This window comes from Streptomyces sp. NPDC001315, assembly GCF_042896175.1.
Taxonomy (GTDB): domain Bacteria; phylum Actinomycetota; class Actinomycetes; order Streptomycetales; family Streptomycetaceae; genus Streptomyces.
Genome location: NZ_JBIAWZ010000002.1, coordinates 230,687 through 685,014 on the forward strand (window position 1 = coordinate 230,687; position 454,328 = coordinate 685,014).

At 69.9% G+C, this 454,328-nt stretch carries 420 protein-coding genes, 4 tRNA genes, 10 pseudogenes and 1 riboswitch (2 of these 435 running past the window's edge); of the genes and pseudogenes, 192 read left to right on the plus strand and 242 right to left on the minus strand.

Going from position 1 to position 454,328, the window contains the following annotated elements:
* The 9 genes from rpmE to ACFY16_RS08175 all read right to left on the minus strand — a co-directional run.
* Positions 1–133: the 5' portion of a 50S ribosomal protein L31 gene (gene rpmE / locus ACFY16_RS08135; protein ID WP_019326867.1), read on the minus strand. Its footprint begins 92 nt before the window's first position; 133 of the gene's 225 nt are visible here — the first part of the coding sequence; its start codon is at positions 131–133; the stop codon falls past the left edge of the window.
* Positions 134–292: 159 nt separating this feature from the next.
* Positions 293–1,432 (minus strand): LCP family protein, encoded by a 1,140-nt coding sequence (locus ACFY16_RS08140; protein WP_390646283.1) that lies wholly within the window; start codon positions 1,430–1,432, stop codon positions 293–295.
* A 343-nt stretch (positions 1,433–1,775) separates the two neighbouring features.
* Entirely contained in the window at positions 1,776–3,764 is a 1,989-nt protein-coding gene (gene rho, locus ACFY16_RS08145) for a transcription termination factor Rho (RefSeq protein ID WP_390646284.1), read from the minus strand.
* A gap of 409 nt (positions 3,765–4,173) precedes the next feature.
* Positions 4,174–5,091, minus strand: coding sequence for a homoserine kinase (gene thrB / locus ACFY16_RS08150; protein WP_351144733.1), 918 nt, complete (start codon positions 5,089–5,091; stop codon positions 4,174–4,176).
* Between the two features lie 320 nt (positions 5,092–5,411).
* The gene (gene thrC / locus ACFY16_RS08155) at positions 5,412–6,470 is read right to left on the minus strand and encodes a threonine synthase (protein ID WP_390646285.1); all 1,059 of its coding nucleotides are present in this window, start codon (positions 6,468–6,470) and stop codon (positions 5,412–5,414) included.
* A 6-nt stretch (positions 6,471–6,476) separates the two neighbouring features.
* Positions 6,477–7,766 carry a homoserine dehydrogenase gene (locus ACFY16_RS08160; RefSeq protein WP_390646685.1) on the minus strand — a complete coding sequence of 430 codons (1,290 nt, stop codon included), beginning with the start codon at positions 7,764–7,766 and terminating at the stop codon, positions 6,477–6,479.
* 165 nt (positions 7,767–7,931) lie between these two features.
* Entirely contained in the window at positions 7,932–9,323 is a 1,392-nt protein-coding gene (gene lysA, locus ACFY16_RS08165) for a diaminopimelate decarboxylase (protein ID WP_390646286.1), read from the minus strand.
* A gap of 55 nt (positions 9,324–9,378) precedes the next feature.
* Entirely contained in the window at positions 9,379–10,545 is a 1,167-nt protein-coding gene (nrtL, locus tag ACFY16_RS08170; protein ID WP_390646287.1) for an ArgS-related anticodon-binding protein NrtL, read from the minus strand.
* A gap of 120 nt (positions 10,546–10,665) precedes the next feature.
* Positions 10,666–11,250, minus strand: a complete 585-nt coding sequence (locus tag ACFY16_RS08175; RefSeq protein WP_390646288.1) for a response regulator — start codon at positions 11,248–11,250, stop codon at positions 10,666–10,668.
* A gap of 66 nt (positions 11,251–11,316) precedes the next feature.
* Here ACFY16_RS08175 and ACFY16_RS08180 point away from each other — a divergent pair.
* A tRNA-Arg gene (locus tag ACFY16_RS08180) sits at positions 11,317–11,388 on the plus strand.
* 236 nt (positions 11,389–11,624) lie between these two features.
* On the opposite strand, the gene ACFY16_RS08185 is transcribed toward ACFY16_RS08180, so the two are convergent.
* Positions 11,625–12,041 (minus strand): hypothetical protein, encoded by a 417-nt coding sequence (locus ACFY16_RS08185; RefSeq protein ID WP_390646289.1) that lies wholly within the window; start codon positions 12,039–12,041, stop codon positions 11,625–11,627.
* A 50-nt stretch (positions 12,042–12,091) separates the two neighbouring features.
* Positions 12,092–12,514: a hypothetical protein gene (locus ACFY16_RS08190; protein ID WP_390646290.1), complete on the minus strand. Its 423-nt coding sequence runs from the start codon at positions 12,512–12,514 to the stop codon at positions 12,092–12,094.
* A gap of 208 nt (positions 12,515–12,722) precedes the next feature.
* On the opposite strand from ACFY16_RS08190, the gene ACFY16_RS08195 reads away from it, so the two are divergent.
* Positions 12,723–12,806, plus strand: a tRNA-OTHER gene (locus ACFY16_RS08195).
* A gap of 68 nt (positions 12,807–12,874) precedes the next feature.
* On the opposite strand, the gene ACFY16_RS08200 is transcribed toward ACFY16_RS08195, so the two are convergent.
* The gene (locus ACFY16_RS08200) at positions 12,875–13,765 is read right to left on the minus strand and encodes a hypothetical protein (protein ID WP_390646291.1); all 891 of its coding nucleotides are present in this window, start codon (positions 13,763–13,765) and stop codon (positions 12,875–12,877) included.
* Between the two features lie 360 nt (positions 13,766–14,125).
* Between ACFY16_RS08200 and ACFY16_RS08205 the strand changes: the two genes are divergently transcribed.
* On the plus strand, positions 14,126–14,770 hold the full coding sequence (locus ACFY16_RS08205) for a hypothetical protein (protein ID WP_390646292.1): 645 nt from the start codon (positions 14,126–14,128) through the stop codon (positions 14,768–14,770).
* A 65-nt stretch (positions 14,771–14,835) separates the two neighbouring features.
* Here the strand turns inward: ACFY16_RS08205 and ACFY16_RS08210 are convergent, their stop codons facing one another.
* The 13 genes from ACFY16_RS08210 to ACFY16_RS08270 form a co-directional block, all read right to left on the minus strand.
* Positions 14,836–16,209 (minus strand): tyrosine-type recombinase/integrase, encoded by a 1,374-nt coding sequence (locus ACFY16_RS08210; protein WP_390646293.1) that lies wholly within the window; start codon positions 16,207–16,209, stop codon positions 14,836–14,838.
* On the minus strand, positions 16,206–16,400 hold the full coding sequence (locus ACFY16_RS08215; protein WP_390646294.1) for a helix-turn-helix transcriptional regulator: 195 nt from the start codon (positions 16,398–16,400) through the stop codon (positions 16,206–16,208). Before ACFY16_RS08215 ends, ACFY16_RS08210 begins: the two co-directional genes overlap by 4 nt.
* Entirely contained in the window at positions 16,376–17,713 is a 1,338-nt protein-coding gene (locus ACFY16_RS08220; RefSeq protein ID WP_390646686.1) for a replication initiator, read from the minus strand. The genes ACFY16_RS08215 and ACFY16_RS08220 overlap by 25 nt, the downstream gene beginning before the upstream one ends.
* Positions 17,714–17,828: 115 nt before the next feature.
* Entirely contained in the window at positions 17,829–18,080 is a 252-nt protein-coding gene (locus tag ACFY16_RS08225; RefSeq protein ID WP_390646295.1) for a SpdD protein, read from the minus strand.
* Between the two features lie 14 nt (positions 18,081–18,094).
* A complete protein-coding gene (locus tag ACFY16_RS08230) occupies positions 18,095–18,289 on the minus strand; it encodes a hypothetical protein (protein ID WP_390646296.1) in 195 nt (64 codons plus the stop codon).
* 10 nt (positions 18,290–18,299) lie between these two features.
* Positions 18,300–18,491, minus strand: coding sequence for a mobile element transfer protein (locus tag ACFY16_RS08235; RefSeq protein ID WP_390646297.1), 192 nt, complete (start codon positions 18,489–18,491; stop codon positions 18,300–18,302).
* A complete protein-coding gene (locus tag ACFY16_RS08240; RefSeq protein ID WP_390646298.1) occupies positions 18,491–18,697 on the minus strand; it encodes a hypothetical protein in 207 nt (68 codons plus the stop codon). Before ACFY16_RS08240 ends, ACFY16_RS08235 begins: the two co-directional genes overlap by 1 nt.
* Before the next feature lie 18 nt (positions 18,698–18,715).
* Positions 18,716–19,333 carry a DUF2637 domain-containing protein gene (locus ACFY16_RS08245; protein ID WP_390646299.1) on the minus strand — a complete coding sequence of 206 codons (618 nt, stop codon included), beginning with the start codon at positions 19,331–19,333 and terminating at the stop codon, positions 18,716–18,718.
* A 284-nt stretch (positions 19,334–19,617) separates the two neighbouring features.
* Entirely contained in the window at positions 19,618–21,000 is a 1,383-nt protein-coding gene (locus ACFY16_RS08250) for an FtsK/SpoIIIE domain-containing protein (protein ID WP_390646300.1), read from the minus strand.
* 4 nt (positions 21,001–21,004) lie between these two features.
* The gene (locus tag ACFY16_RS08255) at positions 21,005–21,355 is read right to left on the minus strand and encodes a hypothetical protein (protein WP_390646301.1); all 351 of its coding nucleotides are present in this window, start codon (positions 21,353–21,355) and stop codon (positions 21,005–21,007) included.
* 124 nt (positions 21,356–21,479) lie between these two features.
* Positions 21,480–22,208 (minus strand): GntR family transcriptional regulator, encoded by a 729-nt coding sequence (locus ACFY16_RS08260; protein ID WP_351602769.1) that lies wholly within the window; start codon positions 22,206–22,208, stop codon positions 21,480–21,482.
* Positions 22,209–22,297: 89 nt separating this feature from the next.
* Positions 22,298–22,735: an ATP-binding protein gene (locus tag ACFY16_RS08265; protein ID WP_152889193.1), complete on the minus strand. Its 438-nt coding sequence runs from the start codon at positions 22,733–22,735 to the stop codon at positions 22,298–22,300.
* Positions 22,736–23,016: 281 nt separating this feature from the next.
* Entirely contained in the window at positions 23,017–23,757 is a 741-nt protein-coding gene (locus ACFY16_RS08270) for a GntR family transcriptional regulator (protein WP_390646302.1), read from the minus strand.
* Between the two features lie 81 nt (positions 23,758–23,838).
* On the opposite strand from ACFY16_RS08270, the gene ACFY16_RS08275 reads away from it, so the two are divergent.
* The 4 genes from ACFY16_RS08275 (at position 23,839) to ACFY16_RS08290 (ending at position 31,097) form a co-directional block, all read left to right on the plus strand.
* The gene (locus ACFY16_RS08275) at positions 23,839–24,927 is read left to right on the plus strand and encodes a DUF1152 domain-containing protein (protein ID WP_390646303.1); all 1,089 of its coding nucleotides are present in this window, start codon (positions 23,839–23,841) and stop codon (positions 24,925–24,927) included.
* A gap of 86 nt (positions 24,928–25,013) precedes the next feature.
* Complete coding sequence (locus ACFY16_RS08280; RefSeq protein ID WP_390646304.1) at positions 25,014–25,445, plus strand: hypothetical protein; 432 nt, start codon at positions 25,014–25,016, stop codon at positions 25,443–25,445.
* A 521-nt stretch (positions 25,446–25,966) separates the two neighbouring features.
* Positions 25,967–26,329 (plus strand): hypothetical protein, encoded by a 363-nt coding sequence (locus tag ACFY16_RS08285; RefSeq protein WP_390646305.1) that lies wholly within the window; start codon positions 25,967–25,969, stop codon positions 26,327–26,329.
* Positions 26,330–26,345: 16 nt separating this feature from the next.
* Entirely contained in the window at positions 26,346–31,097 is a 4,752-nt protein-coding gene (locus ACFY16_RS08290) for a caspase family protein (protein ID WP_390646306.1), read from the plus strand.
* A 60-nt stretch (positions 31,098–31,157) separates the two neighbouring features.
* On the opposite strand, the gene ACFY16_RS08295 is transcribed toward ACFY16_RS08290, so the two are convergent.
* Complete coding sequence (locus ACFY16_RS08295; protein ID WP_390646307.1) at positions 31,158–31,307, minus strand: hypothetical protein; 150 nt, start codon at positions 31,305–31,307, stop codon at positions 31,158–31,160.
* Positions 31,308–32,012: 705 nt separating this feature from the next.
* Between ACFY16_RS08295 and ACFY16_RS08300 the strand changes: the two genes are divergently transcribed.
* The gene (locus ACFY16_RS08300) at positions 32,013–32,930 is read left to right on the plus strand and encodes a hypothetical protein (RefSeq protein WP_390646308.1); all 918 of its coding nucleotides are present in this window, start codon (positions 32,013–32,015) and stop codon (positions 32,928–32,930) included.
* Between the two features lie 980 nt (positions 32,931–33,910).
* Positions 33,911–35,437, plus strand: a complete 1,527-nt coding sequence (locus ACFY16_RS08305; RefSeq protein WP_390646309.1) for a hypothetical protein — start codon at positions 33,911–33,913, stop codon at positions 35,435–35,437.
* Between the two features lie 396 nt (positions 35,438–35,833).
* On the opposite strand, the gene ACFY16_RS08310 is transcribed toward ACFY16_RS08305, so the two are convergent.
* From ACFY16_RS08310 to ACFY16_RS08325, 4 genes and pseudogenes are all read right to left on the minus strand, one after another.
* Entirely contained in the window at positions 35,834–36,361 is a 528-nt protein-coding gene (locus tag ACFY16_RS08310) for a DUF2199 domain-containing protein (RefSeq protein WP_390646310.1), read from the minus strand.
* 100 nt (positions 36,362–36,461) lie between these two features.
* A complete protein-coding gene (locus ACFY16_RS08315) occupies positions 36,462–37,850 on the minus strand; it encodes a tyrosine-type recombinase/integrase (protein ID WP_390646311.1) in 1,389 nt (462 codons plus the stop codon).
* The gene (locus ACFY16_RS08320; RefSeq protein ID WP_390646312.1) at positions 37,847–38,059 is read right to left on the minus strand and encodes a helix-turn-helix transcriptional regulator; all 213 of its coding nucleotides are present in this window, start codon (positions 38,057–38,059) and stop codon (positions 37,847–37,849) included. The genes ACFY16_RS08315 and ACFY16_RS08320 overlap by 4 nt, the downstream gene beginning before the upstream one ends.
* Positions 38,049–39,348 (minus strand): annotated as a pseudogene (locus ACFY16_RS08325) (replication initiator). Before ACFY16_RS08325 ends, ACFY16_RS08320 begins: the two are co-directional and overlap by 11 nt.
* 14 nt (positions 39,349–39,362) lie before the next feature.
* Between ACFY16_RS08325 and ACFY16_RS08330 the strand changes: the two are divergent.
* Positions 39,363–40,307: an AAA family ATPase gene (locus ACFY16_RS08330; protein ID WP_390646687.1), complete on the plus strand. Its 945-nt coding sequence runs from the start codon at positions 39,363–39,365 to the stop codon at positions 40,305–40,307.
* Positions 40,308–40,871: 564 nt separating this feature from the next.
* Positions 40,872–41,330, plus strand: coding sequence for a hypothetical protein (locus ACFY16_RS08335; protein WP_390646313.1), 459 nt, complete (start codon positions 40,872–40,874; stop codon positions 41,328–41,330).
* A 225-nt stretch (positions 41,331–41,555) separates the two neighbouring features.
* Here ACFY16_RS08335 and ACFY16_RS08340 read toward each other — a convergent pair whose 3' ends face one another.
* Positions 41,556–41,789: a hypothetical protein gene (locus tag ACFY16_RS08340; RefSeq protein WP_390646314.1), complete on the minus strand. Its 234-nt coding sequence runs from the start codon at positions 41,787–41,789 to the stop codon at positions 41,556–41,558.
* Positions 41,790–42,130: 341 nt separating this feature from the next.
* Between ACFY16_RS08340 and ACFY16_RS08345 the strand changes: the two genes are divergently transcribed.
* The 3 genes and pseudogenes from ACFY16_RS08345 to ACFY16_RS08355 all read left to right on the plus strand — a co-directional run bounded on the left by ACFY16_RS08345 (position 42,131) and on the right by ACFY16_RS08355 (position 43,344).
* Entirely contained in the window at positions 42,131–42,436 is a 306-nt protein-coding gene (locus tag ACFY16_RS08345; RefSeq protein ID WP_390646315.1) for a transposase, read from the plus strand.
* 14 nt (positions 42,437–42,450) lie between these two features.
* Positions 42,451–43,104 (plus strand): annotated as a pseudogene (locus ACFY16_RS08350) (IS3 family transposase); the annotation flags it as partial.
* 3 nt (positions 43,105–43,107) lie between these two features.
* Complete coding sequence (locus ACFY16_RS08355) at positions 43,108–43,344, plus strand: integrase core domain-containing protein (protein WP_390646316.1); 237 nt, start codon at positions 43,108–43,110, stop codon at positions 43,342–43,344.
* A 420-nt stretch (positions 43,345–43,764) separates the two neighbouring features.
* Here the strand turns inward: ACFY16_RS08355 and ACFY16_RS08360 are convergent, their stop codons facing one another.
* Both ACFY16_RS08360 and ACFY16_RS08365 read right to left on the minus strand, forming a co-directional pair.
* Positions 43,765–44,085, minus strand: coding sequence for a hypothetical protein (locus ACFY16_RS08360; RefSeq protein ID WP_390646317.1), 321 nt, complete (start codon positions 44,083–44,085; stop codon positions 43,765–43,767).
* A 4-nt stretch (positions 44,086–44,089) separates the two neighbouring features.
* Complete coding sequence (locus tag ACFY16_RS08365) at positions 44,090–44,410, minus strand: hypothetical protein (protein WP_390646318.1); 321 nt, start codon at positions 44,408–44,410, stop codon at positions 44,090–44,092.
* A 413-nt stretch (positions 44,411–44,823) separates the two neighbouring features.
* Between ACFY16_RS08365 and ACFY16_RS08370 the strand changes: the two genes are divergently transcribed.
* From ACFY16_RS08370 to ACFY16_RS08385, 4 genes are all read left to right on the plus strand, one after another.
* Positions 44,824–45,789, plus strand: a complete 966-nt coding sequence (locus ACFY16_RS08370) for a transposase (RefSeq protein ID WP_390646319.1) — start codon at positions 44,824–44,826, stop codon at positions 45,787–45,789.
* Positions 45,755–46,270 carry a hypothetical protein gene (locus tag ACFY16_RS08375; RefSeq protein WP_390646320.1) on the plus strand — a complete coding sequence of 172 codons (516 nt, stop codon included), beginning with the start codon at positions 45,755–45,757 and terminating at the stop codon, positions 46,268–46,270. Before ACFY16_RS08370 ends, ACFY16_RS08375 begins: the two co-directional genes overlap by 35 nt.
* Positions 46,271–46,466: 196 nt before the next feature.
* A complete protein-coding gene (locus ACFY16_RS08380) occupies positions 46,467–46,730 on the plus strand; it encodes a CopG family transcriptional regulator (RefSeq protein ID WP_390646321.1) in 264 nt (87 codons plus the stop codon).
* Positions 46,727–47,140, plus strand: coding sequence for a PIN domain-containing protein (locus tag ACFY16_RS08385; protein WP_390646322.1), 414 nt, complete (start codon positions 46,727–46,729; stop codon positions 47,138–47,140). Before ACFY16_RS08380 ends, ACFY16_RS08385 begins: the two co-directional genes overlap by 4 nt.
* A 239-nt stretch (positions 47,141–47,379) precedes the next feature.
* On the opposite strand, the gene ACFY16_RS08390 is transcribed toward ACFY16_RS08385, so the two are convergent.
* A complete protein-coding gene (locus ACFY16_RS08390; protein WP_390646323.1) occupies positions 47,380–48,078 on the minus strand; it encodes a class I SAM-dependent methyltransferase in 699 nt (232 codons plus the stop codon).
* A gap of 69 nt (positions 48,079–48,147) precedes the next feature.
* Here ACFY16_RS08390 and ACFY16_RS08395 point away from each other — a divergent pair, with 69 nt between their 5' ends.
* A complete protein-coding gene (locus tag ACFY16_RS08395; protein ID WP_390646324.1) occupies positions 48,148–49,080 on the plus strand; it encodes a helix-turn-helix domain-containing protein in 933 nt (310 codons plus the stop codon).
* Between the two features lie 273 nt (positions 49,081–49,353).
* Here the strand turns inward: ACFY16_RS08395 and ACFY16_RS08400 are convergent.
* Positions 49,354–49,506 (minus strand): annotated as a pseudogene (locus ACFY16_RS08400) (ATP-binding protein); the annotation flags it as partial.
* Positions 49,507–49,688: 182 nt separating this feature from the next.
* Here ACFY16_RS08400 and ACFY16_RS08405 point away from each other — a divergent pair.
* Positions 49,689–50,471: a FadR/GntR family transcriptional regulator gene (locus ACFY16_RS08405; protein ID WP_390646325.1), complete on the plus strand. Its 783-nt coding sequence runs from the start codon at positions 49,689–49,691 to the stop codon at positions 50,469–50,471.
* Between the two features lie 407 nt (positions 50,472–50,878).
* Here the strand turns inward: ACFY16_RS08405 and ACFY16_RS08410 are convergent, their stop codons facing one another.
* On the minus strand, positions 50,879–52,060 hold the full coding sequence (locus tag ACFY16_RS08410; RefSeq protein ID WP_390646326.1) for a mandelate racemase/muconate lactonizing enzyme family protein: 1,182 nt from the start codon (positions 52,058–52,060) through the stop codon (positions 50,879–50,881).
* Positions 52,061–52,779: 719 nt separating this feature from the next.
* On the opposite strand from ACFY16_RS08410, the gene ACFY16_RS08415 reads away from it, so the two are divergent.
* On the plus strand, positions 52,780–55,191 hold the full coding sequence (locus ACFY16_RS08415) for a right-handed parallel beta-helix repeat-containing protein (protein WP_390646327.1): 2,412 nt from the start codon (positions 52,780–52,782) through the stop codon (positions 55,189–55,191).
* A 473-nt stretch (positions 55,192–55,664) separates the two neighbouring features.
* On the opposite strand, the gene ACFY16_RS08420 is transcribed toward ACFY16_RS08415, so the two are convergent.
* The 7 genes from ACFY16_RS08420 to ACFY16_RS08450 all read right to left on the minus strand — a co-directional run bounded on the left by ACFY16_RS08420 (position 55,665) and on the right by ACFY16_RS08450 (position 61,120).
* A complete protein-coding gene (locus ACFY16_RS08420) occupies positions 55,665–56,741 on the minus strand; it encodes a zinc-dependent alcohol dehydrogenase family protein (protein ID WP_390646328.1) in 1,077 nt (358 codons plus the stop codon).
* A 79-nt stretch (positions 56,742–56,820) separates the two neighbouring features.
* A complete protein-coding gene (locus tag ACFY16_RS08425; RefSeq protein WP_390646329.1) occupies positions 56,821–57,675 on the minus strand; it encodes an oxidoreductase in 855 nt (284 codons plus the stop codon).
* A gap of 15 nt (positions 57,676–57,690) precedes the next feature.
* A complete protein-coding gene (locus tag ACFY16_RS08430; protein ID WP_390646330.1) occupies positions 57,691–58,566 on the minus strand; it encodes an NmrA family NAD(P)-binding protein in 876 nt (291 codons plus the stop codon).
* Positions 58,567–58,720: 154 nt separating this feature from the next.
* Positions 58,721–59,161 carry a hypothetical protein gene (locus ACFY16_RS08435; RefSeq protein WP_390646331.1) on the minus strand — a complete coding sequence of 147 codons (441 nt, stop codon included), beginning with the start codon at positions 59,159–59,161 and terminating at the stop codon, positions 58,721–58,723.
* Positions 59,158–59,559 carry a hypothetical protein gene (locus tag ACFY16_RS08440; protein ID WP_390646332.1) on the minus strand — a complete coding sequence of 134 codons (402 nt, stop codon included), beginning with the start codon at positions 59,557–59,559 and terminating at the stop codon, positions 59,158–59,160. The genes ACFY16_RS08435 and ACFY16_RS08440 overlap by 4 nt, the downstream gene beginning before the upstream one ends.
* A gap of 134 nt (positions 59,560–59,693) precedes the next feature.
* Positions 59,694–60,287, minus strand: a complete 594-nt coding sequence (locus ACFY16_RS08445) for a carbonic anhydrase (protein WP_390646333.1) — start codon at positions 60,285–60,287, stop codon at positions 59,694–59,696.
* A gap of 164 nt (positions 60,288–60,451) precedes the next feature.
* Positions 60,452–61,120 (minus strand): HD domain-containing protein, encoded by a 669-nt coding sequence (locus ACFY16_RS08450; RefSeq protein ID WP_390646334.1) that lies wholly within the window; start codon positions 61,118–61,120, stop codon positions 60,452–60,454.
* Between the two features lie 73 nt (positions 61,121–61,193).
* Between ACFY16_RS08450 and ACFY16_RS08455 the strand changes: the two genes are divergently transcribed.
* Positions 61,194–62,150 (plus strand): GlxA family transcriptional regulator, encoded by a 957-nt coding sequence (locus tag ACFY16_RS08455; RefSeq protein ID WP_390646335.1) that lies wholly within the window; start codon positions 61,194–61,196, stop codon positions 62,148–62,150.
* 204 nt (positions 62,151–62,354) lie between these two features.
* Here ACFY16_RS08455 and ACFY16_RS08460 read toward each other — a convergent pair whose 3' ends face one another.
* On the minus strand, positions 62,355–62,996 hold the full coding sequence (locus ACFY16_RS08460) for a TetR/AcrR family transcriptional regulator (protein ID WP_390646336.1): 642 nt from the start codon (positions 62,994–62,996) through the stop codon (positions 62,355–62,357).
* 243 nt (positions 62,997–63,239) lie between these two features.
* Between ACFY16_RS08460 and ACFY16_RS08465 the strand changes: the two genes are divergently transcribed.
* The 5 genes from ACFY16_RS08465 to ACFY16_RS08485 all read left to right on the plus strand — a co-directional run bounded on the left by ACFY16_RS08465 (position 63,240) and on the right by ACFY16_RS08485 (position 68,771).
* Positions 63,240–64,577, plus strand: coding sequence for an MFS transporter (locus ACFY16_RS08465; RefSeq protein WP_390646688.1), 1,338 nt, complete (start codon positions 63,240–63,242; stop codon positions 64,575–64,577).
* Positions 64,574–66,142, plus strand: a complete 1,569-nt coding sequence (locus tag ACFY16_RS08470) for an MFS transporter (protein ID WP_390646337.1) — start codon at positions 64,574–64,576, stop codon at positions 66,140–66,142. The genes ACFY16_RS08465 and ACFY16_RS08470 overlap by 4 nt, the downstream gene beginning before the upstream one ends.
* Positions 66,143–66,389: 247 nt before the next feature.
* The gene (locus tag ACFY16_RS08475; protein ID WP_390646338.1) at positions 66,390–66,875 is read left to right on the plus strand and encodes a DUF2269 family protein; all 486 of its coding nucleotides are present in this window, start codon (positions 66,390–66,392) and stop codon (positions 66,873–66,875) included.
* Between the two features lie 198 nt (positions 66,876–67,073).
* Positions 67,074–68,408: an acyltransferase gene (locus ACFY16_RS08480; RefSeq protein ID WP_390646339.1), complete on the plus strand. Its 1,335-nt coding sequence runs from the start codon at positions 67,074–67,076 to the stop codon at positions 68,406–68,408.
* 45 nt (positions 68,409–68,453) lie between these two features.
* Positions 68,454–68,771 carry a hypothetical protein gene (locus ACFY16_RS08485; protein WP_390646340.1) on the plus strand — a complete coding sequence of 106 codons (318 nt, stop codon included), beginning with the start codon at positions 68,454–68,456 and terminating at the stop codon, positions 68,769–68,771.
* Positions 68,772–68,856: 85 nt separating this feature from the next.
* On the opposite strand, the gene ACFY16_RS08490 is transcribed toward ACFY16_RS08485, so the two are convergent.
* Positions 68,857–69,924, minus strand: a complete 1,068-nt coding sequence (locus tag ACFY16_RS08490) for a Ku protein (RefSeq protein ID WP_390646689.1) — start codon at positions 69,922–69,924, stop codon at positions 68,857–68,859.
* A 62-nt stretch (positions 69,925–69,986) separates the two neighbouring features.
* Here ACFY16_RS08490 and ligD point away from each other — a divergent pair, with 62 nt between their 5' ends.
* Positions 69,987–70,868, plus strand: coding sequence for a non-homologous end-joining DNA ligase (gene ligD / locus ACFY16_RS08495; protein ID WP_390646341.1), 882 nt, complete (start codon positions 69,987–69,989; stop codon positions 70,866–70,868).
* Between the two features lie 284 nt (positions 70,869–71,152).
* On the opposite strand, the gene ACFY16_RS08500 is transcribed toward ligD, so the two are convergent.
* On the minus strand, positions 71,153–71,956 hold the full coding sequence (locus ACFY16_RS08500) for a nuclease-related domain-containing protein (protein ID WP_390646342.1): 804 nt from the start codon (positions 71,954–71,956) through the stop codon (positions 71,153–71,155).
* 100 nt (positions 71,957–72,056) lie between these two features.
* Between ACFY16_RS08500 and ACFY16_RS08505 the strand changes: the two genes are divergently transcribed.
* The 7 genes from ACFY16_RS08505 (at position 72,057) to ACFY16_RS08535 (ending at position 78,762) form a co-directional block, all read left to right on the plus strand.
* The gene (locus tag ACFY16_RS08505; protein WP_390646343.1) at positions 72,057–72,563 is read left to right on the plus strand and encodes a dual specificity protein phosphatase family protein; all 507 of its coding nucleotides are present in this window, start codon (positions 72,057–72,059) and stop codon (positions 72,561–72,563) included.
* A 73-nt stretch (positions 72,564–72,636) separates the two neighbouring features.
* The gene (locus ACFY16_RS08510; protein WP_390646344.1) at positions 72,637–73,386 is read left to right on the plus strand and encodes a hypothetical protein; all 750 of its coding nucleotides are present in this window, start codon (positions 72,637–72,639) and stop codon (positions 73,384–73,386) included.
* Positions 73,387–73,436: 50 nt separating this feature from the next.
* A complete protein-coding gene (locus ACFY16_RS08515) occupies positions 73,437–74,717 on the plus strand; it encodes an ATP-binding protein (protein WP_390646690.1) in 1,281 nt (426 codons plus the stop codon).
* 118 nt (positions 74,718–74,835) lie between these two features.
* Positions 74,836–75,279, plus strand: a complete 444-nt coding sequence (locus ACFY16_RS08520; protein WP_390646345.1) for an SH3 domain-containing protein — start codon at positions 74,836–74,838, stop codon at positions 75,277–75,279.
* A gap of 65 nt (positions 75,280–75,344) precedes the next feature.
* Positions 75,345–76,748: an FtsW/RodA/SpoVE family cell cycle protein gene (locus ACFY16_RS08525; protein WP_390646346.1), complete on the plus strand. Its 1,404-nt coding sequence runs from the start codon at positions 75,345–75,347 to the stop codon at positions 76,746–76,748.
* Positions 76,745–78,202: a penicillin-binding transpeptidase domain-containing protein gene (locus ACFY16_RS08530; RefSeq protein WP_390646347.1), complete on the plus strand. Its 1,458-nt coding sequence runs from the start codon at positions 76,745–76,747 to the stop codon at positions 78,200–78,202. Before ACFY16_RS08525 ends, ACFY16_RS08530 begins: the two co-directional genes overlap by 4 nt.
* Positions 78,203–78,246: 44 nt before the next feature.
* Positions 78,247–78,762 (plus strand): DUF3291 domain-containing protein, encoded by a 516-nt coding sequence (locus tag ACFY16_RS08535; protein WP_390646348.1) that lies wholly within the window; start codon positions 78,247–78,249, stop codon positions 78,760–78,762.
* Here ACFY16_RS08535 and ACFY16_RS08540 read toward each other — a convergent pair.
* Positions 78,759–79,358, minus strand: coding sequence for a Uma2 family endonuclease (locus ACFY16_RS08540; RefSeq protein WP_390646349.1), 600 nt, complete (start codon positions 79,356–79,358; stop codon positions 78,759–78,761). The two genes, ACFY16_RS08535 and ACFY16_RS08540, sit on opposite strands and share 4 nt — an antisense overlap.
* 81 nt (positions 79,359–79,439) lie before the next feature.
* Positions 79,440–80,552 (minus strand): ferritin-like domain-containing protein, encoded by a 1,113-nt coding sequence (locus ACFY16_RS08545; RefSeq protein ID WP_390646350.1) that lies wholly within the window; start codon positions 80,550–80,552, stop codon positions 79,440–79,442.
* A gap of 122 nt (positions 80,553–80,674) precedes the next feature.
* On the opposite strand from ACFY16_RS08545, the gene ACFY16_RS08550 reads away from it, so the two are divergent.
* The 4 genes from ACFY16_RS08550 to ACFY16_RS08565 all read left to right on the plus strand — a co-directional run bounded on the left by ACFY16_RS08550 (position 80,675) and on the right by ACFY16_RS08565 (position 84,199).
* Positions 80,675–81,613, plus strand: a complete 939-nt coding sequence (locus ACFY16_RS08550; protein ID WP_390646351.1) for a diiron oxygenase — start codon at positions 80,675–80,677, stop codon at positions 81,611–81,613.
* An 89-nt stretch (positions 81,614–81,702) separates the two neighbouring features.
* Positions 81,703–82,359, plus strand: coding sequence for a TetR/AcrR family transcriptional regulator (locus tag ACFY16_RS08555; RefSeq protein WP_390646352.1), 657 nt, complete (start codon positions 81,703–81,705; stop codon positions 82,357–82,359).
* Positions 82,352–82,663, plus strand: a complete 312-nt coding sequence (locus ACFY16_RS08560) for a hypothetical protein (RefSeq protein ID WP_390646353.1) — start codon at positions 82,352–82,354, stop codon at positions 82,661–82,663. The genes ACFY16_RS08555 and ACFY16_RS08560 overlap by 8 nt, the downstream gene beginning before the upstream one ends.
* A 396-nt stretch (positions 82,664–83,059) precedes the next feature.
* Positions 83,060–84,199, plus strand: coding sequence for an NlpC/P60 family protein (locus ACFY16_RS08565; RefSeq protein WP_390646354.1), 1,140 nt, complete (start codon positions 83,060–83,062; stop codon positions 84,197–84,199).
* Between the two features lie 162 nt (positions 84,200–84,361).
* Here the strand turns inward: ACFY16_RS08565 and ACFY16_RS08570 are convergent, their stop codons facing one another.
* From ACFY16_RS08570 to ACFY16_RS08590, 5 genes are all read right to left on the minus strand, one after another.
* Positions 84,362–85,627 carry a styrene monooxygenase/indole monooxygenase family protein gene (locus tag ACFY16_RS08570; protein WP_390646355.1) on the minus strand — a complete coding sequence of 422 codons (1,266 nt, stop codon included), beginning with the start codon at positions 85,625–85,627 and terminating at the stop codon, positions 84,362–84,364.
* A gap of 67 nt (positions 85,628–85,694) precedes the next feature.
* Entirely contained in the window at positions 85,695–86,336 is a 642-nt protein-coding gene (locus ACFY16_RS08575; RefSeq protein ID WP_390646356.1) for an ATP/GTP-binding protein, read from the minus strand.
* Positions 86,317–86,748, minus strand: a complete 432-nt coding sequence (locus tag ACFY16_RS08580; RefSeq protein WP_390646357.1) for a DUF742 domain-containing protein — start codon at positions 86,746–86,748, stop codon at positions 86,317–86,319. Before ACFY16_RS08580 ends, ACFY16_RS08575 begins: the two co-directional genes overlap by 20 nt.
* Positions 86,745–87,248 carry a roadblock/LC7 domain-containing protein gene (locus tag ACFY16_RS08585; protein WP_390646358.1) on the minus strand — a complete coding sequence of 168 codons (504 nt, stop codon included), beginning with the start codon at positions 87,246–87,248 and terminating at the stop codon, positions 86,745–86,747. The genes ACFY16_RS08580 and ACFY16_RS08585 overlap by 4 nt, the downstream gene beginning before the upstream one ends.
* Entirely contained in the window at positions 87,245–90,094 is a 2,850-nt protein-coding gene (locus ACFY16_RS08590) for a nitrate- and nitrite sensing domain-containing protein (protein ID WP_390646359.1), read from the minus strand. Before ACFY16_RS08590 ends, ACFY16_RS08585 begins: the two co-directional genes overlap by 4 nt.
* A gap of 368 nt (positions 90,095–90,462) precedes the next feature.
* On the opposite strand from ACFY16_RS08590, the gene ACFY16_RS08595 reads away from it, so the two are divergent.
* On the plus strand, positions 90,463–91,248 hold the full coding sequence (locus tag ACFY16_RS08595) for a protein phosphatase 2C domain-containing protein (RefSeq protein ID WP_390646360.1): 786 nt from the start codon (positions 90,463–90,465) through the stop codon (positions 91,246–91,248).
* Between the two features lie 20 nt (positions 91,249–91,268).
* Here the strand turns inward: ACFY16_RS08595 and ACFY16_RS08600 are convergent, their stop codons facing one another.
* Positions 91,269–91,760, minus strand: a complete 492-nt coding sequence (locus tag ACFY16_RS08600) for a MarR family winged helix-turn-helix transcriptional regulator (protein WP_390646361.1) — start codon at positions 91,758–91,760, stop codon at positions 91,269–91,271.
* 228 nt (positions 91,761–91,988) lie between these two features.
* Here ACFY16_RS08600 and ACFY16_RS08605 point away from each other — a divergent pair, with 228 nt between their 5' ends.
* Positions 91,989–92,810 carry a lysozyme gene (locus ACFY16_RS08605; protein WP_390646362.1) on the plus strand — a complete coding sequence of 274 codons (822 nt, stop codon included), beginning with the start codon at positions 91,989–91,991 and terminating at the stop codon, positions 92,808–92,810.
* 192 nt (positions 92,811–93,002) lie between these two features.
* Here the strand turns inward: ACFY16_RS08605 and lon are convergent, their stop codons facing one another.
* Positions 93,003–95,411 carry an endopeptidase La gene (gene lon, locus ACFY16_RS08610; RefSeq protein WP_390646363.1) on the minus strand — a complete coding sequence of 803 codons (2,409 nt, stop codon included), beginning with the start codon at positions 95,409–95,411 and terminating at the stop codon, positions 93,003–93,005.
* 196 nt (positions 95,412–95,607) lie between these two features.
* Here lon and ACFY16_RS08615 point away from each other — a divergent pair, with 196 nt between their 5' ends.
* Positions 95,608–96,438 carry a GNAT family N-acetyltransferase gene (locus ACFY16_RS08615; RefSeq protein WP_390646364.1) on the plus strand — a complete coding sequence of 277 codons (831 nt, stop codon included), beginning with the start codon at positions 95,608–95,610 and terminating at the stop codon, positions 96,436–96,438.
* A 199-nt stretch (positions 96,439–96,637) separates the two neighbouring features.
* Here the strand turns inward: ACFY16_RS08615 and ACFY16_RS08620 are convergent, their stop codons facing one another.
* Both ACFY16_RS08620 and ACFY16_RS08625 read right to left on the minus strand, forming a co-directional pair.
* Positions 96,638–97,423, minus strand: a complete 786-nt coding sequence (locus ACFY16_RS08620; RefSeq protein ID WP_390646365.1) for a rhomboid-like protein — start codon at positions 97,421–97,423, stop codon at positions 96,638–96,640.
* Positions 97,424–97,545: 122 nt separating this feature from the next.
* Positions 97,546–97,698 (minus strand): hypothetical protein, encoded by a 153-nt coding sequence (locus ACFY16_RS08625; RefSeq protein WP_390646366.1) that lies wholly within the window; start codon positions 97,696–97,698, stop codon positions 97,546–97,548.
* A 261-nt stretch (positions 97,699–97,959) separates the two neighbouring features.
* Here ACFY16_RS08625 and ACFY16_RS08630 point away from each other — a divergent pair, with 261 nt between their 5' ends.
* The 6 genes from ACFY16_RS08630 (at position 97,960) to ACFY16_RS08655 (ending at position 105,358) form a co-directional block, all read left to right on the plus strand.
* Positions 97,960–98,232 carry a hypothetical protein gene (locus tag ACFY16_RS08630; protein ID WP_390646367.1) on the plus strand — a complete coding sequence of 91 codons (273 nt, stop codon included), beginning with the start codon at positions 97,960–97,962 and terminating at the stop codon, positions 98,230–98,232.
* Between the two features lie 50 nt (positions 98,233–98,282).
* Positions 98,283–98,960: a spermidine synthase gene (locus ACFY16_RS08635; protein WP_390646368.1), complete on the plus strand. Its 678-nt coding sequence runs from the start codon at positions 98,283–98,285 to the stop codon at positions 98,958–98,960.
* Positions 98,961–99,083: 123 nt separating this feature from the next.
* Positions 99,084–99,824, plus strand: coding sequence for a response regulator transcription factor (locus ACFY16_RS08640; RefSeq protein WP_351144648.1), 741 nt, complete (start codon positions 99,084–99,086; stop codon positions 99,822–99,824).
* Positions 99,821–100,930 carry an ATP-binding protein gene (locus ACFY16_RS08645; protein WP_390646369.1) on the plus strand — a complete coding sequence of 370 codons (1,110 nt, stop codon included), beginning with the start codon at positions 99,821–99,823 and terminating at the stop codon, positions 100,928–100,930. The genes ACFY16_RS08640 and ACFY16_RS08645 overlap by 4 nt, the downstream gene beginning before the upstream one ends.
* A 281-nt stretch (positions 100,931–101,211) precedes the next feature.
* On the plus strand, positions 101,212–105,045 hold the full coding sequence (locus ACFY16_RS08650) for a multifunctional oxoglutarate decarboxylase/oxoglutarate dehydrogenase thiamine pyrophosphate-binding subunit/dihydrolipoyllysine-residue succinyltransferase subunit (RefSeq protein ID WP_390646370.1): 3,834 nt from the start codon (positions 101,212–101,214) through the stop codon (positions 105,043–105,045).
* A gap of 133 nt (positions 105,046–105,178) precedes the next feature.
* Complete coding sequence (locus ACFY16_RS08655) at positions 105,179–105,358, plus strand: DUF6104 family protein (RefSeq protein ID WP_003992906.1); 180 nt, start codon at positions 105,179–105,181, stop codon at positions 105,356–105,358.
* A 104-nt stretch (positions 105,359–105,462) separates the two neighbouring features.
* Here the strand turns inward: ACFY16_RS08655 and ACFY16_RS08660 are convergent, their stop codons facing one another.
* Positions 105,463–106,323: a hypothetical protein gene (locus ACFY16_RS08660; RefSeq protein ID WP_390646371.1), complete on the minus strand. Its 861-nt coding sequence runs from the start codon at positions 106,321–106,323 to the stop codon at positions 105,463–105,465.
* A gap of 183 nt (positions 106,324–106,506) precedes the next feature.
* Here ACFY16_RS08660 and ACFY16_RS08665 point away from each other — a divergent pair, with 183 nt between their 5' ends.
* Complete coding sequence (locus ACFY16_RS08665) at positions 106,507–107,457, plus strand: DUF4097 domain-containing protein (protein WP_390646372.1); 951 nt, start codon at positions 106,507–106,509, stop codon at positions 107,455–107,457.
* A 1-nt stretch (position 107,458) separates the two neighbouring features.
* Positions 107,459–108,514, plus strand: coding sequence for a helix-turn-helix transcriptional regulator (locus tag ACFY16_RS08670; RefSeq protein ID WP_390646373.1), 1,056 nt, complete (start codon positions 107,459–107,461; stop codon positions 108,512–108,514).
* A 126-nt stretch (positions 108,515–108,640) separates the two neighbouring features.
* Here the strand turns inward: ACFY16_RS08670 and ACFY16_RS08675 are convergent, their stop codons facing one another.
* From ACFY16_RS08675 to ACFY16_RS08690, 4 genes are all read right to left on the minus strand, one after another.
* On the minus strand, positions 108,641–109,255 hold the full coding sequence (locus tag ACFY16_RS08675; RefSeq protein ID WP_390646374.1) for a Clp protease N-terminal domain-containing protein: 615 nt from the start codon (positions 109,253–109,255) through the stop codon (positions 108,641–108,643).
* Complete coding sequence (locus ACFY16_RS08680; RefSeq protein ID WP_351144637.1) at positions 109,255–109,464, minus strand: helix-turn-helix domain-containing protein; 210 nt, start codon at positions 109,462–109,464, stop codon at positions 109,255–109,257. The genes ACFY16_RS08675 and ACFY16_RS08680 overlap by 1 nt, the downstream gene beginning before the upstream one ends.
* A gap of 130 nt (positions 109,465–109,594) precedes the next feature.
* On the minus strand, positions 109,595–110,560 hold the full coding sequence (locus ACFY16_RS08685; RefSeq protein WP_390646375.1) for a zinc-binding dehydrogenase: 966 nt from the start codon (positions 110,558–110,560) through the stop codon (positions 109,595–109,597).
* Positions 110,561–110,781: 221 nt separating this feature from the next.
* Positions 110,782–112,005 (minus strand): NADP-dependent malic enzyme, encoded by a 1,224-nt coding sequence (locus ACFY16_RS08690; protein WP_390646376.1) that lies wholly within the window; start codon positions 112,003–112,005, stop codon positions 110,782–110,784.
* A gap of 562 nt (positions 112,006–112,567) precedes the next feature.
* On the opposite strand from ACFY16_RS08690, the gene ACFY16_RS08695 reads away from it, so the two are divergent.
* From ACFY16_RS08695 to ACFY16_RS08705, 3 genes are read left to right on the plus strand one after another with little or no spacing between them, the layout of a single operon-like run.
* Positions 112,568–113,527 (plus strand): ABC transporter substrate-binding protein, encoded by a 960-nt coding sequence (locus tag ACFY16_RS08695; protein ID WP_390646377.1) that lies wholly within the window; start codon positions 112,568–112,570, stop codon positions 113,525–113,527.
* Positions 113,528–113,562: 35 nt separating this feature from the next.
* The gene (locus ACFY16_RS08700) at positions 113,563–114,498 is read left to right on the plus strand and encodes an amino acid ABC transporter permease (protein ID WP_355505773.1); all 936 of its coding nucleotides are present in this window, start codon (positions 113,563–113,565) and stop codon (positions 114,496–114,498) included.
* Between the two features lie 47 nt (positions 114,499–114,545).
* Positions 114,546–115,298 carry an amino acid ABC transporter ATP-binding protein gene (locus ACFY16_RS08705; RefSeq protein ID WP_390646691.1) on the plus strand — a complete coding sequence of 251 codons (753 nt, stop codon included), beginning with the start codon at positions 114,546–114,548 and terminating at the stop codon, positions 115,296–115,298.
* A gap of 157 nt (positions 115,299–115,455) precedes the next feature.
* Here ACFY16_RS08705 and ACFY16_RS08710 read toward each other — a convergent pair whose 3' ends face one another.
* Entirely contained in the window at positions 115,456–116,226 is a 771-nt protein-coding gene (locus ACFY16_RS08710) for a class I SAM-dependent methyltransferase (protein ID WP_390646378.1), read from the minus strand.
* Between the two features lie 100 nt (positions 116,227–116,326).
* Between ACFY16_RS08710 and ACFY16_RS08715 the strand changes: the two genes are divergently transcribed.
* The gene (locus tag ACFY16_RS08715) at positions 116,327–116,956 is read left to right on the plus strand and encodes a CGNR zinc finger domain-containing protein (protein ID WP_390646379.1); all 630 of its coding nucleotides are present in this window, start codon (positions 116,327–116,329) and stop codon (positions 116,954–116,956) included.
* Here ACFY16_RS08715 and sodX read toward each other — a convergent pair.
* Entirely contained in the window at positions 116,860–117,294 is a 435-nt protein-coding gene (gene sodX, locus ACFY16_RS08720; RefSeq protein WP_390646380.1) for a nickel-type superoxide dismutase maturation protease, read from the minus strand. The genes ACFY16_RS08715 and sodX overlap by 97 nt on opposite strands.
* A 145-nt stretch (positions 117,295–117,439) precedes the next feature.
* Between sodX and sodN the strand changes: the two genes are divergently transcribed.
* A complete protein-coding gene (gene sodN, locus ACFY16_RS08725) occupies positions 117,440–117,835 on the plus strand; it encodes a superoxide dismutase, Ni (protein ID WP_020130742.1) in 396 nt (131 codons plus the stop codon).
* A 201-nt stretch (positions 117,836–118,036) separates the two neighbouring features.
* Here sodN and ACFY16_RS08730 read toward each other — a convergent pair whose 3' ends face one another.
* Positions 118,037–118,789: an SCO4225 family membrane protein gene (locus ACFY16_RS08730; protein WP_390646381.1), complete on the minus strand. Its 753-nt coding sequence runs from the start codon at positions 118,787–118,789 to the stop codon at positions 118,037–118,039.
* Positions 118,790–118,990: 201 nt separating this feature from the next.
* Between ACFY16_RS08730 and ACFY16_RS08735 the strand changes: the two genes are divergently transcribed.
* Together ACFY16_RS08735 and ACFY16_RS08740 are read left to right on the plus strand one after the other, a co-directional pair.
* Positions 118,991–119,383 carry a helix-turn-helix transcriptional regulator gene (locus tag ACFY16_RS08735; RefSeq protein WP_390646382.1) on the plus strand — a complete coding sequence of 131 codons (393 nt, stop codon included), beginning with the start codon at positions 118,991–118,993 and terminating at the stop codon, positions 119,381–119,383.
* 10 nt (positions 119,384–119,393) lie between these two features.
* A pseudogene (locus ACFY16_RS08740) lies at positions 119,394–119,798 on the plus strand (VOC family protein); the annotation flags it as partial.
* A gap of 116 nt (positions 119,799–119,914) precedes the next feature.
* Here the strand turns inward: ACFY16_RS08740 and ACFY16_RS08745 are convergent.
* From ACFY16_RS08745 to ACFY16_RS08765, 5 genes are all read right to left on the minus strand, one after another.
* Complete coding sequence (locus tag ACFY16_RS08745) at positions 119,915–120,247, minus strand: DUF952 domain-containing protein (protein WP_390646383.1); 333 nt, start codon at positions 120,245–120,247, stop codon at positions 119,915–119,917.
* Between the two features lie 9 nt (positions 120,248–120,256).
* Positions 120,257–121,471: an RNA polymerase sigma factor gene (locus ACFY16_RS08750; RefSeq protein ID WP_390646384.1), complete on the minus strand. Its 1,215-nt coding sequence runs from the start codon at positions 121,469–121,471 to the stop codon at positions 120,257–120,259.
* A 185-nt stretch (positions 121,472–121,656) separates the two neighbouring features.
* Positions 121,657–121,908 carry a hypothetical protein gene (locus tag ACFY16_RS08755; RefSeq protein ID WP_390646385.1) on the minus strand — a complete coding sequence of 84 codons (252 nt, stop codon included), beginning with the start codon at positions 121,906–121,908 and terminating at the stop codon, positions 121,657–121,659.
* Between the two features lie 260 nt (positions 121,909–122,168).
* Complete coding sequence (locus tag ACFY16_RS08760; RefSeq protein ID WP_390646386.1) at positions 122,169–123,269, minus strand: family 2 encapsulin nanocompartment cargo protein polyprenyl transferase; 1,101 nt, start codon at positions 123,267–123,269, stop codon at positions 122,169–122,171.
* Entirely contained in the window at positions 123,266–124,672 is a 1,407-nt protein-coding gene (locus ACFY16_RS08765) for a family 2B encapsulin nanocompartment shell protein (RefSeq protein WP_390646387.1), read from the minus strand. The genes ACFY16_RS08760 and ACFY16_RS08765 overlap by 4 nt, the downstream gene beginning before the upstream one ends.
* A 340-nt stretch (positions 124,673–125,012) precedes the next feature.
* Between ACFY16_RS08765 and ACFY16_RS08770 the strand changes: the two genes are divergently transcribed.
* A complete protein-coding gene (locus ACFY16_RS08770; protein ID WP_390646388.1) occupies positions 125,013–125,603 on the plus strand; it encodes an N-acetylmuramoyl-L-alanine amidase in 591 nt (196 codons plus the stop codon).
* Between the two features lie 32 nt (positions 125,604–125,635).
* Positions 125,636–126,532 (plus strand): 1-aminocyclopropane-1-carboxylate deaminase/D-cysteine desulfhydrase, encoded by an 897-nt coding sequence (locus tag ACFY16_RS08775; protein WP_390646389.1) that lies wholly within the window; start codon positions 125,636–125,638, stop codon positions 126,530–126,532.
* A gap of 9 nt (positions 126,533–126,541) precedes the next feature.
* On the opposite strand, the gene ACFY16_RS08780 is transcribed toward ACFY16_RS08775, so the two are convergent.
* Positions 126,542–128,140, minus strand: a complete 1,599-nt coding sequence (locus tag ACFY16_RS08780) for a Na+/H+ antiporter (protein ID WP_390646390.1) — start codon at positions 128,138–128,140, stop codon at positions 126,542–126,544.
* Between the two features lie 61 nt (positions 128,141–128,201).
* Between ACFY16_RS08780 and ACFY16_RS08785 the strand changes: the two genes are divergently transcribed.
* From ACFY16_RS08785 to ACFY16_RS08795, 3 genes are all read left to right on the plus strand, one after another.
* Positions 128,202–128,462, plus strand: a complete 261-nt coding sequence (locus tag ACFY16_RS08785; protein ID WP_390646391.1) for a UBP-type zinc finger domain-containing protein — start codon at positions 128,202–128,204, stop codon at positions 128,460–128,462.
* A 271-nt stretch (positions 128,463–128,733) separates the two neighbouring features.
* Complete coding sequence (locus tag ACFY16_RS08790) at positions 128,734–129,147, plus strand: anti-sigma factor (protein WP_015657891.1); 414 nt, start codon at positions 128,734–128,736, stop codon at positions 129,145–129,147.
* On the plus strand, positions 129,144–130,253 hold the full coding sequence (locus ACFY16_RS08795; protein WP_390646392.1) for an RNA polymerase sigma factor SigF: 1,110 nt from the start codon (positions 129,144–129,146) through the stop codon (positions 130,251–130,253). Before ACFY16_RS08790 ends, ACFY16_RS08795 begins: the two co-directional genes overlap by 4 nt.
* A gap of 9 nt (positions 130,254–130,262) precedes the next feature.
* Here ACFY16_RS08795 and ACFY16_RS08800 read toward each other — a convergent pair whose 3' ends face one another.
* Entirely contained in the window at positions 130,263–130,733 is a 471-nt protein-coding gene (locus tag ACFY16_RS08800; RefSeq protein WP_390646393.1) for a hypothetical protein, read from the minus strand.
* Positions 130,734–130,849: 116 nt separating this feature from the next.
* Here ACFY16_RS08800 and ACFY16_RS08805 point away from each other — a divergent pair, with 116 nt between their 5' ends.
* Positions 130,850–131,818, plus strand: coding sequence for a diacylglycerol/lipid kinase family protein (locus tag ACFY16_RS08805; RefSeq protein WP_390646394.1), 969 nt, complete (start codon positions 130,850–130,852; stop codon positions 131,816–131,818).
* 319 nt (positions 131,819–132,137) lie between these two features.
* Positions 132,138–132,395 (plus strand): WhiB family transcriptional regulator, encoded by a 258-nt coding sequence (locus ACFY16_RS08810; protein WP_016639615.1) that lies wholly within the window; start codon positions 132,138–132,140, stop codon positions 132,393–132,395.
* Positions 132,396–132,576: 181 nt separating this feature from the next.
* Here the strand turns inward: ACFY16_RS08810 and ACFY16_RS08815 are convergent, their stop codons facing one another.
* Positions 132,577–134,043, minus strand: a complete 1,467-nt coding sequence (locus ACFY16_RS08815; protein WP_390646692.1) for a sensor histidine kinase — start codon at positions 134,041–134,043, stop codon at positions 132,577–132,579.
* Positions 134,044–134,574: 531 nt separating this feature from the next.
* Between ACFY16_RS08815 and nagB the strand changes: the two genes are divergently transcribed.
* Positions 134,575–135,360, plus strand: coding sequence for a glucosamine-6-phosphate deaminase (gene nagB / locus ACFY16_RS08820; RefSeq protein WP_390646395.1), 786 nt, complete (start codon positions 134,575–134,577; stop codon positions 135,358–135,360).
* 358 nt (positions 135,361–135,718) lie between these two features.
* Here nagB and ACFY16_RS08825 read toward each other — a convergent pair whose 3' ends face one another.
* From ACFY16_RS08825 to ACFY16_RS08840, 4 genes are all read right to left on the minus strand, one after another.
* A complete protein-coding gene (locus ACFY16_RS08825) occupies positions 135,719–137,203 on the minus strand; it encodes a glycoside hydrolase family 3 protein (RefSeq protein ID WP_390646396.1) in 1,485 nt (494 codons plus the stop codon).
* A gap of 9 nt (positions 137,204–137,212) precedes the next feature.
* Complete coding sequence (locus ACFY16_RS08830; protein WP_390646397.1) at positions 137,213–138,043, minus strand: carbohydrate ABC transporter permease; 831 nt, start codon at positions 138,041–138,043, stop codon at positions 137,213–137,215.
* Positions 138,040–139,026 (minus strand): carbohydrate ABC transporter permease, encoded by a 987-nt coding sequence (locus ACFY16_RS08835; RefSeq protein WP_390646398.1) that lies wholly within the window; start codon positions 139,024–139,026, stop codon positions 138,040–138,042. The genes ACFY16_RS08830 and ACFY16_RS08835 overlap by 4 nt, the downstream gene beginning before the upstream one ends.
* An 80-nt stretch (positions 139,027–139,106) precedes the next feature.
* Positions 139,107–140,384: an extracellular solute-binding protein gene (locus tag ACFY16_RS08840; protein WP_390646399.1), complete on the minus strand. Its 1,278-nt coding sequence runs from the start codon at positions 140,382–140,384 to the stop codon at positions 139,107–139,109.
* 421 nt (positions 140,385–140,805) lie between these two features.
* Between ACFY16_RS08840 and ACFY16_RS08845 the strand changes: the two genes are divergently transcribed.
* The 5 genes from ACFY16_RS08845 to ACFY16_RS08865 all read left to right on the plus strand — a co-directional run bounded on the left by ACFY16_RS08845 (position 140,806) and on the right by ACFY16_RS08865 (position 147,637).
* Entirely contained in the window at positions 140,806–141,570 is a 765-nt protein-coding gene (locus ACFY16_RS08845; RefSeq protein ID WP_390646400.1) for a GntR family transcriptional regulator, read from the plus strand.
* 192 nt (positions 141,571–141,762) lie between these two features.
* Complete coding sequence (locus tag ACFY16_RS08850) at positions 141,763–142,029, plus strand: DUF3311 domain-containing protein (protein WP_390646401.1); 267 nt, start codon at positions 141,763–141,765, stop codon at positions 142,027–142,029.
* A complete protein-coding gene (mctP, locus tag ACFY16_RS08855; RefSeq protein ID WP_390646402.1) occupies positions 142,026–143,654 on the plus strand; it encodes a monocarboxylate uptake permease MctP in 1,629 nt (542 codons plus the stop codon). The genes ACFY16_RS08850 and mctP overlap by 4 nt, the downstream gene beginning before the upstream one ends.
* A gap of 326 nt (positions 143,655–143,980) precedes the next feature.
* Positions 143,981–144,119: riboswitch (cobalamin riboswitch) on the plus strand.
* A 123-nt stretch (positions 144,120–144,242) separates the two neighbouring features.
* Positions 144,243–146,621: a ribonucleoside-diphosphate reductase subunit alpha gene (locus ACFY16_RS08860; RefSeq protein WP_390646403.1), complete on the plus strand. Its 2,379-nt coding sequence runs from the start codon at positions 144,243–144,245 to the stop codon at positions 146,619–146,621.
* Positions 146,621–147,637 (plus strand): ribonucleotide-diphosphate reductase subunit beta, encoded by a 1,017-nt coding sequence (locus ACFY16_RS08865; RefSeq protein WP_390646404.1) that lies wholly within the window; start codon positions 146,621–146,623, stop codon positions 147,635–147,637. Before ACFY16_RS08860 ends, ACFY16_RS08865 begins: the two co-directional genes overlap by 1 nt.
* Before the next feature lie 211 nt (positions 147,638–147,848).
* Here ACFY16_RS08865 and ACFY16_RS08870 read toward each other — a convergent pair whose 3' ends face one another.
* The 10 genes from ACFY16_RS08870 to ACFY16_RS08915 all read right to left on the minus strand — a co-directional run bounded on the left by ACFY16_RS08870 (position 147,849) and on the right by ACFY16_RS08915 (position 157,912).
* Entirely contained in the window at positions 147,849–149,219 is a 1,371-nt protein-coding gene (locus ACFY16_RS08870) for a cytochrome P450 (RefSeq protein ID WP_390646405.1), read from the minus strand.
* Entirely contained in the window at positions 149,216–150,307 is a 1,092-nt protein-coding gene (gene cyc1, locus ACFY16_RS08875; protein WP_390646406.1) for an epi-isozizaene synthase, read from the minus strand. The genes ACFY16_RS08870 and cyc1 overlap by 4 nt, the downstream gene beginning before the upstream one ends.
* 308 nt (positions 150,308–150,615) lie before the next feature.
* Complete coding sequence (gene def, locus ACFY16_RS08880; RefSeq protein ID WP_390646407.1) at positions 150,616–151,266, minus strand: peptide deformylase; 651 nt, start codon at positions 151,264–151,266, stop codon at positions 150,616–150,618.
* Positions 151,267–151,341: 75 nt separating this feature from the next.
* Positions 151,342–152,322 (minus strand): tetratricopeptide repeat protein, encoded by a 981-nt coding sequence (locus ACFY16_RS08885; protein ID WP_390646408.1) that lies wholly within the window; start codon positions 152,320–152,322, stop codon positions 151,342–151,344.
* Between the two features lie 111 nt (positions 152,323–152,433).
* Complete coding sequence (locus tag ACFY16_RS08890; protein ID WP_390646409.1) at positions 152,434–153,720, minus strand: HD-GYP domain-containing protein; 1,287 nt, start codon at positions 153,718–153,720, stop codon at positions 152,434–152,436.
* Positions 153,717–155,039 carry an HD-GYP domain-containing protein gene (locus ACFY16_RS08895; protein ID WP_390646410.1) on the minus strand — a complete coding sequence of 441 codons (1,323 nt, stop codon included), beginning with the start codon at positions 155,037–155,039 and terminating at the stop codon, positions 153,717–153,719. Before ACFY16_RS08895 ends, ACFY16_RS08890 begins: the two co-directional genes overlap by 4 nt.
* Before the next feature lie 151 nt (positions 155,040–155,190).
* The gene (gene rsrA, locus ACFY16_RS08900) at positions 155,191–155,514 is read right to left on the minus strand and encodes a mycothiol system anti-sigma-R factor (RefSeq protein WP_390646411.1); all 324 of its coding nucleotides are present in this window, start codon (positions 155,512–155,514) and stop codon (positions 155,191–155,193) included.
* On the minus strand, positions 155,511–156,194 hold the full coding sequence (gene sigR, locus ACFY16_RS08905; RefSeq protein ID WP_390646412.1) for an RNA polymerase sigma factor SigR: 684 nt from the start codon (positions 156,192–156,194) through the stop codon (positions 155,511–155,513). Before sigR ends, rsrA begins: the two co-directional genes overlap by 4 nt.
* A gap of 256 nt (positions 156,195–156,450) precedes the next feature.
* Complete coding sequence (locus ACFY16_RS08910; protein ID WP_390646693.1) at positions 156,451–157,077, minus strand: alpha/beta family hydrolase; 627 nt, start codon at positions 157,075–157,077, stop codon at positions 156,451–156,453.
* A 19-nt stretch (positions 157,078–157,096) separates the two neighbouring features.
* A complete protein-coding gene (locus ACFY16_RS08915; RefSeq protein WP_390646413.1) occupies positions 157,097–157,912 on the minus strand; it encodes an SOS response-associated peptidase in 816 nt (271 codons plus the stop codon).
* A 105-nt stretch (positions 157,913–158,017) separates the two neighbouring features.
* Here ACFY16_RS08915 and ACFY16_RS08920 point away from each other — a divergent pair, with 105 nt between their 5' ends.
* From ACFY16_RS08920 to ACFY16_RS08935, 4 genes are all read left to right on the plus strand, one after another.
* On the plus strand, positions 158,018–158,740 hold the full coding sequence (locus ACFY16_RS08920) for a M50 family metallopeptidase (RefSeq protein WP_390646414.1): 723 nt from the start codon (positions 158,018–158,020) through the stop codon (positions 158,738–158,740).
* Between the two features lie 124 nt (positions 158,741–158,864).
* Positions 158,865–160,196 carry a 3-phosphoshikimate 1-carboxyvinyltransferase gene (gene aroA, locus ACFY16_RS08925; protein ID WP_390646415.1) on the plus strand — a complete coding sequence of 444 codons (1,332 nt, stop codon included), beginning with the start codon at positions 158,865–158,867 and terminating at the stop codon, positions 160,194–160,196.
* An 18-nt stretch (positions 160,197–160,214) separates the two neighbouring features.
* Positions 160,215–161,228 (plus strand): ribosome small subunit-dependent GTPase A, encoded by a 1,014-nt coding sequence (gene rsgA, locus ACFY16_RS08930; protein ID WP_390646416.1) that lies wholly within the window; start codon positions 160,215–160,217, stop codon positions 161,226–161,228.
* Between the two features lie 178 nt (positions 161,229–161,406).
* Positions 161,407–161,730: a DMT family transporter gene (locus ACFY16_RS08935; protein WP_390646417.1), complete on the plus strand. Its 324-nt coding sequence runs from the start codon at positions 161,407–161,409 to the stop codon at positions 161,728–161,730.
* Between the two features lie 9 nt (positions 161,731–161,739).
* Here the strand turns inward: ACFY16_RS08935 and ACFY16_RS08940 are convergent, their stop codons facing one another.
* The gene (locus tag ACFY16_RS08940; protein WP_390646418.1) at positions 161,740–162,351 is read right to left on the minus strand and encodes a TetR/AcrR family transcriptional regulator; all 612 of its coding nucleotides are present in this window, start codon (positions 162,349–162,351) and stop codon (positions 161,740–161,742) included.
* Positions 162,352–162,527: 176 nt separating this feature from the next.
* Here ACFY16_RS08940 and hisN point away from each other — a divergent pair, with 176 nt between their 5' ends.
* Positions 162,528–163,328 (plus strand): histidinol-phosphatase, encoded by an 801-nt coding sequence (gene hisN, locus ACFY16_RS08945; protein WP_390646419.1) that lies wholly within the window; start codon positions 162,528–162,530, stop codon positions 163,326–163,328.
* A 170-nt stretch (positions 163,329–163,498) separates the two neighbouring features.
* The gene (locus tag ACFY16_RS08950; protein ID WP_390646420.1) at positions 163,499–163,891 is read left to right on the plus strand and encodes a cyclic nucleotide-binding/CBS domain-containing protein; all 393 of its coding nucleotides are present in this window, start codon (positions 163,499–163,501) and stop codon (positions 163,889–163,891) included.
* A 76-nt stretch (positions 163,892–163,967) separates the two neighbouring features.
* On the opposite strand, the gene ACFY16_RS08955 is transcribed toward ACFY16_RS08950, so the two are convergent.
* Positions 163,968–165,437 (minus strand): catalase, encoded by a 1,470-nt coding sequence (locus tag ACFY16_RS08955; RefSeq protein WP_390646421.1) that lies wholly within the window; start codon positions 165,435–165,437, stop codon positions 163,968–163,970.
* 127 nt (positions 165,438–165,564) lie between these two features.
* Between ACFY16_RS08955 and ACFY16_RS08960 the strand changes: the two genes are divergently transcribed.
* A complete protein-coding gene (locus ACFY16_RS08960; RefSeq protein ID WP_390646422.1) occupies positions 165,565–165,981 on the plus strand; it encodes a Fur family transcriptional regulator in 417 nt (138 codons plus the stop codon).
* Between the two features lie 128 nt (positions 165,982–166,109).
* Here ACFY16_RS08960 and ACFY16_RS08965 read toward each other — a convergent pair.
* The 4 genes from ACFY16_RS08965 to ACFY16_RS08980 form a co-directional block, all read right to left on the minus strand.
* A tRNA-Met gene (locus ACFY16_RS08965) sits at positions 166,110–166,183 on the minus strand.
* Between the two features lie 280 nt (positions 166,184–166,463).
* A complete protein-coding gene (locus ACFY16_RS08970; protein ID WP_390646423.1) occupies positions 166,464–168,332 on the minus strand; it encodes a sel1 repeat family protein in 1,869 nt (622 codons plus the stop codon).
* A 206-nt stretch (positions 168,333–168,538) separates the two neighbouring features.
* Positions 168,539–168,612, minus strand: a tRNA-Met gene (locus ACFY16_RS08975).
* A gap of 66 nt (positions 168,613–168,678) precedes the next feature.
* On the minus strand, positions 168,679–171,669 hold the full coding sequence (locus tag ACFY16_RS08980) for a UPF0182 family protein (RefSeq protein ID WP_390646694.1): 2,991 nt from the start codon (positions 171,667–171,669) through the stop codon (positions 168,679–168,681).
* 164 nt (positions 171,670–171,833) lie between these two features.
* Here ACFY16_RS08980 and ACFY16_RS08985 point away from each other — a divergent pair, with 164 nt between their 5' ends.
* Positions 171,834–172,376 carry a PPA1309 family protein gene (locus ACFY16_RS08985; RefSeq protein WP_351144582.1) on the plus strand — a complete coding sequence of 181 codons (543 nt, stop codon included), beginning with the start codon at positions 171,834–171,836 and terminating at the stop codon, positions 172,374–172,376.
* 105 nt (positions 172,377–172,481) lie between these two features.
* Here the strand turns inward: ACFY16_RS08985 and ACFY16_RS08990 are convergent, their stop codons facing one another.
* The 4 genes from ACFY16_RS08990 to ACFY16_RS09005 all read right to left on the minus strand — a co-directional run bounded on the left by ACFY16_RS08990 (position 172,482) and on the right by ACFY16_RS09005 (position 175,795).
* Positions 172,482–173,579 carry a PDZ domain-containing protein gene (locus ACFY16_RS08990; RefSeq protein ID WP_390646424.1) on the minus strand — a complete coding sequence of 366 codons (1,098 nt, stop codon included), beginning with the start codon at positions 173,577–173,579 and terminating at the stop codon, positions 172,482–172,484.
* A 50-nt stretch (positions 173,580–173,629) separates the two neighbouring features.
* On the minus strand, positions 173,630–173,794 hold the full coding sequence (locus ACFY16_RS08995; protein ID WP_390646425.1) for a hypothetical protein: 165 nt from the start codon (positions 173,792–173,794) through the stop codon (positions 173,630–173,632).
* Positions 173,795–174,062: 268 nt separating this feature from the next.
* Positions 174,063–174,521: a molybdenum cofactor biosynthesis protein MoaE gene (locus ACFY16_RS09000; protein WP_390646426.1), complete on the minus strand. Its 459-nt coding sequence runs from the start codon at positions 174,519–174,521 to the stop codon at positions 174,063–174,065.
* A 161-nt stretch (positions 174,522–174,682) separates the two neighbouring features.
* The gene (locus tag ACFY16_RS09005; RefSeq protein ID WP_390646427.1) at positions 174,683–175,795 is read right to left on the minus strand and encodes an SDR family oxidoreductase; all 1,113 of its coding nucleotides are present in this window, start codon (positions 175,793–175,795) and stop codon (positions 174,683–174,685) included.
* Between the two features lie 191 nt (positions 175,796–175,986).
* Between ACFY16_RS09005 and ACFY16_RS09010 the strand changes: the two genes are divergently transcribed.
* Both ACFY16_RS09010 and ACFY16_RS09015 read left to right on the plus strand, forming a co-directional pair.
* Positions 175,987–177,417, plus strand: a complete 1,431-nt coding sequence (locus ACFY16_RS09010) for a zinc-dependent metalloprotease (RefSeq protein ID WP_390646428.1) — start codon at positions 175,987–175,989, stop codon at positions 177,415–177,417.
* Entirely contained in the window at positions 177,414–177,935 is a 522-nt protein-coding gene (locus ACFY16_RS09015) for an NUDIX hydrolase (RefSeq protein WP_390646429.1), read from the plus strand. The genes ACFY16_RS09010 and ACFY16_RS09015 overlap by 4 nt, the downstream gene beginning before the upstream one ends.
* Positions 177,936–177,994: 59 nt before the next feature.
* Here the strand turns inward: ACFY16_RS09015 and ACFY16_RS09020 are convergent, their stop codons facing one another.
* From ACFY16_RS09020 to ACFY16_RS09035, 4 genes are all read right to left on the minus strand, one after another.
* Positions 177,995–178,750 carry an AIM24 family protein gene (locus ACFY16_RS09020; RefSeq protein WP_390646430.1) on the minus strand — a complete coding sequence of 252 codons (756 nt, stop codon included), beginning with the start codon at positions 178,748–178,750 and terminating at the stop codon, positions 177,995–177,997.
* A gap of 18 nt (positions 178,751–178,768) precedes the next feature.
* On the minus strand, positions 178,769–179,449 hold the full coding sequence (locus ACFY16_RS09025; RefSeq protein ID WP_390646431.1) for an AIM24 family protein: 681 nt from the start codon (positions 179,447–179,449) through the stop codon (positions 178,769–178,771).
* A gap of 11 nt (positions 179,450–179,460) precedes the next feature.
* Positions 179,461–181,164, minus strand: coding sequence for a TerD family protein (locus ACFY16_RS09030; RefSeq protein ID WP_390646432.1), 1,704 nt, complete (start codon positions 181,162–181,164; stop codon positions 179,461–179,463).
* A gap of 138 nt (positions 181,165–181,302) precedes the next feature.
* Positions 181,303–181,899, minus strand: a complete 597-nt coding sequence (locus ACFY16_RS09035; protein WP_390646433.1) for a M48 family metallopeptidase — start codon at positions 181,897–181,899, stop codon at positions 181,303–181,305.
* A 307-nt stretch (positions 181,900–182,206) separates the two neighbouring features.
* On the opposite strand from ACFY16_RS09035, the gene ACFY16_RS09040 reads away from it, so the two are divergent.
* The gene (locus ACFY16_RS09040) at positions 182,207–183,418 is read left to right on the plus strand and encodes a TOMM precursor leader peptide-binding protein (RefSeq protein ID WP_390646434.1); all 1,212 of its coding nucleotides are present in this window, start codon (positions 182,207–182,209) and stop codon (positions 183,416–183,418) included.
* Positions 183,411–184,778 (plus strand): ABC1 kinase family protein, encoded by a 1,368-nt coding sequence (locus ACFY16_RS09045; protein ID WP_390646435.1) that lies wholly within the window; start codon positions 183,411–183,413, stop codon positions 184,776–184,778. The genes ACFY16_RS09040 and ACFY16_RS09045 overlap by 8 nt, the downstream gene beginning before the upstream one ends.
* A 462-nt stretch (positions 184,779–185,240) precedes the next feature.
* Here the strand turns inward: ACFY16_RS09045 and ACFY16_RS09050 are convergent, their stop codons facing one another.
* From ACFY16_RS09050 to ACFY16_RS09065, 4 genes are all read right to left on the minus strand, one after another.
* Positions 185,241–185,564 carry a hypothetical protein gene (locus tag ACFY16_RS09050; protein WP_390646436.1) on the minus strand — a complete coding sequence of 108 codons (324 nt, stop codon included), beginning with the start codon at positions 185,562–185,564 and terminating at the stop codon, positions 185,241–185,243.
* On the minus strand, positions 185,561–185,929 hold the full coding sequence (locus ACFY16_RS09055) for a WhiB family transcriptional regulator (protein ID WP_390646437.1): 369 nt from the start codon (positions 185,927–185,929) through the stop codon (positions 185,561–185,563). The genes ACFY16_RS09050 and ACFY16_RS09055 overlap by 4 nt, the downstream gene beginning before the upstream one ends.
* 177 nt (positions 185,930–186,106) lie before the next feature.
* Entirely contained in the window at positions 186,107–186,430 is a 324-nt protein-coding gene (locus ACFY16_RS09060; protein WP_390646438.1) for a hypothetical protein, read from the minus strand.
* A gap of 167 nt (positions 186,431–186,597) precedes the next feature.
* Positions 186,598–188,796 (minus strand): ATP-dependent DNA helicase UvrD2, encoded by a 2,199-nt coding sequence (locus tag ACFY16_RS09065; protein ID WP_390646439.1) that lies wholly within the window; start codon positions 188,794–188,796, stop codon positions 186,598–186,600.
* 184 nt (positions 188,797–188,980) lie between these two features.
* Between ACFY16_RS09065 and ACFY16_RS09070 the strand changes: the two genes are divergently transcribed.
* Positions 188,981–189,238, plus strand: a complete 258-nt coding sequence (locus ACFY16_RS09070) for a mycoredoxin (RefSeq protein WP_390646440.1) — start codon at positions 188,981–188,983, stop codon at positions 189,236–189,238.
* A gap of 110 nt (positions 189,239–189,348) precedes the next feature.
* Here the strand turns inward: ACFY16_RS09070 and ACFY16_RS09075 are convergent, their stop codons facing one another.
* Both ACFY16_RS09075 and ACFY16_RS09080 read right to left on the minus strand, forming a co-directional pair.
* Positions 189,349–189,633 (minus strand): hypothetical protein, encoded by a 285-nt coding sequence (locus tag ACFY16_RS09075; RefSeq protein WP_390646441.1) that lies wholly within the window; start codon positions 189,631–189,633, stop codon positions 189,349–189,351.
* 18 nt (positions 189,634–189,651) lie between these two features.
* Positions 189,652–190,179, minus strand: coding sequence for a transglutaminase-like domain-containing protein (locus tag ACFY16_RS09080; protein WP_390646442.1), 528 nt, complete (start codon positions 190,177–190,179; stop codon positions 189,652–189,654).
* Positions 190,180–190,593: 414 nt separating this feature from the next.
* Between ACFY16_RS09080 and ACFY16_RS09085 the strand changes: the two genes are divergently transcribed.
* Entirely contained in the window at positions 190,594–191,103 is a 510-nt protein-coding gene (locus ACFY16_RS09085; protein ID WP_390646443.1) for a DUF6879 family protein, read from the plus strand.
* Positions 191,104–191,126: 23 nt separating this feature from the next.
* Positions 191,127–191,933, plus strand: coding sequence for a helix-turn-helix domain-containing protein (locus tag ACFY16_RS09090; RefSeq protein ID WP_390646695.1), 807 nt, complete (start codon positions 191,127–191,129; stop codon positions 191,931–191,933).
* A 718-nt stretch (positions 191,934–192,651) separates the two neighbouring features.
* Here the strand turns inward: ACFY16_RS09090 and ACFY16_RS09095 are convergent.
* Positions 192,652–193,236, minus strand: a complete 585-nt coding sequence (locus ACFY16_RS09095; protein WP_390646444.1) for a recombinase family protein — start codon at positions 193,234–193,236, stop codon at positions 192,652–192,654.
* A gap of 245 nt (positions 193,237–193,481) precedes the next feature.
* On the opposite strand from ACFY16_RS09095, the gene ACFY16_RS09100 reads away from it, so the two are divergent.
* Positions 193,482–194,222, plus strand: a complete 741-nt coding sequence (locus ACFY16_RS09100; RefSeq protein WP_390646696.1) for a class I SAM-dependent DNA methyltransferase — start codon at positions 193,482–193,484, stop codon at positions 194,220–194,222.
* 1,208 nt (positions 194,223–195,430) lie between these two features.
* Here the strand turns inward: ACFY16_RS09100 and ACFY16_RS09105 are convergent.
* Positions 195,431–197,116: a recombinase family protein gene (locus tag ACFY16_RS09105; RefSeq protein WP_390646445.1), complete on the minus strand. Its 1,686-nt coding sequence runs from the start codon at positions 197,114–197,116 to the stop codon at positions 195,431–195,433.
* Between the two features lie 47 nt (positions 197,117–197,163).
* Here ACFY16_RS09105 and ACFY16_RS09110 point away from each other — a divergent pair.
* Positions 197,164–197,259, plus strand: a pseudogene (locus ACFY16_RS09110) (NrdH-redoxin); the annotation flags it as partial.
* Positions 197,260–197,326: 67 nt separating this feature from the next.
* Here the strand turns inward: ACFY16_RS09110 and nudC are convergent.
* The 5 genes from nudC to ACFY16_RS09135 all read right to left on the minus strand — a co-directional run bounded on the left by nudC (position 197,327) and on the right by ACFY16_RS09135 (position 207,590).
* Positions 197,327–198,283, minus strand: coding sequence for an NAD(+) diphosphatase (nudC, locus tag ACFY16_RS09115; protein ID WP_390646446.1), 957 nt, complete (start codon positions 198,281–198,283; stop codon positions 197,327–197,329).
* A gap of 144 nt (positions 198,284–198,427) precedes the next feature.
* Positions 198,428–199,831 carry a dipeptidase gene (locus tag ACFY16_RS09120; protein ID WP_390646447.1) on the minus strand — a complete coding sequence of 468 codons (1,404 nt, stop codon included), beginning with the start codon at positions 199,829–199,831 and terminating at the stop codon, positions 198,428–198,430.
* Between the two features lie 10 nt (positions 199,832–199,841).
* Positions 199,842–203,348, minus strand: a complete 3,507-nt coding sequence (locus ACFY16_RS09125) for a UvrD-helicase domain-containing protein (protein WP_390646448.1) — start codon at positions 203,346–203,348, stop codon at positions 199,842–199,844.
* Positions 203,349–203,468: 120 nt separating this feature from the next.
* Positions 203,469–206,858, minus strand: a complete 3,390-nt coding sequence (locus ACFY16_RS09130; RefSeq protein WP_390646449.1) for an ATP-dependent helicase — start codon at positions 206,856–206,858, stop codon at positions 203,469–203,471.
* Positions 206,859–207,203: 345 nt separating this feature from the next.
* On the minus strand, positions 207,204–207,590 hold the full coding sequence (locus tag ACFY16_RS09135; RefSeq protein ID WP_390646450.1) for an MGMT family protein: 387 nt from the start codon (positions 207,588–207,590) through the stop codon (positions 207,204–207,206).
* 186 nt (positions 207,591–207,776) lie between these two features.
* Between ACFY16_RS09135 and ACFY16_RS09140 the strand changes: the two genes are divergently transcribed.
* The 3 genes from ACFY16_RS09140 (at position 207,777) to ACFY16_RS09150 (ending at position 213,849) form a co-directional block, all read left to right on the plus strand.
* Complete coding sequence (locus ACFY16_RS09140) at positions 207,777–210,530, plus strand: YbhN family protein (RefSeq protein WP_390646451.1); 2,754 nt, start codon at positions 207,777–207,779, stop codon at positions 210,528–210,530.
* 73 nt (positions 210,531–210,603) lie between these two features.
* Positions 210,604–212,148 carry an alpha/beta hydrolase gene (locus ACFY16_RS09145; RefSeq protein ID WP_390646452.1) on the plus strand — a complete coding sequence of 515 codons (1,545 nt, stop codon included), beginning with the start codon at positions 210,604–210,606 and terminating at the stop codon, positions 212,146–212,148.
* 135 nt (positions 212,149–212,283) lie between these two features.
* A complete protein-coding gene (locus ACFY16_RS09150; RefSeq protein ID WP_390646453.1) occupies positions 212,284–213,849 on the plus strand; it encodes an alpha/beta hydrolase in 1,566 nt (521 codons plus the stop codon).
* Between the two features lie 188 nt (positions 213,850–214,037).
* Here ACFY16_RS09150 and moeZ read toward each other — a convergent pair whose 3' ends face one another.
* From moeZ to ACFY16_RS09185, 7 genes are all read right to left on the minus strand, one after another.
* Entirely contained in the window at positions 214,038–215,216 is a 1,179-nt protein-coding gene (gene moeZ, locus ACFY16_RS09155; protein ID WP_390646454.1) for an adenylyltransferase/sulfurtransferase MoeZ, read from the minus strand.
* A gap of 63 nt (positions 215,217–215,279) precedes the next feature.
* Positions 215,280–216,029, minus strand: coding sequence for a spherulation-specific family 4 protein (locus ACFY16_RS09160; protein ID WP_390646455.1), 750 nt, complete (start codon positions 216,027–216,029; stop codon positions 215,280–215,282).
* A complete protein-coding gene (locus ACFY16_RS09165; protein ID WP_390646456.1) occupies positions 216,017–216,982 on the minus strand; it encodes an NAD-dependent epimerase/dehydratase family protein in 966 nt (321 codons plus the stop codon). Before ACFY16_RS09165 ends, ACFY16_RS09160 begins: the two co-directional genes overlap by 13 nt.
* A 235-nt stretch (positions 216,983–217,217) precedes the next feature.
* Positions 217,218–218,678, minus strand: coding sequence for a hypothetical protein (locus ACFY16_RS09170; RefSeq protein WP_390646457.1), 1,461 nt, complete (start codon positions 218,676–218,678; stop codon positions 217,218–217,220).
* Complete coding sequence (locus ACFY16_RS09175; protein WP_390646458.1) at positions 218,675–220,450, minus strand: DUF3492 domain-containing protein; 1,776 nt, start codon at positions 220,448–220,450, stop codon at positions 218,675–218,677. The genes ACFY16_RS09170 and ACFY16_RS09175 overlap by 4 nt, the downstream gene beginning before the upstream one ends.
* A gap of 304 nt (positions 220,451–220,754) precedes the next feature.
* Positions 220,755–222,146: a DUF3152 domain-containing protein gene (locus tag ACFY16_RS09180; RefSeq protein ID WP_390646459.1), complete on the minus strand. Its 1,392-nt coding sequence runs from the start codon at positions 222,144–222,146 to the stop codon at positions 220,755–220,757.
* 8 nt (positions 222,147–222,154) lie between these two features.
* Positions 222,155–223,180 carry an alpha/beta fold hydrolase gene (locus ACFY16_RS09185; RefSeq protein ID WP_390646460.1) on the minus strand — a complete coding sequence of 342 codons (1,026 nt, stop codon included), beginning with the start codon at positions 223,178–223,180 and terminating at the stop codon, positions 222,155–222,157.
* 163 nt (positions 223,181–223,343) lie between these two features.
* On the opposite strand from ACFY16_RS09185, the gene ACFY16_RS09190 reads away from it, so the two are divergent.
* The 4 genes from ACFY16_RS09190 (at position 223,344) to ACFY16_RS09205 (ending at position 225,334) form a co-directional block, all read left to right on the plus strand.
* On the plus strand, positions 223,344–223,592 hold the full coding sequence (locus ACFY16_RS09190) for a hypothetical protein (RefSeq protein ID WP_390646461.1): 249 nt from the start codon (positions 223,344–223,346) through the stop codon (positions 223,590–223,592).
* A gap of 237 nt (positions 223,593–223,829) precedes the next feature.
* Positions 223,830–224,471: a TetR/AcrR family transcriptional regulator gene (locus ACFY16_RS09195; RefSeq protein WP_390646462.1), complete on the plus strand. Its 642-nt coding sequence runs from the start codon at positions 223,830–223,832 to the stop codon at positions 224,469–224,471.
* Between the two features lie 169 nt (positions 224,472–224,640).
* Positions 224,641–224,868 carry a DUF3107 domain-containing protein gene (locus tag ACFY16_RS09200; protein WP_020119766.1) on the plus strand — a complete coding sequence of 76 codons (228 nt, stop codon included), beginning with the start codon at positions 224,641–224,643 and terminating at the stop codon, positions 224,866–224,868.
* 196 nt (positions 224,869–225,064) lie between these two features.
* Positions 225,065–225,334, plus strand: coding sequence for a hypothetical protein (locus ACFY16_RS09205; RefSeq protein ID WP_390646463.1), 270 nt, complete (start codon positions 225,065–225,067; stop codon positions 225,332–225,334).
* A gap of 64 nt (positions 225,335–225,398) precedes the next feature.
* Here ACFY16_RS09205 and ACFY16_RS09210 read toward each other — a convergent pair whose 3' ends face one another.
* Positions 225,399–226,190 carry a ferritin-like domain-containing protein gene (locus ACFY16_RS09210; RefSeq protein WP_390646464.1) on the minus strand — a complete coding sequence of 264 codons (792 nt, stop codon included), beginning with the start codon at positions 226,188–226,190 and terminating at the stop codon, positions 225,399–225,401.
* Between the two features lie 496 nt (positions 226,191–226,686).
* Here ACFY16_RS09210 and ACFY16_RS09215 point away from each other — a divergent pair, with 496 nt between their 5' ends.
* Together ACFY16_RS09215 and ACFY16_RS09220 are read left to right on the plus strand one after the other, a co-directional pair.
* Positions 226,687–229,254, plus strand: coding sequence for a DEAD/DEAH box helicase (locus ACFY16_RS09215; protein WP_390646465.1), 2,568 nt, complete (start codon positions 226,687–226,689; stop codon positions 229,252–229,254).
* A gap of 109 nt (positions 229,255–229,363) precedes the next feature.
* Positions 229,364–230,233 (plus strand): alpha/beta fold hydrolase, encoded by an 870-nt coding sequence (locus tag ACFY16_RS09220; RefSeq protein ID WP_390646466.1) that lies wholly within the window; start codon positions 229,364–229,366, stop codon positions 230,231–230,233.
* 80 nt (positions 230,234–230,313) lie between these two features.
* Here ACFY16_RS09220 and ACFY16_RS09225 read toward each other — a convergent pair whose 3' ends face one another.
* Positions 230,314–231,213: an NYN domain-containing protein gene (locus ACFY16_RS09225; protein WP_390646467.1), complete on the minus strand. Its 900-nt coding sequence runs from the start codon at positions 231,211–231,213 to the stop codon at positions 230,314–230,316.
* Positions 231,214–231,440: 227 nt separating this feature from the next.
* Here ACFY16_RS09225 and ACFY16_RS09230 point away from each other — a divergent pair, with 227 nt between their 5' ends.
* Entirely contained in the window at positions 231,441–231,593 is a 153-nt protein-coding gene (locus ACFY16_RS09230; RefSeq protein ID WP_390646468.1) for a hypothetical protein, read from the plus strand.
* Positions 231,594–231,698: 105 nt separating this feature from the next.
* Here the strand turns inward: ACFY16_RS09230 and ACFY16_RS09235 are convergent, their stop codons facing one another.
* The 3 genes from ACFY16_RS09235 to ACFY16_RS09245 all read right to left on the minus strand — a co-directional run bounded on the left by ACFY16_RS09235 (position 231,699) and on the right by ACFY16_RS09245 (position 234,157).
* Positions 231,699–232,304, minus strand: coding sequence for a MarC family protein (locus ACFY16_RS09235; RefSeq protein ID WP_390646469.1), 606 nt, complete (start codon positions 232,302–232,304; stop codon positions 231,699–231,701).
* A 55-nt stretch (positions 232,305–232,359) separates the two neighbouring features.
* The gene (locus tag ACFY16_RS09240; RefSeq protein WP_390646470.1) at positions 232,360–233,217 is read right to left on the minus strand and encodes a PHP domain-containing protein; all 858 of its coding nucleotides are present in this window, start codon (positions 233,215–233,217) and stop codon (positions 232,360–232,362) included.
* Positions 233,218–233,515: 298 nt separating this feature from the next.
* A complete protein-coding gene (locus tag ACFY16_RS09245; protein ID WP_390646471.1) occupies positions 233,516–234,157 on the minus strand; it encodes a DUF6758 family protein in 642 nt (213 codons plus the stop codon).
* A gap of 185 nt (positions 234,158–234,342) precedes the next feature.
* On the opposite strand from ACFY16_RS09245, the gene ACFY16_RS09250 reads away from it, so the two are divergent.
* Positions 234,343–235,566: an MFS transporter gene (locus tag ACFY16_RS09250; protein WP_390646472.1), complete on the plus strand. Its 1,224-nt coding sequence runs from the start codon at positions 234,343–234,345 to the stop codon at positions 235,564–235,566.
* Positions 235,567–235,596: 30 nt separating this feature from the next.
* On the opposite strand, the gene ACFY16_RS09255 is transcribed toward ACFY16_RS09250, so the two are convergent.
* On the minus strand, positions 235,597–236,193 hold the full coding sequence (locus tag ACFY16_RS09255) for a suppressor of fused domain protein (protein WP_390646473.1): 597 nt from the start codon (positions 236,191–236,193) through the stop codon (positions 235,597–235,599).
* Between the two features lie 480 nt (positions 236,194–236,673).
* Here ACFY16_RS09255 and ACFY16_RS09260 point away from each other — a divergent pair, with 480 nt between their 5' ends.
* Positions 236,674–237,804: a magnesium and cobalt transport protein CorA gene (locus ACFY16_RS09260; RefSeq protein WP_390646474.1), complete on the plus strand. Its 1,131-nt coding sequence runs from the start codon at positions 236,674–236,676 to the stop codon at positions 237,802–237,804.
* A gap of 23 nt (positions 237,805–237,827) precedes the next feature.
* Positions 237,828–238,343: a hypothetical protein gene (locus tag ACFY16_RS09265; protein WP_390646475.1), complete on the plus strand. Its 516-nt coding sequence runs from the start codon at positions 237,828–237,830 to the stop codon at positions 238,341–238,343.
* A gap of 33 nt (positions 238,344–238,376) precedes the next feature.
* Here ACFY16_RS09265 and ACFY16_RS09270 read toward each other — a convergent pair whose 3' ends face one another.
* Positions 238,377–239,132, minus strand: coding sequence for a hypothetical protein (locus ACFY16_RS09270; RefSeq protein WP_390646476.1), 756 nt, complete (start codon positions 239,130–239,132; stop codon positions 238,377–238,379).
* 229 nt (positions 239,133–239,361) lie between these two features.
* Between ACFY16_RS09270 and ACFY16_RS09275 the strand changes: the two genes are divergently transcribed.
* The 3 genes from ACFY16_RS09275 to ACFY16_RS09285 are packed head-to-tail and all read left to right on the plus strand — an operon-like array spanning position 239,362 to position 242,408.
* A complete protein-coding gene (locus ACFY16_RS09275) occupies positions 239,362–240,645 on the plus strand; it encodes a magnesium transporter MgtE N-terminal domain-containing protein (protein ID WP_390646477.1) in 1,284 nt (427 codons plus the stop codon).
* On the plus strand, positions 240,635–241,231 hold the full coding sequence (locus ACFY16_RS09280; protein ID WP_390646478.1) for a DUF1003 domain-containing protein: 597 nt from the start codon (positions 240,635–240,637) through the stop codon (positions 241,229–241,231). The genes ACFY16_RS09275 and ACFY16_RS09280 overlap by 11 nt, the downstream gene beginning before the upstream one ends.
* Before the next feature lie 43 nt (positions 241,232–241,274).
* Positions 241,275–242,408 carry an Mrp/NBP35 family ATP-binding protein gene (locus ACFY16_RS09285; RefSeq protein ID WP_390646479.1) on the plus strand — a complete coding sequence of 378 codons (1,134 nt, stop codon included), beginning with the start codon at positions 241,275–241,277 and terminating at the stop codon, positions 242,406–242,408.
* A gap of 137 nt (positions 242,409–242,545) precedes the next feature.
* On the opposite strand, the gene ACFY16_RS09290 is transcribed toward ACFY16_RS09285, so the two are convergent.
* Complete coding sequence (locus ACFY16_RS09290; protein WP_390646480.1) at positions 242,546–242,932, minus strand: hypothetical protein; 387 nt, start codon at positions 242,930–242,932, stop codon at positions 242,546–242,548.
* A gap of 174 nt (positions 242,933–243,106) precedes the next feature.
* On the opposite strand from ACFY16_RS09290, the gene ACFY16_RS09295 reads away from it, so the two are divergent.
* Positions 243,107–245,704, plus strand: coding sequence for a DUF6185 family protein (locus ACFY16_RS09295; RefSeq protein ID WP_390646481.1), 2,598 nt, complete (start codon positions 243,107–243,109; stop codon positions 245,702–245,704).
* Between the two features lie 47 nt (positions 245,705–245,751).
* Here ACFY16_RS09295 and ACFY16_RS09300 read toward each other — a convergent pair whose 3' ends face one another.
* The 5 genes from ACFY16_RS09300 to sigE all read right to left on the minus strand — a co-directional run bounded on the left by ACFY16_RS09300 (position 245,752) and on the right by sigE (position 251,135).
* On the minus strand, positions 245,752–246,408 hold the full coding sequence (locus tag ACFY16_RS09300; protein ID WP_390646482.1) for a hypothetical protein: 657 nt from the start codon (positions 246,406–246,408) through the stop codon (positions 245,752–245,754).
* Between the two features lie 247 nt (positions 246,409–246,655).
* Complete coding sequence (locus ACFY16_RS09305; RefSeq protein ID WP_390646483.1) at positions 246,656–247,084, minus strand: sec-independent translocase; 429 nt, start codon at positions 247,082–247,084, stop codon at positions 246,656–246,658.
* A gap of 261 nt (positions 247,085–247,345) precedes the next feature.
* Positions 247,346–249,280 (minus strand): trypsin-like peptidase domain-containing protein, encoded by a 1,935-nt coding sequence (locus ACFY16_RS09310; RefSeq protein WP_390646484.1) that lies wholly within the window; start codon positions 249,278–249,280, stop codon positions 247,346–247,348.
* A gap of 158 nt (positions 249,281–249,438) precedes the next feature.
* Positions 249,439–250,437, minus strand: coding sequence for an anti-sigma factor family protein (locus ACFY16_RS09315; RefSeq protein WP_390646485.1), 999 nt, complete (start codon positions 250,435–250,437; stop codon positions 249,439–249,441).
* Positions 250,434–251,135: an RNA polymerase sigma factor SigE gene (gene sigE, locus ACFY16_RS09320; RefSeq protein ID WP_390646697.1), complete on the minus strand. Its 702-nt coding sequence runs from the start codon at positions 251,133–251,135 to the stop codon at positions 250,434–250,436. The genes ACFY16_RS09315 and sigE overlap by 4 nt, the downstream gene beginning before the upstream one ends.
* Before the next feature lie 180 nt (positions 251,136–251,315).
* Between sigE and ACFY16_RS09325 the strand changes: the two genes are divergently transcribed.
* A complete protein-coding gene (locus ACFY16_RS09325; protein WP_390646698.1) occupies positions 251,316–252,068 on the plus strand; it encodes an O-methyltransferase in 753 nt (250 codons plus the stop codon).
* A 110-nt stretch (positions 252,069–252,178) separates the two neighbouring features.
* Here ACFY16_RS09325 and ACFY16_RS09330 read toward each other — a convergent pair whose 3' ends face one another.
* Entirely contained in the window at positions 252,179–252,346 is a 168-nt protein-coding gene (locus tag ACFY16_RS09330; protein ID WP_003966491.1) for a DUF3117 domain-containing protein, read from the minus strand.
* A 381-nt stretch (positions 252,347–252,727) separates the two neighbouring features.
* Here ACFY16_RS09330 and ACFY16_RS09335 point away from each other — a divergent pair, with 381 nt between their 5' ends.
* On the plus strand, positions 252,728–253,531 hold the full coding sequence (locus ACFY16_RS09335; RefSeq protein WP_390646486.1) for an enoyl-CoA hydratase/isomerase family protein: 804 nt from the start codon (positions 252,728–252,730) through the stop codon (positions 253,529–253,531).
* Between the two features lie 73 nt (positions 253,532–253,604).
* Here the strand turns inward: ACFY16_RS09335 and ACFY16_RS09340 are convergent, their stop codons facing one another.
* Together ACFY16_RS09340 and ACFY16_RS09345 are read right to left on the minus strand one after the other, a co-directional pair.
* Positions 253,605–254,189 (minus strand): DNA-3-methyladenine glycosylase I, encoded by a 585-nt coding sequence (locus tag ACFY16_RS09340; RefSeq protein ID WP_390646487.1) that lies wholly within the window; start codon positions 254,187–254,189, stop codon positions 253,605–253,607.
* Positions 254,186–254,533 (minus strand): DivIVA domain-containing protein, encoded by a 348-nt coding sequence (locus tag ACFY16_RS09345; RefSeq protein ID WP_390646699.1) that lies wholly within the window; start codon positions 254,531–254,533, stop codon positions 254,186–254,188. Before ACFY16_RS09345 ends, ACFY16_RS09340 begins: the two co-directional genes overlap by 4 nt.
* A gap of 142 nt (positions 254,534–254,675) precedes the next feature.
* Here ACFY16_RS09345 and folP point away from each other — a divergent pair, with 142 nt between their 5' ends.
* The gene (folP, locus tag ACFY16_RS09350) at positions 254,676–255,536 is read left to right on the plus strand and encodes a dihydropteroate synthase (RefSeq protein WP_390646488.1); all 861 of its coding nucleotides are present in this window, start codon (positions 254,676–254,678) and stop codon (positions 255,534–255,536) included.
* A 61-nt stretch (positions 255,537–255,597) separates the two neighbouring features.
* Here the strand turns inward: folP and ACFY16_RS09355 are convergent, their stop codons facing one another.
* On the minus strand, positions 255,598–256,356 hold the full coding sequence (locus tag ACFY16_RS09355) for a TIGR00730 family Rossman fold protein (RefSeq protein ID WP_390646489.1): 759 nt from the start codon (positions 256,354–256,356) through the stop codon (positions 255,598–255,600).
* Positions 256,357–256,465: 109 nt separating this feature from the next.
* Positions 256,466–257,548 carry a succinyl-diaminopimelate desuccinylase gene (gene dapE / locus ACFY16_RS09360; RefSeq protein ID WP_390646490.1) on the minus strand — a complete coding sequence of 361 codons (1,083 nt, stop codon included), beginning with the start codon at positions 257,546–257,548 and terminating at the stop codon, positions 256,466–256,468.
* Between the two features lie 94 nt (positions 257,549–257,642).
* Here dapE and ACFY16_RS09365 point away from each other — a divergent pair, with 94 nt between their 5' ends.
* Both ACFY16_RS09365 and ACFY16_RS09370 read left to right on the plus strand, forming a co-directional pair.
* On the plus strand, positions 257,643–258,644 hold the full coding sequence (locus tag ACFY16_RS09365) for a heavy metal transporter (RefSeq protein ID WP_390646491.1): 1,002 nt from the start codon (positions 257,643–257,645) through the stop codon (positions 258,642–258,644).
* Between the two features lie 316 nt (positions 258,645–258,960).
* Positions 258,961–259,410, plus strand: a complete 450-nt coding sequence (locus ACFY16_RS09370; RefSeq protein WP_390646492.1) for an ATP-binding protein — start codon at positions 258,961–258,963, stop codon at positions 259,408–259,410.
* Between the two features lie 75 nt (positions 259,411–259,485).
* Here ACFY16_RS09370 and ACFY16_RS09375 read toward each other — a convergent pair whose 3' ends face one another.
* Positions 259,486–260,583 (minus strand): bifunctional succinyldiaminopimelate transaminase/glutamate-prephenate aminotransferase, encoded by a 1,098-nt coding sequence (locus ACFY16_RS09375; protein WP_390646493.1) that lies wholly within the window; start codon positions 260,581–260,583, stop codon positions 259,486–259,488.
* Between the two features lie 115 nt (positions 260,584–260,698).
* On the minus strand, positions 260,699–261,019 hold the full coding sequence (gene fdxA, locus ACFY16_RS09380; protein ID WP_130443832.1) for a ferredoxin: 321 nt from the start codon (positions 261,017–261,019) through the stop codon (positions 260,699–260,701).
* 142 nt (positions 261,020–261,161) lie between these two features.
* Here fdxA and ACFY16_RS09385 point away from each other — a divergent pair, with 142 nt between their 5' ends.
* Positions 261,162–262,190 carry a GNAT family N-acetyltransferase gene (locus ACFY16_RS09385; RefSeq protein ID WP_390646700.1) on the plus strand — a complete coding sequence of 343 codons (1,029 nt, stop codon included), beginning with the start codon at positions 261,162–261,164 and terminating at the stop codon, positions 262,188–262,190.
* Positions 262,191–262,207: 17 nt separating this feature from the next.
* A complete protein-coding gene (locus ACFY16_RS09390; protein ID WP_390646494.1) occupies positions 262,208–263,059 on the plus strand; it encodes a tetratricopeptide repeat protein in 852 nt (283 codons plus the stop codon).
* 100 nt (positions 263,060–263,159) lie between these two features.
* Here the strand turns inward: ACFY16_RS09390 and ACFY16_RS09395 are convergent, their stop codons facing one another.
* From ACFY16_RS09395 to ACFY16_RS09430, 8 genes are all read right to left on the minus strand, one after another.
* Complete coding sequence (locus tag ACFY16_RS09395) at positions 263,160–263,774, minus strand: response regulator transcription factor (protein ID WP_390646495.1); 615 nt, start codon at positions 263,772–263,774, stop codon at positions 263,160–263,162.
* The gene (locus ACFY16_RS09400; RefSeq protein WP_390646496.1) at positions 263,771–264,931 is read right to left on the minus strand and encodes a sensor histidine kinase; all 1,161 of its coding nucleotides are present in this window, start codon (positions 264,929–264,931) and stop codon (positions 263,771–263,773) included. Before ACFY16_RS09400 ends, ACFY16_RS09395 begins: the two co-directional genes overlap by 4 nt.
* Positions 264,928–265,686, minus strand: a complete 759-nt coding sequence (locus ACFY16_RS09405) for an ABC transporter permease (protein WP_390646497.1) — start codon at positions 265,684–265,686, stop codon at positions 264,928–264,930. Before ACFY16_RS09405 ends, ACFY16_RS09400 begins: the two co-directional genes overlap by 4 nt.
* On the minus strand, positions 265,680–266,636 hold the full coding sequence (locus ACFY16_RS09410) for an ABC transporter ATP-binding protein (RefSeq protein WP_390646498.1): 957 nt from the start codon (positions 266,634–266,636) through the stop codon (positions 265,680–265,682). The genes ACFY16_RS09405 and ACFY16_RS09410 overlap by 7 nt, the downstream gene beginning before the upstream one ends.
* 184 nt (positions 266,637–266,820) lie before the next feature.
* Positions 266,821–269,244 (minus strand): hypothetical protein, encoded by a 2,424-nt coding sequence (locus tag ACFY16_RS09415; protein WP_390646499.1) that lies wholly within the window; start codon positions 269,242–269,244, stop codon positions 266,821–266,823.
* A 153-nt stretch (positions 269,245–269,397) separates the two neighbouring features.
* A complete protein-coding gene (locus ACFY16_RS09420) occupies positions 269,398–269,808 on the minus strand; it encodes a DUF6113 family protein (RefSeq protein WP_390646500.1) in 411 nt (136 codons plus the stop codon).
* The gene (gene mshB / locus ACFY16_RS09425; RefSeq protein ID WP_390646501.1) at positions 269,805–270,680 is read right to left on the minus strand and encodes an N-acetyl-1-D-myo-inositol-2-amino-2-deoxy-alpha-D-glucopyranoside deacetylase; all 876 of its coding nucleotides are present in this window, start codon (positions 270,678–270,680) and stop codon (positions 269,805–269,807) included. The genes ACFY16_RS09420 and mshB overlap by 4 nt, the downstream gene beginning before the upstream one ends.
* A gap of 288 nt (positions 270,681–270,968) precedes the next feature.
* Positions 270,969–271,163, minus strand: coding sequence for a hypothetical protein (locus tag ACFY16_RS09430; RefSeq protein WP_390646502.1), 195 nt, complete (start codon positions 271,161–271,163; stop codon positions 270,969–270,971).
* Between the two features lie 175 nt (positions 271,164–271,338).
* Between ACFY16_RS09430 and ACFY16_RS09435 the strand changes: the two genes are divergently transcribed.
* Positions 271,339–273,456, plus strand: a complete 2,118-nt coding sequence (locus ACFY16_RS09435; RefSeq protein ID WP_390646503.1) for a prolyl oligopeptidase family serine peptidase — start codon at positions 271,339–271,341, stop codon at positions 273,454–273,456.
* A 246-nt stretch (positions 273,457–273,702) separates the two neighbouring features.
* Here the strand turns inward: ACFY16_RS09435 and ACFY16_RS09440 are convergent, their stop codons facing one another.
* The 12 genes from ACFY16_RS09440 to ACFY16_RS09495 all read right to left on the minus strand — a co-directional run bounded on the left by ACFY16_RS09440 (position 273,703) and on the right by ACFY16_RS09495 (position 290,483).
* Positions 273,703–274,764, minus strand: coding sequence for an ABC transporter ATP-binding protein (locus tag ACFY16_RS09440; protein WP_390646504.1), 1,062 nt, complete (start codon positions 274,762–274,764; stop codon positions 273,703–273,705).
* A complete protein-coding gene (locus ACFY16_RS09445) occupies positions 274,757–275,731 on the minus strand; it encodes an ABC transporter ATP-binding protein (RefSeq protein WP_390646505.1) in 975 nt (324 codons plus the stop codon). The genes ACFY16_RS09440 and ACFY16_RS09445 overlap by 8 nt, the downstream gene beginning before the upstream one ends.
* Before the next feature lie 7 nt (positions 275,732–275,738).
* Positions 275,739–276,746, minus strand: coding sequence for an ABC transporter permease (locus tag ACFY16_RS09450; protein WP_390646506.1), 1,008 nt, complete (start codon positions 276,744–276,746; stop codon positions 275,739–275,741).
* On the minus strand, positions 276,739–277,662 hold the full coding sequence (locus ACFY16_RS09455) for an ABC transporter permease (RefSeq protein ID WP_390646507.1): 924 nt from the start codon (positions 277,660–277,662) through the stop codon (positions 276,739–276,741). Before ACFY16_RS09455 ends, ACFY16_RS09450 begins: the two co-directional genes overlap by 8 nt.
* Positions 277,663–277,668: 6 nt before the next feature.
* Positions 277,669–279,288, minus strand: a complete 1,620-nt coding sequence (locus tag ACFY16_RS09460) for an ABC transporter substrate-binding protein (RefSeq protein WP_390646508.1) — start codon at positions 279,286–279,288, stop codon at positions 277,669–277,671.
* A gap of 203 nt (positions 279,289–279,491) precedes the next feature.
* Positions 279,492–280,613, minus strand: coding sequence for an ABC transporter ATP-binding protein (locus tag ACFY16_RS09465; RefSeq protein ID WP_390646509.1), 1,122 nt, complete (start codon positions 280,611–280,613; stop codon positions 279,492–279,494).
* 13 nt (positions 280,614–280,626) lie between these two features.
* Positions 280,627–281,688 carry an ABC transporter ATP-binding protein gene (locus ACFY16_RS09470; protein ID WP_390646510.1) on the minus strand — a complete coding sequence of 354 codons (1,062 nt, stop codon included), beginning with the start codon at positions 281,686–281,688 and terminating at the stop codon, positions 280,627–280,629.
* A gap of 15 nt (positions 281,689–281,703) precedes the next feature.
* On the minus strand, positions 281,704–282,681 hold the full coding sequence (locus ACFY16_RS09475; protein WP_390646511.1) for an ABC transporter permease: 978 nt from the start codon (positions 282,679–282,681) through the stop codon (positions 281,704–281,706).
* 98 nt (positions 282,682–282,779) lie between these two features.
* A complete protein-coding gene (locus ACFY16_RS09480) occupies positions 282,780–284,585 on the minus strand; it encodes an ABC transporter substrate-binding protein (RefSeq protein WP_390646512.1) in 1,806 nt (601 codons plus the stop codon).
* 102 nt (positions 284,586–284,687) lie between these two features.
* A complete protein-coding gene (locus ACFY16_RS09485) occupies positions 284,688–285,734 on the minus strand; it encodes an ABC transporter permease (protein ID WP_390646513.1) in 1,047 nt (348 codons plus the stop codon).
* Between the two features lie 408 nt (positions 285,735–286,142).
* Positions 286,143–288,050, minus strand: coding sequence for a translational GTPase TypA (gene typA, locus ACFY16_RS09490; protein ID WP_390646514.1), 1,908 nt, complete (start codon positions 288,048–288,050; stop codon positions 286,143–286,145).
* Positions 288,051–288,257: 207 nt separating this feature from the next.
* A complete protein-coding gene (locus tag ACFY16_RS09495; protein WP_390646515.1) occupies positions 288,258–290,483 on the minus strand; it encodes an ABC transporter family substrate-binding protein in 2,226 nt (741 codons plus the stop codon).
* Between the two features lie 335 nt (positions 290,484–290,818).
* Here ACFY16_RS09495 and ACFY16_RS09500 point away from each other — a divergent pair, with 335 nt between their 5' ends.
* From ACFY16_RS09500 to ACFY16_RS09515, 4 genes are read left to right on the plus strand one after another with little or no spacing between them, the layout of a single operon-like run.
* Positions 290,819–291,109 carry a hypothetical protein gene (locus ACFY16_RS09500; protein WP_351148742.1) on the plus strand — a complete coding sequence of 97 codons (291 nt, stop codon included), beginning with the start codon at positions 290,819–290,821 and terminating at the stop codon, positions 291,107–291,109.
* Positions 291,110–291,129: 20 nt separating this feature from the next.
* Positions 291,130–291,951: a hypothetical protein gene (locus ACFY16_RS09505; protein WP_390646516.1), complete on the plus strand. Its 822-nt coding sequence runs from the start codon at positions 291,130–291,132 to the stop codon at positions 291,949–291,951.
* 16 nt (positions 291,952–291,967) lie between these two features.
* On the plus strand, positions 291,968–293,914 hold the full coding sequence (locus tag ACFY16_RS09510; RefSeq protein ID WP_390646517.1) for a fumarate reductase/succinate dehydrogenase flavoprotein subunit: 1,947 nt from the start codon (positions 291,968–291,970) through the stop codon (positions 293,912–293,914).
* Positions 293,911–294,684 (plus strand): succinate dehydrogenase/fumarate reductase iron-sulfur subunit, encoded by a 774-nt coding sequence (locus ACFY16_RS09515; protein WP_390646518.1) that lies wholly within the window; start codon positions 293,911–293,913, stop codon positions 294,682–294,684. Before ACFY16_RS09510 ends, ACFY16_RS09515 begins: the two co-directional genes overlap by 4 nt.
* Here the strand turns inward: ACFY16_RS09515 and ACFY16_RS09520 are convergent.
* From ACFY16_RS09520 to ACFY16_RS09530, 3 genes are read right to left on the minus strand one after another with little or no spacing between them, the layout of a single operon-like run.
* Positions 294,662–294,985 carry a hypothetical protein gene (locus tag ACFY16_RS09520; protein WP_390646519.1) on the minus strand — a complete coding sequence of 108 codons (324 nt, stop codon included), beginning with the start codon at positions 294,983–294,985 and terminating at the stop codon, positions 294,662–294,664. The genes ACFY16_RS09515 and ACFY16_RS09520 overlap by 23 nt on opposite strands.
* Positions 294,986–294,989: 4 nt before the next feature.
* Entirely contained in the window at positions 294,990–295,988 is a 999-nt protein-coding gene (locus tag ACFY16_RS09525) for a phosphotransferase family protein (RefSeq protein WP_390646520.1), read from the minus strand.
* Positions 295,985–297,079: a hypothetical protein gene (locus ACFY16_RS09530; RefSeq protein WP_390646521.1), complete on the minus strand. Its 1,095-nt coding sequence runs from the start codon at positions 297,077–297,079 to the stop codon at positions 295,985–295,987. The genes ACFY16_RS09525 and ACFY16_RS09530 overlap by 4 nt, the downstream gene beginning before the upstream one ends.
* Positions 297,080–297,290: 211 nt before the next feature.
* On the opposite strand from ACFY16_RS09530, the gene ACFY16_RS09535 reads away from it, so the two are divergent.
* Positions 297,291–298,820, plus strand: a complete 1,530-nt coding sequence (locus ACFY16_RS09535) for a hypothetical protein (RefSeq protein ID WP_390646701.1) — start codon at positions 297,291–297,293, stop codon at positions 298,818–298,820.
* 35 nt (positions 298,821–298,855) lie between these two features.
* Here ACFY16_RS09535 and ACFY16_RS09540 read toward each other — a convergent pair whose 3' ends face one another.
* The 6 genes from ACFY16_RS09540 to ACFY16_RS09565 form a co-directional block, all read right to left on the minus strand.
* A complete protein-coding gene (locus tag ACFY16_RS09540; RefSeq protein WP_390646522.1) occupies positions 298,856–301,468 on the minus strand; it encodes a SpoIIE family protein phosphatase in 2,613 nt (870 codons plus the stop codon).
* Positions 301,469–301,867: 399 nt separating this feature from the next.
* Entirely contained in the window at positions 301,868–302,296 is a 429-nt protein-coding gene (locus ACFY16_RS09545) for an ATP-binding protein (RefSeq protein ID WP_390646702.1), read from the minus strand.
* A gap of 98 nt (positions 302,297–302,394) precedes the next feature.
* Positions 302,395–302,805 (minus strand): (deoxy)nucleoside triphosphate pyrophosphohydrolase, encoded by a 411-nt coding sequence (locus ACFY16_RS09550; RefSeq protein WP_390646523.1) that lies wholly within the window; start codon positions 302,803–302,805, stop codon positions 302,395–302,397.
* Between the two features lie 29 nt (positions 302,806–302,834).
* Complete coding sequence (locus ACFY16_RS09555; RefSeq protein ID WP_390646524.1) at positions 302,835–303,029, minus strand: SPOR domain-containing protein; 195 nt, start codon at positions 303,027–303,029, stop codon at positions 302,835–302,837.
* Positions 303,030–303,335: 306 nt separating this feature from the next.
* Complete coding sequence (locus ACFY16_RS09560) at positions 303,336–304,088, minus strand: GntR family transcriptional regulator (protein ID WP_390646525.1); 753 nt, start codon at positions 304,086–304,088, stop codon at positions 303,336–303,338.
* A gap of 147 nt (positions 304,089–304,235) precedes the next feature.
* Entirely contained in the window at positions 304,236–305,441 is a 1,206-nt protein-coding gene (locus tag ACFY16_RS09565) for a DUF4190 domain-containing protein (RefSeq protein ID WP_390646703.1), read from the minus strand.
* Positions 305,442–305,877: 436 nt separating this feature from the next.
* Between ACFY16_RS09565 and ACFY16_RS09570 the strand changes: the two genes are divergently transcribed.
* Positions 305,878–306,078, plus strand: coding sequence for a hypothetical protein (locus tag ACFY16_RS09570; RefSeq protein ID WP_390646711.1), 201 nt, complete (start codon positions 305,878–305,880; stop codon positions 306,076–306,078).
* On the opposite strand, the pseudogene ACFY16_RS09575 reads toward ACFY16_RS09570, so the two are convergent.
* Positions 306,015–306,359, minus strand: a pseudogene (locus ACFY16_RS09575) (Gfo/Idh/MocA family protein); the annotation flags it as partial. The gene ACFY16_RS09570 and the pseudogene ACFY16_RS09575 overlap by 64 nt on opposite strands.
* Positions 306,360–306,610: 251 nt before the next feature.
* On the opposite strand from ACFY16_RS09575, the gene ACFY16_RS09580 reads away from it, so the two are divergent.
* Positions 306,611–307,837, plus strand: coding sequence for an MFS transporter (locus tag ACFY16_RS09580; RefSeq protein ID WP_390646526.1), 1,227 nt, complete (start codon positions 306,611–306,613; stop codon positions 307,835–307,837).
* Between the two features lie 141 nt (positions 307,838–307,978).
* On the opposite strand, the gene ACFY16_RS09585 is transcribed toward ACFY16_RS09580, so the two are convergent.
* Positions 307,979–308,707 (minus strand): SDR family oxidoreductase, encoded by a 729-nt coding sequence (locus ACFY16_RS09585; RefSeq protein WP_390646527.1) that lies wholly within the window; start codon positions 308,705–308,707, stop codon positions 307,979–307,981.
* Entirely contained in the window at positions 308,700–309,335 is a 636-nt protein-coding gene (locus ACFY16_RS09590; protein ID WP_390646528.1) for a helix-turn-helix domain-containing protein, read from the minus strand. Before ACFY16_RS09590 ends, ACFY16_RS09585 begins: the two co-directional genes overlap by 8 nt.
* A gap of 244 nt (positions 309,336–309,579) precedes the next feature.
* Here ACFY16_RS09590 and ACFY16_RS09595 point away from each other — a divergent pair, with 244 nt between their 5' ends.
* The 10 genes from ACFY16_RS09595 to ACFY16_RS09640 are packed head-to-tail and all read left to right on the plus strand — an operon-like array spanning position 309,580 to position 320,933.
* Positions 309,580–310,908: an MFS transporter gene (locus tag ACFY16_RS09595; RefSeq protein ID WP_390646529.1), complete on the plus strand. Its 1,329-nt coding sequence runs from the start codon at positions 309,580–309,582 to the stop codon at positions 310,906–310,908.
* A 46-nt stretch (positions 310,909–310,954) separates the two neighbouring features.
* Complete coding sequence (locus ACFY16_RS09600; RefSeq protein WP_390646530.1) at positions 310,955–311,890, plus strand: 3-carboxyethylcatechol 2,3-dioxygenase; 936 nt, start codon at positions 310,955–310,957, stop codon at positions 311,888–311,890.
* Positions 311,887–312,789, plus strand: a complete 903-nt coding sequence (locus ACFY16_RS09605) for an alpha/beta fold hydrolase (protein ID WP_390646531.1) — start codon at positions 311,887–311,889, stop codon at positions 312,787–312,789. The genes ACFY16_RS09600 and ACFY16_RS09605 overlap by 4 nt, the downstream gene beginning before the upstream one ends.
* Positions 312,786–313,580, plus strand: a complete 795-nt coding sequence (locus tag ACFY16_RS09610; RefSeq protein ID WP_390646532.1) for a 2-keto-4-pentenoate hydratase — start codon at positions 312,786–312,788, stop codon at positions 313,578–313,580. The genes ACFY16_RS09605 and ACFY16_RS09610 overlap by 4 nt, the downstream gene beginning before the upstream one ends.
* Before the next feature lie 2 nt (positions 313,581–313,582).
* Entirely contained in the window at positions 313,583–314,047 is a 465-nt protein-coding gene (locus tag ACFY16_RS09615; RefSeq protein WP_390646533.1) for a nuclear transport factor 2 family protein, read from the plus strand.
* The gene (locus ACFY16_RS09620; protein ID WP_390646534.1) at positions 314,044–314,814 is read left to right on the plus strand and encodes an HpcH/HpaI aldolase/citrate lyase family protein; all 771 of its coding nucleotides are present in this window, start codon (positions 314,044–314,046) and stop codon (positions 314,812–314,814) included. The genes ACFY16_RS09615 and ACFY16_RS09620 overlap by 4 nt, the downstream gene beginning before the upstream one ends.
* Positions 314,811–316,424: a bifunctional 3-(3-hydroxy-phenyl)propionate/3-hydroxycinnamic acid hydroxylase gene (locus tag ACFY16_RS09625; RefSeq protein WP_390646535.1), complete on the plus strand. Its 1,614-nt coding sequence runs from the start codon at positions 314,811–314,813 to the stop codon at positions 316,422–316,424. Before ACFY16_RS09620 ends, ACFY16_RS09625 begins: the two co-directional genes overlap by 4 nt.
* Before the next feature lie 44 nt (positions 316,425–316,468).
* Positions 316,469–318,457, plus strand: coding sequence for a flavin-containing monooxygenase (locus ACFY16_RS09630; RefSeq protein ID WP_390646536.1), 1,989 nt, complete (start codon positions 316,469–316,471; stop codon positions 318,455–318,457).
* Positions 318,454–320,100, plus strand: a complete 1,647-nt coding sequence (locus tag ACFY16_RS09635) for an FAD-dependent monooxygenase (protein ID WP_390646537.1) — start codon at positions 318,454–318,456, stop codon at positions 320,098–320,100. The genes ACFY16_RS09630 and ACFY16_RS09635 overlap by 4 nt, the downstream gene beginning before the upstream one ends.
* Complete coding sequence (locus ACFY16_RS09640; protein ID WP_390646538.1) at positions 320,097–320,933, plus strand: fumarylacetoacetate hydrolase family protein; 837 nt, start codon at positions 320,097–320,099, stop codon at positions 320,931–320,933. The genes ACFY16_RS09635 and ACFY16_RS09640 overlap by 4 nt, the downstream gene beginning before the upstream one ends.
* 1,061 nt (positions 320,934–321,994) lie before the next feature.
* Here ACFY16_RS09640 and ACFY16_RS09645 read toward each other — a convergent pair.
* A complete protein-coding gene (locus ACFY16_RS09645) occupies positions 321,995–323,242 on the minus strand; it encodes a hypothetical protein (protein WP_390646539.1) in 1,248 nt (415 codons plus the stop codon).
* A gap of 92 nt (positions 323,243–323,334) precedes the next feature.
* Positions 323,335–323,469 (minus strand): annotated as a pseudogene (locus ACFY16_RS09650) (DUF6879 family protein); the annotation flags it as partial.
* A 228-nt stretch (positions 323,470–323,697) separates the two neighbouring features.
* Between ACFY16_RS09650 and ACFY16_RS09655 the strand changes: the two are divergent.
* Together ACFY16_RS09655 and ACFY16_RS09660 are read left to right on the plus strand one after the other, a co-directional pair.
* Entirely contained in the window at positions 323,698–323,967 is a 270-nt protein-coding gene (locus ACFY16_RS09655) for a type II toxin-antitoxin system Phd/YefM family antitoxin (protein ID WP_235455136.1), read from the plus strand.
* Positions 323,960–324,223 (plus strand): type II toxin-antitoxin system RelE/ParE family toxin, encoded by a 264-nt coding sequence (locus ACFY16_RS09660; RefSeq protein WP_390646540.1) that lies wholly within the window; start codon positions 323,960–323,962, stop codon positions 324,221–324,223. Before ACFY16_RS09655 ends, ACFY16_RS09660 begins: the two co-directional genes overlap by 8 nt.
* A 204-nt stretch (positions 324,224–324,427) precedes the next feature.
* Here the strand turns inward: ACFY16_RS09660 and ACFY16_RS09665 are convergent, their stop codons facing one another.
* Entirely contained in the window at positions 324,428–324,574 is a 147-nt protein-coding gene (locus tag ACFY16_RS09665; RefSeq protein WP_390646541.1) for a hypothetical protein, read from the minus strand.
* A gap of 81 nt (positions 324,575–324,655) precedes the next feature.
* Between ACFY16_RS09665 and ACFY16_RS09670 the strand changes: the two genes are divergently transcribed.
* From ACFY16_RS09670 to ACFY16_RS09690, 5 genes are all read left to right on the plus strand, one after another.
* A complete protein-coding gene (locus ACFY16_RS09670) occupies positions 324,656–324,946 on the plus strand; it encodes a hypothetical protein (RefSeq protein ID WP_390646542.1) in 291 nt (96 codons plus the stop codon).
* 270 nt (positions 324,947–325,216) lie between these two features.
* Positions 325,217–325,525 (plus strand): transposase, encoded by a 309-nt coding sequence (locus ACFY16_RS09675; RefSeq protein WP_390646543.1) that lies wholly within the window; start codon positions 325,217–325,219, stop codon positions 325,523–325,525.
* A complete protein-coding gene (locus tag ACFY16_RS09680) occupies positions 325,522–325,710 on the plus strand; it encodes an IS3 family transposase (RefSeq protein ID WP_390646544.1) in 189 nt (62 codons plus the stop codon). The genes ACFY16_RS09675 and ACFY16_RS09680 overlap by 4 nt, the downstream gene beginning before the upstream one ends.
* A gap of 82 nt (positions 325,711–325,792) precedes the next feature.
* Positions 325,793–326,371, plus strand: a complete 579-nt coding sequence (locus tag ACFY16_RS09685) for a hypothetical protein (protein WP_390646545.1) — start codon at positions 325,793–325,795, stop codon at positions 326,369–326,371.
* A gap of 268 nt (positions 326,372–326,639) precedes the next feature.
* The gene (locus ACFY16_RS09690) at positions 326,640–326,927 is read left to right on the plus strand and encodes a hypothetical protein (protein WP_390646546.1); all 288 of its coding nucleotides are present in this window, start codon (positions 326,640–326,642) and stop codon (positions 326,925–326,927) included.
* 25 nt (positions 326,928–326,952) lie between these two features.
* Here the strand turns inward: ACFY16_RS09690 and ACFY16_RS09695 are convergent, their stop codons facing one another.
* From ACFY16_RS09695 to ACFY16_RS09705, 3 genes and pseudogenes are all read right to left on the minus strand, one after another.
* Complete coding sequence (locus ACFY16_RS09695; RefSeq protein ID WP_390646547.1) at positions 326,953–327,765, minus strand: DUF4253 domain-containing protein; 813 nt, start codon at positions 327,763–327,765, stop codon at positions 326,953–326,955.
* Positions 327,766–327,859: 94 nt separating this feature from the next.
* On the minus strand, positions 327,860–328,885 hold the full coding sequence (locus tag ACFY16_RS09700) for an IS3 family transposase (RefSeq protein WP_390646548.1): 1,026 nt from the start codon (positions 328,883–328,885) through the stop codon (positions 327,860–327,862).
* A gap of 433 nt (positions 328,886–329,318) precedes the next feature.
* Positions 329,319–331,500: pseudogene (locus ACFY16_RS09705) on the minus strand (DEAD/DEAH box helicase).
* Positions 331,501–331,695: 195 nt separating this feature from the next.
* On the opposite strand from ACFY16_RS09705, the gene ACFY16_RS09710 reads away from it, so the two are divergent.
* Positions 331,696–331,962, plus strand: a complete 267-nt coding sequence (locus ACFY16_RS09710) for a hypothetical protein (RefSeq protein WP_390646549.1) — start codon at positions 331,696–331,698, stop codon at positions 331,960–331,962.
* Positions 331,959–332,351: a PIN domain-containing protein gene (locus tag ACFY16_RS09715; protein WP_390646550.1), complete on the plus strand. Its 393-nt coding sequence runs from the start codon at positions 331,959–331,961 to the stop codon at positions 332,349–332,351. Before ACFY16_RS09710 ends, ACFY16_RS09715 begins: the two co-directional genes overlap by 4 nt.
* A gap of 83 nt (positions 332,352–332,434) precedes the next feature.
* Here the strand turns inward: ACFY16_RS09715 and ychF are convergent, their stop codons facing one another.
* A complete protein-coding gene (gene ychF / locus ACFY16_RS09720) occupies positions 332,435–333,523 on the minus strand; it encodes a redox-regulated ATPase YchF (RefSeq protein ID WP_390646551.1) in 1,089 nt (362 codons plus the stop codon).
* Between the two features lie 164 nt (positions 333,524–333,687).
* On the opposite strand from ychF, the gene ACFY16_RS09725 reads away from it, so the two are divergent.
* Positions 333,688–334,314: a DUF6542 domain-containing protein gene (locus tag ACFY16_RS09725; RefSeq protein WP_390646552.1), complete on the plus strand. Its 627-nt coding sequence runs from the start codon at positions 333,688–333,690 to the stop codon at positions 334,312–334,314.
* Positions 334,315–334,544: 230 nt separating this feature from the next.
* Here the strand turns inward: ACFY16_RS09725 and ppgK are convergent, their stop codons facing one another.
* Positions 334,545–335,291, minus strand: coding sequence for a polyphosphate--glucose phosphotransferase (gene ppgK, locus ACFY16_RS09730; protein ID WP_390646553.1), 747 nt, complete (start codon positions 335,289–335,291; stop codon positions 334,545–334,547).
* A 29-nt stretch (positions 335,292–335,320) separates the two neighbouring features.
* Positions 335,321–336,346, minus strand: a complete 1,026-nt coding sequence (locus ACFY16_RS09735) for a 4-hydroxy-3-methylbut-2-enyl diphosphate reductase (protein ID WP_390646554.1) — start codon at positions 336,344–336,346, stop codon at positions 335,321–335,323.
* 97 nt (positions 336,347–336,443) lie between these two features.
* Between ACFY16_RS09735 and ACFY16_RS09740 the strand changes: the two genes are divergently transcribed.
* From ACFY16_RS09740 to ACFY16_RS09755, 4 genes are all read left to right on the plus strand, one after another.
* The gene (locus tag ACFY16_RS09740) at positions 336,444–337,880 is read left to right on the plus strand and encodes an APC family permease (protein WP_390646555.1); all 1,437 of its coding nucleotides are present in this window, start codon (positions 336,444–336,446) and stop codon (positions 337,878–337,880) included.
* 122 nt (positions 337,881–338,002) lie between these two features.
* The gene (gene xseA / locus ACFY16_RS09745; protein WP_390646556.1) at positions 338,003–339,211 is read left to right on the plus strand and encodes an exodeoxyribonuclease VII large subunit; all 1,209 of its coding nucleotides are present in this window, start codon (positions 338,003–338,005) and stop codon (positions 339,209–339,211) included.
* 9 nt (positions 339,212–339,220) lie between these two features.
* Positions 339,221–339,445: an exodeoxyribonuclease VII small subunit gene (locus ACFY16_RS09750; protein ID WP_390646557.1), complete on the plus strand. Its 225-nt coding sequence runs from the start codon at positions 339,221–339,223 to the stop codon at positions 339,443–339,445.
* A 135-nt stretch (positions 339,446–339,580) separates the two neighbouring features.
* Entirely contained in the window at positions 339,581–340,171 is a 591-nt protein-coding gene (locus tag ACFY16_RS09755) for a malonic semialdehyde reductase (protein ID WP_390646558.1), read from the plus strand.
* A gap of 75 nt (positions 340,172–340,246) precedes the next feature.
* Here ACFY16_RS09755 and ACFY16_RS09760 read toward each other — a convergent pair whose 3' ends face one another.
* Positions 340,247–340,771 carry a DUF4245 domain-containing protein gene (locus tag ACFY16_RS09760; protein WP_390646559.1) on the minus strand — a complete coding sequence of 175 codons (525 nt, stop codon included), beginning with the start codon at positions 340,769–340,771 and terminating at the stop codon, positions 340,247–340,249.
* Positions 340,772–340,897: 126 nt separating this feature from the next.
* On the opposite strand from ACFY16_RS09760, the gene glpX reads away from it, so the two are divergent.
* The gene (glpX, locus tag ACFY16_RS09765; protein WP_390646560.1) at positions 340,898–341,932 is read left to right on the plus strand and encodes a class II fructose-bisphosphatase; all 1,035 of its coding nucleotides are present in this window, start codon (positions 340,898–340,900) and stop codon (positions 341,930–341,932) included.
* Between the two features lie 93 nt (positions 341,933–342,025).
* Here glpX and ACFY16_RS09770 read toward each other — a convergent pair whose 3' ends face one another.
* Both ACFY16_RS09770 and ACFY16_RS09775 read right to left on the minus strand, forming a co-directional pair.
* Positions 342,026–342,400 carry a WhiB family transcriptional regulator gene (locus ACFY16_RS09770; protein ID WP_390646561.1) on the minus strand — a complete coding sequence of 125 codons (375 nt, stop codon included), beginning with the start codon at positions 342,398–342,400 and terminating at the stop codon, positions 342,026–342,028.
* Between the two features lie 161 nt (positions 342,401–342,561).
* Positions 342,562–343,275, minus strand: a complete 714-nt coding sequence (locus ACFY16_RS09775; protein ID WP_390646562.1) for a DUF1707 domain-containing protein — start codon at positions 343,273–343,275, stop codon at positions 342,562–342,564.
* A gap of 144 nt (positions 343,276–343,419) precedes the next feature.
* Between ACFY16_RS09775 and ACFY16_RS09780 the strand changes: the two genes are divergently transcribed.
* The 5 genes from ACFY16_RS09780 to ACFY16_RS09800 all read left to right on the plus strand — a co-directional run bounded on the left by ACFY16_RS09780 (position 343,420) and on the right by ACFY16_RS09800 (position 351,632).
* The gene (locus tag ACFY16_RS09780) at positions 343,420–345,087 is read left to right on the plus strand and encodes a fumarate hydratase (RefSeq protein ID WP_390646563.1); all 1,668 of its coding nucleotides are present in this window, start codon (positions 343,420–343,422) and stop codon (positions 345,085–345,087) included.
* A 248-nt stretch (positions 345,088–345,335) separates the two neighbouring features.
* Complete coding sequence (locus ACFY16_RS09785; RefSeq protein WP_390646564.1) at positions 345,336–346,721, plus strand: class II fumarate hydratase; 1,386 nt, start codon at positions 345,336–345,338, stop codon at positions 346,719–346,721.
* A gap of 83 nt (positions 346,722–346,804) precedes the next feature.
* On the plus strand, positions 346,805–347,497 hold the full coding sequence (locus ACFY16_RS09790; RefSeq protein ID WP_390646565.1) for a DUF402 domain-containing protein: 693 nt from the start codon (positions 346,805–346,807) through the stop codon (positions 347,495–347,497).
* Positions 347,498–347,846: 349 nt separating this feature from the next.
* Entirely contained in the window at positions 347,847–350,018 is a 2,172-nt protein-coding gene (locus ACFY16_RS09795) for a SpoIIE family protein phosphatase (protein ID WP_390646566.1), read from the plus strand.
* Between the two features lie 150 nt (positions 350,019–350,168).
* Positions 350,169–351,632 (plus strand): catalase, encoded by a 1,464-nt coding sequence (locus tag ACFY16_RS09800; protein WP_390646567.1) that lies wholly within the window; start codon positions 350,169–350,171, stop codon positions 351,630–351,632.
* Between the two features lie 71 nt (positions 351,633–351,703).
* Here the strand turns inward: ACFY16_RS09800 and ACFY16_RS09805 are convergent, their stop codons facing one another.
* Positions 351,704–354,064: a transglycosylase domain-containing protein gene (locus ACFY16_RS09805; protein ID WP_390646568.1), complete on the minus strand. Its 2,361-nt coding sequence runs from the start codon at positions 354,062–354,064 to the stop codon at positions 351,704–351,706.
* A gap of 229 nt (positions 354,065–354,293) precedes the next feature.
* Here ACFY16_RS09805 and ACFY16_RS09810 point away from each other — a divergent pair, with 229 nt between their 5' ends.
* The 4 genes from ACFY16_RS09810 (at position 354,294) to ACFY16_RS09825 (ending at position 358,110) form a co-directional block, all read left to right on the plus strand.
* Positions 354,294–354,431 carry a hypothetical protein gene (locus tag ACFY16_RS09810; protein WP_390646569.1) on the plus strand — a complete coding sequence of 46 codons (138 nt, stop codon included), beginning with the start codon at positions 354,294–354,296 and terminating at the stop codon, positions 354,429–354,431.
* 93 nt (positions 354,432–354,524) lie between these two features.
* Positions 354,525–355,049 (plus strand): PadR family transcriptional regulator, encoded by a 525-nt coding sequence (locus ACFY16_RS09815; RefSeq protein WP_390646570.1) that lies wholly within the window; start codon positions 354,525–354,527, stop codon positions 355,047–355,049.
* Positions 355,046–355,738: an ABC transporter ATP-binding protein gene (locus ACFY16_RS09820; RefSeq protein WP_390646571.1), complete on the plus strand. Its 693-nt coding sequence runs from the start codon at positions 355,046–355,048 to the stop codon at positions 355,736–355,738. Before ACFY16_RS09815 ends, ACFY16_RS09820 begins: the two co-directional genes overlap by 4 nt.
* On the plus strand, positions 355,735–358,110 hold the full coding sequence (locus tag ACFY16_RS09825; protein ID WP_390646572.1) for an ABC transporter permease: 2,376 nt from the start codon (positions 355,735–355,737) through the stop codon (positions 358,108–358,110). Before ACFY16_RS09820 ends, ACFY16_RS09825 begins: the two co-directional genes overlap by 4 nt.
* 52 nt (positions 358,111–358,162) lie before the next feature.
* Here the strand turns inward: ACFY16_RS09825 and ACFY16_RS09830 are convergent, their stop codons facing one another.
* From ACFY16_RS09830 to ACFY16_RS09845, 4 genes are all read right to left on the minus strand, one after another.
* Positions 358,163–358,591 carry a hypothetical protein gene (locus ACFY16_RS09830; protein WP_390646573.1) on the minus strand — a complete coding sequence of 143 codons (429 nt, stop codon included), beginning with the start codon at positions 358,589–358,591 and terminating at the stop codon, positions 358,163–358,165.
* A 4-nt stretch (positions 358,592–358,595) separates the two neighbouring features.
* Positions 358,596–359,006, minus strand: coding sequence for a roadblock/LC7 domain-containing protein (locus ACFY16_RS09835; protein WP_390646574.1), 411 nt, complete (start codon positions 359,004–359,006; stop codon positions 358,596–358,598).
* A gap of 13 nt (positions 359,007–359,019) precedes the next feature.
* Positions 359,020–359,910: a MarR family transcriptional regulator gene (locus ACFY16_RS09840; protein WP_390646575.1), complete on the minus strand. Its 891-nt coding sequence runs from the start codon at positions 359,908–359,910 to the stop codon at positions 359,020–359,022.
* 190 nt (positions 359,911–360,100) lie between these two features.
* Positions 360,101–361,057: a LysR substrate-binding domain-containing protein gene (locus ACFY16_RS09845; protein WP_390646576.1), complete on the minus strand. Its 957-nt coding sequence runs from the start codon at positions 361,055–361,057 to the stop codon at positions 360,101–360,103.
* Positions 361,058–361,190: 133 nt separating this feature from the next.
* Here ACFY16_RS09845 and ACFY16_RS09850 point away from each other — a divergent pair, with 133 nt between their 5' ends.
* Positions 361,191–361,745, plus strand: coding sequence for a peroxiredoxin (locus tag ACFY16_RS09850; RefSeq protein ID WP_390646577.1), 555 nt, complete (start codon positions 361,191–361,193; stop codon positions 361,743–361,745).
* 4 nt (positions 361,746–361,749) lie between these two features.
* Positions 361,750–362,283, plus strand: a complete 534-nt coding sequence (locus tag ACFY16_RS09855; protein WP_390646704.1) for an alkyl hydroperoxide reductase — start codon at positions 361,750–361,752, stop codon at positions 362,281–362,283.
* A 145-nt stretch (positions 362,284–362,428) separates the two neighbouring features.
* Here the strand turns inward: ACFY16_RS09855 and ACFY16_RS09860 are convergent, their stop codons facing one another.
* The 4 genes from ACFY16_RS09860 to ACFY16_RS09875 form a co-directional block, all read right to left on the minus strand.
* Positions 362,429–363,787 carry an AI-2E family transporter gene (locus tag ACFY16_RS09860; RefSeq protein WP_390646578.1) on the minus strand — a complete coding sequence of 453 codons (1,359 nt, stop codon included), beginning with the start codon at positions 363,785–363,787 and terminating at the stop codon, positions 362,429–362,431.
* Positions 363,788–363,921: 134 nt separating this feature from the next.
* Complete coding sequence (locus ACFY16_RS09865; protein ID WP_390646579.1) at positions 363,922–364,605, minus strand: lytic transglycosylase domain-containing protein; 684 nt, start codon at positions 364,603–364,605, stop codon at positions 363,922–363,924.
* A gap of 458 nt (positions 364,606–365,063) precedes the next feature.
* A complete protein-coding gene (locus ACFY16_RS09870; RefSeq protein ID WP_390646580.1) occupies positions 365,064–366,389 on the minus strand; it encodes a PhoH family protein in 1,326 nt (441 codons plus the stop codon).
* Positions 366,390–366,730: 341 nt separating this feature from the next.
* Complete coding sequence (locus ACFY16_RS09875) at positions 366,731–367,504, minus strand: isoprenyl transferase (RefSeq protein ID WP_390646581.1); 774 nt, start codon at positions 367,502–367,504, stop codon at positions 366,731–366,733.
* Positions 367,505–368,242: 738 nt separating this feature from the next.
* Here ACFY16_RS09875 and ACFY16_RS09880 point away from each other — a divergent pair.
* Positions 368,243–369,406 (plus strand): winged helix DNA-binding domain-containing protein, encoded by a 1,164-nt coding sequence (locus ACFY16_RS09880; protein ID WP_390646582.1) that lies wholly within the window; start codon positions 368,243–368,245, stop codon positions 369,404–369,406.
* A gap of 48 nt (positions 369,407–369,454) precedes the next feature.
* Here the strand turns inward: ACFY16_RS09880 and ACFY16_RS09885 are convergent, their stop codons facing one another.
* Entirely contained in the window at positions 369,455–370,327 is an 873-nt protein-coding gene (locus ACFY16_RS09885; protein ID WP_390646583.1) for an LLM class flavin-dependent oxidoreductase, read from the minus strand.
* A gap of 40 nt (positions 370,328–370,367) precedes the next feature.
* Positions 370,368–370,934 (minus strand): dihydrofolate reductase family protein, encoded by a 567-nt coding sequence (locus ACFY16_RS09890; RefSeq protein WP_390646584.1) that lies wholly within the window; start codon positions 370,932–370,934, stop codon positions 370,368–370,370.
* A 109-nt stretch (positions 370,935–371,043) separates the two neighbouring features.
* On the opposite strand from ACFY16_RS09890, the gene ACFY16_RS09895 reads away from it, so the two are divergent.
* The gene (locus ACFY16_RS09895; RefSeq protein WP_390646585.1) at positions 371,044–371,427 is read left to right on the plus strand and encodes a DUF192 domain-containing protein; all 384 of its coding nucleotides are present in this window, start codon (positions 371,044–371,046) and stop codon (positions 371,425–371,427) included.
* A 160-nt stretch (positions 371,428–371,587) separates the two neighbouring features.
* Here the strand turns inward: ACFY16_RS09895 and ACFY16_RS09900 are convergent, their stop codons facing one another.
* The 14 genes from ACFY16_RS09900 to ACFY16_RS09965 form a co-directional block, all read right to left on the minus strand.
* Positions 371,588–372,199, minus strand: coding sequence for an OmpA family protein (locus ACFY16_RS09900; protein WP_390646586.1), 612 nt, complete (start codon positions 372,197–372,199; stop codon positions 371,588–371,590).
* A gap of 8 nt (positions 372,200–372,207) precedes the next feature.
* The gene (locus tag ACFY16_RS09905) at positions 372,208–372,789 is read right to left on the minus strand and encodes a hypothetical protein (RefSeq protein ID WP_390646587.1); all 582 of its coding nucleotides are present in this window, start codon (positions 372,787–372,789) and stop codon (positions 372,208–372,210) included.
* Between the two features lie 32 nt (positions 372,790–372,821).
* Positions 372,822–373,415 carry a pilus assembly protein TadG-related protein gene (locus tag ACFY16_RS09910; RefSeq protein WP_390646588.1) on the minus strand — a complete coding sequence of 198 codons (594 nt, stop codon included), beginning with the start codon at positions 373,413–373,415 and terminating at the stop codon, positions 372,822–372,824.
* The gene (locus ACFY16_RS09915) at positions 373,415–373,645 is read right to left on the minus strand and encodes a hypothetical protein (RefSeq protein WP_390646589.1); all 231 of its coding nucleotides are present in this window, start codon (positions 373,643–373,645) and stop codon (positions 373,415–373,417) included. The genes ACFY16_RS09910 and ACFY16_RS09915 overlap by 1 nt, the downstream gene beginning before the upstream one ends.
* Positions 373,646–373,754: 109 nt before the next feature.
* The gene (locus tag ACFY16_RS09920) at positions 373,755–374,516 is read right to left on the minus strand and encodes a response regulator (protein WP_390646590.1); all 762 of its coding nucleotides are present in this window, start codon (positions 374,514–374,516) and stop codon (positions 373,755–373,757) included.
* On the minus strand, positions 374,513–375,832 hold the full coding sequence (locus tag ACFY16_RS09925; RefSeq protein ID WP_390646591.1) for a sensor histidine kinase: 1,320 nt from the start codon (positions 375,830–375,832) through the stop codon (positions 374,513–374,515). Before ACFY16_RS09925 ends, ACFY16_RS09920 begins: the two co-directional genes overlap by 4 nt.
* A gap of 31 nt (positions 375,833–375,863) precedes the next feature.
* Positions 375,864–376,766 carry a DUF5936 domain-containing protein gene (locus ACFY16_RS09930; RefSeq protein WP_390646592.1) on the minus strand — a complete coding sequence of 301 codons (903 nt, stop codon included), beginning with the start codon at positions 376,764–376,766 and terminating at the stop codon, positions 375,864–375,866.
* A gap of 21 nt (positions 376,767–376,787) precedes the next feature.
* Positions 376,788–377,732, minus strand: a complete 945-nt coding sequence (locus ACFY16_RS09935; RefSeq protein ID WP_390646593.1) for a type II secretion system F family protein — start codon at positions 377,730–377,732, stop codon at positions 376,788–376,790.
* Between the two features lie 30 nt (positions 377,733–377,762).
* Positions 377,763–379,100, minus strand: coding sequence for a CpaF family protein (locus ACFY16_RS09940; RefSeq protein ID WP_390646594.1), 1,338 nt, complete (start codon positions 379,098–379,100; stop codon positions 377,763–377,765).
* 86 nt (positions 379,101–379,186) lie between these two features.
* Positions 379,187–379,543 (minus strand): TadE/TadG family type IV pilus assembly protein, encoded by a 357-nt coding sequence (locus ACFY16_RS09945; protein ID WP_390646595.1) that lies wholly within the window; start codon positions 379,541–379,543, stop codon positions 379,187–379,189.
* Between the two features lies 1 nt (position 379,544).
* The gene (locus ACFY16_RS09950) at positions 379,545–379,874 is read right to left on the minus strand and encodes a pilus assembly protein (RefSeq protein WP_390646705.1); all 330 of its coding nucleotides are present in this window, start codon (positions 379,872–379,874) and stop codon (positions 379,545–379,547) included.
* A 98-nt stretch (positions 379,875–379,972) separates the two neighbouring features.
* The gene (locus ACFY16_RS09955; protein WP_390646596.1) at positions 379,973–381,229 is read right to left on the minus strand and encodes a CpaE family protein; all 1,257 of its coding nucleotides are present in this window, start codon (positions 381,227–381,229) and stop codon (positions 379,973–379,975) included.
* Positions 381,230–381,238: 9 nt separating this feature from the next.
* Positions 381,239–381,946, minus strand: coding sequence for a Flp pilus assembly protein CpaB (gene cpaB / locus ACFY16_RS09960; protein ID WP_390646597.1), 708 nt, complete (start codon positions 381,944–381,946; stop codon positions 381,239–381,241).
* 78 nt (positions 381,947–382,024) lie between these two features.
* Positions 382,025–382,834, minus strand: coding sequence for a hypothetical protein (locus ACFY16_RS09965; RefSeq protein WP_390646706.1), 810 nt, complete (start codon positions 382,832–382,834; stop codon positions 382,025–382,027).
* A gap of 351 nt (positions 382,835–383,185) precedes the next feature.
* Between ACFY16_RS09965 and ACFY16_RS09970 the strand changes: the two genes are divergently transcribed.
* Positions 383,186–384,886 carry a chitinase gene (locus tag ACFY16_RS09970; protein ID WP_390646599.1) on the plus strand — a complete coding sequence of 567 codons (1,701 nt, stop codon included), beginning with the start codon at positions 383,186–383,188 and terminating at the stop codon, positions 384,884–384,886.
* Positions 384,887–384,923: 37 nt separating this feature from the next.
* Here ACFY16_RS09970 and ACFY16_RS09975 read toward each other — a convergent pair whose 3' ends face one another.
* Positions 384,924–385,337, minus strand: a complete 414-nt coding sequence (locus tag ACFY16_RS09975) for a hypothetical protein (RefSeq protein ID WP_390646707.1) — start codon at positions 385,335–385,337, stop codon at positions 384,924–384,926.
* 213 nt (positions 385,338–385,550) lie between these two features.
* Between ACFY16_RS09975 and ACFY16_RS09980 the strand changes: the two genes are divergently transcribed.
* On the plus strand, positions 385,551–386,057 hold the full coding sequence (locus tag ACFY16_RS09980; RefSeq protein ID WP_390646600.1) for a SigE family RNA polymerase sigma factor: 507 nt from the start codon (positions 385,551–385,553) through the stop codon (positions 386,055–386,057).
* Positions 386,058–386,114: 57 nt separating this feature from the next.
* Positions 386,115–387,386 (plus strand): hypothetical protein, encoded by a 1,272-nt coding sequence (locus tag ACFY16_RS09985; RefSeq protein WP_390646601.1) that lies wholly within the window; start codon positions 386,115–386,117, stop codon positions 387,384–387,386.
* Positions 387,387–387,506: 120 nt separating this feature from the next.
* Here ACFY16_RS09985 and ACFY16_RS09990 read toward each other — a convergent pair whose 3' ends face one another.
* The 7 genes from ACFY16_RS09990 to ACFY16_RS10020 form a co-directional block, all read right to left on the minus strand.
* On the minus strand, positions 387,507–387,989 hold the full coding sequence (locus ACFY16_RS09990; RefSeq protein ID WP_390646602.1) for an ATP-binding protein: 483 nt from the start codon (positions 387,987–387,989) through the stop codon (positions 387,507–387,509).
* Positions 387,990–388,078: 89 nt separating this feature from the next.
* The gene (locus ACFY16_RS09995; RefSeq protein ID WP_390646603.1) at positions 388,079–388,990 is read right to left on the minus strand and encodes an anti-sigma factor RsbA family regulatory protein; all 912 of its coding nucleotides are present in this window, start codon (positions 388,988–388,990) and stop codon (positions 388,079–388,081) included.
* A 33-nt stretch (positions 388,991–389,023) separates the two neighbouring features.
* Positions 389,024–391,369 carry an ATP-binding protein gene (locus tag ACFY16_RS10000; protein ID WP_390646604.1) on the minus strand — a complete coding sequence of 782 codons (2,346 nt, stop codon included), beginning with the start codon at positions 391,367–391,369 and terminating at the stop codon, positions 389,024–389,026.
* Positions 391,370–391,627: 258 nt separating this feature from the next.
* The gene (locus ACFY16_RS10005) at positions 391,628–392,221 is read right to left on the minus strand and encodes a hypothetical protein (protein WP_390646605.1); all 594 of its coding nucleotides are present in this window, start codon (positions 392,219–392,221) and stop codon (positions 391,628–391,630) included.
* 206 nt (positions 392,222–392,427) lie between these two features.
* Positions 392,428–392,838 (minus strand): RidA family protein, encoded by a 411-nt coding sequence (locus ACFY16_RS10010; protein ID WP_390646606.1) that lies wholly within the window; start codon positions 392,836–392,838, stop codon positions 392,428–392,430.
* Positions 392,835–393,608, minus strand: a complete 774-nt coding sequence (locus ACFY16_RS10015; RefSeq protein ID WP_390646607.1) for an IclR family transcriptional regulator — start codon at positions 393,606–393,608, stop codon at positions 392,835–392,837. Before ACFY16_RS10015 ends, ACFY16_RS10010 begins: the two co-directional genes overlap by 4 nt.
* Positions 393,605–394,654, minus strand: coding sequence for a sugar kinase (locus tag ACFY16_RS10020; RefSeq protein WP_390646608.1), 1,050 nt, complete (start codon positions 394,652–394,654; stop codon positions 393,605–393,607). The genes ACFY16_RS10015 and ACFY16_RS10020 overlap by 4 nt, the downstream gene beginning before the upstream one ends.
* Positions 394,655–394,788: 134 nt before the next feature.
* Between ACFY16_RS10020 and ACFY16_RS10025 the strand changes: the two genes are divergently transcribed.
* Positions 394,789–396,054, plus strand: a complete 1,266-nt coding sequence (locus ACFY16_RS10025; protein ID WP_390646609.1) for an amino acid deaminase — start codon at positions 394,789–394,791, stop codon at positions 396,052–396,054.
* 13 nt (positions 396,055–396,067) lie between these two features.
* Entirely contained in the window at positions 396,068–397,678 is a 1,611-nt protein-coding gene (locus ACFY16_RS10030) for an amidohydrolase family protein (RefSeq protein WP_390646610.1), read from the plus strand.
* Between the two features lie 25 nt (positions 397,679–397,703).
* On the opposite strand, the gene ACFY16_RS10035 is transcribed toward ACFY16_RS10030, so the two are convergent.
* Together ACFY16_RS10035 and ACFY16_RS10040 are read right to left on the minus strand one after the other, a co-directional pair.
* Entirely contained in the window at positions 397,704–398,636 is a 933-nt protein-coding gene (locus ACFY16_RS10035; protein ID WP_390646611.1) for a serine protease, read from the minus strand.
* A gap of 146 nt (positions 398,637–398,782) precedes the next feature.
* On the minus strand, positions 398,783–399,541 hold the full coding sequence (locus tag ACFY16_RS10040) for a hypothetical protein (RefSeq protein WP_390646612.1): 759 nt from the start codon (positions 399,539–399,541) through the stop codon (positions 398,783–398,785).
* A 126-nt stretch (positions 399,542–399,667) separates the two neighbouring features.
* Between ACFY16_RS10040 and ACFY16_RS10045 the strand changes: the two genes are divergently transcribed.
* From ACFY16_RS10045 to ACFY16_RS10055, 3 genes and pseudogenes are all read left to right on the plus strand, one after another.
* On the plus strand, positions 399,668–400,879 hold the full coding sequence (locus ACFY16_RS10045; protein WP_390646613.1) for a pyridoxal phosphate-dependent aminotransferase: 1,212 nt from the start codon (positions 399,668–399,670) through the stop codon (positions 400,877–400,879).
* 103 nt (positions 400,880–400,982) lie between these two features.
* A complete protein-coding gene (locus ACFY16_RS10050) occupies positions 400,983–401,411 on the plus strand; it encodes a hypothetical protein (protein ID WP_390646614.1) in 429 nt (142 codons plus the stop codon).
* 111 nt (positions 401,412–401,522) lie between these two features.
* Positions 401,523–401,934 (plus strand): annotated as a pseudogene (locus tag ACFY16_RS10055) (hypothetical protein); the annotation flags it as partial.
* Position 401,935: 1 nt separating this feature from the next.
* On the opposite strand, the gene ACFY16_RS10060 reads toward ACFY16_RS10055, so the two are convergent.
* Positions 401,936–403,570, minus strand: coding sequence for an IS200/IS605 family accessory protein TnpB-related protein (locus ACFY16_RS10060; protein WP_390646615.1), 1,635 nt, complete (start codon positions 403,568–403,570; stop codon positions 401,936–401,938).
* 323 nt (positions 403,571–403,893) lie between these two features.
* Here ACFY16_RS10060 and ACFY16_RS10065 point away from each other — a divergent pair, with 323 nt between their 5' ends.
* Positions 403,894–404,496, plus strand: a complete 603-nt coding sequence (locus ACFY16_RS10065; protein ID WP_390646616.1) for a hypothetical protein — start codon at positions 403,894–403,896, stop codon at positions 404,494–404,496.
* A gap of 213 nt (positions 404,497–404,709) precedes the next feature.
* Here the strand turns inward: ACFY16_RS10065 and ACFY16_RS10070 are convergent, their stop codons facing one another.
* The gene (locus ACFY16_RS10070; protein ID WP_390646617.1) at positions 404,710–406,530 is read right to left on the minus strand and encodes a phosphoenolpyruvate carboxykinase (GTP); all 1,821 of its coding nucleotides are present in this window, start codon (positions 406,528–406,530) and stop codon (positions 404,710–404,712) included.
* Between the two features lie 312 nt (positions 406,531–406,842).
* On the opposite strand from ACFY16_RS10070, the gene ACFY16_RS10075 reads away from it, so the two are divergent.
* From ACFY16_RS10075 to ACFY16_RS10090, 4 genes are all read left to right on the plus strand, one after another.
* On the plus strand, positions 406,843–407,556 hold the full coding sequence (locus ACFY16_RS10075; protein ID WP_390646618.1) for a hemolysin III family protein: 714 nt from the start codon (positions 406,843–406,845) through the stop codon (positions 407,554–407,556).
* A gap of 109 nt (positions 407,557–407,665) precedes the next feature.
* Complete coding sequence (locus ACFY16_RS10080) at positions 407,666–409,231, plus strand: DHA2 family efflux MFS transporter permease subunit (RefSeq protein ID WP_390646619.1); 1,566 nt, start codon at positions 407,666–407,668, stop codon at positions 409,229–409,231.
* Positions 409,228–409,866: a TetR/AcrR family transcriptional regulator gene (locus tag ACFY16_RS10085; RefSeq protein ID WP_390646620.1), complete on the plus strand. Its 639-nt coding sequence runs from the start codon at positions 409,228–409,230 to the stop codon at positions 409,864–409,866. The genes ACFY16_RS10080 and ACFY16_RS10085 overlap by 4 nt, the downstream gene beginning before the upstream one ends.
* Positions 409,867–409,899: 33 nt before the next feature.
* Positions 409,900–410,631, plus strand: coding sequence for a Mut7-C RNAse domain-containing protein (locus ACFY16_RS10090; protein WP_390646621.1), 732 nt, complete (start codon positions 409,900–409,902; stop codon positions 410,629–410,631).
* A gap of 259 nt (positions 410,632–410,890) precedes the next feature.
* On the opposite strand, the gene ACFY16_RS10095 is transcribed toward ACFY16_RS10090, so the two are convergent.
* Complete coding sequence (locus ACFY16_RS10095; RefSeq protein ID WP_390646622.1) at positions 410,891–412,924, minus strand: thioredoxin domain-containing protein; 2,034 nt, start codon at positions 412,922–412,924, stop codon at positions 410,891–410,893.
* Positions 412,925–413,081: 157 nt separating this feature from the next.
* Here ACFY16_RS10095 and ACFY16_RS10100 point away from each other — a divergent pair, with 157 nt between their 5' ends.
* Entirely contained in the window at positions 413,082–416,282 is a 3,201-nt protein-coding gene (locus tag ACFY16_RS10100) for a tetratricopeptide repeat protein (RefSeq protein ID WP_390646623.1), read from the plus strand.
* Positions 416,283–416,340: 58 nt separating this feature from the next.
* Here the strand turns inward: ACFY16_RS10100 and ACFY16_RS10105 are convergent, their stop codons facing one another.
* Together ACFY16_RS10105 and mca are read right to left on the minus strand one after the other, a co-directional pair.
* The gene (locus ACFY16_RS10105; protein ID WP_390646624.1) at positions 416,341–416,607 is read right to left on the minus strand and encodes a hypothetical protein; all 267 of its coding nucleotides are present in this window, start codon (positions 416,605–416,607) and stop codon (positions 416,341–416,343) included.
* Positions 416,600–417,481 (minus strand): mycothiol conjugate amidase Mca, encoded by an 882-nt coding sequence (gene mca / locus ACFY16_RS10110; protein ID WP_390646625.1) that lies wholly within the window; start codon positions 417,479–417,481, stop codon positions 416,600–416,602. The genes ACFY16_RS10105 and mca overlap by 8 nt, the downstream gene beginning before the upstream one ends.
* Before the next feature lie 212 nt (positions 417,482–417,693).
* Here mca and ACFY16_RS10115 point away from each other — a divergent pair, with 212 nt between their 5' ends.
* Together ACFY16_RS10115 and greA are read left to right on the plus strand one after the other, a co-directional pair.
* Complete coding sequence (locus ACFY16_RS10115; protein WP_390646626.1) at positions 417,694–418,092, plus strand: DUF4307 domain-containing protein; 399 nt, start codon at positions 417,694–417,696, stop codon at positions 418,090–418,092.
* A gap of 198 nt (positions 418,093–418,290) precedes the next feature.
* On the plus strand, positions 418,291–418,791 hold the full coding sequence (greA, locus tag ACFY16_RS10120; RefSeq protein WP_351147020.1) for a transcription elongation factor GreA: 501 nt from the start codon (positions 418,291–418,293) through the stop codon (positions 418,789–418,791).
* Positions 418,792–418,946: 155 nt separating this feature from the next.
* Here greA and ilvA read toward each other — a convergent pair whose 3' ends face one another.
* The gene (gene ilvA / locus ACFY16_RS10125) at positions 418,947–420,176 is read right to left on the minus strand and encodes a threonine ammonia-lyase (RefSeq protein ID WP_390646627.1); all 1,230 of its coding nucleotides are present in this window, start codon (positions 420,174–420,176) and stop codon (positions 418,947–418,949) included.
* A 162-nt stretch (positions 420,177–420,338) separates the two neighbouring features.
* Between ilvA and ACFY16_RS10130 the strand changes: the two genes are divergently transcribed.
* From ACFY16_RS10130 to ACFY16_RS10140, 3 genes are all read left to right on the plus strand, one after another.
* Complete coding sequence (locus ACFY16_RS10130; RefSeq protein ID WP_390646708.1) at positions 420,339–420,845, plus strand: MarR family winged helix-turn-helix transcriptional regulator; 507 nt, start codon at positions 420,339–420,341, stop codon at positions 420,843–420,845.
* Between the two features lie 138 nt (positions 420,846–420,983).
* Positions 420,984–421,496 carry a sigma factor-like helix-turn-helix DNA-binding protein gene (locus ACFY16_RS10135; protein ID WP_390646628.1) on the plus strand — a complete coding sequence of 171 codons (513 nt, stop codon included), beginning with the start codon at positions 420,984–420,986 and terminating at the stop codon, positions 421,494–421,496.
* A gap of 40 nt (positions 421,497–421,536) precedes the next feature.
* Complete coding sequence (locus ACFY16_RS10140) at positions 421,537–421,785, plus strand: hypothetical protein (RefSeq protein WP_390646629.1); 249 nt, start codon at positions 421,537–421,539, stop codon at positions 421,783–421,785.
* 35 nt (positions 421,786–421,820) lie between these two features.
* Here ACFY16_RS10140 and ACFY16_RS10145 read toward each other — a convergent pair whose 3' ends face one another.
* Entirely contained in the window at positions 421,821–422,975 is a 1,155-nt protein-coding gene (locus ACFY16_RS10145) for a cystathionine gamma-synthase (protein WP_390646630.1), read from the minus strand.
* Positions 422,976–423,140: 165 nt separating this feature from the next.
* Between ACFY16_RS10145 and ACFY16_RS10150 the strand changes: the two genes are divergently transcribed.
* Both ACFY16_RS10150 and ACFY16_RS10155 read left to right on the plus strand, forming a co-directional pair.
* Positions 423,141–424,259, plus strand: a complete 1,119-nt coding sequence (locus ACFY16_RS10150; protein ID WP_390646631.1) for a hypothetical protein — start codon at positions 423,141–423,143, stop codon at positions 424,257–424,259.
* A 62-nt stretch (positions 424,260–424,321) separates the two neighbouring features.
* Positions 424,322–424,621 (plus strand): hypothetical protein, encoded by a 300-nt coding sequence (locus tag ACFY16_RS10155; protein ID WP_390646632.1) that lies wholly within the window; start codon positions 424,322–424,324, stop codon positions 424,619–424,621.
* Between the two features lie 30 nt (positions 424,622–424,651).
* On the opposite strand, the gene msrA is transcribed toward ACFY16_RS10155, so the two are convergent.
* Entirely contained in the window at positions 424,652–425,164 is a 513-nt protein-coding gene (gene msrA / locus ACFY16_RS10160; RefSeq protein WP_390646633.1) for a peptide-methionine (S)-S-oxide reductase MsrA, read from the minus strand.
* A gap of 412 nt (positions 425,165–425,576) precedes the next feature.
* Between msrA and ACFY16_RS10165 the strand changes: the two genes are divergently transcribed.
* From ACFY16_RS10165 to ACFY16_RS10185, 5 genes are all read left to right on the plus strand, one after another.
* Positions 425,577–425,927 carry a DUF6247 family protein gene (locus ACFY16_RS10165; RefSeq protein WP_390646634.1) on the plus strand — a complete coding sequence of 117 codons (351 nt, stop codon included), beginning with the start codon at positions 425,577–425,579 and terminating at the stop codon, positions 425,925–425,927.
* The gene (locus ACFY16_RS10170) at positions 425,924–426,196 is read left to right on the plus strand and encodes a hypothetical protein (protein WP_390646635.1); all 273 of its coding nucleotides are present in this window, start codon (positions 425,924–425,926) and stop codon (positions 426,194–426,196) included. Before ACFY16_RS10165 ends, ACFY16_RS10170 begins: the two co-directional genes overlap by 4 nt.
* Positions 426,197–426,337: 141 nt before the next feature.
* Complete coding sequence (locus ACFY16_RS10175; protein ID WP_390646636.1) at positions 426,338–426,931, plus strand: DUF4291 domain-containing protein; 594 nt, start codon at positions 426,338–426,340, stop codon at positions 426,929–426,931.
* A gap of 959 nt (positions 426,932–427,890) precedes the next feature.
* Entirely contained in the window at positions 427,891–429,222 is a 1,332-nt protein-coding gene (locus tag ACFY16_RS10180; protein WP_390646637.1) for an alpha/beta hydrolase, read from the plus strand.
* A 378-nt stretch (positions 429,223–429,600) separates the two neighbouring features.
* Positions 429,601–430,323, plus strand: coding sequence for a hypothetical protein (locus tag ACFY16_RS10185; protein WP_390646638.1), 723 nt, complete (start codon positions 429,601–429,603; stop codon positions 430,321–430,323).
* 214 nt (positions 430,324–430,537) lie between these two features.
* Here the strand turns inward: ACFY16_RS10185 and ACFY16_RS10190 are convergent, their stop codons facing one another.
* Both ACFY16_RS10190 and ACFY16_RS10195 read right to left on the minus strand, forming a co-directional pair.
* Entirely contained in the window at positions 430,538–430,921 is a 384-nt protein-coding gene (locus ACFY16_RS10190) for a VOC family protein (protein ID WP_390646639.1), read from the minus strand.
* Between the two features lie 109 nt (positions 430,922–431,030).
* Positions 431,031–432,071 carry an NAD(P)-dependent alcohol dehydrogenase gene (locus tag ACFY16_RS10195; RefSeq protein WP_390646640.1) on the minus strand — a complete coding sequence of 347 codons (1,041 nt, stop codon included), beginning with the start codon at positions 432,069–432,071 and terminating at the stop codon, positions 431,031–431,033.
* A 178-nt stretch (positions 432,072–432,249) separates the two neighbouring features.
* On the opposite strand from ACFY16_RS10195, the gene ACFY16_RS10200 reads away from it, so the two are divergent.
* The gene (locus ACFY16_RS10200; RefSeq protein ID WP_390646641.1) at positions 432,250–433,158 is read left to right on the plus strand and encodes a helix-turn-helix domain-containing protein; all 909 of its coding nucleotides are present in this window, start codon (positions 432,250–432,252) and stop codon (positions 433,156–433,158) included.
* A gap of 45 nt (positions 433,159–433,203) precedes the next feature.
* On the opposite strand, the pseudogene ACFY16_RS10205 reads toward ACFY16_RS10200, so the two are convergent.
* The 6 genes and pseudogenes from ACFY16_RS10205 to ACFY16_RS10230 all read right to left on the minus strand — a co-directional run.
* Positions 433,204–433,284, minus strand: a pseudogene (locus tag ACFY16_RS10205) (antibiotic biosynthesis monooxygenase); the annotation flags it as partial.
* A 77-nt stretch (positions 433,285–433,361) separates the two neighbouring features.
* The gene (locus ACFY16_RS10210) at positions 433,362–436,598 is read right to left on the minus strand and encodes a S8 family serine peptidase (protein ID WP_390646642.1); all 3,237 of its coding nucleotides are present in this window, start codon (positions 436,596–436,598) and stop codon (positions 433,362–433,364) included.
* Positions 436,599–436,862: 264 nt separating this feature from the next.
* A complete protein-coding gene (locus ACFY16_RS10215; protein WP_390646643.1) occupies positions 436,863–437,546 on the minus strand; it encodes an ABC transporter ATP-binding protein in 684 nt (227 codons plus the stop codon).
* A gap of 88 nt (positions 437,547–437,634) precedes the next feature.
* The gene (locus ACFY16_RS10220; protein ID WP_390646644.1) at positions 437,635–439,098 is read right to left on the minus strand and encodes an ABC transporter permease; all 1,464 of its coding nucleotides are present in this window, start codon (positions 439,096–439,098) and stop codon (positions 437,635–437,637) included.
* 175 nt (positions 439,099–439,273) lie between these two features.
* Positions 439,274–440,515, minus strand: coding sequence for an Ig-like domain-containing protein (locus ACFY16_RS10225; RefSeq protein WP_390646645.1), 1,242 nt, complete (start codon positions 440,513–440,515; stop codon positions 439,274–439,276).
* A 233-nt stretch (positions 440,516–440,748) separates the two neighbouring features.
* Positions 440,749–441,102 carry a hypothetical protein gene (locus ACFY16_RS10230; protein ID WP_390646646.1) on the minus strand — a complete coding sequence of 118 codons (354 nt, stop codon included), beginning with the start codon at positions 441,100–441,102 and terminating at the stop codon, positions 440,749–440,751.
* 109 nt (positions 441,103–441,211) lie between these two features.
* Here ACFY16_RS10230 and ACFY16_RS10235 point away from each other — a divergent pair, with 109 nt between their 5' ends.
* Both ACFY16_RS10235 and ACFY16_RS10240 read left to right on the plus strand, forming a co-directional pair.
* Positions 441,212–441,526, plus strand: a complete 315-nt coding sequence (locus ACFY16_RS10235; protein ID WP_390646647.1) for an LAETG motif-containing sortase-dependent surface protein — start codon at positions 441,212–441,214, stop codon at positions 441,524–441,526.
* A 41-nt stretch (positions 441,527–441,567) separates the two neighbouring features.
* Positions 441,568–442,353, plus strand: a complete 786-nt coding sequence (locus ACFY16_RS10240) for a hypothetical protein (RefSeq protein ID WP_390646648.1) — start codon at positions 441,568–441,570, stop codon at positions 442,351–442,353.
* 42 nt (positions 442,354–442,395) lie between these two features.
* On the opposite strand, the gene hutH is transcribed toward ACFY16_RS10240, so the two are convergent.
* The 3 genes from hutH to ACFY16_RS10255 all read right to left on the minus strand — a co-directional run bounded on the left by hutH (position 442,396) and on the right by ACFY16_RS10255 (position 446,188).
* Complete coding sequence (gene hutH, locus ACFY16_RS10245) at positions 442,396–443,934, minus strand: histidine ammonia-lyase (RefSeq protein WP_390646709.1); 1,539 nt, start codon at positions 443,932–443,934, stop codon at positions 442,396–442,398.
* Positions 443,935–444,026: 92 nt separating this feature from the next.
* The gene (locus ACFY16_RS10250; RefSeq protein ID WP_390646649.1) at positions 444,027–445,169 is read right to left on the minus strand and encodes a diguanylate cyclase domain-containing protein; all 1,143 of its coding nucleotides are present in this window, start codon (positions 445,167–445,169) and stop codon (positions 444,027–444,029) included.
* 218 nt (positions 445,170–445,387) lie between these two features.
* A complete protein-coding gene (locus ACFY16_RS10255) occupies positions 445,388–446,188 on the minus strand; it encodes an enoyl-CoA hydratase/isomerase family protein (protein WP_390646650.1) in 801 nt (266 codons plus the stop codon).
* Between the two features lie 227 nt (positions 446,189–446,415).
* On the opposite strand from ACFY16_RS10255, the gene ACFY16_RS10260 reads away from it, so the two are divergent.
* Positions 446,416–447,030 (plus strand): hypothetical protein, encoded by a 615-nt coding sequence (locus tag ACFY16_RS10260; RefSeq protein WP_390646651.1) that lies wholly within the window; start codon positions 446,416–446,418, stop codon positions 447,028–447,030.
* A gap of 20 nt (positions 447,031–447,050) precedes the next feature.
* Here ACFY16_RS10260 and ACFY16_RS10265 read toward each other — a convergent pair whose 3' ends face one another.
* Positions 447,051–448,226, minus strand: a complete 1,176-nt coding sequence (locus ACFY16_RS10265) for an adenylate/guanylate cyclase domain-containing protein (protein WP_390646652.1) — start codon at positions 448,224–448,226, stop codon at positions 447,051–447,053.
* A 175-nt stretch (positions 448,227–448,401) separates the two neighbouring features.
* Positions 448,402–449,268 (minus strand): biotin--[acetyl-CoA-carboxylase] ligase, encoded by an 867-nt coding sequence (locus tag ACFY16_RS10270; protein WP_390646653.1) that lies wholly within the window; start codon positions 449,266–449,268, stop codon positions 448,402–448,404.
* Between the two features lie 110 nt (positions 449,269–449,378).
* Here ACFY16_RS10270 and ACFY16_RS10275 point away from each other — a divergent pair, with 110 nt between their 5' ends.
* From ACFY16_RS10275 to ACFY16_RS10290, 4 genes are all read left to right on the plus strand, one after another.
* Positions 449,379–450,971 carry an acyl-CoA carboxylase subunit beta gene (locus ACFY16_RS10275; protein ID WP_390646654.1) on the plus strand — a complete coding sequence of 531 codons (1,593 nt, stop codon included), beginning with the start codon at positions 449,379–449,381 and terminating at the stop codon, positions 450,969–450,971.
* 15 nt (positions 450,972–450,986) lie between these two features.
* Positions 450,987–451,196 carry an acyl-CoA carboxylase epsilon subunit gene (locus ACFY16_RS10280; RefSeq protein ID WP_390646655.1) on the plus strand — a complete coding sequence of 70 codons (210 nt, stop codon included), beginning with the start codon at positions 450,987–450,989 and terminating at the stop codon, positions 451,194–451,196.
* 145 nt (positions 451,197–451,341) lie between these two features.
* The gene (gene mmpB / locus ACFY16_RS10285; RefSeq protein WP_390646656.1) at positions 451,342–451,470 is read left to right on the plus strand and encodes a morphogenic membrane protein MmpB; all 129 of its coding nucleotides are present in this window, start codon (positions 451,342–451,344) and stop codon (positions 451,468–451,470) included.
* Between the two features lie 34 nt (positions 451,471–451,504).
* Entirely contained in the window at positions 451,505–452,125 is a 621-nt protein-coding gene (locus ACFY16_RS10290) for a Maf family protein (RefSeq protein ID WP_390646657.1), read from the plus strand.
* Here ACFY16_RS10290 and ACFY16_RS10295 read toward each other — a convergent pair whose 3' ends face one another.
* Positions 452,126–452,605 carry a hypothetical protein gene (locus tag ACFY16_RS10295; protein WP_390646658.1) on the minus strand — a complete coding sequence of 160 codons (480 nt, stop codon included), beginning with the start codon at positions 452,603–452,605 and terminating at the stop codon, positions 452,126–452,128.
* A gap of 372 nt (positions 452,606–452,977) precedes the next feature.
* Here ACFY16_RS10295 and ACFY16_RS10300 point away from each other — a divergent pair, with 372 nt between their 5' ends.
* On the plus strand, positions 452,978–454,328 hold the 5' portion of the coding sequence (locus ACFY16_RS10300) for an acetyl/propionyl/methylcrotonyl-CoA carboxylase subunit alpha (RefSeq protein ID WP_390646659.1). Its footprint extends 422 nt past the window's final position; only the first 1,351 of its 1,773 coding nucleotides appear in the window; its start codon is at positions 452,978–452,980; the stop codon falls past the right edge of the window.

The window sequence follows — 454,328 nt, forward strand, 5'->3', positions numbered from 1 at the left end:
AGAACGGGTGGCACTCGGAGCAGACCTCGGCCCGGATGGTGCCGGACTCGATGGTGCTACGGGTGGTGAACGACGCGCCACAGGTGCAGCTGACCTGCGTCTCGACGTACTCGGGGTGGATGTCGCGCTTCAAGGTGTCTCCTAGTTTCGGGAGGGCTCCGGGTCGCAGCCGCGGGATGCGGGAGCGTGAACCGGGGCCGACGTACCAGTCTGCCAGGACTGGCCGCATCCCCCAAAACCGGGGGGCGAGCCGATGTATTCCCGAGCTTCTCCGAGGGCCTCACCGAGCGGCTCAGGAAGAGGTCACGACGCCCTTGGCCATGCCGCTCGCGGTGCCCTGAGTGGCGGCCTCCGGTATCGCCCGGTCGTTCTTCAGGGCGTTCCAGACCAGTTTCGACTCGGCCTCGGCGACGATGACGCGGTTGGGGTTCGCGGGGTCGTACCGCACCGGCATGGTGACCATGCTCATGTGGGACGAGCTGATGCCCTTCAGGCCGTTCGCGAAGTCGAGCAGGGAGTTCACCGAGCCCAGGTCGGAGTCGGCGGTGACGGCCTTGGTGGCGGTGTCGGCGAGGGCGATCAGCTTCTTGGGGCTGCTGAAGAGGCCGATGTCCTTGACCTGGTTGACCAGGGCCTTGATGAACGCCTGCTGGAGCTGGATACGGCCGAGGTCGGAGCCGTCGCCGACGCCGTGCCGGGTGCGGACCAGGCCGAGCGCCTGCTCGCCGGTGAGCTTGTGCGTGCCCGCCTTGAGGTTCAGATGGCTGTCGGGGTCGTTGATGTCCTTGGTCGTGGTGACCGTGACACCGCCGAGCTCGTCGATGAGTTTCTGGAAGCCGCTGAAGTCGACCTCGAGGTAGTGGTCCATGCGGACGCCGCTGATGGACTCGACCGTCTTCACCGCGCAGGCCGCTCCGCCGGTGGAGTAGGCGGAGTTGAACATCACGTCGGTCGCGGCCGCGTGCGTGGTGCCGCTGGTGTCGGTGCACGCGGGGCGGTCGATGAGGGTGTCACGCGGTATGGAGACCACGCTGGCCTTCTTGTGGCCCTTGTAGACGTGCACGATCATCGCCGTGTCGGAGCGGGCGCTGCCGTCGTCGGTGCCGCCGCCGAGCTTCTCGTTGGAGCCGGAGCGGCTGTCCGAGCCGAGGACCAGGATGTTCTCCGAGCCGTTGTCGGTCTTGATCGGCCGGTCGGTGCCGAGGGCCTGGTTGATGTCGACGGACTTGAGGTTGTCGTTGAGCTTGAAGTACAGGTAGCCGGCGCCGGTGCCGCCCAGGACGACGATGCCCGCCGCGGTCCAGGCCATGATCATCAGGCCTCTGCCGCGCTTGCCGCGGCTCTTGCGGCGGCGGCCCTTGGCCCGGTGGCGGGGGCCGCTGGTACCGGGGCCGCCCGGTATGACGGGCTCCGGCGTGCTCTCGGCAGACATGTGCTCCTCAGCTCTGGCGTCGCTCGACCAGGGGAAACCCCCATTGCTCCATCGTCACTCCGTCGGGTCAGACGGGGAAACTCGGGAAAGGGTTGCACAACGCTCTGTGCCCACCGCGTACGGTTCCGCGTACCGTGCGTAGTCGCCAAACCGGGGCGTACGCCGCTCACCTGCGATTTCCGCCGCGATACCGACTCGGCCGGAAGTCGGCCCCGGCCGCGTTCCCTGTGGCGAAGATCTCTCCGTGGTGGCACAGGTCGCGCCGTACGGCCCGCTTCCGCGGGCAGCACGAAGGGCCGCCCCCGAGACGGGAGCGGCCCTTCTGTGGCTGTCGGTGCCGACCTCAGTCGCCGTTACCGGGCATCGGGGTCGTCTTCTGGATCTGCAGCAGGAACTCGGCGTTCGACTTCGTCTGCCGCATCTTGTCGAGGAGCAGCTCGATCGCCTGCTGCTGGTCGAGCGCGTGCAGCACCCGGCGCAGCTTCCACACGATGGCCAACTCGTCGCTGCCGAGCAGGATCTCTTCCTTACGGGTGCCGGACGCGTCGACGTCCACCGCCGGGAAGATGCGCTTGTCGGCGAGCTTCCGGTCGAGCTTGAGCTCGGCGTTGCCGGTGCCCTTGAACTCCTCGAAGATGACCTCGTCCATGCGCGAGCCGGTGTCGACGAGCGCGGTGGCCAGGATGGTCAGCGAGCCGCCGTCCTCGATGTTGCGTGCGGCACCGAAGAAGCGCTTCGGCGGGTACAGCGCGGTCGAGTCGACACCACCGGACAGGATGCGGCCGGAGGCCGGGGCGGCGAGGTTGTACGCACGGCCCAGACGCGTGATCGAGTCGAGCAGGACGACGACGTCGTGGCCCAGTTCCACCAGGCGCTTGGCGCGCTCGATGGCGAGCTCGGCGACCGTGGTGTGGTCCTCGGCCGGGCGGTCGAAGGTCGAGGAGATGACCTCGCCCTTGACCGACCGCTGCATGTCGGTGACCTCTTCCGGACGCTCGTCGACCAGGACGACCATCAGGTGGCACTCGGGGTTGTTGTGCGTGATCGCGTTGGCGATCGCCTGCATGATCATGGTCTTGCCGGTCTTCGGCGGGGCCACGATCAGACCGCGCTGGCCCTTACCGATCGGCGCGACGAGGTCGATGATGCGGGTGGTGAGGATGCCCGGGTCGGTCTCCAGACGGAGCCGGTCCTGCGGGTACAACGGCGTCAGCTTGTTGAACTCCGGCCGTCCGCGCCCGGATTCGGGCGCCATGCCGTTGACGGAGTCGAGGCGGACCAGCGCGTTGAACTTCTCGCGGCGCTCACCCTCCTTCGGCTGACGGACCGCACCGGTGACGTGGTCGCCCTTGCGCAGGCCGTTCTTGCGGACCTGGGCGAGGGAGACGTACACGTCGTTCGGACCGGGCAGGTAGCCCGACGTACGGATGAAGGCGTAGTTGTCGAGGATGTCCAGGATGCCCGCGACGGGGATCAGGACGTCGTCGTCGGCGAGCTGCGGCTCGGCGGCGCCGATCTCGTCGCGTCCACGGCGGCCACGGCGGTCGCGGTAACGGCCGCGACGGCCACGGCGACCGCCCTCGAAGTCGTCGTCGTCCTGCGGGCCGTTGTCACGCTGACGGTCCTGGCGGTCCTGCCGGCCGCCGCCGCCCTGCTGCTGGCCCTGCTGGCGCTGCGGCTGGCCGCCGCCCTGCTGGTCGTCGCCCTTGCCGCGGCGGTCGCGGTCGCGGTCCCGGCCGCGCTCACGGCGGTCGCGGCGGCGGCCCTCGGCGCCGTCACCGGCGTCGCCCTGCGGCTGTGCGGGAGTCTCGGCCTTCGGCTCGCTCTTGGCCTCGGCGGCGACCGTCTCGGTGCTGCCCGCCGCCGGGCTGCCCGCGTCAGCGGTGGCACGCCGACGGCGGCGGTCCGCGGGGGCGTCGTCGGCCGCGGGCTGGCCGGGGATCTCGATCTGCTGCTGGGCAACGGCCTTCTCGGCCTTGGCGGGCGCCTCGGCCTTCTTCTCGGCGGGGGCGTCGTCGCCCGTGCGCGCCTTCGAAGTGGCCCGGCGCTTCGGCTTGGTCTCGGTGGCCGTCTCGGCGCTCTTCGCCGGGGCACCCCCTCCCGCCTGCGCCTCCTTGATGACCTCGATCAGCTGGCTCTTGCGCATGCGCGCGGTGCCCCTGATGCCGAGGCCGGATGCGACCTGCTGCAGCTCGGCCAGCACCATGCCGTCGAGGCCGGTACCGCGGCGCCGCCGGGAGCCGGCACCGGTGGCAGGCGCGGAGGCGTCCGTGGCGGGCGCGGCAGCGGTCTCCTCGACACGTGCGCCCATCAGATCGGTGGTGTCGCTCACGAAGGGTCCTTCCCTGGAGCGGACGTCGGCCTGTCTGGCTCGGCGACCGGTTGTGCTGTCCGGCAGTGGTCCCGTCTGTGTGGACCGTGCCGGGGCGGTGGTCCGCCAAAGCGGCGGAAGAGAATTTCTGGTGATGGCACTTCCATGAGCCGTGGCACCGACTGTCTGTGTCACGCGGCGTGGTCGCACCGATTCCGGAGCGTGCCCTGCGGACCGCTCAGCACCCGCGTACGGCGTACTGCCCAGGTACGACGTACGGAACACAGTGCGGCTTGGGGAGCTCCCGGAAGAATGTTGGTCCCGGACGGGGACACGAAGCACCTCGCCATGGTGGGGTCGGGTGCAGACTTGAGGTTAACACTACCGGATCCAACAAACATTCCCCCTCTCGAAATCCGGCAACCGTGTCTCAGGTCGCGAGCGGCAGCACGCTCGCTCCCTGCAGATCGAGGCTCAGCCGGTTCGCTGCCCAGTCGGTGCCGGCCAGCTGCTCGACCTTGTCGGCGGTGCCCGCGTCGGCCAGCGCCATGACGGTGGGCCCGGCGCCCGAGATGACGGCCGGAATGCCGTCGGCACGCAGTCGCTCCACCAGCGCCGCGCTCTCCGGCATGGCGGGCGCGCGGTACTCCTGGTGGAGGCGGTCCTCGGTGGCGGGCAGCAGCAGCTCGGGGCGCCGGGTGAGCGCCTCGACGAGCAGTGCGGCGCGGCCCGCGTTGGTGGCGGCGTCGACGTGCGGCACGGTGCGCGGGAGCAGACCGCGCGCGGTCGCCGTCAGCACCGGCTTTCCGGGCACGAAAACCACCGGAACGATGGAATCGGCGGGCTCCATCCTGATCGCCCGTGCGGATCCCGTCTCCATCCAGGAGAGCGTGAACCCGCCCAGCAGACAGGCCGCGACGTTGTCGGGGTGGCCCTCGATCTCGGTGGCGAGCGCGAGCAGCGCGGCGTCGTCGAGCTTCGCCTCGCCGCCTATGGTCACCGCCCGGGCGGCCACGATGCCGGCGCAGATGGCCGCCGAGGAGGAGCCGAGGCCGCGACCATGGGGAATGCGGTTGGCGCAGACGATCTCGAGGCCGCGGGGCTGTCCGCCCAGCAGGTCGAACGCGGTACGCAGGGAACGTACGAGAAGGTGGCTCTCGTCGCGCGGGAGGGTCTCGCTGCCCTCACCCGCGATGTCGACGTGCAGCCCGGAGTCGGCCACCCGGACGACCACGTCGTCGTACAGCCCCAGCGCGAGGCCGAGGGCGTCGAAGCCCGGGCCGAGGTTGGCGCTGGTGGCGGGGACGCGCACCCGGACGGCGGCGGCGCGGAACGCTGGACCGGCCATCGCTCGATGAACTCCTTGAGCTGCGAGATTGTCGAATCCATTCGATGGAACGCACTCGACACGAACATTCGATACCTACGTGGGGACCCTCGGGCCGTGGGAACGGCGCGACACCGGCCATATGCGGAGGCATATGCGGCGGGCGGGTTCAGTACAGCCTATCGAAGGAAGGTTCTGTGGCGACATAGGGCGCACAGGAGGCGCACGATGCGTGCCTCAAGCCCCCTGTGCACCCCCGATGGGGGTTGCCCTAGTCGGCCGGCCTTGTCGGCCGGCCATTGCCGGTCACCCCTGCCGGTCACCCCTGTCGGTGGAGCCTGTCAGGCGAGTCCGAGGCGCTCGGCCGCCGTCGCCGCGTCGACCGGGACGGTGACCGGCTGCGGGGCACCCGCGACGGCCCAGTCGGGGTCCTTGAGGCCGTTGCCGGTGACCGTGCACACGATGGTCTGCCCCGGGTCGACCTTGCCCTGCTCGGCCGCCTTCAGCAGACCGGCCACGGACGCGGCGGACGCGGGCTCCACGAAGACACCCTCCTGGGCGGCCAACAGCCGGTAGGCGCGCAGGATTTCACGGTCCGTCACCTCGTCGATGAGGCCGCCGGACTCGTCCCGCGCCGCCAGGGCGTACTGCCAGGACGCGGGGTTGCCGATCCGGATCGCGGTCGCGATGGTCGACGGGTCCTTGACCACCTCGCCGCGCACGATCGGGGCGGAGCCGGACGCCTGGAAGCCCCACATACGGGGAGTCCGCGCGGCGATCCCGTCGGCGGCGTACTCCGTGTACCCCTTCCAGTACGCGGTGATGTTGCCCGCGTTGCCCACCGGCAGGACGTGGATGTCGGGGGCGTCCCCGAGCATGTCCACGATCTCGAAGGCGGCGGTCTTCTGCCCCTCGATACGCACCGGGTTGACCGAATTGACCAGCGCCACGGGGTAGTTGTCGCTCAGGGCCCGGGCAAGGGTCAGGCAGTCGTCGAAGTTGCCGTCGACCTGGAGGATCTTCGCGCCGTGGATGAGGGCCTGGCCCATCTTGCCGAGCGCGATCTTGCCCTGCGGAACGAGAACGGCCGAAACCATTCCGGCCCGCACGGCGTACGCGGCGGCGGAGGCGGACGTGTTGCCGGTGGAGGCGCAGATCACCGCCTTCGCCCCCTCCTCCTTGGCCTTGCTGATGGCCATGGTCATGCCGCGGTCCTTGAAGGACCCGGTGGGGTTCGCGCCCTCCACCTTGAGGTGGACCTCGCAGCCCGTGCGCTCGGAGAGCACCTGCGCGGGCACGAGGGGCGTGCCGCCCTCGCGGAGCGTCACGACCGGCGTGGTGTCGGATACCGGCAGACGGTCCCGGTACTCCTCGATGATTCCGCGCCACTGGTGGGTCATTGCTGGTTACTCTCCTTCAACCCGCATGATGCTGGCGACACCCCGCACGGTGTCGAGCTTGCGCAGCGCCTCGACGGTCCCGCTGAGGGACGCGTCGGACGCGCGGTGGGTGACGACGACGAGAGAGGCCTCGCCGTCCTTTCCCTGCTGCCGAACGGTATCGATCGACACGCCGTGCTCGGCGAACACGGTCGCCACCTGGGCGAGAACACCCGGTTTGTCGGCCACATCGAGGCTGATGTGGTAGCGCGTGACGACGTCGCCCATGGGCGAGACGGGCAGCGCGGCATACGCCGACTCGCCGGGCCCGGTGGCGCCGTTGAGCCGGTTGCGGCAGACGGCGACGAGGTCGCCGAGCACGGCGGAGGCGGTGGGGGCACCGCCCGCGCCGGGGCCGTAGAACATGAGCTGCCCGGCGGCGTCGGACTCGACGAACACGGCGTTGTAGGCGCCGCGCACGGAGGCCAGCGGGTGGCTCAGCGGGATCATCGCCGGATGCACGCGCGCGGTGACGGACCCGCCGTCCGCCGCCCGCTCGCAGATGGCGAGCAGCTTGATGGTGCAGCCGATCTGCTTCGCGGCGGCGAAGTCGGCGGCGGTGACCTCGGTCATGCCCTCGCGGTAGACGTCGTCGAGACGCACGCGCGTGTGGAAGGCGATTCCGGCGAGGATGGCGGCCTTGGCGGCGGCGTCGAAGGCCTCCACGTCGGCGGTGGGGTCGGCCTCCGCATACCCGAGGGCGGTGGCCTCGTCGAGGGCCTCCTGATAGCCGGCCCCGGTCGAGTCCATCTTGTCGAGGATGAAGTTGGTCGTCCCGTTGACGATCCCGAGCACCCGGTTGACCTTGTCGCCGGCGAGGGACTCGCGCAGCGGCCGGATCAGCGGGATGGCGCCGGCGACGGCGGCCTCGTAGTAGAGGTCCCTGCCGTTCTTCTCCGCCTCCGCGTGCAGGGCGGCGCCGTCCTGGGCGAGGAGGGCCTTGTTGGCGGAGACGACGGACGCACCGTGCTCGAAGGCGGTGGTGATGAGGCTCCGGGCGGGCTCGATGCCCCCGATGACCTCGACCACGACGTCGATGTCGCCCCGTTTGACCAGGGCGGTGGCGTCGGTGGTGACGAGGGCGGGGTCGATCCCCTCACGGACCTTGGACGGCCGCCGTACGGCCACCCCCGCCAGCTCCACGGGCGCCCCGATCCGGGCGGCGAGGTCGTCGGCGTGCGTCGTCATGATGCGCGCCACCTCTGAGCCGACCACTCCACAGCCCAGCAGCGCCACCTTCAGCGGACGCGTACGCATCATCCGACCTCGTTTCCTCATACCGTCTACGGTTGGACCAGTCTCACTCACCGGACGGGAGTTTCTGCCCTTGGTCCGGATCGTGAGACATCTATTTCATTTTGACGGGGGTGGAAGACAGGAGATCTTCCGCCCCCGCCTTTTCGGGAGCCTCGGGGACGGGCCTCACCCGACGTCGAGACGCAGGAGGTCCTCCTCCGTCTCGCGGCGGACGATGAGCCGGGCCTCGCCGTCCTTGACGGCGACGACGGGCGGGCGGGTCACGTGGTTGTAGTTGCTGGCCATGGAGCGGCAGTAGGCACCGGTGGCCGGTACGGCGATGAGGTCACCGGGCGCCAGGTCGGCCGGCAGGAACGCGTCCTTGACCACGATGTCCCCACTCTCGCAGTGCTTGCCGACGACACGGGCGAGCATCGGCTCGGCGTCGCTCGCCCGGGAGACGAGGGCGACGCTGTACTCGGCGTCGTACAACGCGGTACGGATGTTGTCGGACATGCCGCCGTCGACGGAGACGTACGTACGCAGCCCGTCGAGGGGCTTGATGGTGCCGACCTCGTAGAGCGTGAAGGCGGTGGGCCCGACGATGGCGCGTCCCGGCTCGACGGAGATACGGGGCGTACGGAGCCTGGCGCCGTCGCACTCACGGGTGACGATCTCCGTCAGCGCCTTGGCGATCTCGTGGGGCTCGCGCGGGTCGTCGTCGCTGGTGTAGGCGATGCCGAGACCACCGCCGAGGTCGATCTCGGGCAACTCGACACCGTGCTCGTCGCGAATGTCCTTGAGGAGCGACACGACCCGGTGGGCGGCGACCTCGAAGCCCGACATGTCGAAGATCTGGGAGCCGATGTGGGAGTGGATCCCGATCAGCTCGAGCCCGTCGAGCTGGAGGGCACGCCGAACGGCCTCGGCGGCCTGCCCACCGGCGAGCGGGATGCCGAACTTCTGGTCCTCGTGCGCGGTGGCGATGAACTCGTGCGTGTGCGCCTCGACGCCGACGGTGATACGGATCTGCACCCGCTGCCGCTTCCCGAGGGACTGGGCGATGTGGGCGACGCGGACGATCTCCTGGAAGGAGTCGAGGACGATGCGTCCGACGCCGGCCGTGATGGCCCGGTGGATCTCCTCGGTGGACTTGTTGTTGCCGTGGAAGGCGATGCGCTCGGCGGGCATGCCGGCGGAGAGCGCGGTGGCGAGCTCGCCGCCGGAGCAGACGTCGAGGTTGAGCCCTTCCTCGTGCAGCCACCGCACGACGGCGCGGGAGAGGAAGGCCTTGCCGGCGTAGAAGACGTCGGCGTCATGGCCGAACGCGCTCCGCCAGGCGCGCGCCCGGGCGCGGAAGTCGGCCTCGTCGAGGATGTAGGCGGGGGTGCCGAACTCCTCGGCGAGCTGCTTCACGTCGATACCGCCGACGGTCGCGACACCGTGGGAGTCCCGGGTCACGGTCTGAGCCCACACCTTCGGGTCGAGGGCGTTGAGGTCGGCGGGCGGGGCGGCGTAGTGCCCGTCGGGGAGGACGTCGGCGTGGCGGGGCCCGGCGGGGTGTGCGGAACGGCTCATGGCTGGAGGACTCTCTCTGTCTCTCTCTGACTGTCTCAGGCGCTCTCTGGCGCTCTCAGAGGTGGTCGGGTGCGTCGATGCCGAGCAGGGACAGGCCACCGGCCAGCACCGTCCCGGCGGCTTCGGCGAGGGCGAGCCGGGCGCGGTGGGCGGCCGAGGGTTTCTCGTCACCGCGCGGGAGGACGGTGAGGAGGAACGGGAGAGTGGCGTCGGCGACGGTGAGGAGGTGACGGGTCAGGCGGGAGGGGGCGTCGGGGCGTGTGGCGTGCGTGGTGTGTGTGGGGGATGTGGCGTGGGGGGTGTTGGCCCGGGGGGCGGGGGCCACATCAGCGGTGTTGGCCCGAGGGGCGGGGGCCACGTCGATCAGGGTGCTTCCTTGTGGGGCCGGGACCAGGGCCAGGGCAGGGGCCGGGGCCGTTGCCGCCTCGCTGAGGGCGCTGCCTCGTGGGGGAATGGCGGCCGCCCCGAGGACGCGGGGGTGATCGGCGAGGGCGGCGAGGAGCGCGTCCGCGTCACCGACCGGACCAGGCTCGGAGGTGAAGCCGAGGTCGGCGGCGTTGCGCACGGCGGCCCGGGTGCGGGCGTGCGCGTAGCGGACGCGGAAGAGGGGGTTGCTCTCACGCTGGACCAGGTGGTCGGCGGTGATGCGGGGCCGGCCGTGCGGGGCGGGGTGGAGCAGCGCCCACCGGGCGGCGTCGAGGCCGAGCGGGGCGGGGTCCTCGGGGGCGGGGACAGGCCGCAGATTGACGGGTTCACCGTGCTCGACCTCGACCCGCCCGCTCTGGGAGCCGATGATCCGCACGAGAGCGTCGGCGACGACCTCGGCACGGATGTCGTAGGGAATGCGAAGGGTGACGACCTGCCCGGCGAGGGCCTCGGAATGCCCGTAACGCAGCCCTTCGCGGAGGATCCGCCGCACGAGCGCGACGGAAACCGCGCCCTGGTCGAGGCTGATGTTGAGGAAACCGGGCCCGGTGATGTCGACGCCGGTGACACCGGTGGAACGGGCGAGGTGGGGCCGGAGCACCTCGGCGACGCGGCGGGGTGACTGCCCCGCGGGTCGGGCCAGCTGGAGGGCGATATTGGTGGCGTAGTCCCCGCACCCACCGGGACCAGGGGTGGTCACCACGGCGCGTTCCGGCACGGTCACACTCAGCTCGCCCTGGTCGACAGCGCTACGCACCGCGCGCAGCACGGTGCGGGAGAGCTCGACGGGGGTCACGGGACAAGCGTAGGGGAGGAGGGGGGTGGGTAGGCGAGCCGGTTTCGGCAAGGGTCCGGGATGTGGACGGGTGGGACGGACAGCAGCGGGAAGAGCGTCTACGGCCTCGCCGTCAAGCCCCTAGCCGCCGGCACGACCGGCCCGCTCGGCCGCCTCGCCGGCACTGAGAACGCTCCGGAGGGGCCCCCGGCCACTGCGCTCGGCCGCACCACTGCCTTCCCGCTCGATCAACTCCCGTACGAGCCGTACGAGTTCGGAGGGCTCGAACGGCTTGGCGAGGAAGGCGTCGACCCCGACATCGAGCCCGGCTTCCACCTCGTACTGCGTACAGGCGCTGACGATGGCGAGGGGCAGATCGCAAGTCCGCGGGTCGGCCCGCAGCCGGGCGGCGGTCCTGAGCCCGTCCAGCCGAGGCATGACGACATCGAGGGTGACCACGTCCGGCCGCACCTGATGAACGACATCCAGACACTCGGCACCATCGGCCGCGGTCACGACCTCGAGACCCTCCAGCTCGAGATTGACCCTGATCAGCTGCCGGATGACCTTGTTGTCGTCCACAACAAGCACCCGGCCCGAAGCGCCTGACACAACTCGAGAGTAGGTCGGGACCGGCCACCGCGTCCGGCGTTTCCCCACTTCCACCCCGCGCGGGCGACTCGCCACCTCCCGACGCACCGGCGGCACCCGGCAAAACCCGTTCATGACCACTCAGGAGGAGCTGGTAGTGTTCTACTCGTCGCCGCGAGCAACACGCCTCGCAACGAACACGCCCCCGTAGCTCAGGGGATAGAGCAACGGCCTCCGGAGCCGTGTGCGCAGGTTCGAATCCTGCCGGGGGCACTTCGCATGAAGTGCCTAAAGACCCCGTCACCAGCGGAAACGCTGAGGCCGGGGTCTTCGTGTTTGTGCAGGCGTATGCGGCTCAGAGCGGGCGCATGTCGAGGCCTGTGGACGAGGCGTGGACGGGATCTTGAGGCATCACGCCAGGTGAGCCCCGCAAAGTCGCGGCAACAGAGATGACCGGCCGACTGGCCTCGACAGCGGGATCTACCACCGCCGCAACGAAGTGAACGGACTCAGAGGTCCGTCGCATCCGGGTAGTGGCAACGAAGCTCGCTGAGCACGCGCTCGTCGACAGCCCTGACGTCCCACCACGAGCTGTCTGCTTCGGTCAGGACGACCACCAGCTCGTCCCCGGCGAACCCACGCGCTTCGGCGTCGATCAGCTGAAGGAACGGGGTCGTCAGCGACAACAGCGTCAACGTGTCCATGCCGACGCCGGCGGACCGGCGCTCAATCTCCAAACAGCGCGGATCCACGATCTCGTCGCACTCGACGCGCCACGTCAGGTCCAGGCCGAAGCTGCCGAGGCGGACCAGCATCTCAGCCAGAGTCACGTAGTGCTTTCCGTACCAGGCAGGGAAGGTGATCCCCTTCATCCCTGCCTCTGCTTCGGCCGTATCGCGCGACAAGCGACCCCCTTCGTTGAGCACAGACCCTAGGGCACAGTCCTGACCAGCTCACGCGCCCCATCGGACAGGCCCTAGTCGCAGGTGACCCCCCAGTAGCCGATCTGCGCGGGCCTGTCGTCGCGGTAGAGCACGACGCAGTTCCCCTGGCCGCGCCCCGGGAAGTCCAACCGCTCGGAGTCGAGAGCGGCATCCCACTCCTCGTAGGTGGGCCGCCCCTGGGGAGCCCACGCACGCACTTCCCGATCAGTCAGCGGTCGCATGAACGGACCATCGTCAGTGTCCGCGGCCTCGATCATGAGCGGAAAGTCGAGCACGCTGCCCGTGCCGCCGGTGAATATGTACTCCTGCCACTCCGGGTCCTGCCACAGCTCGTCGACGGACCGGCCCTCGAAACCGTGGTCGTCCCGCGCCAGCTCGTCCTCCTGGGCCTGCCGGAACGCGGCCTCCAGATCACGCTGATACGGGCCCGTGTCGCTCCAGCCGTTTCCGCCCATCCTTGTCCCCTCTCCATCCGACCTGCTTGATCAAGAGCGGAGCATAAGAGGCGGCACTGACAGGACACCCCGCCCCGGCGTCGGCCACGCCGTGGAAGCCACCAGCATGGGGCTGGTCTGCTTTGACTCCCAGTACGGCAAGCTCAGGTCCTGAGGTGACCCGCGAAATGAATGGACGTACCGCCATGCAGGTGGCTAGGTTCCGTCTGGCCATTCGTCGTCTAGCGGCCTAGGACACGGCACGCGGGTTCGCCCGATGCGGAAACCCCGGTTCGAATCCGGGCGATGGCCACCTCAGCTACACCGCATGTACCGGGGCGGTCTCGAATGCCGCTCAGCCCGACCCCGTCGACTCACGGCTCAGCAGTCGTAGCGGTGGGTTGTGGGCCAGGTGGGGCAGCTGCGGCAGACGAAGACATAGATGCCTCCACAGTCCCCCATGATCATTTCGTGGCTGCCGTGCTGCAGTTCCGGGTCGTCGGAAGTTTCCCAGCCGCAGCCGGGACGGGTGCGCTCCTCGACCGGGAGCCAGCGGCCACACGATTCACTCGCCGAGATGGTCAGCAAGTGTTCCATCCGGGAACCGCACGAACAGTGCGGCCAGTTCGGCGGCTGTGTCCAGCCGGGGTATCCGCCGACCTTGCTCTGCGGGATGGTGAAGGCGTCGTAGTAGGAAATGCCACAGGACTCCTCCATCTCCTCGCTCAACTCGCCCACGCGCTCGACCAATTCCGCGGGCATGTCCCAGTTGGGGTACTCCACGGTCTCGGTGGGGTGTACCACGCAGGGGCGTGGGACGTACTCGTCATAGAACTCGTAAGGCCGCGGCGCCTCGTCCAGCAGTGGCCGATCCGCCAGGTCAGCAACGGATCGCCAACGCAGCACCGGAACCGGCGAGTGCTGGTCGTGGTCGGAATGGATCAGCGGGCACCAGAGCACTTGGAGCACGTCGGCGCCGACCGGAAACACCAATGCCGGAACGTCGTGGGCGATGAGCTGCAGCACGGGCACCAGGGAGACAGGGGCCGGCCCGACCACCGCGCAACCGCGGTCAGGGTTGTAGTGGTCGGGAGCCGTACACGTCGGCCAGGGCTCATCGGCGGGCCAGAGGAGCGGCCCACCCAGCGAGCTCTCATCCCGTTCGGGGCTACCGGCGCGCGGATACAGCAGCGTGGTTGCCCTCGCATACGGCACGAGTTCTGGAAATACTTCCGCGATGTCGTACGGAGCTGGCGGAACGGTAAAACTCATGATCACCTCCGGGGCGCGCATCGTAACGCGACTGGAGTCAGCCGGCACCTCTCGTGCCACCTCGATGCGAACTATGGGCGCCACGGTCGCTGGGGTCTGCTTGGCTGGTCAGGTGGTCATGCGGGACTGTCGGCGGACGGGCCGGTTCTTCAGACCGCGATCGTCGTGGGTCTCCCCCGAGTCAGTCCACTGCTTGCCGACCGACGGACGAGTCCGGTGGAGCAGAGCTGCTTCCCGTCCTCGTCGCCACGGTCTTGGAGGTTGTGCCGCGAGTGGGGAGCATAGGCACAGCTACGGGGCCGTAGTGCCGTTGCCAGTCGCCGGCCCGCGGATGGATCGAATGAACGGGTGGGGGTCCTCGTGGATGTGACCACGCTTGCCGTCGCACTCATCAGCGTCGGAGGAACGCTAGGCGGAACTCTGGGTGGCGGAGTGCTCAGCCAGCGCGCCGGCCGAGCTCAAGCGGCAGAACAGAACCAGCGCGCCGACCGTGAGCGGGAGGAGCAGCGCGCTGCGGAAGCACTGCAGGCCAAGCGCAATCTCTATGCCGCTGTGAACACCGCAGCTCGCGCTTACCGGGTTGCCGCCCGAGACACCGTCGAAGCTGCCGAACGCGGTGAAATCATCGACCCGGCGCTCCTCGATGCGGCGAAGGAAGCCTGGGCCGATCAATACTCCCAAGCACAGATGGCACTGGCCTATGAGGTCCTGGAAGTGGCCTCAGCTCTCAACAGGTCACTCGGAGTCGGGTACTCAGTCGTCAAGCAACTGCCGAACAGCCCTCGGCTCGATGAGTCATACCAACGCGCCAAGAAATGGTTCAGCGACCCGCTGTCCGATGGCGTGTACCTCCTGCGGGTCACACTGCGACATGACCTCGGCGTTGAGATCGATCCTCATTTCGAGCAGATCCGATGGCAGATCCTTAAGAAACTCGAGACCGCGAGGAAAGACCTTGTGCGCCAACTCGCCGCAGAGCGGGTGCAGGCCACTGGATCAATTTGACGGCCAACGTAAAAGCAGGGGCCCTGGAATCCACCGGATCCCAGGGCCCCAATCTGTAGGGGGTATCACTCGTACTCGCGAAGCAGATCCTCGATACGCCGGTTGGCGACGTCCTGCCGTCCGTCGAGGCACTTCGCGTACCGGGTCAGCAGGACCTCAACGCTGTTGCCGGCGCGCTCGGCAACCTCGGTGGGATCGACTCCGGCATTGAGCCACGTCGACAGCGCCGAGTGCCGGAGGTCGTAGGGCCGACTCGCGAGGGGCGAAGCCGCGGCGGCCGGCGGGAGCGCCAGAAGCCTGGCCTCCTGCCATACGCGGTAGTAGGTCGAGGACGGGACAACCGAACCCTTCTCACTGAAGAAGAGCCGCCCGTCGTCCGCCGTGCCGAACGTGGCCAGGTGCTCGCGGAGTGCGGCAACGAGGTGGGGCGGGATCGGCACCCGTCTGACGTCCTCGACGGGCCGGTTCTTCAGACCGCGATCGTCGTGGGTCTCCCCCGAGTCGGTCCACTGCTTGCCGACCGACGGACGCGTCCGATGGAGCAGGGCCGACCCCCAGCCCTGTTCGGGGAGGTTCAGGTCCGTCTCGACGAGGCCGACTGCTTCAGCCGGCCGGAGACCGCCGAAGTACATGGCGGCGAAGAGGCCCACCAGGCGCCGACCACGGGCCCGCCGGTAGCCGCCCACGTAGGAGACGGCAGCCAGGAGATTGCGAGCCTGTTCGGGGTTCGCGACAACGCGAGGGTCGACCTGGTTGGAGACCTTCGGTTTCTGCCAGCGGACGGCCGTGATCGGGTTTTCGCGCAGCTCCCCCAGGTCGACCGCATAGTTGGCAGCGTTGACGAGAGTCCGCCGCTTACGCCGCACGGTCTCGGCGGCCGCCGCCGTACCGTCGAGCTTGAGTTTCAGTGAGTCCAGCACCGCACGGGCCGTAGCCGGTTCAGCGAGATCGGCCAGCGGTCGCGAGGCCTTCGACACCCAGTGAAGGACGTTCCGCACGTCGTCCGGGACGTGTCGGTCATCAGGCCCCGGCAGGACGAAGGCCCAGTTGCGGAGCGCCTGGCGGACGGCTTGATCGGACGGCCGTCCAGCCCGCTCGTCGAGGAGCTCCACGGTCACGCTGGTGAGCGATTCGTTGATGCCGTCACGCGTATTGGGGGCGGCATGTGGCCACTTCATGGCGAGGTACCTGAGGGCGAAGTCGTACCAGGACACAGCCGACTTCTTCTCTTCCATCGACTCCGGCAGCCCGGACGCCTGGTCGAACTCCTCGCCGTCGCGCATCGCCCGCATGAGCTTCGCGCGGTAGTGATCGGCCAGTGCCTTCGTGCGGAAGGAGTCGGAAAAGACGTTGCCCGCCACGGACCATCGGACTCCGTACGAGGGCGTCTTCGTATCGCGCTTCCGAACGGCCCAGACCTTCACGTCGAGAGACTTCACGCCGCGGCCTCCAGCTCTCGCAGCCACGTGGTGAAGTCACTCCGCCACACCCGGAGCTCCCCGTTGGGCAGCTTGAATGCAGCCGGCCCGTACCCCAGCTCGCGCCAGCGATAGAACGTCCGGCGAGAGACCCCACCCAGCTCATCCAAGACTTGGCGAACGGTCATCAGCTCGTCGCGACGGGAGTCCATGTCGGTTCTCCTTCCGTACCGGGGGCGGGTTCGAGGGACGCGGACAGCCAGGCTTCGGCGACAGAGAGGCCGGTTCCGGCGAACGCCCAGTGGGCGAGGACGTACGTCGTCTCGGGCTCACGCTCGGGCAGCACGGCAGCCGCTTGCGCTCGGCGCCAGTCGGCGCGGGCGGTGCGGAGGGCGCCGAGGGTGGTGGAGTAGCGGCGGGACTTGGTGGAGAAGTGGCCGCGGAAGCCGAGCATGTGGGCCCAGGCGCGTAAGCGGAGGTGTTCCAGGTCTTTGCGGGCACCGAGGGTCCAGGCGGTGCGGATCAGTCGGCGGGCGTGTTCGCTGAGCTTGGCTTGGGCCAGCTCGGCGAGGAACCTGAGCGGGCGGTCGAGGGTGCCGGTCGTGGTCTCGGCGCCCTTGGTGGCGTACTTCGCGATGTACGACGCGACGGCGCGCTCGGTGAGCTCCTGACCGCCGTCGAAGTCGGCGGAGCGGATCGGGCGGACGTCGAGCTGTCGGCCGAAGACGAAGGAGTGCTGGCGTCCATCGACGTCCGGCCCGTCGACGCGGGCGGCGGTCGATGCGGCGCGGATTGCGTCGGTCAGCAGCTCGGCGGACGCCCACGGCGGGGGCGGGGTGTCGCCGCCTTCCGGTCCGTCGAGGCGGATCACCGCGTGGAAGTGAACCGCGCCGCGCTTCTGGTACTCGGCGACCTTGGCGAACGAGACACGGGCGTGTTCGCGGAAAGCCCGCTGGGTAAGGCCGGCGCGCTTGGCGACTTCCCGGCGGAGGTAGATCGAGAAGCGGCGCCAGAGATCGCCCGCGTGTGCGTTCCAGAGGACAGCAGCTTCGTAGTCGTACGAGTCGGGCGTGCGCGGTGTTCCCAGGGCCGGGTCCTGGTCGTCGTGGTGGATGCCGCAGCGGCAGGCGCGACCGGCCGCGGGGCGGTTGTGGACGGGGCCGAAGCCGGGGGCAGTGAAGGTGGCGAAGACGCGCGGGTGTGTGGCGACCTGGTCCGAGGTGCCTTTACCGCCGCGGAGTCCGGCGGTGATCAGGTGGAAGGTGTCTCGGCGGTAGGTCTCGGCGCAGGCCGGGCAGCGGGTCGCGCGTCGGTTGTTGCAGCGCACCAGGAGGTTGCCGGCCGGGAGGGCGGTGGAGTCGAGGTGGTGCAGGGCGGGGCCGATCTCGCCGGTCGCGGTGTCGACCGCGTATTCCGTGCGGTGGCCGTCGAGGCGGACGGGGCGGGTGCAGCCGCCCAGGGTGGAGAGTTGGCGGGCCAGCTCGGGCAGGGTGCCTATGGAGGCCAGCGTGGAGAGTTCCGCCAGTGGGGGCGGAGTCTGCCGGGTGATGATGGTGATTCCTTTCGGCTGTTTCGGCGGTGGGAGGGACGGCCCCGGGGCGGCGGGATGCTTGGCGGCTTGTTGCCGCCCCGGCGGCCGGTCAGCGCTTGTTGGCGCCGGTGACGAGGGAGCGCAGGACTACGGCGGCGATGGCCACGGAGATGGCCGTGACGGCGACGGCCGCCAGGAGCGCGGTCAGGACGACTCCGACGACGACCACCGCGGCGACCGAGCCCACGTAGGGGCTGAGGGAGTGGTGGCCGGCGGAGGGTGCCGGGGTGTGGGTGTGGTGGGTGCTGAGGGCGTTCGAGCTGGGCAGGGTCGGGACGTCGGGCAGCTTGGGTCGGAACACGGCGTGCCTCCTTTTCAGTCGTGGGTGCCGTTGACGACGTCGACACCGGAGCGTGTGCCGGAGTCGATGGCCGGGGCGAGGAAGGTCCGGGAGAGCAGGAAGCCGAAGAGCGCGATCACGACGACGAGCCAGACGCGGACGCCGAGGAACTTGATCGCGGCCCAGGCGATGAGGCCCAGGACGAGGACGAGCGGCAGCGAGACGGTCACGGGAGCTCCCTCAGCGGGCGACGCAGCGGTGGGTGCGGGCGGCGAGTTCGGCGGCGGCGCGGCTGTCGTAGTCGGCTGAGAAGCCGCAGCGCGGGGCCAGGCAGGCTGCGGTGTGCCTCTCGCGGCCGCGGCCGTCGTAGTACGTGGCGACCTGGACGGGGCCGATGCGGACGACTCGGCGGAAGCGCGGGTTGGCGGGCATCAGTCGGTTCCCTTCTCGGTCTCTGCGGTCTCGTTCTCTCCGGTGAAGTCGGCGACGTGGTCGGCGAGCCAGCGCACGATCTCGTCACCCTCGTAGCTGTCGGCGGTGAGGATGACCGGCTCGGCGATCAACATGGCTTCGGTGAGGCGGTTCTGTCGGGTCAGCTCGGCGGCGCGGTTCAGCGCGCGGAGCGTGGACGGGCGCAAGGTGGGATGTCCTCCGGGTCAAGCGAGTTGGGCGGCGATGGCTTCGGCGAGCGGCAGTGGGACGCCGAGGCGGGCGCGCAGGGTCGTGGTGTCGATGGCCGTCCCGGTCCGGGTGTGGTGTTCGTGGGCGACCTTGCGGGCCAGGGCGACGAGGGCGGGCGGCACGGTGGAAGGGAGGGGTGCGGCAGCGGGTAGCTCAGGGATCGGGGCGGTCGGCTCTTCCAGGTCGGGCGGGGTTGGCGTCGCATCCAGTTCCGGGTTCGGTGTCGCCGTAGGGCCGCGGTGGGCGAGCAGGGTTCCGCCGAGGAAGGCGACCGCGGGCCATCCGGCGACGAGGATCCGCAGCCAGGCGGGTACGTCTCCCAGGTCGAGGAGGCCGGCGGTCGCGACGTTGGCCCCGAGCGAGGCCGTCAGGGCGACGAGGAACCAGCACCACGCGGCGGCTTTCGATCCGCCGGTGCGGAGCCGGTGCCAGGCGGCGACGAGAAGCAGGTCGACCGAGACCGGATAGGCCCAGGCCTTCCATCCGCTCTGCCCGGCAGCGGCCGCAAGGTCGTGCAGGTGGGCGAAGGACAGAGCCCCGGCAATGACGGCCTGGACCAGGACCGCGTCCGCGCGGAAGGCGGGGCGGGACATCAGTCCGGCTCGCCGGGGTAGTCCGGGCCGTCCTCGGGGTCGTAGCCGGGCGGGAAAATGTCGGGCGGCGGCTCCGGGAGGGACGCGGCCAGAGACACGCCCACGGCGCGACGAAGGTCCCGTCTGCGTCCGACGTGCCTGCGTACAGGGCGAGTTGTCCCAGCAAGATGACGGTTCGGGCGAAGTCCTCGCAGTCGGGGCACATGGTGGGTGCTCTCCTCCTTTCGGGCATGGCGGGGTAGGGACTTGGCGCGATTGCGCGTGGAGTCAGGAGGTGGGTGGGGTTACTCGGCGACCGGCCGAGGGTGGTTCACCAGCCCGGCGGGCTTCACGGTCGGCGCGGGCGGGACGTAGGGCCGGAAAGGAGAGAGCGCCGGTACGTCGGGGGCGAGGTGAGCCGTGTCGCGGCAGGTGGCCGCGGCGGCGGCGAGCGAGATGTACGGGGTGCGGATGCGGGACCAGCCACCGGAGGTGTCGCCAGCGACGGCGAGACCCGGGCGATCCGCGGGGATGGAACAGGCGGCGTACACGGCTTCCGGCGCGATGTCGCCGAGAGCCATCTTCGCGGAGGCTTCGTCGTTGACGCGGTGGGAGACGCGGCCGGTGAGCTGCGCGCGGAGCATGGTGGCGCCCTTGCCTAGCTCGGCGCCGAAGCGCTGCCCGCAGACCTCTAGGTAGATGCCGGCCGCGCGGCCGAGCTGAGCGAGCCGGATGAGCTGGGTGACCATCTCGTCCCGTCGTTCCTCCTCCTTGCGCGTCGCGACGAGGAAGAGTTCCGCCACCTCATCGACGAACAGCACGATGGGCGAAGGCCGTTCGTTCTTCGGCAGACCCCAGATGTCGGAGGTGATCAGTTCGTCGGGGGTGCCAGGGGCGATGCCTTGTCGGGCCTTGATCAGGTCGTATCGGTCCTCCATTTCCTTCACGAGCACCGGCAGCAGTTCGGCCGCCTGCCCGGGGTCGGTCGCCAGGGCAGAGAGCCGGGCGGCGAACGGCGAAAGTTCGACGCCACGCTTGCAGTCGATGCCGACCAGGACGACGGGTTGTGCGGCCAGGCCGGTGATCAGGTTGCGCAGGTACATGGACTTGCCGGACAGCGTGGCGCCGAGGACGAGTTCGTGCGGTACGGCCTGGTAGTCACGGACGAACGCGGTCGCGTCCTCCCGCAGCGCCACCGGCACCCGTAAGAGATCGCCCTCGGTCCCGGTCCGGCGCGGCATCCGCACTTTCCGCAGGACGTCGAAGCCGACGAGCCGCAGTTCGACGACTCCGGGCTTGATGTCCCGTACGTACACGGCGTGGACGCCCCAGGCGTGCCGGAGGCGTTCGGCCGAGGCCGCCACGTCCGCCGGTTCCTGGCCCGGGGCGAGCCTGAGCCGCATACGCAGACCGGTCGAGGTGGGCCGGATGATGCCCCGGCGGGGCGGTACCGGCCGGACCTCCCGTCGAGTGGTCGCCCGGATGGCCAGGGCCCGCCAGCGAGGAGGCGCGACGGTCAGCCCGCAGGCGTCCATGGTCGAGGAGTACGAGCCCAGCAGCCGGGCCACCGAGACGGGCAGCCCGACCGTGGACCAGTACGCAGCGGGGTGAGTGTGCCGGAGGTAGGTCGCGCCGCCTATCGCAGCGAGCGACCCGCCCAGCTCGGCCACCGTCACCAGGTCCGTCACGCGATCAGCCCGCCTGAGCCATCGAGAAGGCCCCCGGCATGACAGCGGTGGCCCGGTAGGCGATGCCGTGGCGCTGCTGGCCGTTGAACACGCTCTGCCAGGGGCGGGCCATCAGTCCCGGCAGCGCGACCGGAGCGCCGACGGTCAGCCCGTCCGCTACCCCGCTTTCGGGAATGGTGACCTGGATCAGGGCCGATTCGCCCTCGTCGATGTAGACGACGCCCAGGGTCATCAGGGCCTCGCCGCTCACGGTGTCCTTGGCGATCTCACCGGTCTGCCGGTCACGCACCTTCGGTGCCGGCGCCTCGGTGAGCAGGATCGTGGCGGACGAGGTGTCGATACGGATCACACGCACAGAGAGTTCTCCTTCTGAGATCGATCAACCCAGCGCCTGACAGGTTGACTTAGCAAGTTCGAAGTTAGAGTTGCCAGGTTGACTTGTCAAGTGCGATCAAACGTCAACAGCCCCTGTTCTGGGCTCAGTTCAAGCGGTACGTGTCTTCAAGCTCCTGCCCATCGGCAGGAAGCAGCACGTCGGAAACCTGTAGCGCCTGGCCCGATGCATCGAAGGCGATGACCAGGACGCTGAGCACAGGAACCCCGTCGGCCAGGCCCAGAAGCTCAGCTTCGCCGACATCGGGCAACCGGGCAGAGACCCGCTCCGTCACATGGTCGAAGCGAACCTTCTTCCGCCCCTCCAAGTGCTCCCGAACCCCGGCACTCAACAGCTCGGAGCTCCCGAGCTCGGTGCCGTCGACCAGGCCGGCAGGGAAGTACGACGAAACGAGCTCGACCGCCTCCCCCTCCTCCTCGACCAGGAACCGGCGCATCAGGACTTCGGCTCGCTTCGGCAGCCCGAGCACCGAGGCGACACGCGCCGGAACGGGCACGCGATCCACCGCGGCCAGCCGTCCCGGAGTCCGCGACTCATCGCGCTCCAGCGCTTCCCGCCCACGCCGGTTCTTCTGCTCGACGACGGCCGGCCGACCACGCACGATCGTGCCGAAACCCTGCCGGGACTCCAGCCAGCCGTCCCGCTTCAACAGCTCCAGAGCGCGGACCACGGTAGGCCGGGACATCCCAAACGCCTGGACCAACTGATTCTCGCTGGGCACCCGAGTGCCTGGCGCGTACGTGCCATCCTCGATGCGGCGTTGGATCGTCTGGGCGAGGCGGACGTACTTAGGTGCCTCCACTTCATACGCCATGAATGCCGCCCGTCGAGATTGGCCAAGTCAACTGGTCAACCAGACTAGCGATAAATCCAATTACGCAATACCACGGCACCAAGCCCGCCTCAGTCGGGCCAGGCATCGGCCATCACGAAGGAGACGACCGTGCCGCCGAAACGGCTGGGCCCGCACCGCCAGGACTCCGCGACGGAGTCGACGAGCAGCAACCCACGCCCGTGTGCGTCATTGGCCTCGGGACGCCGCAGTCGCACGTTCGCCGGATACCCCGGATTGTGCACGTCGACGCGGAGCGAGGCCCCTTCACGGAACCACTCGACCCGGACGATCCACGGGTCGTCCGACCGGCCGTAGACGACGGCGTTGGTCACCAGCTCGGAGAGCATCAGCACGCAGTCGTCGACCGAGCAGGCCGGGTTGTACGGGGCGATGAACTTCCGGAACCAGCGCCGGGCCCGGGGTACGGACTCCGCGACGGGGTGCAAGGTCATCGCACCGAGCCGCGGTGAGTCCGCAGAGGGATAGCGGTCGATCGTGTAGCCCATCCGCGTTCACTCCCTGCCGCTGCCGTCACAGTCGAGGCAGCGCCGTTTCGATGTGGGACGGACACGGTCATTGACGGTGGAGAGTGCCAGGTCCGTACGGGAGCCGACTCGCTTCCAGCCGCGCCCACGACATCCCCGGCAAGGTAAGTGCGCGCCCTGATCCGGCCGCCGACTCGTCACGCCGTGCCCCCTTCGCGAAGTGGCCTTAGCCACTTACTGGATAGTGGCATTAGCCACCTGTGGGATGCAAGCGGTTCGCCGAAATGGCGAACCGGCAGCCGTCAGGTGAGGGGGTAGCCCTGCTCGAACGCCCAGCGGTGCGGCGGGTAGGTGGCCTCGGCGAACTCCAACGGCCGGTCCTGGAGGTCGAACACCACGTGGTGCACGATCAAGACGGCCGACCCTGACTCCAGTTGGAGGTCTTGCGCCTCCTCGTCCGTCGCCTGCCGAGCACACATGCGGTCCTCGGCGTAACTCCCCTGCCGTCCCGTCATGTTCTCGACATACATCAAGGTGCCTTCTTGGATCCGCTCAGGTTCCAGGAGCTTGGGTGCCCGCTGCCCGACGTCCGGCGCGAACCACGAAGTGGACAGAGTGATGGGCCCGTCCTGGTTGTTGGTCACGCGCCGGCGGTGCACGGCCCGACGATCCTTCACCAGGCCCAGCGCCTCAGCGACGTGATCCGGAGCCTCCAGCCAGCCCGCCGAGGTGATCACCGCATACTCGCCAGAGGTGTAGATCTTCCCGGTCTGCCGCGCCCGCCCGTACAACTCTCGTGCCCGCCGGTTGACTTCGAGGCTGCGCACGTACGTTCCGGACCCCTGCCGCTTCTCGACGAGCCCCTGATGGCTCAGTGCCTCCAGAGACCGCGCGGCCGTCGGCCGGGACACCTTCCAGGTGGCCGCGAGTTGCCGTTCCGAGGGGACCTCGTCCCCCGGCCGCAGGTCACCCCGAAGGATCTGATCGCGGATGAAGTGAGCGATCTGGAGATACTTCGGCTGCGCCTCCTCGATCTGAGGCATGTCCCCTCCTCGTCCAAGTGGCTATGGCCTCTAGCCACTATAGGGTGAGTGGCCAGGGGTCGAACCCGTAATGTGGGGCGCATGACGCGGTTGATCGTCGCAGCAGGAGGAGGGGGCGACGCAGTCGCCGCCGCAATGCTTGACGCCGCTCTGTACGGCGACGAGCCCGACCATGCAGTGATCCTCACGTACGCGTGGGACCGCTTGCTGATCGACCCAGTGCCGGGCCCACGAGGCCCCGACAACTTCACGGGCCTCGCCCTCGTGACCCCCGCAGTCTGGTCGGTACCGGCCAACGCGCGTCCGATCGCGCCGGCGGGATCCACCCTCCCCCGACTCGCGGCAGAGCTCCCGCACACCTTCGCTCTGATCGACCCCCGCCACGGAGCCGAGGGCATCACCCGCCAACTGGAAGAACTGTTCGGCTACTTCAAGCCGACCACGATCGACCTGCTGGACGTGGGCGGCGACATCCTCGCGCGAGGCGACGAGCCGACACTCAAGAGCCCGCTTGCGGACGCTCTGACACTGGCAGCGTGCTGCCAGGTGGAAGCTCCCATCCGACTACTGGTCGCCGGCCCCGGCCTGGACGGCGAAGTCTCCGTCGACGACATACGCAGCCTGTTCGGTCCACTCGTCCACAGGTTCACCGCGGAAAACACGGAGCCGGTCAGCTCGGTCCTGGAATGGCATCCCTCCGAGGCAACCGGGATGCTCGCCGCAACAGCGCGAGGAGTCCGAGGCATCTGCGAAGTCAGGGACGCCGGCCTCCCCATCCCGCTCACAGACGAGGGCCCGACAGTCCACGAAGTGGACCTGGACGAGGCCCTGAGCCGCAACGAGCTGGCTCGCGCGGTCCTGTCGACGACCACCCTGGACGAAGTCGAGACACTCAGCCGGGAAGTCTGCGGCTACTCAGAGATCGACTACGAGCGCAACAAGGCAGCGTGGCTCAAGGATCAGCAGGCAGCGAAGCTCGATCCCGACACGGCGCTGTCCCAGCTCGACGCGTTCGAGAGCGAAGCCCGAAGCCGCGGAGTCAGCCACACGACGTTCCGCCGCCTCACTGAGGTACTGAACCTCAGTGGGTCACAACGTGGCGATCTGCGCCAACTGCTGATCAGCAACCGCCCGGAGCGATACGCAGCACCTCTGTGGCGAATTGCATGAGGGACGACCAAGTGCCTCCTTCCGCCGCTGATCTACCCGACCCACAACGAACACTCGCCCAAACCACGCGGGCAGGACAGACCGGCATGGCAGAGACAGGAAGATCCAGGAGACCGCCCAGGCCGCTGAGCGAGCTGGCCAATGTCTATGACGTCCTGGAGGAGGTGCGGCTGCGCCCCGGCATGTGGGTCCGTCGCAGCTCGCTGCAACATCTGGACTCCATCCTGACCGGGTACCGCGTCGCCCTGGAGGTCCACGGGGTGGACGAAGAGTTCGACTTCGTGCACACCGGTGCCTTCGCCCAATGGCTGTGGAAGCGGTTGGGCATGGCGTATCCCAGCGCCCTGGGCTGGGCAGTCGAGATCGAGCGGGCCGCGGAAGCAGCCGACGTGCCCGCGATGGACCTGTTCTTCGACCTGCTGGACGAGTTCCGAGCCGCCCACCACGGCACCCTGCCTTCAGCAGCGCAAGCGCATCAAGCGTCTCCCGAGGTCGAGCAAGCTCACGCCACCGAGTGAGTTACAACCTTCTCTACTGGTTCAAGGCGGCTCGCTCCGCTCCCCGCGCGCGGCCCGGCCCCCGGCCGGGCCTGCGCTCCTGTCTCCGCCCCGCTCCAGCCCGGCCGGCGCCCGGGCCGCGCTGAGAGCAGCCACCCACTTGATGCCAGAGAAGGGGTACTTCGTGGCTGGGGCGGTCGGCTCCACGGCTTTAGGCAGCCACTTTGGGGCGAGCCTCGAAGATCATGGCCCCAACGTCGTGCTTTAGCGGGCAGGTCCACAGACTGCCCGACTCGCCGGAAGCTTAAGGGGCCATGATCACTCGCCCCAAAGCAGCTCCCGCCCAAAGCCGCTCCACCGACCTGGGTTGACACACGACAGCTCTCGATGACTAACAGACTGTCGGACGCCAGCGTTTTCGCCGGCTGCTGAGCAACCTCCCAACCTCAACTTTCAGTTGATTACCTGCCAGTAGTCCATCGGAGAGGGCACTGGGGCCCCTATGATGTGGCGGTTTCTACACATGAAAATGAGGGGGGACCATGTTCGAGACGACCAAGGCTGCAGGCGATGAGCAGGATGCTGTCGTGGACGGGCTCGACGTACTGGTGTCCATCGACGACACTGAAGGGCGCTCCGAATCAGGAGACATGGGCATATTCAGGCGCCGGAGCGAGGACGCCTCGGTCCGGCGAATCCCCACCGCCGTTCTGCGTGAGAACCTCCAACACACAGTGCAGGCCTTGCAGCAGGTACTCACGGACCTCAGGGTGCCCGACGGCGGGATGCGGTTGCAGCAGGCGCAGGTCTCATTCGAAATCACCGCGACCGGAGGCATCACCATTGTGGGGGCTACGGCCCAAGTGGGCACCAAAGGGGCGATCACGCTGACTTTCGGCTCCTGATCAGCCGGAGACCGCGATGAACCCCTTGTGCCGCGCCCTGCTGATCGGGGTACCGACGTACCGCGACTCCAACATCGACGACCTAACCTTCGTCACGGATGATATGGCCGAGCTGGCGGAGGCGCTCTCTGCCGTCGGGTACGAGGTACATATCCACGACGTCGAAGAGACCGACCGGGAGAGCATCGACTACGCCGTTGAGACGTTCTTCCAAGACGCCGCTCCGGACGAGACGCTGCTCCTCTACCTCAGTGGCCACGGGATCCATCACGGCGGCAAGGACTACCTCGTTCCCAAGGGCGCGCGCACGGCCTCCCACGATTTCCGCGGCAAATGCCTCTCGCTCGACTTCAGCGGCTACGTCGAGCGCAGCAAAGCTGGTGACGTGGTCGTGTTCGTGGATGCATGCCGTGAGGGCATCGATCTCAGGGAGATGTCGGTAGGCAACGTCGTCGGCTGGTCCGATATGCGAGTCGCACGCGTCGGCGAGCGCCACTACTGCCACGTATATGCCTGTTCGCCCGGTGAGCGCGCCCGCTACACCCGTGCGGGAAACAGCACGTTCAGCATCTTCTCTCGCGCCCTCAGCACCGTCGTAGCGGACGAGGCGGGCCCCAGCACGCTGCGCGAACTCAAGGAACAGTTGCAGGGCGCGGTGGACGCACTGACTGCTGAATACAAGCTGTTTCGTCAGCAGATCAGGGTACGCGCCGAGACGGAGACTGACGACTTCATCGTCTTTAGGCGGCCTGACCAGACCGCAAACGGGACCGCAGGTGATCACTCCTGGGCAACAGCGGCCCGCAACCACCCGGTATGGAAGCAGATCGGCGACGTCCCCGGCGCCGAGGCCATGCGCGCTGCCGCCGTGGCCCTCGTCGCCGAGATCGCTCCGCAAGCCGTCCGGGACGAGGCCCTTCTAAGCGAAGACCCCTGGCGGCCCGTTGACTTCGCCGAGCGGATGACCGCCGGGGTGGGCTGGCTATTGTCGAAGGTTCTCAACCCGGAGAAACTGGCTCTGTCTCCGGCCGAGGCCGCCCTACTGGTCGCCGTGCCCTACCTCTACGTAACGTGTGCGAACCGCGCCGCGGTACAGGGGCTGGACGTTCAACCCACGAACCTCGACCACATGCCCTGTCCAAGCCCCGCACGGGCGAACTACGAGCAGTTCTTCAACAACCAACAGCGACTGGTGCGCCGGGCTGTACTCGCAGCTCAATCGCCCGTCGAGGACGATCGTGCGGCCGACATCGCCTGGTGGCTGTTCCGCCGCTGGCTGGCCAGAAAGCCCGGGGGAGCCCAGGAGAGAATCCTGGGCAGCCTGCTCGGCCCCGTGAAGAGGCTGCTGGAGGATATTCCGGACGAGGCCGACCGCAAGTTGGTCGCTGAACTGTTCGAACTGAACACCTTGCCGATGTTGCTGCGTTCGCTGCGTACGTCGTTCGATTCGACCGCCATCCGGCCAAAACGCCAGCTGGCAGGCGGTGCCGAGGCGGAGCAGCACATCCGGGAGCAACTACTGGTTGTTCTGCTTACGGTAGCGCACCACTTGGCCATCGATCCGGTCCTGCTGTCGGACGTCGTCGTGGAGCACCTTGGCATCAGCTACTCCGTAGACATAAAGCAACTCCACCGGACCATTCAAACGGCCCGCTGGGACCAACACGGCCGTACCCGCGTCCTCAACGCTGCCTGTCACCATCCGGCGATAGGCCTGGCTCTGCGGCAGCAGGCGGCCGCCCTGGACGCCCTGTTCGGCACGGTCGATGTCCAAGCCAGCAGTGAACCCCAACTGGAGCCATTGCAGGATCTACCAGCGCACGCCACTGCCGACCAGGTGCGGCCGGCTGTCGATGCCGGAGGGGAGCCCGCGTACGAGTCGACGGACCTGCGTTTCCGTCTTGCCGACGACCGCATCCAACAACTCCTCATGGGCGAGCAGTTGTACGGAGATCCGTCCCTGGCTATCCGGGAGCTTTATCAGAACGCCCTGGACGCCTGCCGATACCGGGGAGCACGCACGCAATTCCTGCGGCTGCGGCACCCCGAACTCGCGGCTTGGTCGGGGCGCATCACATTCAAGCAGGACGTAGACGAGCGCGGCCGGCCCTACATCGAGTGCACCGACAACGGTATTGGCATGGGGGAACGTGAACTTCGCGAAGTCTTCTCCCACGCCGGTATGAGCTTCGCCGACCTCCCCGAGTACCTCGATGAGCGAGCTGAGTGGCGTGAGGCGAATATCGAACTGTACCCCAACAGCCGCTTTGGCATCGGCGTACTCAGTTACTTCATGATCGCCGATGACGTCTCGGTGACCACATGCCGCTTGGACCGCGAAGGTCACCCGGGACAGCGCTTGCGGGTAGACATCGCCGGACCGGGATCCCTCTTCTACATTCGGGACCTTGGACGGGGGTTCGAGGCGGGCACCACTGTACGTTTGTATCTCCGCCCATCCGCCAAAATTCCCTCTTGCACTGATCTGTTGCGACGACTGCTGTGGATCTCCGAGTATTCGGTAGTCGCACAGGAGGCGGAGACCCGCTTCGAGTGGGAGCCGGACATATTGTCGCCCGTGGCGCCGCTAGGCCCCGGTGATCCGCATAAACCGGGTACGGTGCGCGCAACCGACGTCGTGGTCCATGCCACGACCCGTCAGGATGTGTGGTGGACGACTACACGTGGCGGAGTTCTTGCGGATGGAGTGTGGATCGGCCTTCCGCTGTTCGGAGCCGTGGTCAACCTCACCGGTACGTATGTGCCGCAGCTGACCGTCGACCGCAGGAGCACGCTCTCCTACGACAAGGTTCATGTCATGCAGCGGCTGCACGAGGAGATCCCGGCGTTGCTGCGAGAGGGAGCCGAGGTCTTCGGCCACGATTGGCTGTCGGAACTGGTGGCCTACCACCCGGTGCTGGCGGACGAGATAGCGGAGGCCGCGGTGGCCTGTCGGTACACCCCCTGGGTGGTGGGCGAACAGGAGTTGGATATCGCCTCGGCAGGTTGCTTCTCGATGGACGCACAGATTTTGGGTGGGAATGCCGGGTTGGGCATCCCCCCCACGATGGTCCCGGGATCACTCGTCACATGGCGAATCAAGGTCTGGGTAGCGGCCGGAGCGTTTCCTGGTGTGACGCTCACAGATCCCGAGTCGGTGCTACGCGCACGACCCACGGATATCGGTCTGTTCGTCGATTCGGGAATCAACGAGGGCCCGGGGGGCAAGTTCAGCTCGGAGGGGCGCTACCCGGATGACTGGCATGATGACGAACTTCCAGTGAACCTGGGGAACATGCTGCAGTTCGCATACATGGTGCAGCGCAGTCCGCAAGAGGTGGCAGACAGGCTCGTGCAGCTCGGCCTGCGGCTTCAGGAGGGTGTGGTCCTTCCCGAGACCGTCGTGGCTGACGACCTGCTCATGCTCAGTCGTGACCTCGATCAGGAACAGCCGTGGCTAGATGTAGCCGATCCAGTCCCGTTGGGACATGTGCTTGCGGTAGCTGAGCGAACAAAGAGTCGTCCCGCGGAGGTGATCGCCAGGCTCGCAGAGCTCGGGCTGCGGCTCGTCGAAGGAGCGGTGTTGCCCGAGGCCATCGAACCGGGGGATGTGGACCTCCTTTCCAGAAGAGATCGCCCAGGGCAGCGCGTGTGGCTAGATGTAGCCGATCCGGTCCCGTTGGGACATGTGCTTGCGGTAGCTGAGCGAACAAAGAGTCGTCCCGCGGAGGTGATCGCCAGGCTCGCAGAGCTCGGGCTGCACCTGCATGGCGAAGCCGTGCCGCCAGCGGTCGTGGAGCCAGACGACCTGATCATCCTGAGGCAAAGCCTCAACCCGAACAGGCCGTGGTGGGATATCAGAACGCCAGTGCCGTCGGCGCACGTTCTCCTGGCCGCCCACGTGGTGGGGCGGTCTCCTGAGGATGTGGCGGCCAGGCTAGTGCAGCTTGGCCTGCGCCTAGATGAGGGGGCTGCGCCGCCCGTTGCCTTGGAACCTAGAGACCTCGTCTTGCTCAACGCAAGCACCCAACATCAGAGAGAATGGTTGAACTTCGCGAGGCTAGTTCCGTTGGGGCATGTACTGGCGGTGGCCGAGCAAACAAAGCTTCGTCCCGCCGAGGTAGCGGTCAGGCTTGAGGAACTCGGGCTGCGCCTTCCAGAAGCCGCTGTGCTGCCTGAGACCGTTGAGTTCGACGATCTCCTCATGCTCAGCAGAGGGTACAACAGGAATGGCCCCTGGTTGGATGTGGCCTACCCGGTTCCGTTGGGGCATGCAGTTGCGGTGGCCACGCGAATCAAGTGGCATCCCGCGGAGGTAGTGGCCAGGCTTGCGGAGTTCGGGCTGCGCCTTGCGGAAGGGATGGTGCTGCCCGAGACAGTCGGACCGGATGATCTGGCCATTCTCAGCGTCGATCTCGATCGGGAACAGCCATGGCTGGACGAGACGACACCAGTGCTGCTGAGCCATGTGTTGCGCGCGGCTGACCGATTGGGGCGCCGCCCTACGGAAGTGGCAGATCGACTCAGGGCATTTGGTTTTCGGGTTGCAGACGGACCGCCTCGGCTTGAGAAAATCGAGCTTGAGGATCTCCGGATGTTCAGTGACCGCAAAGGAATGAACGAATGGCTGGACAAGAAGGCGCCGGTCGCGCTGTGCCATGTCTTCCAGAGCTCCGTTTCCAGCGGAAGACCTTTGCCGGAAGTCGCGCTTCGTTTCCGCGAACTCGGATTCACTTTGACCGACGACGTGATCTACACCGACGACTAGCAGCGTGCCGTTAGGTGCATTATTTCACCTAATGGTGAGTGTTTCTGGAATCGGTAGCACTCATGCCAACTGCTCGGCGAACTGGACGATCAAGGACACCGGCCCGGCCGGTAGCCGAGCGGTAAGGGCCGCAGCGAGGCCGTCAGCACCAGGGGCAGGCTCAGTCGGTCGGCATTCCTCGATCAGCGTCCAGAACGCGTCCTCGCCCATGCCAGCCATCATGGCACTCGGATCCGACAGTGGGAGGCTGTCGGCTGTCGCGAAAGGTGCACCACAAGCGCACCAGATTGGGCGGGGAGCAGCGGGACATCACGGTGAAGGCAGCCGAGCCCGACGTGGCAGCGCCCCGCCCGTTCGTGCAGGTCAGCGCCCGAACCGGCAGCAAATGATCGCAGCTTCCCAAGCTGAGGGCTTCGGGGAGCGTCGTCACGGGCCGACCGCCACGGGTTGCTCTGGTCGACACACACCCCGACAGCGCGGCTGAGGCCAGTGGGGGCAGCGAGGCATACGCGCGTAATCGGCCGGCGCACCCACTGTCGTGGCTGACTGTCGTCGGTCGAGGTTCGTGCCACTGCCGCGCCAGATGCACCGGTCAGCCACCCGTAATGAGCATGTCTGGCGGTCGAGTCGCTGGCATCACCAGCCGAAGCCTCAGCGCTTCAAAATTGGTGGCCAGTGCAGGCCCGAATGACTGCCCACGTTGCCAACCGGCGTACGACCCTCTGGTCGTGCTCGACCCCAGGCTGGGCAGTCCACTGGCCAAACCCGCTCCGCCAACCTTGTCTTTCAGACAGCGGGGATTGACTACCGCGCCACGTGGGAAAGATTCCTCCCTATGATCTGCGGGGCGGGGGCGACACCGGGGCGGACCAGCACGTCAGCACTGGTCAAAAGCCCATGAGGGTGGGGGGCTACTTGACGGCGACACATCACTACTCCGGCGATGAGTGGGAGCAGTACTGCCTCCTGCTCGCCCGCCGGCACTATGGCGCGGACCAGGTACAAGAGGTGCCAGCCCGCCATGGAGGAGACCTCGGAATTGAGGCCTTCACCTTCTGCGGTCGAGCATTTCAGTGCTACGCGCCGGTAGAACCGCTATCCACCTCCGAGCGATACGAAAAACATCGTGACAAGCTTTCGACCGACCTGCGTAAGCTCAGCACGAAGCAAAAGGACCTCCAACGCCTCCTTGGCGATGTAAAAATAAACACATACATCTTCCTTGTGCCGATTTTCGACTCGGCCCAACTTGTTCAACACGCCAGCACTAAGTCGGAAGAGGTGCGGTCGAAAAGACTTCCCTTCATTACAGATGATTTCAAGGTGACCATCGCCACCGATGCCAGCTACGCTAAAGAGCGAAGCGAAATCTTGGAACGAATGACTTCGCTGATCGATGTCGTTCCCACTCCTCCAGGAGAGGTAGACAGCTGGATGGCGGGGAATTCTCAACTAGCCGAGATGGCCCTAGGTAAGCTCGCCAAACTGAAGCTATCCCCCAGTTCCAGTCGCACCTACCTTGAGCAACTAGTTAACCAATTTCTGGATTCCGAGAACGCGCTGGCTCGCCTCCGGGAAAAATACCCAGACCAATGGGAAGCAGCAACGGGGAGCAAAGTTCGAAAGGAGCGCAAGCTAGTTCTTGAATACCCTCCTGGTAGCACCAACAGCGCGGCCGACGTGACAACCATCGTGAGATCACTCAAAGAGGAGCTGACCCGCCAGGTTCCCGCGCTTGATGATTCTTTTATTGACGCCATGTCATGGGGATCAATAGCCGATTGGCTCATGCGTTGCCCATTGGACTTCGAGACTAGCGAGAGTGCTTCATGAGCAGTGCTGCGGTCCTAGAGTGGGCATTTTTGGGCATCTCAAGCAACGTCGTATTTACTCGCCGGCCTGACCCAATCCCTGGCGACCTACGCACGAGCTGGAGGCTGGCATCAGCCGTGCTGATTCTGCGACGCTGTCGTGCAAATACCGCAAATCTAGAACAGATCCACGTCCTGGCTTGGGCGTTGCGATCCGCTCAAGGCCGCAAAGTCATCACAGAATGGTTTTTAGAGCATCGCAAGCCGAATGGCCTGATTATCAGGCACGATCCCTCAACATCTCGCACAATTAATCTCGCAATCGCCACAGATCTAGCAAGGAGGAACGAAAACTCGTCTGTCTCCTTGACAGATAAGGGGGAACGTCTAGCAGCCCTACTATGGGCCAACAATGAGATTCTAATGCCGGAAAAAGAGTTCCTCTCCGCACTGCCTGCCCGTATCACTCAGAAGTCTGTGAGCGATCTGTTGGAGTGGAGGTCTTAGATGTTGAAGATCCGAAAACTCTCTCTTAATGTGCACACCTCTGGCCCCACCTGCGGCACTTTACTGGAGTTCGGGTCCGGCCTTAATATTCTCCGAGCCGATAACTCGAGCGGTAAGTCAACATGCCTCCAGTCCATAATTTATGGACTCGGTCTCGAAGGGATGATGAGCCCTAGTCGAGACATCCCACTTCCACACGCGATGACCGATAGGGTCGAAGTTGATGGGCGAGAATATCGCGTCCAAGAGTCGAGCGTCTCAATCGAAATTGAGAACGGGCAGGGTGAGATTCTAACAATTGGCCGCCCGGTCAAAAGTACGCGGTTCGACACGACCCTGATAAGGACACGAAGCGGCCCTACGCTCTCGGAGCCTGGGGCTCCCTACACTCAGCGCGACTACTTTGTCCGCAGGGCTGGGTCAGCTCAAAGAGAAGCCGGATTTCACTATGAACTGGCAAAATTCCTTGGGTGGGAACTCCCTAGGGTAACTCGTATGGACGGCAGCGAGGGAACCCTATACCTTGAGTGTCTCTTCCCTTACTTCTTCGTGGAGCAGAAACACGGTTGGTCAGGAGTCCAAGCACGTATCCCGACCTACCTTGGGATTCAAGACGTCTCAAAACGCTCCGCTGAATTCATCCTGTCACTAGACGCCATGGACATGGTGTTGGAGACACAACGGATCGAATCGGCAATCACGCTCATCGAAGCAGACTGGAAGAACGTAGAGCGTAATATCTCAGATACCTCGACTCGTGCTGGCATCCTCGTACGAGGAATCCCTAAGAAGCCGAATTCTTCCTGGCGGCGCGAAGAGCTAGTCTCTCTAGAAGTAGACTCCGGGTCCGGTTGGGTCTCGCTCGACGACGAGATAAGTCGCCTTGCCGCTGAGCTAGAGGAGCAGACTGCTCGGCGTCTAACATCCGTTGGCGAAGCCGCTCCTGAAATAGAGGAGTCCTTGTCACTCAATCAAGAAAGGGCAGCGCAACTCAGTATCGCATTGTCATCAGCAATCGAGGATTGGGAGCAGGCTAAAAAGCAGGTTCAGTCTCTAGAACTCCGCATCGAAGCGCTAGAAGAGGACTTGCAAAAACATAAGGATGCGGCCCTTCTGCAACGGCTCGGGGCAGCAGGGGGTTACGGTCTGCATGACGAAACGTGCCCAACGTGCGGTCAAAGCCTTCCCGACGGATTCGATATTACCGACTACCCGTTGACTATCGAGGACAACATCTCACACCTCGATAAGGAGCTGGCGACCTTTCGTTCCATGCAACTAGATGCCGGCCGAGTGGCTGAGATTAGCCAGGTGAGGGTTTTCAGGTTGCGCGAAGAGATGGGGAATCTGCGCGCAACGATCCGCTCGCAAAAGGATTCCTTGATTAGCCCTAGCTCCCTTCCGGACACTGCGAAGCTGGCTCAACGGCTCAAAGCAGAGGAAGGACTGAACACGCTACGCAGCCTCCGCGACTCCATAGAGTCTTCGATCGATGAGCTTGATTCACTTTCGGCAACTTGGCAGCAGAACAAGGAGACCCTAGCTGCCTTAAGGCGGAGGGAGCTAACCACTGCTGACGAAGTAAAGATTCGCTCGCTTAAGAACTCTCTTACGTCACAGCTCGAAGCGTACGGCTTCCGATCCCTCGAACCTCGATCCATCGACGTCTCACCGAAAACCTATCGCCCTAATCACGAGGGTTTCGATCTCGGGTTCGATCTATCGGCGAGCGACATGATTCGAGTCATCTGGTCCTACCTGTTTTCCCTTATGGAAGTATCGCGAGAGTTTCAGGCAAATCATCCCCAGCTACTCATCTTTGATGAGCCGCGCCAGCAAGAGGCTGCTCGGTTCAGCTTTCAGCAACTCTTGAAGCGAGCTGCCTCTAACGGTGCTGCTGGAAGCCAGGTCATCTTCGCTACGAGTGAGGAAGAGGACGATCTAATGTCAATGCTCATTGGCCTACCTCATCAGATGACTTCTATACCGAGGGGTGAGAAGCTGATCAAACCTCGCACGTAGGTACCACGACATCGTCGTTGCTCTCCTGACACTCCTTGTGTAAGCATCTCCCGCTGTTCGAAGGAGGCTCCGCAATGGCTCAGCTCTTGTGGACGATATGTGGACCGCACGTTCACCAGTCGCTTCCTCTAGGCCTCTGAGCAGTGCATAGGATATAAGCCGAAAGGGCCTCCGGAGCCGTGTGCGCAGGTTCGAATCCTGCCGGGGGCACCCTTCATGAGGTGCCCAAAGACCCCGTCACCAGCGGAAACGCTGCGGTCGGGGTCTTCGCGTATGTGCAGGCAGATGCCGCCGAAAGCAGCCGCTTGCCAGTGATCACGTTGTAATAGCGTGTTGATCTTGAGGGGCTTCGCGGCAGGTCAGAAGACGTTCCGCAGACCTTTCGACGGCTCCGGATCAAGCGTTGGCGTTGCCGCTTTCGGGATGGAGGACAGCCTCTGCGATCTCGCGTACGCGGTCCTGGGTGATACCGACGCGCTGATCGACGGCAAGGGGATGGTCAGTGGGTTCCAGCTCGATGAAAGGGCGCTGACCGATCGGACGGGTGTGGGCGTTCGTCTTCAGGTTGAGGGTGCTGGGCGAGTACAGGCTCAGCTCGGTGGTCAGCCAGCCGAAGTACGGTTTCTCGGCTTCACGACCGGGGGTGTTCCACACCTCAAGAGCTCGGGCAAAGCTGTCTCGGCTCAGAGAGACCCAGACTCCCCAGGAGAAGGAGTCTTCGCCACCGATCACCGGTATTTCAATCAGGCCCTTGATGAAGTAGTGCTGCCCCTTGATGACGCACTGGTCGGAGGAGAGCATGCTGTCCGGATCGTCCGCGTAGCCCTGGTCCCAGACGTCAGGCGCCATGGTGGAGTAGTTCATTGGAAGCTCTGCATGGTGCTCTCCACAGCATGAGCACTTGAAGCCGAGATCGTTAGCCATGGCCGGGAGCTTAACCAGCCGGTCAGCGCACGCACATGGACAGGCCGAAGCCCCGGACCAGAGACGGCCCAGGGCTCCCGTTCCTCGTCATGCGGTTGTGTCAGTCCGTGCGGTCGTCCCCCTCCCCCAGCCCTTGCATGATCCTTTCGTTCATCTCCTGCTCCTGGCCGTCGATGCACTTGGCGTAGATCTTCAGCAGGACGTCCACCGAATGGCCCGCGCGAGCGGCGACCTCCGGGGCCGGCACTCCCGAGTTGAGCCACTGGGAGACACCCGCGTGACGGAGGTCGTACGGCCGGAAGGCGAGGACCGACGACACCTGATCCGGGACGAAGGCCAGTTCCCGCGCCTGCTTCCACGCCCGTGAATACGAGGAGGCCGCGATCACGTTGCCCCGCTCACTGGAGAACAGCCGGCCGTCCTCCGCCGTGCCGAACTCGTCCAGGTGGTCACGCAGCAACCGCACGAGCGGGGGCGGAATCGGCACGATGCGCACCTCGCCCTGGGCCCGCTGCTTGAGCCCACGCCGGTCGTGCGCCTCACCGGAGTCAGTCCACGCCTTACCGGCCGTGGGACGGGTCTCCGCCAGCTCGATACGACCCCAACCCGACGCCGGAAGCGTGCAGTCGGAGCGCCGCAGGCCGAGTGCCTCCCCCGGTCGCATGGCCGCGTAGTACAGGCACCCGAAGAACGCCCGCAGGCGTCGGCCACTCGCCCGGTCGTAGCCACCCACGTACGTGAGCGCGGTCAGCAGCTCCCGAGCCTGCCGCGGGTTGACCACTACCCGGCGGTCGACTTCCTGCACCGCGCGCTTGCCACGTTTGCGCCGTACCCGGCTCAGCGGGTTGGACGTAAGGTGCTCCAGCTCCACCGCGTATTCGAGCGCGTTGAAGACGACCGCTCGCCGACGCCGGTAGGTCTGGGTCGCCGCAGGCTTGCCATCCAGCCTCCGCCCCAACCCGTCGATCAACTCATGCACACGGGCGATCTCTTGCAGCTCTCCCACCGGAAGCGATGCCTTTGCGATCCACCGCACCGCAGAGGCGATCTCCTCCGGCCGCTCCCGCTCCCTGCGCGGCACGGGCAGGACGTACGAGCGCAGCGCCCGACGCAGCACCTCCGGAGAGGGCCGCCCCCGTCCCGGCTTGACCAGGACAGGAACGACCGTCGCCAAGGCATCAGTCATGCTGTCCCGATGCTTGGCTGACGCCTCTCCCCAGCGGGCATCGACGTATTTGACCGTCAGGTCGAGGAAGGACAGCGCCGCTTTCCCACCACGCAAGGAGTCGGGCAGCCCCGTCACCGTGTCGAACGGTTCGCCCTTGTCGAGAGCCCGCACCAACTTGGCCCGGAAGCGGTCAGCCAGTGCTTTGGTCTTGTGCGACTCGCTGAACGGTTGTCCGTCGACCACCCAGCGCACGAGGTAGGTCGGCTTCTTGGTGGTCTTGTTGACCGACAGCTTCCAGACGGAAGCCTTGTACGACTTCACGACGCCACCCCCTCCGCCCGCTCCTCCAACCAGTCGTTCAGCACGTCACGCCGGACCCGGAGCTCACCGTTCGGAAGACGGATGCAAGCCGGGGCCAGGCGAAGTTCGCGCCAGCGGTAGAAGGTGCGCCGGGAGATGCCGCCCAGTTCGTCGAGCACCTGCCGCACGGTGAGCAGCTCAGCCCCTTTCGCACGGCCGTCACGCCCCATGGCGACCGCCTCCGTCCCGCACAGAGGCGGCCAGCAGTGCAGCCGCCGGGGAGTAACCGCGCCCGGCATAGCGCCATTCGCCGACTGTGACCGTCGACCGGCCCGCCAGGCCGGGGGAGGCCTGCTATTCCTCCGCCCGATGGTCGGCGCGGGCCTGCCGGAGCGCTGTCAGCGTGGTGAAGTAGCGCCGCGACTTGCTGGAGAAGTGGCCGCCATAGCCGAGCATGTGCGCCCAGCGCCGCAGCCCGAGTTCAGGGAAGGCAGGCAGCCCACCGAGCCACCAGCACGTAGCGATCATGCGCAGCACGTGAGCCCGAACGGGGAGGAGCACCAGGTGTATTGCCCCGAACGAACCCGTCCGTCAACTGCGCCGGCCGACTCCGCGCCTTGGTCGCGTACTTGGCCACGTAACCGGCGACCGCTCCCGATGTCAGCCGCTCCCCGGTCCCAGAGGACACGATGGGGCGCACATCGACCTGCGCGCCGAAGCGCAGCACGCGAGTGCCGACCACATCGGAACCCGGAGCGGAGATCCAGACGCGCTCAGCGGCAGCAGGCACCGCATCCGAGAGAAGGCCGGTAGTGGCCCAGCCCGGCGGAGATGAAGCCGGGCCGTCCGGACCGTCGAGGCGGATCACGGCGTGGAAGTGGACCAGGCCCCGACGCTGGTACTCCGCCACTTTCGCGTAGGAGAGGCGCGCCAGGTCCCGGAGTTCGGTGCGCGTCACGCCCGCTTGCCGGGCGACCTCCCGCCGGAGCTCCAGCCCGAACCGGTGCCACAACTGACCGGCGCATGCTTGCCACAGGACGGCCCCGGCGTAGTCGTAGCGCGGGCACAGCGGCTCGCCGAGACGCGCGTCCTCAGCCGCATGCCGCTCAGGGCAACCGAGCAGCGTTCCGTGAGGGCACCTCTCCTCCGTACGGCGAGGCCGGCAGGAGCGTAGGCCTCCGGCGTGCTTGCGCCTGGTGTGGACCGGCCCGAAGCCGGGGGCGGTGAGGGTGGCGAACACCCGAGGGTGCCCGCTCACCTCTCCCCCGACGTTCTTGCCGCCGACGAGCCCGGCGCGGATGAGCTGATACGTGTCCGCCCTGTAGATACGGGAGCACGTCGGGCAGACGGCCGCCCGACGATTGCCGCAGGCGATCAGGAGCCTGCCCCCGTAGCCGTCCGAACCGTAGGAGAACAGCGCCTCCCCCGTACCGGCGTCGACCACGGCGGACGTCCCGACCAGGTGAACCGGATTGGTGCATAGAAAAAGCGATGCCACAGTATGTCGTACATCCGACATACGAAGATGCCCGAATGCTTCTAAAACAACATAGCGTGTGCCTGATATCGGGCCCTCCCGGAATCGGCAAGACGACGCTCGCTCACATGCTCCTGGCAGAGCATATTACGTCGGGATTCGAGCCAATTGAAGTCTCTCGCGACATCAACGAGGCGTGGACCGCGCTCGACAGAGAAGCGAAACAGATATTCTTCTACGATGACTTTTTGGGGCAAATCTCCTTTTCTGAGCGCCTTTCAAAGAACGAGGACAGGAGGCTTTCGGGCCTCATCGAGAAGTTCTCTGGAAGTGCAACCAAGAAGCTCATCCTCACTACACGTGAATACATTCTGCGCGACGCTAAGAGAAGTTACGAGCGACTCGGCGAACTGGGCTCGCAATATCAGTTCCTTCTTGAATTGACATCTTACCGAAAGAGCGACCGGGCTAACATTTTATACAACCATCTTTGGCATTCGGAAGTGGCAAGCCCCTGCTTGACAATCGCCAGTCATGAGTCAGGCGAATTCTTGGAGGGCATTCACGATGCCTATCACGGCTGGCTAGAGTCCACTCTAAGGAATGATCAGGATTGGAGTTACTATACCCGTCACTTGTGGGAGGACGACGGTGTTGTTTTGTCATCGGATACGCAACTAGCTGCCCGCTATGAAAATTTTGCGGGCGAGTTGCTCCAAATGTATTCCGCAGAAGAATTGGACCTTGACGGACTGCAATCAATGGCCATAGATTTTGGACTTCCCCATCTTTCTGAACGAATCGACTCGGCCATGCAAGAGGTCCGTGAGCCAGACGATGAATACGACCGCACGGATTCTCTTCTAGACGACAGTCGCGAATCGGACGAATATATTGCCGATCTTTTCGGCAGACTCAATGAATGTAGCTGCCGAAGTCGAGCGTGCTCGGCGTTCGCGGCATGGGTCGGCTGTCACGTATCGCCCTGGTGGACGGCATAATCCCAATTGGCGTGGCTGAGACCGGTGAGGGTACAGCGAGGCACACGCGTGCGTGGTCGGTCGGCACGCCCGCCGTCGTGGCTGACTGTCGTCGGCTGAGGCTCAGACGGCTCACACGATGGCTACGCCCCCTGGACACCCCGCCTCAGAAGTTCGTCATCGACAGCGCGAAGCCGCTGCCGCCCCTCCCGCGCAGCCTTGGGGTTGCGACCCATGCCACGTACCGCGGCACCCTCGGCCCGGTGAGCGGCGAGGGCCCGGCGCTCGCGTAGCTGCTCGACAGACAGGCCAGCCAGCACGCCCCCGCCGCACCGCAGTTTCGGGCACGCGCGAGGGCCTGTTGCCCGACCGCACCACAAGCGCACCAGATCGATCGGGGAACAGCGGGGAATCCAGGGGAAAGCCGCCCAGTCCGACGCTGCCACGATTCGACCGTTCGCCCAGGTCAGGCCCCGAGCCGGCCTCAAATGCCCGCAGCTTCCCAAGCTGATGCCACCAAGGAGCCAGCACGGGCAAGCAGCCTCAGCCCTGCCTTCGCAGTGTTCACATGCCTACGATCGCGGAGTGAGCTACGACATCTACTTCTTGAACCGACGCGATGGGCAGTCTTGGGGTGAGGTCCTGGAGGCGATGGAGGACGCAGCCGAGGACAGCGAGCCGATCCCCACCCACCTCCTTGAAGCGTGGGACCGCATAGTGCCGCAGGCTCGGACCCTGCTGGGCGAAGTAGAGATCACGGAGTACGAGCAGGAGTCGCGGGACCTGAGCCACTCGCGCACCGGCATTGACCTGTCCGTCTTCAGCGACGAGGTGAGCATCACTGTTCCCTACTGGCATGCCGGGGACGACGCTGCAGTCGTGCTCGGCCAGGTCTCCGCCCTCGCGGCCACCGTCGAGAAGGAAACCGGGCTGACTGCCTACGATCCCCAGACAGAACGTCCGCTGATGGAGACGCCCCCGGAGGGCTCGATTGGGCTGATGTCGCGAATCACCGAGGATCTGCGCAGCCGCTACGGCAGTTGATCACTGAGCACCGGCGGAGCCGGCCGGGTTCCGAGCCAATTGCTCGCCGCGTGCCACAGTCGTGCCAGATACAAGGGTCAGCCACGGTCAACGGGGGTGTCTCGCGGTCGAGTTCGCGGTCACCTGAGCAGGTATCGAAGCTCCAGGTCAGCGCCCCCACTCTCCTGAAGCGGGCGTCGCAGTTCGCAGTTTCCTCCGGTCGAGATCATCGCCGGACGGCGTCGCTCATCCTTTCCACGGCGACAGCACAGACGCCAGTCGCGCCACAGAGGAGACCAGCCCTGGTATGAGGAACCATGCCGGCAGATTCTCCGTCGGCATTCCGACGGAGAGAGCCGCTACAGACAGCATCAGTTGCACCGCTGCCACGAAGCAACCGAACGCCCGGTTCGGAGGCAGCCAGGGCAGCGCCGCCCAGGCGACGGGCAGCAGTAGCCAGAGAACGAGCGCGATCACCATCAGTACCTTCTGTCTACTGATTCACCAGCTCGGCGGCCCCAGAGGATTTGAGGCCCACCCGCGGACCATCGCAGTCGCTGCCGACGACCGAACGCGTTAGACCATATGCGCCTCGGTGCTGCCGGATGCCGGCCAGACCCACCCTCCCCCGCAGCCGCCGCCCCCGACCACAGCGTCTCCGACTTGTTGCACGACCCTTCAGAGGATCGGCTGGACCTATGGATCAGAAGGCCCTTTGACATCTACGACTGACATCAACGACGCCGGACGGTGAAGTTCCACCCTCGGCCTGGACAGCCTGATACTGGGACGACAGGTCCCGGAGGAAGCAGTTCCAGGTAGTGAGCAAGAAGAGCAATACGAGCAAGCGGTACACGGCCGAGTTCAAGCGGGACGCGGTCGCGCTGGCGCTGTCCTCGGACAAGACGGTGACCGAGGTCGCCCGGGATCTCGGCGTGAGTCCGGAGGGCCTGCGGGGCTGGGTGAAGCAGGCGAAGATCGACCGGGGTGAGGGACCGGCCGGTGCGCTCACGACGGCGGAACGTGAGGAGCTCGCGAGGCTGCGGCGCAAGGTCCGCGAGCAGGAGCAGACGATCGAGGTGCTGGGAAAAGCCACGGCCTTCTTCGCGCAGCAGAGGACGAAGTAGCCGCGCGCTACCGGTTCATCGACGTGGAGAGGGCGAGTGAGGCCAATCCCGGCGGGTACAGCGTGTCGCTGCTGTGCCGGGTGCTGAAGGTGGGCCGCTCGGCCTACTACGCCTACCGTGCGGGCCGGGAGGCTGCCCAGGTTCGGCAGGAGGCCGAAGACGAGCTCGCCGGGGAGATCCGGCACATCCACGCCGGATCCCGTGGCGCTTACGGTGCCCCGCGGGTGACCGCGGTCCTGCGGCGCGGGGGCAGGCCGGTCAACCGGAAGAAGGTCGAACGGATCATGCGGGAGCGCGGCATCCGCGGGATCACGCGACGTCGGGGTCGCAGTCTGACGAAGGCCGACACCAAAGCGGCGCCGTCGCCGGACATGGTCGGCCGCGACTTCACCGCCGCCGAGCCTGGCACGAAGCTGGTGTCCGACATCACCTACCTGCCCACCTTGGCCGGCTGGTGGTATCTCGCGACGGTCATCGACCTGGCCACACGCGAGGTGATCGGGTACGCGATGGCCGACCACCACCGGGCCGAGCTCGTCGTCGACGCTCTGCGGATGGCCGCCGCACGCGGCGGACTGAAGGAGGGCTGCATCACGCACTCGGACCGCGGTTCGGAGTACGCCTCACGTGAATACCGCTCTCTGATACAGGAGTTGGGCCTGAGGTAGAGCATGGGACGAACCGGGTCATGTTACGATAACGCCGCTGCCGAAAGCTTTTTCGGTCTACTGAAAGCGGAGATCGGCACCACGGTCTGGGAGTCCCACGAAGCCGCCCGAGCCGACGTCTTCCGTTTCATCGAGGTCGAGTACAACCGCACCCGCCTGCGCAAGCACCCCGAGTACGGCTACGTCACCCCACTCGAGACCAGAGCGCTGGCGACGCAAGACCTCACTCCCGCAGCATAAACACCCGCTGTCCAAGCCCAGGGTGGAACTTCAACCGGACCTCAATGACCCCCCAGCCGAGAGTTCGGGACGAAGAGGTCGTGCCAGACGCGTGCCAGATCGTGCGGGGAACCACGGGGAACAAGAGGGAACCAAGACGACGGCCACCAAGAGCCGACACCGTTTCGCTGCAGGTCAGACCCGCAGCGAGCCCCAGATCACCTCAGCTTCCCAAGCTGATGTCACCCGTTGGCCTGCCGCTTCGTCCGGGCTGCGGCGCTGGGGCGCCGGTCCCGGCCGAGCGGCAGGCTAGCCGCACCACATGCGCCGCGACAGCAATGTGCCCCGTGCCACAGCGCGGGGGACGGTGTCACACGGGGCCAGGCTGGCTGTTCGAGGGAGCTGGCTCGAACCTCGACCAGCCAGCGTATGAGGAGCGGTTCAGGCAGCCGACGCTTCCCGCCTCATGGGCGATGACGCTTCAGTCGCTGCGTCATGCTGCTCCGCCTCAAGTCCTGCCGCGATCAGGTTCGCCATCAACTCGGCTGCTTCAGAGCCAATGGTCCCGAGGTGCACGAACCCGTCCCCGAACACGTTCACGTCCGCCAACAGACCGGGGAAGTCGGAGTCCAGGCCAAGCAACACCAGCTGGTCGGCCAGGGCGCCGGCGCTTCGTCGTGCGCGGTTCCAGCCGCGGACGTAGGGCACGCCGGATACCAAGTCCTCCGCTCGTTTGGCCACCACTCCTCGCCGGTCGGTCATGGCGTCAGATCCTTCCCTTGTTTTCTTCGGCGGTCGTTGGCGCGTGTTCGACGCCCTCACGGTCTCGGTCGAATCCACTCGCCAGAGCCAGGCGCAGAAGTTCCGCGAGGCGCTCGGCCGTGTTGGGGGACACCCGGCCCAGCTCGACGAGGCCGTGCCCGAAGGCGTTCAAGTCCGCGCGCAGGTACGGAAAGTCCTTCTCCAGACCCGCTCGCACGAGGGCGTCCCGCAATGCGGTGGTTGCGTTTCGAGCCGCATACCAGCCTTCACTGTCGAGAGGCGACCACGAGGCAGCGTCGCGCTCGTCGGTCGGCTCATTCGGCATCAGTGGTCCGTTTCCTCGGGAAGGGCAGCGACCGCCGCGTACGGGGTCGGGTACCTCCCATCGAAGCGGTCGATCCTGGCTAGGAGCTCCGCGGAAGCGACCAGCACGGTCGCGAGGGCGACCGGGCGCAGTGGGTTCGCCTCCGGCCGGCGCACCGGGGCGCGCAGCCACTTCCGCGAAGACGTACTCGATGACGACCCGACCTTGGGGGTTCTCTGCGCCTCACCCTGCACACCCTGCACCGTGGTACCGGCCGTCGCGTGAGCTGGAAGAGTTACGGCACTTCAGCTTGGCGTTTAACCTCGCGGGTCACTCGTCCTGCTGACCTGCGGTTCTTCACGGGACAGCGGAGACGGCGGTTCTCCACGCTTCGAGATGACGAGTCACAAAGCACGAGAGAACGGCCGCTGCCCATGAGTCTGCCTGTCGGTGTGCCCGGAATCGAGGCGTTGGGTCTGTTGTCCCGCTTTCGGGTCGAGTTCTACGAGTGTCTCTACAAGCGGGCGGACGCGCTCTTCGAGCTCACCGATGCGGTGCTGTGCACGGACGGGCCGGTGAAAACCCTGGTCGAGCTCTCCTTGGCAGTCGAGCACCGGCGCGGACACGGCGCGCTGTACGCGGCCCTGGACCGTGGATGGCTGGAGCCGACACGGTTGCGCCGCACGCTGGCGGGCCTGCCGCTGCCGAAGGCGGCCGACGGGCGGATCGTGCTCGCCGTGGACGTGTCGCACTGGCTGCGACCCGACGCTCCCACCAGCGGCGACCGGCTCTTCTGCCATGTCTATGGACGCGGCGACCGCAACTCGGACCAGTTGGTGCCCGGCTGGCCCTACTCCTTCGTCGCGGCCCTGGAGTCCGGCCGCACCTCCTGGGTCGCTCTCCTGGACGCGGTCCGCCTGGGCCCGGCCGACGACGCGACGACCGTCACGGCCGTCCAACTCCACGATGTTGTCAGGAGGTTGACGAGTGCAGGCCACTGGAGACCGGGCGATCCGGACATGCTGATTGTGATGGACCCCGGCTACGACGTCGCCTACCTGACCCACGCTCTCGCCAACCTGCCCGTCGTACTGGTCGGGCGCCTGCGCTCGGAACCGGGTCATGCTCCGCGACCCCGGCCCCGCGCGGTCGGGTCCCCGGGGCGGGCGCCCCCGCCGGCATGGCGGCGTCCTCACGTTCAAGAAGCCCGACAGCTGGCACGAACCCGACGTCACGACCGCCACGGACACCACCCGCTACGGCACAGCCACCGCGACGGCCTGGGACCGGATGCACCCCCGGCTCACTCACCGCGGCCCCTGGCTGGAGCACGCCAAGGAAGAACTCCCCATCCTGCATGGCACGTTGATCCGCCTGAAGGTCGAGCGCCTGCCCGGTGACCATGACCCGAAACCGGTCTGGCTGTGGTGCTCGGCCACCGCCGCTGCACCGGCGGACGTGGACCGCTGGTGGCAGTCCTTCCTCCGCCGCTTCGACCTGGAGCACACCTTCCGGCTGATGAAACAGACCCTGGGCTGGACCGCCCCGAAGGTCAGGAACCCCGACACGGCCGACCTGTGGACCTGGCTGATCATCGCCGCCCACACCCAGCTCCGCCTCGCCCGGCCCCTCGCCGAGGACCTCCGCCGCCCCTGGGAACGGCCCGCAGAACCCCGCCGCCTCACCCCCGCCCGGGTCCGCCGGGGGTTTCGCAACGTCCGCGCGACAGCAGCCCGCCCGGCAAGCGCGCCGAAACCGTCCCGACCAGGCCCCGGACGGCCTCCCGGCTCGAAAAACAAACAACGAGCCAGGCGCCACGACGTCGGCAAGACCGTCAAACGCGCCGAATCGATCAAGGAACACCAAGCCCAGCGAGGTTAAATGCCAAGTTCAGAACGTGTCGACGCCGACAGGACGGTGTACGACCGTCGGGGTTTCGATATGGATCACGGTCGTACACCGAGCAGCGGCTGTCCCACAGCATCGCCAGGTGATCGATCGACGTGAGCGCGTCGGCAGCCTCGTCCCGGTCTTCGCCGCCAGCCGGTAACGGGGGATTGGAGGTAGGATAGGTAGCATGAGTGAGCCTACCGGCAAGTACTCGATCACTATGCCGCGCGACATCGCCGAGGCCGCCAAAGCACGCAGTGGCCCCTCCGGACTGTCTGCCTACGTCGCCGCCGCCGTCGCCCGCCAGATCGAACGCGACAACCTCAACGAACTCATCACCGTCGCCGAAGCCGAACACGGGCCCATCACCGACGAGGAGATCGGAGCCCTGCGCGACCAACTCCACCAGGCCCGCCGACAGCAGACCCAGGGTGGGGCGAACGCCGCGTGACCCGGTCCCCCGCCACCCCCGGCGGCACCCTGGTCCTCGACAGCGACGGACTGGCCAAGGCCGTACTGCGCGACCGCGCGGTCACCGGCTGGCTCGCCCTCGCCCGCACCGACGACCTGCGAGTGATCACCTCCGCTGCCACCCTTGTCGAGGTGGTCCACCCTCGGATCAACCGCCCGGCCCTGGAGTGGACCCTGTCCCGCCTCGTCGTCGAGCCGATCAGCGAGCCCATCGCCCGCCAGGCCGCTGCCCTCCTCGCCGACGCCGGCCTGCACGGCCACAAGTACGCCATCGACGCCATGCTCAGCGCCACCGCCCTCGCCTCACCCGGACCGGTCACGGTTCTTACCTCCGATCCGGAGGACCTCACGTCGCTGTGCGGCGGACGCGTCACCATCATCAAGATCTGACGACACACTGCCGCCTTGTCGCGTGGCTTCAACCGTCGACGAGCAACAGCGGGACAAGGGCCAGGAAGTAGCACGCAGGAAGTCCCTCGTAATCCAGCGGATCACCACCCATTTCCAACTCGCCCACGCCGACAGCGGCCCGCGCCGCCCCGGGTGGCTGGTCCTGTTGACGGGCGTCTGCGGACGCCTTCGCCTTGCCTGGTGCCGGCCGTGCTCGGCACCAGGCCGTCTGACAGGGGCTATTTCCGGCCTGACCCGCTCGGGTGGGCCAGTTCGATGCCGACTCGTCCGCCGATCCGCAGTGCCATGGTGCGAGTCGGCTCCACGGTGAAGCCGGCTGCGGCGATCCGCCGCGACACGGCGTCGCCGACATTGCCGCGCATCTGTTCGCCCATCCGGCCGCGCATCCCGGCCTGCCGGCGTCCTCGGCCGTGCCCGTGGTCATGCCCGTGCTCGTCGAACACCGGGTCGGCCAGGACCAGCAGCCCGTCGGGCCGCAGCACCCGGCGCACTTCGGCAAGCAGGGCTTCCCTCGACGCGCTGTCCAGGTGGTGCAGCATCAGACTGGAGAAGACCCTGTCGAACGAGCCTTCGCGATAGGGCAGTTCCTGGGCGAACCCGCGGTCCAGCCGTACGGTGAGGCCGACCCGCCGGGCCTTGCGTTCGGCGCGGGCCAGCGCCTTCGGGTCGGGGTCCAGTCCGACGAGGTCCACGTTCCTGTGCTGCTGACCGGTCGTCCGCAGCAGGTTCCCGGTGCCGCAGCCGACGTCCAGCACCCGGTGCCCGTCGCGCAACTCGGCCAGCCTGATCATCGTTTGGTGGATCGGCCGCAGCCCGAACACGTGGTGTGCCACGTCGTACAGCGGCGTCAGGAAGTTCTTGCCCAAGCCCGGGATGTACTCCCGTTCGGCATGCGACTGAGACAGTTTTTCGGTCATGCCATCATGCTGACCGCTCCTGAAGCTGCATACCTGTACGATCCGCGGCTTCGATGGGACGATCCGACGGTGAGGACAGTGCGGAAGGCGCCCGGCCGGGACCGGCCGGCGACCTACTCGATGCTGCCGGCACCCGGCGAGCTGCCCGTGGCGATCTGGCGGCTGGAGCAAGGCTGGGAGAGCCCCGGAACCTTCGAGGAGCATGCGCACGACTTCCCTGGCCTGGCGTACTTCCAGTCCGCCGGCGGGCTGCTGCGCACCGGTCGGCGGGCCTGGCCGATCGAGGCCGGCGACTTGTACGTCATCGCGCCGGGCGACGTGATGGGCCATATCCACCCCCGCGATCTGGCCCACGCCCATGGCTGGGGCGTGTTCTTCACCGCCGACGCGCTCGGCCCGGACGTCCCCGGCGCCCACCTGGCCTGGCGCACGCACCCGCTGCTGTTCCCGTTCGTCCGCGGCGGAGCGACCGGCGCCTTGCGGCTGCGGGTGCCCGAACCGGACCGGCCCGAGTGGACCGTCCGGATCCAGGCCCTGCACGACGAACTGGCGCAGCGCCAGGACAGCTACCGGGAGGCCGCTCTGGCCCACCTGACACTGCTGCTGGTCGGAGTGTCCCGGCTCGCCGCCGATGTCGTGGGCGACTTGCGCGCGAACCGGGAACCACTGCTCGCCGAGGTGTTCGAGGTCATCGAGCAGCGCTACCCACAACCGCTGTCACTGCGCGACGTGGCCGCCGCAGTCAGCATCTCCCCTGGCCACCTCACCTCGACGGTACGCCGACGGACCGGGCGTACCGTGCAGGAGTGGATCACCGAGCGCCGGATGGTACAGGCCCGGCGCCTGCTGGCCGCGACCGATCTGCCGATCAGCGAGATAGGCAGGCAAGTGGGCTTCCCAGACCCTGGCTACTTCGCCCGCACCTTCGGCAAGGTGCACGGATCGAGCCCCCTGCAGTGGCGGCGAGCCGGCGCCGATCCCGGAAGCAGGCCGAGAGGCTGAGCAGCCCATGACCCGTGCCAGTTGGGCGTCCGCACAGGGCGACGATGCCGCTGCCGGACCGGAGCTGGACGGCGCTGACGGTCACGGTGACGCCGAGCACGGCTGTGTCGAACGGGAGGGCGAGGCGGTCCTCGATGACTGGTCGGCACCGTCAGGCGATCGGCCTCCTCGACCTACCGCTGCCCGAACCCGCGCCTGAGGGGTGGGCCTGGGTGGAGGCCTACCGGCGCTGAGCATCCTGAGCCGCGTACCCCATTCCTCACCGTCTCTCCGCTACTGCCAGGCGCGGACCAGATCTTCAGGTCCCCAGTGGGCCGCAAGCGGCAGACTGCCGACGACACCGCTGCGGGACACCGCGACCATCGGGGTGTCCGGCCCGGCACCGGGCACCGCGAGTACGTCCCGAGCCAATGCGTCGTATTCACGGGTGCGTGAACCCGTCGGAAGCGTGGATCCCGCCGGTTACAGCCGGGCACCGGGCGGTCGCTCTGCGCGCCTTCAGCCCTCGCCGGTCGTGACGCTCGCCGGAATCGGTCCGCTTCTTCCCGGAGACGGGACGTGCAGGAACCTCTTCGACCGCGGATTGATTGAGCGATAAGGTCATACGTATGGCAACCGAGCCGCAACCCGCAACCCGTCTGTTCCCGCGACGTCTGCCTGCCGGCCGCTTGGGTGTTGCAGTCGTTTCCGAGCTCGTCGACCTCATCGTGACGGGCCAGTTGAAGGAAGGCGAGTTGCTGCCCCCGGAGGGTCCGCTGAGCGAACACTTCGGCGTGAGTCGCACGGTGCTGCGTGAATCGGTGAAGCGGCTCGAGGAGAAGGGCCTGGTGATCGTTTCCCAGGGTCGCGGCACTCAGGTGCGGGCGCCGGGCTACTGGAACATGCTCGATCCGGTGGTGCTGTCCGCGTTGATCGACAACGATGAGACGCTCGGTGTCCTTGACGAGCTGACGATCGTGCGGGCGAGCCTCGAGTCGGCGATGGCGGGCGCGGTTGCCGGTTCCCGCAGCGCAGATGAGTTGAGGAGGCTGGAGAACGCGTTGACCGCGATGCGTGAGAGCGAGTCCGAGACGGACTCCTTCCGGCAGGCGGATGTGGTGTTCCACTACGCGCTCATGGAGATCTCCGGCAACCGGCTGGCGGAGAACATCGCCAAGCACCTGTACAAGCGAGCCGTGGACTCCAGCCGCTACCAGGGCATCGACCCGCCTGATGCGCTCGCACTGACGCTGAAGGAACACGCGGCGATCGTCGATGCCATCTCAAGGAAGGACGTCGCCGCGGCCCAGAAGGCGATGCATGATCACATCCACGTCTCGTGGGAGCGTCGCCGGCTGCCCGACCACGCGCCACTGGCGCGCGGCCGAGCGCTCGACAAGGAGAGCGAGTAGACGTCGGCAGCGTTGCCGCCGAATCACGCGCGCGTTCCGAGGCGGAAAGCCCGTCGAGCAGGGCTTCCAGAACGGACTTCCAGGCCGCCGCTCCCCCGCCGAGCTCAGCCGACGGCCAGCCGGAACCGTAGAACGGACGCTCAGGGCAGAAGGATCCCAGGGCGATCGTTACCGGGGCGGCGAGATCGGCTGCACGCCATGATCCGGGGGGCGAGGCCCGACGTGGGTCCCGAGACCTTCGCGACGACGTTCGGTTGACGCGCGAGCTCCCGCAGCCGCGACGCCCACGTGCTCCTGTCCTGCCCCGGCTCTGTGTGCGGCCCGAGAAGCGCGAGGAGTACCTGGCGCTGCACCGTGCCGTGTGGCCGAGCGTCCCACGACGAAGGCCCTGCGCTCAGGTCGACGGGTCACGAGGGCCGGCCTCCGCGGTGCAACGGGTCATCGATCACGTCCGGCTCGGCCACCAGCCGCAGGGCAGCGCGTTGGGGCCGAATGTGCGGTCCGGTCGCCGCGGGCCGGGGCGTCGCAGCGCCGGCCGGTGACATCTGGGACTCGTCGACCACGATCCCGATGCCTGGGCGATCGCCCAGGACGATGCCTCCGTCGTCGAACTGCTGGTCGACGTCGAGACCGACGGGAAAGAGAAGATCCTGGACTTCGCAGGTCAGAAGGTTCGGCACGGCGGCGGCGGCATGCGCCACCGGGTTCGCGTTGTACGCGACGGGACTCACCGGCAGATCGTGGGCGTGCGCGAGCGTCGCAACGCGGAGGAAGTGGGTGATCCCCCACACGTTGCCGACTTGCACGATGTCGACCGCGTTGGCGTCCAGCAGGGGGCGGTACTGCTCCAGCCCGGTCAGGTTCTCGCCGCTTGCGATCGCCGCGCGCACCTTCCCGCGCAGCGCGGCCATTCCGGCCGCATCCCACCGGCGCAGCGGTTCCTCCACCCAGGTGAGGTCCATGCGCTCCTCGATGGCCGCGACGTACCGGGCCGCCTGGGCGTGGTTCCACGACTCGTTGGCGTCGAACATGAGCGCCGGTCGGCGGGAGTTGCGGCTGAGAATGTCGCGCATGATCTCCAGCCGGGGCAGGTCGCGGTCGAGGTCGCGTCCGCCTTTGAGCTTGCCGGCCTTGAACCCGCGGTCCGCGAACCGACCATAGAGGTCGGCGAGTTCGTCCTCGGTCAGGCCGTACTCGAGACCGGACGCATACCCAGGGACGAAGCGCTCGCGGGCCCCGAGGGTCCGCCAGAGCGGCTCGTCAGCGGCCTTGGCCTTGATGTCCCAGAGGGCCATGTCGATGGCCCCGATGGTGCCGAAGGTGGATCCTGAGTGACCGGCCTTGAACACCCAGTCGAGCATTCGGTCGTAGAGCGCCACGACTGACCGCGGATCATCGTCTTCGATCGCGGGGAAGACACGGGCGATGTCGGCGTGGGCCCCGAGGCCGACTCCCTCGATTCCGGTGTCGGTCTCGATGATGAGGACGGGGACCGGCGTGGCGCGGCCGGGCTGGACACCGTTGACGTCCCCGGTGATTCTGCCCCAGTCGTGAACGGTGCTCAGGCTGCGGTATCCGGTGATCTTCATCGGCAGTGGTTCTCCCTGTATGCGCGAGCGGTCATTCCTTGGTTCCTCCCGCTGTCATGCCCGCGACCAGGAATCATTGCGCCAGGACTATAGGACATACGTATGATGTCTGTCACGCATGTCACTTTGATACTGGATCGTCGCCCTCGGTCGGCGACGAAGGCGCCGCCCGCGCCCACCTGGCCCACGGCCGGGCCCGCGAGGGCGGCACGCTCGAGTACAGCTGGGTGACAGGGATGCGCACCCAGGAGCACGTGCGAAGCAATGTCGCGCGGTATCGGGCGGTGATCCCGCAGTCGCCGGGAGGAGCTGCACTCCACAGGGCTCGTCCCGCACCCGACCGGACAAGCCGGCCCTCCCAGGCCTCCCAGGGCCCGAGCCAGACATCACATGACTCTTGTTACAAACATCATACGTATGCTAACTCTGTGGCGGGGCATCGGTGCCCCCCACACAGGAAGCGATCGAACATGACATTGACGTCAGACTCGACACGCTCGGTGAGCAGACGATGGAGACGCAGGGCGGGCACCCTTGCGGCCCTCGGTGCCTGCGCCGTCATCGCATCAGCGCTCATTCCCCTCCAGGCGCAGGCCGCGCCTCGGACGGTGTACTTCGCAGCGCCGGACGGCAAGGACTCCGGACACTGCAGCCAGTCGCAGCCGTGCTCGCTCGAGCGGGCTCAGCACGTTGTCGACCCGGCCGCAAAGCAAGGTGACGTGACCGTTCAACTCGCCGACGGCACCTACCGCCTTTCCGAGCCACTCCGGTTCGGACCCGGCAATGACGGCGGCGACCACACCATCCACTGGACCGCCGCCCCGGACGCTCACCCCGTCATCACAGGCGCCTCGAAGGTCACCGGCTGGTCCAAGTCCGAGGCGGGGTCAGGCATCTGGGAGGCGGATACCCCCAGCGGCCTCGACACCCGCCAGCTCTACGTGAACGGCGTGATCGCCCCTCGCGCCGCCATCCGCCTGGCCAACGCGGACGTCACTCCCACCGCAACTGGTCTCACCATCAAGAACCCGGCCCTGAGCTACCTCGCCACGCTCCCCGACCAGGGACGCATCGAGTTCGAGTCCCTCGGCGACTTCACGAACCGCTACTCGCCGGTTCAGAGCATCAGTGCCACCGAGATCACGATGGCGCAGCCGGCGTGGGACAACAACACGTGGGGCTGGGACACCGTCCAGAACTCGTTCCTGGCCGGTCCGAGCTGGTACCTCGACAACTCACTGAGCTTCCTCACCCAGGTCGGCCAGTGGTACATAGATCCGGGCGCCGGAAAGCTCTATTACAAGCCGGCGAACGGGGTCGACCCCAACCAGCTCGACATCGAGCTGCCCCGCCTGGAGACGCTGATCAGCATCGGCGGGACGTACGACAAGCCGGTGACCGGTCTTGCCTTCGAGGGCATCCAGTTCTCCGGAACCTCCTGGCTCGGTCCCTCGACCGACGGGTATGCGGACCAGCAGAACGGCCTCTTCATCAAGGGCACCTACGACTACCGCCCCGCCGATGCCTTCACCAGCTGCTCGCGCGGCTGCGAGATGTTCGAACGAGCGCGCACCAGCTGGTACCAGGAGCCCGCCGCCGTGCAGGTCTCCGCCGCCGGCCGCATCTCGTTCACCGGCAACACGTTCACCAACCTCGGCCAGTCGGCGCTGGGCGTCGGAAACGACGCCAACGCCACGACGACCGGCGTCGGGCTGGGCGCCAGCGACATCGACGTGGTCGGCAACCGGTTCATGGAGAACAGTGGGCACGGCGTCGCGGTCGGCGGCGTACTGCCTGACGCGCACCACCCGAGCGACCCGAGGATGACCAACCAGAACATCCTGATCGCCAACAACACGATCGATCGCGTGGGGGTGGACTACAAGGACAACAGCGGCATCCTCAGCACCTACGTCACCAATGCCCGCATCCTGCACAACGAGGTCTCCAACGTCCCCTACGACGGCATCGACACCGGCTACGGTTGGGGCATCAACGACGCCGGGGGGTCGAACGACTACGTCGACCGCGGCTACTACAAGTGGAACACGCTCTACACGACGCCGACCACGCTCAAGGACAACCGCGTCGAGGGCAACCTCGTGCACAACACGAAGGCACGCTTCGCCGACGGCGGATCGGTCTACAACCTCTCCGCCAGCCCGGGAACCGTGGTCGCCAAGAACTACCTGTTCAACATCTCAGGAGTCGGCCTCTACCTCGACGAGGGCTCGCGCTCGATGACGTATGAGAACAACGTGGTCCAGGGCGGTTCCTTCCTCTTCACCAACGCGTACAGCCTCCGCAACAACACCAGCGACAACGTCATCCAGAACAACTGGTACACCTCGGGCGGAGAGCAGGCGCCGAACGCCGCCGCGCACAACAACAAGCTGATCAACAACGTGAAGGTCGCCGGTGCCGACTGGCCCGCGGGCGCCCGAGACGTGATCTGCCAGGCGGGTGTCGCGCCGCAGTACCGGACGTCGCTCAACGCGAACCAGTTCGGCTTCAGCGGATGCGCGGTTGACGCACCGGTCGCAGCCGGCCTCGCCACCGCCAAAGGTTCGGCCGTCAGCTCGTACTTCGGCCAGAGCGGCGATGGATTCGGGATCGCGGCGGCCGGCGCCGACGTGTGGGGCGCCGGCGGCCAACACGACGACCAGTTCGGCTCGATCTACCGGGCCGGCTCGTTCAACGCCGACTCGAGCGTGTCCACCCGGGTCGTGTCGGTCAACGACGCCAACGCCTGGGCCAAGTCCGGGGTCATGGTCCGCAACGACATGACCAAGGCGGGAGGGTCGGCCGGGTATGCCGTCGTCGCGGTCACCGCCCGCAACGGCGTCGTGTTCGAGTGGGACGCCAACGGCGACGGGTACCTGGACACCGACGCCCGCGCCAACGTCGACATCTACCGTCCCATCTGGGTGAAGCTCACCCGATCGGGCACCTCGTTCAACGCCTCGTACTCCTACGACGGTGCCAACTATGTCCCGATCGGTCAGCCCGTGACGTTGGCCTCGGCCGCAGCGAAGCAGGACGCGGGCATCTTCTCCACCTCCCACGACGCCGCCCAGTCAGCGATCAACCAGTTCGACTCCGGCGCCGTCACGGCCGTGACGGCGCCGTAGGTGCCGCTCACGGTGGGTCGACGACAGGCGCGGCGAGGTGTTCCGGAGCGCGCCGACAGACTGACGGTTCAGGTTCACGGACTCTGGCGGCGGGCGCATGAGAGGACCGGAGCACCAAGCGTGACCTGTCGTCGACCGTCCGGCCGGGGTCTGGCGCGCTGACCAGGGCGGATGCCGACAGAAGAGGGCGGGAGTCAGTCTCACTGGCTCCCGCCCTCTCTCGTTGTCTCTCAGCGTTCGCGACACACCTCCGACACACATTCCGGTCGGGCGTTCACTGGCTGCGGGTCAGCTCAGGGACGCCGTGACGGCCGGCACGAAATCGGAACCTGGCCGTTCACTCGGAGCGTCGGCCTCGTGAGCGGAATAGCGGCCGAGGCGGCACCCGCTCTTGGGCCAGGCGACATCGCCCGTGCGCGACCACCACCGGCAGCCCGCCCGCCGAGAGCGTTCCGCTATCCAAAGACTGCGCCCTACCCGTCGGCTTTGTCCCGGCCGTCTTCGAAGACGAAGAGTGGTTTGCCGCCATGTGCGGGTGCTTCGGCGAGCGAGATGGCTTCGGTGAAGCGTTCGAGCGGGAACGGCTGGCCTTGGGGGATGCTCAGCACCTCATCGGCGACGAGACTGCGAACCTCGGACAGCGCGCGCAGCGCATCCGCGGGTGAAGCAGTGCCGAACCAGCGGTTCAGCCAGAAGCCACGGACTGCTTTGGTCTCGTAGATGACCGAGCGTGCCTGCAGCGGGATCGTCAGCGCTGCCGGGTCAGTCTGCCGATGGGTGGAGAGCGCGCCGTAGACCACGACCTCTCCTCCAGGAGCCAACGCCTGTGACACCTGGGCACCCACATGGCCCGCGACACAGTCGATGGCCTTGCGCACGCCGGCCGGTCCTGCAATCTCCGCCACACGCTGCACCAGGTCCTCGTCCTCGGTGCAAATGACCTCGTCGCCACCGAGCGCCTTGATCTCCTCAACGGCATCGCGCCGCCGCACCACATTGATCGTGCGAATACCCAGATGTCCGGCCAGCTGAAGGACGAGCCGGCCGACGGTGGAGCCCGCGGCCGTCTGCAACAACCATTCACCCGGCTGTACGTCGAGTTCGCGAGTCACCAGGAGCAGCGCGGTCAACGGATTCACAGCGAGTTGACAGGCACTGGAGTCGCTCAGACGATCGGAGACCGGCAGAAGCCTATGCGTATCGGCGACGAGGTATTCCTGCCAAGTCCCCGCCACACGCGGCCCTGGTACCGCAGGGACAGCAGCGACCACCACGCGCTCGCCGATCGTCAGTCCCTCAGTATCCGGGCCCAGGGCCTCAATACGACCCACGCATTCCATATAGCCCCCGACAGTGGGAAATTCGGGGGAGAAACCGTAGCGGCCACGCAGCGCATGCAGATCGCTGGCGTGAATCGGAGTCGCCTTCACACGGATCAACGCCTGACCGGATCCTGGCGTGGGAACAGGCCGGGTTTCCAGCCGAAGGACATCACTCGGCTCGCCAACCTCATGGGCTACGAGCGCGCTCATGGATTGCGGCGTGGGCATGAGATCTCTCCTTTGGTCGCGCTCGGCGTCGGCCGACGGGGCAGCGAAGTACCCGGCGTACCGCGTCCCAGCACAGTGCTCAGTCTGTAGGAACGGTGCGGTCCTGGTCGTGATCGGTGGCGAGGGCGACGTGCCGCCAGGCGTCCATCTCCTTGCGGAAGGTGTCCAGTTTGGCGTCGAAGGCTTGCAGGGTGTCGGCTCCGAGCGGGAGGCGCAGGGGTGGCTCGGGGGCGGCGGCCATCTCGACTATGGCGTGCGCGGCCTTGACCGGATCGCCGGGCTGGGCGTGGTTCAGGCTCGCGGCGGCTGCCCGCATCGCGCCGACGGTGGGCGCGTAGTCGTCGATGGTGTCGGGGCCGGTGTGCAGGCCGGCGGGGTCGAGGAAGTCGGTGCGGAAGAAGCCCGGCTCCACGAGCGTCACGTGGATGCCGAGGGGGGCCAGTTCGGTGTGGAGGGTCTCGGTGAAGCCTTCGACGGCGAACTTCGTGGAGGCGTAGATGCCCCAGCCCGGCGCGGTGGCGAAGCCCACGATGGAGCTGATGTTGATCACGTGGCCGGAGCGCCGGCGGCGCAGTACCGGCAGTACGGCGCGTTGGACGGCGAGCGGGCCGAACACGTTGGTCTCGTACACCGCGCGGACCGCGGCGTCGTCGGACTCTTCGACGGCGGCGAGCAGTCCGGTGCCGGCGTTGTTGACCAGGACGTCGATCCGGCCGAACCGCTCGACCGCCGTGTCGACGGCCGCCTGGATGCTCTGCGGGTCGGTCACGTCCAGCGGCACGGTGAGCAGCGCGTCGCCGGCGTCGGGAAACTGCTCGCGGACGGTTTCGGCCTTCCGCGCGGTCGCGACCACCTGGTGGCCGGCGGCGAGGGCGGCACGGGTGATCTCCAGGCCGAAGCCCCGAGACGATCCGGTGATGAACCAAACGCTCATTGTCTTCTCCGATGTTCAGGCGGTGGGCAGGTCGAAGGCCGCGCGGTTCTGGGCGATGAAGCCCTCGACGTCGAGGGGGTCGCTGCCGCCGATCGTCTTCACGAGGTCGTTGGTGCCGGCGAAGACGCCGTTGCGGTAGTCGACGGCCACGGCGAGCAGGTGCTGGATCAGGTGGTCCGGCGCGCCGCGCCCGTGCAGGATGGCGGCGAATTCGTCGAGTTCGATGGGGACGTAGGTGACTTCACGGTCCAGCGCCCGTGACATCTTCTCGGCGATCTCGTAGTGGTTGAGTTCCTCGGCTCCGTACAGCGGGTAGATCTGGCCGGCGTGCGGGGCGGGGTCTTCCAGGATGGCCGCGATCACCTTCGCCTGGTCGCTTTCCGCGATGGGGGCGTGGCGTCCGTCGGCGAACGGCAGGCGTAGTTCGCCGGTTCCGTCGGCCCAGGTGTCGATCAGCCACTGGGCGAAGAAGGTCGGGCGGATGTGGGTGACGGGGACCGGGGCGTGGTCCAGGACGCGTTCGGCGACCCAGTGCTGGCGGGCCGCGTTGCTGGCGGTGTGGCGGCGGGCGGAGACCTGCGACATGTTCACGATCGCCTGGACCCCGTTCTCCTCCGCCGCCTGGGCCACGTTCGCGGTGGCGTCCATCAGGCCGGGACGGATCGGATAGGTGAAGTACAGGGCGTCGATCCCCTTGGTCGCCCGGGCCAGGGAGTCCAGGTCGAGGACGTCGCCTTCCACTACGTCCGCTCCGAGGGCGGCGAGCCGCTCGGCGCGCCCGTCGAGGCCGCGGACGAGTGCGCGGACGCGGTGTCCGCGCTGCAGCAGGAGTTCGGTGGTGTGGCCGCCGGTTTTGCCGGTGGCCCCGATCACGAGGAGGTTGCGTTCCATGATGGTGATCTCCGTTTCTTGAGAGGGAGCTGGTGGGAAGTCCAGCGTCAGTCCTGCGAGCGGGTGCCGCAGAAGATGAGTGAGGGGCGGTGCCAGGCCCGTCCAGCAGAAGGCTGTGGCTGCGGGTCCGCCCCGAGTGGCCGCGGCCCTGTGGTCAAGGGGTGTGGCGGGGCCGGAGGGCGAGCAGCGCGGCGGCCGCGGCGAGTCCGGCGCCGGCCTGGACGGACCAGGCATGGTCGAACCCGGTGGTCGTGGCCTGCGGGGTGAGGGCGACGAGCAGGGCCACGCCCACGGCGCTGCCGATCTGACGGCTCATGTTGAGTACGGCGCTGCCGATCTGGCGGCTCATGTTGAGTACGGCGCTGCCGGTGGTGGCGCGTTCGGGGGCGAGGGTGCCTGCGGCGGCGAACAGCGGCGCCTGGGCCAGACCGCCGGCCAGGCCGACCAGGATCAGGCCCGGGAACATGCCGCCCCAGTAGTCGGGGGTGGTGTGCCCGGTCGCGATCCAGTAGGCGGCGGCGAGTGCCATGGCCGGCGTGCCGGTCACGGCGGGGGCGGTGCGTCCGAAGCGGCTCTGGACGGGTCCGGCGTTCATGGCGAAGGCGATCGAGGCCAGGGGGCCGGGGCGATGGAGACGCCTGCGCGCAGCGGGCCGAAGTGCCAGACCTCCTGCATGAACAGCGCGGTGCTGAGCAGGACGATGGCGAAGCCGGCGGAGAACAGGAACAGAGCCACGGTGGCGGCGGTGAACGGCCGGCCGGCGAACAGCTGCTTCTCGCCCGGCGCGCTGCTGCTGCCCGAGGTGCGCCGGCCCAAGGGTGCCGCTGTGCCGGACGCGGCTTCCGCCCTCGCACTGTTGCTGGCCGTGAGCCTGCTGGTGCTCGCCACCGTCGAGGGGCCGGGGTGGGGCTGGACGGACATCCGCACCGTGGCCCTGTTCGCGGCAGCAGCCCTGGCCGCTGCCGCGACCGTCGAGGGCACACTGCGCGCCAAGGCGCCGGTGATCGACCACGTCGAACCCGGCCCTGGCCAGCACTTCCATGCCCCGGTCGACCGCCATGAGCAGGTGACTGATTCCCCGGGCGTCCGCCACCCGCTGGGCCTGGGCCGGATGACCTCGGCGAGTGTTACGCAACCTCGGCGGGAACGTCGCGGACGATCTCGGTCAGCTCGCCGGAATCGATGTCGTAGAAAAGGCCGTAAATCTCAACGTGCTTCGGGGTGCCCGGGCTGTTGCGGATCAGGCTTACGTCGTAGTTGAGCGACTTTTCGAAGTCGGTGATGGCGATGCCGTCCCAGTCGTACAACGACGAGATGTCGGTGTGCTGCTCCTGTTTCCACGCAGCGGTGATTCCCTCCGCCGTGAAGGAGGTGGCACCGCAGAAGGAGTGGTGTACGACAACAACTCGCTCGATTCCGAAGAGGTGCTGGGAGACCGCGATCGAGCGAAGAGCCTCTGCCGCGCGCCCGCCCCCGACGATGAGGGGGAACACCGTCGCTGTGGAGCCGATCTTCCTGCCTGCCTCGTCGAGGAGAAGTTCACCGGGGTAGATCTCATCGCCGAAGTAATCAGCCACCGCTTGTGCGGCCCCGGCGGCCCGGGGGTCGAAGCAGTACATGACGATCGTCCTGACGGGAATCACGCTGGTGATGATCTTCCGAACCGCGGCTTCGTTGTAACCCGGCTGTCCTCGGAATGTGAACTCTGCAAAATTCGACACTGCCTGACTCCGCTTCTCATGGTGGTGACGATCTCCCGATGGACGGTGCCGTCGGGCACGGCAAGGGCGGCTCTCGCCGAGGGTGGTGCGGATCGCGAGCGTGGCTCGGACCCGGCCCGGACACCCTTCGGCGGAGGCTCACCCATGGTGGTGAGGGCTCTTCGCTACTCCCCCCACGGTCCGGCGGCCACGCCGCGCTCCATGGAGGAGACGCCGTCGGCTGCCCGCTCCTGCGCAAGGTGGTAGGCGATCGTGTAGGGAGGCGCGGCCGTCTCGGAGCGGGCACCGTGGGCGAGGACTTCGTCGGCCAGATGGCGGACCATCTCCAGCCGCGGATACGCGGCATGGATGCGCTCCTGTTCCCCGGCCACGAGGTCGGCGTTCTTGCCGAAGTCGATCCAGATGCCTTCGTAGGTGAGGTAGGTCAGCAGCCCCATTCGTTCGGGGATCTGCGGCGTGGTGTGAAGAGCGATGGCTTCCCAGACCTTGTCGACGTCTCCGGCGGGGGCTCCGAGACCGCTCAGCACGGCGGCGGCGAGATCGGCGCCCTCCATCTCGAAGCGGAGCCGGCCGGGTGCGTCCGGGCCCGTTCCCAGGTCGTGCATCACGTTGGCGGCGAAGAGGAGTTCCTCGTCGTAGTCCGCGTCGTTCAGAACTCCCCTGTGGGCGGCGAACAGGCGGGCCCAGTAGAAGCCGCGAATGCTGTGGTTCAGCACGGACGGGTGCACCGCAGCGCGGGCGGCGGCGAGGCTCGCCTCGACCAGCGGCCCGGTGGGGAGGGCGAGTACGTCGTCGTGCGACCTGTTCAAGAGGGCAGGAGGAGTTTTGGTCATGACTTGACGCTATGAAAGGGGATCTCGTGCGAAAAGTGGCACGGATGCCAACCAGCGCTACAGTCGTGCCACTATGAAGAACAGGCATCAGGTTGCGGTGCTCGTGCTGCCCGGTGTGCTCGCGCTCGAATTCGGCGCCGCGACGCAGATCTTCTGGACGGACCCGCACTACGAGCTGACCGTGTGCGCCGAATCCGGGTCCGGACCCGTAGCCGGGCCCGGATTCGCGATCACTGTCGGAGCCGGTCTCGAAGCGCTGGCGGACGCCGACACCGTGATCATCCCGGGTTACGACGACATCGACGCGACCCCGTCACCGGGATTCCTGACGGCGCTGCGGGCGGCTCACGCCCGGGGCGCCCGGCTCGTCTCCATCTGCACCGGGGCCTTCGCCCTCGCCGCGGCCGGACTGCTCGACGGGCGCCCCGCCACCACGCACTGGCGGCACGCAGAGGAACTGCGACGGCGCTACCCGCGCGTCAATGTCCTGCCGAACCAGCTCTACGTGGACGACGGCGACATCCTCACGTCCGCCGGCGTGACGGCAGGGATCGATCTGTGCCTGCACCTGATCCGCACCGACCTGGGTGCGGCGGCGGCGAACACCCGCGCACGGGACCTCGTCGCGCCGCCACGGCGACGGGGAGGTCAGGCACAGTTCATCGAACAGTTCCGCCCCGAAGCCAGCGGAGACGAGCTCGCTCCCCTGCGGGAGTGGATGCTCGACAACCTCGCGGCCACCCTCACTGTCGACGACCTCGCGGAGCAGGCCCATATGTCCCGGCGGACCTTGATCCGCCGCTTCCGCGAGGAGACCGGCACTACGCCGATGGCCTGGCTGACCGACGCGCGCATCGACCGAGCACGCGAACTGCTGGAGGCGAGCGCTGTGCCCGTCGAGCAGGTCGGCCGCCTCACCGGCTTCGGTGCTCCCGCTTCCCTGCGGGCCGCCTTCCACCGGCACCTCGGCACCTCCCCCCAGGAATACCGGTCTCTGTTCCGCCACAAGGCGGAGTCGGCGCAGACCTGACCGCGCGCAACCGCCGCCATCAGACCTCCGTGCCCCTCCGAGGAGATCACCTGACGTTGAATACGCACGCACCGGGATCCAGGTGCGCCGCGGCCCTCGCCGGCAGTGCAGGAAAACCTCGGTCAAGGCGCCGGCCTGGACCCCTCGCGGCCATGAGCGGGAGCGAGCAGCGGACGTGATGGCGCTGCTGTCGCGCCTGAGCGCTCAGGACGCGTGCGCGGTGGCCGGCTGGGACGCCTGTCGGGACCGGGATCGTGCCGTGAGCGGGAGTCCTCCGAAGGCGTGATCGGCAACGCCCTCCAGCGCGGCTGCGTCGAACCCGGCCTTGGCCATCACTTCCATGCCGCGGTTGACGGCCATGAGCAGTCGGCTGATCCCCCGGGCGTCCGCCTCGGGATCGAGGTCGCCATGGCGCTGCGCAGCTTGAACGCACTCGGTCAGTGAGTCCTCGATTCTCCTGAGGGCCTGCCGGACTCGTTCGCCGGCCTGCGGATCGTGGTCGACGCCCTCGACGACGAAGCCGGTCACCATGCAGCCGAGCCGGTCGGGGGCGTCGTGGACGAACCGCGCCGACTTCACGAGATATGCCCGCAGCCGTTCCAGCGCGGTCTCGTCGGGGCCTTCGAGCACGGCCGCCCACGCGGCCTCAGTGCGGTCGCAGTACGCCGCCAGCGTCTGCAGGTACAGCGAGCTCTTGTCGCCGAAGGCGGCATAGAGGCTGCCGCGGCCCAGCCCGCCCGCCCTGGCGATGTCGTCAACGCTCGTGCCGGCGTATCCGCTACGGCGGAACTGCCGCTCGACGGCCTGCATGACCTTGGTCCTGTCAAAACCCGGTGGGCGTCCCATGGGGCCAGCTTACAGGCCCCACAGGCATTCTTGACATCTCGTTCCAGAACTCCATAGGGTTCTTGACAATGCGGTCCAGAACTCTGCCGCCAGTCACTCACGGCATCCCCCGAAGCCCATGGAACGGATAGAACACGCATGTCTTCGCAAGATCAGATGACCCCTGTGAAAGCGCTGAAAGCGCAGAGGGGAGGCGGGGGCACGTCGAACGCACGGCCGGCTCTCATCCTCGCTGTGCTGGCCATGGCGAGTTTCCTTGGCCAACTCGACGTATGGATCACCAACGTCGGTCTGCCGAACATCGGGCAGGGCTTGGGTTCGACCTCTTTGTCGGACCTGAGCTGGGTGCTCAATGGCTACGCGATCGTCTTCGCCGCCCTTCTCGTCCCTGCGGGGCGGCTCGCCGACCGCTTCGGACGCAAGAGCGGCTTCCTTCTCGGCATGTCCGTCTTCGTGGCGGCGAGCCTCGGGGCGGCTCTGTCCGGCAACGTATGGGTGCTGGTCGTCTTCCGTGCCATTCAGGCGCTGGGCGCCGCCCTGCTGACCCCCGCCAGCCTCGGCCTGGTCCTGACGAGCGCCCCCGCCGACAAGGTGGAACGGTATGTCAAGATCTGGTTCACCGCGGGCTCGCTGTCCGGGGTGTGCGGACCGATTTTCGGCGGGCTACTGGTCCAGATCTCCTGGCGGTGGCTGTTCCTGGTGAACATTCCCGTCGGACTGCTCGCCATCGCGCTGGCCGCCCGGCTCGTGGCCAACGTCAAGCACGAGCAAGACGCCCGCATCCCCGACCTGCTCGGCGGCGTCCTGCTGATCGTCATGGTCGGCGCCCTGGCGCTCGGCGTGGTGAAGGCGCCCGACTGGGGCTGGTCGGACACCCGGGTCATCACGTCTCTGGTGGTGGCAGTGGTCGGGTTGATGGCGTTCCTGTTCCGCTCGTCACGGCACCAGGTGCCCGTGGTCGACCTTTCTCTGTTCCGTGACCGGATCTTCGCCTCGGCGAACCTCGCCGGCATGCTGCAACTGGCCTCGTTCGCCAGCCTCCTGCTGTCGACGATCCTCTGGCTGCAGAACCACTGGCACTACTCCGCCATCAAAACCGGATGCGCCAGTCTTCCCGGCCCGATCGGCTTCGCGCTGGCTGCTACTGCCAGTGAAACCCTCCAGCGCCGATTCCGGATCCCAGCCGGTGTCATCGCGGCGGTCGGCAGTGCGATCGCCTCTGCCGGCATCCTGCTCTTCGTCGTTCTCCTGCACAACGAGCCGAACTACGCTTCCGGAATCCTCCCGTGCTGGCTGCTCTTCGGGTTCGGCGCCGGCTTGGCGCTGCCGACCGTCGTCTCCTCCGCGACGGTCGGTCTGCGCCCCGAGCAGGCCGCTACCGGCAGTGCCATCGTGACCATGGCAACTCAGATCGGCTCGGTCGTCGGCATCAGCATCCTGGTCGCCATGCTCGGTACCGCCTCCGGTGGAGCCTCTCTGGAGACCTATCGGCACGCATGGTGGGCCGCGATGGCCCTCATGGTGGCCGCAGCTGTGGTGTCGCTGGGCGTGTCGCAGAAAAGGGCGGTGACAGTCCGATGACCGCGTCCGTTCCGGCTCAGGCTTCCCGCGCCGCGGCCCCCGGCAGCGGGCGGGCCCGCTGGCTCGGCCTGCTGGTGGTCTGCCTCGGCGTCATGATGGCCTTCGTCGACGTCACCTCCACCATCTCGGCCCTGGGCGACATACAAAGCGACCTGCACGTCACTGCGAGCACGCTGGTATGGATCACCAGCGCGTACAGCCTTGCCGTCGTGAGCTTCGTGATGTCCGCCGGGACCTTCGGCGACCTCGTGGGACGTCGGCGCGTGTTCAGCCTGGGTGCCGCCGTCTTCCTGGCCGGCAGCGTACTCGCTGTTTTCGCCGACAGCGCCGGCATGCTCATCACCGCACAGGCGATCGCGGGCCTCGGCGGCTCAGCCGTCCTGCCGACGAGCCTGGCGATTGTCAGTGCCACTTTCACCGACCCGCACGAGCGCACCGCCGCGATCGGCATCTGGGCCGCGTGCTCCGGGGTGGGCCTGGCCATCGGCCCGATCCTCGCCGGAGTCCTCCTCGAACACTTCTCCTGGCACGCTGTCTACATCGCCAACATCGTCATCGCCGGCGCGGCCCTCCTCCTGGCCCCGGTCTTCGTGGCCGAGTCCAGACACCCCACGCGCAAGCTCGATCTTGCGGGCCTCGTCCTGGGCACAGTGGTGACGGCCTCGGCCACCTACGCGATCATTCAGGGTGGCGCCACCGGATACACCAAGGCGCCGATCATCACCATGTATGTGGTCTTCGCTGTATCCCTGTTCATGTTCGTACGCGTAGAACTCCGCCACCCCGACCCCATGCTGGACCTGAGGCTCTTTCGGAGCGCTTCCTTCTCGGCCGTCATGGGCGTGGCTGCTGTCAGCGTTTTCGGACTGGTCGGTGTCGCCCTGCTCAGCGTGCTCTACATGGAACGCGTGGGACAGACCAGTCCCCTCGACGTAGGCGTGCGCCTGCTGCCGCTGTTCGGAACGTTCCTCCTGGTCACCGTGGTGTCCGCCCGGGTACTGGTACGCCGGGTCGGCCTCACACCCTTGATCACCGCGGGTCTGGTCCTCATCGGAGCCGGGTCTCTCGCGATGCTCGCGACCGATGCCTCGGGAGGTTACGGGGCGATGTGGCCCGGGCTGCTCGTGGCGGGCATCGGCGCGGGCCTGCTGACGGCGCCTTCGACGGCTGCCGCGGTCAACAGCGTCTCCCCACAGCAGGAGGGCATGGCGGCAGCAGCGGTGAACATGGCTCGTCAGCTGGGAACGGTGCTCGGCCCCAGTGTGCTCGGAACTGTCGTCACCAGTCGCTTCCCCCGGAACCTGCACGACCGCCTCGTCGAGGCAGGCATCCCCTCGCCGCAGGCGGACAGGATCGTGGAGGGGGCGTCACACGGCGGCGGCGGCGCGACAGACCTCCCCGCATCCCTCGCTCACGTGGTGGGAACCGCCGTACCGAGGGCGTTCACCGACGCCGTGCACCTGGGCAACGTCATAGGCGGAGTTGTACTGATCGTCATGGCCGTGCCTGCGGCGCTGTTCGTCCGCCACAAGGTTCACAGTCCCCGGACATCCGCCGAAGCGTAAGTGGTACGTCAAGGGGACGGTGTGAGGCGCCCACAGGACTTCTGGTCGAACAACGTCCCTCCGAACAACCGGTGTTGATCGCCGATCACAGCCATCAGCACCGGCACCGCCCGGGAACTGAGCACCGGTCACACGGGGGCCGGACCTCCGGGCGACGCCGTGATCGATCGTCGGCCCAGTTCAAGCCAGACAGAAACCGTGCGCTTGACGCCCCGCGTCGGCGTGCGCGCGAAAGGAAGACACCGGCATGGCCAAATTCCTGCTCAGCATCCACGTGCTGGCGGCGATCCTGCTCATAGGACCGGTCACCATTGCGGCCAGCTTGTTCCCGCGTTTCGCGCGCCAGGCACTGGCCGACGGACCCGAGCAGCAGTCGGCCGAGGGCTCGGTCCGGCTGCTGCACCGGATCTGCCGGGTCTACTCCGTGGTCGGCGTCTCCGTCCCGGCCTTCGGTGTCGGCACCGCCCAGGTGATGGGCGTGATGGGCAGCGCCTGGCTCATCGCCTCCATGGCGCTGACAGCGGTGGCCGCCGTCCTGCTGGGCATCGCGGTGCTCGGCACCCAGGACGACGTGGTCACCCAGCTCGACCAGCCCGAACAGACGTCGACCGCCGGGGAGGCCCTGATCGCCCGGCTGCCCCGACTGTCGATGATCACCGGCCTGTTCGCCCTCGCCTGGCTGATCGTGGTGGTCCTGATGATCGTCCGCCCCGGCTCGACGACAGGCGCATGACGGCTCGGCCACCGTATGGCCCCGAGCTCTTCCGGACTTGCCCACCGCCTCCACCCCATGAGCCGAGGCAGGCGCGAGCCGTGCAGGCCGGACCAAGGTTGGGTGACGCGCGCTCGTGGTGTCGTACCGGCCACGGATTGGTTGCGAGCCGGACTTTCCGCCGTAACCGCTTGCCGGCCTGGGGCAGCATGGCGACGCATGAGCCGTGGCAGAGATCGGTACGTCGACTTCCTGCGTGCCTGGGCGATTCTCCTTGTCGTGGGCGGCCATTGGTTGATCACCGCCCTCGTGCGCGGGCCGGACGGAGAGATCCGTGCGCCTGAGTTGCTGGCCACCGTTCCCTGGACGCAGTGGCTGACGCTGGTTTTTCAGATCATGCCGCTGTTCTTTCTGGCCGGGGGCTACGCCGCCGGCGGCTCCTGGGAACGGGCGCGGGCGGCCGGTGGGACAGCCGGGGGGTGGGTGCGGCAGCGGGTGTTGCGGCTGTTGCTGCCTGCCGCCGTTTACAGCGGGCTGGTGCTGTTCGCCCTCGGGGTCTGCGAGGCCGTCGGCGTGGACCGGGGGACCCTGGCGCTCGTGGGGTGGGCCATGGCCATGCAGTTCTGGTTTCTTCCGGTGTATCTGTTGCTCAGCGCACTGACGCCGGTCCTCCACGCGGCGCACCGGCGGCGCGGGGTACTCGTCCCGCTGGGTATGGGGGCGGTCGCTCTCCTGGCCGATGGGCTGGCGGTCGGGTTTCATGTGCCGGTTGTCGGGCTGCTCGACTACCTGCTCGTGTGGGGTGTGACGTATCAGCTCGGATTCTGTTGGCGGGACGGGATGTTCGGCGGGCGACGGGTGGCGCCGGCCGCCATGGCCGTCAGCGGCATCACGGCCTTCGTCGCGCTGGTCTCGCTCGGGCCCTTCCCCGTCAGCCTGATCCTCGTGACCGGGCAGACGCCCAGCAACACCAATCCCCCGTCGGCGGCCATGCTCGCGTGGGCGGTGGCGCAGGTCGGGTTGTGTCTGCTGGCCGCGCCCCTGGTGCGGCGCCTGCTGGAGCGCGGGCGGGTGTGGGGGGTGGTGCGGACCGTGGGGGGCGCCAGTATGACGCTGTATCTGTGGCACATGCTGCCGGTGCTGGTCGCTGCCGCCGCCTTCTATCTGACCGGGATCGCACCTCAGCCCGCGTTCGGGTCGGTGGCGTGGTGGGGGTTGCGGGTGCCCTGGCTGCTGGTGCTCGGGGTGGTGCTGATCGGGGTCGTGTGGGCGTTGCGACCCTTGGAGCGGGGGCTGGTGGTGCTTTACGAGCGGACCCGGCGCCCGGAAGCCGGTCCCCTTCGGCGGTCCTCCTTGCTGTGGCTCGGTCTCGCCGCGAGCGTCTGGGCCCTCGGCTACTTCGCCGGGCACGGCTTCGCCTACGACGGACGGTTCCCGGTACTGCCCGCGCTGGGGCTCGCGTTGGGCACGGGGCTGGTGATGCTCCCCGGCGTGAGGGCCACACCCCGGTCCGAGGAACAGGAACACGGGAGCGCCGTGGAAGAGGCCGCTTGACGCCTCGGCGGTCGGGCCCGTGTCGATCGGCCCTACGCTGCCCCCATGACAAGTGCCCTCATTTCAGCGGCGGTTGCCCTGATGGTGTCCGTCATCAGCTCGTTCGCCGCGCTGAGGCTGCAGACGGCACGGCTGCGCGCGGAGCTGAAGACCGAGTTCATGGCCGAGGAGGCGATCCGCCAGTTGCTGCTGCACCCGGACTGGGTCCAGCGCAGCTTCGAGCTGATCGAACGGCGGATAGGCGGGTTCCCCGCGGACGAACTCCGGCAGCTGCTCGTTCGTGCGGGTGCCGTGCGCTTCGAGGGCGCCGGGGGCAAGGAGATGTGGGGGCTGCGGGAGCGCAACCTGCGGCAGCTTCGGTAGCGGTTCGGCAGCGCCGATGCGGACCTGCCCTGATGCCGGGCGTGGCACGGCATGATGTGGCGTCGCGTGGCGTCGCGTGGTGAAGTCACGCCGAGCGCTTGCGTGCCGCCGTCTTCTTGGCAGCCGTTTTCCCGGCCGTCGCCGTCTTGGCAGCCGTCTTCTTCGTCGTGCTCTTGGCCGTGCTCTTCGTCTCCGCCGTCTTCTTCGCCCCGTGCGCCGACTTCGCCGTCGACTTCCTCGCCGAGCCGGAGGCAGCCGTCTTCTTCGCGGTGGAAGTCGACTTCTTCCCCCCGGTCTCCTTCGGCTGAGCCCGCGCCGACTTACGCGCGGCCGGAAGATGCCTGACCTCCGCCTCCTCCGCCTCCCCGCCCCGCGACTCCTGTGCCGCCCGTACGCTCTTCTCCAGGGCCGCCATCAGGTCGAGGACCTTGCCGCCGGTGGCCGGTTCCGGGCTCTCCGGAGGTGCCTCCCCTGCCGCCTTCGCGGCGATGACCTGTTCGAGGGCCTCGCGGTACTCGTCGTGGAGGTCCTCCATGTCGACCTCGCCCAGGGTGTCCATGAGGGCGTCGGCGAGGTCGAGTTCCTTGTCGTTGACGGTGACCTTGGTGTCGGGGGCGACGCCCTCGGGAGCGCGCACCTCGTCCGGCCAGAGCAGGCCGTGCATGGCGATCGCGTCCTCCACGACGCGCAGCATGCCCAGGCGCTCGCGGCCACGGAGGGCGAACTTGGCGATGGCGACCTTGTTGCTGCGCTTCAGCGCCTCGCGCAGCAGGGTGTACGGCTTGGCGGCCGGGGCGCCACTCGCGGCGAGGTAGTACGCGCTGTCCATGTGGAGCGGGTCGATCCGGTCCGCCGGGACGAAGGCCACGATCTCGATCGTCCGCGCCGTCGGGATCGGCAGCCGGGTCAGGTCGTCGTCGGTGATCGGGATGATCGTGCCGTCCGCGTCCTCGTACCCCTTGCCGATCTCCGCCGAGCTGACCTCGCGCTCCTCCAGTTCGCAGAACTTGCGGTAGCGGATGCGGCCGCCGTCCTCGGTGTGGAACTGGCGGAAGGAGATCGAATGGCTCTCGGTGGCGTTCACCAGCTTGATGGGGATGCTGACCAGGCCGAACGAGATGGCGCCGTTCCAGATGGATCGCACGTGCAGCACCCTTTCGATCGCTCCGACACCGTTTGTCATGAGACGCGCGCTATGTGTGGGATTCTCATCGTATGACGCCTATCACAGAGGTGGAGGGACGACGGCTCGCGCTCAGCAATCTGGAGAAGGTGCTGTATCCGGCGTCCGGGTTCACCAAGGGGGAGGTGCTGCACTACTACGCGACGACCGCCGACGTCCTGCTGCCCCATCTGCGTGATCGGCCGGTCTCCTTCCTGCGGTACCCGGACGGGCCCGACGGGCAGGTCTTCTTCACCAAGAACGTCCCGCCGGGTACGCCCGACTGGGTCACCACCGCCGAGGTGCCCCGGTCGGAGGGGCCGGCCCGGATGGTGCTCGTGCAGGATCTGGCCAGTCTGATGTGGGCCGCCAACCTCGTCACCGAGTTCCACACCCCTCAGTGGGTCGTCCAGAAGCCTGAGCTTGCCGACCGGATCGTCCTCGATCTCGATCCGGGGGCGCCCGCCACCGTCGTCGAGTGCTGCGAGGTCGCGCTGTGGCTGCGGGAGCGGCTGGCCGGCGACGGCATCGAGGCGTGTGCCAAGACCTCCGGGTCGAAGGGGCTGCATCTGGTGGCGGCGGTGCGGGGGGCGTCGTCCGAGCAGGTGTCGGAGTACGCGAAGGAGCTCGCCGTCGAGGCGGAGCGGGCGATGCCGCGGATGGTCGTCCACCGGATGACGCGGAGCCTGCGGCCCGGGAAGGTGTTCGTCGACTGGAGCCAGAACGCCGCACGGAAGACGACAGCGGCTCCCTACACGCTACGGGCGCGGGCGGAGCCGCTGGTGTCGGCGCCCGTGACCTGGGGGGAGGTGGAGGAGTGCGGGGCGCCCGCGCAGCTGGCGTTCCGGGCGCAGGACATCGCGCCTCGCGTGCAGGACTACGGCGATCTGCTCGCCCCGGTCCTCGACCCGGACCGTGCGGGCCCGCTGCCCTGACCGGACCGTGTCGGCCCGCTGCCCTGACCGGAGAGTGCGGGCCCGCTGCCCTGAACGGACCGTGCCGGCCCGCTGCCCTGACCGGAGAGTGCGGGTCCGCCGCCCCGGCCGCACCCCGCAAGCCCACCACCCTCACCAGACCGTGCCGACCCCCACCCGGCCGCACCCCGCCGGCCCGACCGAACCATGCCGGGCCGCCACCCTCACCGGACCGTGCCGGCCCGCTGTCCCGCGGCCGCGGGCCATGCCGGCCCGCTGGCCCTGAAGCCGCGGAGCGACAGCCCTCACACCCGCGACCACGTGTGCCGGTCCCGCGCCATCGCGTGCAGTGCCTCCACGTCCGCCGGTTTGAGCACCCCGCCCAGGCGGGCCAGGTCCGCGAGGTCGGTGTCCGTGAGGACGCGGACCCCGCGGGTCGGGGCGGTGAGGCGCAGCCCGGCCGGGCCGACCAGGGCCAGCACCGGGCGGACCTCGGCGGTCAGGGCGTAGGACGCGCGGTCGGCGTCGGCGCGGACGCGGCGCAGCAGTGGCTGCGGCTCCCGCCGGCCCAGCGTGACCATGGGATCGGCGACGACGACCCGCTGCTTACGGGCGTGCAGCGCGTGGATCACGAACAGGCCGGCGGGGCCGATCGCCAGGTGGTGGACGCGGTCGCCGCCGGGCAGCGGGACGGAGTGCAGGGTGTGCCAGCCCGCGCCGTCCAGGCGGTCCAGTGCCTCGCCGACCGTCTGTTCCGCCTCCAGCGCCCGGCGGCGCGGGTCGGGGCGCAGCCGGTGGGACGCGGCCGGTTCCCGGTCGAGGGCCACCAGCAGTGCCTCGCCGGGGCGGTTGGGGGCCAGGTCGTCGTCGGGGTGGAGGGCGAGCCGGGCCAGCTCGGCGGGGGTGGGAACCGGGGGCGGGCCCACCGCGACCGGGCCGGTCAGGAAGGGGCCCAGGGCTTCCAGTACGTCCTCCCGGCTGTCCTCGCTGAGCAGGTTGACCCGGGCCGCCTCACGGTCGTACCAGGCGATGTTCCGGCCGTCCGGGAAGCAGACGTACAGCCGTTCCCGGCCGTGCCGCCAGGTCGGTACGACGCGCAGTCCGCTCATGCACCATCACCCCCTGACCATGGGAACAGGCGGGGTGCTCCAGGGGCAAGAACCCGGCTACCTTTGGAAGGAGTTGGCTGGGCGGTTGGGGAGGACGCCGTTGCGGACCCGCAGAAAGCAACCCGACGTACCCGCACCGCAGAGCCCGTGGAGCGAGATCGTGCCCGGGCTGTGGATGGGCGGGCACGAGTTCCGGAGCCGTTCCGGGCAGCTGGAGTTCGCGGTCGTACGGAACGAATTCGATCTCGTGCAGACGCTGCTGCGGCTGCCGGGGCATGGGCCCGATTCCGAGGTCGAGCACCATGTGTGGCCCATTCCCGACGGGCCGCTGGACGGGACGCAGCTCGCGGGCGTGATTCGGCTGGCGCAGGCCGCGAGCGACGCGCTGGACCAGCGGCGCAGGGTCCTCGTCCGCTGTTACCACGGCTACAACCGCTCGGGGCTCGTCGTCGCGCACGCGCTGGTCCGGCGGGGGCACTCGGCCGACGAGGCGATCCGGCTGATACGGTCCCGGCGCTCCCCCTGGGCGCTGCACAACGAACTGTTCGTCGAGTACCTGCGGGCCGGCCTGTCGACGGCCCGGCTGCTGGAGGAGCTCGCCGAGTAGAGCCGAGTACACAAAGAGAACTTTCCCATCAATAGGTGTCCGGGGCCCAGTCGTCCCTACCCGCAGGAGTCCCGTGCCCCTCAGTCGACCCACGCGTACCGCACTCGCCGTCATTGCCGTCGTGCTGTCGGCGGCGGTGACGGCCTGCGGTGACGCGGGCGGGCTGCGCGGCGCCGGGGCGGCCCCGACCGCGAACAGCCCGGCCCGGCTCTGGCCGGAACTGCCACCGGCGTCCTCGCCGGCCTTCGACTTCGACGAGGCGGAGAGGAAGACCGTGAAGGGCGTGACCGTACCGGGCGACGACATCCGCAAGGTGGATCCGCCGGCGGTCGTGCGGGCCGAGATCGCGGCCGACCCGGGTGACTACCGCGGCGACAAGGCGCGGTACCGGGGGACGGCGAGCCGGATGGTCGACTGCCAGGAAGGTGCGGAGGGGTGTCCCGTCCTCCGGCCGTACTACCGGGATCTGACCGGCGACGGGCACGACGACCTGACACTGGGCTTCCGGCTGCTGCCCGGCGAGCTGACGGCCGTGCGGGTCTACACCGTCGAGGAGCACCGGCTGGTGCAGGTCATGTCCTACGAGGACGCCCTGAGCGCGGTCGAGCTGGCCGGGCGGTCCGTGATCGTCCGGTCGCCGTCGGAGGTCGCGGGCTACGAGTACCGCCTCCAGTGGACCTGGGACGCGGAACAGAAGGCGATGCTGCTGACGCACGACGAGATGCTGCGAACCGGCGGAGGAACCCAGCCGCCCCAGGAGTCCCGCCACCAGTCCCAGTCGTCCCCCCGGCCCTCACGCTCCCCCTCGGCGAGCGCGCGATGAGGCCGATGAGAGCCATGCGAGCCATGAGCTCGGTGAGAGCCGCGAGCTCGATGAGGCTCCCCCGGTGGGCCGGGACCCTGGCGGTGAAGGCGGCGGTGTTCATCATCGTGATGTGCTGCGCGCTCGCCGCGCTGCTCGGCGTACTCGTGCACGTCCAGGTGACGAACCAGACCGTCGGCCAAGCCCGCGACCTCGCGCTGTCCCGGCTGGCGGACGCGACGGCGGCGTACGAGGCCGGGGACAGGCTGCTGCCGGGCGCCGGTGTCGACCCGGAGGGGCTGCCCGCGCCGCTGCGGGCGCTGGCGGTGGCCGGGAAGCGCGGCACGATGGTCGCCGATCACGGCGGCCGGCCGTCGATGTGGGCGGCGGGGCCCGCCGACGGCGGCCGGGCGCTGGCCGTCGAGGTCGACTACGCGCAGCAGGCGCGGACCATAGCGGGCCTGGACCAGGCGATCGTGTGGTCGTCGGGGCTGGCGATCGGGGCGACGGTGCTGGTGGGAGCGTTCGCGGTGACGCGGGTCGCCCGGCGGCTGCACGCCACGGCGCGGGTGGCCCGGCGGATCAGCGCGGGCGACCTGGACGCGCGCGTGGACGATCCCCGGACGAAGGACCCGACGCGACCGCAGGACGAGGTGGCCGCGGTCGCCGCCGCGCTGGACACCATGGCGTCGTCGCTGCAGGGCAAGCTGCTGAGCGAGCAGCGGTTCACCGCGGACGTGGCGCACGAGCTGCGCACCCCGCTGACAGGGCTGCACGCGGCGGCCGAGCTGCTGCCGCCCGGGCGGCCGACGGAGCTGGTGCGCGACCGGGTGGCGGCGCTGCGCACGCTCACCGAGGACCTGCTGGAGATCTCCCGGCTGGACACCGGGCGGGAGCGGCTGGAGGTGGACACCGAGGAGCTGGGCGCGCTGGCCCGGCGGGTCGTACGGGGCTCCGGCACGGACACGGAGGTCAGGGTCGTACGGGACGCGCGCGTGGAGACCGACCGGCGGCGCCTGGAACGGGTGCTGGGCAACCTCGTCGCGAACGCGCACCGGCATGGGCGGGCGCCGGTGGTGCTGACCGTGGACGGGCCGGTCGTCACCGTGCGGGACCACGGCGACGGTTATCCGAAGTACCTCGTGGCACACGGACCCCAGCGCTTCCGTACGGAGGGCGGCACCAAGGGTCACGGCCTCGGTCTGACCATCGCCCTGGGCCAGTCGGAGGTACTGGGCGCCCGCCTGGAGTTCACCAACGCCCCGGACGGCGGGGCGATGGCCCGGCTGACGCTCCCTCAGGCAGCCACGGCGGCGGGGGACGCGGCTCTCGATCGACCGGGCCGCGAGTGAACGGGTTGCGGCGGCTCCCCGATGGCGCAGCGTGGCGGGCGCCGGTGATGCACTGCTCCTAATGTGGCGGTATATGGCGATCAGTCAGTTTCGCCCCTGTTCACGGAGGTACCCAGCGATGTCCGCGCGCTCCGCCCTCGCCCGTCTCGCCATCGCGACCGCCGCCGGCGCCCTCGTCGCCACCGCCGCCGTCACGCCTGCCGCCGCCCACGACGTCAGGGAAGGCGGCGACCCGCGCTCCGGTCAGCCGCGAAACGCATTCGGCCAGCGGGGTGACGATCCCGGCCCCGCCGGTCAGGACCAGCAGAGCGACCAGGGCGACCCCCGCTGGTACACAGGCGTCGTCACCGCCCGCGGCGGTCTGCTGCTGCGCAGCCGGCCGGACCGCGGCAGCCAGGTGATCCGGCGCGCCCGCCAGGGCGAGATCGTCTCGATCTTCTGCAAGACCGCGGGCGACAACGTGCGGGGCAACCCTCTCTGGTACCTCCTGACGGACGGCACCTGGGCGTGGGGCCCGGCACGCTACATCGACAACATCGGCCCCGCACCGCGCTGGTGCTGATTCCGGGCACGGCAGATCAAGGCATTCAAGCCAGATAAAGAATTGTATTTGGGTATGTTCCGGACATGACCCCAGCCGGAACAGGAACCGGGAGCGGAACAGGGACCGGGAGCGGAACCGCCGTAGCGGCGCGGGCACCCGCTCCCGCGGTACGCCTCCCCCGGCGCCGTGGCATCGAACTGGCCCTCATCGTCATCGCCGTACTGCTGTCCGTGTACGGATACTGCGCCGTCGGCCTGGCCCGACACGGCACCGTCCCGCCCGGCGCCGCCGGTTACGGCGCCGGGCTCGGTGTGCTCGCGCTGTTCGCGCACCTGGCGGTGCGGCTGCGCGCCCCGTACGCCGATCCCTTGCTCCTGCCCATCGGTGTGCTGCTCAACGGACTCGGGCTGGTGCTGATCTACCGTCTCGACCTGGAGACCCCCGGCGAACGGGCCGCGCCCACCCAGCTGGTGTGGTCCACCCTCGGCGTGGCGCTGTTCATCGCCGTCGCGCTGTTCCTGCGCGACCACCGCGTGCTCCAGCGGTACGCCTACGTCTGTGTGGTCGCCGCCCTCGCCCTGCTCACGCTCCCGATCTTCTTCCCGGCCGTCAACGGCGCCCGTATCTGGATCCGGATCGCCGGATTCTCCATCCAGCCGGGCGAGTTCGCGAAGGTGCTGCTGGCGGTGTTCTTCGCCGCGTACCTGGCCGCCAACCGCAACGCCCTGGCCTACGCCGGCCGCCAGGTATGGAGGTTCAAGCGGATCCAGCTCCCCACCGGGCGCGTACTCGGCCCGATCGTGGGCATCTGGCTGCTGAGCGTCGGTGTCCTCGTCCTGGAGCGCGACCTCGGCACCTCGCTCCTGTTCTTCGGCCTGTTCGTCGTCCTCCTCTACGTCGCCACCGGCCGCACCGGATGGATCGCGGTCGGCCTGCTGCTCGCGGCGCTCGGCGCGGTCGCCGTCGGCTGGCTGGAGCCGCATGTGCACAGCAGGGTCGAGGACTGGCTGGACCCGTTCGCGACGATCAGGGCGGGGCGGGGCCCGAACCAGCTGGCGCAGTCCCTGTTCGCCTTCGCGGCGGGCGGGATGCTGGGCACGGGCCTCGGCCTCGGCCATTCCATCCTCATCGGCTTCGCGGCCAAGTCGGACTTCATCCTGGCCACGGCGGGCGAGGAGCTGGGCCTGCTGGGCCTCTCCGCGATCTTCCTCCTCTACGGCCTCCTCGTGGAGCGCGGCTACCGGGCGGGCCTCGCCCTGCGCGAGCCGTTCGGCCGGCTGCTCGCGGTCGGTCTCGCCTCGATCGTGGCGCTCCAGGTGTTCGTCATCGCGGGCGGCGTGACGGGCCTGATCCCGCTGACCGGCATGGCGATGCCGTTCCTGGCGCAGGGCGGCTCGTCGGTGGTCACCAACTGGGCGATCGTGGCGCTGCTGATCCGGGTGAGCGACTCGGCCCGCAGTCAGTACGACGGTCAGGTGGCGCCGTGACGAAGTACATCCGGCACGCCGCCGCCTTCTGCGCCCTGCTGCTGGTCGCGCTGCTCGTCAACGCCACCCGCGTCCAGGTCTTCCAGGCCGGACCCTACGACGACAACGCGGCCAACCGCCGTGCCGTGATCGCCCGTTACGGCCAGCCCCGCGGCGACATCCTGGTCGGCGGCAAGCCGGTCACCGGCTCCCGGGACACGCGCGAGCAACTCCGCTACGAACGCACGTACACGGACGGCCCGTTGTACGCGCCCGTGACCGGCTTCTCCTCCCAGGAGTACGGCACGACACTGCTGGAGCACGCCGAGGACGGGGTGCTGTCGGGCACCGACCCGATGCTCGCGCCGTTCCCCCTGTGGAACGACCTCACGCGCGGCCGGCCCCCCGGCGGCAAGGTCGTCACCACCCTCCGTCCGGCGGCGCAGCGGGCGGCGTACAAAGGGCTGGCCGGGCGCAAGGGGGCGGTGGCGGCGATCGAGCCGTCGACCGGGCGGATCCTGGCGTTGGTGTCGGCGCCGTCGTACGACCCGGCGGAGCTGTCGGGGAACGGCCCGGCGGCGAAGGCGGCCTGGGCACGACTGAACGGCGACCCGGACAAGCCGATGCTGAACCGGGCGGTGCGGCAGACGTATCCGCCGGGTTCGACCTTCAAGGTGGTCACCGCGGCGGCGGCGCTGGACGCGGGGGTGATCACGGACGTGGACGCGCCGACGGACTCCCCTGCCCCGTACACCCTGCCCGGGACGACGACGCGCCTGACGAACGAGGGCGACGGCTGCAAGGACGCTCCGCTGCGGGAGGCGTTCGAGTGGTCGTGCAACACCGTGTTCGCGAAGCTGGGCGTGGACGTGGGGGCGCACGACATGGTCGCCACCGCGCAGGCCTTCGGCTTCAACGACACGGACCTGAGGATCCCGTTCTCGGTGGCGACGAGCACCTTCGACACCTCGGTGGACCGGGCGCAGCTCGCGCTGTCGTCGATCGGCCAGTACAACACGCGGGCCACGCCGTTGCAGATGGCGATGGTCGCGGCGGCGGTGGCGAACGGGGGGCAGATGCGGCCGCCGTACCTGGTGGAGCGCACCACCCGCCGGAGCGGCAGCACGGTGGGGACGGCGGGCTCACGGCTCGCCCAGCAGGTGATGCGACCCGCGACGGCGGTGCGGCTGCGCGAGCTGATGACCGACGTGGTGGAGAGGGGCACCGGCACGAACGCCGCGATCCCCGGCGTGATCGTCGGCGGCAAGACGGGTACCGCGCAGCACGGCGTCGGCAACTCCGGGATTCCGTACGCCTGGTTCGTGTCCTGGGCGCAGGACGAACAGGACATGGAGCCGAAGGTCGCGGTCGCGGTGGTGGTGGAGGACGCGTCGGCGAACCGCGGGGAGATCAGCGGGGGCGGCGACGCGGCGCCGATCGCGCGGGCCGTGATGGAGGCGGTGCTCGCCGGATGAGACGGGGGTTCCGCAGCCGTACAGGCCCGTCCTACCTTTCACCCATGACTGAAGCCACAGCCGCAGCTGTGTACGAACTCGCCCAGGTCAACATCGCCCGTCTCAAGTTCCCGCTGGATTCCCCCGAGTTGAAGGACTTCGTCGACGCCCTCGACCCCGTGAACGCCGTCGCCGACGCGGCGGACGGGTTCGTCTGGCGGCTGCAGAGCGACTCGGGGGACGCGACGGACATCGCCGTCTTCGGGGACGACTGGCTGATCATCAACATGTCGGTATGGCGGGACACCAACGCGTTGACCGCCTTCATGTACCAGGGACAGCACCGGGAGTTGCTGGCCCGCCGCCGCGAGTGGTTCGAACGGGCCGAGGAAGCGATGGCGACCCTGTGGTGGGTACCGGCGGGCCACCGGCCGACGGTCGCGGAGGCGGAGGACCGGCTGCGGCATCTGCGGGCGCACGGGGCGACGGCGTACGCGTTCACTCTGCGGACGTCGTTCCCGGCGGGGGCATCGACACCGGTGCTCGGCGAGCTGCCGGAAGGGCTGGGCTGCGGGGTCTAGCGGCGGCGGTTGATCGCGGTGAGGTCGATCTCGACAGGGAACGGGACGGTCAACTGGAGCTTGTCGTGGAAGATTCCGATCAGGCCGTACGTCTGGGTGGCGGGGTCGAGTTCGTAGACGTAGACCACCGGAAGACCCTCGTTCTCTTCGACGCGCCAGTAGTGCGGAATGCCCGCCTGCGCGTACTTCCGTGGTTTCACCTCCCGGTCTCGCTCCTCCGAATCCTCCGAGACGATCTCGACAGCGATCACGACGTCTTCGGGCCGATACCAGGTCTGCTGAGGGCCGGTGTCGGCGTCCCCACGGAACACCAGGACATCCGGTTCCGGCCGATTGCGCTTGCCGAGCTTGATGGTCATCTCGTGGATGACGTTCAGCTCCTCTGGCACCTGGTCCAGAAGGGCGTTCACCAGCAAGAGCATGGCACGTGCGTGGAAACGAGTCTGCGGACTCACGAAGACAAGACTCCCGTCGATCAGCTCCGTGTGCGGAGGAAGATTCGGGAGTCGGTCCAGGTCGTCCGCCGTCCAGCCACCCTCAGGCGGACGAGCCCACTCGTAGTCGTCGTCCAGCCCGTAGTCACGTGCGGCGCTCATGATTGCTCCCATACGCCGGAGTCTGCCTGGCATGGTCAGCGTACCCAGGGGAATATGCCGATTCGCCCGTCGATCGAGTGATCAATCGCCGAGTCGTTGACCCTCCTCGATCGCCTCCTCCACCTCCGCCACCCGCTCCCGCTCCTCCGCCACGAATCGCTCCGCGTCGAGCTGCTCGGCGATCTCCTCGTCCTGAGCCATCAGCAGGTCCAGGTTCGAGTCACCCATCTCGAAGACGCCCATGTCGACATAGGCCTGCTGGAGGCGTTTGCCCCACAGGCCGATGTCCTTGACGCACGGGACTATGCGACTGAAGAGCAACTGGCGGAAGAGCTGCAGGAATTCGGACCGCTCGCTCAGTTCCTCCGCCTCGGCCTTCGGGATGCCGAAGTTCTCCAGGACCTCGACGCCGCGCAGCCGGTCGCGCATCAGGTAGCAGCCCTCGATGACGAACTCCTCGCGTTCGCGCAGTTCGGCGTCGCTCAGTTGCTTGTAGTAGTCCCTGAGCGCCATGCGGCCGAAGGCCACGTGCCGGGCCTCGTCCTGCATGACGTAGGCGAGGATCTGCTTGGGCAGGGGCTTGTTCGTGGTGTCGCGGATCATGCCGAAGGCGGCGAGGGCGAGGCCCTCGATGAGGACCTGCATGCCGAGGTAGGGCATGTCCCAGCGGCTGTCGCGGAGGGTGTCGCCGAGGAGGGAGCGGAGGTTGTCGTTGATCGGGTAGAGCATCCCGATCTTCTCGTGGAGGAAACGGCCGTAGATCTCGGCATGCCTGGCCTCGTCCATGGTCTGGGTCGCCGAGTAGAACTTCGCGTCCAGGTCGGGGACGGACTCGACGATGCGGGCGGCGCAGACCATCGCGCCCTGCTCGCCGTGCAGGAACTGGCTGAACTGCCAGGACGCGAAGTGCCGGCGCAGCTCACCCTTGTCGCGGTCGGTCATCTTCGCCCAGTACGGGGTCCCGTACAGGGTCATCGCCTCCTCCGGCGTGCCGAGCGGGTCGTACGGATCGACCTCCAGGTCCCAGTCGATCCGCTGCTGCCCGTCCCACTGCTTGTCCTTGCCCTTCTGGTAGAGGGCGAGCAGGCGGTCCCGGCCGTCGTCGTATTCCCAGCTGAAACGGGCCGCGCCGGCGGCCGGCACCTGCCAGTGGGGGTCTCCCGGGTCCTTGGCATAGAGCTCATAGGTCGGCATACCTCGCAGGCTCACACGTAGACGCCGAGTCAACAAGTCATGCGCGAGGGATTGACTGGCTTACTGACAAGCAGTCTCATAAGTGCCGTAGACGTGACCCCGGGTAACAAGGTGGAGCAGCCATGACGACCCTGACGGAAGCCGACGCACTCGACGGGCTGCGCGACGCGCTCGGGCTCCTCAAGGACCGCGAACAGGTGGCCGAGCGGCTGCTCGCCTCTTCCGCCAAGCACTCCTTCGACCCGGACCGGGAACTGGACTGGGACGCCCCCTTCGAGGAGGGCAAGTGGTTCTGGCCGCCGGAGCTGGTGTCGCTGTACGGCACGCCGATGTGGCAGCGGATGAGCGAGGAGCAGCGGATCCTGCTCTCCCGGCACGAGGCGGCCGCGCTCGCCTCGCTCGGGATCTGGTTCGAGATCATCCTCATGCAGCTGCTGGTGCGGCACATCTACGACAAGGCGGCGACGAGCGCGCACGTGCGGTACGCGCTGACCGAGATCGAGGACGAGTGCCGGCACTCGAAGATGTTCGCCCGGCTGATCACACGGGGCGAGACGCCCTGGTACCCGGTGAGCCGGGCGCACCAGCACCTGGGACGGCTGTTCAAGACGATCTCCACCACGCCCGGGTCCTTCACGGCGACCCTGCTCGGCGAGGAGGTCCTCGACTGGATGCAGCGGCTGACCTTCCCGGACGAGCGGGTGCAGCCGCTGATCCGGGGCGTGACGCGGATCCACGTGGTGGAGGAGGCACGGCATGTGCGGTACGCCCGCGAGGAGCTGCGCCGGCAGATGATGACCGCGCCGAAGTGGTCCCAGGAGTTCACGCGGGTCACCTCGGGTGAGTTCGCGCGGGTGTTCTCGGTCGCGTTCGTCAATCCCGACGTCTACGCGAATGTGGGGCTGGACAAGCGGGAGGCGATGGCGCAGGTGAAGGCCAGCGGGCATCGGCGGGAGGTCATGCAGACGGGGGCGAAGCGGCTGACGGACTTCCTGGACGACATCGGGGTGCTGCGGGGGGTCGGGCGGCGGTTGTGGAGGTCGTCGGGGCTGCTGGCGTAGGGATCGCCGGCGCAGGGGGCCGCCCCGGCAGCACGCTGTCCGTGGCCGCGGCGACACCGCCCGCGGCCACGGCGATTACGCTGCCGGTCATGACCCCCTCCGCCCCCACCCCCGCCTACCGTCGCCTGAGCGTCGAGGAGCGTCGCAGTCAGCTGCTCGACGCCGCGCTGTCCCTCTTCGCCCACCGGGCGCCCGAGGAGGTGTCGCTGGACGACGTGGCGGAGGCGGCCGGGGTCTCACGCCCGCTGGTGTACCGGTACTTCCCGGGCGGCAAACAGCAGCTCTACGAGGCCGCCCTCAGGTCCGCCGCCGACGAGCTCCGGCTCTGCTTCGACGAGCCCCGGCAGGGCCCGCTCCTGCCCCGGCTTGCCCGTGCCCTGGACCGCTACCTCGCCTTCGTCGACGAGCACGACGCCGGTTTCAGCGCGCTGCTCCAGGGCGGGAGCGTGGTGGAGACGTCCCGGACCACCGCCATCGTGGACGGGGTGCGCCGGGCGGCGGCCGAGCACATTTTCAGCCACCTCGGCGTCCCGGACCCCGGACCCCGGCTGCGGATGACCGTCCGGATGTGGATCACCGCGGTGGAGGCGGCCTCGCTCATCTGGCTCGACGAGGACAAGGAGCCGCCCGCCGACGAGCTGCGGGACTGGCTCGTGGAGCAGTTCGTCGCCGTCCTGACGGTCACGGCCCGACGGGATCCGCAGACCGAGGCGCTGGTGCACGGTGTCCTCGCGGCGGATGGCTGACACTGGTGCCGTGAAGAGCCAAGACACCCCCTTCGAGGGCGGCCCCATGGACGGGCGTGTGCTGCCTGTTCTGCTCGGGCCGACCGGGCATCCGCCCAAGACGTATCGCATCCCCGTGCCGGACGCGGCCGGCGGCCCACCCACCGTGCTGGTCTACCGGCGGGTGCCCCGGGGGCAGAGCAAACGACTCGGGCTCCCGCAGGGGTGGAAGTACGAGTTCGACCCTGAGGGGAAGAAGAGCGGCCGGCTGAAATGGCCCTGGTCCAAACCGGAGGCCCAGCCGAACTCAGAGCCGGACGCCTAGCCGAACTCCGAGCCGGGCGCCTGGCCGAACCCCGAGCCGGACTCAGAGCCGGACGCCTGGCCGAACGACGAGCCCGGGGACGCCCGGCCGAACACCCAACCCCGCGACGCCTGGCCGAACACCAGACCACCACGCCCCGGACGCCCGGCCGAGCACTCAGCCCGACCCCGAGCAGACGCCCAGCCGACCCCGCCCGACCCAGATGCCACGCCGAATCCCGATCCGCGCCACCCCGGACCCCGATCCAGACGCCACGCCAGTCGGCAAGCCGGACGACACGCACGAGTGACCCTGTTGCGCCGGTCCGCGCACAACCTGCGCGCGGACCGCCCATGCGCGTCCGATGCTCGCGATAAGAAGATGAGCAGACGGGACGCCCGCATCGGAGGTGATGACGTGTCAGGAAGGGTCCTGCGTCTGGTGTGTACGACGGCGGTGGCGGCGCAGCTCGCCCTCACGTCCGGAACCGCGACGGCCGCCCCGGAGCCCAGGGAGCGGTCCGTCGCGGATCTGCTGACGGACCTTCAGCGGGTGTACCGGGAGGCCGAGAAGGCCACCGAGACCTACAACGCCACCGAGGAGCAGCTGAAGAAGCAGCGCGCGGAGGTCGGCCGGCTGGACGCCGAGCTGGGCCGGGCGCGGCTGTCGCTGCACGAGAGCCAGGGCGCGGCGGGGCGGCTGGCCCGCCAGCAGTACCAGGGCAGCACCGACATCTCCCCCTACGTACGCCTCCTCCTCGCCCGTGATCCGCAGCACGCGCTCGACGAGGGTCATGTGATCGGGCAGTTGGCGCGGGAGCGGGCGGAGACGGTGGGGCGGCTGACCGGGAGCGAGCACAGGAGCCGTGAGGTGGCCCGCAAGGCGCGCGCTGCCCTCGACCGACAGCTCACTCTCGCCGAACGACAGAAGAAGGAACGCGACGACGTCCACCGAAGGCTCGCGGACATCGAGAAGCTGCTCGTCTCGATCAGCGCCGACCAGCTGACCGCGCTGGCCGAGTTCGAGAAGAACGGGATCGCGAAGGCGCAGAACACGCTCATGACCTCGGGTGCGCTCAGCAGCGAGGAGAAGCCGACGCGGGAGGGCGAGGAAGCCGTGCGCTATGCCGTGCGGCAGCTGGGGAAGCCCTACCAGTGGGGTGCGGAGGGTCCGCAGTCGTACGACTGCTCGGGGCTGACCTCACAGGCCTGGCGGGACGCCGGGACGGCCATCCCCCGGACCAGCCAGGAGCAGTGGGCGCGGCTCCCCCGTATCCCTCTCACCGAGCTGCGCCCCGGTGATCTCGTCGTGTACTTCCCCGAGGCCACCCACGTGGCGATGTACCTGGGGGGCGGCATGGTGGTCCAGGCACCCCGCCCCGGCGCGAAGGTGAAGGTCTCCCCGATCGCGGCCAACCCGGTACTGGGCGCCGTACGCCCCGACCCCGGCGGGCAGCCCCTGCAGCGCTACATCCCACCGAAGCTCCCCGCCCACGCCATGGACGGGGCGGACGAGGGTTACGCGCCGGCGGTGGCGCCGGGGGCCTCTGTCCTGTAGGCCCGGTCGTCTCCGACTCGACGCGATACAGGGGAGCCGGGCGAGCGCCCCGTCGGGCACCCGAAACCGGGAACCGCACGCCCCGCCCCCACCGGAGAGCCCCCGCGGTGCCGCACACCACCGGAGCCCCCCGAGGCACGTCCCGGGCGAGGCGGACGAGGGCTACGCGTCGGCGGTCGCCCCGGCGAGTTCCGCCAGGTACGCGTTCGTCTTCTCCGGCTCGTAGAAGAAGTTCTCGAAGTCGGACGGGTCGTTGAAGCCGTTGGCGAAGCGGTCCGCTGCCGGCTGGAACTGGCCGGCGGCGCCGATGAGGTTGAGGATGTGCTCCGGCGGCGGGGAGAGCATGGCGTTGGTCCACTTGGTGACGTGCTGGGCGGTGTCCCAGTAGCGGTCGAAGGTGGACTGCATCCAGGTCTCGTCGAACGGCTTGTCCTCGTGCTCGATGATCGAGGCGAGGTACGCGGCCGCGCACTTGGACGCCGAGTTGGAGCCCTGGCCGGTGATCGGGTCGTTGGCGACGACCACGTCGGCGACGCCCAGCACCAGGCCGCCGCCGGGGAGGCGGCCGATGGGGTTGCGGACGGTGGGGGCGTAGCGGCCGGAGAGGGTGCCGCCCGCGTCCGTGAGCTCGACCTTGGTGGCCCGCGCGTACTCCCAGGGCGTGAACTTCTCCATGAGCTCCAGGGTCAGGGAGAGGTGCTCCGCCGGGTCCTTGACGCCGTTGAAGACGTCGAGCGGGCCGCCGGGTATGCCCTCCCAGAACAGGATGTCCGCACGGCCGGAGACCGTCAGCGTCGGCATGACGAACAGCTCTCCGACACCGGGGACCAGGTTGCAACGGACCGCGTCGAACTCCGGGTGCTCCGGGCGCGGGCCCAGACCATGGACGTACGACACGGCGAGGGCGCGCTGCGGCTCGCTGTACGGGGAGCGGGAGGCGTCCCGGCCGAACATCGAGACCAGTTCACCCTTGCCCGCCGAGACGAGGACCAGGTCGTACGCGCGGGAGAAGTAGTCGAGGTCGCCGACCGCCGCGCCGTGGATGACCAGCTGGCCGCCACGCTGCGCGAACGTCTCCATCCAGCCGGCCATCTTCACCCGCTGGTCGACCGACTGCGCGTACCCGTCGAGCTTGCCCACCCAGTCGATCGCGCGCTGTGTCGGGCCCGGGTCGTGCGAGCCGGGGGCCGCGACCGAGACGCCGAGTCCTTCGATCTTCGGGGCCTGGGGCTCCCAGAAGTTCAGCTGGAGATCGCGCTCGTGCTGCAGTGCCGTGTCGAACATGCACTGCGTCGACATGACCCGGCCGGAGCGGATCTCGTCCGCCGTCCGGTTGGACATCAGGGTGACCTCGTACCCGTGCGACTGGAGTCCGAGGGCGAGCTGGAGACCGGACTGGCCGGCTCCGACGACGAGTATCTTCCGCATGCGGGTGGTGGCTCCTAAATCGCGACTGCTCGGGGACTACGCGGGGGTCTCGGTGGCTACTCGGTGGCTACTCGGGGGTTTCGTCGAGGGCGTGGCCGACGAGCGTCAGGAGGGTCTCGATCACCGAGATCCGGCGGCGCGCATCCATGATCATTACAGGTATGTGCGCGGGTATCGTGAGCGCCTCCCGCACGTCCTCCGGCTCGAACCGCTCGCTGCCGTCGAAGTGGTTGACCGCGACGACGTACGGCAGCCCGCAGCTCTCGAAATAGTCCAGCGCCGGGAAGCAGTCCTTCAGACGGCGGGTGTCGGCCAGCACGACCGCGCCGATCGCACCGCGTACCAGGTCGTCCCACATGAACCAGAACCGCTGCTGGCCCGGCGTACCGAACAGGTAGAGCACCAGGTCTTCGTCGAGCGTGAGGCGGCCGAAGTCCATCGCCACGGTGGTGGTCAGCTTGCCGGGCGTGGCGGTGAGGTCGTCGGTCTCCTCGCTCGCCTCGGTCATCAGCGCCTCCGTCTGGAGGGGCGTGATCTCCGAGACCGCTGTGACCAGCGTGGTCTTGCCGACGCCGAAGCCGCCCGCGACCACGATCTTCGTGGCGACGGGGGCGCGGGTGCGGTCCGTCTGCCAGGGCTGCAACGGCCCGTCCGGCTCGACGAACGGGGAGACGCCAGAACCGGCGGCGTCAGAGACGACGGAGTCCACTCAGCACCCTTTCCAGCAGAGCGCGGTCCGGGCGGCCGACGCCGTGACCCGTTCCGGTTCCGTACACGCGTATCTTTCCCTGGTCCGCGAGGTCGCTCAGCAGCACGCGGACCACACCCAGCGGCATCTTCAGCAGCGCGGCGATCTCGGCCACCGTGCGCATACGGCGGCACAGTTCGACGATGGCCCGCATCTCCGGCATGACCCGGGTATTGAGGGAACCATTCGTCAGTTCCTTGCGCTCCTCCGGCGCTTCGATCGCGGCGGTGCTCGCCACGAACGTCTCGACGAGGAGGACATGGCCGAAGCGGGTACGGCCACCGGTGAGCGAGTAGGGGCGGACGCGGGCGGCCTTGCGGTCGCCGCCACGGACCGGAAGGTGTGGTCTGGAGTTCCCGGGATCGGTACTCATCGGGCGCTCCTCGTCGACTCGGTCTCCAGGGATTTTCGTAGCTCGTTGCGGAGCTCGGGGGTCAGGACATGGCCGGCGCGGCCCACGAACAGCGCCATGTGGTACGCCACGACGCTCATGTCGCAGTCCGCGGAGCCATGGACGCCGAGCAGCGAGCCGTCGCTGATCGACATCACGAACAGACTGCCCTCGTCCATCGCGACCATCGTGTGCCTGACCCCGCCGAACTCCATCAGCCTGGCGGCGCCGACGGTGAGGCTGCCGATGCCGGAGACGATGGTGGCGAGGTCGGCGGAGGAGCCGCGCGGGCCGGTGGGCCTCTCCCCGCGGGCCTCACGGGCCGCGGCGATGCGGCCCGGGTCGGAGGAGAGCAGCAGCAGGCCGTCGGACGAGACCACCGCGACCGACTGGATGCCTGGCACCTCCTCCACGAGGTTCGTCAGCAGCCAGTGCAGGTTACGGGCTTCGCTGCTCAGGCCGAAGGTACTGGGCGCGGTCAACTGCTTGCCTCCTCGACTGTGCCCCCCGTGGCTTCTTCGGCGTCTGCTGTCGGTGCGGTCGGCACGGGGTTCCGGGCCGTCTGTTCGGCGATCTCCACCGCCACATCACGGTGTCCGGCCTCCGCCCCCCGGCGGAACCCGCCGAGGCGACGACGCAGCGCCTCGGCGTCGACGGAACCGCCGGGCTGGCGCGGCACCTGAGCGGGCACGGAGACCTTCGGGGTGCGCTTGGGCAGCCCCTTGCTGGTGACGGGCTCCGCCGTCTCGTCGGCGGTACGCTCGTGGGCTTCGGGGCCGATGGCGTAGGGGTCGGCGGTGGAGTCGCTGAGCTCTGCGGGCGCTACGGGCTCGCGGGGCTCGGGGCGCTCGACGGGCGTCGGCTGCTCGGGGGCCGGGTCCGCTTCGGCGGCGGGCACCGGGATCAGCAGCTCCATCGTGGTCTCGGCGAGGGACTCGGGCGCCGCGGCAGCCCCTTCCGGCTCCGGATCCGGCATCGGCTCCGGGGTCTCCGGTACGTCCGCCGACCGTACGCCCGGCTCCGGTACCTCCGTCGCCCGTACGTCCGTCTCCGGCACGTCCGTCTCCGGCACGACCGTCTTCGCGTCCGCGGACTCCCGTACCGCCTTCTCCGCCAGCGTCACCAGCGGGTCCCCGCCGCCCGAGCGGCCGCGCAGCACGTTGGAGTTGGCCTCCGCGTCGGCGCCCGGCAGGGAGTACGCCTGCGTGCCGTCGGACGGCGTGGCCGTCGGGACGGCGGCCGGTGTGGCCGCCGCGAGCAGGGACTGCGGGAGCACGACGACGGCCGCGATACCGCCCTGCTTCTGCTCCCGCAGCTGCACGCGCACGCCGTGCCGGTGAGCCAGCCGGGCCACCACGTACAGGCCGAGCCCGAGACCCTCCTCGCCCTCCTGGTCGTAGGGGGATTCCGGGTCGAAGCCGGCGAGGCGGGAGTTGAGGCGGGTCATCCGCTCGTCGGTCATGCCGATGCCCTCGTCCTGGACGGAGAGCATGACCTCGCCGTTCTCCAGGAGCCAGGCGGAGACCTCGACGGGCAGGTCGGGTGGGGAGAACGAGGTGGCGTTCTCCATGAGTTCGGCCAGCAGGTGCGACAGGTCGTCGGCGGCGAAGCCGACGATGTGCGCGTGCGGCGGCAGCGCGGCGATGCGGACGCGTTCGTAGCGTTCGATCTCGCTGACCGCCGCCCGTACGACGTCGACGAGCGGGACGGGGCCGGCGTGCTGCTGGAGGTGCTCGGTGCCGGCCAGCACGAGGAGGTTCTCGCTGTGCCGGCGCATGACCGTGGCGAAGTGGTCGAGCTTGAAGAGGGTGGCGAGCCGGTCGGGGTCCTGCTCGCGCTCCTCCAGTCCCTCGATGACGGCGAGTTGCCGCTCGACCAGGCCGAGGGTGCGCAGGGCGAGGTTGACGAAGGTGCCGCCGATGCTGGTGCGCAGCCGCCCCAGCTGGGCGGCGGCGTCGGCGAGTTCGGCGCGCAGCTCCTCGCGGGCGTCGGCCATCTTCTGGCGCTGGCCGACGAGGTGCTTGCGGTCGGTCTCCAGGGTGGCGATGCGCTCGTGGAGGGCGACGGCGTGCGCGTGCAGGGCGTTGACGGAGCGGACGGCCTGGGCGAACTCGTCGTTGCGGCCGGTGAACTTCACCGGTTCCTCGCCCGGCAGGTTCTCGGCCTGCGCCAGCCGGGCCGAACCTCGGCGCAGCGCGGACAGCGGCCGGGTGAGGGAGCGGGCCATGGCCGTGGCGACGCCGACGGCGAGCAGCAGCAGGGCACCGAGGACGGCGACGTGGATCTCCAGCGCGGTGACGTCGTCGTCGCGCAGCTGGGCGAGGTCCTTGGTGCGGTGGTCGTAGAGCGAGGACTCCGCGCCGCGCATCAGGTCGACGCGGGCGGTGAGGGCCGCGTCGAGCTTCTTGAGGCTGGTGGCGAGTTCGCCGTCGGACAGCTCCGGCCGGTCGGTGAGCTTGGCGAGGTACTTGTCGGCGGTCTCGACCTCGGGGCCGGTGACCGTGGAGTCGTAAGAGGTGACGGACGACTTCGGAGCGGTGTCGAGGAAGTCGGCGAGGGCCGCGTCGGAGCGCAGCCGGGCCTGCTGGGCGGCGGCGGTGAGGGCGTCGCGCTGCTTGGTGTCGGCGTCGGAAGAGACGCGGACCCTGGTCAGCAGGCCGGTGGTGGGGCTGACAACCGTCTCGGTGGTCGTCGGCACGTTGAGCGCGGCGAGGAGCAGCCCGTGGGTGGCCGCGGCCTGCTGGACGGCGGAGTCGAGCTCGGCGAGGGCGTGCGCGCCGGAGCCCGCGCGGGCGGGCATCTGCTCGGCCAGCCGCTCGGCGAGCCGGTGGAGTTCGGTGATGGCGGCGGAGTAGGCCTCGTGCGTTTCGAGAGCACTGCTCTTTCCGGTGAGCGCCGCTCTCCGCACGGACGCGACGTCGTCGAGGTCCGCACGCAGCGAGGCGGGCGCGTCGGCGTCGGCGCGCAGCTCCTCCACCAGCCGGTCCACCCGGGCGCTGCGCTGCTCCGAGGGCGCCTTGGACTTGGGCCGGCCGGCCGCGACGTAGGAGGTGACCTCGTCCCGCTCGTCGGCGAGCGAGTGGGCCAGCACCAGCGCGTCCTGGGTCTGCCCGGCCAGCGTCACCAGATCCTGGGAGTCCTTGAGCTGCCCGGAGGCGGCCAGCACCGACGGGGCTCCGGCCCCGGCGATGGCGGCGGCCACGACGGCTACGGCGACGACGAGCCGGTTACGTACGTGGGTGGGGCGGCCTTTGCCGACGGGGGTGCTCTGCGCGCCCTCCTCGGAGGCCGACTTCTTGCCTGTGCGCCGAGGCCGCGTCTTCTGCACCGGTGCTCGCATTCCTGACTCGTGTACTCGTGGGCCCGGATGACGTTCCGTCATATGACTCGTACAACCGGTACGGCTCCCGACCCTCCCAGTGCCGGTGGGCAGTGGTCTTGCATCGTCTGACCCGCCACTCGAAGGAGTGAACCCCGGAGGGGAGTTGGCGGGCAAGTTTCCATGGCGTGTGCGACGGCCCTGCCCGGCGGGCCGGTTGGACGTGGGCGGCGGGCTTTGGCAGTATTCGCCGCCACGCCTTCCCGGAGTGCGCCATTCCACCCCAAACCAGGCGCCTGACCTGCGACGGTGCGTCAATCCGGCGACTGCTGCCAGCCTTTCGCAAACCTTGTGAAGGGGTGGTGCAGACTGGCCGCATGCGTACGGAACTTGTGTCGGAGCCCGGCCACCGGGCGCGCCTCAACGAGGACTTCGCGAGCGTCGGACTACCCGCCTCCGGACAGGGCGGTTCGCTCGTCGTCCTGGACGGCGTGACGCCGCCGCCGAGCGCGACGGGCTGTCTGCATTCGGTTCCCTGGTACACCGCGCGCCTCGGCGGGGCCCTGACCGAACTGACCGTTTCCCTCCTGGATGTCCCTCTGTCCGAGGCTCTCGCCCGCGCCATCGCCCGTACCGCCGAGGCCCACGCGGACACCTGTGACCTTTCTCACCCGCGTACCCCACAGGCCACGGTCGTCCTCGCCCGCTGGTCCCGGGACGCGGTCGAGTACCTGGTCCTCTCCGACTCGGCCCTCCTGCTCCAGTCCCCCGACGGCACGATCACCCCCGTCCTGGACGACCGCATCGCCCGCCTGCCCCGCTCCGCCCTCGCCACCGACGCGATCGTGGACGCGACCGTCCGCAACAAGGAGGACGGCTTCTTCACCGCGGCGGCCGATCCCACGGTGGCCGCCCGCGCGGTGACCGGCACCGTGCCCCGTACGGAGGTCCGCGCCCTGGCCGCACTGACGGACGGGGCGACACGCTGGGTGGAGAAGTTCCGCGAGGGCGACTGGGCGGACTGCTTCGCCCTCGTACGCAAGGAGGGGCCGCAGGCCCTGGTGGACCAGGTCCGGGCGCTGGAACTGGCGGACACCGACCGTCGGTTCCTGGGCCGGAGCAAGACGCACGACGACGCGACGGCCGTGTACGTGGAGCTGTAGGGCCTGCGGGGGAAGGGCCGCTACTTCTCCATCCCCCGGTTCAGTTGGTGCAGCAGTCGCGCCAGCTCGGCGACCTCGCCACGGTCCCAGTCGGCGAGCTGGTTCACGTACCGCGCCCGGCGGGCCTCGCGCACCTTGCCCACCCGGCTGCGGCCCTCCGGGGTGAGGGCCACCAGCCAGGCGCGGCCGTCCGCCGGATCCGGTTCGCGGGTGACCAGGCCGAGCTCCTCCAGGGCGCGCAACTGGCGGGACATGGTCGCCTTGCCGACGCCGATGTAGCCGGCGAGCTCCGTGGCGCGCTGCCGGCCGCACTCCTCCAGCCGCACGAGGAGACCGTACGCGGCGGGCTCCAGGTCGGGATGGACCTCGCGGGCCATCTCGCCCTGGTTGGCCCGGGCGCGCCGCAGCAGCATGGTCAACTCGCGCTCAAGGGAGAGGAACTCCCGTTCCGCACCACTGCCCCATGACGTCCGCGCCTCGTCTCGATGCGCCCCGTTTCCGTCCTCGTGCACGTCAGCACCCCTGATCCGGTTTCCCGTTCATGAAAGTTCTTGCCGAAATCCGTCATCCCCCCAGCTCCGTCAGTATTTCGCAGGCGTAGACCAACGGCAGCCTCCGGACCCCCTTCCCAGCGCCGGTCTACGTGCGTAGCGTCTTCACCAGGCCATGCATGGCATGCCCACGCCACAACTGTGGGTGATCCGGCTCCTCCCCGCACCACCAAGCCTCGGAGGCACGTCATGCCCGTACACAGATCCGGCTCCATCCGCCCGCGCGCCGCCACCGCCGCCGTCGCGCTCCTCCTCGCCGCGTTGTCCCTCACGATCCCCGGCTCCGCCCAAGCCGTCGACACCCCCGCCCGCGGCTCCGCCCACATGGGCATGGGCGTCCTCGCCCACGACGGCCAGGACGGCACGCCCGTCACCGGTGACGCCACCCAGACGGAAGGCGTGGACGTCGCCAGCTACCAGGGCAACGTCGCCTGGTCGACCCTGTGGAGCAGCGGGGTCAAATGGGCCTACACCAAGGCCACGGAAGGCACCTACTACACGAACCCGTACTTCGCCCAGCAGTACAACGGCTCGTACAACGTCGGCATGATCCGTGGCGCGTACCACTTCGCCACCCCCGACACCACCAGCGGCGCCACCCAGGCCAACTACTTCGTCGACCACGGCGGCGGCTGGTCCAAGGACGGCAAGACCCTCCCGGGCGCCCTCGACATCGAGTGGAACCCCTACGGCGCCGCCTGCTACGGCAAGACGACAAGCGCGATGGTCACCTGGATCGCGGACTTCCTGAACACCTACAAGGCCCGCACCGGCCGCGACGCCGTGATCTACACGGCCACCAGCTGGTGGACCCAGTGCACCGGCAACTACAGCGGCTTCGCGTCCACCCACCCGCTGTGGATCGCCCGGTACGCCTCGGAAGTGGGGACGCTGCCGGCCGGCTGGTCGTACTACACGATGTGGCAGTACACCTCGTCCGGACCGACGGTCGGGGACCACGACAAGTTCAACGGGGCCCTGGACCGGGTGGTCGCACTGGCCAACGGCTGAGCCCGCACGGGACAACGGTCGGGCCTCCCCCCAACGGGAGCCCGGCCGTTGCGTTCACGAGGCCGGATCGGACTGGCGGGTGTACGGGCGGCGCCGCGCGGCCGGCTGACGGCCCAGCGGTCCGGTCGGCCGGCCATGCGGAAGGCCCGGGCCCCCAAGGGGACCCGGGCCTTCGTCATCCGGACGCGTCCGTCACGCCGCGACCGGAACCTCCACGTCCGCGGAGGCGGAGGTCAAGGCCAGTTCGAGCACCTGGCGCACATCCGTCACCGGGTGCACGTCCAGCTTCTCCAGCACCTCCGCCGGGACGTCGTCCAGGTCGGGCTCGTTGCGCTTGGGGATGATCACGGTGGTGACACCCGCCCGGTGCGCGGCGAGCAGCTTCTGCTTCACGCCACCGATCGGCAGCACCCGGCCGGTCAGCGAGACCTCGCCGGTCATCGCCACGTCCGTACGGACCAGCCGGCCGGACAGGAGCGACGCGAGTGCCGTCGTCATCGTGATGCCGGCGCTCGGGCCGTCCTTCGGAACCGCGCCCGCCGGGAAGTGAATGTGCACGCCCCGGTCCTTCAGGTCACCGACCGGAAGTTCGAGCTCCGCGCCGTGCGACCGCAGGAAGCTCAGCGCGATCTGCGCCGACTCCTTCATCACGTCACCCAGCTGACCGGTGAGGGTCAGACCCGCCGCGCCCGTCTCGGGGTCGGCGAGCGACGCCTCGACGAACAGGACGTCACCGCCCGCGCCGGTGACCGCGAGCCCGGTGGCGACACCGGGGACCGCCGTACGGCGCTCGGCCGGGTCCTGGGCGGACTCGGGCACGTGGTGCGGCCGGCCGATCAGAGCGCGCAGGTCGCCGTCCGTGATGGTGAACGGCAGCTTCCGCTCGCCCAGTTCGTGCTGGGCCGCGACCTTGCGCAGCAGCCGCGCGATGGACCGCTCGAGGGTACGGACACCCGCCTCACGCGTGTACTCGCCGGCGAGCTTGCGCAGCGCGCTCTCGTCCAGGGTCACCTCGTCCTTGCCGAGCCCCGCCCGCTCCAGCTGGCGCGGGAGGAGGTGGTCACGGGCGATGACGACCTTCTCGTCCTCGGTGTAGCCGTCCAGGCGGACCAGCTCCATGCGGTCGAGCAGGGCCTCCGGGATGGCTTCGAGCACGTTGGCGGTGGCGAGGAACACGACGTCGGACAGGTCGAGTTCGACCTCCAGGTAGTGGTCGCGGAAGGTGTGGTTCTGCGCCGGGTCGAGGACCTCCAGCAGGGCCGCGGCCGGGTCGCCGCGGAAGTCGGAGCCCACCTTGTCGATCTCGTCGAGCAGGACCACCGGGTTCATGGACCCGGCCTCCTTGATCGCCCGGACGATACGACCGGGCAGCGCGCCGACGTACGTACGCCGGTGCCCGCGGATCTCGGCCTCGTCACGGACGCCACCGAGCGCGACCCGGACGAACTTCCGCCCCATGGCGTGCGCGACGGACTCGCCGAGCGAGGTCTTGCCGACGCCGGGCGGGCCGACGAGCGCGAGCACGGCACCGCCGCGCCGGCCGCCGATGACACCCAGCCCCCGGTCGGTACGGCGCTTGCGCACCGCCAGGTACTCGGTGATCCGCTCCTTCACGTCCTCCAGACCGGCGTGCTCGGCGTCCAGGACCGCCTTGGCGCCCTGGATGTCGTACTGGTCCTCGGTCCGCTCGTTCCACGGCAGTTCGAGCACGGTGTCGAGCCAGGTGCGGATCCATGATCCCTCGGGCGACTGGTCGCTCGACCGCTCCAGCTTGTCGACCTCCTTGAGGGCGGCCTCGCGGACCTTCTCGGGGAGGTCGGCGGCCTCGACACGGGCGCGGTAGTCGTCGGACTCCTCACCGTCCTTCTCGCCGTTCAGCTCGCGCAGTTCCTTGCGCACGGCCTCCAGCTGGCGCCGGAGCAGGAACTCCCGCTGCTGCTTGTCGACGCCCTCCTGGACGTCCTTGGCGATCGTCTCGGCGACGTCCTGCTCGGCGAGGTGGTCACGCAGCTGCTGGGTGGCGAGCTTGAGGCGGGCCACCGGGTCGGTGGTCTCCAGGAGCTCCACCTTCTGCTCGGTGGTCAGGAAGGGTGAGTAGCCGGAGTTGTCGGCGAGCGCGGAGACGTCGTCGATGGCCTGCACGCGGTCCACGACCTGCCAGGCGCCGCGCTTGCGCAGCCACGCGGTGGCGAGGGCCTTGTACTCCTTGACCAGTTCGGTGACGTGACCGGGCAGCGGCTCCGGCACGCTCTCGTCGATACGCGTTCCCTCGACCCACAGGGCGGCGCCCGGCCCGGTCGTCCCGGCACCGATCCTCACCCGCCCGCGGCCGCGGACCAACGCGCCCGGGTCGCCGTCGGCCAGCCGGCCGACCTGCTCCACGGTGCCGAGCACGCCCGTGCCCGGGTACGCACCGTCGATGCGCGGCACCAGCAGAACCCTGGGCTTCCCGGGCTCCGACCGCGCGGCAGCCTGGGCGGCCTCCACCGCGGCCCGCACGTCGGCGTCGCTCAGGTCCAGCGGAACCACCATTCCGGGCAGCACGACCTCGTCGTCGAGCGGCAGCACAGGCAGGGTGAGCGGTGTGGACGTCGAAGCCATGATCTCTCCCTAGGCAGTCAAGTTGAGCTATGCCGACTCAATGCACGGGGGCCTTTGATTGTTCCCCGGCCGCCGTTCGCTCTGAGCGATCACCGCTGCGGGGTCGGGTGATGCCCGGTCGCCCTGCCGCAATCCGATCCCCTGCGGTCATACGGAAGGGCACATCCCCGCCTCGTACGGCCCGTACCGTTTCCCCATGATTGACACGCAGACCCTCCTCGACGCCTACGACGCCCAGATGCGCCGCACCCCGCCCCCCGGAGTCGCGCACGAGTACGACGGCCCGCTGCTCCGTATGGACCTCGGTTTCCGAGGCTTCGTCACCGGCCCGCGTGACGTCGGCCTGCGCGGTCGGGAGCTCGACGAACTGATCGTCCGGCAGCGGGACTTCTTCGCGGCGCGCGGGAAGGCCGTGGAGTGGAAGGTCCGCGGGCACGACGCCCCGGCCGACCTCACGGACCGGCTGCGCGCGGCGGGCTTCGAGCCCGAGGCGCAGGAGACGGTGCTCGTCGCTCCCGTGGCGGAACTGGCCGTCGAAACGCCCGCGTTGCCGGACGGTGTCACGTTGCGCCAGGTCACCGCCGATGCCGACATGCACCGTATAGCGGCCCTGGAGACGGCCATCTGGGGCCTGGACCTGAGCGGGATCGCCGACGACCTCATCGGGCGCGTCGCGCGCACCCCTGACGAGATCGCGGTCCTCGTCGCGGAGGCGGAGAGCGAGGTGGTCTCCGCGGCCTGGCTGGGCTTCCGCCCGGGCACCGAGTTCGCCGCGCTGACGGGCGGCTCGACGCTCGCCGAGTGGCGCGGCAAGGGCATCTACCGCGCCCTGGTGGCCGCCCGCGCCGAACTGGCCGCCGCCCGCGGTGTCCCCTACCTGCACGTGGACGCCTCCGACGACAGCGCGCCCATCCTTCGACGGCTGGGCTTCCGGGCGGTGACCACGACGACTCCGTACGTGTGGTCACCGGCCGACGACCGCCAGGACACCGGCCAGCAGAGCCAGGACAGCGACCGGCCGAGGTAGGCGAGCAGCAGGCCGTGCGCTGCCGTGCCCGGGGGCGGCACCGCCGGGCCGAACACGCCGTGGACGCGGAACGCGCCGATGCCGGCCATGCCCGGCATCGGCGACAGCGGCGACTCCTCGTCCACCAGATCCCTGGCGCGCCCGTCTCCACATCCCCCCGTTCCCGTGGCCGTCCGCGCGACGCACGCCGACGGAGGGCTCAGGCCGGTGTGAGGCCGGCGGCGCGGCTCCGGTACCAGCGACGCGTCACCGGCCACGTGGCGATGCCGATCGCCAGGGACATCAGATGCCCCCAGTTCGTCATCGGGTCCGTGAACTCGATCAGGTCCTCCACCAGCATCCCGCCGAACACCGCGAGCAGCGGCCAGCGCAGCCATGGGGTGAGCAGGCCGGCCAGGGCGCCGACGCTGGTGGCGACGCCGAAGCTGATGCCGTAGTCGAGGCGGTGCAGGGAACTGTCGGGGAGGTGGCCGGCCAGTACGGCCAGCCCCACCGGGACCTCGGTGGCGAGGGTGGCCAGTACGTGCCCGAGCAGGAAGACACCGGCCGTGCGCAGGCCGCCCATCCGCCGTTCCAGGGCGGTGAGGACGAACAGGAAGCAGATCGCGTACGGCGAGGTGATCCCGCCCGCGATCCACAGGGCGCTCGCCGACAGGACCAGCGCAGGGGTGCGCAGGAGGTGTGCCACGTCGGTGCTGGAGCCCTGGTGCAGGGCGTGCACCAGGGTGGGGTCGGCGTAGGTCGTGATGAGTGCGGTGACGGCCAGAACGGCCGTGAAGACGAAGGTGAACGGCGTTCCCGCGGGGGTGGGGAACAGGCGCCAGGGGCGGATCCGAGGACAGGGGTGGGCGCGCGCCGCCCCAGGGAACCCTGCGGCCGCCCGGACCGGTGTGCGCTGTCGGGGCATCCCGTCCAGCAGGCCGGTGGCATCCGGAAGGGGGGCGTCCGGGGCTGCCGTCGAGCCGGCGGTCGCAGTCCGTTCCACGGCGAGGCGCTCCTTCCGTTTTGCCCCACCCTTCGTGTGACACGGGGTCACTGTCCATGACCGGCGCCGCGCGAGAGCCGATTCACAGCAACCTCTGAGGCTGTTTTCGCATCCGGCACTTCTCACGCGTCCGCGAGCAGTCCGGTCCCTTGCGTGGTGATCGAGCGCAGCAGACGGTCGGCGCACACGCGGAAGCGGTCGGCGATGTCGAAGCCGCCGGGATCGAGGACCCACTGGATCCGGAGGCCGTCCCTCTCCTCGGCCACCCCGGCCACGCCCGTGCCGGCCTTCGACTCCCCGCTGTCACGGCGTGTCGCGGCGACCCGGACATGTGTTCCACGAGCGCGCGGTAGCGCCGGGCGCAGTACGCGGGGGCCGGGCGTCCCCGGTCTCCGGCCTCGGCGGCGAGGACGCTGAACACCCCGTACGAGCAGCGGCCCGGCACCTTCGAGTCGTTCTTCCACGCCGGTTCGCTCGCCTTCCTCGGGGACGAGCTCAAGGAGATCCTTCGGCTGCTCCGGACCGTTCCCGCACTGGTGTGCGTCAACCTCGAACGGCCCGCCGTACTCCCCGAGATCACCGAGCGAACGGCGGTCCTGGTGGCCGACCACGGCGCCTCGGACGCGGCCCTGCTCGACGTCGCCTTCGGCCGGGCCCGGGCCGAGGGACGGCTGCCGTTCGAACTGCCGCGGTCGACGGCCTCGGTGGCGGCGTCCCGCCCCGACGTGCCCAACGACACGGAGGATCCGCTCTTCCCGTACGGCCGCGGCGTCGACCTGCACCGAGCCGGGTCGGCGGAGCAGGAGTAATCAGGGGTAATTCCGTCAACGATCCGTCAGCGAAGTGCCAGGATGGATGGATGCCCACGTCATACGACATCCCCGAAGTCCTGGACCGTCGTGAGGGCCCGCACGGCGAGGTCGTGCTGCGCCGCCACGGCGAGTTGTTGCAGATCATCGCCAACGGCTGCTTCCTGATGGACACCTCGGACGGCCGCTCGGAGCGGCTGCTCGTCGACGCGGCGCTCGGCGCCCTCGACGACCGCTCCGAGCCGGCCGTGCTGATCGGCGGCCTGGGCGTCGGCTTCTCGCTCGCACACACCGCGGCGAACGACCGCTGGGGACCGATCACGGTCGTGGAGCGCGAGCGCGCCGTCATCGACTGGCACCGGGAAGGCCCCCTGTCCGCGTTGTCCCGCGAGGCACTCGCCGACCCGCGCACCAAGATCGTCGAAGCGGACCTGGTCGAGTACGTCAATGAGACATCCGCCACTTTCGACGCGCTGTGCCTCGACATCGACAACGGGCCGGACTGGACGGTCACCGAGGGCAACGATGGGCTGTACTCGCCGGCCGGACTGGCAAGCTGCGCAAGGGTGTTGAGGCCGGGCGGGGTGCTCGCGGTGTGGTCGGCGCAGCCGTCTCCGGAATTCGAGGGAACCTTGTGGAATGCCGGGTTCAAGCGGGTGCGTACCGAAGAGATCCCCGTTGCCCGGGGCGTTCCGGACGTCGTCCACCTCGCCGTCCGACCTGGATAGCAAAGCCGTGGTGACTCCCCGTACGCTGCTTCCCTGACGCAGATCATTCAAGCGTCAATCGCAAGCATGCGCAGACCAAGGAATCACCCCACTGGTTCCGGAAAGCACACTCAGGGGCGGGCGATGGAGCAGACACACACCTCCCACAACGGCACGGCGACAGCGACTCCGGGCGCTCAGCGGCGGGTCCTGGTGGTCGAGGACGACCCGACGATCGTCGACGCCATCGCGGCCCGACTGCGCGCCGAGGGATTCCTCGTGCAAACCGCGGGCGACGGTCCGGCGGCCGTCGACACCGCCGAGGCATGGCAGCCCGATCTGCTGATCCTCGACATCATGCTGCCCGGCTTCGACGGTCTGGAGGTCTGCCGGCGCGTGCAGGCCCAGCGGCCGGTGCCGGTGCTGATGCTGACCGCGCGTGACGACGAGACCGACATGCTGGTCGGGCTCGGCGTCGGCGCCGACGACTACATGACCAAGCCGTTCTCGATGCGCGAACTGGCAGCGCGCGTGCACGTGCTGCTGCGCCGGGTCGAGCGTGCCGTCGTGGCCGCCTCGACGCCGCGCAGCGGCATCCTGCGCCTCGGCGAGCTGGAGATCGACCACGCGCAGCGCCGGGTGCGGGTCCGCAGCGAGGACGTCCACCTGACGCCCACCGAGTTCGACCTGCTGGTGTGCCTGGCGAACACCCCGCGCGCGGTGCTCTCCCGGGAGCAGCTGCTGGCGGAGGTGTGGGACTGGGCGGACGCCTCCGGCACCCGTACCGTCGACAGCCACATCAAGGCGCTGCGGCGGAAGATCGGCGCCGAGCGGATCCGCACCGTGCACGGTGTGGGCTACGCGCTGGAGACCCCGACGCCATGAGCGACGGGCGGTCGGCCGCACGGAGGAGCCCCGGGGAGCCCTGGGGCGGCGTACGCCCGTTCTCGATCAAGACGAAGCTGGGTGCGCTGGTCGTCATCTCGGTGCTGATCACCACCGGGCTGTCGATGATCGCGGTGCACACCAAGACGGAGCTCCGCTTCATCACGGTCTTCTCGATGATCGCCACACTGCTCATCACGCAGTTCGTGGCGCACTCGCTCACCGCGCCGCTGGACGAGATGAACACGGTCGCCCGGTCCATCTCGCAGGGCGACTACACCCGACGGGTGCGCGAGAACCGCTGGGACGAGCTCGGCGACCTGGCGCAGACGATCAATGTGATGGCCGACGAGCTGGAGGCGCAGGATCGCCAGCGCAAGGAGCTGGTGGCCAACGTCTCGCACGAGCTGCGCACGCCCATCGCGGGCCTGCGCGCGGTGCTGGAGAACGTCGTGGACGGGATCGCGGTGGCGGACACCGAGACGATGCGGACCGCTCTGAAGCAGACGGAGCGGCTCGGGCGGCTGGTGGAGACGCTGCTGGACCTGTCCCGGCTCGACAACGGTGTCGTACCGCTGCGCCTGAGACGTTTCGAGGTGTGGCCGTACCTGTCCGGGGTGCTGAAGGAGGCCAACATGGTCGCCTCCGCGCGCGCGGGCATCGCCTCGGGCTCCGGCAGCCACACCCGTACGGACGTCCATCTGCACCTGGACGTGTCCCCGCCGGAACTGACCGCGAACGCGGACCCCGAGCGCATCCACCAGGTCGTCGCCAACCTCATCGACAACGCGGTCAAGCACAGCCCGCCGCACGGCCGCGTGACGGTCAGGGCGCGGCGCGGGACGCTGCCGGAGTCGCTGGAGCTGGAGGTCCTGGACGAGGGGCCCGGCATTCCCAGGTCGGAGTGGCACCGCGTCTTCGAGCGGTTCAACCGGGGAGCCGTCAACCGGCCGCACGGGCCGGGCAGCGACGGCGGTACGGGGCTGGGCCTGGCGATCGCCCGGTGGGCGGTGGATCTGCACGGCGGCCGGATCGGTGTGGCCGAATCCGACCGTGGATGCAGGATCATCGTCACTCTTCCGGGGCCGTCGTCCATGCCAAGTTGACGTAAAGTTCGAACCGGAGCCACAAGATCCACGAGCGTCCGCGCTGACGGACACGTGTGATCAGGCACAGGCCCACGTCATCGACGTGCAGGGCCTCCATCTGCGCACCCGTTTCGTAGCGGAACCACGCTTGTTTCCCGCCATTTCCGCCCCCGAAACACGCTTTCCAGTGTGACTTGCGCGACGATCAACCGGCCCGACCTGACCTTCACGGTCATGGGGGCGTAGCCTTTATTTCCGCTGTCCATCACCTTGTGAAGCGGAAGAGGGCGGTTGCCGCCGTGTCGCCACAGTCCCCCAGTAACGCATCGAGCATCTCGACCGACGCAGACCAAGCGGGCAAGAACCCCGCTGCGGCGTTCGGCCCCAATGAGTGGCTCGTCGACGAGATCTATCAGCAGTACCTCCAGGACCCGAATTCGGTAGACCGCGCCTGGTGGGACTTCTTCGCCGACTACAAGCCGGGGGCGGCTACCTCCCCGGCTCCGGCGGCCACTGCGGCCGCGGGGGCCGCAGGGGCCACCGCCCCGGCCCCGGCCGCTGTCGCGAAGCCCGCTGCCGCTCCCGCTCCGGCCGCTCCCGCGCCGGCCCCGGCTGCTCCCGCGAAGCCCGCGGCCGCCGCTCCGGCGCCTGCCGCCGCTCCGGCCGCGGTTCCGGCTCCGGCTGCCGCGAAGCCCGCCGCCGCGGCTCCGGCCGCCCAGGCGAAGGCCGAGCCGGCCGCCCAGGCTCCGGAGGGTCCCGAGTTCGTGACGCTGCGCGGCCCCGCCGCCGCGGTCGCCAAGAACATGAACGCCTCCCTGGAGCTGCCCACGGCCACGTCCGTGCGCGCGGTCCCGGTGAAGCTGCTGTTCGACAACCGCATCGTCATCAACAACCACCTGAAGCGCGCCCGGGGCGGGAAGATCTCCTTCACGCACCTGATCGGCTTCGCGATGGTGCAGGCCATCAAGGCCATGCCGTCGATGAACTGGCACTTCGCGGAGAAGGACGGGAAGCCCACCCTCGTCAAGCCGCCGCACGTCAACTTCGGCCTGGCCATCGACCTGGTGAAGCCCAACGGCGACCGCCAGCTCGTCGTCGCCGGCATCAAGAAGGCCGAGACGCTGAACTTCTTCGAGTTCTGGCAGGCCTACGAGGACATCGTCCGCCGCGCCCGCGACGGCAAGCTGACGATGGACGACTTCACCGGCGTGACGGTCTCCCTGACCAACCCCGGCGGCCTCGGCACCGTCCACTCGGTCCCGCGTCTGATGCCCGGCCAGTCGGTCATCATGGGCGTCGGCTCCATGGACTACCCGGCGGAGTTCCAGGGCACCTCCCAGGACACCCTGAACAAGCTCGGCATCTCGAAGGTCATGACGCTCACGTCGACCTACGACCACCGGGTGATCCAGGGCGCGGCCTCGGGCGAGTTCCTCCGCGTCGTCGCGAACTTCCTCCTCGGCGAGAACGGCTTCTACGACGACATCTTCGAGGCGCTGCGCATCCCCTACGAGCCGGTCCGCTGGTTCAAGGACATCGACGCCAGCCACGACGACGACGTCACCAAGGCCGCCCGCGTCTTCGAGCTGATCCACTCCTACCGGGTCCGCGGCCACGTCATGGCCGACACCGACCCGCTGGAGTACCGCCAGCGCAAGCACCCCGACCTGGACATCACCGAGCACGGGCTCACCCTGTGGGACCTGGAGCGCGAGTTCGCGGTCGGCGGCTTCTCGGGCAAGTCCCTGATGAAGCTGCGCGACATCCTCGGCGTGCTGCGCGACTCGTACTGCCGCACCACCGGCATCGAGTTCATGCACATCCAGGACCCGAAGCAGCGCAAGTGGATCCAGGACCGCGTGGAGCGCCCGCACTCCAAGCCGGAGCGCGAGGAGCAGCTGCGCATCCTGCGCCGCCTGAACGCGGCGGAGGCCTTCGAGACCTTCCTGCAGACGAAGTACGTCGGCCAGAAGCGCTTCTCCCTGGAGGGCGGCGAGTCCGTCATCCCGCTGCTGGACGCGGTCCTCGACAGCGCGGCGGAGTCCCGCCTCGACGAGGTCGTCATCGGCATGGCCCACCGCGGTCGGCTGAACGTCCTGGCGAACATCGTCGGCAAGTCGTACGCGCAGATCTTCCGCGAGTTCGAGGGCAACCTCGACCCGAAGTCGATGCACGGCTCCGGCGACGTGAAGTACCACCTGGGCGCCGAAGGCACCTTCACCGGCCTGGACGGCGAGCAGATCAAGGTCTCGCTGGCCGCCAACCCGTCCCACCTGGAGACGGTCGACCCGGTCATCGAGGGCATCGCCCGCGCCAAGCAGGACATCATCAACAAGGGCGGCACGGACTTCACCGTCCTGCCGGTGGCGATCCACGGCGACGCGGCCTTCGCGGGCCAGGGCGTGGTGGCCGAGACCCTGAACATGTCGCAGCTGCGCGGCTACCGCACCGGCGGCACGGTCCACATCGTCATCAACAACCAGGTCGGCTTCACCGCGGCCCCCGAGTCCTCGCGTTCCTCCATGTACGCGACGGACGTGGCCCGCATGATCGAGGCCCCGATCTTCCACGTGAACGGCGACGACCCGGAGGCCGTGGTCCGCGTCGCGCGGCTGGCCTTCGAGTTCCGCCAGGCGTTCAACAAGGACGTCGTGATCGACCTCCTGTGCTACCGCCGCCGCGGTCACAACGAGTCGGACAACCCGGCCTTCACCCAGCCGCTGATGTACGACCTGATCGACAAGAAGCGCTCGGTGCGCAAGCTCTACACCGAGTCCCTCATCGGTCGCGGCGACATCACCCTGGAAGAGGCCGAGCAGGCGCTCCAGGACTACCAGGGCCAGCTGGAGAAGGTCTTCACGGAGGTCCGCGAGGCCACCTCCCAGCCGACCGCCGCCGCGCCGTCCGACCCGCAGGCCGAGTTCCCGGTCGCCGTGAACACCGCGGTGTCCACGGAGGTCGTCAAGCGGATCGCCGAGTCCCAGGTCAACATCCCCGATCACGTCACCGTCCACCCGCGCCTGCTGCCGCAGCTGCAGCGCCGGGCGGCCATGGTCGAGGACGGCACGATCGACTGGGGCATGGGCGAGACCCTCGCCGTCGGCTCCCTCCTCCTCGAGGGCGTCCCGGTCCGCCTGGCCGGCCAGGACTCGCAGCGCGGTACGTTCGGCCAGCGCCACGCAGTGATCATCGACCGCGCGACGGGCGAGGACTTCACGCCGCTGCTGTACCTCTCCGAGGACCAGGCCCGCCTGAACGTCTACAACTCCCTCCTCTCCGAGTACGCGGCGATGGGCTTCGAGTACGGCTACTCGCTGGCCCGCCCCGACGCGCTCGTGATGTGGGAGGCCCAGTTCGGCGACTTCGTCAACGGTGCCCAGACGATCGTCGACGAGTACATCTCGTCGTCGGAGCAGAAGTGGGGCCAGACCAGCGGGGTCACGCTGCTCCTCCCCCACGGCTACGAGGGCCAGGGCCCGGACCACTCCTCGGCCCGCGTCGAGCGCTTCCTCCAGCTGTGCGCCCAGAACAACATGACGGTCGCGATGCCCACGCTCCCGTCGAACTACTTCCACCTCCTGCGGTGGCAGGTGCACAACCCGCACCACAAGCCGCTGGTCGTCTTCACCCCGAAGTCGATGCTGCGTCTGAAGGCCGCGGCGTCGAAGGCGGAGGAGTTCACGAGCGGCCAGTTCCGCCCGGTCATCGGCGACGCGAAGGCCGACCCGGCCGCCGTGAAGAAGGTCGTCTTCTGCGCCGGCAAGGTCTACTACGACCTGGAGGCCGAGCGTCAGAAGCGCGGCGCGTCGGACGCCGCGGCCGCCGAGACGGCGATCATCCGCCTCGAGCGTCTGTACCCGCTGCCGGGTGCCGAGCTCCAGGCCGAGATCGCCAAGTACCCGAACGCGGAGAAGTACCTCTGGGCCCAGGAGGAGCCGGCCAACCAGGGTGCATGGCCGTTCATCGCCCTGAACCTGATCGACCACCTGGACCTGGCCGTCGGCGCGGACGTCCCGCACGGCGAGCGTCTGCGCCGCATCTCGCGCCCGCACAGCTCGTCCCCGGCGGTGGGTTCCGCCAAGCGTCACCAGGCCGAGCAGGAGCAGCTGGTGCGCGAGGTGTTCGAGGCGTAAGCCTCTGAGCTCCGCTCGCTTCTTCGGGGCCCTGTCCCGAGCCCCACGGCTCGGGACAGGGCCCCGTTCGTTCCCTCACCAGGCGGGATAGCCTGGAAGGGTTCGTTGACACCCACTTCTTTGCGGAGCATTCGTGTACTTCACCGACCGCGGCATCGAGGAGCTTGAAAAGCGGCGCGGCGAGGAGGAAGTCACCTTCGAGTGGCTCGCCGAGCAGCTGCGTACGTTCGTCGACCTCAACCCGGACTTCGAGGTTCCGGTGGAGCGGCTGGCGACGTGGCTGGCTCGGCTGGACGACGAGGACGACGAGTAGGTCGTTCCAGTAGGTCGTTCGTGGCTGTTTCCATGAGGGCGCCTTTTCAGCGCCCTCTTTTTCATGGCTGTCGGTTGGTGATGGCTGTCGGTTCGTGATGGCCGTCAGTCGCGTGGTCTGCCCACGTCGTACAGCAGCCCCAGCGCCCCGTGGCCCAGGAGCAGCAACCCCGCCACCACCCAGCCGCCGCTGCGGCGCCGCAGGCCCCAGGCCGTGAGCGGGAGGCCTGCCGTTATCTGGGCGACGGCGAGGACGCGCGCCTTGGGGCTGGCGGACCCGGGGAGCCAGGGACCCAGGGGGCTGCTCATGACCCTGTTTCCCACCGTGCCGAGTTCCGCGCGGAGCGTCTCGCGCCAGTCCGGCCACGCGATCTGCCGGGCGTCGGGGAGGCCCCGGGCGACCTCGCGGAGACGGTCGGCGGGTTCGCCGGGTGTGAGACCGGCCGGCAGAGCGACTCCCACGCGCGCGAGGACCGCCAGCAGCGCGCGCAGCCGGGCCCGGGCGTCGGCCGCGGAGTCGGGTCGCGTCAGGGCGTCCACGTACTGCATGTCGAGGACCGGGTCGAGGCCCAGGCGGGCGGCGAGGGCGCGCATGGCCTCCTCCTCGCCGACCGGGGTGCCGCCCACGAGCCAGATGTAACCGACGGGGCGGCGGAAGCCGGACGCGAGGGTGCAGCCGGCCCGGTCGGCGTCCCACCACAGCGCCAGTACAGGCCAGGGGGCGCCGAGGGCGAGGGCGGTGGCCCAGCCGGTGACGACGCCGTCGACCGGTTCACCGCCGTGCTGCCACGGCTTGCCCTGCGGGACGAGGACGCTCCACTCCCCGCCGGCCCCGGCGAGCAGCATGCGGTCGCGCAGCAGGTGGGCGGCGGGGGCGACGGAAGCGGGGTCCGCCCGGCAGAGCAGCAGGGCGCCAGGGGCGGCGCGGCCAGGCCGGGGGCCCGCCCGGAACTCTTCCATCGACATGATCACACGCTAGGACAATCCGTCGACTTTGAGTCATTGGTGATCGCCGGAACGGGTGCCTTGACTTTCGACCTCCGCGATATATCGTGTTTCATGGAAGACGCGATATGGCGTGTCTTCTCACGATTGCTGTGCCACCCGACTGTGTCGTGTCGTTCGTGTCCCGTCCTGGAGGTCCGCATCATGTCCGAGTGGTCCGTCGCAGAGCCGAGGAAGCTCACCTTCGACGAGCCTGTCAGCGAGCTGCACGTGCGCATCGTCAACGGAACGGTGAACGTCGTGGGGACGGACGAAGGTTCCGCCCGTCTGGAGGTGTCCGAGGTCGAGGGGCCGCCTCTGGTGGTGACCCAACAGGGCGGCACGCTGACGGTGGCGTACGACGACCTGCCCTGGAAGGGCTTCCTGAAGTGGCTCGACCGCAAGGGCTGGCGGCGCAGCGCCGTCGTCTCCCTGGCGGTGCCGGCTCAGACGCGCGTCGAGGTGGGTGTCGTCGGTGCCGCGGCCGTGGTGTCCGGAATCGACGGGCATGCCGAGGTGAAGGGGGTCACCGGTGACACGACGCTCGTGGGCCTCGCGGGCCCGGTCCGCGCGGACACCGTGTCGGGGAACGTGGAGGCCCAGGCTCTCACCGGGGACCTGCGCTTCAACTCCGTCTCGGGCGATCTGACCGTGGTCGAGGCCGCGGGGTCCTCCGTCAAGGCCGACTCGGTGAGCGGTTCGATGATCGTCGATGTCGATCCGACCAGCAGCCCCACCGAGATCAGCCTGACCAGCGTCTCGGGTGAGATCGCCATCCGGCTGCCCCATCCGGCGGACGCTGAGGTGGAGGCGAACACCGCGAGCGGCAGGGTCTCCAACGCCTTCGAGGACCTCCGGGTCAGCGGCCAGTGGGGCGCCAAGCGAATCACCGGCCGACTCGGCGCGGGCAACGGCAGGCTGAAGGCGACGACGGTCTCCGGTTCCATCGCCCTGCTGCGGCGGCCACCGGCGGAGGACGAGCCGTGGGAGGCGGGGACGGAGACGGGGCCGACGGCGCCTTCGGCCGACGGCCCGGCGACCGCCTCGGGAGACAATTCCGTTTCCGGCCCCACCAGCGACCCGGCCGACGACACGACCGACAAGAAGGTGCTCTGACATGCCTCCCGTCTTCGCCCATGGCCGCCTGCGTCTCTACCTGCTGAAGCTGCTGGACGAGGCCCCGCGCCACGGCTACGAGGTGATCCGCCTCCTCGAGGAACGCTTCCAGGGGCTGTACGCCCCGTCGGCAGGCACGGTCTACCCCCGGCTGGCCAAGCTGGAGGCCGAGGGCCTGGTCACGCACACCACCGAGGGCGGCCGCAAGGTGTACGCCATCACGGACGCGGGCCGCGCCGAACTGGCCGACCGCAGCGGTGAACTGGCGGACCTGGAGCTGGAGATCCGGGAGTCGGTCGCGGAGCTCGCCGCCGAGATCCGGGCCGATGTCCGCGGCGCGGCGGGCGACCTGCGGCGCGAGATGCGGGCGGCAGCCTCCGAGGCCCGGCAGGGCACCCCGACGAAGCCCGGTGAATACGAAGAGCACGGAGACTACGGGGACTTCGGGGACAAGGAGGCGTGGCGCGCCGCCAAGGAGGAGATGCGGCGCGTCAAGCAGGAGTGGAAGGAACAGGCCCGGCGCGCCAAGGACGAGAGCCGCCGGGCCCGCGAGGAGGCCCAGCGAGCCCGGCGCCAGGCCAAGGAGGCGCAGGACCGGGCCCGGACCCAGGCGCAGGAGGAGTTGCAGCGCATCTCCCGACGGGTCCAGGAGCAGGTGCAGGACCACTTCGCACGGGGCGACTGGCCTACGGGTGTACGGGAGGGCCTGACCGAACTCGCCAAGGAGTTCGGCGAGTTCGGGAAGGACTTCGGGAAGGAGTTCGGCAAGGACTTCGGCTTCGGTCGCGCAGGTTCCGAGAAGGCGGCGGCTCCCCAGCCGGAGTACACGCGAACCCCGGAGGACTTCCCTGCCGACTTCGAGCCCGCCTGGGCCCACGAGGACCTCACCGGCGACCCGGCCCGCGATCTGGACCGCCTGCTCGACCGCTTCCGGGACGACATCCGCGACGCGGCCCGCGACCACGGTGTCAGCCCCGACCAACTCCGCGACACCCGCAGCCACCTGTCGACAGCGGCGGCGCACATCGGAGCGATACTGCGCACACCGAAGGCGTGAGAGGAGGCCAGCGCCGACCCGGCGCTCGGCCTCAACCGGCGTCCGCCTCAGCCGACCTCCACCTCAACCGACCTCCGCCACAGCCCGCCTCCAGCTCAACCGACCTCCGCCACAGCCCGCCTCACCTCAGCCGGCTTTCGGCTCGCCGGAGCCGGTTCCCGGGTCGACGCCCCTGTCGGTGCCCGTGTCGGTGCCGTACAGCACCCGCTTGAGGGACTCGTACGTCACTCCGTGGCCGGCGAGGACCTCCGCGGGCACGCCGGGGCGGGCCGTGAGGGCGAGCAGCAGATGCTCGTCGCCGATGCGGCGGTCGCGGTGGCCCAGGGTGACGCGCAGCGACTCGGCGAGCAGTTCCCGTGCCCCACGAGCGAACGGCCGCCGCCCGGACCGCCGCCCCGGAGACCCACCCTGCCCCCCGTCCGCCAGCACCCCCTCCCCGTGCGCCTCTTCGATCCGCGAGACGATCTCCGTAAGGTCGATCCCCAGCCCGGACAGAGCGTCCGCGTCGGCGCGGGACAGCCCGCCACGGCGGCGGGCCTCGGCCAACTCCCGTACGACGCCCTCCCGGCCCCCCGGCGGCAACCCGAGCGACGCCAGCGCGAACGACCCGCGACTGCCCTCGCGATCGAGAAGGGCGAGCAGTACGTGGGTCTCCTCGACCCGCTCCGCACCCGCCCGATCCGCATGCGCCACCGCCCCCAGCACCACCTCGCGGGCGTCCTTGGTGAAGCGTTCGAACATCACTGCCTCCCGTACTTCTTGTGCACGGCCTGCCTGCTGACTCCGAGTTCCGCGGCGATCTCCTGCCACGACCAGCCCTGATTGCGCGCACTGCGCACCTGCACCGCCTCCAGCTGCTCCAGCAGCCTGCGCAGCGCTGCGACGGCGCGCAGTCCGATCCGCGGATCGCGATCGCCGGCACGCTGGGCGAGATCCGTTGCTTCGGTCATGATGTCAACTTACGTTGACATCAAGGGGTTGTCAACCAGGGTTGACACGGTGGGCTTGGTTGGCGTGGTTGGCACACAAACGGCCGGCCCGGAAGCCGGGCCGGCCGTGGAACAGCGAGCTGTCAGGAGATCAGGAGTTGGTCAGCACGATCTTGCCGAACTGGTCACCCGACTCCAGCCGTTCGAAGCCCTCCCGGGCCCGGTCGAGCGGGAGCACCTCGTCGATGACAGGGCGCACACCCGTGGCGGCGCAGAAGGAGAGCAGATCCTCGAGTTCGTCCTTGGTGCCCATCGTGGAGCCGACGACCTTCAGCTCGAGGAAGAAGATCCGGGTCAGCTCCGCATGAGAGGGCCGGTCGCCGCTCGTCGCACCGGAGATGACGAGCGTCCCGCCGGGCCGCAGGGACTTCACCGAGTGCGACCAGGTGGCGGCACCCACGGTCTCGATCACGGCGTCCACCCGCTGCGGCAGCCGCGCCCCCGACTCCAGCGCCTCCACGGCGCCGAGCTCCAGGGCCCGCTTCCGCTTGGCCTCGTCCCGGCTGGTCGCGAAGACGCGCAGCCCGGCCGCCTTCCCCAGCACGATGGCCGCGGTGGCGACACCGCCGCCCGCGCCCTGGACGAGCACCGAGTCACCGGGGCGCACGCCCGCGTTCGTGAAGAGCATGCGGTACGCCGTCAGCCAGGCCGTGGGCAGACAGGCGGCCTCCTCGAAGGAGAGCTCCTTGGGCTTGGGCAGGACGTTCCAGGTGGGTACGGCGACCTGCTCGGCGAAGGTGCCCTGGTAGCGCTCGGTGAGGATGGACCGAGGCTCCTTGGGGCCGACACCGTGGCCGGTCTGTCCGATCACGGAGTGCAGGACGACCTCGTTGCCGTCCTCGTCGACGCCGGCGGCGTCGCAGCCGAGGATCATGGGCAGCTTGTCCTCGGACAGACCGACGCCTCGCAGGGACCAGAGGTCGTGGTGGTTGAGGGAGGCGGCCCTGACGTTGACGACGCTCCAGCCGGAGCGGGCCTCGGGCGCCGGGCGCTCCCCCAACTCCAGGCCGGAGAGCGGCTGGTCACGGTCGATTCGGGCGGCGTAGGCAGCGAACATGAAGCCGACGATAGGTTCCGGGAGCGGCGGGGGGAACCGCGGGGCCTTGTGACACACGCCCTCTTGCGCACGGCGCATCCGCGCATGCTGCGTGGAGCTGTCCGAAAACCACCCGAACGGGTAACGACATGGCCCCGCCCGAACGGGCGGGGCCATATCAGCCGACCTGGGCGAGAAGCCAGGACCTGGAGACGAGCCAGGACCTGGCGACGAGCCACGCCCTAGCGGCGCGCCACGCCCTCCGCCCGCGCCGCCGCAGCGACAGCGGCAGTCACCGCGGGGGCGACCCGCTCGTCGAACGGCGACGGGATGACGTAGTCGGGAGCGAGGTCGTCCCCGACGACCGCCGCCAGCGCCTCGGCCGCCGCGATCTTCATGCCCTCGGTGATCCGGGAGGCGCGCACCTGGAGCGCACCCGCGAAGATGCCCGGGAACGCCAGCACGTTGTTGATCTGGTTCGGGAAGTCCGAGCGCCCGGTGGCGACGACCGCCGCGTACTTGTGCGCCACGTCGGGGTGCACCTCGGGGTTCGGGTTGGCCATGGCGAAGACGAAGGCGCCCTCCGCCATCGAGGCCACGGCCTCCTCCGGGACCGTACCGCCGGAGACGCCGATGAAGACGTCGGCACCCTCCAGAGCCGCCTCCAGCGACCCGGAGATCCCGGCCTTGTTGGTGAACTCGGCCAGCTCGCGCTTGACCGACGTCAGGTCCTCGCGGTCCCGGGAGACGACGCCCTTGCGGTCCGTGACCGCGACGTCTCCGATGCCCGCCTCGACCAGCATCTTCGCGATGGCGACACCTGCCGCCCCCGCGCCCGAGATGACCGCCCGCAGGTCCCCGACCGCCCGACCGCTCAGCCGCGCCGCGTTCCGCAGCGCCGCCAGCGTCACGACGGCCGTGCCGTGCTGGTCGTCGTGGAAGACCGGGATGTCGAGGCGCTCCTGGAGCCTGCGCTCGATCTCGAAGCACCGGGGCGCCGAGATGTCCTCGAGGTTCACTCCGCCGAACGACGGCGCGAGGCGCACCACGGTCTCGATGATCTCGTCCACGTCCGTGCAGGCCAGGGCGATCGGAACCGCGTCGACGCCGCCGAACTGCTTGAAGAGGATCGCCTTGCCCTCCATCACCGGGAGGGAGGCCTCGGGACCGATGTCCCCGAGTCCGAGCACGGCCGTACCGTCCGTCACGACGGCGACCACGGACGACTTCCACGTGTAGTCGTGGACCAGTTCCGGCTGTTCCGCGATCGCGGTGCACACGCGCGCGACGCCGGGGGTGTACGCGAGGGACAGGTCGTCCTTGTCCCGGACCGGCACGGTGGCCTGCACGGCCATCTTGCCGCCGCGGTGCAGGGCGAACGCGGGGTCGAAGGAATCGAGGGGCTCCGCACCACCCTCCTGGTCCGTACTGTTCTCGCTGCGAGGATTGACGATCTCCGCTGCCACTTTGTCTTACCCCTTAAGTGTTCATGGTTTGAGGGTGGCCACTCCTGGTGAGGGGTGGGCGGGCATCGCGCACGGCCCAGACAGGTGATGCGTACGGGCACATACGCGGCGGGCGCGCCGCACACGCGCCCTGAGCCCCGGATGAGGGGTGTAAAGAACCTTCTTACCGGACGGACGTCGTCGAGGACGAGTCCATAACGCGAAGGTCACATGCGGCCACGATCCAGTGAGATGACTCATGGCCGAATATGGGGACAAGTCCTGGACAAGAGCCCGCCGGAGCATCAAGTACCCATAACACCCGAGCCCGGCACCGCTCGCATCATGAGACGCACCGAAGAACTTCCGGCCGGAAGGTGAGATTCCCGCAGAAGGTCCGGTCGTGATGTACCGGACTGGTGCGGTTCGGGGGTAGCCCGTTATCCGATTTTGACATAGTGAGTCACCTGAATGACTGAGTCCAAATGGCAGGATGCCCTAATCACACGAGGTCGCGACACCCGAAGGTGTGTGTTCTCGTCGACCCATCGGCAACTCCATCCATCCGCCGGAGGAACCCACCATGACCGCAAGCTCCACCCGTCGTACGACCGCCGCGCACTCCCGGCTAGCAGCGGTCGGTGCGATCGCGGTCGCTGGCGCCCTGATCCTCACCGGTTGCGGTGACCAGACCAAGGACAAGAACTCGAGCGGCTCGTCCGCGAGCACCAGCTCGGCCCCGCTGGCCGACAAGCTCCCCCAGTCGATCCGTGACGCGGGCGTCATCAAGGTCGGCTCGGACATCGCGTACGCGCCCGTCGAGTTCAAGGACAGCTCCGGCAACACGGTCGGTATCGACCCCGACCTCGCGGACGCCCTGGGCAAGCAGCTCGGTGTGAAGTTCGAGTTCCAGAACGGCACCTTCGACACCCTGATCACGGGTCTGCGCTCCAAGCGGTACGACATCGCCATGTCCGCGATGACCGACACCAAGGACCGCCAGGAGGGCGTCGACTCCGACACCGGCAAGAAGGTCGGCGAGGGCGTCGACTTCGTGGACTACTTCACCGCCGGTGTCTCGATCTACACCCCCAAGGGCAAGACCCAGAACATCAAGAGCTGGGCCGACCTCTGCGGCAAGAAGATCGCGGTGCAGCGCGGCACGGTCTCGGAGGACCTGGCCAAGTCAGAGTCCGCGAAGTGCACGGGTGGCAAGAAGATCGCCATCGAGTCGTACGACAACGACCAGCAGGCTCAGACCCGGCTGCGCGCCGGCGGCGCCGACGCCGGTTCCTCGGACTTCCCGGTGGCCGCGTACGCGGTGAAGACCTCGGGCGGCGGCAAGGACTTCGAGATCGTCGGCGAGCAGGTCGAGGCGGCGCCGTACGGCATCGCGATCGCCAAGTCGAACACCCAGCTCCGCGACGCCATCCAGGCCGCGCTGGACGCCATCATCAAGAACGGTGAGTACGACAAGGTCATCTCGAAGTGGGGCGTCGAGGCCGGCTCCGTCAAGCAGGCCACGATCAACGGCGGCAAGTGACCGCGGACCCGAGCGGGCACTGAAAGGCAACACCCGTGACTGTTGACATCGACAAGACGGCCGGGCCGGAGGACACCCCTCCGGCCGGGCCGGAGGCCATCAAGGCCATCCCCGTACGGCACTACGGTCGCTATCTCTCGGCCGTCATCGCCATCGGGATCCTGGTCTCGATCATCTACGCGTTCGGCCAGGGCAAGATCAACTGGAACGCCGTACCGGAGTACTTCTTCGACCACCGCATCATCAAGGGCGTCGGCCAGACGCTGCTGCTGACGGTGCTCTCGATGGTGATCGGTATCGCCGGCGGCATCCTGCTCGCGGTGATGCGCCTGTCGAAGAACCCCGTGACGTCGTCCATCGCCTGGTTCTACATCTGGTTCTTCCGCGGCACGCCGGTCCTCGTCCAGCTGTACGTCTGGTTCAACCTGGGCCTGGTCTTCGAGTACATCAACCTCGGACCGATCTACAAGGACTACTGGTCCAGCTTCATGACGCCGTTCCTGACGGCGCTGCTGGGCCTGGGCCTGAACGAGGCCGCCTACATGGCGGAGATCTGCCGCGCCGGTCTGCTCTCCGTCGACGAGGGCCAGACCGAGGCCTCGCACGCCCTGGGCATGAGCCACGGCAAGACGCTGCGCAGGATCGTCATCCCGCAGGCGATGCGCGTGATCGTGCCGCCCACGGGCAACGAGGTCATCAACATGCTGAAGACGACCTCCCTCGTGTCGGCCGTGCAGTACTACGAACTCCTGCGCTATGCCCAGGACATCGGCCAGACCTCCGGTGCCCCGGTGGAGATGCTGTTCCTGGCTGCCGCCTGGTACCTGGTCATGACCTCGGTCCTGAGCGTGGGCCAGTACTACGTCGAGCGGTACTACGCCCGCGGCTCCAGCCGTCAGCTGCCGCCCACGCCGTGGCAGAAGGTCAAAGCCAACCTGACGTCCTTCTCGAGCAGGAAGGTCACGGCATGACCGAGAAGGTGAACTCCCCGCTCGCGAAGACCGACTCCGGCACGACGATGGTCAAGGCCGAGGGCGTCCACAAGTCCTTCGGCCTCGTCGAGGTCCTCAAGGGCATCGACCTGGAGGTGAAGTCCGGCGAGGTCTTCTGCCTCATCGGCCCCTCCGGCTCCGGCAAGTCCACGTTCCTCAGGTGCATCAACCACCTGGAGAAGATCAACGCCGGTCGCCTGTACGTCGACGGTGAGCTGGTCGGCTACCGGCAGCACGGCGACAAGCTGTACGAGCTGCGCGACCGCGAGGTCGCGATGAAGCGCCGCGACATCGGCATGGTCTTCCAGCGCTTCAACCTGTTCCCGCACATGACGGCGCTCGAGAACGTCATGGAGGCGCCGGTCCAGGTCAAGGGCGTCAGCAAGGCCCAGGCGCGGGAACGCGCGGGCCAGCTCCTGGAGCGCGTGGGCCTGGCCGACAAGGCGAAGAACTACCCCTCGCAGCTCTCCGGCGGCCAGCAGCAGCGCGTCGCCATCGCCCGGGCCCTCGCCATGGACCCGAAGCTGATGCTCTTCGACGAGCCGACCTCGGCCCTCGACCCGGAGCTGGTCGGCGACGTCCTCGACGTCATGCGCGACCTCGCCGAGTCCGGCATGACGATGGTCGTCGTCACGCACGAGATGGGCTTCGCCCGCGAGGTGGGCGACTCGCTGGTCTTCATGGACGGCGGTGTGGTGGTCGAGTCCGGCAACCCGCGCGAGGTGCTGTCGAACCCGCAGCACGAGCGGACGCAGGCGTTCCTGTCCAAGGTGCTGTAGCACGACGGAAGCGCACAAAGGGGCGGTACGGGATCCTCGTACCGCCCCTTGCTCATGCGCCGCAACGGCGGCGAGCTCTCCGGTGCTCGGGAGTGAGCCACGTGGGGTGGCTCCGGCGTCCCCCGGCGGAAAGCGGCCGTGGCCGGCCGCCGGTGTCCTACTTGAGGGCGAGCAGCAGGGTGTCCGAGGGCGAGCACCACACCGGGCGGGCCTCGCCGAAGCCCTGCTCGCGCAGCACGCGTGCGTGCCAGGCGGCGGACGGCATGTCGCCGTCGGCGTGCTCGCCGTAGATCTCGAAGCGGCGGGCGGTGGGCGCGGCGAGGACGGGGTCCTGGGCGGCCAGCTGCCACCATTGCGTCCAGTCGAGGGCGCCGTTCGTCTTGGCCTGATCCATGTGGGCATGCCGCTGGGCCCGCTCGGCCGCGTTGATCCTGGGCGTCGTCTCGTCGATCATGTGGTCCGCGTTCATGAAGACACCGCCGTCGCGGACGAGCTCCGCGACCTGACCGTAGAGGGCCGCGAGGGGTTCGCTGTGCAGCCAGTGGAGGGCGGTGGCGGTCAGTACGGCGTCGTACGAGTCGTACGGCAGCCGCGCCGGCCAGTCCGGGTCCTTGAGGTCGGCCGTGAGGAAGGAGACCCGCTCGTCGCCCGCGAAGGTGCCCTCGGCGATGGTGAGAAGCGCGGGATCGAGGTCGACGCCGGTGCTGGTGGCCCCGGGGAGGCGGGCGAGCAGCCGCCCGCTGATACTGCCCGTGCCGCAGGCGAGGTCGAGCACGCGCGGGGTGGTGCCGACGAGCGCCTCGACCATGTCGAGCATGATCCGGAAGCGTTCCTCGCGGTCGGGCATGTACCACTCCTGCTGCCGGTCCCAGCTCTCCTGCCAGGCGTGCCAGTCAGCACCCGTCGTGGTCGTGGTCGTGTCCGTCATCGCACCCTCCACCGCGCACGTCAAAGTAATACCCTGAAAGCACGTCCGTCTGTTACCCGACCGCACTCACGACCATAGAGTGCCCCCGTAAGGACTACAAGTGGAACTGGCCTATTACTCGGACTACGCCGTCCGTCTCGTCAACAGCGAGGAACCGGCCCGGGGCACGGACTCGCTGACCTCGGTCGAGGCCGTTCGCGGCCTCTTCGGTGTCAACCAGTCGGCGGGCCGCCGCGCCACCGACGCCGACGTCACGCGTTTCCGTTCGGTGCGGGGCCGGCTGCGCGCGGTCTTCGAGGCGGCGGACACGGGTGACGAGACCCTCGCCGTGGACCTGCTGAACTCCCTGCTCCTGGAGTTCCCGGTGAGCCCGCAGATCTCCGGGCACGACTTCCGGGACGAGGACGGCCGCCCGCTGTGGCACATGCACCTGGCGGACCACCCGTCCAACGCGACGGCGGGCTACGCCGCGATCGCGGCCATGGGCCTGGCGTTCCACCTCACGGAGTACGGCGTCGACCGCCTCGGCCTGTGCGAGGCGGCCCCCTGCCGCAACGCCTACCTGGACACCTCGACCAACCGTTCCCGGCGCTACTGCTCCGACCGCTGCGCGACCCGCGCCAACGTGGCCGCCTATCGCGCCCGCAAGCGCCTGGAGGCCGACCGGTCGGAGAAGACGGGCCTGGCGGCCGACAGCGCCCAGCGCAGCAGCGCGAGCGGCGAACGCTGATCCGGCGTGCGCGGCCGGAACCGCAGCCGGACCTTGCCCAGGATCAGCTCGTCGGGCACCACGCCGTAGTCGTTGCTGTCGTTGCCGGCGAACGAGTTGTCCGCGAGCACCCACCAGCCGCCCTCGCGCCGCTCCGTGGCACGCTTGACGATCAACAGGTCCTGCTGGAGCGGATGGCGCAGGACGACGATGTCACCGGGCCCGATCCGCCCCCGGTGCTGCACCACCAGCACGTCCCCGTGATACAGCGTCGGCACCATCGACGGCCCGGTCACCTCGGCCACCCCGAAGGGCTGGCCCGCCCGCCCGCGCTCGGTCTCCTGCGACAGCTCCGGCATCACCCGGCACCTCCCCGGTTCATCCTCCACCAGTCTCAGTGTGACCCCCGACTTTTGTCCTAAGCCCAAGGGGGCACTCGCGAAAACCCGTCCCTCAGGGAGTAATGTCCCACCTGAGAAGACGATCACGAGGAAGGAATGCTCCATGCTTTCCCGCCTGTTTGCCCCCAAGGTCAAGGTCAGCGCGCACTGCGACCTGCCCTGCGGCGTGTACGACCCGGCCCAGGCCCGCATTGAGGCGGAGTCGGTGAAGGCTGTCCAGGAGAAGATGGCCGCCAACGACGACCCGCACTTCCAGGCTCGCGCCACGGTCATCAAGGAGCAGCGCGCCGAGCTCGCGAAGCACCACGTGTCCGTGCTGTGGAGCGACTACTTCAAGCCCCCGCACTTCGAGAAGTACCCGCAGCTGCACCAGCTGGTCAACGACACCCTGAAGGCCCTGTCGGCCGCCAAGGCCTCGACGGACCCGAAGACCGGCGAGAAGGCTCTCGAGCTCATCGCCGAGATCGACAAGATCTTCTGGGAGACCAAGAAGGCCTGATCGCGCATCAGACCCTTTGACCTGCAACCTCCTTGATTGCAGCGTCTCCCTGACCGCACCCGGTCCGCCCAGGACGCCATGCTCGGCGTCCGAGGCGGACCGGGTGCGGTTTTGTTCGCCGGTTCAACCGTTGAGTTCGGCCTTGTCCCGCGCGCTGTTCGTGGAGGCGATCGGGACCCGGTGGCCCGGTCCGGCGCCCCTTCAAGCGGCCGGGCGCGCTTCCCGCACCCGCAGCCTGCGGGCGAGCCGGCCGAGCAGCGCGGCGTTGAACAGCCCGGACAGGGCCACACCGGCAGAGAAGATCAACGGGTTCAGCCAGGCGAGCGGGGATTCCGTGGGTGCCGCGACCAGGAACGCGAGGATGCTGAACGGCGCCGTGGCCATGAGCGGCCAGATCCCGGCGAACCCCGGATCCGGCGACACGTACACGGCGTACAGGAAGAACCCCACCGCCGCCGCGACCACGGTGAGATACCCACGCGCGAGCCAGTTGTCCACCGCGGGCGCCAACAGGGCCCGAGTCCTTCGCAGGCGGGGGCGCGCGGAACGTGCCGTCTCCGTTCCGTTCCGTTCGGAGGCGTCCGAGACATGCCGGAGGGGCTCACGCGCGCCGGGCGATGCGGCGGTCGGTGACCCCTCGGCGAGGGCGCCGAGCACGGCGGCGTTCACGAGCGCGCACAGCAGGAGCCAGACGGCCCAGAAGCCGATGGCCGACACCTCGGCGGCCCCGCCCCCCTCGGTGCCGGGACCGAAGGGGAGGACCACACTCAGGAAGGAGAGCGGTGCCGTGAGCATCAGAGGACTCGCGGCGAGGCCGCTGTCCGGGAGGAGGAGCATGACCAGGACGGAGGCGGCGAAGACAGCCAGATAGCCCCGGGCGAGCCAGTTGTCCGTGGCAAGCGCAAGGAGCCGGCGCAGGCGCGGGAGGCGGCGCGGGCGGGAGGCGTTCGGCATCTGGGGTTCCTTCGGGTCGGTCCGGGCTCGTGGTCTCCACGGTGAACCGAGGGGCGCGCTCAGGGATGAGTACAAGTACTCATCCCTGCATGGGAGCTTCAGGAAGTGTTCGCACAGCTCACCGTCGGCGCGGCGACCACACCCACCGTCGCCGGCGGGGTCCGCCGGTGCGGCACGGGCCCGCCGTGCCATGCTGATGCGATGGCCCTTGAGGATCTGGTACGGCTGCGGCAGGCGCGTGACCGCATGGACCGCGAGTACGCCGAGCCGCTCGACATCTCCGCGCTCGCCCGCACCGCGCTGATGTCCGCGGGCCACTTCCAGCGCAGCTTCCGGGAGGCGTACGGCGAGACGCCGTACGGCTACCTCATGACCCGCCGCGTCGAACGCGCGAAGGCCCTGCTGCGCCGCGGCGACCTCACCGTCACCGAGGTGTGCCTCGCGGTCGGCTGTACGTCGCTGGGATCCTTCAGCTCCCGGTTCACGGAGTTGGTCGGCGAGACACCGAGCGCGTACCGGGCCCGCTCGCACGAGGCCGGCGCGGCGATCCCGCCGTGCGTGGCGCGCACCTTCACCCGACCCAGGCGAAAGTAGGTTCGAGACCATGGACCTGAAACTCGCGCAGTGCTTCATCGCCGTCGACGACCACGACAAGGCGCTCGCCTTCTACCGGGACGTCCTGGGCCTGGAAGTCCACAACGACGTCGGCTTCGAGGGCATGCGGTGGGTGACCGTCGGCTCGCCGCTCCAGCCGGGCGTGGAGATCGTGCTGGAGCCGCCGGACGCGAACCCGGACGCCTCCCCCGCCGACAAGGAGGCGCTGGCCCGGCTGCTGGCCAAAGGCCTGCTGCGTGGGGTCATCTTCGCCACCGCCGACTGCGACGCCCTCTGCGAGCGCGTGCGGGAGGCCGGCGTCGAGTTGCTCCAGGAGCCGATGGACCAGCCGTACGGGGTGCGCGACTGCGCGTTCCGGGATCCGGCGGGGAATCTGCTGCGGTTCTTCGAGCGGCCGCAGGGCGGCGGCGTCCTGGAGCCACAGGGTGACTCCGCCCCCGACGGCCACGGTCACCGCCCACGTCACGACGACCCAGCGCCGTAACCGACGGCGCCGGCCACCCGCTCCCGTTACTCCCACACCTCCACGTCCACCACGGCGTCCACCGGGATGGGCCCGTACACGTGCGGGAACTCCTCGCCGCCGGGCTCCGGTGCCTCGTACTTCACCGGGACGCCGAGCCGGGCGGGGTCCACGACCAGGACCACCAGATCGTCGGGGGCGTCCTCGGAGCCGTACAGGAAGTTCGCCACGGGCCGGAGCTGAGCGCGGGTCGAGCAGTGGATGAAGCCCTCCTCGGCGAGGGTGCGGCCGCGGGTCGACATCTCGTACGTGCCCGTTTCGCGGGCCGCGTCCCACAAAGGGCGTTCGGTGATGTGCAGGATGTACGGGTGTTCGGGCATGGGGTCACGCTAGCGCCTGATCCGGGCCGCACGCGTCCGCAAATAGCGTCGTTCCGGGAGACTCAGGGTGCGGGCCGCGGCGGCCTCATAGGCGACGCGGGCGGCTTCGGGCCGGCCCGCGCGTTCCAGAAGGTGGCCGCGGACCGCGTCCAGGCGGTGGCCGGCACTCAACTCGGCCTCCAGACCGTCCAGTTCCGCGAGTCCCGCCTCCGGGCCGTGGACCATGGCGACGGCCACGGCCCGGTTGAGGCGTTCGACGGGGCCGGGAACGAGGCGGACGAGGACGTCGTAGAGGCCGAGGATCTCCCGCCAGTCGGTCCTCTCCGGCGAGGGCGCCTCGTCGTGCACGGCGGCGATGGCGGCGCGCAGTCGGTAGGGGCCCGCGCGACTCTGTGCGAGCGCGTGGGTGACCAGGGCGACGCCCTCCTCGATCGCGGCCCTGTCCCAGCGGTCCCGGTCCTGTTCGTCGAGGGGGATCAGCTCGCCGTGCGGGCCGGTGCGCGCGTCGCGGCGGGCGTCGGTGAGCAGCATCAGAGCGAGCAGGCCGGCCACCTCGCCGTCGTCGGGGAGCAGCCGGTGGACGGCGCGGGTCAGCCGGATGGCCTCGGCGGCCAGGTCGCGCCGCTGCAGGCTCGCGCCCGACGTCGCCGTATAGCCCTCGTTGAAGATCAGGTAGAGGGTGTGCAGGACGGCGGGCAGGCGGTCCACCCAGTTGTCCGGGCGCCCGAAGCGCACGCTCTGCACCGTCTGCTTGGCCCGGGTGATGCGCTGCGCCATCGTCGCCTCGGGGACCAGATACGCGCGGGCGATCTCCGCGGTCGTCAGACCGCCGACCGCGCGCAGGGTGAGCGCGATCCGGGCCGGCGAGGTCAGGTCGGAATGGCAGCACAGGAAGAGGAGGGTGAGGGTGTCGTCCTCGTGCGGGGCCGGGTCCGTGGAGATGTACGCGTCCGGCGGGGTGAGTGCGGCCGGCCTCTCCTCGCGCGCCCGCCGGGCCTCCTCGCTGCGCAACGCGTCGGTCAGTCGCCGCGAAGCAACCTTGATCAGCCAGTCGCGCGGATTGTCGGGCACTCCCCTCGTCGGCCACTGCCTCACCGCCGCGAGCAGCGCCTCCTGTACGGCGTCCTCGGCGGCGTCGAAGTGACCGTACCGCCTGACCAGCGCGCCGAGGACCTGCGGCGCGTGCAGGCGCAGCAGGTCCTCGATCTCGGTCGGCCGGCGCATCGGGGGTGTCAATCGTCGGGGCAGATGTCCCCGGCGCCGTCGAGGATGGGCCTGATCACCACCAGGTACTTCATGACTCCGCTCCTTCGGCTCGCGCCGCCCGGGTGGGCGGCTCACCGGGGCGTCGGAGCCGGGCCGGGATTCTCTACACGGGTTCGGGATTCCTCGGCCGACAGATTCCAGGTTCAGGATTCCTTGGCAGAGGCCGTGCCGGATTCTTCTTCGGCGGGGCTGGTGCCGGGTTCTTCCTCGGCGGGGGTGGTGCCGGGTCCCTTGACCGGCACGGCGCCACCGTCCCCGGCGTGCGCCTCGCACTCGGGATTCCGGCACGGGCCGGGCCCCCACACCGGAACCCACGCGCCCAGCGTCTTGTGCCGCCGGACGACTGTCTCGACGGGCTGTCCACAGACGGGACAGACGGGTTCGTCGCTGTCCATGCCCTCAGGGTAGGGCGGACGCGGGCTCAGCGCTTCCTGCCGACGCGGGCTCAGCGCTTCCTCCCGTACGTCCGCACCAGCGCACCATGGCCGAACGTGCGCACCTGGTGAGGGGGCGGTGTCGGGCCCGGCCGTCGACGGTGGGGCAGCGGGCCCCGCACACCGTGGGGATGTGCGGGACCCGCTGGACCGGAGCCCCCGGTGGCGGTGCGGGGTCAGGAGCCGCACGGCCCGGTGGCCCCGGGGTTCTGGACCGGTGCTCAGTTGCTGCGCCGAGTCACGTACTCGGCCAAGGCGAGCAGGCCGCCCGCCGACTCCGGTTCCGGGATGGCGCGGGCCAGTTCGTCCATCGCCCGGGACATCCGGTCGGCCGCCTGGTCCTGCGCCCAGTCCCGTCCGCCGGCCCGCTCCACGGCGAGCGCGGTGCGCGCTGTCTCCGCGGGATCCTCCTTCTCGTACGGCACCTCGTACAGCTCGGCCAGTTCGGCGGCGGCCGGAGTGCCGGAGGCCAGCGCCGCGACCACCGGCAGGGACTTCTTGCGGGCCGCCAGGTCCGCGCCGGCCGGTTTGCCGGTGCGCTGCGGATCGCCCCAGATGCCGATCACGTCGTCGATGAGCTGGAAGGCGAGCCCGGCCTCACGGCCGAACCTGTCCAGCGCCTCGACGTCCTCGTCCGCCGCCCCCGCGTACAGCGCGCCGAGGGCGCAGGCGCACCCCAGGAGCGCTCCCGTCTTGGCCTCGGCCATGGCGAGCACCTCGTCGAGGGTGACCTCGGCGGGGCCGCGCCGCTCCAGGGCCGTGTCGGCGTGCTGGCCGGCGCAGAGCTCGACCACACAGGCCGCGAGCCTGGCGGCAGCCGTCCCGGACGCCGGGTGCGGGTCCTCGGCGAGCAGCCCGAGGGCCAGCGCCTGGAGGGCGTCCCCGGCGAGGATGGCGTCGGCGTCGCCGAACACCGTCCAGGCGGTGGGCCGGTGCCGTCGGGTGGTGTCGCGGTCCATCACGTCGTCGTGCAGCAGCGTGAAGTTGTGAATCAGCTCCACCGCGGCGGCCGCCCGTACGGCCGTCGTCCGCGCGCCCGGTCCGCCGAGCGCGGCAGCCGCGGTGAGGACGAGCGCGGGGCGTATCGCCTTGCCCGCGTGGGCCGCCGCCGGTCTGCCGTCCGCGTGCTCCCAGCCGAAGTGGTAGAGCGCGATCCGGCGCATGGAGCCCGGCAGCGAGTCGAGGGCCGTACGCAGCTCGGGGTCGACCGAGGCCCGCGCACCCTCCAGGATCGCCGCCGCCTCGTGCCCGTCGGACGAGGCCGGCCGGCTGTCCCTCGGAGCCGCGGTGGGCGTCCGCCTTTCGAGCGTCTCGAAGGTCACCGCCAGCGGCCGATCTCGACGTTCTCCAGGACACCGAGCGCGTCCGGCACCAGGACCGCGGCCGAATAGTAGGCCGTCACCAGGTAGTTGATGATCGACTGCTCGTTGATACCCATGAAACGCACCGAGAGGCTCGGCTCGATCTCGTCCGGGATGCCGGCCTGTCGCAGGCCGACGACGCCCTGCTCCTCCTGACCGAGACGCATCGCGATGATGGAGCTGGTCCGGGCTTCGGTGACCGGGATCTTGTTGCACGGGTAGATCGGCACACCGCGCCAGGTGGGAATGCGGTTACCGCCGACGTCGATCGTCTCGGGGACCAGTCCGCGCTTGTTGAGCTCGCGTCCGAACGCGGAGATCGCGCGCGGGTGGGCGAGGAACAGCTTCGTACCGCGCCGCCTGCTGAGCAGCTCGTCCATGTCGTCCGGGCCGGGGACGCCGTCGTGCGGCTGGATCCGCTGGTCGTACTCGCAGTTGTGGAGCAGCCCGAACTGCCGGTTGTTGACGAGCTCGTGCTCCTGGCGTTCCTTCAACGCCTCGACCGTGAGCCTCAACTGCTGCTCGGTCTGGTTCATCGGCTGGTTGTAGAGGTCGGCCACGCGCGTGTGGATGCGCAGCACGGTCTGGGCGATGCTCAGTTCGTACTCGCGCGGCCTGGCGTCGTAGTCGACGAAGGTGTGCGGGATCTCGGGCTCGCCGGAGTGGCCGGCCGCGAGGTCGACGGCCTTCTCGCCGTACTTGTTGGTCCGCTGCTCGGGGATCGCGCGCAGCCGCCCGATGTGCTCGCGCAGGGAGTCGGCGCGCTCCGCGACCTGGTCGACGTCCTGGCGCGACAGGATCAGCACCGTGCAGCCGGTGTCCGCGCGAGCGGTGTACTCCCAGATGGCGTCCGGGTCGAGCAGCGCCGCGTCGCCGAAGTACGCCCCGTCGGCGAGCACACCGAGCACGGCGTCGTCGCCGTAGGGGCCCGTGCCGACCTTCTCCACCCTGCCGTGCGCCAGCAGGTACACCTCGTCGGTCCGGCTGCCGAACGAGGCGATCAGCTCGCCCGGGGCGTACTCCCGCTGCCGGCACCGCTGGGCGAGCTCGGCGAGCACCTCCTCGTCGTCGTAGTCCCGCAGGGCGGGCAGTTCGCCCAGCTCGGCGGGGATGACCTCGACCCGGTCGCCCGTCTTCACGAACGTGATCCGGCCGTCACCGACCGCGTAGGTCAGTCGCCGGTTCACCCGGTACGTACCGCCCTGCACGTCCACCCAGGGCAGCGTGCGCAGCAGCCAGCGGGAGCTGATCTCCTGCATCTGGGGAGCGGACTTGGTGGTGGTGGCCAGGTTCCGCGCTGCCGCCGTGCCGAGGCTCTGCTGCGGCTTGCCCTGATCCGTGCGGACCTCTTCGCCTACCGACATTCTGAATTGCCCTCCCGGTCATGCACCGGCGCCGATCGCACCGAGCACCGAATTCGCGGACCAGCCTTCCATCACGGAGCGTGTCGGTGCTATTACACGAATGAGCGGGAATGGATCACCGTCCACTGGGAAGAGAGGGGGCCCCCGTCCAGCCGCCCGCCCCTCTTCCCGCCCACGTCGCATCCCGCCGCCCCGGACGCCCGCGAAGTCCGGAAGGTGTCCGAAACGGCTCGCTCGCTGTGCGAACGGTGTGGCCCCCACCCTCCGCTTTCGATACAAGCACCATGACGGGACGACTGCACACCGTAGCAACAGGCACACAGTACGTAAGGAGGCGGTCATGTCCTCTCCCATGTCCGCGGACCGGTTCCTCGGCAGCCTGAGAGCGGAAGGCCTCACGGTCGTCGAGGTCGGCGACTGGAGACACCACAACCGCAACCACAAGGGCCCGTGGGGGCCGGTCCACGGCGTGATGATCCACCACACGGTCACCCGGGGCAGCGAGCGGACGGTCGACATCTGCCGTGACGGCTACACGGCGCTGCCCGGCCCCCTCTGCCACGGCGTCATCACCAAGGACGGCACCGTCCACCTGGTCGGCTACGGCCGCGCCAACCACGCGGGTCTCGGTGACGACGACGTGCTCCGCGCGGTGATCGCGGAGAAGGCCCTCCCCCACGACAACGAGGCCGACACCGACGGCAACCGCCACTTCTACGGCTTCGAGTGCGAGAACCTCGGCGACGGCGAGGACCCCTGGCCCGACGTCCAGCTGGAGGCCGTCGAGAAGGCCGCGGCGGCGGTCTGCCGGCACCACGGATGGTCCGAGCGGTCGGTGATCGGCCATCTGGAGTGGCAGCCGGGAAAGGTGGACCCGCGCGGGTTCACGATGACGTCGATGCGGGCGCGGGTGCGGGAGCGGCTGAAGTGACCTGACCAGATCAGGTGTCCGACAATGGCCGGGTGACCGGCTCCGACGTCCTCGCCTCCCTGCAGCCCAGGCTGCCCTCGCCACTGCAGGAGGTCAGGGACGCCCGGTTCGCCCGGCACGGCGTCCGGCTCCTCCTCAAACGCGACGACCTCATCCACCCGGAGCTGATCGGCAACAAGTGGCGCAAGCTGGCGCCGAACCTCGACGCGGCGGCGGGGCGCGGAATCGTCACCTTCGGGGGCGCGTACTCCAACCACCTGCGCGCCACCGCCGCCGCGGGCCGCCTCCTCGGCTTCCCCACGACCGGCGTGGTCCGCGGCCAGGAGCTGGCCGACCGCCCCCTCAACCCCTCCCTGGCCCGCTGTGCGGCCGACGGCATGCGGCTGCACTTCGTCGACAGATCGACATACCGCCACAAAACCGACCCGGAGACCCTGGCAGCGATCCTGCGCGCGGCCGGCGCCGAGGACGCGTACGCAGTCCCCGAGGGCGGCAGCAACGCCGAAGCCGTCCGCGGCTGCATATCCCTCGGCACCGAGTTGCGCGGCCACGCCGACGTGGTCGCCCTCGCCTGCGGCACCGGCGGCACCCTCGCCGGCCTGACCGCCGGCCTCGCCCCGACCCAGCGCACCCTGGGCATACCGGTCCTCAAGGGACGCTTCCTGACCGCCGGCATACAGACCCTCCAGGAGCAGGCCTTCGGCGGCCACCGCGGCACCTGGTCCCTCGACGACCGCTTCCACTTCGGCGGCTTCGCTCGCACCACCCCCGAACTCGACACCTTCGCCGAGGACTTCGAACAGCGTCACGGCCTGCCCGTCGAGCGTCTCTATGTCGCCAAGTTGCTGTACGGACTTGTCGCCCTCGCCGAGGAGGGCAGCTTCGCGCCGGGAAGCACCCTCGCAGCCGTGATCACCGGACGGCCGTGACGGGCGTGTTCACGCCGCCTCCCGATAGGCCGCCGCCTCCTCCAGGTCCAGCCTGCGCAGCAGGGTCCGCAGCATCTCGTCGTCGATGTAGCGGCCGTCGCGCAGCTTCACGAAGACCTCGCGTTCGGCGCTGATCATTTCCCGGGAGAGGCGGCGGTAGGTGTCGTCGACGGTCTCGCCGGTGACCGGGTTGACCTGGCCCAGCCGCTCCCAGACGGCGTTGCGGCGGCGCTCCAGAACCGTGCGGAGGCGGTCGGCGAGCGGGGGCGGGAGGGCGTTGCGCTCGTCGGAGAGGAGTTCCTCCAGGAGCCGCTCGGCGGCCCGGGACGCCTGCGCCTGGGCGTTGGCCTCGGCGAGTGTGGCGGCCTGCGGGTCGGGCTCGGGGAGCTTCAGCAGGCGGATCAGCGGGGGCAGGGTCAGGCCCTGCACCACCAGCGTGCCGATGACCGTGGTGAAGGTCAGGAAGAGGATCAGGTTGCGCTGCGGGAAGGGAACGTCGCCGTGGTGCATGGTCAACGGGATCGAGAAGGCGATGGCCAAGGAGACGACGCCCCGCATGCCGGCCCAGGCGGTGACCATCGCCCCCTTCCAGGTGGGGTCCTCCTCCCGCTCGCGGATCCGCGCCGACAGCAGCGGCGGCAGGAAGGTCGCGGGATACACCCACACGAACCGGGTCGCGACGACCACCAGGAAGAGGGCGACCGCGTACCAGGCGGCGTCGGCGCCCTCGTACTCCCCGAGCCCGCGCAGGACGACGGGCAACTGCAGTCCGATCAGCGCGAACACCGCCGACTCCAGGACGAAGGCGACCATCTTCCACACCGCCTCCTCCTGGAGACGGGTGGCGAAGTCGACCTCCCACGCGCGGTGCCCCAGGTAGAGCGCGACGACTACCACGGCGAGGACGCCGGAGGCATGGAACTGCTCGGCGACCGCGTACGCGACGAACGGGATCAGCAGGGACAGCGTGTTCTGCAGGAGCGGCTCCTTCAGGTGGGTGCGCAGCCAGTGGATCGGCGCCATCAGGACCAGGCCGACCCCGACACCTCCGACCGCCGCGAGCAGGAACTCGCCGACGCCGCCCGCCCAGGTGGCGCCCTCTCCCACCGCGGCCGCGAGGGCCACCTTGTAGGCGGTGATGGCGGTGGCGTCGTTCAGGAGGGACTCTCCTTGGAGGACCGTGGTGATCCGGGAGGGGAGTCCGACACGGCGGGCCACCGCCGTGGCCGCGACCGCGTCCGGCGGCGCCACCACCGCGCCCAGCACGAGCGCCGCGGTCAGCGGCATCCCCGGCACGATCCGGTACACGGCCCAGCCGACGACGAAGGTCGCGAAGAGCACGTAGCCGACCGACAGCAGCGCCACCGGGCGCAGCTGTGCCCGCAGGTCGAGGTAGGAGCTGTCGGTGGCCGACGTGTACAGCAGCGGGGGCAGGAGCAGGGGGAGTACGACATCGGGGTCGAGGGTGTAGTCCGGGACTCCGGGGAGGTACGACACCGCCAGGCCGACCGCGACCAGCAGCAGCGGTGCCGGCACCGGGGTGCGCCTGGCGGCAGCCGCGATCGCCGCGCTTCCCGCCACCAGCAACAGCAGTGGCATCACGTCCATGGTCCTCGCCCGCCCTCGTTTTCCGCGCGGTCATCCGCACGGCCGTCGTAATCTGGCAATCATGAAACAGTGCACGCACTCCGACGCGCTGCCGCACCCGGAACCCGAGCCGCTCAGCGTCACGTGTCCCGAGTGCCTGGCGGCCGGTACGCACCCGGTGCAGCTGCGCCTGTGCCTGACTTGCGGCCACGTCGGCTGCTGCGACTCATCACCGGGACGGCACGCGACGGAGCACCACAAGGACTCCGGCCACCCCGTGATGCGGACCTTCGAGCCGGGTGAGGAATGGCGTTGGTGCTTCGTGGATCACGTCCTCGTGTGACCCTGGAGGGAGACGCGCCCAACCGTCCGACGGGTACGGTTCGACCCTCTGACGTCTGGGTACGTCAACCCGGCGCGCGCTCTTCCCATTTGGGCCCGCAGACCCCTAGCCACGGAGCGTATCCGTAGGTTTACTATGAGTGACAGTAAGGGGTCGGGGTCCTGGGGACAGCGAAGTCGAGAGCGCGATAGCGTCACCGCTGAAGCACACTTCGCGTCACCCGAGGGGCGACCCTCGGCCCCGAAAAGCTTGTACCACCTTGGAGGTGAGGGTGTCCCAGATCGCAGGCGAGCCCGCGACCCAGGACTTCGTGGAAGTCCGGCTGCCGGCTGCGGGTGCCTACCTGTCGGTGCTGCGGACGGCCACGGCCGGCCTCGCGGCCCGTTTGGACTTCACCCTGGACGAGATCGAGGACCTGCGCATCGCGGTGGACGAAGCGTGCGCGATCCTGCTCCAGCAGGCCGTGCCGGGCTCCGTGCTCAGCTGTGTCTTCCGCCTCGTCGACGACTCGCTCGAGGTCACCGTCTCCGCGCCGACCACGGACGGTCACGCTCCGTCACGGGACACCTTCGCCTGGACCGTGCTGTCCGCCCTCGCGGGCAAGGTCTCCTCCGCCGTGGACGACGACAAGACCGTGTCGATCAGCCTCTACAAACAGCGCGGCGCGGGACCCGGGCCGGCGTGAGGAACGGGGACGGGCCGGTGCGGGACGAAGAGCGCGGCACATGGGAGCTGCCGGCCGAGAGCACTGCTTCGGACGGTTCCCGACGCATGGCGGACGGCATCGACGGCATCCCCGAACAGGCCCGGCCGCATCCGGAGGACGACTCCTCGGAGGCCGGATTCCTGGACGACGACGGGCAGCGTGATCGGGAAGGTGCCGTGCAGAGCGCGCCTCGGGAGCGGCGGACCGGGGTCCCCCCCGTCCGGGCCGAGGCGAGGGCTCGGGGAAGGGCAACGGGCGGGACGATGAGCGAGCACGAGCGGGACGAGAAGCCGGACGCGCAGAGCGCGCCACAGGCCACGCGGCACGATCCACAGGACCGCAGCGGCGCGCGGGCCCTGTTCGTCGAGCTGCGCAAGCTCAAGGAGGGCAGCGCCGAGTACGCGCAGCTGCGCAATCAGCTGGTTCGGATGCACCTGCCGCTCGTCGAGCACCTCGCGCGGCGTTTCCGCAACCGCGGGGAGCCGTTGGACGACCTCACCCAGGTCGCCACCATCGGCCTGATCAAGTCGGTCGACCGCTTCGACCCGGAGCGCGGCGTCGAGTTCTCGACGTACGCGACCCCGACGGTCGTCGGTGAGATCAAGCGGCACTTCCGCGACAAGGGCTGGGCGGTGCGCGTGCCGCGCCGGCTCCAGGAGCTGCGTCTCGCGCTCACCACGGCGACCGCGGAGCTCTCGCAGCAGCACGGCCGCTCCCCCACGGTCCACGAGCTCGCCGAGAAGCTGGCCATCTCGGAGGAGGAGGTCCTCGAAGGCCTGGAGTCCGCCAACGCGTACTCCACGCTGTCCCTGGACGTCCCCGACACCGACGACGAGTCCCCGGCCGTCGCCGACACCCTCGGCGCGGAGGACGAGGCGCTGGAGGGCGTGGAGTACCGGGAGTCGCTGAAGCCGCTCCTTGAGGACCTCCCGCCGCGCGAGAAGCGGATCCTGCTGCTGCGCTTCTTCGGCAACATGACCCAGTCGCAGATCGCGCAGGAGGTCGGCATCTCCCAGATGCACGTGTCCCGGCTGCTGGCGCGCACGCTGGCGCAGCTGCGGGAGAAGCTGCTCGTGGAGGAGTAGGCCCGGAAGCTACTTCTGGTTCTGCTGGTTCTGCGCGTTTCCGGGCCCCCGGATCCCGAGGGCCCGGGTCGTCTCGGCGTTGACGAGCAGGACAAGCGCGGCGACGGCCACCACCGCCAGCGCGATACCGGCCGGAATCGCCGCGCTGTCGGCCTGCAGCAGGTTGTACGCCACCGGCAGCGCCATGATCTGCGTGACGACGGCCGGGCCCCGGCTCCAGCCGCGCCGGCCGAGCAGCCCGCGCGCGGCGAGCAGCGGCAGCAGCGCGAGCACGATCAGCGTCACCCCGCCGGTCACGGCCTGCTGACGGTCGTCCGGATCACCCGCGAGACCGAGAGCGAGCATCCACCCGCCCCCGACGAGCAGCGCGAGCCCTTCCAGGGCGGCGAGCGCGGCGGCGTACGTCAGGCGCCGCGGGCGGGGGCCGGCGGTCTCCGGAGTGGCGGGGATCTCGGAACTGGCGGGGGTCTGACTGCTCACCCGAGAAGGGTAGCCCTCGCGCTCCACGCGCCCGTGTCGAGCCTCACGCCCGGCTCTCTTACCCGATCCCTACCTCGGGCTGGGCCGAGTACCACCCAGTAGGTACGCTGCAACCCATGCGTGCACTTCTCGTGGTCAATCCGGCGGCAACCACCACAAGCGCACGTACGCGCGATGTGCTGATCCACGCGCTCGCGAGCGAGATGAAGCTCGAAGCGGTCACCACCGAGTACCGCGGCCACGCGCGCGACCTGGGCCGACAGGCGGCGGAGAGCAAGGACATAGACCTGGTCGTGGCCCTCGGCGGCGACGGCACGGTCAACGAGGTCGTCAACGGCCTGCTGCACGCCGGCCCCGACCCGGACCGCCTGCCCGGCCTCGCCGTGGTCCCCGGCGGCTCCACGAACGTCTTCGCCCGCGCCCTGGGCCTGCCCAACGACGCCGTCGAGGCCACCGGCGCCCTGCTGGACGCCCTGCGCGAGGGCAGCGAGCGCACGGTCGGCCTGGGCCTGACCTCCGGCACGCCCGGCACCGAGGACGAGTCCGTCCCGTCCCGCTGGTTCACCTTCAACGCGGGGCTCGGCTTCGACGCGGGCGTGGTCGGCCGGGTCGAGCAGCAGCGCGAGCGCGGCCGGAAGTCGACGCACGCGTTGTATGTGCGTCAGGTGGTCCGGCAGTTCCTCGGTGAGCAGAACCGGCGGCACGGCACGATCACGCTGGAGCGGTCCGGCGAGGACCCGGTCACCGATCTGGTGGTCGCCATAGTCTCGAACACGTCCCCCTGGACGTTTCTCGGCAATCGCCCGATGTACACGTCGCCTAAGGCCTCGTTCGACAAAGGTCTCGACGTACTCGGTCTCAGCCGTCTGTCCACGGCCGCGGTTGCCCGGTATGGCACCCAGTTGCTCACTTCGTCCCCGGAGCGAGGCCCTCACGGCAGGCACGCGACCTCGCTGCACGACGCGGACCGGTTCACCTTGTATTCGAAGGTGCCGCTGCCCCTTCAGATGGACGGCGACCACCTGGGACTGCGTACGAGCGTGACGTTCACAGGCGTACGCCGTGCACTGCGTGTGATTGTGTGAGCGGAACGGTCTAAAGTCCTTTCACTCGAACGTTTAGGCCAGGATCCACCCCATGGAAGTACGGCTGTGACCTAGTCGACACCGAGGAATCAAAAAAAACTTTCCAGAAGGGGTTGTATCCGCCGTCGAGGTTTGCGAGTCTCTACGTGGCGATCGGGACGGCCCGCAACACCAGCCTCCACAGATCACCGGAACCCCTCTTCGAACCACAGGACCACGCCAGCGAAGCTGGCGGGTGGCCCTTCACTTGTTGAGGGATTCGTGAAAGCGTTCACATTCACAAGCAACCTGCACGTAATACCAAGGAGAGGTAGCAGCCATGGACTGGCGTCACAACGCCGTTTGCCGCGAGGAAGACCCCGAGCTCTTCTTCCCCATCGGCAACACCGGTCCTGCGCTGCTGCAGATCGAGGAAGCCAAGGCCGTCTGCCGTCGCTGCCCGGTTATGGAGCAGTGTCTGCAGTGGGCGCTCGAGTCCGGCCAGGACTCCGGCGTCTGGGGTGGTCTCAGCGAGGACGAGCGTCGCGCGATGAAGCGCCGCGCCGCCCGCAACCGGGCTCGTCAGGCCTCCGCCTGACAACACCCACCCCGCTAACAGCCTGAGCTTGGCGGCGCGTACAGCGAGTACGCATCTCCCGCCCCCGAGCCGCAGCGCGCAGTACCCCCGATGCGCTTAGCAACGAGCTTCAGCCCCGGATCACCCAGTGATCCGGGGCTCAATGCTGTTCGGGGCCACTCCGGCGCCGCGCCCACCTCGGCTACTTCTGCGCCCGCACCGGAATGTCCAGGATCACCTGCGTGCCGCGCTCCGGAGCCGGAACCATGTCGAAGGTTCCCCCCAACTCGCCCTCCACCAGCGTCCGTACGATCTGCAGGCCGAGGTTGCCGGAGCGGTGCGGGTCGAAGCCCTCGGGCAGGCCGACGCCGTCGTCCTGGACGGTGACGAGCAGCCGGGCCTCCTTCGTCGTGCCGCCGCGGACCGCGGAGACCTCGACCGTGCCGGTTTCGCCCTCACGGAAGCCGTGTTCGAGAGCGTTCTGCAGGATCTCGGTGAGGACCATCGACAGCGGGGTGGCGACCTCCGCGTCCAGGATGCCGAAGCGGCCGGTGCGCCGGCCGGTGACCTTGCCCGGGGAGATCTCCGCGACCATCGCGAGCACGCGGTCGGCGATCTCGTCGAACTCCACGCGCTCGTCCAGGTTCTGGGAGAGCGTCTCGTGCACGATCGCGATCGAGCCGACCCGGCGCACGGCCTCCTCCAGCGCCTCCCGGCCGCGCTCGGACTCGATGCGCCGGGCCTGGAGGCGGAGCAGAGCGGCCACTGTCTGGAGGTTGTTCTTCACCCGGTGGTGGATCTCCCGGATGGTCGCGTCCTTGGTGATCAACTCGCGCTCGCGACGACGCAGTTCGGTGACGTCACGCAGCAGGACCAATGAACCGATGCGTGTGCCCTTGGGCTTGAGGGGGATCGCGCGGAACTGGATCACACCGTCGTGGGCCTCGATCTCGAACTCGCGCGGCGCCCAGCCGCTCGCGACCTTGGCCAGCGCCTCGTCCACCGGGCCCCGGGTCGGGGCGAGTTCGGCGGTGGTCTGGCCGAGGTGCTGGCCGACGAGGTCCGCGGCCAGGCCCATGCGGTGGAAGGCCGACAGCGCGTTCGGGGACGCGTACTGCACGATGCCGTCCGCGTCGAGGCGGATCAGGCCGTCGCCGACGCGCGGTGAGGCGTCCATGTCGACCTGCTGGTTCGGGAACGGGAAGGAGCCCGCCGCGATCATCTGCGCCAGATCCGAGGCGCTCTGCAGGTACGTGAGCTCCAGACGGCTCGGGGTGCGCACGGTGAGCAGGTTGGTGTTGCGGGCGATCACGCCGAGGACGCGCCCGTCCCGCCGTACGGGGATCGACTCGACCCGGACCGGGACCTCCTCGCGCCACTCCGGGTCGCCCTCGCGCACGATCCGGCCCTCGTCGAGGGCGACGTCCAGCATGGGGCGGCGGCCGCGCGGGACGAGGTGGCCGACCATGTCGTCCTGGTACGAGGTGGGTCCGGTGTTGGGCCGCATCTGGGCGACGGAGACGTACCGGGTGCCGTCGCGGGTGGGGACCCACAGGACCAGGTCGGCGAAGGAGAGGTCGGAGAGCAGCTGCCACTCCGAGACCAGCAGGTGGAGCCACTCGAGGTCGGAGTCGTCGAGGGCTGTGTGCTGGCGTACGAGTTCGTTCATGGAGGGCACGTGTGCGAGCGTACCCGGCGGTTTGTGCGACCCCTAAAAACACCCGCGGGCCGCGGCGCCTGAGAGGGACCCTCAACCCTCCCGGCACCGCAGCCCGGAGCAATATCGGCCGTGGGGTGTGCGGTCCCGGTCGGCCGAAGGATGAGGAGCCGGGGCAGTCAGGGCAGAGAGCACCGGATCCTCGGTCCGCTCTCCTGTGCGGGGAGAGCGGAGGCTCGTTGTGTTGTCAACCTTCTCTACGCATTGTGGACTAGACCACTTGGTGTGTCCATGCGTCGGAGGCTGTTTTGTTGTTGGGTTTTACGGTTGACGCATGGCAGCCTAGCCCGCCCGGGTCACCCGCGGGGCCAGATGGTCATGGCAATTTCCGCGAGCGCCGCCGGTTCCTCCCGGCTCGCCCCGCCCCGCGCCTGTCCGAGCGAGACCGGCCGAGGCGATTCTGTTAGATTGGTCTAAACCACATAGCGCAATCGCGCAGACCTTCCAGCCCTCTTCGGCTCTCTCCAGAACGGCAGGCCCAGCGTGGAAGTTGTCATCGTTCCGGACGCCCAGTCGGGCGGCGAGCTCATCGCCGAGGCCATGGCGCAGCTCCTGCGGCGCAAGCCCGACGCGCTGCTCGGTGTGGCCACCGGCTCGACGCCGCTGCCCGTCTACCAGGCGCTGACGGCCAAGGTGCGCTCCGGCGCCGTGGACACCTCGCGGACGCGGATCGCCCAGCTCGACGAGTACGTGGGACTGCCCTCCGACCATCCGGAGTCCTACCGTTCGGTGCTGCGCCGCGAGGTGCTGGAGCCGCTCGGCATCGGGATGGACGCGTTCCTGGGGCCCGACGGCGCGGCCGAGGACGTGCAGGGGGCCTGCGAGGCGTACGACCGGGCGCTGGCCGAGGCGGGCGGTGTGGACCTTCAACTGCTGGGTATCGGGACCGACGGGCACATCGGGTTCAACGAGCCCTGCTCCTCGCTCGCCTCGCGCACCCGGATCAAGACGCTGACGGAGCAGACCCGCGTGGACAACGCGCGCTTCTTCGACGGCGACATCGAGCAGGTGCCGCACCACGTCATCACCCAGGGCATCGGCACGATCCTGGAGGCGCGGCACCTGGTGCTGCTCGCGACCGGTGAGGGCAAGGCGGACGCGGTCGCCGCGACCGTGGAGGGGCCGGTCGCGGCGGTGTGCCCGGCCTCGGCACTCCAGCTCCACCCGCACGCGACGGTCGTGGCCGACGAGGCCGCCGCGTCCAAGCTGAAGCTCGCGGACTACTTCCGGCACACGTACGCCCACAAGCCGCAGTGGCAGGGGATCTGACCGGCGCCTCGGACGTGCCGAAATGCGTGAAGGCGCCGGGCTCCCGGAAGGGGCCGGCGCCTTCGTCGTACGTACCCGTGCCGTGCGGGCTACCGAACACTTACCCAGTGCTCCACCCTTCAGGGTGGAGGTGTAGGGCATCCTCGCCCTGGTGCCCCGTAGGGGCGCAGCGCCACTGCTAATGTCGCCTTGTCCGACAACGTAGTTGGCGGACCTACCGCCGGACGGGCGGGATGTCAGGCCTGTGGAGGCCTTGTAAGACCACCCTCGGGTGGCAGGGGCCAGTGAAGCAGGAACCCAAGGGGGCACCGCGTAGCGGTGCTGACCGGAATCGCCTGCGTTCACGCAGGCGAGGGCGTCAATGCCCCGCGATGACCTCCGCCGCCGCCCGGCCGCACACGCGGGCCGCGCCGTGGGTGGCGATGTGGAGGGCGCCGCGGGGCGGGGCCTGGGGGACGCCCATCTCGACCACGATCGTGTCGGGGCGGGCCGCCAGCACGGCGTCGAGGGCCGTCGCCATCCACGGGTGGCGGTGCTCGTCGCGGACGACGGCGACGATCCGCCGCTCCCCCGCCGCCGCCAGCGCCACCCGCCCCGCGTCCTCGCCCGCGAAGCTGCCCGTCTCGGTGCCCGGCAGCAGGCGGGCCAGTTCGGAGGCCACGCCCCAGGGGGTCTCGTCGCCGACGGCGATGTTCGCGACCGGAGAGAAGGCGGCGACGTACGGGGGTTCGGCGGGCGGCTCGTACGGCTGTGCGTTCGTGACCGTGAGCGCGCGCCGGGCGGCGACGAGCCCCACGTCGGCGCGGACCTCACGTTCCTCCGCAGGAGCCGCCGTCGTCGTCCAGCGGGCCAGCGCGCGCACCCGTTCCGCCGCGTCCGCCAGCCGTTCCTCGGCGAGTTCGCCCGAGCGTACGGCCGTGACGAGGGCGTCGCGCAGGCGTCGTACGGTCTCGTCGTCGGCCAGGCCGCCGCCCACGCAGATCGCGTCGGCGCCGGCCGCGACGGCGAGCACGCTGCCGCGCTCGATGCCGTAGGTGGCGGCGATCGCCCGCATCTCCATGCCGTCGGTGACGATCAGGCCGTCGTAGCCGAGTTCGCCGCGCAGCAGGTCGGTGAGGATGCGGCGGGACAACGTTGCCGGATGGTCGGGGTCCAGGGCGGGGACCAGGATGTGCGCGCTCATGACCGCCCGGGTGCCGGCGGCGATGGCCGCGCGGAACGGGGCCAGTTCGCGCTCCGCCAGCACCGCGGCGTCCGCGTCGATGCGGGGCAGCGCGTGGTGGGAGTCGACGGCCGTGTCGCCGTGGCCCGGGAAGTGCTTGGTGCAGGCGGCGACGCCCGCGGACTGGAGGCCGGTGACGTAGGCGGCGGTGTGCCGGGCGGCCAGGGCGGTGTCCGCGCCGAAGGAGCGGACACCGATGACCGGGTTGGCGGGGTTGGAGTTGATGTCCGCGGAGGGCGCCCAGTTCAGGTTGACGCCGCACGCCGCGAGCCGTCGTCCCAGCTCGAAGGCCACCTCCCTGGTCAGCTCGGTGTCGTCCACCGCGCCGAGCGCGTGGTTGCCGGGGAAGCTGGAGCCGGTCCGCACCTCCAGCCGCGTGACGTCGCCGCCCTCCTCGTCGATCGCGACCAGCACGTCGTCCCGCTCGGCGCGCAACTGGGCGGTCAGGGCGGCCAGTTGTTCCGTCGAGGCGATGTTGCGGCCGAACAGGCCGACGGAGGCCAGGCCTTCCCCGAGGCGCCGCAGCAGCCAGTCGGGGGCGGTGGTGCCGGGGAAACCGGGCTGGAGGACCGTCAGGGCGTCTCGGGTGAGCGTGTCGGTGCCGCTGGCGAATGTCGTCATCGGGGGGCGTTATCCCTTCACGGCGCCGGCGGTCAGGCCACTGACGGCCCTGCGCTGCAGGAAGACGAAGAGGATCAGGATCGGGACGGCGAAGAGCGAGGACGCCGCCATGGTCGCGCCCCAGTCGTCGCCGAAGGCGGTCTGGAAGCTGGACAGCCACAGCGGGAGCGTCTGGGCCCCGGCCTCCTTGTTGAGGACCAGGACGAGCGGGAACTCGTTCCAGGCGGTGATGAAGCCGAACAGCGAGGTGGACATGAGGCCCGGGGCGAGCAGCGGCAGGATGACCCGGCGGAACGCCTGTCCGCGCGTGCAGCCGTCGACCATCGCCGCCTCCTCCAGCTCCCTGGGCACGGCGGCGACGAAGCCGCGCAGCGTCAGGATGGTGAAGGGCAGGATCATCATCATGTAGAAGACGGTCAACGGGACCAGGCTGTTCAGCATCGACGAGTCGCGCACGATCATGTAGATCGCGATGACCATGACTTCCCAGGGAGCCATCTGGGCCAGCATGAAGCCGACGATGAAGCCGCGCCGCCCCCGGAACCGCATCCGCGCCAGGGCGAAGGAACCGGCGAGCGCGATGACCAGCGCGAAGACGACCGCGAGGACCGTGACGATCAGCGAGTTGCCGACGTACGTCCAGAAGTGGTCGACGCCGGTCGCCGTCTTGAAGTGCTCGAAGGTGATGTCGGTCGGGAACCAGACCGGGTCGTCCGCGATGATGTCGCCGGCCGGCTTGAAGGCCGTGGCGAACATCCAGTACACGGGGAACACGAAGGCGACGAACAGGACGGCGGCCGTGACGTTGGGCCACAGGCGGCCGAAGAGCGAGCGCTTCACAGCTCGTCCTCCTCTTGCTTGAGCACGATCCGCAGGTAGTAGGCGGTGACGCCGAGCAGGATCAGGATGGTCAGCACGGCGATCGCCGCGCCCATGCCGTAGTGCTGGTTGCCGACGCCCTCGATGTAGGCGTAGACGGGCAGGGTCTCGGTGAGCCGGTCGGGGCCGCCGCCGTTGATGGTGAAGACCTGCACGAACGCCTTGAAGATCCAGATGATCTCCAGGAACGTGGTCGCGTAGAGGAAGGGCCGCAGGAACGGCAGGGTGACCGTGGTGAAGCTCTTCCACACGCCGGCGCCGTCCAGGGCCGCGGCCTCGTACAGCTCGCCGGGGATGGTCGTGGTGGCCGCGTACAGGTTGATCGCGACGAACGGGATCGACTGCCAGACGATCAGCAGGGTCACGACGAAGAAGGTCGACATCTGGCTGCTGGTCCAGCTGTAGTCGGCCATGGAGTGCCAGCCGAGCTTGTCCAGCACCCAGTTGACGACACCGAAGCGCTGGGCGAACAGCCACTGGTAGACGGTGGTCGCGGCGACCACGGGCATCGCCCAGGCCAGCACCAGGCCGATCAACAGGGTCACCCGCATCCGCCTGCCGAGGCGGGCGAGCAGCAGGCCGACCAGGGTGCCCAGGACCATGGTCAGAACGACGTTGACCGCCGTGAACAGCAGCGAACGCAGGGTGACGCGCCAGAAGTCCTCCCCGGTGAGGACCTCTTTGTAGTTGCCGATGCCGTTCCACTCGGTGACATGCTGGATCAGCTGTCCCATGTTGAGGTTCTGGAACGACAGCAGCAGGTCCTTCAGCAGCGGCCAGCCGAGCAGCAGCACGGTGGCCGCGCAGGCCGGCAGCAGCAGGAGGTACGGGGCGAGCGCGCCGATGCGCGACGCGGCTCGCGGTTGTGGCCTGCCGGGGACTGCGTCGTCCGACTTGCGGACGTCCGCCGGACCGGAGGGCGGCCGTTCGGTCTGCACGGTCATGCTCGCCATCTCTTCTCTCGACCTGGTCGACGCCGGGAGCGGGGGCCACCGGGAGGGCGGCCCCCACCTCCTTCAGAGCGCTACTGCTGCTGCGACAGGCGCTTGTTGAACTCGCCCTCGACCTGCTTGGCGGCTTCGGCCGGGGACTTACCGTTCAGGACGGCCGTCATGTAGGTCTTGATCGGGTTGGGCGCGTTCTCGACGGCGGCCCACTCCGGGATCAGCGGCGTGGTGCCACCGCCCGCGGCGGCCGGCGCGGCGGCCTCGGCGGCTGCGTTGCCCGCCAGGTTGGTCTGCAGCGACTCCTTGTTCGGGATGACGCCGTTGAGCTTGGCCAGCTCACCCTCGTACTGGTCGGACAGGGCGATCTTCAGGAACTCCTTGGCGAGCGCCTGCTTCTTGCTGCCCGCGGCGACGGCGAGGTTGGAGCCGCCGAGGAAGACACCCTCGGGCTTGGCGGCCGTGGCGCCGGGGATGGTGAAGTAGCCGATCTCCTTCTCGATCGCCGGGTTGGCCTTGATCGCGGTGCCGGCTTCCCAGCCCATGCCGATGAACGCGCCGACGTTGCCCTTGGCGAAGACCTCGCCCTGCTGCGGAGTGGCCTCGTCCTTGTCCTTGGGCGCCTCGGACAGCGCCTGGAACTTCTTGTACGTCTCCATGGCCGCGGTGACCTTCGGGTCGGCGAGGTTGGAGACGTACTTGTCGCCGTCCTTCTTGACCAGCTCGGCGCCCTCGCCGACCGTCAGGCCGACGAAGTGGTACCAGTTCTGGCCGGGCAGGTAGATCGGCTCGGCCTTGGTCTTGTCGCCGATCTGCTTCAGGTCGGCGTAGAACTCGTCACGCGTCTTCGGGAGGTCCTTGATGCCGGCGTCGGCCCAGACCTTCTTGTTGTAGATGACGACGCGGTTGGCGAAGTACCAGGGCGCCGCGTACTGCTTGCCGTCGAAGACGGAGGAGTTGTTGAGGGACTGCGTCCAGTCGGCGCCGATGGCGCTCTTCAGGTCCGCGAGGTCGGCCAGGCCGCCGGTCTTGGCGTAGGCCGGGGTCTGGGTGTTGCCGATCTCGAAGACGTCCGGCGGGTTCTCCTCCGACAGTGCGGTCGTCAGCTTCTGCTGGATGCCGTTCCACTGCTGGATCTCGAACTTGACCTTCGCCTGGGTCTTCTTCTCGAAGGCGGCGGTGACGTCCTTCTGCCACTGGTCCGGCGAGGAGCCGTCCATGACCCACACGGTGAGCGTCTGGCCCTTGTAACCGTCCGCCCCGGCCTTGCTGTCACCGCCGTCGTCGCTGCCCCCGCACGCCGCGATGGAGACCATCATGCCCGCGATACCGATCGCGGCTGTCAGCTTGCGCTTCACGCCACCCTCCTCAGGGATGCCCTCAAACCCCCCACGCTCCCTGCGGTGACCGTTGTGGTGGGTACCGCCCAGCGGGGCCGGGACTGGACCAATGGTGTAGACCAGTAGGGGGGAGCTTGGCCCAGACCAATAGGGCTGTCAAGGGTGTTCGAGGGCGCCCGAGTCGTCCGTTACGGGACCGCGATATGCAGGGACTTTTCATTTCGCAAGCGACCAGAACGGACTGCCCTGTTCGCGCGTACCGCGAACGCCGGCCCGGCGTGCTGGACTAGACCAACATGGGCCCCGACGGTATACAGAGGGGATCACGGAGTGCGAGTCATCCACAGGGGACACCCCGCACACGAAGCCGTGCCACGATGTGAGCCGCGGTCGACGGGTATGTCGGTCGCTTCGGCACCCGGAGCCGGGAAGGCAGAGCATGAGCACCGACGTCAGCAGTGCGGAGAACGAGGGTGGGGCCACCGTCCGTACCGCGCGCGTGCCCAAGTACTACCGCCTGAAGAAGCACCTGCTGGACATGACGGAGACGCAGGCGCCCGGCACGCCGGTCCCGCCCGAGCGGACCCTGGCGGCCGAGTTCGACACCTCGCGCACCACCGTCCGCCAGGCGCTCCAGGAGCTCGTCGTCGAGGGCCGTCTCGAACGCATCCAGGGCAAGGGCACCTTCGTCGCCAAGCCGAAGGTCTCGCAGACGCTCCAACTCACCTCGTACACCGAGGACATGCGCGCCCAGGGCCTCGAGCCCACTTCGCAGCTCCTGGACATCGGCTACATCACCGCCGACGACACCCTCGCCGGCCTCCTCGACATCACCGCCGGTGGCCGCGTCCTGCGCATCGAGCGCCTGCGCATGGCCAACAACGAGCCGATGGCGATCGAGATCACCCACCTGTCGGCGAAGCGCTTCCCGGCGCTGCGCAGGTCCCTGGTGAAGTACACGTCCCTGTACACCGCCCTCGCCGAGGTCTACGACGTCCACCTCGCGGAGGCCGAGGAGACCATCGAGACCTCACTGGCCACCCCGCGCGAGGCGGGCCTGCTCGGCACCGACGTGGGCCTGCCCATGCTGATGCTGTCCCGGCACTCGCTGGACAAGGACGGCCAGCCGGTGGAGTGGGTGCGGTCGGTGTACCGGGGGGACCGCTACAAGTTCGTGGCCCGGCTGAAGCGCCCGCAGGACTGAGCGACTTGGGGCACGCGGGGGCAGCGACAGACCGACAGGACCGGGACCCCCGACAGGGGTTCCGCTGCTGCCGACGACCGCCTCCGACGCCCGCCGTGTGCCCGATATACGGACGGGGGTTCCGCTTCTGCGACACCGTGACCTAGATTGCCTGCGCGTTAACGGTGATCAGTGAGGGGACGGAACCGCCAGATGTCGAATACACCAGAAGTGGACAGAGGGCCATTGGTGACGCCTGTGCGCGTCGTCATCGCCCTCTGCCTCGTCGCGCCCTTCGTGGCGATGCTGTGGGTCGGATCGTTCTCGAAGACGGATCCGACACTCATCGGCATCCCGTTCTTCTACTGGTACCAGATGCTGTGGGTGCTCATCTCCACGGCGCTGACGATGACCGCGTACCAGCTGTGGCAGCGTGACCAGCGCGCCCGCGCCTCCCAGCAGGGGGGTGCGTCGAAGTGAAGGACGGGGTCAACGGCGTCGCGCTCGGCGTCTTCATCTTCTTCTTCCTGGCGGTCACGGTCCTGGGCTTCCTGGCCGCGCGCTGGCGCAGGGCCGAGAACGAGCACAGTCTCGACGAATGGGGCCTGGGCGGCCGCTCGTTCGGCACCTGGATCACCTGGTTCCTGCTCGGCGGCGACCTGTACACGGCGTACACCTTCGTCGCGGTCCCGGCGGCGATCTACGCGGCGGGCGCGTCGGGCTTCTTCGCCGTGCCCTACACGATCCTGGTCTACCCGCTGATCTTCACGTTCCTGCCGCGCCTGTGGTCGGTCTCGCACAAGCACGGGTACGTGACGACCTCGGACTTCGTGCGCGGCCGCTTCGGCTCGAAGGGTCTGTCGCTGGCCGTCGCCGTGACCGGCATCCTCGCGACGATGCCGTACATCGCGCTCCAGCTCGTCGGTATCCAGGCGGTGCTGGACGTGATGGGCGTGGGCGGTGGCGAGGACACGAACTGGTTCGTCAAGGACCTCCCCCTTCTGATCGCCTTCGGCGTGCTGGCGGCGTACACGTACTCGTCGGGTCTGCGCGCCCCCGCCCTGATCGCGTTCGTGAAGGACGCGCTGATCTACATCGTCATCGCGGTGGCGATCATCTACATCCCGATCAAGCTGGGTGGCTTCGACGACATCTTCGCCAAGGCGGGCGACGCGTTCAGCCAGACCAACCCCGCGACGGGCAAACCGCGCGGCGCGGTGGTTCCCGGCGAGGCGAACCAGTGGACCTACGCCACGCTGGCGCTGGGCTCCGCGCTGGCCCTGTTCATGTACCCGCACTCGATCACCGCGACGCTGTCCTCGAAGAGCCGTGACGTGATCCGCCGCAACACCACGATCCTGCCGCTGTACTCGTTGATGCTGGGCCTGCTGGCCCTGCTCGGCTTCATGGCGATCGCGGCGGGTGTGAAGGTGCAGAACGGCCAGCTGGCCATCCCGCAGCTGTTCGAGGACATGTTCCCGGACTGGTTCGCGGGCGTGGCCTTCGCGGCGATCGGCATCGGAGCGCTCGTCCCGGCGGCCATCATGTCGATCGCGGCGGCGAACCTCTTCACCCGCAACATCTACAAGGACTTCATCAAGCCCGACGCGACGCCGCAGCAGGAGACGAAGGTCTCCAAGCTGGTCTCGCTCCTGGTGAAGGTGGGTGCTCTGGTCTTCGTCCTGACCATGGACAAGACCGTCGCGATCAACTTCCAGCTGCTGGGCGGCATCTGGATCCTGCAGACCTTCCCGGCGCTGGTCGGCGGCCTGTTCACCCGCTGGTTCCACCGCTGGGCGCTGCTCGCGGGCTGGGCGGTCGGCATGGTCTACGGCACCCTCGCCGCGTACGGTGTCGCCTCGCCCACGCAGAAGCACTTCGGCGGCTCGTCGAAGGAGATCCCGGGCATCGGCGAGATCGGCTACATCGGCCTCACCGCCTTCGTGCTCAACGTGGTCGTCACGGTGGTCCTCACCTTCGTCCTGAAGGCCCTGAAGGCCCCGGAGGGCGTCGACGAGACGTCCCCGGCGGACTACACGGCCGACGCGGGCGACCCCGGGGTACAGGTGGAACTGCCGCCGGCCACGGCGGGGTCGGCGCACTAGCCGCCCCTCGGGTGTCGTCGCGGGTCTCTCCGGGGGCTGCCGCCCCCCAGACCCCCGCTTCGGCCTGAACGGCCTCGTCCTCAAACGCCGGACGGGCTGGATGACGCGGACCGGCACTGAAAAGCCCGGTCGGCGAAAGTCCAGCCCGTCCGGCGTTTGATGCACGGGCACGGAGGGTCAACCTACGGGTAGCGGCGGCGGGGGCGGGACAAGCGACCGGACCCCCGTCCCGCACCTCTCCGACATCACTCTCCTCACCCACGATTTGACGCTCTGCCACGCTCCGAAGCCGACCAGACACAACATCTGGGGGTGACACCGCAGCCCGGCACAAGATGTATGCTCATGCTCGCTGTCGTCGCAGGGGAATCCGGTGCGAATCCGGAACTGTCCCGCAACGGTGTACTTGTGCACATCTGTGCACAGGAGTCAGTCCGAGGACCTGTGGACAGCGCGCCCGGCCATCCGGTCCGGGTGCCCTGACGTCCGGGCCTCGTGGAATGGGCCGGTGGACGCGACGCCCCCGTGCGTTCGTGTGCTGCCCGCTGCCCTCCGCAAGGCCCCGTGCCGAGCGAGGGAGAGCCCCACGTGACCATCGCGCCAGCCGATCCGGCTTCAGCCACCCCGGCGATGGAGCCCGACGGTCCCGGTACCGCGCTGCTGCGGACCCTGACCGAGCTGACCGCCGACCTCCCCGACGCCGACCCCGGCCGGGTCGCCGCCGCCGCACTGCGCGGCCGGTCCGCGCGGGCGGACGAGACGGAGCTGCGCGAGCTGGCCACGGAGGCGGCCGCGGGGCTCATCTCCGAGGACCCGGCCTACTCGAGGCTGGCCGCCCGGCTGCTGACCATCAGCATCGCCGCCGAGGCCGCCTCGCAGGGCGTGACGACGTTCACCGAGTCCGTCGCCGTCGGGCATCGGGAAGGGCTCATCGCCGACCGTACGGCGGAGTTCGTGCGCATCCACGCCGACCGTCTCGACGCACTCGTCGACGTCGCCGCCGACGACCGCTTCGGCTATTTCGGCCTGCGCACCCTGCACAGCCGCTATCTGCTCCGGCACCCGATCACCCGTCGCGTGATCGAGACGCCCCAGTACTTCATGCTGCGTGTCGCGAGCGGCCTGGCCGAGAACACTGCGCTCAGTTCGGAAACAGGCGCACGCGCGCTGGACGAAGTCGCCGCGCTCTACGGGCTCATGAGCCGCCTCGACTACCTCCCCTCCTCCCCCACGCTCTTCAACTCCGGTACGCGGCACCCCCAGATGTCGTCCTGCTACCTCCTCGACTCCCCGCTGGACGAGCTGGACTCCATCTACGACCGCTACCACCAGGTCGCCCGCCTCTCGAAGCACGCCGGCGGCATCGGCCTTTCGTACTCCCGGATCCGTTCCCGCGGTTCGCTGATCCGCGGCACGAACGGGCACTCCAACGGCATCGTCCCGTTCCTGAAGACCCTCGACGCCTCGGTCGCCGCGGTGAACCAGGGCGGCCGGCGCAAGGGCGCGGCCGCGGTCTACCTGGAGACCTGGCACTCCGACATCGAGGAGTTCCTGGAGCTGCGCGACAACACGGGTGAGGACGCGCGTCGTACGCACAACCTCAACCTCGCGCACTGGATCCCGGACGAGTTCATGCGCCGCGTGAACGCCGACGCGCAGTGGTCTCTCTTCTCCCCCGCCGATGTGCCCGAGCTGGTCGACCTGTGGGGCGACGAGTTCGACGCGGCCTACCGCAGGGCGGAGGCGGCGGGGCTGGCGAAGAAGACGATCGCCGCCCGGGACCTGTACGGCCGCATGATGCGCACCCTCGCCCAGACCGGCAACGGCTGGATGACCTTCAAGGACGCCGCCAACCGCACCGCCAACCAGACGGCCGAACCGGGCCACGTCGTCCACTCCTCCAACCTCTGCACGGAGATCCTGGAGGTCACCGACGACGGGGAGACGGCGGTCTGCAACCTGGGGTCGGTCAACCTCGGCGCCTTCGTCGTCGACGGCGACATCGACTGGGAGCGGCTGGACGAGACCGTCCGCACCGCCGTCACCTTCCTCGACCGCGTGGTCGACATCAACTTCTACCCGACCGAGCAGGCGGGCCGGTCCAACGCCAAGTGGCGTCCGGTCGGGCTCGGTGCGATGGGTCTGCAGGACGTCTTCTTCAAGCTGCGCCTGCCCTTCGACTCCCCGGAGGCCAAGCGGCTCTCCACCCGTGTCGCCGAGCGCATCATGCTCGCCGCGTACGAGGCCTCCGCCGACCTGGCCGAGCGCAACGGCCCGCTGCCGGCCTGGGAGAAGACCCGTACGGCCAGGGGCGTCCTGCACCCCGACCACTACGACGTCGAGCTCACCTGGCCGGAGCGCTGGGCAGCCCTGCGGGAACGTATCGCCACCACGGGGATGCGCAACTCGCTGCTCCTCGCGATCGCACCCACCGCCACCATCGCGTCCATCGCGGGCGTGTACGAGTGCATCGAGCCGCAGGTGTCCAACCTGTTCAAGCGCGAGACGCTGTCCGGTGAGTTCCTCCAGGTCAACTCGTACCTGGTGAAGGACCTGAAGGAGCTCGGCGTCTGGGACGCGCGCACCCGTGAGGCGCTGCGCGACTCCAGCGGCTCGGTGCAGGACTTCGCGTGGATCCCGGCCGACGTACGGGCGCTGTACCGCACGGCGTGGGAGATCCCGCAGCGCGGTCTGATCGACATGGCAGCCGCCCGGACCCCGTTCCTGGACCAGGCCCAGTCCCTGAACCTGTTCCTGGAGACGCCGACCATCGGCAAGCTCTCCTCGATGTACGCGTACGCCTGGAAGTCGGGCCTGAAGACGACGTACTACCTGCGCTCCCGCCCGGCGACCCGCATCGCCCGCGCGGCACAGGCGCAAGCCACCATCCCCGTCCAGCAGGCGGCCGACCCCGACGCCGTCGCCTGCTCGCTCGAGAACCCCGAGTCCTGCGAGGCCTGCCAGTAATGAGTTCCACCCGTAACCAGAATCTCCTCGACCCGGGCTTCGAGCTGACCCTGCGCCCCATGCGCTACCCCGACTTCTACGAGCGCTACCGGGACGCCATCAAGAACACCTGGACCGTGGAGGAGGTGGACCTCCACTCGGACGTGGCAGATCTCGCGAAACTGTCACAGGGCGAGCAGCACATGATCGGCCGGCTGGTCGCGTTCTTCGCGACGGGCGACTCGATCGTCGCGAACAACCTCGTGCTGACGCTGTACAAGCACATCAACTCCCCCGAGGCGCGGCTGTACCTGAGCCGCCAGCTGTTCGAGGAGGCCGTCCACGTCCAGTTCTACCTGACGCTCCTGGACACCTACCTCCCCGACCCGGACGACCGCGCCGCCGCCTTCGACGCCGTGGAGAACATTCCCTCCATCCGCGAGAAGGCCGAGTTCTGCTTCAAGTGGATCGACGAGGTCGAGAAGCTGGACCGTCTGGAGACCCAGGCCGACCGCCGCCGCTTCCTCCTCAACCTGATCTGCTTCGCGGCCTGCATCGAGGGCCTGTTCTTCTACGGTGCCTTCGCGTACGTCTACTGGTTCCGCAGCCGGGGTCTGCTGCACGGCCTGGCCACCGGCACCAACTGGGTGTTCCGCGACGAGACGATGCACATGAGCTTCGCCTTCGAGGTCGTCGACACCGTCCGCAAGGAGGAGCCGGAGCTCTTCGACGACCAGTTGGAGCAGCAGGTCACCGACATGCTCCGGGAGGCCGTCGAGGCCGAGCTGCAGTTCGCGCGCGACCTGTGCGGTGACGGCCTGCCGGGCATGAACACCGACTCGATGCGCCAGTACCTCGAGTGCGTCGCCGACCAGCGCCTGAGCCGTCTCGGCTTCGCTCCGGTGTACGGCTCGGAGAACCCGTTCTCCTTCATGGAGCTCCAGGGGGTTCAGGAACTGACCAACTTCTTCGAGCGGCGTCCGTCGGCGTACCAGGTGGCGGTGGAGGGCACCGTCGACCTGGACGAGGACTTCTGATCCCGTCCGGTCTCCCCGGGCTCCTGGGCCTCCCCCCTGATCTGTCGGTCGATGCGCCGGTCGCGCACGATGCCGATCAGTGAGGGGAGGACCAGGAGGACCAGGATCCCGAGAACAGCGCCCCTTCCGCACAGCCGGTCGCTGGGGACCACGCCCAACGCCTGCCGGCGGACGTTCAGGGGCCAGGAGGCCGCCTGAACGTCACCACCCGTCACCTCTCCAGCGGCCTCAACAGCAGTTTGTGCGGGCGCAGTGTGATGCCCACCCGGGTCGTGTCGTCAGAACCGGTCACCTGCTCGAAGCGGTACTTCGTCGCCACCGCCGCCGTGATCAGGCTCAGTTGGGCCATCGAGAAGTGGTCGCTCGGGCACTTGCGGTTGCCCACGCTGAACGGGCTCATGGCATGTTTCGGCACGTCCTTGACCCGTTCGGGCAGCCAGCGGTCGGGGTCGAACTCCAGGTTGTGTGCGTAGGAACGCGCGTCGCGCTGGATCGCGTAGGGGCTGTACACGATGTCCGCACCGGCCGGAATGCGATAGCCACCGAGTTCGGTGTCGGTCACCGCCCGCCGCGTCAATATCCATACGGCGGGGCGCAAACGCATAGCCTCGACGACGACATTGTTGGTGTGCGTGAGCTTGCGGACGTCCTCGAATCCGACGGGCCGGCCCCCGGTCACGGATTCGACCTCCGCCCGTACCTTGTCGGCGTGTTCGGGGTGTTCGGTGAGTGCCTGAAGCAACCACATGATCGTGGAGGCGACGGTTTCACTGCCGGGGGTGAGTATCGCGACGACCTGATCGTGGATCTCCTGCTCCCCGATGGGGTCGCCATTCTCGTCCTTCGCTTCCAGCAATGCCGACAGCAAATCGTCAGGCCTTTGACAGGATGCCCGGCGCTCGGCGACGATCTCGTCGACCAGGAGATGCAAATCGGCCAGTGCGCGGTTGAATTCGCGGTTGGCCGGAAACGGCAGCCGGTACAGCGGCCCGAGCGGGACCACCATCCTGCGGTACATACCACGGAAGACGGTGGCGAGCGCGACGCACAAGCGCTCGGCCCGCTCGTCCATGAAGTCGCCGCGCAGCAGACAGCGGGCGGCGATCCGCACGGCGACCCGGAAGGACTCGGAGGTGCAGTCGACGGTCTCGCCGGGCTGCCAGCGCTCGGTCAGCGCATGCGCCTCCTCCTCCATGATCGGCCCGTACGCGGGGATCGCGTCGAGCCGGAAGGCGGGCTGGATCGTACGCCGCTGACGCCGGTGCGTCGGGCCGTTGGCGGTGGCGACGCCCTCCTTGCCGAGCAGGCCTTCCAGCGACTCCCACAGCGGGCCGTCGATCTTGTAGTCGGGGCTGAGGGCCAGCGCGCCGGTGAGGGCGGGGGCGGTGACGGCGTAGACCGTCTTCGGGCCCAGTTTCAGGCGTACGACGTCGCCGTGGTCGCGCAGTCGCGACATGAACGCCAGCGGGTCGCGGACCAGCTTCCAGCCGTGGCCCAGGAGCGGGACACCGCCTCCCGCAAGTGGCGGCTCACGCAGCTCCGGCACCTGGAGTCCCGCGGGCTTCACAGAATCGACGGTCATTTCTCACCTGCCGCTTCGTTGTTGACGTACGGGGGCGTGGACCGGTCGTCCCAGCTGTCGACCATGTAACGGCCGGACTCGTGGTGGAACCAGTAGACGGAACTGAACCAGTTCCGCATGTTTCCGAGGCAGGCCCGTACCGCGACACTCAGTTCTTTTCCCCGCACCGTGTCGTCGGCGAGTTCGTCGGCGAACCGTAAGGCGTCCCGTTCGGCGGTCAGGAATTCTGATATGCATTCTTCGACGCGCCGCCGGATTTCCTCCACTGCCTCTTCGAGAGTCAGTCCCTCATGAGTGACGAGACTGATTCCGAGATTGTGTACCTCGTCGCCCGCGATTTCCTTCGGAAGCGAGCAGAGGTCGTTGTACCAGGCGGCGAATTCCTGACTCAGCAGCGCCGCCCGTCGATATGCCGGGTGTTTGCGCACGGCGTCCGGGAGTTCGCATCCCGCACTCGGCTCCAGCAGGTCCGTCCATATCCAGTGCGCGAAGGTGAGGCGACGCAGCGCGAGATACTCCTCGACCGTGGGGACGATCCCCTGGGTGCGGTTGCGGAATTCCCGGTCGTACGCCTCGATCACCTCGTGGAAGTGCCGGGCGAACCGCGCGTTCCAGGTGCCGGGCAGGAACGAGTACAGCCGTCGCACACTGTCCGCGAGCCCCGCAACCAGGGGATCCCCGTGGTGCAGATGGTCCTCGGGGGAGTCCAGGGCCGCATGCAACCGGAACCTCAGCCGCCGCCAGTCGGCCGACCGGCCGTGGACGATGTCACGGTCGTGCCGGTCGTCCCAGACGAAGAACCACGCGCTGTAGTCGGCTATGGCCTGCAGGACCTCGTCGGGGGCGCCGATGTAGTACCCCGCCATGAGGTCGGTGTAGCACAGGCCATCGGCATATTCCGCCACCTTGTCCGCCGGCATGAGCCGTTTTTCCAGCAGCCAGGTGCGTGTCTTCTCCTGAAGCTTTGGCCAATACTGGTGGAGTTTCCGGGGAAACGCGGCCTCGATCGCCCGGAGAGAGAGCGAGGGTGGAACTGCGATCACTGTCGATGTGGTGCCGTACGTGGTGCTGTATGGGAAAGCAGGCACGAACTACCCCTCTCAGCCGCCGGTCAGCGCAACACCCCTCCCGTCGTGCCGGGCGTGCGCCGTTGCGTATCCCCGCACTTCCCATTCAGCACCACGACTGACCGTTCTGGGAATGGATTTGCTTAATTCGCTACCCCAACGTGCCGAGAATCCCCCTCGCGTGACTGGTTATGGATCACCGCACGCATGTATGAGATCGAACGTGCGACGGACAGACGACCGACACGGAGAGACGACCGACGCGTAGAGACGAACGACGCCTGGTCAGGAAAGAACCTGACCAGGCGTCCGCGGAGTCGTTGTCCGGCTCAGTCGTTGGCGACCACCGGGTAGCGCGGCTCGTTCTCGGCCATCTGCCGCAGCGCGTCCTTGCGGTCACGCTTGGAGAGGCGGTCGATGTAGAGGTAGCCGTACAGGTGGTCGGTCTCGTGCTGCAAACACCGGGCGAAGTAGCCGGTGCCGCGCACCTTGACGGGGTTGCCCTTCTCGTCCTGCCCGGTCACCTCGGCGTAGTCGGGGCGGGCGAGCGGCATGTACGCGGTCGGCACCGACAGGCAGCCCTCGTTGCTGTCGTCCAGGCGGCGCTTGTCCGCGGGCAGCTCGACGACCTTCGGGTTGCAGACGACCCCGACGTGCCGGACGCCCTCGTCGTCGGGGCAGTCGTAGACGAAGACCTTCAGGTCGACGCCGATCTGGTTCGCGGCCAGGCCCACGCCCTCGGCGGTGCGCTGGCTGGCGAACATGTCCGCGACCAGCTGCTGGAGCTCCTCGCCGAAGTCGGTGACGTCCTTGCACTCCTTGTGCAGCACCGGGTTGCCGACGACCGTGATCGGCCGGGAGGTGCCGCGCTCGCGCCAGGCCGCCTCGCGCTCCTCCGCCTCCCCGGTGTCGATGACGAAGCCCTCGTCGTCCACGGGGAGCACGCCCGCGTGCTGCTGATCGGTGTCCTGCTGCGCCATGACCGACGTACGCCTTCCTGCAAGCCTGAGAATTCTGCGAGTACAGCCTAAAGGGGACGCCCGGCGAAGGACGGCTCAGCAGACCTCTTCGAGGTCCCGCCAGTCCCGTGAGTCCGGGCTGTCCGCCACCCAGCCGTCCAGCAGCCCCCTCACCAGTGAGGCCGGCGCGGCCACCCCGCACTCCCGCTCGGGCACCCACAGCTGCCCGTCGGTGCGGTGGCCGAGCGGCCCGGGGTGCCCGGGTTCACTGTGGTCGTGCGGGTCGAGGTGCACGCCTTCGCCCTCGTCGGACGGCATCCGCGACTCCGAGCACATCCGGCACAGCAGCCGTACGGAGGACGACCAGTCCTCGGCGGCGAAGCCCGCGTCGGCGGCGAGCCGCTCCAGCGCGTCCCGGTCGGCCTCGGTGGCGGCCTCCAGCAGGACCACCCAGGTGGGCACGGGCGACGGCGCCCACAGCTCGATCTCGTCGAACACCGGATAGGAGTGCCCGGCCGACGTGGTGCGCTCCCCGTGGGGCACCCCGTCGTGCAGCACGACCTCGCCCCAGCGCCGCCCGGACGACGGCAGCGGAATGGACAGCACCTCGATCCGGGCGGGGTCGAGCCTGCGCCCCCACACGACCTCGGCCTCGCCCTCGGGCGACAGCCGGACGGCCGCGCTGCCGAGGTCCATGCCTACGGGCTCCCCGGACGCCGTGGCGCCCCCGGGCACATGCAGCCCGTAGGCCTGCCAGGCCCGGCGGGCCAGCGGCCAGTCCTGCAGGGCCGTGGCGGCGATGCCGACGTTCCACCAGTCGGGGGCTCCGGTCTCCCGGTCGAGCAGGGCGACGGCCCTGAGCCCGGCCGTGCGGGCCTGCTCCCAGTCGTGCCGGAACTTGTGCAGCAGGGCGAGGTTGAACCAGGACTCGGACAGCCAGGGCTCCAGGTCGGCGGCCCGCGTCAGCAGCGCGCCCGCGTCCTCGTACCGGCCGTCGCCGATCAGTGTGAACGCCCGATCGGTGGCCTGCCGCCAGGAGGCGGAGGGCCGGTGCCGTCCCTTTCCGAAGATCCTCACGATTCCCGCCTGCCAGTTCCAGTTCCGTGGAGTGGGCTGGCTTGTGCCCCCGGACACCCTCTCCCTCGCATCCAACCACGTAGGGCTGGAGAGGCGCTCATTACCCATGGGTTACCCCACCGGGGGCAAGGTCAGACAGCCCCGTGACAGGACCCGGGCCAGCGCCTCCACGACCTCGGGCGCGTACTCTCCGGCCGTCCCCAGCCGCAGTTCCTCCAGGGCCGTCAGGGGCCCGCCCGGCCCGGCGTCGCGCGCCTTCTCCTCGTACGCGTTCACGGCCCGCACGATCCGCGCCGCCACCGGCTGCTCCCGGTAGGGGTCGGCCTGCCGCTCCACCACCACGGCGACGGCCCCGTCGACCCCCGTCTGCCGTACGACGGCCCCACCGAGCAGTGCGATCCGCCGCTGCTGGGCGGCGGGCAGCACGGCGGTGGCCCCCGCCGGCACGGGGTCCACGAGGCTCAGCTGCCCGATGTCGTGCATGAGCGCCGCGTACTCCAGTACGTTCAGTTCGGGCTCCGACAGTCCCATGTCCCGCCCGACGGCCCGACTGAGCGCGGCGACGCGGCGCGCGTGTCCGGCGGGGGTGCAGCCGGCTGTCTCGGTGGCCCGGGCGAGCGAGGCGATGGTCTGCCGGTAGGTGGCACGCACGGCCGCGTACCGGCGCAGGGACACCTGGGTGAGCAGCAGGGGCAGACAGAAAACGGGCAGCGCCCACAACCCCACCACGGCGACCGCGAGCGCCATCACCACCCCCGTCGCGCACACGGCCGACCCGATCCCGAGCAGGGACCGCAACTCGTCCCGCAGCAACGGCCCGAACGGCCACCCCGTCCGGGAGCGGGCCAGGGCGGCCGCGAGCACGGCGTCGCACAGCGCGGTGAGCGCGAGCAGCGCGACCAGCAGCAGCGCGTAGGCATGCCCGGGCCAGCCGTCGAACACCCCCTTGCCGTAGAGGGGTTGGAAGCACACGGCGGCGAACCCGGTGGTGAGCACCCGCCGCGCCAGCTGGTCGAGCGCCGGCCCCTGCCCGCGCGCGATGTGCGGAACGCTGCCGAGCAGGGAGGCGGCGACCACCACGGCGACGATCTGCGCGACGCCCATGAGGGTCCCCCCTGCTCGGGCGGAGTCGAGAACCCGGGGGAGCGTCGGGTGGCCCCCGTTCTCTCCGAGCAGGGCGTACGAGAGCGCTCCGGCGGCGGCGAGGGGCGCGGCCTCCCTGCCTTCCGGGCCGCTCCACCGGGTCAGCTCTCCGACGGCGACCAGGACCCCGAAGGCAAGGGCGGCTCCCCGGTCGTCGATGCCGGTCCAGAGGGTGCCGGCGAGACAGAGGGCGCCGAGGGTGAGGGCGGAGGTGCGGATGAGGGGGAGCGCCACCGAGCGGTGGCGCAAGGTCATCGGTGCGCTCCTGGCCGACTGGACACCGGTGGAGGCGGAGCGGGTGGGTGGACGCGAGGGGACCGGTCCTCGTCTGCCGTGACCGCCGGATGCCACCCGTACCGCCCGAGCGCCCGCACCAACGCCGTGACCATCAACGGGTCGAACTGAGCCCCCGCACACCGCTCGAGCTCCTCCAACGCCACCCGAACCGGGCGTGCCCTCCGGTAGGACCGCGTGGACGTCATCGCATCGAACGCGTCGGCGACCGCGACGACCCGAGCGAACTCCGGGATCTGGCTGCCGACCAGTCCGTACGGATACCCGCTGCCGTCCAACCGCTCATGGTGATGCAGGATCGCCGACCGGGCCTCCCCGAGAAAGCCGATGCCCCGCACGATTTCGTGCCCGTACTCGGGATGCAGCTCGATCACCCGCCGCTCCTCGGGAGTCAGCGGCCCGTCCTTGCGCAGGAGCCGCGTGGGGACGCCCAGCTTGCCCACGTCGTGCAGGATCCCGGCGAACCGGAGCACCTCGACCCGCTCGTCGTCCATGCCGAGCTCACGCGCGATCATCACGGACGCCTGCCCGACCCGCTCACTGTGCCCGCGGGTGTACCCGTCCTTGATGTCGACGGCCTGCACCAGCGCGCGAATGGTCGCCTGGTGGGCGGCCCGTTCCCGGTGGTACTGCGCGAACACCCACCAGGACACGCACATCGGCAGCAGCACGAGCAGCGCGGCGACAGGCCCGTACGGACTGCGCCACAGCACGGCCATCATCAGCCCGGCGAGCCCGTGCACGGCGGCGGGCACCAGTGACCGGAGGAACAGTCCGCGCCAGGCCCGCCGCACCGGCACGCGTTCGGCCAGCGCGAGGATCCCGCCGTCCAGCACGGCCGGCACGAGCCAGAACGTCAGCACGGCCGCCCCGGCCGGCAGCAGTACGCAGGGAAAGCGGGACGCCGCCACCGCCTCCGGCCCGCCGAGCGCTCCGTGCACCCGGGCCGCGGCCCACACCCCGAGCATCAGCTCGGCGGCACGCCACACCCGGCGCAGCAGGACAGGCCGATCGGCCCGGGAGAACAGCGCCCCCGGCAGCGCGACGAGCGCCGCGACCGGCGGGGGCAGCAAGAAGGCCCCGGCCAGCAGCACGGGGCGGAACGTTCCGGCGAAGCGGCGCGCCGCGACCCGCTCACCACCGGCGTACAGGGCCGCCAGCAGGACGACGGCCCACCAGGGGGTGCGGGCGGACGGCAGCGGGCGCAGACAGAGCACCGCACCGAGGACGGCACAGGCGACGACGTACGCACGTGCCCGCGCCGCTACCGCCGCCTCCATGACGTCCGCCCCTCCCCCGGCCACGACCGTGCCTGTACAGGCTCCGGAGCGTAGAGCGGCCGGGGGTGGGTCCACGGGCGTATGAGCCGCCGGTTAGCACGTTCGGGTGACGTCAGCCCGTCCAGTGGACGGTGGGACGGTGGGCGGGAGTTCAGGACTCCTGAGGCGTAGCCGTAGCCGTAGCCGTAGCCGTCACGTCGTCGTGGTCGGGGACGGCCTGTCCGGAGCGGATCAGGTCGATGCGGCCCATGACCTTCGCCCGCAGATCCGTCGGCACGTCGTCATGCCCACAGCACCGCTTGACCAGCTTCTTCACGGCCTGCTCCAGACCGTACTTCTCGAGGCACGGCGAGCATTCCTCGAAGTGGTGCTGGAACTTGTCGCGGTCGAGGGGCGGCATCTCACTGTCGAGGAACTCGTACAGGTGGTCGAGGACCTCACTGCAGTCCGTCTCGTGCGGCTCTCCGCAGCTCATGAGCCCGAGCCTTTCGCTTCGTTCGACTCTCCGGCGCCGGCCGGGACCAGCCCACGCTCACGGGCGTAGTCCTCGAGCATGCCGCGCAGTTGACGGCGGCCCCGGTGCAGCCGGGACATCACCGTACCGATGGGTGTCCCCATGATGTCCGCGATCTCCTTGTACGCAAAGCCCTCTACGTCCGCGAGATAGACGGCGATGCGGAACTCCTCGGGGATCGCCTGAAGCGCCTGCTTCACGTCCGAGTCGGGCAGGTGGTCGAGCGCCTGCGACTCGGCGGAGCGCAGACCCGTCGACATGTGCGACTCGGCACGCGCGAGCTGCCAGTCCTCGATCTCCTCGGCCGCACTGCGCTGGGGTTCGCGCTGCTTCTTGCGGTACGAGTTGATGAAGGTGTTGGTGAGGATGCGGTACAGCCATGCCTTGAGGTTGGTGCCCTCGCGGAACTGGTGGAAGGACGCGTACGCCTTCGCGTACGTCTCCTGCACCAGGTCCTCGGCGTCGGCCGGGTTGCGCGTCATGCGCAGGGCTGCCGAATACATCTGGTCGAGGAATTCGAGCGCGTCCCGCTCGAAGCGCGAGCTACGCTCCGCGGACGACTCCGCGCTCATACCCGGGCCCTCGGGCTGCTCCGCCTGGCCGTTGTCGGTCCCTGCGTCGGTCCCAGTGACCGGACCCACCTCCTCAAGTTCCTGGGCAGGACCGAAACCGGTCCCACTCGAATCGGAGGATAGACGACGACCCGTGCCTGCCGCCGCTCGAATAGGAGCGATCTTGGCCGCATGCAGCACCGTCCAGTCCAGGTCAGTACTGCTGCTGCGGCTCGGGCAGATGGTCGAACCCATGCGGCGGACTTCCTCTCCTAAGACGTCGGCGCTGGTGCCCCAGCACTTATGTCCGCCTCAACAGTGGCCGCCCACACAACATTCCCGTTCGTCACCCGAGTGAGCCGGCCCACGCCCCGACCGCGTCGGTGATGATCTCCAGGGCGCGTTCCTGGGTGATCTCCGCGCGCTTGGGGACGGCGAAGCCGTGATCGCCGTAGGGCACCTCGACCAGTTCGTACGCCCCTTCGGGAAACTCCTCCGGCTTCCCGAACGGGTCGTTGCCACCCTGTACGACGAGGGTGGGCACCCCGGCCCCGAGCAGTTCGTCGGCGCGGGACTTCTCGGGCTTACCCGGCGGATGCAGGGGGAAGCCGAGTGCGAGGACGGCGGCAGCGCCCAGTTCCACGGCCGTACGGCAGGCCACACGGGCGCCCGCGCTCCGGCCGCCCGAGATCACCGGCAGGCCGGGTTCGGCCAGCGCGGGCCAGATGCCCCGCCAGCCGACGTCGAGGGTCTTAGGCGCGGGCGCCAGCTTCTTGCCGGCCACCCGCCAGGGCTGCTCGACGAGGGCGACCGTCACCCCGTGTCCCGGCAGGACCCGGGCAAGCGCCTGCAGGTCCCGCGCCTGGATGCCGCCGCCGGCGCCGTGGCTGACGGCGAGGACGAACCGCGGCTTCTCGGTGTGGTGCCAGACGATGCGCGCCCGACCGGCATCGGTCTCGATTTCCTGTGTCACTTCTGCCAGATCTGTCACATCAGAAAAGTGTGCCCTCTTCGGGGCCTTCCAGTTCCTTCAGCAGCTCCGGTCCGTTGTTGCGGACGTTGCTGACCGCGGTGGACACGGGGTAGGCGCGCATCAGTCCGGCGGGCGGCGGGGCGAGCAGTTCACGCAGGCCGTCGAGGTCCGTGCGGGACGGGTCGAGCCAGGCGTCCCAGCGGTCCGGGGTGAGCATCAGCGGCATCCGGGGGTGGATCTCGGCGAGTGTGTACGGCCCCTCGGCCGGTGCCACCGCGAGCGGGGTCGTCTCCGCCTCCGTGGTGATGACGGAGCAGGTCACCCACCAGGCCTGCGGATGGTCGTCGGGCAGGGTCCGGTCCCGCCAGAACTCGTACAGCCCGGCCATCGCGAAGACCGACCCGTCGGCCGGGAGCACGAAGTACGGCTGCTTGCGCGGCCGCTTCTTCTTCCCCTCGACCTCCAGGTCCCGCTCCTGCGTGCCGGTGACCCACTCGTAGTAGCCGTCGGCGGGCAGGATGCAGCGCCGGGCGGCGAAGGCACGGCGGTACGACGGCTTCTCGTGCACGGTCTCCGCGCGCGCGTTGATCATCCGTGCACCGCCCTCGGGCGTCTTCGCCCAGGACGGTACGAGGCCCCACTTGAGCTTGCGCAGCTGGCGAACCGGCCGCTTCTCTTCGGCGTCCTTCAGGGGACGGTCGAGGACCGCGTAGACCTCTTTCGTCGGAGCCACGTTGTAGTCGGGCGCCAAGGTCTCCTCGGGCTCCCACTTCTCGACCTCAAAGACTCCTGCGAGATCCTCGGGCCTACGACTCGATGCATACCGTCCGCACATGCGTGCCACACTGCCAGGCCCACCCGTCACCCGACCACCACCCCTCGACGATTGCGCCACGCGCAAGCCCCTGTCGACTGCGCCCAGAGGGAGCCACCGAAGAACATGGACAGCACCGCCGCCACCGCGCTGCCCGACCTCTGGGACCGCGTCTTCGGCACCCAGCCCGACCCCCATCTGTGGGTGGTGCTCGCCACCATGGTCGCGGCGCTCGCCATAGTCGTCCCGCACACGGTGTGGCGCATCTCGCGCAACGCGATCACCATCGCGCACGAGGGCGGCCACGGCCTGGTGGCGCTGGTCACCGGCCGCACCCTCACCGGCATACGACTGCACTCCGACACCAGCGGCCTCACCGTCAGCCGGGGCAAGCCCTACGGCCTGGGCATGATCCTCACCGCGGCCTCCGGCTACACCGCTCCCCCACTCCTCGGCCTGGGCGGCGCCGCACTGCTCGCCGCCGGTCACATCACGCTGCTGCTGTGGCTGGCCACCGCCCTGCTGGTGGCGATGCTGGTGATGATCCGCAACGCCTACGGGGCCCTGACCGTGGTGCTGACCGGCGGTGCGTTCCTGCTGGTGTCGTGGCTGGCCGGCCCTCAGGTGCAGGCGGCGTTCGCGTACGCGGTGGTGTGGTTCCTGCTGGTCGGCGGGGTGCGTCCGGCCTTCGAGCTCCAGGCCAAACGGTCACGCGGGGGTGCCGGGGACTCGGACGCGGACCAGCTGTCGCGGCTGACGCACGTACCGGCGGGGCTGTGGTTGTTCCTGTTCCACGCGGTGTCCCTGTGCTCGCTGATCGGCGGGGGCAGGTGGCTGCTGGAGGTGTGACGGACGGCCGAATGCGGCCGGCGCCCACGCATATATGCACGGCATTTCCCATACTGTGGGTTCGCTCCGCTTTCTCCGCATTTGATCAAGATCTCCGGTCATCGCCAGCCACTAAAGTGGGCGCATGACCGTGAACCCCGCACACACCGCCCTCTGGCCCGCCCCGCACGCGAGCGGAGCCGTCGACGCGACGGTCCACGTGCCCGGGTCCAAGTCGGTCACCAACCGAGCCCTGGTGCTCGCCGCCCTCGCCTCCGAGCCGGGCTGGCTGCGCCGCCCGCTGCGCTCCCGCGACACCCTGCTGATGGCCGGGGCCCTGCGCGCGATGGGCGTCGGCATCGAGGAGACGGTGTCCTCCAGTTCCACCGTCACCGGCGGGACCGGCGAGGCCTGGCGGGTGATCCCCGCGGGTCTGCACGGCCCGGCCACGATCGACGTCGGCAACGCGGGCACGGTGATGCGCTTCCTGCCGCCGGTCGCCGCGCTCGCCGACGGCCCCATCCGCTTCGACGGCGACCCGAGGTCGTACGAGCGTCCCCTGAACGGCGTGATCGACGCCCTGCGCGCCCTCGGCGCCCGCATCGACGACGACGGCCGGGGCGCGCTGCCGCTGACGGTGCACGGCGGCGGTGCGCTGGACGGCGGGCCGGTCGCGATCGACGCCTCGTCCTCGTCGCAGTTCGTCAGCGCCCTGCTGCTGTCGGGACCGCGCTTCAACCAGGGCGTGGAGGTCCGCCACACCGGAACCACGCTGCCGTCGATGCCCCACATCCGGATGACGGTGGACATGCTGCGCGCGGTCGGCGCCCAGGTGGACACCCCGGAGTCGGGCGGCGAGCCGAACGTCTGGCGGGTCACCCCGGGCGCCCTGCTCGGCCGCGACCTGACCGTCGAGCCGGACCTGTCCAACGCGCAGCCGTTCCTGGCGGCGGCGCTGGTGACCGGCGGCCGGGTCGTCGTCCCGGACTGGCCTGCCCGCACCACCCAGCCCGGTGACCGGCTGCGCGAGATCTTCACCGAAATGGGCGGTGCCTGCGAACTGACCGAGTACGGCCTCGTGTTCACCGGATCGGGTGCCATCCACGGCATCGACGTGGACCTGGGCGAGGTGGGCGAGCTGACCCCGGGCATCGCGGCCGTCGCCGCCCTCGCGGACTCCCCCTCGACCCTGCGGGGCGTGGCCCATCTGCGCCTGCACGAGACGGACCGCCTGGCCGCGCTCACCAAGGAGATCAACGAGCTCGGCGGCGACGTCACCGAGACGGCCGACGGCCTGCACATCCGGCCCCGCCCCCTGCACGGCGGGATTTTCCACACGTACGAGGACCACCGCATGGCGACCGCCGGCGCGATCCTCGGCCTGGCGGTCGAGGGCGTGCAGATCGAGAACGTGGCGACCACGGCGAAGACCCTCCCGGACTTCCCCGAACTGTGGACCGGGATGCTCGGGGCATAGAGACTCAGGGATCAGGTCATGCGCCGCTACGGCAAGCACACCGACGAGGACGACATCCGCTCCCGCCCGAACCGCAAGGGCAACCGACCCCGTACGCACATCCGCCCCAAGCACGAGGACGCCGCCGAGGGCATGATCCTCACCGTCGACCGGGGCCGGCTGACCGTCCTCGTCGAGGACCGGATCGTGATGGCGATGAAGGCCCGCGAACTGGGCCGTAAGGCGGCGATCGTCGGCGACCGGGTGGCCCTCGTCGGCGACCTGTCCGGTACGAAGGACACCCTCGCGCGCATCGTCCGCATCGAGGAGCGGACCTCGGTCCTGCGCCGCACCGCGGACGACGACGACCCGTACGAGCGCGTGGTCGTCGCCAACGCCGACCAGCTGGCCATCGTCACGGCCCTGGCCGACCCCGAGCCCCGCCCGCGGCTGATCGACCGCTGTCTGGTGGCGGCGTTCGACGGCGGTCTGACGCCCCTCCTCGTGCTGACGAAGTCGGATCTGGCCCCACCGGACAAGCTCCTGGAGCTGTACGGCGACCTCGACATCCCGTACGTGGTCACCAGCCGCGAGGAGCTGGAGAACGGGACCGCCGTCGCCCGGGTGCGCGAGCAGCTCGACGGGAAGATCACCGCGTTCGTCGGGCACTCGGGCGTCGGCAAGACGACGCTGGTCAACGCGCTGGTGCCGGAGGAGCGACGCCGTTCGACCGGGCGTGTGAACGCCGTGACGGGCCGCGGCCGGCACACCACCACCTCCGCCCTCGCCCTGCCGTTGGCGGACAGCGACGAGGGCTGGGTCATCGACACCCCGGGCGTACGGTCGTTCGGCCTGAACCACGTGGATCCGTCCCGCGTCATCCACGCCTTCCCCGACCTGGAGCCGGGCACGGAGGGCTGCCCGCGCGCGTGCAGTCACGACGAGCCGGACTGCGCGTTGGACGCGTGGGTGGCCGAGGGGCACGCGGACCCGGCACGCCTCTACTCGCTGCGCCGGCTTCTCGCGACCCGGGAGCGGACGGAGGGCGACTGACCTCCTCGTTGTTTGTCCGGGCCCGAGTTCGGTAAGTGCATAATCGCACCGAGCCGGATCCAAGCCCGGCCAAGACGGACCAAGGAAGACCGAAGCAGACCAAGCCGGACGATTCCAGACGATGCCAGACCTAGCGGTCACAGACGCTGACAAGCGCTGACACACGGGAGGACAGCACATGGCGTGGCTGCTGGTGGTCGTCGCGGGGTTGCTCGAGACCGGCTTCGCCGTGTGTCTGAAGCTGTCGCACGGCTTCACCAGGCTCTGGCCGACCGTCGCCTTCTGCACCTTCGCGCTCGGCAGCTTCGGCCTGCTCACGCTGTCCCTGAAGAAGCTCGACGTGGGCCCCGCCTACGCCGTGTGGACCGGCATCGGCGCGGCGGGCACCGCGATCTACGGCATGGTCTTCCTCGGCGACCTGGTCTCGACACTGAAGATCGTCTCGATCAGCCTGGTGATCATCGGCGTGATCGGCCTCCAGTTGTCCGGCTCGGCCCACTGACGCGTCGCGTCACACGGCCGACTGGCGGCGGAAAGCGCCTCGCACAAGATCCGCGACCCCACCGTCCGCCGGCGGTGCGGCCACGCAGGACAGGGCGATACGGACGGCGAGTTCGCAGGAGCGGGCCAGCTCCGCGGTGTCCGGCCTGGCGGCGCCGGGACCGGAGAGGGCGGCCACGGCACGATCGCGGACGATCGCCACGAAGTCGCCGGGTGACGGCAGCGGGCCGTCCGCCCGCCGCTGCGCCGGCACGGCCGAGGAGGAGGGCACCGCCTTCAGCGTGGGTGACGGCAGCCGTTCGTTCCAGCAGCCGGTGAGCATGGCCCGTACGAGCGCGTTCTGACGGGCGGTCGACGCGGTCCACTCGGCGGTCGCGGTGAGCCGTTCGTGGGCGTCGGCGTGCGCGGCGAGCGCGCGCTCGATCCCGGCGAGGAACCCGTCCGCCTCTCTCCTGACGAGCGCCCGGGCCAGTCCCTCCTTGCTCCCGAACTCGTTGTACAGCGTCTGCCGGGACACCCCGGCCGCCGCGGCGACATCCACCATCCGCACCGCGGACCACGGCCGGCGTGCGAGCGCCGTGTAGGCGGCGTCCAGTAGGGATTCCCGCGCTGCAGGCATCATCGCCTCCCGGGGGCAAGCGGCTCTGCGCCCAGATTTGACGCGCCCGGAGGCACTGTCAAGGGTTCGCGGGGGCGTCGAGGGGCGCTCGTCGGCCACCTCGCGCGGGCACGCCCCGGACTCGTCCCCACGCGGCCCCGTGTGGCCCCGCCCCCACCCCGGCAGATACGGTTCGTTGTATGCCGGACTACCTGGACGACCTCCGCCTCGCCCACGTCCTCGCCGACGCGGCCGACGCCGCGACGATGGACCGCTTCAAGGCCCTCGACCTCAAGGTCGAGACGAAGCCGGACATGACACCGGTGAGTGAGGCGGACAAGGCGGCCGAGGAACTCATCCGCGGCCAGCTCCAGCGCGCCCGCCCCCGCGACGCGGTCCTCGGCGAGGAGTACGGCATCGAGGGCACCGGTCCCCGCCGCTGGGTGATCGACCCGATCGACGGCACCAAGAACTACGTACGCGGCGTCCCCGTCTGGGCCACCCTCATCTCCCTGATGGAGGCGGCGGAGGGCGGCTACCAGCCCGTCGTCGGCGTCGTCTCCGCGCCCGCCCTCGGCCGCCGCTGGTGGGCCGCGAAGGGCCACGGCGCCTTCACCGGCCGCAGCCTGTCCTCGGCGTCCCGCCTGCACGTCTCGCGCGTCTCGAAGCTGAGCGACGCCTCCTTCGCGTACTCCTCGCTGAGCGGCTGGGAGGAACAGGGCCGGCTGAACGGTTTCCTGGACCTCACCCGCGAGGTGTGGCGCACGCGCGCGTACGGCGACTTCTGGCCGTACATGATGGTCGCGGAAGGCTCCGTCGACATGTGCGCGGAACCCGAACTCTCCCTCTGGGACATGGCGGCCACCGCGATCGTCGTGACGGAGGCCGGCGGCACCTTCACCGGCCTCGACGGCCGCCCGGGCCCGCACAGCGGCAACGCGGCCGCGTCCAACGGTCTGCTGCACGACGAGTTGCTGGGGTACGTCAACCAGCGCTACTGAACGGCACAGATGAGCGCGTGCGCCCTCAACTGGCCTCGCACGCCCTCTTGTTGACCTCCGCTTTACCTGTCACGCTGTGAGCACCCCCACTTGTGAATTTGTGAATCCATGAACGAACGGACCCGAGGTCCGCGAGTCCCGTGGATTCCCGTAGGAGGTGGCTCCATCCCATGCTCGTCCGCGACGCCATGAGCACGGTGGTCCTCACCATCGGCCCCGCCCACACCCTCCGCCAGGCGGCCGCCCTGATGTCCGCGCGCCGCATCGGCGCCGCCCTGGTCCTCGACCCGGACGCCGGTGGCATCGGCATCCTCACCGAGCGCGACATCCTGAACTCCGTCGGCCTGGGCCAGAACCCGGACACGGAACGCACCCACGCCCACACCACGAACAACGTCGTCTTCGCCGCCCCGACGTGGACCCTGGAGGAGGCGGCCCGGGCCATGGCCCACGGCGGCTTCCGACACCTGGTCGTCCTCGACCGCGGCGAGCCGGCCGGCATCGTCTCGGTCCGCGACATCATCCGCTGCTGGGCACCGGCCCGGCAGCACATCCCTGCTTGACCAGGCGAAACGGGCCGGAATCCCCCGAGCGGGGATCCCGGCCCGTCGCGACGACAAGCGGTCCAGTGCTGGAGTGTCAGCCGCGCAGGGCCTGGACCGCGGCCTCCAGCCGCTTGCCGAAGTCGCCGTCCGCCTGGCGGAAGTTGGCGATGGCCCGCTCGGCGATGTCGTCGCGCGAGACCTTGGCGATGAAGCCGGAGAGGTTCTCGATCAGACGGGTCTTCTCGTCCTCCGACATCAGACGGTAGAGGTTGCCCGCCTGTACGAAGTCGTCGTCCTCGGCGTGGACCGGGGCCTCGTGGTTGCCCGTGGCGCCGGTGACCGGGGTGGCCTGCCACAGCGGACGGTCCGTCTGGAACGGGCCGCCGAAGCTGTTCGGCTCGTAGTTCTTCGCGCCCTTGTGGCGGCCGTCGTAGAGGAAGCCGTCACGGGAGTTGGTGCGCGCCTCGGTGGCGTGCGGGCGGTTCACCGGCAGGTGGTCGGCGTTGATGCCGACGCGGTAGCGATGGGCGTCGCCGTACGCGAAGAGGCGACCCTGGAGCATCTTGTCGGGCGACGGGCCGATCCCGGGCACGAAGTGCGCGGGGCTGAAGATCGACTGCTCGACCTCGGCGAAGACGTTCTCCGGGTTGCGGTTGAGCTCCAGCTTGCCGATCTCGACCGGCGGGTAGTCCTCGTGCGGCCACACCTTGGTGAGGTCGAACGGGTTGAAGCGGTAGGTCGCCGCGTCGGCCGCCGGCATGATCTGGACCTGCACGGTCCAGGTCGGGAAGTCACCGCGCTCGATGGACTCGCGCAGGTCGCGCTGGTGGCTGTCCGGATCCTCACCGGCGAGCTTGTTGGCCTCGGCCTGGGTGAGGTTCTTGATGCCCTGGTCGGTCTTGAAGTGGTACTTGACCCAGAAGACCTCACCGGCCTCGTTGTTCCACTGGTAGGTGTGCGAGCCGTAGCCGTTCATGTGGCGGTACGAGGCCGGGATCCCGCGGTCGCCGAACAGCCAGGTCACCTGGTGGGTGGACTCGGGAGACAGGCCCCAGAAGTCCCAGACGTTGTCCGCCTCCTGCGAGCCCGTGTACGGGTCGCGCTTCTGGGTGTGGATGAAGTCCGGGAACTTGATCGCGTCCTTGATGAAGAACACCGGGGTGTTGTTGCCGACGAGGTCGTAGTTGCCCTCTTCGGTGTAGAACTTCAGCGCCCAGCCGCGGGGGTCGCGCACGGCGTCGGCCGCACCGAGGTTGCCGGCCACCGTCGAGAAGCGCAGGAACGTCTCGGTCTGCTTGCCGACCTCGGAGAGGAACGTGGCGCGCGTGTACCGCGTGACATCGGCGGTGACCGTGAAGGTGCCGTAGGCGCCCGCACCGCGCGCGTGCACGACGCGCTCCGGGATGCGCTCACGGTTGAAGTGGGCCAGCTTCTCCAGAAGCAGCTGGTCCTGGACGAGAACCGGGCCGCCGACACCCGCGGTCTCGCTGTTCTGGTTGTCGGCCACCGGAGCACCGGCCTCCGTGGTGAGCGGTCCCTGCGTCACGTGTGCCTCCTGCGTCATTTCTGACAAGTCCTGTCCCTTGGCCAATGCCGAACCAGATCCTACAATGGACATTATCCAAGTCAAGTAGAGCTCCAAAGTCACACCCGTTCGGGACCTGGTCCCTCCTGCTGTTAGGCTGATTCGTATGAGTGACCTTCTGGAACGGCTGCGCGGACGCGGATGGCGTATGACCGCACAGCGGCGCGTCGTGGCCGAGGTACTCGACGGCGATCACGTCCACCTGACGGCCGACGAGGTGCACGCCAGGGCCGTCACCAAGCTGCCCGAGATCTCCCGGGCGACCGTCTACAACACGCTGGGCGAGCTGGTCTCCCTCGGCGAGGTCCTCGAGGTCGCGACCGACAAGCGCGCCAAGAGGTACGACCCGAACGCCCACCGCCCGCACCACCATCTGGTCTGCGCCCGGTGCGGCGCGATCCGTGACGTCCACCCCGGCGGCAACCCGCTGTCCGACCTCCCCGACTCGGAGCGCTTCGGCTTCACGGTCTCGGACGTCGAGGTGACGTACCGCGGCATCTGCCCGAACTGCGCGTCGGCGTAGCGACCGCTTCCCGAAGCCCCGGCACCGATGGGTGCCGGGGCTTTCAGCGCGGTGACGCCTGAAGCGGGGCGGACGCAGACAAAAACCGAGGGCCGGAACCCTTTCGGATTCCGGCCCTCGGCCTTCAGTAGCGGGGACAGGATTTGAACCTGCGACCTCTGGGTTATGAGCCCAGCGAGCTACCGAGCTGCTCCACCCCGCGTCGATGAATGCAACGTTACGTCAAGGATGCAGACGGAAGCAAATCGCTTATCGCGTGGGTTGTGGCCGACGTGGCTGCGGGCAGTCGTGGTCCGCGTGACTGCGGGCAGTTGTGCATCTGCGTGACTGGGGGCAGACGTGGAACTGGGCGGCCGCGGGCAGACCTGCACGTGCGCGGCTCCGGGCAGACGTGCATCTGCGTGACTGCGGGCAGTCGTGCCGCTTGGGCGGCACGGGCGAGCGACTTCACCCGTCCACCCCCGCCCGCGTGCGGCACCGCCTCAGGCCGACAGCTCCTGCCGCAACGCATCCCGCAACCGAGCCGCCCGCTCGGACACCTCGGCCGGCCCCAAGGACACCGCCCGGTCGGCCCACCGCTGCCCCTCCGCAAGCTCCCCACGACGCGCGTAGACCAGGGCCAGTCGAAGAGCCGCCCGCCCATGGCCCGCGTCAGCGGCCCGCGTCCACCACACGGCCGCCTCCGGCTCGCTGCCCTCCCGGGCCAGCAGCAGCCCCAGGTTGAACGCGCCGTTGCGGGATCCGGCCTCGGCCGCCGCCCGGTACCACCGGGCGGCCTCCACCACATCGCCCCGGTCGGCCGCGAGCATCCCGACCCGCACCTGTGCCCGCCGATGCCCCTGGGAGGCCGCCCGCTCGTACCACTCCTCGCACTCGGTCTTCTCGTTCACATGCTCACCGAGCTCATGCGCGGGCGTCGCGGGACGCCGTGCGTCCAGCACCGCGGCCAGCCGGTACGCGGCCTCCGCGCTGCCGCCGCCCGCCGCGCACCGCAGATGCCGCTCCGCCTCCCGCTCGTCACCGTCCCGCAGCCGGGCCATCCCGACCTGCAGCGCCGCTTCCGTGTGCCCGGCCGCCGCCGCCCGCTCGTACCACCGCAGCGCGGCCGCGGCCTCCTGCTCCGTGCCCCGCCCGGCGTACAGGATCCCCAGATTGAACGCGGCGTCCACGCTCCCGGCCTCCGCCGCCTTGGAGAACCACGGTTCGGCCCCGGTCGCGTCCCCGCCCTGGAGCAGCAGGATCGCCAGCGCGTTGGCGGCCTCACGGTGCCCGGCGTAGGCGGCACGCCGGTACCACTGCTCGGCCTGCGCGGTCCGCCCCTGCTCGGCGCAGAGCAGCCCGAGGTTGTAGGCGCCGTTGTCGTCGCCGGCGTCCAGCGCGGCCCGGTACCAACGCTCGGCGGTCTGTGTCTCACCACGCTCGGCGTGCAGTGCGCCCAGCGCGTTGGCCGCGTTGCCGTCCCCGTCCTGGGCGGCCCGCAGCCACCACACGGCGGCGCTCTCGGTGTCCCCGGCGTCCCGCAACAGGAAGCCGAGGGCGCAGGCGGCCCGCGCCTCCCCGTCCTTGGCGGACGTCAGATACCAGCGCCCCGCCTCCTTGAGCTCGCCCCGCTTCTCGAGGATCGCCCCGAGGTGCAGCGCGGCCCTGCGGTGTCCGCGCGCGGCGGCCTGTCGGTACCACTGCTCGGCCTCGCCCTCCGCCGATCCTCCGACACCGACCGCGACACCGACCCCGACACCGTTGTCACCGTCGGCCTCCTCCACGGTCCGCCGGTCCAGCGCCCGCGCCAGCCGGTACGCGGCCTCCCGGTGACCCCGCTCGGCGGCCGCCCGCATCCACTGCTCGACCCCACCGTCCCCGCGGTGCTCCAGCAGGTCGGCGAGGGCGTACGCGCCCAGGGCGTGCCCCTGCTCGGCGGACTGGCGCAGCCAGTACTCTGCGGCGGGCTCGTCGCCGCGCTCGCGGTGGTGCCGGCCGAGGGCGTGCGCGGCCGCTGCGGAACCGGCGACGGCGGCGATCCGCCACCATCCCGCGGCATCCTCGGCGTAGCCACGCTGATGCAGAAGGACCCCCAGATTGTTGGCGGCGGCACGGTCACCGGCGGTGGTGGCGCCACGCAGATGAGGCTCGGCCGCGTCGAGATCGCCTCGGCGCAACAGCATGGCCCCGAGGACGCTCATCGCCTCGACCTCGCCGGCTTCCACGGCGAGTCGCAGGCGCGCTTCCTCGGCAGCCTCGCCGGTCTCGTCCCGGCCGGAAGACTGCACAAGGTCAGCCGGCTGGACAAAGTCAGCAGACTGCACAAACCGCCCTGTCTCCAACAGAGTTGCCTTGTCCCCCATAACGTCCATCGTCGCACCACCTGCAACCTGGGTACACCTGGTATACCGCAGTCAGTGAGGTCACTTCAGCGTTTTGTCGACATGCCCACAGAGAGACAAGTCAAACACGGATTTCCCCAACTCCCCCCGTCGGCGCGGCCGTCCCGGCAATCGGCACATGCGTTCGCACACCACAAAGGCCCGGATCCTTGGAGGATCCGGGCCTTCGCGATCAGTAGCGGGGACAGGATTTGAACCTGCGACCTCTGGGTTATGAGCCCAGCGAGCTACCGAGCTGCTCCACCCCGCGCCGTTGTGTTCCAACCGTACCACGGCGCGGGGGGAGCTCTTCACTCAGCCGCTGCTCAGCCCCTGCTCAGCCGCTGTTCGGACTGCCACTGGGACTGCTACTGGGGTTGCTGCTGGGGTTGCTGCTGGGACTGCTGCTCGGACTGCTGCTGGCGGTGCTGCTCGGGCTCGGACTGCTGCCGCTCCCGCTGCCCCCGCTGGTCTTGTCCGCTTTCGCCTGCGCGTCCTCGGCCCGCTTCAGCGCGTCCTCGAGGTCCTTCTGTGCCTCGCCGTACGCCTGCCAGTCGCCCTTCTTCAGGGCCTCCTGGCCGGTGTCGAAGGCCTTCTGGGCGTCCTTCAGAGCCTCTTGGACCGTCGGGTTGGAGGACGTCGGCGGTTTGGTCGTGCTCTCGTCCGGCGGCGTAGTGGTGGAACCCTCCGCTCCGAAGACCTTGTTGAGGGCCTCGTCGAGCGTGTCCTCGAACGCGGTGTTGCCTCCGTAGGTCACCAACACCTTGCGCAACAGCGGGTACTTCAGTCCACCACCGCGTACGTAGACCGGCTCCACGTAGAGCAGTCCTCCGTCGAGCGGCACCGTCAGCAGATTGCCGTACTCGACATCGGAGTCGCCGCCCTTCAACAACTTGATCGACTCCGCGATGTCCTGTTCGGAGTTGAACTGGCTCTGGACCTGTTTGGGCCCGTTGACCGTTGTGTTGGTCGGCAGTTTCAGGATTCTGATCTTGCCGTAGTCGGGGGTGCCCGGCTCGGAGTCGACCGCCATGAACGCGCTGAGGTTGTCCCGGCCGTTGGGCGTGAACGTCGTCGTCAGCGAGAACGCCTGCGCCGTCTGGTCAGGCATCTTCATGCTCAGGTAGTACGGCGGAACGGCGTCGCCCGACTTGTTGGTCGGCTCGTCCGGCACCTGCCACACCTCGCTGCCGCTGAGGAACGTCTGCGCGTCCTTCACGTGGTAGCGGGTGAGCAGCTCGCGCTGGACCTTGAACAGGTCCTGCGGGTACCGCAGATGATCCATCAGGGCGTCCGGGATGGCCGTCCTGGGCTTCACCGTGCCCGGGAACGCCTTCATCCAGGTCTTCAGGACCGGGTCCTCGGTGTCCCACTGGTAGAGCTTGACGTCACCGGTGTACGCGTCGACGGTCGCCTTCACCGAGTTGCGGATGTAGTTGACCTGGTTCTGCTGGGCCACCACCGCGCGCGAGTTGTTCGTCGCGGTCAGCGAGTCCGCCGTCGTGTCGCCGAGGGTCGTACGGGACGCGTACGGGTATCCGTTGGTGGTCGTGTACGCGTCGACGATCCACTGGATCTTGCCGTCCACGACCGCCGGGTAGGCGTCGCCGTCGATGGTCAGCCACGGGGCGACCGCCTCGACGCGCTCCTTGGGCGTGCGGTTGTACAGGATCCGCGAACCCTCGCCGATCGCACCGGAGTACAGGATCTGCGGCTCCCCGAACGCCACCGCGTACGCGGCCCGGTTGACCGGGTTGGAGAGGTTGACCCCGCTCTTGCCCGCGTAGCTGGTGGTCTTCTCGCCGTTGTCGTCGGAGTAGTCGATCTCCTTCTGGGGACCGCCGACGATCGAGTACGTGGTGGTCTTCTCGCCGTAGTAGACCCGCTGCTGATACGTCCCGAGGAAACCGGTGGACGGCAGGTCGGACTCGGTGAAGACCGGGCGGCCCTCGGCGTCGGCCTCCGTGCCCTTGGCTGCGACCACGCCGTAACCATGGGTGTAGCGGAAGTGGTCGTTGATCCAGTTGTTCTTCGGAATGCCGTTGAGGTTCAGCTCGCGCAGACCGATGACGGTGTCCTGGTCCTTGCCGTCCTTGGTGTAGCGGTCGACATCCAGGTTTGTCGGGAACGCGTAATAGTTCCGGATCTGCTGGAGCTGCTGGAACGTGGGCGAGACGACATTCGGGTCCATGATGCGGATGCTCGCCGTGGCGTCGACGTCGTCCCGCAGCTTGGTCTTGTCCGTGGTGCTGCTCTTGCCCGAGTACTCGGTGACCTGGGTGCCGTCGATGCCGTACGCCTCGCGCGTCGCCTTGAGGTTCTTCTCGACGTACGGCGCTTCCTTGGCCTGCTCGTTGGGCTGGACCTGGAACTTCTGGACGATCGCCGGGTACAGGCCGCCGATGAGGATCGCGGAGAGCACCATCAGGCCGAAGCCGATCACGGGCAGCTGCCAGGTGCGCCGCCACAGCGTGGCGAAGAACAGCAGGGCGCAAATGACGGCGATGCAGAACAGGATCGTCTTGGCCGGCAGGTAGGCGTTCGCGTCGACGTACCTGAGGCCCGTCCAGTTGTCGGTCGCCTTGAAGTCGCTGGACTTCACCGCGAGGCCGTACCGGTCGAGCCAGTACGCGACCGCCTTGAGGGCGACGAAGATGCCCAGGAGCACCGACAGGTGCCCGGTGGCCGCGGCCGTCGCGCGCGCGCCCGGGCTGGTGATGCGCAGTCCGCCGTACAGGTAGTGGGTGAGCGCGGCGGCGATCAGGGACAGGATCGCGGCGGCGAAGCCGAAGCCCAGGAGGAAGCGGTACCAGGGCAGGTCGAAGGCGTAGAAGGAGACGTCGAGGTGGAACTGCGGGTCCTTCTGGTGGAAGGGCACGCCATTGACCCACATCAGCCAGGTCCGCCACTGGCTCGACGCGGACGCACCCGCGATGAGGCCGACCAGGGCGGTGATACCGAACAGCAGCCACTTCTTGTAGGGCGCGATGCCCATCCGGTAGCGGTCGAGGCTCTGCTGCTCCATCGACATGGCGCTCAGCGGCGGGCGCAGCCGGTGGGCCAGCCAGATGTTGACGCCGACCGCGAGGGCCATCAGCAGGCCGAAGACGAAGAACAGCCCGATCTTGGTCCACAACGTCGTCGTGAACACGGACGAGTACTTCACCGACCGGTACCAGAGCCAGTCCGTCCAGAAGCCCGCGAACATGGTGAACGCCATACCGAGAACGGCAAGGACGCCCAGCGTCATGAGCAGGGTCCGGACACGCCGGGACGGGCGGCCCACTCTTATCCGCGGCCCTGTCGGGCCTCCGCCGCGGTCCGGCATCTGGAAAGCCAAGGTGCGCACCTCGAAGTTCGCTGTCGATACGTCAGGTCCGCATTTTTGCGGGCCCTCCCCGGGGCCTCGTGATCGCAGGCCCACACCTATGCAACTTACTCACGCTTTACTCGGTTCCCGATTCCGGCCGGGAACGAGGCAGGATTGTGACCATGTCCAACACTCCCATGGCGGCGAGTCCGCTCACCCGGGCCGTACTCGAGATCGACGAGTACGCCTCCGGCCTCGGCTGGGACCAGCCCGCCCGCCTCTTCGCCCTCGTCGACACCGCACGGCTGCGGGCCCAGGAACCTTCGCTCGCGGCCCAGCTCGGCCTGGGTGAAGAACAGGAGACCACCGGTCTCACCCCGATCGAGCAGGACGAGATTCCAACGGACAAGCAGCTCGACGAGTTCCTCGCCACGATCGCCTGGCCCGACGCGGTGGTCGGCTGCGCGCTCACCGTGGAGCGCCTGATGCTGCCACCGTCCGCCGAGGCGCAGGTCCCGCAGGGCCTGAGCGACGCGAAGCTGGCGAAGTGGGTGGCCGAGCACCCGGAGCGCCAGGAGGTCCGTATGACGGTCGCGGTCCTGCGCGACGGCGCACGCGAGTCGGCCGTGCGCCTGCGCGAGAAGGACTCCCCGACGGAGGTCCTCACGGGCGCCGACCTGGTCCCGGGGCTGGCGGATGCGCTGACGGCGACGTTCGAGGACTGAGGTCCTCGTAACGTCCGGCGTAGTCACGTCCGGCGTAGTCGCGCACGGCACTGGGGGCGCCCTTCGCTTCGAGGGCGCCCCCAGCCACGTACGTGCTGCTCCGCGTCAGCCCTTGGTGGTGCACTTCGGCAGGTCGGCGGTGTCGCCGGAGCGGATGTCCTTCAGGGCGTCGAGAGCGTCGTCGATGGTGTTCACCTTGACCAGGCGCAGCCCCGAGGGGGTGTCCTTGGCTGCGGCCGCGCAGTTGTCGGCGGGCGTCAGGAAGTACTGGGCACCCTTGTCGCGGGCGCCGACGGTCTTCATCTCGATGCCGCCGATGGGCCCGACCTTGCCCTCGTCGTCGATGGTCCCGGTGCCGGCGACGAACTTGCCGCCGGTCAGGCTGCCCGGGGTGAGCTTGTCGTAGATGCCGAGCGCGAACATCAGACCGGCGCTCGGTCCGCCGACGTCGGCGAGCTTGATGTCGATGGTGAACGGGAACGTGTGATCGGTCCCGGCGGAGATCCCGACGATGGCCCGCTTCTCACCGCTGTCGTCGGACGTCGTGGTGGTGATCGTGACCTTCTCGGTCGTGGTCGCCTTCCGGTTCTCCTTCTCGGCAGCGGCCTGTTCCTTGGCCGGCACGATCGTGAAGACCACGTCGTCGCCGGGCTCGTGCTTGGTCACCAGCTTCGCGACGTCGGCGGGCTCCTTCACCGTCGTACCGTCGACGGCCTTGATCACATCGCCGGCGTGCAGCCTGCCCTCGGCCGGGGAACCCTTGACGACCGTCGAGACGATCACCCACGACTGCACCGGAATGTCGAGTTCCTTCAGGGCGGCGACCTTGGCGCTCTCCTGGGACTGGCTGAACTCCTCGGCGTTCTCCTGGGTGGACTGCTCCTCGGTCTTGCCGTCCGGGTAGAGCGTGTCGTGCGGCACGATCTTGTTGTCGTGCGCCAGCCAGCCGTACACGGCCTCGACGAGGTTCATCCGGTAGTCGGCACTGGTGACCCGCACCGTGGTCATGTTCAGGTTGCCGCTGGTCGGATACGTCTTGCGCCCGGAGATCTGCAGCACCGGCTCACCACCGTGCTCACCGAGGGTGTTCACCGTCGGCCCCGGGGACATCTCCGAGTACGGCACGGGGATGAACACTCCCGCGCACAGGAGCGCGATCAGCATCAGGGTGGAGGCGAGCATCGTCGCAGTGCGGCGTGGCATGCCTCGACAGTACGGGACGCTCCTGTCAGCGCACCGTCAGGGCCACCCCGTCACGTACCGGTGTGCGACTTCTCCATCGCGGCACGGAAACGGGCATACCCGTCCAGCTCGGGCCCGTCGCCGCGCGCCCTCCTCGTCCGGTTGGCCCAACTGCCCCACAGACCGGCGCCGATCGCAGCCACAAGCGGAATCAGCAACCAGGCGAGAGCGCCCATGCCGACCTCCCAACCCCATTGAGCGACCGCAACTGACTGATCAGCAGTTAACCATCCGTACTGACAACGCTCACGGCAGGGGTCCGGTTACGCAACCGGACGGAGGACAAGGAATTCAGCAGCCCCCACCCGTCACCCGACGACCACCCCCCAACGACAGCGCTACGCGCCGACCCGCCCACCCGTCACCCGACCACCACCCCCCAACGACAGCGCTACGCGCCGACCCGCCCACCCGTCACCCGACCACCACCCCCCAACGACAGCGCTACGCGCCGACCCATTCTTCGGTGCCGTCGGAGAACTTCTGGTGCTTCCAGATGGGCACTTCGTGCTTGAGGTCGTCGATCAGCTTCCGGCAGGCCTCGAAGGCCTCGCCCCGGTGCGGGCAGGAAACGGCGACGACGACGGCGAGATCTCCGATCCTGAGGTCCCCGACACGGTGCACCGCGGCCAGCGCGCGCACCGGGAACTCGGCGACGACCTTCTCCGCGATCCGCCGCATCTCCGCCTCGGCACTGGGATGGCACGAGTAGCCGAGCCGGTCGACGTCGGAGCCCCCGTCGTGATTGCGCACGGTCCCCACGAACAGTGCGGTCCCCCCGGCGGCGTCGTCCCCTACGGCCCGGAAGACCTCGTCCACGGAGAGCGCGGTGTCGCGAACGGCGATCAGCTTGATGGAGTCCTGCGCCGCCTGCTCACCGGGATGATCGTTCGTTGATGCCATACCCCCATCGTGCCGCACGCCCGGGACCACGGGGAATAGCGTCTTCACCCGGCACGCGCGCGTGGCGTTCGGAGTCTCCTACAGGGGGTGCGCCGTTCGATGATCTTCAGCCTCGTGGGGCGGCGGAGCCGAGAAAACCCGACACCCACCGCGCCCGGGCCTCAGATCCGCCGCCGAGCCTTCCGCGCCCGCCGCACGACCGCCGCCGCGCCCAGCAGAGCCACCGTCGCTCCCGCCGCACCCGCGGCCGTCGCATCCTTGCGTCCCAGCCGCCGCCCGACGACCGTACGCCTCCCGGAGACCTCGTCCAGAAGCTCCGCGAGCACCTCCTCGTTGGTCCACTGCGGCCGCCACCCCGCGTCATGGAGCCGGCTCCCGCTCACCACCCAGGGGTGCATCGTGTACGCCAGGTCCCCCGCCGGGGACGGCGTGAGCCCGATCCGGTGCAGCCGGGCCGCCGCCCCCAGAGCGACCGCCGACGGAAGCTCCATCCGCCGGATCCCGCTCAGCTCCTCGACCTCCTCCTGCTCCAGCCACCCGTCGCAGCCGACGGCGAGCTCCCCCTCGACCTTCTCCAGGACTGCGTACTCCAGAGCACTGCACAGGTCTTCGACATGACAGAACTGCCACGCGGGCCGCGATCCGGCCACGACGAGCAGCCGAGGCGACTCGAAATACCTGGTCAGCGCGGTGTCCGTCTCACCGACGAGTACCGCCGGGCGCACCACGGTGACATTGAGCCCCGGATGCGCCCGCGGAGCGCGCCGCGCCAGCCGCTCGATCTCCAACAGGTCGCCGACCCCCGTGGCCTCGGCGGTCGCGCGCAGCTCGGCGTCCTCCGACAGCGGCAGCTCGTTGTCCGGCAGCGCCCCGTAGACCATCGCGGAGGTGCACAGCACCACCCGGTGCACTCCGGCGGCCGCGGCCGCCGTCAGGACGGTCTGCGTCCCCCGGACGTTGTAAGCCGTACGAGCGGCTGTATCGCTGCCCAGGTCCAGGTCGAGCGCCAGGTGCACCACCACGTCCGCGCCCCGCAGCTTGTCCGCGATGGCCGGATCCCGCACGTCGAGAATGTGCCACTGTGCCTGCGCGCACTCGCCCCGACGCTCGTCGATGGCGATGACCTGCTTGACCTCCTCCGATGCGGCGAGCCGCTCGGTGAGCAGCGCACCTACGCCGGACGCGGCGCCGGTGACCGCGACGACGGGGCCGCGGGCGGCGGCAGGGGTTGAGTGGTTTCGCGCTGCGCGAACCTGCGGATCTGGGGAACTCACCGGGTGTCTCCAGCGGTTGTCTTCATACGAGCGCGAGGGACGCGTACGTACCAGGTGGCATCCATCCTGCCGCAGGCTCTCTGTGGGCGAAGCACCGAGGCCTGATCCGCCCGCGGTGTCTAGGCTGGGTGCTGTTGTCGGGCAGTCGTGCCGCCGGAAAGAACCGGTGGCCTTACCAGCCGAGGAATCCCGTGAGTGACACCCCATTCGGATTCGGCCTTCCGCCGGAGGAGCCGGAGAACGGCGACGAGGGCAAGAAGAAGGACCAGGAGAGCGGTGGTGGTCAGGGACCGGCCAACCCGTTCGGTTTCGGGCCCGGAGGCCCTGGTGGCCCCGGCGCGGACAATCCGCTCGCTGCCATGTTCGGTTCGCTGAACCCCAACGACCTGGGCGCCGCGTTCCAGCAGCTGGGCCAGATGCTCTCGTACGAGGGCGGCCCGGTGAACTGGGACATGGCCAAGCAGATCGCCCGCCAGACGGTCGCCCAGGGCACCTCTGACGGGGTCAAGGACGCGAGCGTCGGTCCCGCCGAGCGGACCGCGGTCGAGGAGGCCGTACGCCTGGCCGACCTGTGGCTGGACGACGCGACGTCCCTGCCGTCCGGTGCCGGCTCCGCGGTGGCGTGGTCCCGCGCGGAGTGGGTCGAGGCGACCCTGCCCGCGTGGAAGGAGCTCGTCGACCCGGTCGCCGAGCGCGTCGGAGCTGCGATGGGCGACGTCCTGCCGGAGGAGATGCAGGCCATGGCCGGCCCGCTGATCGGCATGATGCGCTCCATGGGCGGTGCCATGTTCGGCACGCAGATCGGGCAGGCCGTCGGCGTGCTCGCGGGCGAGGTCGTCGGCTCGACCGACATCGGCCTGCCGCTCGGCCCGGCCGGCAAGGCCGCGCTGCTGCCGGTGAACATCGAGACGTTCGGCAAGGACCTGGGCGTGCCGAAGGAGGAGGTGCGGCTGTATCTCGCCCTGCGGGAGGCCGCCCACCAGCGTCTGTTCGCGCACGTGCCGTGGCTGCGCTCGCACCTGTTCGGCGCGGTCGACGGGTACGCGCGCGGGATCAAGGTCGACACGGCCAAGCTGGAGGACGTGGTCGGCCAGTTCGACCCGCAGAACCCGGAGCAGCTTCAGGACGCCCTTCAGCAGGGCATGTTCCAGCCGGAGGACACGCCGGAGCAGAAGGCCGCCCTGGCCCGTCTGGAGACGGCCCTGGCGCTCGTCGAGGGATGGGTGGACGCGGTGGTCCACGCGGCCGCGAAGCCCCGCCTGTCGTCCGCGGACGCGCTGCGTGAGATGCTGCGCCGCCGTCGCGCCACGGGCGGCCCGGCCGAGCAGACGTTCGCCACGCTGATCGGCCTCGAGCTGCGCCCGCGCCGTCTGCGCGACGCGTCCCGGCTGTGGGCGTCTCTCACGGACGCGCGTGGCGTCGACGGCCGTGACGCCCTGTGGGCCCACCCGGACATGCTGCCGACGGCCACCGACCTGGACGACCCGGACGGTTTCGTGCACCGCGAGCAGATGGACTTCTCCGAGTGGGACAAGATGCTGGGCGAGGCGGCGAGCAGTGGCTCGGGCGAGACCCCGGACCTGAAGAAGCACGAGGACACGAAGGACGACGACACCGAGTGAGCCTGTACGACGACACGGTCCTCGTACTGAAGGAGTACGACGGTCAGGAAGAGCTGCGCCAGGCCTACCTGGACCACCTCGCGGCGCACCCGGACGGCATGTGGAAGTCCTGCCACGCCGGCCACGTGACCGCGAGCGCCCTGGTGGTCGACCCCGCGCACGGCCGGGTCCTGCTGACCCTGCACAAGAAGCTGCGCATGTGGCTGCAGATGGGCGGCCACTGCGAGCCCGGCGACGATGCCCTGGCGACGGCGGCACTTCGCGAGGCGACGGAGGAGTCGGGCATCGCGGGCCTGACGCTGCTTCCGGGCGGCCCGGTGCGGCTGGACCGGCACCCGATCCCGCCGCCGTGCCACTGCCACTTCGACGTCCAGTACGCGGTCGTGGCGCCTCCGGACGCGCAGCACGCGATCAGCGACGAGTCCCTCGACGTGCGGTGGTTCGCGTACGACGACGTGGCGAACGTGGCGGACGACTCCGTCGTACGACTGCTGGACGCGACCCGCGCCCGGCTCTGATCGCCCTGAACGTCCGAGGGGCGACCGCCTCCGCGGTCACCCCTCGGACGTATGTTCGGTCAGCTCCAGACGTTCCCCTGGTTCTGGCCCCGCGCCCCCTGCTGGCCCATGCCGAACTGCGCGGCGAGGCCCTGACCGATCTGGGCGTTCTGGGGCGGCAGCAGCTCGCTGGGCTGGACGAGCGCGAAGCCGCTGCCCATGAAGCTGAGCTCCCAGCCCTCGCCGGTACTTCCACGGCGCCGCCACACCCCGGAGGAGTGCGTCTGGGCCTGCATCTGGACACGCAGGCCGGTGGACCAGGCGACGATCGCGTCGGCGTCGCAGTTGACGTACTTGTCGGGCGTGACCTGCATCATCAGCGGCGCGCCCGAGGTCATCAGGGCGACCTTGCCGCGGCCGGTGATGTTGAGCTGGTACTTCCCCGAGCCGGAGATGCCGTACAGGCTGTCCACCGCGATGACCTCGTGGTGCAGGGACGAGTCCATCGCGAGCACGTAGCTGCTGTCGACGGTCAGCCCGTCCTGCTCCACGTCCACGAGGTGGACGTGCTGGGCGAGGTTGGCGAAGAACACCGTGCCCTGCCCGTGGCAGCGCATCAGGTCCAGGCCCTCCCCGGTGTACGCACGCGCGCGTGACCGGTTGCTGTTCTGGTACTCGGCGTCGAACTCGACGAGGCCCTGGTAGGCGACCATGGTGCCCTTGCGGGCCAGGATGTCGTCGTGCCCCTCCAGGGCGACGCGCAGCATCTGCTTGTTCTGCAGGCTCCAGCGTTGCTGGGTCTGCTGGTCGTTGTGGGCGAAAAGCGGGCTCTGCATGGTGACTCTGGCTCCCCCTCAGCCCCGGACCCGGAGGCGGTCGGTGCTGTCCTCGCTGGGCTGGACGACGACGATGCCCTGGCCGGAGAAGGCCATCTGGTAGGCCTCGCCGCTGCCCCGGCCGATCAGTGACTGCGCCTTGAAGCTGCGCTTGCCCTTCACCTTGAGGTTCGGGGACCAGGCGACGAGCGCGTCGGGGTCGACGTACGTCTCGTCCTCGCCGCCGCCGCAGTCGACGACGATCGGCTTGCCCCGGGAGGTCAGCGCGACCCAGCCCTGCCCGGAGATCTTCGTGTTCCACAGGCCCTGCCCGGCGAACTTCGCCAGCCCCTTGACCCGTTCGACGCCCCACGTCAGGTGGGCGTCGAAGGCGAGCAGGTTGGTGGCGTTGACGGAGATGCCGTCGCCGTTGAGGTTGATCACGACGACGTTCGCGCCGTAGTCGGCGAGGTAGAGCAATCCGTCGCCGGAGGCCTTCATCAGGGGCGCGCCCTCGCCGGTGACCCAGTCTCGGGCGATCTGACGCACGGCCGGCGGGTTGGGCTCGTACTGGACGAAGCCTTCGTAGGCGACCATCGACCCCACGCGCGCGAGGAGGTCGTTTCCGGTCTGCATGGCGACCTTCAGCATGTGGTTGCCGTGGTTCTCCATGCGGGCGGTGACGGGTGCCGGGGCGTAGCCCGCGAGCGGCTGGTTCATGACGGGCTCCCTCAGACCTCGTACGGCTGGACGACGATGAAGTTGCCGGGGGCGCCCCGGAACTGCAGGTTGACGCTCTCGCCGGTGTCGCCCGGGTAGGCATTGCGCCGCATCCGGACCTGGCTGGAGACGATCACCTGGGAGGCTGCCGACCAGGCGACCACCGCGTTGCAGTCGGCGAAAGTGGTCGGGGTGACGGGCAGCACGACGGGCGTGCCGTGCGTCTTCACGACGATGGTGCCGGTGCCCTGGAACTGCATCGTGAACAGGGCGCCCCCGGGGATGCCGTGTCCCTCGACCCGGCGGACCTCGTACTGGAGGCTCTCGTCGAAGGCGAGAACGTTCTCGGCGGAGACGCAGATCGCGTCGCCCTGGAGTTCGATCGGGTGCAGATGAGTGGAGTTCTCGGCGAGGAACACCTGGCCCTGACCGGTACAGCGCATCAGCTGCATCTCCTGGCCGGTCGCGTTGCCCACGATCCGGCCGGCGAACCCGGCGCCCTTGTAGCTGAAGTCGACCTTGCCCTGGTAGAGCACCATGCTGCCCTGCCGCGCCAGCACGGGCTGGCCCCCGATCCCGAGGTCGACGCGGATGAGCTTCTTGTTCTGCTGCGTCCAGCGCTGCCCGGTGGGCGTCTCCTTGAACTGCTGGAACGCGGCGGTCACCCCGGCACCGCCCTGGGGAGCACCCTGCGGCACTCCGTAGGGGGCGGCCTGCTGGCCCGGGACCTGCCCGAACGGCGGCTGCTGGCCGTAGCCCGGAGGCGGGGTCGGCTGCCCGTAGCCGGGAGGCGGCGTCGGTGCCTGGGGTGCCTGGGCATACCCGGGGGGCATGGGTGCACTCGGGGCGGCCGGGGCCTGCTGACCGTAGGGCTGCTGCGGCTGCCCGTAGGGGGCGGGAGCGGGCGCTGGGGGCGGCGGTACGGTGCCGCCGCCGGGCGGGGTCAGGGGCGCGACGATGGTCGGCGCGGCATGTACCGAGGGGGCGGGAGCCGGGGGCGGCGGGGTGGCGCCCGGAGGGGGCGCGAAGCCCTGGGCGGCGGGCTGGGGCTGCGGCGGCGCCGGGGCAGGTGCGGGAGCCGGGGCCGAGGGAGCGCCGAAGGCCGGCGGCGCAGCGGTCTGGGCGGGCGGGGCGAAGCCGGGAGCGGCACCGCTCTGCGGCTGCTGCGGGGCGGCGGGCGCCTCCTCCTCGAGGACCTCACCGCCGAAGTTCTTCAGCAGCGCGTCGAGCCCGCCGTCGAAGCCCTGTCCCACGGCCGCGAACCGCCACACGTCCTTCAGATAGAAGTCGCCCAGCATCACGGCCCGTTCGGTGGAGAACTCGGAGCCGTTGAAGGAGTACCGCGCCACCTCCTCGCCGCCCGCGACGATCCGGATGTATCCGGGCCCGACCTGCGACATCTGCCCTGCGCCGTCGATCGTCGCCGTGAAGGACAGCTTCTGGATCTGCGGCGGGATCCGGTCGAGCGTCACCCGGAAGGACTCCGTGTCGCCCGCCTGGGGGCCCAGGAGCTGAACGGCCTCCTCGGGGGACTTCGGCTGATTGAAGAAGATGAAGTATCGGTCGTCCGACAGTCGTTCGTCTGCGTCGAGACCGAAGCAGCTGATGTCGAAGCCCAGTCCGGGGCCGCTGATCTGCACGCCTACGTACAGATCGGTGCCCGCGGTGAGGTCACTGATCTTGGCCTTGTGGCCGCGTTGGAATTCCCTGGCCATGCGTAACGACCGTCCCCCATCCCGAATACGAGTGCGTCGCGCCAGGCTAACGGCAAACCCGGACACCGGACGAAGTCGGTACAGTCCCGGTACACAAGGCGTGTTCAGCACTGCCGGAAGCTCCGCCGCGGGGCGAGATCACTCGCTGCGCGCACCGGGCAAATGGGGCAGCCGGTCGGCGGCCACCACCCCTTCGAGATAACCCCGGGCCCGCTCGGTACGCGGGTACGCGTCCAGTAGCCGCCAGAAACGCGGCCCGTGTCCGGGCACGAGCAGATGGGCCAGCTCGTGGAGGAGCACGTAGTCGACGACGTACTCGGGCATGCCCTGCAGCCGGTGCGACAGACGGATGCTGCCCTCGGCCGGCGTGCACGAGCCCCAGCGCGTGTTCTGGTTGGTGACCCAGCGCACGGACGCGGGCCGGGCGCGGCCGTCGAAGTACTGGGCCGACAGCCGTTCGGCGCGCTCGGCCAGCTCGCCGTCGCCGAGCACTCGCCTGGCGTCCTGGGCCGCCAGCTTGTCGAGCATGACAGTCACCCAGCGCTGCTCCTCCGCCTCGGACATCCGGGCAGGGATGAGCACGACGGTGCGATCGCCCTCGCGGTACGCGGAGACCGTCCTGCGTCGACGGGCACTCCTGCGCACCTCGATCGCGCTCGCCCCTGAGCCGCTCGGCGGCTGGCTCGTCGTGCTGCGCTGTGGAGTTCCGGCACGGTGCAGTGGGTCGGCGGACACGCCCCGACGTTACCCGCTGCACACGGGGGAAGTCCCGACTCCGGGACGGTTCGGTTCCGATCCCCCACTCTGCGTTTAATTTGTACGACGAATACCCCCTGCCTGTGGACAACTTTCGGCGCCGCGCGGCCGGGCCGGGCATGCTGGCACTCGCCGGCGGAGCGTGGACCGACCTCCATCGGCGAAGGGGGACGTTCCGTACGTTCTGTGACTTCCCTCGCGTTCCTCCGACCTCCTCCGACCTCCCTCGACTCTCTTCCGACCTCCCTCGACTCCTTCGACTTCCTTTCGGCTACGGGGGCCTGCGATGCATCCGATGGTGAAGCCCGCGCTGCGGCGTGGCTGGCGTGATCTCAACACCGTGCAGTTCGGGATGACCCCCGCGCACGCGATGACGCTCGGTCCGATGGACACGGCGACCGGCAGCTTCCTCGATCTGATCAACGGCACGCGCGGCCTCGCACTCCTGCGCGAAGAAGGCCGCCGGATGGACCTGCCCGACGGACATGTCGACACGCTGGTGGCACGCCTCGCACATGCCGGGCTCCTCGACGACGCAAGAGGGGGCGGACCGCCCGCCGACGCCCTGCGGAGCAAGAAGGAGGTCCTCGACCGACTGCGCCCCGATCTGGCGTCGCTTTCGCTGACGACCTCCGAACCGGGCGACGCGATCGGGATCCTGGCCGCTCGCCGCTCTCTGCGGGTCCAGGTGAGGGGCGCCGGCCGGGTCGGCGCGGTCCTGGCCGGTCTGCTGTCGGGCGCGGGAGTCGGTGAGGTCGACGTGCGTGACGGCGGCCGCGTCGAGCCCTGGGACGTGGCTCCGGGTGGGCTGCCCGCCGAGGCGGTCGGGGAGCGCAGGGACGATGCGGCCCGTCGCGCCGCACGCAGGGCGGCACCGGACCGCCCACCGCGCCGTGCCGCCGGCTCGCCCGGAGGCACAGACGAGCGGGGCTTCTCCCTGGTGATCCTCGCCCCACGGGACGATGTCGCCGTGCACGCACCCGCCCCGTCCGCCGCCGAACCCCTCATCGCCTCCGGTACGCCCCACCTGTACGCCGGGGTCGTGGAGGCGACCGGCGTCGTCGGCCCCCTCGTCCTTCCCGGCGAGACGGGTTGTGCCGGCTGCCTGCACGAGGGGCGCAGCGAACGGGACCCGACCTGGCCCCGTATGGTCGCCCAGTGGCACTCCGGGAAGTCCGGCCAGGTCCGCGCCTGCGACCTGACGCTGGCCACGACCGTCGCCGGGCTGGCGGCCGCCCACGCGCTCGCCTTCCTGGACGGCCGGATCCCCTCCACCGCGGGGGCTCGCTGGGAGGTCTCGCTGCCCGGTCTTCAGTGGCATGCGCGGCCGGTCTGGGCACACTCTGCATGCTCATGCGGGGCCGCGGAGAAAGGTAAGGGAGAACACACCGCTCAGGACGGGGAGTCGCACGAGACAATGGCTGAGCAACGGTCGTCAACGGAGTGCCTTACGGCAGGTGCGGCGCGGCCGGCTGGGACTTGGAGGGCGCATGTCTGATCTTCCGCGCAAGGCGGTCACCCGGACCGCCAAGCTCGCCGCGCTCCCGCTCGGCTTCGCCGGCCGGGCAACCTGGGGACTCGGCAAACGGATCGTGGGCGAGTCCGCCGACATCGTCGGCCGCGAGCTGCAGCAGCGCACGGCGGAGCAGTTGTTCAAGGTGCTCGGTGAGCTCAAGGGCGGGGCAATGAAGTTCGGACAGGCCATGTCCGTCTTCGAGTCGGCGCTGCCCGAGGAAGTCGCCGGCCCCTACCGGGCCGCACTGACCAAGCTCCAGGAAGCGGCGCCCCCCATGCCCACGCGGACCGTGCACACCGTTCTGGCGGAGCGGCTCGGCGACGACTGGCACGACCTGTTCGAGGAATTCGAGGACAAGCCGGCCGCGGCGGCCTCGATCGGCCAGGTGCACCGGGCGGTGTGGCACGACGGCCGCGAGGTCGCGGTCAAGGTGCAGTATCCCGGAGCGGGCGAGGCCCTGCTGTCCGACCTCAACCAACTGAGCCGCTTCGCACGCCTGTTGGGCCCTCTCATTCCCGGCATGGACATCAAGCCCTTGATCGCCGAACTCCGGGACCGCGTCTCCGAGGAGCTCGACTACGGGCTGGAGGCGCAGGCCCAGCAGGCCCACGCGGAGGAGTTCGCGGACGACCCGGACGTGCTGGTGCCGGCGGTGGTCCACCAGTGCGACCAGGTCCTGATCACCGAGTGGATCGACGGCGTCCCACTGTCCGAGGTGATCGCCGACGGCACACAGGGCCAGCGCGACCGCGCCGGCCAGCTGCTGGCCCGTTTCCTCTTCTCCGGCCCGGCCCGCACCGGCCTGCTGCACGCCGACCCGCACCCGGGAAACTTCCGGCTGCTGCCGGGCGGCCCGGACGGCGAGGACGACTGGCGCCTGGGCGTCCTCGACTTCGGCACGGTCGACCGCCTCCCGGGCGGCCTTCCGACGCCCATCGGCGACTCGCTCCGGATGACCCTCGACGGCCAGGCCGAGGCCGTCTACGAGCTCCTGTGCGCGGAGGGCTTCGTCAAGGACTCCATCGAGCTGGACCCCGACGCGGTCCTCGACTACCTCCTGCCGATCATCGAGCCGGCCCGGGTCGAGGCGTTCACCTTCACCCGAGGCTGGATGCGCAGCCAGGCCGGCCGCGTCGCCGACCCCCGCTCCCCCGCCTACCAACTCGGCAAGCGCCTCAACCTCCCCCCGGCATACCTCCTGATACACCGTGTGACCCTCAGCACGATCGGCGTCCTGTGCCAACTCGGCTCGACGGTGCGTCTACGCGAGGAACTGGAGGAGTGGCTCCCAGGCTTCCTGCCGGAGGTGGAGGAGACGGAGGATCCGGCTGCGGAAGCGTGAGTCCGCAGTGGCACGACGTCATGCACCTCTTCGTACTCCGCAGGTGAGACGGAGACGGTGACGGACGGCAGTCATCCGGCGCTCGGGTGCGACGTGGAGACCGATCAGGTGGTGCTGCTGATAGGGCCCCGGAGACCGGTCTCACCACCAGGCCGAGTCCAGCCGCCCCTCGATCGCTCTGAGATTGTCGCGGGCGCAGGTGTCGCAGAAGTAGTTGCGGGTCCCGTTCTCCACGGAACAGGTCCAAGTGGGCTGCGGGCCTTCGGCCGGTTTGCCGCAGCGGGCACACACGACGGGGCGTGGCTCCGTTGCGAAGCCACCGTTGTCACTGCCTCCGGAAAGACTCGTCACCCGGTGACGATATCGCCGCGCCCGGCGGATCGGCGATTACAACGCACCGTGGGGGCCGGTCCGTTCGCACGGACCGACCCCCACGGGGAACCAACGCTTCAGTGTGGTCGGTTACTGCATGACCGCCATGGCGAGCGCCCGGCGGGCACGCAGCGAGGCGCGCTCGGCCCGGCGCTGCATCCGGCGGGCGGTCGCCAGGCGCATGGCCCGGCGTTCCCGCTCCGCCTCCTGCAGCCGGTCGTGCATATGCGCACGAGCCAGGGCTTCTGGGATGAGTTGCATCTCTCGGGTCCTGTTCTGACGCGAGTCGGTCGCGCCGGTGGTGGTGAAGTCTGGGGTCGCGAAGCCTGTGGGCTCGCTGGTGGACGGCTTCATCGGGGCCTGCTTCTTGGGGTCGTTCGTGAGGGGACGGTCGATCGTTCCTGCGGGGTTCATGCCGTGACCGGGTTCTTGCGCGGGCGGCCACGCGGCCGCTTCCGGGCGACGACGACACCCTGGACGAACAGCTCGCCACCCCAGACGCCCCAGGGCTCACGCCGCTCCGTAGCGCCGGCGAGGCAGGCCTCGATCAGCGGGCAGGTGCGGCAGAGGGACTTGGCGTACTCGACGTCCGCCGGCGACTCGGCGAAGAAGACCTCCGGGTCGTAGGACCGGCAAGGGACGGGTACGCCGAGGTTCTCGATGGCGTCGTCGAGCGCGGTGAGCGCGGTGAGCGGGGTCAAGGTGGGGTCCTCCGTGAGGCCGGGCTTGGGGATCGCTTCGGAAGGCGGTACGGACGGGGCGTGCGCTTCGAGTTGCACGGCTGGTCTTCCTCGTCTGGTCGGTCCGGTCGTGTTGGACCGGGTGTCGGCTTGGTACCGGGTTCTTTTCTTGTCCCGAGGCCCCTTCGCTCCGTCATCCCCGTTCGAGGACAAACAGAAGGGCCGCGGATCCCGGATGGGGTTCCGCGGCCCTGAAGGCGCCGGCCTGATCGACGATCAGGCTGGATCACTCCAGGGTTCTGGCCCACGGAAGGCCCACATCAGGTGATGCTGCGTCGTCTGCTCCCGGAATCCGGCACCGGTCGCCGTAAAGGCATAGGCCTTGGCCTGCGCCGCTACTGCTGCTTCCAGTGCCTTGGTCGGTCGCTCATTGCGCTCACGGATGGGAAGACCCGCGAGAGACAGGGAGGACGCCGGACGGGCGGCAGAAATGCCGGACAGACCGGTGCCCAGGTACGAAACGCCGAGCATGCACGCGGAGACGACCGAGCGATCGGTCATTTTCACGGTGCTGGTGGAGCTGCTCTTGATGCTGATCACTGGAATCGCCTCCTCTCGGCGTCTCGGGGGACCGGGGGTGAGCCCAGTCCGACGGATATGCAAGTACAGCACGGAATCGGGGCCTCCGAGAAGGCCTCCGTTCCCGTGCCTAAGAACCTATGGGGATTGCTGGGGCATGCGCAAACTATTTTTTCGACGAGTTCGTATCAGTCCCCGTCGTCATCTCCCCCTGGCTCCCGACCTGCGCAGATGGCCAGGACGTCGGCCCCGTAGCGGCTGAGCTTGCGGGCCCCGACGCCCGGGATCCGCGCCAGGTCGCCCGGTTCGTCGGGGGCGGCCTCGGCGATCGCCATCAGGGTCTTGTCCGTGAAGACGCAGAACGCGGGCTGTCCACTGCTGCTCGCCTGCACCCCACGCCACTCGCGCAGCCGCTCGTAGAGACCCTCGTCCATGTCCGAGGGGCAGTCCTCGCAGCGCATCAGCTTCATCTCACCGGCGTCGGTCAGTGTGCGTCCACAGACCCGGCAGCGGGCAGGGGTGCGGTGCCGGCGGCGCGGGACGGTGGCCTGTCCCCCGACGGTGAAGCCACGTTCGATACCGCCGGCGGCGCCCGGACCGGTACGGCCGGCGGTGGTGGTCGAGCCGGGGCGCAGCCCGTCGAGGAAGCGGCTGGGGCGGCGGTTGGGGCGGCCGCCCGGCGAGCGGGAGAGCGCCCAGGAGACGTGCAGATGCGCGCGGGCGCGGGTGACGCCGACATAGAGCAGGCGGCGCTCTTCCTCGACCTGCTCGTCGGTCTTGGCGTAGGTGATCGGCATCATGCCCTCGGCGACACCGACCAGGAAGACGACATCCCACTCGAGGCCCTTGGCCGAATGCAGGGAGGCAAGAGTGACGCCCTGCACGGTGGGGGCGTGCTGGGCGCTCGCGCGCTCGTCGAGTTCGGCGACAAGGTCGCTCAGAGTGGCGCCCGGCTTCGCCGAGGCGAAGTCATGGGCGAGGTTCACCAGGGCGGCGAGCGACTCCCAGCGCTCCCTGACGGCGCCGGAGCCGGCCGGAGGCTGCGCGGTCCAGCCCTCGCCCGACAGCACGGCACGCACCTGGGAGGGCAGGTCGACGGCGTCGTCGAGGAGGACGTCGTTGCCGCCGAAACGGGCCGCGCCGCGCAGGGCGATACCCGCCTTTCGCACCTCGGGGCGATCGAAGAACCGCTCGGCACCGCGCAGCTGGTAGGGCACGCCGGCATCGGCGAGGGCCTGTTCGTATGTCTCCGACTGGGAGTTGGTGCGGAACAGGACGGCGATCTCGCTGGCCGGGACACCGGCGCCGATGAGGTCGCGGATGCGGCGGGCGGCGCCCTCGGCCTCGGCGGGCTCGTCGGTGTACTCGGTGTACAGGGGTTCGGGGCCCGGGGGGCGTTGGGAGATCAGTTCGAGGCGGTGGTCGGCGGCGCGGCCTCGGGCCTGGGCGAGCAGGCCGTTGGCGAGGTGGACGACCTGGGGTGTGGAGCGGTAGTCGCGCACCAGTTTGACGACGGTGGCGCCGGGGTGGTGGGTGCGGAAGTCCAGGAGGTGGTCGGGGGTCGCTCCGGTGAAGGAGTAGATCGTCTGGCTGGCGTCGCCGACCACACAGAGATTGTTCCGATCGCCGAGCCACAGCTCCAACAGGCGCTGCTGGAGGGGGCTGACGTCCTGATATTCGTCGACGACGAAGTGCTGGTACTGGGCGCGGACCTGGTCGGCGATGTCGTGCCGGTCCTGGAGGACGGCGACGGTCAGCAGCAGGACGTCCTCGAAGTCGATGACGGCCCGGTCGCGCTTGAGGTTCTCGTAGGCGGCGTAGAGCTGGGCGATCTCGGCCGGGTCGCGGGGCGTCTCACGGCCGGCCTTGGCGGCGGCGACGGCGTAGTCGGCGGGGACGGTCTGGGTGACCTTGGACCACTCGATCTCGGCGGTGGTGTCCCGCAGCTCGCCCCGGTCGAGGCGGATGCGACAGGCGGCGGCCGCATCGGCGACCAGCTGGACCTTGCGGTCGACGAGCCGGGGCATGGAGCCACCGATCGCTTTCGGCCAGAAAAACTGGAGCTGGCGCAGGGCGGCGGAGTGGAAGGTGCGGGCCTGGACGCCGACGGCACCGAGCTGGCGCAGCCGGCCGCGCATCTCTCCGGCGGCGCGGTTGGTGAAGGTGACGGCGAGCACGCTGGAGGGCTGGAGGACGCCGGCGCGTACGCCGTAGGCGATGCGGTGGGTGATGGCCCGGGTCTTGCCCGTGCCTGCGCCGGCCAGCACGCACACCGGACCGTGCAGGGCGGTGGCCACCTCGCGCTGCTCGGGGTCGAGCCCTTCGAGTACCGCGTCGGCCGAGTCCGGTACCCGCGGGAAGAGCGTGGAGTGCGTTGCTGCTGTCACACAGCCATGCTGCCAGGTCGCCCGGGACGGGTGAGCCTGTTGTCCACAGGCAGGCCCCCGCAGTCGTACTAATGCGGCAGGCGTCACGTCCCGCTCGATCGCCGGGCGGGAATGGTGGCGCTTTCAAGTACGTTCTCCCCCTGCGAGCACCCGTCCCCCGAACCGTCGAAGGAGCACGAGAGACATGCCGGGCACTGTGACGATGTACAGCACCACGTGGTGCGGCTACTGCACACGGCTGAAGAGCCAGCTGGACCGCGAGGGCATCACGTACAACGAGATCAACATCGAGCACGACCCGGACTCCGCGGCGTTCGTGGAGAAGGCGAATGGCGGAAACCAGACGGTTCCCACTGTTCAGGTAGTTCCCTCCAGTGGTGGCGCTGAGGTTGTCATGACGAACCCGAGCCTTGCGCAGGTGAAGCAGGCGCTCGGCGCCTGACTCTCGCGACGCGCGACCCCCGACCGCTCCGGTGACTGATCGGGGGTCGCTGCGTGGCCAGGCACCGCGTCGGCCAGGGAAGCCTCGCAGGCCGACGGCGAGCGACGGCGTCAGCTGAGCAGACTGGCGGGTACCGTCAGGTCCTCATGGGCGTACAGACTGGTCAGCGCCGACGGATCGCCCGCAGAGCAGACGGCGGCCACTTCGTCGATGCGACGGTCGTAGTCGGATCCTGTCGTGCCCTCGTACGCAGCGGTCATGTGACCCCACTCGTCCCACGGCAACATTTCGTACTTGCAGAGCGCGGCCAGATCACGGATGGCGTTGCCACTGATCTCGGCCGGTCCCCAAGCGTGGTCGGTCCCGGGTACCCCGAACTTCTGGGGGTCGATCAAGCCCTTGCGGTACTGCGCTCAAGCCTCACCGCCTGTCAGGAACTCGTCCTCGGCAAGGTCCTCGGGACGCGGTACGTACCCGTGGTCGAGGTGCTCGGTATCGACGCGCACCCATCGCCGCTCGTCGGCCTGCCAGTACTCGGTGATCCAGTGGTCGGCGCCACGCCCCTCCAGGAAGCACATGCCGAACCCGCATCGGGCTCTGGCCGCGATCCCGCGCAGGCGTAGCAGCGCACAGGCCAGGGTGACGAAGTGTCGGCAGGTACCCACGATCCTCTCTTCAGGCTCTCGGGGTTGGTGGAGCGGGGCCGGACTGAGCGCGGTCAGTGCCGCGATCAGCTTGTTGACCGGCCGTAGATTCTTCTCCGCGAACCGATGTTCCGGGACTCCCAGCGTCGAGGCGTCACCCGGCTGGATGACCAGGCGCTGCACAGCTGCACAGATACGAACGGGATCGTTCGGTAGCTCCTCTGCGAGTCTCACCTGTGCGGGTTCCAGATGGGTGAGCGGACCGGTCTGGGAGTAATCGAGCAAGTGAGTGGCCATGGTCGCGAATGGTATGGGGAGGCGTGCCGCTGCGAGCCCCAATGGCCCAGAGACATCGTCAGCTACGGTCGGAGGCAACAGCCTCCGGGCCCCCACATCGAAGGCACAAATCAGATGGCTTTCCCGTTCTGGAAAGCCCGGCATCTTGACCATGCTGCCCGCAGGGCAGAAGCATCGAACGCGGCAAGGACCGTCGATGTGAGGGCGAAGCCATGGGTGCACCACTGCGGAAGCTGTCTGGAGATCCAGAGTGCAAGAACGGCACGTGTCCGACGCTTTGGGGTACGGACGATGGCAAGGACTTCGTAGTGCAGGGCTACGTGGTCACCGCCCCTGAGCGGCTGGCGCAACTCAACCTCCCCGAGGGCGAGACGGCCGTCATGGTCCCGGCCGCAGTGCTTGAGGAGTACTTCAGTGCTCGCAGGTGAGGAGTTCGGCCGTCTCTTCGAGACCTTCGAGCGGACGGCGTTCCGGCTGGAGACGCTCGACGTGTACGACGTGGAAGAGGAGCAGGACGAAATCGCGCGGTTTCTCGCGGGCGAGGACATGGGCCCGGAGTGGGATGACAACCCATGGGTGCGCTCGATGACCGACAAGGGCAAGAGCGTGTCCCGCGTTCATGCCCTGCGCTCCCCTCTGACCGATTACCTGCGTTACGAGCTGTCGTCTTACCCCGGCAACATCAAGGCCGGGGAGTCCATCGGGATCATCGACCTTGCCGAGGAGGGAGTGACCGGCCTGCCCGATCACGACTTCTGGCTCTTCGACGACCGCAACGTGTACCGCATGCACTACACCCCCGAGGGCAAGTTCATCGGCGGTGAACTCCTGCCTGCCGAACGGCTCGCGGAGTACCAGGGTTACCGCGACTTGGCGCTCACTCGCGCCGTGCCGTTCGCGGTCTACTGGGAGCGGCATCACTGACCACGGAGTCGATCGGGAAAGCCCTGCGGGCACTGCGGGAAGCATCGGGACTGACCGGTGACGCGGTAGCCCGCAGGGCTTCCATGTCCGCAGGGAAGCTCTCGAAGATCGAGAACGGCCGGACCCTGCCCACGGTTCAGGACGTCGACCTGATCCTGTCCGCGCTCGGCGTCTCGGACGCAGTGAAGGAGCAGTTCCTTGCAACTGCCCGAGCTGAGGTCACCGAGGCCACAGCGTGGCGCCTGCTGCGCCGTATGGGCCCGTGGAAGCACCAGAACACCATCAAGGCCATCGAGGCCAACACAGCCGCTCTCAGGCTGTTTCAGGGGCAACTCATCCCCGGACTCCTCCAGACACCGGAGTACGCCACGGCGGTGTTCTCCCTGCCTCCAGCTTTGCCGGCCGAGACCAGGGCTCGGACGGTGGCAGCGAGGATGGAGCGGCAGGCGACGCTCTACGAAGACGGCCGGTCGTTCTACTTCGTGATCTGTGAGCACGTCCTACGGTGGCTGATCTGCGAGCCAGCCGTCACGGCCATCCAGCTCGACCGGCTTGTGTCCCTGTCCCGGCTTCCCAGCGTGACCGTTGGGGTGGTGCCCCTGGCCGGTCGGATGCCGGACTTCCCCATGACGTGCTTCAGCATCCACGACGACCGGCTTGTCATCGTCGAGACGTTCCACTCGGAGATCACGACACGGGACCCCAGGGACATTCAGACGTACGTCGACACCTTCGAGCGGTTCGCCGACGTGGCTCTCTACGGCGACGACATGCGCGCCCTCGTCGAGAGCATCCGAGACGAGTTCTTGCCTCAACAGGAAAGAGGGTAGGGACGCCGGGCCAGAGCCCCAAGGATGGATCGCAGCGAGATCCATGCGGGGAGGCCGTACGGGATGAGTACACCGAAGACGACGATGACGGGGCCGGTGCACCTGAGAGCGCCAGTCCCGGAGCCGGACCCTGTGGCAGGTTGCGGCGTATGCCTCGGCATCGCTGTGACTCGGACCAGCGCCCGATCGGTCGGGGGCTACTCGAAGGTGTCCGACGCAAACGTCGTTCTCCGTACGCACCTTCGGGAAGAACACGGGGCCGAGTGATGGTGCGCTCCGTCATGCGGTACGTGAAGCATCGGATCACGCAGCACCCAGACACTGACGTGACCTTCGAAGCGGAGTGCCTTCACTGCAAGTGGACGGCCACGCCCGCGACGGACGGCGCGGCGGTCGACGTGGAGTGCATGAGCCACACAGGCCGGAGCGGACACAAGGGGTTCCGGCGTGTCTGTACGTCGTTCGCGATGGTGGTGCGGGACGAGTGACCGACTGGCCCCCGGCGCTCTGAGGGAAGGCGAGCACCACGACCGAGGTGCGCCGGAAGGGGGGGAGCGGTTCGAGCGCTCTGCACCCCCTGTGCCTGCCTCTGTCGACTCCCCCCCGTGGTCGGCAGGGGCAGGCATCGTTACGCCTGTCGGACGGCGTCAGACACCCACGTATGACAGCGGCCCACGGCGTAAGTCGAGGGCCTGTCGGAAGGCGCTGTGCGCCTGTCTCAGGCGCTCTCTCCGAGGTGGCGGTAGAGGGTGGCTCGGGAGATCCCGAGTGCCTTGGCGATGGCGCTCACGCTCTCGCCCTTGGCCTTCCTGGCACGGGCCACGGTGAGCACGTCCTCATCGACCACAGTCGGGCGTCCGCCGGTACGCCCCTGCGCCTTGGCTGCGTCCAGTCCGGCACGGGTGCGCTCCTTGATGAGGCTGCGCTCAAACTCCGCCATGGCCCCGACCACCTGAAGCATGAGACGGCCGTCGGCCGTAGCGGGGTCGATGTTGGCCAGTGCACCCGTGAGCACCTTGAACCCGATGCCCCGCTCTCGAAGGGTGTCGACCATGGTCACAAGGTCGATGAGCGACCGGGCGAAGCGGTCGAGCTTCCAGACACACAGGGTGTCGCCGGGTCTGGCGTAGTCCAGTGCGGCCGTGAGCTCTGGCCGGTTGGTGTTCTTGCCGGATGCCTTGTCCTCGAAGATCCGGGCGCAGCCTGCGGCCGTCAGTGCGTCGCGCTGCAACTGCGCTTCCTGGTCATCGGTGGAGACGCGGGCGTATCCGATGAGCTGACCGGTGATCGTGTTCGTCGTCATGACCGGGACCGTCTCAGAACTCGTCTCAATACGTCAAGTCCGAGACGGAAGTTTCGAGACGGGTTTTGAACAGTGCTGCGCCCCCTTCTGGGGCGCTTGCTGTCTCGTCTCACAAACCTTGGTTTTCGAGACGCCTGTTACTGGTGACGCTGCGCCACCGTCGAAGCTGCGACTGCGACGGGGCATCTGTCATGACCGGCGAAATTCACGCGCGCCGCGACGAGCTGCCCCAGTACGGTCTGGCGATGGACGATCAGGACGGTTACTTCGGAGAGCGTGTTGCGGCGGCCTACGACGAGTCGTCAGGGGACATGTTCAAGCCGGGCGTCATCGACGAGACGGTCGGCTTTCTGGCGGGCCTGGCCGATGGTGGCCGGGCCCTTGAACTGGGCATCGGGACAGGACGCATCGCGTTGCCGCTGGCACAACACGGAGTCCAGGTCCACGGCATCGACCTGTCCCGAGCGATGGTTGCCCGGATGCGTGCCAAGCCAGGCGGTGACGCGATCGGCGTCACGATCGGCGACTTCGCGACGACGAGAGTAGACGGGACGTTCTCCGTCGCATACCTGCTCTTCAACACGATCATGAATCTGACGACGCAGGCGGAGCAGGTCGCCTGTTTCCGCAACGCCGCCGCTCACCTGGAACCCGGAGGCTGTTTCGTCATCGAGGTCCTGATCCCCGAGCTGCGAAGGCTCCCAGCCGGGCAGAACGTCGTGCCCTACCACGTGAGCCCGACGCGGTGGGCCTTCGACATCTACGACGTCGCCACCCAGGCAACGAGTTCGAACTACATCGAGGTCGTCGACGGCCGCGGCGAGTACAGATCCATTCCCTTCCGGTATGTGTGGCCGTCGGAACTCGATCTGATGGCCCAGCTCGCCGGACTGCGGCTGCGCGAGCGGTGGGACGGATGGACACGGGAAGCCTTCACAAGCGAGAGCCGTCAACATGTCTCGGTCTGGGAGAAACCCTCCGACTGACCATCAACCGGGCGCCCTCTCGCGTCCAGAGTCGAGAACAACGAAGCGCCGACGGCTCCCCTCAGCAGCCAGTGCCGGAAACGCAGACTCAAGGGGGTGGGGTATGACCGCTTGAGCCTGGTAAGAGGGACCGCCGTGTCTTACCGGCTCAAATCCTGCCACGGTTTCAGGGCCCTTCAGGGTGGCCTATACTCCAGCCGGCTGCGGCGTAGCGCCTGGTCAAAGGCTTGTGCTGCCTCGTTGGCGACGGCGAAGGAGTGCACAGAACGAAGCCTTGCGTCCTTGCCTGTGGGGCGCGGCAGCGCCCCCCTGGGCTTGCTCCTGTCGGCCCCTGCGGGGCCGCTCTGCCGTAGAGGCTTCGGACTGTGGCGGCCGTCCGGCCGCCCATGCTGCCTACCGCTTCGCCGGTGCCTGCCTCTTGGGGCGCTGCCGCGCCCCTACTTCGCTTGCCGTAGGTCGAAGGTGCTTCCCTCTGTCGACCCCTTCGAGGCCGCAACTGTAAGGACAAAAAGAAGAGAGAGGAGGCGAACGTTTCCGCAGGTCAGTGACCATGCCGCTACACGTACGGCGTGTGCTGGCTACACCTGCGGTGTGTGGTCACCGGTCCTGATGAGCGCGGCACGGTACCGGCGCACCCTTCCCCTTCTGGAAGAGGTGAGGGGGAAGGACAAGGCAAGCGGCCCCCGACCAGGGCGAGACAAGGCCAAACCTCTTGGCTCGGTTGACCGCGTTGGTCGTGCTCTGGTCGGACAGGGGGTTGCCCTCCTTGCCCAGCAGAGAGGCCAGCTTCCCAGGGTCGAAGGCTGCATGACCCTGGCGGTCGGCCCAGCCCAGCGCAGCGAAGTGCACTCGGTAGGCGAGCGGGTGCCAGGGTTCTTGCGACATACGCCGGTACTCGCGCTGGGAGACTCCACCCCACGGGCGGTCATGACCGAAGCTGATGGCCACTGGTTGCGGCTCCTTCCTGTGAGGCGCACACGGGTGCGCCAGCGACCCCCGCCGGATGGCGGGACATGTGTCTCCCTTCTTCGCGGGGGTGGCCGTGCGGAGGGCACAGCGCTTCACAGGTGGGCGCCCAAGGCTTCGGGGCCTGGACTCGGTCTCGTGCAGTCGGGAGCGACGGCGGCGACCTGGCCCGGCATCGTACAACATGGCGAAACGGGAAAGGCCCCCTTGATCGGGGGCCTTCCTCGCTTGCCCAACCTGCGTCAGGCGGTAGCCGAGACTTTCTCGGCTACCTCTGCTCCCTTTGCTTGCTGCGCCGCCCGTTCCGCTTCGAAGTCCTCCCAACGGCTGACGATCTCCCACTCCGCCCCCGTAAGCGACTTCGGCTTCTCGTACGGCTTGCCCGGCAACGAGATCGGCGTGATCGGTGAGAGCACCTGAGAAGACTTGGAGGGCACGTCCCAGTACGCGATGCCCTGCTGCTTGAGGTTCTCGATCAGGTCACCGGGATCAATGGCCAGGACGTCATGCCCAAAGTGCGCCTTGACCTTGTGCTTCTTCAGCCATTCACGCCGTTCATCGACACTCGACCGCTCCCACCACTCCGCGTAGCCCTCGCCCGTACCCGTCCACACGGTCACCGGCTTCGGCCCCTCCTCACTGGTGACCTTCTCCCGGTCCTGGGCAAGGCTGGCAACTTGCGAGCCGTACGCGACGGCACTGATCTCGCCCTGCTGAAGTTCCTTCAGGAGCTGGTTCATCCTGCCGTCGATCACGGCGAGCTTCGCCGCACGGCTGTCGTCGATGGTCGTCTTCGACTCCATCCGCTCCAGGTGACCGACCTCGCCCAACAGGGCCGACTCCAGCCAGGGGTACAAGTCCTCTGCCCAGAACCTCTGCTTCGGGCAAGCCGGGATGCCCTTGGTCTTGTTGCCGTGACAGCGGTACCGCTCGCGCTTGCCCTTGGCCGGGTCGCCCTTCACGAAGTACAGGGAGCTGCCGCACAGCATGCAGAACGTCACGCCCACGGTCGGCGACGTAGAGCCCTTCTGTTTCTTGTACTTGACCGAGGCGACGGCGTCCGACAGCTTCGCCCACTCCTCCTCGTTCAGCACCGGCTCAGACCGCATGACAGGGGTTCCGTCGTCGTTGCGGACCACAGATCCGTTGGCGCGTACGTACTCCCCGAGCAGGGAACGGCTGACGAGTACGGCTTGCACTGTGGTCGGCGTCCACCTGGCCCCCCGAGGCTTCGGGTCCGCCAGCCGAGTCGTGCTCTCGCCTGCCGCCGCGCGGATGCGAGCGATGTCCTGAGCCGTGGGCACGCCTTGCTCGTTCAACCAGTCGGCAACGGCCGAGAAGCTTGGCTTGTCGATGAAGCGCCGGATCATCTCGATCAGCGTCGGGCCGTACTCAGGGTCGAGTTCCAGGGTGAAGCCCGCGTCGCCCTTCACCGCTCTGCGTCCGAACGGGACAAGGCCGCCGGGCCAGCGGCCGGTCTTCCGCATGGTCTCCCGGGAAGCCTTGTTGCGGGCCTTGATGGCGTCCAGCTCGGCCTCTGCCACCACGGCCAGGATCTTGGCGATGGTCTTGCCCCACGGCTTCGAGAGGTCGAATCCCTCCTCGCAGGAGATGAGGCCCTTACCGTTCGCCTCGCACCACTCAATGATGTCCGAGAGATGGCGGACCGACCGCGCGATGCGGTCGATCTTCAGGATGATGATGTGGTCGAACTGATCCTTCTTGTTGTTGAGCCAGTCCCCCAGGGACGGACGCACCCACGGCGAGATGGACGCCGACACGTCGATGTCGACCGCAAAGTCGACCAGCTCCATTTCCTCCGCGTCGGCCCGCTTGGTGATGCGGGTCCGCTGCGTTTCCTCGCCGGTCTGGTTCTCGTTGCCTACAGACAGACGGACCACGCCAAGCGCCCTGGGCTTCTCGCTCACCCTTGCCCCTCCCCGTTACATGGGCGGCCTCCCCTGGCCGTCAGGAGGGAAGTCTACAGACCGTCCCGACCGTGCTGTTCCCGGACGGTTCGACGCTCACGAACCCGTCGCTGGCGCAGGTGAAGCAGAAGATCGGCGCGTAACCGCTCCGCTGTGGTCAGAAGGGCGGTCCCTGAGGTGTCTCAGGGACCGCCCTTCTTGTGTCCTGTCTCACACGAAGCTTCGCGTCGGCAGCGGCTTGCCGTACCAGAGCTCGATCAGGCGGGCGGCGATCGAGATGCCGTACGGGGGCAGTACCTCGCCGGACTCGAAGGCGGCGGCCAGTTCGTCACGGGAGAACCAGCGGGCCTCGTGGATCTCGTCGCCGTCGACGTCGATCGCGGTCGACGTGGCGCGGGCCATGAAGCCCAGCATGAGGCTGGACGGGAACGGCCAGGGCTGGCTGGCGACGTACTCGACCTGGCCGACGGCGATGCCGACCTCCTCGTGGACCTCGCGGCGCACGGACTGTTCGATGGACTCGCCGGGCTCGACGAAGCCGGCCAGCGTCGAGAAGCGGCCTTCGGGCCAGTGGACCTGACGGCCGAGAAGGATGCGGTCGTCCCCGTCGGTGACCGCCATGATCACGGCGGGGTCGGTGCGCGGGTAGTGCTCGGCGCCACAGGCCGGACAGCGGCGGATGTGCCCGGCCGCGGCGATCACCGTGCGCTCCCCGCAGCGGGAGCAGAAGCGGTGCAGGCGCTGCCAGTTCTCCAGGGCGACCGCGTGCACCATCAGGCCCGCGTCCCGGGGTGACAGCAGCAGGCCGGCTTCGCGCAGGCCCGCGGGGCGCGCGGACTGGTCGATGCGGCCGGGCAGGGCGTCCTTCTGGAGGGCGAAGTAGCTGACGCCGTCCTCGTCGGTGCCCAGGAAGTAACGGTGCGCCTCGGTGAGGGGGGCCTCGAAGGAGGGCGTCATGACGATCTCGGTCCGGCCGTCGGGTGTCTCGTCGATGAGGACCTGGCCGCCGGAGACCACGAAACAGCGGGTCGTGGGGTGGCTCCATGCCGCCGCGAGCCAGGCCTCGTCGAGCCGGTGGTGGGCGGCCCGGTCGATGCCGCTGGGCGCGGTGAGCGAGATGGGTCGGTGGGCGGTGTGGTCGGTCCAGGTGGTCACAGGTGCTTCCATCTCCCCCGGTGGAACGGTTCGTTTCGGCGGGCGGTTCAGCGGGACGTAGGGCAAGGGGTGACCGGGTCCGGCGGGACTTTTCGGTGCGGGGCGGTTCCTTCAGTGTGCCCCGCACGCAGGCCCGTTCCGGGCGGCGTGGGGCGGTCAGGGCGCATGGCGCCAGTTGTCCGCGAGGTCGCCCCACAGGTACGCGCTGGTTTCGACGCCCTTGAGGAGCAGATCGAGCTCGACCTTCTCGTTCGGGGCGTGCCATCCGTCGGACGGGACGGAGATGCCGAGGAAGAGCACGGGGGCGCCGAGGACTTCCTGGAGGTCGGCGGCCGGTCCCGAGCCACCCTCACGGGTGAAGCGGACGGGCTTGTCGAAGGCACGGCCCATGGCGCGCGCCACGGACTGCAGGGCGGGGTGGTCCAGCGGTGTGAGGCACGGGCGCGTGGCCGCACCGAACGTGATCTCGTACCGGATCCCGGCGGGCACCTGCTCGGCGGCCCAGGCGCGGACTGCCTTCTCGATGTGGTCCGGGTCCTGGCCCGCGACCAGCCGGAACGAAAGCTTCACCAGCGCTGTGGACGGGATGATCGTCTTGCTGCCAGGGCCCTGGTAGCCGCCGCCGATGCCGTTGACCTCGGCGGTGGGGCGGGCCCAGATGCGCTCCAGGGTGGTGTGCCCGGCCTCGCCGTGGAGGGCGTACGACTTGGCGGTGCGCAGCCACCGCTGCTCGTCGAAGGGGAGCTCGGCGAAGAGCTCACGCTCACGGTCGGTGAGTTCGACGATGCCGTCGTAGAAACCGGGGACCGCCACGCGTGCGTGCTCGTCGTGCAGGGCGGCGACCAGACGGGCCGCGGCGGTGGCCGGGTTGGGCACGGCGCCGCCGAAGGAGCCGGAGTGGATGTCCTGGTCGGGTCCGTACAGCCGGATCTCGCATTCGGCGAGGCCGCGCATGCCGGTGCACACCGTGGGGGTGTCCTCGGCCCACATGCCCGTGTCGGAGACGATCACGGCGTCGGTGGAGAGCCGGCCCGCGTGTTCCTCGACGAGGGCGCGGAAGTGCGGGGAGCCGGACTCCTCCTCGCCCTCGATCAGCAGCTTGAGGTTGACGGCCGGGGCGGTCCGGCCGGTGGCGGCGAGGTGGGCACGGACGCCGAGTGTGTGGAAGAACACCTGGCCCTTGTCGTCGGCCGCCCCGCGCGCGTAGAGGCGGTTTTCGCGGACGACGGGTTCGAAGGGCTCGCTGTCCCAGCCGTCCTCGCGGGCGGCGGGTTGCACGTCGTGGTGGCCGTAGACGAGGACCGTGGGCGCCTCGGGGTCCTCGGAGGGCCACTCGGCGTAGACGGCCGGGGCGCCCGCGGTCTCCCAGACCTCGGTGGTGGGGAAGCCGGTCTCCTGGAGCTTCGCGGCGAGCCAGTCGGCGCTGCGCCGTACATCGGGCGCGTGGTCGGGCTGGGCCGACACGGACGGGATGCGCAGCCACTCGGCGAGGGCTTCGAGGAAGGCGGCGCGGTGGTGCTGGATGTACGTGTGGACGGCGCTGTCCGGGGTCAGGCTCATGGTCACGAGCCTATCGGCACTCAGTGACATCCTCGCTGGGCCGTTCGTCACATGACGGCTCCTCCAGCAGCAGGCGCTCCAGTGCGGCCCGGTCGGGCAGGTCGTCCGGGCGTACGATCTCGCCGTCGCGCACGTACAGGAAGGCGGCCGTGACCGACTCCAGGGGCACGCCCTGCTGCTCGGCCCAGGCCAGCCGGTAGAGGGCCAGCTGGAGCGGGTCGGCGGTGCGGGTGCGGCTGGTCTTCCAGTCGACGATCTCGTACGTCGTCGCGTCGCCGTCGCTCTGCTCGTAGACGGCGTCGATACGGCCCCGGACCACGCGTCCGCCGATCGCGAGCTGGAAGGGGGTCTCGACGCGGTAGGGCGTGCGGTGCGCGTACGCGGTGCGCTCGAAGGCGTCCTTGAGTTCCTGGAGGTCTCGTTCGTCGGCGATCTCGGCGTCGCTGCCGGGCAGGTCCTCCGGTTCCAGCATGGGCAGCGTCAGCTCCTCGAAGCGTGCCTCCACCCAGGCGTGGAAACGGGTGCCCCGGCGCGCGGCCGGTTGTGGGGGGCGTGGCATGGGGCGCGCGAGTTCCTGGGCGAATCCGTCCGGGTCGGCGGCCAGGTGCAGCAGCTGGGACGCGGTCAGTGTCATGGGCAGTGGAACGTCCCTGACGCTCTGGCGGGCGCGCAGGAGCTCATCGGTGAGCGCTCCGAGGTCGCGGTCCCAGGAGGCGACGGTACGGGCTTCCTCGGGGGTGAGGGGGTGGTGCTCGGGGGTCCGGCCGTGCTCGGCCGGTGCGGGGTGCGGGCGGGCGCCCATGTGCGGCACCGCGCGCGCCGCGCTCTCCGGGGCGGTCGCCTGGTGCGGGACCGTCGGACGGTCCGTGGCCAACGACTCCCAGTCCGGGGCGTCCTCGTCGAAGGGGTCGCTCTCCTCGAAGGGCGGTTCGTCGTCCTCCGGCGGCGCGGGCCAGTCCGGGTCGTCGAAGGTGTCGGGATCGTGAGCGGCCGCGGGGTGACCGTCCTCGTGGGAGGCCAGGGCCTCCAGGTGGGCCAGAACCGTCTCGGCGGCCGCGCGGCGGCGGGCGAGGGCTGCGTCGTCCAGGGGCAGGGGCCAGACCTGGTCGGCGGTCGCCAGGTGCAGGGCCGGGTTCTCCTCGCCCTCCTCGGGCTCGTCCGCCCATGCCTCGATCTCGCCGTGTCCGGCCGCGCAGTGGTCGTAAAGGGCCTGGAGGAAGTCGGAGGGGCCGCGGGGCTTCTTCTGGGTGGGGCCCCACCAGTGGCCGGAGCCGAGGAGCAGGGAGCGGGGGCGGGTGAAGGTGACGTAGCCGAGGCGGAGTTCCTCGGTGTGCTGGTGCTCCTTCATGGCCTCGTGGAAGGCCTTCATGCTCCGGGAGTCCCAGGACTCGATGTCGGGCAGGGTGTCGGCGTCGCCGCGCAGCCCGTGCGGCAGCACCTTGCCCTGAGCGGTCCACTTCTCGCGGCCCTGGGTGCTGGGGAAGGTGCCTGTGACCAGGCCGGGGACGGCGACAACGTCCCACTCCAGGCCCTTGGACCTGTGCGCGGTGAGCACCTTGACGGTGTTCTCACCTCCGGGGAGGGCGTTGTCGAGGCCCTTCTCGTACTGGGCGGCGGTGCGCAGGAAGCCGAGGAAGGCCAGCAGCGTGGCCCCGCCGTCGCCCGCGGCGAAGGAGGCGGCGACGTCGAGGAAGTTCGACAGGGTCTCTCGACGGCGGGCGGCCAGGGCGTGCGGGGACGCCGACAGCTCCACCTCCAGGCCGGTGACGGCGAGGACGCGGTGCAGGACGTCCATGAGCGGGTCGGACAGGGAGCGGCGCAGGTCGCGCAGTTCGGCGGCCAGGCGGGCGAACCGTACGCGCGCGTCGGGCGAGAAGGGCAGCCCGTCGTCGTCCCCCGCGCCGTTCAGCGGCGTCTCCAGGAACGTGTCGAGGGCGTCCGCGAGCGATATCACCTCGGACGGGTCTACCCCCTCGACGGCCTCGGCGAGCCGGCGGTCGGGATCGTCCTCGTCGCCCACGCGCGTGTGGGCGACGAGGAGCCGGGCGCGTCGTCCCAGGAGTGCCAGGTCGCGCGGGCCGATGCGCCAGCGCGGGCCGGTCAGCAGGCGGACCAGGGAGGCGTTGGCGCCGGGGTCCTGGAGGACCTCGCAGACGGCGACGAGGTCGGCGACCTCGGGCAGGTGCAGCAGCCCGGACAGGCCGACCACCTCCACGGGGACGTCCCGGGCGACCAGGGCGCCCTGGATCTCCGCGAAGTCGGTGGCCGTACGGCACAGGACGGCGATCTCACCGGGTGTTGTTCCCGTCCGGACGAGGTGGGCGACGGAGTCGGCGATCCAGTCGATCTCCTCGGTGTGGGTGCGCAGCAGGGCGCAGCGGACCATGCCGTCGCGTTCGGCGCCGGGTGCCGGGCGGAGGGCCTCCACGCCCGCGTGCATGGCGCGCAGGGGCTCGGCGAGTCCGTTGGCGAGGTCGAGGAGGCGGCCGCCACTGCGGCGGTTCTCACTGAGTGCCCGGCGGGTGGCGGGGCGGCCGTCGGTGTGGGCGAAGTGTTCGGGGAAGTCGTCGAGGTTGGCGACGGAGGCGCCGCGCCAGCCGTAGATCGCCTGACAGGGGTCGCCGACGGCGGTCACCGGGTGGCCCGTGCCGCCGCCGAACAGACCCGCGAGCAGGATGCGCTGGGCGACGGATGTGTCCTGGTACTCGTCGAGGAGCACCACGCGGAATTCGTCGCGCAGGATGCGGCCCACCTCAGGGAGCTGGGCGAGCTGTGCCGCGAGGGCGATCTGGTCGCCGAAGTCGAGCAGGTCGCGCTCGCGCTTGGCGGCGCGGTAGCGCAGGACGAGGCCGGCGAGTTCGCGGCGGGCGGCCGCCGTGTCGGGGAGCTTGCGCAGCTCGGCGTTGGTGAGTTTGGCGCTCTCCAGGGCGCGTAGCAGTTCGGCGTCCCACGCGCGCAGGTCCTCGGGCCGTACGAGGTGCTCGGCGAGCTCGCCGTCGAGGGCGAGGAGGTCGCTGACCAGGTCGGGGAAGGACCGGGTGAGTGCCGGGTAGGGGCCGGGGGCCTCGCGCAGGACGCGCGCGGCGAGCTGGTAGCGGGTGGCGTCGGCGAGGAGGCGGGCGGTCGGTTCGAGCCCGATGCGCAGACCGTGGTCGGTCAGGAGGCGGCCGGCGAAGGAGTGGTACGTGGAGATCACGGGCTCGCCCGGGGGGTTGTCCGGGTCGATGACGTCGGGGTCGGTGACGCCTGCCTTGATGAGTGCCTTGCGGACGCGTTCGGCGAGTTCGCCGGCGGCCTTGTTGGTGAAGGTCAGGCCGAGGACCTGCTCGGGGGCGACCTGGCCGGTGCCGACCAGCCACACGACGCGTGCGGCCATCACCGTCGTCTTGCCCGATCCGGCTCCGGCCACGATGACCTGCGGGGCGGGCGGCGCAACGATGCAGGCCGTCTGCTCCGGGGTGAACGGGATGCCGAGGAGCTCCTTGAGCTGCTCGGGGTCGGTGATGCGGGCGGGCATGTCGGAGAGGCTAGCCGCGGTCACTGACAGTCGGTGCCCGATCTCCGCTCGGGGATGGGAGAAGCGCAGGTCAGCACGTGTGGTGCGGTGTATCACAACGGCCGTGAGCGATCACGCGGGTCACTCGACCACGTGTCGTCCCTCGGGGCGCGCGCTGCACGAGGCTTGGAAGGAACAGTGCGTGCAGTGCTGGCCGGCGGTGGGGGTGAAGCGTTCGTCGAGGACCTTGCCGGCGGCCGTGGCCAGCAGGTCGCCGACCCACTCGCCCTCCGGTCCCTCCAGGGGCTCCTGCGCCTGCACCTTGGGCAGGGTCTCGCCGCCGTCGCGCTTCGCGGCGCCTTGGCGCAGCTGGACGAGTTCGGCGCCGCCCGGCTCGGGGCGTGCTCCGTCGAAGGCGTCGTCGACGGCACCCTCGCTGACGGCGAGCTGGTAGACGGCGAGCTGGGGATGGCGGGCCACCTCCGCCGCGCTGGGCGCCTGTTTGCCGGTCTTGAAGTCGACGACGTAGGCGCGGCCCTCGGCGTCCGTCTCGACGCGGTCCATCTGGCCACGAATGCGCACCTCGTAGTCGCCCGCTCCGAGGGTGACGTCGAAGTCGTGCTCGCTCGTCACGGGCGTACGTCCGGCGCGGTCCATGACGTGCCATTTCAGGAAGCGTTCGAGCGCCACGCGTGCGTTGTCCTTCTCCTGCGCCGATTTCCAGGGTGCGTCGAAGGCGAGCGCGTTCCACACGGAGTCGAGGCGCTCCATGAGGACGGCGAGGTCGGCCGGCGTGTGCCCGGAGGCGACCTCGTCGGCGAGGACGTGCACGACGTTGCCGAAGCCCTGGGCGGCGGTCGCGGGCGTGTCGGCCTTCACCTCGCGGCCCAGGAACCACTGGAGGGCGCAGGTGTTGGCGAGCTGGTCGAGGGCGCTGCCGGACAGCACGACGGGCTGGTCGCGGTTGCGCAGCGGCACCTTGCTCTCGGTCGGCTCGAACATGCCCCACCAGCGGTAGGGGTGCGCGGACGGCACCAGCGGGCGGCCGTCCTCGTCGGCGAGGGCGGCGAGCCGGGCCAGACGGCGGGCAGCGGCCTCCCTGAGTGCCTGCGAGACGCGCGGGTCGACCGTGGTGGCACGCAGTTCGGCGACGAGTGCGGCGACGGACAGCGGGCGGCGGGGGCGGCCCGTGACGTCCTTGGGCTCCACGCCGAGTTCGGTGAGGAAGCGGGAGGGCTGGTCGCCGTCGTCGGCGGGGGCCTTCACGGCGGTGACGACAAGGCGTTCACGCGCGCGTGTGGCGGCCACGTAGAACAGCCGGCGCTCCTCGGCCAGCAGTGCGCCCGGGGTGAGCGGTTCGGCGAGTCCGTCGCGGCCGATGCGGTCGGCCTCCAGCAGGGAGCCGCGGCGGCGCAGGTCGGGCCACAGCCCCTCCTGGACTCCGGCCACGACGACCAGCCGCCACTGCAGGCCCTTGGAGCGGTGCGCGGTCATCAGGCGGACGGCGTCGGGGCGCACGGCGCGGCGCGTGAGCGTGTCGGCGGCGATGTCCTCGGCTTCGATCTCTTCCAGGAAGTTCAGGGCGCCCAGGCCCCCGGTGCGCTGCTCGGCGCGCATGGCGGTCGCGAACAGCGCGCACACGGCGTCCAGGTCCCGGTCGGCGTTGCGGCCGGCCGCGCCGCCGCGCCGTGCGGACCGCTCCAGGCGCGTGGGCCATGGCGTGCCCTCCCACAGGTCCCACAGCGCCTCCTCGGCGCTGCCACCGCCCGCGAGGCGTTCTCGGGCTTTCCTGAGCAGCGCGCCGAGGCGCTGGGCGCCGCGCGCGTACGCCGGGTCGTGCGCGACCAGTCGCTCGGGCTCGGCGAGCGCCCGCGCCAGCAGTTCGTCGGAGGGCGGCGGCACAGGGTTGCCCGCGGCCCGTTCCTCCTCGCGCAGGGCCCGTCCGAGGCGGCGCAGGTCGGCGGCGTCCATCCCGGCGAGGGGGGAAGTGAGCAGGGTCAGGGCGGCTTCGGTGTCGAGCCAACAGGTGTCCGGCTCCGACCGCCGCTCCGGCTCCCACCCTGATTCCGGCTCCGGTGCCCGCTCCGGCTCCGGCTCTTGAGAGTCGTCCATGCGGCCGCCCTCGCCATGCCCCGTGGCTTCCGCCGTCGCCACCGCCCGTAGCGCCGTCAGCAACGGCGCCACCGCCGGTTCGTGTCGCAGCGGCAGGTCAAAGCCGTCGATGTCGAGCGGCACGCCGGCGGCCGTGAGGGTGCGGCGGACGGACGGGATGACGCGGGACCCGGCACGCACCAGGACAGCCATCTCGCCCCACGGAACACCGTCCTCCAGGTGCGCTCTGCGGAGGATGTCGGCGATGTTGTCCAGCTCCGTGCCAGGCGTCGGATACGTGTAGACCTCGACGCGCCCGCCCTCGTGGACCGGCGTGAGCTCGCGGTGGGAACGTACCTTCTCCGCCGGAAGGCGGGTCAGCGGCATGCGCCGGGTCAGCAGCCGGGTGGCGGCCAGCAGTGCGGCACCGGAGCGGCGGGAGGTGCGCAGGACCTCGACGGGGGCGGGGCGGCCGTCGGAGCGTGGGAAGGCCTGCGGGAAGTCGAGGATGCCGTTCAGGTCCGCGCCCCGGAAGGCGTAGATCGACTGGTCGGGGTCGCCGAAGGCGACAAGGGTGCGGCCGCCGCCGGCGAGGGCGTGCAGCAGCCGCAGCTGGGCGGGGTCGGTGTCCTGGTACTCGTCCACGAAGACGGCGTCGTACTGGGCGGCGAGCCGGCCGGCGACCTCGGGACGGCGGGCGAGCAGCACCGCGCGGTGGACCAGTTCCGCGTAGTCGAGCACGCCCTGGAGGTCGAGGACGTCGAGGTACTCGGCGAGGAAGGCGGCCGCGGCCCGCCAGTCGGGGCGGCCGATACGGCGAGCGAAGGCCTCCAGGGCTTCGGGGCCCAGGCCCAGTTCACGGCTGCGGGCGAGGACCGCGCGGACCTCGTCGGCGAAGCCACGGGTGGTCAGACAGGCACGCAGTTCGTCCGGCCAGCGCACATGGGCGAGGCCGAGGCGTTCCAGGTCGAGCTGGCCGGCGAGCAGTTCGCGGACGGCGACGTCCTGCTCGGGGCCGGACAGCAGTCGCAGCGGCTCCACGAAGAGGTCGCTGTCCTGGTGGGCGCGGATCAGGGCGTAGCAGAACGAGTGGAAGGTGGTCGCCTGCGGCGCGTTCGCGGCGCCGGTGCGCAGCGCCATGCGGTCGCGCAGGTCGACGGCGGCCTTGCGGCTGAACGTCAGTACCAGGATCCGTGCGGGGTCGCCGCCCCGGGCGACGCGGTCCGCCACGGACTCGACGAGGGTGGTGGTCTTGCCGGTGCCCGGCCCCGCGAGGACGAGCAGCGGGCCGCTCCTGTGGTCAACCACGGCGCGCTGTGCGGCGTCCAGACGAGGGGGATCCAGTCGGGCCGGCGGGGTACGTACCAGTCGGTAAGCGCCACGACTCCCCTCCCGCACCTGGGGGTGCGGCAGGCGCCTGGTGGAGGAAGAGGAGCTCACGTGGTTCGCCGGTCCTGGTGGGTGTGCTGGGGGCTGTCACTGCCGGCGCGGAGCGCCGTCGTCGAGGAAGTGGTCGTCGAGAAAGGGGAAGTGGTCGTCGGGTCACGGGCAGGCGGGCCGCCGCATGTGGAGGGCGGCGACCGCGGGCTGAGGGGGACGCGTGCAGCCGACGCTACGCCGACCCATGCTGTGGAAGCAGGGCTTCCCCTTCTTCCCGCACAGCGCTCACGGCCCATGCGCCACGCATGTCCCTCGCCTCACGAACGTACGGCATGCCACAGGTGTGCCCCGTTTCCCTCGTACGGGCCACAGGTTTCCCCTGAGCCCTTACGGTGGCGGAAGCTGTCAGGTGTGACCCTCCGCACGTTCGCCGCCGTCCCACCGAGCCCGCTTCATGTCGAGGCGCGGCAGGTGCCCCTCGGCAGCCCTGCTCGCTTCCTTCAGCGGTGTGCTCTCCGCGCGGTAGTGACCGAGCGCCCGCAGCTCGTGGCCGGGCAGCAGAACTCCGTCGGCGCGCACGACTCGCCACCACGGGGCGACTCCTCCGTAAAGGGCCATCACGCGGCCGACCTGGCGCGGGCCACCCTCCTCCAGCCACTCGGCGACGTCCCCGTACGTCATGACGCGCCCCGGCGGGATCAGCTCGGCGACCTCGAGGACCCGCTCGGCATACTCCGGCAGCGCGTCCGCGTGCTCCGGGCGTGCGTTGTCCGGAAGGCTCTGCTCGCTCATTCGCCCCATCCTGCCCCACCCCACCGACAGTGCGACGACCTCGCGACTCTGCGTGACCCTCGCCCTGGTGCGACGCTTGGGGCAGACTGTGCGCCCTCGCATTTGCACCCTGATGCCCCCGTGTGTCGGTGGGGCATGCCACCATCGTGCGGGCGGTGACCGGTGATACGAGACCAAGAAGAGACGATGAAGCAGCAGGGTGCGCACCCCGAGGACGCGGAGGGGACCTCTGACGCTGCGTCGCGCCCGGACACCGCCGACGAACACAAGAGGGATGCCGACGACGGCAGGAAGACCGCCGGGAAGCGGCCTTCGTCGGACGCGGATCTTGCCGAGGAGGTGCGCATCGACGAGGTCGAGGGCGACGAACCGCTGCTCCCCGCGCGCGTGCACCGTCCTTCCGACCTGATGCGGCTGCTGGTGGGCGTGCTCGCCATCGTCGTGCTGTTCGCGATCTCCGCCTTCGCACACGGAACGACCTCGGGGCTCGAACAGGACATCAACAAGGGCACCGGTCAGGCACCCGATCTCCTGATCAAGATCGCGGGGTTGGCGTCCAGCATCGCGATCCTGCTGGTACCGGTCGCCTTCGCGATCGAACGGTTGATCAAGCGGGACGGGCTGCGTATCGCCGACGGCGTGCTCGCGGCGGTCCTCGCGCACGGCGTGACCCTCGCCACCGACCTGTGGGTCGCCAAGGCCGCCCCCGGCTCGATCCAGGAGGCGCTCACCCAGCCCTCCCCCGGCGACATCCATGCCCTGACCGACCCGGTGCACGGCTATCTCGCCCCCGTCATCGCGTACATGACGGCCGTCGGCATGTCCCGAAGACCGCGCTGGCGCTCCGTGCTGTGGATCGTGCTGCTCCTCGACGCGTTCTCCATGCTGGTCACCGGCTACACGACACCATTCTCGATCATCCTGACGGTGCTGATCGGCTGGACCGTGGCCTACGGAACGCTGTACGCGGTCGGCTCGCCGAACATCCGTCCCACGGGCCGGACACTGATGGCGGGCCTGCGGACCGTCGGCTTCCGTCCGGTGAGCGCGGCCCGCGAGGACACCTCCGAGACGTCCGAGAACGGCGACCGCGGGCGGCGCTACTTCGTCACCCTGGAGGACGGTCCGCCGCTGGACGTCACGGTGGTCGACCGGGAGCAGCAGGCCCAGGGCTTCTTCTACCGCGCCTGGCGCAACCTGACCCTGCGCGGGTTCGCCACCCGCAGCAGCCTGCAGTCCCTTCGCCAGGCCCTGGAGCAGGAGGCGCTGCTCGCGTACGCGGCCATCGCGGCCGGCGCCAACGCCCCCAAGCTGATCGCGACCTCCGAACTCGGCCCCGACGCCGTGATGCTCGTCTACGAACACACCGACGGCCGCACCCTCGACTCGCTGGCCGACGACGAGATCACCGACGAGCTGCTGCACCGCACCTGGCACCAGGTGCATGCGCTGCAGTCGCGGCGTATCGCGCACCGCAGGCTGTCGGGCGACGCCATTCTGGTGGATCGTTCCGGCGCGGTGATCCTCACCGACCTGCGCGGCGGTGAGATCGCGGCCGGCGAACTGCTGCTGCGGATGGATGTCGCGCAGCTCGTGACGACGCTCGGCCTGCTGGCGGGAGCGGAGCGCGCGGTGGCCTCCGCCGTGGGCGTCCTCGGTCCCGACGCCGTCGCCGACTGCCTGCCGATGCTCCAGCCCATCGCCCTGACCCGCGCCACGCGCGCGACGCTGCGGAAACGGGCCCGGGAACGCGCGCAGCGCGAACGCGAGGCGGTCCTGGAGGCGTCCCGGCAGGCCAAGCAGGCCCGCCTGGAGGCGGCCGAGGACGAGGCCACGTCCGTCGTACCCGACAGGCCCGACAAGAAGGCCGTACGCGCGGAGCAGCGGGCCGAGAAGCGGGCCATCGACGAGGCCGTGGAGGAGGCGCGCGAGGAGGATCTGCTCACCCAGATCCGGCACGAGGTGCTGCGGATCAGGCCGCAGGCGCCGGTCGAGCCGGCCCGCCTGGAGCGGGTGCGTCCGCGCACGTTGATCAGCTTCATCGCGGGCGCCATCGGCGCTTACTTCCTGCTGACGCAGCTCACGCACATCGAGTTCGGGACGCTCTTCTCCAACGCCGAGTGGGGCTGGGTCATCGCGGCGGTGTTGTTCTCGGCGCTCAGCTACGTCGCCGCCGCGATGAGCCTGCTCGGCTTCGTGCCGGAGCGGGTGCCGTTCGTACGGACCGTGGGGGCGCAGGTCGCCGGCTCGTTCGTGAAGATCGTCGCGCCGGCCGCGGTGGGCGGGGTCGCCCTCAACACGCGCTTCCTGCAGCGCGCGGGCGTACGGCCCGGACTCGCGGTGGCCAGCGTGGGGGCTTCGCAGCTCTTCGGGCTCGGCTGCCACATCCTGATGCTGCTGTCCTTCGGCTATCTGACCGGAACCGAGAAGACCCCGTCACTCTCACCGTCCCGGACGGTCATCGCGGGTCTGCTGACGGTGGCGGTGCTCGTGCTCGTGGTGACGTCGGTGCCGTTCCTGCGCAAGTTCGCCGTCACGCGCGTGAGGTCGCTGTTCGCGGGCGTCGTGCCACGCATGCTCGACGTGCTGCAGCGGCCCCAGAAGCTGGTCACCGGTATCGGCGGCATGCTGCTGCTCACCGCCTGCTTCGTGATGTGCCTGGACGCGTCGATCCGCGCCTTCGGCGACGAGTCGACCTCGCTCAGCATCGCCAGCGTCGCCGTCGTCTTCCTCGCCGGAAACGCGCTCGGGTCCGCGGCGCCGACGCCCGGCGGTGTGGGCGCGGTCGAGGCGACCCTTACGGTCGGTCTGATCGCCGTCGGGCTCCCCAAGGAGGTCGCCGCGCCTGCGGTGCTGCTGTTCCGGCTGCTGACGCTGTGGCTGCCGGTGCTGCCTGGGTGGCTGGCCTTCAACCATCTGTCGCGGAAGGGAGCGCTCTGACCGGTGGGGACCGGCGTACCTCGTACGGACCGTGTCCCGCGCGCGCGGGCGGGCGCGGGACCACGATGGAACCATGCCCAACCCCTCCCGGCTGCGTGCCGCCGCCCTGACCGTCACCGCCATGCTGCTGTTCTCAGCGCTGGCGGGCTGCGGCGACGACTCCAAGGACGGGGACCTGACGGCCCAGAAACTCAGCTGGAAGGACTGCCCGGCCCCGTCCCAGGCGGAGGGCGGCGGTGACGCCCCGTCGCCTCTGCCGAACGGCGACGAGTGGCAGTGCGCCACGATGAAGGCGCCCCTCGACTGGAACGACCCCAAGGGCGACACCATCAAGATCGCTCTGATCCGGGCGAAGGCGAGCGGCGCGGAGAGCAAGCGCATCGGCTCGCTCGTGTTCAACTTCGGCGGCCCCGGCGGCTCGGGCGTCACCGCGCTGCCCGCCTTCGGCGCGGACTACGCGGCCCTGCGCACCCGCTACGACCTGGTGAGCTTCGACCCGCGCGGGGTGGGCCGCAGCGCCGGCGTGAAGTGCGAGAACGACCAGCAGCTCGACCAGTACTTCCAGCAGGACGCCACCCCGGACGACGCCGCCGAGCGCGCCAAGCTCCTGGACAACACCAAGCAGTTCAACGCAGCCTGCGAGAAGAACTCCAAGAAGATGCTGCCGCATGTGCGCACCACGGACGCGGCGCGCGACATGGACCTGATGCGCCGGGTCCTCGGCGACGACAAGCTGCACTACTTCGGCATCTCCTACGGAACCGAACTCGGCGGAGTTTACGCCCACTTGTTCCCCAGGAACGTGGGCCGTGCCGTGTTCGACGCGGTCGTCGACCCGACGCAGACGCCCGAGCAGGGCTCGCTCGGGCAGGCCAAGGGCTTCCAGCTCGCGCTCGACAACTTCGCCGACGACTGCACCTCGAAGGTCGAGGACTGCCCGATCGGCGACACCGCCCAGGACGTCAAGGCCCGTATCGCCACCCTGCTCAAGGACCTCGAAAGCAAGCCGATCCCCGGCATCCTGCCGCGCGAGCTGACCCAGACGGCAGCGACCAACGGCATCGCGCAGGCCCTGTACTCGAAGGACTTCTGGGAGTACCTCACCGAGGGCCTGCAAGAGGCGTACGCCGGTGACGGCAAGATCCTGATGTTGCTGTCCGACTCGATGAACGGGCGCAGCTCGAACGGCGAGTACAGCAACATCTCCGCGGCCAACGTCGCCATCAACTGCGCCGACGACAAGCCGCGGTACACCCCCGCCTACGTGGAGGGGAAGCTGCCCGAGTTCCGGGCCGTCTCTGCCCTGTTCGGCGACTTCCTGGCCTGGGGCATGGTCAACTGCACCGACTGGCCGGTGGCCGGCGCCGCCGACCACCCCGACGTCGCCGCGCCCGGAGCCGCGCCGATCCTCGTCGTCGGCAACACCGGCGACCCGGCCACACCGTACGCGGGTGCGCGGAGGATGGTGGACGCGCTGGGCAAGGGAGTCGGTGTGGAGCTGACGTACAAGGGGCAGGGGCACGGGGCGTACGACAGCAAGAACAAGTGCGTGCAGAGCGCGGTGAATACCTACCTGCTGGACGGGAAGGTGCCGCCGGCCGGGACCGTGTGCTCCTGAATCCCTCCTGGATCAGGCAAACCAGCAGGTCAGACCGTTATCCACAGGCCCCGGCGGGCTTGGTGAGCTCCGCCTACTATGGCCTGACCGCCGTCCGCTGCTCGGTGCGGGCGGCCTGCGAGGGGGGACACACCGATGGCGCGACTGGCACGGTGGACGGCGCTGGGCGCCGCCGCCGCACTGCTGGTGGCGGGCTGCAGCAGTGGCTCGTCGTCCGGCAACGGCAAGAACAGCAAGGGGACGAGCAGGGCGAAGGCGTCGGCCACGGCGTCCTCGCGCGGCCACTCCGGCACGGCGTCCGCGCTGCCCTCCTCGCTGACGTCCCAGAAGCCCGACTGGGGACGCTGCAAGGCCACCGCCGACTCCCCCGCACCGGGCGGCGACTGGCAGTGTGCGACGCTCAAGGTGCCGCTGGACTGGGCGAAGCCGGAGGGCAGGACGATCGGTCTGGCAATGATCCGGGCCAAGGCCCGCGGCCAGGATCGCATCGGCTCGCTCCTGTTCAACTTCGGCGGCCCCGGCGGCTCGGGCGTGTCGATGATGCCGTCGTACGCCTCCACGGTGTCCCAGCTGCGCCAGCGGTACGACCTGGTGAGCTGGGATCCGCGCGGAGTCGCCGCCAGTGGGGGCGTGCGCTGCCGTGACGACAAGGAGATCCAGGCCGCCGAGGCGATCGACGCGACACCGGACACCCCGGCTGAGGAGCAGGCGTACTTCCAGGACGCCGCCGACTTCGGCAAAGGCTGCGAGAAGGCCGCCGGGGGCCTGATGGCGCACGTCTCGACCACCGACACCGCCCGGGACATGGACCTGATGCGCCAGGTCCTCGGCGACACGAAGATGCACTACTTCGGCATCTCCTACGGCACCGAACTCGGCGGAGTCTACGCCCACTTGTTCCCGAGGAACGTCGGGCGGCTGATCCTCGACGCGGTCGTCGACCCGAGCGCCGACACGGTGGGCCACGCCGAGAACCAGGCCAGGGGTTTCCAGCGCGCGCTGAACGACTACCTCGAGTCCACCGGCCAGGACCCGCAGAAGGGCACGCAGAAGATCGCGGACCTGCTGAAGCGGATCGACGCCGAGCCGCTGCCGACGTCGTCGGGGCGGAAGCTGACACAGACGCTGGCGGTCACCGGCATCGTCCTGCCGCTCTACAGCGAGGCCGGCTGGCCGAGCCTGACCAGCGCCCTGAAGGATGCGGAGCAGGGGGACGGCTCGGAACTGCTGACGCTCGCCGACGGCTACAACGAGCGGGACGGGTCGGGGCACTACGGCACGACGACCCACTCGCAACGGGTCATATCGTGCCTGGACGACAAGCAGCGGCCCACGCTGGAGGAGACGAAGAAGCTGCTGCCGGAATTCGAGAAGATCTCGCCCGTGTTCGGGGACTTCCTCGGCTGGGACACGGCCGGCTGGTGCCACGACTGGCCGGTGGCCGGGCAGTACGACTCTCCGGAGGTGAGCGCGCCGGGTGCGGCGCCGATCCTGGTGGTCGGCAACACGGGCGACCCGGCCACACCGTACGAGGGCGCCCGCAGGATGGCGGACGAACTGGGCAAGGACGTAGGTGTGGTGCTCACCTGGAAGGGCGAGGGCCACGGGGCGTACGGGAGCGGGAGCGACTGTGTCGACTCCACGGTGAACGCGTACCTGTTGAAGGGCACGGCGCCGAAGGACGGCAAGGTCTGCTCATGACAGCTGTTCAGCGGCCTGTCACGGCTGCTGCCTGAGACCGTCGTTCAGCCCTGCTGGCGGGACGCTGGGCCGTCCCTGGGCCGGTCCGAGGTCAGTCGAAGCCAACCAACAACGACAGAAGCCCACAGCATCTGAACTGGTCAGAGCCGTGGGCTTCTTCTGTTCCGCCGGTTCGGCGGAAGGGCTGATTAGTAGACCGGCTTGTGCGGCTCGATCTGGTTGACCCAGCCGATCACACCGCCGCCGACGTGCACGGCGTCGGAGAAGCCCGCGGACTTCAGGACCGCGAGGACTTCCGCGCTACGGACACCCGTCTTGCAGTGCAGGACGATCTTCTTGTCCTGGGGGAGGGTCTCCAGGGCGGTGCCCATGAGGAACTCGTTCTTCGGGATCAGCTTGGCGCCGGGGATCGAGACGATCTCGTACTCGTTGATCTCGCGGACGTCGATGATCTCGATGTTCTCACCGTCGTCGATCCACTCCTTGAGCTGCTTGGGAGTGATCGTCGAGCCGGCGGCCGCCTCCTGGGCCTCCTCGGACACGACGCCGCAGAAGGCCTCGTAGTCGATGAGCTCGGTGACGGTGGGGTTTTCGCCGCAGACCGCGCAGTTGGGGTCCTTGCGGACCTTGACCTGGCGGTACTGCATCTCCAGGGCGTCGTAGATCATCAGGCGGCCGACCAGGGGCTCACCGGTGCCGGTGAGGACCTTGATCGCCTCGGTGACCTGGATGGAGCCGATGGACGCGCACAGCACGCCCAGGACGCCGCCCTCGGCGCAGGAGGGAACCATGCCGGGCGGCGGGGGCTCCGGGTAGAGGCAGCGGTAGCAGGGGCCGTGCTCGGACCAGAAGACGGAGGCCTGGCCGTCGAAGCGGTAGATCGAGCCCCACACGTACGGCTTGTTCAGCAGCACGGCGGCGTCGTTGACCAGGTAGCGGGTCGCGAAGTTGTCCGTGCCGTCGACGATCAGGTCGTACTGGCTGAAGATGTCCATCACGTTCTCGGCTTCGAGCCGCTCTTCGTGAAGGATCACGTTCACGTACGGGTTGATGCCGAGGACCGAGTCGCGCGCCGACTCGGCCTTGGAGCGGCCGATGTCGGCCTGGCTGTGGATGATCTGGCGCTGCAGGTTCGACTCGTCGACCTCGTCGAACTCCACGATGCCGAGCGTGCCCACGCCCGCCGCGGCCAGGTACATCAGCGCGGGCGAGCCCAGGCCGCCGGCGCCGACACAGAGCACCTTGGCGTTCTTCAGCCGCTTCTGCCCGTCCATCCCGACGTCGGGGATGATCAGGTGGCGGGAGTACCTGCGGACCTCGTCTACGGTGAGCTCAGAGGCTGGCTCGACCAGGGGTGGCAACGACACGGGGACTCCGTTGGTCGGTCAATCACTACAGTTGTTCTCCCTGTAACACTGCCACGGCCTTCTTCATTCCGAGACACCCGTTCCGATCCGCGAGACGATTTCGTCCCAGTAGCCGGGCATGCCCTCCCAGGGGTCCGCGCAGCCGTCACGGTCCGTGCGGTCGGTGAAGTAGATCGTCGAGGCCCCCTGCCAGCGGGCGATGCGCAGCGCCTCGTCGAGGTGGCCGCGCGGAACGCCGTGGACGAGGTGACAGAAGCGCTCGGGCGGGTAGTCGGCGGTCCACTCGGCCACCTGCGACCAGCGGTAGTCGCCCCAGGAGCCGGAGAACGTGACGAGCTGGTCGGCGTTCTCCGCGTAGCCGGGATACGGGTGGGTGCCATGGCCGAGGACGATGTGGGTGTCGTCGCGCAGGGCACGGAGCGTGGTCACCGTGCGGCGCGTCTCGGGGAGTCCGGTGCGTTCGGTCGGGCAGCGGTTCAGCAGGAAGCCGTCGACCCGGTACCAGTCGAGGTACCGGTGTGCGTCGGAGATCAGGTCGGCGAAAGGGCGGGCTCCGTAGGCGGTGTCGAGGTGGCCGAGGACGCGGACGCCCGCGTTGCGCACCCGGCCCGCGGCCTCCAGGCAGTGCGGATCGGGGCGGGTGCCGGGGCCGTCGGCGACGTTGAGCACGACCCAGTGCAGTGGTGTCCCGGGGCGGGTGAGTTCGCCCCACTCGGTCGGGGCGAGCAGGGGGTGTGCGTAGCCGGGGATGCCGAAACCGGTGCGGACGTCGGTGCTCGCGGAACCCGCCGTCGAGCTGGTCAGATGCGGCATGCCGCCTCCATCCAGATGTCGGCGAGAGACTCTTCGAGGTTGATACGGGGCCGCCAGCCGAGCCGGTCGCGTGCGGTGCGCACGTCGGCCTGCTGCCAGCTGCCGCAGCCGTCGGGGTACGGGTACGCGACCGGGGCCGCGTGGTCGGATTCGGTGCGGGGGTGGCCGATGGTGGCCCTCAGGTGGTGGCCGCCGGGAGGCCCGTCGAGTTCGTGCAGGGCGCCGCCGTAGCCGGCCACGCGGGCGAGGATCGCGGCGGCGTCCCGCAGGCGCACGGCGCGGCCCGAGCCGATGTTGATGACGCCCTGTGCGGCGGAGAGCGAGGCGGCGTGGACGGCGCGGGCCACGTCGCGCACGTCGATGAAGTCGCGCTGGACGCCGAGACCGCCGAGCTTGAGTTCGCCGTCGCCGGACTGCATGGCGCGGCGCATGGCCTCGGCGAGGCGGCCGAGCGGGGAGCCCGCGGGAGTGCCGGGGCCGGCGGGAGAGAAGACCCGCAGCACGACGGCGTCCAGGCCGGAGCCGAGGACGAGTTCGGTGGCGGCGAGCTTGCTGACGCCGTAGGGGCCGCCGGGGCGCGGGACGGCGTCCTCGGCCGTGGAGGAGCCGGACTGGCTGGGGCCGTACTCGGCACCGCAGCCGATCTGCACCAGGCGGGCGCCGCAGCCGCTGCGGCGCAGGGCCTCGCAGACGGTGGCGACGGCGACGGTGTTGTGCCGGGTGAGCTCGCGGGCGCCGCCGCGGGTGGCGCCCGCACAGTTGATGACGACCTGGGGGTGGACCGCGTCGAGGAAACGGGTGAGCGCGCCGGGGCTGCCGGACGCGAGGTCGAAGCGGACGTCGGCGTCGTCGCCGCGGCCGAGCGCGGTGAGCTGGACGGCCGGGTCGGCGAGCAGTCGGTCGGCGACGAAGCGGCCGAGGTAGCCGTTGGCTCCGATCAGCAGGACCCTCATCGCGCGGCTCCCGGGGTGCGCGTTCCGGATGTTCCGGTGGCTCCGGACGCTCCGGATCGGGAGGTGGTCATCTCGTGTTCTCCTTCGAGGGGGTGGGGCGGTTGCCTCCGGCGCGGGGGGCCGGTTCTCCCAGGGCGGATGGCGGATTGGGGTGTTCGGCGCGCGTCCGGCAGGGGGGTGTGCGTCGCGTGCCGTCGTCACGGGGTCGGGGCGCGCCCGAGCGGGGGCCGCGCGGTCACGGCGAGTCCTCCGGTCGGGCGTGGGCCGAGGCGCGGGTCAGGGTGCGGGTCGCGTGCACCAGCAGGGTCAGCGCCGCCGTGCCGCAGACGAGAGCGGGGACACCGCCCGGGCCCCAGGCCTCCACCAGGGTCTCGACGGGCGCGGCCAGGAAGGCGCAGCCCGGGAGACGGCCCGCGAACACGCTGCTCAGGGCGGCCGCTTCGGCCATGGCCGTGGCGCCGAGGACGAGCACGGGGGCGTGGGTGAAGCCGTGGACGGTGAGGAGGCGGGCGAGCAGGAGCAGGGCGCCGAGGGTGAGGGCCTGGGCATAGGCGGCGGACTCGCCCAGGGCCGCGGCGCACAGGGCCAGCAGGGCCGTCAGCGCGCACAGGTACAGGGCGAAGGTGCCGAGCAGCAGCGGTCGTACGGAGGCGGCGAACTCCGCCAGGCCGCGGCTGGCCGTCAGTTTGCGGCGGGCGCGTACGGCGAGGAGGTGGGCGGTCCAGGCGGCTGGGGCGCAGGCCAGGGCGAGGGCCAGGACGGGGGCCGTGGCAAGGGGCCAGGGGCCGTCCGGGGTGCCGGTCGGCAGGACGTCGGGGCCTCCTTCGACGGCGCCGCGGAGCAGACCGTCCCCGAGGGCGGCGTAGGCGAGGAGCCACCATGTCCAGGTGCTGGTGCCGGTCGTGTGCGAGCCGGAACGGGTGCGGCGCGCGGCGCTCAGCGGGCCGCGGCCGAGCGCTGCCCGCAGGCCGACGGCCACGGCGACGGCGCCCGCGGCGGCCGTGATCAGGCGTGGTTGTCCCGTGGTGAGCCGCAGGCCGACCGTCGTGGCCGCGCACAGCACTCCCGGCAGAAGGGCGAGCAGGGCCCAGTCCGCGCGTGGCCGGGTGGTCACGGGGGCTGCTGGGCGCGGGGACTCCTCGCCGGTGCGGGGGACGCGCGCGTACATCTCCTCCGCGAGGGAGAAGACGTCCCGGTGGCGGAAGCGCGCTGCGGTCCGGTCGGTGACTCCGTGCGCCTCGAGACCTGCCGCGATCTCCAGGGGATCCACGGCTCGCTCGCACAGTTCCCGGTGACGGTGCATCAGCGCCTTGACGGGATCGGCCGCGCCGCGGCGGGGGGCAGTGGTCCTGCGGCCGCCGGTCGTCGCACCGGAACGCACGCCGCTGACGGGTTCGTCGGGGGGCGCTCCGACACTCGCTGCTCCGGCGCGCGCGCCGGACTCGCCCCGTTCCTGCGCGCCCTGTGCATCCCATGCGTCCGGCACGTCCTGTGCATCCCGTGCGTGCGGTACCCCCTGCGCACCCCGTGCGTCCGGTACACCCTGCGCGTCCGGTACGTCCACGTCCCGGGCGCCCCCCGCAGCCTCCGAGCCGTCCGACTCACTCTCCTCCACGAGCCAGTCGTGCGACTGCGCATCCCACGGGCCGGGGCGGCCCGGTGTCCCGGGCCGGTCCAGCTCTCCCAGCCCGCTCATCGCGCCCCCTCCGCCGTGACCCTCGCCACCACCGAAGAGGCGGCTCGCACCGGAGCCGTCTCCCGCACCGGCGGTCCTGCGGCCCAGCCGGGGCCGCCGCGGGCGGCGACACGGGCGACCGGTCCTGTCCAGCGGCCGGGCAGGTGGGCCTCGGCGGGGACGGCGAAGGGCAATGGCTCGCCCGTGCGGTCGAGGGCGACCCGGTTGACCGGGGAGTGCGAGACGATCTCCAGGTAAATGCCGTGAAATGCCGCGATGTTCTGCTCGACGGTGAACAGTTCGAGCGCACGGGCGCGTGCCGCGGCACCCAGCCGCGCACGGCGCTCGGGGTCACGCAGCAGCGTCACGCACGCCTCGGCGAGCGCCCGCGGGTTGCGCGGAGGCACGACGAGTCCGGTGCCACCGATGACCTCCACCACCGCGCCGACGTCGGTGGAGACCGTGGCGCGGCCGCAGAACATGGCCTCGACAAGGCTGATGGGGAAGCCCTCGACGACGCTCGACAGGACGGTCACCGCGCCCGACGCGTACGCCTCCGCGACCGTAGGGGCCTCCGGGCCGCCGATCTCCTCGAAGGACACCGGGTTGTCGCCCACGGTGTGCGGGCCCTCCGCCTCGTCGGGGAAGAGCTGCGCGGCCAGCGCCTTGCAGTGCCCCAGATACGCCTCGCCCTCGGCACCGACGGCCGCGCCGACGATGCGCAGGCTTGTCTTCGGCTCCTCCTTGCGGACCTCGGCGAAGGCGTGCAGCAGGGACACCAGGTCCTTGGCCGGTTCGATCCGGCCGACCCACACCAGCGTGTCCGGGTCCGCGCACTCGGGCGCCTCTCCCACCTCCGCGAAGGGCGAGGCGTCCATGCCGGGGTAGACGGTGCGGAGCTTGTCCCGGCCGGCGCCGCAGCGCTCCTGCCAGCGGCGGGCGTGCGCGTTGCCGGGCGTGACGCGGGCGGCCCGCCGGTAGACCTCTGCGGCGAGCCTGCCGTGGAAGGCGGCGAGCAGGGCTCGTACGGAGGGGGCGGCCTCGGCGGTCGGGCCGGCGCCGGAGGCCAGATAGTGCGTGCGCAGCCGGACCCCGTACTCGGTGACCAGCAGGGGAACGCCGAAGAAGTGGCGGGCGAGGAGTCCGGGCAGGGCCGCCGCGCCGCCGGACGCCGCGTGGCACAGATCGGCCGAGCCGAGCCCGTCGTCCTCGTACCAGTCGAGCGAGAGGGGGCGCAGGGCGTGTTCGAGGTGCGCGGCGACGGCGAGCAGATCGGGGACGCGCGCCTCACGTGCCGCGCGCATCGCGCCGGGCGCACGACAGGCGCACTCCAGTGCGCGTACGGCGCGCTCGGAGCGGAGCGCGCCCACCAGTCCGCCCTCGTCGCGGGCGAGTTCGGCGAGCCCGTACAGCGCACTGCTGAAACGGTCCGCCTCGGAGGCGCAGACCTCCCCGGATTCACCGGAGGAGTCCGGCGACGACTGCTGCGCGCCCCCTGCGCCCCCCGCGCACAACGCAGTCACAAGCTCCCCGTAGCACTCGGTGAACCGCCGGCGCGCGCGGCGCCCGTGGACCACCCCGTCGTCACCGGCCGTCCAGAGCGGTGCCGTACGCACGCGGCCGACGTGCGACGGAAGCTCGATCCAGCCCTCGTCCTCCTGGCGCTCGCTGCGACTGAGCGCGTAGATGTCGAACTCGTGCTGCCCGAGCCCGCGCACGAGCCGGTCGCACCAGAGCCTGGCGTCACCGCTCACATACGGATAGCCACCCTCCGTAAGCAGTCCGATGCGCACGAGTGCACCCCGATCTCCCGTAGGGGGAGCCGCCGTTGGTTCGGCGGCTCACAGCGGGAAGAACGTATGCGGACAAGGCGGTAGCGCGATGGACGGTTGTCCATCGCGCCACCAAAAGGGGTGAACGGTCGTAACTTTCCCGTGCGGCTCGCGTTTCGTCGCGCTAGGAGATCGCTTGGACGCGCAACGTCACGTATTCCCCAGCTCACATCGCGCGGCCCGGCGCAGGGCCGCCACCGCCGGGTCGAGGGCGGGTACGGCGGCCAGGAACTTGCTCATACCGAAGGGGCCGACGAGCCCGATGTCAACTGCTGGGGTACGCCCAGGGGTTGGGCAGACAGTGGATTCCGCCGTGGTCGAGGAACTTGGTCTGCTGCTGCATGACCGGGGCGAGTTCGCCGTCCTTGTCGCACGTCACGTGGCTGTGGCCGAGGCGGTGGCCGACCTCGTGATTGATCAGCATCTGCCGGTAGGCGTGAATGTCGTCACCGTACGTCTTCGAGCCCTGCGCCCAGCGATAGGCGTTGATCATGACGCGCTCGGTGGAGGCGGAGTCGCAGGACACGTTGTCCTCGGTGGTGTCCAGGCCGGACTTGGCGCACCAGGCGGCGGTGGTGCCGGGGCTGGCCAGGGTGATCACGAAGTCGGGCTTGCCGGAGTGGATCCGCTCGAAGGTGCGGGCGCCGTTGTGGGCCCAGCTCCGGTCGTCGTTGAGCGTCTTCTGCACGGCCTGCGCGAAGAGTTCACCGTCGAGCCCGAGCCCCTGCTCCACGTCCACGCGGTACGTGTACTTCTGCCCCTTCCCGGGCGCCTTGTCGACACCAGGAACCGCGTCGAACTTTCCCGAGCCCTTGAGCGTGGCACTCAGCGCGTACTTCTCGTCCATCTTCTGCGCATACGTCAGCGTCACCACCTCGGGCGACGCGGATGCGCTCGACGCCGCCGAGGGACGGGAGCCGCCGACCTGGTCGGGGGCGGACTGCGACCGTACGGCGCTCTCGTCCCGACCGTCGGTGACCTGCCCGGCGACGACGACGGCCAGCACGGTGGTGACGGCGGCGGCCGCTATGCCGGTGAAGGTCCGGCCCTTGGCGCCCTTCTCGCGCACGGGCTCGCCGGTCGGCGGCGCGTCGTCGTCATCGACGCCGGGGCCGGTGCCGATGCCGGTGCCCGTGTTGGTCCGGGGTGCGTCCGTGGCCCGGTCGGTGACGGGGGCGTACGGATCCGTGGTGAGTGCAGAGGCGGAGGCGCGGGGTGCGAAGACGTCGTCGTCCTGGGTGAAGGCGTCGAGGTAGTCCTGCCGCGGGCTCGTCGGAGGTGCCTGCCGCTGCCTCGGTACCACGGGCCCGGGCCCACCCGGCCGCCCGTAGCCGACCCCGCCGACCGTCTGTCCCCCCAACTCGCCCCAGCCGCCCCCGGTTTCACGCTGTTCGGGGTGCCCACCACGAACTCGGGGGAACCCATGGGCGGGGGTGCCGTCGGGGAGACGGGGCGTGCCGTGGGCGGGGGTGCCGTCAGCGAAACGCGGCACACCATGCGCAGGCGTACCGTCCGGGAAACGCGGCACACCATGCGCAGGCGTACCGTCCGTCGGCGGCGGAGCCGGTGGCGCGAATCGCGCCGGCGGCACTCTCTCCCCGATATCCGTCTCGCCCGCGCTCTTCGGCGCGGGACCGCGGCGGCTGTGGCGTCCCACCTCGCGCTTCAGCTCCCGGTACTCGTACGTCGGACGGAATCGGCGTCACCGTCGGAGACACCGGCGCGCCCGCCCCCGGAGCCCTCCGCATACGCGAGAAGCTCGCCGAACGCCGTAGCCACCGTATCGGGGTACTCCATCATTGCCACATGCCCGGCGTTCGGCAGGGTCAGCAGGCGGGAGTCGCGGAAGGTGCGGGCCGCCCTCTGCGCCATGCGGAAGCCGACGAGTTGGTCCCGGCCGCCGTAGACGAGGAGGGTCGGCGCGAGGACCCGTTCGGCCTGGCGCCACAGCCCGTGCTGGCCGCCCAGCGTGTACGCGTTGACCAGCCCGCGCGCGGACCGCGTCATCGCGTCCCAGAAGTACGGGAGCCGCAGCCGCCGCTCCAGTTCCGCCACCGCGTGGCCGAACGCCTCCGGAGTCACCCTCCCGGGGTCCCCGTAGCAGAGCGCCATGACGCCGCGCACCCGCTGTTCCGCCGTCCACTCCTTGGTGAACCGGGTGAACAGCGCCGCCACGCCGGGAAACCCGAGCAGCCCCGTCGGCACCGCGGTCCGCTGCACCCGCAGCTCCGGCAGCGCGGGCGAAACAAGCGTGAGCGTCCGGACGAGGTCGGGCCGCACCGCGGCCACGCGCGTGGCGACCGCGCCGCCGAGCGAGTTGCCGAAGAGGTGTACGGGCCCGCGTCCGGCCGAGTCGAGGTAACGGATGACCGCGCGCGCGTGCCCCGTGATCGAGTAGTCACCGTCGTCCGGCGGCGGGGAGTCGCCGAAGCCGGGCAGGTCCAGCGCCTCGCTCTCGACGACCCCGTCGAGCAGCGCCATCAGCGACGACCAGTTCTGGGAGGAACCGCCGAGGCCGTGGACATACAGCGCGGGCGGCAGCCCCTCACGCGCGGGTGGCCTCGACCGCACCGACAGCGTGACCCCGGGCAGCCCGACCGACCTGAGCCGCTCGCCCTCCGCGACCCTGACGGCGGCCGCTTCCGGAAGCAGATCGGTGGGTGGTACGGACGGCAGCTCGGTCGACGACATGCGGCAATGTTACGAGACGATCACATAGTGGCTCATGTGTTCGCCGTCACAGATCACGGGCGGATCGCATAGCGTCCGGATCGGGTGTCTCCTAGGCTCATAGAAAGGGCACCCGCATGTAGCCCCTGCTTGTTGCAGGGACGTTCGAGGAAGGGAGCCCGTCATGGCCGTTGACCCCACCGACCCCGAGGTGTTCGAGGAGTTCCAGGCGGAGGATCCAGAGATTTTCCAGGCGGAGGATCCACCGGAGATCGACGTCGAGGCCCCGGAGAACGTCGCGGCGGAACAGTTCGCGGACATCGCGCCGGAACGCGACGACCCCATCGAGGACGTGGACCCGGCCCGCGCGAACGAGGCCGACCTCATCGAGCAGGCACGCGTCGTGTCCCTGGACGAGGACGACTACCGCTGAGCGACGACCACCGCTGAGCGACGACTACCGCCTGGCAAGGAAGGCGGCCATCGGGCAGCGCCCTGAGCAGGAACGGAACCCCGGCCTGCCCGGCATCTACCCGTACACACCGATCTGCTCCGTTTTAATCGGCGTCCGGTCCGTGAAATTCTCCGCTCGCACCGCGCACACCAGGGTTACCGAAAAGTACGATGGCGACGCGGCGCACACCGCAAGTGGACGACTTTGGGAGGCGGCGTGACAGCCATCGAGCAAACTGAGGCGGCGCGCCCGCGTGGCACTCGCCTGCCGCGCCGAGCCCGACGGAACCAACTGCTGGGCGCCGCCCAGGAGGTCTTCGTCGCGCAGGGCTATCACGCGGCGGCGATGGACGACATCGCCGAGCGCGCCGGCGTCAGCAAGCCCGTGCTCTACCAGCACTTCCCGGGCAAGCTCGACCTCTACCTCGCCCTGCTGGACCAGCACTGCGAGTCGCTGATCCAGTCGGTACGGACCGCACTGGCGTCAACGACCGACAACAAGCAGCGTGTCCGGGCGACGATGGACGCCTACTTCGCGTACGTCGAGGACGACGGCGGCGCCTTCCGCCTGGTCTTCGAGTCGGACCTGACCAACGAGCCCGCCGTGCGCGAGCGCGTCGACAAGGTCACCACCGAGTGCGCCGAGGCGATCTGCGAGGTCATCGCCGAGGACACCGGTCTCTCGCGCGCCGAGTCGATGCTGCTGGCCTCCGGTCTGGGCGGCCTCGCCCAGGTGGTGGCCCGCTCCTGGCTGCACAGCGACCGCAGCGTCCCGCGCGACCAGGCGGTCCAGCTGCTGGCCTCGCTGGCCTGGCGGGGCATCGCGGGCTTCCCTCTGCACGGCACCGATCACCACTGACCTGCCCCGGCGGAGTACCCGTGGCGTAGCCCGGTGCGGGTTTGTTCCCGGTCACTGTTCGCTCCTGGCGTTCTCGGCCGGAGCGTGCACGTCCCCTCGCCGGGCTAATGTGTGCTGCGTACGGCGCGGAATGGTCGCGCACTTCACTGACCGTCGGAGGGACATAGCCGTGGAGGTCAAGATCGGCGTGCAGCACGCGCCCCGCGAGATCGTTCTGGAGAGCGGTCAGAGTGCCGAGGAGGTCGAGCGGGCCGTGGCCGAGGCACTGGCCGGGAAGTCGCAGCTGCTGAGCCTCGTGGACGAGCACGGGCGCAAGGTCCTGGTCCCGGCGGACCGCCTCGCCTACGTCGAGCTCGGCGAGCCGGCCCCGCGCAAGGTGGGCTTCGGCGCGCTGTAGTCCGCGCCAGCAGTCCGCACAGCGGTAGCAGAAAACGATCAGCGGGGCCCCGCGACATCCGTCGCGGGGCCCCGCTGATCGTTTTCTCCACGAACGGAGCACAACTCATCCACAGGGGAGGATTGCATTCCGCAGGTCACGGGTAGGACGGCCTACGACCTTGGTGCACAGTCCGGCCGCTTGGGAGGGACCTGACATGATCTTGGAAGCGCTCGGTTCCGCTGTGCTCGGTGCCCTGCTCGCATGGGCGGCGAACCACCGCTTCTCCCACCGCCTGCCGGCCCGCGCGCTGGTGTTCGCGACAGGCGTCGCCGGAGCCCTCTTCGGTGACTTCGTCACCCACAGCGCGCTGGGCCCCGGCAGCGTCCTGCCGAGCCTCCTCGGCGCGGCGGTCATCTCCACCGCCTCGCTCTCGCTGCTGCTCCGCCCCGCGGGAAGACTCCGGCGACGATCGGCACCGGCGTAACCGCCGAAGACTCTCGTCGCCGTCAAGAGCACCGCGAGGGGGAGGACGGGGAGGACGGGGAGGACTAGGCGGCCAGCCCCAGTGCCGCCATCCGCTTGGTGTGCGCCTCGGTGATCCTGGAGAACATCCTGCCGACCTCGGCGAGGTCGAAGCCGTCCGCGACACCGCCGACGAGCATCGTCGACAGCGCGTCCCGGTCGGCGACCACCCGCTGGGACTGCGACAGGGCCTCGCCCATCAGCCGCCGCGCCCACAGCGCGAGCCGTCCGCCCACGCGCGGGTCCGCGTCGATGGCCGCGCGCACCTTCTCCACGGCGAAGCCGGCGTGCCCGGTGTCGTCGAGGACGGCCAGGACGAGCTCGCGTGTGTCCGAGTCGAGGCGGGCCGCGACCTCACGGTAGAAGTCGCTGGCGATCGAGTCGCCGACGTACGCCTTGACCAGCCCCTCCAGCCAGTCCGAGGGTGCCGTCTGCTTGTGGAATCCGTCGAGCGCGGCGACGAAGGGCTCCATCGCGTGGGTCGGCTCCTCACCGATCTCCGTGAGCCGGTCGCGCAGCCGCTCGAAGTGGTGGAACTCGGCCGACGCCATCTTCGCCAGCTCGGCCTTGTCCGCCAGCGTCGGCGCGAGTTTGGCGTCCTCCGCGAGCCGCTCGAACGCCGCCAACTCGCCGTACGCCAGCGCACCGAGCAGGTCCACGACCGCCGCGCGGTACTGCGGCTCGGTGGAGGCCTGCGCCCAGTCCTGGGCGGCGACTCCGGTGTGCTGGACGGACCCGGCAGCCTTGGCGGGTGCGGCAGTTTCGGAGGCGTTCTCGGAGGCGTTCTCGGGCTTGTCAGAGCTCGTCATGAAGCGCACAATAGCTCGCCTGCCGTGTGACGGAAGTCCCTGGTCAATCAGTGTGACCACGACTACGCGAATCGGTGTGACGACGACTACATGACCGAATCGGCCATCACGTGTGCGCGATTCCGGGGTATGGTGGTAATGCGCCTGCTGGTACTGAGTCGTACCTCGACAGGCCGCACGTATGAGGATGCCCGGTCGGTGGCCCGATCGGCTCCGACCCGACAGCCCTCCCTGACCGTACGGCACTGTGCGTACGACGATCGGAGGGAACCCTCAGCGGTTCGAGCGCTAGAGCGTCGGCAGTGGTCCCGTGCCCTACGGCCTACCCGTAAGGCAGCCGACGTCCCCCCGGCACGGTCCCGACACGACCCCCGCGCTCGCCTCGCACCGCCCACACAGAAGAGGCAGCACCCTGACTACGACGTTCCGAGAGCTCGGGATCCTTCCCGAGACCGCCGAAGCCCTTGAGGCCGTCGGCATCATCAATCCCTTCCCCATCCAGGAAATGACGCTCCCCGTTGCCCTGACCGGCACCGACGTCATCGGCCAGGCCAAGACCGGCACCGGCAAGACGCTGGGCTTCGGCCTCCCGCTCCTCGAGCGCGTGACCGTCCCCGCCGACGTGGAGGCCGGGCGCGCCCAGCCCGAGGACCTCACCGACGCTCCGCAGGCGCTCGTCGTCGTCCCCACGCGCGAGCTGTGCACGCAGGTCACCAACGACCTGCTGACCGCGGGCAAGGTGCGCAACGTGCGCGTCCTCGCGATCTACGGCGGCCGGGCGTACGAGCCCCAGGTCGAGGCCCTCAAGAAGGGCGTCGATGTCGTCGTCGGCACCCCGGGCCGGCTGCTGGACCTCGCGGGCCAGAAGAAGCTCGACCTCAAGCACATCAAGTCGCTCGTCCTCGACGAGGCCGACGAGATGCTCGACCTGGGCTTCCTGCCCGACGTCGAGAAGATCATCAACATGCTTCCGCCGAAGCGCCAGACCATGCTGTTCTCGGCGACCATGCCGGGCGCGGTCATCGGCCTGGCCCGCCGCTACATGTCGCAGCCCACGCACATCCGCGCCACCGCGCCGGACGACCAGGGCGCGACCGTCGCGAACATCGCGCAGCACGTCTACCGCGCGCACTCCATGGACAAGCCGGAGCTGGTCGCCCGCATCCTGCAGTCCGAGGGCCGCGGTCTGGCGATGATCTTCTGCCGCACCAAGCGCACGGCCGCCGACATCGCCGAGCAGCTCCAGCGCCGGGGCTTCGCCTCCGGCGCGGTCCACGGCGACCTCGGCCAGGGCGCCCGCGAACAGGCGCTGCGCGCCTTCCGCAACGGCAAGGTGGACGTCCTCGTCTGCACCGACGTCGCCGCGCGCGGCATCGACGTCGAGGGTGTCACCCACGTCATCAACTACCAGTCGCCCGAGGAAGAGAAGACGTACCTGCACCGCATCGGCCGTACGGGCCGCGCGGGCGCAAAGGGCATCGCGATCACCCTCGTCGACTGGGACGACATCCCGCGCTGGCAGCTGATCAACAAGGCGCTGGAGCTGGACTTCAACGACCCGCCGGAGACGTACTCCACGTCCCCGCACCTCTTCGAGGAACTGAACATCCCCGCAGGCACGAAGGGTGTCCTGCCGCGTGCGGAGCGCACGCGTGCCGGCCTCGCGGCGGAGGAGCTGGAGGACCTGGGCGAGCCGGGCGGCCGCGGGGCACGCGCTCGCGGTGGCCGCGGAGACCGTCCCGACCGGGGCGACCGGACGGAGTCCCGGTCCGCCGACCGTGAGCGCCCGGCGCGTACGCCGCGTCGTCGCCGCCGTACGCGCGGTGGTACGGCGCTGGAGGCGACGCAGCCGATCGCGACCGAGGCGACCACCGCACCCGAGCAGACGCCCGCGGCGGAGGACGGCACCGCGTCCCGTACCCCGCGCCGCCGTCGCCGTACCCGCGGCGGCTCGGGCCTGGAGTCGACGCCGGCCACGGGCACGACCGCCCAGTCCCCGGCCGCCCAGTCCCCGGCCACCCAGTCCCCGGCCGCCGAGTCCCCGGCTGCGGAGACCGCCGTGGCAACGGCGGAGGGCACGGTCCTCGACGCCCCGGAGCAGCCGCGCCGCCGCCGTACCCGCAAGTCCGCGGTGGCGACGGAGACGACGGTGACCCCGGCCGAGACCACGCGGGTCCCGGAGCAGGCGCCGGCGGAGCCCGCCGAGGCCCCGGCCACCACCCCGCGCCGCCGTACGCGCAAGGCGACGGTTGCCGCGGAGGCGGCGGTCGACACGGCCGAAGCCACCGAGACCAAGCCCCGCCGCACCCGCAAGACCGCGGCAACGGCGGCCGAGACGGCAGTCGACACCGCCGAAGCCACCGAGGCCAAGCCGCGTCGCACCCGCACCCGCAAGGCCACCGAGCCGGAGACGACGGCCACCGCCGACATCCCCGCCCAGACCGCGCAGGAACCGGAGCCCAAGCCCCGCCGCACCCGCAAGGCCGCGGCAACGGCACCGGCACCGGCACCGGCACCGGCACCTGAAGCGGAGGCCGCCGAAGCCGAGGCGAAGCCCAAGGCACGCCGCACCCGCAAGACCGCAGCCGCGGCCGAGACGGCGGTCGACACCGCCGAAGCCACCGAGGCCAAGCCGCGTCGCACCCGCAAGACCGCGGCCGCCGCCCCGGAGACGACCGACACGGCGCCGACGGAGACCGCGGAAGCCAAGCCCCGGCGTGCGCGCAAGGCGACGGTTGCCGCGGAGGCGGCGGTCGACACGGCCGAAGCCACCGAGACCAAGCCCCGCCGCACCCGCAAGACCGCGGCAACGCCGGCCGAGACGGCAGTCGACACCGCCGAAGCCACCGAGGCCAAGCCCCGCCGCACCCGCACCCGCAAGGCCACCGAGCCGGAGACGACGGCCACCGCCGACATCCCCGCCCAGACCGCGCAGGAACCGGAGCCCAAGCCCCGCCGCACCCGCAAGACCGCGGCAACGGCACCGGCACCGGAGGCAGACACCGCCGAGGCGAAGCCCAAGGCACGCCGCACCCGCAAGGCGGCAGCCGCGGCCGACTCCGCGGAGAGCTGAGCGGAGCACTGAGCACAGCCCCGAGGGCCCGGTCCACACACACGTGGGCCGGGCCCTCGGCGTTTCCGCGCCCACCGCGCCGTTACGCCGTTCCCGATAACCTCCCCCCGTGACCAACCCCACCGACTTCGACACACCCCCCGGCGCTCGCGCCTACCCCCTGCGCACCGCGCGCGGTGAGTTCGCCGTCGTCGACATGCCCGCGGTCGCCGGCACCGAGGTGAAGGGCGTGGCGTTGATACTGCCCGGGTTCACGGGGAGCAAGGAGGACTTCAATCTGGTGCACGAGCCGCTCGCGGTGCGCGGGTACCGGACCGTCGCCGTGGACGGGCGGGGGCAGTACGAGTCCGACGGACCGGCCGAGGACGAATCGGCGTACGCGCGGGCCGAGTTGGCGCGGGACGTGCTCGCGCAGGCCGAGGCGCTCGGCGCTCCCGTGCATCTCGTCGGGCACTCCCTCGGCGGCCAGATCGCCCGCTCCGCCGCCCTCCTGGACCACTCCCCCTTCGCCTCGCTGACCCTCGTCGCCTCGGGTCCCGCCCAGATCTCCGTCTCCCAGGAGCAGCGTGTGAAGCTGCTGCGGGACGCGCTCTCGGTGCTGACGATGGCTGAGATGTGGGAGGCGATCCGGGCCATGGGGCCGCCCGAGGAGGTCGGCGGCCCCGCCCGTGGGCTCGGCACCCAGGAGCAGCTGCGCCGCCGCTGGCTGGGCACCAAGCCCGCCCAACTGCGCGCTACCGGCGGCCAGTTGTGCAGCGAGCCGGACCGAGTCGACGAACTCGCCGCCCTCCCGCTGCCGTTCCACGTCCTGTCGGGCACCCGCGACGACACCTGGCCGGTGACCGTCCTGGACGAGATGGCGGTACGGCTGGGCGCGCACCGGACGGTCGTACCGGGCGCCGAGCACTCACCGAACCTGGACCAGCCCCTCCCGACCGCCCGCGCCCTCGCGGGCTTCTGGGACAAGCACACCGGGTAGGCCCATTCGTCGTCGGCGGCTCCGGAAGAGCCGGTCGCGGACATCGCCGCCTCCCGGGAAGAGCCGGCCCCGGAAAAGCTCTAGTACTGCGTCCGCAAGTGCTCCCAGAAGCCGTCCCGCAGCGCGCGCCGCAGGTCCGCCTGGCCGCGGAGCGAGTACGAGAGGAGCCCCTCGGCCTCCACCAGCAGGTCCTGGTCGACCGACCCGGGCAGGTACGGATGGCCGGGCAGGAGGTCCACCAGTGCGTCGCGGCCACGCGCCGCAAGCCATTTCGCGGCGACCTGGGCGCCCACGAAGCGGACGTCCTCACGCGTGGGCCGGGCGATCGCCGACGACGACTCGTAGGCCGGAGCGGTGCGCCGGAACACGTACGGCTTGAAGAAGTCGAGGTCGAGGGTGCGCTGGCTGTCGACCTCCCAGAGGAGGGGCTCGGCCTGGTTGCGGCCTTCTGGGGCCTCGATGCCCCACAGGTGGACCCGGGCGCCGTATCCCTGCGCCGCCTCGACGGCCGACACCAGGTCCTCGTCGCCGCCGAGGAGCGCGGCGTCGCTGATGGCGCGGTGTCGGGCCAGTGACTCCAGGTCCGACCGGATCAGGGAGTCGACGCCCTTCTGCTGGTTGTTGGCGTTGAGGTTGCCCAGGCGCACCTTCACGTCCGGTAGCTCCGCGATGGATTGCTGCTCGGCGGTGTGGATGCGGCGCCGGGCGCCGTCGTACCAGTAGACCCGCAGCAGCCTGCTGTCCGCGAAGATCGTGCGGGCGCGATCGATGAGCGCCTCGATCAGGCCCTCGGCGTCCAGTTCGAAGGCGCGGCGGTCCTCGGTCCCGGTGACCAGCCGGCCGGCGGCCGCGTAGAGGTACCCCGCGTCGACGAAGATCGCATGGGTCGAGGGCGTCTTCGCCACCTCGGCGAGCATGCGCTGGAGCAGTTCATTGGTGCGGTCGATGCGGGCCGCCAGGGCCACGAGGTCGTCGTTCATCGCGACCATTGTCCCGGCGGTCACGCTGCGAACACAACCGGTCCCGTTCAGTCTCCGCAAACCTGTTTACCGGTCAGTAGTTAGACGTTCGAAAAATTTTATTAGCGTAGGGAATGTCTGTAACACGCAGCGCGTTGGCTAGCTATGGAACAGGGGGCACTGACGCCTCATGGGCCTTACGCCAAGTAGTTCTCCTCAGGAGGATGACCAGACGAAGGGGGAAGCCAATGCGCTTCGAAATCCTGCGACTCGACGACGTCGACGGTACGCCCGTGGACACCACCGTCGTGGACGCCGCCTCCGTCAACCGGATCGTTCAGCAGGCCGCCGCCATCGGGCAGCGGCTGTGGATCCGTCCGGCCGACACCTCGGCCTCATAACGTACGGATCACCATCCACAGACTTCAGAGCCCCGTGAGGCAGCCGGAACGACCGGCGCCCCACGGGGCTCTGTGCGTTCCGGCCGGCAGGCGGCGGAGACGGCCTCAGCCGGCCCGGATCACCTGAGTGACCCCGTTGATGATCTGCTGTACGGCGATCGCGGAGAGCATCATGCCCGCGAGCCGGGTCACCAGGACCACGCCGCCGTCCTTGATGACGCGGATGATCAGCAGCGAGTACCGCATGACCAGCCACAGCACGACATGGATCGCGAGGATCGCCGACCACACCGACACCTGCGAGGCCACACTGTCGGCCTTCTGCACGGCCAGGATGACGGACACGATCGCACCGGGGCCCGCCAGCAGCGGCATGCCCAGCGGTACGAGGGCCACGTTGACGTCCTTGGTCTGCTTCGGCTCGTCGGTCTTGCCGGTCAGCAGGTCGAGCGCGATGAGCAGGAGCAGCAGACCGCCCGCGATCATCAGCGCCGGCACCGACACGTGCAGGTAGTTCAGGATCTGGTGCCCGAGCAGCCCGAAGACGGCGATCACGCCTCCGGCCACACACACCGCTTGGAAGGCCATCCGCTTCTGCACCTTGGCGGGGCGTCCGGCGGTCAGCGCGAGGAAGATCGGGGTGATCCCAGGGGGATCCATGATGACAAAAAGGGTCAGAAAGAGGGAGCCGAAGACGGCGACGTCAAACACGGGTGAGCAGGCCTTGCGGGAGAGATGAGTGAAGGGGGGCGCGCGGAGGTGAGTCTCAGACTCCGCCGGTCCCCGGGACCGGGAACGCTCCGGTCGCCCGCCGGGTGATCTCCCCGTACACCTCGGGGTCCGTCGTGTACTCGCCGAGCGAGACCGTCTTCCGGCTGCCGTGATAGTCCGAGGATCCCGTGACCAGCAGCCCCAGGTCGGCGGCCAGGGCGCGCAGCCGCACCCGTGCGTCCGGGTCGTGGTCCATGTGGTCGACCTCGATGCCGTCCAGTCCGGCGGCGGCCATCTCGGCGATCGCCGACTCCGGCACCGTACGGCCCCGCTTGGCGGCGGCCGGGTGCGCGAACACCGTGACTCCCCCGGCGCCCTTGACCAGCCGGATCGCCTCGAACGGGTCGGTCTCGTGCTTCTCCACGAAGGCCCGGCCCCCGTCGGCCAGCCAGTCCTGGGTGAACGCGTCACTCACGGTCGGCACGACGCCGAGCTCGACGAGCGCGGAGGCGACATGCGGCCGCCCGACCGAGCCGTCGCCGGCGATCCGCGCGACCTGCTCCCAGGTGACGGGCACACCCAGTTCGTTCAGCTTGGCGATCATGCCCCTGGCGCGCGGCACCCGGTCGTCCCGTACCAGCTCGCGCTCGGCGAGCAGGGCGGGCTCCTCGGGGTCGAAGAGGTAGGCCAGCATGTGCATGCTGACGCCGTCGATACGACAGGACAGCTCGGCGCCGGTGACCAGCGTGAGTCCCTCCGGCAGCGCGGCGGTCGCCTCGGCGTACCCACGGGTGGTGTCGTGGTCGGTCAGCGCGACGACGTCCAGTCCGGCCGCGGCGGCGTTGCGTACCAGCTCGGCCGGGGTGTCCGTACCGTCGGAAGCCGTGGAGTGGCAGTGCAGATCGATGCGCACGACGCGAGCTCCAGGCGGTGACGGGGCGGAAGGGGACGCTCCAGCATAGCCGGAAACCGGAACACTCCTGTCACCCCCGCAACCCTGGTACGCCCCCTACAGAGCCACAAGCGTCCAGCAACCGCACCCAGGGCTTCAGCAACCGCACCCGGAGTCCCAGCAGCCGCGCCCAGGGCCCCGGCAACCCCACTGTCGGTCCCAGCGGTTCGCGCCCAGGGCGCCGACAAGCGCACCGTGGGTGCCGACGGTTCGCGCCCAAGGCACCGACAACCGCACCGTGGGTGCCGACGGTTCGCGCCTAGGGCTCCAGCAGCCGCGGCGACAGTGCCCCGCACGGCACCAGCTCCAGCTCGGCCCCGGCGTCCCGCAGGTCGGTCAGCACCAGCTCGTCGTACATCAGCAGCCCCGACTGCTCGGGCCACACCACCGCCCACAGCCACAGCCCGAGCGCCTCGCCCGCGAAGACGGCGCGGTCATCGGGGGAGCCGGAGACGTGCCAGAGCGGGGTCGGGCGGCCGGCGGCCAGGACCTTGGCCTGGGGCGGCTTCTCGACGTTCATGTACGGCCCCGGGTCCGGGCCGTCGATGCCGGCGTACCGCGCGCCGAGGCCGACACCGAGTTCCTCGGCGACCAGGATCAGTTCACCCATACCGCCGAGCGGGCCGGGTCCGGAGCAGGCCACGACGGTGGCGCGGCCGCCGCTGCGTTCGTCGCCCGCGTAGGTCACCCCCGTGAACAGCCAGCCGACCGGCAGCGGCCACGGCATCCACACCGGCACCTGGGTGCGGTGCACCACGACACTGAGGGCCTCGACGCTGGGCGGGATCACGGGCTGCAGCGGATACACGGTGCCGTGCACATCACACTGCCAGGAATCGGCGAAGAGTCCGGGAGCCCTGACCCGGCCACCACACTTCGGGCAACTGGGTTCGCCCCTCATAGGGCCCCACGGTCCTACCCCGGCACGCCCACGTCAAGGACGATCACCCGTCCGGACGGAACCCGCCGCCAACCCGCCGCAGGGTCACCTCCACTCCAAAAAACTACGTGTACCTTGCATTAATTAGCCGCCCTAACTTACTATGTGCATATACCAACTATCTCCTCCTCGGATTGGAGAACCCAATGGACCCCCTCGACGCCGGAGCCGGCGGCCTCCTGCGACAGCCCAAGGCGGTCTGGGCGACGGCCGGCGCGTCGGTCGTCGCGTTCATGGGCATCGGCCTCGTCGACCCGATCCTGCCGTCCATCGCCCAGGGCCTGAACGCCACGGCAAGCCAGGTCTCCCTGCTCTTCACCTCGTACTTCCTGATCACCGCCGTCGCGATGCTGGTGACGGGCTTCGTCTCCAGCCGCATCGGCGGCCGCAGGACCCTGCTGCTCGGCCTCGCCTTCGTCGTCGTCTTCGCGGGCCTCGCGGGCACATCGAACTCGGTCGGCGAGCTCGTCGGCTTCCGGGCCGGCTGGGGTCTCGGCAACGCCCTCTTCGTCTCGACGGCCCTCGCGGTCATCGTCGGCGCGGCCGCCGGCGGAAGCGCCGCCGCGATCCTGCTGTACGAGTCCGCCCTCGGCCTCGGCATGGCGTGCGGCCCGCTGCTGGGCGCGCTGCTCGGCAACGCCAGCTGGCGCTACCCGTTCTTCGGCACCGCGTTCCTGATGGCGGTCGGCTTCCTGTGCATCACGTTGTTCCTGAAGGAGCAGCCGAAGCCGGCGCGCAAGACGTCCCTGCTCGACCCGATCAAGGCGCTCGGCCACGGCGGACTGGCCTCGGCGGCGGTCTCGTCCTTCTTCTACAACTACACGTTCTTCACCGTGCTGGCCTTCACGCCGTTCGTGCTGAACATGACGCCGTACAAGTCGGGTGCGGTCTTCTTCGCCTGGGGTGTCCTGCTCGCCGTGTTCTCGGTGTTCGTGGCCCCGCGGGTGCAGGAGCGGTTCGGCTCGGTGAAGGTGCTCGGCGGCTCGCTCGTGCTGCTCGCCGTCGACGTACTCGTCCTCGGCTACGGCGACCACACCACGGCCATCGTGTGCACGATCCTGTCCGGTGCCTTCATCGGCGTGAACAACACCGTCTACACCGAGCTGGCGCTCGGCGTGTCGGACGCACCGCGCCCGGTGGCGAGCGCGGGCTACAACTTCGTACGGTGGTTCGCGGCCGCCGCGGCGCCCTACTTCGCGCCGAAGATCGAGGAGTGGAGCAACATCCACATCCCGTTCGTGGTCGCGGCGATCGCGGCCGTCATCGGCGCCGTGGTGGTCTTCGTACGACGGAAGGCGCTCACTCACGACGCGGAGGAACTCCAGACGCGGCACGCGACGGAGGACGGCGTCACCGTGTTCGCCAACTGACCGTTTCCGGTCAGGAGTTGGTGAGCTTGCTCACTCCAGCGGGACGGACTTGCGGGACGGATCCCGCAGGTCCGTCCCGTTCGTCAGCCAGCGCTCCTGGAGGGCCTGCGCGCCGTGGACGCGCTTCCAGGCCGCCTCGTTGGGGGTCATGGGAAGCAGGGGCAGGAACCGTACGGGGTCGAGCGGCTCGTCCAGTTCCAGGTCCTCGACCAGACCGCCCGGCTCGGCGACCAGGACCGAGGTGAAGGGAGCGCCGGGCCACAGCGGCCCGCCCACGTCGAGGGAGGCGCCGGGGGCCACGACCAGACCCTCGACCTGCGGGGACGCGGCAAGCACGGCGAGCGGACGCAGCACCTTGTCGGTGTCGGCGACGCCCGCGCGGACGGAGAGGACCAGCTCGGCGCGGGGACCCTTGACCGGGTCGGCGAGCACCGCGGTGGGGTCCGCCATGGGCTGCGCGGACATGCCGAGCGTGGCGTAACGGACGACAGCGCCTTCCCTGGAGTCGTCGTGGAATCGCAGCACCTCGATGCGGTCCGTACCGAGGAAGGTGACCGCGGCGCGCGCGTCCGGTTCGCCCAGCGCGGTGCGCAACCGGGCCTCGACCAGAGGAAGAACATCAGCCATGCGGCGAGCATAGAACTCGTCAGCACCGGGCAAAGCAGCACCTTGACACTTCAGTCGGCTGATACTCTTGCTCGGTGGTTCGGGGCAGCACGCAGAAGCGTCGCGATCAAGCCCCGACGCCGATGGGACTCCCTTACGAGGGACCGGCCGGAGGAGGTGGGGCTGCAATGGACCGAAGTCGACCTGGCAGTACCACCCGCTCTTCCGGCCGCTGATGTAGCTGCTGCTCCGATTCTGGCTGGTTGCCACCTCTCGCGCCCGTATCGCTACGGAAGAGCACTTCGTTTCGTTTTGCCTGATCTGTCTGATCCGTGTGACCTGAATCAGTACCTGTATCAGTAGCGAAGCTCGCCACCGCAACGGTGCGGTGCTCCCCGCTTTGTGGACGTGCCAAACATCCGCAGTCAGGACGTCCCCATTCCGGGTAGTTCCACCCGTTCACCGGCGGCCTTTCGTTGCTCGTTGCGAAGGAGCCAGCCCATGTCGATGATCCGCGACCTGCGTGCCGTGGTCCGTCCGTCCCGCGTCTCGACGCGCAAGGACGGCCTGCGCATGGACAGCGGCGTGTACGACACCACCCGCGACCCCTCGACGCCGTCCGCCGTCGTGGACTGCGCCGTCTACCGCGACGGTGCCCGCCTCGCCACCGCGAAGCCGCTGACCCCGCACGAGGCGATGCGCCAGGTGCGCCGCGACGGTGGCTTCGTGTGGATCGGCCTGCACGAGCCGACCGAGGCCGAATTCGCCGGTATCGCCGGCGAGTTCGGGCTGCACCCGCTGGCCGTGGAGGACGCCGTGCAGGCGCACCAGCGGCCGAAGCTGGAGCGCTACGACGACTCCCTGTTCACGGTGTTCAAGACCATCCACTACGTCGAGCACGACCGGCTCACCGCCAACAGCGAGGTCGTCGAGACCGGCGAGGTCATGTGCTTCACCGGCAGGGACTTCTTCATCACCGTCCGGCACGGCGGCCAGGGCTCGCTGCGCGCGCTGCGCCACCGCCTGCAGGACGACCCCGAGCTGCTCGCGAAGGGCCCGTCGGCCGTGCTGCACGCCATCGCCGACCACGTCGTCGACGGCTACATCGCGGTCGCCGACGCCGTGCAGGACGACATCGACGAGGTGGAGACGGAGGTGTTCTCGCCGGGGCGCAAGGGCAGCCCGCGCGGCACGGACGCCGGCCGGATCTACCAACTCAAGCGCGAGGTGCTGGAGTTCAAGCGCGCGGTGTCGCCACTCGTGCGCCCCATGCAGCTGCTCAGCGAGCGGCCGATGCGGCTGGTCGACCCGGACATCCAGAAGTACTTCCGGGATGTCGCCGACCACCTCGCCCGGGTCCAGGAGCAGGTCATCGGCTTCGACGAGCTGCTCAACTCGATCCTCCAGGCGAACCTCGCGCAGGCGTCCGTCGCGCAGAACGAGGACATGCGGAAGATCACGTCCTGGGCCGCGATCATCGCCGTACCGACGATGGTGTGCGGGGTGTACGGCATGAACTTCGACTACATGCCGGAACTGCACTCGAAGTTCGGCTACCCCGTGGTCATGTCGGCGATGGTGGCCATCTGCCTGGGCATCCACCGCACGCTGAAGCGCAACGGCTGGCTGTGACGGTGCCTGGTTAGGCTGGGCCCATGACAAGCGAGCTGCTCGACCAGGCCCTCGTCGAGGAGGCCACGAAGAAGTCCGGCCTCATCTGGGTCAGGGGCGCCGGTGTCCCGGCCGCGCGTGCTCTGTGGCACGTGTGGCACGAGGGCGCGGCGTGCCTGATCGGCGACGGGCCCGGGGAGCAGCCGCTGCCGGGGCTGGCCGACGGGACCGAAGCCGAGGTCACCGTCCGCAGCAAGGACAAGGGGGGCCGGCTGGCCTCCTGGACCGCGAAGGTCGTCGAGCTCGCGCCGGGGTCCGAGGAGTGGGCGGCGGCGGTCGCCGAGCTCAAGGGCAAGCGCCTCAACGCGCCCGACGGCGAGGCGATGACGGACCGCTGGTCCCGTGAGTGCCGGGTGCTGCGTCTGGAGCCGACGGGGGCGATCGCGCCGCTTCCCGACGGCTCCCTGGCCGAGGCGCCGGTGCCGACGCCTGCCACGACCCGGCAGCCGATCCCCGCGGGGCTTCACCGGCTCCTGCTGAAGAACCGCAAGCGCCGCTAGCCGCTACGACGTCGGCAGCCGCGTCGGCATTGGCTACGACGTCGGCAGTTGCTTCCCGTAATCCACGGTGTCGTCCTTCGCCGGTTCCTTGACGGTGAAGTCCTTGCCCCAGTCGGAGAAGGTGAGCGTCCCCGCGCCGCCCGCCCGCACCAGGCGCAGCGGATACGGCTTGCCCTCCAGGGAGACGTCCAGCGTGCCGCCGGAACCCTCGTCGCCGGTGATGCGGATCGTGCGGACGCCCGACTGCTCGTGGTGGCCGTCCGTCCCGAGCGTGCCGTGCAGGGTCAGCAGACCGTCGAGGAGGACGCCCTTGTCCGTGAAGCCGCTGAACCTCTTGTACGCGGGGTCGTCCTGCGGCACCTTCACGTACTTGCCGTCGAGCTTGTCGGCGGCCGCCGTGTCCGTCCCACCGTCGTCGGACTTGCCGTCCTCGTGGCTCCAGAACCCCGCGCCGGCCTTGAGATACAGCTGGTCGTCGATCCGCAGCAGCTGAAAGGTCACCCCCTCCGAGGTGACCGACCCGGTCCCGCCGTCGGACTTCAGGCGCATGTCGAGCTTGTAGGTGCTCCCGCTGGCGACCACGGTTCCCGACAGCCGCACCGCGTCCACGGACGAGGCCGCCGTTCTGGTTCTGGTCTGGATCTGCTCGGCGGGCAGCTTGCCCACCCCGTTCGTGCCCGAGTCCGGGTCCGAGCTGCACCCCGTCAGTCCCGTTCCGGTCACGACCAGGGCGCACAGCGCGCTCACCAACACGGCCCGGCGGCCACGGCCCTGGGGAATCGCAGTCACAGATGGGGCTGCCTTTCTCGCGGGTCCTCAACGCAGTACGGCAGCGTACCGGGGTTGCCGAGGACGAGCGGAGCCAGTCCGTCCGGACCGCTCGCCAGGGCGCGGCCGATCGGGACGGGCTAGCCTGAACCCCACCCGAGCGGGCAATCCGAAAGAGAAGGGGAAAGCAGCAGAAAGCTGCGGAAAGCAGCACAGGACGATACGCCTCGCACGAAAAGGAAGCGCAGCCATGGCAGCCGGCGCCCCCCGGATCTTCGTCTCGCACCTCGCCGGCGTCCCGGTCTTCGACCCGAACGGCGACCAGGTGGGGCGCGTCCGCGATCTGGTGGTCATGTTGCGCGTCGGGCGGCGCCCGCCGCGTCTGCTCGGGCTGGTCGTGGAACTGTCCACCCGCCGCCGTATCTTCCTGCCCATGACCCGGGTGACCGGCGTCGAGTCCGGCCAGGTCATCACCACCGGCGTGCTCAATGTGCGCCGCTTCGAGCAGCGGCCCACCGAACGCCTCGTCTTCGGCGAACTCCTCGACCGCCGCGTCACGCTGGTGGAAACCGACGAGCAGGTCACCGTGCTGGACCTGTCGGTGCGGCAACTGCCCGCCCGCCGCGACTGGGAGATCGACCGCGTCTTCGTACGGAAGGGCAGAAAGAGCAGCGCCTTCCGGCGTGACAAGGGCGAGACGCTGACCGTCGAGTGGTCCGCCGTCACCGGATTCTCCCTGGAGGAGCACGGGCAGGGTGCCGAGAACCTGCTCGCCACCTTCGAGCAGCTGCGCCCCGCCGACCTCGCCAACGTCCTGCACCACCTCTCCGCCAAGCGGCGCGCGGAGGTCGCCGCGGCCCTCGACGACGACCGTCTCGCGGACGTCCTGGAGGAGCTGCCGGAGGACGACCAGATCGAGATCCTCGGCAAGCTGAAGGAGGAGCGCGCCGCCGACGTCCTGGAGGCGATGGACCCGGACGACGCGGCCGACCTGCTCTCCGAGCTCCCCGAGCAGGACAAGGAGCGCCTGCTGAGCCTGATGGAGCCCGCCGACGCGGCTGACATGCGGCGCCTGATGTCGTACGAGGAGCACACCGCGGGCGGTCTGATGACGACCGAGCCGATCGTGCTGCGGCCGGACGCCACCGTGGCCGACGCCCTCGCGCGGGTCCGCAATCCCGACCTCTCCCCCGCCCTCGCCGCCCAGATCTACGTCTGCCGCCCGCCCGACGAGACGCCGACCGGCAAGTACCTCGGCACGGTCCACTTCCAGCGGCTGCTGCGCGACCCGCCGTACACCCTGGTCAGCGCGATCATCGACGACGACCTGCAACCCCTCGACCCGGACGCGGCGCTGCCGCTCGTCGCCGGGTTCTTCGCGACGTACGACATGGTCGCGGCGCCCGTCGTCGACGAGGCCGGCTCGCTGCTGGGCGCGGTGACCGTGGACGACGTACTGGACCACATGCTGCCGGAGGACTGGCGGGAGACGGAGTTCGACCTCGACGAGGAAGCAGCCGGTCATGGCTCCTGAGCGCGAGACCACCCGCGAGCGGACGCCCGCGGGCGCCACCGCCACCACCCGGCCACGCGCCCGGCTGGACCAGCCGCGGCCGCCCCGGCGCCGGATCCTGCCCGAATGGGACCCGGAGGCCTTCGGACGGCTGTCGGAGCGGATCGCACGCTTCCTGGGCACGGGCCGGTTCATCGTCTGGATGACGGTCGTCATCATCCTGTGGGTGGTGTGGAACGTCTCCGCGCCGGAGCGCCTGCGCTTCGACAACTACCCGTTCATCTTCCTGACCCTGATGCTGTCCCTCCAGGCCTCCTACGCGGCCCCGCTGATCCTGCTCGCGCAGAACCGGCAGGACGACCGCGACCGGGTCAACCTGGAGCAGGACCGCAAGTCGAACGAGCGGTCGATCGCCGACACCGAGTACCTCACCCGCGAGATCGCCGCACTGCGCCTGGGCCTGGGCGAGGTGGCCACCCGCGACTGGATCCGCTCCGAGTTGCAGGACGTGGTGAAGGAGTTGGGGGATCAGCACCCGAACGGACATGTCGCATTCCCGGCAGAACGGTCGGAACGGCCGTCGGCACGTGACGTAGACGACCGCTGACGGACTTCCCGGGGCCCCCGCCCGGCGCCGTACCATCTTCCTTATGGCTACGGAAGACGCGGTGCGCGAAGCACTGGCGACGGTGAACGACCCCGAGATCAACCGCCCCATCACCGAACTGGGGATGGTCAAGTCGGTGGAGATCGGCGCGGACGGAGCGGTCGCGGTCACCGTGTACCTGACGGTCTCCGGCTGCCCGATGCGCGACACGATCACCCAGCGCGTGACGGAGGCGGTCTCCCGCGTCGAGGGCGTCACCCGCGTCGACGTCACGCTCGACGTGATGAGCGACGAGCAGCGCAAGGAGCTGGCGACCGCGCTGCGCGGCGGCCAGACCGAGCGCGAGGTCCCCTTCGCCAAGCCCGGCAGCCTGACCCGGGTGTACGCGGTGGCGTCCGGCAAGGGCGGCGTCGGCAAGTCGTCGGTGACGGTGAACCTGGCGGCGGCGATGGCGGCCGACGGTCTCAAGGTGGGCGTGGTCGACGCCGACATCTACGGCCACTCCGTGCCGCGGATGCTGGGTGCCGACGGCCGCCCCACCCAGGTCGAGAACATGATCATGCCGCCGTCGGCGAACGGCGTGAAGGTCATCTCCATCGGCATGTTCACCCCGGGCAACGCCCCGGTCGTCTGGCGCGGCCCGATGCTCCACCGCGCCCTCCAGCAGTTCCTGGCGGACGTGTACTGGGGTGACCTGGACGTACTCCTGCTCGACCTGCCCCCGGGCACGGGCGACATCGCCATCTCGGTGGCGCAGCTGGTCCCGAACGCGGAGATCCTCGTCGTCACCACCCCGCAGCAGGCGGCGGCCGAGGTGGCCGAACGTGCCGGCTCCATCGCCGTCCAGACCCACCAGAAGATCGTCGGCGTGGTCGAGAACATGTCCGGCCTGCCCTGCCCGCACTGCGGCGAGATGGTCGACGTGTTCGGCACGGGCGGTGGCCAGACGGTCGCCGACGGCCTCACCCGCACGACCGGCGCGACCGTCCCGGTCCTCGGCAGCATCCCCATCGACGTCCGCCTGCGCGAGGGCGGCGACGAGGGCAAGCCGGTGGTCCTCACCGACCCGGACTCCCCGGCGGGGTCCGCACTGCGGTCGATCGCCGGAAAGCTCGGGGGGCGGCAGCGGGGTCTTTCGGGCCTGTCGCTGGGGATCACCCCGAAGAACAAGTTCTAGGGGTTCCACGAGAGTCCTGGCCAGGGGTTCCACGAGGAGTCCTGGCCAGGGGTGCTACGAGAAAGGGGCGCCGTCCTTCGCGGACGGTGCCCCTTTGTCGTATGCCCTTCTGTCGCATGCCCTTCTTGTGGGCGCCGTCAGTGCTCGCGCCCCGGGCACAGGTCGAGCGGGCTGCACAGCAGGATCTCCTGATAGGAACCCCCCTCTGACCCCGCTCCCTCCTCGCGGTCGGCATGCGGCACGAACCGCCACTGCGACGCCTTGATGTGCCGTGTGCTGTCCACCTTCTCCACGTGGGCATGGAGCGTGCGGGTTCTGGAGTCGTTCGTCTCCACCAGCACCTCGTCCGCGGCGAGCGGGAAGTGATCGTGCAGAAGGCACAGGCCGAAACGGTTCAGGTTGCCGTGCTTGGCCAGCACCGCCACCAGATCCCGGACGAACGCCGCGTCCCGGGGGCCCAGACCTTCGGCCTCCTCGAAGCGGGGAAGCCGATTCCTCGCAGCGGACACGTTTGTGTCGGTCATGACCCCTCCGTCAAATAGTCGGCGGTCATCGGATTCCATTATCAGCCGCTGACCGATTTCCTGCAATTCCGCAGTCCACGGCCGAAGGGGTGGGCTGCGGACCTCCTGCCGTGTGTCTCGGTGTGGCCCATAGAACGCACGTCTAAATTATCCGGGCAGGAGGTGTCGGGGGCTATGACGAGGATGCGGTGGTGGCGACTTCTGCCGCTGGCGGTCATCGCGGTGATGTGGTGGGGATGCTCCCCTGCGGAGGCGCGGCAGGATAATCGTGACGTCTGCTTGACGGATCAACTTAATACCAGAGATGTTGACGCCACGATCCGGTTCGATCCACACGGCAAAAATTATATCAAGGTCTATTCGAGCATGACTGTCACGGTACCCGTGAAGGAATGGCCGCTGGCAAAGCATCTGACATTCAGTGAGGAATCCGCGGAATATCGGACGGCGATGCGCTGCCTGCTACGGGGACAGGACAATTCCCGTCGCCCCAACGAATGGCGCACCCACAACCCGGTGGTAACCTCCGAAAATGGCACGGTTACAGTGCGGTACGATTCCTTCGCCTGGATCAAGGATTACAGCACCTTTCAACTCGGTCCTTGGAGGATCGCCAGGACCGAGGGAGAAAGATGGAAGGTTTCCCTCCAGTCGCCGACATTGCAAACAATCCCCTGGAGGCACGTCGAGGCCAAGCTGGGCGGTCTGAATTTCAATGATCGCTACGGGAAGGCATCCTCTTCCGACGAGAACGGCCTGAAATGGAACAACCAGCTTCCCGGACGCATCATGGTCGAAGTCGAGCTACCGTGGCAACGGTCCTGGATCCTGAGCTACGACCAGTCGTTCTGGGGTTCGGTGGGTATTGCCGCGTGGTGGGTGTGCGGCTCGATCGTGATCGTACTGGCCGCGCTCCGTACCCAACGGTCCTATGCATCGCCCGCGTTCGGGACGTTGGCACCCAGATGGCGGGTCGGCAAGATCTCCGGCAGGCGCGGCGAAAGCCCCGCGCAGCCAGTTCTGCTCTGGGCCCTGCTCAGCGGTGCAGTCGCCCTGATACTGATCCTGATCACCTCGCAGCCGCCCGTCAAAACCCGATGGCGCACGCTCATCTGTATTGCCGCCGGCCTGGCCCTGATTTTCGCCGCCCGCCCTTGGAGCCGCAGCCTGTCAACCGCGGCCCCGAGCGCCCTGGCCGACGAGTCCGACGTCCCGGAAGGCCGTCGGCGCCGACAGGCTCGAGCCGTCATCGGATGTGCCTCGACGGTGGCGGCAGTCGGCATGCTGGTGGTGCTGGCCCCTGAACTCTTCGGCCTGTCGCCGTCGCCGACCCTGGAGTCGACCGGCCCGCCGACCGTCTTCGGCAAGGTCGGATATGTGCTCATGGGCCTGGCGACGGTGTGGTTGTGGCTGGCGGCGATGGCCGCATGGGCGTGGCGCTTCGCAGGCGAGGGAGGACTGGTCCGCACTCGCTGGACCGTCAGGTGGGGCCGCGCGCCGCTGCGCTGCGTCGTGGGCGTCTCGGTCCTGCTGGGGGTGATCGCCGGGGGCCTGCTCGCGTGTCTCTGGTGGGTGAGCGAAAACCAATGGGAACGGGTCACCTGGCTCACCGACCAAAAAGGTCCCGCCGCGCATGGGGTATACGTCAGCAATTATCTGGCGAATTTTTCGTATACCATCCTCACCTGGGTTTTCTCCTACAGCTGGGTTTTGACGGGTATCGCGCTCTTCGCCCTGCTGAACTTTCGCACCAAGGCACAACGGGTTCAGGCCGGCCCTAAAGTGGTATTCTCCTTGGGGCCGGAAAGGCCCGACCTTCTGTTGATCGTCGCCGTATTCACCTTCACCGTGGGGTTGAGGGGCGCCACGATCACGGGCACCAACGCGCAGTACAGCGTCTGGCTCTGGCTGAACATCGGCTCACTGTTCATGGTTCTCGCCTCGGGGCGGCGATGGTCGGTATTCAGCCAGATGGGACTTTGCTTCTACGTGCGGAGGCTGGGAACCAGTAAGCGCCGACGCGAGCTGATGACAAAAGCCCACGAGTACCGCAATCTGAACCACCAACTACGCCTGTTGGACCAAGGGCGCGCCGGCGGAATGACACGCGAGCAATTGGAGGATCAGCTGCACAGACAGCGTCGGTGGCTGGTCGCCGGATGCGACACGAAAAATCCACCCTCGCAGATTTCCGTACTGGACATCGCCCTGGCTTGGGGACCGGAGGACCATTGGTGGTCCAATGCACTGCACGCCGCACGTCTGGCATTCTGCTTCGGAATTCCCGCCAGCGGCGTCCTGCTGTTTCTGGAAATGATGGGCGACTGGAATGTCATGCGGCTCACCAATGAGCCCACTCGGATTCCCAGTGTCGTCGCGATCTTCTTTTCCTATCAGGTGGCGTGGACCGGTGCGGGCTTCGTCCTGGGCGCGCTGTGGCGCCTGCTGCCCGGCCGCCGCGGCCCCCTGCGCGCGTGGAGCCTGACCTTCGCCTACGCCGTGCCCGCCTGCCTGACTGCTTTGATCATCGAGTTCACAGACGCGGATTTAGGTCTGCTGCTCTTCTATTCGATGCTCATGCTCACCATCCTGACACTCACCAGTATCTGGATGGATACGGCGACGTTCAGGCAGGAGCGGCAGTACTGGCCCAGCCGTTTCGCCTTGCTGCAGTCGATCTACCAACTGGGCGGCTTCTCCGGGCAGATCACCTGGCTTCTCGCCCAGGTTGTGGCCGCCGTAGGAATTTGGCGCGCATTCGTCAAACACTAGAGGGACCGGACCGCCGCATTACCGCGGCGGCCCCCCGGACGCCGTGTTCAGGCGTAGGCGGAAATGTCCTTGATCATGGCGAAGCCAAGGCCATACGCACTCATGCCCCTCCCGTACGCCCCCACGTGCACCCCTTCCTGCGTGGAACCCGCGAGCACCCAGCCGTACTCGGACTCCCGGTAGTGGAAGGGCACGGGCGCGCCGTCCACGGGCAGGGAGAGCGTGGACCAGTCGGGACCGCCGAGGTCGTCAGCCAGCACCCACGCCGTCTCCGTCTGCTGCTCCAGCCAGGAGTCGCGCAGGCTGTGGTCCATGTGGCCGGGCCAGGTGAAGGACAGCAGGCCCACTCCTGCGAGCCAGGCCGCCGAGGACACCGAGGTGGCCTCCAGCAGGCCGGTGCCGTCCGCACTGCGCCGCACCGGGTTGGCGGCGACGGTGACCACGACCGCGAAGCGCTCCTTGTCCTCGGTCGCCTCGTTGCGTACGGAGGGCTCCTCACCGTGCCCGATCGACCCGTGTTCGACGGCGCCGTCGGCCGCCGTACCGACCTGCATCAGCCAACGCGACCCCGTGAAGGCCTCGTCGAGGCCGTACCAGGGGAAGGGCGCCAGCAGGTAGCCGTCGACCGTGCGCCGGGCCGAGGTGGGCTGCTGTCCGCCCTCCGCGGCCGGCGCCTGCGCGACTGCCCCACGTGTCGTCTCCATGTGCCCGGACGCCTCCTCGCTCTCGTCGGATCCGGTCAGCCCGCCCCCCTTCGGGCGTACTCGTCCGGTCCGCGCAACAACTCGGCAGCATATCCACCCCGCTCCGGGCAGCCGGGAAACCGCCCGGCGCGTGGGTCGTTCCGGCACCCGGTTCAGGCCTTGCGGAGCGGCGGCGGAATATGAAACGCGTCACACACGCCGGGGCGTGTGTGACGCGTCAGGGGCTCGACGGCAGGGGTACGGGCGCTCAGGTGGCGTCCGCGTCGAACGGCGGGCGCTCGTCGCGGCCGTCGGGCTTCTTCGTCATGTCGATGCGACCGCCCGAAGAGGTGGAGGGGGACGACGACTCGGTGTCGCGGCCGTGCACCGCGTCCGTGACCTCGGCCATCTCCTTCTTCAGGTCGAAGCCGTTGCGGATCTCCTTGAGCCCCAGCTCGTCGTTGTCCAGGTGCTTGCGGATGAACGTCTTGGGGTTGAGGTCCTCGAACTCGAAGTCCTTGAACTCGGGGCCCAGTTCCTGGCGGATGTCCTGCTTGGCGCTCTCCGAGAACTCACGGATCTTCCGGACCGTGCGCATCACGTCCTGGATGACCTTCGGAAGCTTGTCCGGACCGAAGACGAGCACGGCGAGGACAACGAGCGTGATCAGCTCGAGCGGTCCTATGTCATTGAACACCTGAAGCTCCTTGCGATGTCCTCGGTCCTCGGCCCTCGGTGGTCTGTGCGGTCTTCCGTGGTCCGGGCCGGGTCCACGGTACCCGGCCCACCTGTCCGACCGGTACCGTCCTGAGGCGTCCGAGTGCGTGTAGGCGACCGGTTTTTCGCGCTGTTTGCCTTGTCAGGCCCGGAATCGCGTCCTGCCCTATGAGGATTCTGTCAATCGCGGCCGGAGTCCGCTCCCCGGGCGATGTCATGGCCGATACTCCGTTCCTCGCTGTCAGTCGCCGTCCGCGGATCCGAGCACGAGCGTGACGTTCCGCTGCCGGCCGTCGTGTTCGACGGTCAGCTCCAGGCTGTCGCCGGGGCGGTGGGCGCGGGTCTTGACGATGAGTTCCTCGCCGGAGTGGACGGGCCGACCATCGACCTCGGTGATGACGTCGCCCGCCTTGAGCCCGGCCCGGTCGCCGGGGCCGCCGACGGTGACCGGGGAGCCGCCGTCGCCGCTCTTGGTGCCGACGCGGGCGCCGTCCCCCGTGTAGTCCATGTCGAGCGTGACGCCGATGACCGGGTGGGTCGCCCTGCCGGTGTTGATCAGCTCCTCGGCGACGCGCTTGCCCTGGTTGACGGGGATGGCGAAGCCGAGGCCGATGGAACCGGCCTGGCCGGTCTCGGAGTCCGAGCCGCTGTCGGCGGAGCGGATGGCGGAGTTGATGCCGATGACCCGGGCCTGGGAGTCGAGGAGGGGGCCGCCGGAGTTACCGGGGTTGATGGGCGCGTCGGTCTGCAGGGCGTCCACGTAGGAGACGTCGCTGCCGTCCGTCTCGCCGCCCGCCGTGATGGGCCGCTCCTTGGCGCTGATGATGCCGGAGGTGACCGTGCCCTCCAGGTCGAAGGGGGCGCCGATGGCGACGACGGGGTCGCCGACCCGCACGTTGTCGGAGTTGCCGAGCGGGACGGGCCTGAGCCCGCTCACGCCGGTCACCTTCACGACGGCGAGGTCGTAGCCGCTGTCGTGTCCGACGACCTCGGCCTTGGCGGTCTCGCCGCCGTTGAAGACCACGGTTATGTCGCCGTCCGCCCCGGCGGGCTCCACGACGTGGTTGTTGGTGAGGATGTGGCCCCGCGTGTCGAGCACGAAGCCGGTGCCGGTGCCCTGCTCCTCGGCCCCGGTGACGTGCAGGGTCACGACGCCGGGCAGAGCCCGCGCGGCGATCCCCGCCACGCTGTCCGGAGCCCGCCCGGTGTCCTCCTCACCGGCCTGCGGCAGCTCTACGGTCCCCAGCCCGCCGTTGCGCTCCAGATACGCCCCTACGACGCCACCGACGCCCCCGGCCACGAGGGCGAGCAGCACCGCACCGCCGACGAGCGCCCGCCTCACCCGGCTGCGGCGCTGCCGCTCGCTGGGCACAGCGGCCCCGTTCAGCTGGAGAGGGGCGGCGGTGGCGAGCGGGGCGGGGGCCCAGGGGTCGTAGCGCTGCCAGGGGTCGGTGGGGGGTGGGGTGTCCGGGAAGGGGGCCTGCGGGAGGGCAGGGGGCTGGGCAGGGGCAGCAACTGCGGCGGGGGCACCGTGCGGGGGCAACCCGTGTGCGGCGTACGGGCCGTGCGGCGCGGACGGAACGGGCTCGGCGTCCTGAGCAGCCGGGCCGGGCGGAACAGGGGCTCCCTCGGCGGCCGGAGCGTGCGGGGCGGACGCGCCCTGGGTGCTCGCGGCCGGCCCGGGCGCCGGAACCGTCGTGCCGTGCGTGGGCGTCGCGGAGGGGTGCTGGACCGGCGGGGCGGGCGCCCAGGGGCCCGGTTCGCCGTACGGCGGGGTGCTGTAGGGGTCGGGGTCGTGCAGGGGCTTGGGGCGGTCGGCGGAGGGAGGTGCGGGAAGCGGGGCGGGGACGGGGGCAGAAACGATCGCCACTGGCTCATCCGGCTCATGCGACTCATCCGGCTCGTCCGGATCGGCTGCGGCCCGGCCGCCCTCCGGGACAGCAGCCATCGGCTGCCCGAGGTCCGCCGCGGCCGGTGCCGCGACCGATGCCGTAGCCGGTGCCGGCTGTTCCAGCACGAAGTCCCCCTCGTGCGTGTCACCGTCCGCGATCACGGCGGGCCGTTCCAGCTCGAAGTCGCCTTCGTCGGTTTCCGGCGCAGCCGCCCGCTCCGCGGAGCCGTCGTGCGGTCGAGGCCGGCTCCACCACTTCGCCTTCGTGGGCTTCCCCTCGCTCATGTTCTCCCCACAGCCGCCGCGGCACGGCACGTCGGCGGCGGCCACGGCTCATCGAATCCCACCCCCGCGCCCGGCTGCGTGCCGTGGGCGCGGCCCACCCTGGATTCAACCAGGTTCGCGGGCCGCCGCGCAGCGGCCGGTGTCGGCGGGACGGCTGGTCAGCGGGACGACGGAGAGGAGGAAGGGGCCGAAGTCGGGTCGGGGGCCGGTGCGGCGAGCAGGCCGGGAGCGGTGACCTCCGGGGCCGAGGACCAGGCGGTCAGGGCGATCGGTGAGATGGCGGTGAGCGGGCGCACCAAGGGGGACATGGCTGCGGCACCGGCCATCACCGGTGTGGTGAGCGTGTGCACGATGTCCTGGGCCGTCCCGGGCGACGGCACCCCCGGCAGCAGCGGCGCGCTCGCCTCGGTCGGGGCGACCAGGCTCTCGCCGAGCGACCCCTGACGACCCTGCGCGATGAGCGGACCGAGCCCGCGGCGCCGCTGGCTCTCGGATGGGGCCGCGGCTCCCGTGCCCGGCGTACGCGCCGGCGTCACATTGCTGCCGCTGCCGGAGCCACCGCGGGCGTCAGCGGCCGTGTCGCCCGGCGTTCCGGCGGTCACCCCGCCGAGTGCGACCGCGGCCAGCGACACCGCCCCGGCGGCGACGAACGCGAACCGCAGCCCGCGCGAGGCGGGCCGCTCGGCGTCGCTCCGACCGACCGGATGAATGCGGAAGCCCTGGTCCGGGGAGGCGGGCGGCAGCACGGAACCGTGCTCGCCGGAGGGCACGTAGTCGAAGTCGAAAGGGTCGTCCCGCTTCACGCCGAAGACCCCGGGTCTCCCGCCGAAGCCCCCGGAGGCGCGTCCGGAGAATCCGCCGAATCCGCCCCCGCCGAACGGCGAGCCACCGCCGTCCGGGTCACCTCCCCCGGGAAGCCCCTGGAGTCGGGCCAGGAAACTCTCGGAGGGGGGTGGAGGAGCCACTTCCGCGAAGACGTTCTTCAGCCGACGCTGGGCGTCGACCTCCGTTTTGCACCTCGGACAGGTCGCCACGTGCGCCAGCACGCGCTCGCGCGCGTCATGACCGAGCTCTCCGTCCACCAGGGCGGAGAGACGGTCTCCCAGATGCTGCTCGGCCAGGAGCCCTTCGGCCGGATCGGGTCGTGATCCACTCACGCGGTCGCGCCCCCTCCCCCCAGAGCGGGCACACGGGCCGCGAAGGAGCGGCGCTCGGCGCGCGCCTCCGGCGAGCGGTGCGCGAGAGCCTTGCGCAGCTGGGAACGGCCCCGGTGGATCCGGGAGCGGACCGTGCCGAGCTTGACGCCCAGAGTCGCGGCGATCTCCTCGTACGACAGTCCTTCGATGTCGCACAGGACGACCGCGGCGCGGAACTCGGGCGCGAGGGTGTCGAGGGCCTGCTGGACGTCCGCGTCGAAGTGCGCGTCGTTGAAGACCTGCTGCGGGGACGGCTCGCGGCTGGGCAGCCGCTCCGCCGCGTCCTCACCGAGGGCGTCGAAACGGATGCGCTGCTTGCGGCGGACCATGTCCAGGAAGAGGTTCGTGGTGATGCGGTGCAGCCAGCCCTCGAACGTGCCCGGCGAGTACGTCGACAGGGAGCGGAAGACGCGGACGAAGACCTCCTGGGTGAGGTCCTCCGCGTCGTGCTGGTTGCCGGTGAGGCGATAGGCCAGCCGGTACACCCGGCCGCTGTGCATGCTGACGATCTCCTCCCACGTGGGCGGAGTCCACGCCTGCCCGTCCGCGTCGGTGGAGAAAGTCGCGGTCTGGGCCTGGTCAGCGGCGTGGCTGGGGTCAGCAGCGGTGTCGTTCACGGATTTCGGCCTGCCCGCCGACCCGAGGAAGCGCCTCAGCACTCCGCCCCGGTCCACAGGCGCAGCCGCACCTCCCCTATCGGCTCTGGTGGTGTCCAGTGGAGCCCCTACCATAGCCACCTCGCCCGTTAGCTCCGGATAAGCGGTTTTACGAGAATTTGATCTGTGCTGATACGGCTCATGCGGCTGCGTCAGCAGTTGCTCGTCGTCTCGTCCGTCGTCGTGATCCAACTGTGTCCCCCCGCTGTCTCTGCCACCCCTATAAACGCCCGGTCCCATCTGCGGGTTCCCGGCGGCAACGGATACAGTCACGCCCAGGCAACCACGGGACAGGAGAGGGCCATTACCGGCAACCGGCAGACGAGCTGGGCGTTCGCCGACGCCTATGTCGCCGAGGACGAAGCGCTGCGCTGGGCCCGCGACCGTGCCCGCGACGCGGGGCTGCGCTCGGTGTCGCCCGGCACGGGCGCCGCGCTGCGACTGCTGGCGGCCTCGGTCGACGCCAAGGCGGTCGCGGAGATCGGTACCGGGACCGGTGTGTCGGGCATCCACCTGCTGCACGGCATGCGCCCGGACGGCGTCCTGACCACCGTCGACCCGGAGCCGGAGCACCAGCAGTTCGCCCGGCAGGCCTTCCGCGCCTCGGGCTTCGCCAGCAACCGGGCCCGCTTCATCCCCGGCCGCGCGCTGGACGTCCTGCCCCGGCTGGCGGACGCCGGCTACGACCTCGTCTTCTGCGACGGCGACCGGCTGGAGTTCCTCGACTATCTCGCCGAATCGTTGCGCCTGCTACGCCCCGGGGGCCTGGTGGTCTTCGAGGGCGTCTTCGCCAACGGCCGCACGGTCGACTCCGGCCCGCAGCCGACCGAGGTCATACGGATCCGGGAGCTGCTGCGTGGGGTCCGCGAGAGCCAGGAACTGGTGCCGTCGCTGCTGCCGGTGGGCGATGGCCTGCTGTGCGCGGTCAAGCGCTGACGCACGGCCTCCAGCGGGCGGCGCGAAAACGCCGTACCCCCCGCAAAACAGTCACCCCGGCACCACGTAGGATGCCGGGGCGACTGAAAAGGGTATGGTCGCTTGCGCGCTCAGCCGACGACCTTCTTGAGGGCGTCGCCCAGTGCGTCAGCCTCGTCAGGGGTCAGCTCGACGACGAGTCGACCGCCGCCTTCGAGCGGAACGCGCATGACGATGCCCCGCCCCTCCTTGGTCACCTCGAGCGGGCCATCACCCGTTCGCGGCTTCATGGCCGCCATGCTCGTTCCCCTTCCTGAAACCAGCTCATCGTCAAAGCCGACGGCCCCTGGGAGGGCACGCACGATCCCTAGCGTGGGACCCGCGCCACCGGCATCGAACACATTGCTTCCAGGCCATTATCCCGCATCTCAGGACCCGATGACCAACATCAGTCGGCATCGCTTGGGCAACGCGCGCGAGCAAAACCACTCAATTCGGCGATGTGACTGCGATACTGCGCCGCCGCACGGACGTCCACGGACCAGAAACCCGCCGGAATTCTTTGACGCAGGTCACACGTAGGGTCAGGTCCGTGGGCGGTGATCTCCGCCATGCTGTCCTTCGGACACCGGACGTACCGACCGGTACGTCCCCCGCTACGACACCGGAGGCGTTCCGCCATGGCCGACACCGTGCTCTACGAGGTGAGCGACGGACTCGCGACGATCACCCTGAACCGCCCCGAGGCGATGAACGCGCTGAACATCTCGACCAAGGTCGCCCTCCGCGACGCGGTCGAGGCGGCGGCCGCCGACGGCGCGGTGCGGGCCGTGCTGCTGACCGCGGCCGGTGACCGGGCGTTCTGCGTGGGGCAGGACCTCAAGGAGCACATCGGGCTGCTGGCCGCCGACCGGGAGACCGGGTCGGGGCAGACCATGAGCACGGTCAAGGAGCACTACAACCCGATCGTGCGAGCGCTGGCCGGGGCGCCGAAGCCAGTGGTCGCCGCGGTGAACGGGGTCGCGGCCGGAGCCGGCTTCGGTTTCGCACTGGCCGCGGACTACCGGATCGTGGCGGACACGGCCGCCTTCAACACCTCCTTCGCGGGTGTCGCCCTGACGGCGGACTCGGGGATCTCCTGGACCCTGCCGCGGGTCGTCGGCCCCGGTCGCGCCGCCGACCTGCTGCTCTTCCCGCGCAGCATCAAGGCGCAGGAGGCGTACGAACTGGGGATCGCCAACCGGGTCGTACCGGCGGACGAGCTGCGCGGCGAGGCCGAGAAGGTCGCGCGGACGCTGGCCGAGGGGCCGACGGTGGCCTACGCGGCACTCAAGGAGGCCGTCTTCTACGGGCTCTCCCACTCGCTGGCCGAGACCCTGGAGAAGGAGGACGAGCTCCAGGCGCGGGCCGGGGCCTCGGAGGACCACTCGATCGCGGTCCAGGCGTTCGTCAACAAGGAGAAGCCGAAGTACTTGGGCCGCTGAGTTTCGGGTGCGGGTGAGTGGGGCTGGTCGGGCCCACACGGCGGAGCCGCGGCTCGACACAGCCCCGCGCCCCTCAGGGGGTACGGCGTGCGCAGGTTTCCAGGTGGTCGTTGACCAGGCCGCACGCCTGCATCAACGCGTACGCCGTCGTGGGGCCCACGAATCTCAGGCCGCGCTTCTTCAGGGCCTTCGACAGGGCCGTGGACTCGTCGGTGACCGCGGGGACGTCCGAGAGGGTCTTCGGCACCTGGCGGGTCGCCGCGTCCGGGGCATGGGACCAGATCAGCTCGTCCAGCTCACCCGGGGCCCACTCGGCCAGCACGCGCGCGTTGGCGAGCGTGGCGTCGATCTTGGCACGGTTGCGGATGATGCCGGCGTCGGCGAGGAGGCGCTCGCGGTCGGCGTCGGTGAAGGCGGCGACCTTGGCGATCACGAAGCCGTCGAAGGCGGTACGGAAGCCCGGGCGGCGGCGCAGGATCGTGATCCAGGACAGGCCGGACTGGAAGGCCTCCAGGCTGAGCCGTTCGAACAGCGCGTCGTCGCCGTGGACCGGGTGGCCCCACTCCTCGTCGTGGTACGTCACATAGTCCGGCGTGGACAGGGCCCAGGGGCAGCGCAGGGCGCCGTCCGGGCCGGCCACGGCCGCTCCGTCGCTCACCGGTGGTCCTCCTCGGCGGGCTTGTCCATGGAGACACGGGACGCGGCCCGGGCGCCCGCCAGCGCGGACTCCAGGTCGGCGATACGGGCGTCCCGCTCGGCGAGCTCGGCGCCGAGGCGGTTCAGCGCGTCGTCCACGTCCGCCATGCGGTAGCCGCGGGGGGCGAGCGGGAAGCGCAGACTGTCGATGTCGGCGCGGCTGACCGGGCGCTCCGGGGGAAGCGGGTCGTGCAGTCGCTCGGGTGCCGCCTCCGGCAGTGGGCCGGTGCCCTCGCCGCCGCCCACCACGGCGAGTGTCACCGCGGCGACCACCACGGCGAGCGCGATGACCAGGAACAAGAACATAACCATCGCTGGGTCCCCACGCTCGGTGTGCTCGATGCTGAAAGTGTCAGGGTCCGATCGTGCCATGCGAGTCTGACAGTTAGGGTCGCAGGCGGCCGAGGAACCGGCCGTACCCAGGGCGTACTAGGAGAGGTCACAGGGGATGCTCAGGCTGGGCAGGCGTGAATTCGACGCGCACGAGCCGGTGATCATGGCGATCGTGAACCGGACCCCGGACTCCTTCTACGACCGGGGGGCGACCTTCCGGGACGAGCCCGCCCTCGCGCGCGTGGAGCACGCCGTGGCGGAGGGGGCCGCGATCATCGACATCGGCGGGGTGAAGGCCGGGCCGGGGGAAGAGGTGACGGCCGAGGAGGAGGCGCGGCGGACCGTCGGCTTCGTCGCGGAGGTACGGCGGCGCTTCCCGGACGTCGTCATCAGCGTGGACACCTGGCGGGCCGAGGTCGGGGAGGCGGTCTGCGAGGCCGGTGCCGATCTGCTGAACGACGCGTGGGGTGGGGTGGACCCCGGGCTGGCGGAGGTCGCCGCGCGGTACGGCGTGGGGCTGGTGTGCACGCATGCGGGGGGTAGCGAGCCGCGGACCCGGCCGCACCGGGTGACGTACGACGACGTCATGGCCGACATCCTGCGGGTGACGGTGGGGCTGGCCGAGCGGGCGGTGGCGCTGGGGGTGCCGAGGGAGTCCGTGCTGATCGATCCCGGGCACGACTTCGGGAAGAACACCCGGCACAGTCTCGAGGCGACGCGGCGGCTCGGGGAGATGGTCGAGACGGGGTGGCCGGTACTGGTGTCACTGTCCAACAAGGACTTCGTCGGGGAGACGCTGGACAAGCCCGTGAAGGAACGGGTGCTGGGCACGTTGGCGACCACGGCGGTGTCGGCGTGGCTGGGGGCGCAGGTCTACCGGGTGCATGAGGTGGCGGAGACGCGGCAGGTGCTGGACATGGTGGCGTCGATCGCGGGTCACCGCCCGCCTGCGGTGGCGCGACGAGGACTGGCGTAGCTTTCCGCGGCCGTACCAGGGGGCTGCGCCCCTGGTACGGCCCGCCTGTTCCAGCCCTGTTCTAGCGGCCCGCCTCCTTCGACACCAACCCCACCGCCTCGTCCACGTCGTCCGTGACGTGGAACAGGGTGAGGTCCTTCTCCAATGCCTTGCCCTGGGCGATCAGGGTGTGCTTGAGCCAGTCGACCAGGCCGCCCCAGTACGCGCTGCCGAAGAGGACGATGGGGAAGCGGGTGACCTTCTGGGTCTGGACGAGGGTCAGTGCCTCGAAGAGTTCGTCCAGGGTGCCGAGGCCGCCGGGCAGGACGACGAAGCCCTGCGCGTACTTCACGAACATCATCTTGCGGACGAAGAAGTAGCGGAAGTTCAGGCCGATGTCGACGTAGGGGTTGAGTCCCTGCTCGAAGGGGAGCTCGATGCCGAGGCCGACCGAGATGCCACCCGCCTCGCAGGCGCCCTTGTTCGCCGCCTCCATGGCGCCGGGGCCGCCGCCGGTGATGACGGCGAAGCCCGCTTCCACCAGGCCGCGGCCCAGCCGGACGCCCGCGTCGTACTCCGGCGTGTCCACCGGTGTGCGCGCCGAGCCGAACACGCTGATCGCGGGCGGGAGTTCGGCGAGCGTGCCGAAGCCCTCGATGAACTCCGACTGGATGCGCAGGACCCGCCAGGGGTCGGTGTGGACCCAGTCGGTGGGGGCGCGCTCGTCCAGCAGCCGCTGATCCGTCGTGCTTGCCTGGACCTGACCGCGTCTACGGAGGACGGGCCCCAGGCGCTGCTCGTCCGGCGGCACCTTCTTGCCCTCGGGGTTGCCAGTAGGCATGTGCGCTCCCTCCACTTGCGGGCTTTCCACCTCAGCGTAGATCTACGCGGGTTACGGACGGGGGACGCCCGCATGTCCTGCGCGAAGCGGTCAGCCCGCCGGCCGGCCGTCAGCCGGTCGTCAGCCAGACGCGCAGGCGCTCCTCGCCCGCCAGGATCTTCCGGGTTTCCACCCGTTCGTCCCGCTTGTGCGCCAAGTGCGGGTTCCCGGGGCCGTAGTTGACCGCCGGGATGCCCAGTGCCGAGAAGCGGGAGACGTCCGTCCACCCGTACTTGGGCTGCGGGGTGCCGCCCACCGCCTCGATGAAGGCCGCCGCCGCCGGGTGGGACAGGCCGGGCAGGGCGGCGCCGCTGTGGTCGTCGATCACGAACTCCGCGACCCCGCAGTCCGCGAAGACCTCGCGGACGTGGGCGACGGCCTCCTCCTCGGTGCGGTCGGGCGCATAGCGGAAGTTGACCGTCACGACGCACTCGTCGGGGATGACGTTGCCGGCCACTCCGCCCGAGATGCCCACCGCGTTCAGACCCTCCCGGTACTCCAGGCCGTCGATCACCGGGTGGCGCGGCTCGTAGGAGGCGAGGCGGGCCAGGATCGGGGCGGCCGAGTGGATCGCGTTGGAGCCCATCCAGCCGCGCGCCGAGTGGGCGCGTTCGCCCGCCGTCTTCAGCAGCACGCGCAGGGTGCCCTGGCAGCCGCCCTCCACCTGGCCGTCGGACGGCTCCAGCAGCACCGCGAAGTCGCCCTCCAGCCACTCCGGATGGGCCTCGGCGACGTGCTTGAGGCCGTTGAGGTCGGCGGCTACCTCTTCGTTGTCGTAGAAGACGAAGGTCAGGTCGCGGTTCGGGGACGGGACCGTGGCGGCGATACGGAGCTGGACCGCGACGCCCGACTTCATGTCACAGGTGCCGCAGCCCCACAGCACACCCTCCTCGTCGAGGCGGGAGGGAACGTTCCCGGCGATGGGCACGGTGTCGATGTGGCCGGCCAGGATGACGCGTTCCGAACGACCCAGGTTCGTACGGGCGATCACGTTGTTGCCGTAGCGCTCCACCGTCAGATGCGGCAGGGCGCGCAGCGCGGCCTCGATCGCGTCCGCGAGGGGCTTCTCGGTGCCGCTCTCGGACGGGAAGTCGACCAGCCGCGCGGTGAGCTCGGCGGCGTTCAGCGTGAGGTCAAGAGGGGTGTCGGCCATGTCGTCGACCCTAGCGCGCCAGGCCGTCCACCGGCGTGCGCCCGGCGTCCGCACCCGGCGCGGCGGCCGCAGGAGCCTCCAGTACCTTGTACGGGTGCCAGAGCCGTCCCCCACCTCCACCAAGCGTCGCGGCCGCCTCTTCCGTTTCGGAGCGGCCTTCGTGGTCCTGTCCGCGGTCGCCGGTTATCTCGTGGTGCAGTACGTCACCGGCGGCACCGGCGATCCGGGGTGCAGAGTCGTCTCGGGCGACGGCGACGGGGCGGTCTACGAGTTCACGCCGGAGCAGGCGGTCAACGCGGCGACGATCTCGGCGGTCGGCACCGACCGCGGTCTGCCCGAGCGGGCCGTGACGATCGCGCTCGCGACCGCGCTCCAGGAGTCGGGGCTGCGCAACATCGAGCATGGCGACCGCGATTCGCTGGGCCTGTTCCAGCAGCGGCCGTCGCAGGGCTGGGGCACCGAGAAGCAGATCATGGACCCGACGTACGCGGCGGGCATCTTCTACGAGCACCTGGTCAAGGTGTCCGGCTACACGAAGCTCCCGCTCACCGTGGCCGCGCAACGCGTGCAGCGCAGCGGCTACCCGGAGGCGTACGCCAAGCACGAGCCGGACGCCGCGCTGCTCGCCGCGGCCCTCACCGGACGGGCGGTGGCCACGCTGACCTGCGAGGGCCGTCCCGCGGCCACCACGACCGCGGGGCCCGACGCGGTGCGCACCGCGCTCGTACGGGACTTCGGGCGTGACGCGTTGCAGGAGGCCGGCGCGGAGGTGAGCGGGAGCAACGGTGGCAGCGGCGCCAAGGCCGCGTCGACTCCGCCCGGCGTGACCGCCGAGTCCAGCGGGCGGACCGTGACGGTGCCCGTGCCGAGCGCTACCGGCGACTCCGCGGGGCGCAGCGCCGAGGAGCGCGGCTGGCAGCTCGCACACTGGGCGGTGGCCAACTCCTCCGCCCTGCACATCGCACGCGTCGCCTACGCCGGACGGCAGTGGACCGCCGGGAACACCGACAGTCAGTGGCGTACGGCCGGGGCGCGCAGCGACGGCGGGGCGGAGCGGGCGGCCGCCGACTCGGTCCGGATCATCACCGCTCAGTAGTACGGCACTTCACCCGGGCGGGTTACGTAAGGCCCCCATGGAGAGGGGGCGCGCAGGTTTTCGCGCCGTCACTCTCGTGACCGCCGAGCCCTTGCAAACAAAGAGCCGTAAGGATTCGGCGGGCTCTCGGAGCGGGCGCCCTTTGCCCGATTTTATCCGTAACCGATAATGCGACGCATTACCAATTCTTTACATTGGGCCGCCGCAACCTTCCCGGGCTTCGAGCGGTAGTCAGTGCGTCCGCGCCCGGACGATCAACTGTGGTCAAGTGCCGGGACGGGCGGACACTTCCATCGTCTCTCCTCAAAGGAGCATCATGTCCCTCCCTCTGACCCGCCGGATCGCCCGTGCCGCGCTGCTCGTCGCAGCGGGAGCGGCTGCCGGGGTCGGTGCGGCCGGCTCCGCGAGTGCGGCCGCCGAACTGCCGGCCACCCCGAACCTCGGCGGGCTGACCGCCGTGGACGGCGCGACCGTCGGCAACACCGTCGACGGCGCGGCGCAGCAGGCCACCGGGATCGCGGGTGACGCCGGCGGCAAGGCCATCAAGACGGCGGTGCCGGCCGCGGGCAAGACTGGCGGCAAGGCCGTGAAGAAGGCGGCGCCGGCGGCGCAGAAGACCGCCGGTGAGGCGGCGGGGTCCGCGGGCGCCATCCTCGGGGACACGGCGTCGACGGCCACGAAGGGTGGGCTGCCGACGGGGTCCCTCACGAAGGGCGGGCTCCCGACGCAGTCCGTGCCGGTGAAGGGGCTGCCCCTGGGCGGCTGAGTCCCGGGTTCCACGGCGACGGGGTCCAGGTTTCCACCTGGACCCCGTCGCCGTGTGTCGCTTTGCGCGAAACGGCTACGCCGCCAGCCGCTCCACCGCTGCCCGTACCCGCTCGTCCGTCGCCGTCAGGGCCACGCGTACGAAGTTCTCGCCCGCCGTGCCGTAGAAGTCACCCGGGGCGACCAGGATGCCGCGGTCGGCCAGATGGGACACCGTGGTCCAGCAGGACTCGTCCCTGGTGGCCCAGAGGTAGAGGCTGGCCTCGCTGTGTTCGATGCGGAAGCCGTGCTTCAGGAGCGCCTCGCGCAGAAGCGCCCGCCGGGACGCGTACCGTTCGCGCTGCTCGCGGACGTGGGTGTCGTCGCCGAGGGCCGCCACCACCGCGGCCTGCGTCGGAGCGGACGTCATCATGCCGCCGTGCTTGCGGATCTCCAGGAGCGGGCCGAGGACCGCCGGGTCACCCGCCAGGAAGGCCGCGCGGTAGCCGGCGAGGTTGGAGCGCTTGGAGAGGGAGTGGACCGAGACGATGCCCTCGTAGGAGCCGCCGTTCACGTCCGGGTGCAGGACCGAGACCGGGTCGGCCTCCCAGCCCAGCTCGAGGTAGCACTCGTCGGAGAAGAGCAGGACGCCGTGCTCACGGGCCCAGGCGACGATCCGGGTCAGTTCCGCCTTGCTCAGCACCTTGCCCGTCGGGTTGGACGGCGAGTTGAGCCAGAGGAGCTTCAGGCCGGTCGGGTCGAGCACGGTCGGGTCGTCGTAGACCTCGTACTCCGCACGGGCGAGGCGGGCGCCCACCTCGTACGTGGGGTAGGCCAGACGCGGGTAGGCGACCCGGTCGCCGGGGCCGAGGCCCAGCTGGGTGGGGAGCCAGGCGACCAGTTCCTTGGAGCCGACGATCGGCAGGACGTGCCGGTGGGTGACCTCGCGGGCGCCCAGGCGGCGCTCCAGCCAGCCCGTGATCGCGTCGCGCAGCTCGGGGGTGCCCCAGACCGTCGGATAGCCCGGGGAGTCCGCCGCGTCGACCAGTGCCTTCTGGATCAGCTCGGGGACCGGGTCGACGGGGGTGCCGACGGACAGGTCGACGATGCCGTCCGGGTGCGCGGCAGCCGTTTTCTTGTACGGCTCCAGCTTGTCCCAGGGGAAGGTGGGCAGACGGTCGGAGACTGCGGACACGGAAATCTGGCTCACTTTCTTGAACGGCAAACGCCTCGGTCCCGTGCGGCGCGATCTGCGGCGATCAGGCCGTACGGGACCGAGGTGGCACGGTTTGCAGGCCGCTGGTGCGGCGTTATCCGGCCTGCGGCGGAAGCGCGGCGATGAAGGGGTGGTCGCGCTCGATCAGCCCCAGCTTGCTGGCACCGCCGGGAGAGCCGAGCTCGTCGAAGAACTCGACGTTCGCCTTGTAGTAGTCCTTCCACTCCTCCGGAGTGTCGTCCTCGTAGAAGATCGCCTCGACCGGGCAGACCGGCTCACAGGCACCACAGTCGACGCATTCGTCCGGGTGGATGTACAAGGACCGCTGGCCCTCGTAGATGCAGTCGACCGGGCACTCCTCGATGCACGCCTTGTCCTTGACGTCGACACAAGGCTGCGCGATGACGTAGGTCACGCTGTCGTTCCTCCTCGATACGGGCGCTGGCGGGCCTCCCACAGGCTCCGCCGCCTGGCGCGCGGGAGCGCGGCGTAATCGATGCCCGCCCCTAGTATCTCCGTTCTTGGGCATGATCCGAACAGGAGGGGTGGACCGACCCGTGGAAATATCGGCCGCTGGACGTCTCGAGGTCCGTATCACCGTCGCTGACGTGGGCAAACGCGTCTCTGTGCGGCGATTGAGCGACCCCGGAGACACCGAAGGGAAATTCACCGACACGGTCGGTGTTCTCACATCATGGGACGACGCTGTGCTCGTGATCACACAGAAGGACGGTGAGAGCGTCCGGATCGCGGAATCCTCGCTGGTCGCGGGGAAGGTGGTGCCCGCCGCGCCGGCCCGGCGGCGGGGGCCGGCCGCGTCCTACGAGGAGCTCGTCCACGTGGCCGCACGAGCGTGGCGGCCGGTGGAGAGCGCCCGTCTGGGCGAGTGGGAGCTGCGGGCCGCCTCCGGGTTCACCCGGAGGGCGAACTCGGTGCTGCCGCTCGGCGACCCGGGTCTCCCGCTCGACGAGGCGCTCACCGAGGTACGACGCTGGTACGGAGAGCGCGGCCTGCCCGCGTACGTCCAGACCGCGACCGGCGCCGAGGGCACCCAGGAGCTGCTCTGCGCGGAGCTGGAGCGGCGCGGGTGGGTGCGCGAGGTGACCGCCGAGCTGTGGATCGGGGCGCTCGCACCGGTCGCCGACCTGGGTGAGCCGTCCGGGGTCGTGCTGTCCCGGGAGGCCGGTGAGGCGTGGCTGGCGCGCTATCAGCGCAAGGGAGTGAGCGACGTGGCCCTGAAGGTGCTGGGGAGCGGGCCGTCGGTGTGGTTCGCGACCGTGCCCGGCGAGCGCGAGGGGGAGCCGCCCGCCGCGATCGGGCGGTGTGTCGTCGACGGGCGGTGGGCCGGGTTCGCCGCGGTCGAGGTGGATCCGGCGCAGCGGCGGCGCGGGCTGGCCACCGCCGTCATGGCCGCGCTGGCCCGGCAGGCCCTCGAGGAGGGCGCCTCGGCCGCCTGGCTCCAGGTCGAGACGGACAACGCGGGGGCTCGTACGCTGTACGCCCGGCTGGGCTTCGCCGCGCATCACGCGTACCACCACTACCGGGAACCGGCTGAACCCGGCAGCGGCCGGTACGGATCGCCGTGAGGGGGCACGAGCCTGCTATGCGTTCCTGCTTCCCGCCACCGCCCGAGCGCTCCGCCGAACTGCGGCTGCGGTTCGCCGAGGAGGCGCGCTGCGAGCGGCCCGATCTGTCCGAGCTGTGTCTGCTGGTGGGGGCGGCGGCCGACGGGGGGCTGGACGAGGCGGGCATGGACGCCGCGCAGATGGAGCTGGACCGGCTGGCGGGGCGGCTGCCCTTCCGGCCGGGCGGTCCGGCGGCCTGGGCGGAGGCGCTGCGTTCGGTGCTCGGGGAGCGCTGTGAGTTCCACGGCTCCCCGGCCGACTACCAGTGGCTGGAGTCGTCGTTGCTGCACCAGGTGCTGCGCCGGCGGCGCGGGCTGCCGATCCTGCTGTCGGTGGTGTGGATGGAGGTCGCCAGGCGGGCAGGGGGGCCGGTGTACGGGGTCGCGCTGCCGGGGCACTTCGTCGTCGGGTTCGGACCGGAGGAGGAGCAGGTGCTGGCCGATCCGTTCGACGGGGGGCGGGTGCTCAGCGGGTCCGACGCGGAGTTGCTGGTGGTCGGGGCGACGGGGGCGGCGCTGCATCCGTCGATGCTGGTTCCCGCGGATCCGCTGGAGGTGGTGCTGCGGATTCTGAACAACGTCCGGGCGTGGGCCTCGGCCCGGCCCGAGCGGTCGGATGTGGCGTTGTGGGCGGTGGAGTTGTCGCTGCTGTTGCCCTCGCATCCGGCTCGGCTGCGGTACGAGCGGGCGCAGATTCTTGTGCAGCGGGGGGACTTCGTGGGTGGGGCCGCGGAGTTGGAGACGTATGCGGAGTTGGTGGACGCGGTGGATTCGGCTGCGGCGGAGAGGGTGCGGGGGCAGGCGTCGGCGGCTCGGGCCAGGCTGAACTGAGCGGTGCCGCCGGCGGATCGGGTCGCTCACCCGCGCCGACGGGGTGCCGCCCGCGCCCACCCTCCCCCCAGCAGCACGACTGCCCGCAGGCCGGGCCTGCTTACAGCCAGCCCTTCTCCCGCGCGATCCGTACCGCCTCCGCCCTGTTCCGCACCGCCAGTTTCTGGATCGCCGTCGAGAGGTAGTTGCGGACCGTGCCCTGGGACAGGTGCAGGGTTTTCGCGAGTTCCGCGTTGGTGGAGCCGTCGGCCGCGGCGCGCAGGACCTCGCGTTCGCGGTCGGTGAGGGGGTTGGCGCCCTCGGCCAGGGCGGCGGCCGCGAGGGTGGGGTCGATGACCCGCTCGCCGGCCAGCACCTTGCGTACCGCTTCGGCGAGTTGGGCGGCGGGGGCGTCCTTGACCAGGAAGGCGTCGGCGCCGGATTCCATGGCGCTGCGGAGGTAGCCGGGGCGGCCGAAGGTGGTGAGGACGACCAGCTTCACCCCCGGCAGTTCCCGGTGGAGGAGGGCCGCCGCCTCGATGCCCGTCGCGCCCGGCATCTCGATGTCGAGAAGGGCCACGTCCACGTCGTGCTCGCGGGCGGCCGCCAGGACCTCGTCCCCGCGCGCCACCTGGACCACGACCTCGATGTCGTCCTCGAGGCCGAGCAGTGCGGCCAGTGCCTCGCGGACCATCGACTGGTCCTCGGCCAGGAGGACCTTGATCGTGTGGCTCATGCCCGGGATCCTACGTCCGCCGACGAGTCGGCCGGGACGCGGGCGACCAGTCGGAAACCGTGCTTGCGGCTGCCCGCCTCCAGGGTGCCGCCCGCCTTCTCCAGGCGCTCGGTCAGACCGTTCAGACCGTTGCCGGGGTCGTTGCCCGAGCCGCCCGAGCCGTCGTCCTCGACGGAGAGTTCGAGGACCGGGCCGTCGAGGGTCTGGCGGCGGAGCAGTTCCACCGTGCAGCGCCGGGCGCCGCTGTGCCGTACGACGTTGGTGACCGCCTCGCGCAGCGCCCAGGCGAGGGCGGACTCGCTCTCCTCGTGGATGCCGGCGAGGTCGGGGGCGGCGGGCACTTCGGCGGTGACGCCGGCCGCCCTCAGGGCGACCTGGGTGCCGGCGAGTTCGTCGGCGAGGCGGGCGCGTCGGTAGCCGGTGACGGCCTCGCGTACGTCGACCAGGGCCTGGCGGCTGACCTGTTCGATGTCGGCGACCTGCTGGGCCGCCTTGTCGGGGTGGTCGGGGAGCATACGGCCGGCCAGTTCGCTCTTCAGCGTGATCAGGGAGAGCGAGTGGCCGAGCAGATCGTGCAGGTCGCGGGCGAGACGCAGGCGCTCCTCGTTGGCGGCGAGCTGGGCGACCGTGGCTCGGGCTTCCCGCAACGCGATGGTCGTGCGTATCAGTTCGCGTACGCCGGTCATGGAGAACCCGCCGAGGAGCGCCGGGACGAGAAGTCCGGCCAGGAACTCCTTCCCGCCGGGCACGACCAGGGCGACCGCGGTCAGCAGTGCGGACACGGCCGGGATGCACCAGCGGGCGAACCGCAGCGGAAGCGCCGCGCCAGAAGCGATCGCCACGTAGACGAACAGCACGAGCCACTCCCGGCCCAGGGTGAGGGCCAGGACGGTCGACTGGGTGGCGAGAACCGCCAGGGAGCCGAGCACCGCGCCGTTCATCTCACCGCGTCCGGTGCGGAAGAGCAGGACGAAGTACCAGGCCACGAAGGCCACCAGACCCAGCGTGCCGAGGACGCGGACGCCCGCGCCATGCCCACCGTGCAGCAGGTCGTTGACGGGCGCGCTCAGATAGGCGAGCCAGACGCCCGACCACAGCGTCTTGATGACCTTCTGCCTGCGGTTCTGCGGGCGTTGCCCGATGCCGACGCTGTTCACGCCTTCAGCGTGTCCTTCCGGTACAGCCAGGCCGCGCCGCCGGCGAACAGGACGAAGAAGACGACGAGGATGCCGATGTCCTGGGCGTGCGGGGCCTGGCTCTGTTCGATCGCCTGTCCCAGGGCAGCGTACGCGTGCGTGGGCAGCCACTTGGCGATGTCCTGCAACCACTGCGGGAAGGTCGTCGACGGCATCCACAGGCCACCGAGCATCGACAGACCGAAGTAGGTGATCATCGTGATCGGGCGGACCGCGTCCCCGCTGGCGAGGTAGCCGATGGCGACGCCGAGGGCGGCGAAGACGAGGCTGCCGGCCCAGATCGCGCCGGTGAGGGCGAGCCACTGCCAGGCGTCCAGGCGTACGTCCTTCAGGGCCGCGGCGACGACGAAGACGATGACGATGGACGGCAGGCTCACCACGGCGGCGCTCGCCGTCTTGGCGAGGACGTAGCCGCGGCCCGGCAGGGTGGTCAGCCGCAGCTGCCGTACCCAGCCGCTCTCGCGCTCCTTCGCGATGCGCTCGCTGTTGCCCATCAGGACGGCGGTCAGGGCGCCGAAGGAGGCCATCGAGACCATCATGTAGGTCGGGACGGTCAGGCCCGTGCCGTCGACCTTGGTGGTGGCGTCTGCCTGGCCCGCGATGAGCAGGAACAGGACCGACGGGTAGATCACCGAGAAGAACAGGAACTTGCGGTTGCGCAGGGCGCGGGCGAGTTCGAGCTTGATGAGGGCCCGCGAAGCAAATGTATTCAGCACGACTGCTTGGCCTCCTCGGCCTCGGTGATGGCGACGAAGGCCTGCTCGAGCCCCAGCCCGGCGACTTCGAGGTTGCGGGGGTAGACGCCGAGGCCGTAGAGGGCGTGGACGGTGGCGTCGGCGTCGGTGGACTGGATGCGGATCGTGTGGCCGCTGCCCGCGGCGGAGCCGCTTTGGGACACGGTTATCGAGGTGAGGAAGGGCAGTTCCCGCAGCGGGGCCTCGTCGATGGGGCCGTCGACGAGGTCGAAGGAGATCCTGCGCGCTCCCGCCTTCGCCTTGATCTCGGCGGCGGTGCCGTCCGCGAGGAGCCGGCCCCGGTGCAGGACGAGGACGCGGTCGGCGATGGCGTCGGCCTCTTCGAGGTAGTGCGTGGCGAACAGGACCGTGCGGCCCTGGTCGGCCTGCTCGCGCATGGTGGCCCAGAAGGCCTGGCGGGCGGAGACGTCCATGCCGGTGGTCGGCTCGTCCAGGACGATCAGATTGCTGTCGCCGGCGGTGGCGAGGGCGAAGCGGACGCGCTGGGCCTGGCCGCCGGAGAGCTTGTTGACCTTGCGGTCGGCGATCTGCGAGATGCCCGCGCGGGCCAGCACGTCGCTCGCCCTGTACGACTTCGGGTGCAGATCGCAGGCGAGCTTGACCAGTTCACCTACCGTCACCTCGTCCATCAGCCCGCCGCTCTGCAGCATCGCGCCCACGTGTCCGGCGACGATGGCCTCGCGCGGGCTGGTGCCGAAGACGCGGACCGTGCCGCTGTCGGCGTGCTTGAGGCCGAGCAGCAGGTCCAGCGTGGTGGACTTGCCGGCCCCGTTGGGCCCGAGCAGGGCCACGGTCTCCCCCGGGTGCAGCCGGAGCGTGAGGCCGTCCACCGCCCGTACGGTTCCGTAGCTCTTGCTCACCTGATCGAACCCGACCACCTCGGTTGCGGTGGCCGTCACTGTCGTCGTCATGCACACCATCGTGGCGGTGGGGCCCCGGTGTCCGGCAGTGTCGGCGGTCCCGACTGCCGGATGACAGATGTCATGCGTACGGAGTGACAGGCGGACCGTCCCGTGGCCGGACACGACGAGGGGCACCCGGCGGTGATGTACCGGACCGGGTGCCCCTCGTGTGCCGTGGCGCCTGGGAGCTGTCCTAGCTGGGGTTCGTGTCGATGGTGGCGACGCGGTTGGTGGTGCTGGTCAGGGCCGGGCGCAGGGCGCTGATCACGTCCTGGACCGTGACGGCCGTCTTCTGACCGGTGCCCCGGGTGATGAGCACGCCGTCGAAGGTGTGGCCGTACAGCTCCTTGAGCGCGGCCTCGTTGTAGCTCTCGACGAGCTTGCCGTCGACGGCCTTCACCTCGAGGAACTTCCACAGGGAGTTCTGCGGGCTGAAGGCGATCGAGTGCGCGGCGTCCGTCTGGACGGTGACCTTTCCGGACATCGCCGGCTCGGCGAACTTCTTCATCATCCGGTCGACCTCGGCGTTCGAGACCGTCGGCTGCTTGGTGGCCGTCGGGACCTTCACGGTGGTGGCCGTGCCGGTCTCCACCTGGGTGCGGTAGGCCTGTTCGACCGCGGTCTTCGACTGGGTCACGTCGATGCCCTTGCCCGCCTTGCCGTACACGGCGACGGCCTTGCCGGACTGGAACTTGATCGTGCCGTCGCTCGCCGAGCCGGAGCCGCCCGCGGCGCTCTCCAGCGCGGCCTGGAGCTTCTCCTCGTCGACGGGCATGACCGGCTCGATGACGCGCTGTTGGCCGAAGAGCGAGCCGATCACGGAGACCGGGTTGTAGTCGCTCTGCGCGGCCGCGGCGACCGTGGCCTGCTCGTCGAACTGGAGCCCGGCCTGGTCCGGCTTGAGCGTGACGGTGTCGCCGTCGACCGACAGCTTCAACGGCTGCTCGACGCGCTTGCCGAAGGCGTCGTCGAGCTTCTTGACGGCCTCGTCGCGCGTGCCTCCGCCGATGTCGACGCCGAGCACGGTGGTGCCCTTGGGCACGTCGGAGTGGTTCATCAACAGGCCCGCACCGTAGGCGCCGGCCGCGACGACGACCACGAGGCCGCCGAGCAGGACCAGCTTGCTGCGGCCCTTCTTCTTCCGGGGCGCGGCCGCGGGCACGTTCTGCGCGACCGGCTCGGGCAGCTTCGGGGGCGTGTGCGGCAGCGGCCCGTCGGGGTGCGAGCCCGATCCGAACGGCGCGCCCTGGATGCCGGGGGGGACGACCGGGATGCCGCTGGTGACGGTGTGCCCGGAGACGTTGTCCATGCGGCCGCCGTAGCCGCCGGCGCCGGGTTCGGGGGCCGGCTTCTGCGGGGTGAGGATCGCGGTGTCGTCACTCAGACCGCCACCGCCGGCGCCACCGCCGACGCCTCCGCCGACGGGGCCACGGGCTGGGGCCGTGCCGGGACCACCGGGACCGCCAGGTCCACCGGAGCCACCAGGGCCGCGGCCATGCGGTCCGCCGGGCACGCCGGGACCACCGAATGCCTCGGGGCCGGCGAATGCCTCCGGGGCGCCAGGAGCACCGGGACCGCCAGGCGCACCGGAAGCGCCGGGAACACGACGAACACCGAGACCACCGGGATTACCAGGACCACCGGCGCCACCGGCGCCGCTCGGACCACCAGGGCCGCCGAACCCGTCCGGGCGACCGGAACCGCCGGGGCCACCCGGCCTCGCACCTGCCGGAGGTGCCAGCGGGCCGTCGCCGGTGACCGGGCCGCCGGTCGGGCCGGAGGGGCCCTGAGAGGCGCCCTGGCCACCGGGGCCGTTCGGCGGGCCGCCGTAGCCGCCCTGGCTGCCCTGACCGCCGGGGCCGTTCTGGCCGTTCTCCGCGAAGTACGGCAGGTCGTCGCGGCGCGGCTCGCCGGAGCCGGGGCGCGAGCCGTTGCCCAGCGGACCTGCCGCCAGCGCCTCGGTCACGTCGAAAGAACCGGTGCCGCCGCCGTGGCCGGGCGCGACGGGGCCACCGGTGGCACCCGGCAGTCCGGCGCCGTTCGTACCGCCGGGGCGGGAGCCGCCGGGGGCGCTCATGGAGCCGACCACCCCGCCGGGACGGCCACCGTTCGGCCGCGCACCCGCGGAAGCACCGGCAGCGGCACCCGCGCCGGCACCGGCGGCGCCCGCCGCCGAACCGCCGGGGACGCCCGCGCCGTTGGTGGAGCCGCTGCCCTGACCGCCCTTGCTCGTCCCGCCCTTGCGGGGGGCGAACCAGTCGCTCGGCTTGTCTCCGGCCGTGGCCGCGGCCTCGGCAGGCGGTTCCACGGTGCCGGCAGGCGCGGCGCCGGACGCCTGCGCGTCGGCGCCGGTGTCGTCGCTCGCGCCGCCCTCGGTGTCGCCGACGGGCGTGCGTACGACGACCGGCGGAATCGGCCGTGATCCAGGGATGTTGATCCGGATCCGGGTCGTCAGCGTGGTCTCGGTCTTGCGTTCCTCCGGCTGAGCGGCCGAACGGCCCGCGTCCGTACCGCCGTCGGAAACCATGGGGGTCCCGTACGGCGGCGTGCCCGAGGGGTATGCGGCTCCGCCGCGCCCGTCGGGCCCGGAGGACGGAGTGTCAGTTTCACGACTCAAGGCAGGTTCTCCCGGTTGGCTCCGCCGCCCGCACAACCTCACGGGCGGCTCGGCGGCGCGCACCACCATACTGGCCACTTCTGGCGTGTATCCCACGACCGTCGGGGAAACCCACACGGCACGTACACGCGCGCCGCACGGCGAAGTGGTACGTCACTTGCCAAGTCGGACGCGGTCTTCGTCCGGTTGCCGCCCCCGGCCAAGGGTGGCGCAGATCACAGCCAGAGCCATGCCGCCGAGCAGGAAGAGATAGGAGCCGCCTCCCGCGCCGAACAGGAAGTCCCCTTCGGGCCGGCTGGCGGTGAGGAAGACGACGGTGACCATCCAGCCCGCGGCGGGCGCGACGGCCCCGCCCCGGCTGCCCGCGGCGCGTGCTCCGCCGAGGAAGAGCCCGGCCGCGCCGGCGAGCGCGAGCAGGAGTCCGCCCGGGAACCAACCGGCCTGCACCAGCGCCCCCGCCATGGCGACCAGCGCGCCCAGCAGGAAGAGCCCCAGATAGGCGAGGGCCCGCCCGGCGGAGGGGGGGCGCAGCGGCTGGGCGAGCATCGATCCGCGTTCCGTCATGACGCCTCCCCGGTCCCGGCGAAGAGATCCGCCTCCCGAGCCGTCTTCTGCGCCGTCTCCCGCTCTCCGCGCACCAACTCGTAGTACTCGGTGCTGAAGAGGGGCTGCGCAAGCTCGTTGGAGAGCGCGAAGTACGGCCCGTCGGGGGCCACCTCGATCTGTGTGGCGTGCGCGCGCATCGCGGCGGCCTTCGCGGCGGCGTAGGCGGTGCCGTCGATCTCGGCGGTGATCCGCTCGTCGGCCACGACGCCGGGTACGTCGTCGATGGCGGCGGCCTTGGCGTAGGGCAGGCCGGGCAGCTCGGCGCGGAGCCGGCCGAAGGCCTCCTCGGCGACGGGGCGCGGTACGCGGTTCCAGTAGACCTTGGGGATCGGGCAGCCGGCGTCGGCGGCCAGCTCGGCGGCGCGCATGGCCACGCGGTGGGCCTGGATGTGGTCGGGGTGGCCGTAGCCGCCGTTGTCGTCGTAGGTGACGAGGACCTGGGGGCGTACCTCGACGATCACCTCGAGGAGGTGTGCGGCGGCCTCGTCGACGTCCGCCTGCCAGAAGCAGGTGGGGTCGTCGTTGTCGGGGAGGCCCATCATCCCGGAATCGCGGTAGCGGCCGGGGCCGCCGAGCTGACGGAAGTCCTCGACGCCGAGCTCGCGCATCGCGGCGGTGAGCTCGCGCAGGCGGTGTTCGCCCAGGGCGGCGCCGGTCAGGTGGGCGAGCTCGGGCGGGATGACCTCGCCGAGCTCACCGAGGGTGCAGGTGACCAGGGTCACCCGCGCACCCTCGGCCGCGTACCTGGCCATGGTCGCGCCGTTGTTGATCGACTCGTCGTCCGGGTGCGCGTGCACCAGCAGCAGACGTCGGGCGGGTGGTTCCGTCATGGACCCCACCCTACGAGGCGTCCTCGTCCCTGTAGCGCGGAAGGTTCCCCGTCGGGCTTCGTCCGGGCGATGCGGTCGCGGCCGGGCCGACGGCGGAACGGGTCGCGGGTGCGACAGCACCCGTTCAGGCGACCTCCGCGAGATCGCACCGGCACTCCCGGCGGTGGGAGGGGTGGGGCTCGGTCGGGTTCTTTCGCCCGCCGTGTTCCTTGGGAAAGACCGCCCCTCGCACCGCAGCACGGGCGGCCGGGTTCCGGTGAGACACCGCCCCCGGCACGGCCCCCGGCGTCAGAACTTGATGCTGCCGATCATGCTCGCGACGCTCGTGGTCAGATCGCTGATCGTGGGCGCCACCGTCGACGAGGCGAGGTAGAACCCGAGGAGCACGCACACGACCGCGTGCCCGCCCTTCAGGCCCGACTTCTTGATGAGCAAGAAGACGATGATCGCCAGCAGCACCACCGCCGAAATCGAGAGTGCCACGGCGGCTCACCTCCAAGGACCCGGGGATGTGGGGGGCAGAGCAGGGCAATTTGTAAATCCATACAACAGCCAGCAGGTTCATACCCACACAGCGCTAGTGATCATAACTATCCGTGCGTGTGCAGGCGTCGGCGCACTGCCGCACAAGGGGGCGCATGGCCAATATGGTCAGGGCATGACGACCGAGCCTGACTCCTTCCCCCGTCGGCACGCCCGCACCCAGCGCTTCACGCTCGGTGCGCCGCGTTCGTTCACCGTGGCTCCCGACGGTTCCCGTGTCGTGTTCCTGCGTTCCGGGTCCGGCACCGACCGGGCCAACTCCCTGTGGGTTCTTGATGTTCCGGACGGCGGGGAGCGGGTGGCGGCCGACCCGCGTGCCCTCCTGGGCGGGGCCTCGGAGGACCTCTCGCCCGAGGAGCGGGCGCGCCGCGAACGCAGCCGCGAGGGCGGTGCCGGCATCGTGGGCTACGCCACCGACACGGCCGTGGAACTGGCGTCCTTCGCCTTGTCGGGGCGGCTGTTCACGGCCGAGCTGCGGGCCGGCACGGCACGTGAACTGCCCGTACCCGGACCGGTGATCGACCCTCGCCCCGCCCCCGACGGGCGGCACGTCGCGTACGTCAGCCAGGGCGCCCTGCGGGTGGTGGGCGCCGAGGGCGAGGGCGACCGTGCGCTCGCCGAGCCCGAGTCGGCTTCGGTTTCCTATGGATTGGCCGAGTTCATCGCAGCCGAGGAGATGGGGCGCTCGCGGGGCTTCTGGTGGGCACCGGAGTCGGACCGGCTGCTGGTCGCGCGGGTGGACGACACGCCGGTGCGGCGGTGGTGGATCTCCGACCCCGCGCACCCGGAACGTGATCCACAACACGTCCCGTATCCGGCGGCCGGTACGGCCAACGCCGAGGTACGGCTGTTCGTGATCGGGCTGGACGGGGCGCGCACGGAGGTTGTCTGGGATCAGGCGCGCTATCCGTATCTGGCGCGAGTGCACTGGTCAGAAGCGGGTGCGCCGCTGCTTCTGGTGCAGGCCCGGGACCAGCGCAGCCAGCTGTTCCTGGCGGTGGACCCGGACTCCGGGGCGACCCGGATGGTGCACGCGGACGAAGATCCAAATTGGCTGGAACTTTTCCCTGGAGTGCCGTGCTGGAGCCCGTCCGGACAGCTGGTCCGGATCGCGGACGAGGGTGGCGCGCGGGTGCTGGCCGTCGGTGAACGGCCCCTGACGGGACCGCAGTTGCACCTGCGCGCGGTGCTCGACGTCACCGACGAGGACGTGCTGGTCTCGGCGTCGGCCGGCGAGGCCGCGGCGGCCCCGGAGACCGGCGAGGTGCACGTCTACCGGGTGAACGAGCTGGGCCTGGAGCGCGTGTCGCAGGTACCCGGCGTGCACACGGCGGTGCGCGCCGGGGGCGTGACCGTTCTGGTCTCCGCCACGCTGGACCGGCCAGGGGCGCAGGTGCAGGTGCTGCGTGGCGGGAAGCAGACGGCGACTGTCCCTTCGTATGCGGAAAATCCCGGTATCTCCCCGAGCGTGACGCTGACCGTGGGGGGCGCACGGAGAATCCCGTGCGCCGTGCTTATGCCTTCGGACTACCCCGGTGACACTCCCCTCCCGGTCCTTCTGGACCCGTACGGTGGCCCGCACGCCCAGCGCGTGGCCGCCGCGCACAACGCGCACCTGACCTCGCAGTGGTTCGCCGACCAGGGGTTCGCGGTCGTGGTCGCCGACGGGCGGGGCACCCCGGGCCGCTCCCCCGCCTGGGAGAAGGCGATTCACGGGGACTTCACCGTGTCGCTGGACGACCAGGTCGAGGCGCTCCAGGACCTCGCGAAGTCGTACCCGCTCGACCTGTCCCGGGTGGCGGTCCGCGGCTGGTCGTTCGGCGGTTACCTGGCGGCCCTGGCCGTGCTGCGCCGCCCGGACGTCTTCCACGCGGGCATCGCGGGCGCCCCGGTCACGGACTGGCGCCTCTACGACACCCACTACACCGAGCGCTACCTGGGCACCCCGGACGCTGACCCCGAGTCGTACGCGAAGAGCAACCTGGTCACGGACGAGGGCCTGGCCATGGCCGCCGAGCCGCATCGCCCGCTGATGATCGTGCATGGCCTCGCCGACGACAACGTGGTGGTCGCGCACGCCCTGCGCCTGTCCTCGGCCCTCCTGGCCGCCGGCCGCCCGCACGAGGTCCTGCCCCTGTCCGGCGTCACCCACATGACCCCACAGGAACAGGTCGCGGAGAACCTGCTGCTGCTCCAGGTGGACTTTCTACGGCGCGCCCTCAAGCTCGGCTGAGCGGCAACACTCCACAGAGCACCGCAACCATCGATTGAGGAACCAACGACGAAGCACCGGCCAGGTCCGCGAGAGCGGCGCCGGCTCAGGCGCAAGAACGGGCAACGGGCCGGGGCGACATGGCGCGCCCCGGCCCGTTTACGGCACCCGCACGGCCGTACGTTGTTCAGATTGACGCGTCCGTATATCGGTACCGGGTCGGCCAAGTTGCCTGCGTGTTAACGCGGTTGATGGGCTTTTGTGCTGCTATGCCGTCCCGTCGGCATGATCGTCCGGTCTCTCCTCGGGCGGTACCACCCGCTTCTCCTCCGCGAAGTGGCAGGCCGAGTCGTGCGCGGCCGGGCCGGTGGAGAGCGTGAACTCGGCAGGGACCGCCAGGGCCGGTACCTCCAGGACGCAGCGCTCCTGGGCCTTCCAGCAGCGGGTGCGGAAGCGGCAGCCGGAGGGGATGTCGGTCGGGGACGGCACGTCGCCCGCCAGGATGATGCGTTCGCGGTGTTCCCGGGCGTCGGGGTCGGGGACCGGGACCGCGGAGAGCAGGGCCTGGGTGTAGGGGTGCGTGGGGTGGTCGTAGATCTCGGCGTCCTTGCCGATCTCCACGATCCGGCCGAGGTACATCACCGCGACCCGGTCGGAGATGTGCCGCACGATCGACAGGTCGTGCGCGATGAAGAGGTAGGAGAGCTCGAACTCGTCCTGGAGCCTCTCCATCAGGTTGACGACCTGCGCCTGCACCGACACGTCCAGCGCGGAGACCGGCTCGTCGGCGACGATCACCTCGGGGCGCAGGGCCAGGCCCCGGGCGATGCCGATGCGCTGGCGCTGGCCGCCGGAGAACTGGTGGGGGTAGCGGTTGATGTACTCGGGGTTGAGGCCGACCACGTCCAGCAGCTCCTGGACCCTCCTGCGCCGGTCGCCCTTGGGGGCCGCCTCCGGGTGGATCTCGTACGGCTCACCGATGATGTCGCCCACCGTCATACGGGGGTTGAGGGAGGTGTAGGGGTCCTGGAAGACCATCTGGATGTTGCGCCGTACGGCCTTCAGGGCCTTCCCGGACAGCCGGGTGATGTCCTCGCCCCTGTACTTGATCGAACCGGCCGTCGGCTTCTCCAGGTTGACCAGCATCTTGGCGACCGTCGACTTGCCGCAGCCGGACTCGCCGACGAGGCCGAGGGTCTCGCCGCGGTCCAGGGTGAAGTCGACGCCGTCGACGGCCTTCACCACACCGACCTGCTTCTTGAACAGGATGCCCTGGGTGAGCGGATAGTGCTTGACCAGCCCGCTCACCTCCAGAATCGGCTCAGCCATGCAGGCACTCCCGCCAGAAGTGGCAGGCGCTCACGCGGTCGGCGGAGACCTCGTACAGGGGTGGTACGTCGGTCCGGCACACGTCCTGGGCCATGGGGCAGCGGGGGTTGAAGGCGCAGCCCGGCGGGATGTTCATGAGGTTGGGCGGGAGGCCCTTGATGGCGTAGAGCTCCTGGCCCTTCTGGTCCAGGCGGGGGATGGAGTCCAGCAGGCCCCGGGTGTAGGGGTGGGCGGGCGCCTTGTAGATGTCGTGGACCGGGGCCTGCTCCACGATCCGGCCCGCGTACATGACGGCGATCCGGTCCGCGACGTCCGCGACCACGCCCAGGTCGTGGGTGATCAGGATCAGCCCCATGTTGTACTCGCGCTGCAACTCGGCGAGCAGCTCCATGACCTGGGCCTGGACGGTGACGTCGAGGGCGGTGGTGGGTTCGTCGGCGATGACGAGGGCCGGTTCGAGGGCCAGCGCCATCGCGATCATGATGCGCTGGCGCATGCCCCCGGAGAACTGGTGGGGGTACTGCCGCACCCGTTCCCTGGCGGCCGGGATGCGGACGCGGTCCATCAGCTCGACGGCCTTCGTCCGCGCGTCCTTCCGCGACATCCCGCGGTGCACGACGAACATCTCGCCGAGCTGGTCGCCCACGGAGAGCACGGGGTTCAGGGAGGACAGCGCGTCCTGGAAGATCATCGCCATCTCGGCGCCGCGCACCTTGCGCCGCTCGTCCTCCTTCAGCGTCAGCAGGTCCCGGTCCTGGAAGAGGATCTCGCCGCCGGTGATCCGTCCGGGCGGCATGTCGAGGATGCCCATGACCGCCTGCGCGGTGACGGACTTCCCGGAGCCGGACTCGCCGAGCACGGCGAGGGTCTCGCCCGCGTCGACGCCGTAGCTGACGCCGTTGACGGCCTTGGCGATCCCGTCCCTGGTCCGGAACTCCACGTGCAGGTCACGCACTTCGAGCAGCATGGCGCCGTCACCTCAGCTTCGGGTCGAGGGCGTCGCGCACCGCGTCGCCGAGCATGATGAACGCCAGGACGGTGAGCGCCAGCGCGCCGGAGGGCCACAGCAGCGCGTGCGGGGCGTTGCGGATGAAGGGCGAGGCGGCGGAGATGTCGATCCCCCAGGACACGCTGGGCGGCTTCAGACCGACGCCCAGGTACGACAGGGTCGCCTCCAGCGCGATGTAGGTGCCGAGCGCGATGGTCGCCACGACGATCACCGGTGCGACCGCGTTCGGTGTGATGTGCCGCAGCAGCAGCCGGGAGTTGGAGGCGCCCAGGGCGCGGGCGGCCTGGACGTAGTCGTTCTGCTTGGCGGTGATGACGGCGCCGCGGGCGATGCGGGAGATCTGCGGCCAGCCGAGCAGCACCATGAACCCGATGACCGGCCAGACGGTGTTGCTGGTGACCACGGACAGCAGGACCAGGCCGCCGAGGACGACCGGGATGGCGAAGAAGACGTCGGTGATCCGGGACAGGACCGAGTCCCAGATGCCGCCGAAGAAGCCCGCGAGGCCGCCCAGGACGCTCCCGAGGAGCGCGACCCCGAGCGTGGCGCAGACGCCGACCGTGACGGACGTACGGGCGCCGTAGACGGTGCGTGTGTAGACGTTGCAGCCCTGGCCGTCGTAACCGAACGGGGCGCCGGGCTGGGAGCCCTCCTGGGCCTTGGCGAGGTCGCACTTCAGGGGGCTGCCGGAGGCGATCGCCGAGGGCCACAGGGAGATGACGACCAGGAAGAGGATGACCAGCGCGGAGACGATGAAGACGGGGTTGCGGCGCAGGTCGCGCCAGGCGTCGGACCAGAGGGAGCGGGGTTTGCCGGCGGGGCCCGTGCCTTCCGGGCCTCCGGGTGCCCGTCCGCCGGAGGCGGCTGATGGATGCCGCTCCAGGGTCTCCGCCTCGCTGGCGGCGAGGTCCATCGCGCCGCCCATGCCGGTGCCTGCGATCACGCCCTCCGGTTCGTACGGCTGCTCAGGCATAGCGGATCCTCGGGTCGAGTACGGCGTACAGGAGGTCGACGAGCAGGTTGGCGACCAGGAAGACGAGGACGAGGACGGTCACGAAGCCGACGACGGTCTGGGTGTTCTGGCGGAGGATGCCCTGGTAGAGCTGGTAGCCGACGCCGTGGATGTTGAAGATCCGCTCCGTGACGATCGCGCCGCCCATCAGGGCGCCGATGTCGGTGCCGATGAAGGTGACCACGGGGATGAGGGAGTTGCGCAGCAGGTGCCGGGTGACGACGCGGCGCCTGGGCAGGCCCTTGGCGATCGCCGTACGGACGTAGTCGGACCGTTTGTTCTCCGCGATGGAGGTGCGGGTCAGCCGGGTTACGTAGGCCAGCGAGACGGAGGCCAGCACCAGGCCCGGCACGATCAGCTCGCCGAAGCCGGCGTCCGTGGAGACGGAGGGTTTGATCCAGCCCCACTGGACGCCGAGCAGCAGTTGGAGCAGCAGGCCGGTGACGAAGGTGGGGACGGAGATCACGACGAGGGTGAGCAGGAGCACCCCGGTGTCGACGGGCCGGCCGCGGCGCAGGCCCGTGACGACGCCCAGGGTGATCCCGACGACGACCTCGAAGAGGATCGCGACGATGGTCAGCCGGACGGTGACCGGGAACGCGGTCGACATCAGCTCGGTGACCGGCTGGCCGTTGAACGCCGTACCGAAGTCGCCGGTGAAGACGTTCCCCATGTAGGTCAGGTATTGCTGCCAGACCGGCTTGTCGAGGCCGAACTCCTTCTTCAGCTGGGCGGCCGTGGCCGGGTCGCACTGCCGCTCGCCGCACAGGCCCGCGATGGGGTCGCCCATCACGTTCACCATCAGGAAGATCAGCAGGGTGGCGCCGATGAACACCGGGATCATCTGGATCAGGCGCCGGACGACGTAGCGTCCCATGGCGGCTCAGCCGACCTTGATCTCGTTGTAGACGGGGACGGAGAACGGGTTGAGCTTGACGTTGGACAGGCGGTCGGAGTAGCCGGCGCTGCCGTTCTGGTACCAGAGCGGGATGGCGGCCATGTTGTCCCGGACGACCTTCTCGGCGTCCTGGAAGGTGCTCACCGCCTTGGCGGTGTCGGTCTCGGCGTTGGCCTGGTCGACGAGCTTGTCGAACTGCGCGTTGGACCACTTGCCGTCGTTGGAGGAGGCGTTGGTGTAGTAGAGCGGCTGGAGGAAGTTCTGGATCAGCGGGTAGTCCATCTGCCAGCCGGCGCGGAACGGGCCGCTCATCTTCTTGGCGGTGATCTGGTTGCGGAAGTCGGCGAAGGTGCCGACCGGGTTCCCGACGCAGGCCTTGTCGTTGCCGAGGGCGTTGTTGACGGAGTTGCAGACGGCGTCGATCCACTGCCTGTGCGAGCCCGTGTCCGCGTTGTACGTGATCCTGACCTGGCCGCCGGGGAGGCCGCCGCCCTCCTTGATCAGCTTCTTGGCCTCGGTGGGGTTGTAGTCGCAGGCGCCCCCGCACAGGCCGTCCTGGAAACCGCCGGCTTCGCCGAGCACCGGTGAGGTCCAGTCGCTGGCCGGGGTGCGAGTCTTCTGGAAGATCGTGTTGGTGATCTGGTCGCGGTTGATCGCCATGGACAGGCCCTTGCGGACCTTGTCCGAGCCGCTCTTGTTCCAGGCGCTGTCGTAGTACGGGAAGGCGAGGGTCTGGATGATGCCGGCCGGGGCGTTGATGTACCGGCCGCCGAGGTCGTTCTTGACGTTCTTGAGCTGGGCGGCGGGCACGTCGTCGACCAGGTCGAGGTTGCCGGCCAGCAGGTCGGTGTAGGCGGTGTTGTTGTCGGTGTAGACCTTGAGGGTGACCCCGCCGTTCTGGGCCTTGTCGTCACCGGGGTACGCGTCCCACTTGGTCAGGGCCATCTGGGAGCCCTTGGTGTAGGACTGGATGGCGTACGGGCCGTTGCCGACGGGCTTGCTCACCCAGGCCGCGTGGTCGCTGAAGAACGCCTTCGGGAGCGGGGCGTAGGCCGGGTAGCCGAGGGTGTCGGGGAAGGTCGAGAACTTCTGGCGGAGCTTGACGGTGAAGGTCTTGTCGTCGACCACCTTCAGACCGGAGAGCCTGTCGGCGCTCTGCCTGCCGCCTTCCGGATGGACCTTGTCGTAGCCGTCGATGTAGCCGTAGAAGTACGCGTTCTTCTGGTTGTTCTTCAGACTGGCGCCGTAGTTCCAGGCGTCCACGAAGGACTTGGCGGTGATGGGCTCGCCGTTGCTGAACGTCCAGCCGTCCTTGATGGTGATGGTGAAGTTCTGGGAGTCCGAGGTGTCGATCTTCTCGGCGAGCATGTCCTCGGCCTTGCCGGTCTCCGGGTTGTACTTCTTCAGACCCCGGAAGATCATGTCGAGGACCTTGCCGCCCTGCACCTCGTTGGTGTTGGCCGGCTCCAGCGGGTTCTGCGGGTCTCCCCAGGAGGAACTGAGCACCGCGCCGGTGTCGCCGCCGCCCCCGCCTCCGCAGGCCGTCGCCGCGAGCGCTGCCGCCGCCGCGCATACGGCCCATGTGGCGTGCGTGGCTCCGCGCATGGAGTGCCTCCTCAGGAACGCGCATGACTGCGCTGTGCCGCCAGCGCCGAAACGCTGACCCTTTATCGGTCAATATCACCTCAAAAGGTGCATAACGCACACGCACTCACCCGTTTCGGGGGAGGATTGCTCCTCAACGCACACGACCGGGGCGGGGGTGGCTTCACCCCCGCCCCGGTCGGCGGGCTACGCGTACCGCGGAGTCACTCCTGCGCGGCGGACTCCTCCAGCGCCTTCAGGGCCGGGTCGAGGACGACGTCCTCGTCGCGGGCCTCCGTGGTGGGGTCCTCCGGGAAGTGGCAGGCCGTCAGGTGACCGGCGCGGTTGCCGGAGATCTGGACCAGCGGGGGCTCCTCCGTGGCGCACTTGTCCTGCGCCTTCCAGCAGCGGGTGCGGAAGCGGCAGCCGGACGGCGGGTGGATCGGGGACGGGACGTCGCCGGAGAGGCGGATCCGCTCACGGGGCTCCGTCTCGTCGTCGATCTCGACCTCCGGCACCGCCGAGAGGAGAGCGTGCGTGTACGGGTGACGCGGCCGGTTGTAGATCGAGTCCCGGTCGCCGACCTCGACCACCTTGCCGAGGTACATGACCGCGACGCGCTGCGAGAAGTGCCGGACGATGGCGAGGTCGTGGGCGATGAAGAGGAAGGCGATACCCAGCTCGTCCTGGACCTTCTTGAGCAGGTTCACCACCTGCGCCTGGATCGACACGTCCAGCGCGGAGACCGGCTCGTCCGCCACGATCAGCTTCGGGTTCAGGGCCAGCGCGCGGGCCACGCCGATGCGCTGACGCTGACCGCCGGAGAACTCGTGCGGGAAGCGGTTGTAGTGCTCGGGGTTGAGGCCGACGAGCTCCAGGAGCTCGCGGACCTTCTTCTCCCGGCCGCCGGCCGGCTCGATCCCGTTGACCTCCATCGGCGACTTGATGATCGCGCCGACGGTCTGCCGCGGGTTCAGCGACGAGTACGGGTCCTGGAAGATCATCTGGATCTCGGACCGCACCGGCGCCAGCTGACGGCGCGAGGCGTGCGTGATCTCCTGACCGGCGTACGTGATCTTGCCGGCGGTCGGCTCCAGCAGGCGGGTGATGAGCCGGCCCGTGGTCGACTTGCCGCAGCCGGACTCGCCGACCAGGCCGACGCTCTCGCCGACGCCGACCGTCAGGTCGACACCGTCGACGGCCTGCACCGCGCCGACTTTCCGTTTGATCGGGAAGCCGCCGTAGATCGGGAAGTGCTTCGTCAGGCCCTGGACCTCGAGCAGCGTCTCGGCGGGCGAGGCGTCGGCTGGGCCCTGCTGTGTCGGGAGGGTGAGGTTGTCGCTCATGTCTCGGTTCTCCCTAGCGCAGCCGGGGCTGGATCTTGTCGATGAAGATGGTCTGCTTCTGCTCGGCCGTCAGGTGGCACGCGGCCGCGCGGCCCGCGCCCAGCGGCGGCCGGGAGTCGGTGCACAGCGTGCCCGGCACCTCGCTGCGGAAGACACACCGCGGGTGGAAGGGGCAGCCCGTCGGCGGGTTGAGCAGCGAGGGCGGCGAGCCGGGGATCGGCGTGAGCGCCTCGTTGACGTCGCTGTCCAGCCGCGGCATGGAGCTGAGCAGGCCCCAGGTGTAGGGGTGTCGCGGCTCCCGCATGACCTCACGCACGCTGCCGCGCTCGACGGCCCGGCCCGCGTACATCACGAGCAGGTCGTCGGCCATGGTGGAGATGACGCCGAGGTCGTGGGTGATGAAGACGATCGCGGAGCCGAACTCCTGCTGGAGGTCCTTGAGCAGGTCCAGGATCTGGGCCTGCACGGTGACGTCCAGTGCGGTGGTCGGCTCGTCGGCGATCAGCAGGTCGGGGTCGCACATCAGCGCCATGGCGATCATCGCGCGCTGGCGCATACCGCCGGAGAACTGGTGCGGGTAGTCGTCGAAGCGCACCTTGGGCTGCGGGATGCCGACCTTCTCCAGCATCTGGATCGCCCGGTCCTTGGCCTCCTTCTTGGAGGCGCCGGTGTGCTTCCTGTACGGCTCGGACAGCTGTCGGCCCACGGTGTAGAACGGCGAGAGCGCGGTCAGCGGGTCCTGGAAGATCATCGCCATCTTGTTGCCACGGAGCTGCTCGAGCTCCTTCTCCGTGGCCGTGACGAGTTCCTTGCCGTCGAGGACGATCTCGCCCTCGATCGTGGTGTTCCGCGGGTTGTGCAGACCCAGGATCGTCAGGTTGGTGACGGACTTGCCGGAGCCGGACTCGCCGACGATGCCCAGGGTCTTGCCGCGCTCGACGTCGAAGGAGAGGCCGTCGACCGCCTTGACGATGCCGTCCTCGGTGGAGAACTGCACCCTCAGATCGCGCACCGAGAGAAAGCTCTCCGGACCGGTCGGGGCCGGCGCGTCCTCGGTCTTGGTCAGTGTGGTCACGGTGGTTCGTTCTTCCTAGGAGAGCCGGACGCGCGGGTCGATGTAGGCGTACGCGATGTCGGTGAGGATGTTGAAGATCAGGATGAAGAAGGCACCGAACAGCATGACGCCCATGGTCAGCGGCAGGTCCTTGTGGGACGCCCCGTCCACGGCGAGGCGGCCGATCCCCTGGAGGGAGAAGGTCAGCTCGGTCACGACGGCACCACCGAGCATGCTGCTGATGTCGATGCCGAGCACGGTGACGATCGGGATCATCGCGCCGCGCCACGCGTAACGGAAGAACACGTACTTGCTGGACATGCCCTTGGCCCGGGCGGTGCGCACGTGCTCCTCGGCGAGCTGCTCGATCATCGACGAACGTGCCATACGTGTGTACTGCGCCGTGAAGATGGTGGCCATCACGAGCGTGGGCAACAGCATGCCGGTGAACCAGGCGACCGGGTCCTGGGTGATCGGGTGGTACGCGGGGTTGGCCATCCAGCCCGTGCTGTAGACGAAGATGATCAGCACGATCGGGCCGAGGAAGTAGATCTGGAACGAGCTGAGCACCATCGAGGCACCCGTGGCGACCTTGTCGATCAGCTTGCCCCGCTTGTAGGCGGCGAGCATGCCCGCGCCGACACCGACGACGAGGAAGACGATCGCGCCACCCGCGGTGAGCGTCAGGGTGGTCGGGAAGCGGTCCAGGATCGTGGACCACACCTGGTCGCCCGAGTAGAACGACACCCCGAGGCACGGGGCGTTGCAGTGACCGGTCGGGAAGTCACGGCCCAGCACGATGCCGGACATGAAGTCCCAGAACTGCTGGTGCAGCGGCAGGTTGAGACCGAGCGCCTGGCGGATGTCCTCCAGTCTCTGAGGAGAGCAGTCCTTGCCGCAGGCCAGGGAGGCGTAGTCGGAGGGCGCGGCGACGAACAGGAAGAAGGTGGCGGCGCCGAGGAGGAACAAGGTGACGACGGCACCGACCGTGCGCCGGATTATGAACTGAAGCATGGCGGGAAGGCTGCTCTCTGCGGAGACGGTGGGAGGTTTCGCGGAAGTGCGGGGGCGCGCTCCGCCTGGTGCGCGCCCCCGCGATCAGCCGTAGAGAGTTACGACTTCAGGTACAGCTGGTTGATGTCGATGAGGCTGGACACCGAGCCGTAGCGGGCACCACCGATGTTCGAGCCGGAGAGCTGGAACTGCTTGGTGTACCAGAGCGGGGCGGACGGAAGGACGGTCTCCAGCAGGTAGTGCTGCGCTTCCTTCCAGGTCTTCGCGGCCTCGGTCGGCTCCTGGGTCAGAGCCTTCTTGATGAGCTCCGCGACCTTCGGGTCCTTGACGTGCGAGTAGTTCGGCGAACCGTCGGCGACCTGGGCCGGGTCGTAGACCGGCGTGATCACCGTGCCGGCCGACGGCCAGTCCTGGCCCCAACCGGTGATGTACATGTCGTACGGGTTGTCGAGCTTGCCGATCTGCTCGTAGTAGCTCGCGGAGTCGACCTCCTTGGAGACCACCTGGAAGCCGACCTTGGTCAGGGCGTCCTCGATGGCGACCTTGCGCTTCTGGCCCGCCTCGCTGTTGGCGTAGGCGAAGACGACCTTCTTCTCGGCGGCCGGGACGTCCTTGAGGATCTCCTTGGCCTTCGCGATGTTGCCCTGCGGCGTCTTCAGACGGCCGTACGGGTCGTAGGTCGCCTCGTAGCCCGGCAGGGTCGGGGCGAAGTAGTTCGGGGCCACGTCGCCGCCGTAGGCGCCGCCCTCACCGGCGATGAGGGACTTGGAGTTGACGGCGTAGGTGACGGCCTCACGGACCTTCTTGTCCTTCACCCGGTCCAGGTTGAAGGACAGCTGCATGACGTAGGGCTGGTAACCCTTGACCGTGCGCTTGTTGACCGCGGCGTTGCCGATGACGTCCTGGATCTGCGTGGCCTCGACGGCACCGGTGAGCTGGATGGCGTTCTTGTCGTCACCCTGGTCGGCGATCAGACGCTTGGTCTGGGTCGACTCGGTGACGCCGAACTGGAAGTTGAAGCCGTCCGGGTACTGGTGGCGCACGGAGTCCGTCTTCGGGTCCCAGTTGGTGTTCTTGGTGAGCACCAGGGACTTGCCGATCTTGTACGAGGCGATCTTGTACGGACCGGTGGCGACGGGAGCCTTGTCGTAGCTCTCCTTCGTGTCCGTCTTCTCCGGGACGATGCCGTAGCCGGCCATGGCCAGCGTCTGCGGCAGGTCCGGGCGAGCGGTGTCGAAGTGGAAGACGACGGTCTTGTCGTCCGGGGTGTCCAGGACGGAGGCCGGCAGGTGCTTGCCGTCGAAGCCGCCGCCCGGCAGCAGCTTGCGGTAGTCGCCGGCGTACTTGTCGCCCGCGAGCCAGGTCTGCAGGTAGGGCGGACCGTCGAAGATGAACTTCGCGAACTGGCGCTCGACGGTGTGACGGACGTCGGCGGACGTGATCGCGCTGCCGTTCGAGTCCTTGACGCCGTCCTTCAGCGTGAAGGTCCAGGTCTTGCCGCCGTCGGAGGACTTGCCCGAGTCGGTGGCGAGGTCACCCACGACCGAGACGTTGCCCTTGTCGTCCTCCTTGAACTGCGTCAGGCGACGGAAGAGCAGGTTGGCGACCTGGCCGGCGTCCGAGACGTAGATCTGGCTCGGGTCGAGGTGGGAGAGGCCCGCCTCCTGGTAGACCTGGATGGTGCCGCCGCTCTTGGCGCCGGTGACCTCCGGGGCGGGGCCGGTGGAGCCGGCCGCGTCGGCGTAGGTGACCGCCTTCGACTGGGTCGACGCCTCCTTCTGGTCCTTCTTGGAGTCGGCTCCGGAATTGCTGCCCTTGTTCTCCGAGCATCCGGTGAGCGCGAGGGAACCGGCCGCGATCGCGACCACGATGGCGCGCGCTCTGCGCGAAGTGAACGACTTCATGTTGGCGTAAGCACCTACCTGTCGGTTGTTATCCATGAGTACTGCCTGACGCGGCTGGTAGGCCGACGCGGGGGCGGCAGTCACCCCCCACCAATGGACGATCTACCGCCCGGACTTGGGGTCGAAGGCGTCCCGGACCGAGTCTCCGAGGAGGTTGAAGGCCAGGACGAAGATCACCAGCGCCATGCCCGGGAAGAAGATGAAGGCCGGGTCCTGCTGGGCGTAGTCGGAACCAGCGGCGAACAGTCGCCCCCAGTCCGGCGTCGGCTCGACGAAGCCGACACCCGCGAACGAGAGGAAGGCGATGGTGAGGATGGTGCTGGGCAGCTGGTACGTGAACTGCACCAGGATCGGCGTCACCACGTTCGGCAGGATCTCCTTGCGGACGATCCGCCAGGGCGAGGCGCCGGAGACCTTGGCGGCCTCGACGAACTCCCGCTCACGCAGGGACAGCACCGTCGAGCGCACCAGGCGCGCCATGCCCATCCACCCCAGCAGCCACAGCACGATCAGCATCGCCAGCGCGCGGAAGTATGTGGGGGTCTCCTCGCGCGGGTCCACGAAGAACGCCGTCACGACGGGCATGAAGGCGATGAAGAACAGCTGCTGCGGGAAGGACAGGAAGAAGTCCGTGACCCGGCCGATCCAGTAGTCCGTGCGGCCGCCGAAGTAGCCGCCGATCAGACCGATGATGACGCCGGTGACCATCAGCAGGACGGTGACACCGAGAGCCATGAACAGCGAGGTCCGCATGCCGTACACCAGCATGGCGAACACGTCGCGTCCGTACTGCGGCTCGACACCGAACCAGTGCTCCCCGGAGAGCCCGCCGAACCAGCCCAGCGGAAGCCCGAACTCGTCCAGGACGGGCTTGTCCGCGTACGTCGGGTCCTGGCCGTACAGCGTGTACGGATTGGTCCCGCTCAGCTTGGTGAGCAGCGGCGACAGCAGAGCGATGGCGAAGTACAAAATCACTACCACCGCGCAGATGACACCGGTACGGTCACGCTTGAAGCGCTGCCACATCAACTGGCCGGGGGAACGACCCTCAAGCTTCTTCTCGCCCTTGACAGGCTCGGGCTTCGACTCGAGCTCGGGGTCCAAGGCGATCGACGGCCCGGAGCCCTCGGCCTTGGCTGGACTGGTCATGAGTGTTCTTCCCCCCGGGGGGTTGGAGAATTGAGCGCAGCACAGATACCGGCAGGTTCTGTGGTTTGGTGGAACTTTCGCCAAGGAGTTCAACGCGCGTCAAGGGCGGAAGACGTAGGGATCTCCCTATCGTCAATATTTTGAGCAAAAATTGCGACGATTGACACCTGTGCGCGCTTGACACCTGAGACGCCAGGGCGGCATTTCGGACATAAGTGAACTTAATTTTGTTTACATGTCCGAAACGTGAAGGCACGATCTCCGATATCCGAACACGGGGTCTGCTGCCCCTTAACGCGACCCGAAGGATCCCGCCAACTTCGCTCGGCGGCGGGTACGTCGAAAGCCCGGCTCTCCGCCGAAGCGGAGAGCCGGGTCTCGAAGCCGGCCCCTGAGGGGGGTGGCAGGTCAGCCGTGCTTGGCGCGGCTCGCGGCGCGGGCACGCTCGCGGGCGTCCAGGTTCACCTTACGGATACGAACCGCCTCCGGGGTCACCTCGACGCACTCGTCGTCGCGGCAGAACTCCAGGGACTGCTCCAGGGAGAGCTTGCGCGGCGGGACGATCGCCTCGAACGAGTCGGCCGAGGACGACCGCATGTTCGTGAGCTTCTTCTCCTTGGTGATGTTCACGTCCATGTCGTCGGAGCGCGAGTTCTCGCCGACGATCATGCCCTCGTACACCTCGGTGCCGGGGTCGGTGAACAGCACGCCGCGCTCCTGGAGGTTCGTCATCGCGAACGCGGTGACGGCGCCGGAGCGGTCGGCGACGAGAGAGCCGTTGTTACGGGTCGTCAGCGTGCCGAACCACGGCTCGTGGCCCTCGTGGATGGAGTGGGCGATACCCGTGCCGCGGGTGCCGGTGAGGAACTCCGTCCGGAATCCGATCAGGCCACGGGACGGAACCACGAACTCCATGCGGACCCAGCCGGAGCCGTGGTTGGACATGTTGTCCATCCGGCCCTTGCGGACGCCCATGAGCTGCGTGACGGCGCCCATGTGCTCCTCGGGGACGTCGATCGTCATGCGCTCGACGGGCTCGTAGGTCTTGCCGTCGACCTGCTTGGTGACGACCTGCGGCTTGCCGATGGTCAGCTCGAAGCCCTCGCGGCGCATCTGCTCGACCAGGATGGCGAGCGCCAGCTCACCACGGCCCTGGACCTCCCACGCGTCCGGGCGCTCGGTGTCGAGCACACGGAGGGAGACGTTACCGATCAGCTCGCGGTCGAGACGGTCCTTGACCTGGCGGGCGGTCACCTTGCGGTCCTTGACGGCCGCCTTCGCGTCGGCGCCCTTGCCGGTGCCGCCGCGGCCGACCAGCGGCGAGGTGTTCGTACCGATGGTCATCGAGATCGCGGGCTCGTCGACCGTGATCAGCGGCAGCGGGATCGGGTTCTCGGTGTCGGCGAGGGTCTCGCCGATCATGATGTCCGGGATACCGGCGACGGCGCAGATGTCACCCGGGCCGGCCACCTCGGCGGGCTTGCGGGTGAGCGCCTCGGTCATCAGCAGCTCGGTGATGCGGACGTTGGACATCGTGCCGTCACGCTTGATCCACGTGACGGTCTGACCCTTGCGCAGCTCGCCCTGCTCGACGCGGAGCAGCGCGATACGGCCGAGGAAGTTGTCGGCGTCCAGGTTGGTGACGTGCGCCTGGAGCGGGGCCTTCTCGTCGAACTCCGGAGCCGGGACGTGCGAGAGGATCGTGGAGAAGAACGGCTCCAGGTTGTCGCTGTCGGCCGGGACGGTGCCGTCCTCCGGCTTGGTCAGCGAGGCCACACCGTCACGCGCACAGGCGTAGACGATGGGGAACTCGATCTGGTCCTCGTCGGCGTCGAGGTCGAGGAAGAGGTCATAGGCCTCGTTGACGACCTCGTCGATGCGCGAGTCGGGGCGGTCCGTCTTGTTGATGCACAGGATGACGGGCAGCTTGGCCTGGAGCGCCTTGCGCAGCACGAAGCGGGTCTGGGGCAGAGGGCCCTCGGAGGCGTCGACGAGCAGGACCACCGCGTCCACCATCGACAGACCACGCTCGACCTCGCCGCCGAAGTCGGCGTGGCCGGGGGTGTCGATGATGTTGATCGTGATGGCGTCGCCGCCATCCTTCGGGTGGTACTTCACGGCCGTGTTCTTGGCCAGGATCGTGATGCCCTTCTCACGCTCCAGGTCGTTCGAGTCCATCATGCGGTCGTCGAGCGACTCGGCGGCGTGCGCCGCGAAGGCACCGGCCTGCTTCAGCATGGCGTCGACGAGGGTCGTCTTGCCGTGGTCGACGTGGGCGACGATGGCGACGTTGCGGATGTCGTGGCGCGTGGCCATGGTGTGGCGTACTCCCGGAGTGGTGAGGACGGCCTGCGCGTACGTCTGTGTTACGCGGGCCCTGCCGGGCTTGACATGCCACGGCCTCACCCCATGGTACGGGGCTGCGGCGGCAGGGGCGCGCCAGGGCATATCCGCCCAGCTCAGACCCGCTTTCCCGGCCCCGGGAGGGCGCGGTGGATCTCCTACGTCCCTTTCCTGCTTCTCCTACTTCGCGGAAGGACGGCCCGACGGTCCGGCCGCCGCACCCTTCTTCAGGAAGCCCATGTCCTCGTAGACGGGGGTCTGGAAGCCGAAGGCGCCCGCGTTCACGACATTCTTCCGCGCCGCCGTGAGCTGGGGGCGCTGGTAGAGCGGGATCGATCCGGCCGCCGCCCAGATCCGTGCGTCCGCCTTGCGGATCAGCGAGTTCTCCTCGTCCTCGTCCAGCGTCGCGATCGCCTGGTCGAAGAGCTGGTCCACCTGGTCGGTGCCGACCCGGGTGTAGTTCTGCTCGACGGTCAGGGAGCCGTCGGCGGCCGGGACCGGCTTGGCGTAGATGGGGCGGGCGTCGGTGGCGGGGAAGGCGGTGGCGGGCCAGGAGTACAGGGCGAGGTCGAACTGGCCGGAGGCGATGTGGTCCTTGAAGTAGCTCTCGTCCGAGACCTTGGTGACCTCCGTGCGGATACCGACCCGCTCCAGCATGCGGGAGATGCGGTCGGCGACGGTCCGCAGGGACGCGGAGCCGGGACCCGAGGGGAGTACGAAGCGGAGCGTGAGCGGCTTGCCGTCCTTGGCCAGCGCCGCGGCCGCGGCGCCCGCCGGAGCGGCGGTGCCCTTGGGGGCGTACGCGCCGGGCGCACCGCCCTGCGGCAGGTGCTTGTCGTTGTACTTGCCGTCCTGCGCGAGGTGCCGGGGCCCCTCGTCGCCCTTCTCGTACTGCTCCCTGTGGTGGTCCCGCTTCCGCTCCCGGTCGGCGTCGCCGTTCGCCTTGTTGTCCTCGTCGACGACGTAGGTGCCGTCGTCGCCGCCCGGGGACTCGTCGTCGGCCTTCTCCCCCTTGGCCCCGGCCGCCTTCTCGACCTTCTTCTGCTCCTTGACCGGACCGCCGGGCACCCAGCCGGCGGACACGAGGAGCGCCTGCGCCTCCGCGGTGTCCTGGTCGCCGAGCGCGCCGCTGTTGTCGGCGTAGGCCGCCTGCCCGGAGAGGGCGAGGTGGCTGCCGACGGGCACGGTGGGCAGGCCCAGCGGCTTCAGGACGAGCTTCGCGAGCTCCTTGCGGTCGAGGGCGCGGGCGACGGCCCGGCGGACGCGCTCGTCGGCGAGGGGGCCGTCGGAGCCGTTGAGGGCGAGCTGGGTGTAGGCCGGCTCCAGCGACTTGCGGACCTCGAAGCCGCGCAGGCCGTCCTGCTGGGTCTCCCATGTCGCGATCGCCCTGGTCAGCTTCTTGCGGGCGTCGATCTCGTCGTCGGCGGCGTCCTCGTCGGAGCCGTGCGCGAGGGCCCAGGAGCGCAGCGCCTTCGCCGCGGTACGGCCTGCGGCCGGGCCCTGCAGTGGCGCGCCGGCGCCCTTCGCCCGGGCGGCGAGCGCGATGCGCTGCACGTCGCCGGAGTCGATCTCGGCCAGGTCGACCGTGCCGGCGGCCAGGGCGGCGGCCCGCTTGTCGCGCGGCACGGCGTTCAGCACGATCTCGGACAGCTTGGCCGGGTGCCCCCACCAGCGCGGATTACGGACGAGGGTGATCTCGGCGTTCTTGTGGTCGACCGCCTTGACGGCGAACGGCCCGGCAGTGACGTTCAGCTTGCGCCGGGCCCCGTCGTTGAAGGCGTCCGGGGTGCCCATGACGTCCTTCGGGTACAGCGGCGAGAACAGCGACCGCCAGTCGGCGTACGGCCGGGCGAAGGTGACCCGGACCTCCAGGTCGTTGTCGCCGCGCTCGATCTTCTCGATGCGGTCGTAGCCGGCGTTGCGGGCGGTCCAGTACGCGGAGTCCTTGCCGGACAGGGCGCGCCACTGGGCGGCGAAGTCGGCGGCGCCGATCTCCCGGCCGTCGCTCCAGACGGCCTGCTGGTTCAGCCGGTACAGCACGACCTGCCGGGGCTCGGTCTCGACGACCTTGGCGGACTCCAGGAAGTCGGGATTGCGCTGCGGGCGGCCGTTCGCGTCCAGCCGGAACATCGAGGGCAGCACGGCCTGCGCGACGCGGGTGGTGGTCGCGTCGGCGTCCGACTGGAAGGTGTTGAGCGTCTCCGGCACGGCGTCCACGGCCCAGTGCAGGGTCCCGCCGTCGGCGACCACGGAGCGCGCGGCCGGCGCGATGTCCTGGCCGGCCAGCGGCTTGCTCGCCTCGTCCTCGGAGCTGCACGCGGCGAGCAGGGGAACCGCGAGCGCGCCCGCGGTGAGGAAGGCGACCGAGCGCATGAGAGCGCGCGGTCCGAGGCCGTCGTAGGACATCTCTGGGTACCTCCGGGGAGCCGCTCCCGCCGGTGACACGAGTGTGGTCTGTTCACATTTGGCGGTATTTTGGAGTTGATCAGATCTACTGACCCACTGAAGAGGAAAGGGTTCAGCAGCCCGGGGCGACACGGCGGCGGCGGCTCGGAAGCCCACCCGTGCGGCGCAACGCACGAACCCCGGCGCACACGGAGCGCTCACGGGTGTGCACGGGAGGCATGCAATCCGCCAATCGCTGCACATGGCTTCACACCGGCAGGTGTGACGCGCAACACTCGCAGGCGCATGAACGTCTCCACCCAAGGCCACACGGCCCGTGGAAGTGAGGTCACGTCATGTCCGTGCACGACGACCTGACAGCGATACAGCGCAGCCTCGACGATCTGTCCCGGTCGGTGAGCCGCCTGGAGCAGCAGATAGGCAGCCGCGGGCTCGACATGCGCCGTGTCCGCGCGGACGCCGATCATCTGCGCGAGAGCGTCGCGCTGCTGCGCGCGGTGGCCATCGCCGGCCCCTCGTCCCACAAGCCCGAACTCGTCACCATCTCCGACACCCCGTACAACAACGCCCTGTGGACGGACTCGGACGACGAGGGACTCGGCGTCCGCGACCGGCACGCCCCCTGAACCCGACCGGGAGTCCTGAGTTGGCCACTGGTACGGAACCTCATCCGAACAGCGGCGGCGTACGGTCCGCGACGCGCGCCGCGATCGACGCCCCGCACCTGCGGACCGACCGGTGGTGGCTGGCGCCCGCCGCCACCGCCGCCGGGCTGCTCGCCTTCGTCGTGTACTCGACGTGGCGGGCTTTCGCGAACGCGCACTACTACGCGGCGCCGTACGTCTCGCCGTTCTACTCGCCCTGTCTGGCGGAGAACTGCCGGACCATGCACGCGGGCCCCAACGCCGACCTCTTCGGCAGCTGGTGGGCGATCTCCCCCGCGATCATCATCCTGATCTTCCCGCTCGGTTTCCGCCTGACCTGCTACTACTACCGCAAGGCCTACTACCGGGGCTTCTGGGCGTCGCCGCCGGCCTGCGCGGTGGCCGAGCCGCACAAGACGTACTCGGGCGAGACCCGCTTCCCGCTGATCCTGCAGAACATCCACCGGTACTTCTTCTACGCCGCGATCGTCGTCGCCGGGATCCTGACCTACGACACCGTGCTGTCGTTCCGCGACGAGCACTACAACTGGGGCCACATGGGCCTCGGCACCCTGGTCTTTCTGGCCAACATCGCGCTGATCTGGGCGTACACCCTGTCCTGCCACTCCTGTCGGCACATCGTCGGCGGCAAGCTCAAACACTTCTCCAGACATCCCGTGCGCTACCGGATGTGGCAGTTCGTCGGGAAGCTGAACGCCCGCCACATGCTGCTGGCGTGGGCGTCGCTGGTGAGCGTGGCGCTCGCCGACTTCTACGTGTACCTCGTCGCGTCCGGTGTCTTCGACGATCCGCGCTTCTTCTAACGAGTGGGGCCTATTGATGTCCGTGGTCGACCGGCAGGAGTGGGACGTCGTCGTGGTCGGGGCAGGCGGGGCCGGCCTGCGCGCCGCGATCGAGGCACGTGAACGGGGTGCCCGTACGGCCGTGATCTGCAAGTCCCTGTTCGGCAAAGCGCACACGGTGATGGCCGAGGGCGGCATCGCGGCCGCGATGGCCAATGCCAACGAGCACGACAACTGGCAGGTCCATTTCCGCGACACCATGCGCGGCGGCAAGTTCCTCAACCAGTGGCGGATGGCCGAACTGCACGCGCAGGAGGCGCCGGACCGGGTGTGGGAGCTGGAGACCTGGGGCGCCCTGTTCGACCGTACGAAGGACGGACGGATCTCCCAGCGCAACTTCGGCGGCCACGAGTACCCGCGCCTCGCCCACGTCGGCGACCGTACGGGCCTGGAGCTGATCCGGACCCTCCAGCAGAAGATCGTCGCCCTCCAGCAGGAGGACCACCGCGAGACCGGCGACTACGAGAGCCGCCTCAAGGTCTACCAGGAGTGCACGGTCACCCGGGTCCTGAAGGACGCCGAGGGCCGGGTCTCCGGGGTGTTCGCCTACGAGCGCGAGTCCGGCCGTTTCTTCGTTCTGGAGGCCCCCGCCGTCGTGATCGCGACGGGCGGCATCGGCAAGTCCTTCAAGGTGACGTCGAACTCGTGGGAGTACACGGGCGACGGGCACGCGCTCGCCCTGCTCGCCGGGGCGCCGCTGCTGAACATGGAGTTCGTGCAGTTCCACCCGACCGGCATGGTCTGGCCGCCGTCGGTGAAGGGCATCCTCGTCACGGAGTCGGTGCGCGGCGACGGCGGGGTGCTCAGGAACTCCGAGGGCAAGCGGTTCATGTTCGACTACATCCCCGACGTCTTCAAGGAGAAGTACGCGCAGTCGGAGGACGAGGGCGACCGCTGGTACGAGGACCCGGACAACAACCGGCGCCCGCCGGAACTGCTCCCCCGTGACGAGGTCGCCCGCGCCATCAACGCCGAGGTGAAGGCGGGCCGCGGCTCCCCGCACGGCGGCGTCTTCCTCGACGTGTCGACGCGCATGCCCGCCGAGGTCATCCGGCGCCGGCTGCCGTCGATGTACCACCAGTTCAAGGAGCTGGCCGACGTCGACATCACGGCCGAGGCGATGGAGGTCGGGCCCACCTGTCACTACGTGATGGGCGGCATCGCGGTCGACTCCGACACGGCTGCCGCCCGCGGAGTGCCGGGCCTGTACGCGGCCGGGGAGGTCGCGGGCGGCATGCACGGCTCCAACCGGCTCGGCGGCAACTCCCTGTCCGACCTGCTGGTGTTCGGGCGCCGGGCGGGGCGGCACGCGGCGGAGTACGCGACCGGGCTGGGCGACGGACGGCCGCCGGTGGACGACGTCCAGGTCGACACGGCGGCGGCGGAGGCGCTGCGGCCGTTCTCGGCGGAGGGGCCGGCGCCGGGCGAGCGGGACGGACATCCGCCGGAGAACCCGTACACCCTGCACCAGGAACTCCAGCAGACCATGAACGACCTGGTCGGCATCATCCGCCGCGAGGCCGAGATGGAACAGGCCCTGGAGAAGCTGGCCGACCTGCGGCTGCGGGCCCGGCGGGCCGGCGTCGAGGGTCACCGCCAGTTCAACCCGGGCTGGCACCTCGCGCTGGACCTGCGGAACATGCTGCTGGTCAGCGAGTGCGTGGCGCGGGCCGCGCTGGAGCGCACGGAGTCGCGCGGCGGGCACACCCGCGAGGACCACCCGACGATGGACCGCCGGTGGCGGCGCGTCAACCTGATCTGCCGACTGGCCGACCCGACGGGCGGTCTGGCGGCGACCGACCCGGTCGGCGGGCAGATCACCCTCACCCGCGAGACCACCGATCCCATCCGCCCGGACCTGCTCGCCCTCTTCGACAAGGAGGAGCTGGTCAAGTACCTCGCCGAAGAGGAGCTGTACGAATGAGCGGCTACACGGCCCACTTCAAAGTGTGGCGGGGTGATGTGCGGGGCGGTGACCTGGAGGACTTCAAGGTCGAAGTCAACGACGGTGAAGTGGTGCTGGACATCATCCACCGCCTCCAGGCCACCCAGGCCCCCGACCTCGCCGTCCGCTGGAACTGCAAGGCGGGCAAGTGCGGTTCGTGCTCGGCGGAGATCAACGGGCGGCCCCGGCTGATGTGCATGACCCGCATGTCGGTGTTCACCCGGGACGAGACGATCACCGTCACTCCCCTGCGTGCCTTCCCGGTCGTCCGCGACCTGGTGACGGACGTCGGCTTCAACTACCTGAAGGCCAGGGAGGTTCCGGCCTTCGTGCCGCCGGCCGGACTCGGTCCCGGCGAGTACCGCATGCAGCAGGAGGACGTGGACCGCTCGCAGGAGTTCCGCAAGTGCATCGAGTGCTTCCTGTGCCAGGACACGTGCCATGTGGTGCGTGACCACGAGGAGAACAAGACGGCGTTCGCCGGCCCGCGCTTCCTCATGCGGGTCGCGGAGCTGGACATGCACCCGCTGGACGCGGCGGAGGAGACCGGCCTGGACCGCAAGAAGACGGCCCAGGACGAGCACGGTCTCGGCTACTGCAACATCACCAAGTGCTGCACGGAGGTGTGCCCGGAGGGCATCAAGATCACGGACAATGCGCTGATTCCGCTGAAGGAACGGGCGGTCGACCGTAAGTACGACCCGTTGGTGTGGCTGGGGTCGAGGATCAGGAGGCGGTCGTCGTCGTAGGCGGGGTCAGCGCGCGGCCCGGTCGCTGGGCAAGCATCTGAAGGGCGAGCCCCACGAAGTTCACGCCCATCCCGGCGAGCGGGAGGTAGACGTGCAGGGGCCGCGCGTCGCCCAGCGGGCCCAGGAACATGAAGAAGCTCAGGCCGGCGGCGCTCAGCAGCGCGCCCGTCCCCCACAGCCTCGGCCGCAGCACCCTGCTGCGGCCCCACGGCGGCACCCAGCCCCTGCTGACCCCCGCGAGGCCGATCGCCGCGAGGGCCGTCACGCAGACCATGGCCAGACTCACCAACGCCCCGTGCATGCGCTCATGCTCCCACGAGTCGCAGTGCCTGCCCCAGGTTGGACTCGGCGATCTCCCGCATCGGCCCCGGCTCCGGGAAGTCGCCGTCGAGGAGGCGCAGGGGGCCGGCGACGAGGCTCAGATGCATGGCGAGGCGGTAGAGACGCAGACGGTGTTCGTCGAGGCCGGGGGTGCGCAGGGCGTCGTAGTGCGGGCCGAAGCGCAGTGCGAGGAAGACGTGTTCCCACTCGGCGTCGAAGTACATCAGGCCTTCGATGTCGATCAGGGCCGGCTCTCCGTCGGACGTCACCAGGACGTGGTCCGGGCCGAGTTCGCCGTGGACGAGGGTGTGGCGGGAGCGGGGTGCGATGTCGCCGGCCAGGGTGTGGACCGCGTCCTCGAACGCCTCGCGGGCGGCGCCGGCCCGCGGGTCCCGTACGGCGATCTCCGCGATGTCGCGCAGGGCGCCGTCGGTGACGCGTCGCTCGCACGAACCGCCCCGGGTCACACCTCCGTTGTCGACGAGGGCGACCTTGCCGAAGCCTCCACCCGGCCCCTGGCACGCGCGCATCGCCTCCAGGGTCTCGGCCAGCCGTGCCAGGGTCGGGGCCGCCGCCTGCGGGTCACGCCGGAGGACCTCCTCCAGACTGTCGCCCGGGATGTCCTCGACGACGGCCGCGTCCGCCGGGAGGAAGGCGCGGTCGGCGTCGGCGAGGTGGAGGCGCGGGGTGCGGACGCCGAGCGCCGACAGACGGTCGTACGACGCGGTGAAGAGGTCGAGGCCGGACGAGTGCGAGAAGGGGTCGCGGGGGTCGGCGGCGTCCGACTTGTCCCAGTAGTCCTCGTCCGGGGACCAGACGTAGGCGATCGCCGTCGTGGCGTCGTCGAAGGCGAGGCGGTACACACCCTTCTTGCTGCCGCCGCGCAGGCGGGTGACGGCGGTGAGGGTGCGGGCGGGGCCGAGCGCCGCGCGAGCGAGGGGCGCGAGGTCGGAGCGGGTCAGGAGTGCGCGGGTGCCGGTCATTCGGTGTGTACCCAGTCCTTCCGGTAGGCCGACCAGTCATCCTCCGTCGCCGCGAAGTCCACGTACAGGGCGACGCCGAAGTTGACGCGGTCCGCGTCCGTGCGGGACAGGCCGAGGCGGACGCCCCGGACGGCGGCGGGGACGGTCTCGGCGGACGCGCGGTGGCCGAAGCGGTCCTCGTGGAAGAACGGCAGGCCCATCAGCAGGTCGGTGGTGGGCGGGGTGACCTCCAGGGCGAGCGCGGTCTGCTGGGCGACGTAGCCGCCGTAGGTGCTCTGCAACGGCTGCATGGTGTCGTACGACATCACGGCGATCTGGTCGACCCGGCGCGCGACCTGCCCGAAGAACTCCTGCGACCACCACTTGGGGTGCCCGGCGACCGTGCCCCAGAAGGAGTGGAACCCCGGGAGCGGGTCGATCTGGTGGGAGGCGACGGAGAGGGGGACGTCGGCGGCGGCGGTGACGGCGTGCAGGGAGTCGAGGAGGTCGAGGTAGTGGCCGTCGCCGGAGTGCAGGGGCTCCAGGTCGAAGTGGACGCCGTCGAAGCCGGCGGCGAGGATCTCGTGGGTGGACCGCACGATCGCGGCGCGGGTGGCGTCGCGCTCCAGGTGCATACCGTCGGGCTCCTCCGTGGCCAGCTTGTCGCCCAGCCACGCCTGCACTCGTACGCCGGGGATCTCACGATGTACGGCGGATATCAACCAACTTGCCCTGGAATAGGCCGACTTGGGGAGCGTGCCGTCGTGTTCCAGCGGTCCCGCGTGGACGTAGAGGTCGCGGATGCCGGTGCCGTCCAGGCGGCGGGCCAGGGCCGTGACGTCGGCGTCGCGCTTGCGTCCGTCGACCCAGGCATGGCCGAGCCAGATCGCGTCGCGGTTGCGGGTGTACGTGCCGTCGGCGGGGTCGCCGGCGTAGTTCACGCGAAGGGTGGTCTCCACGGCGAGGAGGGACAGGACGAGGACCAGGACGAGCCCCAGGGGGAGGCGTATCGCCCAGCGGACACGGCGGCCGCGACCGGCGCCGGCCTCGACCGGTTCGGCCGCCCCCGCCTCCGCCTCGGTCTCCGGCTCCGCGTGCTCCGTCTGTTCCATCCCGTAACCCCCTCATATCCCGGCGCGCCTCACGCACCCCGCCTCGGACGCACACCGCTCGCGTGCCCGCATTCACCGCCATACGCTCCGAAATGTGACGTCATCCTTGTTCCGGGGCCGGCCGCGGCGCGCGACCGCGCACATATCCGTGCGGGTGGCGCATGCCGCGCTGGGCGGGGCGATCGGACTCGTGTGGCTGGTGTTGCCAGGGATGACGACGGGAAACGACGCTCCGGTTGCGATCACTCACCCCGGGACCTCCGCGAACGCGGCCACGACGCAGGAGGACGGGACGCAGGAGGACGGGACGCAGGAGGGTGGACCGTCCGCCGTCGATCTCGTCCTGCCTCTCGCGGCGGTCGGCGCGGCGGGCGTGATCGCGGGATACGGGTACATACGGCGCACCCGGCGGGCCCGGACCCGGACGACTCCCGGCGGGGCCCCCGCCGGCCCTGCCTCCCCCACTCTCGGCTTCGCTCGAGCGGGGGGACCACCGTCGTCGCTCGCCGAACTCGACGGCCGGGCACGGGCGTCGCTGGTCGAGGCGGACGACTGCGTGCGTACCAGCCGGGAGGAACTCGCCTTCGCGGTGGCCTTGTTCGGCACCGAGCCGACGGAGCCCTACGCGCGGGCGGTGCGGGAGGCGGAGGCGGAACTGGCCGCCGCCTTCGCGATGCGGCAGCGGTACGACGAGGGCGTACCGGCGGAGGAGGAGGCCCGTCGGCACGCGCTCGCGGGGATCGCCGGGCGGTGCGCGGAGGCCGGACGGCGGCTGGACACGGAGGCGGTCGGGTTCGACCGGCTGCGCGCTCTGGAGCGGGGGGCGGGTGCGGCGCTGGAGGTCGCGGAGACACGGTTCCGGGAGCTGGCGGGCCGTACCGGGGTGGCGGAGGCGACGCTCGCCGGCCTGGGTCTCCGGTACGGGCCCGGCGCGACCGCCGGGGTCACGGGGTACGTCGAACAGGCCAAGGACCGGCTGGTGTTCGCCACCACCCGCCTCAACCAGGCCCGCCAGGCAGCCGACCGGGGCGAGCCCGAAGGGGCGGCCCTGGCTCTGCGCGCCGCCGAGGGCGCGGTGGCACAGGCGGCGGTGTTCGTGGCCGCGCTGCACCGCGTCGCGACCGATCTGAAGGCGGCCGCGGAGTGGCTCCCGGCCGCGCTCACGGGCGCGGAGGCGGAGATCGCGAGGGTGCGGGTGACGGGGCCGGAGGCGGGTCCCGGTGTGCCCGTGGGTGAGCTGCGGGCACGGCTGCTGCATGCGGACGCCGTACTGGACTCCGTACGCCAGGAGGTGACCTCACGACGGCCGTACGACCCGCTCCGACTCCTGCGCCGGGTGGTGCGGGCGACCGCCCCGCTCGGCGCGCTGCGACGGGGCGGGGTGCTTTCGGCCGCCGCGTCCCTCGTCGCGCACCATGCCACCGCCGGCGCGGGCGGCTTCGTCGCGACGCACCGGGGCGCGGTGGGCGCCGAGGCCCGCACCCGGCTGGCGGCGGCGGAACGGCGCCTGGCCGCGGCGGACCTCCTGACGTCCGACGACCTGGCCGGGCAGGCCCGCCACCTCGCCGAGCAGGACGTACGGACGCACGGCAACCCGTACGACGGAGCCACCGCGCACGAGAGCGGCCTCACCGGGGCGGTCCTCGGCGGAGTCCTGCTGAGCGTCACCCCGGACGACGGCACTCCCCCGAGCTTCGGCGGCCCACGCACCCGGGCCCGCCGGGGCCCGGCGCACGCCTGACCGCCGCGGAGCGCCCGGCCGCCCCACGCCGCGCCTCAGAACAGGCTCAGCAGCGCCTCCGCCGGATCCGTGAGGCCCGTCTCGCCGTCCGGGAGGGGAAGTTCGAACCACACCGTCTTCCCTCGGGGGGTCCGGCGGGAGCCCCACGCGGCGGAGAGGAGGCCGACGAGCTGGAGACCTCGGCCGCCCTCGTCGGTGTCGCGGGCCCGACGGCGCCTGGGCTGGACCAGGCCGGAGTCCCAGACCTCGCACACCAGGGTGCGGTCGAGGAGGAGGCGGAGTCTGATCTCGCCCTCGCCGTACCGCAGCGCGTTCGTGACCAGCTCGCTGACCAGGAGTTCCGTGGTGTCGACCAGGGGCTCCAGGTCCCAGGCGAGCAGCTGGCCGCGGGCGTACTCGCGGGCGCGGCCGACGCTGCGCGGCTCGCGCGGCAGCGTCCAGTCGCCGACGGACTCGGCGGGCAGGCCCTGGACGCGGGCCATCAGCAGCGCGATGTCGTCCTCGCCGTGGTGCGTGTCGAGGGTGTGCAGGATGTGGTCGCAGACGTCCTCGAGGGGCCGGGTCGGGTCCGTCAGCGCTCCGACGAACGCCTGGAGGCCCTCGTCGAGGGGGTGGTCGCGGGATTCGACCAGTCCATCCGTGTAGAGCGCCAACAGGGCGCCTTCGGGTAGTTCGACCTCCACCTCCTCGAAGGGCTCCCCGCCGACGCCGAGCGGCAGGCCGGGCGGCACGTCGAGCATCAGAGCGGCCTCGCCGGGTTCGACGAGGACGGGGGGCAGATGGCCCGCGTTGGCGAAGGTGCAGCGGCGGGTCACGGAGTCGTAGACGGCGTAGACGCAGGTCGCGAGGTACACCTCGGACAGGTCGGCCTCGCGGGGGCGGCGGGCGGCGCGGGTGGCCTGCTGGACGCCGCCGGGGGCGCCGAGCCCGCGCGCGATCTCGTCCAACGCCGAGAGCACCTCGGCGGGTTCCAGGTCGAGGAGGGCCAGGGTGCGGACAGCCGTGCGGAGTTCGCCCATCGCCACCGCCGCGCGCAGCCCGCGGCCCATCACGTCGCCCACCACCAACGCCGTACGGTGGCCGGGCAGTTCGATGACGTCGAACCAGTCGCCACCGACCTCGCTGGGGCGGCCGGTGGAGGCGCTGCCCGGCAGGTAGCGGCAGGCGATGTCGAGGCCGGAGGCGACCGGGTCGCCGGGCGGGAGCAGGGACCGTTGCAGTATCAGCGCCCGTTCGTGCTCGCGCCGGTACAGGCGGGCGTTGTCGATGCAGACGGCGGCACGTGCCGCCAGCTCCACCGCCAGGTCCCGGTCGCGCTCGCCGAACGGCTCGCTGCCCTTCGTACGGGCGAACTGCGCCAGTCCTACGACCGTGTCGTGGGCGACCATCGGGACGGCCAGCGTGGACTGCACCAGGCCGCCCTCCTCGCCCGGGACGTGCTGCGGGCGGGCGGTGCGCAGGGCGTCCGCGCAGGCGGAGTTGAAGGGGTAGTGGTGGACCGCGCCGACCGCGACGGTCGCGCCGGTGCCGGCGAAGGGGGCGTCGGAGACGGCGCTGGAGAAGGCGACGCGGCGCAGCTCGGCGCTGCCGTCGGCGAGGCCGGGCGGGGTCTCGTCGCCGACCAGCAGGCCCTGGTAGAGGTCGACGGTGGCGAGGTCGCAGAAGCCGGGCACGACGACGTCGAGGAGTTCGCGGGCGGTGGTCTCCAGGTCGAGGGAGTTCCCTATGCGGGCCCCGGCCTCGTTGAGAAGGGCGAGATTGCGCCGGGCGGCGGCGGCTTCGCGGGCGGCGGCACGGCGGGCGGTGATGTCCGTGCTGAGCCAGGCGATGCCGATCGGACGACCGCTGCCGCTGTGCACGCGGTAGAGGTTGCTGGACCAGTGGCGGCGCTCGTCGGAGCCCGGCACGAAGCCCGTGACGTGCATGTCCGTGACGGAGTCGCCGGTCTCCAGGACGCGGCGCAGGGTCGCGCTGACCCGGTCGGCCTCGGGCCGGGGCAGGTAGTCGTACACGCCCTTGCCGCGGTGGTCGTCGGGACTGCCGCCGAAGATGGCGGAGAACCGTTGGTTGGCCCGGCGGATCCGCAGGTCGTGGTCGATCAGCAGAAACCCGAACGGAGATTGGCCGAATATCGCCTGCGAGGCGGCCAGGTCGGTCTCGATGCTGCGGAGCGTACGGACGTCGACGACGATACAGACGGCCGCCTTCTCGCCCTCCAGGGTCCGCGTCGGCATCACGTAGACCTCGGCGAGCCCTTCCTCGCCCCGTTCCCCCGCCGAGATGTCCGGCATCCGGAAGGGGACCACCCCGGTCCACTCCCGGCCGTCGAGGATCTCGGCCATCTTGCGCTGACCCCGCTCGCGCAGGTCGGGGTCGATGAAGGCCTCGATGGGATCCATGCCGACGGCACGCTCGGCGGGAATGCCGAAGATCTGCTCGGCGCGCATGGACCACTGGTCCACGAGCCCGTCCGCGCCTATGGAGAAGGACGCGACCCGGATGTAGTCGTAGATCGAGCCGGGTGGGCTGCTCTGCCACATGGTGTCCCCGGACGGCATCTCGCCGTGGGCAGCAGCACCCGCGGCATCCGCCCTTGCGCCGCCCGACGGGTCCTCCGACTCCGTGGCCTTCGCTGGTATCTCGCTCACGCGAACCGTCCCCTCCAGCTCACCGCGTCCGGCACCGGTCACCGGGGGCGGCTGCCCGCAGTATCCAGCACTACGGCGCCGCACAACACGGTGTTCACGATCACAGCACGGTCCAGGTGCTTTTCGGACCGTGCTGTGACAACACTTCCAGTCTTCTAACCAGGGAACACGCCGTCGAACCGCGCCCGCCGGCGATCGCCACCGGCGCGAACCGGCCGTTCGACGGGAAAGGGCGCTCGTACGGCCCGTTCCGGGGGCTCGTCCGGCCCGCTCCGGAGGCTCGTACGGCCCGTTCCGGGGGCTCGTACGGCCCGCTCCGGGGGCTCACGGCCCGCTCCGGGGGACATACACCGCGAATCGCTCGGGTGAGGCGCGAGTCGCTCGAGTGAGGCGGTGCGCTCACTCCGGCACCGCGAGCTCGAACCACACGGTCTTGCCGGTGTCGCCGGGGCGGGTGCCCCAGCGCCGCGAGGAGGACGCGACCAGTTGCAGGCCGCGGCCGCTCTCGTCCTCGGGGCGGGGGACGCGCTCGCGGGGCGGGTCGGGCAGCGGGTCGGAGACCTCCACCACCAGCACTCCGCGCAGCCGGGCGGGGCGGACGAGGCGGACGCCGATGGGACCGGTGGCATGGCGCAGGGAGTTGGTCACCAGTTCGCTGACCAGCAACGCGGCCATGTCACTGACACAGCCGAGACCCCAGCCGCACAGCCGGTCCCGGACGACCCCGCGGGCGGCACGTACGGCGCCGGGGTCCGCGGGGAAGGTCCACTCGGCGTAGGCGCCTTCGGTGTCGATCACGCCGATCACTTCCCAGGCCAGCGGGTTCAGCCATGTCCGGTTTCGTGGGGTTAATGGGCCCATACCCGATATCCGGGGCGCAGTACCGCCCCCCGGAGCGCACTGTGGCACGAACGGCGTACGGGAGCTCAGCCCGCGCTCGCGCCGAGACGCGTGAGCGTCTCCCGTACCGCGGGCACGTCCTGGTCCAGCCAGTCCACGTCCCAGATCCCGGCGGGGGCGAGCCAGCGCAGCTCGTCATGGTCCTGGAGAGGCCTCGGGGCGGCGGATCCGGCACGCAGGCGCGCGGTCCACACGTGCAGGACGTACGGCGGCCTCAGGGGCCACTCCCCCGGTACGCGCTCGACGACCTCGGCCTCGACGCCGAGCTCCTCGCGCAGCTCGCGCACGAGGGCCGCGTCGGGCGTCTCGCCCGGCTCGACCTTGCCGCCGGGCAGCTCCCAGCGTCCCGCCAGCTCGGGGGGCGCACTGCGGCGCGCGGCGAGCAGGCGGCCGCTGTCGAGCAGGGCGGCTCCCACCACCACGATCCGTTCCGTCATGGGCCGGAGCCTACGGGAGCGGGGAGGGGTCAGTTGCGGGCGTCTCCGTTCTGCCCGATCCGCTCGACCCAGTACAGCTGCTTGTGTCCGCGGTGGTCGAGGCTGTCCGCGATCTTCTGCGCCTCGGCCCGGGTGGCGTACCTTCCCACGCGATAGCGATTGCCGTTGTCGTCCTGCCGTATGACGAGCCAGGGAAGCGAGATCGTGCTACCGCCGTCGTTCATCGCACCCCTCCACTTCCCGCCCGCGGTCCGCCCCGCGCCCCACCCTCTAACGAAACCGCAATCCGCATATGCCCGAGCCTACGCCTAACCTTTACGCAGCGAACACGGCTTTACACAAAGAGGTACGCAACCGGCCAGGACGCAGGGGGCGCACGACGACGAATGCGCCGTGCGGGCGCTGCGGTGCGAGCGGTCGGGGCATGCCGGGCACACCCGTGGCGACCTGCGAGAACGACCGGAAACCAACGGCGGGCGAACCGGCCTCCGTTGACCGCGGGACCGGGTCAACCGCCCTGGGGTTGTGCGCTACTTCACGGGGAGGTGGTACGCGACCCGGTAGCGGTCGGCCGGGACGACCACGTCGGCCGTCTCCACCGGGCGTCCAGAGGCGTAGTACGTGCGCTGGACGACGAGGACGACATGGCCGGGCACCCCGCCCAACGCGAGGAGTTCCTCGGCGAGGCCGGGGCGGGCGCCGACCTCCTCCGTGACGTTGTCCACGATGACGTCGATGGCGCGCATGCGCTCGACCACGCCCATGCCGCCGAGCGGGCCCTCCTCGGGCAGCATCACGGGGGTGCGGCCGGTCACGGCGAGCGACTCCCAGGAGGTGGAGAGCATCATCGCCTCGCCGGCCTCTCGGAACACGTACCGCGTGCACATCACGCGGTCGCCGGGCTTGATCCCGAGCCGCTCGGCGACGGCGCCGCTCGCCTCCGTCTGCGCGCTGCTGGACTCCCAGGTGCCGCGCGTGTCGGCGTCGGCCTGCTCCTGGCGGAAGGGCGTGGCACCGCCGGTCGGACGGAAGCCGGAGCGGGCGATCCGGCGCGGCACGGGCCGCTCGCGCACATACGTACCCGAGCCGGAGCGGCCCTCGACCAGCCCCTCGGCCATCAGCACCTTGCGCGCCTCCAGGGCGACGGTGTCCGAGACGCCGTACTCCTCGCGGATTCTGGCCTGCGAGGGGAGACGGGTGTGCGGTGGCAGCGAACCGTCGACGATCTTCTTGCGGAGATCGCCCGCGACGCGCAGGTACGCCGGCTGCTCACCGAAAGTCACTGGCCGCTCCCATCAGGTTGTACAGACAGCAACAGCCTGGCAACCGTGGGTTGGGCCATGCAAGCGAAGGCCAGAGAATCACTCGATGTGATGACATTCGTCCGCGGAAGGCATTACGCAGGCACTTTCTCCCCGCTATGGACGTGATCACACATCGAGGCCGCCGCTGCCCGCGCTGCCGCCCGCGCCGTCGTCGTAGTCGTCGTACGACGGCGGGGTCGTGGCCAGCCCCAGAGCCTCGCGCGCGGTGACCGTGGTGTCGCCGTCGATGAACTCGTACCCGCTGTCGTAGTGCTCGTAGAAGCTGTCCGGGTCGGCGGCGGTGGCGGCCTTCGCCCACTCCTTGCGGGCAGCCTGCATGTCCTTCACGAAGGCGGCGACGGGCTGCTCGGCGACGGACGACCAGGTGTGCCCGCGCAGCACCCCGACCTGCTCGCCCAGCGTGTCGTCGACCTCGCCCGCCCAGTCCGTGTTGGCCTCCAGGTCCTCCTCGGCGTACTCCTCGGGCTCCGCCGCCAGCGTCGTGTCCAGGGCGCGGCTCGCCTCCAGGAACGCGAGTTGGTCCGCGTCGAGGGTCGTCCCGTCGTTGCGCAGCGAGCCGGTCAGCGTGGCGTCCTCGTCCGTGCTGCCGAAGGCGCAGGTGATCTCGCGGTCGCCGACGCTCCAACTGTCCTCGGTCGGGACGAAGTAGTACACGTCGACGTTCTCGGGCACGGCCCAGGTGTCCATCGCGTAACTGTCCTGAAGCGAGTAGCACTTGTCGTCGGCGACGTCCGTGACACGGCTGTCGCCGGGGTAGTCGGAGCCGCCGCTCATGTCGAACACGGCGAACACCTCGCCGTCGTGCTCGCCCTCGCAGGGCACCTCGTCGACGTCGTAGGTGTAGCCCTCCAGGGAACCGCCCGGTGCGTCGAAGCACTCGCCGGTGCTGACCGACAGGTTCGCGCTGTCGCGCGCGCCGTCCTTGAACCCCTCCCAGATGTCGGACGCCCCGCCCGTGGCGAGCAGCAGCACCCACAGCACGAGCCCGATCGACGACATCACGGACCCGCCGATCGCCATCCCCTTGCCGCGCTCGCCCCGCTTCTTGATCTGGACCAGCGCGATCACCCCCAGCACCAGCCCCACGGCCGGCAGGAAGCAGAGGATGCCGAGGACGAGGGAGGCGATGGCGACACCGTTGACGGGCGCGGGCCGGTTGAACGGGCTGTAGCCCTGCCCCCAGGTCTGGTACGGAGGCGGCCCGTACGGCGGGTACGGGCCGTACTGCCCGTACTGGGCCGGCGACGGAGCCTGGTACGGGCCCTGGGGCTGCTGGGGGTCGTGGGTCCCAGGGGGCGGAGGTATGGACACGGGTACCGTGCTCCTGGTTCTGACGGCAGGGCGACTCGGGCGCGGCCGCCGCGGATTTTCGGGTGCGGAAGTGAAAGGACTGACGTACGACAGGAAGTGACGTGGGACAGGAACTGACGTACGACTTGGGCGCATGGTAAGCGCGCTGCGACCGGGGGCGGAATGCCGGTCGGGAATGCGACGGTACGGGCGGTCAACGGACTGAACGCCCGCTGGGCCCGGGTGGTGGAGGGGGTCGAGGGCGGCACGGTGTTCTCTGCCGCCGCGGTGTGGCCATTGCCGGCCTTCCTCGCGGACGGGGCCGAGGGTGCGGCGCGGGCGGAGCCGGCGGGGGCGTTGGGCGCGCCTGCCGGGGAAGCCGCGCGCGCTCTGCCAGTCCCGGTAGGCCATGAAGGCGAGCGGCCCCATGTCCAGGGAGGCGTAGGCCAGCCGCGGAGTGCCCACCGTCCCGCCGTGGACGGCGTGGATCAGCGTCTGCGCCGAGCGGCTGAAGACCGTCGCCGGCGCACCGGACAGCAGCAGCCCGCGCTGCTCGGCGAGTTCGGCCGGCTCTCTCGCCTCGACCAGCTTCGTGGTCATCGGCTTCTCGCAGTACACGTGCTTCCCGGCGAGCAGGGCCGCCCTGTTCGCCGCGTAGTGCTCCGTCGTCGGCGTGAGGTTCACCACGATCTCGACCCCGGGATCGGAGAGCACCTCCTCGAGTGTGTCGTAGACCCTTCCGCCGTATTCCGCGGTGAAGGACTCGGCCCGCTCGCGGCGTATGTCGTAGGCTCCGGCAACTTCGACCTCGGGATAGTTGGGCAGGGTCGTTCCGTAGAAATCAGCGGCATAACCACAGCCGAGAAAGGCGACACCGGTCCGCCTGTAATTTCCCGTCGACGTGGACGCTTGACCTCCGTCATGTCGTCCACCGAACACAGAGATGATCCGTTCAGAGGCATGCAAGTAACAAGGGAACAGACCCCGGAGGCCGATCTCAATCTTCGGAAGACTTTCGGCCGGTTCTGTACACCCTGGCCGGAAATTGGCAGCCCACGGAGGTTGACAGGCCGTTTAGAACAATTCCCTTGCATGGGGAAAGGAAGGCGTATTCAATAACGCCGCCCGGCCCGGCGCCCGCTCCTCGGCCGTCCGGCCACCGGACCCATCGTGACGGGAAGGACATAACAGTGCCACAGACCGGGAAAACACCCCCGATAAGCCCCTCGGCCGCAGTGATCGTGGTGGTGGCGCTGGCGCTGGCGCTGTTCTCGCTCAGCACGGTCGAGACGCTGCCCGTCGGCCTGCTCCCGCTGATCGCGGAGGACCTGGGGGTGTCCAGGACGGAGGCCGGCCGGCTGGTGACCGGGTACGGCCTCGTCGTGGCGGTCGCGTCGGTACCCCTGACACACCTGGTCCGCCGGATACCGCGACGGGCCCTGCTCGCCTGGCTGCTGGTCCTGTTCGTCGCGGCGAACCTCGTCTCCGCCGCGACCCCGGGCTACTGGGTCCTGCTCGCGGCCCGGATCACCGTCGCGCTCACCCACTCGGTGTTCTGGTCGATCGTCGCGGCGACCGCCGCCGGTCTCTTCTCTCCCGAAGTGCGCGGGCGGGTGGTCGCCGGGCTGTTCTCCGGGCTCTCCCTGGCCAATGTGGTGGGCGTCCCGGCCGGCACCTGGCTGGGCCAGCAGACCGGCTGGCGGGTGCCCTTCCTGGTGATGAGCGCCTTCGGCTTCCTCGCCCTGCTCGCGGTGGTCACGCTGCTGCCGTCCACGACCGGGGAGGAGAGTCACGCCACGACCGGCACCGAACCCAGCCGCCGCCGGTTCCTGGTGCTGATGGCGGCGAATGCCCTGGTGATCTGCGGTGTCTTCGCCGGGTACACCTACATCACCGTCTTCCTCACCGAGGTGACCGGGTTCTCCCAGGCGGCCGTGGCCCCGCTGCTGCTGGCCGCGGGCGTCGCGGGCGTCGCCGGCACCGCCCTGGCCGGCACGGTGGTGGACCGCCGTCCCCGCGGCACGACGGTGCTCACGGTGGCCCTGCTGGCGGCGACGATGTTCGGCCTGTACGTGTTCGGCGGCAGCGCCGTGCCCACCGTCTGCCTGGTCGCACTGCTGGGATTCTCCATGGCCTCGATGATCACGGCACTGCAGAACAGGATCCTCCGTGTGGCACCCGGCAGTACGGAGATCGCCTCGGCCGTCGGCTCGGCGGTCTTCAACGTCGGTATCGCCGGCGGCTCCTTCCTCGGTGGTCTCCTGCTGTCCACCGGCCCCGGTGTACGGGGCGCGGTGCTCGTCGGCGGCCTGCTCGGAGCCTGCGCGGTGGCCGTCCTGCTCGCCGAGCCCTGGGCCGCCCGCCACGAGGCAATCCGGCCCGCCGCCCCGCAACCGGCGCGCGACCTGGCGATCTAGACGATCCAGCTGCACGCGGCGGGCTCCGCCTCGTACGCGGAGTCCTTCGCCCCGGCGTTCCGTGACACGACGGCCGGTCGCACCGGTCAGGCGTCGGTGCTCGGGCATCGCGTACCGGGGCAGAAAGCCCGCCGATGCGCCTCAGACCGACTTGGTCTCTCCACCGTCGACGCGGAGGTTCTGTCCGGTCATATAGGCAGACTCCTCGCCGGCCAGGAAGCGTACGATCCGGGCGGCCTCCGCAGTGCTCTGCGCTCGGCGCAGCGGGATTCCGCTCGTCCACTCCGCCGGGACCACACTGGGGTCGTCCTTGGTCAGCCCGGTGAGTACGTTGTTCATCCGGATGCCTTGCGGGCCGTACTCGTTGGCGTACAGCTTGGTGAAGGAGGCCAGCGCCGCTCGCATCGTCGCTGACACGGGGAACATCGGGCTGGGCTCGAAGGCGCCTGCGGTGGAGATGTTCACGATCGCGCCGCCGCCGGAGGCGATCAGGTGGGGCGTCACGAGGCGGGCCATGCGCACGACGTTCAGCAGGTAGAGGTCGACGCCCTCGGACCATTGCTCGTCCGTGATCTCGAGCACCGGGCCGCGTGCCGCGTGACCGCTGCTGTTGACGACCGCGTCGACCCGGCCGTACCGCGACATCGCGAGGTCGACGCACGCCCGGAGGTCCTCGACGCTGGTGTTCGAGCCGTCCAGGCCGGCGCCACCGAGCGATTCGGCCAGGGCCCGTGCCCGGCCCGACGGCGACATCGCGACCACCCGGTAGCCGTTCGCGGCGAACTCCCGCACGCACGCGGCGCCGATTCCGGATCCGCCGCCGACGACGATCGCGACCTTCTCGGATGCGGACGAGGGGGCCTCAGGCATGCGTGTACCCCTTCAGGCGGGTGGTGACCAGGGACTCGAGCGCGTCGGCGGCCAGCTCGGCGTACCGGGCGAAGTCGATGTCGTCGCCGGCGGCCGCGGCCACGCGGAAGCCGTCGGTGAGCGCGCGCCCCATGACGGCCATGTCGTGCGCCAGCTCTGCCGCGACATCCTCCGGTACCTCCGGGTACGAGGCCCGCACCCGGGAGGTGACGAACTGGAACATCTCCTCTCGGATGGCGAGGTACCGCTGCCGTGCGAGGTTGTCCTGCAGGCGGCGCTCGAATGCGAAGACAAGGCCGATGCTCCAGAACGCGGCGGCCGGCTCGGCCAGGCTCGCGGAGGCTGCCGCCGACTCGCTGATGCTGCGTCGCAGCCGGTCGCGCATGCCACCGTCGGACGCGTTGGCCTGCTTCCAGACCTCGAAGCAGTAGTCGAGCAGCTCGACGAAGAGTTGCTCCTTGTTCTGGAAGTGCCAGTAGACCGATCCGATCGGCAGACCGGCCGCGCGTGCGACATCGGCCATGGTGGTGCCCTCGTACCCGGCCTCGACCGCCTGCGAGAGCACGGCCTCGAGGATCGCCCGTTTCGACACCTCGGACGCCCGGTGGGTCCTTCGCCTCGTGGCCATCGGCCCCCCTCACTGCTCTGCGGACTGCAGTTCTACCAAATTGGCGCCAACCCTTGACACCTGCGGTGGGCACCAGTGATCGTAATGCCGATTCTAGAACACTGCTTCTAGGGAATCGCTGACGGAACGCGACCCGGTGCGCGGTCCACCTCATCCCGGCGGGCCACTGCGATGGCACAGGTCCGCCCGATCCCGAGACAGAGAGGTCTCCATGAGGATCACCGACCACACCCCTCAAGAGAGAATGAGCGGCCTGCAGATCCGCGCCGTCATCGTCGCGATCGCCCTGGTCGTGCTCGACGGCTACGACGTCTCGCTCACGTCGTTCGCAGCCCCCTACATCGAGAAGGGCTTCGGGGTCTCCAAAGCCGAGCTCGGACTCGTCATGTCCGGCGCCCTGATCGGCATGCTCGTGGGCTCGATCATCGTCGCGCCGCTCGCCGACCGCGTCGGCCGGCGCAAGATGGGCGTCATCTCCACCGCGACGATCGCGATCGGCATGCTCATCGGCCCGTTCGCGACGCCGGAGACCGGGACCGGTCCCCTCGTCCTGAGCCGCGTCATCACCGGCATCGGCATCGGCACCCTGGTGGCCGTGGTCGGCGTCATCCTCGCCGAGTACACGGGCAGGCGCGTGTACGCACTGGTGATGGCCGTCTACGCCGCCGCGATCAACATCGGCGGGCTGCTCGGCTCCATGATCGTGGGTCCGATGCTCGGCGCACGCGGCTGGCAGTTCGGCTGGTGGGTCGGGTTCGCCCTGAGCGCGATCGCCGCGGTCGCCACGTTCGCCTTCCTCCCCGAATCGCTCGCCTGGCTCTCCGCGGGCCGTCGCACGGACTCCCTGCAGCGGCTCAACGCGCTCCTGACGAAGATGCGCCGCCCCGCACTCGAAGCGCTCCCGGAGTCGGACTCGGCGGGCGTCAAGGCGAAGGGCTCGCTGCGCACCGTGTTCACCGGGCGGACCGGCTTCTACACGCTACTGATGATCGTCGGGTACGTCGCGTACATGCTCAGCTTCTACTTCATGACGAACTGGGCGCCGAGCACCGTCGCGGACGCCCACCACAACCCGGCGCTCGCCTCGCAGCTCGTCACCGCCTTCAGTATCGGCGGCATCCTCGGCAACGTGCTCTTCGGCTTCCTCGGCGGCAAGCTCAACGTCCGCCTCCTCGCCCCGGTCTTCCTGATCCTGGCCACCGCCGCGCTGTCGCTGTTCGGCATCGTCGGCCCGGGAATGCCGACCGCCTGGTGGACCCTGTTCCTGGCCTCGTTCTTCGTCTGCGCCGGCACCGCCGCCTTCTACGCGATCGTCCCCGCGCTGTACCCGACGCTGGCCCGCTCGACCGGTTTCGGTGTCGTCATCGGCGTCGGCCGGTTCGGCGGCATCGCGGCGCCGATCGTCGGCGGCGCGGCCTTCGACGCGGGCATGGGGATGGGGGCGGCCTTCACCGTCTTCGCCTTGCCCATGCTCGTCGCCGGCCTCTGCGTCCTGGCCCTGCACCTGAACCTGCGCCGCTCCCGCTCCGACGTACCGGATGCCCAGCCCGTGCTCGCCGGTGCTTCCGCGTAGCAGCCGTCCACCACTTCCGAGAAATCCGAGAAAGAGGCACCGCGCCATGCCGCTGGCCGTCGCAGCGCTCTCCCATGCGCCGTCCTTCGGCAACGTCGACCCGGGCGGGGAGACGTTCGCCGAGATCAATGCCGCCATCGACGAGGTCAGGGGGTTCGTCGCCGAGTACGGCCCCGACCTGGTCGTGGTGTTCGGGCCCGACCACTTCAACGGCCAGCTCTACTCGCTGATGACCCCGTGGGTGATAGGTGCCGCCGCCGAAGGCATCGGTGACTACGGCACCACCGCGGGGCCGCTCCCCGTCGACGGCGACGCCGCGCGGGCCTTCCACGCGGCAGTGCTGGGTGAGGGCATCGACATCGGCCGCAGCGAGCGGATGACGGTCGATCACGGCGTGGTCCAGCCGCTCGACTTCGTGTTCGGGAAGGGCTTCACGCAGCCGATCGTGCCGGTGTTCGTGAACGCGATCGGCCTGCCGCTCTCGCCGATGCAGCGGGTGCGGGTGATGGGCGAGGCGTTCGGCCGGGCCGCCCGGGCGATGGACAAGAAGGTGCTGTTCCTCGCCTCGGGAGGCATCTCCCACAGCCCGCCGATCCCACGCTGGGACGGTGCCCCCGACACCGTGCACGAGCGCCTGGTCGCGTACGCGCCCTCGCCCGAGGAGCGGCACGAGCGTGAACAGATGATCGTCAAGGGCATCCAGGCGATCGCCGACGGCAAGGCGCCGAGCGACCCGCTGAACGAGGAGTGGGACACGCTCGTCCTCGATGTGCTCCGCTCCGGCGACCTGAGCCCGGTCGACGGCTGGGAGAACGGCTGGTTCATGGCGGAGGGCGGCTCGGCCGCGCACGAGATGCGCAGCTGGATCGCCGCGTACGCGGCGCTGTCGACCGCCGGCCCGTACCGCCTCGCCGTCGACCACTACTGGGCGGTCGAGAAGTGGGGCGCCGGCTTCGCGATCCAGGCGGCGGTGACCGCATGAGCCGGGCGGGAAAGACGCACTTCGCGACCTTCTGGGAGGAGATCGCGGACCTGGAGCACACGCTGCGGTACGTGGACGCGGGCGGCTACCGCACCCGCGTGCTCGACTTCACCGGAGCGAGCCCCGAGGCGCAGACGGTGGTGCTCGCCAACGGCACCAGCGGCCACATCGAGGCGTGGACGCAGAACATCCGCGCGTTCGTCGAGGCGGGCTTCCGGGTGGTCGGCTACGACTACCCGGGCCACGGGTACACCTCGCTGTCCGACCATCCCCTGGAGATCCGCGACTACGAGGAGCACCTGCTCGCGCTGCTGGACGCACTGGCACTTCAGCGCGTGCACCTCGCCGGTGAGTCGCTCGGGGGCTGGCTCGCGCTGAAGTTCGCGCCGAAGCACCCCGACCGGCTGCACACGGTGATCCTGTCCGCACCGGGCGGGCGGATGGTCGAGGAGCCGCGGCTGGACAGGACGCAGTCGGTGAGCGCCCAGGCGGTGAGCGAGCCGACCTTCGACAACGTGAAGAAGCGCCTGCAGGTCGTCATCCACGATCCGGAGAAGATCACCGACGAGCTCGTACGCGTCCGCCAGGCGATCTATGCCCGCGACGGGTTCAGCATGGCGAACGTGTCCGCCCTGCGGGAGCCGGAGCGGCGCCGGCGCAACCGGGTCACGGACGACGACTTCGCGGCGCTCCCGGTCCCGGCCCTGATGGTGTGGACCGACAACGAGCCGACCGGCGACGAGGCCGAGGGCGAGCGCCTGTGCGGGCTGATCCCGGACGGCGAGTACCTGCTGATCCGCGGCGCCGCGCACTGGCCGCAGTGGGAGGGCGCCGCGGAGTTCGACGCCGCGGCGGTCGCCTTCCTGAAGAAGCATGCCGAACGAAAGGACCACCGGTGAGCGTCGCCCAGGAGACCGTCAACCGGATCGCGCGCGAGCTGTTCGAGGCGAAGCGCGACGTGTACACCGTGCCGTACGTGAGCCCCAGACTCCCCGAGCGCGATCTCGACGCGGCCTACGCGATCTCCGCCGAGTTCGCCGCCCTCCGCGAGCGGGAGCTGGGCGTGAAGCGGGTGGGCCGCAAGGTCGGCCTGACCAACCCCCTCGTACAGCAGCGCGTGGGCATCTCCGAGCCCGACTACGGGATCATCCACGACGACATGGTGCACGCCTCGGGAACGCACCTTCCGCTGTCCCGGTACAACCGCCTGCTGATCGAGGCGGAGGTCGCGTTCGTGCTGAAGGCCGACATCCTCGAGGCCACCCGCGAGACCGTCGAGGCCGCGATCGACTACGTGACCCCCGCCTTCGAGGTCGTCGACTTCCGCTACGACGGGTCGGTCGGACAGATCGTCGACACCATCGCCGACAACGCCGGCTGCAGCGGCATCGTCCTCGGCGAGGAGCGGCACCCGTACGGCGAAGTCGACCTGACCGAGGTGGAGATGGTCATCACGGGCGGCGACACCGAGATCACCCGGGGCGTCGGCAGCAACGTCCTCGAGGGCCCGGTCAACGCGGTGATCTGGCTGGCCGAGACCGCGATCCGTACGGGCGAGCCGCTGCGCGCCGGCGAGGTGCTGCTGTCCGGGTCCATCGGCTACATCGAGCCGTGGCCCGCCGACGTCGAGTGCGTCGCCACCATCACCGGACTCGGTCGCGTCGTCGCGACCGCGGATTCGAAAGGCTGAACATGAGCGACTACCGCCCCGTCGACGCCATCACCCGCGTCGAGATCGAGCAGCTCATCGCCGAGATGCTGTACCGCCTCGACCACAACCGGGCGGACACCACCTGGGAGCTGTACACCGAGGACGGCGTCTCGGTCGGCCCGATGGGTGACATGGACCGCGAGGCCATGAAGGCCTGGGGTGCCAAGCGCGCCAAGCAGACCGACATCGTCGGCCGGCACTTCATCGGCGGGATCCGCCTCGTGCGGGACGGCGAGGAGGTCGAGGGAACGGTGCAGTACCTGACGTTCCGCGACACCAACGAGCCGCAGACGCAGCCCGCTTCGGTCGGCGAGTTCCGCGAGCGGTACCGGAAGGTCGACGGGCAATGGCGGTTCGCCCGCCGCGAGATCGTGCCGGTCTTCGGCGGCCTGGCGGCCGCGGCGCACGCCGCGCGGCTGGCCGGGCGAGAGGGGGCGGCGCAGTGAAGCAGGCGGCTCTCGGCGGCGGGCACCCTGTCCTCTACCACCAGTCGGTCCCCTCGTTCTCGATGCCGGAGTGGGCTGCGGCAGCCGGCTACGACGGGGTGGTCCTCGACCTCCAGCACGGCGAACTGGGGCTGGAGGCGGCATGCGGGATCCTGCGCTCGATTCCGCGGGACAACGCGTACGCGTACGCGCGCGTGGGTTCGCTGGATCCGGCCCCGGTCCTGCGGCTGCTCGACAGCGGGGCCCGCGGCATCGTCGCGCCCACCGTCGAGTCCCGGTCCCAGACCGAGGCCCTGGTCGCCGCCGTCAAGTACCCGCCGGTCGGGAACCGCAGCCTGGGTCCGTCCAGGCCGGCGCTGTACCCGGGTGACTCGTACACCGAGGCCGGCAACCGCGCGGTGTCCGCCATCGCCCAGATCGAGACGAAGGCCGGCGTCGACCGTGCCGAGGAGATCGTCTCCACCCCGGGCCTGGACTCGGTCTACATCGGGCCGGCCGACCTGGCCGTCTCCTACGGTCTGCCCGGACGCGGCGACTGGGAGGACGGCCCCGTGCGCGAGGCGATCGCGTACCTGCGGGAGGTGACGACCGCGCACGGCGTCACCCTCGGCATCTACTCCGGCCGACCGGACTACGCGGCCGGCCTGTTCGCCGACGGCCTCGTCGACTACGTGGGCCTCGGCATCGATCTCGTCCTGCTGAACCGCGCGTTCGGCGACACCATCGCCGCGCTCGACTCGGCACGATCCACTGGGAGCACCTCATGACCACCGCTTGCGACGTCCTCGTCGTCGGCGCGGGCCCCGTCGGCCTGACCCTGGCCAACCTGCTCGGGCAGCAGGGCATCGACGTCCTCGTCGTCGAGCGGGAGCACGAACTCGTCGACTACCCGCGGGCCGTGGGCATCGACGACGAGGCACTGCGCGCGATGCAGACCGCGGCCCTGGTCGACGAGGTGCTTCCCCACACGATCCCCGACCAGAAGATCTACATGGTCAACGGGGACCGGACGATCCTCTCCGAAGTGAACCCGACGACGCGCGAGTTCGGCTGGCCGCGGCGCAACGGCTTCGTGCAACCGCTGGTCGACCAGGTGCTGCTCGCCGGCCTGGACCGGTTCCCGAACGCCACCGCACGCTTCGGTGCCGAGGTCGTGGACCTGACCGAGGACGCGGACGGCGTGGTCGCCACCCTCGCGAACGGCGAGACGGTGCGCGCGCTGTACGTCGTCGCCGCCGAGGGCGGAGCCTCGCCCACCCGCAAGCGCCTGGGCATCTCGTTCGAGGGCGAGACCCGGCCGACCGACGGCATCGTGATCGACGTCGCCAACGACCCGATCGGCACGCCCCATGCCGTCTTCGGCGGGGATCCGGCCCGTAGCTACGCCTCCATCGGCCTGCCGCACGGCATCAGACGCTGGGAGTTCACGCTCTTCGAGGACGAGACCGCCGACCTCGTCGACGACGACGCGTACATCTTCGACCTGCTGGCACCGCACGTGCCGGACCCGTCCAAGCTCGACATCATCCGCCGCCGCGTCTACCGGCACCACGCCCGTATCGCCGGGCGGTTCCGGCACGGGCGGATCTTCCTCGCCGGCGACGCCGCCCATGTCATGCCGGTCGTCGGCGGCCAGGGCTGGAACTCCGGGATCCGCGACGCCTTCAACCTCGGCTGGAAGCTGGCCGCCGTCGTCAAGGGCCGCTCCGGGGACGGGCTGCTGGACACGTACGAGACCGAGCGGCTCGGCCACGTCAGGCAGATGGTGGCGGTCTCCCTCGGGATGGCGAAGGAGATGACGGACCACGATCCGGTCAAGGCCGCCGAGCGCGACCGGATAGCGGCCAACCGCACCCCCGAGGAGCGGGAGGCGCAGAAGCGGCAGGCGTTCAAGCCCCAACCGAAGTTCGAACAGGGCGTCGTGGTGCACACGCCGCTGCCGGCGTTCAAGACGCTGCCGGCCCGCGACGTGCCGCGTCTCGCCGGCTCGATCTTCCCGCAGCCGCGGTCCACCGACGCGGACGGCGTGGAGATGCTGCTCGACGAGGCCACCGGGCAGGGCTGGCGTGTGATCACCTGGAACAACGACCCGACGGTCTTCCTGGCGGCAGAGCGGCTCGCCGTGCTCGATCGCCTCGGCGCCCGCCTCGTGCAAGTGGTGCCGAAGGCGCAGCTGCCGTGGGCGCGCAAACAGGCTGCGGCCGGCACCACCCTCGTCGGCGACCTCGGCGGGGAGACAAGCCTGCAGACCTGGTTCGACGCACGCCCGGTCGGCGCCGTCATCGTCCGCCCCGACCATGTGATCGCCGCCGAGTGCCTAGCCCAAGAACTCGACGACGTACTCGGCAAGGTCTTCGAGGCCGCCTGCATCGCGTGATCCCGGCATACCCCCGAGAGAACCCCGAACACGATGGAGGGCTGATGACCGACCCGAGCGAGGTCGCCCAGATCGACGACGTGTACTGGCGCGACGAGTACACGCCCATCACGGAGGACGACTCCTTCCTCGAACGCATCGTCGCAGAGGCCGACCTGCCGTCGCTGCTCACGGCGCTGGCAGCTCTGACCGGAGATCACACGCTGATCCCGGCGGAGCTGCGCCCCCCGCTTCCTCCCGTCGACACGACCCCGCCTGCTCACGGCGGCATGAGCGGGGCCGCGCAGGCGCATGCGCGTCAGCTCGCGCTGTCCGCGCTCAAGCGCGTCCGCGACGAGGGGCTCACCCGGCCCCGTCTGCTGGAGCCCGAGGAAGCACGCACCATTGTCGACTTCATCACGGGCGGGGCGAGTGCCGAGGATGCGGCACTGATGATGCACGAGCTCGACCTGGTCGCGCAGCGTCCGGGAGCACCGACCTGGCACATCGACGAGGTCGCCCCCGACCGCGACTTCGACGTCGCGGTCATCGGCACCGGGATGAGCGGCATCGCAACGATGTACCGGCTCAAGCAGGCGGGCGTACGGTTCGTCGCGTTCGAGAAGCACCCCGAGGTCGGCGGCACCTGGTGGGCCAACACCTACCCGGGCGTACGTCTCGACACCCCGACCTTCGGCTACAGCTTCTCCTTCGCCCAGCGGGCCGACTGGCCCGACGCGTACGCCGAGGGCGCGGAGATCGAGGCGTACGCCGTCGACATCGTCGATCGCGCCAAGCTGCGCGAGCACATCGAGTTCGACACCGAGGTCATCTCGATGACCTGGGACGAGGCATCGGCCACCTGGGAGGTCGTCGTACGGCGCGACGGCGTCGAGCAGTACCGGCGGTTCCACGCCGTCATCGCCGCGACCGGGCAACTGGAGAAGCCGAACATCCCGGAGATCCCCGGACAGGACGACTTCGGCGGCGTGCAGATGCACTCCGCGCGGTGGGACCACGACGTGGACCTGACCGGGAAGCGCGTCGCGGTGGTCGGCACCGGCGCCAGCGCCTACCAGATCGTCCCGAGCATCATCGACCGCGTCGCCCACCTCGATGTCTTCCAGCGGTCCGGACCGTGGACGGTTCCCGCCCCGAACTACCACGACCCGACACCGCCGGCCCTGGCCTGGCTCGGCGAGCACGTCCCGCACTACGGGCAGTGGTTCCGCTTCCAGGCGTTCTGGGGTGCGCGCACGGGACGGCTGCACACCGTCATGGTCGATCCGGAGTGGGACCGCACCGACTCGGTATCGGCGACCAACCTGCGGGTGCGTGAGGCACTCACCGCGATCATGCGTGAGCAGTGGGCGGACCGTCCCGACATGCTCGATGTCGTGGTGCCCGCGTATCCCCCCGGCGGCAAGCGCATGCTCCGCGACAACGGCGTGTGGGCGCGCGCACTGCACCGGGAGCACGCCGAGCTCGTCACCTCCCCGATCGAGCGGTTCACGTCCGACGGCATCGTCACCGCCGACGGCGAGCACCACCCGGTCGACGTCGTGATCTACGCGACCGGGTTCAAGGCGTCCGACTACCTCGACCCGATCGTGGTCACCGGACCGTCCGGGCAGACCCTGAAGGAGCACTGGAACGGTGATGCCACAGCCTGGGCAGGTGTCGCCGTACCCGGCTTCCCGAATCTCTTCCTCATCCAGGGGCCCAACACGAACTACGTGGTACACGGCCAGTTCCACTTCATGATCGAGTGCGGGGTCGAGTTCACCACCGAGGCGATCCACCAGATGCTGCGCCGCGGGGCGGCGTCGCTCGAGGTCAAGCAGGAGACCCTGGACCGCTTCCTCGCGTGGATCGACCAGGGCAACGCCGAGCGCGCGTGGGGGCAGCCGCAGGTACGCACCTGGTACAAGAACTCCCGCGGCCGGGTCTCGCAGGTATGGCCGTACAGCCATCTGGAGTACTGGGAGCTGACACGGGGCGCCGACTTCGGCACCCACTTCACGCTCCGCCCACGACCGGAGGCGACGTCGTGACCACGCGGCGTGACGTGCTCGTGGTGGGTGCCGGTCCGATCGGGCTCGTCGCCGCTCTCCTGCTCGCCGATGCGGGGGTGCGTACGACGCTCGTGGAGAAGGAGACCGAACCGGGCGACCTGCCTCGCGCGATCAGCCTCCAGGACGAGTCGTTCCGCACCCTTGAGCAGCTCGGTGTGGCCGACGCGCTCAAGGCCGAGTCCCTGCTTGACACCGGCAGTCGCTACTTCGGGCTCGGGGACCGCCTCCTGCTCGAGGCGAGGCCGGTCGCGTCGCGGCTGGGGCACCCCGCCAAGACCCAGTTCGACCAGCCGCTCCTGGAGCGGCTGCTGTGGGAGCGAGCAGTCGCGCACGAGGGGCTCGAGTTCCTGCGCGGCGCCGAGGCGACCGCGATCACGCAGGACAGCGACGGGGTCGGCGTGACCGTGACGATCGGAGAGAAGACGCGGACTCTGACCGCCGACTGGCTGATCGGCGCCGACGGCGGACGCAGCTTCACCCGCCGGGCGGTCGGGATCGATCTGGCCGGTACCACCCAACCGCAGCGGTGGATCGTCGTCGATCTGCACAACGAGCCGCGCACGCGGGACCCGTTCGCCGAATTCCACGGCGACGGGGAGCGGCCGTACGTGCTCGTGCCCGGCGTCAAGGGACGCCTGCGGATCGAGTTCATGCTCTTCGACGACGAGGACCCCGAGGAGATGACGACGCCGGAGCGGATCCGCGAGCTGGTCGTGCCGCGCTTCCGGGCCGAGCTGGCGCCGGACGACGTGCGCCGCGCGGTCGTGTACATCGCGCACCAGCGTGTCGCGCGGACGTACCGTGCGGGGCGCACGTTCCTCGTCGGCGACGCCGCGCACCTGATGCCGCCGTTCGCGGGCCAGGGCCTGAACGCCGGTATCCGCGACGCGGTTAACCTCACCTGGAAGCTGATCGAGGCGATCAGGGGCGGCGCGACCGAGCGGCTGCTGGACTCGTACGAGGTCGAGCGCCGCACCCACGGAGCCGCGATGGTGACGGTCTCGCGCCGCATCGGCGCAGTCGTCATGGCGACCCACCCGGTGGTCACGCGCGTACGCGACACCGTCGTCCGCACGGTCAGCCTGATCCCCCGCGTACGCGAATTCCTCGCCAACATGCGCTTCATCGCACCACCCGACTACACCGCCGGAGTCGCCGTCGCGGCCCACGACGTCACCCTCGACACCGTGACCGTCGGCCGCGCTCTGAGCCAACCGGTCGTACGCGACGCCACCGGTGCCGAACGCGGACTCGACGCCCACCTCGGGAGCGGATGGATGCTGTTGCAGATCGGAGGTCCGCCCGACGCCGCGGTCGATGCGTACTGGGACGCGATCGGCGCGAACCGGCTGTGCGTCCGCGCACCGGACGGCGAGCCGATCGACGGCATGGTCACCGAGACCACCGCCGTACTCACCTCCGGCGCCGGCACCCTTCCGGTCTTCGTCGCGGTACGTCCCGACCGCTACGTCGCGGCGGTGTTCGACTCCGCCGGAGAGCAACGCGTCGTCGAGGGCCTCCGCGCCTTCATCGACGACCGCTCCCGACGGACTGATCCGTACTCCGGAATCCCGCACTCTCGCCCACCACTGAACCCACCACTGAACAGGAGCACCCGATGAGCAAGTTCGTCAGCTACTACCGCGCCGACCACAGCATCGCCTGGGGGCGTCTCGACGCCGAGACCGTCTATGACGCGACCCCGACAGCACCTTCGCTCGCTGAGGCCATCGCAGCCGGCGCCCTCGATTCCCTGGCGCACTACACCGACCACCCGGTGGCGCTCAGCGATGTGCGGCTCGCACCGGTCATCCCGGAGCCTGGCAAGATCATCTGCATCGGAGTCAACTACCGCACCCACCAGGACGAGATCGGCAAGGCGGCTCCCCAGGCCCCGGTCGTCTTCGCCCGCTACGCCGACAGCCAGATCGGGCACGGCGAGGACGCCCTCAAGCCGGCGCACTCCGCGCAGTTCGACTACGAGGGCGAGGTGGCTCTGATCATCTCCAAGCCCGCGCATCAGGTCTCCAAGACCGAGGCCTACGACCACATCGCCGGCTATGCCGTGTACAACGACTTCTCGGTGCGCGACTGGCAGCGTGCCGCCAGTCAGTGGCTGCCTGGCAAGACCTGGCCGGGGACCGGTGGCTTCGGTCCTTGTCTGGTGACGGCCGACGAGGTCGGCGATGTCACCGAACTCGAGCTCACGACCCGGGTCAACGGTGAGATACGCCAGCACGGCAAGGTCGCCGACCTGATCAACGATATTCCGTCGATCATCGAGTACGTCACCGCGTTCACTCCGCTCTCCCCCGGCGACGTCATCGTCACCGGCACGCCGGGCGGTGTCGGACTCTTCATGGAGCCGCCGGGATTCATCGTCGACGGTGACGTCGTCGAAGTCGAAGTCAGCAAGCTCGGGACGCTTCGTAACACCGTCCGCGACGTCTCCTGACCGGGTGCAATAAAAAACCGCGCGGGCGCGGTCGCCGTAGGTGGTTTCGACGGGGCAACCGCGTCCCGCGACGGTGAACGCGGCCATGTCCGCGTTCTCGTGCGACTCCGTCGCCGGGTCCACGGCAACGACGACGCGTCGCAGCTCGGGCAGGTGGGCGCCATGGGGCCAGAAGCCTTCGACTTCCAGCATCCAGCCAGGTCAGCTTCAGCGTGGTATCGCCGAGCGACGAGTTGTACTTCACCACCTGTTCCGGCGGGACCACGTGTGGCGCGTCATGATCGCCGATGAACGAAGAGCCAAGTCCCACCTTGGCCAGGCGGCTTGACAAGACACAGAGGCACCCCGGGTGGCCGGCGAAGCCCGTCGAGCCCGCCACCGCACCCCGCCACCCGGGCGGCGACAGGACCGTTCACGCCGCCCGGTCAGGGGGCGCCGATTGCCCGAAACGCTCGGCCCCGCGGGCATGCATGGACGCCACCTCCGCACCGACCACCAGTCAGCGTCATCCAGCCGGGATCCAAGCCGGCGTGCGGAGAACGACGGGTGACGACAGGTGACGAAGTGTCACGTCATCCAGCCGGGATCCAGCCACGGGCACGCGAACGGGGTCGACCCGAACTCGGGCCGACCCCGCCTGACCTGGCAGTTTGCTAATTCGCCGGATCCACGGTGATGCATGGCCTATACATTGAAGCGGGATGCCTGCCAGCCGATCCTGACCTGCGACGGAGCCCCGTCCAGGGCCCTGACCAGGGATTTCTACGTTGATGTGCGTTGGACTCCGACGGGCGTTTGCGGGTGTCCTGCGGACTGTCTGCGGACTCGCCGGGCCTCCGTACGTGCCGGAGATCCGTGGCATGCCACCCGCCCGTCGATGAGGGCGGGTCGTGTCCACGGGGTTGGGGTACCGACTGAAACGGCTCCTCAACGGCACAACCAGGTGCAGCCGCCCTTCGGTGACGTCCTGGAATCGGGCGACAGGGTGGACCGGGGACGACACTGCACACGCGCGGCCGCCTCGAAGCCAGGGTGGAAGCCGTGGTCGAGGCGAGCGGCAGTCAGGTCGTCTGCCGGAGGGATATGACCTCGCCCTCCTTTCCGGCATGCCGGAGGATGGCAGTTTCCGCTGCACGATAGTTGTGCAGGATCCGGGCGATAAGCGTCACGCCGAGTGCGAGGTCGTCTCGGATCAGGAGGTTGAGGTGGTCTTCCACGTGGACGTAGCCGCCACCCTCCGGCCGTGACATGCTGCCGCCGACTTCTGCATCGCCGAGACCGGCTTCCTGAAGGGCGGTGCTGAGCTCCCCGGCGACCTGCTGACCGAAGCGCCACGGCCTTCCCGCCACGGGGAGGGTGAGCGACAGCCGCCAGGATCTGCCGGCGGACAGCGGGCTCGGGCCGAACCAGCGGGGCACAAGCTTGCCCTGCGGCAGGCCGCTCAGGGTTTCCACGGCCCAGCAGGCCTCTGCCCGGTCACCAGGTTGAGCGACCGCGCGCATCAGGACGGGATGGGTGTACCCGGCGGCGGAGAGTGCGTCGGCCAGCGCGGCCAGGTGCTCGTATCCATCGGGCGCGGTGCAACGGTCGAGGGCCTGCCGTACTGCCGGAGCCCTTAGCGTGCGGTCCCCAACCGCTGCGTCCAAGCGCTCTCGGGCGTGGGCGAGCAGCGCCGACCACGCAGCGAACGGAAAGTCCTCCGAGTCCGGCGCACGGAGGGAGTACAGCGGCAGGCCGTCGTCGCCGTGCTGGTCGACGGCTCGGTGGCCGTCGGTCCGGCTGGTCCACACAACCCCAGTGCCGCGCAGATCCCGCAGGTCGAACCAGTCGCGTGTCTCCGCCCGCACCCCGCCTTCCCCGTCCCCGGGCCGCATCAGCTCGAACGCCGCGTCCACCAGCGGCGTGACCCTGTCCAGGTCGTCTAACTCCGCCAGGAACGCGAAGCGGCACAGCAACGCCAGCATCGGCCCGGGATGCCGCAGCTCCGGGTCGTGCAGGGCGACTACGCGGCACAGCAGGTCCAGCTCCGGCCAGGGCATCACGTGCGGGTGGAAGTGGGCCTGGTCGTCCCAGCCCACCGTCACCGGTTCCGGAAGGCCTGGGGCCGCCAGGGCAAGACCGACGTACTCCAGCCCGAGCGTCAGGTCGAGTATCAGCGCGAAACCGCCTCCCAGCTGGAATCGGGCAACATGCGATTCCTGGTCATCCACGTCCTCGTCGTAGACGTCGGGTGCGTCGTCGTCGAATAGGTACACGGGCCAGAAGTCCGGCTCGGCCATACGGGCCGCCAGTGCGTCATCGAGAGGCATGCGGTCACAATAAAACCGCTCTGCTGACCAGGCGATCTGCCTCGAACAGACGCGCTGACCGCAGTCAGCGTCCGGCGCCCCTTGTTCAGTCAGTTCATGAGGACCACTTCGGAGCGGTCGAACATCCAGAAGTCCTCTGCATTTGCGATGGGGTTGGGCCTGTCCGTGACGTCGAGAATGCGGATCTGCTCGCCGGCCAAGGCCAAGGCGTGAGCCTTGTAGTACCTGCACTTCGAATTCCACCACGCGGACCTCGACAGCCCGCCCGTGGTCGCCGACCACCGCCTGCGCCGCCTCGTACAGCCGCCTCCTGCGGCAACCGCCTCCCGCTCACTGCGCCCCATCCCGCCCCGCCCCCTCTCGCTATGTCCCCGCATACTGCCACCGCTGACCCCCGGCACCGGCCGGGGCCCGCAGGCGTTGTGTACACATGGCACACTCGGTACCCTTGAAGCATGACTCAGCCGCTGCCCATAGAGTCCATCCGCGACGTACGCGCTCACTTGGCCGAAGTCGTCGAACGGGCCGACCGTGACGACGTGCCCACTGTCATCACCCGTCGCGGCAAGCAGGTCGCCGCTGTGGTCTCGATCGACGTGCTGCGCAAGTACCAGGAGTGGGAGGAGCGCGAGATCAACCGCATCATCGACGAGCGCATGGCGAGCCCGGCCGCCGGCGTCCCGATCGAGGACGTGATGAGGGAGACGCTGGCACGCAGTGAGTGACTACCGCACGGTGTTCCGGCCCGAGGCCCAGGCCGAGCTGCGCAAGATCCCGCGGGACATGGCGCTTCGCATCCTGGCCAAACTTACAGAGCTGGAGAGCGACCCCTTCGGCTTCAACACCACCGCACTCATATCCCAGCCTGAGCGCCGCCGCCTTCGGGTCGGCGACTACCGTGTCGTCTACACGATCGACAACGGGGAGCTGGTGGTGTGGGTCGTACACGTCGGACACCGCTCCACGGTCTACGACACATAGCTGCTCCAGGTTCTGCGGACAGCTGCGGACTGCACAACGGCCTGACCTGCTTTCTCGCAGGTCAGGCCGTTTGTCCACGTCCGACCAGACGTTGAACCGGAACGTTCATGGAACCCCTTCCTTCCCAGTGTTCCCAAGGGTTTCTGCCCTCTGGAGGGGTGCAGGGTCAGCACCAAGTCAGCACCGTGTCGATCAGTCAGCACGTCATGCCGCCACTGCGACGGCGCGTACCGGCGACGGCCGAAGCGCCTGCTGCATCACGTCCCGGCACCGGCCCCACGCCTCCGGCACCAGGTGCCCGTACGTGTCGACGGTGGTCTTGATGTTCCGGTGACCGAGCCAGCGGCTCACTTCGTGGATGGGGACGCCGTTCGCGAGCGCTGTCGAGGCGGCAAACCCTGGGGCGCCGTCTCGCAACATGAGTACCGGCGCATGGCACGTGATGAGCGCTTCGCCCTCGCGCACCGCGTGCATTTCGCCGCACTCGGCTGGGCCGATAGGCACGGGCACGCACCGTTCGGACCCAACGCGCTCGCGGCCATCCTGTCGAGGAACGGCACACGGCTCAGCAAGCAGAGCACGACCGGCGCCGTCGCCAGCGCGAAGCGCCTCGACCTGGTGTCGCCGCGTTCGTCAGCGGCCTGCCTGGTGCTCGGCAGCTATGTGTTCCAGAAGGAGAAGGGCGCACCGTCGCCCTGCCGCACGCATCCCGAGCGGCTCTAGCGCAAACCTGTACCGAGTACAGGCGCGACATGTACGGAAACCAGCTCCGACCTGGGGAAACATTCGCTGCCTCGCTATCTAGTTAGGGCAGCGGCGGAAGAGCGTCAGCGCTGGCGACATGGCATCTGCACCCGGTGCAGCCGAGCTTCGCTCGGCCCAGTCGTAAGCCCGCTAGCCCAGGTGCGGCCCATCAGGGCCGCCTGAGGTTCCCCCGAGATGCGAGGAAGGGTGACAGCAGGTCAGATGGATCTCGTGAGAGGAGATCTGACGATGCCTGCCCCCAGAAAATACCCGCTGGAGTTGCGTGAGCGTGCGGTGCGGATGTACCGCACTGCCGAGCCGAAGCCCGTCATCCGCCGCATGGCCGAGGAACTCGGCGTGCATCACGAGGCTCTGCGCGGCTGGATCCGCCAGGCCGAGGCCGACGCCGGCGAGCGGGACGATCTGCTCACCACCGCCGAACGCGAGGAGCTGGTGGCTCTGCGCAAGGAGAACGCCCAGCTCAAGCGGGCGAACGAGGTCCTGCGGACGGCCTCGGCTTTTTTCGCCGCTCAGCTCGACCCGACCCGGCCCAGGTGAGGACGCTCATCGACGAGCACCCGCACGCGCTCTTCGAGTACATCGACGGCTTCTACAACCCCCGCCGCATCCAGAAACGGCTCGGCTACCTCAGCCCCATCGAGTTCGAAGAGAAGCACTACGCCAACCAGGCAACGGCCGAACCAGTGAACCTGAAACCCCGTCAACCCTCCCTGACCAGCTAGTCAGCCACTCCCGCGCAGCGGGGGAACCTCAGCCACATTGCAAGCCAGTAGATCAAGCAAGCCTGCAAGGAGGCTCTACCTCTTGAGCAAGTCGATGACGAAATCTCCCTCTCGCCGCCGCTCCGCCGCTGGGGCGCCGTCGCGTCCGACGTACGAGCTCGGTATGCGCCGGGGAATGCTGACCTTCATCTGCCGCGTAGAGGGGCATCCGCGCCGTCTCCTGTGCCTCTGTGCCTGCGGCGAAGTGAAGGACGTCGACATGAGCAACTTCACCAGCGGACGAACGAAGACCTGCGGCGGTCCGGCGCATCGCGCCCCCATGTCGTACGTCGAGGCTCACCGCATCGTCGGCATGCAGCGCGGGAAGGCGAGCGCCCGCCCCTGCTGGCGAGACTGCGGCAAGCAGGGCGCCGAATGGGCGTACGACCATCTGGACTCCAACGAGTCACGCGACGAGAAAGGGAGGCATGCAGGCATCCCCTACAGCACAGACCCGATGCACTACGTGCCCCTGTGCCTTAAGTGCCATCGGCGGTTCGACAGGGAGACGACAACGCGGTTGCGCATCAATCCGGCGGCGAAGGAGTCGTCCACCTTGGCCGTCTACTGGTCCTACCTCCACGATCGCCCCGGCATGAAGGTCGACGCCAGCGCTGCGTGACCATTCGGAACGCCCTTCCTGCTCGCTGCGGGGAGGGCCGCATGCCCTCGATGCTTTGCACCACCCTGCCGCCGCATGCCATCCGTTCAGGCCATTGACCTGCGGATACTCCGCATGACGCCCCGTCGGCCGAGGGCAAACGACCTCTGGAACCGTGGCAGGATCCGAGCTGCTAAGACAAGGCGGTCGGGGAGGGTGGACTTCAGGGGTCATACCCCACCCCCTCCGCTCTCTTCCTGCTCTTCGCCGTCGCCTCTACGATCCGCGCATGATCAAGCTGTCGTGGGCCCTGGTGGCCGAGCACGTAGACGAGTGGACCGGCGACAACTTGGCGCAGGGCGCCGCCGCTCTAGAAGCCAAGGTGGGGACTGCGGTCGAGTCCAGCGGCATGAAGCCGGAGACCGTGAGGCAGTGGCGGACTGACTTCTTGGCGCCCGTGGTCGAGTCTCTGCGTAAAGAAGGGGCAGCCGCTCTCGCGCGAGGCGAGTCGTGGAGCAAGGCGGCTGGACCATTCCTCGCGTGCGCCTCCCCCGCCATCCGACCGGAGGCCCGGTGACCATTCCTGTGCTTCGCCGCTGAGGTCAATCCCACCAGAAGTCCCAGCAATTCATGCCGACGATGCGCTCGGCGTAGGCGGCCAGGGTGTAGGGACGGGAGCCCTGCCAAATGTTGTCCGGGCAGAAGGCGAAGTGCTCGGCGGCGACCAAGAGGGCATCCTCGGTAGTCATCGGGGGCGCCGCGACACTGAGATGGAGGGTGCTGAAGCCGACGGCCACGACGCGCGCACCGAAGCGGCGCTCCCAGTCGCGTACGACGGCGGAGAACTTGGCCGTGTCGTTGTCGTAGTTGGCGGGACCGTTCCAGCCGACGGCGGTAAGTGCGTCCGCACCGCAGGCAGCGGCGACGAGCCCAAGCCTCGACCGAGGATGCTGATCGGCGAAGACCCGCGCGTACTCTGCGGCCATCTCATCAGCACCTGTCACGGGCTCTTGGCTGCGGGCGGGACTTGGCCAGGCCTGGCCGAACGGCGCGGTGACTGCGAGACGCTTCTCGGGCATGAGGAGGTCATCATCGTCGTCGGTACTCGTGTACACCTTCCACCACTGCGCCAGGAGAACCGCCGGGTCGTGCGCGTCGGGTGAGGTCATCCGCTCAGGAGACAGCTCGCCGGACGCCCAGGGCCGGAATTCGCCGTCGTTCGGGTCATCGGCGTCAAGAAGGAGAGGCCACAGGCCCGAGGCGCTGTGCTCGGAGCACAGGTGGGTCCACAACTCGGCGGAAGCCGGGGTATCACTCAGCCACAGCGGTTGCATGTCGCCGTCACCCTCATCAGAGGTAATCATCCGGCCCTTCGGGAGCGGGACAGCTACGGAGGCGAGGAGTTCAGGATTCACGGGCGGATGCTAGTTCGGGGGTCTGACAACTGGGGGCACGCCGGTTGGTGATCGTTCACTCCTTGAGGTTCCCCCGCTGCGCGGGAGTGGCTGACTAGCTGGTCAGGGAGGGTTGACGGGGTTTCAGGTTCACTGGTTCGGCCGTTGCCTGGTTGGCGTAGTGCTTCTCTTCGAACTCGATGGGGCTGAGGTAGCCGAGCCGTTTCTGGATGCGGCGGGGGTTGTAGAAGCCGTCGATGTACTCGAAGAGCGCGAGGTTGGCCTCGGCTCTGGTGGCGAAGGTGCGGCCGCGGATGCATTCGGTCTTGATGAGCATCCACAGGTTCTCCGCCAGGGCGTTGTCGAACGAGTCCCCGACCGAGCCCATCGACGCCTGGATTCCAGCTCTGACCAGGCGTGTTGTGAGCTTGATGGACGTGTATTGACAGCCGTGGTCGGCGTGATGGACGAGTTCGCCGGGGGCGACTTCGCGACTGGCGAGGGCGTATTCCAGCGAGGTGAGGACCAGGTCGGCGTCCGCGTGGGCGGAGGTCTCCCAGGCCACCACCCGGCGGGAGAAGGCGTCCCGGATCGCCGACAGCCACAACGGCCCCTCCCCGGTGGGGATCATGGTCAGGTCTGTCACCCACAGCCGGTTCGGTTCGTCGGCGGTGAAGTCACGTTGCACCAGGTCAGGGGCGAGGTCGGCGTCCTGGTCGCGGCGGGTGAAGCCCTTGCCCTTGCGGGGGCTGATGCCGGCGAGGCCAGCTTCCCGCATCAGCCGTTCGACCCGTTTCCGGCCGACGTGGACGCCCTCCCGCCCGAGGACGGCGTGCACGCGGGGTGAGCCGTAGATCCCGCCGGAGTCGGCGTGGACCTGCCGGATCCGATCGGTCAGTTCGACGTCCTGACGGCGCCTTTCACACGGCTGCTTCTCGGCCTGGCACCAGCGGTAGTAGGTGGAGGAAGGGATGCGCAGTTCCCGGAGTACGGGCTCGACCCCCAGGTGCGGGTGCTCGTCATGCTCGCACGCACGTTCTCGGGGGAACCTCAAGGCCCCAGGAACGAGCACGTCTGGCAACGCGCCCATCAGATCGGGGTCGAAGAACCCTCTGACTTCATCCCACAGCAGGTCAGCCACTCCCCCATCCTGCCCGGCGGCCTTTCCGCGTGCGTACCGGGTTTCCCGTGCCCGGCCCCAGGTGCGCCCCCGGTTCTCTCCGGCCTCTCACGGCACCCCGGAAACCCAAGTTCAGAGCACGTACAGACCCGCCCCGCGAGTCAGCACCAAGTCAGCACACGGCCAGGAAACAGGCTGATCCAGCCGGAGAAAACAGGAAGGGGCCAGACCCTAAGATCTGGCCCCTGACCTGGGGTTTTACTGCCTGACCAGCACCTCAGCCGATCACGGCGTCAGCCCGTCACACGTTGAAGCGGAATGTCTGCGGCCCGATCCTGACCTGCGGCGGAGCCCCACCCAGGGCTCTGACCTGGCATTTCCTCGTTGGTATGCGTTGGCTCCCAACGGCCGTTTACGGGTGTCCCGCGGACTGGCTGCGGACCGGAGGACCCCCTCACTCGGATGCCGTGGGCCTCCCGTTCGTCATGCCCAGGCGCGCCTGCTCCTCCTCGACTATCCGGCGGGCCAGCTCAGTGTCCGACACGTCGACCGCGTCCGGGGTGGATTCGGCCACGGCGCTACGGCGGGCGTAGGCATCGAACAGGCGGGTGGGGCCTCCTCCAGCATCTTCACCATGCGTTCATCCACTCCCCCAGTGGCGAGCAGGCGGTGCACGCGAACCGGCCTGACCTGGCCCATGCGGTGTGCCCGGGCAACTGCCTGGTGCTCGATGGTCGGCTTGATCTGCGGTTCGCAGATGATGACGACGGAGGCAGCCTGCAGATTGAGGCCGACGCCGGCCGCCTGAATCTGTGCCAGGAGCACCGCTGGTCCCGAGACACCGGCGAAGTCGTCGACGATCTGCTGCCTCCGCCCTGCCGCGACGCTTCCGGTGAGCGGACCGAACACCGCAGTGCCGGCAGCGGGGCCCGCGGCGAGTGCTGCCTTCACCACTCCCAGCACGTCCTTGAAATAGGAGAAGACCACCGTCTTCTGCCCGTTCTCGCCGGCCTCCTGAACAATCTCGCGGAGCCGGTCCAGCTTGGCCGACTTCTCGGGGTGCATGTACGCAGCCCTGCGCATCGCCATGAAGTTGCCGGCGCGCACGGCTTCGCGGTACGCCTCTTCGTCCGATGCGCTCAGCTCCTCCCACTCGTCGGTCTGCTGAAGACTGGGGAGTTCCGACAGTACGTCCTCCTGGTTGCGCCTCAGGTAGACCGGAGCGACGGTCTTGCGAAAGGCGACCGATCCCGCCAAGGCGTCTCGCTCGCCCAAGGAGTCCGCGACCCCTCCATCGAGCATCTGGACCAAGTTGCGGAATTCCACAACCCGGTTCTCCATCGGGGTCCCGGTCATGAAGAGGCTGCGCCCACAACGCTCCGTCCACAGTGCGACCGACTGAGACCGCTTGGCCTTCGGATTCTTCACGGAGTGCGCTTCGTCGACGACGAGCAGTCCGACCTCTCCGCCGCCGGGCGCCGGAAAGCCGCGCAGTGCGTCGAACGTAGTCACCCCTACCCCGCCCCGCCCCTTCCAGTCGGCGAACGCGTAGTGCCGGTCGGGGCCGTGGAGCACCGTGACGCGAAGGGCACTGCGGGCCTCGATCTCCCGAGTCCAGTTCACGAGAACGCTCGCCGGGCAGACGACCATGAAGTGGCTCTGCCCTTCGGCGGCCAGGTGTGCCAGCACGGCGATCGCCTGGATGGTCTTCCCGAGACCCATCTCGTCGCCGAGTATGACCTTGCGCTGCGCAAGGACGAAGCGCGCGCCGAACGCCTGGTAGCCGCGCAGGGAGACCCGCCGATGCGAGTCGTCGAGGTGCTGGGTCCGTACCCGCTCGGCAATCTCCTCCGGCAGGAAGCCTTCGGCGGCGGCCGTGTCAGGCGGCCGACCGGAGATCTCGGCGAGCAGGCTGTAGTACTCGGCGGAACGGAGTTCGAAGTCCACCCAGGCCGCGATGTCGGAGGAGGATCCGCGCAGCAGGTCCACCGATGCCTGGGCAAGCAGCTCAGGCAGGCCCGCCTGCTCTGCCTCGTCCACCAGCGAGCGGATCTCGTTGACAGCCGCCAGGGCGCGCGCCCTCTTGTCCTGACCAGCCAGAAACATCCTGAAGCGCCCGGCGGCGGGCCTCGCGTCGACCAGCAGCGGGCCGAGTCGGTCCGACAAGGCTGCGGCTCGGTCCACCGCGCGCCGGGCATCCGGTCCCGCTTCCACCAGAACCTGCAAGGCCATGACGAGTGCGGTGGTGCTCGGCTCCGGCCGGTCCACGTCAATGTGGACGGCCACCGTCTCGTGCACGGCCTCGGAAAGTCGGCGAGCTGCGGCGAGCATCTGGTCGACAGTGCGCTGCCCCACCCCGGGAATCTGGCGCAACCGGTAGGGGCCCGCTTCGAGAACACGGCCCACTGTGCGCAGGCCGCTCTTCTCTACGTTCCCCAGCCGCAGGCGTCCTTCGGTGACGTCCTGCAGCCGGGCGACGGGGATCGCATCGAGCTCCCGCTTGACCGCCGCGTCGTGGATCGGCTCAAGCGTCGCCCGTACCGCGTCGACCGCCTTGCCGTGTCACCGGCCACTGCCTGCGCCGCTTCGTACAGCCGCGCTCCCCTCGTGACTGTGTCCCGCTCGCCACGCCCCACCCGTCCCGCCCCTCTCTCACACTTCCCGCATCTTCCCACCACCCACGCCGGCCGTGGTGCGCCGCCCAAGACGGCCTTGGAACGCCGGCAGATTGCCGAACTGCCTCGATACGGCGGCTTCTCGGCCGGGCCCTAGAGGACATCCCCACCGCCGAAAACCCACCCGGTTCCGCCATACCGCGCTATGGTGCTGGTATGGCTACTAAGAAGGTGACGATTACTCTCGATGAATCCCTGGTCGAGGCCCTGGCCAGTGCTGCTGAGGAGGAAGGCATCCCGCTCTCCCGGCTTGTCGCCGGAGCGGCTGAACGAGAACTGCGGCTGCGGGCCGGGCGGGCCGTGATCCAGCAGTGGCAGGCAGAGCACGGCGCCTTCACGCCGCAAGAGCTCGCAGCTGCCCGCGCCGACATGGCCGACGCCGATGCCGAGTACCTCAGCGGCACGGGAGCGTCGGCCGCGTGAACATCCCTTACCTGTACGACGCCGGTGCGCTGATCGCCATCGACAACGACGACCGGCGCATGTGGGCCCGGCACAGCCTCGCTCTCGAAGACGGCAGGGACATCCACGTGCCCTCCGTGGTTGTCAGCCAGGCATGGCGGGACTCCCGCCGCCAGGTCAGGCTCGGCAAGTTCCTCGCAGGGTGCCATGTCGTACCCGTGGGCCTCGAAACCGCCAAGGCCGCAGGCATTCTCTGCGGCAAGGCCGGCACCGCAGACATCGTCGACGCCACCGTCGTTGTCATGGCTGCCAGTCTCGGGGCGATCATCTGGACCTCCGACCCGGACGACATCCGCGCCCTCATCGATGCCCAGGACGTCAAGCCCGCTCCCGTCATCCGCACCGTCTGACCTCCGAAGGTGTGCGGACTCCTGCGGACAGCAAGACGGCCTGACCAGCATCCTCGCAGGTCAGGCCACCTCTATGGATGCGATCAGACGTTGAAGCGGAACTCCACAACGTCCCCGTCCTGCATCACATACTCCTTGCCCTCCATGCGCGCCTTGCCCTTGGCGCGGGCCTCGGGGACCGAGCCCGTCGCGACCAGGTCCTCGAAGGAGATGACCTCGGCCTTGATGAAGCCCTTCTGGAAGTCGGTGTGGATGACACCGGCGGCCTCGGGGGCGGTGGCGCCCTTCTTGATCGTCCAGGCGCGGGATTCCTTGGGGCCGGCCGTGAGGTAGGTCTGCAGGCCGAGGGTGTCGAAGCCGACGCGGGCGAGGGTGGCGAGGCCCGGCTCCTCGGCGCCGACCGACTCCAGGAGCTCCATCGCGTCCTCCTCGTCGAGCTCGGCGAGGTCCGCCTCCAGCTTGGCGTTGAGGAAGATCGCCTCGGCGGGGGCGACCAGGGCGCGCTGCTCGTTCTTGAAGTCGTCGTCGACCAGCTCGTCCTCGTCGACGTTGAAGACGTACAGGAACGGCTTGGTGGTGAGCAGGTGCAGGTCGTGCAGCAGCTCCTCCTTGCCGGAGCCCTGGACGATGCCCGCCGAGAAGAGGGTGTCGCCCTTCTCCAGGATCTCCTTCGCCGCCTCGACCGCCGCGACCTTCGGCGCGACGTCCTTCTTGATCCGCGACTCCTTCTGGAGGCGCGGCAGGACCTTCTCGATGGTCTGGAGGTCGGCGAGGATCAGCTCGGTGTTGATCGTCTCGATGTCGTCCTTGGGCGAGACCTTGCCGTCGACGTGGACGACGTTCTCGTCCTTGAAGGCGCGGATGACCTGGCAGATCGCGTCGGACTCACGGATGTTCGCCAGGAACTTGTTGCCCAGGCCCTCACCCTCGGAGGCGCCCTTCACGATGCCGGCGATGTCGACGAAGTCGACGGTCGCCGGGAGGACACGCTGCGAACCGAAGATTTCGGCCAACTTGGTGAGGCGGGCGTCCGGGACGCCGACCACGCCCACGTTGGGCTCGATCGTGGCGAACGGGTAGTTGGCCGCCAGCACGTCGTTCTTGGTCAGGGCGTTGAACAGGGTCGACTTGCCGACATTCGGCAGACCGACGATTCCGATCGTGAGCGACACGTTGCGACTTCCCGTACGTGAGAGGACTGGAGACCAGGGGGCCGATCCACCAGTCTACGGCGTGCCGCACCCCGCCCCGGCGACGCATCGAACGCTTGGCCAAGCTCGGCCCAACGGCGTGTCTGATGGCCTATTCGACAGATAAACCGACCTAAGTTGGTCCAGTGGAGCAACACAGGACGCGACCTCAGCAGCACGGACCGCGACGCGGCACACCACCACCGCCCCTGCCCCCGCAGGGCGGCCGCGGCGGGGCGGCGCGGTCCGCCCGGCCGTCCGGTCCCGCGCCGTCCTCCCGTCCCGTGGGGGTGGGCGCTCCCGCCCGCGGGCCCGCGCAGCGGCGCCCGGCCGCGGTACGAAGGCCCGCCCCGCCGGTCGTGCAGGCTGTGCGGCGGCTGCCCAACCCGCGGCTGACCGGGCTGGGCGGCGGGCTGTTCTGCGGGGCGGTGATGTTCCTGCTCGGCTGTCTCGACCAGTTGCTGTTCGGCGGGGCGCTGACGATGTACTGCGTCCTGTTCCTGCCGGTGTCCGCGCTGACCGCGGTGTGGGTGCGCAAGGGCGACCTGCTGACCGCACCGGTCGTCGTGCCGATCGCCTTCGCGGTGGGGCTGCTGCCGGTGGCCGAGGGCGGCGGGATCGGGAGCCGGCTGATGGGACTGATCACCGGGCTCGCCACCCAGGCCGGGTGGCTGTACGGCGGGACGCTCGTCGCCGGGCTGATCTCGACCGTGCGGAGGGTCCGCCTGGTGAATCAGCGCCGGCGACTCCGAGGTGTGCCGATCGCACGGTGAGAGCCGTTCGCGCCGTGAGACCTTCAGCGCGGTGGTTCGCGCGGTGAGTGCGTGACTCCATCGGCCCGACGGGCGCCGGCTGAGCGACCTCGGTGAAGTCCGCTGCGGTTCCGCAGCGCCCGAAAGGGGCGCGGGGCTGTGTCGATATGCGGCTCCGCCGCGTGGGCGCGACCAGCCACGACGATGCCGCAGGCGATGGACGGCGCATCGCCGCACATCCCGCGGAGCGCTCAGCCCTCCTTCAGGGCCCGCATCGCCGCCCCCACGATGCCCGCGTTGTTCTGCAGCTGCGCCGGGACGATCTCCGCCTTGATGCCCTCGATGAGGTGCAGGAACTTCTCCGACTTGCGGCTGACGCCGCCGCCGATGATGAACAGCTCGGGCGAGAACAGCATCTCGACATGGGCGAGGTACTTCTGGACGCGGTGGGCCCATTGCTCCCACGACAGCTCGTGGTCCTCCTTGGCCTTGCTGGAGGCGTGCTTCTCCGCGTCGCGGCCGTGGAGCTCGAGGTGGCCCAGCTCGGTGTTGGGGACGAGGGCGCCGTCGATGAAGAGGGCGCTGCCGATGCCGGTGCCGAAGGTCAGCAGGATGACCGTCCCCCCGCGGCCCCGGCCGGCGCCGAACTGCATCTCGGCCACACCCGCCGCGTCCGCGTCGTTGACCACGGTCACCGGGAGGCCGCCCAACCGTGCACTGAACAACGCCCGCGCGTCCGTGTCGATCCAGCTCTTGTCCACATTGGCTGCCGTGCGGATGGTGGCCCCGCCCGTGACCACGCCCGGGAAGGTGAGTCCGACCGGGCCCTTCCAGCCGAAGTGGTCGATGACCTGCTTCACCCCGTCGGCCACCCCGTCGGGGGTCGCCGGGTGCGGGGTGAGCACCTTGCAACGCTCCTGGGCCAGGTCGCCTCTGTCCAAGTCCACAGGAGCGCCCTTGATCCCGGATCCACCGATGTCCACGCCGAAGATCTGCATGGCTCCACGTTACGACGTGGGACGGACAGTCACTCCACGGAGCCGGTAGGAGTGCCGCTCCCGCCACGCTCGGCGACCAGGGCCGCCGCCTCCTCGCGCAGGTCGCGGCGGAGCTCCTTCGGCAGGGAGAAGGTGATGGACTCCTCGGCCGCCTTGACGATCTCGACGTCGCCGTAGCCGCGCTCGGACAGCCACTCCAGGACCTGCTCGACCAGCACCTCCGGCACCGACGCGCCGGAGGTGACACCGACCGTCGTCACGCCCTCCAGCCAGGCCTCGTCGATCTCGTGGGCGAAGTCCACGAGGTACGCCTCGCGTGAGCCGGCGAGCTTGGCGACCTCGACGAGCCGCTTGGAGTTGGAGGAGTTGCGCGAGCCGACCACGATCACGAGCTCCGCCTCGGCGCCCATCTGCTTCACGGCGAGCTGCCGGTTCTGCGTGGCGTAGCAGATGTCGTCGCTCGGCGGCGAGATGAGCTGGGGGAACTTCTCCTTGAGCGCGTCGACGGTCTCCATGGTCTCGTCGACGGAGAGGGTGGTCTGCGAGAGCCAGACGACCTTGGACGGGTCGCGGACCTCCACCTTGGCGACGTCCGCGGGGCCGTCGACGAGCTGGATGTGGTCGGGAGCCTCACCGGAGGTGCCGATGACCTCCTCGTGGCCCTCGTGCCCGATCAGGAGGATGTCGAAGTCCTCGCCCGCGAAGCGGACGGCTTCCTTGTGGACCTTGGTGACCAGCGGGCAGGTCGCGTCGATGGTGGCGAGACGGCCGCGGTCGGCCTCCTCGTGGACGACGGGGGCGACGCCGTGCGCGGAGAACATGACGATGTTCCCCTCGGGCACCTCCTCCGTACGTTCGACGAAGATCGCGCCCTTCTTCTCGAGAGTCTGCACGACGTACTTGTTGTGCACGATCTCGTGCCGGACGTAGATCGGAGCCCCGTACTGCTCCAGGGCTTTCTCGACGGCGATCACGGCGCGGTCCACACCCGCGCAGTAACCACGGGGGGCGGCGAGCAGGACACGGCGGCCAGGCGAAGCAGTCATGGCAACCATCGTAAGGCCGCGTTCGGTGGGTCAGAGATCGCGTGCTTCCGCGTGCGCGGGGAGACTGACGGTGAGCCGGGAAGGGTCGCGACGCGCGGAGGCACTGATGTCCGACATCGGTACGACGGCCCCTGTCACCGAAGCGGAACACGATCTTCGGCGCAGCCTCGGCTTCCGGGACCTGGTCGTCTACGGACTGCTGTTCATCGCCCCCATGGCGCCGGTCGGCGTGTTCGGCACGCTGGACGCGAAGTCGCACGGGGCGGTGGCGCTGGTGTACGTCTTCGCCACGGTGGCGATGGCGTTCACCGCGCTCAGCTACGCGCAGATGGTGCGGGTCGTCCCCCAGGCGGGGTCGGTGTTCGCGTACGCGCGCGTGGGGCTCGGGAGGGAGGCCGGGTTCATCGCCGGGTGGATGGCGATGCTGGACTACCTCCTGATCCCGGCCGTCGCCTATCTCTTCTCCGGCGTCGCGATGAACTCCCTCGTCCCGGAGGTCTCGCGCTGGGTGTGGACGGCGCTCGCGGTCGTCGTCACGACCTTGCTGAACCTGTGGGGCGTACGGGCCGCGGCCCGCGTGGGCTTCCTCGTCCTCGCGATGGAGATCGTGGTGCTCGTCGTGTTCGTCGTCTCGGCGGTCGTCGTCCTCGCGCGCGACGGGGCCGAGCGCGGCTGGCTGTCCCCGCTGACCGGGGACGGCACGCAGGGCGCCTTCGCGCTGTCGGCGGTGATCGGCGCGGTCTCGATCGCCGTCCTGTCGTACCTCGGCTTCGACGCGATCGCCACCTTCGTTGAGGAGGTCGGTCAGGAGGGGCCCGAAGCTCGTCGGAAGGGTGGTGGCGGGAGACGGGCGGGCGGTTCGGAGACGGTCGCGCGGGCGCTGCTGTTCTGTCTCGCGGTGGCGGGCGTGCTGTTCGTCGCGCAGACGTACCTCGTGGCGCTGCTGGAGCCGACGACATCGGCACAGTTCGCCGCCGATCCGGTCAAGCAGGGGTCGGCCTTCTACGACGCCGTGGACGTCTCGGTCGGCACGTGGCTGCACGACCTGGTGGCCGTGAGCAAGGCGATCGGCGCGGCCTTCGCCGCGCTGGCCGGGCAGGCCGCGGCGGCGCGGCTGCTGTTCGCGATGGGCCGGGACCGGCGGCTGCCGCGCGCGTTGTCCCGGACGGACTCCGGGGTGCCGCGGGTCGCGCTGGTGTGCGCGGCCGTCATCACCCTCGTGGCGGCGGTGTGGGCGGCGCGGCGGGACGACGGGATGGACCACCTCGTGTCGGTCGTCGACATCGGCGCGCTCACCGCGTTCACGCTGCTGCACGCGAGCGTGGTGGGGTGGTTCGCGGTACGGCGGAGGGGCGGCGCGGTGAGCTGGTGGCGGCATGTGCTGGTGCCGGTGGTGGGGGCGGCGATCACTGTCGCGGTGATCTTCGAGGCGTCGGGGGCGGCGCAGGTGGTGGGGGCGGTGTGGTTGGTGGTCGGGCTGGCGGTGCTGGTCGCGCAACGGCGGCCGGGGGCCGAATCGCCGGGGGCCGAATCGGCTGAGTGACGGGCGGTGGTGGGTGCGCCCTGAGGATTTTCGCCCCGGGCTGGAACTTCGCCGACCGGGGTGTGAGCGGCCGGGGCGGAACCTGGGCGGCGTTGTCAGCACCGGCCGTTACTCTCGGGCGCATGGCTGTGAACACGTCCGCGGACGCCCCGCTGCCCGTCGGCGAGGTCTCGCGGCTCATCGGGGGGTGGATCGACCGGCTCGGCGCGGTGTGGGTCGAGGGGCAGATCACCCAGTTGTCGCGGCGCCCGGGCGCGGGCGTCGTGTTCCTGACGCTGCGCGACCCGTCGTACGACATCTCCGTCAGCGTCACCTGCTACCGGCAGGTGTTCGACGCGGTCGCCGATGTCGTCGGTGAGGGCGCGCGGGTCGTCGTACTCGCGAAGCCGGAGTGGTATGCCCCGCGGGGACAGCTGTCGCTGCGGGCCGCCGAGATAAGGCCCGTGGGCGTCGGCGAGCTGCTGGCCCGGCTGGAGCAGCTGAAGAAGTCCCTCGCCGCGGAGGGGCTGTTCGCGCCCGAGCGGAAGACGGCGCTGCCTTTCCTGCCGCAGCTCATCGGGCTGGTCTGCGGCCGTGCCTCCGCCGCGGAGCGTGATGTGCTGGAGAACGCCCGGCACCGCTGGCCCGCCGTCCGCTTCGAGGTGCGCAACGTCGCCGTGCAGGGTGTGCACGCCGTCCCGCAGGTCGTGCAGGCCGTGAAGGAGCTCGACGCCACCGACGCGGTGGACGTGATCATCGTCGCGCGCGGCGGCGGCAGCGTGGAGGACCTGCTGCCGTTCTCCGACGAGCAGCTCGTCCGCGCGGTCGCCGCCTGCCGTACGCCGGTCGTGTCGGCCATCGGGCACGAACCCGACACGCCGCTCCTCGACTACGTGGCCGACCTGCGGGCCTCGACCCCGACCGACGCCGCGAAGAAGGTCGTACCGGACGTCGGCGAGGAGTACGAGCGGGTGCGGATGCTGCGCGACCGGGCGCGGCGGTGTGTGGAGGGGATCGTCGAGCGGGAGGAGCGCGGGCTCGCCCATGCGCTCGGCCGGCCCTCGATGGAGGATCCGCACCGGATGATCGACGAGCGGGCCGACCAGGTGGCGGCCCTGCTCGACCGGGGCCGGCGGACCCTGGGCCACCTCCTCGACCGGGCCGACTCCGAGCTGGCGCACACCCACGCGCGCGTGGTGGCCCTGTCCCCCGCGGCGACGCTCAAGCGGGGCTATGCCGTGCTCCAGAAGGCGGACGGGCATGTCGTCCGCGACCCGGGCGAGGTGGCGGCGGACGAGTCGCTGCGGGCGCGGGTCGCCGAGGGCGAGTTCAACGTACGAGTCGATCTTTAGGGTGAGTTGATGACCGGCAAAGTGGATGAAACGCTCGGGTACGAGCAGGCCCGCGACGAGTTGATCGAGGTCGTGCGGCGGCTGGAGGCGGGGGGTACGACGCTGGAGGAGTCCCTCGCGCTCTGGGAGCGGGGGGAGGAGCTGGCCAAGGTGTGCCGGCGGTGGCTCGAGGGCGCGCGAGCGCGGCTGGACGCGGCGCTGGCCGGGGAAGCCGAGGGAGAGGAAGCGGAGTAGGCGTCGGTGACGCCTGTGAAGCGGATCACCACGCCCCGACTTTGGTTGAAGCTTGAACTTCTCTTCCCGTATGGTCGGTGCCGTCAGCCGGTCCTGAGCCTCAGGGCCGCACGCGCACATCCCGAGAAGGTTCAGATGTCTCTCGTTCTCGACCCCGCCGCCCAGGACCTGCTGTTCCGCGAGGCCCGCACCGCGAACACCTTCACCGACGAGCCGGTGACCGACGAGCAGGTACAGGCGATCTACGACCTGGTCAAGTACGGCCCGACCTCCATGAACCAGTCGCCGCTGCGCGTCACGCTGGTCCGCTCCGCCGAGGCCCGCGAGCGCCTTGTGCAGCACCTGGCCGAGGGCAACCAGAAGAAGACCGCCGCCGCGCCGCTGGTCGCGATCCTCTCCGCCGACAACGAGTTCCACGAGGAGCTGCCCGAGCTCTTCCCGCACTTCCCCCAGGCCAAGGATGCCTTCTTCGGTGAGCGCACGGTGCGCGAGCCCAGCGCGGCGCTCAACGCCACCCTGCAGGCCGCCTACTTCATCATCGGCGTCCGCGCCGCCGGTCTGGCCGCGGGCCCGATGACCGGCCTCGACTTCGAGGGCGTCCGCAAGGAGTTCCTCGACGACGACCACACCCCGCTGATGGTCGTCAACATCGGCAAGCCGGGCCCGGACGCCTGGTTCCCCCGCTCGCCCCGCCTGGCCTACGACGACGTGATCACCACCGTCTGATCACGGCCCGCAGGCATGACGAGAGAGGCCCCCGGCGCTGTGCCGGGGGCCTCTCTCGTCATGTCAGCGGGGCACTCACGTCATCTTCAGCGCCCCGGCCATCTTCATCAGCCGGTCGAACGACGCCGTGCCCGTCACCACCGTCGTGGAGCCGTCGGTGTCCTGGAGCACGAGGGCGTCGTAGCGGCCGCCGGTGTAGCGGGTCCACGTCCGGCCGCCGATCTCCTCGCTGGTCTTCGTCGCCGTCGCGCCCTGGCTCGCCTCGTCGATGAACGTGGAGCGCTTCTGAGTCGACTGCTCGACCGCCACGTACTCACCGTCGGGGTCCTGGAAGCCGAGGTGCCAGGCGTCGAACTTGTCGCCCTGGAAACGCACGGAGGTCGCCTTCCAGCTCTCGGGCAGGCCCTCGGGCGCGGCCACCGGGTACGACGCCGCACGGCGCGCCGTGAGCAGCTCGACGCGGTAGTCGACCCGCTTGATGTCGGGAGCGTGGTCGTCGTGCGGGATGAAGAGGTAGATGACGCCCGCCGCGATCATGATCAGGCCCAGGGACAGAATCATGTCCCTGGCCGACTTCTGCTTACCGTTCGAACCTGCCACGCCCCTATCGTCGCAGGTGCCCGGTCCGCTCATCCGTGGGGGGCTCTGCTCATTTTGTTAACCTGACGATAGAGTCGGGACGAAGACCCTCATCCGGCCGTCGTCGTATCAGAAAGGTGCGCTCCGATGACCGAGAATCATCAGCTGCCGTCCGAGCTCGAAGTCCCCTCCGAGGCCCCCGATCGCAACCTCGCCCTGGAACTCGTCCGGGTGACCGAAGCCGCGGCGATGGCCGCGGGTCGCTGGGTCGGTCGCGGTGACAAGAACGGCGCCGACGGTGCCGCGGTACGGGCCATGCGCACCCTCGTCTCCACCGTGTCGATGAACGGCGTCGTCGTCATCGGCGAGGGCGAGAAGGACGAGGCACCGATGCTGTTCAACGGGGAGCGTGTCGGCGACGGCACCGGCCCCGAGTGCGACATCGCCGTCGACCCGATCGACGGCACCACGCTGACCGCCAAGGGCATGCCGAACGCGATCGCGGTCCTCGCCGCCGCCGACCGCGGTTCGATGTTCGACCCGTCCGCCGTCTTCTACATGGACAAGCTGGTCACGGGCCCCGAGGCCGCCGACTTCGTCGACATCGACGCACCCGTGGCTGTGAACATCCGCCGGATCGCCAAGGCCAAGCGGTCCGCGCCGGAGGACGTCACCGTCGTCATCCTCGACCGGCCGCGGCACGAGGGCCTCATCAAGGAGGTCCGGGAAGCCGGAGCGCGCATCAAGCTGATCTCCGACGGCGATGTCGCCGGCTCGATCTACGCGCTGCGCGAGGGCACGGGTGTCGACCTGCTGCTCGGCGTCGGCGGTACCCCCGAGGGCATCATCTCGGCCTGCGCCGTGAAGTGCCTCGGCGGCACCATCCAGGGCAAGCTGTGGCCGAAGGACGACGCGGAGCGGCAGCGGGCGATCGACGCCGGGCACGACCTCGACCGCGTTCTGACCACGGACGACCTGGTCTCGGGCGAGAACGTCTTCTTCGTCGCCACCGGCATCACCGACGGCGAGCTGCTGCGCGGCGTGCGCTACCGCTCCGAGACCGCCACGACCGACTCCATCGTCATGCGTTCGAAGTCGGGCACGGTCCGCCGGATCGACTCCGAGCACCGGCTGCGCAAGCTGCGTGCGTACAGCGCGATCGACTTCGACCGCGCCAAGTAGGCACCACCGAGCGGCCGCACACCTTCGGCCGCGGTCATACGTGAAGGGGGCGCTCCCGGTGCGGAGGGAGCGCCCCCTTCACGTGCCTGTCTGCTAGCCGGCGGCCGCTATGCGGTTCGCCGCGCGGGCCTTCTTCAGTTCGAGTTCACGCCGGCGGCGCCGGGCCAGGACCACACGGCGCTCGGCAGCGGTGAGACCACCCCAGACGCCGTACGGTTCGGGCTGCAGCAGCGCGTGCTCGCGGCACTCGACCATCACCGGACAGCGCGCGCAGACGCGCTTGGCCGCCTCCTCGCGGGAGAGCCGGGCGGCGGTGGGTTCCTTGGAGGGTGCGAAGAACAGGCCGGCCTCGTCGCGCCGGCACACCGCCTCGGTGTGCCAGGGGGCGTCTTGGTCCCTGTCCCGCACCGGCACCCGCTGGGCCGGTACGGCAGCTACCTGCAGGGACGAATGCGGCGGTTGCAGCACGGTCTACTCCTGACGACGGCTTCGCGAGCGAGAGACGATGCAGCAAGGCCTACCCGCTGTACGCGCGCCTATGCACTCAGTTCCGAACCGCGGGGTTTCGGGGACCCCCGCCCACCCGCACCCCGGCAATCCCACCGTCGGCACACTCGCGTTCACAACCGTCAACGGTCCAGGTGTTTGCGCAAACTCTTGTCGACCTTGTGCTGAACGCGATCAAGGATGTCCGCGACGAGCCTGCCGCGCTTCGGCCTGCCTTCGATGTTGCCCAGCACCGCCCAGCCGTCGAGGTAGACGACGGGGGCGTCCGGGTCCGCCGCGTCCAGGGTGCCCACCTCGAAGTTCCCCAGCACACCACCGCCGGTGCCACGCAGCGAGACGTTCTCCGGAACCCGCACCTCGACGTTGCCGAAGACCGAGAGCGCCTTGATGACCACCTGCTGGTACTCGAAGAGCGCCTCGCTGAGGTCGATCTCGACACTGCCGAAGATCGCGTACGCGTGGATACGGCGCCCGGCGCGCCAACGGCCCTTGCGGACGGCGCTGCTGAAGACCGCGACCACGTTCTCGTCGGGGTCGACCGGAATCGCGCCCGCCGTCGGACGGCTGGGGGCGGCCGCGTAGGCCGGGGCGGCTCGCTGGTGGGCGGCCGGCAGGTCCCGTATGAAGACCTCCAGTTCGCCGACCGTCTTGGCGGCGAGCACGCCCTCGACGCGCTCGGCGTGTTCCTCGGCGGTCAGGCGGCCCTCGGCGAGGGCGTCGCGCAGGATGTCGGCGATGCGGTCACGGTCGGCGTCCGAGGCGCGCAGTTCGGCGACCCTGGATTCGGCGCCCCGGGGTTCGGCGGCGCGCGGCTCGCCCTGCTTCTGAAGGTCCACGACAGCAGCGTAGCGAAACACGATAGATCGCGACACCCCCGAAGTGAGCCCTACCTCACAAGCTCGCCGTCGGCGGCAGGTTCTACGCTGGTGGGCGCTGCCAATGGAGGCCAGCCGCTGTCTGTCGAGTGAGGAATGGGCGAGATGCCTGAGTTCGCGTACACCGATCTGCTCCCGATGGGAGAGGACACCACCCCCTACCGGTTGGTGACCTCCGAGGGTGTGTCCACCTTCGAGGCCGACGGGCGGACGTTCCTCAAGGTGGACCCGGAGGCGCTGCGCAAGCTCGCCGCGGAGGCCATCCACGACATCCAGCACTACCTGCGCCCGGCCCACCTGGCCCAGCTGCGCCGCATCATCGACGACCCCGAGGCGTCGAGCAACGACAAGTTCGTCGCCCTGGACCTGCTGAAGAACGCGAACATCGCGGCGGCGGGCGTGCTCCCGATGTGCCAGGACACCGGCACGGCGATCGTCATGGGCAAGCGCGGGCAGAACGTCCTCACCCAGGGCGGGGACGAGGCAGCCCTCTCGCGCGGTATCTACGACGCGTACAAGAACCTGAACCTGCGCTACTCCCAGATGGCTCCGCTGACCATGTGGGACGAGAAGAACACGGGGTCCAACCTCCCGGCGCAGATCGAGCTGTACGCCACGGACGGCGGCGCGTACAAGTTCCTGTTCATGGCCAAGGGCGGCGGCTCCGCCAACAAGAGCTTCCTCTACCAGGAGACGAAGGCCGTCCTGAACGAGGCCTCCATGATGAAGTTCCTGGAGGAGAAGATCCGTTCGCTCGGTACGGCCGCCTGCCCGCCGTACCACCTGGCGATCGTCGTCGGCGGCACGAGCGCCGAGTACGCCCTGAAGACCGCGAAGTACGCCTCCGCGCACTACCTGGACGAGATCCCGGCCGAGGGATCCGAGCTCGGCCACGGCTTCCGGGACAAGGAGCTGGAGGAGAAGGTCTTCGAGCTGACGCAGAAGATCGGGATCGGCGCGCAGTTCGGCGGCAAGTACTTCTGCCACGACGTGCGCGTGGTGCGGCTGCCGAGGCACGGGGCGTCCTGCCCGGTCGCCATCGCGGTGTCCTGTTCCGCCGACCGGCAGGCCGTCGCGAAGATCACCGCCGAGGGTGTGTTCCTGGAGCAGCTGGAGACGGACCCGGCACGGTTCCTGCCGGAGACGACGGACGAGCACTTGGACGAATCCTCCGACGTCGTCAAGATCGACCTTAACCAGCCGATGGACGACATCCTCGCCGAGCTCACCAAGTACCCGGTGAAGACCCGCCTTTCGCTCACCGGTCCGCTGGTCGTGGCCCGCGACATCGCGCACGCCAAGATCAAGGAGCGGCTGGACGCGGGCGAGGAGATGCCGCAGTACCTGAAGGACCACCCGGTCTACTACGCGGGCCCGGCGAAGACCCCCGAGGGCTACGCGTCCGGTTCCTTCGGCCCGACGACCGCCGGCCGCATGGACTCCTACGTCGAGCAGTTCCAGGCGGCGGGCGGCTCCAAGGTGATGCTCGCCAAGGGCAACCGGTCCGCGCAGGTCACCAACGCGTGCGAGGCCCACGGCGGCTTCTACCTCGGCTCCATCGGCGGACCCGCCGCCCGGCTCGCCCAGGACTGCATCAAGAAGGTCGAGGTCGTCGAGTACGAGGAGCTCGGCATGGAGGCCGTCTGGAAGATCGAGGTCGAGGACTTCCCGGCGTTCGTCGTCGTCGACGACAAGGGCAACGACTTCTTCCAAAACCCGGCGCCGCAGCCGACCTTCACCAGCATCCCGGTGCGCGGTCCGGGCCTGGCCTGACCGAGCCGCCCGGCCGCCCCGTGCGGCGGGCCTGGCGCAGGGCGACGCCCCCGTCCGATGACGGGGGCGTCGCCGTGTGCGGGCCGAGGTCAGGGGCGGGCCGTGCGGGCCGACCGCGAACACCGAGGACGTCGGCGCCCTCTCGTCCGCCGCACGGTCGCGATGAGACCTGGGCCACAGCAGTGGCACCGGCACTCGTGCGGCCCAAGAACCGGAACATCCCAGCCGTCCCGACCGCTATAACCGGCATGAGCGAATACCGCATCGAGCACGACTCCATGGGCGAGGTCCAGGTCCCCGCGGACGCCAAGTGGCGGGCCCAGACCCAGCGTGCCGTCGAGAACTTCCCCATCTCCGGCCAGCGCATCGAGCGCGCCCACATCGAGGCCCTCGCCCGCATCAAGGGCGCCGCCGCGAAGGTGAACGCGCGGCTGGGGGTGCTCGACAAGGACATCGCCGAGGCGATTCAGGAGGCGGCCGGGGAGGTCGCCGAGGGGCGGTGGGACGAGCACTTTCCCATCGACGTGTTCCAGACCGGGTCCGGCACCTCGTCGAACATGAACACCAACGAGGTCATCGCCACCCTCGCCACCGAGCGGCTCGGCCGGGACGTACACCCCAACGACCACGTCAACGCCTCGCAGTCGTCCAACGACGTGTTCCCGTCGTCCATCCACATCGCCGCCACCGCCGCCGTCACCCGCGAACTGGTCCCGGCCCTGGAGCACCTCGCCGCCTCGCTGGAGGGCAAGGCCGAGGAGTTCGCGGACGTCGTGAAGTCCGGGCGGACGCATCTGATGGACGCCACTCCCGTGACGCTGGGGCAGGAGTTCGGGGGGTACGCGGCGCAGGTGCGGTACGGCGTCGAGCGGCTGCGCGCCTCGCTCCCCCGGCTCGCCGAACTGCCCCTCGGCGGCACCGCCGTCGGCACCGGGATCAACACGCCGCCCGGGTTCTCCGCGGCGGTCATCGAGGAGGTGGCCCGCGCGACCGGGCTCCCGCTCACCGAGGCGCGCGACCACTTCGAGGCGCAGGGTGCCCGGGACGGGATCGTCGAGACCAGCGGACAGCTCAGGACCATCGCCGTCTCGCTGACCAAGATCTCCAATGACCTTCGGTGGATGGCCTCCGGGCCACGGACCGGGCTCGCCGAGATCTCCCTCCCCGACCTCCAGCCGGGGTCGTCCATCATGCCGGGCAAGGTCAATCCGGTCATTCCGGAAGCCGTGCTCATGGTCGCCGCCCAGGTCGTGGGGAACGACGCCACCGTCGCCACCGCCGGAGCCGCCGGCAACTTCGAGCTCAATGTGATGCTGCCGGTGATCGCCAGGAACGTCCTGGAGTCGATCCGGCTGCTCGCCAACGTGTCGCGGCTGCTCGCCGACCGGACCGTGGACGGGATCACCGCGAACAGGGAGCGGGCGCGTGAGTACGCCGAGTCGTCGCCCTCCGTGGTCACTCCGCTCAACAGGTACATCGGGTACGAGGAGGCCGCCAAGGTCGCCAAGAAGGCGCTGGCCGAGCGGAAGACGATCCGTCAGGTCGTCCTGGAGAGCGGGTATGTGGAGCGCGGGGACCTGACGGTCGAACAGCTCGACGAGGCGTTGGATGTCCTGCGTATGACGCATCCGTAACCAATCGCGAACCGAGCACGGCCACGGCGTGAACCATGACACGCACCGCAGCGTCGTATGCCTATGACACCTAATATCTGTGCATGGCAGACGGTGGAGTGGTGAGACGCGTGGGGAACGGTGGTTCGACGGCCTTCTGGGCGCCCGGGAGTCAGATCCTGTGGCGCTATCGGGAGAACGCGGGCGAGCGCTTCCACATCGCGCGGCCCGTCACCGTCGTGCGGGATGACGAAGAGGTGCTGGCCGTGTGGCTGGCGCCCGGTACGACGTGCGTGAAGCCCGTGCTCGCCGACGGCACTCCCGTGCACGTCGAGCCGCTCCAGTCGCGCTACACCAAGCCGCGCAGCGTGCAGCGCGACCGGTGGTTCGGGACCGGGGTGCTGAAGCTGGCCCGGCCCGGGGAATCCTGGTCGGTGTGGCTGTTCTGGGAGCCCGGCTGGCAGTTCAAGAACTGGTACGTGAACCTGGAGGAGCCGCTGACCCGCTGGAAGGGCGGGGTCGACTCCGAGGACTACTTCCTGGACATCTCCGTCAACCCGGACCGCAGTTGGGACTGGCGCGACGAGGACGAGTTCGCTCAGGCCCAGCGGGACGGGCTGATGGGCGCCGAACTCGCCGAGCGGGTGCGGGCGGCGGGACGCGACGCGGTGGAGGTGATCGAGGCCTGGGGGCCGCCGTACTCCCAGGGCTGGCAGCACTGGCGCCCTGATCCGTCCTGGGCCGTACCGTTGCTGCCGGAGGACTGGGACCGCACACCCGTGCACGTGTCCCCATGAGACCCTTGATGCGCCCCCGGGCAACAAACGTAGGATCGTCCTCCGCAAGGGCGTACAGCGGCAACTCCCGGAACGGGCACCGAGACTGACCGAACGTCACCGAGGGGCGGCAGGACGTGAGCGAGGGGTACGAGGGCACTACCGGAACCGGCTTCGCCGACGGCTCCGGTGGCGCGGGCACGAGCTCCGGGCGCGCCGGAACGGGGTTCGCCCGGGCCGCCCGTGGCGCAGGAACAACCTCTGGTCACGCGGGAATTCCGTTCCTGGGACATGTATTCCGGGTATCGGGTTTCCTGCGGGACGAACTGCGCGCGCGGCGCGCAGCCCCGGACGGACGGATGCGACACGCGTGACGGAGCACCCCATCTCCTACGAACGCCCCCAGGGCGTCGACCCCACGGACCCCCGCGGGGCGCTCCTGCGTACCCCGCCACCGGCCCGCGTTCCCGGAGCCGCCGCCTTACCGCCCCAGTCCGCCCAGCCCTCCCAGGCCGCCCAGGCGCGCACCGACGAGACGCCCGGTGCCACGACACCTGGGACGACGACGCCCGGTACGGCCACACCTGGTGCGAGCACGCCCGGTAGGGCGACTCCGTGCGCGAAGGGCAAGGATCCGGCCGGCGGCGATCCCGAGCACTCCCAGCCCGCCGTCGCCGAGACCGGCACCCATCGCCCGCGTCCCGTGCCCGAGGGCATCCCGGCCCAGCCGGGCGGCGCCGGGCCGGACGCCGTCGAGAAGGGCGCCGGGGACCAGCAGGACCGGCGTACGGGGCAGGGGGTGCCGCGCGGCCGGCCCACGCCGATGCGGCGGGACGGGGACCGGCTGCGCTTCGTCGGGGCCGCGACCCGGCGGATCGCCCGGGGCATCGACCTGGACGAGATCGTGATGGGGCTGTGCCGGGCGACCGTGCCGACCTTCAGCGACGCCATCCTCGTCTATCTGCGTGATCCGCTGCCCGTCGGCGACGAGCGGCCCGCGGGGCCCGTCGTGCTGCGGCTGCGCCGCACCGACCGGATCCCGGAGGAGCGGGACACCGAGAACGGGTTCGCGTCGGCGCCGCAGCCGGAGCAGCCGCCGGAGCTCACCGAGCTGTCGGCGGTCACCGCCGAACTGTGCGAGGTACGGCCCGGCGGCGCGCTCGCCGAGGTGCTGCGTGGGGTGCGTCCGGTGTTCGCCGACACCCCGGCCGCCCGTGCCGCGCTGCCGGAACTCCTGGGCGACGGCGGCGAGCTGGTCGTGCCCAGCGGGCAGCGGGCGATCCTGGCCCCGCTGCGCGGCCGGCGTCGGGTGATCGGTGCCGCGGTCTTCCTGCGCCGGCCCGAGCGCATCGCCTTCGAGGCGGACGACCTGCTGGTCGCCGCCCAGCTCGCCACCCACAGTGCGCTCGGCATCGACAAGGCGGTGCTGTACGGACGCGAGGCGTACATCGCCGACGAGTTGCAGCGCACCATGCTGCCGGAGACGCTGCCCCGGCCCACGGGTGTGCGGCTGGCGTCCCGCTATCTGCCCGCCGCCGAGACCGCCCGGGTCGGTGGGGACTGGTACGACGCCATTCCGCTGCCCGGGAGCCGGGTCGCCCTCGTCGTCGGTGACGTGATGGGGCACTCCATGACGTCGGCGGCCATCATGGGGCAGCTGCGCACCACGGCGCAGACCCTGGCCGGGCTCGACCTGCCGCCGCAGGAGGTGCTGCACCACCTCGACGAGCAGGCTCAGCGGCTCGGTACCGACCGCATGGCGACCTGCCTCTACGCCGTCTACGATCCGGTCTCGCACCGGATCACCATCGCCAACGCCGGGCATCCGCCGCCGGTGCTGCTGCACCTGGGCGGGCGGGCCGAGGTGCTGCGGGTGCCGGCGGGCGCGCCCATCGGGGTCGGCGGTGTCGACTTCGAGGCCGTGGAGCTGGACGCCCCGGCCGGCGCGACCCTGCTGCTGTACACCGACGGGCTCGTGGAGTCGCGGCTGCGGGACGTGTGGACCGGCATAGAGCAGCTGCGCGAGAAGCTCGCCGCGACCGCGCAGCTCACCGGACCCGATCATCCGCCGCCGCTCGAGGCGCTGTGCGACGAGGTGCTCGACATGCTCGGCCCGGGCGACCGGGACGACGACATCGCGCTGCTCGCCGCCCGCTTCGACGGGATCGCGCCGAGCGATGTGGCGTACTGGTTCCTGGAGCCGGAGGACGCCGCTCCCGGCCGGGCCCGGCGGCTCGCCCGGCGTGCGCTGTCCCGCTGGGGCATGGAGGAGATGAGTGACTCCGTGGAGCTGCTCGTCAGCGAGGTCGTGACCAATGCCGTGCGCTATGCGTCGCGGCCGGTCACGCTCCGTCTGCTGCGCACCGACGTGCTGCGCTGCGAGGTCGGCGACGACGTGCCGCAGTTGCCGCGGCTGCGGCAGGCGCGGGCCACGGACGAGGGCGGGCGCGGGCTGTACCTGGTGAACAAACTGGCCAGACGGTGGGGAGCGACCCGGCTGAGCACCGGGAAGGTGGTCTGGTTCGAATTGAACCGCGGCTGAGGGGGTACCCCGGGCGGGGCGCCCCCGGCAGCCGCTCAGAACCGTACCGGTATTGGACCCCGTCCAAAAGTTGCCGACATCCCGTCGGCGGAGTTGACTGCTGGGGTGAGCGAAGCGACCTGACCACCCTCTTCTGACGGGAGGACGCTCGTGACACAGGAATCCCAGAAGGCTCCGTACACCACGAACAACGTCGGTATTCCGGTGGAGAGCGACGAGCACTCGCTCACCGTCGGTCCCGACGGCCCGATCCTGCTCCAGGACCACTACCTCATCGAGAAGATGGCCCAGTTCAACCGGGAGCGGGTCCCCGAGCGGGTGGTGCACGCCAAGGGCAGTGGCGCGTACGGGTTCTTCGAAGTCACCAATGACGTGAGCCAGTTCACCAAGGCCGACCTCTTCCAGCCCGGCAGGCGTACGGAGATGCTTGCGCGCTTCTCGACCGTCGCGGGTGAGCAGGGCTCCCCCGACACCTGGCGCGACCCCCGCGGCTTCGCACTCAAGTTCTATACCGAGCAGGGCAATTACGATCTGGTGGGCAACAACACCCCCATCTTCTTCGTCCGTGACACGATCAAGTTCCAGGACTTCATCCGCTCGCAGAAGCGCCACCCCGTGACCGGGCTGCGCAGCAACGACATGCAGTGGGACTTCTGGACGCTCTCGCCCGAGTCGGCGCACCAGGTCACGTGGCTGATGGGCGACCGGGGCATCCCGAAGACGTACCGCAACATGAACGGCTACAGCTCCCACACCTATATGTGGATCAACGGCGGTGGTGAGCGGTTCTGGGTGAAGTACCACTTCAAGACCGACCAGGGCATCGACTTCCTCACCCAGGCGGAGGCCGACGAGCTGGCCGGTTCGGACGCGGACATCCACCGCCGGGACCTGTACGAGTCGATCGAGTCCGGGAACGCGCCGAGCTGGACCCTGAAGGTCCAGATCATGCCGTTCGAGGACGCGGCGGACTACCGCTTCAACCCGTTCGACCTGACCAAGGTCTGGCCGCACGGCGACTACCCGCTGATCGACGTGGGACGGATGGTTCTGAACAAGAACCCCGAGGACTACTTCATCCACATCGAGCAGGCCGCCTTCGAGCCGTCGAACCTCGTCCCCGGCATCGGGCCCTCGCCGGACAAGATGCTGCTGGGCCGGCTGTTCTCGTATCCGGACACCCACCGCTACCGGATCGGCCCGAACTACGCCCAGCTGCCGCCGAACCGGCCGCACGTCCCGGTGAACTCGTACGCCAAGGACGGCCCGATGCGGTACGTGCCGTCGAACGCGGCCCGGCCGTACGCACCCAACTCCTACGGCGGCCCCGCGGCCGACTACGGCCGCTTCGGCGACCCGGCGAGCTGGGAGACTGCGGGCGAGCTGGTGCGCGAGGCGACCAGGCTGCACCGCGAGGACGACGACTGGGGTCAGCCGGGCACGATGGTGCGCCAGGTGCTGGACGACGCGGCCCGTGACCGGCTGGTGTCGAACGTCAGCGGACATCTCAAGGCCGATGTGTCCCGGCCCGTGCTGGACCGCGCGGTGCAGTACTGGCGGAACATCGACAAGGAGATCGGCGACCGGATCGCCGACAACGTCAACGGCGGCTGACGCGCTCCGCACACGGAGAGGGGCGCCCGGTGGATTCCGGGCGCCCCTCTCCTGCGGTCACTGGCCTGCGGTCACTGGCCGACCACTCCGCCGAACGGATCGCCGGTGTCGTCCGTCGGTGTCTCCGTCGGGGTCTCCGACGGCGTTTCCGTGGGTGTCTCCGTCGGCTCTTCCGTCGTCGGGGTCTCCGACGGCTCCTCGGTCGTCGGGGTCTCCGACGGCTCCTCGGTCGTCGGGGTCTCGGACGGGGTCTCCGACACCGTCTGCGACGGGGTCGGCGTCGCGGTCGGCTGGACCGCCGCGCCCTGGTCGGTCTCCAGGTCGAACTTGGTGACCTTGGTCTGCACCCCGAAGGTGTAGTCCGCCCAGATCTGCGCCGGATAACCGCCACCGTTGATCCGGCCGACGCCCGGAATGAGGCCGGTCGCGCCGGTCAGGGTCACCTGGGAGCCGTCCTTGGCGCTCTCGCCGAACAGGCCGACCGAGGTGACCAGGCTCGGCGTGTAGCCGGTGAACCAGGCGGATTTGTTGTTGTCGGACGTACCCGTCTTGCCCGCGACCTTCTGGCCGTCGCGCATGGGGTTGTCCCGCACGGACTTCTTGGCCGTACCGTCGTCGACCACTCCGGTGAGCACCGAGGTGACCGTGTCCGCGGCCTCGCGGCTGATGACCTGGTCGCCGACCGGGTCCGGCATGGTGACCGTGCGGGAGATGTGCTCGACGGACTGGATCAGGGCGGGGGTGACCTTCTTGCCGTGGTTGTCGAGGGTCGCGTAGACGCCGGCCATCTGGAGCGGGCTGGCGCCCATGGTGCCCAGGGTCTGCGCGGGCACCGCCTTCAGGTCCGCGGTGTCCATGCCCAGGTCGTCGGCCACCTTGAGCACCTTGTCCATGCCCACGTCGACGCCCAGCTGCGCGAAGACGGAGTTGACCGACTTGTTCATCGCCGTCTGCACGGTGATGTTGCCGTAGTCCTGGTCGTCCTCGTTCTCCGGGGCGAAGCCGATGTCGCTGCCCTCGACGGGCCGCTTGCTCGTGCCGTCGTAGACCGTGTTCGCCGTGATCGCCTTGCCGTCCTGCGTCTGGGCGCTCTCGTCCAGAGCGGCCGCGAGGATGACCGGCTTGAAGGTGGAGGCGGGCTGGTAGTCGGTGCGCGTGGCGTTGTTGTAGTAGTGCTTGTAGTAGTCGACACCGCCGTACATCGCGACGACCGCACCCGTCTTCGGGTCGACCGAGACGGCACCGGCCTGGACGTCGCCGTCGACCGTGCGCTTCTTCTTGTCCAGCTTGCTGGTCAGCTGGTCCTTGACGGACTTCTCCAGCGCCGCCTGCTTCTTCTTGTCGATGTTGAGCGTGATGGTCCAGCCGCCGCGGCCGACCATGTCCTCGGCCTGCTTGGCGTTGTCGGCGACGCCCTGCGCGACGAGCTGCTTCTCCAGGGCCGCGTTGGCGGCCTTCACCAGGTAGCCCTTCTGGCCGCCCAGCCCAGGGGCGGGCTTGGGCGCCAGGGGCTTGGGGAACACCATGGCGTCGCGCTCGGTCTTGCCCAGCCAGCCCTCCTCGACCATGTTGTCGAGGACGTAGTTCCAGCGCGCCTGGACCAGCTGCTTGCCGGTGTCGGTGGCCGCCGCCCAGTCGTACTGGCTGGGCGCCTGGAGCAGCGCCGCGAGGTACGCGCCCTGCGCGACGGTGAGCTTGTCGGCGTCGACGCGGTAGTACGCCTGCGCGGCGGCCTGGATGCCGTAGGCGTTGCGGCCGTAGTAGCTGGTGTTGATGTAGCCGGCGAGGATGTAGTCCTTGGTCTTCTCCCGGTCCAGCTTCAGGGAGATGACCAGCTCGTTCAGCTTGCGGGTGACGGTCTGGTCCTGGGTCAGGTAGTAGTTCTTGACGTACTGCTGGGTGATCGTCGAACCGCCCTGCGCGCCCTTGCCGGAGAGCGTGTTGAGCAGACCGCGCGCGGTGCCCTTGAGGTCGACGCCGGCGTCCTTGTAGAAGGACTTGTTCTCGGCGGCGACGAAGGTCTTCTGGACCTCCTTGGGGACGTGCGAGAGGTCCACGATCTCTCGGTTGACGTCGCCGTCGCGGGTCATGACCGAGCCGTCGCTGTACTTGTAGACGTTGCTCTCGAGCTGGGCGTCGGCGTTCCCCGCGGGGATGTCGATCGTCATGTACAGCACGATGAAGGCGCCTATGCCGAGCAGGCACAGGCCGAGGAAGGTGCCGAGGATCTTCTTCCAGGTGAACATCCGGCGTATGAGGCTCTTCTTCGCGGCCTTCCCGCCCTTGCCGCGCTTGGCGCCCCTGCGGGCCGCCGCACGGCCCTGGCCCACGACCGTCGGCCCCTCGTCGACCGCCACCTGCGACGAGCGGTTGCTGGGCGCAGCGCGGCGGCCGCCTCGCTGCCGCGCTCGTCTCTCGTCCGCTCGTCCCATGAGTCTGCTCGCTCCGCTTCGTTCTCGGCTGTCACACCGGTGCCCAGGGCAGGTCAGCTCAGAAAGCTAACACCGCTCTCTATGACAAAGAGATTCCGATCCGGTCTTTTACGGACGTGACAATCAGCACCCCGCTTCAACGGAACCGACGTACGAGAGGGGGCCAAGGTTGCCGTGCGGCGGTAAAGCGTTATCACTTAGCCAGACAGAAGCTGGCGAAAGTGCATGAATGGCACACGAGTCGTCGGCCATCGCCGACGTTCCCGACATGCCCGCCCCGCAGGTGTGGGAGTTCACCGCGCACGGCATCGGCGGCGGCCTCTCGCGGCCGGCTGAACGGACCTGCACGCGTGTAGCAGAACCGTGACAATCGCCCGCCACCTGCACACTCACACCTTCCACCACGGTCTACACACTCCGCGTATACACACTGCGTATACACCGTATGTAGAGTGAGTGCATGTCCATCGGTCACACCCTTCTAGGGCTCCTGGAGTCCGGGCCCCGCCACGGCTACGACCTCAAGCGGGCCTTCGACGAGAAGTTCGGTCACGACCGGCCGCTGCACTACGGCCAGGTCTACTCGACGATGTCCCGCCTGCTGAAGAACGGACTCGTCGAAGTCGACGGGATCGAGGCGGGCGGCGGCCCCGAGCGCAAGCGGTACGCGATCACCGACGCCGGGATCACCGACGTGGAGCAGTGGCTCGCGACGCCGGAGAAGCCCGAGCCGTACCTCCAGTCGGCCCTCTACACCAAGGTCGTCCTCGCACTGCTCACGCACCGCGACGCGGCCGACATCCTCGACACGCAGCGGTCCGAGCACCTGCGCAGCATGCGGATCCTGACGGACCGCAAGCGCAAGGGCGACCTGGCCGACCAGCTGATCTGCGACCACGCCCTGTTCCACCTCGAGGCCGACCTGCGCTGGCTGGAGCTGACCGCCGCGCGCCTCGACAGACTCGCCGAGGCGGTGACCCGATGACGACTCATCCGGCAGGTTCCCTGCTCACCGCTTCCGAGCTGCGCAAGGCCTACGGTCCGACGACCGCGCTCGACGGCGCCGAGTTCTCCATCCACCCCGGCGAGGTCGTCGCCGTGATGGGCCCCTCCGGCTCCGGCAAGTCGACGCTGCTGCACTGTCTCGCCGGGATCGTCACGCCCGACTCCGGGTCGATCGTGTACAACGGGCAGGATCTGGCGACGATGAACGACGCCGGGCGCAGCCGGCTGCGGCGCTCGGAGTTCGGGTTCGTGTTCCAGTTCGGGCAGCTGGTGCCGGAGCTGACCTGCGTGGAGAACGTGGCGCTGCCGCTCCGGCTCAACGGCACCTCACGCAAGCAGGCCGAGCACACCGCCCTGGGCTGGATGGAGCGGCTGGAGGTCGACGACCTCGCGAAGAAGCGGCCCGGGGAGGTCTCCGGCGGGCAGGGGCAGCGGGTGGCCGTGGCGCGCTCGCTGGTCACCAGCCCGCGGCTGCTGTTCGCCGACGAGCCGACCGGCGCGCTGGACTCGCTCAACGGCGAACGGGTGATGGAGCTGCTCACCGAGGCGGCCCGGTCGGCCAACGCGGCCGTGGTGCTGGTGACGCACGAGGCACGGGTGGCCGCCTACTCCGACCGCGAGATCGTCGTACGGGACGGGAAGTCGCGGGACATGGAGCGCGTCGTATGAACGTGCGCAGGGGGACTCGCCCGCGCGAGCGGAGCCGAGTGTGGGGGAGGTCCCGGGACCTGGTCCTGGGAATCCGGTTCGCCTTCGCGGGCGGACGGGAGGGGTGGGTCCGGGCCGTGCTGACGGCGGTGGGCGTCGGGCTCGGCGTGGCGCTGCTGCTGCTGTCGACCGCGCTGCCGAACGCGATGTCGGTGCGGCACGAACGCGAAGAGGCCCGCCTGGACTACTCGTTCCTGGCCGAGGACCCGCCCAAGGGCGACAACACCTTGTTGATCGCCAACACCGACACGACGTTCCACGGCAAGGACGTGCGCGGGCGGACGGTGGAGCCGGAGGGGCCGCGCGCCCCGCTGGCACCCGGGGTGGACGCGTGGCCGGCGAAGGGCGAGATGCTGGTCTCCCCCGCGCTGAGGAAGCTGCTCGCCTCGGACGGGGCGAAGCTGCTGCGTGAACGGCTGCCGTACCGGATCACCGGGACCATCGGGGAGAGCGGGCTGATCGGCTCGCAGGAACTCGCCTACTTCGCGGGCGCCTCCGGGCTCGCCGCGCACATGGACGACGCGAACATGACCCGGCTGAAGAGTTTCGGCAACCCGAACCCGACGCCCGAGGAGTCCGACCCGGTACTGGCCCTGCTGAACCTCGTCGTGATCGTGATGCTGCTGATGCCGGTCGCGGTGTTCATCGCGGCGGCCGTACGCTTCGGCGGCGAGCGGCGCGACCGCCGGCTCGCGGCGCTGCGGCTGGTCGGCGCCGACGGCGGGATGGCCCGGCGCATCGCGGCGGGCGAGGCGATGGCCGGAGCACTGCTCGGCCTGGCCCTCGGCACCGGGTTCTTCCTGATCGGACGTCAGGTGGCCGGTTCCGTGGAAGTGATGGGCATCAGCGTGTGGCCCAGCTACCTCAACCCCTCGCCGCTGCTGGCCGCGCTGGTCGCGGTGGCGGTTCCGGCGGCCGCCGTGCTGGTCACCCTCTTCGCGCTGCGCTCCGTGGTGATCGAGCCGCTCGGTGTGGTGCGCGCGGCGAAACCCGCACGGCGCCGTCTGTGGTGGCGGCTGCTGCTGCCGGTGGCCGGCCTCGCCATGCTCTTCCCGATGATCGGGCAGGGGCGGGCCAACGGCGACTTCAACCAGTACCTGGTGACCGGCGGCGTCCTGCTGCTCCTCGTCGGCGTCACCGCGCTGCTGCCGTGGCTGGTGGAGCGGTGCGTCGCCCGGCTCGGCCCGGGCGGTGTCGCCTGGCAACTCGCGGTACGGCGCCTGCAGTTGAGCAGCGGCACGGCGGCCAGGATGGTCAACGGCATCGCGGTCGCGGTGGCCGCGGCGATCGCCCTGCAGATGCTGTTCACCGGGGTCGACGACCAGTACACCAAGTCCACCTCCCAGGATCTCTCCCGGGCACAGATGCAGGTGGACGTGCCGAAGGGCGCCCCGCTGGAGGCGACCGCCCGGAAGTTCACCGGGACCAGGGGCGTACGGCACGTCACCAGCCTGTGGGAGGGCTACCTCGGCGACGCTTCCTGGAACAGCGAGAACGGCCCGAACGACGTCGCCCAGCTGACCGTCGGCGACTGCGCGGCGCTGCGCGAGGTGGCGAAGCTGCCCTCCTGCGAGGACGGCGACCTGTTCGCCCTCGACGGCACGGACTACTCCGCCGACACGACGGAGCTGAACAAGCCCGGCAAGAAGCTGTACCTCGACTCCTCGTCGAACGGGGCCGGTACGGAAGCCGGCTGGACGGTCCCGGCGGGCGTCGTCACGGCCCACTCGGTCAAGGACCCGACCGGCAGCCTGCGCGACGGCTTCCTGATGACACCGGCGGCACTGCCGAAGAACCTCGAGAGAGAGGTCACCGGCGAGCTGTACCTCTCCCTCGACGCGTCCGTGCCCGACGCCGACGAGTACGCCCGCAACACCGCCGCCACGGTGAACCCGCTGGCCGACCCCACGTCCTGGTCCGCCACGACGACGTCCGGCAAGTTCGGCTCCCTCCGCACGGGGCTGCTCGTCGGCGCGATCTGCGTGCTGGCGCTGGTCGGGGCGAGCCTGCTGGTCTCCCAGCTGGAACAGCTGCGCGAGCGCCGCAAGCTGCTGTCGGCGCTCGTCGCCTTCGGCACCCGGCGGCGCACGCTGAGCCTGTCGGTGCTGTGGCAGACGGCGATCCCGATCGCGCTGGGCCTGCTGCTGGCCACGGCGGTGGGGCTCACGCTGGGCACGGTGCTGCTGAAGATGACGGGCACCCCGGTGGGCGTGGACTGGGCGAGCGTCCTGTCCATGACCGGTTCCGGCGCGGCGGTCGTCCTGCTGGTGACGCTGCTGAGCCTGCCTCCGCTGATCCGGCTGATGCGGCCGGACGGCCTCCGTACGGAGTAGGAAGACCCGTGGGGCCCCTCCCCGACCAACCGGGAGGGGTCCCACGCGTGCTTCAGAGGCTGTACTCCCGCACCACCCGCCGGACCTGGGCGAACAGCATGCCCACATTCACGGACTTGCGGCACACCACCACGGCGACGACGTCCTGCTGCTCGTTCATGCGCACGAACAGGTGTGTGAGGTTCTCGCTGTTGACCAGGATCTCCTGGAAGAAGTGGTTGTCGCTGGTGACGCCGCGGCGCTCCTTGAAGACGTCCTCGATCATCACGACCGTACGGCCCTGGAACAGGTCGAGGGTCGCGCCCGCCAGCAGGTCCAGGACCTCGGGCGGGTGGTTGTCGACGGTCTCGTACGACAGCAGCATCCCGGTGGACATGTCGACCGCGCCGGAGGCGACACAGTCGGGGGCATCGGTGCGCAGGGACTTGACCAGGCCCATCACCTGGTCGGAGAAACCCGGGGACATACGCTTCGTCGCCATCCCTTCACACTCCCTCGGAGGCTTTGGTGTCTTCCGATGTGATGTCCCGCGCCGTGAGGATCGAGCCGATCCGGGTCAGGGCCGGCTGGGTCGCGGTGTGCAGCCGGTCCACGTCCATTCCCTCGTCGCCGAGTACGACCATCAGCGCGGTGTCGCCGACGGCGTAGAAGGCGGCGCAGCCGTGGCTGCCGTAGGTCACCGTCCGGTGCAGGGCGCCGCGGTCGGTCGCCTCGGCGGTGCGGCGGGCGAGTCCGAGGCCGGCCGCGGCGAGGGCGGCGAGGCCCTCCGGGTCGATGGAGTCGGCGATGTCGGCCGCGATGAGCAGTCCGTCGGCCGCGGCCACCGCGGTGTCGGTGATGCCGGTCACCTGCTCACGCAAGCCGCGCATTTCCTGCGCGAGGGCCTTGTGGTCCATGTATGCAACTCCCCTAATTCCGATCGCATTTGTTCTTCTTTTTCATGTGGGGGGACATGGGGTTCATTTCGCGGTGGGATTTCCTGCGGGGCAGAGAGGTGGGGCGCGGGGGCGGTTCGGGGGGCGGCTGTGCCTCCCGGGGGCGGACTCCCGGGCAGTCGGGCGGCAGCCGGACCGGAATGGGCGCGGGTGCGTCCGCGCACTCCAGGAGCCCCTCGGCGAGCATCCGGGCGAGCTCGACGGTGACGGTGTAGACCCCGCGTCCGGTACGGAAGGCCAGGTCACGGGCGGTGCGGCGGCCGTCGGCATGGGTGAGCAGCTCGCGCTGCAACGCGGTGAGCCGCGCTCCCGCGCGCGAGACGAGCGCGGGTACGGGCCGTTCCCGGTCGGGCCGTACGGGATACGGCAGCGCGGCGAGGGCGGCCAGTTTGCGGGTCGCGTCCTGCAGCAGCCGGGCCGACGCCTCGCCCACGGCGACCGGGGCGGCGGGCGGCTCGGCCCCGTCGACGGGTTCGCAGCCGTCGACCCGGCCCGCCACGACCGCGAACGCCGCGTCCTGCAGCGCCATCACACAGACCACTCTGAGCTGGGCGGCTCCGGCGTACCCGTGTGCGATCAGCCCACCCGCCGGCCAGCGCGAGCCACCGGACTCCCGCACCAGCTCGTCCCACTGCTCGCCGCTGACCCGGCCGGAGCGCAGCAGCAGCGCGCCGGGGCCGGGGGCGCCGGGGGTCTCGACGGAGACGACCAGGCCGTTGCGCAGGTGAAAGGTGCCGCCGGGGGATCCGGCCACCCGCAGTTCCCCCGTGAACCACTCCCGCCCGCAGTCCAGCAACGCGCGCGACAACAGGTCGTATCCGACCCGGCCGAGGGAATCCCGAGTGCCCTCCCGAATACCCGACATCACTCCCCTTGGCCTTCACTGGATTTCGCACATACGGCTGACGCGTAGCACCGAGGGGGTATGTGTATCAGTCCGGGCGCACATTCCGGCCATGATCTTCCGACCTGTCTTCAGGTGGCGGAAGTTGACGCGCGGGGCCGTTCAAGGAGCTTTGTTCGGCGCTCATTTGAACGATCGGGAGAGGTAGTTTTCAGGCACCCTCGTCGAGCACCCGCACCGGCAGCGGTCGCAGCGCCTGCCGCAGGGCGGCCGCCAGTTCCTGGTACTCGGCGCCGCGCGCGGTGCCCGTCCGCATGACGAGGGCGATCCGGCGGGTCGGGGCGGGGTCGGCGAAGTAGCCGGTGAGGAGCTGGGTGCTGCGGGTCGTCTCCACCTTGACGGCGGTCCGCGGGAGCAGGGTGCAGCCCAGGCCGCCGGCGACGAGCTGGACGAGCGTGGACAGGCCGGCGGCGGTCGTGGTCACCGGGGCGTCCACGCGCCCGGCCTCCCGGCAGATGTCGAGGGCCTGGTCGCGCAGGCAGTGCCCCTCGTCGAGGAGCAGCAGGTTCAGCTCCTTGAGCGCCTCGCGCGGGATCCCCTCCCGGCCGCCGAGCCAGTGGTCGAGAGGGGTGACGAGTACGAAGTCCTCGTCGAAGAGCGGGAGTTCGGCCATGCCGGGCACCCCGAGAGGCACCGCGAGCAGCAGCAGGTCGAGCCGGCCGGTGCCCAGGCCGTCGAGGAGGTTCGCGGTCTGCTCCTCGTGGACCTGGAGGTCCAGCTGCGGATAGCGGTCGTGGACGAGGCGCAGGACGGTGGGCAGGAGGTAGGGCGCGACGGTGGGGATGACCCCGAGGCGCAGTACGCCGGTGAAGGGGGCACGCACGGCCTCCGCCTCCTCCATCAGCGCGCCGACCTCCTCCAGCACCGCCTTCGTGCGTACGGCGAGACGGGCGCCGGCCGGCGAGAGCAGCACCTTGCGGGTCGTACGCTCCAGCAGCGTCACCCCGAGCGTCTCCTCCAGCGCGGAGACGGCACCGGAGAGCGCCGGCTGGCTCATACCGATCGCCGCGGCCGCGTCACGGAAGTGGAGATGCTCGGCGACGGCGGCGAAGGCGCGCAGCTGGGCGAGGCTGGGCTGCCTCCTCGTGTTCCCATTACCCACAGTCACTGATAACCGCCTCCGATCAACTCCACTGAGTGTAGCTATTTCCCTAATCAATGCACCCTGTGCCAACATCGACAGCGTCCAACCCATGGGAAACACCCTCAAAAGGGGTGCTCCCTCGCTGCAAGGAGAGCGTGTGCTCACTGTCGGTGACAAGTTCCCCCAGTTCGAACTGAACGCCTGTGTCTCGCTGGAGAAGGGCAAGGAGTTCGAGACGATCGACCACAAGACCTACGAGGGCAAGTGGAAGATCGTTTTCGCGTGGCCCAAGGACTTCACCTTTGTGTGCCCGACCGAGATCGCCGCCTTCGGCAAGCTGAACGACGAGTTCGCCGACCGTGACGCCCAGGTCCTCGGCTTCTCCGGCGACTCCGAGTACGTCCACCACGCCTGGCGCAAGGACCACGACGACCTGCGGGACCTGCCGTTCCCGATGATGGCCGACTCCAAGCACGAGCTGATGCGCGACCTCGGCATCGAGGGCGAGGACGGCTTCGCCAAGCGCGCGGTCTTCATCGTCGACCAGAACAACGAGATCCAGTTCTCCATGGTGACCGCCGGCTCTGTCGGCCGTAACCCCAAGGAGGTCCTGCGGGTCCTGGACGCGCTGCAGACGGACGAGCTCTGCCCGTGCAACTGGTCCAAGGGCGACGAGACCCTCGACCCGGTCAAGCTGCTGGCCGGTGAGTGAGCAGATGTCCCTCGACTCCCTCAAGTCCCGCGTCCCGGACTACGCCAAGGACCTGAAGCTGAACCTGGGTTCGGTCATCGGCAACTCCGACCTGCCCGCCCAGCAGCTGTGGGGCACGGTCCTGGCGACCGCCATCGCCTCGCGCTCGCCGATCGTGTTGCGCGAGCTGGAGCCGGAGGCGAAGGCGAACCTGTCGCCCGAGGCGTACACGGCGGCGAAGGCCGCTGCCGCGGTGATGGCGATGAACAACGTCTTCTACCGCACCCGCCACCTCCTCTCGGACCACGAGTACGGCACCCTGCGCGCGGGGCTGCGGATGAACGTCATCGGCAACCCCGGCGTCGACAAGGTCGACTTCGAGCTGTGGTCCTTCGCGGTCTCCGCGATCAACGGCTGCGGTATGTGCCTCGACTCGCACGAGCAGGTGCTCCGCAAGGCGGGCGTCGAGCGTGAGGTCGTCCAGGAGGCCTTCAAGATCGCCTCGGTGATCCAGGCGGTCGGCGTCACGCTGGACGCGGAGGCGGTGCTGGCGGAGTAGCTCCGGCCACGGTTCGCTTCCGGGCCCCGTTCACCCTCGCGGTGGGCGGGGCCCTGGCGTTTCCGCCCCCGCCGCCGCTACCCGTCCCGTCCCCGGGGCGCTGCGACGACCGGAGGGACTGGATGTGCGAGAACGTCGTGAACGGCTACTGCTTCGGCGCGTCCACCGGGGCCGTGTCCACCGCGGTCGCGCCCCGCGGTTCGGGGGATGTGCGCAGGGCCGGCCCCTGGGAGTACGAACGCAGATAGCCGACGACCGTGTTCGTCACCGCCACCAGCGGCACCGCGACCACCGCGCCGCCGATTCCCGCGACCATGCCGCCCGCGGCGACGGAGAGGACCACCGCCAGCGGGTGGACCCGGACCGCGCGGCCCAGGATGAACGGCTGGAGGATGTGGCCCTCGATCTGCTGGACCGCGAGGACCACGGCAAGGGTCATGACGGCGGTGAAGACGCCCTGGGTGACCAGGGCGACGACGACCGCCAGCGCGCCCGAGGCCACCGCGCCGACCAGCGGGATGAAGGAGAAGAGGAAGATGAACACGGCCAGCGGAACGGCCATCGGGACATCGAGGAAGTAGATGCCCAGGCCGATGAAGATCGCGTCGATCAACGCGACTATCACCGTGCCGCGGACGTAGGCCGTGAGGGTGCGCCAGGCGCGCGGTCCGGCCCCGGCGACCCCCGGACGGGCCGCCGCGGGCACCAGTTTCAGCGACCACTCCCAGATGCGCCGGCCGTCGTAGAGGAGGAACAGGGTCGAGAAGACGGTCAGGAGGATGCCGGTCAGGGCCTCGACCACGACCGTGACGCCTTCCAGGCCCGCCGACGTGATCTGGTCCGTGTTCGCGCCGATCGCCTCGCGCAGGTTCTTGGCGATCTCGTTGATCTGTTTGTCCGTGACGTGGAAGGGGCTGTTCAGCAGCCACTTGCGTAGTTCGTCGATGCCGTCCTGGACCTGGTCGGAGAGATTGTCGATGTTCTCCATGACCTGCCAGGTCACGAACCAGCCGATCAGTCCCATGATGACGAAGCCGAGGATCGCCGTGAGCGCGGTGGCCGGGCCCCGCGGCACGCCGAGGCGCCGTAGCCGCGCCACCGTCGGCTGGAGCAGGGCGGTGATCAGCAATGCCCCCACGAAGGCGAGCACCACGAGCTGGACGGCGCTGATGACCTTCATCAGGACCCACACGGTGCCCGCGAGGACGAGCAGCCGCCAGCCCGCCTCGGCCGCGACCCGTACGCCCCAGGGGACCGCCTGTGCGGGGTCCGGGCGGACGGCGACGGCAACGGCAACGGGCGCGTGGTCGGCGGACGCTGACTCGTCATCGGCCGGCGCGGGTGACGGGAAGGAAGGGGAGGACGGGGGATGTGAGGATGGCGCGGGCGGCGGTTCGGGGTCGCTGTGCTCCCGTTCGAACTCGGCGCGACGCTCGTCGAGGCGCTCACCCATCTCGGTCAGTCTGGTACCGACCCGGCTGAGCCACCCTGGCACTCGCGACATGATCCGTCCCTTTCCCCCTTCTCTCCCCACCACTCCCCCTGGAGCCACTGCGTCCGACCGTACATGGCGAAAGCCCCTCCCCCTAGGACGGGGAGGGGCTTCGCAAGGTTGAGCGTCGGCAGCCGGGGCCGGTCTCAGTACCAGTGATTCGCCTGCCAGAACGACCAGGCCTCGCAGGGGCTGCCGTAGCGGCCGTCCATGTAGCTGAGGCCCCACTTGATCTGGGTGGCCGGGTTGGTCTGCCAGTCCGAGCCCGCGGAGGAGTACTTGGAGGCGGGCAGCGCCTGGAAGAGGCCGTAGGCGCCGGAAGAGGCGTTGACGGCGTGGTAGTTCCAGCTGGACTCGTGGTCCACGATGTTGCTGAAGCACTGGAACTGGGCGCTCGGCACCATCTGGCGCGCCATCGCCTGGATCTGCGCGGTGGTGTAGGAGCTCTGCACGGCGAAGCTGGACGCGTCGCGAGCGCTGCGGCTGGCCGCTTCCTTCGCCTCGGCGCGCTCCTTGGCCGCCTTCTCGGCGGCTTCCTTCTTCGCGACCGCGGTCTCGGCGGCAGCCTTGCGGGCCGCCTCCTCGGCGTCCTTCTTGGCGCTCGCGTCGGCGGCGATGGCCTGGGCGTCGGCCTGCTGCGTCAGGGACGCGGTCTGCACCTGGGCCTGCTGGCCCGCGGGTATGTCAGCGAGGAGCGTCGAGTCGCTTGCCGTCGCCTCTGCGTCGTTGGGCTGCGCGGTGCTGCCCGAGGCAACGCCGACGACGCTTCCGACGGCGGTGACCGCGGTGGCCGAGGCCACTGCGAATCCCCGGACCGAGATCCGGCTCACACGGTTTCCTTCCAGCATCGCCCGCTTCGGTGACCCTGGCGGACGCAATCGTGCCCCTGGCGCTGGCCTCCCCACTGCAGGGTCACGGGAGGCGCGGGCCCGGTGGGCAACTCCCGGGACGGGAGCGCCGCGTGGTGCTCGGGCGGCATACGACGACGCTGTGGAGTTTGCTGATGTTTCTGTGGTGCCGTACCTCGCCCACTGCCTCAAAGGCGTGGGTGGTACCCCTAGGGGTACAGGTGTGTCGTATGCGGGGCCTGACAGGAGTGAGACTCTGCCGTAACCGGACGCCGCGAGGCAATTCTGAGTTGCGTGTGAAAGCTCACATCCTGTTTGACCCCGGGGATTTCATGAAACGACCACATGCGAAGGCGCCGCCCGACTAGGCTCACTGCCTTGGTCGGACGGCGCCAACTACCGCGTAACCGGCCGCAATTGGACAACCGGGCAACGGTTTCTCAGATCTGTACGTCCTCCAGCATTTCGGTCACAAGTGCCGCGATCTGGGACCTCTCGGACCGGGTCAGCGTCACGTGCGCGAAGAGCGGATGCCCCTTCAGTTTCTCCACGACGGCGACCACACCGTCATAGCGACCGACGCGCAGATTGTCCCGCTGCGCCACGTCATGGGTCAGAACCACTCGCGAATTCGCGCCGATTCGGGATAGAACGGTCAGCAGAACATTCCGTTCGAGGGACTGCGCCTCGTCCACGATCACGAACGCGTCATGGAGTGAGCGGCCGCGGATGTGGGTGAGCGGGAGGACCTCCAGCATCCCGCGCGCGGTGACCTCCTCGATGACCTCGCGGCTGGTGACCGCGGAGAGGGTGTCGAAGACCGCCTGGGCCCAGGGGCTCATCTTCTCGGCCTCGGAGCCGGGCAGATAGCCCAGCTCCTGCCCGCCCACCGCGTACAGCGGACGGAAGACCATCACCTTCTGGTGCTGGCGGCGCTCCAGGACCGCCTCCAGACCCGCGCACAGCGCGAGCGCCGACTTGCCGGTGCCGGCCCGGCCGCCCATCGACACGATCCCGATGTCCGGGTCGAGCAGCACGTCGAGCGCGATCCGCTGCTCGGCGCTGCGCCCCTTGATGCCGAACGCCTCGCGATCCCCGCGCACCAGACGGATGTTGCCCTCGGGAGACACCCGGCCGAGCGCCTTGCCGCGCTCCGACTGGATGGTCAGGCCGGTGTGCACCGGGAGGTCGGCGGCCTCCGGCGCATACACGTGTCCTTCCTCGAAGAGGATGTCCACCTGCTCGCCGGGCAGGGTCAGTTCGGACATTCCGGTCCAGCCGGAGGAGTCCGTGATGGCGAGCTCGGCGCGGTACTCCTCGGCGAGGAGTCCCACGGACGACGCCTTGATCCTGAGCGGCAGGTCCTTCGACACGACGGTGACGTCGAACCCCTCGGCCTGCAGATTGCGGGCCACCGCGAGGATGCGGGAGTCGTTGTCCCCCAGGCGGTAGCCGGAAGGCAGCACGCTGGGGTCCGAGTGGTTGAGCTCGACACGAACCGTGCCGCCGAGGTCCCCGATCGGGATGGGGGAATCAAGACGGCCGTACCGGACCCGGTAGTCGTCGAGCAGGCGCAGGGCCTGCCGGGCGAAGTAGCCGAGTTCGGGATGGTGCCGCTTGGCCTCCAGTTCCGTGACCACGACGATCGGGAGCACGACCTCGTGCTCGTCGAACCGGGTCAGGGCGTTCGGGTCGGCCAGCAGGACGCTGGTGTCGAGAACGTAGGTGCGCCGGTCTGGCTTGTGGCGCTTTGTGCTGGTCACCACGGAAGGACGTACCCCCTCGGATGAGGTCGGGGAGCGACGAGAAGGAGCTGGACCGGTTGACGGCGCCGTTGCACCACGGGCCGAGAACCGGCCCTCCGCGGCTTCGTCCGTGCCGAGAACGCACGGTCGGGCTGGTGCAAAGGGCCTCCCGGGCGGACGACCCCGAGCCGTCCGCTGAGATGCGGCACCCGTGGTTCGGGTGCCGACCTGCTTGCCTTATGCCCTCGAACACGCACGGCCATGCCACGGCATATGACGGCGCGCCCGTGAACTCCTCGTTACGTCCGCGTCGGGACGAGACCCCCGGGACCTCATGGGTCCCCACGGGGGCGTACGTGCGGTCAGCCGCCGTAGCGGCGGTGGCGGGCCGCGTAGTCGCGCAGGGCACGCAGGAAGTCGACCTTGCGGAAGGCCGGCCAGAAGACCTCACAGAAGTAGTACTCCGCGTGAGCCGTCTGCCACAGCATGAATCCGGACAGCCGCTGCTCGCCGCTGGTGCGGATCACGAGGTCGGGATCGGGCTGGGCGCCGGTGTAGAGGTGCCGGCCGATCAGGTCGACGCTGACGGAATCGGCGAGGTCCTCGATCGAGGTGCCCTTGTCCGCCGCGTCGAGAATCATGGACCGCACGGCGTCGGCGATCTCCTGGCGGCCGCCGTAGCCGATGGCGACGTTGACCAGTATCCCGTCGACATCGGCGGTGGCCTCCTCGGCCTCCTTCAGCGCGGTCTGCATGTGGCCGGGGAGGAGGTCCCGCGTGCCGACGTGGTGGAGGCGCCAGCGGCCGTCGGCGGCGAGGGTGCGCACGACGCCCTCGATGATGCCGAGGAGAGGGACGAGCTCTTCCTTGGGGCGGTCGAAGTTGTCCGTCGACAGCAGCCAGAGGGTGACGACCTCGACGTCCGTCTCGGTGCACCAGCCGAGGAACTCCTCGATCTTCTCGGCACCGGCACGGTGGCCGTGCTCGGTGGTGGAACCCGCGGCCTTCGCCCAGCGTCGGTTGCCGTCCATGATGACGCCGATGTGCTTGGGCACCTGAGCGTGGTCGAGGTGGCCTTCCACCCGGCGTGCGTACAGCCTGACCAGAAGGCCGCGCAGCCTGTCGCGCACGTTCACGTGATTGTCAGCCCCTCCGTACGGTGGCGGTCCCCGCGGGCGAAGCCTATCGCTGCGCGGCTCGGGCGAGGGTTTGGGGTGAGGCTCGGCGGGTTGGGGGCGCCAAGGGGGTGGCTCGGTGCGGGTCGTGATGCGTGGGGACGAAAAACGGGCCGGTCCGTGGGGGGGAGACGGACCGGCCCGAGGGGGGGTTTCCACCATAACCCTTCGTAAGGGATCCTGCGTGCATCGGCGTGCCACAACTACTCTCCGAAGTCGGACGACAACACCTCGGTGGCCACGCAAGGCAGGGTTCAGGGCCCGCTCGCGGCCGAAACAGGTGGATTGCCAGGTGTTTCGCAGGGGATGCGGAGAGATCTGAAGGGTTTGGTGCGTCCGGGGAGTCCCGGGCGTGTCGCGCCGAGTCCCCCCGGATGGGCGACCCCGACGGCAAACGCCCGCTTGACGACGGAGCGCCGTGGGCCCGGACGGGCGCGGCACCGCGCAGCCCCCTCCACTGCGCGGTACCGCCGCGCAGCTTTGCTCACGCGAATTGCCTACGCCGAATTTACGTGAGCCCGGGGCCCGAAGCGAGCCACACCGATAACGATGTGGAAACCCTGTGGAGAGTCGATGGCGATCTGTCCACGGACAGGTGGATCACCCGTTTTGTGCCACCCCGACGCCACGCCGAAGGGTGCGCGCCGGCTCGGCCCAAGCGGACACATGCTGACCTCATTCCGTCCTAGCGTCACGGGCATGACCGTAAAGATCACCTGGGCCGAGGCCGGCGCGCGGCGGCTCGAACGACAGTTCCTGGCCACTTCCGGCGCGGGACCCGGTACGGCGCCCGCCGCCGTCGTAAGTGCGATGTGCGGCGCGCACGCGCAGGTGCTGTCCGCCGCGGAGGTGTCGGTGGGCGTGCGGACCGAGGGGGTGACGCGGTCGGATGTGCGCGCGGCGCTGTGGGAGGACCGTTCGCTGGTGAAGACGCACGGCCCGCGGGGGACCGTCCATCTGCTGCCTGCCCGGGACCTGCCCTTCTGGAGCGCCGCCCTGACCGCCGTACCGTCCGGTGCGGGCCCCTTCCCGCCGGACGTCCGGCTCAGCGAGGAGCAGTCCCGGCAGGTCGTGACGGCGATCGGCGACGCGCTGGACGGCACGTGTCTGACGGTCGACGAGCTCGGCGAGGAGGTCGTGGCGCGCACCGGCCCCTGGGCCGGGGACCTCGTGATGCCCGCCTTCCAGGGCCTGTGGCCGCGCTGGCGGCAGGTGATGCACCGGGCCGGGCAGTCGGGCGCTCTGTGCTTCGGCCCGAACCGGGGCCGCAAGGTGACGTACACCCGCCCGCCCCGCTTCACCCCGCTGCCGCCGCGGGAGGCGCTCGCGACCCTCGTACGCCACTACCTCCATGCCTACGGCCCGGCCGCCCCCTCCCACTTCGCCAAGTGGCTCGCGGCGCCGAACGGTTGGGCCGAGGGGCTGTTCGCGACGCTGGCGGCGGACGGGGAGGTCGAGGAGGTGCTGTTCGAGGGCGCGTCGGCGTGGGTGGCGGCGGGCGACACCGCGTTCCCCGACGAGCCCGTACGGGGCGTGCGGCTGCTGCCCTACTTCGACGCGTACGTCATCGCCACGCAGCCGCGTGAGCTGCTGTTCCCGGGGGCCGCGTACCGGCGGGCGCTGGCCGGCGGCCAGGCGGGGAACTACCCGGTCCTGCTGGTCGACGGCGTGGTGGCGGGAGTCTGGCATCAGCGGCGCCGGGGCCGGCGCATGACCGTCACCGTGGAGCCGCTGGGTCGGCTGACGGCGCGGCAGGAGCGGGAGTTGAGGGAGCGGGCCGTGCGGGTGGGTGAGGTGCTGGAGGCGGCCCCGGAACTGGTGGAGCTGGTGATCGGGGAGGTGACGACGGGCCCGCACGCCTAGCGACCGCCGGGGTCGACCGGTCAGCCGGGCTTGCGGGCGTCGACGAGGTCAGCCGAGCAGCGGGCGTACCTCCTCCGCCGTGAACCGTACGAAGCCCTCGGGGTCGGGCTCGTCCCCCGTCGGCTGGAGGATCACCGTGTCGGCGCCGGCGTCGGCCAGGCGCTGGACGGCTTTGGCGACGGCGGTCGCGTCTCCGGCGACGCCGAGATCGGGGACGGCGGCGAGACCCTCGTACTCCAGCTCGGCGCGCAGGCGGGCGGCGGCGTCGGGGCCGGTGGCGGCGAGAAGGTAGACGACGACCTTGTGCGGGTCGGTGCGGCCGGCCGACTCCCGGCCCTCGTCGATGAGCCGGCGGGCCCGGCGGACGCCGTCGGGCGGGGTGGCGGCCGTGAGGACGGTGCCGTCGGCGGCCTCGCCGGACAGCCGCAGCGTGCGCGGCCCGGTGCCGCCGGCCAGCACCTCGACGGGGCCCTCGGGGGGCCAGTCGAGGGCGACGTCGTCGAGCTTGACGTACCGTCCGTCGGTCGTGAGCCGGTCCCCGCGCAACAGGGCCCGCAGTGCGTGCAGATGCTCGCGCAGGAGGGTCAGCGGGGACTCGGCCCGCACCCCGATCTGCCCCATCCAGTCCTGTACGCCGTGCCCGACGGCGAGGACGGCGCGGCCCGGGAACATCCGGTGGAGTGAGGCGGCCTCCATCGCGGTGATGGCGACGTTGCGAAGGGGCACGGGCAGGAGGCCGACCCCGACGCGGACCCGCTCGGTCCACGCGAGCGCGGCCGCCGCCGTCGAGATCCCTCCCTCGCGGAAGCAGTCCTCCCACAGCCAGAGTTCTTCGAGGCCCGACTCGTCCGCGAGGCGGACCACCGCGCGCAGTCGCTCGGGAGGGAGTTGGGGACGGAAGACAGCACCGAGTCCAGTCATGCAAGCTTCCTATCCGGCACCGGGCCGCCCCACAACTCCTTTACGCTTCGGCTCGCTTGTATCGGAGGAGTACGACGCCGTTGCCGAAGGTGTGGGTCTCGGCGTGTCGCAGTGCCGTGATCGCCGACGACTGCGGGAACAGGGGTGTGCCGCTGCCGACGAGCACCGGATGGACGTACATCCGGAACTCGTCGACGAGGTCGTGCCGCAGGAACTCCGCGGCGATGTTCGCCCCGCTGAGCACCAGGTCGCCGCCCGGCTGTTCCTTGAGCGCCCTGACCTCCTCGGGGACGACGTCGCGGACGATCGTGGTGTTCCAGTCGGCGTGCGTCAGCGTCCGCGAGTAGGCGATCTTCGGCTTGTCCCGCCAGATCCCGGCGAACTCGGCCATGACGGCGGGGGCGTCGGGGTCCGCGTCGGCCGTGGGCCAGTAGTCGGCCATCAGCTCGTGGACGACGCGGCCGCTGAGGAAGGCGCCCATGTCGCGGAGGAGGTCGTTGAAGTGCTGGTGCAGTTCGTCGTCGACGCGGTGCCAGCTGATGTCGCGGTCCGGGCCTTCCATGTAGCCGTCCAGGGACACGGACATCATCAGGACGATGTTGCGCATGCGGCGCTCGCTTCCGTCACGTCGTTGTGAGGGGGACCACCGCCTCAGGGTCTCATGCGGGTGGGCCGCGGGCGGTTACCGTCGGGCCGGAACGGGGGAGGTGACCGGCATGGGGCGGCGCTGGCGGGACGGATGGGGGGAACTGGTGGTGCGGCGGGACGGGGAGGCGGACGCGGCCGCGGTCACCGTGCCGTTGGAGATCGCCACGTCGTACCGCGCCCGCACGAAGGGCCTGCTCGGCCGGGACTCCGTCGCCGGGGCCATCCTGCTCTCCCCCGCAGGCAGCGTGCACACCTTCGGCATGCGCATCCCCATCGACGTCGCCTACGTCGACCGCCGCCTGCGCGTCATCGCCGTCCGCACGATGAGGCCGGGGCGACTGGGGCTGCCCCGGCTGCGTTCCCGGCACGTGCTGGAGGCGGAGGCCGGGATGATGGCGGGGTGGGGACTGCGGGTGGGGGCGCGGGTCGAGGTGCGGCCCGCGTCCGGGTGACCGTCGGGGCCGATGTGACAGTTCTCGCGAAACTGTCACGTTGTGGTCGAGGCCGCCCGTCGCTGGGACAGGCACAGGCACCTGTCCGTGGCAGTACCGCCCCCATGCGCGTGCCTCCGCCCGGTTCGCGGGCTCACCGAAGCCCCCAAGCCGGCCCTCGTCAGCTCTCCGAGCGCGGGAACGAGACCTCCACCCGTCGGTTCTTCTTGCGGCCCTCCTCCGTCGCGTTCGACGAGATCGGGTACTGCTCGCCGTAGCCGCGCACCTCGAAGGTGACGTTCGGGTCGTTCAGGTCCTGGGAGAGGACGTCCTGTACGGCGTTGGCGCGCTGCTTGGACAGGACGTCGCCGTGGGCCGAGCTGCCGAGGTTGTCCGTGAAGCCGAAGACGCGGATGTTCGTCGCGTTCTGCTTCTTGATCTCCTCGGCGATCGCGGCGATGCGCGCCTTCGCGTCGGCGCTCAGCTTCGCGCTGTCCTTGCCGAAGAGGACCTCGGCCTGGAGGGCGAACTTCACGGACGAGTTGGTGTCTTCCCGGCGTTCGTCTCCGGACTGGTCTTCTACGACCGATTTGATGTCGAGGACTTTGGGGGTGGCGAGGGTGGCGCCTTCGGGGAGTTTGAGGTCCGGGTCGTTCGGGTCGACCTGGACGGGGGCGGAGGCGGTGGCTTCGGTGCCTGGGGGGACGCTGGGGGTGTCGTCGGCTTGGGCTGTGGTGGCGCCGTAGAGGTTCGCGGCGATCAGGGCGGTGACGGCGAGGGTGAGGCGGGTCATGGTTGGCCTCATCCGGAGATCTGGATGGTGGCGGCTGCGAAATTCGGCAATTGGAAGGTGACTTCGGACGTGCTCGTCGGCGGAGACGGAAACTGCATGAACACGGACAGACTTTCTCCGGCCTTCAGCGTCGAGAAGCCCGTCGTCGTCAGCGGGCGGCCGTCCGTATCCCGCAGCACGTAGTAGCGCTTCCTCCCCTTGGAGTCCACGAGCGTGGCGCCACCGAGCGACCTGCCGTTTCTGACGATCTCGGTTTCATTGCCGCTCAACGCGGCGGGGACCACGATCGTCTTGGCTCCGTCGTTCTTCAAAGTGCCGTTCACGGTGACGAACCCGCCGGCGTCACGCTCAGCAGAAGTGATCTGCAGCAGCAGACCGTCCGATCCCTTCAGCTCGGCCAAGGGCGCCTCCGACTGTCCCTCCTGGGTGCTCGGCTGAGGCCCGCTGCTCTTGGACGTGGACGCCGAGGCCTCCGGCTTCTTGCCGTCGTCGCTGCCTCCGCCGCAGCCCGCCACTCCGAGAGCCAGGCCGGCTGCAACAGCCAACGCGACCGTCCCCCTGCGGGCCTTCGCAGTGAACCGAATACTCATCACTCTGTTTCCTTCGTCTCCGTCGTTCGCTGTCAGTCCGCCAGGTGGACGTCGAAGAGATCTTCGGGTTCCGGGAGCGTCGCGCTGTCGTCCGGGTCCAGGTCCCAGTCCCGGTCCTTGCAGGTGAGCTGCGGCAGGGCGTCGTCACCAGCGTCCTCACCCAGGAGCTCGAACGTGCAGAGCGGCTCGACCACGGCGGTGGCGGACGCCTTCGCGTACGTGTCCTCCGTACCAGGAACGACGGAGTCTCCGACCGACTTGTCCGTCTGGACGTCGACCGTGTAGCCAAGAAGCCCCTCGGGGCCGCATCCGGTCACGTGCGCCTCGTTCTGCGCGGCCAACTGATGGGCACGCCAGCACGAAGGCTCGACCGTCACGTTGCCGTCGAAGACGTCCTGCCACTTGGTCGGGTCGAGGACGTCGTCGAGCCATTTGCCCGCAAGCTGGTCCCGGGTGTCCTGGGCCGCCGCGAGTGCTGCCGCGTCGGCTGCCGTCTGTGCTCCGTTCCGGTTCGCTGCCGCTTGACCGACCGCGAGGTAGGCGAACGCAAGGAAGAGCAGGCCCGCCACCACCGTGATGTAGATGGGGAAGGCCTGCCCTGAGTCGCAGTAACTGCGACGAGACATCAGGTAATTTCGGCGATCTTTTCCGTGATCTTGTCGTAGATCGTCTGCCCGATGTCCGTACCCGTAATAGCCAGCACGATCGCCACCACCACCGCGATGATGCCCAGATACTCGACCGCGGTCTGCCCCTTGTCGCCCGCCCGGCGTCGCATCGCCTCCGCCGTCGTGTTCTTCCAGCCGTTCACGCGGACCTTGGCCGCGACGGCCGTCTTCAGCATGAGGTCGCTCATGGTGTGCCCCTCCAGGTGTCGCGTCGCAGGGACGGTATGCCGGAACATCTGACTCAGCGAAGGGTCCCAGGGCCCAAAGCCGGACCCAACTTCTTCCCCGCCCCGTCACTCAGGCCACCCCCAGCCACTTCGCGACCGCTTCCGAGCGGCTCGTGCTGTGGAGTTTCGCGAAGATGCGGTTGATGTGGTTCTTGACCGTCTTCTCGCTGATGAAGCACGTGGCGGCGATCTGCTGGTTGTTCATGCCCGATGCGATCAGGTCCATGATCTCCGCCTCCCTCGTGCTGAGTTGGGACGATGGCGACAAGGACGACGCCGATGACGACTGTCCCACACTCGGTTGCACTTGCGAAAGGTTTTGTGGAGAAGTTGTACGGAGCAAAGGCCGAGGCGCCGCTCCATCGTGTGCAATCGCATCCACACCACGCAGCTCAGCCAGCAGTGCGTCCGCTGCCGTCGCCGTGAAGTGGGCCCGCCCGTCCCTGATGTCCCGTATCGCCGAGACCAGTTGGTCCACGGTGAACTCGCCGTGGACCAGATAGCCGCCCGCTCCCCTCAGCAGGGCCTCGCGGACGGTCTCCGACTCCCGGGTGTACGTCAGCATCATGACCGGGGCGATCCGCACCAGGTAGGGAAGCGCCGAGATGCCGTCCACTCCGGGCATGCGGACGTCCAGGAGGACCACGTCGGGGCGGTGGCGGTCGGCCGCCTCGCAGGCCTCGTGGCCGTCGGCGGCCTCCGCGACGACCGTGATGTCCTCGCGGCCGGAGAGGAGGGCCGTGAGGCCCGCGCGGACCACCGGGTTGTCGTCCGCCACGACGATCCGCAGGGGTTTCGCGGGCACGCGCGGTGGACGGTCCGTCCTCGTCATCGGGGGGCCTCCTCGCGTGTCGGTGCGGCCGCCAGCTCCAGTTCGAGGCTGACCTCGGTGCCCCGGGTGTGACCGCCGCGGCCGATGTGGATGCGGGCGCCGACCGCCGCGGCGCGTTCGACCATGCCGAGCAGGCCGAAGTGGCCCTCTCGGCGGAGTCGTTCGAGGGTCGCGTCGGGGGGCAGGCCGCGGCCGTCGTCGTAGACGCTGATGCGCAACCGGTCGCCGTGGACGCCCGCGTGGACGTCGACGTGGGTCGGGGCCGCGTGGCGGTGGGCGTTCTCCATGGCCTCGGAGGCGATGGTGAGGAGTTGGCGGGCCACGCCGGGTGGGACCCGCGGAGGGGTCGTTGCCGGGTCGCCCGTGGGGTGGTAGGTGGCCGGGAGGCCGGTACGAGCGCTGAAGGCGCTTGTCGTGGTGGCGAGTTCGCCCAGTACGTCGGTGGGGTCGAGGTCGGTGCTGTCGCGCAGGTCCGAGAGGAGTTCGCGGGACTCGGCCGCGGCACGGCGGGCCGCGCGGGCCACCAGTTCCGCCTGCTGCCGCAGCAGGGACGGGTCCGCGCCGCCCGTGCCGGCCGTGGTTGCCAGGGCCTCCGCCGACAACGCCACCCCGTGCAGGGTCTTCGCCACCGAGTCGTGCATCTCGCGTGCCAGGCGGGCCCGTTCGGCGGCCACCGCCTCCGTCACGGCCAGGCGGGACTGCACGGCGGTCAGGGCGTGGGTGGCGGCGCCGAAGCGGAGCAGCAGGCCCCGCAGGGTCGAGCCGAGGGCGCCGGTGATGACGCAGAGGCCGGGGAGCAGCAGGGACTCGGAGAGGTCGGCGTGCAGGTCCTTCGTCGAGGCGTAGACCAGCAGGAGGATCAGCGACTGGAGGGAGGCGAAGCAGGCCGCGCCGCGCCAGCTGTAGACGATGCCGGCGAGGAGGGGGGTGCAGACGCTGACGTAGGCGAGGGTCGTGTCCGGGCCCGCGGAGATCAGGAGCAGGGAGCCGAAGAGGGTGTCCACGGCCAGGAGGGTGGGGTGGCGCAGGAGGAGGGGGCCGAAGCGTTCCCAGTCGCGGAAGAGGACGTAGCTCGTCATGAAGGTGACGACCACGGCTGCTCCCACCAGGCGGGCGCCCAGGCCGGGTTGGGCGTTGAGGAGGGCGGACGGGGTGGCCAGGGCGATCATCGCCAGGCGGAAACCGAAGACCTGGCGGCACATCGCCTGAAGGGCGTTGACCTGGATGGGGATCGCCCGGGGCGACACCCCTTTCGCGGCCTCTGCTTCCGCCCGCTGCGTCCGGCGCCGCCACCGCACACCCCGTCGCCTCGTCATCTCCGTCGCCGTCACCGTCACCCGCCCCCGCCTACTTCCCCGTGATCGAGCCGAAGTCCGTGCCCGAGCCCAGCAGCAGGCCCGCGCCGAGCAGGAGCATCGTGGCCGGGACCATGAACGTGGTGATCACCAGCGTGGCCCGGGGTACCGCGCGCGCGGCCTTGCGGCGGGCGTTCTGCGCGTCCGTACGGCGCATGTCCTTGGCGATGGCGACGAGCGTGTCCACGATGGGTGCGCCCAGTTCCTCGCCCTGCTGGAGCGCCGTCACGAACATGGCCACCTGCTCGGAGTCGTTGCGGCGGCGGAGTTCCGCGAAGGCCTGGCGGCGGCTCATGCCGAGGTCCATCTGGCGCAGGGTGATGCGGATCTCGTCCGCCCACGGGCCCTCGTACCGGGTCGCCACGCGGTCCAGGGCCTGGCGGAAACCGAGGCCCGCGCCGACCACGACCGCGAGGACGTCCAGGAAGTCCGGCAGTGTCCGTTCGATGACGTCCCTGCGGATCCGGATCGCCGCCCAGATGCCGACCTCGGTCCAGAAGGCCCCGAAGGCCAGCAGCAACAACGCCACGAAGTACTGGCCCCGCAGAACGAACACCAGTGCTCCGAAGCCGCCGAGCGCGCCGTACACCGCGCGGCGCGCCGCGTAGCGGTCGATCGTCAGGCCGCCCGGGTTGCCCGCCAGGTCGATCCTGCGGCGGTACCGGGCGACCATCCTGGGGCCCATCAGGCGCAGTACGGCGGGGGCGTACCGCATGCCGAGCCGGTCGACGAGCGAGTCGACCGCGCCGGTGCGGGTGGCGCCGACCTCCAGGGCCAGCGCGAGGTCGCTGGGCAGTCTGGCGTCCGCGCGGTACATGCGGATGCCCGCGAAGATTCCCCAGACGCTCAGGCCCATGAGCAGGGCCAGAGCGAATGCCGTTCCTTGTCCGGTCATGAGTTCGTCCCCTCCCCGGCCTCAGACGTCGATCCGGGACATACGGCGGATGAGGACGAACCCGACCGCGTACAGCGCGAAGGCGATGACCACGCAGGCCTGCCCGGCGGTCGAGCCGGTCATGCGGTCCAGGGCGCCGTCCTTGACGCCGTTCATCAGGAACAGGGAGCCGATGCCGAGGACGGGGACGGCGTACGACGTCATGTTGACCTGGGAGAGCTGGGTGCGGATCTCGCGGCGGGTCTCCTTGCGTTCCTCCAGCGTCTCGGTGAGGTTGCGCAGCGCGCCCACCACCTGGCCGCCCGCCCGGTTGGACAGGACGAGGGTGGTGACCAGGACGACCAGTTCGCGCGACGGGAGCCGGTCCGCGAGCTCGCCCAGGGCGTCGTCCATGGACTGGCCGAGCGCCAACTGGTCCGCGACCTTGCCCAGTTCCTCGCCGGCGGGGGCCTCCAGTTCCTCCGCCGCCATGCCGATCGCGGTGCGCAGGGCGAGGCCGGCCTGGGTGGCGTTGGCGAGGATGCGGGCGAGTTCGGGGAGTTGGTTGATGAACTTCTCGATGCGTTTCTGGCGTTGCCAGTTCAGGAACTGCAGGGCCGCCCAGATGCCGAGGACGCCCGCGATCGGGCCGAAGAAGGGCGCCAGGGAGGCCTGGCCGACCAGGAAGAGGCCGGCCACCGTCGCCATCATGTAGACGAAGAACTCGCCGGGGGTCACGTCCAGGCCCGTCGCGGCCAGCCTCGGTTCCAGTTTCCGGCCCGCCTTCGTACGGCGCAGGCGGCGGTCGAGGTTGCGGAAGCGGCGCCGGCGGCCGGTGAGGGGGACCTGTCCGGTGTGCGACAGGCGCTCGACGAGTGCCGCCCGCTGGGCCCGGCCGGTGGCGTAGGCGTGCAGGCCGAGGACGGCGAGGACGCAGGTCAGCAGGGTGACGCCGGTGGTGAGGGAGATGCGCGTCTGGAGATCCATGGGGGTGGTCCGTCCGTCCTGTCTACCTGTCTACCTGGCTTCTCGGATTGCCAGCTGGTCCGTCGTATGGGCGACGCCGAAGGCCTGGGGGATGGGCTGGCTCGCCATGTAGAGGCGGTCGGCACTGCGGCGCGGGAGCGGGAAGTACTGGAAGGCGCCATGAACGCGGCCGTCGGCGGCCATCGGCCGGGCGTCGAAGCGGACGGCGGTGGTCAGCCGGTAGGGCTCGCCGCCGTGACTGTCGAGGAGGGCGATCTCGGTGACGCGGCGGGCGCCGTCGGCGAACCGGGTGAGCTGGATGAGGACGTCGACGGCGCTGTTGATCTGGTCGTGCAGCGCGACGAAGGGGACCTCGACGTCCGACATGGAGGCCAGGGTCTGCAGGCGGGTCAGCGCGTCCTCGGCGCTGTTGGCGTGGACGGTGGCGAGGGAGCCGTCGTGGCCGGTCGACATCGCCTGGAGCATGTCGAGGGACTCGCCGCCGCGGACCTCACCGACGACGATCCGGTCGGGCCGCATGCGCAGCGAGTTGCGGACCAGGTCGCGGATGGTCACCTGGCCCTTGCCCTCGACGTTCGGGGGCCGGGACTCCAGGCGGATCACATGCGCCTGCTGGAGCTGGAGTTCCGCCGAGTCCTCGATGGTGATGATGCGTTCGCCACCGGGGATCAGGCCGGAGAGGGCGTTGAGCAGGGTCGTCTTTCCGGTGCCGGTCGCGCCCGAGACGATGATGTTGAACTTCGCCTGCACCAGCCCGGCGAGCAGGTACAGCATGTGCTCGTCGAGGGAGCCGAAGGAGACCAGTTCCTGGAGGGTGTAGGAGCGCGGGAAGCGGCGGATGGTGAGGGTCGGGCCGGTCAGGGACAGCGGCGGGATGATGACGTTGACGCGCTCGCCGGACGGGAGGCGGGCGTCGACCATCGGGTTGGACTCGTCCACGCGGCGGTTGACCGTGGAGACGATGCGTTCGATGGTCTGCATCAGCTGGTCGGCGGAGGCGAAGCGGAGGGGCAGCTGCTCGACGCGGCCGCCGCGCTCCACGAAGATCGCGTCCGGTCCGTTGACCATGATCTCCGTGATCGACGCGTCTTCGAGGAGCGGTTCCAGGATGCCGAGCCCGAGGGCCTCGTCGACGACCCGGCGGATCAGCTGCGAGCGCTCGACCGTGGACAGGACCGGCCCCTCGCGGCTGATGATGTGCCCGAGCACCCGCTCCAGGCGCGCCCGGCGTTCGGCCGCGGCCAGCGAGCTCATCTCCGCGAGGTCGATCTCCTCCAGGAGCTTGGCGCGGTACGAGGCGACCAGGTGGCCGTCCTCGCCCCGGCTGCCGTTCTCCTCGGGGGAGTTGATACGTGCCCGCAGACTCATGGTCCGGTGCTCCTTGCTCGTGCGGTCCTCGCTCGTACGGTCTCTACGTGGTGGTCGGGTCGGTCGGTCCCTACGGGGTGGTCGGGTCAGTGGTCCTTGGGCATCGTCGCCGTCCTGCTCGCCCGCCCGAAGTCCCAGCCGGGGACGACGGAGGGGATGTCGATGTCGGCGGTGACGCGTACGGAGTCGCCCAGGTCCGCGCTCGAACAGGACGTGCCGTCGGCCAGCCAGTCGCTGACCGCGTTCTGGCAGGCGCCCTGGTAGCCCTCGTCGAGCGAGGCGCTGCGCGCACCGGCCCGGGCCGCGGTGCCGGCCTGCTGGGCGGTGTAGGCGACCAGGCCGAGCTGGATGCCGGCCAGGGCGACCAGGAGCAGGATCGGGACGAACCCGAGGTACTCGATGGCGACCTGGCCCCGGTCCCGTGCCTTGGCCTCGTACGACATCTCAGTTCTTCGCCTCCTCCACCGCGCCCGCGCTGCCCGTCACGGTGAACGGGAAGGCGACCGCGCCCGGGAAGAGGACGGGCACCTTGAGGGAGACGGAGGACTTCACATAGCCGCCTCCGGTGGTGCAGTTCACCTGGGCGCCCCCCTTCCACGCGTCCGACAGCTTGTCCAGGCCGGCCTGTTCGCACGCCGCCTGTCGCTCCCCCGGGTGCGCCGCCGTGCCCGCCCGCACCGCCTCGTCCGCAGCATTCCCGGCGAGCGTGAACGTGTATCCCACGAGCACGAACTGCCACAGCAGCACCAGCGTCACGATGATCAGCGGGGTCATGCCGAGGAACTCGATGGTGACCTGGCCCCGGTCCTGTCCGGCGATCCCGCGGATTCCCTCCCCCCGCCGATCACGCTCGACGGCCCCCCGGATCCTCCTCATCCCCCGCCGCCCCTCCGGCGCCGCAGGCTCACCGACCCGCGGTCGCCGCCCCGCGGTCGGCCGCCGCGGTGGGTGCCCTCGGATGCCTTGACCAGGCCCAGTTCGCCGGCGAGGGTCCACAGGGCCTGTTTCACCGTGCTGCGGTTGTCGAGGGCGTGGATGCGGCCCGCGTCGACGGCGGCCTGCAGTTCCTTGAAGTTGGCGGGGATCGCGGTGGCGGCGATCGCCGTGCCGGTGATCTTCTGGATGAGCTGGGGCTGGATCTCCGTGCCGCGGGTGTGGCGGTTGACGACGACCGTCGTCTCCTCGGCCTTGCGGATCTGGAGGCGGTCCCACATGCGGACCGTGCGCTTGGCGCCCCGTACCGCGACCACGTCCGGGGTGGTGACCAGCAGCGCGGTGTCGGCCATCTCGACGGCGGCCGCGCCGGGGCCGCCGAGCTGGGCGCCGCAGTCGATGACGACGACCTCGTAGCGGGAGCGCAGGGCGCTGATGAGCTGGCGGGCGGCGCGGTCGGTGACCTCCTCGCCGCGTTCGCCCTCGCCGGGGGCGAGGAGGAGGGCGACTCCGGTGTCGTGGCGGAAGACGGCGTCGGCCAGGACGCGCGGCGAGATGTCGCTGATGGTGGCGAGGTCGACGACCGAGCGGCGGAACTGCACGTCGAGGTAGGAGGCGATGTCGCCGGTCTGGAGGTCCATGTCGACCAGGGCGGTGCCGCGGCCCGACGCCTGGGCGGCCAGGGCCAGGTGGACGGCCGTGAGGGTGGTCCCGACGCCTCCCTTCGCCCCGCTGACCGTGACGACCCTGCCGCCCACGCCGGGCAGCACGTCGGCGCCGTGGCCCAGGTGGCGGCGTACGCCCACCGACCACTGGGCCACCGCCTGGACGCGGCTGGCGAGTTCCTCGTAGCTCAACGGAAGCCCCACCAGGCCGCGGGCGCCCGAGTCCATGGCCGCGGAGAACAGGCCGGGGCTGGCGTCGGTGCTGACGAGGATGACGCCGACCGCCGGGAAGCGCAGGGCGACCTCGCGGATGAGCTCCAGGGCGGGGACCGGGCCGATGCGTTCGTGGACGACCACGACCTCGGGGAGTTCGTCGACCGACTCGGCGGCGAGGCGGGCGAGGGTGTCGACGAGCTGGGTGGAGTCCACGACCGGGGCGACCGGTTCGGCGTCCGGGAGCTGGCTGAGCAGGGTCGTGATGGACCGGACCGCGTCCGCGTCGCCGACGGCCGGGAGGATCCTCGTGGGCATGGGGGCCTCCTACTTGTCGGTCGCGAGTTCGTAGGTCCGGTCCTTGTCGGGGACCGTGGTGTCGCCGCCGGGCGCCACGAGCGCGAGCCGTACCCGCTTGGCGAAGGACTCGGCGTAGGTGATGCGCTGGGCGTCGATGGTGGACAGCGCGAAGGTGATGGGGACGGCGTCGGTGGGCTGCTGGGTGCGGTTGTCGGCGTCCGGCTCCAGGGCGGTGATCTCGCCGACGTCGAGAACCTTCGCGTTTGTTACGATGATCTTGGACTGGGCGGGGTCACCATCCCGCTCACCCTCGAAGGTGGCGTACACGTTGACCGTGGAGCCAGGCGTGATCTTGCCGGCGACGCCGGTCGCCGCATCGATCATGATGGCGACCTCCTGCTGCCCGGGCTGCAGGGCGGGCTGGTCCACAATCATGTCGCTCTGCAGCAATGAACCCTTGCGCAGCGTGGTGACAGCGATCTTGCCCCGGATGTCGGCGAGATCGGTGACCGCGTTCGCCGACAGCCAGCGCTCAGGCATCCTGACCTTCTTGAACTGGTCCGCGCCGAGGGTGGTGTAGGGCGCCACGTTCGACCTGAGCTCGTACGCCGTGACCTCGGGGCCGACCTTGGACTTCACGTCGCTGATGACGGACAGGACGCCGGCGAACGCGCCCAGGGCGCAGACGACCGACAGGAGCAGGAGAAGCACGCCGCGGCGCTGACGGGAGTTCATGAACCGTGCAACCTCATTGGGGGAATCGGTCGAGCGGGCTACTGGAGTCGGCGGGAGCAGGGCGGTCGGGAGCGGGCCTCACCCGGCCGGGACCGGAAGGTCGTGGACGGGTGGCGTGGCGGAACAGAACACGCAGCGGTCGCCGATGACGTCGATGCCGCACCAGTGGCAGGCGGTCTGCCGCACCGAGGTCACCAGCTGGTAGAGCACCGACAGGTCGGGCAGATAGGCGCAGAACTCGACCAGCTTTCCCGTCCCCCACCACTCGGCGGACTCGGCCGGCAGCGGGACCTCGCGCAGCCCCTGGGCGTTCCAGGCCGGGGCGAGGGTGCCGGTGACCCAGTCGGCCGGGAGCTGCCCCTTGGCGACCAGCATCGAGGTGGCGAACTCGGGGCCCGCCAGGGTGGCTCCGGGGCCGACCCGCACCAGCTGCGGGGCGGGGTGGGCGAGCACGGCGAACTGACTGCCCGGCATCCAGGACCTGGCGTGCGCCTTCAGGTCGACGGGGACGCGGTCGAGCTTGGCGACGGAGCCGAGGAGCGCGCCGGCATGGAGGTAGTGGGTGAGGAGCCGGCCCGCGGAGGCGAGCACGCCGGGGCTGAGGTCGCAAGAAGCCAGCTGCCGCAACTGGCGGGCCAGGACGGCGACTCCGAGCGGGGGCAGCTCCGGACCGAACAGGGCGATCCGGTCGCTCTCCAGGAGGGAGCGGATGGTGTGCAGCCGCTCCGTCATGGCGGTGGGGGCGGCCCGGGAGCTCAGGACGATCACGTGTCCGTGCTGCTCGATCAGCGTCTGCACGCCCGACAGGGCCTGGTCGAGGGGCTGCCGGTCCAGGTCGTGCAGGACGGCGGCGGGCAGGGTCCGCTCGTCCTGCGCCGGCAGCGCCATGTCGGCACCGGTCACGGCAATGGCAGTTGGCACGCGCGGCTCCCCGTCCCTCACACCTGTCGGTCCACAGGTGTCACTCCGGTGCACCGGAGTGACTTCATTGCGTGACTACCCGAGAACTGTATCCACGGCCCTGTGACCGGAGAACAGCGTTTTGTGCAGCTGACAGAGAACTCGTGTTGCACAAGTCCCGCCAAAACGGGGCAGGTTGTGCATCGCGCCGAACAGCGGCGGGCCTGACGGCGTATTTGGTCTGGACCTCTTGACATCCCAATTGGTCTGGACCAACTTGTACTTCCAGCGGTGGCCACCGTCTTCCCGCCCTCCCCCTCTCCCCCACCGGAGGATTCAGTGGACCGCGCACCAGGCATACCCAGACGCACCCGCCTATGGGCGGGCACGGCGGTAACCGCCCTGGCTCTCACCTTGGCCACCGCAAGCCACGCGTCAGCGGCTGACATCAACAACGCCAAGAACGCCGGCTTCGAGTCGGGCCTGACCAACTGGACCTGTTCCGCGAGCAGCGGTACGACCGTCTCCTCGCCGGTGCACGGCGGCTCGGCCGCGCTGAAGGCGACGCCGGCCGGGCAGGACAACGCCAAGTGCACCCAGACGGTCGCCGTCAAGCCCAACTCGACGTACACGCTGAGCGCCTGGGTGCAGGGCGGCTACGCCTACCTGGGCGCGACCGGCACGGGCACGACGGACGTGTCGACGTGGACGCCGGACTCGACGTCCTGGAAGCAGCTGTCGACGACGTTCACGACGGGCGCCTCGACGACCTCGGTCACGATCTACACGCACGGCTGGTACGCCCAGGCGGCCTACTACGCCGACGACATCTCGGTCTACGGCCCCGACGGCGGCGGAGGCACCGACCCGGCCCCCACGGTCCCGTCCGCGCCGGGAGGCCTGGCGGTGTCCGGTACGACGTCGTCGTCCGTCTCCCTGGCCTGGAACACCGTCTCGGGCGCGACGGGCTACAACATCTACCGTGGCGGTACGAAGGTCACGGCGGTGACCGGCACCTCGGCGACCGTGACCGGGCTCGCGGCGGCCACCTCGTACTCCTTCCAGGTCACCGCGACCAACGCGGCGGGCGAGTCGGCGAAGTCGACGGCGGTCACGGGTACGACGGCCTCCTCGTCGAGCGGGGGCGGCGGCACGCTGCCCAAGCACGCCGTCACCGGGTACTGGCAGAACTTCAACAACGGCGCCACGGTCCAGAAGATCTCGGACGTCCCCGCCCAGTACGACATCATCGCCGTGGCGTTCGCGGACGCGACGACGACACCGGGCGCGGTGACCTTCAACCTGGACTCGGCGGGCCTCGGCGGCTACACCGTCGACCAGTTCAAGGCGGACATCAAGGCGAAGCAGGCGGCCGGGAAGAAGGTCATCGTCTCGGTCGGCGGCCAGAACGGCACCGTCTCGGTGAGCGACTCGACGTCGGCGGCGAACTTCGCCAACTCGGTCTACTCGCTCATGCAGACGTACGGCTTCGACGGCGTCGACATCGACCTGGAGAACGGCCTCAACGCGACCTACATGACGCAGGCGCTGCGGTCGCTGTCCACGAAGGCGGGCTCGTCACTGGTCATCACGATGGCTCCGCAGACCATCGACATGCAGTCGACGTCGAACACGTACTTCCAGACCGCGCTGAACATCAAGGACATCCTCACGGTCGTCAACATGCAGTACTACAACAGCGGTTCGATGCTGGGCTGCGACGGCAAGGTGTACAGCCAGGGGTCCGTGGACTTCCTGACCGCCCTCGCCTGCATCCAGCTGGAGGGCGGCCTCTCCCCGTCCCAGGTGGGCCTCGGCCTGCCCGCCTCGACGAGCGGCGCGGGCAGCGGGTACGTGTCGCCGACCGTGGTGAACAACGCGCTGGACTGCCTGGCCAAGGGGACGGGGTGCGGCACCTTCAAGCCGTCGAAGACCTATCCCGATCTGCGGGGCGCGATGACCTGGTCGACGAACTGGGACGCGTCGTCGGGCAACGCGTGGTCGAACGCGGTGGGGCCGCACGTGCACGCGCTGCCGTAACGGCGGACGTCCGGCCGGCTGTCCCGGCGGCCGCCGGCTATCCCAGCGGCCGGTAGTACCCCAGCACCGGGGCCAGCTGCGCGAACCACGCGTGCAGCCGGTCCCGGCTCTTCGCGTCGACCACGCACTCGTAGACCCGGCCGTCGTACGGGATCACGGCGACCATGAGGACCTTGCCGTTGGGGCCGGCCTGGTAGTGGACGCTGCGGATCTCGGGCCAGGGGAAGTCGACGTTCAGGCCGTAGGCCTCGAAGGCGACACCCGACTCGTCGACCACGACCGAGTTGTGCTTGTCGACGGCGAGGAACTCGGGGCCGGCGGGGGCGGGCTGGGCCGGCGGGGGCGCGTACGCGTACTGCGGGGGCGGTGGGCCGAACCCCGTCGGCGCGTACGGCGGCACGGGTGGGGGAGGCGGCGCCGACGGCGGTCCCTGGGGCGGCTGTTGGCTCATCGGGTCTGTCGTCATCGTCGGTCCTCGCGTGTCGGTGTGCTCCCAGCGGCAACCTACCGGCCGGGATCCGGGATCTCCGCCACGCCTCTGTGCCCCTACTGTGAGCCAGATCTCAGCAGGCGGTGCGCCGCCCTTGAAACATTCCCCGTACCCCACCGCATCAATGAGGTGAGGGCAGTGCAGTGCAGGCGAGTACCGGAGCAGGGGGCGTACATGAGACAGGTCCGCGCGCAGGAGTACGCGGAGTTCGCTGCGGCACGCGCTGGACATCTGTACCGGTCCGCGTGCCTGCTCACCGCGGGTGACACCCACCTCGCCGAGGACCTGGTGCAGGAGACCCTCGGGCGGCTCTACGTCCGGTGGGGCCGGGTCTCCAAGGTGGGCAACCCCGCGGCCTACGCGCAGACCGTCCTCACCCGTACGTTCCTCGCCCATCAGCGGCGCCGCAGCAGCAGCGAGCGCGCCACGGACATCCTGCCCGACAGAGCGGACGGCACCGCCGACCCGTCGCTGCGGCTCACCCTGATGTCGGCGCTCCGCCGACTGCCCGTCAAGGACCGGGCCGTGGTCGTCCTGCGCTACTGGGAGGACCGCTCCATCGAGGAGACCGCCGACGCGATGAACGCCAGTTCGGCGGCGGTGCGCACACGGTGTGTGCGGGCCCTCGCCCGGCTGCGGGAGCTGCTCGGCGAGGACGTCGGCGAGTACGCCCGGCCCTGACCCTCCGGCCGTCACCTCCCTTCCAACCCCTAGACCTCGCGGAAACGGTGGTTCGTCATGCCCGTCGACCAGCACAACGACCCGTCCGGCAACCTCCCCGGCAACCCCTTCGAGGACCGGCTCTCCGCCGCCCTCCACCAGGCCGGCGGCACCTTCGACACCGACCGGGCAGCGCTCGCCGCGGGCGGTGCGGTCCGCGGACGGCGGCGGCAGCTGCTGCGCCGGACCGCCGTCCTGGGCGGTGCGGCCGGCATCGCGCTCGTCGGTGTGGGCGGTGCGCTGCTCGTGCCGTGGGGCGGCAAGCCCGACCCGCAGCCGACGTCGGTGGCCGCCAAGCCGCGTCCGACGAAGGCCACCGCCACCCCCGGACCCTTCTCCGGTGACGACATGATCCGTACGCTCGAAACGCTGTTGCCCCAGGGCAAGTTCACCAAGCAGCAGGCGCGCGGCACGGACGACTCCCAGCTGCCGCCGTACGCGACTGTCGTCTACGACGACGGCAAGGGCGCCTCGGCCATCTCCGTCGGTGTGAGCAGGATCCAGCCGGGCAGCGACGAGGCACGGCAGACGATCCAGTGCCCGGACAAGGTCTTCATCCCGTCCGACGGTTGCGCGACGACGCGGCTCGCGGACGGATCCGGGGTCATGGTCCACCGGGGATACGAGTACCCCGACAAGCACGTGGACACGAAGCTGTGGAGGGCGGAGCTGATCACCCCCACGGGGCAGCACGTGTCGGTGCAGGAGTGGAACGCGGCGGCCGAGAAGGACGCGCCCGTCACCCGCCCGGAACCCGCTCTGTCCGTGGACCAGTTGAAGCAGCTGGCCGCCGCGAAGGAGTGGCGCGAGATCGCCGACGCCCTCCCCGCGCCCCAGCAGTCGGACGTGCCCACCGCTCCGGCGGGCGACGGCAAGGCGCTGGTCCGGACCTTCACCCGCCTGCTTCCCAAGGGGTTGAAGGTGGTGGACCACAGCGGCGAGGACACCCAGTTCGGCTATCTCGTCGTCGACGACGGCAAGGGCCCCAGCTTCGTCCAGATCAACGTGCAGCCCGACATGTCGGACGTGGCCGGCGACCTCTTCGGCGCCGACTCGGAGACCCTGGCCGACGGCACGCGCGTCGCGACCCATCAGGGTCCGGGCGAGAAGGGCGGCTCGGGAGTCGTGATGTGGACCGTGGACACCATGCGGCCCGACGGACGGCGGGTGGTCATCAGCGCCTTCAACGCCCCCAGCCAGATCACCGCCGCCTCCCGCTCGACCCCCGCCCTGACGATGAAGCAGCTCCGGGAGATCGCGCTCAGCCCGCAGTGGCTCAAGCTCGGCTGAGCGCTCCGCCGGAAGCACGATGACGCCCACCCAGGCGTAGTGCGACCAGCCACGACGCACCCGCGGACGGGCGACGGGCCGCAGCGATCCGAAACCGCCACGGCCCAACCCAGCGGAGCGCTACGGCTGTCGCCGACCGCAGCCGTCGCATCCGCACGTGCCGAGCTCGAACCAGACGGTCTTGCCCGGCCCTTCCTGGTGGCAGCCCCAGCGCCGCGCGAGCGCCTCCACCAGGAACATCCCACGGCCGCTCTCCGAGGTGCCCGCGTCGAGCACCTGCGGGGTGCGACGGCCGGAGTCGGAGACCTCGCAGCGCAGGACGCCGTGCGCCGCGAACAGGGTGAGCCGGAAGCGGGTCGCCGAGTGCAGCACGGCGTTGGTGGCCAGCTCGCTGACGAGGAGCTCGGCCGCGTCCACCAGGTCACCCCGCTCCGCGAGCCCCCATCTCTCCAGCTGTCTGCGGACCTCCGCACGTGCCTCGCGGACCACGGCCGGACGGGGGTCGTACTCGACGCTCAGATGGCCGGCGCCCATGGGCGGCTGAAGGGATGCGCCGAACTGAGGATGCGGGTCCGGGCGATGTCCCCCGTCGAGTTGCAGCATGTGATCCAAGGTGCCCTCCCCGATCGCGGCCCACACGGGGAGGACTACCCGATTCCATACCTGCACAGCCGCACTCGCGCGGGTACCCCTCACGCGTACTGCAGGCGCACGGTCGCTCCCCCGTCGTCGTCGCGCACGTCGACGTAGGCACACACCTGCCGGGCGAACCACAGCCCCTGGCCGGGTTCGAGTTCGGCGGTGGGCGGCGGGACGAAGCCGGCGAGCGGGTCGTCGACGCGGCGGGCCAGGCTCAGTTCGGCGACGCAGCCGGGCGCCTCGCCCCACAGCAGGGCGCCGGTGACGGGGCCAAGGGCGGTGGCCTCGGCGACGGCCTCGGCGAACAGCTCCGCGTCCACGAGCGACAGTCCACGGGCGTTCGCCCAGGTGCGTACGGCGTCCTTGGCCACGTCTCCGGCGATCCGCCGTGCGTCGGCCGGGGCCGGCGGCAGCGGTACGGCGTCCAGTTCGGCCGCCACCCGGATGGGGTCCTCGTAGACCTCGGTGTCGGGGTGAGCGCGGCGGGCCGCGGCGACGACGGCGGAACCGGCGGTGCGAGTGTCGTAGACGCACAGGGCTGTTGTCGCCATCGGCGCGAAGAGAAGGTTGGCGAGGGCCTCGTAACGGATCCACTCGGCGCTCTCGCGCACCGAGCGGCCGGCCCGTCCGCCCCACACAGGCTCCATCAGGAGGTGGACGCGGCCGCCAGGCGCGGCGTGAGCGGCGAGGTAACCGGCACCCTGCGCGACGGCGTTGGCGGCCGAACCGGTGTACCAGTCGGTGTGCTCGATGAAGTTGACGTCCTTCGCGTCACCGCCGAGGGCGTCACGCAGTGCGTCCAGGTTGCCGGGGGCGGCGATGGCCACCGGCGGCGGTTCGCCCAGGGCGGCGAGGCCCTCGGCGACGAAGGGCAGGGCGGCGGCGACGAAGTCGTCGTCCGAGCCGAAGACCGCCATACGGTGGTCGAACGGCCCGGGGGAGGTGCCGGGTCGGGTGCTGTTCATGGGTCCCCCATGGTCGAGAGCTGTCGGGTGGTGTCAGCGCTGGGCGGCCACCCAGGCTGCGATCTGGCTGCGGTTGCTGAAGCCGAGCTTGCTGAGGATGCGTTCCACATGGCCCTCGGCGGTACGGCGGGCGATCACCAGACGGTCGGCGATCTGCTGGTTGGCGAGACCCTCGGCGACCAGTTCGGCGACCTCGGTCTCACGGCGGGTGAGGTGGACGCCCTGGGAAGCGCCGGTGGCGGGCGCGGGCAACGGTCGTTCGTCGGCGGGGGGTTCGGTTTCGGGACGCTCGCTGAGCGCGTAGCCGACGATCTCCGTGAGGCCGAGGGCGGTGCCGCGCCCGTACGCCCGCAGGTACGCGGCGTCCCCCACGGCCTCGCGGGCGCCGGCCTCGGTGCTGCGGCGGGCCGTGCCGAGGATCGCCGAGCCCCAGCGGGCGCGGTCGACGTCGGCCCACACCCGGTCGCCGCCGCCGAGCAGCACGGCGGCGCGCTCGTGGACGCCACCGTGGGACGCGATCCGGGCCAGCAGGTCGAGGGTGAGACCGATGCCGATGACGTCGGAGACGACGAGCTTGCGGCGCAGGGCGTCGCGGGCGTGCCGCTCCGCCTGCCGCAGGTCCTTCTTCACGGTGTGGGCGAGGGCGAGCATCCGCAGCACGTACGACAGCACCCACTCCTCGCCGTGCTCCTCGCACATGCGGCGGGTCTCCTCGCACACCTCGATGGCCTGGTCGGCCTCGCCCAGGAAACTCAGGGCGCAGGCGAGTTCGACCCGGTCGAGGCCGGCCATGCTGAGGTGCTGGCCGGGGACACGGCCACGGGCGACGGTGGCCCGGAAGTGCTCCAGCGCGCCCGGCATGTCGTCGCCGAAGAGGGTGGCGACGCCGATGACGTACTCGGCGTGGGCGGCCTCGGCCTCGTCGCCCAGACCGCGGGCCAGGTCGCGGGCCTCCTCGGCGCGTCTGCGGCCCCGGGTGACGTCCTCCGGGCAGCCGGCGAGCAGTCCGGCGACCCACAGGGCGCGGGCCCGTTCACGGGTGGGCTCGGCGTCGGCCTCCAGGGCGCGTTCGAGCCAGTAGCGGCCCTCGCGGGGGGCTCCACAGGCGTGCCAGTAGAACCACAGGGTGCCCGCGAGGCGGAGCGCGGCGCGGGCCTCGCCGGGGGTGGTGAGGCTGAAGTCGAGGGCGGCGCGCAGGTTGTCCCGGTCGGCGCGCAGCCGGGCGACGATCTCGCCCTGGCCCGGACCGAACCAGGCCCGCTCGCAGCCCTCGGCCCGCTGCTGCATCCAGTCCCGCTGGCGCCGGCGCGCGGAGGTCACCTCGCCGGGCAGGTCGCGCAGCCGGTCGAGGCCGTAGTGACGCAGGGTGTCGAGGAGGCGGTAGCGCAGCGCGCCGCCGGCCGTCTCGCGGCACAGGACGGACTTGTCGACGAGTCCGGCGACGGCTTCGAGGACGTCGCCGGAGTGGACGCGCTCGCCGTCCGCGCACACCGCCTCCGCCGTCTCCAGGTCGAAGCTGCCGGCGAGGACGGACAGCCGTGCCCACACCGTCTGTTCGCGGTCGGTGCACAGGTCGTGGCTCCAGTCGACGGCGGCCCGCAGGGTCCGGTGGCGGGGCGGGACCGCCGGGCTGCCGGCGGACAGCAGACGGTAGCGGTCGTCGAGGCGTTCGAGGAGCTGCTCGACGGTGAGGACGCGCATGCGGACCGCGGCCAGTTCGATGGCGAGCGGGAGGCCGTCGAGGCGCCGGCAGAGGCGGGCGACGGCGGCACGGTTGGCGGGGGTCAGGCGGAAGCCGGGGACCACGGCGGCGGCGCGGTCGGCGAACAACGCGAGGGCCGGGCTGTTGTCGGCGGCGGACAGGTCGCCGTCCGGGTCGGGGACCGGCAGGGGCCGCACCTCCATGAGGTGCTCCTCGGTGAGGCCCAGGCGGTGGCGGCTGGTGGCGAGGACGCGTACGCCCGTCGTGCCGCGCAGCAGGGCGGCGGCGAGTTCGGCGCAGGCGGGCAGCAGGTGTTCGCAGTTGTCGACGACGAGGAGTACCCGGCGGTCCCGTACCTGCTCCACCAGTGCGTCCAGGGGCGGCTGTGCGGAGTGGTCGTACAGGCCGAGCGCGTCGGCGGCGGCGAGCGGGACGAGCGCCGGGTCGTGCAGGCCGGAGAGGTGCACGAAGCGCACGCCGTCCGGGAAGGCGCGGGCGACACGGGCCGCGACCCGTCCGGCGAGGCGCGTCTTGCCGACGCCGCCCGGTCCGGTCAGCGTCACCAGCCGTGCCCTGGTCAACAGCTCGCGACCGTCGGCCAGTTCACCGCGCCGGTCGACGAAGCTGGTCGTCTCCACCGGCAGATGGCAGTCCCGGCGTGGCGCTGATCCGCCCATGATCAGCCAGTCCTCTGGGGGGTGGGGGGCCGCGGAGCCGGAGGTACGACTCGTCTGAGGCCCTGTAGGGCCGCACGCGGACCCTTACTCTCCCCCGCGCCTCACATATATGCACGCGCCAGTCACACCCCCGGGTGCACTTTGCCGGGGACCGAGCCACGAGGTCCGGCCACGCGTACACTACGCGGCCGTTTCAACGCGGACTGCGTGTACCGGACGTACCGGTCGATCAGGAAGGAAGCGCGGTACTGCGGCTGGTTACTCGGCGTCGGCCTTGGCGTTGTCCTCGGCATCGACCTCGGCGTCGGCCTCGGCGTCCTCTTCGAAGTAGGCGTCGAGGACCGCGTCCAGCTGTGACTCCCACTCCTTGAAGCGCGACCTGGCCGTCGCCTCGATCTCGATCGGGAACCAGCGGCGGTCAGGCGTGTGCACCGTGATGGTGAACCGCTTGCCGAAGCGGGGGGACTCCGTCTCGACCGCGCCGATCTCGTCCCAACGGAACTCGCACTCCTGGTCGTCGAGGCTCAGGCGTACGCCCCCGGCGTCGGCGACGATCTTCGCCCGGCGGTCGGACGCCTCGAAGACGGGGCCTTCGGAGGCCTGTTCTTCTTCGGAGGTCTCCTCCTCGTCCTCGGCGGACTGCGCGGGCGCGGTCTCCTGCGAGGCGGATTCCTCCTTGGAGACCTCGTCGCCCTCTACGGCGTCCTCCGGCTCGGCGTCCGCCGACTCGGCATCCCCCGGCTCGGTGGACACGGGTGATGTGAGCCCGGGGATGAAGGCCGGGTCGAATCCGGCGCCCTTCAAGGGCTCGCCCTCCAGGGGCTGGCTGCTCGAACCTATGCGCTGCTCCACAGCGGGCAGTATGGTCGACGATCCTGTGCCGGACACAGCCAGCCCCCAACTTCGTTATTACGAAGATGCTCAAGACAGCCGCCACCGCGAACCCCGCCACCGACAGCACCGTCTCCAGCACGGTCCACGTCTTCAACGTGTCCCGCTCGCTGATCCCGAAGTGTCGGGCGCCGTGCCGTATACGAGGTGCGGGAGTCGGGGGAGCGTCAGCCCAGTACGGCCAGGACGTCGATCTCGATGAGGAGTCCCGCCGGCAGACCGACGTAGACCGTCGTGCGGGCCGCGGGGGGCTGGGTGAGGCCCTGCTCCTCGAAATATCGGTCGTACATCTCGTTGAACTCGGCGAAGTGGTCCACGTCCGTCAGATAGACGCGGATCATCATCGCGTCGTCCCAGGTCGCGCCGCCTTCCTCCAGGATCGCCCGGACGTTGGCGAGGGTCTGGAGGGTCTGTTCGCGCAGGGTGGGACCGGCGGGCGTGGGGGGCTTGCCCTCCTCGGCGGGGAGGAAGCCGACCTGGCCGGCGACCTGGAGGATGTTGCCCTTCCGGACGCCGTGCGAGAACTTCGCGGGCGGGGTGGTGTGGGTCTTCGGGGTGAGAGCGATCTTGTCGGTCATGCGGGGTCCTTGCCTGGGTCGCGTACGGGCGTCCTGCCGGAGTACTCGCCGCTGACGGCGTCCGCCGTACGGCGCACCAGCGGGAGCAGGGTGAGGAGTTCGTCGGCGGTGACGACGACGTTCGGCGCGGAGACCGACATCGCGGCGACCACCCGGCCGTCGGCGCCGCGGATGGGCGCGGCGACGCAGTTGATGGACTCCTCGTGACCACCGAGGTCGGTGGCCCAGCCCTGTTCGCGCACCTTCTCCAGCTCCCGCAGGAACGCGGGGGCGTTGGGTGTCGAACGGGCCGTGTACAGGGGGTAGTCGAGTCTCTCGGCTACGGCGCGGCGCTCGGCCTCGGGGAGGTCGGCGAGCAGCAGTTTCGCCACGGCGGCGACGGTGAGGGCGACGGGCTTGCCGATCCGCGAGTACATGCGCACGGGGTAGCGGCTGTCCACCTTGTCGATGTAGAGGACCTCGTTCTCCTCGTGCACGGCGAGGTGCACGGTGTGCCCGCACTGCTCGTTCAGCCGTACGAGGTGGGGGTGGGCGATCTCGCGGATGTCGAGGTTCTCCATCGCCTCCTGGGCGAGGGCGAAGAGGCGGGCGCCGAGGCGGTAGCGCTGGTCGGACTGGCGGAAGACGAGGCCGTGCTCGTGGAGGGTGCGCAGCAGGCGCAGCGCGGTGGACTTGTGGACGCCGAGCCGGTCCGCGACCTGCCCGAGGTCGGCGGGGCCCTCGGCGAGCAGCGGCAGGATGCTCAACGCGCGGTCGACGGTCTGGCTCATGGGGTGCGTACCTCCTCCGGCGCCCGGTGCACGTCCTGGGTGGTCCAGCCGGGGTCGAGACGAAGTCTCCCCCACGTCTCGTCGTCGAGGGCGGTGAGACGGTCGGCGTGGTCACGGGAAGGGGGCGCGGCGAGGTCGCCGGGGACGGTGAGCGCGGCGGCGGCCATGAGGTGGCCATGGCGCAGACGGTCGCGGACGGGGAGGCCGCGCAGGGTGGCGGAGAGGAAGCCGGCGGCGAAGGCGTCTCCGGCGCCGACGGGGGCGACGACGGTGACATCGAGGGCGGGGACGGCGGTGACGCCCTCCCGGTCGAAGACCGTCGCCCCCCGCTCCCCCCGCTTGACCACCAGCATCGACGGCTCCGGCAACGCCTCCCGGACGGCCTGCGGCCCGCCCTCGACGCCCCAGGCCTGCTCCGCCTCGTCCTCGCCGACGAACACGAGGTCCGCCTCACGGGCCAGCTCCAGCAGTACCCGTGCCTCGTCCCTGTCGTGCCACAGGCCCGGCCGGTGGTTGACGTCGAAGGAGACGAGCGGGCCGCCGGGGCGGGGGCGCACGAGTTCCCGCAGCAGGCCGAGGCAGTCGCCGGACAAGGCCGCCGTGATCCCGGACAGATGCAGGACGCGCCCCGCGCGCACCGCCGCCAGGTCCACCGAGCCGACGCCCATCGCCGAGGCCGCCGAACCGGCCCGGTAGTACGCGACCTCGTGGGCGTCGGTCGCCCGGTCCCCGGCCGTGCGGAAGTAGATGCCGGTCGGGCGCGCCGGGTCACGTCGTACGGACGCGACATCGACGCCGTACGCCCCGATCGCCTCGACCAGGTGATCGCCGAAGGCGTCCGTGCCGACCCGGCTGACCCAGCGCGCGGAGTGCCCGGCGGCCGCCAGCGCGCAGGCCACGTTCGACTCGGCGCCGCCGATGGCGCGGTCGAAGGAGGGGACGTCGGCGAGGCGGCCGGGCCGGGAGGGCAGGAAGGTCACCATGGACTCGCCGAGCGCTACGACGTCCACGACGTCGGGGGCATTGCGGGGTCCGGTGGCGGCCACGATCGTCGTAACTCCTCGGCTCGGGGGGTGCGGCGGCTGTCGTTGACCCCGCGTCGGCCGAGATGTTAGACAGCAGTAAGCGATATACGCAACGGGTGTTGCACAGTATGCAACACGCCAGATCAGGAGGCTCCATGAGCAGCGAGGCGCTCGCCCGCTTGGCCGAGGAACGCGTCGACCACCGCTTCAAGGGCCTCCCGCCGGACGCCGACGGGCTGACCGTCGGCGAACTGGCCGCCCAGCGCCGTGACCTCTTCACCGGCGGCTTCGCCACACCGGTCCTGGCCCTCTCCGCGGAGCGTCTGGAGCACAACCTGAAGCTCATGGAGACGTACGCGGCCCGGCACGGCCTCGCCTTCGCCCCGCACGGCAAGACCTCCATGGCGCCCCAGCTCTTCCGGCGCCAGATCGAGCACGGCGCCTGGGGCATCACCCTGGCCGTGCCGCACCAGGTGCGGGTGGCGCGAGCCTTCGGTGTCGAGCGGGTCTTCCTCGCCAACGAACTGGTGGACCCGGCGGCCCTGCACTGGATCGCCGCCGAACTGGCCGCCGACCCGGACTTCCGGTTCATCTGCTACGTCGACTCCGTGCGCGGGGTGGAGCTGATGGACACGGCGCTGACGGGAGCGGCACGTCCGGTGGACGTCGTGGTGGAGCTCGCCGCCGGCGAGGGCGCGCGCACGGGCGTCCGTACGGAGGCGGAGTGCGCGGCCGTCGCCGACGCGGTGGCGGGCACGGAGACGCTGCGGCTGTTGGGCGTGGCGGGCTACGAGGGCGAGGTCCCGCAGGCGAGCCCGGAGCGGGTGCACGCGTGGCTGCGGCGCCTGGTCGCCCTGGCCGTCGACTTCGACAAGGCGGGGCGCTTCTCCGGAGTCGACGAGATCGTCGTCAGCGCGGGCGGCAGCGCCTGGTTCGACGCGGTGGCCGACGTGTTCGCCGGGATCCCCGACCTGTCCTCCCCGGTACTGAAGTTGCTGCGCTCGGGCGCGTACGTCTCGCACGACGACGGCCACTACCGCAAGCTGACGCCTTTCAACCGCGTCCCCGAGGAGGGCGCCCTGGAGCCCGCGTTCCGCCTGTGGACCCAGGTGGTCTCCCGCCCGTCGCCCGAGCAGGCCTTCGTCAACGCGGGCAAGCGGGACGCCGCCTACGACCTCGACCTCCCCTGCGCGCAGGTGGTCCGGAGGGACGGCGTCGAACGGCCGGCCACCGGTATCGAGGTCACGGCCCTGTCCGACCAGCACGCCTGGCTGCGGACGGCCCCGGAAGCGGATCTGGAGGTCGGCGACTGGGTGGGCCTGGGCCTGTCCCATCCGTGCACGTCCTTCGACAAGTGGCCGCTGATCCCGGTCGCCCAGGCGGACGGCACCGTCGTCGACTACATCCGCACGTTCTTCTGAGGAAGGGGCCGGCGTGGAGAGCCTCGTCATCCGGGACGCGGACGTCGTGGACGGCAGCGGCGCGGACGCGTACCGCGCCGATGTGGTCGTGGACGACGGCAGGATCGTCTCGATCGTCAAGGAGGCCGCGGCAGCGGGCTGCCAGCGCCCGCGCGCGAGGAGGGAACTGGACGCGGAGGGCCTCGTCCTCTCCCCCGGCTTCATCGACATGCACGCCCACAGCGACCTGGCGCTGCTGCGCGACCCCGACCACAGTGCGAAGGCCGCGCAGGGCGTCACGCTCGAAGTCCTCGGCCAGGACGGACTGTCGTACGCCCCCGTCGACGGCCGCACGCTCGCCGAGGTGCGCCGCGCGATCACCGGCTGGAACGGGTACGGCGACGACATCGACTTCGACTGGCGGTCGGTGGGCGAGTACCTCGACCGGCTGGACCGGGGGATCGCCGTGAACGCGGCCTACCTCATCCCCCAGGGCACGGTCCGCGCGCTCGCCGTCGGCTGGGAGGACCGCGAGGCCACACCCGCAGAGCTGGACCGGATGCGGCAGCTGGTCGCGGAGGGGCTGGAGCAGGGCGCGGTCGGCCTGTCGTCCGGACTCACGTACACCCCCGGCATGTACGCCGAGGACGCCGAACTCACCGAGCTGTGCCGGGTGGTGGCGCGGTACGGCGGCTACTACTGCCCGCACCACCGCTCGTACGGCGCGGGCGCCCTGGAGGCGTACGCGGAGATGGTGGACCTCACCCGTGAGGCCGGCTGCGCGCTCCACCTCGCCCACGCCACCATGAACTTCGGCGTGAACAAGGGCCGGGCACCCGAGCTGCTGTCACTGCTCGACGACGCCCTCGCCGCCGGCGCCGACATCACCCTCGACACCTACCCGTACACCCCCGGCAGCACGACCCTCGCGGCGCTCCTGCCGAGCTGGGCGAGCGAGGGCGGCCCGGAGGAGATCCTGCGGCGACTGACGGACGAGCCGACCGCCGAGCGCGTCCGCCACGGCCTGGAGGTCACCGGCGCGGACGGCTGCCACGGGGTTCCGGTGGAGTGGGACACGATCGAGATCTCGGGCGTCACCGACCCGGCACTGGGCGACTTCGTCGGCCGTACGATCCGGCAGTCGGCGGACCTGCGCGGCGAGACCCCCTGGGCCACCGCCCGCCACCTCCTCCTCGCCGACCGGCTGGGTTCGACGATCCTCCAGTACGTGGGCCACGAGGAGAACGTCCGGGCGATCATGCGGCACCGCGTCCACACGGCCGGTTCGGACGGCATCCTCCAGGGAACCAAGCCGCACCCACGGGCGTACGGGACCTTCCCGCACTACCTCGGACAGTACGTACGGGAGTTGGGTGTGTTGTCGCTGGAGGAGTGCGTCGCCCACCTCACCGGGCGCCCGGCGGCCCGGCTGCGCCTGCCGGACCGCGGGCTGGTCCGCGAGGGGTACCGGGCCGACCTGGTCCTGTTCGACCCGGCCACGGTGGCGGCGGGCTCGACGTACGACGCCCCGCGCACGCTGCCGACCGGCATCCCGTACGTCCTGGTCGACGGCCGCTTCGTGATCGAGGACGGGCGCCGGACGGACGTACTGGCGGGGCGGGCGGTCCGCAGAACTCCCCGGTGACCGCCCGCCGTTCGCACGCGTACCGCTACGGCCTGGGCAGGGTGCACCCGCTCGCGCTCAGGTTGAGCTTGTTGCCGGTCGTGAAGCACGCCGGGATCTGGTAGATCTCCTGCGCGTAGTTGATGCCCTCACGGACGGTCACGTTGCCGTTCGCGTCGACCTCGCAGGGGTTGTTCTCCGTGCAGGTCCCGCCGTCCTCGTTGCCCGTGTTGTTGACGGCGACGACCTTGCCGGTCGCGTTGTCGATCACCGGGGAGCCGGAGGTGCCGCCGATGGTCTGGCAGGCGGAGGTGTAACGGACCGAGTCCTTCCAGGTCCAGTCGCCCTCCTTCAGGCGGTACACGAAACCGTCGATGTTGCAGCTGTAGGTCCGCTTCCAGTACCCGGAGGCGACGGTGATGGCGGTGCCCGCGACCGGGTGCGTGTCGGCGACGGTGAGGGCACTGATGCCGTACGAGCTCTGGATCTGCGCGTAGGTGCTGGTGAGCTGATAGATCGTGACGTCCGTGTCCGTCATCGTCGAGTAGGCGACCGTGCTCGCCCGCAGCGTCGCCACCCGCGTGCCCGCGGAGTTGAGCAGCCCGAAGGTGCGGCTGGACGCCTGGTCGACGATCACCTCACCGGGCTCCGGGAAGCCGGTCTCCAGGCAGTGGCCGTTGGAGAGCACGAGCGCGGGGTCCGTGCTCGCGGAGTTCGGGAAGCGGATCACGGAGCCGGAGCAGTTGCTGAGCGAGACGGTGCCCGCGAAGGTGACCGCCTGGAGCGTGGGTGCGGCGGCGGCCCGTGTCGAGGCGGTCCGCGCCGCGCTGTCGGTGCTCTTCACAGACACGGATGCGGCCACGGATACGGAGGCGGGTGCGGACGCGGGCGCCTCGGGCGCTGGGGCCGCGACCGCGGGTGCCGCGCCCGCCCCGGCGATCGCCAGAGCGAAGAGTGCGGCGACGAGAGGCTTTCTCATGTGGGGGTCCCCTCTTGCGACAGGGCGACCGGAGATCTTCCGGTCGCCCGCTGTTTTGTCATGCGCATTGTGATCGCAGAGGAGAGGGTGAGCAAAGAGTCGTTTCCGGCCGGGGGTTGGCCGGATCCGGCAGACGCGCCGGACTCCTAGCCGGACTTGCCGCCGTGGCCGTGCCCGCGGCCACTGCCGGAGTTGCCCGGGGCGGAGGTGCTCGCGGTGGAGGTGCTCGCGGTGGAGGTCGGCGTGCCGGCGGCGGCCGACGTACCGGTGACGGAAGGGGTGGGCGAGGACGACGCGGTGCTGTCCGGGGACGCCTTGGAGCTGTTCGACGCGCCCGCGGAGGGCGTGGGGGAAGCGGGGGGCGCGGCCTCGCCCGGGCTGCCCGACGCCCCGGCAGTCACCCCGTCGGTGTCCTCCGTGGCCGCCACGGACTCCCCGGTCGTACGGTCCTGCCCGCCCCGCCCGTCCCCCGACGACCCCGAGGACGACCCGGAGAAGGAGAACCCGGCTATCACCGCCGCCACGGACACGACCCCCACCGCACCGGCGACGACCGCCGCACGGCGCTTCCGTGCCGCCCCCTGCTTCCGCCGGGCGCGCCGACCGGGGCCGGAAGGCGTCCCGGGCGCCACGGGCCCCCCGGGCGCCACAGGCTCCCCGGGCTCCCCGGGCCCCCCCTCGACCACGGCCGGCAGCTCGCGTGTCTCGTCGTACGCGTCCGTCCACCCGTGCGCGGCCGCGGGATCGACGTACTCCTCGTACGCGGGGGCCGCCGCCTCCTGCGGGTGGTACACGTTCGGGTGCGTCGGGGACCCCTCGCCGGGGTGGGCGCCGGGAGCATCGATCGGACCGCTTGCGGCATTCGCGCCGTATGCCCCGCTCTGGCGCTGAGATGGGGTGGACATGACCGCGAATTCTAGAGACGGGCGGGGTTCCTGAGACAGCTACCGGCGATAACCGCACAAACCGCCGCGTCTCACGTGGCGGAAAACACGGGCCATGAGGCGTTACCGGGCCGTAAGCTCACGGACATGCAGGTGATCCAGTCGACCAAGCTCGCCAACGTCTGTTACGAGATCCGGGGCCCGGTACTCGAGGAGGCGATGCGGCTCGAGGCGGCAGGGCACCGCATCCTCAAGCTGAACACCGGCAACCCGGCCGCCTTCGGCTTCGAGTGCCCGCCCGAGATCCTGGAGGACATCCTCCGCAATGTGTCGTCGGCCCACGGGTACGGGGACGCGAAGGGTCTGCTGGCCGCCCGCCGGGCCGTCGTCATGCACAACCAGACCCTCGGCATCGAGACGGACGTCGAGCACGTCTTCGTCGGCAACGGCGTCTCCGAGCTGATCGTGATGGCGATGCAGGGGCTGCTGGACGACGGCGACGAGGTCCTCGTACCGGCGCCCGACTACCCCCTGTGGACCGCCGCCGTGTCCCTGTCCGGCGGCACCGCCGTCCACTACCGCTGCGACGAGCAGTCCGACTGGATGCCCGACCTCGCGGACGTGGAGCGGAAGGTCACCGACCGCACCAAGGCGATCGTCATCATCAACCCGAACAACCCGACGGGCGCGGTGTACGACGAGGCGATGCTCAAGGGGCTGACCGACATCGCCCGCCGCCACAACCTGCTGGTCTGCTCGGACGAGATCTACGACAAGATCCTCTACGACGGCGCCACGCACACCTCGACCGCCGCGATCGCGCCCGACCTGCTCACGCTCACCTTCAACGGCATGTCGAAGGCGTACCGGGTCGCCGGCTACCGCGTCGGCTGGATGTCGATCTCCGGCCCGCGCGCCCACGCCGACTCCTACATCGAGGGCCTGACGATCCTGGCGAACATGCGCCTGTGCGCGAACATGCCGGGCCAGCACGGTGTCGTCGCCGCGCTCAGCGGGCGCCAGACCATCAACGACCTGGTTCTGCCGGGCGGGCGCCTGAAGGAGCAGCTGGACACCGCCTACGAGCTGCTGACCCAGATCCCGGGCGTGACGTGTGTGCGGCCGAAGGGGGCGCTGTATCTCTTCCCGCGCCTCGACCCCAAGGTCTTCAAGATCAAGGACGACCGGCGGATGGTCCTCGACCTGCTGCGCAGCGAGAAGATCATGGTCGTCCAGGGCACCGGCTTCAACTGGCCCGAACCGGACCACTTCCGCGTGGTGACCCTGCCGTCGGTCGGGGACCTGCGGGACGCGGTGGGCCGGATCGGCAACTTCCTGGACGGCTACAGCCAGCCCTGACGCTCACGCTGCGCGTACAGGACGCCCCCTTTTCGCGAACCACTCAACTTTAGACGAAATCCAAGCTAGGATGGTTTCCTGTCAGAGCACAGGAGGCCATCCCATGTACGAACCGATCCGCACCAAGTCGGTCCACAGCACGATGGCCGGCAGCACCTCCGACTTTCCCCACCGCTCCCGCGAGGAGGAGCTGGACATCCAGCTCGCGGGCCATCTCGCGGCGCTGCTCGCCGTCACGGACGAACTGCGCGGCTCCGCCCCGTCGGCCGACCTGGACGGCGCGGCCGAACGGCTCGCGCGGCAGGTCGCCCGGCTGCGCGGAGGGCACGCGCCGGTCCGCGCGGCGGTGACCGCCGTCGGCGAGGAGCCGCAGCAGACGGCACTGCACGAGCGGGCCCACGCCCTCGCGGGCCGCGCCCTCGTCGTCGCGGCCTCCCGCGCCGACACGGCGGCGGCGATCCTGGCGGCGGAGCGCATGGACGCGCATGCCGCCGCCCTGGCGGAGCGGCAGGAGCTCAGCGCCGCCGGCTGACACCCCCTCACCGGGGCCCCTCGAACGGCCCCGGTCCGCGTGCACCCGCAGCGACGCGCGGACCGGGCGCCACAGACGCCTTCGCCCTGGAACCCCACAGACACCTTCGCCCTGGGCGCCCGCAGACACCTCCGCCCTGGAATCCCCCGTTCCTGTTGCATACCGTTCTTCGCGGATCCGGACGTGGTGAAGGCCCTCGCCGCCAAGGGCTACAGCGTGAAGGCGGAGACCTCGGGCTCGTGGGCCATGGAGGGCCTCAACCTCAAGGGGTACGACGTCGCCTTTCCCCGAGCCAGGCGCCGGCCGCCGAACTCGCCGAGAAGTACTAAATACGGGGGACTCTCCTTCGCCCGTTCTACGTCATGGCCCACCGCGGCGCCGCCGAAGTGCTCCCGGGAACGGGCTCGACAGCAGAAATCGCGGCACCCCCAAGATGACCGCTTACCTCGACGCCGCCCGGGACGACCCGACCTGGCAGCAGCTCAAGGGGGCCGAAAAGTACGGGGAGTTGACCGGCACCGTTCCTAGAGACTGAGTGGGAGTGAGCCCTGTTGCCAGAACTCATGCTCAGCCGTGTGCCCCGAACGGTGTTGGGCACGCTGGTCGCCCGCTTTCGCTCCGCTGCCGGGCGACACGGATCTCGTCCGTGGTCCGGGAAGGCGGGGGCGGGGTCCCTCACGCCTGCGGGTCTCCGGTCGGGCCTGGGCGGTCCGATGCCCCTGCTCATCACTCTGGTGAACAGGGGGCGGTGCCGTCCGTCGCCGGATCGGATGCCCGAGGGCGCGTCGCCCGATCGCGATGCTCGCCGCATCGTGCCGGGAAACCTGTCGGTTGCTGCTGGTCAGCGGCTGCTGCCAGTGCTGGGCGCCCCACCGGGAGCTGTAGGCGGGGTCGACCGCGACGATGGCGATGTTCTGTTCGGCGGCCATCGATACCAGCCGCGCCCTCAGCCTGGCGGTGGGGAAGCGGGAGATCAGGCGGCGGAAGCGTTTGTTGCGGCCGTGCTTCTCCCGGCACCGTCCGTCGGTGAAGTCCAGGTCCTCGATCGCGATCGCCGCCGCGGCGGTGGCGCGGGTGTGATGCAGCAGCCTCGTGAGGGCGTGCCGGATCTGCGCGTCCCGATGCGCCGTGGAGCCGGTCAGGTCGTAGAAGAAGCGGCGGGGCTCGCCCACCGGGTTGCCGTGCCCATCCAGGCGCCAGGCAGCCAGGTGGTCGTCGTTCATGTCGACGGCAACCACACCCTTGGCGAGCGCCGCTTCCAGTGGCAGGGCGGGGGCGGCCGCGCGTTGCCAGGAGGCGGTCACGTACCAGCGGCCCCGCAGGACGTCGTGGTGGATGCGGTAGGCCACCGCCCGATTGCCCGTGATCCGTTCCAGCCACTCCGCACCCCGGTGCGCGAACTGCACGGTCGCGTCCAGCACATACCGGCCGTGTGGGGCGTTGGCCGGATGCGCCAGGGCGGCGGGGAGTTTGAGGGAGATCTGCCCGGTGTCGGTGATGCGGATCGTCTCGTTGCCGAAGCGTTTGCCGGACTCCCCGTCCGCGGCCAGGAACATCCGCGCCGCCCGCCACCGCTCCCCCCACGCCCGCTCGTCCAGCCCGGCCGCATCCAGGTGGTGGCGCAGGTGGGCGAGTTTCTTGCCGCCGCGCACCACCCGCACCCGGCCCGCCGCCCAGTCCGCCTCCCTCGCGCTCAGTCGGGTCCGTAGGGCGTGCAGGCGGCGGGACTTGGCATGCCACTCCGACCGCGACCCGTACCCCCGCACCAGCCCCGCCCGCTTGTCCGCCTTCGCCCCCAGCGGACGCGCCAGCCGCGCCTCGACCTGCGTGATCTGCCCGCGCAACCAGGCCAGCTCTGCCGTCTGCCCACGCCTCGCCAAAGCCCACTGATCATGCGTGGCCTTGGTGATACTGCCCGCCCACCGCGCCGACGAGACCCCGGTCAGCTCCCGCTTCCGCACCGCCCACCCGGCGGCATCGTGCCCCAGGCCCTGGCGACAGCGCACGGCGAGATCACCCGCGGCCAGTCCGCCAAGGAACACCCCCATCTCGGCCAGCACCGCCGCATCCGCCTGCGACACCCGTAGCCGGGCCCGGATCGCCACCCCCGCAGGGCCGGGCACCACGAACGACGCCGCCACCTCCCGCAGCCCACCCACCCCGTCACCCCACCCCAGTAGCGCGCTGCCACATCCCGTCGTCCCGCTCAACGAACCCCGCCCACAAAGGTCACGCATTCGGCAGACAAACTCCCGTTCCCACCGGCCAGAAACCCTTCCCCCTGCCCCCATCACGGCACCATCGCTCACTCACACTCGCGAAAGCGCACTCCTGCACGGTCAAGCGGCAACAGTTCCGAACCCTCGACGCCATCGACACCGACAAGGTCCAGTCGGCCGAGGTGATGGCAGCGACCGTGGAGTCCCTGAACTCCTCTTCGACGCCCAGCAGGGCTCGCTGGACGGCGCCTTCGAGGAGATCCGTGGCTACCAGTGAGTTCCTCGGCTATCTCGAGTCCCGCAAGAACATCGCCGGCGCCGCCTGCGGACTCGTCGGCCTGGTGCTGACCTTCACGGGAGTGGCGGGCCCGTACTGGCCGGTCGTCGTCGTGGGCCTGTACGGCGCGGGCGCGCTGATCGCCCCGCCGGAGCGGCCGCCGCTGCCCGACTTCCCGGACCCGTCGGCCCGGCTCGACGAGGTGCGGGGCGACTTCGGGCGGCTGCGCGGCTATCTCGCGGACGTCGAACTGCCGCCCGCCGCCGCGGGCCGGCTCACCGAACTGACCGAACTGCTGGCCGCGCTGCTCGACCCCGGCTGGGTCACCGAGGTGCTCGCCCAGGACCCGGAGGGCGTCCACACGCTCTCCCGGGCCGTACGGCAGGACATCCCGGAGGCCGTCGACACGTTCGTACGGACTCGGTGGTGGACGCGGCTGGCGCCGGGGCAGGAGCCGCCGGAACGGCATCTGGAGCGGCAGCTGACGCTGCTGCACGAGGAGGCGGACCGGCTGGCGGCGGGCCTGCGGGAGACGGAGGCGCGGCGGCAGGAGTCGCACACGCGGTATCTCGAGGACCGGTCTCAGTAGCGGACCCGTCGCAGTGACGAAACGCCGGGGAAGCAGGCGAAGGCCTGTCGCCAGGTTCCCCGTCGGGGCGGACGGGGACGTGGCGACAGGCCCGGGGCTGAGCACGCCGTTGTGCGCAGCCTCGCCGGTCTGTGGTGCTTTCACCGCGGCCGACCGTGACGATGTAGCTGGTCAGGGCACGATCGGAGCCGGCCGCGGCGTCTTCGGGGGCGGTCAGCCCAGGCGCTGCACCAGAGCGCGGTACTCGTCCCACAGCTCCTTGGGCGTGTGGTCGCCGAAGGTGTTGAGGTGCTCGGGGACCAGGGCGGCCTCCTCGCGCCAGACCTCCTTGTCGACCGTGAGCAGGAAGTCCAGGTCGGAGTCGGACAGGTCCAGGCCCTTGGTGTCCAGGGCGCCCTTGGCCGGCAGGATGCCGATCGGGGTCTCGACGCCCTCGGCCTTGCCGTCGAGGCGGTCGACGATCCACTTCAGGACGCGACTGTTCTCGCCGAAGCCGGGCCAGACGAACTTGCCCTCGTCGTTCTTGCGGAACCAGTTGACGTAGTAGATCTTCGGGAGCTTCGCCTGGTCCTTGTCCTTGGCGACGTCGACCCAGTGGCCCATGTAGTCGCCCATGTTGTAGCCGCAGAACGGCAGCATGGCGAAGGGGTCGCGGCGCAGCTCGCCGACCTTGCCCTCGGCGGCGGCGGTCTTCTCGCTCGCCACGTTGGCGCCGAGGAAGACGCCGTGGTTCCAGTCGAAGGACTCCGTCACCAGCGGCACCGCTGTCGCGCGGCGGCCGCCGAAGAGGATCGCCGAGATCGGCACGCCCTTCGGGTCCTCCCACTCCGGTGCGATGATCGGGCACTGCGCGGCGGGGACGGTGAAGCGGGCGTTCGGGTGGGCCGCCGGGACGTCGGACTCGGGCGTCCAGTCGTTGCCCTTCCAGTCCGTCAGGTGGGCCGGAGTCTCCTCCGTCATGCCCTCCCACCAGATGTCGTTGTCGTCGGTGAGGGCGACGTTGGTGAAGACGGAGTTGCCCCACAGGGTCTTCATCGCGTTGGCGTTGGTGTGCTCACCGGTGCCGGGCGCGACGCCGAAGAAGCCGGCCTCGGGGTTGATCGCGTAGAGGCGGCCGTCCTCGCCGAAGCGCATCCAGGCGATGTCGTCACCGATGGTCTCGACGGTCCAGCCGGAGATGGTCGGCTCCAGCATGGCGAGGTTCGTCTTGCCGCAGGCGCTCGGGAAGGCTGCGGCGACGTACTTGGACTCTCCCTGCGGCGGGGTCAGCTTGAGGATCAGCATGTGCTCGGCCAGCCAGCCCTCGTCACGGGCCATGACGGAGGCGATGCGCAGGGCGTAGCACTTCTTGCCGAGCAGGGCGTTGCCGCCGTAGCCGGAGCCGTAGGACCAGATCTCGCGGCTCTCCGGGAAGTGGGAGATGTACTTGGTGCTGTTGCACGGCCACGGGACGTCCGCCTCGCCCTTCTCGAGGGGGGCGCCGAGGGTGTGCACGGCCTTCACGAAGAATCCGTCGGAGCCCAGCTCGTCCAGGACCGGACGGCCCATGCGGGTCATGGTGCGCATGGACACGGCGACGTAGGCGGAGTCGGTGATCTCGACGCCGATCGCGGAGAGGTCCGAGCCGAGCGGCCCCATGCAGAACGGGACGACGTACATCGTCCGGCCGCGCATCGACCCGCGGAAGATGCCCTTCTCGCCCTGGAATATCTCCCGCATCTCGGCGGGGGCCTTCCAGTGGTTGGTCGGGCCGGCGTCCTGCTCCTTCTCCGAGCAGATGAAGGTCCGGTCCTCGACCCGGGCGACGTCGGTGGGGTCGGAGGCCGCGTAGTAGGAGTTGGGGCGCTTGATCGGGTCGAGTTTCTTGAAGGTGCCCTTGGCCACCAGCTCCTCGGACAGCCTGTCGTACTCAGCCTCGGATCCGTCACACCAGACCACGTTGTCCGGCTGCGTCAGTTCGGCGATCTCGTTGACCCACGAGATCAGTTCCTGATGGTTGGTGGGAATGACGGGAGCCGCGATGTCGAGCGCCACGATTGCTCCTAAAAAGAGGGGATTTTTTGTTGGAGGCCCCGTGGGGGCTGCGACCCGGATGCTGCACCGCGGAACCATGTCCGCTCATCCGGTGCCGACCGCACTCATTTGATCATCCGACTAGTCCGCCCATATGTCCAGAGGACGTCACAAGTGAGCGGAGTGACCATCGCCACGTGTAGCCGCGCTTCTTTGCGTCCACATGAGGTTCGACTGAAGGTCTTTTTGCGTTGCGCAAATCGCGTGAGATCATGACCACTCGGAGTGCTGTACTGATACGTAACTTACGGTTCCGTAGGTACGATGCCCCGCATGACTGCGCCCGTCCCCGACGCGCCCACGGACACGCCGGCCGCAGGCCGCGGCCCCGTCGGGCTCTCCCTGCCGCACCCGATCAAGCCCAAGCTGCGCGGCTGGCTGCATCTGGGCATGTTCCCGGCCGCACTGATCTCAGGCCTCGTACTCACCGCCCTCGCCGACTCGACCCGCGGCCGCATCGCCTGCGGGATCTTCGCGCTGACGGCGTGCCTGCTGTTCGGTGTGAGCGCCCTGTACCACCGGGGCGACTGGAGCCCGAGAATGGACGGCATCCTGCGCCGTCTCGACCACGCGAACATCTTCCTGATCATCGCGGGCACCTACACCCCCCTGACCATGCTGCTGCTCCCGGAGACCAAGGGGCAGTGGCTGCTGTGGGGCATCTGGGGCGCGGCCGCCGCGGGCATCGTCTTCCGCGTCTTCTGGGTCGGCGCCCCGCGCTGGCTCTACACCCCCTGCTACATCGCGATGGGCTGGGCAGCCGTCTTCTTCCTGCCGGACTTCATGCGCACCGGCGGCATCGCGGTCCTCGTCCTGGTGATCGTCGGCGGCGTCCTCTACAGCGCGGGCGGCGTGATCTACGGGATCAAGCGACCCAACCCGTCACCGCGCTGGTTCGGCTTCCACGAGGTGTTCCACTCGCTCACCCTCGCCGCGTTCGTCGTCCACTACGTCGGCATCTCACTGGTGGCGTACCAGCACGCGTAGCGCTCCCCTCCCCCCTTCATGGCCACGGCTTGCGAGCCGTGGCCATTTCTCTGTGCCGACAGCGCCTCCATATTGACAGACGCATTTGTTTGAGAGTTACTCTCATTTCATGGTTACTGTCACTCGGCTGGGAACCGAACGGCGCGACCCGCGCCGCTGGTGGGCCCTCGGGGCCCTGGTCGCGAGCATGCTGGTGCTCGGCTTCGACATGACGATCCTGAACGTGGCGCTGCCGACGATGGCGAGCGACCTGGGTGCCACCACCGGCGAGCAGCAGTGGATGGCGGACGCCTACGTCGTCGTCTTCGCGGCGCTGATGCTCCCGGCGGGGCTGCTCGGCGACCGGTTCGGGCGGCGGCGGATGCTGATCGCCGGGCTCGGGATCTTCCTCGCCGGTTCCGTCGTCGGCGCGCTGGCCCAGGACGTGAACTGGGTGATCGGCGCCCGCGCGGTCATGGGCGTCGGCGCGGCGCTGATCACGCCCCTCGCCATGTCCGTGCTGCCGTCGCTGTTCCCGCCCGAAGAGCGCGGCAAGGCCATCGGCCTGGTCTCCACCGGCTCCGCGCTCGGCCTGCCGCTGGGGCCGATCATCGGCGGCTGGCTGCTGGACCACTTCTGGTGGGGCTCGGTGTTCGTGCTGAACGTCCCGATGGTCGCGATCGGCATCGCCGCCTGCGTCTTCCTGCTCCCCGAAACCCGCGACCCCGCCTCCCCCGAGGTCGACACCCTCTCCACCGCTTTCACCGCCGCGGGGCTCGGCGCGCTCATCTACGCGATCATCGAGGCCCCCGAGCGCGGCTGGGGCGACCCGCTGGTCCTGAGCATGTTCGCCGGGTCCGCGGTCCTGATCGCCGGGCTGGTGCTGCGCGAGCGCCGGGTGGAGCGCCCCATGCTCGACATGACGCTGCTCGCCCATCGCGGCTTCCTGTTCAACACCATCGCCGCGACCCTGGTCATGTTCGTGCTGTCCGGTCTGCTGTTCGTGCTGCCGCCCTACCTCCAGGCCGTCCTCGGCAACGACACCCTCGCCACCGGTGTCCGGCTGCTGCCGATGGTTCTCGGCCTGTCCGTCGCCGCGAAGCTCGCCGCACCGGTCGCAGTCCGATTCGGGGCGCGCGCCTCGGTCAGCGCGGGACTGGTGGTCCTCGCTTTCGCCGCCCTCCTCGGCAGCCGTACGACGGTCCACTCCGGCTACGGCTTCACCGCGCTGTGGCTCACCGTCGCCGGCCTGGGCTTCGGCTTCGCGCTCGTGCCGGCCATGACCGGAGCGCTGGCCACCCTGCCCGGCGACCGCGCGGGCAGCGGCTCCGGGCTGCTGCTGACGTTCCGCCAGGTCGGCTCCGCCGTCGGCATCGCGCTGCTCGGCAGCCTGCTCTCCAACGTCTTCCGCGACCGCCTCGATGTGACCGGCCTGCCCGCCGGGGCCGCGGACACCGCCGGGGACTCGGTGGTCGCCGCGCACATGATCGCCGAGAAGGCCGGTTCCGCGCACCTCGCCGCCTCCGCGAACGGCGCGTACGTCCACGGCATGACCCTGGTCCTGCTGGTGTGCGGCGTCTCGGCCCTGGTCTCGGCGCTGCTGGCGGCGGCGTTCCTGCCGGGCGCGCCCGCGGCACGGCGTACGGAGTGCGGCAGCACCGGCATCGCCGCCGCCACGGAGGATGCCCGACAATGAATCCCATGACGGCCGCACGCAGCACCACCCCCGCCGACCGCCCCCAGCTGGGGCTCCGTGAGCGCAAGAAGATCAAGACCCGCGAGGCGATCCGTGCCGCCACGTACGCGCTGATCAAGGAGCAGGGGTACGACGCCACGACGATCGACCAGATCGCCGAGCGCGCCGAGGTGTCGCCGTCGACTGTCTTCCGGTACTTCCCGACCAAGGAGGACATCGTCCTCACGGACGAGTACGACCCGATCCTCCTGGAACTGCTGCGGGCCCGCTCGGCGGACGAGCCGTTGTCGGAGACCATGCGGTACGTGATGCGGGAGGGCGCCCGCGTGGGTATCGAGGAGGACCCGGAGGTGGCGCGGCTGCGTACCCACCTGATGGTCACGGTTCCGGCGATGCGCTCACGGATGATGGAGAGCATGTCGGTCACCGGCCGCGTGCTCTGCGCCGCGATCGGCGAGCGCACCGGCCGCGACCCCGACAGCCTGGAGGTCCGCGTCTACGCGATGTCCCTCATCGGCGGCCTGATGGAGACGTCCCTGTACTGGGCCGAGCACAGCCACGAGGACGACTTCGAGGGCCTCCTCGACCGCGCGCTGGACGTCCTGGAGCACGGCCTGGGAAACGAAAACCGCTGAGACCCCGTCCCTCCCCCGTGCCATCCTGACCAGGTGAACGCACCCGAGATCCGCGTCGAAGTCGCCCCCGAGCTGGCCCTGTTCGTCCCGCACGCCCGGCGCGGGGCCGCCACCGCCCTCGCCGTCGACGGCGTCTCGACCCTCGGCCATGTCGTCGAGTCCCTCGGAGTCCCGCTGACGGAGGTCGGCGCCCTCGTCGTCGACGGCCGTGAGGTCCCGGTGTCGCACATCCCGGCGAACGGCGAGTCGGTGACCGTCCGCCCGGTCGCCCGCCCCCAGCAGGTCCCCGGAGCTCCCCTCCGCTTCCTCCTCGACGTCCACCTCGGCACCCTCGCCCGCCGTCTGCGCCTGCTCGGCGTGGACACCGCGTACGAGTCGACCGACATCGGCGACCCCGCCCTCGCCGCCCGTTCGGCAGCCGAGCAGCGGGTCATGCTCAGCCGCGACCGAGGCCTCCTGCGCCGCCGCGAACTGTGGGCCGGAGGCTTCGTCTACAGCACCGACCCCGACGACCAGCTCCGCGACGTCCTGCACCGCTTCGCCCCCGAACTGCGCCCCTGGACCCGCTGCACCGCCTGCAACGGCGTGCTGAAGGAAGCCACCAAGGACGAGGTCGCCGACCAGCTGAAACACGGCACCCACCGGTCGTACGACGTCTTCGCGCAGTGCCGCGCGTGCGGGCGCGCGTACTGGAAGGGCGCGCACCACGAGCAGCTGGAGGCCATCGTGGAGCGCGCCCTGGCGGAGTTCGCGGGCGACCGCTGAGCGCTCCGCGGGATGTGCGGCGATGCGCCGTCCATCGCCTGCGGCATCGTCGTGGCTGGTCGCGCCCACGCGGCGGAGCCGCATATCGACACAGCCCCGCGCCCCTTCGAGGGCGCTGCGGAACCGAAGCGGACTTCACCGAGGCCGCTCAGCGATGTTCGCGATGGTCCAGCCCCGTACGACGAGGATCACCAAGGACGGCACGCCGCGCGGGAGCAGGAAGGCCGACGCCATGCGGGAATCGCCGCCGCCTCTCGTTTCAGCCGTTCAGCGCCCCGCGCAGCCGCTCCGGATCGGTGGTCGGAGCGTCACAGGTGAAGTTGCGGCAGACGTACGCGGTCGGTTCACCGCCGACGAGCGGCCGATCCGCGAGCAGCGGAAACTCGTCACTCCCCGGAGTTCCGACGGCGACGACGGCACCGGGGGCGGTGCCGAGAAGCGCCGTACGGTGCATGGCCCTGGTGGCCGGATCGTCGAGCGACGGACCGACGATCGCGACCTCCCGCGGCCCGTCGAGCAGCGCCTCGGCGACGGCGAGCCCCCAGCCGATGAACCGCGGCACGCGCGGCCCCAGCGCCTTCACCACGCCCAACGCCCGCTCTGCGGCGGTGCGATGGGGCTCGGCGCCCGTCTGTGCCGCATAGCCCAGCAGGGCACCGGCCGCGGCGGTCCAGCCGGAGGGGGCGGCGTTGTCGGTCGGGTCCTGCGGCCGGCGGATCAGCTTCTCGGCGTCGGCGGCGGTGTCGTACAGGGATCCCGACTTCGGATCGACGAAGCCGGTCAGCACATGGTCGAGGAGGAGCCCGGCGAATTCGAGCCACACCCCCTCCCCGGTCACGGACGCGAGCGCGAGGAAGCCCTCGGCGACGTCGGCGTAGTCCTCCAGCACACCCGCGTTCGCGCCGACCCGGCCGTCCTTGCTCGTACGGGCCAGCCGTGCGTGGTCGTCCAGATGCAGCCGTACGAGGAGATCGGCGGCGGAGACGGCGGCCTCGACCAGGTCGGGGCGGTCGAAGTAGGCGCCGGTCTCGGCGAGGGCGGCGATCGCGAGGCCGTTCCAGGCGGCGACCACCTTGTCGTCGCGGCCGGGGGCGGGGCGCCGCGCACGCGCGGCCAGCAGCCGCTCCCGGACGGACACGATCCGCTCGGCGTCGAACACACCCTCGTGCTGGGGGAGCTGGAGGACGGAGGCGCCCTCCTCGAAGGTGCCCTCCTCGGTCACGCCGAAGTGATGGGCGGCGAGTTCGGCGTCCTCGGCGCCGAGGACCTCGGCGAGCTGCCCGGGCGTCCACACGTAGTACGCGCCTTCGACGTGCTTGCCCGTCCCGTCGTCACTGTCGGCGTCGAGCGCGGAGGCGAACCCGCCTTCGTTCGTCCGGAGTTCCCGCACCATGAAGTCGGCGGTCTCCAGGGCGACGCGGCGGGCGAGCTCGGACCCCGTGGCCCGCCAAAGGTGCGCATAAACCCGACAAAGTAGCGCATTATCGTACAACATCTTTTCGAAGTGCGGCACGACCCATTCCCGGTCCACGGAGTACCGGGCGAAGCCGCCGCCCAGCTGGTCGTAGATGCCGCCGCGGGCCATGCGCTCGCAGGTGTCCTGCGCCATCTGGAGCGCCCCGTCGGAGCCCGTGCGGGCGTGGTGCCGCAGCAGGAACTCGACGACCATGGACGGCGGGAACTTGGGCGCCCCACCGAACCCACCGCGCTGGGCGTCGTACTCCCGGGTGAGCCCGAGCAGCGCCCGCGCGAGTTCCTCCTCGCCCGGGGTCTGCGTGTCGCCGTAGGAGATCTCGCGAGCCGCCAGGTCCCGCACGATCTTCCCGGCGACCTCGGCGACCTCGTCGCGCCGGTCGGTCCAGGCGCTGTGCACGCCTTCCAGCACCTGACGGAAGGAGGGCGCGCCGTGCCGGGGCGCGGGCGGGAAGTAGGTGCCGAAGTAGAAGGGCTCCGCGTCCGGGGTGAGGAACACGGTCATGGGCCAGCCGCCCTGCCCGGTCGCCGCCTGCACGGCCTCCATGTAGACGGCGTCGACGTCGGGGCGTTCCTCGCGGTCGACCTTGATGTTGACGAAGTGCGCGTTGAGGTAGTCGGCGGTCTGCTGGTCCTCGAAGGACTCGTGCGCCATCACATGGCACCAGTGGCAGCTGCTGTAACCGACACTCAGCAGCACCGGTTTGCCGCTCCCGCGCGCCTCCTCGAACGCCTCTTCCGACCAGGGCCACCAGTCGACGGGGTTGTCGGCGTGCTGAAGCAGGTACGGGGACGTCTCATGGGCCAGTCGGTTCGGCATGGTGTCCATCCTGCCCCAGTACCCCCGGAACTGCGGACAGCACGGGTGCGGCGCGGCTCGCACCACGGAGGCGGGCCGTCCGCCCTCTCCCCTCCGCTCCCCATCCGCCGCACACTTGACCAAGAGGAACACCATCGCCGCCGGAGGGGGACCTGGCATGCGGGACGATCACAGGGCGGAGGCCGAGCGGTTGATCGCTCGGGCCGTCGAGGAGGAGGTGCGGCGGTCGGGCGGCCGTACCGACGGGCAGGCGCTCGGCACCCGGGCGCGCGGCGCGCTGGACGCCATGGCGCAGACGGCCGCCGAGGAGTACGGGGCCTATACGCGGGCGCTCGACGAGGCGGAGGCCGGCACGCTCAGTTTCGGGCAGCGGTACGCACGGGAGGGTGGTGGAACTCCGCTACTGGTGGCGGCCGTTGCCGCGGTCGCGGCCGCCGTCGCCGACCTGGCCCTCGGCACCGGCGCGGGCACGGCACTCGGCGCCGGGGCCACCGTCGGGGTCGTCGGCGCGGCGGCCACCGTCGTGAAGGTGGCCGGCTCCCATCTGCCCGCCGCGCACCACCGGGCGGGTGCCGCCGGCCAGCCCGGTGGCCCGGAGCAGCTGCGGTTGCAGTGGCTGACGGCGCTGGAGGTGCGCGGGATCCGCCCGTTCCTGGACCAGCAGCGGGTGCTGAGCGCGTCCACCGGTCCGAAGAAGACGGGGCCGCAGCTGCGCGGCGCGGACAAGAGCGCGGCCGCGCGGGGGCGGAGCGTACTGGAGCAGTCCTTCGGGCAACTCCCGGAGCCCGTAGGGCCGTTCGCGGGGCGGCGGACGGAGATGGCGCGGATCCGGCAGTGGGTGCAGGCGGCCCGCGCGAGCACGGAGACCCGGCCTGCGGTCGTCGTACTGCACGGTGCGCCCGGCAGCGGCCGTACGACCCTCGCGGTCCGTGCCGCCCACGACCTGAGGGACCAGTTCCGGGGTGCGTGCGTGGTCGATCTGCGCGGCGACAGCGCGGAGGGGCCGCCGCTGCCCACCCGCGACGCGCTGCTGCACCTGCTGAACCGGCTCGGCGCGCCCCGGGAGCAGCTGCTGTTCCGGGAGCGCTCCTCCGCCGACCAGCAGGTCAAGCGGCTGAGCGAGCTGTACCACCAGCACCTGACGGGGCTGCCGGTCACCGTGATCCTGGACGACGCCTCGGACCCCGAGCAGGTCCGCACACTCGTCCCCGAGCGCTCCGACAGCCTGGTCCTGGTCACCGCGCGGGAGCCCCTCGACCTGCCCGCCGACCTCCCGGCCTGGGTGCACCAGCTCCCGGTGGAGGCCCTGGACGCGGCCGGCGCGGAGGAGCTGCTGGACGCGGCCGCGCAGGACAGTTCGGGTCCGTACGACGCCGAATCCGCCGACCTGATAAGGGAGTTGTGCGGCGCGCTGCCACTGGCGCTGCGCATCGCGGGCTCCGCGCTCGGCCCGCGCTCACCCCGGCAGCTCGCCACGGACCTGGGCGCGTACGGCCCGGTCGAGCCGGTCGAGCGGGTGCTCTGGCTGCGCTACACCGACCAGCCCGATCCGGCCCGGCGGCTGCTGAGAAGGCTGGCCCTGGCGGGCCGGGCCTCGCTCGGCGCGGCGGCAGCCGCCGCGCTCCTCGCGACCGATCAGCCGGAGGCGACCCGTCACCTGGCCGCGCTGTCCCGGGCGGGCCTGATCGACCACGTCCGGGGCGACCGCTACCGCCTGCACGATGTGGTCCGCGCCTTCGCGCAGGCCCGCCTCCTCGACGAGGAGGAGCCGGCCGAGCGCACGGCCGCGCAGGAACGACTGATCGTGAGCTACGCCGACCTCGCCGACTCGGTGCTGCGGCTGGTCGACGGCAACATGTCGACCCGCTCGGACCGATTCAGTCCACACGGCTTCACCTCCCTCGACGAGGCACTGCGCTGGCTGGACGACGAGTCGAGCTTCATCACGGCGACCCTGCGGCAGGCGGAGGGCGTGAACCAGGCGGCGGTGCTGAACCTGCTCGGCGCGCTGTGCGACTACTGCCTGCTGCGTGGCGACCTCTACCGCCTGGGCGAGATCAGCGAACTGGCCCAGGCCGTCGACCAGGGCCTGCTGGTCCGTTCGGTGCAGTGGCGCACAGGTATCGCGGCCCGCCAGCTGGGCGAGCTCGACAAGGCACGCACGACGCTCACGTCCGTGGTCGACCTCTACCTGGAGGGCCACCATGACGCGGGCGCCGCCCGCGCCCTGTGCTCGCTGGGCATCACGCTGCACCACCAGGGCAACCTGGCCGAGGCGGAGGCGAAGCTGCGGGAGGCCCTGGACCTCCAGACGGCCCCGAAACTGGCGACGGACCGCGCCTGGACGATGCACGCGCTGGCCGCCGTCCAACGGGACCGCGCCCGCGTCGCCGAGGCCCTGGACCTGCTGTCCCGCTCCCTGGTGCTGCACCGCGAGGGCGGTTCGGTGCACGGCGAGGCGTGGGCCCACTTCCAGCTCGGCCAGCTGAGCCTGCGCATGGGCGACGTGGCGCGGGCGGAGGCGGAGCTGGGCGAGGCCCTCGACCTGTACGGCCGTACCCGCGACGCCCGGGGCGCGGCCTGGGCGCTGACCCAGCTGGCCCGGGCCCGGCTGGTGGCCGGCGACCCGTCGCCGGCGGTGGACGGACTGCGCCGGGCGGCGGCCCGGCACCGCGACAACGAGGACGCGCGCGGCGAGGCCTGGACCCTCTACTACCTGGGCCAGGCCCTGGAGGAGACGGGCGACCTGGACCGCGCGGTCCGCGAGCTGGAACGCTCCCGCACGATGTTCTCCCGCATACGCGACGTCTACGGCCTGGCGTGCGCCCGCCACCACTCGGCGCGCGTGACGCGGGACCAGCGCGCCGCCCAGACGGGCTCGCTGCGCAACTCGGGCTTCGCCCGCCAGCTCCTCGTCGACGCCCGCGCCGACTTCCAGCGCATCGGCGTCGCCCACGGCGAGGCCTGGACCTGCCTGGAGCTGGCGATCGTCGACGCGGGCAACACCCGTACCCAGCAGGCCCTGTCCCTGTGCGACGAGGCCGCGACCCTGTTCGCCTCGTACGGCGACCGCCGCGGCGCCGACTGGGCCGGCTTCCTGCGCTGCACCCTGCTGCCGTACGCCGCCCTCGGCGGCGTAGAGGTCGGCACCGCGGTGGCCCAGGAGGAACTGGCCCAGCTGACCCGCTCCCGCCATCCCCTGAGGGACGAGAAGCTGGACGACTACATGGAGGCGTACCAGCTCCTGCTGGAGCGAGGCGTGACCCTGGAGACGGGCTGGCAGGCCTGGCGCCTGGGGATGGTGCCGAGCCGGCATGCCCGGGAGGTGATGGGGGTGGCGGTGCCGGCACGGCAGTGACTCCCTGGTTCCCGGCCGGGGCCCGCCCCGGCCGGGCCCGGTCAGCCCCGCTGCGGGGTCAGCCCCGCTGCGGCTTGACCCGGCCGGATGCCTTGCCCGCCCCCGGACCTCCCTCGCCGGAGGCCTTCGCGTCCGGGGCTTCCTTGAAGTCGACCTTGCCCATGTGCTTGCTCATCGACCTCATCAGGCCCCACACCGCCAGGGCCATCACCGCGAAGACGATGAAGCCGAGGACTCCGGGGGTGACCTTGTTCTCGTCGACCTCCTTGGCGAGAGGAACGAGGTGCGTCATTGCCAGGCTCACGCTTGCGCTCATGTCAGGCATTGTCGCGGATGCCCGCAAAGAGGTCGTCCTCGGGGAGGGTGGTGTCCACGAGGGACTTCGCGAGCTCGTACTCCTCCGTGGGCCAGACCTCCTTCTGGAGCTCCATCGGAACGCGGAACCAACCACCGTCGGGGTCGATCTGCGTGGCGTGCGCGATCAGCGCCTTGTCGCGGACCTCGAAGAAGTCGGCGCACGGAACGTGCGTGGTGAGCGTGCGCTCGGCGCGCTCGATCTCGCTCCAGCGCTTGAGCCAGTCCCCGTACGGCGACTCCAGGCCCCGGTCCAGCATCGCCTGGTGCAGCGCCTCGGTGCGCGGACGGTTGAAGCCCTGGTTGTAGTACAGCTTCAGCGGCCGGTAGGCCGGGCCGTACTCGCTCTCCGGGTACTTCTCGGCGTCCGCCGCGCCCTCGAACGCCACCATCGAGATCTTGTGGGTCATGATGTGGTCGGGGTGCGGGTAGCCGCCGTTCTCGTCGTAGGTGGTGATCACCTGGGGACGGAAGGAGCGGATCTGCCGCACCAGCTCGCCGGCCGCCTTGTCGACGTCCTCCAGGGCGAAGCAGCCCTCGGGGAGCGGCGGCAGCGGGTCGCCCTCGGGCAGGCCGGAGTCGACGAAGCCCAGCCACTCCTGCTTGACGCCGAGGATCTCGCGGGCCTCGTCCATCTCCTTCTTGCGTACCTCGTGGATGTGCTCCTCGATGTACTTGTCGCCCTGGAGCTTCGGGTTGAGGATGGAGCCGCGTTCCCCGCCGGTGCACGTCACGACCAGCACGTCCACCCCCTCGGACACGTACTTCGCCATGGTGGCCGCGCCCTTGCTCGACTCGTCGTCGGGGTGCGCGTGAACGGCCATCAGTCGCAGCTGGTCAGTCAAGACTCAATCCTCAGTAAGTCGGCGCCCGCTGTGAACGGGTGCAATTCAGGGGTTGTCGTCCCGCAGGGACGTCGTCGAGGGGTGGCGGTCGGGCGGCGGGCGGACGGCTTCTATAGTGACGGAATCGGGGGGCGAATAATTCCGGGCCCCGCTCCGGAGCCCACTTTCGGAGCTTCATCCGACGCTGCCGAGGCCTTGCCGAGAGGACGATCATGAGTACGGCGAGCACGCGACTGCCCGAGGGCCGTTACGGCCGTTCCTCGGACGAGCGCGCCGACCGCACGCTCAAGGTGATCGGGGCCGTGCTCGGCGCCGCCCTGCTCGCCCTGATCGGCTTCCTCGGCTACCACTACGTCGTCCAGAACGAGATCAGCGCCCAGGTGATCACCTTCGACGCCTCGGACGATGCGGTGAAGGTCCATCTCGAGGTCCACAAGGACTCCGGCACGGACGGCTACTGCACGGTGCGCTCACAGGCCGCCGACGGCTCCGAGGTGGGCCGGGCGGACTTCCGTTTCTCCGGCTCCGCCACCCGCATCGACAAGGTCGTCACGCTCCGTACGACAACCCGGGGCACGACTGCCGAACTGCTCGGCTGTCACGCCGGCTGATATCGGCCGATACTGGCTGACGACGTGCACACCGTCCGGAATGCGTAGCCGCTGACCTGCGTTGACGTGATTCTGATGGCTTATGTCCTCCCCCTTCGGCCACTGAATTGTTAGGCTCGTGGTTTCGCCCATCCGTGAGGGACCATTCTTCTTGGTAGGGCGATGCTTTGTATTCCCAGTACCGACGAGGAGCACCCTGTGACCCAGACCAGCGAGAACGTCACCTGGCTGACCCAGGAGGCGTACAACAAGCTCAAGGACGAGCTTGAGTACCTTACTGGTCCTGCGCGCACGGAGATCGCCGCCAAGATCGCGGCCGCGCGCGAGGAGGGCGACCTGCGCGAGAACGGCGGGTACCACGCGGCCAAGGAGGAACAGGGCAAGCAGGAGCTCCGTGTGCGCCAGCTGACCCAGCTCCTGGAGAACGCGAAGGTCGGCGAGGCCCCGGCCTCGACGGACGGTACGGTCGCGCCCGGCATGGTCGTCACGATCGCCTTCGACGGTGACGAGGACGACACGATGACGTTCCTGCTCGCCTCACGCGAGTACGCGAGCGCCGACATCGAGACCTACTCGCCGCAGTCCCCGCTGGGTTCCGGCGTGATCGGCAACAAGGTCGGCGACGACGCGGCCTACGAGCTGCCCAACGGCAAGAAGGCCTCCGTGCGCATCCTGAAGGCCGAGCCGTACAGCGGCTGACCCCGCACACCCCCTGGACGAAGCCCCCGGCGTCCCCGTGACGCCGGGGGCTCTGTCATGCGGTCGCCGAGCGGCACCTCCGTACCACCGGTGTCCTGAACGTCACCCTGCCCCTGGCCCACTGCCACGATCGGGTGAACGGGGTGCCCGTGACCTCAGCCGATGACGGTGTAGCCCGCCTCACGCAGGGCCCGGCCGACCTCGGCGCAGTGCTCCCCGCCCTTCGTCTCCAGGTGCAGCTCGACCTCCGCCTCCGCGAGCCCGAGCCGAGGGTCGGTCCGGACGTGACTCACGTCGAGGACATTGGCGTCGACCACCGACAACACCCCGAGCAGCGCCGCGAGGGCGCCCGGCCGGTCCGTCAGACGCACCCGGACCGCCAGGTAGCGGCCCTGCGCGGCCATGCCGTGCCGCAGGATGCGCTGAAGCAGCAGCGGGTCGACGTTGCCGCCGGACAGCAGCGCCACCACCGGGCCCTCGAAGGCCCCCGGCTCGCTCAGCAGCGCCGCGACCGGGCTCGCCCCAGCCGGCTCGACGACCAGCTTGGCCCGCTCCAGACACAGCAGCAGCGCGGTGGACAGCGCGTCCTCGCCGACCGTGCGGACCTCGTCCACCAGCTCGCCGATGATCCCGAACGGCACGTCACCGGGCCGCCCCACCTTGATGCCGTCGGCCATGGTCGCCGGGTTCGCGATCGCCACCGGGTGCCCGGCCGCCAGCGAGGGCGGGTACGCCGCCGCGCCCTCCGCCTGCACCCCCACGATCCGCACGTCCGGCCGCAGCGCCTTCACCGCGACCGCGACACCCGCCGCCAGCCCACCGCCACCGATCCCGACGACGATCGTGCGCACCTCCGGGCACTGGTCCAGGATCTCCAGGCCCACCGTGCCCTGACCTGCGATGATGTCGGCGTGGTCAAAGGGGTGGATGAACACCGCGCCGGTCTGCGCCGCGTACTCCTGCGCGGCGGCCAGCGTCTCGTCGACCACCTGCCCGTGCAGGCGCACCTCGGCGCCGTAGTGCTGCGTCGCGCTGATCTTCGGCAGCGGGGCACCCTTGGGCATGAACACCGTGGAACGCACGCCCAGCAGGGACGACGCCAGGGCGACACCCTGCGCGTGGTTGCCCGCACTGGCGGCGACGACCCCGGCGGCCCGCTCCTCGGGCAGCAGCCCGGCGATACGGACGTACGCGCCGCGCAGCTTGAACGACCCGGTCCGCTGGAGGTTCTCGCACTTGAAGTGCACCGGCGCGCCCACCAGGCGCGACAGATGCCTGCTGCCCTCCATCGCGGTCACCCGGGCCACGCCCGTGAGCATCTTCTGAGCCCCACGTACGTCGTCCAGGGTGACCGGCGGCAAGGGGTCGGCCTTGCGGTAGTTCATGACTCAAGTCTCGCAGTTCACATGCGGCAAGCGCCGCTGTGACCAACCACCGAGACCGGTTTCCGCAGCGCCGGTACGGCCCGCCTCCCGGCCGCGTACCCTTTCCCCCACAGCCAGCACCCTTCATGAAGTGAGCCCCCGGCCATGCCCACAACACCTGAAATGTCGATGGACATGACGACCGTCGGTGACACCGGCCTTCTCGACACCCTCCAGCACGAGGTGGCGGTGTTCGCCCGCCGTGCCGAACAGACCCGGCTCGGTGGCGTCGGGCAGGTGCGCAACTCCATGGACCGCGCCGCGTACCTCCTGCTCAACCGGCTCGACAAGGAGGGCCCGATGGGCGTCAAGGCGCTCGCCGCGAGCATGGGCATCGACTCCTCGACCGTCACCCGGCAGGTGGCTCCGCTGGTCGACACCGGCCTGGTCAAGCGGACCTCGCACCCGGAGGACGGGCGCGCGGTGGTGCTCCAGCTGTCGCCGCGCGGGCTGGCGCGGCTGGAGGAAGTTCGTTCGTCGAGGCGCCAGTTGATGGCCGAGCTGACCCACGACTGGGCGCCGGAGGAGCGAGAGGCGTTCTGCTCGCTCCTCACACGCTTCAACGGCGCGCTGTCCGCCCGGATGACCGCCCAGGGGATGCCGGGCGCGGAGCCCCAGTCGGCCACCTGAGCCACGGTGCGTCGGCCGCCTCACCCGGCCGTGCGCGGCTCTTGACCGAAAGGCCGCCCCTGGCCTCATATGAGACCGGGTCTCCGTCGCACGCGGCAGGGGCCCGTTCCCCAGGGCGACCGTCAGGCGGGAGGCGCGGTGCGAGATCGGCATGCGTCCCAAGGTGCCCGCCGCGCCCGGGAGTTCGAGGCGTTCGTCGCGGGCGCGGGCGGGCGGCTGCTGCAGACCGCGACACTGCTCACGGCGGAGACACCGGACGACAACCCACGCGCGCGACGCCTGCTGACCCTGGCCCTGGCCCACACGTACGCGGGCTGGGACCGGCTGCGCGGTGAGGACCCCTACGACCGCACCCGCCAGTATCTCGCCACCCGCTTCGCGCATGGAGCGTGGCACCGGTACGGCGGTATCGGCAGCGGCCGCCGCGCCCGCCGGCACCCCGCGGGTGCCCTGGCCGTCCTCACTCCGCAGGAGCGCCTGATCCTCGTCCTGCGGTTGTACGAGGGGGTCGCGGAGGAGCAGGCGGCGGCCCTGCTCGGTCTGCCCGCCGAACGCGTCCACGCGATCTGCGACCGGGCGACGGCCACCCTCCTGCACCCGCCGCGGGACCCGGCACCGACGGTGGCGGGAGCGAAGGTGGCGCCGTCGTGACGGACAGGGCCACACGGCGGCCGAGTCGTGGGAGGTACGGGTGAACCGGCCCGAGCGGGAGGCGGCGGCGCGGCGGATCATGGAACGGACGCCGACCCGGGTGCCGCCGGACCTCTGCGCGGACGCCGTACGCCACGGCGGCCGCATGCTGCGCCGCAGAACGCTCGCCCGCCGCCTGGCCTGGCTGCTGCTGTTCGCCGCGGCCCTGGCGTTCGCCGTCTGGGCGCTGACGGCCCAGCCCTGGGTGGAGCCACCCTCGGACACGACTCCACCCCTGACGGGCTGGTGAACCTGCTCCCCGCCGGGGGAGCCTCACCCCTGGAACTAGCCCAGGGCCCTCTGGAGGTCTTCCAGGAGGTCCTCGACGTTCTCGATGCCCACGGAGAGGCGGACGAGGTCGGCGGGCACCTCGAGGGCCGAGCCGGCCGCGGAGGCGTGCGTCATGCGCCCGGGGTGCTCGATCAGCGACTCGACGCCACCCAGGGACTCGCCGAGCGTGAACACCTTGGCGCGGTTGCAGACCTCGACCGCCGCCTCCTCGCCGCCCTCGACCTGGAACGAGACCATGCCGCCGAACGCCTTCATCTGCTTCGCGGCGACCTCGTGACCGGGGTGCTCCGGCAGCCCCGGGTACAGGACCCGCGTCACGCGCGCGTGCCGGGTGAGCATGTCGGCGATCTTCGTGGCGTTCTCGCTGTGCCGGTCCATGCGCACCGACAGCGTCTTGGTGCCGCGCAGCACCAGCCAGGAGTCGAAGGGACCGGCGACCGCTCCCATCGCGTTCTGGTGGTACGCGAGCTCCTCGCCCAGCGCCGGGTCGTTGACGATCAGCGCGCCGCCGACGACGTCCGAGTGGCCGCCCATGTACTTGGTCAGGGAGTGCACCACGACATCCGCGCCGAGCGCCAACGGCTGCTGCAGGTACGGCGTGGCGAAGGTGTTGTCGACGACCAGCCTGGCACCCGCGTCACGGGCGACCTGGGCGACGGCAGCGATGTCGGTGATGCCGAGCAGCGGGTTGGAAGGGGTCTCCACCCACACGGCCTTGGTCTTCGGGGTGATCGCGGCCCGTACGGCGGCGGGATCGCTGGTGTCGGCGACCGACCATTCCACGCCCCACCGGGAGACGACCTTCGCGAAGAGACGGAACGTGCCGCCGTACGCGTCGTTCGGGATGACCACGTGGTCGCCGGGGCTGAGCAGCGTACGCAGCAGGCAGTCCTCGGCCGCCAGTCCGGACGCGAACGCGAGGCCGCGGCGGCCGCCCTCCAGGGCGGCGAGGTTCTCTTCGAGGGCGGTACGGGTCGGGTTGGCGCTGCGGCTGTACTCGTAGCCGCCGCGCAGGCCGCCGACGCCGTCCTGCTTGTAGGTCGAGACCTGGTAGATCGGCGGGACGACGGCGCCGGTCAGGGGATCGGCGGTGTTGCCCGCATGGATCGCGAGGGTCTCGAAGTGCTGACTGATGTGCGAGTCGCTCATGTGCACCGAGCGTAGTGCGCTCGCGGGGCGGGTGCCGGACGGCGGGGCGCGGGAGGCCGTACTGTCGGGTTCTCCCTCGGTTCCGGGAAGCGGCCGCCGCCGGGTTGTCCACAGGTTCGCCGAACGGGTTGGCCAATTGTCGGTGGCGTCTGGAACGCTTGAGGCATGGAATTTCTCTGGGTCCTGATCGCGCTGGTCATGCTCGGCTTCGTACTGCTCCCGGTCATGCGGCGCCGGCGGAGCATGATCCAGCAGGTCCCGGCCGGCCACCCCGACGCCGCCGACCCCGCGAACTACGGGTTCGTGCGGGAGGAGGAGCTGGACATCCGCATGCCCGGCCCCGACCACGACCTCCTGGACGTCCTGGACCTGGTGCAGCGCACGCAGGACTACCGGGCGGCGCAGCAACTGCTGGCCGGCACGGAGTCGGAGGGCGAGCTGCGCTGGCAGCGCGTGCAGGCCTTCGCGGGTGCGGCGTCACTGGAGCTCCAGCAGCGCCCCGGCGGGGTCAGCGAGACGCCGGGCGGACAGTGGCTGCGGGTGTGGCGGGCCGAGCAGCCCAAGGACGCGGGCGGCGCGGCGGTGCACGCCGAGTTCCTGGTGCAGCAGGCGTGGCGGACGTCGACACCCGGGACGGACGAGTTCCGGATCATCATGGAGGAGGCGAAGGACGCCTGCGGGCAGGCGGCACTCCTGGCCCCCGGCGACCCCATCCCCTACATCGTCGAGCTGTCGGTGGCCCGCGGGCTGGCGTATGCGCAGCCGGAGTTCGAGCAGCTGTGGCTGAAGATCCTGGACCGCGCCCCGGCGCACATGGGCGCGCACCTGGCGGCACTGCACTACTGGTGCGAGAAGTGGCACGGCTCGCGCGAGCTGGCGTACTCCTTCGCCGAGGCCGCGGCCGCCCGGGCCCCCCGAGGCTCGCTCCTGGCCGCCATGCCCCTCTTCGCGGTCTTCGAGCACCTCCCCGAAGTGAACCTGGTCAGCAGCTTCTACCAGAGCGAGGTCGTGACGAAGGCGATGCACGGCGCGCTGTTCGCGGTGCATTCGGCCCGCCCTGACGACCCGATGCTGGCTCACGTCCGTCATCTGCTCGTCTTCTTCCTGGTCCGTGCCGAGCGCTGGTCGGAGGCCATGAACCAGCTGATACACGTCGACGGCCATGTGGGCGCCCTCCCGTGGACCCTGTCCGGCGATCCGGCCGCCGAGTTCGCGGTGTACCGGGCACTGGCGGTGGCCGGCTACGAGGCGAACGGCGGCAACCCGGCGACGCTGCCGCACTGAGCGCGAGGGCCGCACTGAGCGCGAGGGCCGGAGGACTGATCGGCGCGCGATACGCTCTCGACATGTCGAGGGCAGGGCGAAGAGTGGTGCGCGCCTTCTGGGCCGTGGACCGCTTCCTGGGCGGTGAGCGCCCGCCCGCACGGACACAGAAGTTCGCGGCCCGGCATCCGGTCCTCCTGACGCTGCTCGCGGGAACGGTTTGGGCCGTCTACTTCTTGTTGCTGCCAGGAGTGCAGCCGTCGGACTTCGTCATCGCGCCGGTCGGGGGTCTCCTGCTCGGCGGGATCCTGGGCCTGACGGCGTTGTACGAGAGAGCCCGTCAGCGCCGCCTACGTCGGCTGGGACTGTGGGACGGCTCATGACGGACTCTGTCGCCCTTGAATCGGTGGGGGTCAGTTCTCCGCGCGGGCGGGCAGCCGCCATCCCGGGCGCGGGAAATGGCAGGTGTAACCCTCCGGGTAACGCTCCAGGTAGTCCTGGTGCTCGGGCTCGGCCTCCCAGAAGGGGCCGACCGGCTCGACCTCGGTGACGACCTTGCCCGGCCACAGTCCGGAGGCGTCCACATCCGCGATCGTGTCCTCGGCGATCCGCTTCTGCTCGTCATCCACGTAGTAGATCGCCGAACGGTAGCTGAGGCCGATGTCGTTGCCCTGACGGTTCTTGGTGCTCGGGTCGTGGATCTGGAAGAACAACTCCAGGATCGTGCGGAAGTCGGTCCTCTCGGGGTCGAAAACGATCTCAATGGCCTCCGCGTGCGTGCCGTGGTTACGGTACGTCGCGTTCGGCACGTCACCGCCGGTGTATCCGACCCGGGTTGCCGTCACACCCGGGTGCCGGCGGATCAGGTCCTGCATCCCCCAGAAGCATCCGCCCGCCAGCACGGCCCTCTGCGTCTGCGCCGCCATTGCAGCCCTCCCAATATGTGTCAGCTCGGTCACTCGGGCTGCTCGGTTCGCACGCCACCGGCACCCCATGCTGAAGTGTTGCAACACGCGAGGGTTCCAAACGATTCCGCGCCCCTCCAACCGGCCCTGTGCTCGTCGGCCGCCGCGAGGAGATTCCCCACGGTCCTGCGACAGTGCCGCTGGTTGTGGTGACGATGGCAGCCGAGCAGAACATCGCCATCGTGGCGGTCGACCCCGCCTACAGGCTCGTTCCCTGTCGGCGACGCCCTGACCGGCCTGTCGAGGCACTGTCCTCAGGCCGGTCCGGGCGGTTTGCTGTATCGCTTCTCCCTCACTCGTTCGAGCGGTGGGAAAGCACCTCATGCCGGATACCCTGGCTGCCGGGATCAGAATCACGCCCATGGGAGCAGCCATGACCTCCGCCGCTGGGCAACCGCGTATCCCCCAGCCCCCTGCCACGGTCGCCGCGCTGCGGCAGGCCATCAGTCAGATCGCGCCTGCCGCGCTGCCGGCTTTCACCAGGGAGTTGGACCAGGCGGCCGACCAGTCGCGGCAAGGTTGCGATCTGGCGCCGCTCCAGCGATTCATCGCCCAGTGGGCGGTTTATGTCCACATTCAGCGTCAGCCCGACCTGGCGGTGGACCTCCGGCGCTGGGAGGACACCGCACAGTCGGGCGACGCCGCCGAGGCACGGCTGGCTGCCGCAGAGATCGGGCGAATCCTGGACGAAGCCCACGCAGCCATCGGCCTGCCGGCTCGGTGAGCGCGGACTGGCGCTGGGAGTACGACCCCGACCGCGACCACGTGGCAGGCGGAATTCCCGTTCACGTGGTGGCGGAGGTGGAACGCCTGGTCGGCCAGCTCGTCGACCTCGCCGGTACGGGCATCGACGTCAGTGACCTGGGCAACGGGCCCCGGCCAGGCGGCCTACGCCGCATGGACGCCGCTGGTGGCTGGTTTTACTTCCTGGTGGCACCACGTGCCCCGCTGATCATCATCGTCCGCATCGTGCCCCCGTTCGATGCGCTGTAGCCGATAGCGGGGCGAGCGCAACTGTCTGACGAGGACGGCCCTGGCACCGGCTACCCAGGGGTGCCACGGCCGCGCTCCGCCCCAGTGAAGGCACCGGAAAATCAGTGGCCGCCCGAATCGGCCCACTCCACGCTGTACACCATGGAAGAACCGCGGCTCAGGATCCGTGCGGCCCACTCGGAATCCACGATCACCGTCTACCAGGCGTACTCCCCGGAAATCGGCCTGCCCGCCGCCGGCGACGGCCGTTTCCCCGCCTCGTGGAAGCGGGACAGGATGACATGGATCAAGCCGTCATTCCTGTGGATGATGTACCGCTGCGGCTGGGGCGCGAAGCCGGGGCAGGAGACCGTCCTCGCTGTCGAGATCAGCCGTGACGGCTTCGAGTGGGCGCTGCGCCACGCCTGTCTCTCGAGCTACGCCCGAGGGATCCACCCCGACCGCGCCACCTGGCAGCGTCAGTTGAAGCGCGCGCCCACCCGTGTGCAGTGGGACCCGGAGCGGGACCTGCACCTGCAGCCCCTGCCTTACCGGTCCCTGCAACTCGGCCTCTCCGGTGAGGCCGCACGACGCTACGCGGACGAGTGGACGGTCGCCATCCGCGACGTGACCTCACTCGCCCACGAGATCCAAGCCCTCGTCAGCAGTGGGGACCTGGACCTCGCCGCCCGACTGCTGCCCCAGGAACGCCCCTATCCCGTTGGAGACGACCTTCTTGCCCACCTACGCGGATGACGGGCTGCTCCATCCGACAGCCGGCTCCGGCCCATGGGTCACATGGCAGCACAGGTTCGCCGGGACGGGCGTCTCGTGCCCGATCGGTGTGGCCAAGGCCGACGGCTGAACCGACGTGGCGCAAGCCCAGAAGACCGCGGGGCTCTCTGCCGCCCTCGGCGCCGACGACCCGCACGCCCGGGTGCAGTCAGGGGCCATGGAGAACCTGCCGCAACCGGCCTGGTACCGGGCCCTGCGCGATCTGTGGCAAGACATCCAGGCATGGGACGGCGCTTCGATCGGCTTCCTTCGTGACAGCACCGACGCGGAGGAAGCCGCAGCCGACAAACCGCGCGGTGCGGATCGACCGCCATCACCGAGGCCGTCGATGGTCACTCCACCAGGGTGCCGGGCCGCGGTTCATCCACCGCAGTTCGACCTCACCTCCCCTGATCGGACCCGTGCCGCGACCGCTCGGGGCGGTCACGCATTCGGCCTACTCGAGGCACCCGTCGAGCACGGTGTGTGATGAACTGATCGCACAGTGCGCGGGGGGGGGTGGCGCAGCCGCTGCGCGAGAGGGCCCGGCTCACGGCTCGGCGGTCGGGGTGTGCCCGACACCGTCTGGGCGTCGGGTGACCTCGGGCCCGTCGTGAAGTCTCATCCGGCAGGCCCCCGGATCGCATGGCCGTACGAGGAGGCGTGGCGATGGTCCCTGCCCGAGACGCTGACCGAACCCGCGGCATTGGTCGAATAGCCAGACGGAGGCTGCGCGACAGAGTGGCGATGCTGGGTGTCTGCGGGCTGCTGCTGAGCGCTCCGTATGTCGGCTCGCCCGCCGCACCCCCGTCCTGACACGGCCGGCCGGGGCGGACGGCACCGCCACCGACGCGGCCGTCCCGCCGGAACTGCTGCGCTACTACCAGCAAGAGGTTCATTGGGTGCCCTGCCCCGGCACCCCTTCGTTCCAGTGCGGCACCATGAAGGTGCCCTTGGACTACGCCCGTCCGGACGCGGGCGACCTTCTCCTGAAGGCCGTCCGGAAGAAGGCCACCGGGATCGGCGCGCGGATCGGCTCGCTGCTGGTCAACCCCGGCGGCCCCGGCGGATCCGCGATCGACAGCCTGGTGGCCACCGCCGACAACTTCCCCCCGTCCGTGCGCGCCTCCTACGACCTGGTCGCGGTGGACCCCCGCGGCGTGCGGTACAGCACCCCCGTGGACTGCCAGATCGACACGCCCACGACACCCATGGGGTCCGGCCGACGCCTCTCCGCCGGCCAAGCGGAGACGGAGGCCACCGTCCAGGCCTATGACGCGTACTTCAGGCAGGTCGCCGACGCGTGCGCACAGCATGCCGGGCGGCTGCTGCCCCATGTCGGCACCCTGGACACGGCTCGGGACATGGACGTGGTTCGTGCGCTCCTGGGCGATGACCGGCTGCACTACGTCGGCTACTCCTACGGCACCTACCTGGGCGCGACCTACGCCGGACTCTTCCCGGGCCGGGTAGGCCGGATGGTGCTGGACGGCGCCGTCGACCCCGCTCTCGACGGGTACCGGCAGTTCCTGGAGACCGCGGCCGGCTACGAGGTGGCCTGGAAGTCCTTCGCCGCCGACTGCGACGCCCGCCTCGACTGCCCGCTGGGCCGCTCCGTCGAGGAGATCAGCCGCAGACTGGACACGCTGCGGCGCACCCTGGACCGTACCCCCTTGCGGCAGGGCAAGGACATCACCGTCACCGGGGACGACCTCCTCACCGCGGTCACGACGGCGCTGAGTGCCGGGACTGCCGCATGGAAGGAGTTGCGCGCCGCGCTCCAGGGAGTGCTGGCCGGTGACACCACCGCGCTGCAGCGCCTCCTCGGAGCCGGCGAGGAGACCTCCGCCAGTGTCGGCGAGGCGTTCTACGCGGTCGGGTGTCTGAGCGCCCCGTTCGCCCCGCGGTTCACCCCCACGCAGGTCCAGGCGGCGCAGCCCCAGTTCCTGCGGGCCTCGCCCGAGTTCGGCGAGTCGATGGTGAAAGGTCTGATGCAGTGCGCCCACTGGCCGGTCCGGCCGACGCAGCCCGCGCACCCCATCAGCGCGCCAGGTGCCGCTCCGATCCTGGTCGTCGGCACCACTCGCGACCCTGACACTCCCTACCCCTGGGCCCAGGCGCTCGCCCGCCAGCTCTCCTCCGGCCGCCTGCTCACCTACGACGGCGACGGACACGCCGCCTACCTCGTCCACGGCAGCACCTGCATCGACACCACCGTCGACCGCTACCTGACGCAGGGCCGGCTCCCAGCCGTCGGCAAGGTCTGCACCTGACAGAACCGCACCCGCCCGACCGCCGGCATGCCGTCCCGGCATCAGGTGATCGGCCGCACAGCAGGCGGGCTGCCGGAAGTGTCGGCGGCCCGCCTCTCCCGCGGGCGTCGAGTCCACCGCGACGGCGCCTGGTCCGGCCACGACGTACTGAGCGGACGGACGCACTCCGCCGCAGGCCCTGGCCTCGACCGCACCCTGTCGGCGGAGGGAGAGTGGAGCCTTGGGTGGTAATGGATCCGTATGGATACACAACCACCGGCCGGGCCTCCGCCCGGCGCGCTTCCCCCACCCCCACCCATGCCCCCGCCCCCGCCCTTTCCCCCTCTCGCTCCCTCCGGAAGCGAGCCGGAGCGGCCCTCCGAGCCGCTGCGGAAGGCGATGCTTCTGATCATCGCCGGGGCGGGCGTGGTGGGGCTCGTCGGTACGGTCGTCGCGCTGGTGGTGGGCGGTGGTGGCGGCGACGGGACGGTGCGTTCGTCGCCGCCTGACGTGAACTCCGCCTCCGCCTCCGCCTTCGCGGAGGCTCGAGCGATGGCCGGACGTCTGCCTCTGAGCCCCGAGGACTGGGGCTCCGGATTCACCAAGGACAGCACGCTGTACGAGCTCACCCCCGTGAATGAGACCGCAGTGGGGAGCAACTGTCGTTTGACGGGGAAGGTCGGTCGGCCCGGCACGCTTGCCGCCCTGCGGCGCTCCGTGACGAACACGGATGCCGGTGTCATCGGGAATTCGGAGGCGCGTGTGTACATGGACGCGGCCACCGCCCAGCGGTATGTGGACGACGTCGCGGACAACATCCACCGCTGCCCGTCCCAGACCGAGGGAAAGCTGCGCTGGAGCGGTGTGCGAGAGGCCACGCCTCCTCGGCTGACCGGCTTCGACGTGCTTGTGTCGGAGGAAGGACGGCAGGTCGCGGATACGCACGGCATCAAGACGGACTTTCCCTATGTCGTCCTGACAGGTCGCCTGCGCAACACCGTGCTGAGTGTGTACGTCAATGGTCAGAAGGGCTCGGAACAACAGATCCGCACATACGCCCGGGGCGGTCTCGCGCTGATGGGGTCCCGGTTGCGCAAGTCCTCCCGTACGGCGAGTTCCTGACCGGTCGGCGCCCCGGCCCTGCTCCCGGTTCTGTTCTCGGTGACCCGGTGGCCGCCGAGGAACACGCCCGGGTCACGGAACTCGGCCGCGCGCACACCGTACGGCCGTCAGCGGCGGGTGACGGCGTCCCGGTGCGGTCGACGGCGGGGGTGACTGTTTCCGACCGCCCGTCACCCCCGGAGCCTCCCGCAGCCCCGTACCCCCGCATCCCCGTTCACCCCCCGCTGCCGTAGGGCCTCGTGAGGATCTCCAGACGGTGGCCGTTCGGGTCGTCGAAGTACGCGCCCCTGCCGCCGTCGTTGTGGTTGATCTCGCCGGGGCGGCTGTGGAACGGGTCCGCCCAGTACGTCAGGCCGTCCTCCCGGACGCGGGTGAAGATCGTGTCGAAGTCGTCCTCCGACACCAGGAAGGCGTAGTGCTGCGGCGCGATGTACCCCTCCATGTCCATGTAGTCGAGGGTCACGCCGTTGGGTATTCCGACCGGGACGAAGGGGCCGTACTGCGGGCTCACTTCGAGGCCGAGGATGCGGGCGATGAATCGGGCCGAGGCCTCTTTGTCGTGGGCGGCGACGATGGTGTGGTTCAACTGCACGGTCATCGTGTGAACCTCCTCATTCCCCAACATACTCCGGCACCCACTAAGGCAAGGCTTGCCTTAGTGGGTGCCGGAGTTCGTGGCGGGCCGTATCCCGGTGAGGTGAACCGGCTCAGATCGTCGCGGTGTCGATCACGAACCGGTACCGCACATCGCTGGCGAGGACCCGCTCGTACGCCTCGTTGATCTCGTCGGCGCGGATCAGCTCGATCTCGGCGCCGAAGCCGTGCTCGGCGCAGAAGTCCAGCATCTCCTGGGTCTCGCGGATGCCGCCGATGCTGGAGCCGGCCAGCGTCTTGCGGCCGGCGATCACCGAGAAGAGGTTCAGGGAGATCGGCTCCTCGGGGGCGCCCACGTTCACCAGCGCCCCGTCGGACTTCAGCAGGGACAGGAACGCGCCGAAGTCCAGCGGCGCCGACACCGTCGAGACGATCAGGTCGAAGGTGCCGCGCAGCTCCTCGAAGGTCTTCGGGTCGCTGGTGGCGTAGTAGTGGTCGGCGCCCAGCTTCAGACCGTCGTCCTTCTTGCGCAGGGACTGCGACAGCACGGTCACCTCGGCGCCCAGCGCGTGCGCGATCTTGACGCCCATGTGGCCGAGGCCGCCCATGCCGAGGATGGCGACCTTCTTGCCGGGGCCGGCGTTCCAGTGCTTGAGCGGGGAGTACAGGGTGACGCCCGCGCACAGCAGCGGCGCGGCCTCGTCGAGCTTGAGGCCGTCGGGGATGCGGACGACGAAGTTCTCGTCGACGACGATCTTCTCGGAGTAGCCGCCGTAGGTGGGCTGCCCGTCCTTGCCGACGCCGTTGTACGTCATCACGTTGCCGCCGGTGCAGTACTGCTCCAGGCCGGCCTTGCAGTTGTCGCACTCGCGGCAGGAGTCGACCATGCAGCCGACACCCACGCGGTCGCCGACGGCGAACTTGGTGACGCCGGGACCGACCTCGGAGACGACGCCCGCGATCTCGTGGCCGGGGACCATCGGGAAGATGGCCTCGCCCCAGCCCTCGCGGGCCTGGTGGATGTCCGAGTGGCAGATGCCGGCGAACTTGATGTCGATCAGGACGTCGAACTCGCGGACCGCGCGGCGCTCGATCGTGGTGCGCTCCAGCGGCGCCTTGGCGGCGGGAGCGGCGTAAGCAGCAACGGTGGTCATGCGGGGGCTCCTAGCTGATGGTTCCGTGCCGGCTGCTTCCGGCCGGGCACGATGTCCAGCGTGCCCGAGGCGCGGACATCCACCCAGACCACGCTTCTGCCTACGACCGGTGTTCCTACCACTGGCGGGGTCAGGCTCGGGAACGTAGGACCACGGTCCGGCCGTGAATACTGGACGTATGGACGTACAGCCCGAGCCCGTGCAGCAGCCCGCCGAGGCCGGCGGTGCCCTGGACCGGCGGGCCGAGCTCAGCGAGTTCCTGCGCACGCGGCGGGCCCGGCTGAAGCCCGAGGACGTGGGACTGCCCGACTTCGGGCGGCACCGCAGGGTGCCCGGGCTGCGGCGCGAGGAGCTGGCGCAGCTCGCCGGGGTGTCCGTGGCGTACTACACGCGCCTGGAGCAGGGCAACGGGCGGAATGTGTCGGCGGAGGTGCTGGACTCGATCGCGCGGGCGCTGCGGCTGACCGACGCCGAGCACGCGCACCTCACGCATCTGGCGAAGCCGAAGCAGCACAAGAAGAAGCCGACGGCGCGGACACAGCAGGTGCGGGGCGCGCTGCGGCAGCTGCTGGACGGCATGGAAGGCATCCCGGCCTACATCACGGGCCGGCGCACGGACATCCTCGCGTGGAACCGGATGGCGGCAGCCGTGTTCGGCGACTGGTCGGAGCTGCCCGCGCAGGAACGGAACTGGGCACGACTGGTGTTCCTCAGGCCCGACTACCGCGAGCTGTTCGTGGACTGGGACCAGAAGGCGACCGACATCGTGAGCTATCTGCGCATGGACGCCGGCTGCCACCCGGACGATCCGCGGCTGTCGGCGCTGGTCGGCGAACTCTCCGTGAAGAGCGGGGACTTCAGGCGGCTGTGGGCCACGCACGACGTCAAGGAGAAGAGCCACGGCACCAAGCACCTCCGCCACCCGCTCGTCGGCAACCTCACCCTCTCCTTCGAGTCGTTCAACCTGATCGACGACATCGAACAGAACCTGATCACCTACCACGCGGAACCGGGCTCACCGTCGGCGGAGGCCCTGCGCCTGCTGGCCAGCTGGGGCGCGGACGCGACCCGCGTACCGCAGGCCTGACCCGGCGGGGAAGCGCTCACCGCGCTCACCCCTGATACGGCGCCGCCCCCAGTTCCACTTCGGCACCGGCTGCTCCGCCGGCGGCTTGGCGTCGGGGCCCGAGAAGTACGGCGCCGGCCTCGTGCCCCCATTCCGTCATGGCCTCACGGAAACACGGACGGCCCGCCGGAAGCAGCTGTTCCGGCGGGTCGTCCGCCGACGGCTCACTTGCCGTAGTACGCGTTGTAGATCGTCACCGTCGAGGTGTTCCCCTTCTTGTCGACGACCTTGGCGCGCAGGGCGATGCCCTTGCCCGCCGCCGGGTTCTTCACCGTGATCGTGCCGTTCTTGACCTGGACCTTCTTCCAGGTCTTGCCGTCGTACGCCACCCAGACCGTCAGCGACTTGAGGTTGCCGCCCCTGGCCGCGCCCTCGACGGTGACCGGGTAGGTGACCGCCTTGCCCGCTGTCACCCTGCTGTCCAGGCCCGTCTTCGCGTCGAAGCGGACCGTGGAGGCCGGGAGGGTGACCGGCAGGTCGGAGGTGGTCTTCTTGGAGCGGAAGGTCCAGCTCGCGTCGATCCGGCTGGAGGCGTCGGCGACCTTGGGGCTGCGCCTGACCGAGGTGGTCAGCCGGTACGCGGCATCGCCGGACGGGACCGTGAACGCCTCCTCGCCGAACAGCGGGTCCTTGTTGGAGCCGACCTTGGTTCCGTTGCGGTACAGGGTCGTGGTCGCCGAGGTGAAGTCCGACGAACCGGCGTGCTTGCTCGAGTCGGCGAACAGCGGCAGGTAGCCGTAGATGCTGTTGCCGTCGCGGAAGAGGCCGTAGTCCGGGTTCAGGTGCGGGCCGAAGACCGCCGTGTCGAAGGTCTTCGTGTACTTCCGGCCCGCCTTGAACGTCTGCGGGTCGCCGAGGGTGTAGTAGGCGTCCGCGACCGGGAAGCCGTCGGCGTCCTTGCCGGCGTACTGCTCGAAGTCGAACGACCACTGGATGTTGTCCGACGTCGACAGGTACAGGGTGCGGGTGCCCGGCAGCTGCTGCTCGACGGGGGAGTTGAGGACGAGGTCATTGGGCAAGAAGCCCCAGGTGGTGAGGCCGCCGGTCTTGCCGGGTGCGGACGCGCCGAGGTTGTTCCTCACCGTGGCGAGCTCGGCCGTCGTGAAGTGGCGGACCTTGGCGCCCTGGATCCTGGTGACCTCGGCGCTGGTGGCCACGTCGTACTCGGCGCCGGCCCCCTTGGTCCACTGGCCGCTCCAGGTCTGGACGAGACCGCCGGAGACGGCCGGCCCCAGGTGTGCCATGCGCAGGTCGGCGAAGGAGGTCAGGCTCACGCCGATGCCGACGCCCGCGGGGTCGTACACGTAGTCGATCGCCGCGGCCACCGGTGTGGCTCCCGCGTCCGGGACCGTGATGTCGGCCGGTGCGGCGGTACGGGCGTCGATCGTCACCGTGGTGTTCCTGGTGACGCTCAGCTTCGGCTGGACCAGCCAGTCGAGGCCGCCCTCCAGCTTCACGAAGTCCTTGGCGATCCAGGCGTCCAGCAGGTAGGTGCCCTTGGGCAGGCGCAGGGTCGTCGTACCGGAGTCGACGACCGGGACCTGGTAGCCGCGGTCCTTGCCGAGGCCCGAGTAGCCCAGCAGGACCGTGTTGTAGCTGTTGGTCGGCCGGCCGTCCTCGCCGATGTGCTTGACGGTGACGTTGTACGACTGCACCTCACGCTGCACGGCCGCGGCCGTACGGACGGTCTGGGCGCCGCCCGTCGCGGTCACGTACGCGGAGTACGCGCCGTCGACGGTGCCGCCGAGCTTGGTGTTGACGGTGACGTCGACGGACGCCTTGCCGCCGGCCGAGACCTTGACCGTCGTGGCGCCGAGCTTGAAGAAGCCGGCCGGAGCCGCCCGGCCCTTGGGGTCGGTGGCGGTGGCCGAGAGCTTCAGGGTGATGTCGGTCGTGCCGAGGTTGCGGTAGGTCAGTTGCTCGGTGACGGGCTTGTCGTCGGTGTGCGGCCACTGCTGCACACCGAAGCTCACCGACACCGGGTCGGCGATGATGGTCTGCTTGATGGCCTTGTCGACCTGGATACGGCCCGAACCCTGCTGGAACGGCGTGTACTTGCCGCCCTTCGCGGAGCCGGTCAGCGCGCCCTTCAGCTCGGCGTAGCCCCAGTCCGGGTGCTCCTGCTTCAGGATCGCCGCCGCGCCCGCGACATGCGGCGTCGCCATCGACGTACCGGAGATGGTCAGGTAGCCCGGGGGCTTCTCCCCGACCTCCTGGTCGATGGCGCTGCCCTTGGCCGCGGCGGCCGTGATGTCCACGCCGGGCGCGGTCACGTCCGGCTTGACGGCGCCGTCACCGGCCCGCGGGCCGGTGCTGGACCAGGGAGCGAGTACGTCCTTGTCGTCGACCGCGCCGACGGTGATCGCCGCGTCCGCGCTGCCCGGCGAACCGACCGACTCCGGCCCCTCGTTGCCCGCGGCGATCGCGAACAGGATGCCCTTCTCGGCGGAGAGCTTGTCGACCTCCGCCTCCAAGGGGTCGAGCTCGGGCGTGTCCTGGCCGCCGAGGCTGAGGTTGACGATGTCGGCGCCCTGTTCGGCCGCCCACTCCATGCCGGCGAGGATGCCGGAGTCGTCGCCGGAGCCGGTGTCGTCCAGGACCTTGCCGCTGAGGATCTTGGCGCCGGGTGCGACGCCCTTGTACTTGCCGCCCGACTTGGCGCCGGTGCCCGCGGCGATGGACGCGACGTGCGTGCCGTGGCCGACCTTGTCGGTGGCGTCGGGGGCCGTGGAGAAGTTCTTGGCCTCGATCACCTGGTCCTTGAGGTCCGGGTGGGTCGTGTCGACCCCGGTGTCGAGTACGGCGATCTTGACGCCCTTGCCGTTGTAGCCGGCCGCCCACGCCTTGGGGGCGCCGATCTGCGGCACGGACTTGTCGAGGCTGGCCTCGCGGACGCCGTCGAGCCAGACGTGCGCGACGCCGGAGGCGGCCTTGTCGCCGTTGGTGACGGCGTCCCACAGTTCGGGCGTGTCCGCCTGCGGGGTCTGTACCGCGTCCGCGTTCAGGGACTTGAGGCTCCGGCGGAGCTTGCCCGCGTCGCGGACGTCGGCCCTGGCTGCCTTGGCGGCGCCGGTGTAGCCGACGATGACCTTCAGGCCGTACTGCTGGGACCTGCGGGTCGCGGACTTGTTCAGCTCGGTGATGTCGAACAGCCGCTGGTCCAGCTTGCCGGTGGCGACCAGACGGACCGCGTCGGCCGGGATGACGAGCGTGTGCCCGTCGGCCTTGCGGATCTGTACGGGTATGTTCTGGCGGCCCTTCGCCCGCTCCAGGCCGACGACCCGGCCCTGGGTGTCGACGGCGACCCGGTCGCCGGTGATGAGGGTGATGTGGTGCCTGGCCGAAAGCTGGGCTGCGGTGCTCGCGCGCTGCTCGGGTTTCGCCGACGCCGGGCTGGTCATACCCGCGGCGAGAGCAACTGCCGTCGCCGTGGCGACGGTTGCCGCGCACACTCTTTTCACTTGCCTGCGCAAGGCTCCCCCTGGTGCTGGAGTGCCGGGTGATTTCCCCTCTCCCCCGGCCAGGGGGCAATCCGGTACGCATACGCGCACACCCCCCGGAATACGCAGTATGCCGGGGGGTGATCAGACACCTCAATAGACAGGTACCTCACAGATTCGGCCTGTTATGAGGCACGGTCTCCTGTGCGAATTCGGCGTCCTCCGCTACGAGTTGGCGTTCTCCTTGATCGTGATCCTGCCCTTGCGGATGGTCGCCAGGCGCGGCGCCTTCTTCGCGATCGCGGAGTCGTGGGTGACCATGATGAAGGTCAGCCCGTGCTCCTTCCACATGCGCTCGAGCACCTCCATGATCTCGTCGCGCATGCTCTCGTCGAGGTTGCCGGTGGGCTCGTCGGCGAGCAGCACCTTCGGCTGCTTCACCAGCGCGCGGGCGATGGCGACGCGCTGCTGCTGACCGCCGGACATCTCGCTGGGCAGGTGCCCGAGCCGCTCACCGAGTCCGACCGACTTCAGCGCCTCGGCGGCCCGTTCACGCCGGTCCTTCACCTTCACACCGAGCGGCACGAGGGCGGTCTCGACGTTCTCCTGCGCGGTCAGCGTCGGGATGAGGTTGAACGACTGGAAGACGAAGCCGATGTTCTCGCTGCGCACCTTGGTGAGCTTGGCCTCGGACAGCTTGGCCAGATCGGTGCCGTCGAGGACGACCTCGCCGGAGGTGGGCCGGTCGAGTCCGCCGAGCATCTGCAGCAGCGTGGACTTGCCGCCGCCGGTGGGGCCCTGGATGACGAGCCGGTCGCCGTCCGCGATGGTCAGGTCGATGCCGTCGAGCGCGTGGACGGTGTCCTTGCCCCGCGTGTAGCGCTTGGTGACGCTCCTGAGTTCGTACATGGGTGCAACTCCTGGGTGAAGGATGGGGATGGGGGCCCGCCTCGCAGAGAGCGGGCCCCAGGGCCGCGGGAACCGTGCGGGGCGCCGGCTACTCGACGCGGCGCAGGGCGTCCGCCGGGCGCAGGCGGGAGGCGCGCCAGCCGCCGAAGGCGCCGGCCACCAGGCCGCCGGTGACGGCCAGGCCGACCGCGAGGACGACGGTGGTGAGGCTGACGGGCGCGGTGAGCGCGACGTCGAGGGTCTTGGACGCGGCCTGCCGGCCGGGGCCGCCGAAGCCGGGGCCGCCGGGGCCGCCGGCGTTGCCGCCGCCTCCGCCGCCCGTCTGGGCCTCGAGGGTCGGGCTGATCGCGGTGACGACATACGCGCCCGCCAGGCCGAGCGCGATACCGAGGGCACCGCCGAGCAGGCCGTTGACCATGGCCTCGCCGATGACCTGCCGGGTCACCCGGCCGGACTTCCAGCCCAGCGCCTTGAGCGTGCCGAACTCGCGCACGCGGCGGGAGACGGCCGAGGAGGTCAGCAGACCGGCGACCAGGAACGCGGCCACGAGCACCGCGATGGACAGCCACTTGCCGACGTTGGTGGCGAGGCTGGAGGCGGTGGACAGGGAACCGGAGACGGTGTCCGCGAGGTCCGCGGAGGTCGTGACGGTCGTACCCGAGACGTTCTTCTGGATCGTCGACTTGACGCTGTCGATCTTCTGCGAGTCGGTCGCCTTGACGTAGATCGTGGTGACCTTGTTCTTCGAGTCGCTGAGGGCCTGAGCCTGCGTCAGCGGGATGTAGACGTTGGCCGCGGAGTCACCGCTGTCGGCCGTGGCGACGCCGATCACCTTGAACTTGACGCTCTTGATGGTGACGGTGGAGCCGACCTTGAGCTTCTTCTCCTTGGCGTACGCCGAGTCGAGGACGGCGACCTCGGCGTCGGTCTCCGAGGTCTTGAACGTACGGCCGCTGCTGATCTTGGAGGAGGTCAGCGGGCCGAGCGCCGGCTTGGTGACGTCGGTGCCGTAGACGGAGTAGTTGTTGACGTCGAAGTTGGCTCCGCCGCCCTGGACCTCGCCCTGCGGCTGGCCGTTGCCGCCACCGCCGGGGCCGCCGCCCTGCTGGTTGCCGCCGTTGCCGTTCTGCTGGAACTGACCGCGGGTGAACTGGCCGCTGACCTTGATGACCTGGAGGCTCAGCCCGCCGACCGCGTCCGAGACGCCGCTCTGCTTGCCGACCTTGGTGACGGTCGAGGTGGCCAGGGTCTGGAAGCCCTGGACCATGACGCGGTCGGTGCTCTGCTCCTTGTCGGAGTCGTTGTCCTGCGCGTCGAACTGGAAGCGCGGGCGCTCCGAGGTGCTGGTGGTGGGCGAGGCGGCCTTGGTGACCGTCATGTCGGTGCCCAGTCCGTAGAGCGACTGGAGGACCTTGTCCTGGGCCTTCCCCATGCCGGAGGACACGGAGTTGACCACGATGACCAGCGCGATGCCCAGCGCGAGGCCGGAGGCGACGACGAGGGCCGCTTTTCTGCGGCGGCGCAGTTCGCGCCTCAGGTAGGTGAAGAACATGGCCGCAAGCTAGGTACGGCGCGTGATGACTGGATAAGGCCGAAATAAGAGAACGATGAGAAGGCTGTGCCCAGACCCCAAAACTCCTTTGCCCGGCCCCAGAAGAGCTGTGAAAACACCGATGCCGCCCCGTGGGGCGGCATCGGAGAGCTGTGAGCGGGCGGTGCCGGACGCGTCAGGCGGCCGAACCCGCCTTCCACTGCGCCCAGTCCATGTTCCAGCCGTTGAGGCCGTTGTCCGGGGAGACGGTCTTGTCGCCGGTGTTCTGGACGACCACGACGTCACCGATGATCGAGCTGTTGTAGAACCAGGCCGCCGGGGTGCTCGCGTCCTTGGCACCCTTGGTGTCGGACAGGCCCACGCAGCCGTGGCTGGTGTTCACGCTGCCGAAGATGGACTTCGCGCCCCAGTAGTTGCCGTGCACGAAGGTGCCGGAGTTGGTCAGGCGCATGGCGTGCGGTACGTCCTTGATGTCGTACTCGCCCTTGCCGTCGTCGTCGGTGAAGCCGACCGTCGCGCCGTTCATCCGGGTCTCCGTGAACTTCTCGGAGATCACCATCCGGCCCTCGTACGTCTTGTTCTCGGGCGAGCCGGCCGAGATCGGGATGGTCTTGACCGTGGTGCCGTCCCGCGTGACCTTCATCTGCTTGGTCTTCGCGTCGACGTAGGTGACCTGGTTGCGGCCGATGTGGAAGGTGACCGTCTTCTGCTGCACGCCGTAGACACCGGAGGCGCCCTCGACACCGTCGAGCGCGAGCTTCAGCGTGACGGTGGAGTTCTCCTTCCAGTAGTCCTGGGGGCGGAAGTCGATGCGGTTGGCGTTGAACCAGTGGCCGACGACCTCCTGACCGCTGCTGGAGGTGACCGTGATGCCCTTCTGGACGGCGGCCTTGTTCTCGATCGCCTTGTTGAAGTTGATCGACACCGGCATGCCCACGCCGACGGTGGAACCGTTCTCCGGCGTGAAGTTCCCTATGAAGCTGTTGGCCGGGGAGACCGTGGTGAACGAGGCGTTCTCGTGGGCCTCGCGGCCGTCGGAGTCCTTCGCGCTGGCCGCCACCTTGTAGGTGGTGGAGCGCTCCAGCTGGGCGCTGGGCTTCCAGCTCGTCTTGTCGGCGGAGAGCTGGCCGGCGACGGCGGTGCCGTCGGCGGTCGTCATCGACACCTCCGTGAGCGTGCCCTTGCTCACGGTGACGGCGGCCGAGTTGTTGATGGAGGCGTTGGACGAGCCGTCCTTGGGTGTGATCGTGATCTGCGCCACGGACGTCTTCTGGGCGGCCGCCTCGTCGACCTTGGCCTGCGAGGTGTCGTTGCCTCCGGACGCGTCCGCGTCGGCGCCGGAACACGCCGTGAGCACGAGCACACCGCCGAGCAGTGCGGACGCGGTCATCAGCCTGCGCCGCTTACTGTCCGTCATCACACGCTTCTCCATCGTTGCTGAATTTCCCGAATCCCCGAGACCCCGTTACGAGCATCCAACGCTACGACCGGTTCGTCCCATTTCACATACTTCTCATGTGTGGGGCGCACCACGTCCGCCAGGCGGTCGCCCGCCGGGGCCCGTGATGCGGGTGTCGGTCAGTGCGCCCCTTGAGACGACGAAACCCCGGGCGGCGGTTGCCGCCCGGGGTCACGAATTCCCCAAGCCGCTCAGCCGGTTCCGGACACGCGGTCGTCATCGTCGTCCTCGACCACATCATCCTCGTCGAGATCCCAGTCAGGCGAATCAGGGTCGTAATCGATCTGCTCGCTCGACCAGGAGGCCTGCTGGAGCTCCACTCCGGGCACCCCGCTGACCAGGTCGAACGGATCCACGAGATACGCGAGCGCCTCCGCGGTGTCTTCCGTCACAGCGCTCTCGGCGTGCGCCCGTTCGTCGGCCGGCAGCTCGGCGTCGCCCGCGATCCGCCGCAGTGCCTCCGCCGTCACGGCGTTCGCGTCGTCCACTTCCACAACGACTTCCACGCGAAGCCGTACAAAACGTGATGTCTCTTCAGTGCTCATGCCCGGAGCGTACGACTCCGTCCTCCCGTAACTTTCCCGCGACCCGCGACTTTCATTAGCATCGCCCTACACGGCCAATTCGCCAGCGTCACAAGGGGATCGATATTCCGTGTCATCCGTTCGCCGTCCGTTGCTGACCGCCACCGCCGCGGGGACCCTCCTGGGCGCCCTGTGGTTCGTCCCGTCCGCGAACGCGTCCCAGGACGGCCCGGCGAGAACGCAGCCCTCGGTGACCGCGTCGGCCGAGGCCACCACGCAGGCGCGGGCCGCGTCGGCGGCCACGACCGAGTTGGGGGAAGAGACCCGACTCGCCGACACCGGAAGCTTCGACACCACCCCTTACGTGGTGGGCGGCAGCCTCTTCCTCGCCGTCGGAGCGGGTTTTGTGGTGTATTCGGTACGCCGCGAACGCCTGGGTTTTTAACCGACTTGACGCTTCTTTGACTCAACCTTCATAGTCCGCTCATGAAGAGATCATCGGGGGCGCGTATCGGCGCCACGGCTGCCGTGAGCGTGTTGTCGCTCGCCCTCATCACGGGCTGTTCCGACGAGGGGTCCGACAGCTCCAAGGGGTCGGATTCCGCCTCCTCGTCGCCCACCGCCCCGGCCGCGAAGGCACTCACCACGGCCGAGTTGAAGAAGCTGCTCATCGCCCAGGGCGACGTCAAGGGATACAAGGTCGAGGCGGTCGACGAGTCGTACCCGACCTCCAAGAGCGAGGTGAAGGTCGACAAGACCGAGTGCCGGCCGCTCGCCTACACCATGGCCGGCCTCGCGCCGGGCGACACCGACGCCAACGCGAGCATCACCGCCGGCGAGGACAAGTCGCCCGACGCCTCCAAGGCCCTGGAGGACATGACCGAGGACGCCTTGGCCGACGCCTTCGACGTCAGCATGACCCTCGTGGGCCTCTCCTCCTACGACGGTGACGGCGCCGAGAAGACCTTCAAGTCCGTTTCCGACGCGGTCGCGAGCTGCGCCGGCGGGTTCACCATCTCGGCGCAGGGCGAGGACCAGAAGCTCAACAAGATCGCTTCGGAGAAGGCTTCCGGCGCCGGCGACGAGTCGGTGGCGTTCGCCGCGTCCGGCGAGATGGAGGAGGCCGGAACGGGCGACGTGCACATGGAGGTGGTGCGGCACGGCAACACCATCGCCACGTACTACACGTTCAACCTCGGCAAGCTGACGTCCGGCGGGGCGTACACCGTCCCGTCCGTCGTGGTCGACGCGCAGGCGGCCAAGCTCAAGTGACCGTCGGGGCCCCGCCGTACGACGGCGGGGCCCCGAACCGTCCTACCGCAAGGGCCCGGTGACCGTCTCCACGGCCTCCACCAGCCGGCCCGCGCGCACGAACGCGTCCGCGGCGGCGAGGTCGGGCGCGAGGAACCGGTCCGGACCGGGACCCTGCACACCCGCCGCCCGTACGGCGTCGATGGCCGCCTGCGAGGCCGGCGCCGGGACGAGGCCCTCACGCAGCTCGATGGCGCGGGTGGCCGCGTACAGCTCCACGGCGAGCACGCGCGCGAGGTTGTCCACGGCCGTGCGCAGCTTGCGGGCCGCCGACCAGCCCATGGAGACGTGGTCCTCCTGCATGGCGGAGGACGGGATCGAGTCCGCCGAGGCCGGCACCGCGAGCCGCTTCAGCTCGCTCACCAGCGCGGCCTGCGTGTACTGGGCGATCATGAGCCCGGAGTCGACGCCGGCGTCGTCCGCCAGGAACGGCGGCAGACCGTGGCTGCGGTTCTTGTCCAGCAGCCGGTCGGTGCGGCGCTCGGCGATGGAGGCCAGGTCGGCGGCGGCGATGGCGAGGAAGTCGAGGACGTAGGCCACCGGGGCGCCGTGGAAGTTGCCGTTGGACTCGACCCGGCCGTCGGGCAGGACCACCGGGTTGTCCACGGCCGACGCCAGCTCGCGCTCGGCGACCAGGCGGGCGTGCGCCATGGTGTCCCGGCCGGCGCCCGCGACCTGCGGGGCACAGCGCACCGAGTAGGCGTCCTGGACGCGCGGGGCGTCGTCCTGGTGGTGCCCGGTCAGGCCCGAACCCTTCAGCACGGCCAGCATGTTGGCGGCGGCGGCGCCCTGGCCCGGGTGCGGGCGGATGGCGTGCAGCTCGGGGGCGAGGACCTTGTCGGTGCCGAGGAGTGCTTCCATCGACAGTGCCGCGGTGACGTCGGCCGACTTGTAGAGGGTGTCGAGGTCGGCGAGGGCCATGATCAACATGCCGAGCATGCCGTCGGTGCCGTTGAGGAGGGCGAGGCCCTCCTTCTCGCGCAGTTCGACGGGCGCGATGCCGTGCTCGGCGAGAAGCTCGCCGGCGGAACGGACGACCCCGTCCCGCCCCTCGGCGTCGCCCTCGCCCATGAGCGTGAGGGCGCAGTGGGACAGCGGCGCCAGGTCGCCGGAGCAGCCGAGGGAGCCGTACTCGTGCACGACCGGGGTGATGCCGGCGTTCAGCACGTCCGCCATGGTCTGCGCGACCTCGGGACGCACACCGGTGTGCCCGGAGCAGACGGTCTTCAGCCGCAGGAACATCAGGGCCCGTACGACCTCCCGCTCCACCCGGGGTCCCAGACCCGCGGCGTGCGAGCGGACGATGTTGCGCTGGAGCTGGGCGCGCAGCTCCGGGCTGATGTGCCGGGTCGCCAGGGCGCCGAAGCCGGTGGAGACGCCGTAGACGGGCTCGGGCTTGGCCGCCAGCGCGTCCACGATCTCGCGGGCCGCGGCGAGGGCCGCCACCGCCTCGCCGGAGAGCTCGATCCGGGCGCCGTCGCGCGCCACGGCGAGAACGTCGGACGCGGTGACCCCGGACGTCCCCACCACCACAGTGTGCATATCCATATTCAGGAGCGTACGCACTGAATTCCAGGATGTCACCAGTGGACGGCCGGTTCACCCCTTACCGATTCGGTCACATGCCCGGGGCGTCAACGGCGCCCACGGAAGCGGCGGCGCTCCGGCGTCGTCTCCCGCGAGGGCTCGTCCGCCAGTCGTACGACGGGGTCGTCGGGGCCCTCTCGTCCGGCGACCACCGGCTTGGCCGCCCGTACGGCCTTGGCCTGGTACTGGGCCGCGTCGGCCAGCCGGAACAGCCGGCGGGCCGAGCGGACGGGTCCGATGTCGTCCTCGGTGGACGCGACCCCGCAGGCGACGCCCTCACCGAGCTCCAGCTCGGCCGCACGACGGCAGAGCTCGCCGGCGACCTTCACCACGTCGTCGGCGGACGGCCCGACGGCGAGGAGACAGAACTCGTCCCCGCCGAGCCGGGCGGCGAGGGTGCCGGGCAGCATCGCCCCGCACAGCGACAGGACGGACCCGAACCGTTCGAGGAGCCGATCACCCACGGCGTGCCCGAGGGTGTCGTTGACGCGCTTGAGGCCGTTGACGTCGCAGACGACGAGGCTGACCGCGGCACCGTCCCGCCGGTGCCGTTCGATCGCCTCGTCGAGGTGTACGTCGACGGCACGGCGGTTGGCGAGCCCGGTGAGCGCGTCGGTGAACGCGAGCCTGCGGGCCTCCTCCAGTTGCTCGGTCTGGGCGATCCCGGCGGCGACGACGGAGGCCAGGACGGAGGCGAAGTCGGCGTCACCGCGGTCGAAGACGGGATCGTCGACGGAACGGGCGACATAGAGCTCACCCCAGGCACGCCCGTGCAGCACGAGGGGCGCGACGACACAACACCCGCGCCCGCGCCGCCGCAAGGCGGCGACGCGCTGATGGCAATAACCGAAACCACCGAAGGCCGCGCCGAAGGCGGTCTCGACCCAGGCATCGGGCTCACCGCCCGCGGCCCAGCGCTCGTGCAGGAACTCGGTGATCTCCGGGAACTGGTGCACCGGATAGGCCTCCCCCTCGGGGAACTCCTCCTCGTCCGGCGCCCGGTCCCCCACGTTCACGAGAACCCGCAGCCGGCCGAGCTCCCGCTCCCACGTCGACAGCGCGGCAAAGCTCCCCGACAGCGCCCGGCACGCCCCGAGGGCCGCCGCCCGCCATGACTCCCGCGGGTTGCGGGCCGCAGCCATGCCCTGCGCCAACGCCACTACGGCCGCGAGCCGCCTGTCCTCACCCATCACTCCAGGTTAGGGACGTTTGGTGGCAATCGGGACATTGATACGGCGAACAGGTGGTCGGTCGAGGACAGGTGGGCCACCGAAACACGGAGTCCGAAACGCGGACGGCCGAAACACGGAAAAAACGAGTTCCCGCCAAGACCCGGACCCGGACCCGGACCCGCATGGATGATCAGCCGTCCCGCCCCCGTCCCGCTCCTCCGCCCCACTCCTCCGGCTCACTCCCCCGGCCACTCCGGCTTCCGCTTCTCGTTGAACGCCGCCACGCCCTCCGCCCGGTCCCCCGAGAACGCCACCGACCGCCACGCCGCGTCCTCGACCTCCAGCCCCGCCCGCAGATCCAGCCCGTGCCCGAGCCGCAGCGCCCGCTTCGCCGCCCGCAGCCCCACCGGCGAGTTGGCCGCGATCCGGGACGCCAGGGCCAGCGCCTCCTGCCGGTCCCGCCCCTCCTCCACCAGCACGTCCACCAGGCCCAGCTCCCGCGCCTCGGCGGCCTCGACCCGCCGCGCCGTGAAGATCAGCTCGGCCGCCCGTGCGGCCCCGATCCGGCGCGGCAGCAACTGCGTACCTCCACCGCCCGGAATCACGCCCACGGACACCTCCGGCAGCCCCACCACCGCCGTACGGTCGGCCACGATCACATCGCAGGACAGCGCGAGCTCGAAGCCCCCGCCGAGCGCGAACCCGTGCACCGAGGCAACCGTCGGCACCGGCAGTTCCAGCACCCCGGTGTACGCACCCCGCGCCACCGGCCGCTGCCGCACCAGCTCGGCGTCACTGAAGGAGTTGCGCTCCTTCAGGTCGGCGCCGACGCAGAACGCCCGCTCGTGCGTCGAGGTCAGCACGACCACCCGTACGTCCCGGTCGGCGCCCAGCGCGGCGCACGCCCCGGCGATCGACCGGGCCATCTCGGTCGAGACGGCGTTCATGGCCTTGGGCCGGTCGAGGGCGAGCTCGGCGACGTACCCGTCACCATGCCGCTTCACCAGCACGAACTCCCCGAACCGCTCCTCGCTCATGACACCCTCCGGTTAACGCGGGTTAACAGTCGACATCGCCCCGATCATCGCAGCCGGACCCCGCCGGGGAAAGGGCGGGCGTACACGAGACCGGTTCCCGTGTCACCTCCCGATTCCCCGTTCGAGTGACATCCCGCCCAACTGTCACCCGACCGCCCACGGGAGCGCATAACGTGCGCTCCGCCACGGCGCATCGGGGGCACGAGCGCATCGGGGAGGGGATCACCATGACGGACACAGCGGTCGAGAAGATCACGGACGCGGAAGCCCCGGACACGGATACCGCGGAGCCGTACGGCACGGCCCCCCGCGGCCGCGGCCGTCACCGCAGGCCCCGCCCCCGCAAGATGCTGCTCGCAGCCGGCGGGCTCGCGCTGGCCGCCGGTGTGCTGAGCCTCGTACGGATGGCGCCCGATTCCGGTGTCGGCGGAGTCGGCACGGCGGAGGCGGACCCCGGCCCGGACGCCGGCGGGGACCGGTCGACCGGCGCGGCCGCCACCGTCGCGGCCGTTCCCCGGGTCAGTCCTTCGTCGACCTCCGCCCTGGGCGCGGTGAGCACGACCCCGCTCCCCGGTGTCGGCTCCACCCCCGCCTCGTCGGCGTCGGCGACCGCCGTGCCCTCGGCCGCGGCTCCCGCCGCCGGCACCCCGACCGCACCGGCGCCCACGACCGCATCCCGTTCTCCCGCCACGAGCGCCGCCCCGCAGCCGACGCTTCCGGCACCCGCGCCGTCACCGACCACGGCCTCCCCGGCCCCGGAGCCGGAGCAACCGGGCGGGCCGGGCCTGTGCGTCCCGATCATCGGCCTGTGTGTGGACCCGCTGACCACGGCCGCCCACTGACCCGGGCCCGGGCCCGGGCTCTACTGCTGGTCGTCGTCCCGGCGGGTGAGCAGCCACGGCTCGACCACGCCGAGTCCGCGCACCGGCCGCTGCCACATGGGTCGCAGCGCGCAGCGGTACGTCGGCGGCTCCTCGCCCTCCTTCTCGGCGGCGGCAGCGGCCTCCGCCGCCTCCGCCTCGGAGACCGGCGCCTCACCGGTGCGGATCAGCTCCTGGGCGAAGGCGCCGTCGACGAGGACGGCGTCGCGCGGAGCTATCGACGTCAGCCGCGAGGCGAGGTTGACCGTGGTACCGAAGACGTCACCCATCCGGGTCGTCACCGTGCCGAAGGCCATGCCGACGCGCAGCTCGGGCATCGTCTCGTCGTTGGCCATGGTCTCGATGAGCCGCAGCGCGATCTCGGCGGCGACACCCGCGTCGTCGGCGGCGAACAGCACCTCGTCGCCGAGCGTCTTGATGAGCCGCCCACCACGTGCGGCCACCAGGTCGGCGGCGGTCGTCTCGAAGGCCTCGACGAGTTCGCCGAGCTCCTCCTCTTCCATACGGCGGGTCAGCCGCGTGAACCCGACGAGATCGGCGAAGCCGACGGCGAGCCGCCGGTCGACCATCTCCTCGTCATCGGTGGCCTGGACGACCCGCCCGGCCGACGCGGCGAGCTGCCGCCGCCAGACGTAGACGAGGAACTCCTCCAGCTCGGGCAGCAGCAGCTCGACGATGGGGTACGTCACCTCGGTGCGGGTCATCCCCGGCTCGGGCGGCTCGGTCAGGCCCTCCAGGAAGGAGTCGATCTGCCATTCCGCCAACCGGGCGGTGGTCTGCCCGGTGGACCGGGCCACCTGCACCGCCATCGCCTCGCTCAACAGCCCCGCCTCGACAAGACCGGACAGCCGCCGCAGCGCGAGCACGTCCGCCTCGGTGAGCGCCTTGGCCTGGCCGATGTCGGCGAACCCCATGGCCCGCCAGAAGCGCGTGGCCAGCTCCACGGAGACGCCGGCGCTGCGCGCCGCCTGGAAGGGGGTGTAGCGCCGCTCGGCGCCGAGGATGAGCTGCTCCAGGCGCAGGGCGAGCGGGTCCTCGCCGGAGTCGGCGTCGGCGTCCGCGGCGTGGGTGTCCCCCTGCTCGTGCGAAGTCGAGAGCGGGGGAGGGTCCACCCGGCCGTGCGCGCCCGTGCCGGAGCCCGTGTCGTCGACGGTCACGCCTGCTGCCCTTCCGATCTGTCACGGTCAGGTATCGACCGGCCTTCACTCTACGGCAGGTGTGCGCCAGCTCACTCCGCCAGTCGCCGCCGGCCCTATGAGCTGGGGCCTCCCGACCGAGCCAGTCCGGCGGCGCACGGGCGAAGACCGGGGCCCGGGGCGAAGCCCCCGACAACTACGCCGGACGGAGGTGAACGATGTCTCCCGCCCCGACCGGCTCCTGTACCCCTTCGCCCGTGGCCAGCACCAGCCGTCCGTCCCCGTCGACCGCCACCGCCTCGCCGACGATCGAGCGGTCGCCCGGCAGCTCGGCCCGTACGGTCCGGCCGAGCGTCGCGCAGCCCGCCGCGTACGTCTCCTGGAGGCCGCTGGCCTCCGGATCGCCCCCGGCGTCCCGCCAGCGCCCGTACCAGTCCTCCAGAGACCGCAGCACGGCCCGCAGCAGCGGATCCCGGTCGGTGGTCACCGCCCCGGCCAGGGCCAGCGAGCCCGCCTGCGGCACGGGCAGCTCCTCCGCGCGGAGGGTGACGTTGATGCCGACCCCGACGACGACACCGTCGTCCCCGGCGCGTTCCGCGAGGATCCCGCCCGCCTTGCGCTCCTCGCCCCCGATCGTGACCAGCAGGTCGTTGGGCCACTTGAGGGCCGTGTCCACGCCGGCCGCGCGGGCCAGCCCCGTCGCCACGGCGACCCCGGTGAGCAGCGGCAGCCAGCCCCAGCGGGCCACCGGCACGTCGCTGGGTCGCAGCAGGACGGAGAAGAACAGGCCGGAGCGGGCCGGAGCGGTCCACTGGCGGTCCAGGCGACCACGCCCGGCGTTCTGCTCCTCCGCGACGAGGACCGCGCCCTCGGCCGCCTTGAGCCCGACCGCCCGGGCCACCAGATCGGAGTTCGTTGAACCTGTCTGCTGCACCACCTCCACCTCTGTCCACAGGCCTCCCTCGCGCACCAGCGCGCGGCGCAACGCGGCCGCGTTGAGGGGCGGACGGTCCAGGTCGGACCAGCGGCTGTCGTTTCCGTCTGAGGCATCTCGCGGCGTCATGCAAGCCACCCTAGGTGTGGTAAACGCCGCACTGCCGATTGATGGGCACGCCACTACGCTACGGATGAGTAACCGTCCCCCCTTTTGAGCAGGCAGGGAGCCGTATCCCGATGTCCGAGCCGGAAGAGATCGACATTCACACCACCGCGGGCAAGCTCGCGGATCTCCAGCGCCGTATCCAGGAAGCGACGCACGCCGGTTCGGAACGCGCCGTCGAAAAACAGCACGCCAAGGGCAAGCTGACGGCCCGTGAGCGGATCGAGCTGCTCCTCGACGAGGGCTCCTTCGTCGAGTTCGACGAGTTCGCCAGGCACCGCTCGACGGACTTCGGCCTGGAGAAGAACCGCCCGTACGGCGATGGCGTCGTCACCGGATACGGCACCGTCGACGGGCGTCCCGTGGCCGTCTTCTCCCAGGACTTCACCGTCTTCGGCGGCGCCCTGGGCGAGGTCTACGGCCAGAAGATCGTCAAGGTCATGGACTTCGCCCTGAAGACCGGCTGCCCGGTCATCGGCATCAACGACTCCGGTGGCGCCCGCATCCAGGAGGGCGTCGCCTCCCTCGGCGCGTACGGCGAGATCTTCCGCCGCAACACGCACGCGTCGGGCGTGATCCCGCAGATCAGCCTGGTCGTGGGCCCGTGTGCCGGCGGTGCCGTCTACTCGCCCGCCATCACCGACTTCACGGTGATGGTCGACCAGACCTCGCACATGTTCATCACCGGCCCGGACGTCATCAAGACGGTCACCGGCGAGGACGTCGGCTTCGAGGAGCTGGGCGGTGCCCGCACCCACAACTCCGTCTCAGGCGTGGCGCACCACATGGCCGGGGACGAGAAGGACGCCGTCGAGTACGTCAAGCAGCTGCTGTCGTACCTGCCGTCCAACAACCTCAGCGAGCCCCCGGTCTTCCCGGAGGAGGCGGACCTGTCCGTCACCGACGAGGACCTCGAGCTGAACAGCATCGTCCCGGACAGCGCGAACCAGCCGTACGACATGCACACGGTGCTCGAACACGTCCTGGACGACGGAGAGTTCCTCGAGACGCAGCCGCTGTTCGCGCCGAACATCGTCACCGGCTACGGCCGGGTCGAGGGCCACCCGGTGGGCATCGTCGCCAACCAGCCCATGCAGTTCGCCGGCTGCCTGGACATCAAGGCGTCCGAGAAGGCCGCCCGCTTCGTGCGGACCTGCGACGCCTTCAACATCCCGGTCCTCACCTTCGTGGACGTGCCCGGCTTCCTGCCCGGCGTCGACCAGGAGCACGACGGCATCATCCGCCGCGGTGCCAAGCTGATCTACGCCTACGCCGAGGCCACCGTCCCGCTCATCACGGTGATCACCCGCAAGGCCTTCGGCGGCGCCTACGACGTCATGGGCTCCAAGCACCTGGGCGCCGACATCAACCTCGCCTGGCCGACCGCCCAGATCGCCGTCATGGGCGCGCAGGGCGCGGTCAACATCCTGCACCGCCGCACGATCGCCGAGGCGGAGGCCGCCGGTGACCTGGAGGCGACCCGGGCCCGGGTGATCCAGGAGTACGAGGACACCCTCCTCAACCCCTACATCGCGGCCGAGCGCGGCTACGTCGACTCCGTCATCATGCCGTCGGACACCCGCCGGCACATCGTGCGCGGCCTGCGTCAGCTGCGTACCAAGCGGGAATCCCTGCCTCCGAAGAAGCACGGCAACATCCCCCTCTAGACCCTGGGAGCGGTTGTGACGATCAAGGTCATACGGGGCAATCCGACCCCCGAGGAGCTGGCCGCCGCACTGGCGGTGGTCCGAGCCCGCGCCGCGGCGGCATCTGCCACGCCGCCCGGCGCGCCCGGCCCGCGGGACTCCTGGTCCGACCCGGCCCGCATCGCCGGCCACCCGGTCCCCCGGCCGGGCCCGTCGGCGTGGGCCCGCACGTACTGGCCCGGCTAGGAAGCCCCTCCGAGTCCCAAGAACAGCCACGACGGCGTCGGCCACCGGACCCACGGTGGTGGCCGACGCCGTACGGGCGGGTCAGGGGCAAGTTTGAGTACGCGTACTCAGGCGTCCGGCGCCGAATCGCCGCAGGCTGGATCACATGCTGTGGTCCGACCCCGAGAACGAACCGCCGGAGGAACTGCGCGAGACGCAGGTCATGTTGCGGCGGCTCGGCGTTCTCATGGCGCTGGCCATGGTGCTCGCGATGATCGTGATCGGGCTGAGGTGAGTGGGCCGGGCTTGTCCGCCGATACGCTGGTCGCATGACTGATCAGCCGCGCCGCCGACTCGTCCTCGCCTCCCAGTCCCCCGCCCGGCTCGGCCTGCTGCGGCAGGCCGGACTCGACCCCGAGGTGCTCGTGAGCGGCGTCGACGAGGACGCCGTCACCGCGCCCACCCCCGCCGAGCTGGCACTCGCCCTCGCCGAGGCCAAGGCCTCCGTCGTGGCGGCCAGGCCGGACGTCCAGGGCGCGCTGGTGATCGGCTGCGACTCGGTGCTCGAGCTGGACGGCCACGCCCTCGGCAAGCCCGCCGACGCCGAGGAGGCCACCGCCCGCTGGAAGGCGATGCGCGGCCGCGCCGGGACCCTGCAGACGGGCCACTGCATCTGGGACACGACGGCCAAGCGGTACGTGGCCGGCGTCGCGTCCACCGTCGTCCGCTTCGGCGACCCCACCGACGACGAGATCGCCGCGTATGTCGCCTCGGGCGAGCCCCTCCACGTCGCCGGGGCGTTCACCCTCGACGGCCGCTCGGCGCCCTTCATCGAGGGCATCGACGGCGACCACGGCAACGTGATCGGCATCAGCCTGCCCCTCGTGCGGCGACTGCTGGCCGAACTGGGTATCGGCATCACGGAGTTGTGGACGCCCCGGGAAGGCTGATCAGGTCGCGCTGGGCGCCGGCGGCGGGGTGACCGGGGAGCCGTCCTGGGGTTCCGCGGGCTTGCCGGGCTCCTCGGCCGCGGGCCCCTCCTGACGGTCGTACGTCATCAGCAGCAGCACGATCAGCGCGAGCACGACCACCATGTACACGAAGGCGGTCGTGCCGAGCAGCCCCCACGCGAACGCGCCCAGCAGGCCGTGCACCACGGCCGCGCTGATCAGCACCACCCGCCCGAAGCCGGCGGGCGGCCGGTTGCGCAGGGCGACGAGCAGCGCGACCAGGCCGCACAGCGCGAAGTACAACCCGAAGAGGATCCCGCCGATCTTCGAGGACATCGACATCACGTCGGGGTCCAGGCCCGCCAGGGACATGTGCTGCCGGTCCACGACGACCCCCATGAACCAGTTGACCGCCGCGATGCCAAGGGCCTCGACGAACAGCACGACCGCCACCACCCACGCCACCGGTCTTCGCACCACCGGGCCACCCACTTTCGACCGCCGTCCGAGCAGGACCGCTGTTACCCCTAGTACGTTCGGGACATCGCGAACGCTACTAACGGGTAAACCCTGGGACAAGGGTTCAGGCGAGGGCAAAGAATCATTGGGCCATTCGTAGGGACTCCACAAAGAAACCGAGTGGGCCGCAGCACGCTCTTACAGAGACCTTGACCACACCGGAGGGCTAGGGTTTCCCGAAGGAGCCCTGCGTACCGAGGTGCGACAAGGGATTTCGCGGATCGGCGAGCCTCGCATCACGCTCCGTGTGGGCAAGCTCACCATTGGGGATGGGTCGAAGTGCCGTGTCGGCAGTCCCTAAACTCGGCTTGTTTCAAGGAGGGAGCCTCAATCGTGCGCAAGGTGCTCATCGCCAACCGTGGCGAAATCGCTGTCCGCGTTGCCCGGGCCTGCCGGGATGCCGGTATCGCGAGCGTGGCCGTCTACGCCGACCCGGACCGGGACGCTCTGCATGTCCGCGCCGCGGATGAGGCGTTCGCCCTGGGCGGTGACACCCCGGCGACCAGCTACCTCGACATCGACAAGGTGTTGAAGGCGGCGCGCGAGTCGGGCGCGGACGCCATCCACCCCGGGTACGGCTTCCTCTCGGAGAACGCCGACTTCGCCCAGGCCGTCCTCGACGCCGACCTGATCTGGATCGGTCCGCCGCCGCAGGCCATCCGTGACCTCGGTGACAAGGTCGCCGCCCGGCACATCGCCCAGCGCGCCGGCGCGCCGCTGGTGGCCGGCACGCCCGACCCGGTCTCCGGCGCCGACGAGGTCGTCGCCTTCGCCAAGGAGCACGGCCTGCCCATCGCCATCAAGGCCGCCTTCGGCGGTGGCGGGCGCGGCCTGAAGGTCGCCCGGACCCTCGAAGAGGTCCCGGAGCTGTACGAGTCCGCGGTGCGTGAGGCCGTCGCCGCCTTCGGCCGCGGCGAGTGCTTCGTCGAGCGCTACCTGGACAAGCCGCGGCACGTGGAGACGCAGTGCCTGGCCGACAGCCACGGCAACGTGGTGGTCGTCTCCACCCGTGACTGCTCCCTGCAGCGCCGGCACCAGAAGCTGGTCGAGGAGGCGCCCGCGCCGTTCCTGTCCGACGAGCAGGTCGCCGAGCTGTACTCCTCCTCCAAGGCGATCCTGAAGGAGGCCGGCTACGTCGGCGCGGGCACCGTGGAGTTCCTCGTCGGCCTCGACGGCACGATCTCCTTCCTCGAGGTCAACACCCGCCTCCAGGTGGAGCACCCGGTGACCGAGGAGGTCTCCGGCATCGACCTGGTGCGCGAGATGTTCCGCATCGCCGACGGTGAGGAACTCGGCTACAGCGACCCCGCGCTGCGCGGCCACTCCTTCGAGTTCCGCATCAACGGCGAGGACCCGGGCCGGGGCTTCCTCCCGGCCCCCGGCACCGTCACCGCCTTCGACCCGCCGTCCGGCCCGGGCGTCCGCCTCGACGCGGGCGTGGAGTCCGGCAGCGTCATCGGTCCGGCCTGGGACTCCCTGCTGGCCAAGCTGATCGTCACCGGCGCCACCCGCGAGCAGGCCCTGCAGCGCGCCTCCCGTGCCCTGGAGGAGTTCCAGGTCGAGGGCATGGCGACCGCCATCCCCTTCCACCGCGCGGTGGTCAAGGACCCGGCGTTCGCCCCCGAGCTGACCGGCTCCGACGACCCGTTCACGGTCCACACCCGCTGGATCGAGACCGAGTTCG

Excerpts from the sequence above, each read along its gene's own strand:
- ACFY16_RS10095 (WP_390646622.1), bottom strand. The coding sequence starts at position 412,924 with ATGCCGAACCGACTGGCCCATGAGACGTCCCCGTACCTGCTTCAGCAC.
- ACFY16_RS10145 (WP_390646630.1), bottom strand. The coding sequence starts at position 422,975 with ATGAGCGACTCGCACATCAGTCAGCACTTCGAGACCCTCGCGATCCAT.
- ACFY16_RS09780 (WP_390646563.1), top strand. The coding sequence starts at position 343,420 with ATGCCTGAGTTCGCGTACACCGATCTGCTCCCGATGGGAGAGGACACC.
- sodN (WP_020130742.1), top strand. The coding sequence starts at position 117,440 with ATGCTTTCCCGCCTGTTTGCCCCCAAGGTCAAGGTCAGCGCGCACTGC.
- ACFY16_RS09855 (WP_390646704.1), top strand. The coding sequence starts at position 361,750 with ATGTCCCTCGACTCCCTCAAGTCCCGCGTCCCGGACTACGCCAAGGAC.
- ACFY16_RS08425 (WP_390646329.1), bottom strand. The coding sequence starts at position 57,675 with ATGAGCGTTTGGTTCATCACCGGATCGTCTCGGGGCTTCGGCCTGGAG.
- ACFY16_RS08320 (WP_390646312.1), bottom strand. The coding sequence starts at position 38,059 with ATGGGGCGTGACGGCCGTGCGAAAGGGGCTGAGCTGCTCACCGTGCGG.
- ACFY16_RS08645 (WP_390646369.1), top strand. The coding sequence starts at position 99,821 with ATGAGCGACGGGCGGTCGGCCGCACGGAGGAGCCCCGGGGAGCCCTGG.
- ACFY16_RS08190 (WP_390646290.1), bottom strand. The coding sequence starts at position 12,514 with ATGGGCGGAAACGGCTGGAGCGACACGGGCCCGTATCAGCGTGATCTG.
- ACFY16_RS09300 (WP_390646482.1), bottom strand. The coding sequence starts at position 246,408 with ATGGAGACGACACGTGGGGCAGTCGCGCAGGCGCCGGCCGCGGAGGGC.
- ACFY16_RS10165 (WP_390646634.1), top strand. The coding sequence starts at position 425,577 with ATGACCTCCGCCGCTGGGCAACCGCGTATCCCCCAGCCCCCTGCCACG.
- folP (WP_390646488.1), top strand. The coding sequence starts at position 254,676 with ATGCTCAGGCTGGGCAGGCGTGAATTCGACGCGCACGAGCCGGTGATC.
- ACFY16_RS08310 (WP_390646310.1), bottom strand. The coding sequence starts at position 36,361 with ATGGCTAACGATCTCGGCTTCAAGTGCTCATGCTGTGGAGAGCACCAT.
- ACFY16_RS08605 (WP_390646362.1), top strand. The coding sequence starts at position 91,989 with ATGCCCGTACACAGATCCGGCTCCATCCGCCCGCGCGCCGCCACCGCC.
- ACFY16_RS09810 (WP_390646569.1), top strand. The coding sequence starts at position 354,294 with ATGGCACACGAGTCGTCGGCCATCGCCGACGTTCCCGACATGCCCGCC.
- ACFY16_RS09040 (WP_390646434.1), top strand. The coding sequence starts at position 182,207 with ATGCATCCGATGGTGAAGCCCGCGCTGCGGCGTGGCTGGCGTGATCTC.
- ACFY16_RS08705 (WP_390646691.1), top strand. The coding sequence starts at position 114,546 with ATGGTCAAGGCCGAGGGCGTCCACAAGTCCTTCGGCCTCGTCGAGGTC.
- ACFY16_RS09450 (WP_390646506.1), bottom strand. The coding sequence starts at position 276,746 with ATGCCTGAGCAGCCGTACGAACCGGAGGGCGTGATCGCAGGCACCGGC.
- ACFY16_RS10050 (WP_390646614.1), top strand. The coding sequence starts at position 400,983 with ATGTACGAACCGATCCGCACCAAGTCGGTCCACAGCACGATGGCCGGC.
- ACFY16_RS09585 (WP_390646527.1), bottom strand. The coding sequence starts at position 308,707 with ATGCCTGAGGCCCCCTCGTCCGCATCCGAGAAGGTCGCGATCGTCGTC.
- ACFY16_RS08985 (WP_351144582.1), top strand. The coding sequence starts at position 171,834 with ATGTCCAACACTCCCATGGCGGCGAGTCCGCTCACCCGGGCCGTACTC.
- ACFY16_RS08500 (WP_390646342.1), bottom strand. The coding sequence starts at position 71,956 with ATGAGCGGACTGCGCGTCGTACCGACCTGGCGGCACGGCCGGGAACGG.
- ACFY16_RS08535 (WP_390646348.1), top strand. The coding sequence starts at position 78,247 with ATGACTGAAGCCACAGCCGCAGCTGTGTACGAACTCGCCCAGGTCAAC.
- ACFY16_RS08745 (WP_390646383.1), bottom strand. The coding sequence starts at position 120,247 with ATGCCCGAACACCCGTACATCCTGCACATCACCGAACGCCCTTTGTGG.
- ACFY16_RS09520 (WP_390646519.1), bottom strand. The coding sequence starts at position 294,985 with ATGCACGGGGCGTTGGTGAGTCTGGCCATGGTCTGCGTGACGGCCCTC.
- ACFY16_RS10115 (WP_390646626.1), top strand. The coding sequence starts at position 417,694 with ATGAGTACGGCGAGCACGCGACTGCCCGAGGGCCGTTACGGCCGTTCC.
- ACFY16_RS09170 (WP_390646457.1), bottom strand. The coding sequence starts at position 218,678 with ATGAGCGGGCTGGGAGAGCTGGACCGGCCCGGGACACCGGGCCGCCCC.
- ACFY16_RS09910 (WP_390646588.1), bottom strand. The coding sequence starts at position 373,415 with ATGTCTCGTCGCAGTTACTGCGACTCAGGGCAGGCCTTCCCCATCTAC.
- ACFY16_RS09905 (WP_390646587.1), bottom strand. The coding sequence starts at position 372,789 with ATGAGTATTCGGTTCACTGCGAAGGCCCGCAGGGGGACGGTCGCGTTG.
- ACFY16_RS08540 (WP_390646349.1), bottom strand. The coding sequence starts at position 79,358 with ATGAGCGCCGCACGTGACTACGGGCTGGACGACGACTACGAGTGGGCT.
- ACFY16_RS08465 (WP_390646688.1), top strand. The coding sequence starts at position 63,240 with ATGGCGAGTTTCCTTGGCCAACTCGACGTATGGATCACCAACGTCGGT.
- ACFY16_RS10240 (WP_390646648.1), top strand. The coding sequence starts at position 441,568 with ATGAAGAGATCATCGGGGGCGCGTATCGGCGCCACGGCTGCCGTGAGC.
- ACFY16_RS08990 (WP_390646424.1), bottom strand. The coding sequence starts at position 173,579 with ATGCCACGCCGCACTGCGACGATGCTCGCCTCCACCCTGATGCTGATC.
- ACFY16_RS08770 (WP_390646388.1), top strand. The coding sequence starts at position 125,013 with ATGTCCTCTCCCATGTCCGCGGACCGGTTCCTCGGCAGCCTGAGAGCG.
- ACFY16_RS09985 (WP_390646601.1), top strand. The coding sequence starts at position 386,115 with ATGCCCGTCGACCAGCACAACGACCCGTCCGGCAACCTCCCCGGCAAC.
- ACFY16_RS09790 (WP_390646565.1), top strand. The coding sequence starts at position 346,805 with ATGGCAGACGGTGGAGTGGTGAGACGCGTGGGGAACGGTGGTTCGACG.
- ACFY16_RS08485 (WP_390646340.1), top strand. The coding sequence starts at position 68,454 with ATGACAAGTGCCCTCATTTCAGCGGCGGTTGCCCTGATGGTGTCCGTC.
- ACFY16_RS08970 (WP_390646423.1), bottom strand. The coding sequence starts at position 168,332 with ATGGACGTTATGGGGGACAAGGCAACTCTGTTGGAGACAGGGCGGTTT.
- ACFY16_RS09820 (WP_390646571.1), top strand. The coding sequence starts at position 355,046 with ATGACGACTCATCCGGCAGGTTCCCTGCTCACCGCTTCCGAGCTGCGC.
- ACFY16_RS08470 (WP_390646337.1), top strand. The coding sequence starts at position 64,574 with ATGACCGCGTCCGTTCCGGCTCAGGCTTCCCGCGCCGCGGCCCCCGGC.
- ACFY16_RS08295 (WP_390646307.1), bottom strand. The coding sequence starts at position 31,307 with ATGGGCGAGGACGCGTTCTGGACGCTGATCGAGGAATGCCGACCGACT.
- ACFY16_RS10000 (WP_390646604.1), bottom strand. The coding sequence starts at position 391,369 with ATGGGCGGATCAGCGCCACGCCGGGACTGCCATCTGCCGGTGGAGACG.
- ACFY16_RS08275 (WP_390646303.1), top strand. The coding sequence starts at position 23,839 with ATGACGCGGTTGATCGTCGCAGCAGGAGGAGGGGGCGACGCAGTCGCC.
- ACFY16_RS08865 (WP_390646404.1), top strand. The coding sequence starts at position 146,621 with ATGAGTTCCACCCGTAACCAGAATCTCCTCGACCCGGGCTTCGAGCTG.
- thrC (WP_390646285.1), bottom strand. The coding sequence starts at position 6,470 with ATGACCCACCAGTGGCGCGGAATCATCGAGGAGTACCGGGACCGTCTG.
- ACFY16_RS09455 (WP_390646507.1), bottom strand. The coding sequence starts at position 277,662 with ATGGGACGCTACGTCGTCCGGCGCCTGATCCAGATGATCCCGGTGTTC.
- typA (WP_390646514.1), bottom strand. The coding sequence starts at position 288,050 with ATGGCCACGCGCCACGACATCCGCAACGTCGCCATCGTCGCCCACGTC.
- ACFY16_RS08915 (WP_390646413.1), bottom strand. The coding sequence starts at position 157,912 with ATGTGCGGACGGTATGCATCGAGTCGTAGGCCCGAGGATCTCGCAGGA.
- ACFY16_RS10200 (WP_390646641.1), top strand. The coding sequence starts at position 432,250 with ATGGACGTACAGCCCGAGCCCGTGCAGCAGCCCGCCGAGGCCGGCGGT.
- dapE (WP_390646490.1), bottom strand. The coding sequence starts at position 257,548 with ATGGCCGACACCCCTCTTGACCTCACGCTGAACGCCGCCGAGCTCACC.
- ACFY16_RS09245 (WP_390646471.1), bottom strand. The coding sequence starts at position 234,157 with ATGAGGGGCGAACCCAGTTGCCCGAAGTGTGGTGGCCGGGTCAGGGCT.
- ACFY16_RS09835 (WP_390646574.1), bottom strand. The coding sequence starts at position 359,006 with ATGGACCACAAGGCCCTCGCGCAGGAAATGCGCGGCTTGCGTGAGCAG.
- ACFY16_RS10035 (WP_390646611.1), bottom strand. The coding sequence starts at position 398,636 with ATGAGAAAGCCTCTCGTCGCCGCACTCTTCGCTCTGGCGATCGCCGGG.
- ACFY16_RS08330 (WP_390646687.1), top strand. The coding sequence starts at position 39,363 with ATGCTTCTAAAACAACATAGCGTGTGCCTGATATCGGGCCCTCCCGGA.
- ACFY16_RS09925 (WP_390646591.1), bottom strand. The coding sequence starts at position 375,832 with ATGACGAGGCGACGGGGTGTGCGGTGGCGGCGCCGGACGCAGCGGGCG.
- ACFY16_RS09860 (WP_390646578.1), bottom strand. The coding sequence starts at position 363,787 with ATGTCGCGAGTGCCAGGGTGGCTCAGCCGGGTCGGTACCAGACTGACC.
- ACFY16_RS09185 (WP_390646460.1), bottom strand. The coding sequence starts at position 223,180 with ATGTCGTCGACCGAGCTGCCGTCCGTACCACCCACCGATCTGCTTCCG.
- ACFY16_RS08560 (WP_390646353.1), top strand. The coding sequence starts at position 82,352 with ATGGCTGACACTGGTGCCGTGAAGAGCCAAGACACCCCCTTCGAGGGC.
- ACFY16_RS08580 (WP_390646357.1), bottom strand. The coding sequence starts at position 86,748 with ATGAGTACCGATCCCGGGAACTCCAGACCACACCTTCCGGTCCGTGGC.
- ACFY16_RS09630 (WP_390646536.1), top strand. The coding sequence starts at position 316,469 with ATGACCGACCCGAGCGAGGTCGCCCAGATCGACGACGTGTACTGGCGC.
- ACFY16_RS08755 (WP_390646385.1), bottom strand. The coding sequence starts at position 121,908 with ATGGACAGCGACGAACCCGTCTGTCCCGTCTGTGGACAGCCCGTCGAG.
- ACFY16_RS09260 (WP_390646474.1), top strand. The coding sequence starts at position 236,674 with ATGTCGATGATCCGCGACCTGCGTGCCGTGGTCCGTCCGTCCCGCGTC.
- ACFY16_RS09500 (WP_351148742.1), top strand. The coding sequence starts at position 290,819 with ATGTCCGTGCACGACGACCTGACAGCGATACAGCGCAGCCTCGACGAT.
- ACFY16_RS08640 (WP_351144648.1), top strand. The coding sequence starts at position 99,084 with ATGGAGCAGACACACACCTCCCACAACGGCACGGCGACAGCGACTCCG.
- ACFY16_RS10210 (WP_390646642.1), bottom strand. The coding sequence starts at position 436,598 with ATGACCAGCCCGGCGTCGGCGAAACCCGAGCAGCGCGCGAGCACCGCA.
- glpX (WP_390646560.1), top strand. The coding sequence starts at position 340,898 with ATGACCGAGAATCATCAGCTGCCGTCCGAGCTCGAAGTCCCCTCCGAG.
- hutH (WP_390646709.1), bottom strand. The coding sequence starts at position 443,934 with ATGCACACTGTGGTGGTGGGGACGTCCGGGGTCACCGCGTCCGACGTT.
- ACFY16_RS09135 (WP_390646450.1), bottom strand. The coding sequence starts at position 207,590 with ATGAGCGAGCAGAGCCTTCCGGACAACGCACGCCCGGAGCACGCGGAC.
- ACFY16_RS10080 (WP_390646619.1), top strand. The coding sequence starts at position 407,666 with ATGGTTACTGTCACTCGGCTGGGAACCGAACGGCGCGACCCGCGCCGC.
- ACFY16_RS09330 (WP_003966491.1), bottom strand. The coding sequence starts at position 252,346 with ATGGCGGCCATGAAGCCGCGAACGGGTGATGGCCCGCTCGAGGTGACC.
- ACFY16_RS09965 (WP_390646706.1), bottom strand. The coding sequence starts at position 382,834 with ATGGCGCTGCCGGCGCAGGACGAGCGGACCCTGCCCGCCGCCGTCCTG.
- ACFY16_RS08475 (WP_390646338.1), top strand. The coding sequence starts at position 66,390 with ATGGCCAAATTCCTGCTCAGCATCCACGTGCTGGCGGCGATCCTGCTC.
- ACFY16_RS09740 (WP_390646555.1), top strand. The coding sequence starts at position 336,444 with ATGTCCGACATCGGTACGACGGCCCCTGTCACCGAAGCGGAACACGAT.
- ACFY16_RS09445 (WP_390646505.1), bottom strand. The coding sequence starts at position 275,731 with ATGCTGCTCGAAGTGCGTGACCTGCACGTGGAGTTCCGGACCAGGGAC.
- ACFY16_RS10100 (WP_390646623.1), top strand. The coding sequence starts at position 413,082 with ATGCGGGACGATCACAGGGCGGAGGCCGAGCGGTTGATCGCTCGGGCC.
- ACFY16_RS08420 (WP_390646328.1), bottom strand. The coding sequence starts at position 56,741 with ATGCCCACGCCGCAATCCATGAGCGCGCTCGTAGCCCATGAGGTTGGC.
- ACFY16_RS10255 (WP_390646650.1), bottom strand. The coding sequence starts at position 446,188 with ATGAGCGAGGAGCGGTTCGGGGAGTTCGTGCTGGTGAAGCGGCATGGT.
- ACFY16_RS08665 (WP_390646372.1), top strand. The coding sequence starts at position 106,507 with ATGTCCGAGTGGTCCGTCGCAGAGCCGAGGAAGCTCACCTTCGACGAG.
- ACFY16_RS08515 (WP_390646690.1), top strand. The coding sequence starts at position 73,437 with ATGAGGCTCCCCCGGTGGGCCGGGACCCTGGCGGTGAAGGCGGCGGTG.
- ACFY16_RS08780 (WP_390646390.1), bottom strand. The coding sequence starts at position 128,140 with ATGGACGTGATGCCACTGCTGTTGCTGGTGGCGGGAAGCGCGGCGATC.
- ACFY16_RS09935 (WP_390646593.1), bottom strand. The coding sequence starts at position 377,732 with ATGGATCTCCAGACGCGCATCTCCCTCACCACCGGCGTCACCCTGCTG.
- ACFY16_RS10150 (WP_390646631.1), top strand. The coding sequence starts at position 423,141 with ATGGAATTTCTCTGGGTCCTGATCGCGCTGGTCATGCTCGGCTTCGTA.
- ACFY16_RS09945 (WP_390646595.1), bottom strand. The coding sequence starts at position 379,543 with ATGTCGTACGAGGCCAAGGCACGGGACCGGGGCCAGGTCGCCATCGAG.
- ACFY16_RS08520 (WP_390646345.1), top strand. The coding sequence starts at position 74,836 with ATGTCCGCGCGCTCCGCCCTCGCCCGTCTCGCCATCGCGACCGCCGCC.
- mshB (WP_390646501.1), bottom strand. The coding sequence starts at position 270,680 with ATGACGGAACCACCCGCCCGACGTCTGCTGCTGGTGCACGCGCACCCG.
- ACFY16_RS09095 (WP_390646444.1), bottom strand. The coding sequence starts at position 193,236 with ATGACGACGAACACGATCACCGGTCAGCTCATCGGATACGCCCGCGTC.
- ACFY16_RS08675 (WP_390646374.1), bottom strand. The coding sequence starts at position 109,255 with ATGTTCGAACGCTTCACCAAGGACGCCCGCGAGGTGGTGCTGGGGGCG.
- msrA (WP_390646633.1), bottom strand. The coding sequence starts at position 425,164 with ATGGCGGCGCAGACGCAGAGGGCCGTGCTGGCGGGCGGATGCTTCTGG.
- ACFY16_RS09335 (WP_390646486.1), top strand. The coding sequence starts at position 252,728 with ATGGCCGACACCGTGCTCTACGAGGTGAGCGACGGACTCGCGACGATC.
- ACFY16_RS09410 (WP_390646498.1), bottom strand. The coding sequence starts at position 266,636 with ATGACGACGACAGTGACGGCCACCGCAACCGAGGTGGTCGGGTTCGAT.
- ACFY16_RS08595 (WP_390646360.1), top strand. The coding sequence starts at position 90,463 with ATGCGTACGGAACTTGTGTCGGAGCCCGGCCACCGGGCGCGCCTCAAC.
- ACFY16_RS09205 (WP_390646463.1), top strand. The coding sequence starts at position 225,065 with ATGATCTTGGAAGCGCTCGGTTCCGCTGTGCTCGGTGCCCTGCTCGCA.
- ACFY16_RS08835 (WP_390646398.1), bottom strand. The coding sequence starts at position 139,026 with ATGACCGTGCAGACCGAACGGCCGCCCTCCGGTCCGGCGGACGTCCGC.
- ACFY16_RS08455 (WP_390646335.1), top strand. The coding sequence starts at position 61,194 with ATGAAGAACAGGCATCAGGTTGCGGTGCTCGTGCTGCCCGGTGTGCTC.
- ACFY16_RS09030 (WP_390646432.1), bottom strand. The coding sequence starts at position 181,164 with ATGGCCAGGGAATTCCAACGCGGCCACAAGGCCAAGATCAGTGACCTC.
- ACFY16_RS08355 (WP_390646316.1), top strand. The coding sequence starts at position 43,108 with ATGGGACGAACCGGGTCATGTTACGATAACGCCGCTGCCGAAAGCTTT.
- ACFY16_RS09525 (WP_390646520.1), bottom strand. The coding sequence starts at position 295,988 with ATGACCGGCACCCGCGCACTCCTGACCCGCTCCGACCTCGCGCCCCTC.
- ACFY16_RS09535 (WP_390646701.1), top strand. The coding sequence starts at position 297,291 with ATGACGACGGGAAACGACGCTCCGGTTGCGATCACTCACCCCGGGACC.
- ACFY16_RS09735 (WP_390646554.1), bottom strand. The coding sequence starts at position 336,346 with ATGGTTGCCATGACTGCTTCGCCTGGCCGCCGTGTCCTGCTCGCCGCC.
- ACFY16_RS09230 (WP_390646468.1), top strand. The coding sequence starts at position 231,441 with ATGCGCTTCGAAATCCTGCGACTCGACGACGTCGACGGTACGCCCGTG.
- ACFY16_RS09020 (WP_390646430.1), bottom strand. The coding sequence starts at position 178,750 with ATGCAGAGCCCGCTTTTCGCCCACAACGACCAGCAGACCCAGCAACGC.
- ACFY16_RS09125 (WP_390646448.1), bottom strand. The coding sequence starts at position 203,348 with ATGCCCGCCCGCATCACCGACCCCGAGCAGCTCAAGGAGCTCCTCGGC.
- ACFY16_RS08805 (WP_390646394.1), top strand. The coding sequence starts at position 130,850 with ATGCGTGCACTTCTCGTGGTCAATCCGGCGGCAACCACCACAAGCGCA.
- ACFY16_RS09465 (WP_390646509.1), bottom strand. The coding sequence starts at position 280,613 with ATGAGCGACAACCTCACCCTCCCGACACAGCAGGGCCCAGCCGACGCC.
- ACFY16_RS08555 (WP_390646352.1), top strand. The coding sequence starts at position 81,703 with ATGACCCCCTCCGCCCCCACCCCCGCCTACCGTCGCCTGAGCGTCGAG.
- ACFY16_RS10230 (WP_390646646.1), bottom strand. The coding sequence starts at position 441,102 with ATGAGCACTGAAGAGACATCACGTTTTGTACGGCTTCGCGTGGAAGTC.
- ACFY16_RS08405 (WP_390646325.1), top strand. The coding sequence starts at position 49,689 with ATGGCAACCGAGCCGCAACCCGCAACCCGTCTGTTCCCGCGACGTCTG.
- ACFY16_RS10225 (WP_390646645.1), bottom strand. The coding sequence starts at position 440,515 with ATGACGGACAGTAAGCGGCGCAGGCTGATGACCGCGTCCGCACTGCTC.
- ACFY16_RS10155 (WP_390646632.1), top strand. The coding sequence starts at position 424,322 with ATGTCGAGGGCAGGGCGAAGAGTGGTGCGCGCCTTCTGGGCCGTGGAC.
- ACFY16_RS09460 (WP_390646508.1), bottom strand. The coding sequence starts at position 279,288 with ATGCGCGGAGCCACGCACGCCACATGGGCCGTATGCGCGGCGGCGGCA.
- ACFY16_RS08200 (WP_390646291.1), bottom strand. The coding sequence starts at position 13,765 with ATGAGTTTTACCGTTCCGCCAGCTCCGTACGACATCGCGGAAGTATTT.
- ACFY16_RS09495 (WP_390646515.1), bottom strand. The coding sequence starts at position 290,483 with ATGTCCTACGACGGCCTCGGACCGCGCGCTCTCATGCGCTCGGTCGCC.
- ACFY16_RS08895 (WP_390646410.1), bottom strand. The coding sequence starts at position 155,039 with ATGGAGGCGGCGGTAGCGGCGCGGGCACGTGCGTACGTCGTCGCCTGT.
- ilvA (WP_390646627.1), bottom strand. The coding sequence starts at position 420,176 with ATGAACTACCGCAAGGCCGACCCCTTGCCGCCGGTCACCCTGGACGAC.
- ACFY16_RS08260 (WP_351602769.1), bottom strand. The coding sequence starts at position 22,208 with ATGGCGTATGAAGTGGAGGCACCTAAGTACGTCCGCCTCGCCCAGACG.
- thrB (WP_351144733.1), bottom strand. The coding sequence starts at position 5,091 with ATGGCCGGTCCAGCGTTCCGCGCCGCCGCCGTCCGGGTGCGCGTCCCC.
- ACFY16_RS10270 (WP_390646653.1), bottom strand. The coding sequence starts at position 449,268 with ATGACGCCGCGAGATGCCTCAGACGGAAACGACAGCCGCTGGTCCGAC.
- ACFY16_RS08525 (WP_390646346.1), top strand. The coding sequence starts at position 75,345 with ATGACCCCAGCCGGAACAGGAACCGGGAGCGGAACAGGGACCGGGAGC.
- sodX (WP_390646380.1), bottom strand. The coding sequence starts at position 117,294 with ATGCCGGAGCTGTCGCAGGAGACCGAGCGCGGGCGGGCGGGCCAGCCC.
- ACFY16_RS09150 (WP_390646453.1), top strand. The coding sequence starts at position 212,284 with ATGGCGCGACTGGCACGGTGGACGGCGCTGGGCGCCGCCGCCGCACTG.
- ACFY16_RS08390 (WP_390646323.1), bottom strand. The coding sequence starts at position 48,078 with ATGACCGAAAAACTGTCTCAGTCGCATGCCGAACGGGAGTACATCCCG.
- aroA (WP_390646415.1), top strand. The coding sequence starts at position 158,865 with ATGACCGTGAACCCCGCACACACCGCCCTCTGGCCCGCCCCGCACGCG.
- ACFY16_RS09290 (WP_390646480.1), bottom strand. The coding sequence starts at position 242,932 with ATGACCGACACAAACGTGTCCGCTGCGAGGAATCGGCTTCCCCGCTTC.
- ACFY16_RS08635 (WP_390646368.1), top strand. The coding sequence starts at position 98,283 with ATGCCCACGTCATACGACATCCCCGAAGTCCTGGACCGTCGTGAGGGC.
- ACFY16_RS08920 (WP_390646414.1), top strand. The coding sequence starts at position 158,018 with ATGGACAGCACCGCCGCCACCGCGCTGCCCGACCTCTGGGACCGCGTC.
- ACFY16_RS09895 (WP_390646585.1), top strand. The coding sequence starts at position 371,044 with ATGGGGCGGCGCTGGCGGGACGGATGGGGGGAACTGGTGGTGCGGCGG.
- ACFY16_RS09920 (WP_390646590.1), bottom strand. The coding sequence starts at position 374,516 with ATGACGAGGACGGACCGTCCACCGCGCGTGCCCGCGAAACCCCTGCGG.
- ACFY16_RS09435 (WP_390646503.1), top strand. The coding sequence starts at position 271,339 with ATGACGACCGAGCCTGACTCCTTCCCCCGTCGGCACGCCCGCACCCAG.
- ACFY16_RS08980 (WP_390646694.1), bottom strand. The coding sequence starts at position 171,669 with ATGCCGGACCGCGGCGGAGGCCCGACAGGGCCGCGGATAAGAGTGGGC.
- ACFY16_RS09655 (WP_235455136.1), top strand. The coding sequence starts at position 323,698 with ATGACTCAGCCGCTGCCCATAGAGTCCATCCGCGACGTACGCGCTCAC.
- ACFY16_RS09595 (WP_390646529.1), top strand. The coding sequence starts at position 309,580 with ATGAGCGGCCTGCAGATCCGCGCCGTCATCGTCGCGATCGCCCTGGTC.
- ACFY16_RS09605 (WP_390646531.1), top strand. The coding sequence starts at position 311,887 with ATGAGCCGGGCGGGAAAGACGCACTTCGCGACCTTCTGGGAGGAGATC.
- ACFY16_RS10105 (WP_390646624.1), bottom strand. The coding sequence starts at position 416,607 with ATGCCTGACATGAGCGCAAGCGTGAGCCTGGCAATGACGCACCTCGTT.
- ACFY16_RS09280 (WP_390646478.1), top strand. The coding sequence starts at position 240,635 with ATGGCTCCTGAGCGCGAGACCACCCGCGAGCGGACGCCCGCGGGCGCC.
- ACFY16_RS10085 (WP_390646620.1), top strand. The coding sequence starts at position 409,228 with ATGAATCCCATGACGGCCGCACGCAGCACCACCCCCGCCGACCGCCCC.
- mmpB (WP_390646656.1), top strand. The coding sequence starts at position 451,342 with ATGCTGTGGTCCGACCCCGAGAACGAACCGCCGGAGGAACTGCGCGAG.
- ACFY16_RS10185 (WP_390646638.1), top strand. The coding sequence starts at position 429,601 with ATGCTTCTGATCATCGCCGGGGCGGGCGTGGTGGGGCTCGTCGGTACG.
- ACFY16_RS08870 (WP_390646405.1), bottom strand. The coding sequence starts at position 149,219 with ATGACCGTCGATTCTGTGAAGCCCGCGGGACTCCAGGTGCCGGAGCTG.
- ACFY16_RS08215 (WP_390646294.1), bottom strand. The coding sequence starts at position 16,400 with ATGGACTCCCGTCGCGACGAGCTGATGACCGTTCGCCAAGTCTTGGAT.
- ACFY16_RS08935 (WP_390646417.1), top strand. The coding sequence starts at position 161,407 with ATGGCGTGGCTGCTGGTGGTCGTCGCGGGGTTGCTCGAGACCGGCTTC.
- ACFY16_RS08285 (WP_390646305.1), top strand. The coding sequence starts at position 25,967 with ATGTTCGAGACGACCAAGGCTGCAGGCGATGAGCAGGATGCTGTCGTG.
- ACFY16_RS09310 (WP_390646484.1), bottom strand. The coding sequence starts at position 249,280 with ATGAGCGAGGGGAAGCCCACGAAGGCGAAGTGGTGGAGCCGGCCTCGA.
- ACFY16_RS08410 (WP_390646326.1), bottom strand. The coding sequence starts at position 52,060 with ATGAAGATCACCGGATACCGCAGCCTGAGCACCGTTCACGACTGGGGC.
- ACFY16_RS08570 (WP_390646355.1), bottom strand. The coding sequence starts at position 85,627 with ATGCGGAAGATACTCGTCGTCGGAGCCGGCCAGTCCGGTCTCCAGCTC.
- lon (WP_390646363.1), bottom strand. The coding sequence starts at position 95,411 with ATGGCTTCGACGTCCACACCGCTCACCCTGCCTGTGCTGCCGCTCGAC.
- ACFY16_RS09295 (WP_390646481.1), top strand. The coding sequence starts at position 243,107 with ATGACGAGGATGCGGTGGTGGCGACTTCTGCCGCTGGCGGTCATCGCG.
- ACFY16_RS09590 (WP_390646528.1), bottom strand. The coding sequence starts at position 309,335 with ATGGCCACGAGGCGAAGGACCCACCGGGCGTCCGAGGTGTCGAAACGG.
- ACFY16_RS10040 (WP_390646612.1), bottom strand. The coding sequence starts at position 399,541 with ATGTCCACCCCATCTCAGCGCCAGAGCGGGGCATACGGCGCGAATGCC.
- ACFY16_RS09050 (WP_390646436.1), bottom strand. The coding sequence starts at position 185,564 with ATGAACCCCGCAGGAACGATCGACCGTCCCCTCACGAACGACCCCAAG.
- ACFY16_RS09670 (WP_390646542.1), top strand. The coding sequence starts at position 324,656 with ATGGCACGTGATGAGCGCTTCGCCCTCGCGCACCGCGTGCATTTCGCC.
- ACFY16_RS09485 (WP_390646513.1), bottom strand. The coding sequence starts at position 285,734 with ATGACCAGTCCAGCCAAGGCCGAGGGCTCCGGGCCGTCGATCGCCTTG.
- ACFY16_RS09345 (WP_390646699.1), bottom strand. The coding sequence starts at position 254,533 with ATGTTCTTGTTCCTGGTCATCGCGCTCGCCGTGGTGGTCGCCGCGGTG.
- ACFY16_RS09890 (WP_390646584.1), bottom strand. The coding sequence starts at position 370,934 with ATGCGCAACATCGTCCTGATGATGTCCGTGTCCCTGGACGGCTACATG.
- ACFY16_RS10190 (WP_390646639.1), bottom strand. The coding sequence starts at position 430,921 with ATGACCGTGCAGTTGAACCACACCATCGTCGCCGCCCACGACAAAGAG.
- ACFY16_RS09395 (WP_390646495.1), bottom strand. The coding sequence starts at position 263,774 with ATGAGCCACACGATCAAGGTCCTCCTGGCCGAGGACCAGTCGATGGTC.
- ACFY16_RS09785 (WP_390646564.1), top strand. The coding sequence starts at position 345,336 with ATGAGCGAATACCGCATCGAGCACGACTCCATGGGCGAGGTCCAGGTC.
- ACFY16_RS09420 (WP_390646500.1), bottom strand. The coding sequence starts at position 269,808 with ATGACGGAACGCGGATCGATGCTCGCCCAGCCGCTGCGCCCCCCCTCC.
- ACFY16_RS10075 (WP_390646618.1), top strand. The coding sequence starts at position 406,843 with ATGACTGCGCCCGTCCCCGACGCGCCCACGGACACGCCGGCCGCAGGC.
- ACFY16_RS08680 (WP_351144637.1), bottom strand. The coding sequence starts at position 109,464 with ATGACCGAAGCAACGGATCTCGCCCAGCGTGCCGGCGATCGCGATCCG.
- ACFY16_RS10025 (WP_390646609.1), top strand. The coding sequence starts at position 394,789 with ATGAGCAGCGAGGCGCTCGCCCGCTTGGCCGAGGAACGCGTCGACCAC.
- def (WP_390646407.1), bottom strand. The coding sequence starts at position 151,266 with ATGGCGCAGCAGGACACCGATCAGCAGCACGCGGGCGTGCTCCCCGTG.
- ACFY16_RS09390 (WP_390646494.1), top strand. The coding sequence starts at position 262,208 with ATGCGTTCCTGCTTCCCGCCACCGCCCGAGCGCTCCGCCGAACTGCGG.
- ACFY16_RS09900 (WP_390646586.1), bottom strand. The coding sequence starts at position 372,199 with ATGACCCGCCTCACCCTCGCCGTCACCGCCCTGATCGCCGCGAACCTC.
- ACFY16_RS08950 (WP_390646420.1), top strand. The coding sequence starts at position 163,499 with ATGCTCGTCCGCGACGCCATGAGCACGGTGGTCCTCACCATCGGCCCC.
- ACFY16_RS10290 (WP_390646657.1), top strand. The coding sequence starts at position 451,505 with ATGACTGATCAGCCGCGCCGCCGACTCGTCCTCGCCTCCCAGTCCCCC.
- ACFY16_RS10045 (WP_390646613.1), top strand. The coding sequence starts at position 399,668 with ATGCAGGTGATCCAGTCGACCAAGCTCGCCAACGTCTGTTACGAGATC.
- ACFY16_RS10010 (WP_390646606.1), bottom strand. The coding sequence starts at position 392,838 with ATGACCGACAAGATCGCTCTCACCCCGAAGACCCACACCACCCCGCCC.
- ACFY16_RS09830 (WP_390646573.1), bottom strand. The coding sequence starts at position 358,591 with ATGGCGACGAAGCGTATGTCCCCGGGTTTCTCCGACCAGGTGATGGGC.
- ACFY16_RS08995 (WP_390646425.1), bottom strand. The coding sequence starts at position 173,794 with ATGGGCGCTCTCGCCTGGTTGCTGATTCCGCTTGTGGCTGCGATCGGC.
- ACFY16_RS09145 (WP_390646452.1), top strand. The coding sequence starts at position 210,604 with ATGCCCAACCCCTCCCGGCTGCGTGCCGCCGCCCTGACCGTCACCGCC.
- ACFY16_RS08850 (WP_390646401.1), top strand. The coding sequence starts at position 141,763 with ATGTCGAATACACCAGAAGTGGACAGAGGGCCATTGGTGACGCCTGTG.
- ACFY16_RS08290 (WP_390646306.1), top strand. The coding sequence starts at position 26,346 with ATGAACCCCTTGTGCCGCGCCCTGCTGATCGGGGTACCGACGTACCGC.
- ACFY16_RS09915 (WP_390646589.1), bottom strand. The coding sequence starts at position 373,645 with ATGAGCGACCTCATGCTGAAGACGGCCGTCGCGGCCAAGGTCCGCGTG.
- ACFY16_RS09710 (WP_390646549.1), top strand. The coding sequence starts at position 331,696 with ATGGCTACTAAGAAGGTGACGATTACTCTCGATGAATCCCTGGTCGAG.
- ACFY16_RS09190 (WP_390646461.1), top strand. The coding sequence starts at position 223,344 with ATGGCCGTTGACCCCACCGACCCCGAGGTGTTCGAGGAGTTCCAGGCG.
- ACFY16_RS10180 (WP_390646637.1), top strand. The coding sequence starts at position 427,891 with ATGAAGGTGCCCTTGGACTACGCCCGTCCGGACGCGGGCGACCTTCTC.
- ACFY16_RS08270 (WP_390646302.1), bottom strand. The coding sequence starts at position 23,757 with ATGCCTCAGATCGAGGAGGCGCAGCCGAAGTATCTCCAGATCGCTCAC.
- ACFY16_RS10260 (WP_390646651.1), top strand. The coding sequence starts at position 446,416 with ATGACGGACACAGCGGTCGAGAAGATCACGGACGCGGAAGCCCCGGAC.
- ACFY16_RS09160 (WP_390646455.1), bottom strand. The coding sequence starts at position 216,029 with ATGCCGCATCTGACCAGCTCGACGGCGGGTTCCGCGAGCACCGACGTC.
- ACFY16_RS08340 (WP_390646314.1), bottom strand. The coding sequence starts at position 41,789 with ATGGTGATCGCGCTCGTTCTCTGGCTACTGCTGCCCGTCGCCTGGGCG.
- ACFY16_RS09980 (WP_390646600.1), top strand. The coding sequence starts at position 385,551 with ATGAGACAGGTCCGCGCGCAGGAGTACGCGGAGTTCGCTGCGGCACGC.
- ACFY16_RS10220 (WP_390646644.1), bottom strand. The coding sequence starts at position 439,098 with ATGTTCTTCACCTACCTGAGGCGCGAACTGCGCCGCCGCAGAAAAGCG.
- ACFY16_RS08140 (WP_390646283.1), bottom strand. The coding sequence starts at position 1,432 with ATGTCTGCCGAGAGCACGCCGGAGCCCGTCATACCGGGCGGCCCCGGT.
- ACFY16_RS09475 (WP_390646511.1), bottom strand. The coding sequence starts at position 282,681 with ATGCTTCAGTTCATAATCCGGCGCACGGTCGGTGCCGTCGTCACCTTG.
- ACFY16_RS08430 (WP_390646330.1), bottom strand. The coding sequence starts at position 58,566 with ATGGAACGCAACCTCCTCGTGATCGGGGCCACCGGCAAAACCGGCGGC.
- ACFY16_RS09955 (WP_390646596.1), bottom strand. The coding sequence starts at position 381,229 with ATGCCCACGAGGATCCTCCCGGCCGTCGGCGACGCGGACGCGGTCCGG.
- ACFY16_RS08940 (WP_390646418.1), bottom strand. The coding sequence starts at position 162,351 with ATGATGCCTGCAGCGCGGGAATCCCTACTGGACGCCGCCTACACGGCG.
- ACFY16_RS09750 (WP_390646557.1), top strand. The coding sequence starts at position 339,221 with ATGACCGGCAAAGTGGATGAAACGCTCGGGTACGAGCAGGCCCGCGAC.
- ACFY16_RS09100 (WP_390646696.1), top strand. The coding sequence starts at position 193,482 with ATGGACGATCAGGACGGTTACTTCGGAGAGCGTGTTGCGGCGGCCTAC.
- ACFY16_RS08280 (WP_390646304.1), top strand. The coding sequence starts at position 25,014 with ATGGCAGAGACAGGAAGATCCAGGAGACCGCCCAGGCCGCTGAGCGAG.
- ACFY16_RS08785 (WP_390646391.1), top strand. The coding sequence starts at position 128,202 with ATGAAACAGTGCACGCACTCCGACGCGCTGCCGCACCCGGAACCCGAG.
- ACFY16_RS08545 (WP_390646350.1), bottom strand. The coding sequence starts at position 80,552 with ATGCCGACCTATGAGCTCTATGCCAAGGACCCGGGAGACCCCCACTGG.
- ACFY16_RS08815 (WP_390646692.1), bottom strand. The coding sequence starts at position 134,043 with ATGAACGAACTCGTACGCCAGCACACAGCCCTCGACGACTCCGACCTC.
- ACFY16_RS08435 (WP_390646331.1), bottom strand. The coding sequence starts at position 59,161 with ATGAACGCCGGACCCGTCCAGAGCCGCTTCGGACGCACCGCCCCCGCC.
- ACFY16_RS09930 (WP_390646592.1), bottom strand. The coding sequence starts at position 376,766 with ATGACCGGACAAGGAACGGCATTCGCTCTGGCCCTGCTCATGGGCCTG.
- ACFY16_RS08460 (WP_390646336.1), bottom strand. The coding sequence starts at position 62,996 with ATGGGACGCCCACCGGGTTTTGACAGGACCAAGGTCATGCAGGCCGTC.
- ACFY16_RS09990 (WP_390646602.1), bottom strand. The coding sequence starts at position 387,989 with ATGCTGCAACTCGACGGGGGACATCGCCCGGACCCGCATCCTCAGTTC.
- ACFY16_RS08890 (WP_390646409.1), bottom strand. The coding sequence starts at position 153,720 with ATGACCTTGCGCCACCGCTCGGTGGCGCTCCCCCTCATCCGCACCTCC.
- ACFY16_RS08825 (WP_390646396.1), bottom strand. The coding sequence starts at position 137,203 with ATGACGACATTCGCCAGCGGCACCGACACGCTCACCCGAGACGCCCTG.
- ACFY16_RS08265 (WP_152889193.1), bottom strand. The coding sequence starts at position 22,735 with ATGGGCTACACGATCGACCGCTATCCCTCTGCGGACTCACCGCGGCTC.
- nudC (WP_390646446.1), bottom strand. The coding sequence starts at position 198,283 with ATGGAAGCACCTGTGACCACCTGGACCGACCACACCGCCCACCGACCC.
- ACFY16_RS09080 (WP_390646442.1), bottom strand. The coding sequence starts at position 190,179 with ATGGCCACTCACTTGCTCGATTACTCCCAGACCGGTCCGCTCACCCAT.
- ACFY16_RS08550 (WP_390646351.1), top strand. The coding sequence starts at position 80,675 with ATGACGACCCTGACGGAAGCCGACGCACTCGACGGGCTGCGCGACGCG.
- ACFY16_RS09370 (WP_390646492.1), top strand. The coding sequence starts at position 258,961 with ATGTCCCTCCCTCTGACCCGCCGGATCGCCCGTGCCGCGCTGCTCGTC.
- ACFY16_RS09275 (WP_390646477.1), top strand. The coding sequence starts at position 239,362 with ATGGCAGCCGGCGCCCCCCGGATCTTCGTCTCGCACCTCGCCGGCGTC.
- ACFY16_RS10195 (WP_390646640.1), bottom strand. The coding sequence starts at position 432,071 with ATGACCACCGTTGCTGCTTACGCCGCTCCCGCCGCCAAGGCGCCGCTG.
- ACFY16_RS09550 (WP_390646523.1), bottom strand. The coding sequence starts at position 302,805 with ATGACGGAACGGATCGTGGTGGTGGGAGCCGCCCTGCTCGACAGCGGC.
- ACFY16_RS09755 (WP_390646558.1), top strand. The coding sequence starts at position 339,581 with ATGTCTCTCGTTCTCGACCCCGCCGCCCAGGACCTGCTGTTCCGCGAG.
- ACFY16_RS09885 (WP_390646583.1), bottom strand. The coding sequence starts at position 370,327 with ATGACTGGACTCGGTGCTGTCTTCCGTCCCCAACTCCCTCCCGAGCGA.
- ACFY16_RS08735 (WP_390646382.1), top strand. The coding sequence starts at position 118,991 with ATGGCCCTTGAGGATCTGGTACGGCTGCGGCAGGCGCGTGACCGCATG.
- rsgA (WP_390646416.1), top strand. The coding sequence starts at position 160,215 with ATGCGCCGCTACGGCAAGCACACCGACGAGGACGACATCCGCTCCCGC.
- ACFY16_RS10015 (WP_390646607.1), bottom strand. The coding sequence starts at position 393,608 with ATGAGCCAGACCGTCGACCGCGCGTTGAGCATCCTGCCGCTGCTCGCC.
- ACFY16_RS08360 (WP_390646317.1), bottom strand. The coding sequence starts at position 44,085 with ATGACCGACCGGCGAGGAGTGGTGGCCAAACGAGCGGAGGACTTGGTA.
- ACFY16_RS10215 (WP_390646643.1), bottom strand. The coding sequence starts at position 437,546 with ATGTACGAACTCAGGAGCGTCACCAAGCGCTACACGCGGGGCAAGGAC.
- ACFY16_RS10175 (WP_390646636.1), top strand. The coding sequence starts at position 426,338 with ATGGAAGAACCGCGGCTCAGGATCCGTGCGGCCCACTCGGAATCCACG.
- ACFY16_RS09225 (WP_390646467.1), bottom strand. The coding sequence starts at position 231,213 with ATGAACGACGACCTCGTGGCCCTGGCGGCCCGCATCGACCGCACCAAT.
- ACFY16_RS09690 (WP_390646546.1), top strand. The coding sequence starts at position 326,640 with ATGATCAAGCTGTCGTGGGCCCTGGTGGCCGAGCACGTAGACGAGTGG.
- ACFY16_RS08660 (WP_390646371.1), bottom strand. The coding sequence starts at position 106,323 with ATGTCGATGGAAGAGTTCCGGGCGGGCCCCCGGCCTGGCCGCGCCGCC.
- ACFY16_RS09250 (WP_390646472.1), top strand. The coding sequence starts at position 234,343 with ATGGACCCCCTCGACGCCGGAGCCGGCGGCCTCCTGCGACAGCCCAAG.
- ACFY16_RS09975 (WP_390646707.1), bottom strand. The coding sequence starts at position 385,337 with ATGAGCCAACAGCCGCCCCAGGGACCGCCGTCGGCGCCGCCTCCCCCA.
- lysA (WP_390646286.1), bottom strand. The coding sequence starts at position 9,323 with ATGAGCCGTTCCGCACACCCCGCCGGGCCCCGCCACGCCGACGTCCTC.
- ACFY16_RS09645 (WP_390646539.1), bottom strand. The coding sequence starts at position 323,242 with ATGCCTCTCGATGACGCACTGGCGGCCCGTATGGCCGAGCCGGACTTC.
- ACFY16_RS08175 (WP_390646288.1), bottom strand. The coding sequence starts at position 11,250 with ATGAACGGGTTTTGCCGGGTGCCGCCGGTGCGTCGGGAGGTGGCGAGT.
- ACFY16_RS08710 (WP_390646378.1), bottom strand. The coding sequence starts at position 116,226 with ATGACGGACACGACCACGACCACGACGGGTGCTGACTGGCACGCCTGG.
- ACFY16_RS09640 (WP_390646538.1), top strand. The coding sequence starts at position 320,097 with ATGAGCAAGTTCGTCAGCTACTACCGCGCCGACCACAGCATCGCCTGG.
- ACFY16_RS08670 (WP_390646373.1), top strand. The coding sequence starts at position 107,459 with ATGCCTCCCGTCTTCGCCCATGGCCGCCTGCGTCTCTACCTGCTGAAG.
- ACFY16_RS08845 (WP_390646400.1), top strand. The coding sequence starts at position 140,806 with ATGAGCACCGACGTCAGCAGTGCGGAGAACGAGGGTGGGGCCACCGTC.
- ACFY16_RS09600 (WP_390646530.1), top strand. The coding sequence starts at position 310,955 with ATGCCGCTGGCCGTCGCAGCGCTCTCCCATGCGCCGTCCTTCGGCAAC.
- ACFY16_RS08730 (WP_390646381.1), bottom strand. The coding sequence starts at position 118,789 with ATGCCGAACGCCTCCCGCCCGCGCCGCCTCCCGCGCCTGCGCCGGCTC.
- ACFY16_RS09805 (WP_390646568.1), bottom strand. The coding sequence starts at position 354,064 with ATGGGACGAGCGGACGAGAGACGAGCGCGGCAGCGAGGCGGCCGCCGC.
- ACFY16_RS09265 (WP_390646475.1), top strand. The coding sequence starts at position 237,828 with ATGACAAGCGAGCTGCTCGACCAGGCCCTCGTCGAGGAGGCCACGAAG.
- ACFY16_RS09530 (WP_390646521.1), bottom strand. The coding sequence starts at position 297,079 with ATGGAACAGACGGAGCACGCGGAGCCGGAGACCGAGGCGGAGGCGGGG.
- ACFY16_RS08370 (WP_390646319.1), top strand. The coding sequence starts at position 44,824 with ATGAGTCTGCCTGTCGGTGTGCCCGGAATCGAGGCGTTGGGTCTGTTG.
- ACFY16_RS09045 (WP_390646435.1), top strand. The coding sequence starts at position 183,411 with ATGTCTGATCTTCCGCGCAAGGCGGTCACCCGGACCGCCAAGCTCGCC.
- xseA (WP_390646556.1), top strand. The coding sequence starts at position 338,003 with ATGGCTGTGAACACGTCCGCGGACGCCCCGCTGCCCGTCGGCGAGGTC.
- ACFY16_RS08245 (WP_390646299.1), bottom strand. The coding sequence starts at position 19,333 with ATGTCCCGCCCCGCCTTCCGCGCGGACGCGGTCCTGGTCCAGGCCGTC.
- ACFY16_RS08160 (WP_390646685.1), bottom strand. The coding sequence starts at position 7,766 with ATGCGTACGCGTCCGCTGAAGGTGGCGCTGCTGGGCTGTGGAGTGGTC.
- ACFY16_RS09070 (WP_390646440.1), top strand. The coding sequence starts at position 188,981 with ATGCCGGGCACTGTGACGATGTACAGCACCACGTGGTGCGGCTACTGC.
- ACFY16_RS10250 (WP_390646649.1), bottom strand. The coding sequence starts at position 445,169 with ATGGGTGAGGACAGGCGGCTCGCGGCCGTAGTGGCGTTGGCGCAGGGC.
- ACFY16_RS08960 (WP_390646422.1), top strand. The coding sequence starts at position 165,565 with ATGAGTGACCTTCTGGAACGGCTGCGCGGACGCGGATGGCGTATGACC.
- ACFY16_RS09615 (WP_390646533.1), top strand. The coding sequence starts at position 313,583 with ATGAGCGACTACCGCCCCGTCGACGCCATCACCCGCGTCGAGATCGAG.
- ACFY16_RS09120 (WP_390646447.1), bottom strand. The coding sequence starts at position 199,831 with ATGAGCCTGACCCCGGACAGCGCCGTCCACACGTACATCCAGCACCAC.
- ACFY16_RS09480 (WP_390646512.1), bottom strand. The coding sequence starts at position 284,585 with ATGAAGTCGTTCACTTCGCGCAGAGCGCGCGCCATCGTGGTCGCGATC.
- ligD (WP_390646341.1), top strand. The coding sequence starts at position 69,987 with ATGACGCCTATCACAGAGGTGGAGGGACGACGGCTCGCGCTCAGCAAT.
- ACFY16_RS10130 (WP_390646708.1), top strand. The coding sequence starts at position 420,339 with ATGTCGATGGACATGACGACCGTCGGTGACACCGGCCTTCTCGACACC.
- ACFY16_RS09555 (WP_390646524.1), bottom strand. The coding sequence starts at position 303,029 with ATGAACGACGGCGGTAGCACGATCTCGCTTCCCTGGCTCGTCATACGG.
- ACFY16_RS08685 (WP_390646375.1), bottom strand. The coding sequence starts at position 110,560 with ATGTTCGCTGCCTACGCCGCCCGAATCGACCGTGACCAGCCGCTCTCC.
- ACFY16_RS08695 (WP_390646377.1), top strand. The coding sequence starts at position 112,568 with ATGACCGCAAGCTCCACCCGTCGTACGACCGCCGCGCACTCCCGGCTA.
- ACFY16_RS09355 (WP_390646489.1), bottom strand. The coding sequence starts at position 256,356 with ATGCCTACTGGCAACCCCGAGGGCAAGAAGGTGCCGCCGGACGAGCAG.
- ACFY16_RS08235 (WP_390646297.1), bottom strand. The coding sequence starts at position 18,491 with ATGCCCGCCAACCCGCGCTTCCGCCGAGTCGTCCGCATCGGCCCCGTC.
- ACFY16_RS09940 (WP_390646594.1), bottom strand. The coding sequence starts at position 379,100 with ATGAGTCTGCGGGCACGTATCAACTCCCCCGAGGAGAACGGCAGCCGG.
- ACFY16_RS09880 (WP_390646582.1), top strand. The coding sequence starts at position 368,243 with ATGACCGTAAAGATCACCTGGGCCGAGGCCGGCGCGCGGCGGCTCGAA.
- ACFY16_RS09165 (WP_390646456.1), bottom strand. The coding sequence starts at position 216,982 with ATGAGGGTCCTGCTGATCGGAGCCAACGGCTACCTCGGCCGCTTCGTC.
- ACFY16_RS09675 (WP_390646543.1), top strand. The coding sequence starts at position 325,217 with ATGCCTGCCCCCAGAAAATACCCGCTGGAGTTGCGTGAGCGTGCGGTG.
- rsrA (WP_390646411.1), bottom strand. The coding sequence starts at position 155,514 with ATGAGCTGCGGAGAGCCGCACGAGACGGACTGCAGTGAGGTCCTCGAC.
- ACFY16_RS08765 (WP_390646387.1), bottom strand. The coding sequence starts at position 124,672 with ATGTCGGTAGGCGAAGAGGTCCGCACGGATCAGGGCAAGCCGCAGCAG.
- ACFY16_RS09255 (WP_390646473.1), bottom strand. The coding sequence starts at position 236,193 with ATGGCTGATGTTCTTCCTCTGGTCGAGGCCCGGTTGCGCACCGCGCTG.
- cpaB (WP_390646597.1), bottom strand. The coding sequence starts at position 381,946 with ATGAACTCCCGTCAGCGCCGCGGCGTGCTTCTCCTGCTCCTGTCGGTC.
- ACFY16_RS09440 (WP_390646504.1), bottom strand. The coding sequence starts at position 274,764 with ATGGCTGAGCCGATTCTGGAGGTGAGCGGGCTGGTCAAGCACTATCCG.
- ACFY16_RS08365 (WP_390646318.1), bottom strand. The coding sequence starts at position 44,410 with ATGCCGAATGAGCCGACCGACGAGCGCGACGCTGCCTCGTGGTCGCCT.
- ACFY16_RS09625 (WP_390646535.1), top strand. The coding sequence starts at position 314,811 with ATGACCACCGCTTGCGACGTCCTCGTCGTCGGCGCGGGCCCCGTCGGC.
- ppgK (WP_390646553.1), bottom strand. The coding sequence starts at position 335,291 with ATGCAGATCTTCGGCGTGGACATCGGTGGATCCGGGATCAAGGGCGCT.
- ACFY16_RS09815 (WP_390646570.1), top strand. The coding sequence starts at position 354,525 with ATGTCCATCGGTCACACCCTTCTAGGGCTCCTGGAGTCCGGGCCCCGC.
- ACFY16_RS09840 (WP_390646575.1), bottom strand. The coding sequence starts at position 359,910 with ATGTCGGGTATTCGGGAGGGCACTCGGGATTCCCTCGGCCGGGTCGGA.
- ACFY16_RS08810 (WP_016639615.1), top strand. The coding sequence starts at position 132,138 with ATGGACTGGCGTCACAACGCCGTTTGCCGCGAGGAAGACCCCGAGCTC.
- ACFY16_RS08955 (WP_390646421.1), bottom strand. The coding sequence starts at position 165,437 with ATGACGCAGGAGGCACACGTGACGCAGGGACCGCTCACCACGGAGGCC.
- ACFY16_RS09995 (WP_390646603.1), bottom strand. The coding sequence starts at position 388,990 with ATGAACAGCACCCGACCCGGCACCTCCCCCGGGCCGTTCGACCACCGT.
- ACFY16_RS09025 (WP_390646431.1), bottom strand. The coding sequence starts at position 179,449 with ATGAACCAGCCGCTCGCGGGCTACGCCCCGGCACCCGTCACCGCCCGC.
- ACFY16_RS09825 (WP_390646572.1), top strand. The coding sequence starts at position 355,735 with ATGAACGTGCGCAGGGGGACTCGCCCGCGCGAGCGGAGCCGAGTGTGG.
- hisN (WP_390646419.1), top strand. The coding sequence starts at position 162,528 with ATGCCGGACTACCTGGACGACCTCCGCCTCGCCCACGTCCTCGCCGAC.
- ACFY16_RS08615 (WP_390646364.1), top strand. The coding sequence starts at position 95,608 with ATGATTGACACGCAGACCCTCCTCGACGCCTACGACGCCCAGATGCGC.
- ACFY16_RS09285 (WP_390646479.1), top strand. The coding sequence starts at position 241,275 with ATGGCTACGGAAGACGCGGTGCGCGAAGCACTGGCGACGGTGAACGAC.
- ACFY16_RS08480 (WP_390646339.1), top strand. The coding sequence starts at position 67,074 with ATGAGCCGTGGCAGAGATCGGTACGTCGACTTCCTGCGTGCCTGGGCG.
- ACFY16_RS09515 (WP_390646518.1), top strand. The coding sequence starts at position 293,911 with ATGAGCGGCTACACGGCCCACTTCAAAGTGTGGCGGGGTGATGTGCGG.
- ACFY16_RS09510 (WP_390646517.1), top strand. The coding sequence starts at position 291,968 with ATGTCCGTGGTCGACCGGCAGGAGTGGGACGTCGTCGTGGTCGGGGCA.
- ACFY16_RS09215 (WP_390646465.1), top strand. The coding sequence starts at position 226,687 with ATGACGCTCCCCGTTGCCCTGACCGGCACCGACGTCATCGGCCAGGCC.
- ACFY16_RS10275 (WP_390646654.1), top strand. The coding sequence starts at position 449,379 with ATGTCCGAGCCGGAAGAGATCGACATTCACACCACCGCGGGCAAGCTC.
- ACFY16_RS08450 (WP_390646334.1), bottom strand. The coding sequence starts at position 61,120 with ATGACCAAAACTCCTCCTGCCCTCTTGAACAGGTCGCACGACGACGTA.
- ACFY16_RS09950 (WP_390646705.1), bottom strand. The coding sequence starts at position 379,874 with ATGACCCCGCTGATCATCGTGACGCTGGTGCTGCTGTGGCAGTTCGTG.
- ACFY16_RS08750 (WP_390646384.1), bottom strand. The coding sequence starts at position 121,471 with ATGCGCCGGCCGACCGAGATCGAGGACCTGCTGCGCCTGCACGCGCCG.
- ACFY16_RS09000 (WP_390646426.1), bottom strand. The coding sequence starts at position 174,521 with ATGGCATCAACGAACGATCATCCCGGTGAGCAGGCGGCGCAGGACTCC.
- ACFY16_RS08380 (WP_390646321.1), top strand. The coding sequence starts at position 46,467 with ATGAGTGAGCCTACCGGCAAGTACTCGATCACTATGCCGCGCGACATC.
- ACFY16_RS08305 (WP_390646309.1), top strand. The coding sequence starts at position 33,911 with ATGGACGGCAGCGAGGGAACCCTATACCTTGAGTGTCTCTTCCCTTAC.
- ACFY16_RS09140 (WP_390646451.1), top strand. The coding sequence starts at position 207,777 with ATGAAGCAGCAGGGTGCGCACCCCGAGGACGCGGAGGGGACCTCTGAC.